The 461,373-nt window shown below is 71.1% G+C and carries 347 protein-coding genes, 1 tRNA gene, 3 rRNA genes, 12 pseudogenes and 1 riboswitch (2 of these 364 running past the window's edge); of the genes and pseudogenes, 145 read left to right on the top strand and 218 right to left on the bottom strand.

Annotated elements, in window-relative coordinates; translation table 11 throughout:
• From zapE to QF032_RS29890, 8 genes are all read left to right on the top strand, one after another.
• Positions 1 to 604 carry the 3' portion of a cell division protein ZapE gene (gene zapE / locus QF032_RS29925; protein ID WP_307058186.1) on the top strand. 503 nt of this gene lie to the left of the window's left edge, so only the last 604 of its 1,107 coding nucleotides appear in the window; its start codon lies off the left edge, out of view; its stop codon occupies positions 602 to 604.
• A gap of 183 nt (positions 605 to 787) precedes the next feature.
• Positions 788 to 1,195, top strand: a complete 408-nt coding sequence (locus tag QF032_RS29920) for a hypothetical protein (RefSeq protein ID WP_307046756.1) — start codon at positions 788 to 790, stop codon at positions 1,193 to 1,195.
• A gap of 89 nt (positions 1,196 to 1,284) precedes the next feature.
• On the top strand, positions 1,285 to 1,866 hold the full coding sequence (locus tag QF032_RS29915) for a carbonic anhydrase (RefSeq protein ID WP_307058184.1): 582 nt from the start codon (positions 1,285 to 1,287) through the stop codon (positions 1,864 to 1,866).
• 8 nt (positions 1,867 to 1,874) lie between these two features.
• On the top strand, positions 1,875 to 3,407 hold the full coding sequence (locus QF032_RS29910; RefSeq protein ID WP_307046754.1) for a SulP family inorganic anion transporter: 1,533 nt from the start codon (positions 1,875 to 1,877) through the stop codon (positions 3,405 to 3,407).
• 121 nt (positions 3,408 to 3,528) lie between these two features.
• Positions 3,529 to 4,479 (top strand): slipin family protein, encoded by a 951-nt coding sequence (locus QF032_RS29905; protein ID WP_307046752.1) that lies wholly within the window; start codon positions 3,529 to 3,531, stop codon positions 4,477 to 4,479.
• 89 nt (positions 4,480 to 4,568) lie between these two features.
• Positions 4,569 to 5,942: a PhoX family protein gene (locus QF032_RS29900; protein WP_307058182.1), complete on the top strand. Its 1,374-nt coding sequence runs from the start codon at positions 4,569 to 4,571 to the stop codon at positions 5,940 to 5,942.
• Between the two features lie 137 nt (positions 5,943 to 6,079).
• Positions 6,080 to 7,030, top strand: a complete 951-nt coding sequence (locus QF032_RS29895) for a polysaccharide deacetylase family protein (protein WP_307058180.1) — start codon at positions 6,080 to 6,082, stop codon at positions 7,028 to 7,030.
• A 271-nt stretch (positions 7,031 to 7,301) separates the two neighbouring features.
• On the top strand, positions 7,302 to 7,490 hold the full coding sequence (locus QF032_RS29890; protein ID WP_306948599.1) for a hypothetical protein: 189 nt from the start codon (positions 7,302 to 7,304) through the stop codon (positions 7,488 to 7,490).
• A gap of 158 nt (positions 7,491 to 7,648) precedes the next feature.
• Here the strand turns inward: QF032_RS29890 and QF032_RS29885 are convergent, their stop codons facing one another.
• Together QF032_RS29885 and QF032_RS29880 are read right to left on the bottom strand one after the other, a co-directional pair.
• Positions 7,649 to 8,320, bottom strand: coding sequence for an ABC transporter (locus tag QF032_RS29885; RefSeq protein ID WP_307046746.1), 672 nt, complete (start codon positions 8,318 to 8,320; stop codon positions 7,649 to 7,651).
• Positions 8,317 to 9,180, bottom strand: a complete 864-nt coding sequence (locus tag QF032_RS29880) for an ATP-binding cassette domain-containing protein (RefSeq protein ID WP_307058178.1) — start codon at positions 9,178 to 9,180, stop codon at positions 8,317 to 8,319. The genes QF032_RS29885 and QF032_RS29880 overlap by 4 nt, the downstream gene beginning before the upstream one ends.
• 37 nt (positions 9,181 to 9,217) lie before the next feature.
• On the opposite strand from QF032_RS29880, the gene QF032_RS29875 reads away from it, so the two are divergent.
• The 4 genes from QF032_RS29875 (at position 9,218) to QF032_RS29860 (ending at position 14,554) form a co-directional block, all read left to right on the top strand.
• Complete coding sequence (locus QF032_RS29875) at positions 9,218 to 9,919, top strand: peptidyl-tRNA hydrolase (RefSeq protein WP_307046742.1); 702 nt, start codon at positions 9,218 to 9,220, stop codon at positions 9,917 to 9,919.
• A 279-nt stretch (positions 9,920 to 10,198) separates the two neighbouring features.
• Positions 10,199 to 11,587, top strand: coding sequence for a DUF692 domain-containing protein (locus tag QF032_RS29870; RefSeq protein ID WP_307058177.1), 1,389 nt, complete (start codon positions 10,199 to 10,201; stop codon positions 11,585 to 11,587).
• Between the two features lie 323 nt (positions 11,588 to 11,910).
• Entirely contained in the window at positions 11,911 to 12,687 is a 777-nt protein-coding gene (locus QF032_RS29865; protein WP_307046737.1) for a DUF4142 domain-containing protein, read from the top strand.
• Positions 12,688 to 12,967: 280 nt separating this feature from the next.
• Positions 12,968 to 14,554, top strand: a complete 1,587-nt coding sequence (locus QF032_RS29860; RefSeq protein WP_307046735.1) for an alpha/beta hydrolase — start codon at positions 12,968 to 12,970, stop codon at positions 14,552 to 14,554.
• A gap of 103 nt (positions 14,555 to 14,657) precedes the next feature.
• Here QF032_RS29860 and hemQ read toward each other — a convergent pair whose 3' ends face one another.
• Both hemQ and hemG read right to left on the bottom strand, forming a co-directional pair.
• Positions 14,658 to 15,389: a hydrogen peroxide-dependent heme synthase gene (gene hemQ, locus QF032_RS29855; protein ID WP_107446183.1), complete on the bottom strand. Its 732-nt coding sequence runs from the start codon at positions 15,387 to 15,389 to the stop codon at positions 14,658 to 14,660.
• 5 nt (positions 15,390 to 15,394) lie between these two features.
• On the bottom strand, positions 15,395 to 16,852 hold the full coding sequence (gene hemG, locus QF032_RS29850; protein ID WP_307058175.1) for a protoporphyrinogen oxidase: 1,458 nt from the start codon (positions 16,850 to 16,852) through the stop codon (positions 15,395 to 15,397).
• Positions 16,853 to 17,024: 172 nt separating this feature from the next.
• On the opposite strand from hemG, the gene QF032_RS29845 reads away from it, so the two are divergent.
• Together QF032_RS29845 and QF032_RS29840 are read left to right on the top strand one after the other, a co-directional pair.
• Entirely contained in the window at positions 17,025 to 18,113 is a 1,089-nt protein-coding gene (locus tag QF032_RS29845; protein WP_307058173.1) for a DUF4349 domain-containing protein, read from the top strand.
• Between the two features lie 27 nt (positions 18,114 to 18,140).
• Complete coding sequence (locus QF032_RS29840) at positions 18,141 to 19,523, top strand: FAD-dependent oxidoreductase (RefSeq protein WP_307046730.1); 1,383 nt, start codon at positions 18,141 to 18,143, stop codon at positions 19,521 to 19,523.
• 278 nt (positions 19,524 to 19,801) lie between these two features.
• Here QF032_RS29840 and QF032_RS29835 read toward each other — a convergent pair whose 3' ends face one another.
• Entirely contained in the window at positions 19,802 to 20,071 is a 270-nt protein-coding gene (locus QF032_RS29835) for a hypothetical protein (RefSeq protein ID WP_306948616.1), read from the bottom strand.
• Between the two features lie 124 nt (positions 20,072 to 20,195).
• Here QF032_RS29835 and QF032_RS29830 point away from each other — a divergent pair, with 124 nt between their 5' ends.
• Positions 20,196 to 21,008 carry a rhomboid family intramembrane serine protease gene (locus QF032_RS29830; RefSeq protein WP_307046728.1) on the top strand — a complete coding sequence of 271 codons (813 nt, stop codon included), beginning with the start codon at positions 20,196 to 20,198 and terminating at the stop codon, positions 21,006 to 21,008.
• Position 21,009: 1 nt separating this feature from the next.
• Here QF032_RS29830 and hemE read toward each other — a convergent pair whose 3' ends face one another.
• Positions 21,010 to 22,077, bottom strand: a complete 1,068-nt coding sequence (gene hemE / locus QF032_RS29825) for a uroporphyrinogen decarboxylase (RefSeq protein ID WP_306948620.1) — start codon at positions 22,075 to 22,077, stop codon at positions 21,010 to 21,012.
• Positions 22,078 to 22,304: 227 nt separating this feature from the next.
• Here hemE and QF032_RS29820 point away from each other — a divergent pair, with 227 nt between their 5' ends.
• From QF032_RS29820 to QF032_RS29810, 3 genes are all read left to right on the top strand, one after another.
• Positions 22,305 to 22,931, top strand: coding sequence for a DUF3000 domain-containing protein (locus QF032_RS29820; RefSeq protein ID WP_373430395.1), 627 nt, complete (start codon positions 22,305 to 22,307; stop codon positions 22,929 to 22,931).
• A gap of 244 nt (positions 22,932 to 23,175) precedes the next feature.
• A complete protein-coding gene (locus QF032_RS29815) occupies positions 23,176 to 23,835 on the top strand; it encodes a helix-turn-helix transcriptional regulator (protein WP_107446175.1) in 660 nt (219 codons plus the stop codon).
• Between the two features lie 215 nt (positions 23,836 to 24,050).
• Complete coding sequence (locus QF032_RS29810; RefSeq protein ID WP_307046724.1) at positions 24,051 to 25,337, top strand: HRDC domain-containing protein; 1,287 nt, start codon at positions 24,051 to 24,053, stop codon at positions 25,335 to 25,337.
• A gap of 87 nt (positions 25,338 to 25,424) precedes the next feature.
• Here the strand turns inward: QF032_RS29810 and QF032_RS29805 are convergent, their stop codons facing one another.
• From QF032_RS29805 to QF032_RS29795, 3 genes are read right to left on the bottom strand one after another with little or no spacing between them, the layout of a single operon-like run.
• A complete protein-coding gene (locus QF032_RS29805) occupies positions 25,425 to 26,255 on the bottom strand; it encodes a carbohydrate ABC transporter permease (protein WP_307046722.1) in 831 nt (276 codons plus the stop codon).
• A complete protein-coding gene (locus QF032_RS29800) occupies positions 26,252 to 27,226 on the bottom strand; it encodes a carbohydrate ABC transporter permease (protein WP_307058171.1) in 975 nt (324 codons plus the stop codon). The genes QF032_RS29805 and QF032_RS29800 overlap by 4 nt, the downstream gene beginning before the upstream one ends.
• A complete protein-coding gene (locus tag QF032_RS29795; protein ID WP_307058169.1) occupies positions 27,223 to 28,545 on the bottom strand; it encodes an ABC transporter substrate-binding protein in 1,323 nt (440 codons plus the stop codon). The genes QF032_RS29800 and QF032_RS29795 overlap by 4 nt, the downstream gene beginning before the upstream one ends.
• Positions 28,546 to 28,715: 170 nt before the next feature.
• On the opposite strand from QF032_RS29795, the gene QF032_RS29790 reads away from it, so the two are divergent.
• The 4 genes and pseudogenes from QF032_RS29790 (at position 28,716) to QF032_RS29775 (ending at position 35,702) form a co-directional block, all read left to right on the top strand.
• Entirely contained in the window at positions 28,716 to 31,160 is a 2,445-nt protein-coding gene (locus tag QF032_RS29790; RefSeq protein ID WP_307058167.1) for a glycoside hydrolase family 2 protein, read from the top strand.
• On the top strand, positions 31,157 to 32,194 hold the full coding sequence (locus QF032_RS29785; RefSeq protein ID WP_307046718.1) for a LacI family DNA-binding transcriptional regulator: 1,038 nt from the start codon (positions 31,157 to 31,159) through the stop codon (positions 32,192 to 32,194). Before QF032_RS29790 ends, QF032_RS29785 begins: the two co-directional genes overlap by 4 nt.
• A 157-nt stretch (positions 32,195 to 32,351) precedes the next feature.
• On the top strand, positions 32,352 to 33,572 hold the full coding sequence (locus QF032_RS29780) for a thiolase family protein (RefSeq protein WP_306948643.1): 1,221 nt from the start codon (positions 32,352 to 32,354) through the stop codon (positions 33,570 to 33,572).
• Positions 33,569 to 35,702 (top strand): annotated as a pseudogene (locus QF032_RS29775) (3-hydroxyacyl-CoA dehydrogenase NAD-binding domain-containing protein). Before QF032_RS29780 ends, QF032_RS29775 begins: the two are co-directional and overlap by 4 nt.
• A 301-nt stretch (positions 35,703 to 36,003) precedes the next feature.
• Here the strand turns inward: QF032_RS29775 and QF032_RS29770 are convergent.
• Together QF032_RS29770 and QF032_RS29765 are read right to left on the bottom strand one after the other, a co-directional pair.
• Positions 36,004 to 36,561: a DUF3291 domain-containing protein gene (locus QF032_RS29770; RefSeq protein ID WP_307046714.1), complete on the bottom strand. Its 558-nt coding sequence runs from the start codon at positions 36,559 to 36,561 to the stop codon at positions 36,004 to 36,006.
• A 399-nt stretch (positions 36,562 to 36,960) separates the two neighbouring features.
• On the bottom strand, positions 36,961 to 37,977 hold the full coding sequence (locus QF032_RS29765) for a hypothetical protein (protein ID WP_307046712.1): 1,017 nt from the start codon (positions 37,975 to 37,977) through the stop codon (positions 36,961 to 36,963).
• Positions 37,978 to 38,169: 192 nt separating this feature from the next.
• On the opposite strand from QF032_RS29765, the gene QF032_RS29760 reads away from it, so the two are divergent.
• Entirely contained in the window at positions 38,170 to 38,541 is a 372-nt protein-coding gene (locus QF032_RS29760; RefSeq protein WP_307046710.1) for an NTP pyrophosphohydrolase, read from the top strand.
• Between the two features lie 252 nt (positions 38,542 to 38,793).
• Here QF032_RS29760 and QF032_RS29755 read toward each other — a convergent pair whose 3' ends face one another.
• From QF032_RS29755 to QF032_RS29730, 6 genes and pseudogenes are all read right to left on the bottom strand, one after another.
• Positions 38,794 to 40,314 carry an amino acid permease gene (locus QF032_RS29755; protein WP_306948652.1) on the bottom strand — a complete coding sequence of 507 codons (1,521 nt, stop codon included), beginning with the start codon at positions 40,312 to 40,314 and terminating at the stop codon, positions 38,794 to 38,796.
• Between the two features lie 157 nt (positions 40,315 to 40,471).
• Entirely contained in the window at positions 40,472 to 42,391 is a 1,920-nt protein-coding gene (gene dxs / locus QF032_RS29750) for a 1-deoxy-D-xylulose-5-phosphate synthase (protein ID WP_307046708.1), read from the bottom strand.
• A gap of 201 nt (positions 42,392 to 42,592) precedes the next feature.
• On the bottom strand, positions 42,593 to 43,966 hold the full coding sequence (locus QF032_RS29745) for a sugar ABC transporter permease (protein ID WP_307058165.1): 1,374 nt from the start codon (positions 43,964 to 43,966) through the stop codon (positions 42,593 to 42,595).
• A pseudogene (locus tag QF032_RS29740) lies at positions 43,963 to 44,755 on the bottom strand (ATP-binding cassette domain-containing protein). Before QF032_RS29740 ends, QF032_RS29745 begins: the two are co-directional and overlap by 4 nt.
• Before the next feature lie 314 nt (positions 44,756 to 45,069).
• Entirely contained in the window at positions 45,070 to 46,170 is a 1,101-nt protein-coding gene (locus QF032_RS29735) for a sugar ABC transporter substrate-binding protein (RefSeq protein ID WP_373430394.1), read from the bottom strand.
• Positions 46,171 to 46,292: 122 nt separating this feature from the next.
• The gene (locus QF032_RS29730; RefSeq protein WP_307046704.1) at positions 46,293 to 47,492 is read right to left on the bottom strand and encodes an ROK family transcriptional regulator; all 1,200 of its coding nucleotides are present in this window, start codon (positions 47,490 to 47,492) and stop codon (positions 46,293 to 46,295) included.
• Between the two features lie 505 nt (positions 47,493 to 47,997).
• Between QF032_RS29730 and QF032_RS29725 the strand changes: the two genes are divergently transcribed.
• Complete coding sequence (locus QF032_RS29725) at positions 47,998 to 48,522, top strand: hypothetical protein (protein ID WP_307046703.1); 525 nt, start codon at positions 47,998 to 48,000, stop codon at positions 48,520 to 48,522.
• Positions 48,523 to 48,613: 91 nt separating this feature from the next.
• Positions 48,614 to 50,665: an alpha-glucuronidase gene (locus QF032_RS29720; RefSeq protein ID WP_307058163.1), complete on the top strand. Its 2,052-nt coding sequence runs from the start codon at positions 48,614 to 48,616 to the stop codon at positions 50,663 to 50,665.
• 35 nt (positions 50,666 to 50,700) lie between these two features.
• Here QF032_RS29720 and QF032_RS29715 read toward each other — a convergent pair.
• The 6 genes and pseudogenes from QF032_RS29715 to QF032_RS29690 form a co-directional block, all read right to left on the bottom strand.
• A pseudogene (locus tag QF032_RS29715) lies at positions 50,701 to 51,230 on the bottom strand (beta-galactosidase); the annotation flags it as partial.
• Positions 51,227 to 51,991 carry a hypothetical protein gene (locus QF032_RS29710; RefSeq protein WP_307058159.1) on the bottom strand — a complete coding sequence of 255 codons (765 nt, stop codon included), beginning with the start codon at positions 51,989 to 51,991 and terminating at the stop codon, positions 51,227 to 51,229. The gene QF032_RS29710 and the pseudogene QF032_RS29715, both read right to left, overlap by 4 nt.
• Entirely contained in the window at positions 51,988 to 53,568 is a 1,581-nt protein-coding gene (locus tag QF032_RS29705; RefSeq protein ID WP_307058157.1) for a GH39 family glycosyl hydrolase, read from the bottom strand. The genes QF032_RS29710 and QF032_RS29705 overlap by 4 nt, the downstream gene beginning before the upstream one ends.
• Complete coding sequence (locus tag QF032_RS29700; protein ID WP_307058155.1) at positions 53,565 to 55,220, bottom strand: ABC transporter substrate-binding protein; 1,656 nt, start codon at positions 55,218 to 55,220, stop codon at positions 53,565 to 53,567. The genes QF032_RS29705 and QF032_RS29700 overlap by 4 nt, the downstream gene beginning before the upstream one ends.
• A gap of 33 nt (positions 55,221 to 55,253) precedes the next feature.
• Positions 55,254 to 56,126: a carbohydrate ABC transporter permease gene (locus tag QF032_RS29695; RefSeq protein WP_307046692.1), complete on the bottom strand. Its 873-nt coding sequence runs from the start codon at positions 56,124 to 56,126 to the stop codon at positions 55,254 to 55,256.
• 38 nt (positions 56,127 to 56,164) lie between these two features.
• Complete coding sequence (locus QF032_RS29690) at positions 56,165 to 57,154, bottom strand: ABC transporter permease (protein ID WP_307046690.1); 990 nt, start codon at positions 57,152 to 57,154, stop codon at positions 56,165 to 56,167.
• 279 nt (positions 57,155 to 57,433) lie between these two features.
• Between QF032_RS29690 and QF032_RS29685 the strand changes: the two genes are divergently transcribed.
• Positions 57,434 to 58,486 (top strand): acetylxylan esterase, encoded by a 1,053-nt coding sequence (locus tag QF032_RS29685; protein WP_307046688.1) that lies wholly within the window; start codon positions 57,434 to 57,436, stop codon positions 58,484 to 58,486.
• 400 nt (positions 58,487 to 58,886) lie between these two features.
• Here the strand turns inward: QF032_RS29685 and QF032_RS29680 are convergent, their stop codons facing one another.
• Complete coding sequence (locus tag QF032_RS29680; RefSeq protein WP_306948679.1) at positions 58,887 to 59,963, bottom strand: lytic polysaccharide monooxygenase auxiliary activity family 9 protein; 1,077 nt, start codon at positions 59,961 to 59,963, stop codon at positions 58,887 to 58,889.
• A 758-nt stretch (positions 59,964 to 60,721) separates the two neighbouring features.
• On the bottom strand, positions 60,722 to 63,439 hold the full coding sequence (gene acnA / locus QF032_RS29675) for an aconitate hydratase AcnA (RefSeq protein ID WP_306948681.1): 2,718 nt from the start codon (positions 63,437 to 63,439) through the stop codon (positions 60,722 to 60,724).
• A gap of 630 nt (positions 63,440 to 64,069) precedes the next feature.
• On the opposite strand from acnA, the gene QF032_RS29670 reads away from it, so the two are divergent.
• Together QF032_RS29670 and QF032_RS29665 are read left to right on the top strand one after the other, a co-directional pair.
• Positions 64,070 to 64,270 (top strand): DUF4236 domain-containing protein, encoded by a 201-nt coding sequence (locus QF032_RS29670; RefSeq protein WP_306948683.1) that lies wholly within the window; start codon positions 64,070 to 64,072, stop codon positions 64,268 to 64,270.
• 64 nt (positions 64,271 to 64,334) lie between these two features.
• On the top strand, positions 64,335 to 65,864 hold the full coding sequence (locus QF032_RS29665; protein WP_306948685.1) for a helix-turn-helix domain-containing protein: 1,530 nt from the start codon (positions 64,335 to 64,337) through the stop codon (positions 65,862 to 65,864).
• A gap of 222 nt (positions 65,865 to 66,086) precedes the next feature.
• On the opposite strand, the gene QF032_RS29660 is transcribed toward QF032_RS29665, so the two are convergent.
• Positions 66,087 to 68,582, bottom strand: coding sequence for an AAA domain-containing protein (locus QF032_RS29660; RefSeq protein WP_307060417.1), 2,496 nt, complete (start codon positions 68,580 to 68,582; stop codon positions 66,087 to 66,089).
• Positions 68,583 to 69,363: 781 nt separating this feature from the next.
• Here QF032_RS29660 and QF032_RS29655 point away from each other — a divergent pair.
• From QF032_RS29655 to QF032_RS29640, 4 genes are all read left to right on the top strand, one after another.
• Positions 69,364 to 75,690, top strand: coding sequence for a protein kinase domain-containing protein (locus QF032_RS29655; RefSeq protein WP_307058153.1), 6,327 nt, complete (start codon positions 69,364 to 69,366; stop codon positions 75,688 to 75,690).
• A 77-nt stretch (positions 75,691 to 75,767) separates the two neighbouring features.
• On the top strand, positions 75,768 to 78,713 hold the full coding sequence (locus QF032_RS29650; RefSeq protein WP_307058151.1) for a DEAD/DEAH box helicase: 2,946 nt from the start codon (positions 75,768 to 75,770) through the stop codon (positions 78,711 to 78,713).
• Positions 78,713 to 82,846 (top strand): Eco57I restriction-modification methylase domain-containing protein, encoded by a 4,134-nt coding sequence (locus tag QF032_RS29645; RefSeq protein WP_307058150.1) that lies wholly within the window; start codon positions 78,713 to 78,715, stop codon positions 82,844 to 82,846. The genes QF032_RS29650 and QF032_RS29645 overlap by 1 nt, the downstream gene beginning before the upstream one ends.
• A gap of 168 nt (positions 82,847 to 83,014) precedes the next feature.
• Entirely contained in the window at positions 83,015 to 84,034 is a 1,020-nt protein-coding gene (locus QF032_RS29640; protein ID WP_307058148.1) for an EcsC family protein, read from the top strand.
• A 49-nt stretch (positions 84,035 to 84,083) separates the two neighbouring features.
• On the opposite strand, the gene QF032_RS29635 is transcribed toward QF032_RS29640, so the two are convergent.
• Positions 84,084 to 84,275, bottom strand: coding sequence for a DUF397 domain-containing protein (locus QF032_RS29635; protein ID WP_307058146.1), 192 nt, complete (start codon positions 84,273 to 84,275; stop codon positions 84,084 to 84,086).
• A complete protein-coding gene (locus tag QF032_RS29630) occupies positions 84,272 to 85,153 on the bottom strand; it encodes a helix-turn-helix domain-containing protein (protein WP_307058144.1) in 882 nt (293 codons plus the stop codon). The genes QF032_RS29635 and QF032_RS29630 overlap by 4 nt, the downstream gene beginning before the upstream one ends.
• A 166-nt stretch (positions 85,154 to 85,319) precedes the next feature.
• Between QF032_RS29630 and QF032_RS29625 the strand changes: the two genes are divergently transcribed.
• Positions 85,320 to 85,766: an ATP-binding protein gene (locus QF032_RS29625; protein WP_307058142.1), complete on the top strand. Its 447-nt coding sequence runs from the start codon at positions 85,320 to 85,322 to the stop codon at positions 85,764 to 85,766.
• Between the two features lie 53 nt (positions 85,767 to 85,819).
• Here the strand turns inward: QF032_RS29625 and QF032_RS29620 are convergent, their stop codons facing one another.
• The 6 genes from QF032_RS29620 to QF032_RS29595 form a co-directional block, all read right to left on the bottom strand.
• A complete protein-coding gene (locus QF032_RS29620; protein ID WP_307058140.1) occupies positions 85,820 to 87,607 on the bottom strand; it encodes a hypothetical protein in 1,788 nt (595 codons plus the stop codon).
• A gap of 185 nt (positions 87,608 to 87,792) precedes the next feature.
• A complete protein-coding gene (locus QF032_RS29615) occupies positions 87,793 to 89,103 on the bottom strand; it encodes a hypothetical protein (protein WP_307058138.1) in 1,311 nt (436 codons plus the stop codon).
• 46 nt (positions 89,104 to 89,149) lie between these two features.
• A complete protein-coding gene (locus QF032_RS29610; protein ID WP_307058136.1) occupies positions 89,150 to 90,262 on the bottom strand; it encodes a hypothetical protein in 1,113 nt (370 codons plus the stop codon).
• Positions 90,263 to 90,267: 5 nt separating this feature from the next.
• A complete protein-coding gene (gene drmB / locus QF032_RS29605) occupies positions 90,268 to 92,151 on the bottom strand; it encodes a DUF1998 domain-containing protein (RefSeq protein ID WP_307058133.1) in 1,884 nt (627 codons plus the stop codon).
• On the bottom strand, positions 92,148 to 95,291 hold the full coding sequence (locus QF032_RS29600; protein ID WP_307058130.1) for a helicase-related protein: 3,144 nt from the start codon (positions 95,289 to 95,291) through the stop codon (positions 92,148 to 92,150). Before QF032_RS29600 ends, drmB begins: the two co-directional genes overlap by 4 nt.
• Before the next feature lie 69 nt (positions 95,292 to 95,360).
• Positions 95,361 to 96,611 carry a sigma-70 family RNA polymerase sigma factor gene (locus QF032_RS29595; RefSeq protein WP_307058128.1) on the bottom strand — a complete coding sequence of 417 codons (1,251 nt, stop codon included), beginning with the start codon at positions 96,609 to 96,611 and terminating at the stop codon, positions 95,361 to 95,363.
• A gap of 199 nt (positions 96,612 to 96,810) precedes the next feature.
• Here QF032_RS29595 and QF032_RS29590 point away from each other — a divergent pair, with 199 nt between their 5' ends.
• From QF032_RS29590 to QF032_RS29580, 3 genes are read left to right on the top strand one after another with little or no spacing between them, the layout of a single operon-like run.
• Complete coding sequence (locus tag QF032_RS29590) at positions 96,811 to 98,592, top strand: AAA family ATPase (protein ID WP_307058126.1); 1,782 nt, start codon at positions 96,811 to 96,813, stop codon at positions 98,590 to 98,592.
• Entirely contained in the window at positions 98,589 to 99,830 is a 1,242-nt protein-coding gene (locus QF032_RS29585; RefSeq protein WP_307058124.1) for an McrC family protein, read from the top strand. Before QF032_RS29590 ends, QF032_RS29585 begins: the two co-directional genes overlap by 4 nt.
• Positions 99,830 to 101,965 carry a UvrD-helicase domain-containing protein gene (locus QF032_RS29580; protein WP_307058122.1) on the top strand — a complete coding sequence of 712 codons (2,136 nt, stop codon included), beginning with the start codon at positions 99,830 to 99,832 and terminating at the stop codon, positions 101,963 to 101,965. The genes QF032_RS29585 and QF032_RS29580 overlap by 1 nt, the downstream gene beginning before the upstream one ends.
• A 10-nt stretch (positions 101,966 to 101,975) precedes the next feature.
• On the opposite strand, the gene QF032_RS29575 is transcribed toward QF032_RS29580, so the two are convergent.
• The gene (locus tag QF032_RS29575) at positions 101,976 to 103,631 is read right to left on the bottom strand and encodes an N-6 DNA methylase (protein ID WP_307058120.1); all 1,656 of its coding nucleotides are present in this window, start codon (positions 103,629 to 103,631) and stop codon (positions 101,976 to 101,978) included.
• 117 nt (positions 103,632 to 103,748) lie between these two features.
• Here QF032_RS29575 and QF032_RS29570 point away from each other — a divergent pair, with 117 nt between their 5' ends.
• Together QF032_RS29570 and QF032_RS29565 are read left to right on the top strand one after the other, a co-directional pair.
• A complete protein-coding gene (locus QF032_RS29570) occupies positions 103,749 to 105,473 on the top strand; it encodes a TIGR04141 family sporadically distributed protein (RefSeq protein ID WP_307058118.1) in 1,725 nt (574 codons plus the stop codon).
• A gap of 524 nt (positions 105,474 to 105,997) precedes the next feature.
• Positions 105,998 to 106,288 (top strand): CPCC family cysteine-rich protein, encoded by a 291-nt coding sequence (locus QF032_RS29565; RefSeq protein ID WP_307058116.1) that lies wholly within the window; start codon positions 105,998 to 106,000, stop codon positions 106,286 to 106,288.
• 360 nt (positions 106,289 to 106,648) lie between these two features.
• On the opposite strand, the gene QF032_RS29560 is transcribed toward QF032_RS29565, so the two are convergent.
• Positions 106,649 to 107,074 carry a DUF6299 family protein gene (locus tag QF032_RS29560; RefSeq protein ID WP_307046679.1) on the bottom strand — a complete coding sequence of 142 codons (426 nt, stop codon included), beginning with the start codon at positions 107,072 to 107,074 and terminating at the stop codon, positions 106,649 to 106,651.
• Positions 107,075 to 107,303: 229 nt separating this feature from the next.
• Here QF032_RS29560 and QF032_RS29555 point away from each other — a divergent pair, with 229 nt between their 5' ends.
• Positions 107,304 to 107,498 carry a DUF5999 family protein gene (locus QF032_RS29555; RefSeq protein WP_057575664.1) on the top strand — a complete coding sequence of 65 codons (195 nt, stop codon included), beginning with the start codon at positions 107,304 to 107,306 and terminating at the stop codon, positions 107,496 to 107,498.
• 160 nt (positions 107,499 to 107,658) lie between these two features.
• Here the strand turns inward: QF032_RS29555 and QF032_RS29550 are convergent, their stop codons facing one another.
• Positions 107,659 to 108,060 carry a RidA family protein gene (locus QF032_RS29550; RefSeq protein WP_307058114.1) on the bottom strand — a complete coding sequence of 134 codons (402 nt, stop codon included), beginning with the start codon at positions 108,058 to 108,060 and terminating at the stop codon, positions 107,659 to 107,661.
• Entirely contained in the window at positions 108,057 to 109,355 is a 1,299-nt protein-coding gene (locus tag QF032_RS29545; protein ID WP_307060415.1) for an acyl-CoA dehydrogenase family protein, read from the bottom strand. Before QF032_RS29545 ends, QF032_RS29550 begins: the two co-directional genes overlap by 4 nt.
• Before the next feature lie 423 nt (positions 109,356 to 109,778).
• Between QF032_RS29545 and QF032_RS29540 the strand changes: the two genes are divergently transcribed.
• Entirely contained in the window at positions 109,779 to 111,383 is a 1,605-nt protein-coding gene (locus tag QF032_RS29540; protein WP_307058113.1) for an AMP-binding protein, read from the top strand.
• Positions 111,384 to 111,398: 15 nt separating this feature from the next.
• Complete coding sequence (locus QF032_RS29535) at positions 111,399 to 112,211, top strand: PaaX family transcriptional regulator (protein ID WP_307058111.1); 813 nt, start codon at positions 111,399 to 111,401, stop codon at positions 112,209 to 112,211.
• Between the two features lie 121 nt (positions 112,212 to 112,332).
• On the opposite strand, the gene QF032_RS29530 is transcribed toward QF032_RS29535, so the two are convergent.
• Both QF032_RS29530 and QF032_RS29525 read right to left on the bottom strand, forming a co-directional pair.
• A complete protein-coding gene (locus tag QF032_RS29530; protein ID WP_307058109.1) occupies positions 112,333 to 114,705 on the bottom strand; it encodes a bifunctional salicylyl-CoA 5-hydroxylase/oxidoreductase in 2,373 nt (790 codons plus the stop codon).
• Positions 114,702 to 115,529 (bottom strand): enoyl-CoA hydratase family protein, encoded by an 828-nt coding sequence (locus tag QF032_RS29525; RefSeq protein ID WP_307046672.1) that lies wholly within the window; start codon positions 115,527 to 115,529, stop codon positions 114,702 to 114,704. Before QF032_RS29525 ends, QF032_RS29530 begins: the two co-directional genes overlap by 4 nt.
• Before the next feature lie 327 nt (positions 115,530 to 115,856).
• On the opposite strand from QF032_RS29525, the gene QF032_RS29520 reads away from it, so the two are divergent.
• A complete protein-coding gene (locus tag QF032_RS29520; protein WP_306955902.1) occupies positions 115,857 to 116,318 on the top strand; it encodes an ATP-binding protein in 462 nt (153 codons plus the stop codon).
• 149 nt (positions 116,319 to 116,467) lie between these two features.
• Here QF032_RS29520 and argF read toward each other — a convergent pair whose 3' ends face one another.
• The gene (argF, locus tag QF032_RS29515) at positions 116,468 to 117,493 is read right to left on the bottom strand and encodes an ornithine carbamoyltransferase (protein ID WP_307046670.1); all 1,026 of its coding nucleotides are present in this window, start codon (positions 117,491 to 117,493) and stop codon (positions 116,468 to 116,470) included.
• Between the two features lie 59 nt (positions 117,494 to 117,552).
• Positions 117,553 to 118,776 carry an arginine deiminase gene (locus tag QF032_RS29510; protein WP_307058107.1) on the bottom strand — a complete coding sequence of 408 codons (1,224 nt, stop codon included), beginning with the start codon at positions 118,774 to 118,776 and terminating at the stop codon, positions 117,553 to 117,555.
• Between the two features lie 162 nt (positions 118,777 to 118,938).
• Here QF032_RS29510 and QF032_RS29505 point away from each other — a divergent pair, with 162 nt between their 5' ends.
• The gene (locus tag QF032_RS29505; protein ID WP_306948741.1) at positions 118,939 to 120,102 is read left to right on the top strand and encodes an SPFH domain-containing protein; all 1,164 of its coding nucleotides are present in this window, start codon (positions 118,939 to 118,941) and stop codon (positions 120,100 to 120,102) included.
• Positions 120,099 to 121,013 (top strand): hypothetical protein, encoded by a 915-nt coding sequence (locus QF032_RS29500; RefSeq protein WP_306948743.1) that lies wholly within the window; start codon positions 120,099 to 120,101, stop codon positions 121,011 to 121,013. The genes QF032_RS29505 and QF032_RS29500 overlap by 4 nt, the downstream gene beginning before the upstream one ends.
• Positions 121,014 to 121,169: 156 nt before the next feature.
• Here the strand turns inward: QF032_RS29500 and QF032_RS29495 are convergent, their stop codons facing one another.
• The 7 genes from QF032_RS29495 to QF032_RS29465 form a co-directional block, all read right to left on the bottom strand.
• On the bottom strand, positions 121,170 to 123,740 hold the full coding sequence (locus QF032_RS29495; protein WP_307058105.1) for a polynucleotide kinase-phosphatase: 2,571 nt from the start codon (positions 123,738 to 123,740) through the stop codon (positions 121,170 to 121,172).
• Positions 123,737 to 125,242, bottom strand: a complete 1,506-nt coding sequence (locus QF032_RS29490; protein WP_307058103.1) for a 3' terminal RNA ribose 2'-O-methyltransferase Hen1 — start codon at positions 125,240 to 125,242, stop codon at positions 123,737 to 123,739. The genes QF032_RS29495 and QF032_RS29490 overlap by 4 nt, the downstream gene beginning before the upstream one ends.
• 251 nt (positions 125,243 to 125,493) lie before the next feature.
• Entirely contained in the window at positions 125,494 to 126,417 is a 924-nt protein-coding gene (locus tag QF032_RS29485; RefSeq protein ID WP_307046660.1) for an LLM class F420-dependent oxidoreductase, read from the bottom strand.
• A gap of 174 nt (positions 126,418 to 126,591) precedes the next feature.
• A complete protein-coding gene (locus tag QF032_RS29480; protein WP_306955903.1) occupies positions 126,592 to 127,071 on the bottom strand; it encodes a DUF6099 family protein in 480 nt (159 codons plus the stop codon).
• 203 nt (positions 127,072 to 127,274) lie between these two features.
• Positions 127,275 to 127,604, bottom strand: coding sequence for a nucleotide pyrophosphohydrolase (locus QF032_RS29475; RefSeq protein ID WP_307046658.1), 330 nt, complete (start codon positions 127,602 to 127,604; stop codon positions 127,275 to 127,277).
• Positions 127,601 to 128,959 (bottom strand): ATP-binding protein, encoded by a 1,359-nt coding sequence (locus tag QF032_RS29470; RefSeq protein ID WP_307058101.1) that lies wholly within the window; start codon positions 128,957 to 128,959, stop codon positions 127,601 to 127,603. The genes QF032_RS29475 and QF032_RS29470 overlap by 4 nt, the downstream gene beginning before the upstream one ends.
• 82 nt (positions 128,960 to 129,041) lie before the next feature.
• On the bottom strand, positions 129,042 to 129,431 hold the full coding sequence (locus tag QF032_RS29465; RefSeq protein ID WP_057575626.1) for a cell division protein SepF: 390 nt from the start codon (positions 129,429 to 129,431) through the stop codon (positions 129,042 to 129,044).
• Between the two features lie 1,265 nt (positions 129,432 to 130,696).
• On the opposite strand from QF032_RS29465, the gene QF032_RS29460 reads away from it, so the two are divergent.
• The 21 genes from QF032_RS29460 (at position 130,697) to QF032_RS29360 (ending at position 158,432) form a co-directional block, all read left to right on the top strand.
• Positions 130,697 to 132,175 (top strand): sugar transferase, encoded by a 1,479-nt coding sequence (locus tag QF032_RS29460; RefSeq protein WP_307058099.1) that lies wholly within the window; start codon positions 130,697 to 130,699, stop codon positions 132,173 to 132,175.
• 100 nt (positions 132,176 to 132,275) lie between these two features.
• Entirely contained in the window at positions 132,276 to 133,592 is a 1,317-nt protein-coding gene (locus tag QF032_RS29455) for a nucleotide sugar dehydrogenase (RefSeq protein ID WP_306948776.1), read from the top strand.
• Entirely contained in the window at positions 133,582 to 134,853 is a 1,272-nt protein-coding gene (locus QF032_RS29450) for a glycosyltransferase family 4 protein (protein WP_307046651.1), read from the top strand. The genes QF032_RS29455 and QF032_RS29450 overlap by 11 nt, the downstream gene beginning before the upstream one ends.
• A complete protein-coding gene (locus tag QF032_RS29445) occupies positions 134,843 to 136,231 on the top strand; it encodes a Wzz/FepE/Etk N-terminal domain-containing protein (RefSeq protein WP_307046649.1) in 1,389 nt (462 codons plus the stop codon). Before QF032_RS29450 ends, QF032_RS29445 begins: the two co-directional genes overlap by 11 nt.
• Positions 136,228 to 137,781: a Wzz/FepE/Etk N-terminal domain-containing protein gene (locus tag QF032_RS29440; protein WP_307058097.1), complete on the top strand. Its 1,554-nt coding sequence runs from the start codon at positions 136,228 to 136,230 to the stop codon at positions 137,779 to 137,781. Before QF032_RS29445 ends, QF032_RS29440 begins: the two co-directional genes overlap by 4 nt.
• 3 nt (positions 137,782 to 137,784) lie before the next feature.
• On the top strand, positions 137,785 to 139,710 hold the full coding sequence (gene asnB, locus QF032_RS29435; protein WP_307058095.1) for an asparagine synthase (glutamine-hydrolyzing): 1,926 nt from the start codon (positions 137,785 to 137,787) through the stop codon (positions 139,708 to 139,710).
• Between the two features lie 50 nt (positions 139,711 to 139,760).
• Positions 139,761 to 141,974: a bi-domain-containing oxidoreductase gene (locus tag QF032_RS29430; RefSeq protein WP_307058093.1), complete on the top strand. Its 2,214-nt coding sequence runs from the start codon at positions 139,761 to 139,763 to the stop codon at positions 141,972 to 141,974.
• On the top strand, positions 141,971 to 143,947 hold the full coding sequence (locus QF032_RS29425) for a heparinase II/III family protein (RefSeq protein ID WP_307046640.1): 1,977 nt from the start codon (positions 141,971 to 141,973) through the stop codon (positions 143,945 to 143,947). The genes QF032_RS29430 and QF032_RS29425 overlap by 4 nt, the downstream gene beginning before the upstream one ends.
• Positions 143,948 to 143,958: 11 nt before the next feature.
• Positions 143,959 to 145,482 (top strand): right-handed parallel beta-helix repeat-containing protein, encoded by a 1,524-nt coding sequence (locus tag QF032_RS29420; protein ID WP_307058092.1) that lies wholly within the window; start codon positions 143,959 to 143,961, stop codon positions 145,480 to 145,482.
• Position 145,483: 1 nt separating this feature from the next.
• Entirely contained in the window at positions 145,484 to 146,731 is a 1,248-nt protein-coding gene (locus tag QF032_RS29415; RefSeq protein WP_306948784.1) for an O-antigen ligase domain-containing protein, read from the top strand.
• A 2-nt stretch (positions 146,732 to 146,733) separates the two neighbouring features.
• Positions 146,734 to 148,008: a glycosyltransferase gene (locus tag QF032_RS29410; RefSeq protein ID WP_307058090.1), complete on the top strand. Its 1,275-nt coding sequence runs from the start codon at positions 146,734 to 146,736 to the stop codon at positions 148,006 to 148,008.
• Positions 148,005 to 149,240 (top strand): class I SAM-dependent methyltransferase, encoded by a 1,236-nt coding sequence (locus QF032_RS29405; RefSeq protein ID WP_307058088.1) that lies wholly within the window; start codon positions 148,005 to 148,007, stop codon positions 149,238 to 149,240. Before QF032_RS29410 ends, QF032_RS29405 begins: the two co-directional genes overlap by 4 nt.
• Positions 149,237 to 150,046, top strand: a complete 810-nt coding sequence (locus tag QF032_RS29400; protein ID WP_306948787.1) for a glucose-1-phosphate cytidylyltransferase — start codon at positions 149,237 to 149,239, stop codon at positions 150,044 to 150,046. Before QF032_RS29405 ends, QF032_RS29400 begins: the two co-directional genes overlap by 4 nt.
• Positions 150,043 to 150,690 (top strand): PIG-L deacetylase family protein, encoded by a 648-nt coding sequence (locus QF032_RS29395; RefSeq protein WP_307046632.1) that lies wholly within the window; start codon positions 150,043 to 150,045, stop codon positions 150,688 to 150,690. Before QF032_RS29400 ends, QF032_RS29395 begins: the two co-directional genes overlap by 4 nt.
• A 3-nt stretch (positions 150,691 to 150,693) precedes the next feature.
• Complete coding sequence (locus QF032_RS29390) at positions 150,694 to 151,719, top strand: NAD-dependent epimerase/dehydratase family protein (protein ID WP_307046630.1); 1,026 nt, start codon at positions 150,694 to 150,696, stop codon at positions 151,717 to 151,719.
• Entirely contained in the window at positions 151,707 to 152,990 is a 1,284-nt protein-coding gene (locus QF032_RS29385; protein ID WP_307058086.1) for a DUF4910 domain-containing protein, read from the top strand. Before QF032_RS29390 ends, QF032_RS29385 begins: the two co-directional genes overlap by 13 nt.
• Positions 152,991 to 152,995: 5 nt before the next feature.
• Positions 152,996 to 154,300, top strand: a complete 1,305-nt coding sequence (locus QF032_RS29380) for a hypothetical protein (protein WP_307046626.1) — start codon at positions 152,996 to 152,998, stop codon at positions 154,298 to 154,300.
• Entirely contained in the window at positions 154,297 to 155,244 is a 948-nt protein-coding gene (locus QF032_RS29375; protein ID WP_307046624.1) for a glycosyltransferase family 2 protein, read from the top strand. The genes QF032_RS29380 and QF032_RS29375 overlap by 4 nt, the downstream gene beginning before the upstream one ends.
• Entirely contained in the window at positions 155,241 to 156,533 is a 1,293-nt protein-coding gene (locus QF032_RS29370) for a polysaccharide pyruvyl transferase family protein (RefSeq protein ID WP_307058084.1), read from the top strand. Before QF032_RS29375 ends, QF032_RS29370 begins: the two co-directional genes overlap by 4 nt.
• Positions 156,530 to 157,081 (top strand): dTDP-4-dehydrorhamnose 3,5-epimerase, encoded by a 552-nt coding sequence (gene rfbC, locus QF032_RS29365; RefSeq protein WP_307058082.1) that lies wholly within the window; start codon positions 156,530 to 156,532, stop codon positions 157,079 to 157,081. Before QF032_RS29370 ends, rfbC begins: the two co-directional genes overlap by 4 nt.
• Before the next feature lie 7 nt (positions 157,082 to 157,088).
• Positions 157,089 to 158,432 carry a glutamate-1-semialdehyde 2,1-aminomutase gene (locus QF032_RS29360; protein ID WP_307046620.1) on the top strand — a complete coding sequence of 448 codons (1,344 nt, stop codon included), beginning with the start codon at positions 157,089 to 157,091 and terminating at the stop codon, positions 158,430 to 158,432.
• Positions 158,433 to 158,507: 75 nt separating this feature from the next.
• On the opposite strand, the gene QF032_RS29355 is transcribed toward QF032_RS29360, so the two are convergent.
• The gene (locus QF032_RS29355; RefSeq protein ID WP_307058079.1) at positions 158,508 to 159,266 is read right to left on the bottom strand and encodes a phosphatase PAP2 family protein; all 759 of its coding nucleotides are present in this window, start codon (positions 159,264 to 159,266) and stop codon (positions 158,508 to 158,510) included.
• A gap of 336 nt (positions 159,267 to 159,602) precedes the next feature.
• Complete coding sequence (locus QF032_RS29350; protein ID WP_307058077.1) at positions 159,603 to 159,794, bottom strand: hypothetical protein; 192 nt, start codon at positions 159,792 to 159,794, stop codon at positions 159,603 to 159,605.
• 351 nt (positions 159,795 to 160,145) lie between these two features.
• Here QF032_RS29350 and modA point away from each other — a divergent pair, with 351 nt between their 5' ends.
• The 4 genes from modA to QF032_RS29330 all read left to right on the top strand — a co-directional run bounded on the left by modA (position 160,146) and on the right by QF032_RS29330 (position 163,914).
• A complete protein-coding gene (modA, locus tag QF032_RS29345) occupies positions 160,146 to 160,970 on the top strand; it encodes a molybdate ABC transporter substrate-binding protein (RefSeq protein ID WP_307046614.1) in 825 nt (274 codons plus the stop codon).
• A complete protein-coding gene (gene modB / locus QF032_RS29340) occupies positions 160,967 to 161,842 on the top strand; it encodes a molybdate ABC transporter permease subunit (RefSeq protein WP_306948798.1) in 876 nt (291 codons plus the stop codon). Before modA ends, modB begins: the two co-directional genes overlap by 4 nt.
• A complete protein-coding gene (locus QF032_RS29335; RefSeq protein ID WP_307058074.1) occupies positions 161,839 to 162,963 on the top strand; it encodes an ABC transporter ATP-binding protein in 1,125 nt (374 codons plus the stop codon). Before modB ends, QF032_RS29335 begins: the two co-directional genes overlap by 4 nt.
• Before the next feature lie 597 nt (positions 162,964 to 163,560).
• Positions 163,561 to 163,914, top strand: a complete 354-nt coding sequence (locus QF032_RS29330) for a cupin domain-containing protein (protein ID WP_307046608.1) — start codon at positions 163,561 to 163,563, stop codon at positions 163,912 to 163,914.
• Between the two features lie 185 nt (positions 163,915 to 164,099).
• Here QF032_RS29330 and QF032_RS29325 read toward each other — a convergent pair whose 3' ends face one another.
• From QF032_RS29325 to solA, 8 genes are all read right to left on the bottom strand, one after another.
• The gene (locus QF032_RS29325; RefSeq protein WP_307046606.1) at positions 164,100 to 165,083 is read right to left on the bottom strand and encodes a D-2-hydroxyacid dehydrogenase; all 984 of its coding nucleotides are present in this window, start codon (positions 165,081 to 165,083) and stop codon (positions 164,100 to 164,102) included.
• Position 165,084: 1 nt separating this feature from the next.
• Positions 165,085 to 166,536, bottom strand: a complete 1,452-nt coding sequence (locus QF032_RS29320; protein WP_307046604.1) for an NAD-dependent succinate-semialdehyde dehydrogenase — start codon at positions 166,534 to 166,536, stop codon at positions 165,085 to 165,087.
• Between the two features lie 41 nt (positions 166,537 to 166,577).
• A complete protein-coding gene (locus tag QF032_RS29315) occupies positions 166,578 to 167,858 on the bottom strand; it encodes an NAD(P)/FAD-dependent oxidoreductase (protein WP_307046602.1) in 1,281 nt (426 codons plus the stop codon).
• 210 nt (positions 167,859 to 168,068) lie between these two features.
• Positions 168,069 to 168,836 (bottom strand): amino acid ABC transporter ATP-binding protein, encoded by a 768-nt coding sequence (locus QF032_RS29310; RefSeq protein WP_307046600.1) that lies wholly within the window; start codon positions 168,834 to 168,836, stop codon positions 168,069 to 168,071.
• The gene (locus QF032_RS29305; RefSeq protein WP_307046598.1) at positions 168,833 to 169,792 is read right to left on the bottom strand and encodes an amino acid ABC transporter permease; all 960 of its coding nucleotides are present in this window, start codon (positions 169,790 to 169,792) and stop codon (positions 168,833 to 168,835) included. Before QF032_RS29305 ends, QF032_RS29310 begins: the two co-directional genes overlap by 4 nt.
• 1 nt (position 169,793) lies before the next feature.
• Positions 169,794 to 170,732 (bottom strand): ABC transporter substrate-binding protein, encoded by a 939-nt coding sequence (locus QF032_RS29300; RefSeq protein ID WP_307058071.1) that lies wholly within the window; start codon positions 170,730 to 170,732, stop codon positions 169,794 to 169,796.
• Between the two features lie 264 nt (positions 170,733 to 170,996).
• On the bottom strand, positions 170,997 to 171,677 hold the full coding sequence (locus QF032_RS29295) for a haloacid dehalogenase type II (protein ID WP_306948806.1): 681 nt from the start codon (positions 171,675 to 171,677) through the stop codon (positions 170,997 to 170,999).
• A gap of 155 nt (positions 171,678 to 171,832) precedes the next feature.
• Positions 171,833 to 172,969 carry an N-methyl-L-tryptophan oxidase gene (gene solA / locus QF032_RS29290; protein ID WP_307058069.1) on the bottom strand — a complete coding sequence of 379 codons (1,137 nt, stop codon included), beginning with the start codon at positions 172,967 to 172,969 and terminating at the stop codon, positions 171,833 to 171,835.
• Between the two features lie 277 nt (positions 172,970 to 173,246).
• Between solA and QF032_RS29285 the strand changes: the two genes are divergently transcribed.
• Positions 173,247 to 174,869 (top strand): PucR family transcriptional regulator, encoded by a 1,623-nt coding sequence (locus QF032_RS29285; RefSeq protein WP_307046591.1) that lies wholly within the window; start codon positions 173,247 to 173,249, stop codon positions 174,867 to 174,869.
• A 96-nt stretch (positions 174,870 to 174,965) separates the two neighbouring features.
• Here the strand turns inward: QF032_RS29285 and QF032_RS29280 are convergent, their stop codons facing one another.
• Positions 174,966 to 176,024, bottom strand: a complete 1,059-nt coding sequence (locus tag QF032_RS29280) for a tartrate dehydrogenase (protein ID WP_307058067.1) — start codon at positions 176,022 to 176,024, stop codon at positions 174,966 to 174,968.
• Between the two features lie 73 nt (positions 176,025 to 176,097).
• A complete protein-coding gene (locus tag QF032_RS29275) occupies positions 176,098 to 176,982 on the bottom strand; it encodes a LysR family transcriptional regulator (RefSeq protein WP_307058066.1) in 885 nt (294 codons plus the stop codon).
• A 299-nt stretch (positions 176,983 to 177,281) separates the two neighbouring features.
• Between QF032_RS29275 and QF032_RS29270 the strand changes: the two are divergent.
• A pseudogene (locus QF032_RS29270) lies at positions 177,282 to 177,440 on the top strand (ricin-type beta-trefoil lectin domain protein); the annotation flags it as partial.
• A 105-nt stretch (positions 177,441 to 177,545) separates the two neighbouring features.
• Here QF032_RS29270 and QF032_RS29265 read toward each other — a convergent pair.
• The 3 genes and pseudogenes from QF032_RS29265 to QF032_RS29255 form a co-directional block, all read right to left on the bottom strand.
• On the bottom strand, positions 177,546 to 180,197 hold the full coding sequence (locus QF032_RS29265; protein WP_307058063.1) for an RICIN domain-containing protein: 2,652 nt from the start codon (positions 180,195 to 180,197) through the stop codon (positions 177,546 to 177,548).
• 533 nt (positions 180,198 to 180,730) lie between these two features.
• Entirely contained in the window at positions 180,731 to 181,837 is a 1,107-nt protein-coding gene (locus QF032_RS29260) for a ricin-type beta-trefoil lectin domain protein (protein WP_307058061.1), read from the bottom strand.
• 229 nt (positions 181,838 to 182,066) lie between these two features.
• Positions 182,067 to 182,498, bottom strand: a pseudogene (locus QF032_RS29255) (1,4-beta-glucanase); the annotation flags it as partial.
• A 751-nt stretch (positions 182,499 to 183,249) separates the two neighbouring features.
• Here QF032_RS29255 and QF032_RS29245 point away from each other — a divergent pair.
• Positions 183,250 to 183,768, top strand: coding sequence for a MarR family winged helix-turn-helix transcriptional regulator (locus QF032_RS29245; protein WP_373430393.1), 519 nt, complete (start codon positions 183,250 to 183,252; stop codon positions 183,766 to 183,768).
• A 77-nt stretch (positions 183,769 to 183,845) separates the two neighbouring features.
• A pseudogene (locus tag QF032_RS29240) lies at positions 183,846 to 183,963 on the top strand (NAD-dependent epimerase/dehydratase family protein); the annotation flags it as partial.
• Between the two features lie 35 nt (positions 183,964 to 183,998).
• Here QF032_RS29240 and QF032_RS29235 read toward each other — a convergent pair.
• The 3 genes from QF032_RS29235 to QF032_RS29225 form a co-directional block, all read right to left on the bottom strand.
• On the bottom strand, positions 183,999 to 184,391 hold the full coding sequence (locus QF032_RS29235) for a type II toxin-antitoxin system death-on-curing family toxin (protein ID WP_307046582.1): 393 nt from the start codon (positions 184,389 to 184,391) through the stop codon (positions 183,999 to 184,001).
• On the bottom strand, positions 184,388 to 184,582 hold the full coding sequence (locus tag QF032_RS29230) for a ribbon-helix-helix protein, CopG family (protein ID WP_307058058.1): 195 nt from the start codon (positions 184,580 to 184,582) through the stop codon (positions 184,388 to 184,390). Before QF032_RS29230 ends, QF032_RS29235 begins: the two co-directional genes overlap by 4 nt.
• Before the next feature lie 261 nt (positions 184,583 to 184,843).
• Positions 184,844 to 185,050 (bottom strand): carotenoid oxygenase family protein, encoded by a 207-nt coding sequence (locus tag QF032_RS29225; protein WP_307058056.1) that lies wholly within the window; start codon positions 185,048 to 185,050, stop codon positions 184,844 to 184,846.
• A gap of 126 nt (positions 185,051 to 185,176) precedes the next feature.
• On the opposite strand from QF032_RS29225, the gene QF032_RS29220 reads away from it, so the two are divergent.
• The 8 genes and pseudogenes from QF032_RS29220 to QF032_RS29185 all read left to right on the top strand — a co-directional run bounded on the left by QF032_RS29220 (position 185,177) and on the right by QF032_RS29185 (position 194,164).
• A complete protein-coding gene (locus QF032_RS29220) occupies positions 185,177 to 186,235 on the top strand; it encodes a LacI family DNA-binding transcriptional regulator (RefSeq protein WP_307046578.1) in 1,059 nt (352 codons plus the stop codon).
• A gap of 240 nt (positions 186,236 to 186,475) precedes the next feature.
• Positions 186,476 to 186,664, top strand: coding sequence for a hypothetical protein (locus tag QF032_RS29215; protein ID WP_307058054.1), 189 nt, complete (start codon positions 186,476 to 186,478; stop codon positions 186,662 to 186,664).
• 42 nt (positions 186,665 to 186,706) lie between these two features.
• Positions 186,707 to 188,176 (top strand): glycoside hydrolase family 32 protein, encoded by a 1,470-nt coding sequence (locus QF032_RS29210; protein WP_307058052.1) that lies wholly within the window; start codon positions 186,707 to 186,709, stop codon positions 188,174 to 188,176.
• A gap of 133 nt (positions 188,177 to 188,309) precedes the next feature.
• Positions 188,310 to 189,653, top strand: a complete 1,344-nt coding sequence (locus QF032_RS29205; protein WP_307046572.1) for a sugar ABC transporter substrate-binding protein — start codon at positions 188,310 to 188,312, stop codon at positions 189,651 to 189,653.
• A gap of 77 nt (positions 189,654 to 189,730) precedes the next feature.
• Positions 189,731 to 190,720 (top strand): carbohydrate ABC transporter permease, encoded by a 990-nt coding sequence (locus QF032_RS29200; RefSeq protein WP_307058050.1) that lies wholly within the window; start codon positions 189,731 to 189,733, stop codon positions 190,718 to 190,720.
• A gap of 2 nt (positions 190,721 to 190,722) precedes the next feature.
• Positions 190,723 to 191,559 (top strand): carbohydrate ABC transporter permease, encoded by an 837-nt coding sequence (locus QF032_RS29195; RefSeq protein ID WP_307046569.1) that lies wholly within the window; start codon positions 190,723 to 190,725, stop codon positions 191,557 to 191,559.
• 27 nt (positions 191,560 to 191,586) lie between these two features.
• Positions 191,587 to 191,772 (top strand): annotated as a pseudogene (locus tag QF032_RS29190) (substrate-binding domain-containing protein); the annotation flags it as partial.
• A gap of 175 nt (positions 191,773 to 191,947) precedes the next feature.
• The gene (locus QF032_RS29185; RefSeq protein ID WP_307060410.1) at positions 191,948 to 194,164 is read left to right on the top strand and encodes a glycoside hydrolase family 3 N-terminal domain-containing protein; all 2,217 of its coding nucleotides are present in this window, start codon (positions 191,948 to 191,950) and stop codon (positions 194,162 to 194,164) included.
• Between the two features lie 340 nt (positions 194,165 to 194,504).
• Here the strand turns inward: QF032_RS29185 and uppS are convergent, their stop codons facing one another.
• The 3 genes from uppS to QF032_RS29170 are packed head-to-tail and all read right to left on the bottom strand — an operon-like array spanning position 194,505 to position 197,813.
• Positions 194,505 to 196,325 (bottom strand): polyprenyl diphosphate synthase, encoded by a 1,821-nt coding sequence (gene uppS / locus QF032_RS29180; protein ID WP_307058048.1) that lies wholly within the window; start codon positions 196,323 to 196,325, stop codon positions 194,505 to 194,507.
• A 16-nt stretch (positions 196,326 to 196,341) separates the two neighbouring features.
• Positions 196,342 to 197,208 (bottom strand): ABC transporter permease, encoded by an 867-nt coding sequence (locus QF032_RS29175; protein WP_307046566.1) that lies wholly within the window; start codon positions 197,206 to 197,208, stop codon positions 196,342 to 196,344.
• Positions 197,205 to 197,813, bottom strand: a complete 609-nt coding sequence (locus QF032_RS29170) for an ABC transporter ATP-binding protein (RefSeq protein WP_307046565.1) — start codon at positions 197,811 to 197,813, stop codon at positions 197,205 to 197,207. The genes QF032_RS29175 and QF032_RS29170 overlap by 4 nt, the downstream gene beginning before the upstream one ends.
• An 805-nt stretch (positions 197,814 to 198,618) precedes the next feature.
• Here QF032_RS29170 and QF032_RS29165 point away from each other — a divergent pair.
• Positions 198,619 to 198,987: a hypothetical protein gene (locus QF032_RS29165; RefSeq protein ID WP_030895169.1), complete on the top strand. Its 369-nt coding sequence runs from the start codon at positions 198,619 to 198,621 to the stop codon at positions 198,985 to 198,987.
• A 421-nt stretch (positions 198,988 to 199,408) separates the two neighbouring features.
• Here the strand turns inward: QF032_RS29165 and QF032_RS29160 are convergent, their stop codons facing one another.
• From QF032_RS29160 to QF032_RS29145, 4 genes are all read right to left on the bottom strand, one after another.
• Positions 199,409 to 200,257 carry an RNA polymerase sigma factor SigF gene (locus QF032_RS29160; protein ID WP_307046563.1) on the bottom strand — a complete coding sequence of 283 codons (849 nt, stop codon included), beginning with the start codon at positions 200,255 to 200,257 and terminating at the stop codon, positions 199,409 to 199,411.
• A 126-nt stretch (positions 200,258 to 200,383) separates the two neighbouring features.
• Positions 200,384 to 201,316: an anti-sigma factor RsbA family regulatory protein gene (locus tag QF032_RS29155; protein ID WP_307058046.1), complete on the bottom strand. Its 933-nt coding sequence runs from the start codon at positions 201,314 to 201,316 to the stop codon at positions 200,384 to 200,386.
• Complete coding sequence (locus QF032_RS29150) at positions 201,316 to 201,672, bottom strand: STAS domain-containing protein (RefSeq protein ID WP_307046559.1); 357 nt, start codon at positions 201,670 to 201,672, stop codon at positions 201,316 to 201,318. Before QF032_RS29150 ends, QF032_RS29155 begins: the two co-directional genes overlap by 1 nt.
• 226 nt (positions 201,673 to 201,898) lie before the next feature.
• Positions 201,899 to 202,303: an ATP-binding protein gene (locus QF032_RS29145; RefSeq protein ID WP_307058045.1), complete on the bottom strand. Its 405-nt coding sequence runs from the start codon at positions 202,301 to 202,303 to the stop codon at positions 201,899 to 201,901.
• Between the two features lie 268 nt (positions 202,304 to 202,571).
• Here QF032_RS29145 and QF032_RS29140 point away from each other — a divergent pair, with 268 nt between their 5' ends.
• Positions 202,572 to 203,102 (top strand): methanogen output domain 1-containing protein, encoded by a 531-nt coding sequence (locus tag QF032_RS29140; protein ID WP_307058043.1) that lies wholly within the window; start codon positions 202,572 to 202,574, stop codon positions 203,100 to 203,102.
• Positions 203,099 to 204,679 carry a SpoIIE family protein phosphatase gene (locus tag QF032_RS29135; RefSeq protein ID WP_307058042.1) on the top strand — a complete coding sequence of 527 codons (1,581 nt, stop codon included), beginning with the start codon at positions 203,099 to 203,101 and terminating at the stop codon, positions 204,677 to 204,679. The genes QF032_RS29140 and QF032_RS29135 overlap by 4 nt, the downstream gene beginning before the upstream one ends.
• A gap of 560 nt (positions 204,680 to 205,239) precedes the next feature.
• Here QF032_RS29135 and QF032_RS29130 read toward each other — a convergent pair.
• Both QF032_RS29130 and QF032_RS29125 read right to left on the bottom strand, forming a co-directional pair.
• A complete protein-coding gene (locus tag QF032_RS29130; protein ID WP_307058040.1) occupies positions 205,240 to 206,580 on the bottom strand; it encodes a class I SAM-dependent RNA methyltransferase in 1,341 nt (446 codons plus the stop codon).
• A 214-nt stretch (positions 206,581 to 206,794) separates the two neighbouring features.
• Positions 206,795 to 208,900 carry an APC family permease gene (locus QF032_RS29125; RefSeq protein ID WP_307046549.1) on the bottom strand — a complete coding sequence of 702 codons (2,106 nt, stop codon included), beginning with the start codon at positions 208,898 to 208,900 and terminating at the stop codon, positions 206,795 to 206,797.
• A gap of 429 nt (positions 208,901 to 209,329) precedes the next feature.
• Between QF032_RS29125 and QF032_RS29120 the strand changes: the two genes are divergently transcribed.
• Positions 209,330 to 210,001, top strand: coding sequence for a potassium channel family protein (locus tag QF032_RS29120; protein ID WP_057575491.1), 672 nt, complete (start codon positions 209,330 to 209,332; stop codon positions 209,999 to 210,001).
• On the top strand, positions 209,998 to 210,675 hold the full coding sequence (locus QF032_RS29115; RefSeq protein WP_307046547.1) for a potassium channel family protein: 678 nt from the start codon (positions 209,998 to 210,000) through the stop codon (positions 210,673 to 210,675). The genes QF032_RS29120 and QF032_RS29115 overlap by 4 nt, the downstream gene beginning before the upstream one ends.
• 191 nt (positions 210,676 to 210,866) lie before the next feature.
• Here QF032_RS29115 and QF032_RS29110 read toward each other — a convergent pair whose 3' ends face one another.
• From QF032_RS29110 to QF032_RS29080, 7 genes are all read right to left on the bottom strand, one after another.
• Positions 210,867 to 211,652 carry a DUF3159 domain-containing protein gene (locus QF032_RS29110; RefSeq protein WP_307058038.1) on the bottom strand — a complete coding sequence of 262 codons (786 nt, stop codon included), beginning with the start codon at positions 211,650 to 211,652 and terminating at the stop codon, positions 210,867 to 210,869.
• 3 nt (positions 211,653 to 211,655) lie between these two features.
• Positions 211,656 to 212,054 (bottom strand): OB-fold nucleic acid binding domain-containing protein, encoded by a 399-nt coding sequence (locus tag QF032_RS29105; RefSeq protein ID WP_306948879.1) that lies wholly within the window; start codon positions 212,052 to 212,054, stop codon positions 211,656 to 211,658.
• 181 nt (positions 212,055 to 212,235) lie between these two features.
• A complete protein-coding gene (locus QF032_RS29100) occupies positions 212,236 to 212,949 on the bottom strand; it encodes a response regulator (RefSeq protein ID WP_307046543.1) in 714 nt (237 codons plus the stop codon).
• On the bottom strand, positions 212,943 to 215,492 hold the full coding sequence (locus QF032_RS29095) for a sensor histidine kinase (RefSeq protein ID WP_307046540.1): 2,550 nt from the start codon (positions 215,490 to 215,492) through the stop codon (positions 212,943 to 212,945). Before QF032_RS29095 ends, QF032_RS29100 begins: the two co-directional genes overlap by 7 nt.
• A gap of 292 nt (positions 215,493 to 215,784) precedes the next feature.
• Positions 215,785 to 216,549 (bottom strand): DUF3710 domain-containing protein, encoded by a 765-nt coding sequence (locus QF032_RS29090; RefSeq protein WP_306948882.1) that lies wholly within the window; start codon positions 216,547 to 216,549, stop codon positions 215,785 to 215,787.
• 1 nt (position 216,550) lies between these two features.
• On the bottom strand, positions 216,551 to 217,102 hold the full coding sequence (gene dut, locus QF032_RS29085; RefSeq protein WP_307046538.1) for a dUTP diphosphatase: 552 nt from the start codon (positions 217,100 to 217,102) through the stop codon (positions 216,551 to 216,553).
• Positions 217,099 to 217,683 carry a PaaI family thioesterase gene (locus QF032_RS29080; protein ID WP_057575474.1) on the bottom strand — a complete coding sequence of 195 codons (585 nt, stop codon included), beginning with the start codon at positions 217,681 to 217,683 and terminating at the stop codon, positions 217,099 to 217,101. The genes dut and QF032_RS29080 overlap by 4 nt, the downstream gene beginning before the upstream one ends.
• A 111-nt stretch (positions 217,684 to 217,794) precedes the next feature.
• Here QF032_RS29080 and QF032_RS29075 point away from each other — a divergent pair, with 111 nt between their 5' ends.
• A complete protein-coding gene (locus tag QF032_RS29075) occupies positions 217,795 to 218,265 on the top strand; it encodes a DUF3093 domain-containing protein (RefSeq protein WP_306948884.1) in 471 nt (156 codons plus the stop codon).
• An 87-nt stretch (positions 218,266 to 218,352) separates the two neighbouring features.
• Here QF032_RS29075 and QF032_RS29070 read toward each other — a convergent pair whose 3' ends face one another.
• From QF032_RS29070 to QF032_RS29055, 4 genes are all read right to left on the bottom strand, one after another.
• Positions 218,353 to 219,318, bottom strand: a complete 966-nt coding sequence (locus QF032_RS29070; protein WP_307046535.1) for a hypothetical protein — start codon at positions 219,316 to 219,318, stop codon at positions 218,353 to 218,355.
• Positions 219,319 to 219,331: 13 nt separating this feature from the next.
• Positions 219,332 to 219,628 carry a DUF4193 domain-containing protein gene (locus tag QF032_RS29065; RefSeq protein WP_003993510.1) on the bottom strand — a complete coding sequence of 99 codons (297 nt, stop codon included), beginning with the start codon at positions 219,626 to 219,628 and terminating at the stop codon, positions 219,332 to 219,334.
• 394 nt (positions 219,629 to 220,022) lie between these two features.
• Complete coding sequence (locus QF032_RS29060; protein WP_306948886.1) at positions 220,023 to 221,264, bottom strand: sensor histidine kinase; 1,242 nt, start codon at positions 221,262 to 221,264, stop codon at positions 220,023 to 220,025.
• 6 nt (positions 221,265 to 221,270) lie between these two features.
• A complete protein-coding gene (locus QF032_RS29055) occupies positions 221,271 to 221,924 on the bottom strand; it encodes a response regulator transcription factor (RefSeq protein ID WP_307046534.1) in 654 nt (217 codons plus the stop codon).
• Positions 221,925 to 222,332: 408 nt separating this feature from the next.
• Between QF032_RS29055 and QF032_RS29050 the strand changes: the two genes are divergently transcribed.
• Positions 222,333 to 222,506 carry a hypothetical protein gene (locus tag QF032_RS29050; protein ID WP_173985551.1) on the top strand — a complete coding sequence of 58 codons (174 nt, stop codon included), beginning with the start codon at positions 222,333 to 222,335 and terminating at the stop codon, positions 222,504 to 222,506.
• 73 nt (positions 222,507 to 222,579) lie between these two features.
• Here the strand turns inward: QF032_RS29050 and QF032_RS29045 are convergent, their stop codons facing one another.
• Positions 222,580 to 223,395 (bottom strand): inositol monophosphatase family protein, encoded by an 816-nt coding sequence (locus tag QF032_RS29045; protein ID WP_307046532.1) that lies wholly within the window; start codon positions 223,393 to 223,395, stop codon positions 222,580 to 222,582.
• Positions 223,396 to 223,403: 8 nt separating this feature from the next.
• Complete coding sequence (locus QF032_RS29040; protein ID WP_307046530.1) at positions 223,404 to 224,531, bottom strand: ferrochelatase; 1,128 nt, start codon at positions 224,529 to 224,531, stop codon at positions 223,404 to 223,406.
• Between the two features lie 231 nt (positions 224,532 to 224,762).
• Here QF032_RS29040 and QF032_RS29035 point away from each other — a divergent pair, with 231 nt between their 5' ends.
• The 3 genes from QF032_RS29035 (at position 224,763) to sepH (ending at position 228,879) form a co-directional block, all read left to right on the top strand.
• Positions 224,763 to 226,004, top strand: a complete 1,242-nt coding sequence (locus tag QF032_RS29035; RefSeq protein WP_307060408.1) for an MFS transporter — start codon at positions 224,763 to 224,765, stop codon at positions 226,002 to 226,004.
• The gene (locus tag QF032_RS29030) at positions 225,964 to 227,283 is read left to right on the top strand and encodes a D-arabinono-1,4-lactone oxidase (RefSeq protein WP_307046528.1); all 1,320 of its coding nucleotides are present in this window, start codon (positions 225,964 to 225,966) and stop codon (positions 227,281 to 227,283) included. Before QF032_RS29035 ends, QF032_RS29030 begins: the two co-directional genes overlap by 41 nt.
• Positions 227,284 to 227,838: 555 nt before the next feature.
• Positions 227,839 to 228,879: a septation protein SepH gene (gene sepH, locus QF032_RS29025; protein ID WP_307046526.1), complete on the top strand. Its 1,041-nt coding sequence runs from the start codon at positions 227,839 to 227,841 to the stop codon at positions 228,877 to 228,879.
• A gap of 131 nt (positions 228,880 to 229,010) precedes the next feature.
• Here the strand turns inward: sepH and QF032_RS29020 are convergent, their stop codons facing one another.
• Positions 229,011 to 229,862: a sulfurtransferase gene (locus QF032_RS29020; protein ID WP_307046524.1), complete on the bottom strand. Its 852-nt coding sequence runs from the start codon at positions 229,860 to 229,862 to the stop codon at positions 229,011 to 229,013.
• 218 nt (positions 229,863 to 230,080) lie between these two features.
• On the opposite strand from QF032_RS29020, the gene QF032_RS29015 reads away from it, so the two are divergent.
• The gene (locus QF032_RS29015; RefSeq protein ID WP_307046520.1) at positions 230,081 to 230,884 is read left to right on the top strand and encodes a VOC family protein; all 804 of its coding nucleotides are present in this window, start codon (positions 230,081 to 230,083) and stop codon (positions 230,882 to 230,884) included.
• 38 nt (positions 230,885 to 230,922) lie between these two features.
• On the opposite strand, the gene QF032_RS29010 is transcribed toward QF032_RS29015, so the two are convergent.
• The 5 genes from QF032_RS29010 to QF032_RS28990 form a co-directional block, all read right to left on the bottom strand.
• Entirely contained in the window at positions 230,923 to 231,570 is a 648-nt protein-coding gene (locus QF032_RS29010; RefSeq protein ID WP_057575455.1) for a thymidine kinase, read from the bottom strand.
• A 55-nt stretch (positions 231,571 to 231,625) separates the two neighbouring features.
• A complete protein-coding gene (locus QF032_RS29005; protein ID WP_307046518.1) occupies positions 231,626 to 232,816 on the bottom strand; it encodes an alkaline phosphatase family protein in 1,191 nt (396 codons plus the stop codon).
• Complete coding sequence (locus QF032_RS29000; protein ID WP_306948894.1) at positions 232,816 to 233,412, bottom strand: DUF5998 family protein; 597 nt, start codon at positions 233,410 to 233,412, stop codon at positions 232,816 to 232,818. The genes QF032_RS29005 and QF032_RS29000 overlap by 1 nt, the downstream gene beginning before the upstream one ends.
• 78 nt (positions 233,413 to 233,490) lie before the next feature.
• Complete coding sequence (locus tag QF032_RS28995) at positions 233,491 to 233,925, bottom strand: hypothetical protein (RefSeq protein WP_307046516.1); 435 nt, start codon at positions 233,923 to 233,925, stop codon at positions 233,491 to 233,493.
• Positions 233,926 to 233,971: 46 nt separating this feature from the next.
• Complete coding sequence (locus QF032_RS28990) at positions 233,972 to 236,785, bottom strand: bifunctional acetate--CoA ligase family protein/GNAT family N-acetyltransferase (protein WP_307058036.1); 2,814 nt, start codon at positions 236,783 to 236,785, stop codon at positions 233,972 to 233,974.
• Positions 236,786 to 236,963: 178 nt separating this feature from the next.
• On the opposite strand from QF032_RS28990, the gene QF032_RS28985 reads away from it, so the two are divergent.
• On the top strand, positions 236,964 to 237,245 hold the full coding sequence (locus tag QF032_RS28985; protein ID WP_189262368.1) for an HPr family phosphocarrier protein: 282 nt from the start codon (positions 236,964 to 236,966) through the stop codon (positions 237,243 to 237,245).
• A gap of 124 nt (positions 237,246 to 237,369) precedes the next feature.
• Here QF032_RS28985 and QF032_RS28980 read toward each other — a convergent pair whose 3' ends face one another.
• The 4 genes from QF032_RS28980 to QF032_RS28965 all read right to left on the bottom strand — a co-directional run bounded on the left by QF032_RS28980 (position 237,370) and on the right by QF032_RS28965 (position 242,142).
• On the bottom strand, positions 237,370 to 238,065 hold the full coding sequence (locus QF032_RS28980) for a GntR family transcriptional regulator (protein WP_306948898.1): 696 nt from the start codon (positions 238,063 to 238,065) through the stop codon (positions 237,370 to 237,372).
• A 187-nt stretch (positions 238,066 to 238,252) separates the two neighbouring features.
• Positions 238,253 to 239,011: a M23 family metallopeptidase gene (locus QF032_RS28975; RefSeq protein WP_306948899.1), complete on the bottom strand. Its 759-nt coding sequence runs from the start codon at positions 239,009 to 239,011 to the stop codon at positions 238,253 to 238,255.
• A gap of 14 nt (positions 239,012 to 239,025) precedes the next feature.
• Positions 239,026 to 239,192, bottom strand: a riboswitch (cyclic di-AMP (ydaO/yuaA leader).
• 215 nt (positions 239,193 to 239,407) lie between these two features.
• Positions 239,408 to 240,796: a M16 family metallopeptidase gene (locus tag QF032_RS28970; protein WP_307046507.1), complete on the bottom strand. Its 1,389-nt coding sequence runs from the start codon at positions 240,794 to 240,796 to the stop codon at positions 239,408 to 239,410.
• The gene (locus QF032_RS28965; RefSeq protein ID WP_306948901.1) at positions 240,793 to 242,142 is read right to left on the bottom strand and encodes a M16 family metallopeptidase; all 1,350 of its coding nucleotides are present in this window, start codon (positions 242,140 to 242,142) and stop codon (positions 240,793 to 240,795) included. The genes QF032_RS28970 and QF032_RS28965 overlap by 4 nt, the downstream gene beginning before the upstream one ends.
• A gap of 271 nt (positions 242,143 to 242,413) precedes the next feature.
• Here QF032_RS28965 and QF032_RS28960 point away from each other — a divergent pair, with 271 nt between their 5' ends.
• Positions 242,414 to 244,885: a DNA gyrase/topoisomerase IV subunit A gene (locus QF032_RS28960; protein ID WP_307046505.1), complete on the top strand. Its 2,472-nt coding sequence runs from the start codon at positions 242,414 to 242,416 to the stop codon at positions 244,883 to 244,885.
• Here the strand turns inward: QF032_RS28960 and QF032_RS28955 are convergent.
• The gene (locus QF032_RS28955; protein ID WP_307046503.1) at positions 244,882 to 245,976 is read right to left on the bottom strand and encodes a CobW family GTP-binding protein; all 1,095 of its coding nucleotides are present in this window, start codon (positions 245,974 to 245,976) and stop codon (positions 244,882 to 244,884) included. The two genes, QF032_RS28960 and QF032_RS28955, sit on opposite strands and share 4 nt — an antisense overlap.
• Before the next feature lie 329 nt (positions 245,977 to 246,305).
• Here QF032_RS28955 and QF032_RS28950 point away from each other — a divergent pair, with 329 nt between their 5' ends.
• The 4 genes from QF032_RS28950 to QF032_RS28935 all read left to right on the top strand — a co-directional run bounded on the left by QF032_RS28950 (position 246,306) and on the right by QF032_RS28935 (position 251,352).
• The gene (locus tag QF032_RS28950) at positions 246,306 to 247,571 is read left to right on the top strand and encodes a citrate synthase (protein WP_307046500.1); all 1,266 of its coding nucleotides are present in this window, start codon (positions 246,306 to 246,308) and stop codon (positions 247,569 to 247,571) included.
• Positions 247,572 to 247,853: 282 nt separating this feature from the next.
• Positions 247,854 to 248,795 (top strand): sucrase ferredoxin, encoded by a 942-nt coding sequence (locus QF032_RS28945; RefSeq protein WP_307046499.1) that lies wholly within the window; start codon positions 247,854 to 247,856, stop codon positions 248,793 to 248,795.
• Positions 248,796 to 248,986: 191 nt separating this feature from the next.
• Positions 248,987 to 250,675, top strand: a complete 1,689-nt coding sequence (locus QF032_RS28940) for a sensor histidine kinase (protein ID WP_307046497.1) — start codon at positions 248,987 to 248,989, stop codon at positions 250,673 to 250,675.
• The gene (locus QF032_RS28935) at positions 250,672 to 251,352 is read left to right on the top strand and encodes a DUF7342 family protein (protein ID WP_307046495.1); all 681 of its coding nucleotides are present in this window, start codon (positions 250,672 to 250,674) and stop codon (positions 251,350 to 251,352) included. Before QF032_RS28940 ends, QF032_RS28935 begins: the two co-directional genes overlap by 4 nt.
• Before the next feature lie 54 nt (positions 251,353 to 251,406).
• Here QF032_RS28935 and QF032_RS28930 read toward each other — a convergent pair whose 3' ends face one another.
• The 3 genes from QF032_RS28930 to QF032_RS28920 form a co-directional block, all read right to left on the bottom strand.
• On the bottom strand, positions 251,407 to 252,468 hold the full coding sequence (locus QF032_RS28930) for an ABC transporter substrate-binding protein (RefSeq protein WP_307046494.1): 1,062 nt from the start codon (positions 252,466 to 252,468) through the stop codon (positions 251,407 to 251,409).
• A gap of 82 nt (positions 252,469 to 252,550) precedes the next feature.
• Positions 252,551 to 253,414 (bottom strand): ABC transporter permease, encoded by an 864-nt coding sequence (locus QF032_RS28925; protein WP_306948909.1) that lies wholly within the window; start codon positions 253,412 to 253,414, stop codon positions 252,551 to 252,553.
• Positions 253,404 to 254,219, bottom strand: a complete 816-nt coding sequence (locus QF032_RS28920) for an ABC transporter ATP-binding protein (protein ID WP_307058034.1) — start codon at positions 254,217 to 254,219, stop codon at positions 253,404 to 253,406. Before QF032_RS28920 ends, QF032_RS28925 begins: the two co-directional genes overlap by 11 nt.
• 161 nt (positions 254,220 to 254,380) lie before the next feature.
• Here QF032_RS28920 and QF032_RS28915 point away from each other — a divergent pair, with 161 nt between their 5' ends.
• Positions 254,381 to 255,073, top strand: a complete 693-nt coding sequence (locus QF032_RS28915) for a response regulator (protein WP_307046490.1) — start codon at positions 254,381 to 254,383, stop codon at positions 255,071 to 255,073.
• An 82-nt stretch (positions 255,074 to 255,155) separates the two neighbouring features.
• Here QF032_RS28915 and QF032_RS28910 read toward each other — a convergent pair whose 3' ends face one another.
• From QF032_RS28910 to QF032_RS28885, 6 genes are all read right to left on the bottom strand, one after another.
• On the bottom strand, positions 255,156 to 256,748 hold the full coding sequence (locus tag QF032_RS28910) for a solute symporter family protein (protein ID WP_307046489.1): 1,593 nt from the start codon (positions 256,746 to 256,748) through the stop codon (positions 255,156 to 255,158).
• Complete coding sequence (locus QF032_RS28905; protein ID WP_307046487.1) at positions 256,745 to 257,323, bottom strand: DUF485 domain-containing protein; 579 nt, start codon at positions 257,321 to 257,323, stop codon at positions 256,745 to 256,747. Before QF032_RS28905 ends, QF032_RS28910 begins: the two co-directional genes overlap by 4 nt.
• A 71-nt stretch (positions 257,324 to 257,394) precedes the next feature.
• On the bottom strand, positions 257,395 to 258,084 hold the full coding sequence (locus QF032_RS28900; RefSeq protein ID WP_307046485.1) for a response regulator transcription factor: 690 nt from the start codon (positions 258,082 to 258,084) through the stop codon (positions 257,395 to 257,397).
• Positions 258,081 to 259,232 carry a sensor histidine kinase gene (locus QF032_RS28895; protein ID WP_307058032.1) on the bottom strand — a complete coding sequence of 384 codons (1,152 nt, stop codon included), beginning with the start codon at positions 259,230 to 259,232 and terminating at the stop codon, positions 258,081 to 258,083. Before QF032_RS28895 ends, QF032_RS28900 begins: the two co-directional genes overlap by 4 nt.
• Positions 259,229 to 259,756, bottom strand: coding sequence for a DUF1453 domain-containing protein (locus QF032_RS28890; protein ID WP_307046483.1), 528 nt, complete (start codon positions 259,754 to 259,756; stop codon positions 259,229 to 259,231). The genes QF032_RS28895 and QF032_RS28890 overlap by 4 nt, the downstream gene beginning before the upstream one ends.
• A 372-nt stretch (positions 259,757 to 260,128) precedes the next feature.
• Positions 260,129 to 262,249 (bottom strand): DNA gyrase/topoisomerase IV subunit B, encoded by a 2,121-nt coding sequence (locus tag QF032_RS28885; protein ID WP_306948917.1) that lies wholly within the window; start codon positions 262,247 to 262,249, stop codon positions 260,129 to 260,131.
• A gap of 445 nt (positions 262,250 to 262,694) precedes the next feature.
• Here QF032_RS28885 and QF032_RS28880 point away from each other — a divergent pair, with 445 nt between their 5' ends.
• Positions 262,695 to 262,925 (top strand): DUF7455 domain-containing protein, encoded by a 231-nt coding sequence (locus tag QF032_RS28880; protein WP_057575406.1) that lies wholly within the window; start codon positions 262,695 to 262,697, stop codon positions 262,923 to 262,925.
• Between the two features lie 121 nt (positions 262,926 to 263,046).
• On the opposite strand, the gene QF032_RS28875 is transcribed toward QF032_RS28880, so the two are convergent.
• The 9 genes from QF032_RS28875 to QF032_RS28835 form a co-directional block, all read right to left on the bottom strand.
• Positions 263,047 to 263,913: a S1 family peptidase gene (locus QF032_RS28875; RefSeq protein WP_307046482.1), complete on the bottom strand. Its 867-nt coding sequence runs from the start codon at positions 263,911 to 263,913 to the stop codon at positions 263,047 to 263,049.
• A 133-nt stretch (positions 263,914 to 264,046) separates the two neighbouring features.
• A complete protein-coding gene (locus QF032_RS28870; protein WP_306948919.1) occupies positions 264,047 to 265,597 on the bottom strand; it encodes an RNA polymerase sigma factor in 1,551 nt (516 codons plus the stop codon).
• Between the two features lie 432 nt (positions 265,598 to 266,029).
• The gene (locus tag QF032_RS28865; RefSeq protein ID WP_307046481.1) at positions 266,030 to 266,917 is read right to left on the bottom strand and encodes a FadR/GntR family transcriptional regulator; all 888 of its coding nucleotides are present in this window, start codon (positions 266,915 to 266,917) and stop codon (positions 266,030 to 266,032) included.
• 162 nt (positions 266,918 to 267,079) lie between these two features.
• Complete coding sequence (locus tag QF032_RS28860; protein WP_307046479.1) at positions 267,080 to 269,089, bottom strand: ATP-binding cassette domain-containing protein; 2,010 nt, start codon at positions 269,087 to 269,089, stop codon at positions 267,080 to 267,082.
• A gap of 81 nt (positions 269,090 to 269,170) precedes the next feature.
• A complete protein-coding gene (locus QF032_RS28855) occupies positions 269,171 to 269,929 on the bottom strand; it encodes an NUDIX hydrolase (RefSeq protein WP_306948922.1) in 759 nt (252 codons plus the stop codon).
• Positions 269,930 to 270,024: 95 nt separating this feature from the next.
• Entirely contained in the window at positions 270,025 to 271,944 is a 1,920-nt protein-coding gene (locus QF032_RS28850; protein ID WP_307060406.1) for a glycogen debranching N-terminal domain-containing protein, read from the bottom strand.
• Between the two features lie 635 nt (positions 271,945 to 272,579).
• A complete protein-coding gene (locus tag QF032_RS28845; protein ID WP_307060404.1) occupies positions 272,580 to 274,316 on the bottom strand; it encodes a DUF4192 domain-containing protein in 1,737 nt (578 codons plus the stop codon).
• Positions 274,317 to 274,419: 103 nt separating this feature from the next.
• Entirely contained in the window at positions 274,420 to 275,418 is a 999-nt protein-coding gene (locus QF032_RS28840; RefSeq protein WP_307058030.1) for a nitroreductase/quinone reductase family protein, read from the bottom strand.
• 325 nt (positions 275,419 to 275,743) lie between these two features.
• Positions 275,744 to 277,903, bottom strand: coding sequence for a RecQ family ATP-dependent DNA helicase (locus tag QF032_RS28835; RefSeq protein WP_307058028.1), 2,160 nt, complete (start codon positions 277,901 to 277,903; stop codon positions 275,744 to 275,746).
• A gap of 326 nt (positions 277,904 to 278,229) precedes the next feature.
• Between QF032_RS28835 and QF032_RS28830 the strand changes: the two genes are divergently transcribed.
• A complete protein-coding gene (locus tag QF032_RS28830; protein WP_306948926.1) occupies positions 278,230 to 278,850 on the top strand; it encodes a hypothetical protein in 621 nt (206 codons plus the stop codon).
• A 369-nt stretch (positions 278,851 to 279,219) separates the two neighbouring features.
• Here QF032_RS28830 and QF032_RS28825 read toward each other — a convergent pair whose 3' ends face one another.
• From QF032_RS28825 to QF032_RS28815, 3 genes are all read right to left on the bottom strand, one after another.
• Entirely contained in the window at positions 279,220 to 279,852 is a 633-nt protein-coding gene (locus tag QF032_RS28825; RefSeq protein ID WP_307046473.1) for a hypothetical protein, read from the bottom strand.
• A gap of 68 nt (positions 279,853 to 279,920) precedes the next feature.
• A complete protein-coding gene (locus tag QF032_RS28820) occupies positions 279,921 to 280,622 on the bottom strand; it encodes a ribonuclease HII (RefSeq protein WP_306948928.1) in 702 nt (233 codons plus the stop codon).
• 105 nt (positions 280,623 to 280,727) lie between these two features.
• Positions 280,728 to 281,351, bottom strand: a complete 624-nt coding sequence (locus QF032_RS28815; RefSeq protein ID WP_307046469.1) for a TetR/AcrR family transcriptional regulator — start codon at positions 281,349 to 281,351, stop codon at positions 280,728 to 280,730.
• A 254-nt stretch (positions 281,352 to 281,605) separates the two neighbouring features.
• Between QF032_RS28815 and QF032_RS28810 the strand changes: the two genes are divergently transcribed.
• Positions 281,606 to 283,153, top strand: coding sequence for an MFS transporter (locus QF032_RS28810; RefSeq protein WP_307058026.1), 1,548 nt, complete (start codon positions 281,606 to 281,608; stop codon positions 283,151 to 283,153).
• A 452-nt stretch (positions 283,154 to 283,605) separates the two neighbouring features.
• Here the strand turns inward: QF032_RS28810 and QF032_RS28805 are convergent, their stop codons facing one another.
• The 3 genes from QF032_RS28805 to QF032_RS28795 form a co-directional block, all read right to left on the bottom strand.
• Positions 283,606 to 284,511 carry an ADP-ribosylglycohydrolase family protein gene (locus QF032_RS28805; RefSeq protein ID WP_306948931.1) on the bottom strand — a complete coding sequence of 302 codons (906 nt, stop codon included), beginning with the start codon at positions 284,509 to 284,511 and terminating at the stop codon, positions 283,606 to 283,608.
• Positions 284,508 to 285,185: a histidine phosphatase family protein gene (locus tag QF032_RS28800; RefSeq protein ID WP_307046464.1), complete on the bottom strand. Its 678-nt coding sequence runs from the start codon at positions 285,183 to 285,185 to the stop codon at positions 284,508 to 284,510. Before QF032_RS28800 ends, QF032_RS28805 begins: the two co-directional genes overlap by 4 nt.
• A gap of 124 nt (positions 285,186 to 285,309) precedes the next feature.
• Positions 285,310 to 285,915 carry a YdbC family protein gene (locus tag QF032_RS28795; protein WP_307046463.1) on the bottom strand — a complete coding sequence of 202 codons (606 nt, stop codon included), beginning with the start codon at positions 285,913 to 285,915 and terminating at the stop codon, positions 285,310 to 285,312.
• A 158-nt stretch (positions 285,916 to 286,073) separates the two neighbouring features.
• On the opposite strand from QF032_RS28795, the gene QF032_RS28790 reads away from it, so the two are divergent.
• Positions 286,074 to 286,607 (top strand): TerD family protein, encoded by a 534-nt coding sequence (locus QF032_RS28790; protein WP_306948934.1) that lies wholly within the window; start codon positions 286,074 to 286,076, stop codon positions 286,605 to 286,607.
• Between the two features lie 104 nt (positions 286,608 to 286,711).
• Here QF032_RS28790 and QF032_RS28785 read toward each other — a convergent pair whose 3' ends face one another.
• Together QF032_RS28785 and nrdR are read right to left on the bottom strand one after the other, a co-directional pair.
• Positions 286,712 to 289,612 carry a vitamin B12-dependent ribonucleotide reductase gene (locus QF032_RS28785; RefSeq protein ID WP_307046462.1) on the bottom strand — a complete coding sequence of 967 codons (2,901 nt, stop codon included), beginning with the start codon at positions 289,610 to 289,612 and terminating at the stop codon, positions 286,712 to 286,714.
• A 164-nt stretch (positions 289,613 to 289,776) separates the two neighbouring features.
• Positions 289,777 to 290,364 (bottom strand): transcriptional regulator NrdR, encoded by a 588-nt coding sequence (gene nrdR, locus QF032_RS28780; RefSeq protein ID WP_307046461.1) that lies wholly within the window; start codon positions 290,362 to 290,364, stop codon positions 289,777 to 289,779.
• A 683-nt stretch (positions 290,365 to 291,047) separates the two neighbouring features.
• On the opposite strand from nrdR, the gene lexA reads away from it, so the two are divergent.
• The gene (gene lexA, locus QF032_RS28775; RefSeq protein ID WP_057575372.1) at positions 291,048 to 291,827 is read left to right on the top strand and encodes a transcriptional repressor LexA; all 780 of its coding nucleotides are present in this window, start codon (positions 291,048 to 291,050) and stop codon (positions 291,825 to 291,827) included.
• A 134-nt stretch (positions 291,828 to 291,961) separates the two neighbouring features.
• Here the strand turns inward: lexA and QF032_RS28770 are convergent, their stop codons facing one another.
• The 3 genes from QF032_RS28770 to QF032_RS28760 form a co-directional block, all read right to left on the bottom strand.
• Positions 291,962 to 293,944: an ATP-dependent DNA helicase gene (locus QF032_RS28770; RefSeq protein ID WP_306948937.1), complete on the bottom strand. Its 1,983-nt coding sequence runs from the start codon at positions 293,942 to 293,944 to the stop codon at positions 291,962 to 291,964.
• A 197-nt stretch (positions 293,945 to 294,141) separates the two neighbouring features.
• Positions 294,142 to 294,771: a GNAT family N-acetyltransferase gene (locus QF032_RS28765; protein WP_307058023.1), complete on the bottom strand. Its 630-nt coding sequence runs from the start codon at positions 294,769 to 294,771 to the stop codon at positions 294,142 to 294,144.
• A gap of 61 nt (positions 294,772 to 294,832) precedes the next feature.
• Positions 294,833 to 296,725 (bottom strand): IucA/IucC family protein, encoded by a 1,893-nt coding sequence (locus QF032_RS28760; protein WP_373430497.1) that lies wholly within the window; start codon positions 296,723 to 296,725, stop codon positions 294,833 to 294,835.
• A 429-nt stretch (positions 296,726 to 297,154) separates the two neighbouring features.
• Here QF032_RS28760 and QF032_RS28755 point away from each other — a divergent pair, with 429 nt between their 5' ends.
• On the top strand, positions 297,155 to 298,378 hold the full coding sequence (locus QF032_RS28755; protein WP_307058019.1) for a trypsin-like serine peptidase: 1,224 nt from the start codon (positions 297,155 to 297,157) through the stop codon (positions 298,376 to 298,378).
• 103 nt (positions 298,379 to 298,481) lie between these two features.
• Here the strand turns inward: QF032_RS28755 and hflX are convergent, their stop codons facing one another.
• From hflX to miaA, 6 genes are all read right to left on the bottom strand, one after another.
• Entirely contained in the window at positions 298,482 to 299,975 is a 1,494-nt protein-coding gene (gene hflX / locus QF032_RS28750; RefSeq protein ID WP_306948941.1) for a GTPase HflX, read from the bottom strand.
• Between the two features lie 138 nt (positions 299,976 to 300,113).
• Positions 300,114 to 301,673, bottom strand: a complete 1,560-nt coding sequence (locus QF032_RS28745; protein ID WP_307058017.1) for a M1 family metallopeptidase — start codon at positions 301,671 to 301,673, stop codon at positions 300,114 to 300,116.
• 89 nt (positions 301,674 to 301,762) lie between these two features.
• Positions 301,763 to 303,943, bottom strand: coding sequence for a RelA/SpoT family protein (locus tag QF032_RS28740; RefSeq protein ID WP_307058015.1), 2,181 nt, complete (start codon positions 303,941 to 303,943; stop codon positions 301,763 to 301,765).
• A gap of 302 nt (positions 303,944 to 304,245) precedes the next feature.
• Entirely contained in the window at positions 304,246 to 305,115 is an 870-nt protein-coding gene (gene dapF, locus QF032_RS28735) for a diaminopimelate epimerase (RefSeq protein ID WP_307046450.1), read from the bottom strand.
• A 32-nt stretch (positions 305,116 to 305,147) separates the two neighbouring features.
• Complete coding sequence (locus tag QF032_RS28730) at positions 305,148 to 305,657, bottom strand: hypothetical protein (RefSeq protein ID WP_307050355.1); 510 nt, start codon at positions 305,655 to 305,657, stop codon at positions 305,148 to 305,150.
• Positions 305,658 to 305,765: 108 nt separating this feature from the next.
• Entirely contained in the window at positions 305,766 to 306,704 is a 939-nt protein-coding gene (gene miaA / locus QF032_RS28725; protein WP_307046448.1) for a tRNA (adenosine(37)-N6)-dimethylallyltransferase MiaA, read from the bottom strand.
• A gap of 181 nt (positions 306,705 to 306,885) precedes the next feature.
• On the opposite strand from miaA, the gene QF032_RS28720 reads away from it, so the two are divergent.
• Positions 306,886 to 307,251, top strand: coding sequence for a hypothetical protein (locus QF032_RS28720; protein ID WP_307058013.1), 366 nt, complete (start codon positions 306,886 to 306,888; stop codon positions 307,249 to 307,251).
• A 23-nt stretch (positions 307,252 to 307,274) separates the two neighbouring features.
• Positions 307,275 to 307,544, top strand: a complete 270-nt coding sequence (locus QF032_RS28715) for an antitoxin (protein WP_306948947.1) — start codon at positions 307,275 to 307,277, stop codon at positions 307,542 to 307,544.
• Positions 307,545 to 307,663: 119 nt separating this feature from the next.
• Here QF032_RS28715 and QF032_RS28710 read toward each other — a convergent pair whose 3' ends face one another.
• From QF032_RS28710 to QF032_RS28700, 3 genes and pseudogenes are all read right to left on the bottom strand, one after another.
• Positions 307,664 to 308,380 (bottom strand): class III extradiol dioxygenase subunit B-like domain-containing protein, encoded by a 717-nt coding sequence (locus QF032_RS28710; protein WP_307046442.1) that lies wholly within the window; start codon positions 308,378 to 308,380, stop codon positions 307,664 to 307,666.
• A 197-nt stretch (positions 308,381 to 308,577) separates the two neighbouring features.
• Positions 308,578 to 310,107 carry a tRNA (N6-isopentenyl adenosine(37)-C2)-methylthiotransferase MiaB gene (gene miaB / locus QF032_RS28705; protein ID WP_307058012.1) on the bottom strand — a complete coding sequence of 510 codons (1,530 nt, stop codon included), beginning with the start codon at positions 310,105 to 310,107 and terminating at the stop codon, positions 308,578 to 308,580.
• Positions 310,108 to 310,173: 66 nt separating this feature from the next.
• A pseudogene (locus tag QF032_RS28700) lies at positions 310,174 to 310,341 on the bottom strand (LuxR C-terminal-related transcriptional regulator); the annotation flags it as partial.
• Positions 310,342 to 310,515: 174 nt separating this feature from the next.
• On the opposite strand from QF032_RS28700, the gene QF032_RS28695 reads away from it, so the two are divergent.
• The gene (locus tag QF032_RS28695) at positions 310,516 to 311,514 is read left to right on the top strand and encodes a TAXI family TRAP transporter solute-binding subunit (protein WP_307046438.1); all 999 of its coding nucleotides are present in this window, start codon (positions 310,516 to 310,518) and stop codon (positions 311,512 to 311,514) included.
• Between the two features lie 9 nt (positions 311,515 to 311,523).
• Here the strand turns inward: QF032_RS28695 and QF032_RS28690 are convergent, their stop codons facing one another.
• Together QF032_RS28690 and QF032_RS28685 are read right to left on the bottom strand one after the other, a co-directional pair.
• Positions 311,524 to 312,933, bottom strand: coding sequence for a sensor histidine kinase (locus tag QF032_RS28690; RefSeq protein WP_306948951.1), 1,410 nt, complete (start codon positions 312,931 to 312,933; stop codon positions 311,524 to 311,526).
• A 12-nt stretch (positions 312,934 to 312,945) separates the two neighbouring features.
• Positions 312,946 to 313,632, bottom strand: a complete 687-nt coding sequence (locus QF032_RS28685) for a response regulator transcription factor (RefSeq protein WP_307046436.1) — start codon at positions 313,630 to 313,632, stop codon at positions 312,946 to 312,948.
• A 315-nt stretch (positions 313,633 to 313,947) separates the two neighbouring features.
• Between QF032_RS28685 and QF032_RS28680 the strand changes: the two genes are divergently transcribed.
• The 8 genes from QF032_RS28680 (at position 313,948) to QF032_RS28650 (ending at position 320,789) form a co-directional block, all read left to right on the top strand.
• Positions 313,948 to 314,724 (top strand): amino acid ABC transporter ATP-binding protein, encoded by a 777-nt coding sequence (locus QF032_RS28680; protein WP_306948953.1) that lies wholly within the window; start codon positions 313,948 to 313,950, stop codon positions 314,722 to 314,724.
• 84 nt (positions 314,725 to 314,808) lie between these two features.
• Positions 314,809 to 315,675: a glutamate ABC transporter substrate-binding protein gene (locus QF032_RS28675; RefSeq protein ID WP_307046432.1), complete on the top strand. Its 867-nt coding sequence runs from the start codon at positions 314,809 to 314,811 to the stop codon at positions 315,673 to 315,675.
• A 111-nt stretch (positions 315,676 to 315,786) separates the two neighbouring features.
• Positions 315,787 to 316,452 carry an amino acid ABC transporter permease gene (locus tag QF032_RS28670; protein ID WP_307058010.1) on the top strand — a complete coding sequence of 222 codons (666 nt, stop codon included), beginning with the start codon at positions 315,787 to 315,789 and terminating at the stop codon, positions 316,450 to 316,452.
• On the top strand, positions 316,449 to 317,381 hold the full coding sequence (locus QF032_RS28665; RefSeq protein ID WP_307058008.1) for an amino acid ABC transporter permease: 933 nt from the start codon (positions 316,449 to 316,451) through the stop codon (positions 317,379 to 317,381). The genes QF032_RS28670 and QF032_RS28665 overlap by 4 nt, the downstream gene beginning before the upstream one ends.
• 177 nt (positions 317,382 to 317,558) lie before the next feature.
• The gene (locus tag QF032_RS28660; protein WP_307060403.1) at positions 317,559 to 319,184 is read left to right on the top strand and encodes an FAD-dependent monooxygenase; all 1,626 of its coding nucleotides are present in this window, start codon (positions 317,559 to 317,561) and stop codon (positions 319,182 to 319,184) included.
• A gap of 150 nt (positions 319,185 to 319,334) precedes the next feature.
• Entirely contained in the window at positions 319,335 to 319,652 is a 318-nt protein-coding gene (locus QF032_RS40670; RefSeq protein WP_373430391.1) for a putative leader peptide, read from the top strand.
• A gap of 127 nt (positions 319,653 to 319,779) precedes the next feature.
• Positions 319,780 to 320,352 carry a cysteine dioxygenase gene (locus tag QF032_RS28655; RefSeq protein ID WP_307046426.1) on the top strand — a complete coding sequence of 191 codons (573 nt, stop codon included), beginning with the start codon at positions 319,780 to 319,782 and terminating at the stop codon, positions 320,350 to 320,352.
• The gene (locus QF032_RS28650) at positions 320,349 to 320,789 is read left to right on the top strand and encodes a rhodanese-like domain-containing protein (protein WP_373430390.1); all 441 of its coding nucleotides are present in this window, start codon (positions 320,349 to 320,351) and stop codon (positions 320,787 to 320,789) included. The genes QF032_RS28655 and QF032_RS28650 overlap by 4 nt, the downstream gene beginning before the upstream one ends.
• A 197-nt stretch (positions 320,790 to 320,986) precedes the next feature.
• On the opposite strand, the gene recX is transcribed toward QF032_RS28650, so the two are convergent.
• Together recX and recA are read right to left on the bottom strand one after the other, a co-directional pair.
• Positions 320,987 to 321,730, bottom strand: a complete 744-nt coding sequence (gene recX, locus QF032_RS28645; RefSeq protein ID WP_307046424.1) for a recombination regulator RecX — start codon at positions 321,728 to 321,730, stop codon at positions 320,987 to 320,989.
• Between the two features lie 3 nt (positions 321,731 to 321,733).
• The gene (gene recA / locus QF032_RS28640) at positions 321,734 to 322,861 is read right to left on the bottom strand and encodes a recombinase RecA (RefSeq protein ID WP_307046422.1); all 1,128 of its coding nucleotides are present in this window, start codon (positions 322,859 to 322,861) and stop codon (positions 321,734 to 321,736) included.
• Between the two features lie 428 nt (positions 322,862 to 323,289).
• Here recA and QF032_RS28635 point away from each other — a divergent pair, with 428 nt between their 5' ends.
• The gene (locus QF032_RS28635) at positions 323,290 to 324,156 is read left to right on the top strand and encodes a hypothetical protein (protein ID WP_307046421.1); all 867 of its coding nucleotides are present in this window, start codon (positions 323,290 to 323,292) and stop codon (positions 324,154 to 324,156) included.
• A 49-nt stretch (positions 324,157 to 324,205) separates the two neighbouring features.
• Here the strand turns inward: QF032_RS28635 and QF032_RS28630 are convergent, their stop codons facing one another.
• Together QF032_RS28630 and QF032_RS28625 are read right to left on the bottom strand one after the other, a co-directional pair.
• Positions 324,206 to 325,465, bottom strand: coding sequence for an AI-2E family transporter (locus QF032_RS28630; protein WP_307046419.1), 1,260 nt, complete (start codon positions 325,463 to 325,465; stop codon positions 324,206 to 324,208).
• Between the two features lie 61 nt (positions 325,466 to 325,526).
• Positions 325,527 to 325,721 carry a DUF3046 domain-containing protein gene (locus QF032_RS28625; protein WP_306948965.1) on the bottom strand — a complete coding sequence of 65 codons (195 nt, stop codon included), beginning with the start codon at positions 325,719 to 325,721 and terminating at the stop codon, positions 325,527 to 325,529.
• A gap of 79 nt (positions 325,722 to 325,800) precedes the next feature.
• On the opposite strand from QF032_RS28625, the gene QF032_RS28620 reads away from it, so the two are divergent.
• The 4 genes from QF032_RS28620 to QF032_RS28605 all read left to right on the top strand — a co-directional run bounded on the left by QF032_RS28620 (position 325,801) and on the right by QF032_RS28605 (position 333,652).
• Positions 325,801 to 326,745, top strand: coding sequence for a hypothetical protein (locus tag QF032_RS28620; RefSeq protein ID WP_307058007.1), 945 nt, complete (start codon positions 325,801 to 325,803; stop codon positions 326,743 to 326,745).
• Positions 326,746 to 326,966: 221 nt separating this feature from the next.
• Complete coding sequence (locus tag QF032_RS28615) at positions 326,967 to 331,901, top strand: ATP-dependent helicase (RefSeq protein WP_307058005.1); 4,935 nt, start codon at positions 326,967 to 326,969, stop codon at positions 331,899 to 331,901.
• A gap of 84 nt (positions 331,902 to 331,985) precedes the next feature.
• Positions 331,986 to 332,840 (top strand): Fpg/Nei family DNA glycosylase, encoded by an 855-nt coding sequence (locus QF032_RS28610; RefSeq protein ID WP_307046413.1) that lies wholly within the window; start codon positions 331,986 to 331,988, stop codon positions 332,838 to 332,840.
• Between the two features lie 47 nt (positions 332,841 to 332,887).
• Positions 332,888 to 333,652: an SDR family NAD(P)-dependent oxidoreductase gene (locus tag QF032_RS28605; protein WP_307058003.1), complete on the top strand. Its 765-nt coding sequence runs from the start codon at positions 332,888 to 332,890 to the stop codon at positions 333,650 to 333,652.
• A 63-nt stretch (positions 333,653 to 333,715) separates the two neighbouring features.
• Here the strand turns inward: QF032_RS28605 and QF032_RS28600 are convergent, their stop codons facing one another.
• From QF032_RS28600 to QF032_RS28555, 10 genes are all read right to left on the bottom strand, one after another.
• Positions 333,716 to 334,036, bottom strand: coding sequence for a hypothetical protein (locus QF032_RS28600; RefSeq protein ID WP_307058001.1), 321 nt, complete (start codon positions 334,034 to 334,036; stop codon positions 333,716 to 333,718).
• Positions 334,037 to 334,469: 433 nt separating this feature from the next.
• Positions 334,470 to 334,940, bottom strand: a complete 471-nt coding sequence (locus tag QF032_RS28595) for a Dps family protein (protein ID WP_306948970.1) — start codon at positions 334,938 to 334,940, stop codon at positions 334,470 to 334,472.
• 204 nt (positions 334,941 to 335,144) lie between these two features.
• Entirely contained in the window at positions 335,145 to 335,525 is a 381-nt protein-coding gene (locus QF032_RS28590; protein ID WP_057575292.1) for a helix-turn-helix domain-containing protein, read from the bottom strand.
• Between the two features lie 109 nt (positions 335,526 to 335,634).
• Positions 335,635 to 336,180 carry a CinA family protein gene (locus QF032_RS28585; RefSeq protein WP_307046405.1) on the bottom strand — a complete coding sequence of 182 codons (546 nt, stop codon included), beginning with the start codon at positions 336,178 to 336,180 and terminating at the stop codon, positions 335,635 to 335,637.
• Positions 336,177 to 336,962: a CDP-diacylglycerol--glycerol-3-phosphate 3-phosphatidyltransferase gene (gene pgsA, locus QF032_RS28580; RefSeq protein ID WP_307046403.1), complete on the bottom strand. Its 786-nt coding sequence runs from the start codon at positions 336,960 to 336,962 to the stop codon at positions 336,177 to 336,179. Before pgsA ends, QF032_RS28585 begins: the two co-directional genes overlap by 4 nt.
• Positions 336,959 to 338,428, bottom strand: coding sequence for a 30S ribosomal protein S12 methylthiotransferase RimO (rimO, locus tag QF032_RS28575; protein ID WP_307046401.1), 1,470 nt, complete (start codon positions 338,426 to 338,428; stop codon positions 336,959 to 336,961). The genes pgsA and rimO overlap by 4 nt, the downstream gene beginning before the upstream one ends.
• Positions 338,429 to 338,527: 99 nt before the next feature.
• Positions 338,528 to 339,367 carry a helix-turn-helix domain-containing protein gene (locus QF032_RS28570; protein WP_307046399.1) on the bottom strand — a complete coding sequence of 280 codons (840 nt, stop codon included), beginning with the start codon at positions 339,365 to 339,367 and terminating at the stop codon, positions 338,528 to 338,530.
• 259 nt (positions 339,368 to 339,626) lie between these two features.
• Entirely contained in the window at positions 339,627 to 342,386 is a 2,760-nt protein-coding gene (locus QF032_RS28565; RefSeq protein WP_307058000.1) for a DNA translocase FtsK, read from the bottom strand.
• A 180-nt stretch (positions 342,387 to 342,566) separates the two neighbouring features.
• A complete protein-coding gene (locus QF032_RS28560; RefSeq protein WP_107441609.1) occupies positions 342,567 to 343,253 on the bottom strand; it encodes a response regulator in 687 nt (228 codons plus the stop codon).
• A 280-nt stretch (positions 343,254 to 343,533) separates the two neighbouring features.
• Entirely contained in the window at positions 343,534 to 348,996 is a 5,463-nt protein-coding gene (locus QF032_RS28555; protein ID WP_307046393.1) for a HAMP domain-containing protein, read from the bottom strand.
• A 375-nt stretch (positions 348,997 to 349,371) separates the two neighbouring features.
• On the opposite strand from QF032_RS28555, the gene QF032_RS28550 reads away from it, so the two are divergent.
• Positions 349,372 to 352,113 carry a SpoIIE family protein phosphatase gene (locus tag QF032_RS28550; RefSeq protein WP_307046391.1) on the top strand — a complete coding sequence of 914 codons (2,742 nt, stop codon included), beginning with the start codon at positions 349,372 to 349,374 and terminating at the stop codon, positions 352,111 to 352,113.
• Positions 352,114 to 352,164: 51 nt separating this feature from the next.
• Here QF032_RS28550 and QF032_RS28545 read toward each other — a convergent pair.
• The 7 genes from QF032_RS28545 to thyX form a co-directional block, all read right to left on the bottom strand.
• Positions 352,165 to 352,240, bottom strand: a tRNA-Thr gene (locus tag QF032_RS28545).
• A 229-nt stretch (positions 352,241 to 352,469) separates the two neighbouring features.
• Positions 352,470 to 352,586: ribosomal RNA gene (gene rrf / locus QF032_RS28540) — 5S ribosomal RNA — on the bottom strand.
• A gap of 90 nt (positions 352,587 to 352,676) precedes the next feature.
• Positions 352,677 to 355,799, bottom strand: a 23S ribosomal RNA gene (locus QF032_RS28535).
• A 311-nt stretch (positions 355,800 to 356,110) separates the two neighbouring features.
• Positions 356,111 to 357,636, bottom strand: a 16S ribosomal RNA gene (locus tag QF032_RS28530).
• The 16S, 23S and 5S rRNA genes sit together here with 1 tRNA gene alongside, the layout of an rRNA operon.
• 512 nt (positions 357,637 to 358,148) lie before the next feature.
• Positions 358,149 to 359,834: a ribonuclease J gene (locus QF032_RS28525; protein ID WP_306948978.1), complete on the bottom strand. Its 1,686-nt coding sequence runs from the start codon at positions 359,832 to 359,834 to the stop codon at positions 358,149 to 358,151.
• Between the two features lie 128 nt (positions 359,835 to 359,962).
• Complete coding sequence (gene dapA / locus QF032_RS28520; RefSeq protein WP_306948979.1) at positions 359,963 to 360,862, bottom strand: 4-hydroxy-tetrahydrodipicolinate synthase; 900 nt, start codon at positions 360,860 to 360,862, stop codon at positions 359,963 to 359,965.
• A gap of 205 nt (positions 360,863 to 361,067) precedes the next feature.
• Positions 361,068 to 361,808 (bottom strand): FAD-dependent thymidylate synthase, encoded by a 741-nt coding sequence (thyX, locus tag QF032_RS28515; protein ID WP_306948980.1) that lies wholly within the window; start codon positions 361,806 to 361,808, stop codon positions 361,068 to 361,070.
• 206 nt (positions 361,809 to 362,014) lie between these two features.
• On the opposite strand from thyX, the gene QF032_RS28510 reads away from it, so the two are divergent.
• Positions 362,015 to 362,251 carry a hypothetical protein gene (locus QF032_RS28510; RefSeq protein WP_307050349.1) on the top strand — a complete coding sequence of 79 codons (237 nt, stop codon included), beginning with the start codon at positions 362,015 to 362,017 and terminating at the stop codon, positions 362,249 to 362,251.
• 108 nt (positions 362,252 to 362,359) lie between these two features.
• Positions 362,360 to 362,911, top strand: coding sequence for a hypothetical protein (locus QF032_RS28505; protein WP_307057997.1), 552 nt, complete (start codon positions 362,360 to 362,362; stop codon positions 362,909 to 362,911).
• 85 nt (positions 362,912 to 362,996) lie between these two features.
• Here QF032_RS28505 and QF032_RS28500 read toward each other — a convergent pair whose 3' ends face one another.
• The 5 genes from QF032_RS28500 to rpsO form a co-directional block, all read right to left on the bottom strand.
• Entirely contained in the window at positions 362,997 to 363,452 is a 456-nt protein-coding gene (locus tag QF032_RS28500; RefSeq protein WP_307057995.1) for a hypothetical protein, read from the bottom strand.
• A gap of 12 nt (positions 363,453 to 363,464) precedes the next feature.
• Positions 363,465 to 364,217, bottom strand: a complete 753-nt coding sequence (gene dapB, locus QF032_RS28495; protein WP_307046387.1) for a 4-hydroxy-tetrahydrodipicolinate reductase — start codon at positions 364,215 to 364,217, stop codon at positions 363,465 to 363,467.
• A 44-nt stretch (positions 364,218 to 364,261) separates the two neighbouring features.
• Positions 364,262 to 365,641 carry a M16 family metallopeptidase gene (locus QF032_RS28490; RefSeq protein ID WP_307046384.1) on the bottom strand — a complete coding sequence of 460 codons (1,380 nt, stop codon included), beginning with the start codon at positions 365,639 to 365,641 and terminating at the stop codon, positions 364,262 to 364,264.
• On the bottom strand, positions 365,638 to 367,857 hold the full coding sequence (locus QF032_RS28485) for a polyribonucleotide nucleotidyltransferase (protein ID WP_107441620.1): 2,220 nt from the start codon (positions 367,855 to 367,857) through the stop codon (positions 365,638 to 365,640). Before QF032_RS28485 ends, QF032_RS28490 begins: the two co-directional genes overlap by 4 nt.
• Before the next feature lie 409 nt (positions 367,858 to 368,266).
• On the bottom strand, positions 368,267 to 368,554 hold the full coding sequence (gene rpsO / locus QF032_RS28480) for a 30S ribosomal protein S15 (protein ID WP_057579463.1): 288 nt from the start codon (positions 368,552 to 368,554) through the stop codon (positions 368,267 to 368,269).
• A gap of 370 nt (positions 368,555 to 368,924) precedes the next feature.
• Here rpsO and QF032_RS28475 point away from each other — a divergent pair, with 370 nt between their 5' ends.
• Positions 368,925 to 369,257 (top strand): DUF397 domain-containing protein, encoded by a 333-nt coding sequence (locus tag QF032_RS28475; RefSeq protein WP_307046382.1) that lies wholly within the window; start codon positions 368,925 to 368,927, stop codon positions 369,255 to 369,257.
• A gap of 136 nt (positions 369,258 to 369,393) precedes the next feature.
• Here QF032_RS28475 and eccD read toward each other — a convergent pair whose 3' ends face one another.
• Positions 369,394 to 370,905: a type VII secretion integral membrane protein EccD gene (gene eccD / locus QF032_RS28470; RefSeq protein ID WP_307057993.1), complete on the bottom strand. Its 1,512-nt coding sequence runs from the start codon at positions 370,903 to 370,905 to the stop codon at positions 369,394 to 369,396.
• Positions 370,906 to 371,125: 220 nt separating this feature from the next.
• Here eccD and eccCa point away from each other — a divergent pair, with 220 nt between their 5' ends.
• The 4 genes from eccCa to QF032_RS28450 all read left to right on the top strand — a co-directional run bounded on the left by eccCa (position 371,126) and on the right by QF032_RS28450 (position 378,682).
• Positions 371,126 to 375,103 (top strand): type VII secretion protein EccCa, encoded by a 3,978-nt coding sequence (eccCa, locus tag QF032_RS28465; RefSeq protein ID WP_307057991.1) that lies wholly within the window; start codon positions 371,126 to 371,128, stop codon positions 375,101 to 375,103.
• A gap of 299 nt (positions 375,104 to 375,402) precedes the next feature.
• Positions 375,403 to 375,849 carry a hypothetical protein gene (locus tag QF032_RS28460; protein WP_307057989.1) on the top strand — a complete coding sequence of 149 codons (447 nt, stop codon included), beginning with the start codon at positions 375,403 to 375,405 and terminating at the stop codon, positions 375,847 to 375,849.
• Positions 375,850 to 375,853: 4 nt separating this feature from the next.
• Complete coding sequence (locus QF032_RS28455; protein ID WP_307057987.1) at positions 375,854 to 378,031, top strand: hypothetical protein; 2,178 nt, start codon at positions 375,854 to 375,856, stop codon at positions 378,029 to 378,031.
• 21 nt (positions 378,032 to 378,052) lie between these two features.
• Positions 378,053 to 378,682, top strand: a complete 630-nt coding sequence (locus QF032_RS28450; protein ID WP_307057985.1) for a hypothetical protein — start codon at positions 378,053 to 378,055, stop codon at positions 378,680 to 378,682.
• 1,018 nt (positions 378,683 to 379,700) lie between these two features.
• On the opposite strand, the gene QF032_RS28445 is transcribed toward QF032_RS28450, so the two are convergent.
• Positions 379,701 to 380,081 carry a hypothetical protein gene (locus QF032_RS28445; RefSeq protein ID WP_307046372.1) on the bottom strand — a complete coding sequence of 127 codons (381 nt, stop codon included), beginning with the start codon at positions 380,079 to 380,081 and terminating at the stop codon, positions 379,701 to 379,703.
• Positions 380,082 to 380,242: 161 nt separating this feature from the next.
• On the opposite strand from QF032_RS28445, the gene QF032_RS28440 reads away from it, so the two are divergent.
• Positions 380,243 to 380,521, top strand: a complete 279-nt coding sequence (locus QF032_RS28440; protein WP_307057984.1) for a GntR family transcriptional regulator — start codon at positions 380,243 to 380,245, stop codon at positions 380,519 to 380,521.
• Positions 380,522 to 380,622: 101 nt separating this feature from the next.
• Here the strand turns inward: QF032_RS28440 and QF032_RS28435 are convergent, their stop codons facing one another.
• The 12 genes from QF032_RS28435 to QF032_RS28380 form a co-directional block, all read right to left on the bottom strand.
• Entirely contained in the window at positions 380,623 to 380,925 is a 303-nt protein-coding gene (locus QF032_RS28435) for a WXG100 family type VII secretion target (protein WP_107441627.1), read from the bottom strand.
• An 86-nt stretch (positions 380,926 to 381,011) separates the two neighbouring features.
• Positions 381,012 to 381,350, bottom strand: coding sequence for a WXG100 family type VII secretion target (locus QF032_RS28430; protein ID WP_057579479.1), 339 nt, complete (start codon positions 381,348 to 381,350; stop codon positions 381,012 to 381,014).
• An 87-nt stretch (positions 381,351 to 381,437) separates the two neighbouring features.
• Entirely contained in the window at positions 381,438 to 382,691 is a 1,254-nt protein-coding gene (locus QF032_RS28425) for a S8 family serine peptidase (protein WP_373430496.1), read from the bottom strand.
• A 64-nt stretch (positions 382,692 to 382,755) separates the two neighbouring features.
• Positions 382,756 to 384,471 carry a hypothetical protein gene (locus QF032_RS28420; protein WP_307057980.1) on the bottom strand — a complete coding sequence of 572 codons (1,716 nt, stop codon included), beginning with the start codon at positions 384,469 to 384,471 and terminating at the stop codon, positions 382,756 to 382,758.
• On the bottom strand, positions 384,471 to 384,902 hold the full coding sequence (locus tag QF032_RS28415; RefSeq protein WP_307057978.1) for a hypothetical protein: 432 nt from the start codon (positions 384,900 to 384,902) through the stop codon (positions 384,471 to 384,473). Before QF032_RS28415 ends, QF032_RS28420 begins: the two co-directional genes overlap by 1 nt.
• Before the next feature lie 173 nt (positions 384,903 to 385,075).
• Positions 385,076 to 385,582: a hypothetical protein gene (locus QF032_RS28410; protein WP_307057976.1), complete on the bottom strand. Its 507-nt coding sequence runs from the start codon at positions 385,580 to 385,582 to the stop codon at positions 385,076 to 385,078.
• Positions 385,579 to 386,115 (bottom strand): hypothetical protein, encoded by a 537-nt coding sequence (locus QF032_RS28405; RefSeq protein WP_307057974.1) that lies wholly within the window; start codon positions 386,113 to 386,115, stop codon positions 385,579 to 385,581. Before QF032_RS28405 ends, QF032_RS28410 begins: the two co-directional genes overlap by 4 nt.
• The gene (locus QF032_RS28400; RefSeq protein WP_307057973.1) at positions 386,093 to 387,367 is read right to left on the bottom strand and encodes a hypothetical protein; all 1,275 of its coding nucleotides are present in this window, start codon (positions 387,365 to 387,367) and stop codon (positions 386,093 to 386,095) included. The genes QF032_RS28405 and QF032_RS28400 overlap by 23 nt, the downstream gene beginning before the upstream one ends.
• Complete coding sequence (locus QF032_RS28395; protein ID WP_307046354.1) at positions 387,367 to 387,669, bottom strand: DUF6317 family protein; 303 nt, start codon at positions 387,667 to 387,669, stop codon at positions 387,367 to 387,369. The genes QF032_RS28400 and QF032_RS28395 overlap by 1 nt, the downstream gene beginning before the upstream one ends.
• A complete protein-coding gene (locus QF032_RS28390; RefSeq protein ID WP_307057971.1) occupies positions 387,669 to 388,238 on the bottom strand; it encodes a hypothetical protein in 570 nt (189 codons plus the stop codon). Before QF032_RS28390 ends, QF032_RS28395 begins: the two co-directional genes overlap by 1 nt.
• A 174-nt stretch (positions 388,239 to 388,412) precedes the next feature.
• Entirely contained in the window at positions 388,413 to 389,108 is a 696-nt protein-coding gene (locus QF032_RS28385; RefSeq protein ID WP_307057968.1) for a contact-dependent growth inhibition system immunity protein, read from the bottom strand.
• Positions 389,109 to 389,736: 628 nt separating this feature from the next.
• Positions 389,737 to 390,390, bottom strand: coding sequence for a TetR/AcrR family transcriptional regulator (locus tag QF032_RS28380; protein WP_307057966.1), 654 nt, complete (start codon positions 390,388 to 390,390; stop codon positions 389,737 to 389,739).
• 142 nt (positions 390,391 to 390,532) lie between these two features.
• Here QF032_RS28380 and QF032_RS28375 point away from each other — a divergent pair, with 142 nt between their 5' ends.
• Both QF032_RS28375 and QF032_RS28370 read left to right on the top strand, forming a co-directional pair.
• Positions 390,533 to 390,925: a VOC family protein gene (locus tag QF032_RS28375; protein ID WP_307046345.1), complete on the top strand. Its 393-nt coding sequence runs from the start codon at positions 390,533 to 390,535 to the stop codon at positions 390,923 to 390,925.
• A gap of 59 nt (positions 390,926 to 390,984) precedes the next feature.
• A complete protein-coding gene (locus tag QF032_RS28370) occupies positions 390,985 to 391,365 on the top strand; it encodes a VOC family protein (RefSeq protein ID WP_307046343.1) in 381 nt (126 codons plus the stop codon).
• Positions 391,366 to 391,441: 76 nt separating this feature from the next.
• On the opposite strand, the pseudogene QF032_RS28365 reads toward QF032_RS28370, so the two are convergent.
• The 4 genes and pseudogenes from QF032_RS28365 to eccB all read right to left on the bottom strand — a co-directional run bounded on the left by QF032_RS28365 (position 391,442) and on the right by eccB (position 395,856).
• Positions 391,442 to 392,192, bottom strand: a pseudogene (locus QF032_RS28365) (transposase family protein).
• A gap of 260 nt (positions 392,193 to 392,452) precedes the next feature.
• On the bottom strand, positions 392,453 to 392,875 hold the full coding sequence (locus tag QF032_RS28360; protein ID WP_307057964.1) for a WXG100 family type VII secretion target: 423 nt from the start codon (positions 392,873 to 392,875) through the stop codon (positions 392,453 to 392,455).
• A 126-nt stretch (positions 392,876 to 393,001) separates the two neighbouring features.
• Positions 393,002 to 394,315, bottom strand: coding sequence for a type VII secretion-associated serine protease mycosin (gene mycP / locus QF032_RS28355; protein WP_307046340.1), 1,314 nt, complete (start codon positions 394,313 to 394,315; stop codon positions 393,002 to 393,004).
• A gap of 14 nt (positions 394,316 to 394,329) precedes the next feature.
• Entirely contained in the window at positions 394,330 to 395,856 is a 1,527-nt protein-coding gene (gene eccB, locus QF032_RS28350) for a type VII secretion protein EccB (protein ID WP_307046338.1), read from the bottom strand.
• A gap of 207 nt (positions 395,857 to 396,063) precedes the next feature.
• On the opposite strand from eccB, the gene eccE reads away from it, so the two are divergent.
• The 4 genes and pseudogenes from eccE to QF032_RS28335 all read left to right on the top strand — a co-directional run bounded on the left by eccE (position 396,064) and on the right by QF032_RS28335 (position 402,106).
• Positions 396,064 to 397,386 carry a type VII secretion protein EccE gene (gene eccE, locus QF032_RS28345; protein WP_307057963.1) on the top strand — a complete coding sequence of 441 codons (1,323 nt, stop codon included), beginning with the start codon at positions 396,064 to 396,066 and terminating at the stop codon, positions 397,384 to 397,386.
• The gene (locus tag QF032_RS28340) at positions 397,383 to 398,159 is read left to right on the top strand and encodes a hypothetical protein (protein WP_307057962.1); all 777 of its coding nucleotides are present in this window, start codon (positions 397,383 to 397,385) and stop codon (positions 398,157 to 398,159) included. Before eccE ends, QF032_RS28340 begins: the two co-directional genes overlap by 4 nt.
• Positions 398,160 to 398,449: 290 nt before the next feature.
• Positions 398,450 to 398,608 (top strand): annotated as a pseudogene (locus QF032_RS40920) (SCO5717 family growth-regulating ATPase); the annotation flags it as partial.
• A 540-nt stretch (positions 398,609 to 399,148) separates the two neighbouring features.
• Complete coding sequence (locus tag QF032_RS28335) at positions 399,149 to 402,106, top strand: AAA family ATPase (RefSeq protein WP_444875863.1); 2,958 nt, start codon at positions 399,149 to 399,151, stop codon at positions 402,104 to 402,106.
• Positions 402,107 to 402,237: 131 nt separating this feature from the next.
• Here the strand turns inward: QF032_RS28335 and QF032_RS28330 are convergent, their stop codons facing one another.
• The 10 genes and pseudogenes from QF032_RS28330 to rimP all read right to left on the bottom strand — a co-directional run bounded on the left by QF032_RS28330 (position 402,238) and on the right by rimP (position 414,942).
• Positions 402,238 to 403,188: a bifunctional riboflavin kinase/FAD synthetase gene (locus QF032_RS28330; RefSeq protein ID WP_307046331.1), complete on the bottom strand. Its 951-nt coding sequence runs from the start codon at positions 403,186 to 403,188 to the stop codon at positions 402,238 to 402,240.
• Positions 403,189 to 403,353: 165 nt separating this feature from the next.
• A complete protein-coding gene (locus QF032_RS28325; protein WP_444875856.1) occupies positions 403,354 to 406,593 on the bottom strand; it encodes a serine protease in 3,240 nt (1,079 codons plus the stop codon).
• Positions 406,594 to 406,939: 346 nt separating this feature from the next.
• A pseudogene (locus tag QF032_RS28320) lies at positions 406,940 to 407,608 on the bottom strand (trypsin-like peptidase domain-containing protein); the annotation flags it as partial.
• A gap of 252 nt (positions 407,609 to 407,860) precedes the next feature.
• The gene (truB, locus tag QF032_RS28315) at positions 407,861 to 408,766 is read right to left on the bottom strand and encodes a tRNA pseudouridine(55) synthase TruB (protein ID WP_306949013.1); all 906 of its coding nucleotides are present in this window, start codon (positions 408,764 to 408,766) and stop codon (positions 407,861 to 407,863) included.
• Positions 408,766 to 409,215 carry a 30S ribosome-binding factor RbfA gene (gene rbfA / locus QF032_RS28310; RefSeq protein WP_306949014.1) on the bottom strand — a complete coding sequence of 150 codons (450 nt, stop codon included), beginning with the start codon at positions 409,213 to 409,215 and terminating at the stop codon, positions 408,766 to 408,768. Before rbfA ends, truB begins: the two co-directional genes overlap by 1 nt.
• 52 nt (positions 409,216 to 409,267) lie before the next feature.
• Positions 409,268 to 409,561, bottom strand: coding sequence for a DUF503 domain-containing protein (locus QF032_RS28305; protein ID WP_057579505.1), 294 nt, complete (start codon positions 409,559 to 409,561; stop codon positions 409,268 to 409,270).
• Positions 409,562 to 409,741: 180 nt separating this feature from the next.
• Positions 409,742 to 412,882, bottom strand: a complete 3,141-nt coding sequence (infB, locus tag QF032_RS28300) for a translation initiation factor IF-2 (RefSeq protein ID WP_307046327.1) — start codon at positions 412,880 to 412,882, stop codon at positions 409,742 to 409,744.
• Between the two features lie 147 nt (positions 412,883 to 413,029).
• Positions 413,030 to 413,326: a YlxR family protein gene (locus QF032_RS28295; RefSeq protein ID WP_266725972.1), complete on the bottom strand. Its 297-nt coding sequence runs from the start codon at positions 413,324 to 413,326 to the stop codon at positions 413,030 to 413,032.
• A gap of 102 nt (positions 413,327 to 413,428) precedes the next feature.
• The gene (gene nusA, locus QF032_RS28290; RefSeq protein ID WP_307046325.1) at positions 413,429 to 414,415 is read right to left on the bottom strand and encodes a transcription termination factor NusA; all 987 of its coding nucleotides are present in this window, start codon (positions 414,413 to 414,415) and stop codon (positions 413,429 to 413,431) included.
• A gap of 2 nt (positions 414,416 to 414,417) precedes the next feature.
• The gene (gene rimP, locus QF032_RS28285; RefSeq protein ID WP_306949017.1) at positions 414,418 to 414,942 is read right to left on the bottom strand and encodes a ribosome maturation factor RimP; all 525 of its coding nucleotides are present in this window, start codon (positions 414,940 to 414,942) and stop codon (positions 414,418 to 414,420) included.
• A 242-nt stretch (positions 414,943 to 415,184) separates the two neighbouring features.
• Between rimP and QF032_RS28280 the strand changes: the two genes are divergently transcribed.
• The 3 genes from QF032_RS28280 to QF032_RS28270 all read left to right on the top strand — a co-directional run bounded on the left by QF032_RS28280 (position 415,185) and on the right by QF032_RS28270 (position 417,342).
• Positions 415,185 to 415,814, top strand: a complete 630-nt coding sequence (locus QF032_RS28280) for a hypothetical protein (protein WP_307057957.1) — start codon at positions 415,185 to 415,187, stop codon at positions 415,812 to 415,814.
• Positions 415,811 to 416,311, top strand: a complete 501-nt coding sequence (locus tag QF032_RS28275; RefSeq protein WP_307057955.1) for a ferritin-like domain-containing protein — start codon at positions 415,811 to 415,813, stop codon at positions 416,309 to 416,311. Before QF032_RS28280 ends, QF032_RS28275 begins: the two co-directional genes overlap by 4 nt.
• 131 nt (positions 416,312 to 416,442) lie before the next feature.
• Positions 416,443 to 417,342 (top strand): aminoglycoside phosphotransferase family protein, encoded by a 900-nt coding sequence (locus QF032_RS28270; RefSeq protein WP_307057952.1) that lies wholly within the window; start codon positions 416,443 to 416,445, stop codon positions 417,340 to 417,342.
• 304 nt (positions 417,343 to 417,646) lie between these two features.
• On the opposite strand, the gene QF032_RS28265 is transcribed toward QF032_RS28270, so the two are convergent.
• The 7 genes from QF032_RS28265 to QF032_RS28235 all read right to left on the bottom strand — a co-directional run bounded on the left by QF032_RS28265 (position 417,647) and on the right by QF032_RS28235 (position 427,254).
• Positions 417,647 to 419,350 carry a proline--tRNA ligase gene (locus QF032_RS28265; RefSeq protein ID WP_307057950.1) on the bottom strand — a complete coding sequence of 568 codons (1,704 nt, stop codon included), beginning with the start codon at positions 419,348 to 419,350 and terminating at the stop codon, positions 417,647 to 417,649.
• A gap of 164 nt (positions 419,351 to 419,514) precedes the next feature.
• Entirely contained in the window at positions 419,515 to 420,048 is a 534-nt protein-coding gene (locus QF032_RS28260; protein WP_307057948.1) for a GNAT family N-acetyltransferase, read from the bottom strand.
• 21 nt (positions 420,049 to 420,069) lie between these two features.
• Complete coding sequence (locus tag QF032_RS28255) at positions 420,070 to 420,918, bottom strand: GNAT family N-acetyltransferase (RefSeq protein WP_307057946.1); 849 nt, start codon at positions 420,916 to 420,918, stop codon at positions 420,070 to 420,072.
• Between the two features lie 233 nt (positions 420,919 to 421,151).
• A complete protein-coding gene (ispG, locus tag QF032_RS28250) occupies positions 421,152 to 422,309 on the bottom strand; it encodes a flavodoxin-dependent (E)-4-hydroxy-3-methylbut-2-enyl-diphosphate synthase (protein ID WP_307057944.1) in 1,158 nt (385 codons plus the stop codon).
• 343 nt (positions 422,310 to 422,652) lie between these two features.
• Positions 422,653 to 423,957 (bottom strand): M50 family metallopeptidase, encoded by a 1,305-nt coding sequence (locus QF032_RS28245; protein ID WP_307046307.1) that lies wholly within the window; start codon positions 423,955 to 423,957, stop codon positions 422,653 to 422,655.
• On the bottom strand, positions 423,954 to 425,207 hold the full coding sequence (dxr, locus tag QF032_RS28240) for a 1-deoxy-D-xylulose-5-phosphate reductoisomerase (RefSeq protein WP_307046306.1): 1,254 nt from the start codon (positions 425,205 to 425,207) through the stop codon (positions 423,954 to 423,956). Before dxr ends, QF032_RS28245 begins: the two co-directional genes overlap by 4 nt.
• Before the next feature lie 109 nt (positions 425,208 to 425,316).
• On the bottom strand, positions 425,317 to 427,254 hold the full coding sequence (locus tag QF032_RS28235; protein ID WP_306949026.1) for an acyl-CoA dehydrogenase family protein: 1,938 nt from the start codon (positions 427,252 to 427,254) through the stop codon (positions 425,317 to 425,319).
• A 433-nt stretch (positions 427,255 to 427,687) separates the two neighbouring features.
• On the opposite strand from QF032_RS28235, the gene QF032_RS28230 reads away from it, so the two are divergent.
• From QF032_RS28230 to QF032_RS28220, 3 genes are all read left to right on the top strand, one after another.
• A complete protein-coding gene (locus QF032_RS28230; protein WP_306949027.1) occupies positions 427,688 to 428,701 on the top strand; it encodes a LacI family DNA-binding transcriptional regulator in 1,014 nt (337 codons plus the stop codon).
• Positions 428,702 to 428,851: 150 nt separating this feature from the next.
• A complete protein-coding gene (locus QF032_RS28225; protein ID WP_306949028.1) occupies positions 428,852 to 430,894 on the top strand; it encodes a glycoside hydrolase family 31 protein in 2,043 nt (680 codons plus the stop codon).
• 116 nt (positions 430,895 to 431,010) lie between these two features.
• The gene (locus tag QF032_RS28220; RefSeq protein ID WP_307057942.1) at positions 431,011 to 432,198 is read left to right on the top strand and encodes a sulfotransferase family protein; all 1,188 of its coding nucleotides are present in this window, start codon (positions 431,011 to 431,013) and stop codon (positions 432,196 to 432,198) included.
• Positions 432,199 to 432,286: 88 nt separating this feature from the next.
• Here QF032_RS28220 and QF032_RS28215 read toward each other — a convergent pair whose 3' ends face one another.
• From QF032_RS28215 to QF032_RS28185, 7 genes are all read right to left on the bottom strand, one after another.
• Positions 432,287 to 433,006 carry a glycoside hydrolase family 12 protein gene (locus tag QF032_RS28215; protein ID WP_307046302.1) on the bottom strand — a complete coding sequence of 240 codons (720 nt, stop codon included), beginning with the start codon at positions 433,004 to 433,006 and terminating at the stop codon, positions 432,287 to 432,289.
• Positions 433,007 to 433,056: 50 nt separating this feature from the next.
• Complete coding sequence (locus QF032_RS28210; RefSeq protein WP_307057941.1) at positions 433,057 to 435,339, bottom strand: glycosyl hydrolase family 95 catalytic domain-containing protein; 2,283 nt, start codon at positions 435,337 to 435,339, stop codon at positions 433,057 to 433,059.
• The gene (locus QF032_RS28205; RefSeq protein ID WP_307046298.1) at positions 435,336 to 437,303 is read right to left on the bottom strand and encodes a beta-galactosidase; all 1,968 of its coding nucleotides are present in this window, start codon (positions 437,301 to 437,303) and stop codon (positions 435,336 to 435,338) included. Before QF032_RS28205 ends, QF032_RS28210 begins: the two co-directional genes overlap by 4 nt.
• Positions 437,303 to 439,519, bottom strand: coding sequence for an exo-alpha-sialidase (locus QF032_RS28200; RefSeq protein WP_307057939.1), 2,217 nt, complete (start codon positions 439,517 to 439,519; stop codon positions 437,303 to 437,305). The genes QF032_RS28205 and QF032_RS28200 overlap by 1 nt, the downstream gene beginning before the upstream one ends.
• A 391-nt stretch (positions 439,520 to 439,910) precedes the next feature.
• On the bottom strand, positions 439,911 to 440,846 hold the full coding sequence (locus QF032_RS28195; RefSeq protein WP_307046294.1) for a carbohydrate ABC transporter permease: 936 nt from the start codon (positions 440,844 to 440,846) through the stop codon (positions 439,911 to 439,913).
• Positions 440,843 to 441,877, bottom strand: a complete 1,035-nt coding sequence (locus tag QF032_RS28190; protein ID WP_306949035.1) for an ABC transporter permease — start codon at positions 441,875 to 441,877, stop codon at positions 440,843 to 440,845. Before QF032_RS28190 ends, QF032_RS28195 begins: the two co-directional genes overlap by 4 nt.
• Positions 441,878 to 441,903: 26 nt before the next feature.
• On the bottom strand, positions 441,904 to 443,598 hold the full coding sequence (locus tag QF032_RS28185) for an extracellular solute-binding protein (RefSeq protein WP_306949036.1): 1,695 nt from the start codon (positions 443,596 to 443,598) through the stop codon (positions 441,904 to 441,906).
• A 328-nt stretch (positions 443,599 to 443,926) separates the two neighbouring features.
• Here QF032_RS28185 and QF032_RS28180 point away from each other — a divergent pair, with 328 nt between their 5' ends.
• Entirely contained in the window at positions 443,927 to 446,797 is a 2,871-nt protein-coding gene (locus QF032_RS28180; RefSeq protein ID WP_307057937.1) for a glycoside hydrolase family 3 C-terminal domain-containing protein, read from the top strand.
• A gap of 151 nt (positions 446,798 to 446,948) precedes the next feature.
• On the opposite strand, the gene QF032_RS28175 is transcribed toward QF032_RS28180, so the two are convergent.
• The 4 genes and pseudogenes from QF032_RS28175 to gabT form a co-directional block, all read right to left on the bottom strand.
• Entirely contained in the window at positions 446,949 to 448,394 is a 1,446-nt protein-coding gene (locus QF032_RS28175) for an aldehyde dehydrogenase family protein (RefSeq protein ID WP_307050347.1), read from the bottom strand.
• A 40-nt stretch (positions 448,395 to 448,434) separates the two neighbouring features.
• Positions 448,435 to 449,253, bottom strand: coding sequence for a phosphatase PAP2 family protein (locus tag QF032_RS28170; protein ID WP_307057935.1), 819 nt, complete (start codon positions 449,251 to 449,253; stop codon positions 448,435 to 448,437).
• Between the two features lie 94 nt (positions 449,254 to 449,347).
• Positions 449,348 to 449,581 (bottom strand): annotated as a pseudogene (locus QF032_RS40915) (phosphatase PAP2 family protein); the annotation flags it as partial.
• 121 nt (positions 449,582 to 449,702) lie between these two features.
• Positions 449,703 to 451,037: a 4-aminobutyrate--2-oxoglutarate transaminase gene (gene gabT, locus QF032_RS28160; RefSeq protein WP_306949039.1), complete on the bottom strand. Its 1,335-nt coding sequence runs from the start codon at positions 451,035 to 451,037 to the stop codon at positions 449,703 to 449,705.
• A 237-nt stretch (positions 451,038 to 451,274) separates the two neighbouring features.
• Between gabT and QF032_RS28155 the strand changes: the two genes are divergently transcribed.
• Complete coding sequence (locus tag QF032_RS28155) at positions 451,275 to 453,677, top strand: ATP/GTP-binding protein (RefSeq protein ID WP_307057933.1); 2,403 nt, start codon at positions 451,275 to 451,277, stop codon at positions 453,675 to 453,677.
• Positions 453,678 to 453,906: 229 nt separating this feature from the next.
• Positions 453,907 to 455,595, top strand: a complete 1,689-nt coding sequence (locus QF032_RS28150; protein WP_307057931.1) for a PucR family transcriptional regulator — start codon at positions 453,907 to 453,909, stop codon at positions 455,593 to 455,595.
• Positions 455,596 to 455,776: 181 nt separating this feature from the next.
• Here the strand turns inward: QF032_RS28150 and QF032_RS28145 are convergent, their stop codons facing one another.
• The 6 genes from QF032_RS28145 to QF032_RS28120 form a co-directional block, all read right to left on the bottom strand.
• On the bottom strand, positions 455,777 to 456,229 hold the full coding sequence (locus QF032_RS28145) for a hypothetical protein (protein WP_307046283.1): 453 nt from the start codon (positions 456,227 to 456,229) through the stop codon (positions 455,777 to 455,779).
• A 163-nt stretch (positions 456,230 to 456,392) separates the two neighbouring features.
• Complete coding sequence (locus tag QF032_RS28140) at positions 456,393 to 457,811, bottom strand: NAD(P)/FAD-dependent oxidoreductase (protein WP_307046281.1); 1,419 nt, start codon at positions 457,809 to 457,811, stop codon at positions 456,393 to 456,395.
• A gap of 37 nt (positions 457,812 to 457,848) precedes the next feature.
• The gene (locus QF032_RS28135) at positions 457,849 to 458,649 is read right to left on the bottom strand and encodes an ABC transporter permease (protein WP_307046279.1); all 801 of its coding nucleotides are present in this window, start codon (positions 458,647 to 458,649) and stop codon (positions 457,849 to 457,851) included.
• Positions 458,650 to 459,579, bottom strand: coding sequence for an ABC transporter permease (locus tag QF032_RS28130; protein ID WP_307046277.1), 930 nt, complete (start codon positions 459,577 to 459,579; stop codon positions 458,650 to 458,652). It abuts the gene before it with no gap.
• Position 459,580: 1 nt separating this feature from the next.
• Positions 459,581 to 460,741, bottom strand: a complete 1,161-nt coding sequence (locus tag QF032_RS28125) for an ABC transporter ATP-binding protein (protein ID WP_307046276.1) — start codon at positions 460,739 to 460,741, stop codon at positions 459,581 to 459,583.
• Positions 460,738 to 461,373: the 3' portion of an ABC transporter substrate-binding protein gene (locus QF032_RS28120; RefSeq protein WP_307057929.1), read on the bottom strand. It continues 612 nt past the right edge of the window; only the last 636 of its 1,248 coding nucleotides appear in the window; its start codon lies beyond the right edge, outside the window; the stop codon is at positions 460,738 to 460,740. The genes QF032_RS28125 and QF032_RS28120 overlap by 4 nt, the downstream gene beginning before the upstream one ends.

The following is a 461,373-nucleotide window of genomic DNA, read 5'->3' as shown; positions in this document are numbered from 1 at the left end:
CGAGCTGGACGACCCGGGCGACACCGTTCTCGTCTCCACGCTGCTCGGCAAGCTGGTCGAGGCCGGTGTGGCGCTCGCCGCGACCTCCAACACGCTGCCCGGCAAGCTGGGCGAGGGCCGGTTCGCGGCGGCCGACTTCCTGCGGGAGATCCAGGGCCTGTCGGCGCAGTTCCGCGCCCTGCGCATCGACGGCGAGGACTACCGCCACCGCGGCCTGCCCGAGGCTCCGGCGCCGTACTCCGACGAGCAGGTGACGAAGGCGGCGTACGCCACGGAGGGCGCCTCGCTCGACGACTTCCCGCATCTGCTGGAGCATCTCGCGAAGGTCCACCCGAGCCGTTACGGCGCGCTGACGGACGGCCTGAAGGCGGTCTGCCTCACCGACGTGCAGCCGGTGCCCGACCAGTCCACGGCGCTGCGGCTGGTGGTTCTGGCCGACCGGCTCTACGACCGTGAGGTCCCGGTGCTGGCCTCGGGAGCCCCCTTCGACCGGCTCTTCAGCGAGGAGATGCTGAACGGCGGGTACCGCAAGAAGTACTTCCGCGCGATATCCCGGCTGACCGCGCTGGCCCGCGACGCCAAGTCGCTCGTCAAGCCCGAATAAGCGATCCCGGCCGTCCGGGTCAAGAGCCGGTTCGCGCCACGCGTCCCACTTTTTTGAGGCGCACTTGATCTGGAAACACCGAGTTAACCCTGCAAACAACTTTGCAGGGTTACCTTGTTCTTGACCAGTCGTTGACCAACCCTTGGTCGGGACCAGAGGTGTGCGATCGCCGGAGGGAGGCGCATGTTCCGAGGTACGTCGGCCCGCGCCGTGCTCTCGCTCCTCGCCGCCGCCCTGCTCGCCCTCGCGTTCTTCGCGCCGACACCTTCCTTCGCAACCGCGCACACGGCGCGTCACGCCGAGGCCAGAGCCCAGCCCGGAACCACCCTCTCCGCCAAGACGCCGCGCCACGAGAAGGTCACCGTGCGCGACTGCGGGCTCCCGGTCGGTCCCACCGACCCCCGTCGCACCCGCGACCGCCACCGCGGCACCGTCTGCGCCGCCTCGGCTCCCCACGAGCCCGAGCGCGCGTCACTGGCGACGGACCCCGCGGCCGCGCACCGGCCGGCCCCGACCGGCGACCTCCGGCACCGCACGTCGAGACCCTCGACGACCCACTCTCCGGCGGCGCTTCAGGTCTTCCGCTGCTGAGCGGGCAGAACAGAGCAACAGTCCCCCACCTGTCCTGTGTCCTGCACGTCCGACGCGCCCCACGGCGCGCCAGGAGGAGTCACCACGTCATGCAGCCCCTCATCGACAACGCCCGTACCTTCGGACAGCGCCCTGAGGAGTTCGCCCGGCTCGCCGAAGGCCAGTCCCCGCAGGTTCTCTTCATCACCTGCTCCGATTCGCGGGTCGTTCCCGCGCTGATCACGGGCGCCCGGCCCGGCGAGCTCTTCGAGCTGCGCACCGCGGGCAACATCGTGCCCCCCTACGGCTCCGACCGCCCCACCGGCGAGGCCGCCACCATCGAGTACGCCGTGGAGGTGCTCGGCGTCCAGGACATCGTGGTCTGCGGCCACTCGCACTGCGGCGCCGTCGGCGCGCTGGTGCGCGGCGACGACCTCGACGGCGTGCCCGCCGTACGCGACTGGCTGGCGCACGCCGCCGACGAGCCCGGCGCCGCCGATCCGGACGACCCGACCGTCATGCGCGCCGTCCAGCACCATGCGCTCGCCCAGGTGCTGCGGCTGCGCTCGTACCCGTGCGTGGAGAAGCGGCTGGCCGACGGCCGGCTGCGGGTGCGCGGCTGGTACTACGAGGTGCACACCGGCGCGGTTCGCGAACACCGCGTCGACACCGACGGCTTCGAAGCCCTGTGAGCGCCGCCATGACGCACCAGAAGCCCACCGGGCGAATATCCCGGTTCCCGCACCTCAGGCAGGACTTCGCCGCCTCTCTCGTCGTCTTCCTGGTCGCGCTGCCGCTGTGCGTCGGCGTGGCCGTGGCCTCCGGCGTACCGGCCGAGCTCGGGCTCGTCACCGGCATCGTCGGCGGCCTGGTCACCGGGCTCATGCGGGGCAGCAGCCTGCAGGTGTCCGGTCCCGCCGCCGGTCTGACCGTGCTGGTCTTCGAGGCGGTGCGGGAGTTCGGCCTGCCCGCCCTCGGGGTGATCGTGCTGACCACGGGCGTCCTGCAGCTCGCCATGGGCGCACTGCGGCTGGGCCGCTACTTCCGCGCCATCTCGGTCTCGGTCGTCGAGGGCATGCTGGCCGGAATCGGCCTGGTCCTGATCGCCGGTCAGCTCTACGCGGCGGCCGGCGCCAAGGCGCCGGCGTCCGGTCCGGCGAAGATCGCCGGGCTGCCCGAGGCGGCCGTGGACGCCTTCGGCAGCGCCGCCGGGTCCGCCTCGCTCGTACTCGGCGCGGGCACCGTCGCGGTGCTGGTGTTGTGGAAGCGGTTGCCGGCGATGGTCCGCACGGTGCCGGGACCGCTCGCCGCGGTCGGCCTGGCCACGCTCGCCGCCCTGCTGTTCGACCTGCCCGTGGCCACCGTCGAGGTGCGGGGCCTGCTCGAGTCCGTCCAGCCTCCGCCGCTCGGCGCCTTCGGCGACCTGGCGAGCGTCGGTCTGCTCGGCACCATCGTCGCGTTCACCCTGATCGCGTCCGCCGAGTCGCTGTTCAGCGCGGCCGCGGTGGACCGGCTGCACGACGGCCCGCGCACCGCGTACGACAAGGAGCTCATGGCGCAGGGCGCCGGCAACGCGGTCTGCGGCGTGCTCGGCGCGCTGCCGATGACCGCGGTGATCGTCCGCAGCGCGGCCAACGTGCAGGCGGGGGCACGGACGAAGGCGTCCCGCGTGCTGCACGGCGTGTGGCTGCTGCTGTTCGCGGCCCTGCTGCCGGACCTGCTGGCGTACATCCCGATCCCGGCGCTGGCCGGCATCCTCGTCCACGCGGGCGCCAAGCTCGTGCCGGTGCGGTCACTCGTGGCGCTGTGGCGCGAGCACCCGGGCGAGGCGCTGATCCTGGTCGTCACGGCCGTGTCGATCGTCGCGGTCAGCATGTTCGAGGGCGTCCTCATCGGTCTCGCGCTGGCGGTCGTCAAGACGGCCTGGGAGGCCTCGCACATCCGGCTCGAGGTCGTCGACAAGGGGGCGGGCCCGGTACAGGCGTACCTGTCGGGCAACGCGACCTTCCTGCGTCTGCCGAAGATCCTCGACAGCCTGGAGGCCCTTCCGCAGGACCGCCCGGTCGAGCTGGACCTCTCGGGTCTGCACCACCTCGACCATGCCTGCCGGACGGCCCTGGAGACCTGGGCGGAACGCCACAGTGCCCACGGCACGGAACCGGTGAAGGTCACCGAGCCGGTGAAGGCGCGCCAGGCCGCGGAGGCGGCGACGGAGCCGGCCCGGGCCGGCTGACGCCGCGCGTGTCCGCCGTCCGGTCCGGGAGCCTGAGCGTGGCCCCGGACCGGACGGCGGGCATATCGTTGCAGGAGTAGGCAGAACGGCTCAATCGGGACCTCTGGTCGAGGAGGTCGACATGCTCGAGGAGCTGCTGGGCGCGGCCGCGGCGGTCGTCGCGGGAGGCCTCGTGTACCTCGGGGCCGCCGCACGGGTCGTCAAGCAGTACGAGCGCGGGGTGGTCCTGCGGCTCGGCCGGCTGCACGGCGACGTCCGCCGGCCCGGGTTCACCGTCGTCATCCCCGCGGTGGACCGGCTGCGCAAGGTCAACATGCAGATCGTGACGATGCCCATTCCGGCCCAGGAAGGCATCACCCGCGACAACGTGACCGTACGGGTCGACGCGGTCGTGTACTTCCGTGTGGTGGACGCGCCGGCCGCGGTCATCAACGTCGAGGACTACCGGTTCGCCGTCTCCCAGATGGCGCAGACCTCGCTGCGCTCGATCATCGGCAAGAGCGAGCTGGACGACCTGCTGTCCAACCGGGAGAAGCTCAACGAGGGGCTGGAGCTGATGATCGACAGCCCGGCCATCGGGTGGGGCGTGCAGATCGACCGGGTCGAGATCAAGGACGTCTCCCTGCCGGACGCCATGAAGCGTTCGATGGCCCGGCAGGCCGAGGCCGACCGCGAACGCCGGGCCCGGATCATCAACGCCGACGCGGAACTCCAGGCGTCGAAGAAACTCGCCGAGGCGGCCGCGGAGATGTCCGAGCAGCCTGCCGCACTCCAACTGCGGCTGCTGCAGACGGTGGTGGCGGTCGCCGCGGAGAAGAACTCCACCCTCGTGCTGCCGTTTCCGGTGGAGCTGCTGCGTTTCCTGGAGAAAGCCCAGCAGCAACCGCCCGCACAACAGCCTCAGCAGCAGCGGCCACCGCCTCCGCACCATTCCGGGGAGCAACCGGTCGCGGAACAGCGTCAGCAGCAAGCGTTCACGCAACCGTCGCAGTGGCAACCGCTTCCCCAGCAGACCCAGGAGCCGCCGGCGGCGCCGTCTGCTCCGCCCCCTCCCAAGGCCGCCGACGGGTGACACCTGCGCCGCGCGTGGTTCCCGGGGCGCAGCGCGGGTGATAGACACAGCGGGATCACAGTCCTGTCCGCCAGCAGGAAGGTTTTCCCATGTCCGCGACACGACGTCAGATCCTCGCCGGCACCGGTGCGCTGGGGGTGGGCGCGAGCATCGCGTTCACCGGCGCCCTCTCCGACCTCTTCGCGGGCACCGCGGCCGCGCAGGGCCTCGGTCACGAGGGGTACGGCCCCCTCGTCCCCGACCCGCACGGCCTCCTCGACCTCCCCAAGGGCTTCCGCTACCGGGTCCTGTCCCGCGAGGGCGAACCGCTGCGTTCCGGCGAGGGCCCGGTGCCCTCGAACCACGACGGCATGACGGCACTCCCGGGGCACGGCGGCCGCGTGCACCTGGTCCGCAACCACGAGAACCGTCCCACCGCCGCCCATCCCGTTCCCACCGTCAAGGGCCTGACCTACGACCCGGCCGGCAAGGGCGGCTGTACGGCCCTGACGCTCGACTCCCGGGGCAAGGTGCTCTCCGAGCGGGTCGCGATCGCGGGTACGGCCGTCAACTGCGCGGGGGGACCGACCCCGTGGCACACCTGGCTGACCTGCGAGGAGACCGAGGACAAAGCCGGCACAAACGGTTACACCAAGGATCACGGCTTCATCTTCGAGGTCGACCCGTCCGACCCGCGCCGCACCGGAGCCGTGCCGCTGACCGCGATGGGCCGTTTCCAGCACGAGGCGATCGCCGTCGACCCGCGGTGCGGAATCGTTTACGAGACGGAGGACGCGTTTCTTCACCCGTTCGGCCTTTTCTATCGCTTCCTGCCGGAGAAGCCGCTGGGCGGCGTGGGCTCGCTGCGCGCGGGCGGCCGACTGCAGGCGATGCGGGTGCCCGGCGTGCCGGACCTGTCCTCCATCCAGGACACGGGCCGTGTGTTCGAGGACATCGAATGGGTCGACGTGCCGGACCCCCTCGCCGCCGAAACCCCGATCCGGTTGCAGGACTTCGGCCCGAAGGGCATCACCCACGCCCAGAAGCTGGAGGGCTGTTACTGGGGCGGGCGGTGCGTGTACTTCGTGTCGTCGTTCGCGCGCGGGGCGGACGGCTCGGCGGCCGACCACTTCGGGCAGATCTGGCGCTACGACCCGCAGCGCCGCCGTCTCACCCTCGTCATCGTCTTCGGACCGGACACGGACGTGCGGCTGCCGGGCGAGTCCCCGGACAACATCTGCCTCGCGCCCAGCGGCGGCCTGATGGTCTGCGAGGACGGCAACGGCGCGCAGCACGTCTTCGGCGTGACCAGGAGCGGCGAGGTCTACGCGATGGCGCGGGGGCGCCAGAACATCGGCACGCCCGAGGAGCCCGAGTGGGGCGAGTTCGCCGGAGTCACCTTCTCCCCCGACGGCGACACGATGTACGTCAACTGCTACACCCCCGGCACGACGTTCGCGGTGACGGGCCCCTGGCGGCGCTGACCGCGCTGCGTGTGAGCCCCGGGGGACGGGTGGCGGCGCGGCCGGACGGAGCACACGGGCGCACGGGCGGGTGACGACACCGAGACTGCGGTCATATTTCCGTACCACCCCCAGGGCGTCACGCATAAATTCATACGATGATCCTTCCTGCGTGCCGTCGTCAGGCCGCCGCTCTCTGCGCCCTCACGGCCGCCCTCGCCGCGCTCACCGGCTGCGGCACTCCCGAGCGTCCGGTGGCCGCCCGTACCGCCGCCCCCGCCTCCACCGCGGCCTCCGGGCCCGCGACGACGCCCGCCTCACCCGGGGCTTCCGCCTCCGCCGCAAGCCCGGCTTCCCCGTCCGCCGCATCCGCCACAGCCGCCGCACCCTCCCGGCCCCCGACCCTGGCCCCCGGTCCGGCGGGACTCACCCCCGTCTTCCGCAGTGCGCCCCGCGCCGCCGGCAGGACGGTCGCCCTCACCTTCGACGCCGACATGACCGCCGACCAGGGGCCCCGGGCGGCGGCCGGCGAGCACTTCGACAACCCCGGGCTGATCGCGGCGCTGCGCGAGCTGAAGGTGCCGTCCACCGTGTTCATGACCGGCCGCTGGGCCGAGGAGTACCCGGACCAGGCCCGCTCGCTCGGCCGTGACCCGCGGTTCGAGATCGCCAACCACTCCTACAGCCACCACGCCTTCACCGGTGACTGCTACGGGCTGCCGACCGTCCCCGAGGACCGGATGAGAACGGATGTCGAACGCGCTTACTCGGCGTTCCGCAAAGCGGGCGTGCCGGACGCGATGCCGTACTTCCGTTTCCCCGGCGGCTGCTACGACAGCCGGGCGCTGCGCGCGGTGAGCGGCACCGGAGTGACCGCGGTGCAGTGGGACGTGGTGAGCGGGGACGCCTTCGCCACCGACGCGGACGCCGTGGCCCGGCAGGTGCTGGACGGAGTGCGGCCCGGCTCGGTGGTCGTCATGCACTGCACCCGCAGCGCGGCCCCGACGACCGAACAGGCGGTGCGGACGATCGTCCCGGAACTGCGCCGGCGCGGATACCGCTTCGTCAAGGTTTCCGAGCTGATCGCGGCGGCCGGCGGACGGCGGTGACCTGCGGGGCCGACGGCCGCACACGACCCCTCCCCGTCGTTCCCTCGCCCCCCGCCGCCGCTCCACGGGCCGGATGCTCCCGCGCCGCCGGCCCGGACGCGGGAGCACACGCGGGTCACCGCCCACGGCCCACCGATTCAGCGGGCGCACCCCCGCCGCCCGCGCACCGCGCGCTGCGCACCGCCCACCACCACACCGCGCGGGCAGTGGGCTCGTCCGGCGGCCTGTGGCTCCGCTTCGGCGGCCGGCAGGGGTTTCGTACGCTGGGGTCATGAGCGACGACAGCGAGCGCGACTACTGCCTGATCGACGCCGCTCGGCCGCCCAGGGCCGAGGGACCGCCGTACGCGGAGTGTGTGCAGTGCCGCAAGCCGACGGAGTACCCGGAGTCGTACAAGGGCATCACGCTGTGCCCGGTGTGCGAATGGCAGGAGGCCCAGCGGACCGCTTGCTCGGGATGACGCCCTCCCGGTCGCCGGGCATCCGCCGGCCCGCGCCTCCGTGCGGTAGGCCGCCCGGCCGTGCCTCCGTGCGGTAGGCCGCCCGGCCGTGCCTCCGTGCGGTAGGCCGCCCGGCCGTGCCTCCGTGCGGTAGGCCGCCCGGCCGTGCCGAGACCGGGTCAGGGCGACCGGCGGGACGTCAGCGCGCAGGCGGCGGCGATCGCGGCCGCGCCCAGCAGGGCCGCCGCAGCCGTCGGCCACAGCGGCAGGTGGACGGTGGCCGTCCGGGAGCCGCCGACCAGGCCGCTGACGGCCGCGTGCGCCGGGGACCCGCTCACCACCAGCGCCAGCAGGGCCGCCAGCAGCAGCGCGGGAACCGCCCGGCCCGGCGAGCGCAGTACCGGCCAGGCGGTGAGCGCGCCGACGGCCGCGCCGAGCAGCGCGCAGGTCAGGACGGCGAGCAGGCCCGCGCCGACCGCATCGAGGACCGGGACGCGCCGCTGGTGATCACTGCCGACCGGGTCGCTGACGAAGGTGACGAGCGCGGTCGCCGCCACGCCGAACGCCGCAGCCGCGGACAGCGCGACCAGCACACAGGCCAGATGGGCCCGCGCGGGCCCGACCGCCGCTGCGACGACGGTGCGGGCGGCCGGCGGCTCGTTGGAGACGCAGATCCGCACCAGCCAGGCGGCCACGGGCAGCAGGAACGCGGCCGTGTAGCCGAGCGAGTCCAGCAGGGGCTGACCGCCCTGCACGCCGACGCCGAGGAAGACGGCGTACAGCAGGAACGGCGGCAGCCAGCGCTGCGAGCGGACGAGCAGGGCGCTCTGGTAGCGCAGCAGGGCGGTCACGGGCGGCTCTCTTCTTGACGGACGCTCACCACGTGCCACGGCGGGTCGGCGCTCAGCAGGGCGCGGAGCAGGACGTCGGAGTGCGAGGCGGGGACGGTGAGCCGGTGGCGGCGCCCGGCCGTCTGCTCGGCGGAGGTGGCCAGCCGGAGCGCTTCCAGCGGCAGGGCCGCGGCCGGACCGTGCACCTCGACCGTCGTGTGCGGGCCGGTGGGCGCGGAGTCCGGGCGGGCGTCGGCGTCCACGCGCGCGTGCAGACCGCCGTCCCGGACGGTGAGTACGACGTCGGTGGCGTCGGCGAGTCGGCGGGGGTCGTGGTCGACGAAGACGACGGCCGCGCCGGCCGCCGTCCGCTCGGCGACGGCCCGCTCGAGTTCGGCCCGGGCGTCCGCGTCCAGGCCGGTCCACGCCTCGTCCAGGATCAGCAGGTCGGGCTCGGCGAGGAGCGCCTGCGCCACGGCGACCTTCTGGCTGGTGCCCTTCGACAGACGGTTCATCGGGGTGCCGGCGTGCGCGGCGGCGCCGAAGCGGTCCAGCCAGTGGTCCGCGGCGCGCTCGGCGGCCGGGCGGGACAGACCGTGCACGGCGCCGAGGTGCGTGAGGTAGCCGGCGGCGGTGAACGGGAGGGCGGCGGGGAAGCGTTCGGGGACGTAGGCGGTGCGGGGTCGGCCGGTGACCCTGCCCTCGGTGGGGGCGTCGACGCGGGCCAGCAGGCGCAGCAGGGTGGACTTTCCGGTCCCGTTGGCGCCCGCGACGCGGGTGAGCGTGCCGGGCGCCGGGCGCAGGGTCACGTGACGCAGCACCCAGGGGCCGTGTAAGCCGTAGCGGCGGCCCACATCCTCGAGGCGTAGATCGAGTTCCATGAGGAGCATCCTCTCGCGGGTCCAGTAGCCTGCGCGGGTGAGTGAGAGCCCGTTCCAGACCGAGCCGAACCCCCGTGACCGGGCACCGCAGTTCGTGCTGCCCCTCGTCGTGCGGGTGGAGAAGTCCGCTCCCCCCGCGCGCGTCGACGCCCTGGAGACCGCCGCCCGCGCCGTGCTCGTGATGCTCGGCGACGAGCGGTCCGTCGAGGACGGAGAGTGGGCGCAGGTCATGCGGGACTGGCAGGACGCCCGGATCCGCAAGGTGGTGCGGCGGGCCCGGGGGGCGGAGTGGCGGCGGGCGGCGGAGCTGCCGGGCATCACCGTCACCGGGAAGTCGGCGGAGGTACGGGTGTTCCCGCCCGTGCCGCTGGACGGCTGGCCGAAGGAACTGGCGAAGCTCCAGGTCTCCGGGACCGATCTCGACGACCCGGAACCGCCCGGCGCCGTGGAGCCGGGGACGGTCGTGCTCTGGATGAGCCCCGAGGTGGACATGACGGCGGGGAAGGCGATGGCGCAGGCCGGGCACGGCGCGCAGCTCGCCTGGTGGGAACTGTCGGACGCGCAGCGGGCCGTGTGGCGCGAGGCGGGCTTTCCGCTCGCCGTGCGGACCGCACCGCCCCAGCGCTGGCGTGAGCTGACGGCGAGCGGACTGCCGCTGGTGCGGGACGCGGGGTTCACCGAGATCGCGCCGGGCAGCTGCACGGTCGTCGCGGACCATCCGGACCTGCGCGCCCGCTGATCCCCCGCGGCACGCGCGCCCCCGCGCTCCCCGGGCCGCGTCTCGGCCCCGTCCCGTCGTGCCCCCGCATTCCCTATCGGCCCTCTGATGGCCCCCTTGCGGTGCGGCGCTCGGCGGTCTCCTCGGGGCCGGCCCGGCCCCTCCCGTCCCGCCCGTGCTGCCCGTCCTGCCGTGCCGAACCTCAAATGTTGCTCTGAAGCGGGGCGGGGTGCGGTTCGGGCGCGGACCGCGGGGTCATACCACCGTCACCGGGCAGGGGGACGAAGGAGGCGGGGGACCATGGTGCGACTGGGAACGGGGATCGGCTGGCGGCCGGAGATCGCGGACGCCGTGGAGCGTATGCGGGGCATCGACTGGGTCGAGGCCGTCGCCGAGAACGTGTGTCCCGGCCACCTGCCCGCATCGCTGCTGCGGCTGCGCGAGCGCGGGGTCACCGTGATCCCGCACGGCGTCTCGCTCGGGCTCGGCGACGCGGAGCGCCCCGACGCGGGCCGGCTGACCGCGCTCGCCGAACGGGCCGAGGCCCTCGGCTCGCCGCTGGTCACCGAGCACATCGCGTTCGTCCGCGCGGGCGGCCCGCTGACGGCGTCCGCGCGGCTGGAGGCCGGCCATCTGCTGCCCGTGCCGCGCACCCGGGACGCGCTCGACGTGCTGTGCGAGAACGTGCGCATCGCGCAGGCGGCGCTGCCCGTCCCGCTGGCCGTCGAGAACATCGCCGCGCTCGTGGCGTGGCCCGGCGAGGAGATGACCGAGGGGCAGTTTCTGTACGAGCTCGCCGACCGCACCGGTGTGCGCCTGCTCGTCGACGTGGCCAACCTGCACACCAACCACGTCAACCGGGGTGAGGACCCCGCCAAAGCGCTCGCCGAGCTGCCGTTGGAGGCCCTCGCCTACGTCCATGTCGCGGGCGGCTTCGAGCGGGACGGCGTCTGGCACGACAGCCACGCCCACCCGGTGCCCCGCCCGGTCCTCGACGTCCTGACCGACCTCGCGTCCCGGGTGTCGCCGCCGGGAGTGCTGTTGGAGCGGGACGACAACTTCCCCGAACCGGCCGAACTGGAGCGGGAGTTGGGCGCGATCAGGGAGGCCGTGGAGCTCGGCTCGGCCCTCCGCGGAACGACCGTGCCCAGCGACGCGGACGTCGAAGTCGCTGTTGCGGCTGCGTCCACAACCGCTTGCGCAGACGTTTCCGTCGCGGACGGTGCTGCCGCGGGCGCCGCCGGCCGGACGCCGGAGCGGACTCCTCCCGGCGAGGCGACCCGTCAGCGTCTCGGCCTCGCCCAGACGGCCCTGCTGTCCGCGCTGGTCGCCGGGACACCGGTTCCGGAGGGTTTCGACCGGGTGCGACTCGGCGTCCAGGCGCGGGCGTTGGCGGCGAAGCGGGCCGACGTGGTGGCGAAGGTGGCGCCGGAGCTGCCGCTGATCCTGGGAAGCGGTTACCGAGCAGCTTTCGTCGCCTATGCCCAGGGCAACCCCATGCACGCCGGTTACCGGCAGGACGCCCTCGACTTCGCCGCACAGCTCCTGCGGGATGGCCGTCCCGGGGCGGGAGGGGCACGCCGTGAGCTGCACCGCTGGTGGCTGGACCGCTCGGGTCCCGCCCCACGCCGGAGCTCGCGGCTCGGGCTCGGACTCGGACGGGCGGGGCGGTCGCTGATCCGCCGATGACACGACGTCCAAAACCGCCAGGACCGCCAAGACCGCAGGGACCTCTGAAGGCGCCCGCGTCGCCCGCGCCGTCACCGCCCGGGCGGGCACCCCGGAGTGTGCCGGGGTTAACACCGCCCGCCGCGCGCCACACTCATCAACCGTTTACCACCCGTTTCCCCCACTTTCACCACCCCCTCACACCTTCGGTTTCACCTGGTATGCCCGGGATCCAACTGTTCACCGGCAAGCGGAAATGCACACAACCGGCGCAGTAGCATTCCAGAACATCCAGTTCCGCTACCGAAGCGCACTTGCGTGCAGTGCCGCGAGCAGGAGGCGCCATGCGACCGCGACCCCCGGTCCAGGGCAGAGGCATCTTCAGCGGTACCGGACTCATCATCACGTGCCTGGCCGCCACCCTCGCAGCGCTGGTCTTCCCGATCTGGTCGTACGCCGACCGGGTGGACACCGGCGTGAACGTGCTCAACGCGGAGACGGTGTCGACGCAGTACGGGCCGCTGTCCGCGCTGGACCGGGAGTTCGTCACCAAGGTCCGGCTGGCGGGGCTGTGGGAGCTGCCCGCCGGCCGCCAGGCGGAGACGAAGGGCACCACCGAGGCGGTGCGCACGGCGGGCCGGCACCTCGTCGAGGGACACGCCTTCCTGGACGAGCGGGTCCGCCAAGTCGCCTCCCAGCTGGGCCTCTCGCTGCCGAACGAACCCAACGACCAGCAACAGGGCTGGCTGAGCGTGCTGACCTCGGCCCAAGGCCGGCAGTTCGACTGGGAGTTCGCCAACATCCTGCGCCTCGCGCACGGCCGGGTGTTCTCCGTCGTCGCCCAGGTACGGGCGAGCACCCGCAACTCCCTGGTCCGGGCACTCGCCGACGACGCCAACACCACCGTGCTGGACCACATCAAGGTCCTGGAGGCCACCGGGTACGTCGACTTCGACGCCCTCGCCCGGGACATGGCCGCCGACGTCACGCCGCCCCTCGGCCGCTCACCCGCCCCGCCGGGCCCGACCACCGACCCCGGGCCGGTCGTGCCGCTCACCGTGTCGCCGAACCCCACGTACCCGCTCCCGCCGGCCGCGGCCAGTCCGCCGCCCGCAGGCTGAGCCCGCCGACGCCCCTCCCTTCGCCCTGGCCCGCACCCCGCGCGCGCCGCACCCCGGTCACGGAACGTCATCTGCCACCCCCGGCTCGACGCGGCCGGGCCTCGTGCCGGCCCCCGGTACCCGACTCCACGCGCGGGTGCCCGCCAGGTGGGGGGCGCGCTGCACCAGCCGGGGGCGCACAGGGGGCATCGGCGACGACACCCGTCACCGGTGCTTGCCTTCCCCCCACTACCGCACCAAACATCCCTTCTGTCGCCGCCGTGCATCGAAGGGACCCCCGATGAGAGCCGCCGCCCTCCACTCGGCCGCAGGAGCCCTGCTGCTGACCGCCCTCTCCGCCGTCCCGGCGGGTGGCGTCCCGGGCGCGGCCGCCGGGCGTTCCCCGGCGTCCGGTGTGGCGCTCGCCGCCGCGCGGGCCGCGGAGAGGGGCGTCGCCTTCGGGGCCTGCGCCGAGGCGGAGGAACTGCCCGCCGCCATGCAGTGCGGCACGGTCGCCGTACCGCTGGACTACGCCCGTCCGGACGGCAAGCAGATCAAGCTGACCATCAGCCGGGTGCAGGCCACCCACCGGGACCCGCACAACAGCAAGCACCGGGTGCCCCGGCAGGGCGCCCTGGTCTTCAACCCGGGCGGCCCCGGCGGCTCGGGGCTGTACTTCCCGCTGATCGGGCTCCTGCCGGAGTGGAAGCGCATCGGGGCGGCCTACGACCTCGTCGGCTACGACCCGCGCGGTGTCGGCCGTTCGGCGCCCCTGTCCTGCCAGGACCCCAAGCGCTTCTTCAAGGGCCCCTCCCCCGCGCCGGCGCATCCCTCGGAGCCGTACAAGCGGGAGCGCATCGCGCAGGCCAAGGCGTACGCGCGGGGCTGCGCGAAGCGGGCGGGCGGCGCGCTGCGGCACTACAACTCGCTCAACAACGCCCGCGACCTGGACGTGCTGCGGGCCGCGCTGGGCGAGGAACGGCTGACGTTCATGGGCGCGTCGTACGGAACGTACTTCGGGGCGGTGTACGCGACGCTGTTCCCCTCCCACGTGCGGCGCATGGTGTTCGACGCGGCCGTGAACCCGGACCCGGCGCAGATCTGGTACCGCAACAACCTCGACCAGTCGATGGCGTTCGAGAGCCGCTGGACGGACTTCCGCGAGTGGATCGCCGCGCACGACGACGTGTACGGACTCGGCGACACCGCGGAGGAGGTGCTGGTCAGCTACGAGCGGGCGCGGGCCCGGCTCGCCGCGGAACCGGCCGGCGGGAAGGTCGGGCCGGGCCAGCTCCAGGGCGCGTTCCTGCAGGCCGGGTACTACGACGACTACTGGCCCGCTCGCGCGCAGGCGCTGTCGGAGTACCTGAAGGGCGATCCGAAGCAGCTGATCGCGCAGGCCGGTCCGGTGCAGGGGGCCGCCGCGGAGGCGGAGAACGCGAACGCCGTGTACACGGCCGTGGAGTGCAACGACGCGCCGTGGCCGACGGACTGGAAGGTGTGGGACCGCGACAACACGCGCCTCGCGCGTGTCGCGCCGTTCGAGACCTGGGACAACGTGTGGGCGAATCTGCCCTGCGCGTACTGGCCGGCGCCCCGGCAGCGGCCGCTCGACGTGCGGACCGGGCCGGGCGAGCTGCCCCCCACGCTGATCCTGGCCGCCGAGCGGGATGCCGCCGCGCCCTATGACGGGGCGCTGGAGATGCACCGCCGTCTGTCGGGGTCGGTGCTGGTGACGGAGCGGGACGCCGGCACCCACGGCATCGCGGGCGGCCCCAACCGCTGCGTCAACGGGCATTTCGAGGCGTATCTGCTGGAGGGACGGCTCCCGGCCCGGCGCTCCGCCTGCGCGGCGCACGCGGAGCCGAAACCGCTCGCGTCGCGGTAAGACCGCCGGACGACTGCGGGGCCGTATGACGGGGCCGCGTGGGGCTGGTCGCTCCCACGCGGCCCCGCCGCATGTCTGTACGCTCCCGCGCCCCCCGGGAGCGTCAGGCCAGCCCGGCGACCAGATCCGCCACGGACTTGCGGCGGCCCGTGTAGAACGGGACCTCCTCGCGGACGTGCATACGGGCCTCCGAGGCACGCAGATGGCGCATGAGGTCGACGATGCGGTGCAGTTCGTCCGCCTCGAAGGCCAGGATCCACTCGTAGTCGCCGAGCGAGAACGAGGCGACCGTGTTGGCGCGGACGTCCGGGTAGCCGCGGGCCATCTTGCCGTGGTCGGCGAGCATGCGGCGGCGGTCCTCGTCGGGCAGCAGGTACCAGTCGTAGGAGCGCACGAAGGGGTAGACGCTCACGTAGTCGCGGGCCGTCTCGTCGGCGAGGAACGCCGGGATGTGCGAGCGGTTGAACTCGGCCGGGCGGTGCAGCGCCATGTTCGACCAGACCGGCTCGAGGGCGCGGCCCAGCTTCGTACGGCGGAAGAGGTTGTACGCCTCCTGGAGCTGGTCGGCGGTCTCGGCGTGCCACCAGATCATGAGGTCGGCGTCGGCGCGCAGACCGGACAGGTCGTACGTGCCGCGGATCGTCACGTCCTTGGCGGCGAGCTGGTCGAACAGCTCCTGCACCTCGTCGGCGAGGCCCGCGCGGTCCTCGGGCAGCGCGTCCTTCAGCCTGAAGACGGACCACAGGGTGTAACGGATGACCTCGTTGAGGTCCTTGGCCAGCTTGCCCTTGTTCGGGATCCTGCCGGGCTCGGTGGTGGAGGCGTCGTCACTCATGGTCCTCATTCTCCCGCTCCGCCGTGCAGACTCTGCACCGGGGCGGCCGCGAGGTCCCGTACCGCGCCGAGGTCGCCGCCGAGCTGGTCGGCCGCCGCGTACGCGCTCGCGATGCAGGCCGGGATGCCCACGCCGTCGTACTGTGCGCCGCACACCGCGAGGCCGGGAAGTTTCGCGACGTGCTCGCGGATGCGGGCCACGCGCGCGTGGTGGCCGACCGGGTACTGGGGCAGGCCGTCCGTCCAGCGGGTGACGCGGGTTTCGACGGGTGCGGCGGCCAGGCCGGTGGCCTCGCGCAGGTCGTGGCGGGACACGGCGACCAGGTCGGCGTCGTCGCGGCCGAGGATCTCCGTCTCGCCGTACCGGCCCACCGAGGTGCGCAGCACGACCGTGCCCGGGTCCTCGTCGGCGATCCAGCCCCACTTCTGGGTGGCGAACGTGGACGCCTTGATGGTGTGTCCGTCGACGGGCGGAACGAGGAAGCCGCTGCCTTCGGGCAGGGCGGTCCCGGCGCGCCGGTAGGCCAGCGTGATCAGCGCCATGGAGGCGTACTCCACCGTGCGCAGCTCGGCCGCGGCGCCGGGGGCCTCGGCGGCCAGCAGCCCGGCGGCGGCCGGTGCGGGGACGGCGACGATCACGGCGTCGGCGTGCAGCACCCGCTCCCCGGCGGTGACGCGCCATCCGCCCGCGGCGTCGCGGCGCAGCCCGCTCACCGGTACGCGCGTGTGGATCTCTGCGCCGCGCGCCTGGACGGACGCGGCGACCGCGAGCGGCAGGGAACCCACGCCGCCCTCGATGCCCATGAAGACCGGCCCGGTCTGCTGATTCGCCGCGGCCTTGGCCTGGATCTCGCGGACGGCCTCCGTCAGGGAGGTGTGCGTGCGCGCCGCCTCGAAGAGCTGCGGGACGGCCGAGCGCATCGAGATCCGGTAGGCGTCCCCGGCGTACACCCCGCCCAGCAGCGGTTCGACGAGGCGGTCGACGACCTCACGGCCCAGGCGGGCGGCCACGTACTCACCGACCGCCACGTCCTCCCCGAGCGGTGTGCGGGGCAGGCCGGCATCGCGCTCGATCCGGGCGACGCCCGCCTCGGACAGGACGCCGGACAGGGCGTCGCCCGTGCCGGGGACGCCCATGACGTGGCCCCTGGGCATGGGGCGCAGGGTGCCGCGGGTCCAGATCGAGGCGGTGGCGGTGGCCGGCGGCTTCAGGCGGTCGGCGAGGCCCGCCTCGCGCGCGAGGGCGACCGCCTCGGGCCGGCGGGCCAGCATCGACTCGGCGCCGAAGTCCACGCGCACACCCGCGATCTCGCCGGGCAGCAGCTTGCCGCCGACCCGGTCCGACGCCTCCAGCACGGTGACCCGGGCCCCGCGGCCGAGCAGCCGGTGGGCCGCGGCCAGTCCGGCGATGCCGGCTCCCACGACGACGACGTGCTGCCCGGTGCCCGTACCCGTTGCGCTCATGACCCCACTCTCTCAGACCCCACCGACACCGCCGCGGGCCCCCGGTGTCCTCCTCGCGTCCCGACCGTGACCTTTCCGGAACCGGCCGCCGCCAACGTCCGGAGCCGCCCGGGCGTCGAAGAAGCGTCAGTGGTCAGTCATCAGCCGTTCACACCCCCGGGGGGACACCCGTATGCGCACACGACGATCCTCAGGACGCCCCGCGCGCCGTTCCGCACGGCCCGCGCACGCCCTGGCCGGCCTTCTGCTGGCCGCGGGCCTCGTGCTCACCGGCTGCGGCAGCGGCGCGGACGACGGCGGGAGCACCGCGTCCGACAAGGCCGCCGCCGGTGACGCGGCCGCCCGGCCGGACGCGGACGCGAAGGAGGGGGCGGGCGCGAGCGGCTCGAAGGCCACCGCGGCTCCCCGGCCCGCCGCGAACCGCATCATCCGCACCGCGACCCTGACCGTGCAGGTCAAGGACGTCTCCAAGGCTCTCGACGACGCGCGGACGACCACCGAGAACGCCGGTGGCTATGTCGGCGACGAGACGACCGTCCGGGACGAGGACGACGCCGAGCGGACCCGTGTGGTGCTGCGGATCCCCGTCGAGAAGTACGACGACGTGCTCGCCGGACTCCAGGGCGCGGGCAAGCTGCTGGAGCGCACGGCGAAGGCCCAGGACGTGACCGACCAGGTCGTCGACGTCGAGAGCCGGATCGCCTCGCAGCGGGTCAGCGTCGCCCGGGTCCGTGAGCTGATGGACCGGGCCGTCAAGCTGAGCGACGTGGTCACCCTGGAGGGCGAGCTGAGCAACCGTGAGGCGGCCCTGGAGGCGCTGCTCGCGCAGCAGGCCTCCCTCAAGGACCGCACCAGCCTTGCGACCGTCACCCTGACCCTGGCGGAGAAGCCGGTCGTGGAGGCCGTCGAGGACGACGACCCGGGCTTCGTGGACGCGGTCACGGGCGGCTGGGGCGCGTTCGTGACGGTGCTGCGCTGGCTCGCCGTGGCGTTCGGCGCGACGCTGCCGTTCCTCGCGGCGGGTCTGCTGCTCCTGCTGGTGTGGCTGCGGCTGGTGCGGCCGCGCCGCCGGGCCGCGGAGGCGAGCCGGGCGCGGCTGGGCGTCCCGGGACAGTCCGGGGCGGCGCAGTCCGGTGCCGCGCAGCCCGGGGCCGGCCAGGTGGGTGCCGCGCGGACCGGTGGTGGACAGCCGGGGGCCGGGGAGGCCGGGGCCGGGGCCGGGCGGGGCGAGGCCCCGGCGGGCGAGCCCGGGCGGGACTGAACTGCGCTTCCCCCGTAGCGTGTTCGTATGAGCATCGAGCGACTGGTCGTGATCGGCGGTGACGCCGCGGGCATGTCCGCGGCGTCCCGGGCCCGCCGTCTGAAGGGGCCCGAGGAGCTGGAGATCGTGGCCTTCGAACGCGGGCACTTCACGTCCTACTCGGCGTGCGGCATCCCCTACTGGGTGGGCGGCGACGTCGCCGGGCGGGACGATCTCGTCGCCCGCACCCCCGAGGAGCACCGCGCGCGCGGGATCGATCTGCGGCTGCGTACCGAGGTCACCGAGATCGACGTGGCCGGACGGCGGGTACGCGCGCGTGCGGTCGATTCCGGGGCGCAGTCCTGGACGTCGTACGACAAGCTCGTCGTCGCGACCGGGGCGCGCCCGATCCGGCCGGACCTGCCCGGTGCGGACGCGGCGGGCGTGCACGGGGTGCAGACCCTGGACGACGGTCAGGCGCTGATCGACACACTGTCCCGTGCGCGGGGACGACGGGCCGTGGTCGTGGGGGCCGGCTACATCGGTGTGGAGATGGCCGAGGCGCTCATCAACCGCGGCTACGAGGTGACCGTCGTCAACCGGGGCAGCGAGCCGATGTCGACCCTCGACCCGGACATGGGCCGGCTGGTGCACCGGGCGATGGAGGGAATGGGCATCTCCATGGTGAACGACGCCGAGGTCACCGAGGTGTGCACGACGCGGGACGGCCGTGTCCGGGCGGTGCGCACCGCGGACGCCGAGTATCCGGCGGACGTGGTGGTCCTCGGCATCGGCGTCCGGCCGGAGACAGCGCTCGCGCAGGCCGCCGGGCTGCCCGTGGGCGGGCACGGCGGACTGCTCACCGACCTGGCGATGCGGGTGCGCGGCCACGAGGAGATCTGGGCCGGCGGCGACTGCGTCGAGGTTTTCGACCTGGTCTCGGGACAGGAGCGGCACATCGCCCTGGGCACCCACGCCAACAAGCACGGACAGGTCATCGGCGCCAATGTCGCAGGCGGTTACGCCACGTTTCCGGGCGTGGTCGGCACCGCCGTCAGCAAAGTCTGCGATCTGGAGATCGCCCGGACCGGACTGCGTGAGAAGGACGCGCACAGGGCGGGCCTGCGTTTCGAGACGGTCACCGTCGAGTCGACCAGCCGGGCCGGTTACTACCCCGGCGCCTCCCCGATGACGGTCAAGATGCTCGCCGAGCGCAGGACGGGCCGTCTGCTGGGCGTACAGATCGTCGGTCGGGAGGGCGCGGGCAAACGGGTCGACGTCGCGGCGGTGGCGCTGACCGCCGGGATGACGGTGGAGCGGATGACGTCCCTCGACCTGGGCTACGCGCCGCCGTTCAGCCCGGTGTGGGACCCGGTGCTGGTGGCTGCCAGGAAGGCCACGGCGAAGGTGCACGGCAGCGGACGGGAGTAGAGCGGGGGTCGGGACCCGGCGGCGCGGGACCGGACCGCGCCGCCCGGGACGCGCCCCGTGGCGCGTGCGACCACCCCCGCCGGTGCCCTGTCGCACACCGTCGTTCAAGCGGTCTCACCCGGGCCCGCCCGGAGCGGTTCCCCTCCGTCGCATCGCGAACCGCCCCACTCCGCCGCGTCGCGGACTCTCCTCTCAGCCGCGTCGCGATCCGTGCCGCTCGGCCGCCTCGCGGACGGTTCCGCTCAAACGCTTCTGAAACCGTTCCGTTCCGGCGCTCCTCAAGCCGTTCCGGTCAGGCGCGGCAGCGCGGAGACCGCCGCGGCGGGGGGCTGCTCCGCCGGCTTCGCGTGCGCGGCCGACGCGGGCCGCGACCGCAGCCGGTTGCTGACCGCCTCGTCCAGCGTCACCGGACGCTGCATCTGTGAAGCGAGCCGCCCGGCCTCCTGGCCGAGTCGTGCCACGTCCTCCCAGGGCAGCCGGATCACCAGCGAGAGCTCCGCCTCGCCGTCGGGCGTCGCGTGCATCGCGGGGGTAATGTGGTCGTTCATCGCTGTTCCTCACGTCGTCCCCGCGACCCGCCTTCCTCGTGCCGCGAGCGGTTGCCGGTTCATACGCACTGCTGGGAAGCGGCGTTCACCGATTCGCCGAACGGATCGGGGGCACTACTTCCTTGTGGTCATCCCCGTGCATGACGTGAACCCCGTGCGCCGCACCCCGGTGGTGACGTACGCGCTGATCGCCGCGAACGTCCTCGTGTTCCTGTACATGCCGGGCCTGTCCGGCTCCGTGGCGGGCGACAGCAGCCTGGCCCAGACGTGCCATCTGCACGCCTTCCTCGAACACTGGGCGGCCGTGCCGCGCGAGTTGATCGACCATCAGTTTCCGCAGCTCGTCCCCACCGGCGAGGTGCGGGGCGCATCCTGCCAGCTGGGCCCGCCGGACTACACCAAGTCGCCGGCGCTGAGCGTGCTCACGGCGATGTTCCTGCACGGCGGCTGGCTGCATCTGCTGGGCAACATGCTGTTTCTGCTGATTTTCGGCAACAACATCGAGGACCGCATGGGGCACGTCCGCTTCGCGGTCTTCTACGTCGTGTGCGGCTATGCCGCCTCGTACGGCTTCGCCCTGGTCAACTCCGACTCCACCGATCCGCTGATCGGCGCGTCGGGCGCGATCGCGGGGGTCCTGGGCGCCTACCTGGTGCTGTATCCGAAGGCCCGGGTGTGGGTGCTGGTGCCGTTCCTGGTGTTTCTGCCGCTGCGTCTGCCGGCCTGGCTGGTGCTGGGCTTCTGGTTCGCGCTGCAGGCGGTGTACTCCTCCGGCGAGGGCGTCTCGGGCGCCGGGACCGTGGCGTACGCGGCACACGTCGTCGGCTTTCTCGCGGGCATGCTGCTCGCCTGGCCGCTCAAGCCCGGCACGCCGGCGCCGCCGGAGCCGCGCGGCCTGCTGTTCGGCAGGCGGGCGCGTCCCCGGCACACCTGGTGACTCAGTGGGCCGTCCGCGTGTGGACGTACTCGACGAGACGCGTCAGCGCGTCCGGGTCGGTGTGGGGCATGACGCCGTGGCCGAGGTTGAAGACGTGGCCCTCGAGTCCGGCGGCCGCGTCCAGGACCTCGCGGGCCTTGACCTCGACGGCCTCGGCGCCGGCGAACAGGACCGTCGGGTCGAGGTTGCCCTGGAGCGCCTTGCCGGGGCCGACCCGGCGGGCGGCCTCGTCGAGCGGGACGCGCCAGTCGACACCGACGACGTCCGCGCCGGCCTCGCCCATGAGCCGCAGCAGCTCACCGGTGCCCACGCCGAAGTGGATGCGCGGGACGCCGTAGCCCTCGACCGCGCGGAACACCTTCGCGGAGGCGGGCAGCACGGAGCGGCGGTAGTCCTCCGGGGCGAGCGCGCCGGCCCAGGAGTCGAAGAGCTGGACGGCGCTCGCGCCCGCCTCGATCTGCACCTTGAGGAAGGCGGCGGTGATCTCGGCGAGGCGGTCCAGCAGATCCGCCCAGAGTTCGGGGTCGCCGTACATCATCGCCTTGGCGTTCTCGTACGTGCGCGACGGGCCGCCCTCGACGAGGTAGCTCGCGAGGGTGAAAGGGGCGCCCGCGAAACCGATCAGCGGGGTGGCGCCGAGCTCGGCCGTGAGCAGTCCGATGGCCTCGGTGACGTAGGAGACGTCCTCGGGGGCGAGGTCGCGCAGCTGGGCGAGGTCGGCGCGGGTACGGATCGGGCGTTCGACGACCGGCCCGACGCCGGGCTTGATGTCGAGGTCGATGCCGATGGCCTTGAGGGGGACGACGATGTCGCTGAAGTAGATCGCCGCGTCCACGTCGTGCCGGCGCACGGGCTGGAGGGTGATCTCCGTGACCAGCTCGGGCCGCATGCAGGACTCGAGCATCGGGACGCCCTCGCGGACCTTGCGGTACTCCGGCAGCGAGCGTCCGGCCTGCCGCATGAACCACACGGGCGTGTGCGGCACGGGCTCACGCCTGCACGCCTTCATGAAGGCGCTGTCGTAGGTCGCTGTCGGCTGCCGGCCCGCCGGGCTCTCGTTCGCACTCACGACGGCAAGTCTCGCACGGCGCCGGAGGCCCTGCGGCCGCCCCCTCTCCGCCCCCTCGCCGCGTGCGGTGCGTCTCCCGGCCGTGCGCGGTCCGTGCGCCTGTTCGCCCAGCGCGCACCCGTCCGCAGGCCCCGCGCGGGTGTCTTGCCCTGCGCGAAGCCCCCGTTCCCCTTAATCTTCCCCGCATGGCTGCGGCTCAGGGACGACTGTCGGACGACGCTGGCGGGATGGATGACGCGAACGAGGGGGACCGGGACGGGGGCAGGTCGGCTCCGTTGCCGTTCCGGTCCGCCGTCGACGGGCTGAGAGCCGCCCGGCTGCGGCCGCAGATCGAGGTCGAGGCGACGCCGGCCCCGAAGCGGCTCGCCCCGTTCGCGCACGCGCTGGAGGCGACGGTCGTGGACGGCGAGCAGGACCTCGCCGACGGCCGGCTGGTGCTGCTGCACGATCCGGCCGGGCACGACGCCTGGCGCGGAACGTTCCGCCTGGTGACCCTGGTGCGGGCGGAGCTGGAGCCGGAGATGGCCGCCGACCCGCTGCTGCCCGAGGTGTGCTGGTCGTGGCTGACCGGCGCGCTCCAGGCGCGCGGGCTGACGTACGGGGAGCCGAGCGGGACCGTCACGCGCGCGAGTTCGCACTACTTCGGGGGGCTGGCGGAGCGTCCGGCGGCCTCGCAGATCGAGATCCGAGCGTCCTGGACGCCTCGCGAGGGCCTGGGCGGGGTCCCGGACACCGGGGCGCACCTGTCGTCCTGGTGCGACCTGCTGGCACAGGTGGCGGGGCTGCCGCCGGCCGGACCCGGCGACGCGTCCGTGGTGACCCTGCCGCAGCGCCGGGGGCCAAACTCACGTTGACCATCTCTTTGTCGATACGGCCATTTTCGATCCCGTCTGACACCCACTTAAACCGACTCGATCTTCGGATGATCGATCGCGTGTCCGAATTGCACAGATTGTTACTCACTAGATCGTGATCATTTTCTAAAGGACCCCGGGTTCGCTGCCGAAGACGACTGTGACCTTGAAAGCACGGTTCGTCCCGGCTTCCTCCCCACGAGCCCCCCACGAACCGGCTCCCGTCCCCCATCCAGGAGGCCTGGTGTCCGTTCTCCTCGAGCAGCCCGCAAGCCTGGTCGCCTACCGCCCGAACAAGCCCACCGCCATGGTGGTCGTGGCCGACCCGCGCGTCCGCTCCACCGTCACCCGTCATCTGTGGGCGCTCGGTGTGCGCGACGTCATCGAGGCCTCGTCCGTCGCGGAGGCTCGTCCCCGCATCGGCAACCCCCGCGACATCTGCGTCGCCGACGTCCACCTGCCCGACGGCTCCGGCCTCACCCTGCTGTCGGAGACCCGCGCCGCGGGCTGGCCCAACGGGCTCGCCCTCTCCGCCGCCGACGACATCGGCGCGGTGCGCAACGCCCTCGCCGGCGGCGTCAAGGGCTACGTGGTCACCGGCACCCGCACCAACCTCGGCCTGCCCGGCCGTCCCGGCGCCGCCCCCATGGGCTCGGCCGCCCGTCTGCACCGTCGCCCCCCGGGTGCCCCGAGCCACCCGGGCGGCTACCGCGAGCTCTCCGGCCGTGAGGTCGAGGTGCTGCGGCTGGTCGCGGAGGGTCAGTCGAACAAGGCCATCGGCGTCTCCATGGGCCTGTCCGCGCTGACCGTCAAGAGCCACCTCGCCCGCATCGCCCGCAAGCTCGGCACGGGCGACCGCGCCGGCATGGTCGCGGTGGCCCTGCGGACCGGCATCATCCACTGAACCCCCGCCCGGCCCCCACCCCGGCGTCCCGGACTCCCCCGGGACCCCCAGGACCCCCAGGACCCCCAGGACCCCCAGGAGCGTCACCCCGTCCCCACCGGCCCCTCACGTCGTCTCCCCGCCGTTCCTCCGCCTGACCGGTTTACGCCCCTGCGCCGTCCGCCGACGGAACGTTCCGTCGGCGGACGGCGTCGATACACGGATACCCTTGACAGGTGACCGACGCCCAAGAAACCGCAGCAGCCAGTTCACTGCGAACCACCGGAGGCGCCCCTCCGGACGAAGGCGGATCCACTGCTTCCGGGGCGCCGACACCTCTGCTCGAGCCGCGCGAGGGCATCCCTCCCGTGATCGCCGACGAGGCCTCCCTCGCCGCGGCCGTCGCCGCCTTCGCCGCGGGCTCCGGCCCGGTCGCCGTCGACGCCGAACGCGCCTCCGGCTACCGCTACGGACAGCGCGCCTATCTGGTGCAGCTGCGCCGCGAGGGCGCCGGCAGCGCCTTGATCGACCCGGTGGCCTGTCCCGACCTCTCCGCGCTCGGCGCGGCGCTGTCGGACGCGGAATGGGTGCTGCACGCGGCCACCCAGGACCTGCCGTGCCTGCGGGAGATAGGCATGGTGCCGACGCGGCTGTTCGACACCGAGCTGGCCGGACGGCTCGCCGGGTTCCCGCGGGTCGGCCTCGGCGCGATGGTGGAGGGCGTACTGGGCTACGTCCTGGAGAAGGGTCACTCCGCGGTGGACTGGTCGACCCGGCCGCTGCCCGAGCCCTGGCTGCGCTACGCGGCCCTCGACGTGGAGCTGCTGGTCGACCTGCGCGACGCGCTGGAGAAGGAGCTGGACCGGCAGGGCAAGCTCGACTGGGCCCACCAGGAGTTCCACGCGATCGCCTCCGCCCCGCCGCCCGAACCCCGCAAGGACCCCTGGCGGCGTACGTCCGGCATGCACAAGGTGCGCCGGCGGCGACAGCTGGGCGTCGTGCGGGAGCTGTGGGAGGCACGGGACCGGATCGCCCGCCGGCGTGACGTGTCGCCGGGCAAGGTGCTGTCCGACGCGGCCATCGTGGAGGCCGCGCTCTCCCTCCCGGCGAACGCCCACGCGCTGGCCGCGCTGACCGGATTCGGGCACCGGATGGGACGGCGGCAGCTCGAGCAGTGGCAGGCGGCGGTCGACAGGGCGAAGGCGCTGAGCGAGTCGCAGCTCCCCCAGCCGGGACAGCCGGTGACGGGGCCGCCGCCGCCGCGCGCCTGGGCCGACAAGGATCCCGCGGCCGCCGCGCGGCTCAGTGCGGCGCGGTCGGCGGTCTCGGCGCTGGCCGAGGAACTGAACATGCCGCAGGAGAACCTGATCGCGCCGGACGCGGTGCGGCGGGTCTGCTGGGAGCCCCCGGCCGCCGACCCGGAAGCGGTGACGACGGCGCTTGCCGGATACGGGGCGCGTCCCTGGCAGGTGGAGCAGGTCGCCCCGGTGCTGGCCGCGGCGCTGGCGGACAAGGGCGAGTGACCGCGGCGGCGTCGTACGCGTCACGGCGGCCGCACGGCGGCCAGTCCAGCCGCCCCTCCTGCGGCCCCTTCCGCCGCCGTGGGCGGGTCACCTCGTCGCTCCTCTCATGAAACCGTTGTAGATGTATTTCTGGAGGGCGAGGAAGACGATCAGGGTCGGCAGGATGACGAGCACCGCTCCTGCCGAGATCGTTTCCCAGTGGGCGGCGTAGGGGCCCTTGAAGCGGAACAACGACGTCGAGATCACGCCAAGATCTTGTGACGGCATATAGAGGAAAGGGATGTAGAAGTCGTTGTAGACGGCGATTCCCTTCACGATCACGACCGTCGCGATCGCCGGTTTCAGCAACGGAAAGATGATCTTGCGGTAGATCGTGAACGCGTTGGCTCCGTCGAGGCGGGCCGCCTCGTCCAGGGAGATCGGGATCGATCGCACGAACTGCAGGAAGATGTAGATCGAGACGATGTCCGTGCCCATGTAGAGCGCGATCGGCGCCCAGCGGGTGTCGAACATGCCCAGGCTGTGGACGATCTGGAAAGTGGCCACCTGGGTGGTCACCCCGGGGACCAGCGCGGCGACCAGGAACAGGGCGATCACCAGTTTCCGGAGACGGAAGGTGAAACGGTCGATCGCATACGCCGTCATCGAACCGATCAGAACGGTTCCACCGACGGAGACCAGCAGAATGAAGGCGGTGTTGCCGAACGCCGTGAGCATCCCGCCGTCCCGGAACGCCGTCACGTAGTTGTCGAAGTTGAGCGGGTCGTCCGGGAGGGTGAGCGCTCCGCTGCCGGACGCCGTCTCGTTCTCGGTCTTCAGGGACGTCAGGACGACGACGCCCAACGGGAGCAGCACCACCAGCGTCGCGCCGATCAGCGACAGGTACACCAGGGTGCGGGCAACGGCTCGGCGCGTCATACGAGGTCCACCCTGTCGTCGGGGACGAGGCGTCGCTGCACCCAGGTGACCAGCAGGATGATCAGCAACAGCACCACGGCCGCCGCCGAGGCGAGCCCCGTCTTGTTGAACTGGAAGGCCAGCTTCACCGTCTGGATCACGAAGGTCTCGGTGCCGGTCGCCCCGCCGGTCATGATGTACGGGATCTCGAAGGCCGACAGGGAGCCGGAGACGGAGAGGATCACCGTCAGGGTCAGCACCGGTTTGATGCCGGGCAGGATGACATAGCGGAACTGGTGCCACCGGCCCGCGCCGTCCAGCTCGGCCGCCTCGTACAGCTCCCCGGGTACGGACTGGATCGCGCCGAGGAACAGCACGAAGTTCATGCCGAGGTAGCGCCAGATCGAGACGCCGGCGAGCGAGACGTTCGCCGACGCGGGCGTGCCCAGCCAGGCGCGGTCGCTGTGGTGACCGAAGAGGCCCAGCACCGTGTCGAGGGTCCCGCCGTCCTGGAAGAAGTAGAGGAAGACGAATCCGATGGCCACGCCGTTCACCAGGGACGGAAAGAAGAGCACGCCCTTGAAGAAGTTCCGGAAACGGATGCTGAAACTCAGGATGGTCGCGAAGTACAGCGCGGCGACGATCTGGATCACCGAGGCGGCCAGGTAGTAACCGCTCACCCAGAACACCTGGAAGAGGTCCTCCCGGGTGAAGATCTCCGCGTAGTTCTCGGCGCCCGTGTAGTGCAGTTCGGGACTCACGCCGTCCCAGTCGGTGAAGCTGTAGGCGACCATGTTGGCGATCGGCGCGTAGGTGAAGGTGATCAGCAGGGTGAGCGGGGCGAGCAGGAACAGCCAGGGGGTCAGCAGCCGCCAGGTGCGCGCCCGGCGCGGCGCCGGTGGCGGGTCGGCGCGCCCCGGGGCCGGCGCCACGGTCCTGATGCCGGCCTTCCCGGTGTCCCGCGCCGGGGTGTGGGTGCCCGCGTGCGTCATCGGTCGCCCACGCTCGCCTGTGTCTCGGTCCACTTCTTGCCGAGCCCGGAGAGGAAGTCGTCCAGGCTGCCCTTCTTCGCGCCGCGCGCGAGGTCGACCAGGTCCTGGCGGTACTCGGGCTTGAAGATGCCGACCTCGGACCGGTCGTCGATCAGCTTGACCCTCGCGCCCGCGGAGTCGTCGAGCTCGATGAGTTTGACGCCCGCCTCCTCGTAGGGCTTCAGCACCGTGGGCATGGCCGCGTCCTTGAGCGGGGAGATGGCCAGGTTGTCCTTGTCGTAGCCGGACTTGTCGGTGAACCAGTCGATCCAGGCGCGGGCGGCCTCCTTGTGCTTCGAGTGCACGTTGACTGCCTGGTTGTAGTCGGGGCCGACGGTCGCGCAGTACGCCCCGCCCGTCTGCGCGGGAAACGGCATGAAACCGATGTCGTCCGGGTTCACACCGGCCTTCTTCGCGGCGTCCTGGAACTGGATGATCGCCCAGGTGCCGAGCCACTGCGTGGCGATCTCGCCCTTGGCCGTGCGCGGTTTGGACTCCTCCCAGTTGCTGGTGGTCGGGTCCTTCTCGGCGAGGCCCTGCTTGACGATGTCGTACAGGAGTGTGTCGCCGACGCGCAGGTCGGAGCCCTGCGCCCACGGGTCGCCCTCGGCCAGTTTCGTGGTCGCCTGCGGGTCGCAGTGCACCGCGCCGTCGACGTAGGTCCAGGAGGTGAGGGGCCACTGCGCGGCGAAGTTGGTGTAGTACGGCACCGCGTCGGTCTTCGCCTTGATCGCTTTGAGGGCGGTGAGGAACGCGGCCGGGGTGGTGGGCCAGGCGGTGACCCCGGCCTCCTTCCAGATCCGCTTGTTGTAGACGAAGCCGGGCATCACGCCGACCGGGCTCTGGCCGTAGACCTTGCCGTCGACGGTGGTGAAGTCGGTGAAACGGTATTTCTTGCCGCGCTCGGCGACGGTGCCGAGCGAGGCGAAGAACTTCGGGTAGTCGTTCTTCTTGATGACCGCGGGGATCAGCAGGACGTCGCCGTAGTCGTCCGTGTTCATGCGGATCTTGATTTCGGCCTCGTAGTTGGTGAGGGCCTGGAACTCCACCTTGACCTTGGGATAGGTCTTGTTGAACTCGGCGGCGTACCTCTTCATCGTGCCGTCCTGCACGAGGTCGGTCCGCACGGTGAGGACCGTGATGGATCCGCTGACCTTGGCCGGGTCGTCGGGCGCCTTGGCGTCCGCGCCCTTCGTGCTTCCCCCGGTGCCCGTGCACCCGGGCAGCAGCAGGGCGGCCGCGGCGGTCGTGGCGAGGACGTGGATGGTGCGGCGGTTCATGTGCATCACTTCCGTTCGTGGGACGGATGAGCACGTGCGGTGGGGCGAGGGACGAGCGGGTTGGCTGATTCGGCACTCTGACAGCGCTTTCTCAACCGGTAAAGTCCGATTCCCGCCAACGACGACGAAACCGCGCTCAATTGCGAGCTTGACCGGTTTAGGAGTGCGCCATGCTGGAGGCCTCACCACTCGACGACGGATGGCAGTTGCGGCATGAGGGCGGGACACTGCCGGCCGTGGTGCCGGGCTGTGTGCACACCGATCTGCTCGCCGCAGGGGTGATCCCCGACCCGTTCCTGGGGCGGGCCGAGACCGAGGTCGCGTGGGTGGGGCGGCGGGAGTGGACGTACGAGACGCGGTTGCCGGCCGTGCGGTCCGGGCACGAGCAGAGCGACCTGGTCTTCGAGGGGCTCGACACGGTCGCCGAGATCACCCTGAACGGTCAGCTCCTCGGCCGGGTGCGCAACATGCACCGCGCGTACCGCTTCGACGTGACGGGGCTCAGCGGTCCGCTGACCGTCCGTTTCGTCTCCGCCTACGCCGAGGCGGAGGCCGTGCGCGGGAAGCTCGGCGACCGGCCCGGCGCCTATCCGGAGCCGTACCAGTACCTGCGCAAGATGGCCTGCTCGTTCGGCTGGGACTGGGGGCCCACGCTGGTGACGGCCGGGATCTGGCGGCCGGTGCGGATGGAGCGCTGGTCGACGGCGCGGCTCGCCCGGGTGCGCCCGCTGGTGACGGTGGAGGGGGGCGTAGGAGTCGTCGAGTTGCGGGTGGACGTGGAGCGGACCCGGGTGGAGGCGGGGCTCGTGCTGGAGGCCCGGGTGGGGGGACGGCGGGCGCGCGCCGAGGTGACGGGCACGCACGGCGTCGTGCGGGTGGAGGTACCGGACGCCGACCTGTGGTGGCCCCGGGGTTACGGTGAACAGGTCCTGTACGAGGTGGAGTTGACGCTGCATCACGGAAATGCGCCGCTCGACGTATGGCGGCGGCGCGTCGGCTTTCGCAGCGTCGGGCTGGACACCTCCGCCGACGCGCACGGGAGCGGGTTCACCCTCGTGGTCAACGGGGAGCGGCTGTTCGCGCGGGGGGTGAACTGGATCCCGGACGACGTGTTTCCCTCCCGGGTGACCCGGGAGCGTTACCGGAAACGGTTGCGGCAGGCGGCCGACGCGGGGGTCGACCTGGTACGGGTGTGGGGCGGCGGCATCTACGAGAGCGAGGACTTCTACGACGTCTGCGACGAGCTGGGGCTGCTGGTCTGGCAGGACTTCCCGTTCGCGTGTGCGGCCTACCCCGAGGAGCAGCCGTTGCGGGGCGAGGTGGAGGCGGAGGCCCGCGAGAACGTCGTACGGCTGATGCCGCATCCCTCGCTCGTGCTGTGGAACGGCAACAACGAGAATCTGTGGGGTTTCCGGGACTGGGGGTGGGAGGAGCGCCTCGGTGGGGACTCCTGGGGTGAGGGCTACTACCTGGGGATGCTCCCGAGAGTCGTCGGCGAGCTGGATCCGACACGGCCGTACACGGCGGGGAGCCCGTGGTCGGGGTCGTGGGAGCGTCATCCGAACGATCCGGCGCACGGCACGCACCACTCGTGGGAGGTGTGGAACCGGCAGGACTACGCCGAGTACCGCGGTGAAGTGCCGCGGTTCGTGGCCGAGTTCGGCTGGCAGGCGCCGCCGGCCCACGCCACGCTGCGAAGGGCGCTGCCGGGCGAGGAGCTGGCGGCGGACTCCCCCGGCATGCTGCACCACCAGAAGGCGGAGGACGGCAACGGCAAGCTGGAGCGCGGACTCGCCCGCCATTTCCCCTCCCCGCAGGGCGACTTCGACCGCTGGCACTACCTCACGCAGGTCAACCAGGCGCGGGCGGTGGCGACCGGGATCGAGCACTGGCGGTCACACTGGCCGGTGTGCGCGGGCACGATCGTCTGGCAGCTCAACGACTGCTGGCCGGTGACGTCCTGGGCGGCGATCGACGGGGACGGGCGGGAGAAGCCGCTCTATCACGAGCTGCGGCGGCTGTACGCGGACCGGTTGCTCACGTTGCAGGTGCGGGACGGGCGGCTGGTGGCGGCCGCCGTCAACCAGTCGGCCGACCCGTGGACGGGCCCGTTGACGTTGCGGCGGCTGACCGTGGAGGGCGACGTGGTCGGCACGGCGACGCTGGAACTGGCCGTCGGCGCCCGGTCGGTGGGGGTGCTGCCGGTGCCGGCGGAGCTGGAGCCGGCCGGGGCGAAGGAGTTCCTGGTCGCCGACGGGGGTGGACTCCCGGCCCCGGACGCGTCCTGGAGCGATGGCGAGGACGGGGGCGGGGGCGAGGACGGGGGCGGGGGCGGGCTGCGGGCCGTGCACTTCCCGGTCGCCGACCGTGACATCGCCCTTCCGCGGCCCGAGTTCAGGGTGGACGTGACCGCGGGGGCGGTCACCGTCACGGCGCACACCCTCGTGCGGGACCTGCTGCTCCAGGCCGACCGGCTGGACCCGGGAGCGCGGGCCGACCGGGGGCTGGTGACGTTGCTGCCCGGGGAGCAGGTGACGATCGGGGTCACGGGCTGGGAGACTCCGGACGCCGCCGCCGCCCGGGCCGCGCTGTACTGCCAGGAGCCCGCTCGATGACGGCGTCCCCCGTCCCCCGCGTCACCATCAAGGACGTCGCCGCGCGCGCGGGGGTGTCCAAGGGCGCGGTGTCCCTCGCCTTCAACCGCAAGCCGGGGCTGTCGGAGGCGACCCGCGACCGGATCTTCACCGCGGCGCGGGAGCTGGGCTGGGAGCCGAACATGACGGCCCGGTCGCTGTCGAGTTCGCGGGTGGACGTGGTGGGACTCGCGATCTGCCGGCCGGCCCGGATGCTGGGGCTCGAGCCGTTCTACATGGACTTCGTGTCCGGGGTGGAGAGCGTGCTGACGGAGCATTCCTGCTCGCTGCTGCTGCGGCTGGTGCGCAGCGTCGAGGAGGAGGCGGGGCTCCAGGAGTCGTGGTGGCGGGGCCGGCAGATCGGCGGGTCGATCCTGGTGGACTTCCGGGCGGACGATCCCCGGCCGGCGGCGGTCGAGCGGCTCGGGATGCCGGCGGTCGCCGTCGGGCATCCGTCGCTGACCGGGGGCCTGACCTCGGTGTGGACCGACGACGCGACGGCCGTGACGGAGGCGGTGCGCTATCTCGCGGCGCTCGGGCACCGGCGGATCGCGCGGGTGGGGGGCGCGGCCTCGCTCGGGCACACGGTGATGCGGACGGCCGCGTTCGACGCGACGGCGCGCCGTCTCGGGCTGGCCGGCGCCCGGCAGGTCGCCACGGACTACTCCGGGGAGGCGGGGGCGCGGGCCACCCGGTCGATGCTGACCGCCGCCCCGTCGGACCGCCCTACCGCAATCGTTTACGACAACGACATCATGGCGGTGGCCGGGCTGGCGGTGGCGGCCGAGATGGGGCTCGCCGTGCCGGGTGACGTCTCCCTGCTCGCCTGGGACGACTCGCAGCTGTGCCGGCTCACCCATCCGACGCTCTCCGCGATGAGCCATGACGTCCACGGGTTCGGCGCGGAGGCCGCGCGGACGCTGTTCGGGGTGCTCACGGGGTCGGGGCCGGGGTCGCACCCGGTGCCGACGCCGGTGCTGACGCCGAGGGGGTCGACGGCCCCGCCGCGGGCCTGAACCGGGGTGATCGCGCAGACTTGCCGGGTGTGACGTTCGCCGCTCCTCCCGGCAGGGGTGTGCAGCTACGTTACCCACAAGTAGCATGGGCCCTGAGCGCGTGCTCAGCGCGTGCGTGTCGCAGCAGTGCCATCCCGCACCCTGGAGGAGAGCCATCGTGCCTCGTACCGTCAGGGACGTCGTCTTCGTAGACGGCGTCCGTACCCCGTTCGGCAAGGCGGGCCCGAAGGGCATCTACCACGAGACCCGCGCCGACGACCTCGTCGTCAAGGCGATCCGGGAGCTGCTGCGCCGCAACCCCGGCCTGGACCCCGCGAAGATCGACGAGGTCGCCATCGCCGCGACCACGCAGATCGGCGACCAGGGCCTGACCATCGGCCGCACCGCGGGCATCCTGGCGGGTCTGCCTACCTCGGTCCCCGGCTACTCCATCGACCGCATGTGCGCGGGCGCCCTGACGGCCGTCACGTCGGTCGCCGGCTCGGTCGCCTTCGGCGCGTACGACGTCGCCATCGCGGGCGGCGTCGAGCACATGGGCCGCCACCCGATGGGCGAGGGCGTGGACCCGAACCCGCGGTTCGTCAGCGAGAAGCTGGTCGACGAGTCCGCCCTGTTCATGGGCATGACCGCGGAGAACCTGCACGACCGCTACCCGCAGATCACCAAGCAGCGCGCCGACGAGTACGCCGTGCGCTCGCAGGAGAAGGCCGCCAAGGCCTACGCCAACGGCAAGATCCAGGCCGACCTGGTGCCGGTCTCGGTGCGCCGCACCAACCCGGAGGCCGGTGAGACGGGCTGGGGCCTGGTCACCGCCGACGAGCCGATGCGCCCGGGGACGACGCTGGAGAACCTTTCCGGTCTCAAGACCCCGTTCCGTGTGCACGGCCGGGTCACCGCCGGAAACGCGGCCGGTCTCAACGACGGCGCAACCGCTTCCCTGATCGCTTCCGAGGACTTCGCGCGCGAGAACGACCTGCCGGTCAAGATGCGTCTGGTCGCGTACTCCTTCGCGGGCGTCGAGCCGGAGGTCATGGGCTACGGTCCGATCCCGGCCACGGAGAAGGCCCTCGCGCAGGCGGGGCTGTCCATCTCCGACATCGGTCTGTTCGAGATCAACGAGGCCTTCGCCGTCCAGGTGCTGGCCTTCCTCGACCACTACGGCATCGCGGACGACGACGAGCGCGTCAACCAGTACGGCGGCGCGATCGCCTTCGGTCACCCGCTGGCCTCCTCCGGCGTCCGTCTGATGACGCAGCTGGCCCGCCAGTTCGAGGAGCAGCCGGGCGTCCGCTACGGCCTGACCACGATGTGCGTCGGCTTCGGCATGGGCGCGACGGTCATCTGGGAGAACCCGCACTTCGACGGAGGCGACAAGTGAGCACCACCACCGCTGAGCTTCTGAAGGGCGCGGCCGAGCTGTTCCCGGACGAGGTCGTCACCCAGGCGCACGTACGCCACCTCGACCTGCCGTTCGGCGCGGGGCGCTTCGCCCTGATCACGCTCGACAACGGTTTCGACCACACCAAGCCGACCACCTTCGGCCCGCAGTCGCTGGCCAACCTCGACCTGGCGATCGACCAGGTCGAGAAGGAGGCCGCGGCCGGGGAGATCGTCGGCGCCGGCGTCACCGGCAAGCCGTTCATCTTCGCCGTCGGCGCGGACCTCAAGGGCGTCGAGCTCCTGAAGGACCACAAGGACGCGCTCGCCATCGGCAAGGGCCGGCCACGAGGTCTTCAAGCGCCTCGCGGGTCTCGCGGTCCCGACGTTCGCGTACTACAACGGCGCGGCGATGGGCGGCGGCGTCGAGGTCGGCCTGCACTGCCGGTACCGCACGGTGTCCGCGGCGCTGCCGGCCTTCTCGCTGCCCGAGGTCTTCCTCGGTCTGGTCCCCGGCTGGGGCGGTTGCACGCTGCTGCCGAACCTGATCGGCGCGGACAAGGCCGTCTCGGTGATCATCGAGAACTCGCTCAACCAGAACAAGCAGCTCAAGGGCGTGCAGGTCTACGAACTGGGCATCGCCGACGCCCTGTTCGAGGGCGCCGACTTCCTGGAGCAGTCGCTGATCTGGACGGCGTCCGTCCTCAAGGGCGAGATCGTCGTCGACCGCCCGGTGATCGACCGCGGCGAGGCCTGGGACCAGGCCGTCGCACGCGGACGGTTCGTCGCCGACAGCAAGGTGCACGGCGCTGCCCCGGCCGCCTACCGCGCGCTGGACATCATCGCCGCCGCCAAGAACGGCGACCTCCAGCAGGGCTACGACGCCGAGGACGTCGCGCTCGCCGACCTGATCATGGGCGGTGAACTGCGCTCCGGCATCTACGCGTTCAACCTGGTGCAGAAGCGCGGCAAGCGCCCGGCCGGCGCCCCGGACAAGTCCCTGGCCCGTCCGGTCACCAAGGTCGGCGTGGTGGGCGCGGGTCTGATGGCCTCGCAGCTCGCGCTGCTGTTCCTGCGCCGCCTCGAGGTGCCGGTCGTGCTGACCGACATCGACCAGGAACGCGTCGACAAGGGCGTGGGCTACGTGCACGCCGAGATCGACAAGCTGCTCGGCAAGGGCCGCATCAACCAGGACAAGGCCAACCGCCTGAAGGCACTGGTGTCCGGCGTCCTGGACAAGGCCGAGGGCTTCTCCGACGCGGACTTCGTCATCGAGGCCGTGTTCGAGGAGATCGGCGTCAAGCAGCAGGTGTTCGCGGAGGTCGAGGCGGTCGCCCCGGCGCACGCGATCTTCGCCACCAACACCTCCTCGCTGTCGGTCTCCGAGATGGCGTCGAAGCTGAAGCACCCCGAGCGGGTCGTGGGCTTCCACTTCTTCAACCCCGTCGCGATCCTGCCGCTGCTGGAGATCGTGCGCGGCGAACAGACCGACGACGCCTCGCTGGCCACGGCCTTCGCCGTCGCCAAGAAGCTGAAGAAGACGGCGGTTCTGGTGAAGGACGCCCCGGCGTTCGTCGTGAACCGCATTCTGACCCGTTTCATGGGCGAGGTGCAGAACGTCATCGACGAGGGCACCCCCGTCGAGGTCGCGGAGAAGGCGGTGGAACCGCTCGGCCTGCCGATGTCCCCGCTGGTGCTGCTCGAGCTGGTCGGCCCCGCGATCGGTCTGCACGTCTCGGAAACGCTGAACCGTGCGTTCCCGGACCGTTTCACGGTCTCGCCGAACCTCGCGGCCGTCGTCAAGGCGGGCAAGCGCGGCTTCTACGTCTACGACAGCGGCAAGCCGGAGCTGGACCCCGAGGTCTCAGCGCTCCTGCAGCAGGGCGACAGCGTCCTGACCGAGGAGCAGGTGCGGGCGCGCGTCCTGGACGCGGTGGCGCAGGAGATCGGGCTCATGCTCGACGAGGGCGTCGTCGCCGAGGCCCAGGACGTCGACCTGTGCCTCATCACCGGTGCCGGCTGGCCCTTCCACCTGGGCGGCATCACGCCGTACCTGGACCGCGAGGGCGTCTCCGAGCGGGTGAACGGCAAGAAGTTCCTGGCGCCGGGTGTCGCCTCGGTGCCGGCGTAACGGTTGCCGTAAGAGGTGCGGTAAGAGTTGCTACGGCAGCAACAGTCGTAACGGCTTGCCACCCGTCCCCGGTCTCCGGGGGCAGGGCGAAGTGAAGAGGGCCTCCGCTCATGGCGGAGGCCCTCTGTCGTCCGGCTGTATCCCTGGACGGCCGACGGCCGACGGTCTGGCCGCGATCTCTTGCCCGCACCGGCTGGGGCCGAGCGCGAAGCCCGGCTCGGCTCGGCGAGGTGGAAGCGCTCCGGGCCGGTCCGACCGGAGCCGAGGACGGATCCGCCGGTCGAGAGGGGCGCGCGGCCCGTCAGGGAACCTGGTCGCTCTTCGGCCCGATGCCGTTGATCCGGGTCGCCGTTCCGTCCGGGGCGAACGGGTGGGGGTAGGTGAAGGCGTGCGGCACGGAGCCGTGGTCGTGGAGGTGCTCGAGCCGGCGAACCCCGTCCCGCCAGGTGGGTGTCACGCCGTCGGCGACCCACCAGAACACGTAGTTCGGGTGCCCCGTCCTCTCGAACCAGTCGTAACGCCTGTTCAGCGCCTCACGGTGCAGACCGGTGTAGACGGCGTCGAAGGCGGGGCGCAGGGCGGTCCAGAGCGAGAGGGTGGCGGCCAGGGCGGTGGTCTCCCGGGTACGGCCCTTGCTGTACCAGGTCGGTACGGCGAACTCTCCCCACGCACCCCAGTCCGCCTCGAAGAGCGTGCCCCGGTCGGCGTCCGCCGCTTCGGCATGCGCGAGGTATCCGGGGTGCCGGCTGACCGTCCGGTAGACGGCCCCACCGATGTCGTAGAACTCGCGCGTGAGAGAGGCGGGATCGACGAGAGGTGACTTCAGGACGCCGAACGTGTACAGCGCAAGACGGGGCATAGGTCTCTCCCTGGTCGGGGGTGCCTGGTGTGGACGTGGTTCGGTGGCTTACACAGGGGGACGGGGATCCGTGGGCGTGCCGGCTCATCCCGTCCGTCGCGGGTGGCCCAGCCTGAAAGACCCCCTGTGCGACCGCGGGCGACCACCGAAGGCCAGGTGAAGGTAGCGGCCCCGACGAGGCCGTGTCGAAGTTGCGTTTTCCGCGTGCAAGTGGCTTCTTGCCGGCCTGCGTCCGAGCCCGATGCCCGATGTCCGGTGTCCGGTGCTCCAGATCGACGGCCGACCCCGACCTGGCTCGCGGGCGACCTCGCCGCGCCGCCGGGGGCAGAGGGCGTCCGTCGTGCGTCCGCAGGGGAAACGGTGGGCCGGGGGCTCGGCGCGGAGGCGGTCGTCCGCGCCTCAGACCGTCTGCCAGGCCGTGAGGGCCAGGCCCGGCTCGTCCTTGCGGCGGGTGAGCTGCAAAAGGCCTGTCGACGGGGACAGGGCGGCCGCGACCACCCGGTCCTCGTGGTCCTTCGCGAGCGCCACGCCGGCGTCGGCGGGCAGCTGGGGGCCGGACTCGGTCCACCAGGCACCGGCCGACTCGCGTTCGGTCGGATAGGCGGCGAACGCGACACGGCCGCTCGCGGAGCGCTGGGCGAGCAGTGTGCAGTCGTGGCCGTCGAGCCGGGTGCGGATCGCGGCGACCGGGCCCGGTCCGGCGGCGGCGAGCACCGCGACGGGCTCGCCGCCGGGACGCCAGGCGCACAGGTCGCCGGCGTCGTCGGTGTAGAAGAGCGTGACGTGCTCCGCCGAGGTGGCCAGGGCCCGCAGCGTGCCCGGCCGGACGGGCGTCTTGACGGGCTCCTGCAGCACCGGCTGCGCGCCCGGCCCCTCCTGCCGCCAGTGCAGGAGACCGTCGGACCCGACGGCGAACGCCTCGACGCAGCCGGAGGCGCCCGCCGCCGCGACGGGCGGCCCCTCGACGCCCTGCCCCTTCAGGTCGCGCCAGGGATCCCAGCCGCCCTTCTCCTTCTGGGCGACCATGGACAGTCCGGCGCCGGAGTTGCGGACGAAGACGTGCGCGCGTCCCTGGGCGTCCACGGCGACCGCGGGCGTTCCGGTGCGGTCGCCCGTCTTGTCGGGATGGCCGACGGGGGCCCAGTCGAGCGGGGCGAGCAGGGGCCGGAAGTGCGTCGAGTGCACCAGCGCCGCCGCCTCCCGGCTGGTGGGGCGCCAGGAGGCCAGGTGGGCGTACCCGTTCGCGCCCTGACCGACGGCGAGGACCTGGTGGAGTCTCTGGTCGCCCCCGACCCCGCGCGGGGCCTCCCAGGGGCCGCCCGGAACGTGTTCCGCCCGGCACAGGACGGCGTCGTCCGACATCAGATAGACAGCCAGCCGTCCGTCGCGGCCGCGTATGAGCCAGTCGCCGTTCACCCCATCACTTTATGCCGGGGCCCTGACGGCGCCGTCGCGGGTCTCGTCCGGAGAACTCGTCCACGGGTCTCTTCCGCGGGCCTCGTCCGCGGGTCGCTTCTGCCGTCGCGACCACGGGTCTCGTCTTGCTTCTCGTCTGCCGTCGCGACCACGGGTCCCGTCCCCGGGGCCGTCCGTGCGACGCTGGTCCGCATGGACGACAACACCGCGCTGCTCGTGATCGTCGACGCCGCGAACGTCGTCGGGTCGGTCCCCGACGGATGGTGGCGGGACCGGCGGGGCGCGGCGGAGCGGTTGCGCGACCGGCTGGCCGCGGACGGCCTCGCGGGGCACTCCGGGCCCGTGGACATCGTCCTCGTCGTCGAGGGCACGGCCCGCGGGGTGGAGCCGGCGCCCGGCGTGCGGGTGGAGGCGGCCCCCGGCAGCGGTGACGACCGCATCGTCGAACTGGTCGCCGAGGCCGCCGGCCGCCACCGTCTGGTCGTCACCGCCGACCGTGAGCTGCGCCGCCGTGTGACGGACCTCGGCGCGGACGTCACGGGGCCGCGCGCGGTACGCGGCTGAGGCGACGCCGGGCCGCCGCTGACGGCCGACGGCCGACCGGGAGGGCACGGACGTGCGTCCGGCGCCCGCGTGCGACGGACGCCGGCGCGGCGCACTCCCGCCGAACGGCCGGGCATTGCCGCACTCCCCGGACCGACCGGACCCCACGCCTCGCTACGTTCCGAGCGGGGCCGGGCGGGGCGCACGGGGAGGGACGGCACAGCGGAGAGCCCGGCCCCGGCGGTCGCCGTCGGAGCCGGGCTCAGGGGCACGTCACACGGGGCCGGCGCCGCCGGGGCCCGGGGTGGGGGCGGTGGACGCCTCACCTCGTGCGAGGCGGCTGTGGGAGCGGCCGTAGAGGAAGTAGACGACGCATCCGATGACCATCCAGACGCCGAACCGCAGCCAGGTCTCGGCGGGCAGGTTGAGCATCAGCCAGAACGAGGCGAGCACCGACAGGATCGGGACGAACGGCACCCACGGGGTGCGGAAGGCCCGGTGCAGGTCGGGGCGGGACCTGCGCAGGAGGACCACGCCGATCGCGACGACCACGAAGGCGAACAGGGTGCCGATGTTGACCAGCTCGGCGAGTTCGCTCAGCGGGGTGAAGCCGGCGACGATCGCGATGATCACGCCGAGCAGGATGGTCGGCCGGTGTGGGGTCTTGTAGCGCGGGTGGACGTGGGAGAAGAAGCGGGGCAGCAGTCCGTCCCGGCTCATCGCGAAGAAGACGCGGGTCTGGCCCAGCAGCAGGATCATGCAGACGGTGGTGAGGCCGACGGCGGCGCCGAAGCTGATGAAGCCCGCGAACCAGGGGTGCCCGGTGGCCTTGAAGGCGTCGGCGAGCGGCGCGGTGATGGACAGCTTGGTGTAGTGCTCCATGCCGGTGACGACGATCGACACCAGCACGTACAGCGTGGTGCAGATGATGAGGGAGCCGATGATGCCGCGGGGCATGTCCCGCTGCGGGTGCTTGGTCTCCTCCGCGGCCGTGGCGACCACGTCGAAGCCGATGAAGGCGAAGAACACCACCGAGGCGGCGGTGAAGATGCCCATGACGCCGAAGTTGGAGGGGGCCCAGCCGAACATCAGCTGGATGAGCGGGGAGTTCAGCCCTCCACCGGCCTCCACGGCCTGCGCCTTGGGAATGAACGGGTCGTAGTTGTCGCCCTTGATGAAGAAGGCGCCGGCGACGATCACGGTCAGCACGACCGTCACCTTGATGGCGACCACGATCGAAGTCACGCGCGCGGAGAGCTTGGTGCCGAGCACGAGGATGGCGGTGAGCACCAGGACCAGCGCGGCGGCGAGGATGTCGAAGCCGAAGCCGTCGGCCCCGTCGCGGCTGCCGAGCGCCGCCGGCAGGTGCCAGCCGGCGTTGTCCAGCAGTGAGGCGATGTAGCCGGACCAGCCGACGGCGACCACCGCGGTGCCGAGCGCGAACTCCAGGACCAGGTCCCAGCCGATGATCCAGGCGGGCAGTTCGCCGAGGGAGGCGTACGAGAAGGTGTAGGCGGAGCCCGCCACCGGGACGGTGGAGGCGAACTCGGCGTAGCAGAGCGCGGCGAGCGCGCAGACGACCCCGGCCACCACGAAGGCCAGGGCCACGGCCGGGCCGGCGTTGTTCTTGGCGACCGTGCCGGTGAGGACGAAGATGCCGGTGCCGATGATGACGCCGACGCCGAAGACGGTCAGGTCCAGCGCGGACAAGGATTTCTTGAGCGCGTGTTCTGGCTCCTCGGTATCGAGGATGGACTGCTCGACCTTCTTCGTCCGGAAGAGGGTGCTGCTCACGGGGTACCTCCCACGCTGTGTCGTCCTCGACATGATCGAGAGGGGGCGTAGACCGTATGCCCCGGCACGGGTCGGTTAACGCGAATGGACCGCTTCCACCACTCTTCACAGTGGTGGAAGCGGTCCGTCCGGGCGGCTCGGGTCGCCTGCGGCGGCGTCAGTCGCGGGCGGGCTCCACGGACTCGGCCGCCGCGCTGCCGTACCGTCCGTCGAGCTTGGAGACCAGACCGGTGACCTGTCGCGCGATGTCGGGCGCGGTGAGGCCGATCTCGGCCATGACCTCGGCGCGGGAGGCGTGGTCGAGGAAGCGGGGCGGGATGCCGAAGTCACGCAGCGGGACGTCGACGCCCGCGTCGCGCAGGGCCTGGGCGATCGCCGATCCGACGCCGCCGACACGGGAGTTGTCCTCGACGGTGACGACCACGCGGTGCCGCTCGGCGAGCGGGGCCATGGCCTCGTCGACGGGCTTGACCCAGCGCGGGTCGACGACCGTGGTGGTGATGCCCTGCCGGTCGAGGAGGGTCGCGATCTCCAGGCACATCGGGGCGAGCGCGCCCACGGAGACCAGCAGCACGTCGGGGGTGTCGGTGCCGCTCTCGCGCAGCACGTCCATCCCGCCGACGCGGCCCACGGCGGGCACCGCGGGGCCGACGGCGCCCTTGGAGAAGCGGACGACGGTCGGCGCGTCGTCGACGGCGACGGCCTCGCGCAGCTGGGCGCGGACCTGGTCGGCGTCGCGCGGGGCGGCGAGCCGGAGGCCCGGGACGACCTGGAGGATCGACATGTCCCACATGCCGTTGTGGGAGGCGCCGTCGGTGCCGGTGACGCCCGCCCGGTCCAGTACGAAGGTCACACCGCACTTGTGGAGGGCGACGTCCATGAGGACCTGGTCGAAGGCACGATTGAGGAATGTGGCGTACACCGCGAACACCGGATGCACCCCGCCGTGGGCCAGGCCCGCGGCGGACACCGCGCCGTGCTGCTCGGCGATGCCCACGTCGTAGACCCGGTCCGGGAAGGCCTTGGCGAACTTGTCGAGGCCGACCGGCTGGAGCATGGCGGCGGTGATCGCGACGATGTCCGCGCGGTCCTCGCCGAGCCTGACCATCTCGTCGCCGAAGACGGACGTCCAGTCGGCGCCGGAGGTGGCGATCGGCAGGCCGGTGTCGGGGTGGATCTTGCCGACGGCGTGGAAGCGGTCGGCCTCGTCCTGCAGGGCGGGCTGGTAGCCGCGGCCCTTCTCGGTGAGGCAGTGCACGATCACCGGGCCGCCGAAGCGCTTGGCGCGGGCCAGCGCGGACTCCAGCGCCTCGATGTCGTGGCCGTCGATCGGGCCGACGTACTTCAGGCCGAGGTCCTCGAACATGCCCTGCGGGGCGATGAAGTCCTTCAGGCCCTTCTTGGCGCCGTGCAGGGTCTCGTAGAGCGGCTTGCCGACGACGGGCGTGCGCTCGAGGAGGTCCTTCCCGCGGGCCAGGAAACGCTCGTAACCGTCCGTCGTGCGCAGGGTGGCGAGGTGGTTGGCGAGGCCGCCGATGGTCGGCGCGTACGAGCGCTCGTTGTCGTTGACGACGATGACCAGCGGGCGGTCCCCGTCGGCGATGTTGTTCAGGGCCTCCCAGGCCATGCCTCCGGTGAGCGCGCCGTCGCCGATGACCGCCACGACGTGGCTGTCGCGTTCGAGGATCTGGTTGGCCTTGGCGATGCCGTCGGCCCAGCCGAGCACCGTGGAGGCGTGGCTGTTCTCGATGACGTCGTGCTCGGACTCGGCCTGCGAGGGGTAGCCGGACAGGCCGCCCTTCATCTTCAGCCGGGAGAAGTCCTGCCGGCCGGTGAGCAGCTTGTGCACATAGGACTGGTGTCCGGTGTCCCACAGGACCTTGTCCTTGGGCGACTCGAAGACCCTGTGCAGGGCGAGGGTGAGCTCGACCACGCCGAGGTTGGGGCCGAGGTGGCCACCGGTCTTGGAGACGGCGTCCACGAGGAAGGTGCGGATCTCCCCCGCCAGCCGGCCCAGCTCTTCCAGGCTGAGCCGGTCCAGATCGCGCGGTCCCCTGATGCGGGTCAGCAGCGGCACCCGTGCCTCCTTGCAGTAAAAGCTGATCGAGCTGTTGCCGGGCTTGTCGAGTCTAATGTTCCGCCGGGGCGGCCGGAGTCCGGCCCGTGCGTCTTACGTCACCCGAACGGCCGTACCCACGATCCACCGTTCCCATGACACGACTGTGCCCGGCATCTGAACGGATGCCGGGCACAGGGGGTCGTGCGTCGTACGGAAGGACTAGCCTCGGCCGGCCGCCTTCTGGCTCTTGCGGGACACCGAGTCGATGACGACGGCGCCGAGCAGAACACCACCGGTGATCATGTACTGGATCGAGGTGTTCATGTTCAGCAGGTCGAGACCGGTCTGGATGGACTGGATGACCAGCATGCCCAGGAGGGCGGACCAGACGGTGCCGCGGCCGCCGAAGAGGCTGGTGCCGCCGATGACGGCCGCCGCGATGGCGAGCATCAGGGTGTTGCCGCCGCCTGCGTTGAGCGTCGCGGACGCCGTCACGCCGGCGAAGAACATGCCGCCGACCGCCGCGAAGCCGCCGGAGATGGCGAAGACGGTGATCCGCACCATCGGCACGTTGATGCCGGCCCGGCGGGCGGCCTCGATGCCGCCGCCGACCGCGAACACCTTGCGGCCGTACGTGGTGCGACGCAGCACGAAGTCCACGATCACCAGCGTGGCCAGGAAGATCACCAGTGCGTTGGAGACACCCTCGGCGTTGTTCAGCACGGCCGCGGTCACGAAGGACGCGACGGCCAGAGCGCCCACGCGCAGCAGGATCTCGCTGGTGGCCCGGTGCGGGACGCCCGCGGCCCGGCGGCGACGCTGCTCACCGAAATTGCCCACCAGGGACAGCACGACGGCGAGGCCCGCCAGCAGGTAGGCGCCGATGATGGCCTGGTCCATGAAGAAGGAGCTCTTGCCCAGCAGGTGCACCGGACCGCTGTCCGACGGGATGTTGATGGTGCCGCTGGAGCCCAGCAGCCACAGCATCAGGCCGTTCCAGCCGAGGAAACCGGCCAGGGTGACGACGAACGCCGGTACGCCGATCTTCGCGAAGAACCAGCCGTGCAGCGCTCCGATGGCGATGCCGGTCAGGATCGTCAGGACCAGCGAGAGCCACGGGTTCATGCTGTGGTTCACCACGAACACCGCGAACACCGTGGACGCCAGGCCGCTGACGGAGCCGACGGACAGGTCGATCTCGCCGAGCAGCAGCACGAACACCAGGCCGATGGCGAGCATGCCCGTGGCCGACATGAAGTAGCTGATGTCGGAGAGGTTGCCGGCGCTCAGGAAGCGGTCGTTCTCCAGCTGGAAGATCGTCCAGATGACGATCAGGCCGAGGACGACCGGGATCTGGCCGAGCTCGCCGCCCTTGACCTTGCGCTTGAACTCGGTGACGTAGCCCTTGAGGCCCTCCTCGCGGATCAGCAGCCGCGGGTCGACGACGGAGACGGGCGCGGCCGTCGGGTCGTCGGCGGGCGCGACGGTCGTCTGGTCCTCGGCGAAGCCCTGGGTCTTCTCGAGCTTGGTGCCCGTCTCGGCCTTCCCGGGCTCTGTGGAGTCGCTCTTCACGGTCTTCGACGTGTCGCTCACTTGGCCGCCTCCGCGGTGCGACGCCCCGCACGACGGGTCACGGCGTTGTCCGTGGCACCGGTGATCGCGGCGATGATCTCTTCGTGGCTGGTGTCCTTCACGGGGAAGGAGCCGTTGTTCTTGCCCAGACGCAGGACGGCGACGGTGTCCGCGACCGCCTTGACGTCGGCCATGTTGTGGCTGATGAGGATGACGCCGAGGTCGCGCTCGCGCAGCCGCTCGACCAGGTCGAGGACCTGCGCCGTCTGCTCGACGCCGAGCGCCGCGGTGGGCTCGTCGAGGATGACGACCTTCGGGTCGCCGATCAGCGCGCGGGCGATCGCGACGACCTGTCGCTGACCGCCCGAGAGGCTCGCGATCGGGATGCGGACGCTCGGGATGCGGATGGAGAGCGTGGAGAGCAGCTCGCGGGCGTTCTTCTCCATCGACACCTCGTCGATGACGCCGCCGTCGCAGCAGCTCCCGTCCCAGGTACAGATTGCCGACGACGTCGAGGTTGTCGCACAGCGCAAGGTCCTGGTAGACCGTCGCGACGCCGAGTCCCTGGGCGTCGTGCGGCTTGTCGATGCTGACCGGCCGGCCCTCCCACTCGATGACGCCGTCATCGATGGGGTGGACACCCGCGATCGTCTTGACCAGGGTCGACTTCCCTGCGCCGTTGTCGCCCACCAGGGCGACCACTTCTCCGGCGTGGACCTCCAGCTCGACGTCGGTGAGTGCCTGCACCGCACCGAACCGCTTGGAGATTCCGCGCAACGCCAGCACGGGCGTAGCGGACACGTGAACCATCTCCTTCGCCGCCTGACCGGCGGGGATGCCGCGCGCAAAGACAGGCGCGGAGGGATGTGGCCGACGACGCGGGGGCGACGTCGACGCACGAGGTTTACAAGATGAACATGCGTGAATCCGCTGCGCTTGGCAACGGTTCTCTCGCTGGGCAACGGTTCCGTCCGACGCCCGCTCCGGCAGCGGGGTGTGAAGGTGGGGCGGGCGTCGGACAGGCCTCACGGGACCGCGGGGCGGCCGGCGGTCCCGAGGGCCGGTTCCGGGGAGCGGCGCGGTGTGCGGCGCGGCCCGGGCGTGGCCCTCGGGACCGGGAGCCGTTACTGGAGGCCGGCGGCCTTGCAGGCGGCGGCGTACTCGGCGGTGCAGATGTCGGCGACGGTGTAGAGACCGTCCTTGACGACCGTGTCCTTGATGTTGGCCTTGGTGACCGACACCGGGGTCAGCAGCTGCGAGGGAACCTTGTCGCCGGAGCCGCTGGTGAGCGTCTCGGAGGCGGCGCCCTTGATGTCCTTGCCGTTGAGCAGGTCGACCGCGAGCTGGGCGGCGGCCTCGGCCTCCGGCTTGAAGGCCTTGTAGACGGTGGAGGACTGGGTGCCGGCGACGATGCGCTGGATGCCCGCGAGCTCCGCGTCCTGGCCGGTCAGCGGGATGCCGCTGATCTTCGCGCCCTTGAGGGTGTTGGCGATGCCGCCGGCCATGCCGTCGTTGGCGGCGTAGACGCCCGCGATGTTCTTGGCGCCCAGCTGGGTGATGGCCGCGGACATCTTCTGGGCGGCGACGGTGTCCTTCCAGAGGCCGGACTGCTCGTAGGCGATGTCGACCTTGCCGTCGAGGACCTTGTGCGCGCCCTGCTTGAACTGGCCGGCGTTCGGGTCGGCGTCGTCACCGTTGATCATGACGATCTTGGAGGTGGGGGTCGCCTTCGCGCCGAGGGCGTCGAGCAGGGCCTGGCCCTGGAGCTCGCCGACCTTGACGTTGTCGAACGAGACGTACGCGCTGACCGGACCCTGGGCGAGACGGTCGTACGCGACGACCTTGACGCCCTTGTCGACCGCGGACTGGATCGAGGACTTGATCGCGGCGGAGTCCTGGGCGGAGATCACGATGACCTTCACGCCCTTGGTGACCATGCTGCTGACCTGCTGCGCCTGCTTGGCCGGGTCGGCTGCGGCGTTGGCGTACTCGAGCTTGCAGTCGGAGCAGAGCGCCTTGACCTTGGCGTCGAAGTACGGCTTGTCGAACTTCTCGTACCGCGCGGTGACGCTGTCGGGAAGCAGCAGGCCGATGGACTTGTCGCCCGAGCTGCTGCTACCGGAGTCGCTGTCCTTGTCGTCGCCCGCCTTGCCGCACGCGGCAATCGACAGCGCCATGGACACGGCGGTGGCGCCGATCACGACTCTACGCATCGTTGCGTTCATTGGGGTGTGCCTCCCTGACAGGGCCGCAGCGCTGCGGCCGAGGTGGCTCGAAGTCAACTCGGCCGCAAGTTCGGCGTCAAGAAGTAAATACTTAACGAGATGGCAACGGCGTCATTCGTTCTCTAAGTGAAGGCAGGTGTCGCTGCAGTCAGAGTGCCGTCCAAAAGGGTCGAATCGCCCATCTCGCTCAGTGCGAGAGCGAGTGCTCCGAGCACCTCGGCACGACCTCCAAGTGCCCCCGGGAGAACGGAGAGTTGACGCGCCGCACTCGGGATCGCATAGCGGCCGACGGACTCCCTTATCGGACCGAGCACCAGCTCTCCCGCCTCGGCGAGATCACCGCCCAGGACCACCCGGCTCGGGTTCAGCAGATTGCACAGATTGGCCACTCCACTGCCGACGTGTCGGCCGACGTCGGCGATCACCCGACGGCAGCCCGGATCACCGTCCCTGGCCAGCCGCACCACACCTTCCATCGTCAGATCCGTGCCGTGACTGGACTGGAGGAGGGGGAGCACATAGCGCGCGGCCGCGAAGGTCTCCAGGCAGCCCCGGTTTCCGCAGCGGCAGACCGGGCCGGACTCGTCAAGTGTAATATGTCCGATTTCTCCAGCGGTTCCGCCGGGCCCGCGGTAGATCTTCCCCTCGATCACCAGACCGGCTCCGACACCGCTGGCGACCTTGATGTACGCGAGGTCGCGCACGCCCCGGCCGCTGCCCCAGACCATCTCGCCGAGGGCCCCGAGGTTGGCGTCGTTGTCCACGTGCACGGGCACGCCGAGCCGGCCTCGCATCTCCTGTGCGGGCCTGGTGCCGATCCAGCCGGGCAGGATGGCGGACGAACCGAGCGTGCCGGACTCCAGATCGATCGGGCCGGGCACGCCCAGACCGACGCCCGCGATCTTCGCGCGGTCCACCCCGGTGGCCTCTATCAACCGGCTGACCAGCTGTTCCGCCCGGTCGAAGCCCTGCGTCGACGAGGCGTCCACGTCCAGCGGCTCGGACTCCTCCGCGAGGACCTGATGGGCCAGGTTGCCCACGGCCACCCGGAGGTGCGTGTGCCCGAAATCGACCCCTATGACGATGCCGGCGTCGCCGCTCAGACTGACGCTGCGGGCCCTTCGTCCACCGGCCGAGGTGGGCGTCACCTCCACGGTGCCGCCGTCCTTCAACTCCCGCACGATGTTGGAGACGGTCGCGGCGGACAGACCGGTCGCCCGGGCGATCTCCGCCTGTGTGAGGGACCCGGCCAGACGCACGGCGCGTACGACCCGCTCCAGGTTGGCTCGGTGCAGCGACGACTGCGACCCCGGAGTCTCCACGACGACCTCCTGCGCGCGGGGCCGCATCGATGAGACCCCGTCTATGTCCAACTAGTGAACTCTAAGCTGAGCCGTTCGCGTTGCCTCCCGTCAAGAGGTTGAACAGTATCCGCCCGGTTGCGGAGAGACACGGAGTGTGGCGAAACGATCGGTAACGGACGGTACGGAGGCGGGCGCGAGGGGTTGCGCACGGGGGTTGCTCGGGGGGCGCGCGGACGTCCGGGATGCGAGCCGGGACGGCCGGCTCACGGCGAGCGCCGGTGACATCCCGTGCGCGCGCGGCCACCGCACTGTTGAGGCGGCTGCGGGCGGAGGGCGCAGGGAGCGGGGCGAACCCCGGGGGAAGAAGCGGCCCAGTGAGTCAAGTGCGCCTTGCCGAGGCGGAGTTGCTGTCATGATGTGGTGACCGACAGCGATCTCCCACCGTGCCGGGCGTCACCCGTGTTCCACGGTGGACTGGCCGGCCGCGCGCGGCGGGCGGTCCTTCATGGAGGGGCAGGCGACGATGGACTTCATCAAGCGGTGCACGGGACTGCTGGCGGGAGCGACGCTGGCGGCGGCGGCCCTGTTCGCGACGGCGGCTCCGGCGCAGGCGTACAGCCCGAACCCCACGTTCCGCGCGTACTACTACGACACGGACGTCTGCCCCTGCAGCGGCGGCAACCTCACGGACCCGTTCGACAACACGTACTTCGCGAACGACGCGGGCGGCTACGCGGTGAAGATGGAGCTCACCGCCTCCGGGTCGTTCGTCGGCAAGGTGGAGTTCCACCCGAACGACGAGAAGCTGTGGGTGTACGACACCGCCAACGACGGGGACACGTACTACGTCCGCGTCAGCTACACCTTCGGCGGCACGACGCACACCCTGGGGACGTTCAGCCCGCCCGGGACCTCCGCGGTGCTCGACTACGAGGTGGAGGACTTCGACCTGCCCGAAGGCGCTTACGTCGACATTTCGGTGTACGACGACGCCGGGCTCACCGACCTCATCGGAGCCGCCCGCGGCGCCGGAGCAGCCATCGCATAGAGCTTGTCCGGGGCCCTGAAAGCGCGTCCGGAACAGTTCCAGGGCAGTTCCGGGAGAGAGCCCGGGCATACCTGCGCAGGACGGAGGAACCATGCCGATCACCGTGCCCGTTCTGCCGGCGGGAGTCGACCCCGCCTGGCTGCCGCGGGAGGTGTGGCGCCCGCTGGGAAGCCGTCGAACGCTGGTGGACGGCTCGGGGCCGCTGGTGGAGACGGTCCACGGTGAGGTGGCCGCGGGATGCGCCCGCTACGGCGGGGCGGTCGTCCGCGGCACGCGGGGCGCGCGGGGTGCTCCGGGCGTCCCGGACGGCTCGTACGATCTCGTGCTGCGTCTGGTCCACCACGGGGGCGCCGGCCGGCACACGGACCCCGCTCTCCTCGCGAGCCCGGGCGAGGAGGGGTTCGTCCACGAGCGGTCCGGCGGTACGACCACGGTCACGGCGTCCGGTCAACGCGGCCTGCTGTACGGGCTGTTCCATGTCGTGCGGCTCGGCGAGGACGCCTTCCGGGGTGACCGCGCACCCGAGGCTCATCGCCCCGCGACGGAACTGCGGATGCTGGACCACTGGGACAACGTGGCCGTGCACCCGGTCATGGGCCAGGTGGAGCGCGGGTACGCGGGCGGCTCGCTGTTCTGGCGGGACGGGTCGGCCGTCGCGGATCTGGAGAGGGTCCGGGGGTACGGCAGGCTGCTCGCCGCCTGTGGGATCAACGCCGTCTCGGTCAACAACGTCAACGTGCACGAGGCCGAGGCGCACCTGCTCACCGACCGCGTCGGCGACGTCGCGCGCATCGCCGACGCGTTGCGCCCCTACGGCGTCCGGACCCATCTGTCGGTGAACTTCGCCTCGCCGGTCCTGCTCGGGGGGCCGGCCTGCGCCGATCCGCTGGACGCGGCCGTGCGCGAGTGGTGGGCGGAGGCGGTGCGCGGGGTGTACGCGGCGGTCCCGGACTTCGGCGGGTTCGTGGTCAAGGCCGACTCCGAGGGGCAGCCGGGCCCGTTCACCTACGGCCGCTCCCACGCGGACGGGGCGAACATGCTGGCCGCGGCGCTCGCGCCGCACGGGGGCACCGTCCACTGGCGGGCGTTCGTGTACGACCACCGGCAGGACTGGCGGGACCGCTCCTCGGACCGGGCGCGTGCCGCGTACGACCACTTCGCGACGCTGGACGGCGAGTTCGCGGACAACGCCGTGCTCCAGGTGAAGCACGGGCCGATGGACTTCCAGGTGCGCGAGCCGGTCTCGCCGGTGCTCGGCGCGCTGCCCCGCACCCGGGTCGCCGTCGAGGTGCAGGCCACCCAGGAGTACACCGGACAGCAGCGGCACGTGTGCTGGCTCGGGCCGATGTGGAGCGAGGTGCTGCGGTTTCGGCCCGGGGGCGAACACGGGTCGGCGGTCGGCGCGTTGGCGCGGGGCGGCATGGTGGCCGTGTCCAACGTGGGGGACGATCCGTTCTGGACCGGGCACCCGCTGGCGCAGGCGAACCTCTACACCTTCGGCCGGCTGTCCTGGCAGCCGGACGCCGAGCCCCGCCGGATCCTGGACGAGTGGATCGCGCTGACCTTCCCGTCCGCCGCCGACCGCCTGGTGGACGGGCTCCGCACGGTGCTGCACGGCTCGTGGCGGACGTACGAGAAGTACACCGCGCCGCTGGGCGTGGGCTTCATGGTGCAGCCGGGGCACCATTACGGACCCGGCGTCGACGGCTACGAGTACAGCCCCTGGGGGACGTACCACTTCGCGGACCGGGACGGGATCGGCGTCGACCGGAGCGCCGCCACCGGCACCGGGTACGCGGCGCAGTACTCCGGGCCGTGGGCCGAGCTGTACGAGTCGCCCGGCTCCTGCCCGGACGAACTGCTGCTGTTCTTCCACCACGTGCCGTACGGGCATGTGCTGAGCAGCGGGAAGACGGTTGTGCAACACATCTACGACACGCACTTCGAGGGTGTGGCGGAGGTCGAGGAGGCCCGCCGGGTGTGGGCGGGCCTCGCGGACCTGGTCGAACCGGCGCGCCATGCGCGGGTGGCGGAGCGGTACGAGGAGCAGGTGCGCTGCGCACGGGAGTGGCGCGACCAGGTGAACAGTTACTTCCTGCGGAAGTCCGGGGTCGCCGACGAGCGGGGCCGCACGATCTACTGAAGTCGCAGGACGGCCGCCCTCCGCGGGTCCAGCCACAGCCAGTCACGGAACGCCTGCGCGCAGAGCTCGCAGTAACAAGCGCCTCCGTACTCGTTGTTGATGTGCCAGGCGAAATAAGGCCGGGTGTGAGGCGTACCGTTCGGCGAGGCGTCCGGCCAGCGCCGTGGACAGCCTTCGGCACACGGTCGAGCTGGGGCAGAAGTCGTGCCGCTGCCCGTAGCGGTGCCGGCGGCCTTCGAAGTCGGTGCGGTTGGCCTCGGGATACCTCTTCGCCAGCCAGGGCGGGAGAGCGGCCGTCCCGGTGCCAGGCAGACCTGGCGGTCCTCGGCGGCGGCGCGGTCGAGGACCCGGTCCGAGATCGTGAAGTCGTAGTCGTTCTCGGCGGTCTGGGTCAGCGCCCAGCCGAACACCCCGACGGTGAGGGTGTCGATGCCGGCCGGCGTGAACAGGCGGTGGTCCTCGTCCTGGATCTCTTGCGGCCACTGCTCGGGTTGCAGTCCCGGCCGTACGGGATTCCGGCGGTGTGCGGGAGCCGGCCGTCGTCTCCGGTGCGGGGCGCGGTCATGCGGTGAAGTCCTCCTGGGTCTCGACGATCACCGGGCGGCTGGACCGCAGCAGGGAGAGCAGCAGCGGGGCGGCCAGCAGGGCGGGCAGGGCCTCCGTGAACAGCGCGGTCAGGCCGCCCGTCAGGACGAGCAGAGAGGCCGCGGCCGCGGTGACGCTCCCCCGCCGCAGCAGGAAGTACGCGGCGAGGCGGGCCGTGTCGCGGGCGCGGAACGTGAACAACGAGGTGAGGACGAGCGCGTGGGCCCCCCAGAGGAGCGAGGTCACGCCGACGGCCCCGAGCAGGACCGCCCACCAGCCGGGCAGTCCGGTGGCGGTGAAATGCGTGAGCGTGAAGACGATCACCGTCAGCCAGGCCAGCAGGGGCGCCTCGAGCCGCAGCGCGGGCAGCGCGTTGAGACGCCACCCCCGCAGACAGGCGCGGGCCGGGTGGAGGTCGGCGAGGTCGCCGCTGCGGTGGTGCAGGGCGTAGAGCGCCGCCGAGGCTGCCGGGCCGAGGGGCAGCAGGCAGACGGCGGCGAGAGGCAGGTTGGCCGGGTCGGGTCCCAGGAGCAGCAGACCGACGAACCCGGGGGCGGCTGCCGCGAGGAACAGGGCCTCGACGACGAGGAGGGTGTGCAGCAGGGCGGCGGCGCGGGAGAGGGGGCCGGCGCCGAAGCCGGCGGTGGCCGCCGTGCTCGCGGGGCTCACCGTGTCGGTGGGGCTCACCGTGCTCACCGTGCTGACCGTGTCGGTGGCGCTCGTGGAGCTTGTGGGGCTCATGGGGCCGCCCGGCCGAGCAGGCGGTGTTCGTCCCACCAGGGCGGCGTCTCGTCGACGACGGGCACGAGTTCGACGAGGGTGATCTCGTGGCGGGCCAGGACGAGGTCCAGCTCGGCCCGGCCCTGGCGCACGGGAAGCCTGCGGTGGCTGCGGGCGGGCTCCGCCGCCTCGTGCAGGACGTCCAGTTGTGCGGGCTTCGGTGAGCGCGGGCTGCCCATGTGCCGCCAGGTTGTGTAAGCGTTTCCGCGTTCCTCGTCGACGCGGGAACGGCGGACGAAGACCTCCCGCACCTGTCCGGCCTCGTTGCCCTCGTCTGCGTCGTCGGCCCTGAGGATCCCTCGCGCCCCGGAGGTCTCCCGGGTCCTGATGGGGAGGGACAGACGCAGCTCGTGACCGTCGGGGCCCGCGGTCTCGCCGGTCGGGTCGACGGGCGCCCAGGCCAGGAGCGTGACCCGACCGTCGGGGTGCCGGGTGACGAGGTGGTCGTCGCCGCGGGTGAGCAGGTCGGAACCGGTCCGGGCCATGAAGGCGTACAGGTGGTACGTGGGCTTCCTGACCTGCCGGTGGGTGAGCAGCCCGAAGCCGCCGTGGAACAGGCCCGTGGGGACGCCGGCCTCCTCGAACATGTCGCTGAACGTCCAGTACGAGAAGGAGTCCGTCAGGTCACCGCCGTGCGCGAGGACCGGGGCCAGGTAGGCGGCGTGGAACGCGGTGTCGTGGATCAGGTTGTCCGGGCGGTAGGAGGAGTTGAACTCGGTGATGTGCACCGGCAGGCCGGCCAGCCGGGTGCCCTTGAGGCGTCGGCGCGGCGTGGCGAACTGATCGAGCAGGTCGGACGCCGGAGCCAGCGTCTGGTGGACGCCGAACGGGACGTGCTGCGCGGGCCCGGAGCTGTAGGCGTGCTTCGACACGAAGTCGACGGGGGCCTCGCGGTGTTCCACGAACTCCGCAAACCGTTCCAGCCAGTCGTCGGCCCCCGGGGAGATCGCCGGACCACCGACCTGGAGACCGGCGTCCACCTCCTTCACGGTGTGCGCGGTCACCTCATAGAGGCGGTGGTAGGCCTTCTCGTCCGCGCCCTGCCAGAAGTCGGTCAGATTGGGCTCGTTCCACACCTCGATCGGCCAGGTGCGGATCTCGTCGATGCCGTAGCGGTCCACGAGGTGGACGACGACCGCACGCACCAGGTCCGCCCACTCACGGTACGAGCGGGGCGGGGTGACGTTGGCGCGCCACCAGAAGACCGACTGCGGCCCGGAGGCCAGGTCCTGCGGCATGAAACCGAGTTCGACGAAAGGACGCAGACCGGCCTCGAGATAGGCGTCGACGACCTGATCGACGTAGGTGAACACGTGCTGGACGCGGCGCGCGCCCTCGTGCTCGTACGGCCGGTACACGCCCATCCCGTCACTGAGCAGGCCGTGGCCGCGGATGTACCGGAAACCGATCTCGCGCTGTATCAGGGCGAGGGAGTCCTGGTAGTCGCGGCGCAGGGCGAGCTCGACGCGGCCGGTGCCGACGCAGTGACGCCAGGCATCGGTGTGCCGGCCCACGGGCTCCTCGGGCACCCGGATCACGCCTTCTCCTTCGCGAACCGCTCGCGCGCCTTGTTGTGCAGCCCGACGAGCCGGTCCATGTTCTTGCCTTTGAGCTCGCTCACGTAGTTCTCCCATTCGGACAGCGGGCGTTTGCCGAGGGCGAACTTGAGCGTGTTCTGGGTGACGTGGTCCCTCAGTGGCGTGTCCCAGAGGGAGGCCTGCTCCTGCTCCACGGACTGCAGCGGGTGGGCCGGCCCGACGGGCAGTTGCTCGCGTTGTGACATCGCGTCCTGGAACTTCTTCTCGTCCGGGCTGAAGGAGGACGAGACGAGCGCCCAGCTGCCGCCGTAGGTGAACACGCCGTTGAAGAAGCCGTAGTCCTTCTGCAGGTCCTTCGGGGCGTTCGGGTCCGAGCCCATGAGACTGATCCCGGGCCCGGGCCGGTACTGTCCGCCGGCGGAGGTGTACGTGGTGCCCTGCACACCCCACTTGGCGAACCGCTGCCCCTCGTCCGAGTACCACAGCCAGTCGACGAACTGCATCATCGCGACGAAGGAGTCGCTCTTGAGAGCCTTGGTGGAGATCATCAGCCCGTTCTCCAGCCGGGCCCCGCCCAGCACCACCGGTCCGGCCGGACCGAGCGGAACCGGGATCATCTCGATCTTCGCTCCCCTGACCTGTTTCTCCAGGTTGTAGCGGTAGCTCTGGACCAGCTCCTGCGGGTTGGCGCTGATCGCGAAGGACTTCTGGCCCAGCAGTTTCTGCAACGCGTCGTCGTCGGTCTGGGTGAAGCTCTCCGGGTCCATCAGTTTCTCGGCGACCAGTTTCCTCAGGTACTCGACCATCTGGCGGTAGCCGTCCGTCGCACCGGTGAAGACGAAGGCGTCCTTCTCGGCGTCGAAGCTGATGTTGTCGTAGGTCCAGCCCGCCCGCACGCCGAAGGACTGGCCGAGGTAGCTGCACAGCGCGGCTGCGGGAAACGGGGTGTTGGTGCTCCACCGGTCGGAGAAGGGGTACCGGTCCGGGTACTCGGACCTGATCGCCTTGAAGACGTCGTACACCTCGTCCCAGGTGGTGGGCAGGCTCAGTCCGAGCTTGCCCAGGACGTCGGTGCGCAGCGACAGCGAGTATCCTGACTTGACCTTTTCGTGCAGGCCGGGCAGCAGGTAGTACTTGCCGTCGGACTGCCGGATGGAGTCGAGTTCCGGCTCCAGCTTCCATTTTCTGACCTTGTCGCGGAAGTTGGGCATGAGATGCGTGTACTCGCTGACCGGGAGAATCGCGCCCGACGAGACGAAGGCGACCTCCGAGGGGTGGTACGTCTTGGGGATGAGGAACGGTGCGTCGCCCGCGCCGATGAGGACGCTGCGTTTCTTCTCGTAGTCGCTCAGCGGGACGGCGATCGGCTTCAGGGTGACACCGGTGCGGCGGGTCAGTTCGGTCCAGAACAGCCAGCCGTCCTTCATCGGGTAGACCGGGTTGTTGTTGTGCAGAAGAGAGAACGACAGCGGTTTCGACGCTTTGAACTGCTCGCCGGCGCGGTACTCCTTCATCGCTCCGTTCTGCTTCTTGGAGAGGTCCTTTCCGTCCTCGCCCTCGTCGCCGCTCCCGCAGCCGGTGAGGGAAGCGAGGCCGACGAGGCCCGCGGCCGCGAGGACTTGACGTCGAGACAACTGACCGGCGTTCTTCACGGGTGCTCCTTTGTTCCGTAGGAGGTACGGATCTCAGCCCTTGACCGCGCCGAGCATCACGCCCGAGACGAAGAAGCGCTGGACGAACGGGTATACGCAGAGGATCGGCAGCGAGGTCAGCACGATCGTGACCGCCTGGATGTTCGCCCCGACCTGGCTCAGCTGTTCCGTGGCGGCACCGGCGTTTCCCCCCGTGGTGGCCCCCGCGATGAGGTTGCGCAGATAGACGGTGACCGGCATGAGCTCGGTGCGGTCCATGTAGAGGTAGGCCGAGAACCAGGAGTTCCAGAAGGACACCGAGTAGAAGAGGACCATGGTCGCGATGACGGCCTTGGACAGCGGTAACACGATCCTGAGCAGGATTCCGTATGTGCTCAGTCCGTCGATCTCGGCTGCTTCCTCGAGCTCGACCGGAAGGCTCTCGAAGAAGGCCTTCATCACCAGCAGGTTGAAGACGCTGATCGCGTTCGGCAGGGCGATGGCCCAGACGGAGTTCTTCAGACCGAGACTGGTGACCAGGACGTAGTTGGGGATCAGTCCGCCCGTGAAGAACATGGTGAACACCGCGACGCCGACGAGCAGCCCGCGCCCCTTGAGATCGCGCTTCGACAGGACGTAGGCGTAGCACGTGGTCAGAACCATGGCGATGACCGTGGAGACAACCGTGTAGAAGACGGTGTTGCCGTAGTTTCGCCAGAACATCGAGTCCTGGAAGACGATTCTGTACGTGGTGAGGTTGAAGCCCTTGGGCCACAGGGCCACTTCGCCGGCCCGGATGTGGCCTTCACCGCTGAAGGACCGGGCGATGATGTTGACGAACGGATACAGGGTCACCAGGACGACGAGGGTGAGAACCACGCCGTTGACGCCTTGGAACACGCGGTAACCGCGCGTCGGCTGACTCACGGAGGTGCGCGGACGCCGTGCACGAGGCGTCAGGAGGCTCACCACAGGCTCGTCCCGACGGTGCGGCGCGACAGCTGGTTCGCGCTCATGATCAGGACGAGGCCGATGATCGCTTCGAACAGGCCGATCGCGGCGGCGTAGCTGAAACTGTTGGACTCGACGCCGGCACGGTAGAGGTAGGTGGACACCACGTCGGCCGTCGGGTAGGTCAGGGGGTTGTACAGCAGCAGGACCTTCTCGAATCCGACCGCCATGAACGTGCCGATGTTGAGGATCAGCAGCGTGATCATGGTGGGGCGGATTCCGGGCAGCGTGACATGCCAGATCTGCCGCCAGCGGCTCGCGCCGTCGATGCGGGCCGCCTCGTAGAGATCCTCGTCGATCGTGGTGAGGGCGGCGAGGTAGAGGATCGTGCCCCAGCCGGCGGTCTGCCAGATCTCCGAACCGACGTACACCGTGCGGAACCAGCCCGGCTCCTGGATGAACCGCACCGGATCGTGGCCGAGCAGGCCCAGCGCATGGTTCACCGGACCGTCCGTGGCCAGCATCTGCAGGGTGATGCCCGCGACGATCACGATCGACAGGAAGTGCGGAAGGTACGAAACCGATTGCACGAACCGTCGCAGGGAACGCCGGCGCACCTCGTTGAGCAGCAACGCCAGGACGAGCGGCAGCGGGAAACAGAACAGCAGGGTCAGCCCGCCGAGCCACAGGGTGTTGCGGAAGACCTGCCAGAAGGTGGGATCGGTCAGGAACATCCGTACATACCGCAACCCCACCCACTGCTCCCCCAGGATCGAACCGCCCGGCTCGAAGCGGCGGAAGGCGATCACGTTGCCGAGCATCGGCAGATAGCGGAAGACCAGGAAGAACAGCAGGGGCAGGACGGCCAGCGAGTAGAGCTGCCAGTCCCGACGCCAAGCCCTCCGCCAGCCGCGGCGCACGACGGGAAGCGGGGAGCGGCGCGGGGTCTTCGCAGCAGGGTCCTGGGTGTCGGGGGGTGGGGCCGACGTGGTGGAGGTGCTCATGCTCGGGCCTCCCGGGGCGTTCTCGAAACACTCGGATCTCAACGCTCGATCTCGAAACTTTCGTGCCCTTACCGGTAACTCTGCGGAAACGTACGGGGTCCCGGAAAGCGCTGTCAATGGGTGCTGCACGGCTGGCTGGTGGGATGTCCTGCGGCGTTGAATCCTCTGCGGGTCGGGGTAGATCCGGTGGGAGTGCAGTGCGCCGAGTGTTACCGTTCTTCGCAAATTTCTGGATGACCAGCGCAACAATCGTTGGCCCACCCCCAGTGAGGTGCCCTCGTGCCTGCGTTCGACCTGCCGTTACCGGATCTGGAGCACCATCGCCCCGAACCCGACGAGCCCGCCGACTTCGACATGTACTGGGCTGCCGCCCTGAAGGAAGCCGCGCACCGGGACCCGCTGGTGTCGGTAAGACCTGTCGAAACCGGTCTCCGACTGACGCGGACCTGGGACGTGACGTTCCGGGGTTACGCGGGCGACCCGATCCGGGCCTGGTTCAGCCTCCCGGCCGGCGCGCGGAAACCGTTGCCGGCGGTTGTCGAGTATGTCGGCTACGGACGCGGACGCGGCCTCCCTCATGAGCGGCTGACCTGGGTGAACGCAGGTTACGCACACCTTCTGATGGACAACCGCGGCCAGGGCGACCAGTACGGCAGCGGAGGCGACACCCCCGACCCGCACACCGCCCTGTCGGGCGGTCCCGGGCCGGCCGTCCGCGGCCTCCTCTCCCCGCCGGACTACCACTACCGACGCCTGATCACCGACGCGGTGCACGCGGTGACGGCAGTACGTTCGCTGCCCGGCGTCGACCCGCTGCGCACGGCCGCCGTCGGCAACAGTCAGGGCGGCGGACTGGCCCTGGCGGTCGCGGGCCTGGTCCCCGACCTGGCCGCCGTCCTCGTCACGGCTCCGTTCCTGTGCGGGATCCGGCGGTCGCTGGAGCTCACGGACGCGGGACCGTACGGCGAGATCGCCGCCTACCTCTCCGTACGCCGCGGCAGCGAGGAAACCGCCTACCGGACCCTTTCCTATGTGGAGGGCGTGTCCTTCGCCCGGCGCGCGCAGGCCCCCGCCCACTTCGGCACGGGCCTGCGCGACACGGTCTGCCCGCCTAGCGGGGTGTACGCGGCGTTCAACCGGTACGGCGAACTGAGCGGCGGCGCGCATCCCCGCAAGGAGATCCACGTATACCCGTTCAACGGACACGAAGGGGGTGAGGCGGAGCAGGTGCGACGGCAACTGGTCTGGCTGGAGTCTCAGTTGGCCGACCGATCGCCCTGCGACCGCCATGCCCCGCCGATCGACGGCGCAGCGTTCGGTTCCGGCCGGTAGCGGCGGCGCGGCTCACCCATGACCGTCGCATGCGGGCGCGGTCCACCGGCGTCGGCATGGTCGGCGCACACGTCGCCGCTGCCCGTACGACAACGCGATGACGTGTGCGTCAACCGGCTCGGCTCGAACAGCCCCGGGGACAGCAGCCGGTCGGCCTGTTCGCCCCGGTCGCCAAGGCGTCCTACGACGAAGAAGGCCGACACCGTGAACGGGCGGTCGGCCCGGGGTGTCAGGCCCGGGGTGCCGGGAGCCGGGAGGTCGGAGCCGGGAGGTCGGAGCCGGGAGGTCGGAGCCGGGAGGTCGGAGCCGGGAGGTCGGAGCCGGGAGGTCGGAGCCGGTGGGCGGGCGAACCACGCCCACCGGCTCCGATCTCAGCGGCCCGCTCGACCGGCTTTTTCGGTCAACCGACTCTGCAGGGGAGGCTCGTGGCGCTGTCACCTCCCGCCCCTGAGGCCACGTATCCGAACGTCGCGCTCTGGCCCGGACTCAACGAGCCGTTCCAGTCGGCGTTGTGGACCATCACCGCCTGCCCGTTGTAGGTCGCGTTGCCGCTCCAGAGGCTCACGACCGACTGACCTGCGGGCAGCGTCCAGTCGACCATCCAGCCGAGCATCGGGACGTCACCCGAGTTGGTGACGGTCACCTCCGACTGGTAGCCGCCGTTCCAGGTGTTGGTGGTTCTGCGGGACGCCGTGCAGGTCCCGGGAACCGGTTCGCCGGGGTTGCCGGGTTCGTGGATGCCGGTCACCTCACCGTTCCCGCCGTCGAAGACGACGTCGGAGCAGGAGTAGAAGGTCTCGGCGCTGTCGGAACGCTGCCAGACCATGTAGATGATGTGGCGGCCGGACTTGTTGGCCGGAAGCCGACCGGTCCAGGAGTAGTTGGCCTCGACCGTGCCGGGGCTTCCGTGGAGGGGCGGGTGGTCGACGGAGAGGAAGGGCTGGTCCTCGATGTCGTTCCAGCCGAGCGTCCGGGTCGGGTCGAAGCCGTCCTTGGTGACGTAGACGTAGAACCAACCCGGATGCGCCGCCCAGGCGTTGTAGGAGAAGTCGACGGTCGCACCCGAGGTGAGGTGGGTGAGCGGCCAGTCGTTGCGGGCTGCGTTGAACCCGGTGAAGTTGGTGTTGCCGCCGCTGCACAACTGACCGTCCGGCACGAAGCCACGGGTGCGGCCCGCTCCGTCGGAACGCAGCACCGAGAACCAGTTGTAGAACGGTGTGGTACCGCTTACCTGTTGCGCGTTCTTGCAGGCCGGATTGATGGGCTTGATCTCACCGGTGTTGGTCAGGGCGTCCTGCCAGCACAGGAAGGTGCGGCTGGCGGGTTTCATGGGGGTGCCATGAGCCTGGGCCTCCCCGCCGGCGGTCACGATCAGACCGAGTGCGGGGACCGTGGCCACCAGGGCCAGGAGGACGAGGAGCAGGGCTCGGGTGCGGAGGCGCGACCTCGCACACGCCTCCGATATTGACGTGATCATGACAGTTTTCATGCTCAATGAGTCCGCCTTCCGTGTACGGACCGTGCATGCATGGGGTGCACTGCGGATGCGGGGACGGGTAACGCGGTTCGACGGGGCTTCCAAGACGTCGCGGGTCGGACGCAGCGCCGTCCTGGCATGTCGACTGCGCGAAGCGGGAGCGTCCCGGCTCGGTCCGGCAGGTTCCGGTCCACCGGACGCGAACATTGTGGGAGCGCTCCCACTTCACCTGTGGCGGAAGATAGCGCCGCGCGGCCCACTTGTAAACGGTGACGTACGGCGTTTCCCGTACACGGAGAGAATTTTCCGCGAGTTGCACCGACGCGTGTCGGAGAAGCCGGTGGTCCGGGCTCGCCGCCCGGGGTCGGAAGGCCGGCCCTTGCACCAGGGCCCGGCCGGCCTCCGAACCATGCCTCCCGGCCCTGGTGGTGCCCCTTCCCCCTCATGGTGTCTCTCATCGTCACACGCCCCTGGTTTCTCTCCTCGTCACACGTCCCTGTGGGGATGTCCGGCAGGAAGACACCGCCCGGCCCACGCGTGTGACACCGACCGCCGCACCGGCGGGCCCCCGCGGGCGACCGCAGACGCCCACGGGGCGCGCTTCTCGGGACGAACACGGCGAAGGGCCGCACCCCCGTCACCGGGGATGCGGCCCTCGATCAACATCTCGCACGCCTACCGTCGGCTGTTTCCGTTGCCGAACCGCTTGCCGTGCTGGTCGCTGACGGAACGGATCACCGAACCGCTTGCCGTGCTGGTTACTTGCGGATCAGGCTGCGCAGCACGTACTGCATGATGCCGCCGTTGCGGTAGTAGTCGGCCTCACCGGGGGTGTCGATGCGGACGACCGCGTCGAACTCGACGCCCGTGTCGGTGGTGACCTTGACCGTGCGCGGCGTGGTGCCGTTGTTGAGCTCCTCGACGCCAGTGAAGGAGAAGGTCTCCTCGCCGGTCAGGCCGAGGGACTCGGCGGAGGCGCCCTCCGGGTACTGCAGCGGGAGCACGCCCATGCCGATGAGGTTCGAGCGGTGGATGCGCTCGTACGACTCGGCGATGACGGCCTTGACGCCGAGCAGCGCGGTGCCCTTGGCGGCCCAGTCGCGGGACGAGCCCGAGCCGTACTCCTTGCCGGCCAGGATGGCCAGCGGGACGCCCTGCTCGATGTAGTTGCGGGAGGCGTCGTAGATGAACGACACCGGACCGCCGTCCTGGGTGAAGTCGCGGGTGTAACCGCCTTCCGTCCCCGGCGCGATCTGGTTGCGCAGGCGGATGTTGGCGAACGTGCCGCGGATCATGACCTCGTGGTTGCCCCGGCGTGAGCCGTAGGAGTTGAAGTCACGACGCTCCACACCGTGCTCGGTGAGGTACTTGCCGGCCGGGGTGTCGGCCTTGATGGCGCCGGCCGGGGAGATGTGGTCGGTGGTGACCGAGTCGCCCAGCTTGGCCAGCACGCGGGCGCCGGTGATGTCGGAGACCGGGGTGGTCTCCATCGTCATGCCCTCGAAGTACGGGGGCTTGCGGACGTAGGTCGACTCGGCGTCCCACTCGAAGGTGTTGCCGGTCGGGATCGGCAGCGCCTGCCACTGGGCGTCGCCCGCGAAGACGTCCTGGTAGGACTTGTTGAACATGTCCTCGCCGATGGCGTTCGCCACGACGTCGTTGACCTCGGCCTCGGAGGGCCAGATGTCCTTGAGGAAGACCGGGTTGCCGTCCTGGTCGATGCCCAGGGCGTCCTTGGTGATGTCCACCTTCATGGAACCCGCGAGGGCGTACGCGACGACCAGCGGCGGGGACGCCAGGTAGTTCATCTTGACGTCGGGGTTGATGCGGCCCTCGAAGTTCCGGTTGCCGGAGAGGACCGAAGTCACCGCGAGGTCATGGTCGTTGACGGCCTTGGAGACCTCCTCCGGCAGCGGGCCGGAGTTGCCGATGCAGGTGGTGCAGCCGTAGCCGACCAGGTTGAAGCCGACCTTGTCGAGGTACGGCGTGAGACCGGCCTTGTCGAAGTAGTCGGTGACGACCTTCGACCCCGGGGCGAGAGTGGTCTTGACCCACGGCTTGCGGGTCAGGCCCTTCTCCACGGCCTTCTTCGCGACGAGCGCGGCGGCGACCATGACGTACGGGTTGGACGTGTTGGTGCAGGAGGTGATGGCCGCGACCGTCACCGCGCCGTGGTCGATCTCGTACGTCGAGCCGTCCGCGGCGGTCACGGTGACCGGGTTGGACGGAGCGCCGTTCGGGGCGACGGCCGGGGAGTCGGAGGCCGGGAAGGACTCCTTGCCCGCCTCGTCGACGTCGTCGACGTAGTTGCGCACGTCCGCCTTGAACTGCTCGGCGGCGTTCGCGAGGACGATGCGGTCCTGCGGGCGCTTCGGACCGGCGATCGAGGGGACGACGGTCGACAGGTCCAGCTCGAGCTTCTCGGAGAAGTCCGGCTCGGCCTTCGGGTCCAGCCAGAGGCCCTGCTCCTTGGCGTACGCCTCGACGAGCGCGACCTGCTGCTCGGAGCGGCCGGTGAGCTTGAGGTACTTCAGGGTCTCGTCGTCGATCGGGAAGATCGCGGCGGTGGAGCCGAACTCCGGCGACATGTTGCCGATGGTGGCGCGGTTCGCGAGGGAGGTGGCGGCGACGCCCTCACCGTAGAACTCGACGAACTTGCCGACGACGCCGTGCTTGCGCAGCATCTCGGTGATGGTGAGCACGAGGTCCGTGGCGGTGGTGCCGGCGGGCAGCTCGCCGGTCAGCTTGAAGCCGACGACGCGTGGGATGAGCATGGAGACCGGCTGGCCGAGCATCGCGGCCTCGGCCTCGATGCCGCCGACGCCCCAGCCCAGCACGCCGAGGCCGTTGACCATGGTGGTGTGGGAGTCGGTGCCGACCAGGGTGTCGGGGTACGCCTGGCCGTTACGGATCATGACCGTGCGGGCCAGATGCTCGATGTTCACCTGGTGGACGATGCCGGTGCCCGGCGGGACGACCTTGAAGTCGTCGAACGCGGTCTGGCCCCAGCGCAGGAACTGGTAGCGCTCCTTGTTGCGGCCGTACTCCAGCTCGACGTTCTGGGCGAAGGCGTCGTTGGTGCCGAACTTGTCGGCGATGACGGAGTGGTCGATGACCAGCTCGGCCGGGGAGAGCGGGTTGACCTTCGCCGGGTCGCCGCCGAGCTCCTTGACGGCCTCACGCATGGTGGCGAGGTCGACGACACACGGAACGCCGGTGAAGTCCTGCATGATCACGCGGGCCGGCGTGAACTGGATCTCCTGCGACGGCTGGGCCTGCGAGTCCCAGCCGCCGAGGGCACGGATGTGGTCGGCGGTGATGTTCGCGCCGTCCTCGGTACGGAGCAGGTTCTCCAGCAGCACCTTCAGGCTGTACGGAAGGCGAGCCGAGCCTTCCACCTTGTCCAGCCGGAAGATCTCGTACGACTCGTCGCCCACCTGCAGCGTGCTGCGGGCGTCGAAGCTGTTCGCCGACACGACAGTCTCCTTCATTGATGTGCGCGTACCACCGCATCCTGCCGCCACACGGGCTTGGCCGATCAGCTGAGGTCAAGCTAAGTTAGGCAAGCCTTACTGGCGTGGCGGCTGCGGTGCGCCTCGGCAGATATCTCGATGTCGAGATAACTCTAGTACATGGGCGCGGAATGGTCATGCCCGGGCTCGCCGCCCCCTGCCGGGGAATGCGGCATTGCGCGCCCGGCCGGGCATGCCGACAGCCGCCACCAGAGGTGGCCACGAGTCTGACGCCGGTTGCGTGCACGCCGTCAGTGATCTCCGCCACGCACCGCGCGACAGGCGCGAAGCCGACGATTTCTCGCCGTCGGCGATTTCTCATCACCGGCGAACCGCGCCTCGCCGTGAACCGCCCCCGGCCGGTCCCCGGCGCCTTGGGCGGCCAGCCCCCGCCCCGGCGGGCGAGGAGGCCCTCCTCGACGTGGGCGAAGGGCAGGAGACGGCGCGGCACCCGCCGGGGGCGACCAAGACCTCCGCGCCATCCCGGGTGCGCGACAGGCATGTTGGACGCACGCCGCCCGGCCGCCCCGGCCATGGGTCCGCCGAGCCGGGGTAGACGTCGGCCAACGGACACTTCGCGACGAAGGAGGCTCCATGCCCCTCACCTTCCGCAAGAGTTTCCGCATCCTTCCCGGGGTGCGGCTGAACATCAACCGGCACTCCTGGTCGATCACGACCGGCGGCGGCCGGCACGGGCCGCGTCAGACGCACAGCAGCACCGGACGTCGCACGACATCGATGGATTTGCCCGGACCTTTCGGATGGCGTCGTACGCGTCGCGCCAGGCGGGGTTGACGGGATGTCACCCGAACGGCCCCCTCAGGAGGCGCGATCTCATATCTGAGATAACCTCAGCCTCATGGCAGACGACTACCTCGTACGCATCGGCAAGCTCATCCGTGACGCCCGGCAGCACCGGGGCTGGACACAGGCACAGCTGGCCGAGGCGCTCGGAACCAGCCAGAGTGCCGTCAACCGCATCGAGCGGGGCAACCAGAACATCAGCCTTGAGATGATCGCTCGCATCGGTGAAGCCCTGGACAGCGAGATCGTCTCTCTGGGGTACGCGGGGCCGATGCATCTGCGGGTCGTGGGCGGCCGCCGGCTGTCCGGCGCGATCGACGTGAAGACCAGCAAGAACGCGTGCGTGGCCTTGCTGTGCGCCTCGCTGCTCAACCAGGGGCGCACGGTGCTGCGCCGGGTCGCCCGCATCGAGGAGGTCTACCGGCTGCTCGAGGTCCTCGGCTCCATCGGTGTACGGACGCGCTGGATCAACGGCGGCGTCGACCTGGAGATCGTGCCGCCGGCCGAGCTGGACATGGCGGCGATCGACGCCGAGGCGGCCGTGCGCACGCGCTCCATCATCATGTTCCTCGGTCCGCTGCTGCACCGGATGACCCACTTCAAGCTGCCCTACGCGGGCGGCTGCGACCTCGGGACCCGGACCATCGAGCCGCACATGATCGCCCTGCGCCGGTTCGGGCTGGACGTCGCCGCGACGGAAGGGCAGTACCACGCCGTCGTCGACCGCGCCGTCCGCCCGGACCGGCCGATCGTGCTGACCGAGCGCGGAGACACGGTCACCGAGAACGCGTTGCTGGCGGCCGCCCGGTACGACGGGGTAACCGTCATCCGTAACGCTTCCTCGAACTACATGGTCCAGGACCTGTGTTTCTTCCTGGAGGCGCTCGGCGTCCGGGTCGAGGGCATCGGCAGCACGACGCTCACCGTGCACGGCGTGCCGAACATCGACGTGGACGTGGACTACTCCCCCTCCGAGGACCCGGTCGAAGCGATGAGTCTGCTGGCCGCCGCCGTCGTCACGGAGTCGGAGCTGACGGTGCGGCGGGTGCCCATCGAGTTCCTGGAGATCGAGCTGGCGGTCCTGGAGGAGATGGGCCTGGACCACGACCGCACGCCGGAGTACCCGGCCGACAACGGCCGCACCCGGCTGGTGGACCTCACGGTACGGCCCTCCAAGCTGGAGGCGCCGATCGACAAGATCCATCCGATGCCGTTCCCCGGCCTGAACATCGACAACGTCCCGTTCTTCGCGGCCATCGCGGCCGTCGCGCAGGGCAAGACCCTCATCCACGACTGGGTGTACGACAACCGGGCCATCTACCTGACGGACCTCAACCGGCTCGGCGGACGCCTGCAACTCCTCGACCCGCACCGGGTGTTGGTGGAGGGCCCGACACGCTGGCGCGCCGCCGAGATGATGTGCCCGCCGGCCCTGCGCCCCGCCGTGGTCGTCCTGCTGGCGATGATGGCTGCGGAGGGCACGTCCGTGCTGCGCAACGTGTACGTCATCAACCGCGGTTACGAGGACCTGGCCGAGCGGCTGAACTCGATCGGCGCGCAGATCGAGATCTTCCGGGACATCTGAGCACCCCTCGAAGGAAGGCCGTCGCACCCTTCGTGAACTGCGCCGATGCAGGGCTGGAAGGTGTGCGACGGCGTCTCTGGGACTTCTCTGGGACATTGTGCCGGGACCCCGCAGCACGGTGGCCTTGATCGATGACTACCGTCAAGGGCGCCAATCGGCCAGCAGCCGTATGCACACCTTCATGACATGCATCTCACCCGGCTCAGCAGAAGGAATGCGCCCTCAGGAATCGCCATCGCCGTCAAGACGATTCGGCAGCCACCTCGACGCCTCTTCGCAACTGACACGGTCCGTGTCCACGTACCACTGCCGCCGTTGACCGTCCCACCGCGCACCGAGCAACCGCTTCGCCTCGTCCTTCTCGGCATACGGAACGTTCAGATAGAGCCGTGTTCCGCCCCGCGTCGCGGCCGGGCCGTCCGTCGGACGAGAGGCCCTTGGGTTCCATGCGGAACGCTCCTTGCGTGCGCGCTCGATCACACGCCCCACTCGCTCGCATGCGGCCGGATCCGTCAGGCGCATCATCAGATCCGTCGGGCCCGAGTTCGCCAGCAGGTTGAGCGAACCGTGCCACAGCACAGCGGCATCCAGAACGAGCACCTTCTCGTGCATGCGGTCACGGAACTCAACCTGGCATCCGGCCGCTCTCAGCTCCTGGACGAGTCCTCGGACGCGTTCCACTGCCGCGTCCGAGGACTGCTCCTCGGGCGGCCGGGTGCGGACGGTGACAGTGACACCGTCCGCCACTCGCTTGGCCAGCTGTGTGGACCACATCCGCACAGGTCGTGGATCGAGGAAAGGGCAGTAGACCTCGATGCTGCGCATGGCCCGGTCGATGTCCCAGCTCACGGCGCGAGGCACCTCGTCGGCCGGGAAGAACGCCGGCCGGGAGAGCTCCTCCTCGGAGAGCGAGGCGAGTTGTGCGGCCTCGCGAACGGGGATGAGCTGGTCGACGGAGATGCACTGGGCGTGCGCTTCGAGATGGTCGAGCATTCGTCGCGCTTCGCTGGTCGCGGACAGGTGCTGCCGCAGGTGGTCGACGTCCGCGATCACGATGAGGTGGTCCTGGGCACGGCTGAGCGCGACGTTGAGCAGACGGCAAGTGTTCGAGGACAGACCGGTTCCCTGGAAGAAGTAGCCGGGGTGGGTTCCGGCTCCTGCCGTCGTGTCGAGGATGACGATGGGTCGCTGGCTGCCCTGGAAGCGGTGCACGGTGTCGACCAGACCCTCGAACTGTTCCCCGAATCGGTAGCCGAGGCTGCTCTTGAGCGCCTGGACCTGCTTTCTGTACGGGGCGATCACAGCGAGGCGGTCGGTGGCCCTTTCCCCGACCGGTACGTCGTCCCACTTACGGCCGGGCAGCACGCCCTCGTACTGGAGTCCGCGAACGAATTCGTGGACGGCGGCCTCGTGAACGGTGTTGGTCTGGTGGTCGCGACCACGGATGCGTTGGCGCGAGGTGTCGACGAGGATCAGTGGCGCGTCGACCAAGGCGTTGAACGGGATCCGAGAATCGTCATCGCGCCCCGTCTTCAGTGGTGCGTCCGGGTACGCGACGGTGTTGACGAGATCGCAGATCGCGCTGTTCATGCGGTACTGGGTCTCGAGTGCGACGAGCCGCGCATCCGGCATCACCGACCCGCCCGCACTCACCAGCCCGGCACTGGAGAACACGTCCCGGGCAGTCCATTGCCGGGCGTGCTCCCGCTCGACCTCCGACGCTTTACGGTCGCTGTCGGCCTTCGTCACCGCCGGCAGCTGACGGAAGTCTCCGGCGAACACGATCCGCTTCCCCGCCAGCCCGGCGGCGTACCAGGCGGCCGGAAGGTTGACCATCCCGGCCTCGTCGACGATGACCACGTCCACTCGGTCGAGGAGTTTGCGTACCTGCACGCCCATGGTCACGGTTGCTCCGAGGACGCGGCATTTCGAGCGTACGGTCTCCTTGACCTTCTGGCGCTGCGCTTCCAGTTCGCCGATCTGCTGCTGGATGTGCTCGGCCTGGGACAGCAAGGTCGCACGGGCGGGCAGCCCGAGGAGCTTCGACTGTTCGGCGGTGATCGCCTTGTCCATTCTGTCGGCCTCGGCCGCGGCCCGGCGGAGGTCGCGTTCCGCCGCTGCCAGCCCCGTCGAGGCGTGCTGGACGTCGATGCGGGCTTGGTGGAGCGCGGCTCGGGCCTTGTCGAGCTGGGCCTGCTTGCGACCGGCGAAAATGCCGCTCGGGGCCCCTGTCGTCCTGATCAGTTCTTCTTGGACGGCGATTACGGATCGTGCTGTGTTCTGGGCCTGAAGGTGGTTCGTCCGTCTGCTGCCCGCATCGTTCTGAACCCGCCGAGCAGCGGCGAGGTCCGTACGGAGACCGTCCACTCTGTCATGGACAGCGGTGCCCTCTTGGGCGTGCTGCAAGGCCGTGCCGAGCTGTACGAGGGACTCGTCCAGGTGGGCGCTCAGCCGGGTGCCGATCCGGTCGGCGTCGACCTGGTCGCCGTACCGATCCCGCAGCGAGGCGCCGGCGATGGTCCCGGCACGCTGCACGAGCCCGCTGTCGAAGCCGTCCTCGTTCGAGAGCAGCTCACATATGCGTTCCAGAGCCTGGTCCACGGCCACGTTGGTGGGGGCCAGGAAGAGCACTGAGTGCCCTTGCCGGTAGCACCCTTCGACAATGTGCCCGACCACATCGGTCTTGCCCGTCCCGGGCGGGCCCCACAGGAACAACACGTCACCGTCGAGGGCTTGTGCCACCGCCTGGCGCTGACGAGGGTTGAGCTTGAGAGACGCCCAGTTGGCGACCCATTGGGCAGTGACTCCCGTGCCTTTCCCCGGCCGGGGGTCCCCCTGCCCGAGGGCCCAGGCCGCGTGCTCCGTCCGGACGGGGTGATTTTGCTGCCCCACCGTCTCCAGCCGTTCTACGAGAACGCGCCAGGTGGCCGCGTCGTCCTCCCGGATCTGCACATGGGAGGGGGTCGCTCCGAGGTCCGCCCCGGTCACCACACGCACCTTGCCCTCGGGCAGGCGCGACACCTCCGCCGGCGTCCACTCGCCCGTCGACCGGGACGGGCGCACCAGCGACGCCTTGCCGTCGAGGGCGTCCAGCCACCGCTTGCAGTCGAAGTGATACTCATGCCTGCCGTCGACGGTGGCCACCCTGCGCCCGGCCGAGAGCGAGACCTTGCCTCCGTCCTTGCCGTCGCTGCGCAGCTCCGCTGCGATCTCCAATCGCGCGGCCGTGAGCAGTTCCTTGACCGGATACGGCAATCCCGCGGCCTCGTTCAATCCCGTCCCCCGTAGCCCCACAGACGTGGCCCTCTCTTGAGACCTGCGCCGAAAAGGATGACGGTAAGCACGAGGAACAGAGGAGCGAGTCTTTCAGGCCACATCAGCCGACGCAGTGCGTTGACAACGTCAACAGTAAGGTGTGATGCTCGTCAACAGGTGAAGGTATACGCTCCCTACGGAATGTACCCACCTTGTATGCGACGGGTGAGAGCGGGGAGGGCCAGTGGGCCAGGAGACGGTCGCCGGGCGGTTCCGGATCACGGGGATCCTGGGCCGTGGGAACATGGGCGAGGTACACCGCGCCGAGGACCTGCAGGCCGCCCCGGACTCCCCGCGCCGGCAGGTCGCCGTGAAGACCGTGCTGCGGAGCCGGACCGGGCTCGCCGTCGACGCCTCGGGGTCCGGCAAGGAGATCGACCGCTTCCGCCGTGAAGTGCGGATCATGCGCATGCTCTCCCAGGGCCACCCGAACCTCACCCTGCTGATCGACGGCGGTGTGGACGAGGCGCCGGGCGGCAGCGGACTGCCGTATCTGGCCATGGAGTTGCTGGACGGCCATCCGCTCGCCGACCTCATCGACGAAGAACCCCAGCTGCCGGTCTCCTGGGTCGCCGCGCTCGGGGCGCAGCTCGCCGCCGGTCTTGCCGCCGCGCACACCGCGGGGGTGGTCCACCGCGATCTGAAGCCGGCCAATGCGATGCTGACCCGCGACGGCACCGTCAAGGTCCTCGACTTCGGTATGGGTTCGGTCGTCGACGATTCCGACCAGACGCGGCTGACCAGTACGGGTGTCAGCGTCGGCACGGCTCGCTACATGGCGCCCGAGCAGTTCCGTGCCGAGCGGGTCTCCGCGTCGGCCGATCTCTACGCGCTCGGCTGCATCCTGTACGAACTGCTGATAGGGCGGCCGCCGTTCTCCGCGAGAACCCCCTACGAGCTCTCCGAACAGCATCAGCACGAGCGGCCGCCGCGGCTGACCCTGGTGCGCCCGGATCTGCCCGCCGAGCTGGTCCGGCTGGTGGAGCGCCTCCTGGAGAAGGACGCCGAACTCCGGCCCGAAAACGCCGACTTGGTACGCGAGACGCTGGTCCCGCTCGCCTTCGCACCGGACGACACGGCCGCCCTGCTGGCTCCGCACTGGCAGGTCATGGACCCGGTGGCGCGACTGCGCGCCCTCCTCCCCCGGCCCACCCCGGCCGCACCCACGCCCGTGCCGCGCAGAGAGCCCCGGCTGCCCGAGGCGATGGACGTCTTCGGCATCCACTCCGACCTGATCAGCGAGTACGAGAATTTCACCAGGAGCGCGACGGTGTTCCGGGACGCCCGCATCGACGGCTTCGTCAAGGACGATCTGGCGGCGAAGTCCCAGTGGCCCGACCCCTGGTTGTCGCTGAACCCGTTCTTCGCGGACGGCGGTCAGGTCACCGATCTCGTGCGGGACGGCGTGCTCCACCCGAGGTGCGCGGAGATCTTCCAGGCCGACAAGAAGGAGAGCTCGCCGCGCCCCGACGGGCGTCCGCTGACCTTCCACCTCCATCAGCGGCAGGCGATCGAGGCCGCGCAGGCGGGCGACTCGTACGTGCTCACCACGGGCACCGGTTCCGGCAAGTCGCTGTCGTACATCGTTCCGATCGTGGACCGTGTGCTGAAGGAGCGTCAGGCGGCCGGCCCCGATGCGGCTCGCCGGGTGCGTGCGATCGTCGTCTACCCGATGAACGCGCTGGCCAACTCGCAGATGGGCGAGTTGGAGAAGTATCTGCGCCACGGCTTCGGCAAGGGCCGGGAGCCGGTCACCTTCGCCCGCTACACCGGTCAGGAGTCCAAGGAGGACCGTCGGGAGCTGCGCAAGAACCCTCCGGACATCCTGCTGACCAACTACGTGATGCTGGAGCTGATGCTGACCCGGCCGGACGACCGGTCCAGCCTGATCCGCATGGCCGAGGGGCTGCAGTTCCTCGTCTTCGACGAACTGCACACCTACCGCGGCCGGCAGGGCGCGGACGTGGCGTTCCTGATCCGCCGCGTGCGTGAGGCCTGCCGCGCGTCCACGACCCTCCAGTGCATCGGCACCTCGGCGACCATGTCCACCGAGGGCTCCTGGGAGGACCAGCAGCGTGAGGTGGCGAGGGTCGCCGGCCGGTTGTTCGGTACGACGGTGCTGCCGAAGCGGGTCATCGGCGAGACCCTGGTCCGGGCGACCGAGGAGGCCCCCCGGAACGTGCCCGCCGAGCGGCTTCGGGTGCCGGCGGCGCCCCGCTCGTACGACGCGCTGACGAAAGACCCGCTGGCGCGCTGGGTGGAGTCCCGCTTCGGTCTGGAGCGCGAGGAAGGGACGGAACGGCTGCGGCGCTGCGCCCCGGACACCGTCGAGGAGGCGGCGGCCGAGCTGGCCACGGCGTCCGGGGTGCCCGAGGAGACCGTGCGCGAGGCGATCCGTACGACCCTGGAGGCGGGCGCGCAGGCCAAGCATCCGGTGACCGAGCGGCCTCTGTTCGCGTTCCGGCTGCACCAGTTCCTCTCCAAGGGCGACACCGTCTTCACCACGCTCGAGGATCCGCTGACCCGGCCGCTGACCCGGACCTACCAGCTGGAGCAGCCGGACAGCGACGGCAAACCGCTGTTCCCGCTGGCGTTCTGCCGTGAGTGCGGCCAGGAGTACCTGACCGTCTGGCGGACGGAGGAGGACGGCGCGTTCCGGTACGAGCCGCGCCGCGACACCTCCGCCTCGGGGGGCCGCGCGGGCGAGGGCTACCTGTACCTGGGCATGCCGGGCGAGGACTACGAGTGGCCGGCCGATCCGCAGAAGGCCGTGGACGACCGGCGGTTGCCGGAGTCCTGGCTGGAGACGGACGCGCAGGGTGTGACGGTCGTCAAGAAGTCCTACAAGCCCCGGGTGCCCAAGCGGGTCGTCGTGGACCCCCTCGGCCGCGAGTCGGGAGAGGGGCTGGTGGCGGCGTTCGTCCCGGCACCGTTCCTGTTCTGTGTGCACTGCCAGGTCTCCTACGAGCAGACCCGCGGCCGGGACTTCGCCAAGCTGGCCACCCTGGACCAGGAGGGGCGTTCCTCGGCGACCTCCCTGATCTCCGCGTCGATCGTGAAGTCCCTGCGGGCGGTCCCGCAGGAGAGCCTGGGCAAGGAGGCGCGCAAGCTCCTCACCTTCGTCGACAACCGGCAGGACGCCTCGCTGCAGGCCGGGCACTTCAACGACTTCGCCCAGGTGACCCAGTTGCGGGGCGCCCTCTACCAGGCCGCGGTGCGGGCCGGTGAGGACGGCCTCAGCCACGACGACCTCGCCGAGGCCGTCACCGAGGTGATGGGACTGACGCCGGCCGAGTTCACGGACGTCGCGAACCTGACACCGGCCATGGAGCGCCGGGCCGTGAAGGCCTTCCGGGACGTCGTCGGATACCGCCTCTACCGCGACCTGGAGCGCGGCTGGCGTATCACGATGCCGAACCTGGAGCAGACGGGGCTGCTCAGGATCGACTACGAGGACCTGGGCTGGCTCGCCGCCGCCGACGAGCGCTGGCAGTCCACGCACGCCGTGCTGCGGGACGCCGATCCCGCGCTGCGCGAGGAGATCGCCCGTACTCTGCTTGATTTCATGCGGCGGGCGCTGGCCATCGACGTCCAGTACTTCCGCGACGACTTCGACGCCCTGCAGCGGGCGAGCGAGGAGCGGCTGACCGGGGCGTGGGTGCTGAGCGAGAGCGACCGCCCGACTGTCGGAACCGCCTATCCGTACGGCTCGCGGCCGGGCATGGAGCGATCCGCGCTGTTCCTGTCGGCCCGCGGCAAGTTCGGCAAGTACCTGCGGCGGAACATGCCCGAGCTGCGCGAGGCGTCCGTGACCCTGGACGACGTCCAGGGCGTCATCGAGGACCTGTTGAAGGTACTGGTCGACGCAGACCTGGTGCGCGAGGTGGACGCGACCCCCGAGCTCTCCGGCCCTGCCTACCGGCGCCGCGCGGCGCAGAAGCGCACCGGATTCCGGGTGTCGGCCGCGGCGCTGATCTGGCGGGCCGGGAACGGTGAACGCGGCGCGGTCGACCCGCTCGCGCGCACCTACAACAGTGGCGAGGGCCCGCGCGTCAATCCGTTCTTCCGCGACCTGTACCGCACCGCGGCCGCCGAACTGGCCGGTCTGTACGCACGCGAGCACACCGCCCAGGTCCTCCCGGAGGACCGGCTGGAGCGCGAGGAGCAGTTCCGCAAGGCCGAACTGCCGCTCCTGTACTGCTCGCCGACGATGGAGCTGGGCGTGGACATCTCCTCGCTCAACGCCGTGCTGATGCGCAATGTGCCGCCGACCCCGGCGAACTACGCGCAGCGCTCGGGCCGCGCGGGCCGTTCCGGCCAGCCCGCGCTGGTGACCACGTACTGCGCGACGGGCAACAGCCACGACCAGTACTACTTCCGCGACTCCCAGAAGATGGTGGCGGGCCAGGTGGCCCCGCCCCGCCTCGACCTGGCCAACGAAGATCTCGTCCGCTCACATCTGCAGGGCATCTGGCTGGCGGAGACGGAGATGCAGCTCGGCATCGCGATTCCGGAGGTCGTCGACGTCGCCTACGACCCGGACGGGGACGACCGCCCCGATCCGCAGATGCCGCTCCCGCTCCGCTCCGACATCCTCCACCGGTCCCTGGACGAAGACGCCCGCAGGCGCGCGGCCGCCACCGCCCGGACCGTCCTCGCCCCGCTGATCGCGGACTTCGAGTCGACCACCTGGTGGTACGACGAGTGGATCGAGGACCGGATCGAGCGGGCCCCGCAGGAGTTCGACGCCGCCTTCGACCGGTGGCGCCAGCTGTTCCGGGCCGCCGTCATCGACCAGTACGAGCAGAACAAGCGGGTCGTCGACCACACCCTCACGCAGGGCGAGCAGAGCCGGGCGCGCAGCCGCCGCCGGGAGGCCGAGACCCAGACGAACCTGCTGCTGAACCGCTCCACCGACAGCAAGTCGGTGATGAGCGACTTCAACCCGTACCGCTATCTGGCGTCCGAGGGCTTCCTGCCGGGCTACAGCTTCCCGCGGCTGCCGCTGGCGGCGTACATCCCGCGCTCCGGCAACCGCCGCAACGCCGACGGCGACTATCTGCAGCGCCCCCGGTTCCTCGCGATCCGCGAGTTCGGCCCCGGTGCGCTCATCTACCACGAGGGCGCCCGCTACCAGGTCACGCGGGTGCAGCTGCCGCCGGACGCCACGGGCGAGCTGGCGACGGCGGAGGCCCGGCGCTGCGACGGCTGCGGCTACCACTACGCCGTCAAGCCCGGCCTCGACCAGTGCGACCTGTGCAAGGAGGAGCTGCGCGGCAAGCGCACCGGCCTGCTCCACCTGCACACCGTGTACACCACGCCGCGCGAGCGGATCTCCTCCGACGAGGAGGAACGCCGCCGGGCCGGTTTCCGGCTGGAGACCTCGTACGCCTTCCAGGACCACGGCGCCCGCAAGGGACGCCTCACCTCGCATGTCGCCGACGGCGACGGGGCGCCCGTCCTCGCCCTGGACTACGGCGACTCCGCGACCGTGCGCATCACCAACCTCGGCCGCGTCCGCGACAAGGAGGACGAGCCGGACGGCTACTGGCTGGACCTGGGCGACGGCCGCTGGCTCAACGACCGGGCCGCCGCCGACGCCATCGAGGGCACCGGTATGCCGGTGGTCGACGAGGACGGCAACGAGAAGCGCCGCAAGAAGCGGGTGCTGCCCTTCGTGGAGGACCGCCGCAACATTCTCGTGGTCACCCTGGAGGAGCCGCTGCCCGAGCCGGTGGCATGGTCGTTCCTGTACGCGCTGGAGCGAGGCATCGAGGCGGCGTTCGAGCTGGAGGACTCCGAGCTGACCGCGGAGCTGCTCCCGCCGGACGAGGGTCCGCGCCGCCGCATGCTGTTCACGGAGGCAGCCGAGGGCGGCGCCGGTGTGCTGCGCCGGATCCAGCACGAGAAGGACGCCCTCGCCAAGGCCGCGAAGACCGCCCTGGAGCTCTGCCACTTCGACCCGGACACGGGCGACGACGAGGGCGGGCCGGCGGACGGTGAGAGGTGCGCCCGCGGCTGCTACGCCTGCCTGCTGACCTACGCCAACCAGACGCACCACCGCCTGCTGAGCCGGCACGCCGCCCAACCGCTGCTGCTGCGGCTGTCCGAGGCCCGCACCGAGCGGGAGGACCGCGGCGAGTCCCGCAGCGAGCGGTTCCGCAGGCTGGCCCCCGCGAACACCTCGCCGACCCCGGTGGAGGCGGATCTGGCGGCCCTGGTCGCGCAGGGCGATCTGCTCGGCTGGCTGAGGGCTAAGGGTTACCGGCTGCCGGACGAGGTGGAAGTCCTCGTCCCGGAGGCCGGGGCCTGCCCGGACCTCGTCTTCCGGCTGGACGGCGCCAACCTCGCCGTGTTCGTCGACCTCCCGGGCCGCACCCCCGACTCCACCCGCGACATCGAGGCCGGGTATCGCCTGGAGGACGCCGGCTGGGACGTCGTGCGCTTCCCGACGGACGCCGACTGGGACACCATCGCGGACACCAACGCCCTGTACTTCCATCTCCGTTGACCGCACACCCTCCGATGTTCGTCCCAGCGGCTCCCGGCCATCAAGACCTTCACGACCTTTAGGAACCGAGACATCTCATGAGCCTCACGTACACAGCCGGCTCTCTGGTCGCCGCCCGGGGCCGGGAATGGGTGGTGCTGCCCGAGAGCGCCTCCGACATGCTGGTGCTGCGCCCGCTGGGCGGGAGCGAGGACGACATCGCGGCGGTCTTCCCCGCCTTCGAGGACGTACGGCCGGCCGAGTTCGCGGCGCCGAGCCCGACCGACCTGGGCGATCAGCGGGCCGCCGGTCTGCTCCGTACGGCGCTGCGCATCGGGTTCCGGTCGGGTGCGGGCCCCTTCCGTGCGCTGGCGTCGATCGCGGTGGAACCCAGGGCTTACCAGCTGGTTCCGCTGCTGATGGCGCTGCGGCAGCGCACGGTGCGACTGCTGGTCTCGGACGACGTCGGCATCGGCAAGACGGTCGAGGCCGGTCTGATCGCCAAGGAGCTGCTCGCGCAGGGCGAGGCGACCCGGCTCGCGGTGCTGTGCTCCCCCGCGCTGGCCGAGCAGTGGCAGGGTGAGCTGCGGGAGAAGTTCGGCATCGACGCCGAGCTGGTCCTGGCCTCGACCGTGACGCGGCTCGAACGCGGACTGGAGCTGGGCCAGTCCCTGTTCGACAAGCACCCGTACACGATCATCTCGACGGACTTCATCAAGTCGACCCGGCACCGCGAGGACTTCGTACGGAACTGCCCCGACCTGGTGATCGTCGACGAGGCCCACAGCTGCGTGGCCGCCGACGACGCCGGGCAGGGCACCGCCTCGTCCTCCAACCAGCTCCGCTACGAACTGCTGCGCCGGATCTCCGCCGACGCCGACCGCCACCTGCTGCTGCTGACCGCGACCCCGCACTCCGGCAAGGAGTCCGCGTTTCGCAACCTGCTCGGCCTGGTGCGGCCGGAGCTCGCGACGGTGAACCTGGAGACCCCGGCGGGGCGGGCACAGCTCGCCGAGTACTTCGTGGCCCGCAAGCGCGCCGACGTCCGCACCTACCTCACCAAGGAGGACGGCCTCAGCGACGACTCCCTGGCCGAGCGCACCGCGTTCCCGTCCGACCGGTGGACGAAGGACGAGCCGTACAAGCTCAGCCCCGCCTACCGTGCGCTGCTCGACGACGCCATCGCCTACGCCAGGGACCGCGTCCAGGCGGCCGGCGAGCAGGGCAGGCGGGAGGCCCGGGTCGCCTGGTGGTCGGTGATCGCGCTGCTGCGCTCGATGGTCTCCTCCCCAGCCGCCGCCGCCCAGACCCTGAAGACCCGCTCGGAGTCCGCCGCCGCCCGCACCGCGCAGGAGGCGGACGTGCTGGGCGCCCCGGTCGCCGCCGACTCCGCCGAGAACGACCGTCTGGAGGGCATGGACGTCGCACCGGGCGCCGCCGAGTCGGAGGAGGCGGGAGCAAGGCTGCTCGAACTCTCCCAGCGGGCCGCGGAGTTGGTAGGCCCGGCGGAGGACGCGAAGCTGAAGGCGCTCACCAAGCACCTGAAGAGCCTGATCGCCGAGGGCTACCACCCGATCGTCTTCTGCCGTTACATCCCGACCGCCGAGTACCTGGCCACCCAACTGGAGGGCAAGCTCGGCAAGAAGACGAAGATCGCCGCGGTGACCGGCACGCTCTCCCCGCAGCAGCGTCTGGAGCGCATCGAGCAGCTCGCCGCCGAATCCGCCGAGGAAGCGGGCGACCCGGCCGTCCGCCGGGTGCTGATCGCCACCGACTGCCTCTCCGAGGGCGTCAACCTCCAGCACTACTTCGACGCCGTCGTCCACTACGACCTGGCGTGGAACCCGACCCGCCACGACCAGCGCGAGGGCCGCGTCGACCGGTACGGCCAGAAACGCGACCAGGTCCGGGTCATCACCATGTTCGGCGAGGACAACGGCATCGACGGCAAGGTCCTGGAGGTGCTGTTCGCCAAGCACCGGCAGATCAAGAAGGACCTGGGCATCTCGGTCTCCGTCCCCGACGAGACGGCTTCCGGGGTGACGGACGCCGTGGTCGAGTGGCTGCTGCTGCACGGCCGTCAGGGCAGCCAGGAGAGCCTGTTCGAGCTCGACAGCCACCAGGAGTCCTTCGAGCGTATCGAGCGCGAGTGGTCCTCGGCCGCCGAGCGGGAGAAGACCTCCCAGTCCAAGTACGCCCAGCGCAGCATCCACCCGGAGGAGGTGGCCCGCGAGGTCGCCGCCGTACGGGCCGCACTCGGCGGCGCCGACGAGGTGCGCGACTTCGCCCTGGAGGCACTGCGCGACCTGGACGCCCTGGTCCGCGACCCGCGTGACGGGAGCGGGGACTTCACCGCCCAGGCCGGCGGCGCTCCCGCCGGCCTGCGCGACGCGCTCGCCGCCACCCTCGGCGGACGGCTGATCGAGGAGGACCGGGAGATCCCGTTCCGTACGACACCGGCGGTCGGCCGGGGCGAGGCCGCGCTGGTCCGCACCGATGCGGCGATCGGCGCGATCGCCTCGTACGTCCTGGACTCGGCGCTGGACGCGAACACCCCCGGCCCGCGCCCGGCGCGCCGCTGCGGTGTGGTGACGACGGACGCGGTGACGATCCGGACCACGCTTCTGCTGGTCCGCTACCGCTTCCACCTCACGCTGCCGTCCCGCACGGGCGAGCGGCAACTGGTCGCGGAGGACGCCCGATTGCTCGCCTACGAGGGGATGCCGTCCCGTGCCCGCTGGCTGGACGACGAGGCGGCCGCCGCGCTGCTCGCCGCGCGGGCCAGTGCCAACACCCACGAGCAGCTCGCCCGCAACCAGATCGGCCGCGCGCTGGACGGCCTGCCGGATCTGGCGGGGCATCTCACGGAGTACGGCACGAGCCTGGCCGCCGAACTCGACGCCTCGCACCGCCGCGTGCGCAAGGCCAACGAGGAGATCGTCCGCGGCCTGAAGGTCGTCCCGCAGGAGCCCGCCGACGTCCTCGGTGTGTACGTCTACCTGCCGCAGCAGCCCGCTTCTACTGTGTCCGGAGCCGAAGCCTGATGCCCGTCACCGCCACCCGCACCGCCCTGGCCTTCACCGCCGTCACCACGGTCGGCGGGCTGCTCCCCGCCGACATGCTGCTGCGCATCGCCGAGGCGCGGAACCTGCCGGGCACCAAGTCCGCCGACTACGGCCTGCCTGCGTCCGTGCCGGTGCGCGACGAGGCCGAGCGCGCCTGGGAGTACCTCAAGCCGCTCTGGCGTGACCTGCGCAAGGCGCTGCCCTCGGACCCGAACACCGGGGCCCCCGCTGCCGACCCGACGGGCCGCGCCGGTACCGACTGGCTCGCGCAGCTCTTCCGCAAGCTGGACTTCGGCGCGCTGACGGAGGTCGACGCGGCGGGTATCCCGGCCGACTCGGAGCCGGAGAAGCGGTTCCCGGTGTCGCACCGGCATGGTCCGGCGCTCGTCCACCTGATCCCCTGGAACCAGGAGTTGGACAAGCGCCCGGCGGCGGGGCAGGTTCCGGCGCAGTCCATGCTTCAGGACTGCCTCAACCGTACGGAGGCCCACCTGTGGGCGGTCCTCACCAACGGCCGGCGCCTGCGTCTGCTGCGCGACTCGTCGTCTTTCTCTACGGCCGCCTACGTCGAGTTCGACCTGGAGGCGCTGTTCGACGGTGAGCTGTTCAGCGAGTTCGTGCTGCTGTACAGCCTGCTGCACGCCTCTCGCTTCGCGGTGCCGGAGGGGGCGGCGCCTTCTGGGTGCTGGCTGGAGAAGTGGCGTACGGAGGCGGTCACTTCGGGGGCGCGGGCCCTGGATCAGCTGCGGCTCGGGGTGCAGAACGCGCTGACAGTACTCGGGACCGGGTTCCTTCGGCACCCGGAGAATGTCCGGCTGCGGGAGGACGTCGATCCGAAGGCGCTTCGGGATGCGTTGCTGCGGCTGGTCTATCGGCTGCTGTTCGTGTTCGTCGCGGAGGACCGTGGGGCCCTGCTCGACCCGGACGCCGGCGAGCGGCAGCGGGAGGCGTACGAGCGGTACTTCTCGTCGGCGCGGTTGCGGGAGCGGGCGCGGCGGCGTCAGGGGACGGCGCACGGTGACCAGTACGAGGCGCTGCGGATCGTTCATGACGCGCTGGGGACGGAGGGGGGTCGGCCGGAGCTGGGGCTGCCTGGGCTCGGCGGGCTGTTCTCCCACAGGGAGGCCGACGCACCGCTCGACGGGCTGAAGTTGTCCAACGAGTCGTTGCTCGCGGCGGTTCGGCACCTGGCGCAGGTGCGCGATGTGGGGGCGCGGCGGTGGCGGGCCGTCGACTATCGGCATCTGGACGCCGAGGAGTTGGGCTCGGTGTACGAGTCCCTGCTGGAGCTGGAGCCGAAGCACTCGGCGACGGATCGGTCGTTCGAGTTGATCGAGGTGGCGGGGAACAGCCGTAAGACGACGGGGAGTTACTACACGCCGTCGTCACTGATCGAGTGCCTGCTGGATACGACGCTGGACCCGGTGATAGACGATGCGGTCAAGCGGGGCGGGAAGCGGGCCGCTGAGGCTGGGCGTCCCGATCCGGCGGATGACATCGTGGCCGAGCTGCTTTCAATGACGGTGTGTGACCCTGCTTGTGGGTCGGGGCACTTCCTTGTCGCTTCGGCTCGGCGTATCGCCAAGCGCGTGGCGTCGGTCCGGGAGCGGAACCCTGAACCGACGGTCGATGCGATGCGGCATGCGTTGCATGAGGTCGTGGCGCGGTGCATCTACGGTGTCGACCTCAACCCGATGGCCGTGGAGCTGGCCAAGGTGTCCTTGTGGATCGAGTCGATGGAGCCGGGCAAGCCGCTCGGTTTCCTCGACGCCCATGTGAAGCAGGGGAACGGCTTGATCGGCGCGACGCCGAAGTTGCTGGCGGACGGGGTTCCGGACGACGCGTTCAAGCCGATCGAGGGGGACGATCGGAAGTACGCAGCCGGGCTGGTCAAGCGGAACAAGGCTCAGCGGGGCGGGCAGGACGAGCTGCTGTTCGACACGGATGCGTTGCCTGGGAATGAGCGTTACGCCGCCGAGCTGGCGCGAATCACTGCTGCTCCGGCCAACTCTCTGGAGCAGGTGCGGGCGCAGGAGTCTGCCTATCAGGCGTACCTGGAGTCGGCCGCGTATGTGCAAGACCTCCATGCTGCTGACGCGTGGTGTGCCGCCTTTGTGTGGCCCAAGCGTGAGGGTGCGCCGGAGGCACCTACCGACCAGGTGTTTCGGGCGCTGCGAGGGCGGGACCAGGGGGTGGTGCCGGACGGGACGCATGAGGAGGTCCTGCGGCTGCGGGACCAGTACAGCTTCTTCCACTGGCACTTGGAGTTTCCGGAGGTCTTCTCCGTGCCGGAGTCGGGGGCGGGGGCGGGGGTTCAGCGGGGTACGGGGTGGGCTGGGGGGTTCGATGCGGTGGTGGGGAATCCGCCGTGGGAGCGGGTGAAGCTCCAGGAGCAGGAGTTCTTCGCCCAGCGGGACCCTCGTATCGCCGACGCCAAGAACGCCGCCGCGCGGAAGAGGCTCATCGCTGAACTGCGTGACGATCCCGACGGGGCGCGTCTGTACGGCGAGTTCGAGGCCGCCAAGCGGCGCGCGGAGGGCGAAAGCCACTTCCTGCGGGTCAGCGCCCGTTTCCCGCTGACAGGGCGGGGTGACATCAACACGTATGCGGTTCTTACGGAGACGGATCGCACGCTGACGGGGCCGCGTGGGCGGACAGGCGTGATTGTACCGACGGGGATCGCTACGGATGCGACTACGCAGTTCTTCTTCAAGGACTTGGTCACCAAGGGACACCTTGTCGCACTGTACGGCTTCGAGAACGAGGAGAAGGTCTTCCCCGGCGTTCACCACAGCGTGAACTTCGCCGTGTTCTGCATGGCGGGTTCTGGTTCTCCCGACGAGCCAATCTCCATCGCGTTCAGGGTCCGCCAGACGGAACAGATCCCTGAGCGCGCTTACACCTTGACCGGCCGAGACATCCAGCTCCTCAACCCGAACACCGGCACATGCCCCGTCTTCCGAAGCCGCCGTGACGCCGAGATCACGCTCGGGATCTACCACCGCGTACCGGTCCTGATCGACGAGACCAAGGCGGCGGACGGGAATCCCTGGGGCATCTCATTCATGCGCATGTTTGATTTGTCGAACGACTCCCACCTGTTCCGCCCCTCAGCCCAGAGCAACGAGACCCTCGACGACCTCCTCAAGACCGGCTGGAGCCTAGACGGAAACGTCCTCGTCCGCGGCGAGGAGCGGCTGCTCCCGTTGTACGAGGCGAAGATGTTGCATCACTACGACCACCGCTTCTCCACGTACGAGAACGCCACGGAGAAGCAGCTCGCCGTGGGCACGCTTCCGCGTTTCACCGTGGAGCAGCATCAAAACTCGTCCGCCGCGCCTCTGCCGCGCTACTGGGTGCCTGAGCAGGATGTTCCGACGGGCGGGGTCGACAAGAACGGCAAGCCCGTCATGGAGGCAGGCGTTCGCAGTCGTCTGGCCGCCAAGGGGTGGGACCGGGACTGGCTTCTCGGCTGGCGTGACATCTGCCGAGTAAGCGATGAACGCACCCTGATCGCCTCTGTAGCTCCTCGATATGGCTTCGGAAATTCTTTCTTCCTCGGATTCCCCACTCAGCGCCACCACGCACCCCTCCTCCCAGCAGTCTGGTCCTCAATGGCCTGTGACTACGCTGTCCGCCAAAAGATCGGCGGCACGCACCTCACGTACGGCTATGCCGAGCAGCTGCCTATTCCCACCCCAAATCAGCTCGGTCCACACACAAACCAAATCAATCACCGGCTGCTCGAACTCATCTACACCGCAGACGACATGCGCCCATTCGCCCGCGACCTAGGCGACACCGGTACCCCCTTCCGCTGGGACCCCGACCGCCGCGCCGTAATCCGCGCCGAACTCGACGCCCTCTTCTTCCACCTCTACGGCATCACCCGTGACGACACGGCCTACATCCTGGACACCTTCAACGTCACCCGCGACAACGACATCAAGGCCCACGGCGAGTACCGCACCAAGAACCTGATCCTCGCCGAGTACGACCGCATGGCCGCCGCCGGCCTCACCCTGGAGAACCCCCTCACCGAGGGCGAGTCCGGCACCTACCGCTCCACACTCACGCCACCCCCCGGCCAGGGCCCCAGGCACCCCGCCTGACAGCAACGTCACCGCGTCGAGCAGATGGTCCTGGAACGGGCTCGCTCCAGGACCTGACCGCCGCCTGAACCCGTACAACACACCGAAGCCTTCACACTGCGGCTTCACCCACGCGCCGATGGCCAGCCCACCGTGGCCCAGCGATCACAGTCGAACCGGAGGATCACGATGAGCACGCAAGCCGACCACCTCCTCGACGGCATACCCGCGATGAGCAAGTACGACGAGCAGGTATGGGCCGCCCTCAACGACCACTGGCAGCGCCGCAACAACCGCCGTGGCCTGCCGAACTGGGCGAGCACGGCGCTGAGTCGGACCGGCGAGGCCGCCGGAAAGGCCAGCAGAAAAGTCGCGAACGCCGTCCCGGACGCTGTTTCGGAGCCCATGCGGCGCGCGGGCGACGCGGTCGCCGACAAGGCCCTGCGACCGGCGCTCGCGGGCGCTGCGGCGTTGCTCGACCTCGTCAACGAGTCGGCCAGGGAGCTCAACGACCCGAAGAACGTCGAGAAGCTCGCCCGCAAACAGGGTCTCGAACTCGAAAGCTTCACCGAACTGCGGAAGCAGGAACTCAAGTTCTGCGACCGGCTGCTGACCCGCAACACCCTCAAGTGGCGCACCGCGGGCGCCTTCGAGGGCGGCGCCATGGGCGTGCTGGCGTTGGTGCCCGTCGCCGGTATCCCCGCCGCGATGACGGCGGACATCCTCGTCGTCCAGGTACTGAGCACGTCGATCGCCTCGCGGATCGCGTACTCCTACGGCTACGACGCCAAGGACCCCGACGAGCAGCTCTTCATCCAGCGCCTGGTACGCCGGTCCTTCATGGCTCAGGCTGCCAAGGCCGAGCCCTTGCGCGACACAGCACGGGCAGCGCACGCCGCCCTCAAGGGACGCGTCAACTGGTCGCAGAAGCTCCGCAGCGATCACCGTCTCGTGGCCGCCCTGGAGAAGCTGATGCAGCAGCTCGGCCCGGCCGGCTCCAGGGTGCCGGTGCAGAACGTCGCCAAGGTCGTGCCGTTCGTGGGGATTCTCGTCGGCGCGGGCATGAATGCCGCGATCCTCGGCAGGGTGGCCGCCGACGCCCAGCGGTACTGCCAGACCCGTTTCCTGTGCGAGAAGTACGGCCTGCCGCTACCGGCCGCGCTGGCGACCGACGACGAGGACGACGACACCCAGGCCGACGCCCCGTAAGTGCTGCGGTGGCGCCTGATCAAAGCGCCACCAACGTTCACCACTCAGCTCAGGCCTGGTCCACGAACCGCACGAACGACCGCCAGCCCCCACGGCCGACCACGAAGGCCGGGCGGCTCACATCCTTGGAGTCCCGCACGTGAACGGCCTGTTCGGCGATGGCGATCTCCACGCAGCTGTCGCCCTCGCTACCGCTGTAGCTGGACTTGAACCAGGCGAGTTCCCTCGTACCGCTGCTCATAGCTCTCCTCGCAGTCGCTCCAGCAGGTCCCGGGATTCCTTCGGGCTCAGGGCCTGCGAGCGCAGTGTGTCATAGCGCTGGCAGAGGACACTCACCTCTTTCGGGTCAGAGATGAGCCGCCCGTTCTTCTGCCCCTCGGAGTAGCCGAGCCGCTGCCCCGAAGGAGTCTCCAGAACCTGCACCGGCCCGTCCAGGCACGCATGCAACCCCGCCTCCAGCGGCACCACCTGAAGCGTCACATTCCGCGGAGCGCTCCGCTCCAGCACGTGATCGAACAGCTCCCGCATCGCCTCAGCGTCCCCGAACCGCCGCCGGAAGACATGCTCCTCGACGATGAAGCTGAACGGCACCGTCGGCCGCTCCCGCATCATCTTCTGCCGATCCATCCGGGCCGCGAGCTGCGCCTCCAGTTCCCCGTCCGTCCGGAGCGGGATCGTGCCCTCGAACACCGCCCGCGCATACGCCTCCGACTGCAACAACCCCGGCACCAGCCGACACTCATACGTACACAGGCTCACCGCCTCCCGCTCCAGCCGGGCCCACCTCCGGAACCAGGCCGCCAGCCCCGCCTCGCCCCGGGTGAGATACCGGGCCGCCTTCCGCAGCGCACCGGTGTTCCCGAGGGCCTCCTCCGCCCGGTCCACGAAGGGGATGTCCGGCATCCGACGCCCCAACTCCACTGACTCCACGGTGTGTTTGGAGTACCGCACCCTCGTGGCGAGTTCGGCCCTGCTGAGCCCCGCGTGCTCGCGCAGCGCCTGGACGACCGCGCCGAACGTGCGCAGACTGTCGGACGGATGAGGTTCACGCTCCCACTCCCCCGCCGGAACCGCCCGCGCCTCGACGCCCTCGGCCACGTCGCCTTCCACCATGTCCATCCGCCGCCCCTCTCTCCGTACCGAGGCGGCTTCTCAGGCCACCCGCAATCGCGACTCAGCGTGACGGAACAGGGAGCGTACTGTCCACTCCTTGTGCTCGTACGCTGACTCAGCGTACGGGGTGCCGGGCTCGCAAGATCCCCCACACTCTTGCCACGCTGACTCCATGAACCAGCCCCCACCCCAACTCATCACGCACTCCCTCACCTTCACGCAGCTGCTCTCGTCGAACCTGCGCGGCGCTCGCCTCGCCCGGCTGCTCAGCGTGAGCCAACTACGATCCTGGGACGCCCCGCACGACCTCACGGAGCGTGCTGAGATCGTCGTCGCGGAGCTCGCCGCGAACGCCGTACTCCATGGACGCCTGCCCGGTCGTAGCTTCCGGCTGACCCTCGTGTTCGACGCCCCGGCCGGCCGCCTCCGCATCGACGTCACCGATGCACGCGGCGACAGAGGCCCGCAGCCCCGTCCCGCGACCGCCGCCTCGTCCGACACGGCACTCCACACCAACGGTCGTGGCCTCGCCCTCGTCACCGCGATCGCCGACCGCTGGGACTGCATCCCCTACCCGCCCGCGGGCAAGACCGTCCGCGCGGTGCTCACAACGCCGTGAGGGGCGGTCGCCCCTCCCCGATGGAGACCAAATGCCCGCGCTCGAAACGGCGTTCAGTTCGTGCGGGTGTTTGACAGATGCGGCCCCACGTAACCGACGATCACCTTGCCCGTGGCGCCTGCCGTGTCGTCGTAGAAGTGGACGCGAGGCGCGGTCCTCCCCTTGTTGTCGATCTTTATGTGGGCTTCCATGAACACCTTGCCGGAGGAGTCGACTTCCGTCGGCACAGGGAGTATGCGCTGCTGCCGGAACTTCTTGTCGTTGCGGACGGAGTCGGACTCCACCATGGCCACACGCGTCAACGGATAGGTGCGCGCGCCCTGCGGGGAAGCCTCGCAGAAATCCCGGAAGGTCCCCTCGAATTCCTGCTCGCCGACGTTGCTCGCCCCGTAGCAGTCCAGCGCCAGCAGCGCGTCCCACACCTTTGACGCCCACGTCGAGCTCTTCATGTCGTCGTCGAGATCCGCCGCCTTGCCCTTGTCGTAGGTCAGCAGGAGATGAGGCATCCGCTCGTGCACGCGTTCGTTGAGTTCGGCGAAGGACATCGGCGCCGGCTCTTCGACCGGGGGCGTGTAGGCGTCCGCAGCCCGGCCGGCCTCCACCAGTCTCTGCTGAAGGAACGCAACTTGGTGACGCAGGGCTGACAACTGCGCCTGGGTGGCGTCGTGGTCGGCAATCTCGTCCTCGTAGCGGTCGGTCGCCTCCCTCAACTGCCCGTTGAGCGCGCGGCTGCTGCGCTCTGCCAGGTCCCGCGCGCTAGCGACCTCGCCCAGCTCCTCCAGTGCCTTGTCGATCGTCCAGTTCGCCTTGCTCAGCTGGGCGCGCAGGATGTCGACGGTCTCGTCTCCCGGGGATTCGGCGGTCTGGGACCGTGCCGCACGCAGATCCTTGAGGACTTCCCCGATGCCGGGAAACGCGGGCTCCGCGAGCAGGGCCGGCTGCGGTGTGGTGACAGCGTGCTGACGCGGGTACGTAGAGATCCGGACATCCGCGTTGCGGAACGTCGGATCGCTGAGCCGCCGGTACGTCAGCAGGCGGTGTCGCCGACCGTCTTCGGCAGAGCCGAGGGCGACGTCCGGAAGATAGGTGCGCAGTTGGCCGGGGAATACGTCGTGACGGTCTCCGGCCTCGCCCTGGAAGGCGGGGACGGCTTCTTGTTCCAGCCGGAACACCGATGCGATGCCGACCAGGTTCCTGGCGACCCGGGTCAGCAGCCTCTCCCAGTCCGAATCGTTGTTGGACGGCTCCGCGGCGAGGACCAGGGGCAGCTGTCGCGTGGGATCTGTGAGGGCGGACATGAGCAGGTCGACCGAGTCGGGGCCGATCAGGTGCGGCGCCGTGGAGAGCCGCATCGTCCCGTCCGGCACGGTGAAGTGATCGACGATCTCACGGACGAGCCGAGGAGGCATCGGGGTGATCGGCCGTCTGCCCGGGCTGGGATGGTGTTCCAGGTCGACACCGACGTACGCCGCCTTCGACTCACGGTCGACAGCAGACGTGAGCGTCGTCTGCCAGATCCCCTCCTGTTTGTCCTCCTTGTTCTCCCGAAGCCGAAGCCGAAGCGCTGTCTGCTGGCCGTCGGTGTCGTAGGAGTCGGTCACGGTGAGGGTGTAGGCGTCCGTGAGCCGGTGGACGCCCGAGGAGAGCTGCGTCGTCAGGGCCTTGCTCTCCAGCCAGGAGGTGAAGCACGCGCGAGCCCCGGCGAACATATGTTCCTGCTCGTCCTCGGGGATCGGCAGCACCGCCCGGTAGACCAGCGGATTCTCAGCACGCGGCTCGTTCCGGACGTCCCCGTCCCGACCCCATCGCGGAGCCTGAGGAACGGGCTTGCGGCTGGGCATCACCAAAGGAGTGGGTCTCAACGCTGACCTCCAGTTTGATCGACGAGGGAGAAGGAACCCCTGCACACCGGCAGCGCGGTTGCCCCAGCCGTTGGGTCCTGACTTCGAATCCTGACCGAAGTCGCGCAGTGACTGCGGAGGATGGCGACGGCAGCCAGGAAGCGGGAGCGCACCAACTCCTACTCCTAGACAGGCAGAGCGGGGAACACGGTCACGGAGCCGTCCGTGTCGCGGGCGATCTCGATCGCGACGTCCGTCGAACGTCTGGTGGCCGTGACACCGTCACCGAGCTGGCGAATCCGGTGTGCCACGCGCATCAGGTGCTCCACTTCACTGCTTGTGAAGACGGGCCGCCTTCCGCGCGGGCGCGCCAGCTCCAGCGCCGACAGGCGCACCAGGACACCTGCGATGCCCGACTCCAGCTCGTCGAGGCGCTGTTGGTCGCGCTTGAGTTCGCGGGTGAAGTTCTCGAACAGGTTGTCGGGGTCGCTCTGGGCGTGCTCTACGGCCTGCAGAACGATGACCCGCCGGTGCAGCGCGATGGCCAGGGCGGCGATTTCGAGATGCGTGCGGAACGTGCCGCCGTGATCGTCGATGCCGGGGAACGACTTGGCCAGCGTGGCGATCTCCACGGCCTTGCCGTCGGGCAGTTCGTCGAGCGCGTCCTGCCATCCGGCAAGACGGTCGGCGGCGTCGATCAGCGCTTTGCCGATGGCATGAGCCGCGGAGTCCAGTCCCAGCGAGACCCCGAGCTTGCCCTGGTCGAGCAGGATGGCGGTGGCCTTGTCGATGGCAAAGCGGCAGCCGTCGAGGTCACGGCGCTCGGCCTTGAGATTGTCGTCCTGCAACTGCTCCAGCAGTTCCGTGATCCGCTCGATGGCCTGCTGGCGCCGACGGTCGGCATGCGCGCTCACGCCCACCGCCACGGCCATGAGCACGAGCGGCGCGGCCACGGTGAGCGCCGCACTGCCGGCGACCGCGACACCGGCCGTGGCACCGGCCCCACCGGCCGCACCCGCGGCCGCCACTTGACCGACCGGCACGAGCCTCGCCTGATCGACAATGCGCCCCTTCGAGTTCACCAGAGCCGAATAGACCTCGCCGTTCGCCCCCTTCACCGCCATCGGACGCACGACGCCCTGCGCGACCTGGGCGACCACCTTCGCCGGAATCACCATGCGATACAGGCCTTCGCCGGAGGCTGTCGCCTTGGCGGCGGCGGAAGAACCTTGTGCTGTCTGCGTGATGAGCTGCGACAGGTGCTGTGCCAAAGGACTAGCGGCATCGAGCGGGATGCCTCGGCCGCGGTCGATGGTGTCGGGCAGCGGATGTGCCTCAAGTGTGGCGATCGGCTCGTCGGCCAGGACGGCCAGCACACCGCGCAGTTCGGCCAGACGCTCAGACGTCATCGGCTCGTCCCCGGTCAGTACGGGCACCTGGACGTCCCCGGTCGCCAGCGTCCACACCGGCACGATCGTCTTGCGGTCGTCAGTCATCGTCTCCCCTTGTTCTTCCCACATGCCCATAGCCTCGGTGTCGTCGTCACCGCATCTGCACCCAGCCGTGCAACCCCTCCAGATGCCGCGGCAGTCGGCTTCCCTGCCAACCCAGCACCAGCCGCTCCCGCGCCCGGGTGATCATCACGTAGTACGCCATGCGCAGGGTCGCAGACGTGGGGTCGTCGGCGGAGTCGGACTCCGCGTCGGCGATGACGACGGTGTCGAAGTCAAGGCCCTTGACGCTGGCTCGATGGACGAGTACGACACCCGGGCGGGCAAGGTCGAGGTCGCGGTAGCGGCCGGAGGAAGCCGCCGAGCTGTAGAGCTGGGGCTCATGGGCGAGTCCGGCCCGTTCGAGGCGCCGCATCAAATCGGCGGCGGTGGGCAGGTGGTTGACGATCACGCCGATGCGCTGCCGCGGCTGTCGGCCGGCCATGGTCGCGATGTCGTCGGCGAGGTCCTTGACGGCGGCATAGTGGCGGACCACGGGCAGTGCCCCGCCGCGGAGGGGGATCTCGGGGCGGGAACCGCCCGTGCGGAAGTGTTCCGCCAGGGAGACGATCTCGCGGGTGTTCCGGTGGTTCCCGGTGATCTCGACCCGCGCCGTGGAACGGCCGAGGGCGTCGGTGATCTCGGCCAGGGTGGAGTTCGTCTCGGTGAGGCGCTGGCACTCGTCGGCGAAGACCGTGACGGAGGCAGCGGCAAGGCGTACCAGGCGGTAGAAGCCCTGCGGCAGGTCCTGGCCCTCGTCGATGACGAGATGAGGGGTCGCCGCATCGTCCTCGCCGAGGGTGGCGGCAGCTCGACCGGTGAGTTCCGTCCAGTCGAACCAGCCGTCCTCGGCGCGCGGTGCGTCGTGGCCGAAGTGGCGATGGATCCAGGTGTGTCCGGTGGCGGCATCGACGGGCGCGCCGGGGACGGTGAGGCCCTGGAGGGTTCCGCGCAGGAGCTGGCGCAACAGGTTGGAGCGCGAGATCAGGAAGGTGGGGCGGCCCGTGAGCGAGAGGTGGACGGCGCGGTGCGCGGCGAGCAGGCTCTTGCCGCTTCCGGGCGGGCCGCTGACGACGTGGTTGCCGGTCAGCGGCAGGGCGTCCAGGCAGTCGCGCTGGGCGGAGGTGAGGTCCGGGTGCAGGACAGGGGTGTTCGCGGTGGTCATGGGTGTCATCCCTGGACGATGGCGGCGGCGGACTCGCGGCTCGCGGTGAGGATGTCGGTGAAGTAGCCGGGTACGCGGGCGGAGCCGACGACCAGGGCACGGTCGAGCAGGGTGTTGCCGGTCTGGCAGCTGGTCTCCGGCAGCAGCGTGCAGGCATGGCAGGCGGCCCGGTTGAGGTTGCCAAAGCCCTGGCCGGTGTGCTCGGCACACAGCGGGTCGGCGGAACACCAGGCGGCCGCCTCCAACATGCGGATGAGCGTCTCGGCGAAGAGCGGTGCCTCGCCCTGTCGGACCAGACCGCCGAGGGTGCCTTCCGCGTCACCGGCGGCCGTGTAGATCAGCAGTCCGTGCTGGCCGTACTCGGGGCGGCCGTAGACGCGTTCGCGCAGGCTGGCGGTGGTGTAGCCGGAGTCGAAGGACAGCTGGCGGATGAGCAGGTGCGCGACGGTGTGCAGGAGCAGGAAGCGGGGCGAGAGTTCGCTGCCGGTCGTCTCGGCGAGCTGTTCGTCGCGGAACGACGCGTCGAGGTCCGTACAAACACACAGGACGTGGGCCTGCACGCGCGGGTCGTTCTCCCAGGCGCTGAGGCGCTGTTCGTCGAGGGTAAGAACGATGCCCTCGCCGTAGACCTCGGTCGCGGGGAGCCAGCGCAGACGGCCGGTGGTGTCGGCGGGGACGAGGGTGCCGCCCGGTGAGTGGCGGCGGAAGCCGGTCAGGGCACGGACCTCACGCAGGCGGTCGGCCAGGACGATGCCGCCGATGTGCGCGTCGAGGGTGGCCCAGGGTTCCTCCTTCTCGCCGTCGAGGCCGAGTCCGCCACGGCGGATGGCGAACTCCGTTGTCGCTTCCGGGAGTTGCACGGCGTCGAAGGCATACCACTCGTCGCGGCTCAGGTCGACCTTCCCGGACTTTCCGAACTCCTGCCGGTCGGGGGACGGCTGCGCGGGGGCACCTGTGGCCTCCGCGACGAGCTGGTCGATGAGACTGTCCGGGGCCTCGGTGTCCTCCTTGATCATGTCGCGGAGGTTGTCGGCCCTGGGCTTGCCGAGCGCTTTGAGCATGAGCGGCCAGTAGTCGTGGCCGAGGACGGCTTCGGCCAGGTTCCGCTCCGCGCGCGGGGCTTCGGCGGTCTGGGGGATGTCGAGGGCCGAGTAGACGACCGGGTAGTACACGTTTCCGGCGGTGCGCTGCACGTTGTGCACCTGGTGGCCGCAGGAAACCCTCGCGTCCCAGTGCTGCCAGGGGTTGCGGCCCGAGCAGCGTCCGGTCTGGGGACCGAGGACGTCGAGCAGGTCGCGCTCGGCGCCGCAGGGCTTGCCGCCCTCCCTGATCGCGTCGCAGCGCACCGAGAGCGCTTCGAGTCCGGAGGCACGGTCGGCGACGCGGAAGCTGAGCCGACGCGCCTTCCAGGCGTCCTTCGACTCGGAGCAGGAGTCCCGTAGTTCGGGCGCGAGCTTGGAGTGGGCCCAGTACCACCAGTCGACGTCGTCGAGGTGTCCGTCCGGGCAGATACGGACGAACCGCATCGGGGTGAGCCGGGGTGCCGCGGCGCAGGACGTGCAGACGGGCGGCTCGCCCGGCTTCTCGTGCTCACGCAGAAAGCGGACCATGGCCCGGCAGGAACCACAGAACAGCCAGCCGGGGAAGCGCACATAGGGGACGCCGGGACGATCGGTCTTGTCGTAGCGGTCGTTGAGGGTGTGGGGCGCGGCGTAGAAGCCCTTGACGCCGAGGCGGGTGGCGAGGCGTTCGGAGGGAACGGGGGTCTTGAGGTCCGGCCACCGCTCGATTCCGGCGGCGACGAACGACTCGCCCTGGACGTCGAGTACCGCGCCCACGCCGAACGGCAGCACGGTCTGCGCCTGACGGACCCGGAGTTTGCGCTTCACTTTCCTGCTCCCGTCACGGTGATCTGGCACTCGCGGTCCACGCTGCGCATCGAGTTGAGGGTCTCCCACAGGCCGTAGCGCTGCTCGAACACCTTGAGCAGGTTGTGCTGGCCCTTGCCCTGGCCGCGGTAGTAGAGATCCTTGCCCTCGGCTGCGGCGGCGCCGGCCTGCCGGTACCAGTCGTCCAGGAGGTAGCCGAGTTCGGCCCGTACATCGGCGCGTACGGTGTCGGCTCCCGCGGCTCCGTACTCGGCGGTCGCGGCACGCTCAGCCAGGGTGTCGGCGATCCGCCCCACCTCCTCCTTGTGGTCGGTGATGCGTCCGGCCCGGTTCTCGGCGGCCAGGCCGAGCCGGTGGCGGACCAGGATGACCAGCGCGGCGTGCAGGGCGCGGCGGCGGGCGGGCAGTGACCAGGGAGTGACGCTGGCGGGTTCGACGTAGCGGTAGAGCGCCCGGTGGTAGTCCATGAAGGTCTCGTAGTGGGACCGGTCGCGCGGGCGTGTGGCGTTGAAGTAGGTGACGACGAGTCCGGGCACCCGGTGACGGCCGACGCGGCTGGTGGCCTGGATGTACTCGGCGGTGGTCTTGGGCTGGCCCTGCATGAGCATGTACGCGAGCCGCTTCACGTCGACGCCGACGGAGAGCATGTTGGTGCACGGCAGGAACGACACCGACCGGGGGTCCGTCCAGGGCTGTTCGAGGCGGTCGAGGAGGACGGGCTGCTCGGCGCGCGGCAGGTTGCTGGTCAGCTCCTGTACGTCGCCGTCGCCGAGCGCGCGTACGCCGACGCCCTCGTCAAGACCCCGGAGCTGGGCGGGGATGTCGTCACCGGCCGCGGTGACGGTACGGCCGAGCTCGCGCAGGCTGTGGTGGTAGGCGACCAGGGTCCAGTAGGCGTCGCGGTGTTCCTCGGGGAGCTGGTGAACGCCCTGGAGCATGGCCGCGGTGGTGGCGACGGCGCCGCGGCCCGCGGTGTGGCCCTGTGCCATGACACCGAGGTAGAGACGGCCGGGGCTGCCGGTGTCGGGGACGGCGAAGAAGCTGTCGCGGGCGTCGAGTCCGGACGGCGGAAAGAGCTGGACGTCCTGGTGGTGCAGGGCGCGGACCTGTTCGGCGGAACGCCGGATGGTAGCCGTGGCGGCGACGATCTTGGGCGGGCGGCCGTCGGGGTCGGTGCAGAGCTCCAGGACGGCCGCCTCGTAGAGGCCGACCGTGGTGCCGAGCGGTCCGGTGAGCAGGTGCAGCTCGTCCTGGATGATCAGGGACGGGGGCCGGTGGCCGGTGCCCGCGCCGAAGAGGCGGCCGGAGTGGGGCTCCCAGGCGAGCCGGGCGAACTTGTCGACGGTGCCGAGGACGAACGTGGGCGGATCCTCGTAGAGGTGCTGGTCGACGACGGCGACGGGCAGGACGTCGTGGAAGGCGCACTCGTCGCGGGTGCAGTGGAAGGCGAACTCGTCGGCCGCGGCGCGGACTCCGTAGTCGGAGCGGACGCTGGACCAGGTGGGTGGCAGGATGCGGGTGCCACACCATGGGCAGCGATCGAGGATGAAGACGTCCTCGGGGTGGCTGGCCGCGCGCTGCTCGTCGAAGGCGACTTCGGCCGCCTCGAACTTGTTCGGGGTGGTGGTGTCACCGACCCACAGGCCGATGGTGATGGGTTCACCACCGAGGCCGAGTCCGGGTTCGGTGCGGCGGAGGTGCTCCAGGGCGCAGATCGTGGTGGCGGCGCGCTGGAACTGCTGGGTGGTGAGCAGGCTGAGCGTGTAGCGGCTGATCACGGTGGTCCCGCCGCCCTCGCCGCGGATCCGACGCAGGGCGATGGTGAAGGCTGCCAGGAGCAGGTAGGCCTCGGTCTTGCCGCCACCGGTGGGGAACCAGATCAGGTCGGTGGTGTCGCGGTCCTGGTGGCCGGGATCGGCGACGCCGTCGAGGGCGAGGAGGAAGAAGGCGAGTTGGAAAGGGCGCCAGGTGGCTCCGAGGTCGACGGGCGGGTCGAGGGCCACGGCATTGGAGCGGAGCCGTCTCTGCCCGGCCTGGTCGGGGGCGGAGTGCCGCATCTGCAGCAGCATGGCGCGCTGGGCGATGCGGAAGGCGTCGAGGAGTTCGGGGCGGTCGGGGTCGCACAAGGTGCGCACGCCGGCCTCGATGCGGGTGACGGCCTGGCGGACGCGGGCGAGGATCCGCTCGGCTGCCTCCCGTCCCCACTCCGGCACCTCGACCGAGCGCTGGCCCACGTACCAGGCGTGGTAGCTGGCGGCGAACTCGGCCAGCTCGTCCTGGAGTTGGTCCCTGCCGACGGCTGGGTCGGCCAGGTGGGAGATCGTGAGCGCGGGGGCGTCGAGCGGGCCGCCGGCCCGGACGGTGGGTACTTCGGCTCGGGGCAGAGCTTCACAGGTGAGGAGTTCGACACCACCGTGTGCGCCGCGGTCCTCGCGGACGGCGCAGCCGTGACCGACGGCGTGGGTGACGACATGCCGGTACTGGAGGCGCAGTTCACGTTCCTCGGGATCGCGGCTGGCGAGCCGCACACTGGGATACGGCAGCACGGCGCCGTCGGCGGGGCGGACGCTGAGCCGGCACTGGAACAGCATGTCGTCCCAGTCCGGCGCCTTGTCGTCGGCACCATCGTGATGCTTCTCGTTGATCAGGGCCACGGTGAGGAGGGTGCCCGCGCCGTAGGAGCGGCGGGTCAACCGGATCTCGGCGCGGCCTTCGAAGACGGGCACCTCCTCCCGGTCGGGGCCGATCGTGTGGGCCTCGGGCGGGAGGGGGATGCGCTGCCAGCGTCGGCCGCGCCCGGGCTCGTTGCGCTGCGTCTCGTAGCGGGCGGCGGCACAGCTGACCTCGACGTTCACGGCATCGGTGTAGAAGCTGATGCCGAGGGACGCGGGCAGCCAGCTGTTGGTCTCGGGCACGGGATCGGTGGCCGGGTTCACGTCGGGGGCGTCCTGCTCGGCACCAGGCGCCTCGGGGTCGTCGGCGGCGAGATCGAGCCGGCGTCGGCGGTCGGCCTGTTGCGGGTAGAGCGTGCCCATCAGGTACTGCCGGTCCGGCGGCGCGTCGAGCACCTCGCCGTCACCGCCGACTGGGCCGACGAGCTGGCGGGTGAGGTAGTCGACCAGCTCTTGGCGCGGGTCCATGTGCGGGGTCCTTCGGATCAGAGTCGGAGGTCGGAAGGGGGCGACAGCAGGGGCTCCGTCGGAGTCAGGTCATCGAGCGCGAGGCCGTCGCCGGCCAGCCCGTCCGGCGGGCTGTTTGATCCTGCGCGCTTCCTCCACTTCAGCGAAGGTGAGACCGCTGGCGTAGGCCACGTTGTCGACCGTCGTGGCGCGACCTTCAGCCGAGAGCTTGCGCTCGGCCTGGGCGACCTTCCTGACCTTTTCGCGGAGGTCCGAGGGAAGCCGGACCAGGGGGCCTTCGTCGGCGATGGCCCGGACGATGGCGTGTTGTATACACGAAGTCGCGTAGGTCGAGAACTTGTTGCCTCTGCCGGCGTCGAATCCGCGGACCGCACTCAGCAGTCCGATGCTTCCGTGCTGGACGAGGTCCTCAATGTCCAGTCCGCGTCCCCGGTGGCCCTGTGCGATCCTCCGCACGAGGTGCTGATTATGCAGAACAAGGCACTCGTAAGCGCGCCGTCGCTCGCTGTCGCGAGGCAGCGCCGAGATCTCGCTCTCCGGAACAGCACGCGCGAGGGGGCCGGTACCGCCACGGAGCAGAAGGGCGAGGCCGACTTCCTCGTCCGCCTTCAGCACCACTGTGGCCGCGTCCTGGCGCCACCGGTCTTCCTCCAGTACAGCTCGGGCGGCGCGAACGGCGTCGGCGAGTCCGACTTCCTCGGCAGAAGAAGCAACCAGGGCATTCGTCCGGCCGATCGGCGGCCTCACCGGTGCGGCCCGGAACGTCGGCGCCAGTGCGGGCGCGCCGGAGCGGACATCACGACGCTCCGCAGGTTCGACGTGCACGCGGAGTGTTCCAGGTCGAGTGATCGGGAAGTCGGCGGTCAGCTCGCGCGCTTCGTCTGGGCTCAGTCCGTGGAGTCGTACCACTCCATCGCGGGCGAGCCTGCTGACGGTGCCTTTGGCGTCGGTGTAGCGGGCCAGCATGCGCCGGGCCTGGGCCAGGCGTCTGGCTGCCTCGGTTGCGACGAGCCCTGGTTCAGCGGAGAGGGTCGGTGGGGCAGACACCTTTGCCGCCGGAGGCGCAGTCGGCACCTCAATATCGACGACAGGCGCGGGCCCATTCGCGGGCTTCACGTGAACGCCTGCGGCGGCCAGCTCACCACAGAGTCTTCGCCGCTGTTCATCGGTCCTCAACCCGAGCCGGTCCGCCTCCAGCACGAAGGCCCGTTGGCTGACCACGCCCGCACGAGACGCGCAGCCCTTCAGTCTTTCGATGACCGACGGCAACTCCGCCTCGATCGTGCGCCGTCTGGCCTCAGCCGTCGGCTCCCCACCCATAGTGCCCCCCACTTGAGCGTTTGAGCGCCCGGACTTCCGGCGAAGAGTCGGCCGGGCACAACCAGCACTGTAGAACCGACGCGTTTACACCGTCAACACAATCATTAATTTTGTTTACACTCGCGGTGGGTCGCTTGACGGCGTCAACAGGTAGGGTGGGGGCGTTGGCGCAGGCCTCGCGCATCCCGGAAGGTCACCCGTGTCCCAGCCCGAACTCCTCCCCGGCACTCCCGAGTTCTACATCAAGCTCCCCAAGGGCGGTGAGGCGCGCGGGCATCTGCTGGCCGAGTTCGGCGGCAACGGCACGCACAAGTTCCTGCTGCGGGAGGGTTCCCTGGTGGCCGCCGAGGCCTGGCCCGGGCTCGGCGACCACGCCCGCCGCAACCGCGCGGATCTGCGCGCGAGCGGCGGTCTCGTCGACGTGACTGCCGACCCCGGCCTGCCGAAGGACCAGCAACGGTGGAGGGCGGCCCGGGACATCGAGTGCAACTCCTCCTCGGCCGCCGCCGCGCTGGTGTACGGCTACGACGCCTCCGGCCCGGAGTCCTGGCGCACCGCGGAAGGCCATCCGCTCGCCGACTATCTCTCCACCGGCTGGCGTGCCCCGCGCAAGGCATGGCTGGTGCGCGGCTCCAACGTCTCCGGGCACAACCTGGTGCGGCAGTTGTGGCTGGCGGAGGGCGTCGTCTCGCTCGCGGGCGCGCACCTGCCGCCCATGGAGGAGACCGACCCGACCAAGAGCGCGCTGCGCCGCTTCGTCGAGGACGGATACGAGGGGGCGGCTTCGTACAACCAGAAGCGGGGCCTGGTCGACGAGTTGCACGCCTTTCTGACGCAGATGCGCCTCGGTGACGTCGTGGCCACCATCAGCGACGGTCTCCTCCACATCGGGCACATCACCGGCGAGGCCGTACAGACCGCGTCGCCGGACGGGCTGTCCAATCTGCGGCGGACGGCCGCCTGGCGGTCGGGCAGCCACCCGTACGAGGAACTGCCGGAGGAGCTGCAACAGAAGCTGTCCGTCCAGCACGACGTGGTCGATCTGACCGCCGTTCTGGACGCGTTGGACGAGCTCATGGGGCTGGCGGACCACACGGCCCCCGTGGCGAGCGGGGAACTGACCTTGCCGGACATCACCGACGCCCTCGCCGCCGAACTCCTCGTCCACGACCGTGCGTGGCTGGAGGAAATGCGGGAACTGCTCATCGACGAAAGGCAGTTGGTGCTCTACGGCCCTCCGGGCACCGGCAAGACGTACCTGGCGATGAAGCTGGCCGAGTACCTCGGCGGCGGCCCGGAACAGGTCAAGATCGTGCAGTTCCATCCCTCGTACGCCTATGAGGACTTCTTCGAGGGGTTCCGGCCCGTGGAGGATCCCGAGACGCGGGAGGTGGCCTTTCGGCTGACGGCCGGCCCGCTCCGGGAGCTCGCCGATCTCGCCTCCCGCGAGGGCAACCGGCACATCCCGCACTTCCTGATCATCGACGAGATCAACCGCGCCAATCTGGCGAAGGTCTTCGGCGAGCTGTACTTCCTCCTGGAGTACCGGACGAAGTCGGTCCGACTCACCTACTCCGGGGACGACTTCGCGCTGCCGCCCAACCTCTTCGTGATCGGCACGATGAACACGGCCGACCGGTCGATCGCCCTCGTGGACGCGGCCATGCGGCGCCGCTTCGCGTTCGTGGAGCTTTCCCCGCGCACCGAACCGACCGCCGGGCTGCTCGCCCGCTGGCTGAAGCGCGAGGGCAAGGACCTGGAGCCCGCCCGGCTGCTCGACGCCCTCAACGCCCGTATCGACGGGGCCGACTTCGCCATCGGACCGTCGTACCTGATGAAGCCGGGCGTGTACCGCGACGGCGGCCTCGAACGGACGTGGCGCACGAAGATCCTGCCGCTGCTGGAGGAGCACCACTACGGCGAGGGCCTCGACGTCGCCGCCCACTACGGCCTCGACGCCCTGCGCGAGCAGCGTCCGTGACCCTGCCCCTGCCCCTGCCCGAGGTGTCGCTGCGCGAGTACGGACCCGCCGTCTCCGTCGCACTGGACACCGAGGCCGGGCGCGCTCTGGCCGCCTCCGGGATCCTGCAGAGCGCGACCCCCGACCCCGGCTGTGGCGGGCACTGGCTGCTGCGGGCGGGCAGCCGCGTCGGCGCGGTGCGCACGGCCGGCGGTCAGGTCGTACGGATCATGCCCAAGACCCCGGTGAGCCGGTTGTTCTTCCTCCTCGGGTTCAGCCTCGACCCGGCCCGCGCCTGGCGCGACAGCGGCGAGGGCACCGTGGACACCGGCGCCTACGACGATGTCGTGCCCGCCCTCGCGCATGCCGTGGAGCGGCAGATCGACGGGGCCCTCCGGCAGGGTGTCCTCCAGGGCTACCGGGAGGTCGAGGAGACCGCGCTGGTCGTGCGCGGAAGGCTGCGTGAGGCCGAGCAGATCCGGCGCCACTTCGGCCGTACGCCGCCCGTGGAGATCGCCTACGACGCGTACACCGCCGACACCGCCGAGAACCGCATCCTGCGCGCCGCCACCGAGCGGTTGCTGCGGCTGCCGGGCGTTCCCGGTCCTGTCCGGCGGCGTTTGGCTCATCAGCGGGTACGACTGGCCGACGCGCTGCCGTTGATACGGGGGCAGGCGCTGCCGCGATGGTTGCCGTCGCGACTCAACTCCCGTTACCAGCCCGCGCTTCGGCTCGCGGAGGCCGTCCTGCGCGGTACCTCGCCGGAGCACCGGTCGCCCGGGGCCGACCCGCTCGCCGTGGACGGTTTCCTGCTCGACATGAACAAGTTGTTCGAGGACTTCGTGACCGTCGGCCTGCGCGAGGCGCTCAAGGAGCACGGTCTGACCGCGCGTCTCCAGGATCCCCATCACCTCGACCTCGCGGGTCGGGTGGGCATGCGCCCCGACCTGGTCGTCCGCACCGGTGACGGCCGTACCCCGGTCGCCGTCGTCGACGCCAAGTACAAGGTCGAGAAGGCCGACGGGCTCCTCAACGCGGACCTGTACCAGGCCCTCGCGTACGCCACGGTGCTCGGTCTGCGCGAGGCGCACCTGGTGTACGCGGCCGGACGTCAGCCCTTGCGCCACCACGAGGTGCGCGGAGCGGCCGTGCGGCTTTATCAGCACAGCCTCGATCTCTCCCGCGAACCGGAACAACTCCTCACCGCTTTCCGGGAGATCGCCGCACACCTGGCGTCCGGAAGAAGGGAAGTGACCTGATGCCTCGGCTCGCCTTCGCCCAGAGTTTCTGGGACGGCTACGACGCCCTGGAGAAGCCGGTCCGGGCCGGAGTACGCAAGGCCATGGCGAAGTTCCAGGCCATGAGCACGGCCGAACTCAACGCGGACAAGGGGCTGCACCTGGAGTCCGTCCACAACGCCCGTGACCCGCGGATGCGGACCATCCGCATCACCGACTTCTGGCGCGGTGTCGTCCTCGCCCCCGACGACGGCAGCGACATGTTCCTCCTGGTCAATGTCCTGCCGCACGACGACGCCTACACCTGGGCCGCGAAGCGCCTGTACAGCGCGAACTCCGCGACGCGGGCCCTGGAAGTGCGCAACGCCGTCGCCCTGGACGAGCTGACACCGCTGTACGAGACAGCCGCGCGCACGGCTCCCCGGCTGCTGTTCGCGGACGTCTCCGACGGCACGCTGCGCGATCTCGGCATCGACGACCAGGTCCTGCGCGCCGCACGATCGCTGGTGGACAAGGCCCAGCTGGAGGCTTTCGCCACGCTGTTGCCGGAGGATCAGCTGGAGGTGCTCCAGTACCTCGCTGAGGGCTTCAGCCCGGAAGAGGTCTACCGGGACGTCGTGGCCGTACGCCGCCCCGCCGACGCGCCCGCCGAACCGGTCGAGGACCTGGCCACGGTGATCACCAACACCTCCGCTCGCATCCGGCTGGTCACCGGACCGCGGGAGTTGGAGGAGATGCTGGCGAAGCCGTTCGCGGCCTGGCGCGTCTTCCTGCACCCCTCCCAGCGGCGCGTCGCCTACCGCACGTCGTACGGCGGCCCCGTCCAGGTCACCGGGGGCCCCGGCACGGGCAAGACGGTGGCCGCGCTGCACCGGGTCAAGCATCTGCTCGGCCGCTCCGAGGACGGCCGCATCCTGCTCACCACGTACACGAACGCGCTCGCCGCCGGACTGCGCGAGATGCTCGGCCTGCTCCTCGACGAGGACGAGAAGCTGCTGGCACGGGTAGATGTGACGACGGTCGACGCCTGTGCCAACGGCGTCGTGCGTACCCACTCGGCGACCGCGCCCAAGCCGATCGGGGACCGGGAGCAGCGGCAGTTGTGGGAGAAGGTGGTCAAGCAGCTGGATCTGCCGTTCACCGCCCGGTTCCTGGCCCAGGAGTACCGGCATGTCGTCCTCGGCCAGAACCTCCGGGATGTCGACGCCTACCTCGCCGCGAGCCGCCGCGGCCGCGGCACCGGTCTCGGGGCCGCGCGCCGCCGGGAGGTGTGGAGGGGCGTGGAGCGGTTCGAGCAGTTCCTGCGCGAGCGCGGCGAGACCACGCACCTGGGCATCTGCGCCCGTGCCGCGGAACTCCTCGCCGACGGGCCGGCTCCGTACGCCCATGTCGTCGTGGACGAGGCACAGGACCTGCACCCCGCGCAGTGGTGCGTGCTGCGTGCCGCCGTCTCCCCCGGCGCCGACGACCTGTTCATCACCGGTGACCCGCATCAGCGGATCTACGACTCCCGGGTGTCGCTGGGCTCGCTGGGCATCACCACGTCCGGTCGCAGTTTCCGGTTGCGCGTCAACTACCGCTCCACGGAAGAGATCCTGGCCTGGTCGGCCCGCCTCCTCGCGCCCGTCACCGTCGACGCGCTCGAGGGTGAGGGGACGGACTCGCTGGCCGGGTACCGCTCGCTGCTCCACGGCGGCCGCCCCCGGGTGCGGGGGTACGCCACCCGGCAGGAGGAGACGGAGGCGCTGGTGGAGCGGGTGCGTGCCCTGATCGCCGAGGGTTTCGCGGCGCACGAGATCGGTGTGTGCGCGCGCTTCAACCTCGCCCTGGACGCGGCCGAGGAGAAGCTGAAGGCTGCGGGGATTCCGGTGCTACGGGTCAAAGGGCAGGTCACGCAAGGGGCCGAGGGCGTGCGGCTGGCGACGATGCACGCGATGAAGGGGCTGGAGTTCCGGGCGGTGTCGGTGCTCGGTGTCGCCGAGGGCACCGTCCCGTTCGCCCGTGAGATCACCCCGCGTGAGGCGGACCCGCTCCAGCATGACGCCGACCTGCTCCGAGAGCGCTGTCTGCTCTTCGTCGCCTGCACACGCGCTCGCGAAACCCTGAAGGTGACGTGGAGCGGGACCGTGAGCCCCTTTCTCCCGCCCGTCGACTGACCGAACCGGCTCATTCCTCCGGTGCCAGGGCGCCCGTGGCCAGACCGTCACGGGCCACCTCGGCGAGCTGTCGGCTCAGCTCGTCGACCTTGCGCATGCCCTCCTCGAACGCGGACAGGGCACGGAAGGCAGCGCCGTACCGACGCTGCTCGTCGATGCCCATACGGGGGATACGTGAGCCCCTGCCGTCGAAGCGGTAGGTCCCGCTCGTGCTCGTGGACCTGCGGGCGTTGGCCAAGCTGCGCAGGAACCCCTGCAGATAGTCCGTGTCGAGCTGCTCGCTGGCCGAGACGGGCTCCGGACCCTCGTACGCCACGAGCCCGGCGCGGGCCAGATCCGCGACGCTGGTGGTGGCGCCGTCCAGCGAGCCCGGCCCGCCGCCCGTCGCGAGTTCGGGCAGAAGGGCGGCGAGTCGACGGATCTGGTCCTCCAACTCCTTGCGCAGGGCGACGTATTCAGCGGGGTAGTCGCGGTGCCGGGAACGGAGATGGCTCCCGGGCGTCAGGTCGACGGTGTCGTCGAGGAGTTCGATCAGCGGCACTTCGGCAATCTGGTCGGGGCGTGGCTCCAGATCCCCGTCGGGCGGGTTCTCCGTCAGGTCGACCATGCTGACGGTGTGGTGCGTGTCCGCCCCTTCCGTGCTCTCGGGCCGCTGGAGACACCACAGGTGCACAGGCAGGGCGTGCGAGGTCGCCGTCCCCGGCGGCAGGGCGATCACCCGGCGCACGATGCCCCGGCGGACGAGTTCCGACCGGATGCGGCGGCCGGCCTTGCGGTAGGCGACCGAGGCCGGCATCACCATAAGGACGTGGCCGCCGGGCGCGGTGTGGGAGTAGGCGTGCTGGAGCCAGGCGAGCTCGCCCTCTGCTTTGGACGGGGTACCGAGGTCCCAGCGGGAGTCGAGCAGCAACTCCTCCCGCCCCCACTCGGTCACACCGGCCGGAGGGTCACAGACGACCAGATCCGCCTTGAGGTCCGGCCATACGTCCGCACGCAGTGAATCGCCTGCCACGACGCGCACGCCGGAGCGGCCCAGGAGGTCAGCGCGGAGCTGTGCGAAGAGAGCGCTGTCGTCATCCACCTCTTGGCCGTAGCAACGCGTCCCGGCGTCGGAGGCGACAGACAGGAGGAGTACCCCGATTCCGCAGGCAGGGTCGAAGACCGTCGCGTCGGCAAGCAGTTCGGGGGCGAAGTGGCGGACGGCACGCACCACGCGCTCAGGGGTCACCTGGTCTGACCCGGCCCGCCGAGCGGAGTCCATAAACCGGTCAGTAAGTCCGTTCATGAGGTCGACGGACGATCCGGTTCGGGCGAGCGCCCGTACGCGGGTGGCGACGTCGTCCGGCAGCCCCGGTCCGGTCTGCCCGGTCAGGGCCGCGGCGACCTGCGCCAGACCCGAGACCATCTGTTCCCCGTACGCGGCCCGCATGGCCTGCCACAACTCGACCTCGGGCGACACCTCCTGGCCCTTGCGCTGCCGGTCCAGCCATTCCTGGACCTCGGTGAGCGCGTACAGCGGACTGTTCGCGGCCCCTCCGGCCGGCGCGGGGAAGTCGTCGTAGCGCCGACGCCAGTTGGAGACAGCGGCCCGGGTGACTCCGGCCAGCCGGGCGATCTCGGCGCCGGTGACCAGAGGGCCGACCGATGGAGCGGCGTTGTCCGTCATAGCCCTAGCGTACACGGACCCCCAATTCCATTCCAGCGCGAACTACGTTGACAACGTACACAGCTAAATGCTTGTCTATTGCGTGTACACGTTCCTCCTGCCCCACGGAGCCTCGCCATGCCCTCGCACACCGAAGTACGCACCGTTTACCGGCTGTCTGGCGTCGCCCCCACCACCGAAGCCATGCTGGACGCCCTTGACGCCGCCCTCATGGACAGCCTCGGTGCGGATCCACATTTACCGGAGGCACTCGGGGTCCCGGCTGTGTACATCACGTGCGGGATGGAACGCACCGAGGCCCCGTGGTGCGAGCCCATGTCACGCACCACAGGCATCGTGGTCAACGAGAGCGTCCGCCGCACCGCAGCCGTGCTGCTGCTCGCAGTCGACGGCGTGGTGTACGCCATCGGCTGCGACCAGGGGTACCGGTTGATCCCCGAACCCCTCAAGGACAAGCGTTTCGGACTCTCGTTCGCCATCCGGCAGATGGACCCGAACTTGATCCGCGGAGCCGTGTCGAGATCTCTCGGCCAAGCACGCACGGACATCTCCCTGGTTCCGGGCGGGGCCTCGGTCCCACTGCTGGGTATCCGCGACCACTCGCGCATCGTGCGCAGCCTGGGCGGATACCTCGACAACCTGCCGCTCACCCGGTCGCGGTACAGCCTCGGCAAAGCCGTGAGCGCCCAAGGCGGGTGCGGGCTGCGGATCGCCCTCGGAATCGAACCCGAGGCCCTGCTCTCCGACCTGCGGACCATCGCCAGGATCTGCCGCGAGGACATCCCGCACCCGGAGCTGGAGTTCGTCGACCACCTCGTCCCGGTCAGCGACCCGACGACCCTCGACACCCTCCACGAAACCCTGGACGACCGTCTCGGCCGGCCCGCCGACGAAAGCTTCTCCGTCTGTGTCCCCTCCGAACATCACACGGCATACGCGGAGGCCACCACGTACATGACCCAGATCAACAGCGACAACGGAGCCCTGCTCTCGGACGACTTCGACCTCGGATACGTGCTCACCCGGGCCCGGCTCGCACCGCCCGGCCGGCGCCTGAAGGCACTGCGCGAAGGAACGGTGACCCTGGCCAGGGGCCGCCGGAGGGGGACCGCCGACACGCTCGCCGTCACCAGCGCGCTGACCTGGCTGGAGACCGGTGTGTCCTTCGGCTCCAGACGGTTCTTCCTGATGGACGGCGAGTGGTACGAGGCCGGGGCCTCCTATGTCGAGGAGTGCCAGGCCGCGGTGCGGGCGCTGTTCTCTCCTCTGCCTTCCGTCTCCCTCCCCTCCTGGGAGGACGGCGAGTCGGAGAACGCCTACAACAACAGAGTGGCCGACGAGTACAACAACGCGGTGGCTGACGGCCAGCCCCGCTGGCTCTGCCTCGACACCAAGAACGTCGCCAACCCCCTTCTGCCCAGGGACCAGGTAGAGGTCTGCGACCTGCTCACGCCGGACGACACCCTGGTCCTCGTCAAGCGGGCAGGCGGCTCCGGTCCGCTGAGCCACCTGTTCAGCCAGGCCAGGGTCGCGGTGGAACTGCTCCAGGAGTCCGCCCGGGTCCGCAGCGAATTCTCCGCCAAGGTGGCCCGGCTGAGTCGAGGCGCACGCATGCTTCCTGATGACTACACGCCCAAGCGCATCGTCCTTGCGATGCTCCTCAAGAACCGCACGAGCCTGACCCCGGACTCCGTCTTCGGCTTCTCCCAGATCACCATCGCGCAGACGGCGAAGGCGCTGGCGGCACGAGGGGTGACTGTCGAGGTCATCGGCATCCCTGAAGGCGGCAGCGACGCACTCTCGCGGCCTTGGTGCGAGGTGGACGCCACTGCAGCGGGATGACGGCCACCGTCGTCTGTTGCCAGCTGCCGTGGAGCAGCGCACTTCGACTGTTTCGCCTCCCTGCTGCCCAAAGCCGAAACGGCGGCCGTCGGAAGTACCGGTTCCGTGGGACGTTTCTGGGACTTCCGACTGCATCAACAGGCACGAGCGTGAGACATCCGAAATATCCTTCGTGCAGGCCAGCGACCTACGACCGCACAACGCCGCACTTCACCGCGTCCGCCAGTCTCTTCCGGGACATCTGAGCACCGGATGCCGCCGCACTCCTTCCGACCCGCAGGGACGCGGGCGCGGAGGGGGTGCGACGGCGCCTCTGGGACTTCTCCGGGACTCCGCCCCGGGGCCGCGCTTCTGCCGGGCGCCCCGTCCACGGGAAGACCGCGAAGACGGCGGCGCTGCCGCGCGAACCCGCGCGGGAAAGGAGGCGTCCTGGAGGGATGTCGGCGCGCCCAAGCCATGTCCGCCGCAGTTCAGTGCCCGTGAACTCGCACGCGGTTGGCGGCACGGCAGGGCAGGATGCCCTGGTGCTCACTCCGTTCGTCAACGACCACGGGAAGGCCGAGGACGGCCCCCACCCCTGTCCCTGCTGCGGCTTCCTGACGCTCGATGAGCGCGGCTGCTTCGAGATCTGCCCCGTGTGCTTCTGGGAGGACGACGGCCAGGGCGACGACGATGCCGACCGGGTGCGAGGCGGCCCCAACGGCCGGCTCAGCCTCACGCAGGCCCGAAGCAACTTCCGTGCTCTGGCGGCGAGCGACGAGCGACGCGCCAAGTTCGTACGCGCTCCGCTGCCGAGCGAATACCCCACCGGCTGACATCACCAGGTGGATCACGTCGCCAGACAGCGATCGATACCAGCGACCCGGACGTAGGACAGCCGTTTCTTCGCGTACGTCCAGGTGCACGCCGACGCAGGAACGCCGGTCCAGGTCGAAGAGGAGCGGCCTGCGCCCGCGGGCTCGTCTCCACGTTCGGCGTCTCCTTGCTGTTGGCCCTGGCCCTGGCCTCGGCCTGGGGCAACTCCCCCAGTGGGGGCGCCAAGTCGGTCTGGTTCGAGCTGACCAGACCCTGACCACCGGCTTTCGGCGGTCCCGGTCCTCACCTGCACCGTGGGCCCGCACCATGAGCCTGCACCGTGGGCTGCACCGTGGACCGCCGCGCGGGAACTGCCGGGATCAGCTCTCGGTCAGCGTGACGTCCCTCTTCTGTGTCGCGTGGAAGCGGGGCAGGGGCAGGCCGCTGTCGGGGCGGAGTTCCATCAGGGTGGCCTCGACCCGTGCCGCACCGGGGGCGAGGTCGTTCGGGGTCGCCTTGCCGGTGTTCTTCCAGGTGTGCTCGGCGCCGTCGCACACGGCACGGGTGCCGCCGAGGCCGTGCGTGACGTGGGAGTCCTGGCCGACCGAGGAGCTGACGAAGACCGGGCCCGTGTTGGCGGCGCAGCGGTAGGTGCCGGAGAGCGTGACGGTGCCGTCGGCGGCGATACGGCCGACCGGGTCGACGGTGACGGACTCCGTCGGGTCGGCGACGGCGACGACCGCGGGAGCGGCCAGCAGAAGCAGGGCGGCACCGGCGGCCGCGGACAGGGCGGGGCGCAAGAACATGGCAGAACCTCCTGTTGTGGGGCCTCCACTGGTACCGGGCGCGCGCGTCCAGGACGGTGATCGTCACTCCTTCGGTGGCGAGTCCGCACCGGTCGTCGACGTACCGTCCGGGAGTTGTCCTGGTGCTGTCACGCTTTCGGGCGTGCCCTGGCGATGACTCCGGGCCGGGCGCATGGTCTACGCATGCGGGCCGACCGGACGGCCGACCCCGCCGACGTGGAGGTGCGCGATGTGTTCCCACCAGCTTCCCGGCGCTGCTGCCGACGCCCGTCCCGTGCACGTCGTCGCCGCCCACCCCGAGCAGGGCTGGAACCTGCTGTGCGACGGCACGATCGTCTTCGACGACTCGGGCGAACTGCTGCCCGACGGCCGTGTCGTGGCCCCGCACCGCGTGACGGTGCACCAGCTCGCCGTCGCGGCCTGACCCGCTCGGCCGCCGCCGTCGCCCTGTCTTCCGTCTCCCAGCACCGCGTAGCCGGGCGCCGGGCGCGGGGGGCACGCCACCAGGTGCCAGGCGCCGGTCCCCTGTTCCGTCGGTCGCGGTGGCGACGCGGGTCCGCGTCGCGAGGCGCGGGCGTGAGCGCTCAGCCGGCCAGCACCGCGAACCCGTCCAGTTCGACGAGTGCCTGCTCGTCCCAGAGCCGGACGATTCCGACGACCGCCATCGCCGGGTAGTCGCGGCCGGCCGACCGCCGCCAGATCGCGCCCAGTTCGGCGGCGTGCTCACGATAGGCGGCGACGTCCGTGACGTAGACGGTGACGCGCGCCAGGTCCGACGCCGTGCCGCCGGCCGCCGTCAGCGCGGCCAGCAGGTTCCTGAGCGCCCGCGCGAACTGCTCCGGCAACGACTCCCCCACGATGTTCCCGTCGGCGTCCAGCGCGGTCTGGCCGGCCAGGAAGACGATGCGAGCGCCGGTGGCGACGACGGCATGGGAGAAGCCGGTGGGCGGCGAGAGCCCGGGCGGGTTGACGCGCTCGACGGTCACCGGGCCTCCCGGTCGACTCGTTCGGCTCGTTCGGCTCGTTCGGCTCGTTCGGCCTGCGCGGTCTGCACGGCCTGCGCGCTCCGGTCGGCCTGCGCGCTCCGGTCCGGCGGAGCGGCGGGGACGTGCCGTCCCGCCGGCTCGGTGTGACCAACCCCTGCCCCGGGCTCCGCCCGCCCTGCGTGCTCCGCGTACAACTCCCTTGCGATGATGCCGCGTTGCACCTCGCTGGCTCCCTCGTAGATCCGTGGTGCGCGCACCTCCCGGTAGAGGTGCTCGAGCAGGTGGCCGCGGCGCAGGGCACACGCGCCATGCAGTTGGACGGCCGCGTCGACGACGTACTGCGCCGTCTCGGTGGCGAGCAGCTTGGCCATCGCGGCGCGGCGGGGGACGTCCGGGGCGGCGGCGTCGTACGCCGTCGCCGCCGCGTGGACCATCAGCCGGGCCGCCTCCGTGCGCAGCGCCATCTCGGCGACCTGGTGGGAAACCGTTTGCAGATCCCGCAGCTTGCCGCCGAACGCGTCGCGGGAGGCGGTGTGGGCGAGGGTGGCGTCGAGCGCGGCCTGCGCCATGCCGACGGCGAACGCGCCGACGCTCGGGCGGAACAGGTCGAGGGTGCCCATGGCGACGCGGAAACCTCGGTCGGGCTCGCCGAGCACGTCGTCCGCGGTGACCGGGACGGCGTCGAGGCGGAGGGCGCCGATGGGGTGCGGGGAGAGCATGTCGAGGGCGGACCCGGTGAGGCCGGGACGGTCGGCCGGGAGCAGGAAGGCGGTGACGCCCCGCGCGCCCGCCCCCGGGGTGGTGCGCGCGAAAACCGTGTAGAAATCGGCCTCGGGCGCGTTGGAGATCCAGCGTTTCTCGCCGGTGAGCCGCCAGCCGTCCGTTCCGTCGCGCTCGGCGGCCAGGGACAGCGCGGCCGCGTCCGAGCCGGCGCCGGGCTCGCTCAGCGCGAACGCGGCCACCGCACTGCCCTCGGCGACGTCGGGCAGCCAGCGGCGGCGCTGGGCGGGGGTGCCGTGCGCGTGGACCGGGTGGGCGCCCAGCCCTTGCAGGGCGAGCGCCGTCTCGGCCTCGGTGCAGGCGTACGCGAGGGATTCACGCATCAGGCAGAGGTCGACCGCGCCGGAGGTGAACAGCCGGGACAACAGCCCCAGGCGGCCGAGTTCGGCGACGAGCGGGCGGTTGACCCGGCCCGGTTCGCCCTTCTCCGCGAGTGGGCGCAGCCGGTCGGCGGCCAGTGCGCGCAGTTCGGCGCACCAAGCGGTCCGGGCCGGATCGATCGAGAACGCGGGCATCGCTGCGGGCATCGCCTTTCCCCTCTGCCGTGAATGATCCGCCCGGTCGCGGCACGGCCGTCGCGGCCGTCCGCTGCGGGTCCGTGCGGCCGGTCCTCCTGTGTGTCGGTCATGCTCCGCCGGCTTGCGCGTGCGGCCCGGTCCTCCCGCGACCGGGAGGCGTCGGGGTGTGGTCTGCCGGCCTGCAGGCTCGTCGTGCGGTGCTCGCGGACCGTCCGCAGGGCCGCACCGCGCGCCCTCGTCCCGGACCGTCCGCACGGTCACGCCGTCGGCGCCCTCTCCCCGACGGTATCGCGTACCGTTGACTGCCGTCACCAACGCGATACGCTCGTTGCGCGGTCCCATGACGATTCCCCTGACGATGACGACGCCCTCCCGGGCAGCCCAGCCGGACAGTCCATCCAGGCAAGGGGGCGAACACCCATGAACGTCTCGGCCCACGTCGACACCTTCGCGCGCGACCACCTCCCGCCGCCCGGCCACTGGCCCGAGCTGCGCTTCGAGCTGCCCGGGCTGAACTACCCCGACCGGGTGAACTGCGCCGCCGAGCTGCTCGACGGGGCCGCGCCGGAGCGGCCCGTGTTCCACACCGCGTCCGGGCCGTCGTGGACGTACGGCGAGTTGCGTGCCCGTGTCGACCGGATCGCGCATGTGCTCACCGACGGCCTGGGGGTCGTCCCCGGCAACCGGGTGCTGCTGCGCGGGCCCACCACGCCGTGGCTGGCGGCCTGCTGGCTGGCCGTGCTGAAAGCGGGTGCGATCGCGGTTACCGTCCTCGCCCAGCAGCGTCCGCACGAGCTGCGCACCATGTGCGAGATCGCGCGGGTCGGTCTCGCGCTGTGCGACATCCGGGCGGTCGACGACCTCGTCAAGGCGGAATCACCCGGTCTGCGGATCACGACGTACGGCGGCGACGGCCCCGACGATCTGTTGAACCGGCCGTCGTCGGCAGAGCCCTTCCGGGCTGTCGAAACCGCTTCCGACGACATCGCGCTGATCGCGTTCACCTCCGGCACCACCGGTCGCCCCAAGGGCTGTCTGCACTTCCACCGGGACGTCCTGGCGATAGCCGACACGTTCTCGGAACACGTCCTGAAACCGCTTGCGGACGATGTCTTCGCGGGCAGCCCGCCGCTCGGCTTCACCTTCGGGCTCGGCGGCCTCGTCGTCTTTCCGATGCGGGCCGGGGCGAGCGCGCTGCTGCTGGAACAGGCGGGTCCCCGGCAGCTGTTGCCGGCGATCGCCGCGCACCGCGTGTCCGTGCTGTTCACCGCGCCCACCGCCTATCGCACGATGCTCGACGATCTCGACGACCACGACGTGTCGTCCCTGCGGCGGTGCGTCTCCGCCGGCGAGAACCTGCCCGCGGCCACCTGGTGCGCCTGGCACGAGCGGACCGGTCTGCGGCTGATCAACGGCATCGGGGCCACGGAGCTGCTGCACATCTTCATCTCCGCCGCGGACGGGCGGATCCGGCCCGGCACCACCGGCGTTCCGGTGCCCGGCTGGCACGCGCGCGTGCAGGACGCGTCCGGCGCGCCCGTGCCGGACGGAGAGCCCGGGCTGCTCGCCGTGCGCGGCCCGGTGGGCTGCCGGTACCTGGCCGACCCACGGCAGCAGCAGTACGTGCGGGACGGCTGGAACGTCACCGGTGACACCTACGTCCGCGAGCCCGACGGCTATTTCCGGTACGTCGCCCGCGCGGACGACATGATCGTCTCGGCCGGGTACAACATCTCCGGGCCCGAGGTCGAGGAGGCGCTGCTGCGTCATCCCGACGTGCTCGAGGCGGCGGTCGTGGGACGGCCCGACGAGCGGCGCGGGCAGGCGGTGGTCGCGTTCACCGTCCTTCGGAAGGGCGCACGGCGCGACGCCGAGACGCTGCGCGCCTTCCTCAAGGAGGAACTCGCCCCCTACAAGTGCCCACGCGAGGTGGTCTTCCTGGAGGCGCTGCCGCGCACGGCGACCGGCAAGCTCCAGCGGTTCAGGCTGCGCGTAAGCGGTTGCACCGAAGGTGACCAGCCGTGATGCCGAAGACCTAAGATGATCAACGTGTCCGACCAGCCCGCACCTCGGTCTCTCATCGTCACGCTCTACGGCGCGTACGGCCGCTTCGTCCCAGGGCCCGTGCCCGTCGCCGAGCTGATCCGGCTCCTCGCCGCGGTCGGCGTCGACGCGCCGTCCGTGCGCTCCTCGGTCTCCCGGCTGAAACGCCGCGGACTGTTGTTGCCGGCGCGCACCGCGCAGGGCGCGGCCGGTTACGCACTGTCCGCAGAGGCACGCCAGTTGCTCGAAGACGGCGACCGGCGCGTCTACGCCACGGCGCCTCCCGCGGATGAGGGCTGGGTGCTGGCGGTGTTCTCGGTGCCCGAGTCGGAGCGGCAGAAGCGGCATGTGCTGCGGTCACGGCTGGCGGGGCTGGGGTTCGGCACGGCGACGCCAGGGGTCTGGATCGCCCCGGCACGCCTGCACGACGAGACCCGGCACACGCTCCGACGGCTGCACCTGGACTCGTACGTCGATCTGTTCCGGGGCGAGCATCTCGGCTTCGCGCCGACCGTCGAGGCCGTCGCCCGCTGGTGGGACCTGGCCGCCATCGCCAAGGAGCACGAGACCTTCCTCGACCGCCACGCGCGCGTGCTGCGGGACTGGCGGCAGCGGACGTACACTCCGCCCGAGGAGGCCTACCGCGACTACCTCCTCGCGCTGGACTCCTGGCGTCATCTGCCCTACGTCGACCCCGGCCTGCCCGCCCGGCTGCTGCCGCAGGACTGGCCGGGCACGCGGTCGGCGGCCGTCTTCCAGGGGCTGCACGAGCGGCTGCGCGACGCGGGAGCGGAGTTCGTCGGGGTGTGAGACCGGGCGCCGCTCTGTCCGGTCGGCATCGGTGGCCTGGCGGCGCTCGGACCTGGCGGGCCCCGGGTCCTGTCCGCCCCGGCCCGCACCGTCCAGCCATGCCTCGAAGGGGACGGCGGCCTCATCTTCCGAGGCCCAGGCGGGGTTTGGGTGCGTCGGCGCGGCCGGTGCGCGGGGGTCTGCTGCCGGCGCGGTACGGCGCGGGCCAGTCGGCGCCCGGGCCGGCGTAGCCCTGCTCGGCGGCCGCGTGCAGGGTCCAGTTCGGGTCGTAGAGGTGGGGCCGTGCGAGGGCGCAGAGGTCGGTACGGCCCGCCAGGATCAGTGAGTTGACGTCGTCCCAGGAGGAGATCGCACCGACCGCGATCACCGGGACGCCCGCCTCGTGGCGGATGCGGTCGGCGAACGGCGTCTGGTACGACCGTCCGTAGTCGGGCCGTTCGTCGGCCACCACCTGCCCCGTGGAGACGTCGACGGCGTCGGCGCCGTGCTCGGCGAACGCGCGGGCGATGCCGACGGCGTCGTCGGCCGACGTGCCGCCCTCGGCCCAGTCGGCGGCGGAGATACGGACCGTCATCGGTCGCTGCTCCGGCCACACCTCGCGGACCGCGTCGAAGACCTCGAGCGGGAAGCGCAGCCGTCCGGCGAGAGAGCCTCCGTAGGCGTCCGTGCGGCGGTTGGTGAGCGGGGAGAGGAAGCCGGACAGCAGGTAGCCGTGCGCACAGTGCAGTTCGAGGAGATCGAAGCCGGCTCGCGCTGCCCGACGAGCGGCTGCCGTGAACCGGTCGCGCACCTCTGCGAGTTGGTCGGGGCCGAGTTCGCGCGGCGTCTGACTGCCCGGCTTGTACGGCAGGGGGGACGCGGCCACGAGCGGCCAGTTGCCGTCCGGCAGCGGTTCGTCCATGCCCTCCCACATGAGTCTCGTCGAGCCCTTGCGGCCGGAGTGGCCGAGTTGCACGCCGATGGCGGCTCCCGGCGCGTGCTCGTGCACGAAGTCGGTGACGCGCCGCCAGCCGTCGGCCTGCCGGTCGGTGTAGAGGCCGGTGCAGCCGGGTGTGATGCGGCCCTTGGGTGACACGCACACCATCTCCGTCATCACCAGTCCGGCTCCGCCGAGGGCACGGGCGCCGAGGTGGACGAGGTGGAGGTCGCCGGGAAGACCGTCCACCGCCGAGTACATGTCCATGGGTGACACGACGACCCGGTTGCGCAGGGTCAGTCCGCGCAGCCGGAACGGCGTGAACATCGGGGGCGTCCCGGGCGGGCAGCCGAACTCCCGCTCCACGGCCGCGGTGAAGCGGGAGTCGCGCAGCCGCAGGTTGTCGTGGGTCACGCGGCGGCTGCGGGTGAGCAGGTTGAAGGCGAACCTGCGGGGCGGCTGGCCGAGGTAGAGACCGATGTTCTCGAACCATTCCAGGCTGGCGCGGGCGGCCCGCTGGGTGGAGGCGACGACGGGCCGGCGCTCCTCCTCGTAGGCGGCGGACGCCGTGCGGAGGTCGGGGTGTTCCTCCAGGCAGGCGGCGAGCGCCAGCGCGTCCTCGACGGCCAGCTTGGTGCCGGAGCCGATGGAGAAGTGGGCGGTGTGCGCCGCGTCGCCCAGGAGGACCACGTTGCCGTGCGACCAGCGTGCGTTGACGACGGTGCGGAAGGTGGTCCAGGCGGAGTTGTCGGACTTCAGGGCGCGGCCGCCGAGCGCGTCGGCGAAGACCTTGGCGCAGTGTGCGACGGACTCCTGCTCGTCGAGTTCGTCGAAACCGCTCGCTCGCCACACCTCCTCGCGCATCTCGACGATCACGGTCGAGGCGTCGGCCGCGTAGGGGTAGCCGTGCAGTTGCATCACGCCGTGCTCGGTCTCGGCGATCTCGAAGCGGAAGGCGTTGAAGGCGAAGCCGGCGGCGAGCCAGATGTAGCGGCAGCGGTGGCCGGTCACCCGGGGTCTGAACACGTCCGCGTACGTCTCCCGGGTGGCGCTGTGCACCCCGTCCGCGGCGATGACGAGGTCGTACTCCTGCGCCAGGCGGGCGGGGGCGGGCGCCTGCGTGCGCAAGCGCAGGTCCACGCCGAGGGAGCGGCAGCGCTCGTGCAGGATCTCCAGCAGCCTGCGGCGGCCGAGAGCGGCGAAGCCGTGTCCACCGGAGGTGTGGCGGATGCCGCGGTGGACGATGTCTATGTCGTCCCACCGGACGAAGTCCTCCCGCAGGGACCGGTACACGACCGGGTCTGCGTGCTCGATGCCGCCCAGGGTCTCGTCGGAGAGCACGACTCCGAAGCCGAAGGTGTCCTCGGGGGCGTTGCGTTCCCAGAGGGTGATCTCGCGGGCGGGGTCGAGGCGTTTGAGCAGGGCCGCGGCGTAGAGACCGCCGGGGCCGCCGCCGATGACCGCGATACGCCGGGGGCGGCCGTCCGGGGCGGGCGCCGTTTCGGAAACCGGTATCGCGGACGTTGCCGTCTCCGAAACCGGTGTCTTGGAAGACGTTGTTCTCGAAGGCGGTTTCATCGGCCTCGCCACTTCGGTGGGCGCTTCTGTGTGAACGCCTCGTGGAACTCGGCGTAGTCCTCGCCGTTCATCAGCAGGGCCTGGGTGGCGGCGTCGAGTTCCACGGAGGCCGCGAGCGGCATGTCCAGTTCGGCTGTCAGCAGCGCCTTCGTCTGGGCGTGGGCGAGGGCCGGGCCGTCGGCCAGGCGGCGGGCCAGGGCGTGGGCGGCCTCGTCGGCCTGCCCTTCCTCGGTCAGTTCGCTGATCAGGCCGATCCGCTCGGCCTCGGGGGCGCGGACGGGTTCGCCGAGCATGAGCAGCCGGGTGGCGTGGCCGAGTCCGACGATCCGGGGCAGCAGGTAGGCGGCGCCCATGTCGCCGCCGGAGAGGCCGACGCGGGTGAAGAGGAACGCGAAGCGGGCGCCGGGGTCGGCGACCCGGAAGTCGGCGGCCAGGGCGAGGACCGCGCCGGCGCCGGCCGCCGCCCCGTGCACGGCGGCGATCACCGGGAACGGGCACTCCCGCAGGGCCCGTACGACCTGGCCGGTCATCCGGTTGAAGTCGAGGAGCTGGGCGGTGTCCATGCCGAGGGTGGCGCCGATGATCTCGTCGACGTCGCCGCCGGAGCAGAAGCCGCGGCCTTCGCCGGCCAGCACCAGGGCGCGGACCGACCGCTCCCTGGACAGCTCGGCGAGCAGGTCGCGCAGGTCGGCGTAGGCGCCGAAGGTGAGGGCGTTGAGCTTTTCCGGGCGGGCGAGGGTGACGGTGGCGACGCCGTCGGTGTGCTCGACGTGCAGATGGCGCCAGTCGGGGGTGCGGGCGGCGGAGCCGGTGAAGGGACTCATGAGGGCGGCCTCCTCGACAGTCGGATTCGAAGTTATCACTCCTTTGTGACTGTCGTCATGAGTACGCGATATACGGCGGGGGCAGAATCGCCCTGTATCGCCGTGTCACCGCACGGCATCCGCCCGTCACACACGTCACCGGTCGTCGATAAGGCGGTAACAACCGGATCAGGTGCGCGAGGGAGACCGTTGACGCGGGTAAGCCGCCCGACAGCGGGGTCGGAACGTCCCGCGCGGTGCCCACCGAGCGCCTTTGCCGGAGGTCGCCGTACCATCTCCTGAAGTTGAAGGCAGGGCCGCCTGATGTCGATCACGGGAACCTGCGCCATGAACGGACTCGCCTTGCACGAACGCCCCTCCGACTCCGCCTCCTCCTGGCGAATCGCACTGCCGCACTCTGCCGCGGCCGTGCCGGTGGCCCGCGCTCTGGTCCGTACGGCGCTGGCCGAGCTGAAGCACGGGGCGGACAGCGACACGGCGGAGCTGCTCACCGCGGAGCTGGTGGCGAACGCCGTGGAGCACACCGCCGGGGACGCGCCGATAGAGCTGGTCGTGGAGCTGCATCCGAGCGGGTGCCAGGTCGAGGTGCACGACGCCGACCCGGCGCCGCCCGGGGACCTCACCCGTCCCTCCGGCGGGGAGCCCGACCCCTGGCAGGAGCACGGGCGGGGACTGCTGCTGATCCGCGCGCTCAGCTCGTCCTGCGGACACCGGCCCACCGAGCAGGGAAAGGCGGTGTGGTTCCGGCTGGCCTCGGTCCCGCCGCAGCGCGGTCCACGTCCGGCGTGAGCACCGCACCCCGCCCCGCCCTGCTCCCACTCACCCACAGACCACAGACCGGCGACCGGCGACCGGCGACCATCGGACCGGCGGAGTGCCCGCCGACGCGGCCCGCGACCTGAACGACGATGATCAGGCCGGCCGCGGCTCCGGACGGGTCAGCCTCGCGGGTTTCCGGCGAGGGTGGCGACCAGGACGGCCTTGATGGTGTGCAGACGGTTCTCCGCCTCGTCGAAGACGACGGAGTGCGCCGACTCGAAGACCTCGTCGGTCACCTCGAGGCTTTCGAGGCCGTGGCTCTCGTATATCCCCTGCCCGACCGCGGTGCCCAGGTCGTGGAAGGCCGGCAGGCAGTGCAGGAACCGGACGTCCGGGTTGCCGGTGGCGCGCAGGACGTCCATGGTGACGGCGTAGGGGCCGAGGGCGGCGATGCGCTCGCCCCAGACCTCCTTGGGCTCACCCATGGAGACCCACACGTCGGTGGCGACGAAGTCGGCGCCGCGCACGCCCTCGGCGACGTCCTCGGTGAGCAGGACGGCGGCCCCGCTGTCCGCGGCGAGCTCGCGGGCCTTCGCGACGATCTCGTCGGCGGGCCAGTACTCCTTCGGCGCGACGATGCGGACGTCCATGCCGAGCAGGGCGCCGGTGATCAGGTAGGAGTTGCCCATGTTGAAGCGCGCGTCGCCCAGGTAGGCGAAGACGATCCCGCCGTCCAGGCCCTTCGCGCAGGTCTCGGTCATCGTCAGCACGTCGGCGAGCATCTGGGTGGGGTGCCAGTCGTCGGTGAGACCGTTGAAGACCGGCACGCCCGCGTGGGCGGCGAGCTCCTCGACCTTGTCCTGGCTGTCGCCGCGGTACTCGATGCCGTCGTACATCCGGCCCAGCACGCGCGCGGTGTCCTTCACGGACTCCTTGTGGCCGATCTGCGAGCCGGCGGGGTCCAGGTAGGTGGTCGAGGCGCCCTGGTCGGCGGCGGCGACCTCGAACGCGCAGCGGGTGCGCGTCGAGGTCTTCTCGAAGATGAGGGCGATGTTCCTGCCGCGCAGGTGCTGTACCTCGGTCCCGGCCTTCTTGGCGGCCTTCAGCTCGGCGGCCAGCTCGATCAGGCCGCGGAACTCCTCCCCCGTGAAGTCCAGCTCCTTGAGGAAGTGGCGGCCGACGAGGGCGGTCGGGACAGTCGCCATGGGGGCGCTCCAGAGGTACGAGAACAGGACACTGGAACTCTATACGATGATTAGCATTTCTATACAGAGCCACGTTCGACCGGGCAGCTCATGCAGCGCGGGCCCCCTCTCCCCCGGCCGAGTTCGCTGCCGGGGATCTCTATCACTTCGATGCCCTGTTTGCGCAGGTGGGTGTTGGTGGTGACGTTGCGCTCGTAGGCGATGACGACGCCCGGTTCCACGGCGAGCACGTTGCAGCCGTCGTCCCACTGCTCGCGTTCGGCCGCATGGACGTCCTGGGTGGCGGTGAGGACGCGGATCTCGCTGAGGCCGAGGGCGGCGGCGATGGCGCGGTGCATGTGCTCCGGCGGATGGTCGGTGACCTTCAGCTCCTTCTCGCCGACGCCCGGTTCGATGGTGTACGAGCGGAGCATGCCGAGGCCCGCGTACTGGGTGAAGGTGTCGCCGTCGACCATCGTCATCACGGTGTCGAGATGCATGAAGGCCCGCCGCTTGGGCATGTCGAGCGCCACGATCGTCTCCGCCGAGCCGGCGGCGAACAGCTTGTGGGCGAGCATCTCGACGGCCTGCGGGGTGGTGCGCTCGCTCATGCCGATCATCACGGCGCCGTTGCCGATGACGAGGACGTCTCCGCCCTCGATGGTGGACGGGTAGTCGGCCTGCCCCTCGGACCAGACGCGGAACGTCTCGCCGCGGAAGAGGGGATGGTGCCGGTAGATGGCCTCGAAGTGGACGGTCTCGCGCTGCCGGGCCGGCCAGCGCATGGCGTTGATGGCGACGCCGTCGTAGATCCAGGCCGAGGTGTCGCGGGTGAAGAGGTGGTTGGGGAGCGGGTCGAGGAGGAAGTCGTCGAGCTCCATGACGTGGAAGCGCACGGAGGTCGGTTCCGGGTGCGCTTCCAGGAACTCCCGCTTGGTCATGCCGCCGACGAGGGCCTCCGCCAGCTGCGGGGCGGGCAGGTCCTCGAAGGCGGCGCGGAGGTGGTCGGTGGCGAGCACCCCGTACTCCTTCTCGTCGAAGACGCGGTCCAGGACGAGCGCCCGGGCCGCCGGGATCGCCAGGGCCTCGGTGAGCAGGTCGCCGAAGAGGTGGACGGCGACGCCGCGGTCGCGCAGGACGTCGGCGAACCCGTCGTGCTCGGCGCGCGCCCGGCGCACCCAGAGCACGTCGTCGAAGAGAAGTGCGTCCTTGTTGCTGGGCGTGAGCCTTTTGAGCTCGAGATCCGGCCGGTGCAGGATGACGCGGCGCAGGCGCCCGGCCTCGGAGTCGACATGGAATCCCATGTCTCCATCCTGACCACCGGGGACCGCCTTCACCCGCTACTGGACTGTTTCCGCTCGGGCTTGTTCCGCTCCCGGTTCTCGTCCTCTTGACGACAAGGGGAGGGCGGGCTATCGTTTTCTTATCGTCGCTTTGACGAGAATCGAGACCGAGGGGGGTCACTCATGGCCGACATCACCCGGCGCCTGGGCTGGCGCCATCTGCGCGGCGCGCCGACCGCGCACATCCGCCACCACCGCTCCGGCAAGCTGGCGCACGACGGGCCGGGGCTCAGCTTCTGGTACCGCGCGCTGAGCGCCGCGCTCTCCGAAGTGCCGGTCGACGACCGCGAGTTGGCCATGACGTTCCACGCCCGCACCGTCGACTTCCAGGACGTGGCGGTGCAGGCGACGGTGACGTACCGGATCAGCGACCCGGCGGTGGCCGCCGCCCGGCTGGACTTCTCCGTCGACCCGGACACCGGGGCGTGGCGTGGCGCGCCGCTCGAGCAGCTCGGCACCCTGCTGACCGAGACGGCGCAGCAGCACGCGCTGGACGTCCTCGCCCGCACCTCCTTGTCGTCGGCGCTGGTGGACGGTGTGACGGCCGTGCGGGAGCGGGTCGCGGCGGGGCTGGCGGCGGAGCCGCGGCTGCCGGCCACGGGCATCGAGATCGTGGCCGTCCGGGTGGTGGCGTTGCGCCCGGAGCCCGAGGTGGAGCGGGCGCTGCGGACGCCGGCGCGCGAGCTGATCCAGCAGGAGGCCGACCGGGCGACGTACGAGCGGCGGGCGGTGGCCGTCGAACGCGAGCGGACGATCGCGGAGAACGAGCTGGCCAGCAAGATCGAGCTGGCCCGCCGTGAGGAACAGCTGGTCGAGCAGCGCGGCACGAACACCCGTCGTGAGGCGGAGGAGAGCGCCGCCGCGGACAAGGTGCGGGCCGAGGCGGAGGCGACGCGGACCGTGCGGCTCGCGGAGGCGGAGGCCGCCCGGTCGGTGAAACTCGCGGAGGCGGAGGCGGCGAAGCAGGTGCGGCTGGCGGACGCCGAGGCGCTGCGCACCGAGCGGTTGGCGCAGGCGGAGGCGGTGCGTCTGGTCCGGCTCTCCGAGGCGGAGGCGGCCCGCTCGGTCCAGCTCGCCCGCGCCGAGGCGGAGGCGGCGCGCGAGGTCGGCGAGGCGCGGGCCCAGGCGCAGGCCGCCTGGCTGCGGGTGCACGGGGACGTCGACGTGGCGACGCTGCACGCCCTCACCGGGACCCGGCTCGCGGAGAACCTGCCGCACATCGACAGCGTGACGATCTCGCCGGATGTGCTGACGGGGCTGCTGGCCAAGCTGGGAGCGACGGAGTGAGTCTCGCCCCGCGGGCCGTGCTGGTCCATCGCACCACGGAGTACGAGGAGTTGACGGCCCGGCACGGCACGCACGGCCAGGCCGCCTTCTTCCTCTCCTCGCGGGGCCGGGACATCGAGGAGGTCGCCGAACGCCACCGCCGCACCCGGCGGGCGCTGGCGGAGGTGACCGCCGCCATTCCGCTGACCTGGCGTCAGACACGGGTGGAGAGAGCCGACTTGGACCGGTTCCTGTTCGCGCCCGAGGACGTGGTGGTCGTGGTCGGCCAGGACGGTCTGGTGGCGAACGTCGCCAAGTACCTGACCGGGCAGCCGGTGGTGGGCATCGACACCGACCCCGGTCGCAACCCGGGCGTCCTGGTCCGTCACCGGCCGCGGGACGCCGCGTCGCTCCTGCCCTGCGTCCTCACGGCCGGCGTCGGTACGGACGAGCTGACCATGGTGGAGGCGGTCGCGGACGACACCCAGCGGCTGCTGGCCCTCAACGAGATCTATCTGGGCGCCGCCGGTCATCAGACCGCCCGCTACCGCCTGGGCCTCGACGACGACGGGGGTGCCGTCGAGGCCCAGGCCTCCTCCGGGGTGCTGGTGGGCACCGGCACGGGGGCGACCGGCTGGCTCCGGTCGGTGTGGCAGGAGCGGGGCGGGGCCGGGAGCGACGGTCGCCCGCGGCTGCCGGGGCCGACGGAGGACCGGCTGGTGTGGTTCGTCCGGGAGGCCTGGCCGTCCCCGGCGACCGGAACGTCCCTGGTCGCGGGGGAACTCGCGGCCGGCGGCCGGCTGACGCTGACGGTCGAGTCGGAGCGCCTCATCGCCTTCGGCGACGGCATCGAGAGCGACGCGCTGGAACTGACGTGGGGGCAACGAGTGCGGGTGGGGGTGTGCGGGGAGCGGCTGCGGCTGGCGGGGTGAACGGCGCCGGCGTTTCAGGGGACCCGCCCGAGCGGCTCGCACGGGCGGAGTGATGCGCGCGGCCCGTCCGACGCCGCCATCGCGCTGCGCGCGAGACGTCGCCGGACGGGCCGGACGGGCCGGACGGGCCGGACGGGAGTGTCGTCGGCTACGGCTTCACAGCCGGGGGTCGACCGGTTCCGATTCCAGGGCGAGGACCGCGAAGACCGCCTCGTGGACGCGCCAGAGCGGCTCGCCCTCCGCCAGCCGGGACAGGGACTCCAGGCCGAGGGCGTACTCACGGATCGCCAGCGACCTCTTGTGGTTGAGGAAGCGGCCGCGCAGCCGGGCGAGGTTGTCCGGGCGGGTGTACTCCGGGCCGTAGATGATCCGGAGGTACTCGCGGCCCCGGCACTTGATGCCGGGCTGGACCAGGCGGCCCTCCTCGTCCCGGCACAGCGCGCCCAGCGGCTTGACGACCATGCCCTCGCCGCCGCGTCCCGTCATCTCCAGCCACCAGTCGACGCCGGCCCGCACCGACTCGGGGTCGGCCGTGTCGACGTACAGGCGGCGGGTGGTCCGGAGCAGGCCGGTGGTGTCGTGCTCCACCAGCCGGTCGAGGAGCGACAGCTGTTCGTCGTGCGGCAGGGCGGCGAGGCTGCGGCCCTGGACGGCGAGGATCTGGAACGGGGCGAGGCGCACGCCGTCCAGACCGTCCGTCGTCCAGCAGTAGCGGCGGTAGGCCTCGGTGAACGCCGCCGCGTCCGAGGCGCGTTCACGCTGGCGGGCGAGGAGGTCCGTGACGTCGACGCCCCTGGCCGCAGCGCCGTCCAGGGCGGCGAGCGCACCCGGGAAGACCGCGCCGGACGCGGCGCCCACGGCCGCGTACTGCGAGCGCAGCAGGCCCGACGCCTTCAGCGACCACGGCATCAGTTCGGCGTCCAGCAGCAGCCAGTCGGTGTCCAGCTCCGTCCACAGGCCGGCCTCGTCCGCCGCCGCGCGTATCCGGCCGAGGATCTCCTCGGTGACCTTCGCGTCGTCGAAGAAGGGGCGGCCGGTGCGGGTGTAGAGGGACCCGGTCGGGCCGTCGTCGCCGCCGACGGTTCCGAAACGCTTGCGGGCCGTTTCCGCGTCCCGGCAGACCAGGGCCACCGCGCGCGAGCCCATGTGCTTCTCCTCGCACACGACCCGCGCGACGCCGTCGCGTGCGTACTGCGCGAACGCCTCCGCCGGGTGCTCGAGGTAGCCGTCCACCCGGCTGGTGGCGGTGGGGGCCATGGTCGGCGGGAGGTAGGGCAGCAGGCGCGGGTCGACGGCGAACCGGCTCATGACCTCGAGGGCCGCCGCGGCGTTCTCCTCCCGGATCGAGATACGGCGCTGGCCGTCGTAACGGGTTTCGACGATGCGTCGGCCGTTGACGTCGGCCAGGTCCAGGGGACGGCCGTCGTGGCCGCCCGGAGCCTCGGACCTCAGCGGCTTCACCGGCTCGTACCAGACCTGCTCCGCCGGGACGTCGACGAGCTCGCGCTCCGGCCAGCGCAGCGCGGTCAGCTTGCCGCCGAAGACGGCGCCGGTGTCCAGGCAGATGGTGTTGTTCAGCCAGGTGGCCTCGGGCACGGGTGTGTGGCCGTACACCACGGCCGCGCGGCCCCGGTAGTCCTCCGCCCACGGGTAGCGCACCGGCAGGCCGAACTCGTCGGTCTCGCCGGTCGTTTCGCCGTAGAGCGCGTGCGAGCGGACGCGGCCGGAGGTACGGCCGTGGTACTTCTCCGGCAGACCCGCGTGGCAGACCACCAGCCGGCCGCCGTCGAGGACGTAGTGGCTGACCAGTTTGTCGATGAACTCCCGTACCTCGGCCCGGAACTCGTCGCTCTCGCCCTCCATCTGCTCGATGGTCTCGGCGAGTCCGTGGGTGTGCTGGACGTTGCGGCCCTTGAGGAACCGGCCGTACTTGTTCTCGTGGTTGCCGGGGACGCACAGGGCGTTGCCCGACTTGACCATCGACATCACGCGGCGCAGCACGGCCGGGCTGTCCGGGCCCCGGTCGACGAGGTCGCCGACGAACACGGCCTGCCGGCCCTCCGGGTGGACGCCGTCGGCGTACCCCAGCTTGCCGAGCAGCGACTCCAGTTCAAAGGCGCAGCCGTGGATGTCGCCGATGATGTCGAAGGGCCCGGTGAGGTGGGTCAGATCGTTGAAGCGCTTCTCGGTGACGATGGCGGCGTTCTCGACGTCCTCGACGCCCCGCAGGATGTGCACCTTGCGGAAGCCCTCGCGCTCCAGGCCCCGCAGGGAGCGCCGGAGTTCACGGATGTGGCGCTGGATGACGCGGCGCGGCATGTCGGCGCGGTCGGTGCGCACGGCGTTGCGTTCGGCGCACACCTCTTCCGGCACGTCCAGCACGACGGCGATGGGCAGCACGTCGTACTGCCGTGCCAGGTCGACGAGTTGGCGTCGGGACTCGGGTTGCACGCTGGTCGCGTCGACGACCGTGCGGCGACCGGCGGCGAGCCGTTTGCCGGCGATGTAGTGCAGGACGTCGAAGGCGTCCCGGGTGGCGCTCTGGTCGTTCTCGTCGTCGGAGACGAGGCCTCGGCAGAAGTCCGAGGAGATGATCTCGGTGGGCTTGAAGTGGCGGCGGGCGAAGGTGGACTTGCCGGACCCGGACGCGCCGACGAGCACGACGAGGGAGAGGTCGGTGACGGGCAGCACCCGGCCCTGCTTCGGGGGAACCTCGGTGTCGGTCATGCTGCCTTCGCCTCCTTCTTCTCGGTGCGGACCCCGGCGGTGGCGCCGGCGGTTTCGGTTGCGGTGGCCATCTCGAAAACGGCCATCTGCGTGGGCGGGCCGACCTCCGGGTCGTCCGGTCCGACGGGGGTGAACCGGACGTCGTACCCGTGGCGCTCGGCGACCTGGGACGCCCAGCCGCAAAACTCCTCGCGGGTCCACTCGAAGCGGTGGTCGCCGTGCCGGACGTGACCGGCCGGCAGGCTTTCCCAGCGCACGTTGTACTCGACGTTCGGGGTGGTCACGAGGACCGTGCGCGGGCGGGCCGAGCCGAACACCGCGTACTCCAGGGCGGGCAGCCGGGGCAGGTCGAGGTGTTCGATCACCTCGCTGAGGACGGCGGCGTCGTAGCCCTTGAGGCGGGTGTCGGTGTACGCGAGGGAGCCCTGCAGGAGCCGCACGCGCGAGGCCTGCCGCTCTCCCATGCGGTCGAGTTTCAGCCGGCGGGAGGCGATGGTGAGCGCGCGCATCGACACGTCGACGCCGACGATCTCGGTGAACCGAGGGTCCTTGAGCAGTGCCTGCACCAGCTGGCCCTGGCCGCAGCCGAGGTCGAGGACCCGGGCGGCGCCCGCCTCGGTGAGCGCGGCGACGATCGCGTCGCGGCGCTGCACGGCCAGCGGGGTAGGCCTGTCCTCCGTCTCGGCCTCCGCGCCGACCGCGTTGTCGATCTCCTCGACCTCGCTGTCGTCGGCCTCGGCGAGCCGGACCAGTTCCAGCCGCTCCATCGCCTGCCGGGTCAGCGACCAGCGGCGGGACAGGTAGCGGCTGGTGATCAGCTTCTGCTCGGGGTGGTCGGGCAGCCAGCCCTCGCCGGCGCGCAGCAGTTTGTCGACCTCGTCGGAGGACACCCAGTAGTGCTTGGCGTCGTCGAGGACGGGCAGCAGGACGTACAGGTGGCGCAGGGCCTCGGCGAGGGTCAGCGTCTCCGACTCCAGGAGCAGGCTCACGTACCGGGAGTCGCCCCACTGCGGGAACTCCGTGTCGAGGGCGACCGGTTCCGCGCTCACCGTCCAGCCGAGCGGCTCGAACAGGGTGCGGACCAGGCCGGGGCCGCCGCGGGCCGGCAGCGCGGGCACCTCGACACGCAACTGCCGTTTCTGGGCGGGCAGTTCAGGCTTCGCTGTGCAGACGCCGCGCATCGCGCTGGAGAACACTCCGCTGAGGGCGACCGCGAGCAGCGAGGAGGCCGCGTAGGGGCGGTCGTTGACGTACTGGGCGAGGGCCGCGTCGGGGGCGCCGCCGCGGCCCTTGCCCTTGCCGCGCCGGACCAGCGCCACGGCGTCGACCTCCAGCAGCAGCGCCGCGGTGCAGCGCTCGGCATCGGCCTGTGGATAGAAGACATGGGCCGTGCCGTAGGAGGTCGAGAACGCCTGCGCTTTCCCGGGGTGCTTGTGCAGCAGGAAGCCCAGGTCGGTGGCGGGGCGTTCGGGGATGCCGGTGGTGCTGATCGTCAGGAACACGGTGGGCGCCTCGGAAGAGTGCGGACGGGGTGCGAAGGGGGTGCGGAAGCGTGTGTCGCGTGCTCCAACCTATCGACATCCCTTTGTGGGCACGCAGGAATTTCGTTACGGCCCGACACCCGTCGGCCCTGGTCAGCCGTGGGAAAGCCCCCGACTTCCCGGGTCCGGGCGGACGGCCGACCCGGCCGGCGGAGGGGCGGGGGAAGGCCGGCGGAGGGGCGCCCCGCCCTCCCGCCCCGCCCTCCCGCGCCCTACGGCAGCTGGGACTGCACCTGCGCGGAGATCAGTTCCAGGTGGTCCAGGTCGTGCAGGTCCAGGACCTGGAGGTACATCCGCCGGGAGCCGGCCTCGGCGAAGCGGCCGATCCTGTCGACGACCTCGGCCGGGGAACCGGCCAGCCCGTTGGCGCGCAGCTCGTCGACCTCGCGGCCGATCGCGGCGGCCCGCCGGGCGAGCTCCTGGTCGTCCTTGCCGACGCAGACGACGAGGGCGTTGGACAGAGTGATCGCGTCCGCGTCCCGTCCGATCTCCTCGGCGGCCGCCCGCACCCGGCCGAACTGCCGCTCGCTGTCCTCGACCGTGCCGAACGGCATGTTGAACTCGTCGGCGAACCGGGCGGCGAGCCGCGGTGTCCGGGTCGCCCCGTTGCCGCCGATCAGCACGGGGACTTTCGCCTGTGCGGGCTTGGGCAGCGCGGGCGAGCCGGTGAGCTCGTAGTACGTGCCGTGGAAGTCGAAGGTCTTGCCGGGCTCGGTGGCCCACAGACCCGTGACGATCTCCAGCTGCTCCTCCAGCCGGCCGATCTTCTCCTTCGGGAAGGGGATGCCGTACGCCGTGTGCTCCTCCTCGAACCAGCCCGCGCCGAGACCCAGTTCGATGCGCCCACCGGACATCTGGTCCACCTGGGCGACCTGGATGGCGAGCACGCCGGGCAGCCGGAAGGTGCCGGCGGTCATCAGGGTGCCGAGGCGGATGCGCTTCGTCTCCCGGGCGAGACCGGCGAGGGTGATCCAGGCGTCCGTGGGGCCCGGGAGACCGCTCACGTCGCCCATCTTCAGATAGTGATCGGACCGGAAGAAGGCGTCGAACCCGAGGTCCTCGGTGGCTTTCGCCACGGTGAGGAGGGTGTCGTAGGTCGCCCCCTGCTGGGGCTCGGTGAAGATGCGAAGATCCATGTCTCCATCCTGCACGCCGGCCGGCCCGTCGCCCACAAGACCCCGGCCGCCACCGGACCCGAGTTCTCGTCGTCCCGGCGAGGCTCCCGTCGCTCCCGTCTCGCCGGCAGGGCCCCCCGTCACCGTCGTCGCGCAGGCAAGGTGCTCATCGCTCCCGTCGCCCCGGTGCAGCGCTCATCGCTCCGGTAAGGCGGCCTCCCGTTCCTCGCGTTCCTCGCGTGCCGTCAGTTTGCGGAGCATCTCCAGGACCCGGTCCCTGGACTCGTCCGCCGCGTCGATGGCCTCCATGCACTTCCAGTACGTGCCCTGGTCGTCCGCCGAGCTCGCCAGGCCTACCAGGGCGATGCCGACCTCGCCGAGCAGGCCGGACAGATCGAGCAGCGCCTGGCGGGCGTCCTCCAGCTCGGTCAGTCGGGCGGCGAGCAGATCGCCCGGATCGAGGTCAGGAGCGCCCAGCACGCCGCAGCCCCGCCCGGCCAGTTCGGTCAGGCCGAGCGCCTCGCCGCGCAGTTCGGGCGGGCCCGAGACGGCGAGGCGGCTGCCGATCGCCTGCGCCAGGGCCTGCGCCTGCCATACCTGCGTGAGGATCTCCGCGCCCTCGCCGCTGCCCGCCAACTCGCGTCTGCTCGTCAGGATGAGCCGCACCGCGTCCATACGCCGCCCCGTCTGTCCCGACGTGCTGGTTCGCACGTCCGCCCGAACACCCGTGTCCACTACCCAGAGTGAGGGCATGAGGGGCGAAAAGCCAGAGGATGACGGAAATCTGTGGACAACAAATCGATTTCGGTCCGCCGGTCGACTGCGGAGAGTGAAAGCGGATCGGACTGCTCCGCCGAAGTGGCCGCTGTGGAGCGCCGCTAGGGTGCGGGAAATCTGCGCTCGTTGCGGTCGATCTTCGCGTCCAGCGCGGCCAGCGGGTCGATCCCGAGCACCTCGCACAGTTGCAGGAGATACGCGAGCACGTCGGCGACCTCGTCCGTCACCCGGTGGGCGGTGTCCGGGTCGTCCATCACGCGGGCCGACTCCTCCGGCGTCAGCCACTGGAAGATCTCGACGAGTTCGGACGCCTCCACGCTGAGTGCGGCGACGAGGTTCTTGGGCGTGTGGAAGGGCTGCCAGTTCCGCACGGCCGCGAACTCGGCCAGTCGGCTCTGCAGTTTCGCCACATCCAGGTGTCGTTCTGTCACGGACCCAGGTCTACCACCGTCACCCCGTCGGTACGGGCGGCCCAGGAGCCGTCGCCGACCGCCGCGACGCAGCGGATGTGCCCGCGCTCGGCCATCCGCACCGCCAGGCGCAGCAGTTCGGCGCGCTGGCGGACGTCGAGGCCTCGGTCCAGGCCGTCGGCGAGCAGGGTGAGGGTCTGTGTCGCGGCCGGAACCTCGCCGGCCGGGTCCACGTCGAGGACGTCCGGCCCGGTGAGCAGCACCAGGGCGAGGGCGAGGTAGCGCAGTTCGCCGTATCCCAGCCGGGCGAGTTCCGTGGGCCCGCCCGAGGCGCGGTCGAGCACCGCGCGGACCGTGCCGTCGGCCAGCGGTTCGGCGCGCAGGTCCACCACCGGCCCCGCGGGTCCGGCGGATCCGGCGGACAGCGCGGCCACCAGGGCCGCATGCCGCCGTCCGCACTCCTGGCGGGTGCGCCACAGGACGTCGGCGAGGTTGTCGCAGCCGGTCAGGAGGCGACCGGAGCCGGCGGGGACGGGGACGCCCATCCAGTCGGGCTGGGGGTCGCAGGGGAAGACGGACCGCAGGGCGACCACCATCTGCTCGGCGGCGGCCAGCACCTGCCGCTGGCCGTCGGTCTTGCCCGCCACGCGCAGCGGCAGCAGCGCGGTGCCGAGCCGGTCGTCGGGCAGCGGGGCGCGCGTCACCGGCGCGGAGCCGCCGGTGTGCCAGGCCGCCTGCACCGTGCGCCGTCCGGGATCGCGCAGGGCCGTCTCCAGCAGCACGACGCCGCCAGCGCTCAGCCGTTCGCCCACGATGCGCAGTTCCGGCTCGGCCTGCACGGCGACGTCGAGCCGGACCGGCCCTGCGGGGCCGTCGGCCGTGCAGCCGATGCGGAACCCCCGGCGTCGCTGCGCGTCGGGCCGCGCCCCCTGCGGCACGCACGCGACCGGATCGGCGAACACCTCGGCGAGCCGGGCCCCTCCCCCGAGCCGCGCCAGCGCCTCGTACGCCCGCAGCGCCGTGCTCTTGCCGCTGCCGCTGGCCCCCGTGAACAAGGTGACGGCTCCCAGCGGGAACCGCGCGCGCCGGTGCCCCGCGAAAGCGGAGAGCCGCAACTCGGTGACACACGAGCGCGGGTACCGCGCGGGCGCGGCGCCGGCGGGCTCGGACGCCGGACGGGCGCGCGGTGACGCGAGCCCGCCGCCGGCCGCCGACCGCACGGCGCCGCCGCGGGACGCGGCCTGCTGCTCCGCCGCGCAGTGCGCCTGCGCGGGCACGGTGGGGGCCGTCTCCCCGATCGGCGCTCCGCCGTGCGCGGTGGGCGGCAGGGGGGCGGTGGGCGGCAGAGGGGTGGAGGAGGAAAGCGACGAGGGCATGTCCGGACGGTAGGACTCCGCCGTCAGCCGAACCGTTACGCCCCGACAAGCTTCCCACCATCGAGCGACGTGCCCCGCGCCCTCAGACCCCCGGTGCGCCCGCCCCCTCCATGATCCCGCCGACCTCGGTGCCCGGCGGGGTGAGCAGGAAGACGTTGCGGTCGACCCGGTGCATACCGCTCGCCAGGCCGAAGACGACGCCGGTGGAGAAGTCCAGCACCCGTTTGGCGGTGTCGGTCTCCGCCCCGGTCAGGTCGAGCAGCACCGGGATGCCCGCCATCAGCGTCTCGGCGACCTCACGGGCGTCCGCGAAGACGTTGACCCGCAGGACGACGAAACGGCGTCGGGTCTCCGTCTCGGCGTCCGGGAGCGAGCGGTGGTCCACCGCCGAGGGCCACGCGTCCCGGCCGCGCAGCGGAACGACCTGAGCGAGCCCTTCCCACTGTTCATCGGTGACGTCGTAACGGTTCACCGGCACCCCCAGAACTGACTCGCCTTCAATGCGTGCACCAGTCAATTCTTACGCCAAGTCACCCGTTCGGCCCAACAGCGACACGGACCGCCACCGCACCGGTCCCGGACGGCGCCCACTCACCCCGCCCACGGGGACCGGGGCGTCGTCAGGCCGGCCTGCGGGCTGACGGCCCCGATGATGCCGAGCGGGTCACGGCCGGAGCCCCGTCGGTGACGCGGTTCCGGCCGCAGGACGCGGTTCCGGCCGCAGGGCGCGGTTGCGCCCGCGCCGTTCCGCTTACGTGGCGCGCTCCGACTGCGTGATGCGGTTCCGTGGGGTGGCGTTCGACCGGATGCGCTCGAGCCGCCTCACCGATCGATCATCAGGTTCCGCTGCCGCAAAGCAAGCCGGTTGCCCCTCTTGACGCTCTCGCCCTGCCGCGAAGGCGAGAGTGTGGTGAATTGCCTTTGGCATATTCTCGCGCGAGTCCGGAGGGAATCCCCGGCCGTCGGCCGACGGCCGGAAGACGTGACACCGAAACGGATTCGCTCACCCGGGGGATGTCACCGCGGACCATTCATGATCAATTCATGCGGTCGCGGCGGCCCGCCGAGCGGCCCGCCACCTCGACGCCCGAAGCGGCACACGATCGTGCGCAAACCGGGCGGTCGCCACCGAACCCGCTTGCGCGGAGGGGCAGTTGCGGCTCGCCGCCCGCCAACGCGCGGGAGCCGGGCCCAAGTGCCGGGCGAGCTGGCGCAACGCGCGTCGGTCACAACGAACCCGAAGGCGGTCACCGGCCGACGGAGCAGCCCCAAACCTTAAACACAAATTACACACATCCTCTCTTCATACCGGCTCCTCATGGTCTAGATTGACCTTGCTTCGGCCGTTCGAACACGAGGCGACCGTAATGATCTATTGGTCTGGCGCTGCGGAAGGCCGGTAAGCGCGTCCTCGACGCCGGACGTGGGGGTGATCAATTCCTGGGGCCCGAGAGGGGCTTGGGTGCGGGGAGCACTCAAGGTCTTCGACGGGTCGCCGCACACCTCGAGAGTCGGGCGGGACATACGAGTCCACTGCCGCCGGGGTGGGTGTTCGAGTAGCGCCGGAATACCGGGATGTCATGCGCGGGAGGCGGGGGCCTGCCGCGGGAGGACCGGCGCGACACGGGAGGCGGGGGCCTCCCGAGGGGAGGGACGGTACGGGGGGCGGGGGCCTCCCGGGGGGAGGAATCAGTGTTAGGCGAACACGTCGAACCACTGGGGAACCTGGGGGGTTCTGTGCGGCAAGGGGAGCTAGTCAGCCCGTTTCCGTCGGCGCGCGGGCGTCTGGAGAACGACACGATCAGCCGGCCCGCGATCGACTGGGAGCAGCGGTACCGACGTACCGTGATCATGAGCGACACGGCGGCCACCGCCTTCGTGGTGGCGGGGATCGGCAACTTCTTCGGAGCCCGGGACGCTGCCAACTGGCATGAGAAATGGGGCATTCTCGCGTTCGGCACCGAGCTGCTGGTGCTGGGGGCGCTCGCGGTCAGCCGGTCGTGGGCGCCGGCCGTGCTCGGCCAGGGCGCCGAGGAGTTCCGCCGGCTCGGACGCTCGCTGTTCGCCGCGACCGTCGTCCTGGCGCTCGGCGGGATCGCGCTCACCTCGCGCAACATCAAGCTCTGGATCTTCGTCGCGATCCCCGCGATCGCGCTCGTCACCATGACCGCGCGCTATCTGCTGCGCCTCTCGCTGCACAGGCAGCGCAAGGAAGGCCGGTGCCTGCGACCGGTGCTCGCCGCCGGCAGCCCCGCCACGGTGAGCGACCTGATCACCCGCACCCGTAAGTTCCCGCATCTGGGCTGGCGGGTGGACGCGGTGTGCACGACGGACGGTCCCGGGCTCGACGGTGATCTGCTGGACGGAGTCCCGGTGGTCGGCCAGCTGGCCGACGTCGCCAAGCACGTTCACGGCGACGGCTACCGTGTCGTCGCGGTCACGCCGGACCCGCACTGGTCGCCGGAGCGGCTCCAGCGGCTGGCCTGGAACCTCGAAGGCACCGACGCCGAGATGGTCGTGGCCCCCGTGCTGATGGAGGTGGCCGGCCCGCGGCTGCACGTCGACGCGGTGCTCGGGATACCTCTGCTGCGGGTCAGCATGCCGACCTTCACCGGGGGGCGCCGGGCGGTCAAGGGCGTCGTCGACCGGATGGGCGCGGCGGTCCTGCTGGTCCTGTTCGCGCCGCTGATGGCGGTCGTCGGGCTGCTCGTGCTGATGGACAGCCGGGGCGGGGTGTTCTACCGCCAGCGCAGAGTCGGCAAGGACGGCGGCGAGTTCACCATTCTCAAATTCCGCACCATGGTGGCCGACGCCGACCGGGCGCGGGCCCAGCTGGCCGACCTCAACGAGGGCGCCGGCCCGCTGTTCAAGCTCCGCCGGGATCCGCGGGTGACCCGGGTGGGAGCAGTGCTGCGCCGGTACTCGATCGACGAACTCCCGCAGCTGTTCAACGTGCTCACCGGATCGATGTCGCTCGTCGGTCCGCGGCCTCCGCTGCCGGAGGAGTCCGCCGCGTACGGCCCGGACATCCGGCGGCGGCTGCTGGTCAAGCCCGGCCTCACCGGCCTGTGGCAGATCAGCGGACGCAGTGACCTGTCGTGGGAGGAGGCGGTGCGGCTGGACCTGCGGTACGTGGAGGACTGGTCGCTCGCCCTGGACACGGTGATCTTGTGGAAGACGATGCGTGCGGTGCTCTACGGCCAGGGGGCCTACTGATGTGCGGGGGGCAACTGATGCGCGGGGGGCTGGGGTCCGACGACCCCGCCGGCGTGCGGAACGCAGGCCGCGAGGGCCTGCCCGGGGGGAGGAACGGGTCATGAAGGTCAGCGTTTTCGGGCTCGGCTACGTGGGCTGCGTGTCGGCCGCGTGCCTTGCCAGCATGGGGCACGAGGTCATCGGGGTCGACGTCAACCAGGTGAAGGTCGACCTGGTCAACGACGGCAAGGCCCCGGTGGTCGAGGAGCGGATCGGCGAGCTCATCGCCGACGTCGTGCGGACCGGGGCGCTGCGCGCCACCGGCGACGTCCGCGAGGCGATCATGGACAGTGAGATCTCGCTGGTCTGCGTGGGCACGCCGTCGGAGCCCAACGGCAGCCTGTGCACGACGTACTTGGAGCGGGTCACCGAGGAGATCGGCGCGGCACTGGCCGAGCGGGGCGGGCGGCACACCGTGGTGTTCCGCAGCACCATGCTGCCGGGCACCTGCCTGAACCTGCTGCTGCCGATCCTGGAGAAGTACGTCGGCGGCACGGCCGGGGTGGACGTCGGGGTCGCGGTCAACCCGGAGTTCCTGCGCGAGGGCACAAGCGTGCGGGACTTCTTCGACCCGCCCAAGACCGTCATCGGCGAGCTCGACGCGGCGAGCGGCGACGCGGTGGCGGCGCTGTACCAGGACCTGCCCGGCGAGGTGTTCCGGGTGCCGGTCCCGACGGCCGAGGCGATCAAGTACGCGGACAACGCGTTCCACGGTCTCAAGATCGGCTTCGCGAACGAGCTGGGCGCGGTGTGCCAGGCCCTCGGGGTGGACTCGCACCAGGTGATGGACGTGTTCCTGGCCGACCGCAAGCTGAACATCAGCCCCGCCTATCTGCGGCCCGGCTTCGCCTTCGGCGGCTCCTGCCTGCCCAAGGACCTGCGCAGCCTGGTGCACGCGGCGCAGCGGGCGGACGTCTCGGTGCCGATCCTGTCCCATGTGCTGCCGTCCAACTCCGACCATCTGCAGCGCGCGGTGGAGTTGGTGGAGCGCACCGGGAAACGCCGGGCGGGCCTGTTCGGGCTGTCCTTCAAGCCCGGCACCGACGACCTCCGCGAGAGCCCGCTCGTCGAGCTGGCCGAGCGGCTTTTCGGCAAGGGGTACGACCTGAAGATCTACGACGCGAACGTGAGCCTGTCCCGGCTGCTCGGCGCGAACCGCGAGTACATCGAGACCCGGCTGCCGCATCTCGCGCAACTGCTCGCCGATTCCGTCGAGGAGGTGCTCGAGCACGCCGAGGTGTGCCTGGTCGGGACGAAGGATCCGGCCGTGCTGTCGGCGCTGCCGCACGGCGACGCCCCGGTGATCATCGATCTCGTCCACCTTCCCGACGCCGACGCGCGCCGGGCCGAACAGGGGTACGTGGGCCTTGCCTGGTGATGCGGGAAGCGGCGACCGGCCGGGCCGGCGCGCGCTGATCCTGGTGGAGAACCTGTCGGTGCCGTTCGACCGGCGGGTGTGGCAGGAGTGCACGACGCTGCGCGACGCGGGCTGGACGGTGCACGTCATCTGTCCGCAGGGCACGAAGCGGGACACCGAGCCGGAGGCAGTGATCGAGGGGGTGCGGATCCACCGCTACCCGTTGCGCGCGGCCACCGGGGGGCCGTCCGGCTATCTGCGGGAGTACGGCTCGGCGTTGTGGCACACGGTCCGGCTGGCCCGCAAGGTCGGCCCGGTCGACGTGGTCCACGCCTGCAACCCGCCCGACCTGCTGTTCCTGCCCGCCCTGTGGCTGAAGCGGCGCGGCGCGCGGTTCGTCTTCGACCAGCACGACCTGGTGCCCGAGCTGTACCTCTCCCGGTTCGGCCGCGGCAAGGACCTGCTCTACCGCGCCGTGTGCGCGCTGGAACGGCGGACCTACCGGGCCGCCGACGTCGTGCTCGCCACGAACGAGAGCTACCGGGACGTCGCGGTGCGCCGCGGCGGCAAGCGGCCGGCGGACGTCTTCGTGGTGCGCAGCGCGCCCGACGTCGAGCGGTTCCACCCCGTGCCGCCCGAGCCGGAGTTGAAGCGCGGCAAGCCTCATCTGCTGTGCTATCTCGGCGTCATGGGTCCGCAGGACGGCGTCGACTACGCCTTGCGGGCCCTGGCGAAGCTGCGCGACGAGGTCGGGCGGAGCGACTGGCACGCGGTGTTCGTGGGCGGCGGCGACACGTTCGACGCGATGGTGGAGCTGTCCGGGCGGCTCGGGCTCTCGGAGCAGGTGCAGTTCACCGGGCGTATTCCGGACGCCGACCTGGTGCGCTACCTGTCCACCGCGGACGTGTGCCTCTCCCCCGACCCGAACAATCCGCTCAACGACGTGTCGACCATGAACAAGGTCCTCGAGTACATGGTGATGGGCCGGCCGGTCGTCTCGTTCGACCTGCGCGAGGCGCGGGTCTCCGCCGGTGACGCCGCCGTGTACGCGGCCGCCGACGACGAGGCCGAGTTCGCCCGGCTGATCGCCCTGCTGCTGGACGACCCGGAGAAGCGGGCCCTGATGGGCAAGATCGGCCAGGAGCGGATCGGCGGGCCGCTGTCCTGGCGGAACTCCCAGCGATCGCTGCTCGCCGCCTACGAGGCTGCCTGCGGTGACCGGGCCCCGGTCACGGCGCGCGACCCTGACCCGGCAGGGGAAGGCCGCACCATTGAGCGATGACACGATACGCCTGGTCACCATCGGGCGGATTGTCCGCCGGCGTTGGCGGCTGCTCACCGTCTTCGCCCTGCTGGGTGCGCTCGTCGGGTACGGCGCGTCCCTGCTGTTCCCGCCGCGCTACACGACCTCGGCGTCGGTGCTGCTGCCGGGGACGTGGGAGGAGCGTGAGCTGCTGACGCAGACGGAGGTGGCGACCAGTTCGGTGGTGGTCGACCGCGCGGCCGCCACGCTCGGCTGGAGCGGGGTGAGCGGCAGCGACCTGCGGGATCAGGTCGGCGCCAAGGCCACGGACGGGAACATCATCAAGATCTCCGGCACCGCCGAGACCCCGGAGCGTGCGCAGCGCCTCTCCGACCAGGTGGCCAAGGAGTTCGTCTCCTACGCCACCCGGATCGCGAGCGAAACCGCCGACCCCGGGGCGGCGGAGGAGCTCGCCGCGCTCCAGCAGTCGGTGGAGGACACCAGCCGCCGCATCAGCAAGCTGGCCGACGCGACCGATCCCGGGGAGACCGTCGAGAGCGTGCAGACCCGCACCGAGCTGGAGAAGCTGCGCACCGCGCTGCGCGAGGCCATCAGCACCATCAAGCAGGCCGACCCGGTCGACGACGAGGCGAAGAACATGGTCGTCATGGGGTCGGCGGCCCGGCCGACCGGCGAGGCGCCGCCGACGAGGACGCAGCTCGTCGCCGGCGGAGCGCTGCTGTTCCTGCTGTTCGCGGTGATCGGCCATCTCGCCGCCGCGCGGATGAGCCGCCGGCTGCGCGGCGAACCGGAGATCGCCGCGGCGCTGGGCTCGACGCTGCTGGGAACCGTCGACGTACCCGTCGAACGGCCCACGCACCGGTCGGCGGGCCGTGGTCCGCGGGCGTGGATCCGCCGGCTGCTGGGCCTCGACGTCCGGTGGAACATCCCGGCCCCGCAGCTGTCCGGCGACGAGGCCAGCAGGCAGATCCGCTACCGGCGGGTGTGCTCGCGGCTGCGGGACCGGCTGCCGTCCCCGCAGCGGCTCCTGGTCGTCTTCCCCGAGGGCGACGAGATCGCCCGCCGGGCGGCGGGGCAGCTCGTCGACGTGGCCGGGAGCGATCCGCTGCTGCGCGCGGTGGCGGTCCCGGTGTCCCGGCCGATGGTGCCGGACCGCGAGCGCGAGTCGGGCGCGCTGGTCGTGCTCAGCGCCGGCAGTTGGACCGCGGGGGAGCTCGCCGGCGTCTCCGAGGCGTGTGCGGACGCGGGGCACGCGGTCGTCGGCGTCGTCCTCGCCGGTCCGGTCCGTGCGACGCGGTCGGCCGACCGCCCTCGGCGCACCGCCGTACCCGCGCCCGCCCCCACGCCCACGAGCTTCGACGGCGAACGGGACGACGCGACAGGAGTCACAGGGTGACGACGAGTACGACCGCGGCGTCGTCGACCGCCGCTCCGCTGCTGGACCTGCAGACCCTGGTGGCGGCGGTGCGCCGACGGCGCCGCCTGTGGGGTTCCCTCGCGCTGCTGGGGCTGCTCGTCGGCGCGGCGGTGGCGTTCCTGCTGCCGGCGCCGCCGACCGCGGTGACCAAGGTGCTGGTCGCGCACGAGGAGGACCAGCCGAACGACCCCGGAACGCTCATCCGTACCGACGTCGCGCTGCTGCAGACCACCCGGATCGCCGAGCAGGCGCTGAAGTCCCTGCGGTCCCCGGAGAAAGCCGAGGACTTCATGCAGGACTACAGCGGTACCGGCGTGACCAACAACGTGCTGCAGATCACCGTGACCGGTGACAGCGACGCGGAGGCGGTGGCCCGCGCCAAGGCGTTGGCGGACGCGTTCGTCGCCGACCATGTGAGGCGGATCCAGGAGGCCTCGAAAGCCGAGGCCAAGGCCCTGATCGACCAGCGTGACCAGCTGAAGACCCAACTGGCCCAGGTCAACAAGACGATCGGGGACGGCACCGAGGCGAGCGGGCCGGGGTCGTCGGCGGACCTGGAGTCCCTGTACGCCCGCCGGGCCGAACTCACCTCGCAGATCACCGATTTCAGCCAGCGCGCCGGGGAGGCGAGCATCGGCACGCCCCGGCTCGTCGCCGGCACGCAGATCGTGGACGCCCCGTACGCGGTGCGGCACTCCCTGCCCGGGACCGCTGCCAGGGACGCCGCGATCGGGCTGTTCCTCGGCCTGTTCCTCGGGCTCGCGCTGGCGGCGGTCGGCGCGGTGGTGGCGGACCGTCCCGTGCTGCGCCGGGAGATCGCCGCCAACCTCGGCGCCTCGGTCGTCGCGGAGCTGCCCCACCGGCCGGGCGGCCGATGGCGGCGCCGCCGGGTCCGGGCGGCACGCGAACGGCTCGCCCTGTCCCTGGCCCGCGCCGTGCGCGGCTCCGCGGAACCGGTGTCGCTGCTGGAACTGGGCTGCGCGCGCAACACGAGCGTGCTCGCCCTGGACCTCGCCGGGGCACTGGCGGCGGAGGGGCCGGTGGTGGTCGTCGACGGTCTGCCGGGCCGGCAGCTCGCCGATCGCCGTCCGAAGCCCGGGGACCCGGCCGTGGTCACCGGCGAGCGCGCCGCGGCCGAGTCGCCGCAGGGGCGCAGGATCGGCGTCGGCTCGGTGGCGCCCGGCACGGCGTGGACCGACCTGCAGTACCTCGGCACCCGGGCCGTCCTCGTCGTACGTGCCGGGCACGGCAGCGCCGCATGGCTGCACACCGTGGCACGCCAGCTCGCGGACCAGCACATCGCGGTCATCGGTGTGGTGCTGATCGACCCCGACCCGCGTGACCGGACCGACGGCACGCTGTGGGACGGGCCGCACACCGCGCTGCGCGGCCGCAACGAGCGGCCGGCCCGGCAGATGGGTGGGGGTACCTCCCACGCCGTCCAGGCAGTGGGGGAGGTCCCGCGGCGGACGGAGCGGCAGCCGATGTGGGCGGCACGGGTGCCGGACAGCGACCAGGAGGCTCAGTAACACATGTGTGGCATCGCAGGTACCTACCGATGGCCGGACGGAAAGGTCGTGACCGACCGGCTCACCGACACCCTCGCGCACCGCGGTCCGGACGGGGCGGGCCGCTACGGCCACGCCGTCGGGGACGGCGAGGTGCACCTCGGGCACCGCCGGCTGGCCATCATCGACCTGTCCGAGACCGGCGCCCAGCCGATGGTCTCGGACGGCCTCGTGCTGACGTACAACGGCGAGCTGTACAACGCGCCCGAGCTGCGTGCCGAGCTGGCGGCCGCCGGGGTGCGCTTTCGCGGCACCTCCGACACCGAGGTGCTGCTGGAGGCCTGGCGGCGCTGGGGCACGGACTGTCTGCCCCGGCTGCGCGGCATGTTCGCGTTCGGGATCTTCGACGAGCGGACGGGCGACCTGGTGCTCGTCCGCGACCAGCTCGGCATCAAGCCGCTGTTCCTGCTCCGGCGCGGCGAGGGCCTGGTGTTCGCCTCCGAACTGAAGGCGCTCGCCGCCGTGACGGGCGGGTCGCTGGAGGTGGACCACTCGGCGCTGGTGGCGTCGCTGCTCTACTACTGGGTGCCCGACTCTCGGTGCGCGTTCCGTGAGGCGGAGAAGCTGCCGCCGGGGAGCTGGCTCAGGTGCCGGCCCGACGGCCGGGTGGAGCGCGGCCGGTTCTGGAACCTGCGGGACGTCGCCGCCGAGGGCAGGGAGCGGATTCTGGCCGGCGAGCAGCCGGACATCGCGGCCGTCGTCGAGGAGTCGACCCGGCGCCACCTGATCTCCGACGTTCCCGTCGCGACCTTCCTCTCCGGGGGGCTCGACTCCAGCTATCTGACGGCCCTGGCGGCCCGCGACCGGCCCGGGATCTCCGCCTACACGATCGGGTTCCGCGCCGAGGACGCCAGGTTCGAGGCGATGCCGGACGACCTGCGCTACGCCCGGCAGGTGGCCGGGCGGTTCGGCGTCGACCTGCACGAGATCGAGATCGCCCCGAACGTGCTCGACCTGCTGCCGCGGATGACGTACCACCTGGACGAGCCGATCGGCGACCCGGCCGCGATCAACACGTTCCTGATCTGCTCGGCCGCCCGGGAGGCCGGGGTCAAGGTGATGCTGTCGGGGATGGGCGCCGACGAGCTGTTCGCCGGGTACCGCAAGCACCTGGCCAACCTGCTGGCGCTGCGCTACCAGCGCGTCCCGCGGCCCGTTCGGCGCGGACTGTCGGCGGCGGTGGACCGGCTGCCGGTCGCCTCGGCCCGCCGCGGGTACCGGTCGGTGCGCTTCGCCAAGCGGTTCCTGTCGTTCGCCGATCTGCCGGAGGAGACCGCGTTCCGGCGCAGCTACACCATGTACGACCGGGGCGAGTTGCTGGACCTGATCGATCCGGACCTGGCCGGGACGGTCGACGACGTGCTGACCGAACACGCGGACGTCTACCGGGACAACGACCTCGACGACTTCGTCAACCGTATGTGCCTGGGCGACGCCCGCATGTTCCTGCCGGGCCTGAACCTCGCCTACACCGACCGGTCGAGCATGGCCGCGTCGATGGAGGTGCGCGTGCCGTACGTGGACGTCGAGGTGGTCCGGGCGGCGTTCGCCGTGCCCGGCGCCCGCAAGATCGTCGGGCGGCAGGGCAAGGCCGTCCTCAAGGAGGCGGCGGTCTCGGTCCTGCCCCGGGAGATCGTGTACCGGCCCAAGGGCCTGTTCAGCGCCCCGCTGCGGGCCTGGATGAGCCGGGATCTGGCGCCGCTGGTGCGTGAGGTGGTGAACGACGGCGAGCTGGTCCGTTCCGGGATCCTGCGCCGTGACGCGCTGGCGCGCATGGTCGCCGAGGACGCCGCCGGGCAGCGGGACTTCTCCAAGCATCTGTGGCACGTCCTGACCCTCGAGCACTGGTATCGCGGCGCGACCACCGGGTCCGGCCAGAACTCCCATTGACCACTGACGACTTGACCACTGACGACGGCGCAGAGACAAGAGGACTTCGGGTGAAACAGGTCGTACAGAACTACAAGAGCGGTGAGCTGGCGCTGCTCGACGTGCCGGTGCCGGGGTGCAAGGCGGACGGTGTGCTGGTGCGCAGCGCCTACTCGCTGATCTCCACCGGGACCGAGCTGATGAAGGTGTCCGAGGCCGGCATGTCGATGCTGGGCAAGGCCCGTTCCCGTCCCGACCAGGTGGCCAAGGTCGTGCAGAGCGTGGCCGCCAACGGGGTGCCCGCCACGTATCGCAAGGTGATGGGCAAGCTGGACTCGTACACGCCGCTGGGCTACTCGCTGTGCGGGGTGGTCGAGCAGGTCGGCGCCGGCATCGACGACGTGAAGGTCGGCGACCTCGTGGCCTGCGCCGGCAACGAGCACGCGCTGCACGCCGAGCTGAACTGGGTGCCGAAGAACCTCTACGCCCCGGTGCCGGACGGCCTCGCGCCGCGGCACGCGGCCTTCGGCACCGTCGGGTCGATCGCGATGCAGGGCGTCCGTCAGGGCGAGTCACGGCTCGGCGAAGTGGCCCTGGTCATCGGCCTCGGGCTGATCGGGCAGCTGGTGGTGCAGCTGCTGGCCGCCTCGGGGGTCCGGGTCGTCGGGGCCGACCCCGATCCGGTGCGCTGCGAGCTCGCCGAGCGGCTGGGCGCGGCGGCCTGCGGCGATCCCGGGTCCGCAGCGGTGGAGCACGCCGTCGCCGAACTCACCGACGGGCACGGCGTGGACCAGGTGTACCTGGCCGCCGGCGGCGGCAGCAACCAGCCCGTCGAGCTGGCCGCCCGGCTGTGCCGGGACCGCGGCCGGGTCGTCGACATCGGCAAGTGCCGCCTGGACCTGCCGTGGAACGCGTACTACGAGAAGGAGCTCGACGTCCGGTTCTCCCGCAGTTACGGCCCCGGGCGCTACGACCCGGCGTACGAGCTGGAGGGGCGGGACTACCCGATCGGCTATGTGCGCTGGACCGAGCGGCGCAACCTGGCGTGCTTCCTCGACCTCGCCGCACGCGGCCGGGTCGACGTGGAGCCCCTGATCTCCCACATCGCCGACTTCGACGACGCCGTCCCGACGTATCAGCGGCTGAAGGACGGCGAGTTGAAGGCCGTGGCCGTGCTGTTCCGGTACCCGGAGCAGCAGGAGCCCGACCAGAAGGAGGACGCGGCGCGGGCCCCGGAGGCGGAGGCCCCCGCGGTGACCGTGCCCGCGGTGCGTCGCGGCACGGCGGCGCCCTCCCCGGCCCGGGCCGCCACGGCGCCGGTGCGGCTGGCGTTCGTCGGCGCCGGGAACTACGCGACGTCGATGCTCCTGCCGCATCTGGCGCAGCGCGACGGCGTGGAGCTGTCCACGGTCGTCACCACGACTGCGCTGTCCGCGGCCAACGCGCAGCGGAAGTTCGGCTTCGCCGCGGCGACCACCGATCTCGACGCCGTGCTCGGCGATCCGTCGGTCGACGCGGTGTTCGTGGTCACCCGCCACAGCTCGCACGCCGAACTGACCCGCAAGGCGCTGCTGGCCGGCAAGACGGTGTTCGTCGAGAAGCCGCTGGCGCTGTCCGAGGACGAGCTGGCCGGGGTGCTCGCCGCGGTGGAGGAGTCCGGCAACGACCGGCTGCAGGTGGGCTTCAACCGCCGCTTCGCGCCGCTGCTCAACGAGGCCAGGAAGCGGTTCGGCGCCCGGACCGGACCGGCGAGCCTGCGCTACCTGGTCAACGCCGGCCGCCTCGATCACGGCAGCTGGTACCTCCGGCAGGGCACCGAGGGCTCACGGTTCGCCGGCGAGGGCGGTCACTTCATCGACACGGCGAGCTGGCTGCTCGACGCCGACCCGGTCTCGGTGTACGCGACGGCGGCGCCCGGCAACGAGGACCTCCAGGTCGTGCTGCGCTACCCGGACGGCTCCACCGCCACCATCAGCTACGTCACCACCGGCGCGCCCGGCTTCCCCAAGGAGACGCTGGACCTGGTCGCCGACGGCAAGGTGCTGCGGCTGGACGACTTCGTCCGTGCCTCGGTGTACGGGCGCAAGCGGTGGGTCAGTTCGCGACTGCCCAAGGCCCGGGACAAGGGCCAGTCGGCCGAACTGGCCGCGTTCGTGCGGGCCGTGCGGACCGGCGGGCCGATGCCGGTGCCGCTGGAGTCGCTGGTCGCCACCACGGCGGCCACCCTCGCCGTGCGGACCGGCCTCGCCGGCGGCGCGCCGGTGACGCTCACGGGGGCCCGATGACGGTGAGCGCGGGGAGCCCGGGCTGGTACCTGCGGCGGCTGTCCCGGATGGGGCCGCGGGAGATCGGCGGCCGGGTCGGCGACACGGTGCGCAGGCGGCGGTGGCGGTCGGCGCTGCCGGACGGCCCGAGCGTGACCGGCGCCCGGTTCACCGCGGTCCTGCCCGCGGGGACGCTCGACGCGGTGCCGCCGGACGCCGCGAAACGGCTCGTCGCCGATGCGGACCGGCTGATGGCGGGGCACGCCGAGTACTTCGGGGTGGCCCGCGACGACCTGGCCGACCCGGACTGGTTCCACGACCCGAAGACCGGGCGCCGGGCGCCGGAGGGCTACGCCTTCGACGTGCCGTACCGCGACGAGGACACGGTCGGCGACGTCAAGCAGATCTGGGAGCTGTCCAGGCACCACCACCTCACCGTGCTCGCCGCGGCCTACGCGGTCACCGGGGACGAGCGGTACGCCCAGCGGGTGGCCGCGCACCTGCGGTCGTGGTGGGCGGCCAACGCGCCGCTGTGCGGGGTGCACTGGACCAGCGGCATCGAGCTGGGGATCCGGCTGCTGTCCTGGGTGTGGGTCCGCCGGCTGCTCGACGGCTGGCCGGGCGCGGCCGAGCTGTTCGAGGGCAACCCGGTGGCGCACCGGCAGATCTGGCACCACCAGCGCTGGCTGGCGGCCTTCCCCAGCCGGGGGTCGTCGGCGAACAACCACGTCATCGCCGAGACCGCCGGGCAGTTCGCCGCGGCCTGCGCGTTCGACTGGTTCCCCGCCTCGGCGCGCTGGCGGGCCGACGCGCTGCGGTCGCTGGAGCGGCAGTTGCGCGCCAACACCTTCCCCTCCGGCCTCAACCGCGAGCTGGCGAGCGAGTACCACGGGCTGGTGCTGGAGCTCGGTCTGGCGGCGGTGGCCGAGGCGGACGCCGCGCACGTGCCGGTCCCCGCGACGGTGCGGCTGGTGCTGCTGCGGATGACCGACGCGCTCGCGGCCGTCGTGGACGACCGGCTGAGGCCGCCGCGCCAGGGCGACGCGGACGACGGGCACGGTCTGGTCGTCGACGGCGCGGGCACCGACCGCTGGGGCTCGCTGCTGGCGACCGGCGAGGCCGTGTTCGGCAGGCTCGCCTGGTGGCCGGCCGTGACCGGCACCGATGTGCGCACCGGGCTGTTGGCCGCGCTCGTCCGGCCGTACGCGAAGGAGGGAACCGGGCCGGCCGTGTCCCGCCCGGCGAACCGGCCGGACCGTTTCGCCGACGCCGGCATGACCGTGCTGCGGGGTCCGGGGAAGATCTGGTGCCGTTGCGACGGCGGCCCGCACGGATTCCTGTCCATCGCCGCGCACGCCCACGCGGACGCGCTGTCCGTGGAGGTGCGGCACGACGGGGTCGACGTGCTCGCCGACCCGGGGACGTTCTGCTACCACGGGCAGCCCGAGTGGCGGCGGTACTTCCGCTCGACCCTCGGCCACAACACCCTGGAGCTGGACGGCGAGGACCAGTCCGTCTCCGGCGGCCCGTTCCTGTGGACCCGGCACGCCCGCAGCCGGGTCCTGGTCGCGGACACGTCCGGCGCCGGTGACGGGGGGACGGTCCGCTGGTGCGCCGAGCACGACGGTTACCTGCCCTCGGTGCACCGCCGACGGGTGGAGCTGACGGCCGCGAGCGGGGAGCTGCGGGTGGTCGACGAGGTCCGCGGCCCGCGGCGGGCCGTGCGTCTGGCGTTCCACCTCGGCCCGGCGGTCACCGCCGAGCTGGCGGGGAACCGGGCGCAGCTCACCTGGACGCGGGACGGCGAGGACCGCTCCGCGGTGCTCGACCTGCCAGCACAGCTGTCCTGGACGGCGCACCGGGGGGAGAGCGACCCGCCGCTCGGCTGGTACTCCGCCGGCTTCGGGCGCAAGGAGCCCGCCACCACCCTGGTCGGCGCCGGCTTCACCGACGGCACGGAGAGCTTCACCACCGTGCTCGGGTTCGAGGGTTAGGGGGAGGGCGCGTGGGGATCACGTGGCGGCACCGGGCGCTGCCGGCGGCAGCGCTGGCGCTGGCAGCGGCGACCGGCTGTGACGGCGGCACGACGGACGCGACGCCGAGACCGACCGCCGTGCCCTCCGCGCCCCCGACGTCCGTGGTCAGGGTGTGCGCCAAGCCGGCCGCCGGGCCGGCGAAGGCGCCGGCGGGCGCGGTGACGATCGACCCCGCGGTGCCCGGCGACCTGGCCGCGAAGACCGAGAGCAGTCCCCCGCACTCCACCTTCTGGCTTCGGCCGGGCAGGCACACGCTCCTGTCGAACCGCTACGACCAGGTGATCCCCAAGGAGGGGGACGTCTACGTCGGGGCGCCGGGCGCGGTGCTCGACGGCCGCGAGAGCAACCACTACGCGTTCGGCGGCGCCGCCGCGGACGTCACCATCCGCCACCTGACCGTGCAGAACTTCGTCGCGCCCCGTGACGAGGGCGTGGTCAACCACGACTCGGCCGACGGGTGGGTGATCGAGCACGCGACGATCCGGGACAACTCCGGTGCCGGGCTGATGGCCGGGGCCCGCCAGCAGGTCCGCGCCAGCTGTCTGCGCGACAACGGCCAGTACGGGATGAACGCGTACAAGGCCGGCGACGTCGGCGGCCTGGTGGTCGAGGGCAACGAGATCGTGGGCAACAACACGGACGACTGGGAGCGGCAGCGGCCGGACTGCGGCTGCAGTGGGGGCGTCAAGTTCTGGGCCGTGAACGGCGCGGTCGTCCGCGGCAACTGGGTGCACGGCAACCGGGGTACCGGGCTGTGGGCGGACACCAACAACAACGACTTCCTCATCGAGGGCAACCTCATCGAGGACAACGACGGCGCCGCGCTGATCTACGAGATCAGCTACAACGCGATCATCCGGAACAACACGATCCGGCGGAACAACTGGGTCGAGGGCCGCGCCTACGCGGCCGCCGGCGACACGTTCCCGTTCGCGACCGTCTACGTGTCCGAGTCGGGGGGCGAGCCGCGTGTCCGGGCTCGGACGGACAAGCTCGAGATCTACCGGAACGTGCTGGAGAACAACTGGTCCGGGATCACCCTGTGGGAGAACGCCGACCGGTTCTGCAACAGCCCGGCCAACACCTCGTCCGGGGACTGCACGTTGCTGGTGAAGGACGCCGGCCGCTGTGTGCAGCCCGCGATCGCCGGCGCACCGCTGTACTCCGACTGCCGGTGGAAGACCCAACGGGTGGACATCCACGACAACCGCTTCGTGCTGGACAAGTCCGTCGTCGGCTGCACGGCGAAGTGCGACCTGATGGCGGTGCTGTCCAACTACGGCACCTACCCGGACTGGTCGCCCTACCAGGGCGAGCGGGTGGCCGAGGCGATCACCGGCCGGCAGCACAACCGCTGGCACGACAACGTCTACGTCGGGCCGTGGACCTTCGTCGTGCACGACGCGAGCCGGACGGTCGGCGTCAAGCAGTGGCAGGCCGCGCCGTACCGGCAGGACGCGGGCAGCACCTTCCGCGCCGGGGACGGTGGTTGAGATGAGGTCCACGGACACCACCGCCGAGCACACGTCGAAGATCGTCGGGACGGTCTGGGGGCTGCTCGTCCTCAACACCCTCGGCTCCGCCGGGGCGGTGACCATCGTCCCGCTGCCCCGCTCCCTCATCCAGATGGTCACCATGGGCTCGCTGGTCGCCGCGTTCTCGCTGGCGCTCGTGGCCAACCCCCGGGTGCGTGTCCGGGCCAGCGCCTACGTGTTCCTGCTCACCCTGCTGCTGGTGCCGAGCCTGATCTCCAGCGTGGACCAGGGGGCCGGGCTCGGCGCGCTGTTCCGCTGCTTCCGGCTGGCGCTGTTCGTCGGCACGCTGTGGCTGCTCAGCCGCTGGTGGGACGGCGGCCCGACGTTCGTCCGGCACCACATCCGGATGTACTTCGCGGTGCTCGCCTCGGTGGCCGCCGGCCTGGTCGTCTCACCGGGCGCCGCCATGCCCGACCTCTACGGCGGACGGCTGGTGGGCGCGCTGTGGCCGCTCACCCCGCCGCAGATCGGCCAGTACGCCGCGGTGATCATCGGGCTCACCGTGCTGCTCCTCCTCGGCCACCGCACCGACCGCAGGAGCGCCGCCGTGGTCGTCGTGCCGTCCCTCGGCCTGCTCGCACTGACCCACACCCGCACGGCCACGCTCGGCCTGATCATCGCGCTGGTGCTGGCGATCACCTCGCTCGTGCTGACCAGCGCCGCCGCCCGCCGGGTCTTCTCCTGGGCGGTGCTGTGCGCGGCGGTGGCCGCGGTGGGGTTCAGCTCCGCCCTCCAGGCGTGGTTCCTGCGCGGGCAGAGCCAGGAGAACTTCGCCAGCCTCACCGGCCGGGCCAAGGTCTGGCACGCCCTGCTGGCGGCGCCCCGGACGACCACGGAGCACCTGTTCGGCACGGGCCTGGGCGACAAGTCGTTCGGCGGGCTGCCGATCGACAACAGCTGGCTGGCCGTCTACAACGAACAGGGCGTGACCGGCATCGCCCTGGTGGCGACGATCATCATCGTGCTGGGCGGCGTCGCGTTGCTGCGGCCGCCGTCGCTGTCGAGGGCCTGCGCGATCTTCCTGATCAGCTACTGCGCGATCGCCTCGTACACCGAGGCCGGTCTCGGCGACGCCTCGCCGTATCTCCTGCATCTGGCCGTGGCCGCCTCGCTGCTGGCGGCGCCCGCCGAACCCGCTCCCCCGTCGAGGCCCGACGCGCCCCGACGTCCCGTCCCGCGCTGGGCCCGTACCTCGGAGGTGACCTGAGCATGCACGTCGTCGTGGTGCACAACCGCTACGCCTCGGCGCAGCCGAGCGGGGAGAACAAGGTCGTCGACCAGGAGGTGGCGCTGCTTCGCGATGCCGGGCACCGGGTCGAGGTGTTCGAGCGGCGCAGCGACGACATCGCCGCCCGGTCGTTGCCGGGCAAGGTCGCGATACCGCTGCTGGTGCCGTGGAACCCGGCGGTGCGCGGGGAACTCGCGGCGAAGCTGCGCGCCGAGCGGCCGGACGTGGTGCACGTCCACAACGTCTTCCCGCTGCTGTCGCCGGCGGTGCTGGCGGCCTGCGCCGACGCCGGTGTGCCCGCCGTCGCCACACTGCACAACTACACCCAGGTCTGTCCGCCCGGCACGCTGCAGCGGGACGGCAGGCCGTGCACCGAGTGCGTCGGGTCCGCGCCGCTGCCCGCCGTCCGGCACGGCTGCTACCGCAACTCCCGGCTGGCGACGGTGCCGCTCGCGGTGAGCCTGTCGGTCAACCGGCGGCGGTGGTGGTCCGGCGTGGAGCGGTTCTTCTGCATCTCCGCGGCGCAGCGCGACGTCCTGGTGCGGTCCGGCATGCCGGCCGAGCGGCTGGCGGTGAAGCACAACTTCGTGCCCGATCCGGACGACCGCCGTGTGGGCGCCGGCGAGCATCTGCTCTACCTCGGCCGGCTCGCGGAGGCCAAGGGCGTGCGGCTGCTCATGGCCGCCTGGGACGAGATCGCCGCCGGCGGCGGTGTGGGCGTGCCGCTCGTGATCGCGGGCACGGGGCCGCTGGAGCGGGAGGTGGCCGCCTGGGCGGCGGGCCGCGACGACGTGCGCTACGTCGGCCTGTACGACTCGGCGGAGTGCCGCAAGGCCGTCGCCCGGTCGGTGGCCGTGGTGGTTCCCTCCACCTGGCTGGAGGCGTTCGGCCTGGTGGTGGTGGAGGCGATGGCGGCCGGGGTCCCGGTCGTCGCCGCCGGACACGGCGCCTTCGTCGAACTCGTCGAGGAGGGGGTGACCGGGCTGCTGCACCGGCCGGGCGAGGCGGCCTCGCTCGCGTCGTGCCTGCGTGAGATCACGGACGGATCGGTCCGCAACCAGGAGATGGGCCGGGCGGCCCGGCGCCGTTACGAGCAGGGCTTCAGCCCGGCCGTCGGCCTGGAGCGCCTGGTGGAGGGGTACCGCACCGCGATAGCGGGTCGGTCCGGCGGCGGGGACAGCCCGCCGTCGGTAGGGGACAACAGCACTGGCTCGCGGCGGGGGCGCCCCCGCGAGCGGGATGGGGGCAGTAGATGACACGATGCCGACTCTGCGGCTCGGCGGCGCTGGCGAGCGTCGTCGATCTGGGGGCGACCCCGCCGTGCGAGAGCTTTCTCGCCGCGGACCGACTGGACGATCCGGAACCGGCGTACCCGCTGCATCTGCGGGTCTGCACCGACTGCTGGCTCGCGCAGATCCCTCCGCTGATCACGCCGGAGGAGACGTTCAAGGAGTACGCGTACTTCTCCTCCTTCTCCACCTCGTGGGTGGAGCACGCGCGCTCGTTCGTCGCCGACGCCGTGGAGCGGGTGGGTCTGGGCCCCGACGCCTTCGTGGTCGAGGTCGCGAGCAACGACGGGTACCTGCTGAGGCACGTGGTGGACCGGGGGATCCGCTGCCTCGGCGTCGAGCCGTCGGTGAACGTCGGCGCGGCTGCACGGGACGCGGGCGTGCCCACGCTCACGGAGTTCCTGAGCCCGGACACCGGCTCGGCCGTCCGCGCCGAGCACGGCCCGGCGGACCTGGTCGTGGCCAACAACGTGTACGCGCACATCCCGGACGTGGTCGGGTTCACCCAGGGGCTGCGCGCCCTGGTCGCCGACGACGGCTGGGTCTCCGTCGAGGTGCAGCACCTGCTGACCCTGATCGAGGAGAACCAGTACGACACGATCTACCACGAGCACTTCCAGTACTACACGGTCGCGTCCGCGATCCGGGCGCTGGCGAGCGGCGGACTCACGCTGGTGGACGTCGAGTTGCTGCCGACGCACGGCGGCTCCATCCGGCTGTGGGCCCGGCCGGCCGAGGTGGCCGGCGAGCCGACCGCGCGGGTGGCCGAGGTGCTGGACCGGGAGAAGGCGGCCGGGCTGCAGGAGCTGTCCGGGTACACCGAGTTCTCCGCCCGGGTGGCCAAGGTGCGCCGGGATCTGCTGCGGTTCCTCATCGAGGCGGCCGAGCGCGGCGAGACGGTCGTCGGCTACGGCGCGCCGGGCAAGGGCAACACCCTGCTCAACCACTGCGGCATCCGGCCCGACCTGCTGGCTTACACGGTCGACCGCAACCCCTACAAGCACGGCAGGTTCACCCCGGGCACCCGCATCCCGATCCTGGCGCCCGAGCAGATCGCCGTGGACCGGCCGGACTACGTCCTGGTCCTGCCGTGGAACCTGCGGGCCGAGCTGGTCGAGCAGTTGTCGTTCGTGCATTCCTGGGGCGGCCGACTGGTCTTTCCCATACCGGAACTGAGCATCGTCGAGGTCACGTCATGAAGGTCGTACTGTTCTGCGGCGGCTACGGGATGCGGATGCGCAGCGGCGCCGCGGACGACGTGCCCAAGCCGATGGCGATGGTCGGCCCGCGGCCGCTGATCTGGCACGTCATGCGCTACTACGCGCACTTCGGGCACACCGAGTTCGTCCTGTGCCTCGGGTACGGGGCCCACCACATCAAGGACTTCTTCCTCAACTACGAGGAGACGACGTCCAACGACTTCGTGCTGAGAGGCGGGCGGACGGAGCTGTTGTCCACCGACATCTCGGACTGGACGATCACGTTCGCGCAGACCGGCATCGAGTCGCCGATCGGGGAGCGTCTGCGCCGGGTGCGGCACCACCTGGACGGCGACGAGATGTTCCTCGCCAACTACGCCGACGTGCTGACCGACGCCCCGCTGCCGGAGATGATCGACAACTTCGCCCGGCGCGACGCCGGTGCGTCGATGATGGTGGTGCCGCCGCAGTCCTCGTTCCACTGCGTGGATCTGGGCGAGGACGGCCTGGTGGGGGGTATCACCGCGGTGAGCGACATGCCGCTGTGGGAGAACGGCGGCTACTTCGTGCTCCGGCAGGAGGTCTTCGACCACATCCCGGAGGGCGGTGACCTGGTGGCCGACGGGTGCGGACAACTGGCCAAGCGCGGGCGGCTGGTCGCGCACCAGCACCGCGGCTTCTGGAAGCCGACCGACACGGTGAAGGAGCGGGCCGCGCTCGACGAGGCGTACGCCCGGGGCGAGCGCCCGTGGGCCGTGTGGGAGCGGGACGGCGCCCGCGCGGGTGCCGGGACGGGGGCCGTGTGATCCGGCTCGGCGCGGGGCGCCTGGACCGGGTCGTCGCGGTGGGCGCGCACTGCGACGACATCGCCATCGGCGCCGGCGGCACCCTGCTGACGCTGTGCCTCGCGCGGCCGGGCATCCGCGTCGACGCGCTGGTGCTCTCCGGCGGCGGCGGTGAGCGCGAGCAGGAGGAGCGGGCCGCGCTCGCGGCCTTCTGCCCGGGTGCCGACCTGCGGCTGACCGTGCTCAAGCTGCCGGACGGCCGACTGCCGTCGCACTGGGGTGAGGCGAAGGACGCGGTGGAGGAGCTGCGTGCGCAGACCGAACCGGATCTCGTCCTCGCGCCGCGCACCGACGACGCGCACCAGGACCACCGAGGGCTGGCGAAACTGGTGCGCACCGCGTTCCGCGACCACCTCGTGCTCGGCTACGAGATCGTCAAGTGGGACGGCGATCTCGGCCGTCCGTCCGGGTACCAGCCGCTGTCCGCGGAGGTCGCCGAGGAGAAGGTGCGGCTGTTGCAGGAGCACTACCCCTCGCAGCGGCACCGGCCCTGGTACGACCGGGAGGCCTTCCTCGGGCTGGCCCGGATCCGCGGCATCGAATGCCACGCGCGCTACGCCGAGGCGTTCGCCGTCACCAAACTCACTCTCGACCTGGGGGAATGAACCATGCGCGTACTGCTGACCGGACACCAGGGCTATCTGGGAACCGTGATGGCCCCCGTGCTCGCCGCCGCCGGCCACGAGGTCGTCGGTCTGGACGCCGGGCTGTTCGCCGACTGCGTCCTCGGTCCGATGCCCGCCGACCCGCCGGGGCACCGGGTGGACCTGCGCGACGTCACGGCCGAGCACGTGGCCGGGGTGGACGCCGTGATCCACCTGGCCGCGCTGTCCAACGACCCGCTGGGATCGCTGGCGCCGGACCTCACCTACGACATCAACCACCACGCCTCCGTGCGGCTGGCCCGGCTGGCCCGCGAGGCCGGGGTGGGGCGCTTCCTGTACGCGTCGACCTGCTCGGTGTACGGCGCCGCCGGCGGCGACGACCTGGTCGCCGAGGACGCCCCGCTGCGCCCGGTGACCCCGTACGCGGAGTCCAAGGTGCGGGTGGAGGACGACCTGCACGCGCTCGCCGACGGCGACTTCAGCCCGGTGTACATGCGCAACGCCACCGCTTTCGGCTACTCGCCGCGGCTGCGCGCCGACATCGTGCTGAACAACCTGGTGGGTCACGCGCTCCTGTCCGGCGAGGTGCTCGTGCTCTCCGACGGCACGCCCTGGCGGCCGCTGGTGCACGCCGCCGACATCGCCCGCGCCTTCGCGGCCGCGCTGGCCGCGCCGCGCGAGGCGGTGCACGACCGGGCGTTCAACATCGGCAGCGAGTCCAACAACGTCACGGTCGCCGAGATCGCCGGGCAGGTCGCCGAGGCGGTGTCCGGCGCCGAGGTGGTCATCACCGGGGAGAACGGCGCCGATCCGCGGTCGTACCGGGTGGACTTCTCCCGGTTCCGCACTGCGATCCCCGGCTTCGACTGCGAGTGGTCGGTGAAGCGGGGCGCGCTCGAACTCGCCGACGCCTACCGCGCGCACGGGCTGACCCGGGAGGCCTTCGAGCAGCGCTTCACCCGGCTCGCCGTGCTGCGCGCGGCGTCCGACGCCGGCGCCGTCGACGACACCCTGCGGTGGCGCCGATGACCGTGGCAGGCGACGAGATGCACGCGCTGGTGGAGCGGCTGTACCCGCTGTGCCGGAGCATCACCGGCGACGGGGTGCGCGCCACCCTGGACATCGTCGGCGAGTACGTCCCGTTGCGGGTGCACGAGGTGCCGACGGGGACCCGGGTGCTGGACTGGACGGTGCCGCAGGAGTGGAACATCCGGGACGCGTACATCGCCGACGCCGCCGGGAAGCGGGTCGTCGACTTCGCCGCGTCCAGCCTGCACGTGCTCGGCTACAGCGTGCCGGTGTCGGCGACCATGCCGCTGGACGAGCTGCGCGGACACCTGCACACCCTGCCGGACCACCCGTCCTGGGTGCCCTACCGCACCAGCTACTACAAGCCGGAGTGGGGGTTCTGCCTGGCCCAGGAGACCCTGGACGCGCTGCCGGACGGCGATTACGAGGTGCGCGTCGACTCCACGCTCGCCGACGGCCATCTCACCTACGCCGAGCACGTGGTCCCCGGGCAGGTCGCCGACGAGGTCATCGTCTCCTGCCACGTCTGCCACCCGTCGCTGGCCAACGACAACCTGGCCGGCATCGCGGTGGCGACGTACCTGGCCCGGTCGCTGGCGGAGCGGACGCCGTACTACACCTACCGGTTCATCTTCGCGCCCGGCACCATCGGGGCGATCACCTGGCTGGCCCGCAACGCGGAACGGGTGGAACGGGTCAAGCACGGGCTGGTGCTGGCCTGCGCCGGCGACCGGGGGCACCTGACGTACAAGCAGAGCAGGCGCGGCGACGCGGAGATCGACCGGGTGCTGCGCCATGTGCTGACGGCCTCCGGACGCCCGCACGACATCAAGGAGTTCACTCCCTACGGCTACGACGAGCGGCAGTACTGCTCACCGGGGTTCGACCTCGGCGTGGGATCGCTCAGCCGGACCCCGTACGCGGGCTACCCCGAGTACCACACCTCGGCGGACGACCCCGGCTTCGTCTCCCCGGAGGCGATGCAGGACACGCTCGACGTCTGCCTCGAGGCGTTCGGCGTCCTGGACCGCAACCGGCGGTACGTCAACCTCAGCCCCTACGGCGAGCCGCAGCTCGGCCGGCGCGGGCTGTACGACTCGCTCGGCGGCCGCAGCGACGCGAAAGAGGCCCAGCTGGCCATGCTCTGGGTGCTCAGCCTCTCCGACGGCGAGCACAGTCTGCTGGACGTGGCCGAGCGCTCCGGGCTGCCGTTCGACACCGTCGCCGCGGCGGCCGGAGCCCTGCACGACGCCGAGCTGATCAAGGCATGACGCCGATGACCACCGGGGAGGGGAAGGCGACGGCGGACGGGGCCACGGACGCCCGGCGGACCGCCCGGCGGGCCGTCGTCGGCCGGCTGTCCTGGGGACTGGCCGACCAGGCGGCCTCCAGCATGACCAACTTCGCGGTGGGGATCTATGTGGCCCGCTCGCTGGGGCTGACCGCGTTCGGCGTGTTCAGCCTGGCCTGGCTGACCTACGGCGTGGTGCTGAACGTCGCCCGCGGGCTGGCCACCGATCCGCTCGTGGTGCGCTTCAGCGGCGTGCCGGAGGCGTCCTGGCGCGCGGCGGCCGCCCGGTCGTCGGGCGCCGCGCTCGGCGTCGGCACCGCCCTCGGCGCGGTGTGTCTGCTGGTCGGGCTCGGCCTCGGCGGCCGCGTGGGGCCCGCGTTCGTCTGCCTCGGCGTCGTGCTGCCCGCGCTGCTGCTGCAGGACGCCTGGCGGTTCGCGTTCTTCGCCGCCGGGGCCGGACGCAAGGCGTTCGTCAACGACCTCGTGTGGGGCGTCGCGCTCGTCCCGGCGATGGTGGTGGCGGCGCGCGTGGACAGCGTGGCCGCGTTCGTGCTCGCCTGGGGCGCGTCCGCCGCGGTGGCCGCGGGGTACGGCTGCCTCCAGTCCGGGATCCGGCCCCGGACGACGGGGACGCGCGGGTGGCTGCGCGAGCAGCGCGACCTCGGCTACCGGTACCTGGTCGAGAACGTCAGCCTCAGCGGCGCGAGCCAGCTGCGGGCGTACGGGCTCGGCGCGATCGTCGGCGTCGGCGCGGTGGGCGCGGTCCGGGGCGCGGAGCTCCTGCTCGGCCCGTTCCTCGCGCTGCTGATGGGACTGTCGCTGGTCACCGTCGCGGAGGCGGCACGCGTCCTGCGGCGGGCCCCTCAGCGGCTGGGCAGGTTCTGCCTGCTGCTGGGCGGCGGGCAGGCCGCCGCCGCGCTGCTGTGGGGCGCCGCGCTGCTGCTGATGCCGGACCGGGCCGGCGCGTTCGTGCTCGGCGACGTCTGGCCCTCCGCCTCGCAGCTCATCGTGCCGGCCACCCTCGGCGTCGCCGGCGCCGGCCTCGGCACCGGCGCGGCGGCCGGACTGCGCGCGCTCGCCGCGGCCCGGCGCAGCCTGCGCTGCCAACTGTTCGCCTCCGCCTGCTACGTCGGCGGCGGACTCGGCGGGGCGGCCGTGGCCGGCACGGTCGGCTCGGCCTGGGGCGTCGCCGCCGCGACCGTCGGCAGCTCGGCCGTGTGGTGGCTGCAGCTGCGGTCCGCGTCGCGCGAGCACCACCGGAACACCATTCGCGAAGTGAGGACCTCATGACCGCCCACCCCAGGCTGAGCATCGGCCTGCCCGTGTACAACGGCGAGGAGTACCTGGCCGAGTCGTTCGACGCCCTGCTCGGCCAGACCTACGAGGACTTCGAACTGGTCGTCTCCGACAACGCCTCGACCGACGGGACCGAGGACATCTGCCGCCGGTACGCCGCGAAGGACTCGCGCATCCGGTACCTCCGGCTGCCCCGCAACATCGGCGCCGCGCCCAACCACAATTACGTGTTCACCGAGTGCCGCGGCGAGCTGTTCAAGTGGGCCTCCCACGACGACCTGTACGCCCGGGACCTGCTGCTGCGCTGCGTCCAGGCGCTGGACGAACGGCCGGACGTGGTCCTCGCGCACAGCGGCCAGGCGGTCATCGACGGCGACGGCCAGGTGAAGGTCCCCTACGAGTACGGGCTCGCCACCGACTCGCCGCACGCGCCGGAGCGCTTCCGCAGCCTGCTCTTCGAGCCCGGTGGCGACGACTTCTACGGGGTGATGCGGGCCGACATGCTGCGCCGGGTGAAGCCGCACGACAGCTACCACCACGCGGACCGCACGTTCGTCGCCGAGATCACCCTGCACGGGCCCTTCCACCAGGTGCCGGAGCTGCTGTACTTCCGCCGCGACCATCCCACCCGCGCCGAGCGGGCGAACCCCTCCAAACGCTCCCGGTGCGTCAACCTCGATCCGCGCCGGGCGGGCCTCCTGCACCCGACGCCCCGGCTGCTCGCCGAGTACGTCTGGGGTTTCGCCTCGGCGATCCGGCGGGCGCCGCTGTCCGCGGCGGACCGGCGCGCGTGTTTCGGCCACCTGGCCGCGTGGATGACCAGCCGGGTCCGGCCGGGCGCCGGCGAGCGGGTCGAGGACCGCGCCCCGGTCGATCCGGCCCGGCTCACCGTCTCCGTCGACGCCCTCGTCGCCGGCCGCGAGGGGAGGCGGGCATGACGTCCGCGGGCGGATCCCCCGTGCGCGTCGGGGTGTTCGGGCTGCTCGGCTCCGGCAACCTCGGCAACGACGGGTCGCTCGAGGCGGTGCTCGGATACCTCCGCGCGGAGCACCCGGAGGCGGTCGTGGACGCGCTGTGCGGTGGACCCGAGGTCGTCACGGCCCGGTACGGCATCCCCGCGACGCGGCTGCACTGGTACCGCGGGGAGTACCGGACGGCTTCGCGGGCGGGCGCGATCGCCGGCAAGGGGCTCGGCAAACTCGTCGACGCCTTCCGCACCGCCGCCTGGGTGCGCCGGCACGACGTGGTGATCGTGCCGGGCATGGGCGTCCTGGAGGCCACGCTGCCGCTGCGGCCGTGGGGCTTCCCGTACGCGCTGTTCCTGCTGTGCGCGAGCGGCCGGCTGTCCGGCAGCCGGGTCGCGCTGGTCGGCGTCGGCGCCGCCCCGATCGCCAACCCGTCGACCCGTGCCCTGGTGCGCTGGTCGGCGCGGCTGGCCGCCTACCGGTCGTACCGGGACGTCCCGTCCCGCGACGCGATGCGGGCGATGGGCGTGGACACCGCGCGCGACGAGGTCCACCCGGACCTCGCGTTCGCCCTGCCGGCGCCGCCGGCGGGCCAGCCCCCGGTGGCGCCGGGCCGCGTCTGCGTCGGCGTCATGGACTTCCACGGCGGCGACGACGACCGCGACCGCGGCGAGGAGATCCACCGGCGCTACCTCGAGGGGACGACCCGCTTCGTCCGCGCGCTGGTCGAGGACGGCAGGCCGGTCCGGCTGCTCACCGGCGACGCGTGCGACGCGCCGGTGGTCGCCGCGATCCTCGACGCGGTGGACTCGCCGCTGGTCACCGCCGCCGAGGCGGCCTCGCTCGCCGACCTGATGAAGGAGACGGCGGCCGCCGACGCCGTGGTGGCGACCCGCTACCACAACCTGGTCTGCGCACTGCGGTCCGGCACCCCGACGCTCTCGCTCAGCTATGCGGCGAAGAGCGACGCGCTCATGGCGGAGATGGGCCTCGGCGCGTACTGCCATCCGGCGCGCGAGGTCGACGCCGACCGGCTGCTGGAGCAGTTCCGGTCGCTGGAGAAACGATCGGCGGAACTGCGGGAGACCCTCACCGAACGGAACCGGGCCGCCGCCCAGCGACTCGACCGCCATTTCACGGCCCTGACCGCGGCGCTGTTCCCGGCGACCGGCCGCACCCGCGCCCCGGCCCCGGCCCCGGCCCCGGCCCGCAACCAAGACCACGCCCGCGCCCAGGGCCACACCCGGCAGGAGACCCCGTGAAGGCGATCGAAGTCCCGGAGATCTCCGGCGCCTACCTGTTCGAACCGACGCCGTACGCCGACGAACGCGGCTTCTTCTGCCGCACCTTCGACGCCGACGTGCTCCGCTCGGTGGGCCTCGACCCCCACGCGTTCGTGCAGGACAGCCTGTCCCGCTCGGCCGGCGGCGTGCTGCGCGGCCTGCACCTGCGCTCCGGCGCCGGCGAGGCCAAACTGGTGCGCTGCTCGTACGGGAGGATCTTCGACGTCGTCGTGGACCTGCGGACAAACTCGCCGACCTTTCGCAACGTGGCCTCCTTCGAGCTGTCCGGCGAGACGCAGACGACCCTGTACATCCCGGCGGGGTGCGCGCACGGCTTCCAGGCGCTGACCGAGACCGCCGACACCTCGTACCGGATCGACCGTCCGCACGATCCGGCCGAGGACGTGACCATCGCCTTCGACGACCCGGAGCTGGCCGTTCCCTGGCCGCTGCCGGTCACGTCGATGTCCCAGCGGGACCGGGAGGCGCCGAGCCTCGCCGACGTCCTGAAGCACAAGGAGAGTTGAGGTCCGCGTGGACACCGAAGCCACCGAAGACACCGCAGAGCTGCTCCTGCCCCGGTCGCGGGCGGCGAACGAGCGGCTGCACGCCCTGGTCCCCGGGGGCGCGCACACCTACGCCAAGGGCGACGACCAGTACCCCGAGAACCTGGCCCCGGTCATCAGCCACGGTCACGGCGCCCATGTGTGGGACGTCGACGGCAACCGGTACATCGAGTACGGCTCCGGCCTGCGGTCGGTCAGCCTCGGCCACGCCCACCCCCGGGTGGTCGAGGCCGTGCGACGGCAACTCGACCGCGGCGGCAACTTCGTCCGGCCGTCCATCGTGGAGGTCGAGGCCGCGGAAACCTTCCTGGCGACCGTGCCGACCGCCGAGATGGTGAAGTTCGCGAAGAACGGCTCCGACGCCACCACCGCCGCGGTGCGCCTCGCCCGCGCCGCCACCGGCCGCCCGCGGGTGGCACTCTGCGCCGACCATCCGTTCTTCTCCACCGACGACTGGTTCATCGGCACCACGCCGATGTCCGCCGGCATCCCGGACGCCACCAACGAACTCACCGTGACGTTCCCCTACGGCGACCTGGCCGCCACCGAGGAGCTGCTCTCCCGGCACCGGGGCGAGGTCGCCTGTCTGATCCTCGAACCCGCCACCCACTCCGAGCCGCCGCCCGGGTACCTCCAGGGCCTGCGCGAACTGGCCGACCGGCACGGCTGCGTCCTGGTCTTCGACGAGATGATCACCGGCTTCCGCTGGTCCGAGGCGGGCGCCCAGGGCCTGTACGGCGTCGTCCCCGACCTTTCCACGTTCGGCAAGGCCCTGGGCAACGGGTTCGCCGTCTCCGCGCTGGCCGGGCGCCGCGACCTGATGGAACGGGGCGGGCTGCGCCACTCCGGCGACCGGGTGTTCCTGCTGTCCACGACCCACGGTGCGGAGACGCACTCCCTGGCCGCCGCGACGGCCGTGCTCAGCACCTACGTGGAGGAGGGCGTCACCGCCCGGCTGCACGCCCTCGGCGAACGGCTGGCCGCCGGTGTCCGCGAGGCCGCGGCCGGCATGGGCGTCGGCGACCACCTCGTCGTCCGGGGCCGGGCCAGCAACCTGGTCTTCGCCACCCTCGACGAGCACGGGCGGCCGTCCCAGGAGTACCGCACCCTGTTCCTGCGCCGGCTCCTCGCGGGCGGGGTGCTGGCCCCGTCGTTCGTGGTGAGCAGCGCGCTCGACGACGCCGACATCGACCACACCGTCGACGTGGTGGCCCAGGCGTGCGCGGTGTACCGCAAGGCCCTGGACGCCGGTGACCCCACCCCCTGGATGGCCGGACGGCCGGTGAAGCCCGTGTTCCGCCGCCAGGCGTGACGCAGGACGACGCGATGCCACACGGCATGATGCGACACGGCGTGACCTGACGGAACGGTGGCACGTGCCGTGCGGTCAGCGACGCTCCTGCCGACCGGCGTCGGCCGGCGGACCGGCGATCGGACCGGTCGGCGGGGTGACGACCGGGTCGGCCGACCCGTCCGCCGACCGGCCCTCCAGCCGGCCCTCCAGCCGATCGGCCCACCGGTCGATCAGCCACGCGGTGGCCGGCACCACCGTCAGCGCGGCGCACCAGCCGCCGAGGACGTCGGTCGGGTAGTGCGCGCCCAGGGCGACCTGCGCCCAGCCCATGGACGCGCCGGCGACCAGCGCCGCGGTGAGCGCGAGTGAGGTGCCGGCCGTCCTGGCGAGGCCGAGCCGGCCGACCGCGAGGAGCGCCACCACGAGGGCGAGCGCGGTCGCGAAGGCAGTGTGTCCGCTCGGGTAGGACAGGTTGTCGTCCCCGTGGATGGTGCGTCCCACCACAGACTTGAGCAGCGTCGCCGCCCCCACGGTCAGGCCGGCGCCGGCGACGGCGAGCACCGCCGTTCGGGGACGTCGGAGCAGCAGACAGCCCGCCACGACGGCGACGAGCAGCATCGCCGCCCCCACGGGCTCCCCCAGGAAGTCCAGGGCCAGGGCCACGTTCCGCCACGGCGGCCGCACACTGTCCGCCGTAGGCCGGACGACCCACCGGTCCACCCTGCCGGGCTCGCCGTCGCCGGCGTACAGCACCCCCAGCGCGAGGACCACCAGCGCGGCTAGCCCCGCGATCGGCCCGAGCGACGAGCGCAGCGAGGGCGGCAGCGCCGCGTGCGCCGAACGGCCGTTCACCAGCCCACCGCGCCCACCGTGTCCGTCGCGTCCGCCTGCCGACTCCCCACCGACGCCCCCCGTCGTGTCCGACGTGGCCCGCTCCGGAGCCAGTCCCTGCCTGCCACCCTAACCAACGGCGCGATCACGGCGAAGGACAACGCAACCCGGCCTCGACGCGACATCGCCGGGGTCGACACCGGGCCCCGCGCCCGGTCGAGGGTGAACCGCTGCGGCGGCTTCGCGGCGACGGGTCGGCCGGCGTGGCCGCCCGGCTCTCGCCGGGCCGGCTACCCGGGTACGCCCGGCTCACCTCCGGCAGCGGTGTCGAGGACCGCCAGGCGCGCGGCCGCCAGTTCACGGGCCTGCGGGCGCGGAGTGAAGGGCGCGCTCGAACCAGTAGCGGGCCTCGGCCCGTTCCCCTTCGGCCGCCGCGATCTCCCCCAGGTACGCCGCGACGATCGCCGGGAGCGCAGGTTCGAGGGACACGGGCGGCGGCGGGGCGGCCGCGAGCCCGGTCTGCGGCGAGGACGCCGAGGACGACGGCATGCCCGGCGAGCCCGGTACACCCGTCAGTTCGCCCGTCGATACCGGCGGCTGCGAACACCGACTCGGGGGCTGCACCTCCCGGACGGCCGCACCCGGACCGCTTGCCGTGCAAACGCACATGCCAGGACGTTAGGTCCATGGTCCGGCTCATACGAAGCGACAGGGGGCTTTTGCCTGGCATCTGCGGCAGTATGATCGGCTCATGCACACCTACCGGATCGGGAACGCGGCCGTCTTGCCCGGCTTCGGCGCCGACGCCGAAGGGCGGCTGGTCCACGGCGGGAATCCGGCCGCCGAACGCGACGAGAGACCGTAGGTGTGCCCGTCAGGACCAGAGGGAGTTCACCCGTGATGACCCGTTCCGCGCGCCGGACCCGCCGGATGCTGCAGGTGACCGGCGCAGGCGCCGCCCTGCTGGCCCTGAGCGCCTGCTCGTCGTCCGACTCCGGCTCGTCCACGACGTCGGGCTCCGCCCCGTCGGACTCCGCCTCGGACAAGCTGTCCGGCACGGTCACCGTCTTCGCCGCCGCCTCGCTGAAGGAGAGCTTCACGACGCTGGGCAAGGAGTTCGAGAAGGCCCACCCGGGTACGAAGGTCACCTTCAGCTTCGGCGGCAGCGACACCCTCGCCGCGAGCATCACCGCCGGCGCCCCCGCCGACGTGTTCGCCTCGGCCAGCCCCAGGACCATGGCCATCGTGACGGACGAGGGCGACGCGCAGGGCACGCCCGCCACCTTCGTCCGCAACCAGCTGGAGATCGCCGCCCTGCCGGGCAACCCGGACGGGATCGCGTCCCTGAAGGACCTCACGAAGTCCTCGCTGAAGGTCGTGCTCTGCGACAGGACGGTGCCGTGCGGCGCCGCCGCCCAGAAGGCCCTGGACGCGAGCAGGCTGAAGCTCACCCCGGTCTCCTACGAGGAGGACGTCAGGTCGGCCCTGAACAAGGTGGTCCTGAAGGAGGCCGACGCCGCGGTGGTCTACAGGACCGATGTGAAGGCCGCGGGTGACAAGGTGGAGGGCGTGGACTTCCCCGAGTCGGCGCAGGCCGTCAACGAATACCCGATCACCCTGCTCAAGGGCTCGAAGAACGTCGGGACCGCCAAGGCGTTCATCGCGCTCGTGCAGTCCGCCGACGGCCAGAAGGTCCTGACCGACGCCGGGTTTCTCCAGCCGTGACCTCCCCGCCCCTGCACAAGGCCGGCGCCGCGGACACCCTGACCGGCGGCCCGCGGCGCCGCGTCCGCGGAGCCCCGAAGGGCCGCGGCGTCGGCGGAGGCGCCCCGCTGCCCCTTCTCCTGCCCGCGCTGATCGGGCTGGCGTTCCTGGTCCTCCCCCTCGTCGCCCTGCTGATCCGGGCCCCCTGGCGGAGCATGCCCGAGCTGCTGACCAGCACCGAGGTGTGGCAGGCGCTCCAGTTGTCCCTGGTCTGCGCGACGGCGGCGACCGCGGTGAGCCTGGTGCTGGGGGTGCCGCTGGCCTGGCTGCTGGCACGGGTCGAGTTCCCCGGACGCGGCCTTCTCCGGGCGTTGGTCACCCTTCCGCTGGTACTGCCGCCGGTGGTGGGCGGCGTGGCCCTGCTGATGGCGCTCGGCCGCAACGGGGTCATGGGCCGGTGGCTGGACTCCTGGTTCGGGATCACCCTGCCGTTCACCACCGCCGGGGTCGTCGTCGCGGAAGCCTTCGTGGCGATGCCGTTCCTCGTCATCAGCGTCGAGGGCACCCTGCGCGCCGCCGACCCGCGCTACGAGGAGGCTGCCACGACGCTGGGCGCCTCGCGCTTCACCGCGTTCCGCCGGGTCACGCTGCCGCTCATCGCCCCCGGCATCGCGGCCGGCGCCGTGCTGGCGTGGGCCCGGGCGCTCGGCGAGTTCGGCGCGACGATCACCTTCGCCGGCAACTTCCCCGGCCGCACCCAGACCATGCCGCTCGCCGTGTACCTGGCGCTGCAGAGCGACCCGGAGGCCGCGATCGCCCTGAGCCTCGTGCTGCTGGCCGTCTCGATCGCGGTGCTGGCCGGGCTGCGCGACCGCTGGATGACCGCCTCATGAGCGGCACCGAGAAGACCGCACGCGACGCGCACCACGCGCAGGAACCGGTCGGCGCGCCCGCCCCGGCCGGAGAAGGGCTCGACGCCCGACTGCTGGTCGAGCGCGGCTCCTTCCGCCTCGACGTGGCGCTGACCGCGGCGCCGGGTGACGTCGTCGCGCTCCTCGGTCCCAACGGCGCCGGCAAGACGACCGCGCTGCGCGCCCTCGCCGGCCTCGTCCCGCTCACCGACGGCCACCTCCGCCTGGACGGGGCCGAGTTGCACCGCACCTCGCCGGAGTCCCGTCCGGTCGGCGTCGTGTTCCAGGACTACCTGCTCTTCCCCCACCTGACCGCGCTGGACAACGTGGCGTTCGGGCCGCGCTGCCACGGTGCGACCAAGGCGCAGGCACGCGCCGAGGCCGCGAAGTGGCTGGACCGCATGGGCCTCGCCGACCACGCCGGGAGCAAGCCCCGCAAGCTCTCCGGCGGCCAGGCGCAACGCGTCGCCCTCGCCCGGGCCCTGGCCACCCACCCGCGTCTGCTGCTCCTCGACGAGCCGCTCGCCGCCCTCGACGCCCGCACCCGCCTCGACGTCCGCGCCCAACTCCGGCACCACCTGGCCGAGTTCGAAGCGGTAGCCGTGCTCGTCACGCACGACCCGTTGGACGCGATGGTCCTCGCCGACCACCTCGTCGTCATCGAGGACGGCCGCATCGTCCAGCAGGGCAGCCCCGCCCACATCGCCCGCCACCCGCGCACCGACTACATCGCCCACCTCGTCGGCCTCAACCTCTACCGGGGCGAGGCGCAAGGACACACGGTCCGCGTCGACGGCGGATCCGGCATCACGACCGGCATCACGACCACCGAGGACCTCGCCGGCCCGGTCTTCGTCGCCTTCCCGCCCAGTGCGGTCACCCTGCACCGGGACCGCCCCACCTGCTCCAGCGCACGCAACCTCTGGCGGTGCGAGGTCGCCGGCATGGAGACCCACGGCGACCAGATCCGCGCCGACCTCACCGGCGGACTTCCGCTCGCCGCCGACCTCACCACGGTCGCGGCGGCGGAGCTCGGCCTGTATCCGGGCGCCGCGGTCTGGGCGACGGTCAAGGCGACCCAGACCCACGCGTACCCCGCCTGAGGGCCCGCTGCGCCCGCACAGCACGTCAGGCGTGAGGAATCGGGGAACCAGGCCGACAGGCGCCTGGCGATGACCGAACCGCAGGAAGACACGCGTCGCGAGCCAGGCGGCACGGACACCGCTCTCCCCGGCCGAACGAGCTCTCAGTTCTCCCCGGCCGACCGGGGCCGTGAACGCCGCTCCCGGCTTCCCGCCTGACACAACGTCCGAACATCGTGCCCGCAACGGACAGATCACGCGTGGGCTCGTTGCGAGGTGTCGGAGATACTCGACGGACCGGAGCAGTCGCACGCTCCACGCCGCCTGTGCGGGCCGGTTCCGGCACCGTCGATCCGGTGCTTGCCGAGGCCGCCCATCAGGTCGCCTTCGGTGATCGGCACGCCGTCACCACCACCCTCATGTGCGCCGGTCTCGAGAGCTGTACCGGTCTGGTGACCGCCCACCCGGACACATCGGTCCACCGCACGCGAGACCGTGACGGCAGCCGTCAGTCCCTGCTCCGAGACACGCGACGAGTCTGGCCGAACTCGGCCCGGTGACGCCCGGTATGTCCGCTCCCGGTTTTCGTCCTTGTTCACATCCACCGAAGGAAAAGCCATGTCGCTCCTGAAGACCATCGATCCCCACCCCTCCTTCGCACCCCAGGAGTCCGGCCCGCTGCCGGAGCGCCTGATTTCCGGCAACCCGACCTTCAAGACGTGGGCCCAGGACGCCGCCCGCGAGGAAACGATCAAAACGGGTGTCTGGGAAGCCACGCCCGGCGAGACGCGTTCGGTCAAGGGCGAGCTCTTCGAGTTCTGCCACATCCTTTCCGGCGTCATCGAGCTCACGCCGCAAGACGGCGAGCCGGTCGTCTACAGGGCAGGGGACAGCTTTGTCATGAAGCCGGGCTTCGTCGGGGTCTGGAAGACCATCGAAACCGTGCGCAAGATCTACCTGACCGTTTCATAGACCCGGCTCAGCGACGCGGTGTGAGGCGATGGGACCGGGCGGCCACCGCCCGGTCCCGCCGCTCGTGCCGGGCGGCGACGGACCGGGCATCCGTACCGGCCGCAGCCGCAGGCCAGAGAGAGAAAGGCGAGCAGCACGCGTCCCGGCCGGGAGGAGTCACCGGCCGGGACGCGTGCTGCTCGCCTTCAGGCGGGGCGCGTGTCCTCGACCACGTATCCGCGCCGCTTGTCCACCACGTTGCGCAGCGGCCGGCCCTCGCTGTACCGGGTGAAGTTGTCGAGGAACAACTCGACGAGCTCCTGCCGTTCGCTGGTGGTCTCGCCCGCCGTGTGCGGGGAGATCATCACGCCGGGCATGTTCCACAGGGGTGATTCGGCAGGCAGCGGTTCCTGGGCGAACACGTCCAGGGCCGCGCCGGCGAGCCGTCCGGCGGCGAGGTGGTCGACCAGCGCCTCCTCGTCGACGAGTCCCCCCCGGCCTACGTTGATCAGCCGCGCCCCCGGCTTCATGGCGGCGAGCACGGGAGCGTCGACCATGCCCCGGGTGTCCCGGGTGAGGGGGGCGGCCAGGACGACGTAGTCCGCTTCCGACAGGGCGGAGCGCAGGGTCGTCGCACCGTGGACCGTGCCGAAGTCGGGGTCGTCCGTACGGGACGTGCGGCCCGCACCGCTCACCCGCATCCCGACGGCGCGCAGCAGCCGGGCGATGGCCCGGCCGATCGGCCCCGTCCCCCAGACCAGCACGGTGCGTCCGGTGATGCCGTCACTGGGGCGCGGACGCCACTCGCGGCGCCGCTGGTGCTCCCAGGTGCCGGGGAAGTCCTTGGCGAGGGCGAGGATCAGGCCGAGGACGTACTCGGCGGTCGGCTGCTCGTAGACCCCCCGGGCGTTGGTCAGGACAACGCGCGGCTCGTCCACCAGGGCGGGGAACAGGAAGGAGTCCACGCCCGCGGAGGACGCGTGGACCCAGCGGGGCGCCTTCTGCGGATCGTCGGGCCACGCCTCCCGGATGGCCGGGGTGATGGTCACCCAGGCCAGGAGGACGTCGGCGCCGGGGAGGAGGTAGGGCAGTTCCTCCTCTGTGGCGTAGACGGTGTCCGCGAGGCTTTCGATGCGTGCGGTGGCGGGGGGCCGGTTGCCGCGGTAGAGGACGACGAGTCGGTCGCGCATGTCAGGCTCCGACGGGGACGGCCAGGTACTTGTACTCCAGGAACTCGTCGATGCCGACGCGACCGCCTTCGCGGCCCAGGCCCGACTGCTTGACGCCGCCGAAGGGCGCGGCGGGGTTGGAGACCAGTCCGGTGTTGATGCCGATCATGCCGCTTTCGAGGCGTTCGGCGACCCGCAGGGCACGGTCGAGGTTCTGGGTGAACAGGTAGGCGGCCAGTCCGAATTCGGTGTCGTTGGCGGCCGCGACGGCCTCGTCCTCGGTCTCGAAGGAACGGATCGCGGCGACGGGGCCGAAGATCTCGGTGTCGATGATCGCGGAGTCGGGTGCGACACCGGTGAGGACGGTGGGCGGATAGAAGCAGCCAGGCCCTTCGGGGAGTTCACCGCCGGTCAGGACGGTGGCGCCGCGCTTGACGGCGTCCCGCACCAGGTCGTGGGCCTTGCTGCGGCCGGCGAGGTCGATGAGGGGACCGACGTCGGTGCCGGGTTCGGTGCCGGGCCCGACGGTGAGGGCGGCCATGCGTGCGGCGAGGCGGGAGGCGAACTCCGCGGCGACGGAGGTGTGGACGAAGATGCGGTTGGCCGCGCAGCAGGATTCGCCCATGTTGCGCATCTTGGCGACCATGGTGCCCTCGACGGCGACGTCGAGGTCGGCGTCGTCGAAGACGACGAGGGGGGCGTTGCCGCCCAGTTCCATGGAGGTGCGGATGACCGTGTCGGCGCACTGGGCCAGCAGGATCCGGCCGACCTGGGTGGAGCCGGTGAAGGAGAGCTTACGGATCTTCCCGCCGCGCAGCAGGGGTTCGACGACGCCGGCGGCGTCTGAGGTGGTGACGATGTTCAGCACTCCGGCCGGCAGACCCGCTTCGGTGAGGATCTCCGCCAGGGCGAGGCTGGCCAGGGGAGTCTGGGGGGCGGGTTTGAGGACGATGGTGCAGCCGGCGGCGATCGCGGGGCCGATCTTGCGGGTGCCCATCGCCAGGGGGAAGTTCCAGGGGGTGACGAGCAGGCAGGGGCCGACGGGCTGACGGGTGACCAGCAGCCGGTTCCTGCCGTCGGGGGCGGTCATCATGCCGCCGTCGACACGGACGGCCTCCTCGGAGAACCAGCGGAAGAACTCCGCGCCGTAGGCGACCTCGGCACGTGCCTCGGCCAGGGGTTTGCCCATCTCCAGGGTCATCAGCAGTGCGAGGTCCTCGGTGCGCGCGATGATGATGTCGTAGGCGCGGCGCAGGATCTCGCTGCGCACGCGCGGTGGGGTGGCGGCCCAGGCGGCCTGCGCGGCCACCGCCGCCTCGACGGCACGCCGGCCGTCGGCGGGTGAGGCGTCGGCGACCCGGCACAGTTGCTCGCCGGTGGCCGGGTTGTCGACGGACAGCGTCCGGCCGGACTCCGCGTCCTGCCAATCGCCGCCGATGAACAGCTGCTTGGGTACATCACGGACGACAGTCATCGTGGATATCTCCTTGTAGGTGCAGAGGGGCTGCCGACCGGTCAGCGGATGCGGTCCAGCGTCTTGTAGTAGGCGCCCGCGAAGGGCAGGAACCAGGCAGTGCCGTTGTAGAGGGGAATGCGGGGCGGGGCGAGGTCGCGGACGGGGCTGACCTCGGGGTGGCCGTCCATCACCTCGGCCATGACCTGCCCCATGTGGGTGGCCATCTGCACGCCGTGGCCCGCGTATCCCATGGAGTAGTGGACGCCGTCCTCGGTCTGCCCGGCGTGCACGATGCGGTCCATGGCGAAACCGACGGAGCCGCCCCACACGTACTCGATCCTGGTGCGGGAGAGCTGGGGGAAGATCCCGCACATCTCACGGAACAGGACGGCCCCGCTCTTCTTGTCCGAGGTCGGGTCCGACGGTGCGAAGCGGGCGCGGCCGCCGAACAGCAGCCGGTTGTCCGGGGTGAGCCGGAAGTAGTGGCAGACCTTGTTGGAGTCGACGATGAGGCGGGCCTTGGGGATGATGTCCCGGGCGAGCTCCTCGCCGAGCGGCTCGGTGACGATGATGAAGCTGCCCACGCAGACCTGTTGGCGGCGCAGCCACGGGAAGTTCTGGTCGGTGTAGGCGTCGGTGGCCATCATGACCTGCCCGGCGCGGATGACACCGCGCTCGGTACTGACCTCGAACCGGCCGGCGGCGGTGCGCCGCACACCGATGGCCGCGTTGCGCTCGTGGATCTCGACACCGGTGCGCTCGCACGCGTCGGCCATACCGCGCACGAAGCGGCCGACGTGCAGGGCGGCGCTGAACGGGTCGAGCAGGCCGCCGTGGTAGGCGTCGGATCCGATCTCCGAACGCAGCTCGGACTTGCCGACCAGAGTCGTCTCGTGTCCGAAGTACTTGGCCAGGTCGCGCTGTTGGGTTTTCTTGTTCTCGAAGTGCGCGGGGCGGGAGGCGACGCCCAGGCGTCCGACACGGCGGAACTGGCAGTCGATGGACTCCTCGTTCACGAGCCGCTCGACGGTGTCCACGGCCTCGCCGTAGGAGTTGTAGATCTCCCGGGCCCGTTCGAGTCCGTACCGGCGGACGGCCTGGCCCACGCCGATGGTGAATCCCAGGTTGGCCATGCCGCCGTTGCGTGCGGAGGCGCCGGAGCCGATCTGGCCCTTCTCGACGAGGGTGACGCGGGCGCCCTTGCGGGCGGAGTGCAGGGCGGTGGACAGACCCGTCAGTCCGGCGCCGACGACCACCAGGTCGGTGTCCTCGGTCAGCGGCTTGCCGGACCGGTCGGGAAACGCCCCAGCGGTGTCTATCCAGTAGGGAATCGTCTTCATGTCGGGTCCTTAGCGGGGAGTTTCAAAGGGGGGCGCGGCCGGGGCGCGCGACCAGGAGCCCGGCGGGCGGCGCTGTCAGCGCCGGCGCGGTCCGTGCCGGCGCAAGGCGCGGGTGAGGGGTTCTACGGGACGGACGCAGTCGACCGGCGTCTTCTCCGGACTCGCTGCCGGACTCGCTGCCGGGTCCGCTGCCGCGGGTCCGGGCCGCTTCTACAGCACCCTTTCGAGGAAGGCCTGGGTGCGTTTCTCGCGGGGGTTGGCCAGGACCTCGCGTGCGTCGCCGCGTTCGACTGCGATGCCGTCGTCCATGAACAGCACCTCGTCGGCGACCTCGCGGGCGAAGCCCATCTCGTGGGTGACGAGCAGCATGGTCATTCCGTTGCCGGCGAGGTCGCGCATGACGGCGAGTACTTCGCCCACGCGTTCGGGGTCCAGTGCGCTGGTGGGTTCGTCGAACAGCATGATGGTGGGATCCATCGCGAGCGCGCGGGCGATGGCCACGCGCTGCTGCTGACCGCCGGAGAGTTGGGCGGGGTACTTGTGGCCGCAGCCCTCGAGGCCGACCTTGGCCAGCAGCTCCTGTGCCCGTTCCCGGCAGGCGGCGCGGTCCTTCTTCTGCACCAGCACCGGTCCGGACATGACGTTGCTCTCGGCGGTCATGTTCGGGAACAGGTTGAACTGCTGGAACACCATGCCGATGCGGGCGCGCTGCTCGGCCAGCCGTTGCGGGCGGACGGCGTGGTAGGCGTCGTCCTTCTCGACATAGCCGAAGTCCTCTCCGTTGACCTTCAGGACTCCGCGGTCCACGGTCTCCAGCCCGTTGATGCACCGCAGCAGTGTCGATTTGCCCGATCCGCTCGGCCCGATGATGCAGGAGATCTCCCCGGCCGCGACGGTCAGGTCGATGTCGCGCAGGACCTGGTGGCGTCCGAAGCTCTTGCACAGCTTGCGTGCGACGATCGTTCCGTCGGCGTTCACAGCAGGGACTCCCTCGTGGTGGGAACTGGCTGTCCGGCTCCGGGCTCGGCCGCGGTGGCGGCCGGGGTCAGCCGCGCCCGGGTCGAGCGGGAGAAACGGCGCTCGATCATGGACTGCGGCACGCTCAGCACCAGCGTCATGATCAGGTACCAGAGGCTGGCCACGATCAGCAGCGGAATCGTCTGGTAGTTGCGGGCGTAGATGGCCTGTGCGCTGTTCAGCAGGTCGGCGACGCCGAGCACGCTCACCAGCGAGGTCTCCTTGAGCATGCCGATCACCTGGTTGCCGGTGGCCGGAATGATCGCCGGCATGGTCTGCGGGATGATCACATGGCGGAGCTTGGTGAACCCCGACATGCCCAGGGACTCCGCGGCCTCGTGCTGTCCGCGGCTGACCGACGCGAACCCGCCGCGGATGATCTCCGACATGTACGCGGCCTGGTTCAGGGTGAGCCCCACGACGGCCGCGGTCATCGGGGTCATGATCGCGTTCACGTTCACCGGTGTGGAGACGCCGGTGAACGGGATACCGACCGACAGGTTCGGGTAGAGCGCCGCGATGTTGAACCAGAAGACCAGCTGCACCAGCACCGGGGTGCCGCGGAAGAAGGTGATGTAGAGCTGGGCCAGCCCGGAGACGGGCCGCTGCGGCGACATGCGCATCACCGCCAGCACCAGCCCCAGCAGCGTGCCCAGGGCCATGCTCGCCACGGTCAGAATCAGCGTGACCAGCAGACCGTCGAGAATGGTCTGCGTGGTGAAGTAGCTGAACACCACCGGCCAGCGATAGTTCTCGTTCGTCACCGCGGTCCACACCAGACCGGCGACGATCGCGATCGCGACCACCCAGGCGACGTAGTCGCGCGGACGCTTCGGCGTGATCCGCTTCTTTTCTTCGGGCAGCAGTTCGGGCACCGGCCGGCTCCTGGTCTTCGTACCGATCAGATCCGTGCTCATGTCAGTCCTGCGGGACGGCCATGGCCGCGGTCGTGATCCCGAGATCCGGGAAACCCCAGCGGCCCAGAGCCTCGGCGTACTCGGGGCTGTCGATGATCGACTGGACGGCAGCCTGCACCGCGGGGGTCAGCGGCGAGTCCTTCTTCAGCGCGACGGCCACGGTCTTGGCGGTCACCATGGGCTTGAGGACCTCGAACGTCTTGGGCTGCTGCTCGGCCGCCCACCCGAGCGCGGTGAAGTCGTACATCACCGCGTCGAGCCGCTTGGAGACCAGCTGGGTGAGCGCGTCGTTCACGCTGGGCAGGGTCACCGCCTCGATGGCCGGCTTGCCCTTGCTCGTACAGTCCTGCTTGGACAGCAGCGGCACCCACTGCAGCTCCTGGGTGCTGCCGGACGTGACACCGACGCGGTGCCCGCACAGCGTGTGGGTGCCCAGCTTCTGCGGGTTCCCGTAGGGGACGGAGACTCCGGTCCCGGCCTTGAAGTAGTCGACCATGTCGAGCACCTTCAGCCGGTCCTTCGTGGCGCCCATGGTGGAGGCCGTGAAGTCGTACCGACCGGCCTGCAGTCCGGTGATGATGGTGTCGAACTTGACGTTGTTGATCTGCAGCTTCAGGCCGAGCTTGGCGGCGATCAGCCGGGCCATGTCCGGGTTGAACCCGATCGGGGTCTTGTTGTCCGACGCCATGAACGTGGTGGGCGGGTAGGCCAGGTCCATGGCCACCGAGAGCTTGCCCTCGGCCTTCACCGCCGCGGGCAGCAGCTTCACGGCCTTGGCATCCGGCTTCACGCCCACCGAGACGTCGTCGGTGTGCTCGGCCGACGCACCGGAACCTCCGCCCTGCGCCGTGCCCTTGGCCCCCACGTTCTGCGGCGTGCCGCTCGCCCCGCACGCGGCGAGCGCGAGAGCCAGGGCCGCCGTGACGATCGGGACACTCAAGTTTCTGTTGACCTGCATGGCGGCGGCCACAGCGCCTGCGGTGCGGAGTACGGTTCTGCGGCCTGTCCGGTTGCTTTCCATGGCGGTGCCTCCTGAAGAAGCGCTGGGATGCGGGGAGTCCGTGATGCGGGGACGACGTACGGGTTCCGCCGGGGCGGGACCTCGTCGGGCGGCGCCCGGAAACGTGCCGGGCTCATGGGCGGCCACACGAGACCGGGCGCCTGTCGGGAAGAAGGTGCTGCGTGAGCGGGTGTGCGTCGCGGGTCAGATGCCGAGCATGGTGTTGAGCTCGTCCAGGGACTTCACCGTCACGTAGTCGTATCCGTGGGTGACCGGGTCGCAGCCGCGGTCCAGGAGGACGAGGTTGCGGAAGCCCATGTCGTGCATCGGCATCAGGTCGTAACGGGTGTGGGAGGAGACGTGCACGAAGTCCTCCGGGGACGCGTCGAGCTGGTCGAGCATGTACTCGAACGCCGCGTACCGGGGCTTGTAGTAGCCGGCCTGCTCCGCGGTGAAGACCGCGTGGAAGTCCGCTCCGAGCCGGGGCACGCTCTCCTCGAGGAAGGCGTCGCCGGCGTTGGAGAGGATCACCAGCTTGTAGTTCTCGCCCATCTTCTTCAGCGGTTCCGGCACGTCCGCGTGCGGGCCCCAGCTGCGCACGCCGTCGGCGAACCGCTTGCCGGCGTCCGGGGCGGCCTTCACGCCCCACTTGCGGCAGACCCCCTCGAAGGCGTCCTGCAGAGTCTCCTCGTAGGGGTAGTACTTGCCGAGGACCGAGTCGTAGCGGTAGCCGCGGAACTCCTTGACGAACTGGTCCCAGTGCTCGGCCGGGATCTGGTCGCCGACGAGCTCACGGGTGATGGGGGTCATCGGCCACTCGATCAACGTGCCGTAGCAGTCGAACGAGACGTACTTCGGGCGGAACCGGAACGAGGGAATGGGCATGGAAGTGCTCCACTTTCTTGCTTCGGGGAACTGGTCAGGGCCGGCACGGACCCTTTTGGGCATGCTCATGACGGAGATGTCGCCAGTGGGGGTGATGACCGCGAGTGGGGGGTGATGACCGTGAGCGGGGGTGATGACGTCGACGATCGCCGGGATCAGGCGGCGCCGACTCCTGCCGGGGCGAGGAAGTCGACGGGCTGCTGCGTGGATCCGTCGAGCGCCAGGTCGGCGGCGATCTCTCCCATCGCGGGCGAGAACTTGAAGCCGCTGCCGGAGAACCCGGCCATGACGATGATGTCGTCCTCGCCGGGGAGATGACCGACGAGCGGGTTTCCGGACTCCGTGTAGCCCTCCATGTAGGCCGACATCCTGATGGGGTCGGGGTTCAGGTCGGGCATGAGTGCACCGATGAGCTCGCGGAAGACGCCGAGTTCTTCGGGGCGGACCGTACGTTCGAGCCGGTCGGGCTCGGGCACCGGCGCGTGGTATCTGAAGGAGAGACCGAGCTTGACGGAGATGCCGTCGGGCGACGGGATTCCGAAGCAGTCGTGGGGTGTGGCGCGCACGAAGGAAGGGGCACCGCCGGCGAACCAGTCGTGGCGGGTGGGCAGGTGCCAGGAACAGATCACCCGGCGGACGTCGATGGTCCGGGGGAGGTCCGGGAGCAGGGTGTTGATCCACGGGCCCACGGTCACCACGGCGGCGTCCACATGGTCCGTGCCCCGGTCGGTGACGACCCGCACCCCGCCACCCGCCTCGGGGACGACCTCGCGCACCGTGGTGTAGCGGTGCAGCCGGGCGCCCAGCTGCTCGGCACGGGCGGCGGCGGCCTGGATCGACGCCTCCGGCCTGATGACGGCGCCCGACCGGTCGAGGACGGCGGTGTGTCCGTCCGGGAGCCGGTGCTGCGGGTAGCGGCGGGCGAGTTCCTCCCGGTCCAGCACCTCGTGATCCAGCCCCTGGGCGGCGCTGGTGGAGAGGAGGAGACTCATGGACGGTGAGGAGGCCTCTCCCATCACCAGGCTCCCGCTGCGGCGTCGCAGCGACCGGCCCGTCTCCGCCTGGAGCTGCTCCCACATCCGGTCCGCGAGCCGCAGCAGCGGAATGTACCCCGGCTCGCCGAGGTGGGCGGCTCGGTAGATGCGGCTCTCGCCCCCGGCCGCGCCGCGGTCGTGACCCGGTGCGTACCGGTCGTAGCCGATGACCTCGGCTCCGCGGGCCGCCAGTCGCCACATGGCCTGGCTGCCCATGCTGCCGGCACCGATCACGGCGACGCGCTTCGGGATGCGCATGAGGTCGCTCCTCTCGATGGTGGGATGGGTGGCAGTCGGGCCCCAGCACTGTCCGGACACCGTGCGGACCTTTCCGGTTCGGTCCCTGCTGGGGATGGCGTTCACTTTCCGCCCAGGGGAACCTGCAGGTCAACCCACACTGTGTTCCGCCTCGGGGCCTTCTCGAGACGGTCTGTCACAGCGGGCGAACGGGCTGCACCAATACCGATCCCCCTCTTGTCACCGTGGGTGGCCGGTGCGAGGGTGAGCCCGATTCCCTCGGATGAAAGCACCCTCTATGCCGCCCAGACATCATGTACGCGGGCACTTCCCCACACTGAGGGAGGTACTGCGCCTGCCCGTCCTCGCCGAAGGGATGCCGCGCGTGCTGGCCGGCGAGTCACAGCTGGACGGCCCGGTGCGCTGGGTGCATGTCACCGAGCTGCTCAACCCCGCCGATTTCCTGGAGGGCGGCGAGCTGGTGCTGACGACGGGAATGCCGCATCCCGAGGACGCCTCCGAGCTGCGCGGTTACGTCGACCAGCTCGCGGACATCGGAGCGGCCGGCCTGATCGTGGAGCTCGGCTACCGGTACCGGAAGGTGCCCCACGAGCTGGTGGCGGCGTGCCGAGCCCGTGACGTGCCGCTCGTCGAGCTGGCCCGTGGCGTCCGGTTCATCGACGTCACGCAGACGGTGCACGCGCTCATCCTCGACGCTCAGGGGGCCCTGCTGCGCCGCGGGCGGGACATCCAGGACATCTTCACCGCCCTGACGCTGCGGGGCGCGGACCCCGAGGAACTGGTGCACACCACCGCGGAGCTCACCGGAGCCCCCGTGGTGCTGGAGGATCTCACCCACCGGGTCCTGATGTGCGAGCTGCTCGGCCGGCCGTACGAGCCGGTGGTGTCGGCCTGGTCGCGGCGTTCGCGGGCCGCACCGACGCCGGAGAGGATCACACCGAGCGGCCCCGAGGGGTGGCTGATCGCTGCGGTGCAGGACCACCACGGGCCGTGGGGGCGGCTGGTGCTGCTGGAGGACCGGCTGAACGCCGAGCCCGACCCGGAACACGTCCTCGTGCTGGAACGTGCGGCGGTCGCGCTGACCATGGCGCGCCAGGCCGGACAGGCCTGGTGGGAGCGCAGGGCCCACCGCTCGGTACTGCGGGACCTGTACGAGCGGCGTTTCCGCTCCCCCGCGGACGCGCGCGCCCGCGCCGAGGCGCTGGGGCTGCCGGCCTTCGGGCACCGGCTCTTCGCCGTGGTCATCCGCCACCCGTACACCGCCACCGAGGACGAGCACCTCGACGAACGGATCGCGAAGGCGCTGGCGCACACGGGCGTGCGCGCCCTCGTCGGCGAGACGGCCCCGGGCCGGATCGGCGTGCTCATGGCACTGGCACAGGCGAGCGCCTGGCAGCCGGTCGCCGAGCGGATCGGCCGGCTGACCCGGGAGGAGCTCGGACCGCGGGCCGTCGTCGCCGTCGGCCCCGGGGTGACCGATCTCGGCGGGATCGCCCGGTCGTGGCAGGAGGCGGAGCAGACGGCCGAGGCCATCACACCGGCCTCCCCCGAGCGGTGGTTCTACGTCCCTGCCGACGTCCGGCTGCCGGAGTTGCTGGGCCTCCTGCGGGAGGACACCCGTCTGCAGCGGTACGCGGAACGGCAACTGACCCGCCTCATCGAGCACGACGACCGCAACGGCGGCGATCTGCTCCCGGCACTGCGCGCCTATCTGGCGGCGGCCGGGAACAAGTCGGTCGCGGCGAAACGCGCCGGCATGTCCCGGCAGGCGTACTACCAGCGCCTCCACACCATCGAACGGCTCCTCGGCTGCGACCTGGAATCAGGCCTGCAGCGCACGTCCCTGCACGTCGCGGTGCTGGTTCTGGACGCGGGAGAAACAACTCTTCCCGGCGTATGACGGGGCACGTCTGCCGTCCCGCGCCGGGCGCCGGGGTGGGTGCCCGGTGACCGGTGGGCGGCATCGTCCCTGCCGCCCACCGCGGAGGGAGACGGCTCAGAGCAGCTCGGTCAGCTTGTCGGTGAACTCGGCGGTGGTCGCGGTTCCGCCCAGGTCACGGGTGCGGGTATCGGTCTTGGCCAGGACCGACGCGATCGCGTCCGTGATGTCCCTGGCCGCGGCGGGACGGCCCAGGTGGTCGAGCATCATGGCCGCGGACCAGATCGCGCCCAGCGGGTTGGCGATGCCCTGGCCCGCGATGTCGGGCGCGGAGCCGTGCACCGGCTCGAACATCGAGGGGAAGTCCCGCTCGGGGTTGAGGTTGGCCGCCGGGGCGATGCCGATGGATCCGGCGACCGCGGCCGCGAGGTCGCTGAGGATGTCGCCGAAGAGGTTGGAGGCGACGACCACGTCGAAGCGTGCGGGTTCGAGGACGAACTTGGCCGCCAGCGCGTCGATGTGCTCCTGGTCCCAGGTGACGCCGGGGTGCTCGGCCGCCCGCTCGGCGATCAGCTCGTCCCAGAACGGCATGGTGTGGATGATGCCGTTGGACTTGGTGGCGGAGGTGAGCTTCCCCCGGCGGCGGGCGGCGAGCGAGAACGCGTAGTCGGCGATCCGGGTGACCCCGGCCCGGGTGAACACCGCTTCCTGGACAGCCAGTTCCTCGGAGGTGCCCTGGTTCAGCCGTCCGCCGATCTCGCTGTACTCGCCCTCGCCGTTCTCCCGCACGACGACGATGTCGACCTCGCCCGGCCGTGCGCCGCGCACCGGACTGTCGATGCCGTCGAAGACACGGATGGGCCGGAGGTTGACGTACTGGCGGAACCTGCGCCGGATGGGGATCAGCAGCCCCCACAGGGAGACATGGTCGGGCACCCCCGGGTACCCCACCGCGCCCAGCAGGATCGCGTCCTTGTCGCGCAGCTGGTCGATCCCGTCGGCGGGCATCATGGCGCCCTCCCGCAGGTACCGCTCGCACGACCAGTCGTACGACGTGTAGGACAGGCTGAAGCCGTGGCGGCGGCCGAGAACATCGAGCACCTGCTGTGCCGGGGGCAGCACCTCGGCCCCGATGCCGTCGCCGGGGATCAGGGCAATGCGGTGATTCGTCGTCATGCCGTCGATTGCAGCAAGGCGGCCCGCGGCGCGTCCAAGACGCAAAGCGGATCTGCCTTATAAGCAGGTGCTATCAGCTGTCGGCGAACGAGGCGGCGGCCGTGACGAACGCGGCGGCCGCGGGCGACAGGCTGCCGCGGCGGCTGACGAGGGCGACGTCCAAGGTGGTCTCCGGCTCGATGTCCAGGACGCGGGCGCCCAGCCGCCGGGCGACGTCCCGCCAGGAATCCGTGACCACCGCCAGCCCGACCCCGGCCAGTACCAGGGGCATGAGAGACACCCGGTGCTCGGTCTCGGCGGCGACGGTGAACTCGATGCCCTGCTCCCGCAGCCCGTCGACGTAGGCGCGCATCCCCGTACCCGGCTGCCCGACGATCAGCCGCTGTCCCGCAAGCTCCCGGCACTCCACCGCCGTCCGGTCACCGAACGGGCCGTCGGCCGGCACCATCAGCACAAAGCGCTGCCGCCCCAGCGCGTGTGAGACGACCTCCTTGCCGGAGACCGGACCGGCGGACGCCAGAAGCCCCAACTCCACGGCACCCGTGCGCACCATGTCGACCACGTCACGCGAGGTGAACGCCGCCTTGATGGCCACAGAGACGCCGGGATACCGGTGGCTGAAGGCACTCACCAGGCTCGTCAGCGGCTCCACCGCCTGCGACGGCATGGACGCCACGTCCAGGCGCCCCTCACGCAGCTCATGCACAGCCGCCACACTCGCCCGCGCCGTCCCCAGACTCCGCACGGCCTCCCGGGCAGGCTCGATCAGAGCCCTCCCGGCCTCCGTCAGCACTGCCCTGCGCCCGATGCGATGGAACAACTCGGAACCGAGATCACGCTCCAGTGCCCGCACGGCCTGCGACAGCGACGGCTGCGACACGTACAGAGCCGAGGCCGCACGGTTGAACCCCCCACGATCAACAATCGCCAGGAAGTACTCCAGCTGCCGAATATCCATTTCGCGCCCTCTGCCCCTCGACAGATCAACCGACGACCCGATCGGTCCCGACCCGACCATGGTTGCGTGAAGGACGGCCTCGACGAAGTACGGACCACCGATGCTGACCCTGGTCGCCCGCGAGGCGCGGTCGCACGAACAGTGAACTCGCAGCTCCCCGCGGTCAGAGTCCCTTGGATTTCCGTGTCGCGAGACTAGACAGGAGCAACGTCCGTATCCGTTGATTCATCCCATGTACGTGAACCTGCCGTACCGGCCGGGCCTGCTCACCCTGAAGCGCTGACCCGCGCACATCTGATCACAACCAGAAGTGGACGGTCGGCTCCGACGGCTCGGTCCGCAACGTCCGCGCCGGGCTGTGCCTCGACGCCAAGGAGGCCGGCTCCGCCAACGGGACCCCGGTCATCCTGTGGACCTGCAACGGCCAGAACAACCAGAAGTGGAGCGCGCTCCCGTAACCCCTGACCCGTCATCGCGTAGGCCGGCTCGGCAGGTCCACGAGGTACCTCGGCCATGGCGGGGCCGCAGGCGGTAGTGCCTGCGGACCCGCTCGGGTGTCGAGGTCAGGACGGGTCGCCGTACTGGAGGCCGCGTCCGTTGGTGCCGACGTAGACGCGGCCGTAGGTGTCGGGGTCGCCGGTGATGACGCCGACGCCGCCGATGGCGCCCCACTGGTGGGCCTTGTCGTTGACGCGGAGCCAGGTGGCGCCCTTGTCGGTGGAGCGGAAGACTCCGGTGACGTCCTCGACGGTGCCGATCAGGTACAGCGCCTGGTAGTCGCTGCCCGGCTTGGCCTTGCCGAAGCCGAGGGCGGAGGCGGACTGCACCGTCTTGAGCGTGGTGAAGGTGCGGCCGCCGTCGGTGGAGTGCAGCAGCCCCTTGGTGCTGCCGGCGATCCACAGGTCTCCGGCGATGCCGGGCACCGCTGTGAGCCGGCCGGAGGGCAGGCCGGTGGCGCGAGCGGTGAAGGTCGCGCCGCCGTCGGTGCTGGCGTGGAGCGTGCCGCCGGACAGTGAGTAGAAGGTCCTGGCCGAGGAGCGGTCGGCGACGACTGCGGCGTCGTTGCCCAGGCCGTTGACCCTCGACCAGCTCGACCCGTTGTCGGTCGAGCGGTAGGGGGCCTGACCGGCCTCGGTCCACACGATGGTGGAGCCGTCCGCCGCGAGCGCGACACGGCCGTCCTGGGCACCGGCCACCGGCTCTGCCTTGAAGCCGTTCCAGCTGCTGCCGCCGTCGGTGGAGTAGGCGCCGTCCTGCGCGCCGCCCCGGCCGACGCGGACCATCAGCGCGGGCTTGGACTGGGCGAAGTCGATGTCGGTGCTGTTGGTCATCATCGGGTTGTTCAACCGCCCGGAGGGCACCTTGGTCAGGGAGTCGTGGCGGAAGCCGCCCTGGTCGCCCATGGAGGTGATGACGGCGGCGCCGCCGGGCGGGGCGATCGCGTCCGACAGCGCGGTCTCCTCCAGTCCCCGGGCGCCCATGCTCCAGTGGCTGGTGCCGCCGCTGTCGGACGCGGCCGCGTCCGTACTGCGCAGGATGCCGTTGCCGGTGCCGTACAGCACGTGCCCGGAGTCGAAGGGATCAATGGCCAGGGCGGTCATCCAGTGCCCGGTGTGGGTGCCGACGTAAGGCGCGGCGGAGGCGTTGCGCACCGACTTGTCGGCCAGGGCCTTCCAGGTCTCGCCGCCGTCGGTGGTCCGGTAGATCTCGTCCTGGGGCCACCAGCGACCGAGGGTGGTGACCATCACCGTGGACGGCTTGCGCGGGTCGACGGCCAGACCGGAGAACCCGTAACTGCCCCGGGACGGGGAGACGTCCTTCCACGCCCCGCGGGCCGCCGTGTACTTCCACACCGAGCCCCCCGTCACGCCGTTGGGCCCCAGGTTGTCGGTGTACGTCAGGTACAGCGAGCCGTCACCGGAGAGGACGCCGTGCTGCGGCATCTGGCCGGCGGGCTGCCCGGAGACGGCCTGCCAGGTGCCGCCGCCGTCGGTGGACCGGTACAGGGAGGTGGACTTGTCGCCGACACCGACGTAGATCGTCTTGCTGCCGGCCGGGCCGAACGTCACGAAGGAGATTCCCCCGCCGCTGCTCGCCCCGTCCTTGACGGGGAACGACGAGACCTGCCTCCATGTCACGCCGAAGTCGGTGCTGCGCCACAGGCCGTTCTTGCGGGTGCCCAGCAGCAAGGTGCCGTGGTCCGCCGGGTCGACCACGAGCCGCTCGCCCGCCCCACGGCCGTCCTCGTTACCGCCCACCTTGAACGGCAGATCGGTGCGCTGGAAAGTGCGGCCCCGGTCGCTGGAGCGCAGGATCGCGCCGTTGCCCGCCCACTCGTTGGTGTAGGTGCCCGTCCCGAGGTAGAGCCGGCCGGGGTCGACGGGGTCGGTGGCCAGCGAGTCGATGCCCAGCAGGTTCCAGTCCTTCTCGCCGATCCAGTCGGTCAGCGGGATCCACTGCTCGGCCCCGGTGTCCCAGCGGTAGGCGCCACCCATGTCGGTGCGCGCGTACAGCAGGCCCTTCTCCTTCTGGTTGAACACCAGACCGGTGACGTAACCGCCGCCCACCACCTGGGCGTTCTCCCACCTGTACGGTCCCGCCGATGCCGTGGTCTGCGCACCGCCGGTACCGGCCGCCTGGGCCCCGCCCGTCTTCACCAGCTTCCACTGCTGGTTGGTGCTGCCCCGGCTCGGATACTGGATGAGCGCCGCGCCCTGGGCCGTGGAGCCCCCGGAGACGTCCAGGACCTGGCCACTCCTGCGAGAGGTGAGGGTGACGGCGTCGGAACCGCTCACCTCGCTGATCTTCCACTCCTGCGAGGTGGCGGAACTGTCGGTCTGCTGCTCGGCGGCGGCCCCCTGAGCGGTCGAGTCGCCCGCTATGCCCAGCACCTTGCCGCTGTTGCGGTTGACCAGCTCGTAGTAGCCGTCACCGGCGGACCTCAGTTTCCACTGCTGGTTGGCCGTGTTCTGGTCGGTCCACTGCTGGACCCGGGTGCCGTCGGCGGTCGAGAAGCCGTTGACGTCCAGCACCTTGCCACTGCGCACGGACACCAGCCGGTAATAGGCGTCGCCGTCGACCGTCGCCGCCTGCGAGTCCTCCTGCGCGAACAGGAGATACGGCACGAGGACGGCGGGCACACCGAGCACCAGACCAGTGGCGGTCCAGCGGCGGCGGTGACGCCCGCGGCGCCCGCCGTGCGTGGGGTGGTTCATGGGAAGGCGTTCTCCTTGCATGCTGTTCACGTGGCAATCCGGATCTCTGCAACCGAACTGGCCGGATCCGATTCCTTGTGGTCACACGCTGCGCGAAAGGTTGCCGTGATCCTGAAGCTCTTTCCAGGTCGCCTCGCGGCGCGGCGGGAGGTGTTCAGCGCTTGGGTGGCACCGCCCTCGTCGGCGTCGACGGCCGTGGCCACGAGGACCGCGCCGGGCGTCTGGCCGCCTCAGTCACCGACCGATCGCGTGACACGGGCCCAACTCACGCACCAGGCCCGGGAGGTGACGGGGTGTGAGGAAGGCGACGGCGCTTGGGCGCCGAATGACCGCTGCTCTGACGCTGGGACGTCTCCGCAGGCTCCCTCACCGTGGCTCCCGGTCGCTGCGAGGTGCTCGTCGAGCGGGTTGTCGTCGATCACTGCCCTGCCAGGTATGAGCCGACCGCGTCGGATGCCGTCCCCGGCGGTGCCCGCTGCCGATGTTCTTCCGGGATCCGAACCCCCGGAGGGGGCGCGGATCCCGGAGCGGGGTCATCCGGCGGTCAGAGTGGTCCACTTCTGGTTGGAGCCGCCGTTGCAGTCCCACAGGTGGAGCTGCGTGGCGTCGGCCGTGGAGGAGCCCGGAACGTCGAGGCAGCGGCCCGAAGCGGGGTTGCGGTAGCCGCCGTTGTAGGGCTGCCAGACCTGGTTGGCGCCGCCGTGACAGGACCAGAGCTGCACCTTGGTTCCGTTCGCGGTGCCCCAGCCGGCGGCGTCGAGGCACTTGCCCAGGGAGCGCAGCGTGCCGTCGGTGTAGGCGGACCACAACTGGTTGGCACCGCCGCCACAGCTCCACGTCTGGACGGCGGTCCCGTCGGCTGTGGCGGCGCCTTTGACGTCCATGCACTTGCCGGCGATGCCGGACTGGACGCGTGCGGGGGCGGGGGCGGGGTTCTTCAGCCATCCGGCGCTGTCCGCGGCCCGGACGCCGCGGTGGAAGGCGTCGGCCATCTTCTGGTAGCCCGAGTCGTCGGGGTGCAGGGGATCGGCCAGGTCGGCCGTGGTCAGGCTGCTCATGTCGACGTGGGCGACGTGTTTGCCCGCCGCCTGTGCCTCGCTGACGATCTGGCGGGTGGCCTGGTTGTACGCGCCCCGGAACTGCTCCTCCGAGCTGCTGGTGGACACGACCAGGGAGGCGACGAGGACGGTTGCGTCGGGGGCGTCGGCGGTGATCTGGTTGACCAGCGACTTGAGCCGGGCGATGGCGGTGTTGACCTCGGAGGCCCCCTGGAGGTCGTTGGTGCCGATATGCAGCGTGACGACATTGGGCCGGTAGCGGGTGAGTGAGGCGTCGGCGAGTGCGGCGATCTGGTCGATGCGGTACCCCGAGTGGCCCTCGTTGTCGGGATCGGACATCGAACCGGCCCGCCCGGTGCCTACGAAGTCCAGCGGGTGGCCGTCCGAAGCGAGTCTGTCCCACAACGGCGCCCGGTAGCCGTTGCCCGTACTGCTTCCCACACCCCAGGTTATCGAGTCGCCCAACGGCATGACCCGCAAAGGCGTGTCGGAGGCGGCGGAGGCAGGGGTCACACCTGCCGCTGCCAGCCCGAGCACGGCGGACACAAGCGTGACCAGGGGTAGGATCCGAGACTTTTTCATGGAGTTCCTTCTCTTCTGCGAGTGATGGCTGTTCAGCGGGGCTGATCGCCGCCCGGCGGGCATCAGGGTGCGGTGCGTTACGGCGATCTGCTCGGCATGCGTATCGCCGAACACGAGGGCGCCGTGTCGGCCGTAGCCGCCGCGGAAGGCGGTCTCCCACCGGGTGGCCGGGTGCGGCCGTCAGGTGCCGTGGACGGTGCGGACGACGCCGATATGCCGCTGTCGCGCGTCAGGCGGGCTCCCCGTACTGCACGCCGCGTCCGTCGGCGGCGATGTAGCCCCGTCCGCACACGCGGGGATCGCCGGTGGCGGCGGCTTTGGTCCAGCCCCACGGGTGACGGTCGTCGTCGAACCGTGTCCAGGTCTTCGCCTCGTCGTCGGAGCGGTGTACGGCGGTGATGGTGTCCATGGCGCCGACCATGGAGAGGGCCGGGTGGAAAGCGCCCCGGGCGGCCTTGCCGAAGCCCAGGGTGTGTGAGGCGTGGCAGCTGCTGACCTCGGTGAAGGTCGCGCCGCCGTCGGTCGAGCGGCAGAGCCCGTCGCCCTGGAGGCTGAGCCACAGGCCGCCGGTGCGGCCGGGTGCCGCGACCGACTGGAACTCGGTGCCGCCCGAGCTGAGGCCGGTGGCCCGCGCGGTGAAAGTCTGGCCGCTGTCGGCATTCGGCGTCATCGCGTCAACCCTTCATGGCGCACCAGGACACCCGACGCAGGGCCGTCGGCTGCGGTGTCGTGACTGGAATTGGCTGAGCTGAAAGCAGACATCCCATTACTGCGACGGATGCACAATCGAAGCGCTTCGATGTTGCTGCGAGGTTAAGTGAAGGCTTGAGGGCGCACAAGGGGCCGATTCCACGACAGTCCCGGTGCGGCAAGGGGGTCTGCGCGCTCTGCTCAACGCGGCGAGATTGCTCTCTTGACACTGCCCTGGAGCTCTGACGAGCATCGAAGCGCTTCACTGCACTTCTCCAGTCCATCTCAGGGAAATCCCATACGCCTGCCCCCACGCCGCACACACCACCGTCGTCGCGGGGCCGCAACAACCGTTCGCGTAACACATCGACAACCCTCCGTCGCGGCGCCGCCTCGACGAAGAGATGGGATCCCTGAACCAGCTCACGCCCGCCGTCGATCGCCTGAGCGTCGACGGGTCACACGCCGGTCAGGAGCCCGCCACGGCTCGCCGGAGGGGCCGGGCAACCGTCTCGCCCAGGCGGTCGGGTCGGCGAGGCAATCTCCACGCTGGGCGGGCAGACAGCGTGTTCACCCCCCCGGGACGGCGGCCCGAAGCCCGCCCCCGCGCACGGGAGCCCCCACGCAGGCACGACCGTACGCCCTCGACGTGTTTCCTCGAAGGTGACGAAGTCCCGCACGCTGGGCGGCTGGAGCGGCGCCGGCAGTCGGACATCGGAGACGTGGGGGTGCCGGCCGGTACGACGGGCATCGCGGAGCCCGCGTCGAGCAGTTCGGGCAGACCGCCGCCCTCGGCGAGCTCGACGCTGCTGAGCGACTACCTCGATCAGCAGTTGCGGCGCGACGCGGCCATGACGCACGCGGACTACAGCCTCCTGGCCCGCCTGTCCGTGGCACCCGACCGCGCCCTGGGGAAGTCCTTGCTCGCCGAGCAGTTGAAGTTCACCCGCAGCCGCCTCACGCGCGCGGTGATCCGCCTGGAGGAGTCGGACTACGTGCGGCGCCGGGAGGATCCGGCCGACGGACGCGGACAGCTGGCCGAACTCACCGAGGCCGGCATGGAGTTGATGGCCAAGGCCGCCCCCGGCCATGCGACTGCCGTCCGCCGCGTGGTGTTCGACGCCCTCAGCCCCGAACAGGTGGAGCAGCTCGCCACCATCACCGCCACCGTGCTCGCCTCCCTCAAGCAGGCCGACGAGGAGGACTCTTACCCGTCGGCCCTGCCGTGGCATCGCCGCTGACTCCGAGAACCCCGAAGTCCGACAACCGTCCCGGGTGGCCACAAGGCCACCTGCCCAAGCCGGTTCGGGAGAACGCCATGCGCGTCGCGATCACCGGGTCCACCGGACTCATCGGATCCGCCCTGACCCACTCGCTGCTCACCGACGGCCACCAGGTCGTCCGCCTCGTCCGCGACCCGTCGGCGCGCCCCGCGGGGGACGGAACCGAGGAAGAGACACGACGTCGAACGTCAGGAAATGGGGAACCAGGCCGACAGACGCTTGGCGATGACCGGTACATCGACGTTGTCCTGCGCGACTTCCTCGACGAACGGGCCGGCAACGGAGACGGGCGGCGGCACGGTACTGGCGCTGACGCCGTTGAACCGCAGGAAGACACGCATGGCGAGCCAGGCGGTGCGCTTGTTGCCGTCGATCAGCGCGTGATGGCGGGCGACGGAGTGCAGCAGTGCCGCAGCCTTCTCGTGCAGCGCGGGATACAACTCGGCTCCGAACACGTTCGTCCGGGGTCGCTCGATCGCCGACACCAGAAGGCCCATGTCACGCACGCTGTGCTCGGTACCGTTGACCGTGCGGGCGATGGCCAGAATCTCGTCGATCTGGATGTAGCGCACGCCGGTCACTTCAGGTAGTCCAGGATCTCCGCATCGCTTTCCATGAGCTCGGCCAAGACGTCATCGACCTTCAGCTCGGCCCGGTTCTGAGCGTCACGGATGGCCTCAATGGCAAGTTCCTGCTTGCTGCGGCCCTCCCGGCGAGCCCGCTCGGTGAGCTTCGCGTCAAGGTCGTCGGGGAGTCGGAGTGTCATCGCCATGCAGAGATGATACCTGACCGGTATCAAGTGACACGGTCGAGCCGCGTCCTCGGCCCCCAAGAACGCTGGGCCGGGATGGTCACCCGCACCGCCTGCGGCGGTGACTTCCGCTTCGAGCGTCAAGAATCTCCGCCCGACGCTCTGAAAGCGTCCCCGATGCAGGCACCTCGTTCACGAATCCGCAGGTCAGCGCGCTACAAAGATCGATCCGTCCGCGCGAACTGCGGCACGGTGGGGAACAGGTCGAGCAACCCACCCGGACTACAAAAGCTTGACCCGGGCCGGCGGGATACGGCACAGGTCGGCGGCGTCGTGGATGAGCAGTTCGCCAAGGTTGGTGGCGCGGTTCCACCACAGGATCAGCAGATAGCCGTCGTCCTCGCTGCGGGCATTCTCGCGGGCGACGAAGGCCGGTTCGCTCGGGCTGGTCAGGGGAGTGGGCGCGACGTTGCTGCTGGACCTCCGCATAGGACATCCGACGGCCAAGAGTTCGTAACAAGCCATTGACAGGAGCTCCGGCCATGGGCAATCTCATGTGCACGCAGTTGACTAAACGATTAACCAACCCGGTATCTACTACTTTGGGCAGGGGCAATGGCGCGCCGGATCGGGATCAAGGACGTGGCCGCGGCGGCTGGTGTGTCGACCGCGACCGTGTCGCACATCCTGAACGGCGTCGAGGGCAAGCGGGCCAGTGCGGAGACCCGGCAGCGCGTCCTGCGGGTCGCCGACGAACTCGGGTACGCGCCGAACGGCCTCGCCCGGGGGCTGAGACTGAAGCGGTCGCACACCATCGGCTTCGTCAGCGATGAGATCGCCACCACCCCCCATGCCGGCCGCACGATCCTGGGCGCCCAGGAGGCCGCCGCAGCCGAGGGCCTGGTGCTGCTGCTGGTCAACACCAGCGGCGATGCCGAACTGGAGCGCACCAGCATCGAGATGCTGCTCCAGCGGCAGGTGGACGGCGTGCTGTACGCGGCGATGTATCACCGGAACGTGCGCGTGCCGGAGAGCCTGGGCTCGACCCCCACTGTGCTGCTGGACGCGCGCTCCGAGGACCCCGCCATCCCCTTCGTGGTGCCCGATGAGGTCCAGGGCGGATACACGGCGGTGCGTGAGCTGATCGACCACGGGCACCGCAGGATCGGCATGACTGTGCAGACCGTCGACGTTCCCGCCCGGCATGGCCGCTTGGAGGGCTACCGCAAGGCGCTGGCCGAGGTCGGTGTCCCCTATGACCCGTCTTTGGTCGCCGCGGAGACGGCGGTGTCCTTCGGGACGACGGTCGGCGACGTGGACGCGGGCTACCGGGCTGCTCGGCGCCTGCTGACGGCGGAACGGCGCCCGACGGCACTGTTCTGTTTCAACGACCGGATGGCCGCCGGTGCTTATCGGGCTGCGGCCGAGTTGGGACTGTCCATCCCCGGTGATCTGTCGGTCATCGGGTTCGACAACCAGGAGCTGGTCTGCGAGGCCGTCTACCCCGCGCTGAGCACGGTTCAGCTCCCGCACTACGAGATGGGGGCACGGGCTGTGGCCCAGCTGCTCGCACTCACCAAGACGCCGGGCCGGCCACCGGGCCCGGACAGCCAGGAGATGCTGCTTTGCCCGCTGGTGGCGCGGGCATCGGTCGCTTCGCCGCCCCGACTCTGACCCCGGGACGGCGAAGCATTCCGCACCATGACAGGCGACCGTCGCAACCGGTCGTCGGTCCTGTCAGTACTTCGAACACAGTGAGGGTACACACATGTCCCCTGAGACTTTCCACGAGGTGTCGAGCCGTCGCAGCCTGCCGGCGCTGGACGCCGCCTCCGCCGCGCCGGTAAGCGCGGGCGGATCGGTCTGCGTCAGTTTGGCCCGCTCCTCCAGCGGCCCGGCCTCTTCAGCGCGAGGGTGCTGAGCCTCGCGCTCCTCGCCGACCAGGTGTCGGCGCGTCAGCAAGCCTCTCTCCCACAGCTCGCCGTCGGCATCGCGCCGGACCTGGCTTTGCGTTGGCATGCCACCGGGGGCCTGCCGCGAGTGCTGGTGGAGGCGACTTTCTTCGAGTGCTGCGAAGGAATTGTGGCCGTTTTCCTCCGGTGACCGCCCTTCGCATGCCCTCTGTACGCACCGAAAGGCACGTGTGTGTCCACCGCGCCCCGTGATCTGTTCCGGCCCGTTGCGCACTTGCGCCCGCCCCGCAACTGGATCAATGACCCCAATGGGCTGGTCTTCCACGACGGCCACTACCACGCGTTTTACCAGTACAACCCGTACGGGTCGACCCACGCGAACATGCACTGGGGCCACTTCCGCAGCCCCGACCTGCTGACCTGGGAGCCGCTGCCGATCGCCCTGTCCCCGACCCCGGGTGGCGTGGACGCCGACGGCTGTTTCTCCGGTAACGCCGTCTCCGATGGCGACCGGTTGGTCGCCTTCTACTCCGCGCACCGCGAGGACCGCTCCCCCCAGCACCAGCCGGTCACCCACGCCACCTCCCATGACGGCGGCCTGACCTTCCGCCCGCGCGGCGAACTGGTCGTCCCCGCTTGGCCCGAGAGCTGCACCATGTACCGCGACCCGTACGTCTGGCAGGACGGCGACGGCTGGCGGATGCTGGTCGGCGCCGCCCTCGCGGACGGCCGTGGCGCGGCCCTGCTCTACGAGTCGCCCGACCTGGAGACCTGGACCTACCTGGGTCCCTTCGACGCCCGCGAGCAGGAGCCGGTCGGCGGCACCGACCTGCACACCGGCGAGGGCTGGGAGTGTCCCCAGTACCTCCCGGCGCAGTCCGGACGGCCCGGTGCTCTTATCTTCAGCGCCTGGAACGACGACGACAGCCCACGGTGCGTCACGGCTCTGGTCGGCGAGGAACACGGCAACGTCTTCGAGGCCGGCGCGCCAGTCCTCGTGGACCACGGCCCTGACTGCTATGCACCCGCCCTGCTGCGTGCACCCGGCGGCAGATGGCTGCTGTGGGGCTGGTCCGTGGAAGCCCGGGAGGAAGCCTGGGCGGTCACGGACGGATGGGCCGGCGTGCTGACCCTGCCTCGCGAGATCTCGGTCGGCGGCGACGAAACGCTGCGCCAGCAACCCGCCGCCGAACTGCTCGACCTGCGCGGTGAGCACGCCGTCCACACCGAGGGCGTGACAGATGGCCCGGTGGACCTCGGCAGCGTGGGCCGAGCCTTCGATCTGACGGCCCGTCTGGATCCGACCGGAAACGCCGGTCTGCGGCTGCTCACCACCCCGGACGGCTCCGAGTACCTCGACATCCGCCTCGATGCCGACACAGGCGAACTGGTCGTCGACCGCGACCACGCCTCACTGGACCCCCGGGCCCGCGGCGGCTCCTACCGGATGCCCTGCGCAGCCGACCGACCCGTCGACCTGCGCGTCGTCGTCGACCACTCCATCGCCGAAGTCTTCCTGACCTCCACCGGCCAGGTCCTCACTCTGCGCTTCTACCCGACCGGGGACGGCCCGTGGCGGCTACAGGCACGCAGCGCGCCCGACGAGCGCCTCGGCTACGCGGTCGACGCCTGGGAGCTGCGGCCTCTCGTGATCAAGGAGGCGAGCGGCAACTCCGCCGAGCCCGGAGGACAGTCCGCATGAGCCCCCGCCTCTCTCCGCACGCGTAGGCAGCCCTGCCCACGCCGTAGGACCCGTCCCCACCCCAGTTCTCCACCCTCCACGCCCCATCCGCACCTCCCACCCTGACCCGCACCACGCACCGGAGGCACCCACCATGAACATCGGCAGTAGAAGTTCCCGCCGGACGGCTTGTACGGCCCTGGCCCTCGTCCTTCCGCTGGCCGCGCTGGCCGCCTGCGGCGGGGGCAGCGGCACCAACACCTCCGCCGAGAAGGGCAGCGGCACGGGCACCATCACTGTCTGGGCGCACCAGGGTCAGCAGAGCGAGGCCAGCGCCGTGCAGAACGCGGTGAAGACCTTCAACTCCTCACAGAAGAAGGTCAAGGTCAAGCTGACGTTGATCCCCGACAACGACTACACCAAGACCATCACCACCACCGACGCCTCCAAGCTGCCGGACGTGATGGAGTTCGACGGCCCGACCATGGCGAGCTTCGTCTACAACCGGAAGCTCGCCGCGATCGACGACTACGTCTCCGCCAAGACCCTGGCCAACGCCACGGACGCGGTGAAGGCCGAGGGTGAGATCGACGGCAAGCACTACGGCCTGGGCTTGTACGACTCCGGGCTCGGCATCTACGGCAGCAAGAAGCTGCTGGACGCGGCCGGGGTGAAGTATCCCACCGGTGTGTCCGACGCCTGGACGGCAGCCGAGTTCACCGCGGCCGTCAAGAAGCTGGCCGCCAAGGACTCCGACGGCAAGAGTCTGGACCTTCAGGAGGGCGGCGGCTTCGCCAACGAGTGGGGCACCTACGGCTTCGGCCCGGTCGTCTGGTCGGCGGGCGGCTCGCTGCTGAAGAACGGCAAGGCCGAAGGCGCTCTCGACACCCCGGCCGTGGCCTCGGCGCTGAAGACCTTCCAGTCGTGGAAGACCTACGTCGATCCCAACACCGACTCGAACGCCTTCACCAAGGGCCGCGTCGCCCTCAGCTGGGTGGGCCACTGGATGTACCCCGCCTACAGCAAGGCCCTCGGTGACGACCTCGTCGTGCTGCCGCTGCCCGACTTCGGCAACGGCCCCAAGACCGGCCAGGGCTCCTGGGCCTGGGGCATCGGCGCCGACACCAAGAACGGAATGGCCGCCGGCGCCTTCCTCGACTCCCTCATGAACGACACCAACGTCACCGCGATGACCACGGCCAACGGTGCCCCTCCCGGCACCAAGTCCGTGCTCGCCAAGAGCCCGCTGTACAAGCAGGGCGGCCCGCTCCAGCTCTTCGCCGACCAGCTGGCCAAGCCGTGTGGCGACAGTGACATCACGAAGTCCTGCGTGGCCGTGACCCGCCCGGTCACCGCCGGATACCCCACGGTCACCGCCAAGTTCAGCCAGGCGGTGAGCGACATCTACGGCGGCGCCGACCCGAAGGCCGCTCTGGCCAAGGCCGCCCGCGCCATCGACCAGGACTACTCGGACAACGACGGTTACCAGCTGCCGTAGCCGGCATCCAGCAGCCGGGAGGGCCGGGCGCACCCTGACAGCGCCCGCCCCTCCCGGCAGGGAAGAGGACCCCTACCGTGACCACCGTCAACCCCGCACCCGCCACGCCCGCCGGCAGGAAACCGACCTCACCACCGAGATCCGCCAAGTCCAAACGGCCCGGGCGCAGAAACCGCGACTGGCTGCACGGGCTGCTGATGTCCGCACCCGCCCTCGGCGGCCTCATCGCCTTCGTCGGCGCCCCCTTCGTCTACGCGGTCGTACTCTCCTTCTACAACGTGCGCCTCGGCTCGCCGCTCCCGCCCCGCTTCTTCGGCCTGGAGCAGTACCGGCGCCTGTTCACCGACCCCGACATGTCCGGCCCGTTCCTGCGGGCCCTGCTGAACAACCTGACCTTCGCCGTGGTCGTCGTACCCCTGCAGACGGGCCTGGCACTGGCCCTGGCGATCCTCCTCAACCGCAAACTCAAGGCCATCGGCCTGTTCCGGTCCCTGTTCTTCCTGCCCGTCGTCTTCCCCATGGCCCTGGTCGCCGTCATCTGGCGGCTCATCCTGGCCCGCAGCGGCGACGGCCTGCTCAACTCCGCCCTGGACGCGGTGACTTTCGGCAACTGGGGCGCCTTCGACTGGCTCGGCGACGGGCTCACCGCCATGGCCTCGATCATCGTGCTGTCCGTCTGGCAGGGCGTCGGCTTCCAGATGGTCATCCTCCTCGCCGGCCTCCAGCAGATCCCAGGCGAGCTCTACGAGGCCGCCTCACTCGACCGCGCGAGCCGCTGGCAGCAGTTCCGCCACGTCACCCTGCCCGGCATCCGCGGCACCCTCGTCTTCGTCGCCCTGCTCACCTCGGTGTTCTCCTTCCGCGTCTTCGACCAGGTCTACGTCCTCGTCAAGGGCGGCGGACTCGACGAGGACGCGACCCGCACGGTGATGTACCAGGCCGTCACCACGGCCTTCGACCAGAACAACATCGGCCAGGCGTCCGCGATCACCGTCGTCTTCTTCCTGATCGTCGTCGCCCTGACCCTCACCCAGCGCCGCGTCGTCCGCGCGGGCAACGAGGACTGACCATGACCCGCTCACCCCTGCGCCGCTTCCTCGACTACGCCGTCCTGAGCGTCCTGGCCTTCATCTTCGTCCTGCCCGTCCTCTACCTGTTCCTGGGCAGCTTCAAGCCCTCCGACGAAGTGCTCAACGGCCTGACCGGCTTCCTGCCCACCCACCTGTCCTTCACCAACTACCGTGCCGTCCTGGACAGCTTCGACTCCGACGCCACCGGCTACTTCTGGCGGTTCATGGGCATCTCACTGCTCCTGTCCGCCGTCGTGGTGCTCGGCGGACTGATCGTCAACTCCATGGCCGCCTACGGGCTTACCCGGCTGCGGTGGAAAGGCCAGAACACCGTCTTCACCCTCGTGCTGCTGCTGTTGCTCGTCCCGTTCGAAGCAGTGGCCGTCCCGCTGTTCTACATGTTCAACGACCAGCGCAACACCATCTACATCCAGGCCATCCCCTTCATCGCCCAAGCCTTCTCCATCTTCCAGTTCGCCACCTACTTCCGCGCGATCCCGCCCAGCATCGAGGAAGCCGCCCGCATCGACGGCGCCGGCCCCTGGCGCACCTTCTTCGCGATCGTCGTCCCGATGTCGAAGCCGGTGTACGCGTCGGTGGCGATCCTGACCTTCCTCGGCCAGTGGGGCTCCTTCCTCTGGCCCGTCCTGATGGTCTCCGACCCCTCAGTACGTCCCCTCCCGCTGCAGATGAGCGTCTTCCAGGGCCAGCAGCCCGTGGACTGGGGCCAGGTCCTCGCCTTCGGTGTCCTGCTGGTCCTGCCGGTGCTGATCGTCTTCACGTTCTTCCAGCGGTGGTTCGTGCAGGGCGTAGCCAGCTCCGCCGTAAAGGGCTGAGCCTGCTTTGACTGGTGTGTTGACGGTCGGGCCTTTCGGAGTCTGTACCGTCCGGCACTGACCACCGTCCGCCAACCGATGCGGGAAATGGGCGAGGCAGCGGCCCGTCTGCTGCTCAACCACGTGCGCAGATCGCCGGAGGCCGCCCCCTCACACATCATCCCCACCAGCCTCGTGATCCGTGGCTCGACGTCACAGCCGAGCCCGAACTGACGCGACGTCATCGCGAGGCGCACGTGATGGCAGAAGCACCCGCCGTCGCCGATCAACTCTCTGACCCTGTACGACTCATTTCCTGGAGAACACAGTGGGACAGCCGGTCCACCCTGCCACGTACCTGGATCCGGAAGCGGCCGTGGAATCGAGAACCGAGGACTTGCTGTCCCGGATGATCCTGCCGGAGAAGGTCGGGCAGTTGCTGATGCTCGACGCGCAACACGGAGACCTGGTGGACATCGTGTCGACCAAGCTGGCCGGGTCCGTTCTGCATGTGACTCCCGAGCGGATGCCCGAGGCCGTGGAAAGGGCCCAGCGGACACGGCTCGGTATTCCCCTGCTCACGGTCGACGACTGCATCCACGGCCACTCCTTCTGGCCGGGCGCGACCATCTTCCCGACCCAGCTCGGCATGGCCTGCACCTGGGATCCCTCTCTGATCCACCGGGTCGCCCGTGCGTCCGCGATCGAGATCTCGACGACCGGGATCCACGGGACGTTCTCCCCGGTGCTGTGCATCACCCGGGACCTGCGCTGGGGCCGGATCAACGAGACGTTCGGCGAGGACCCGTTCCTGATCGGTGAACTCGGGGCGGCGATGGTGCGCGGCTATCAGGGCGAGGGCCTTGGCGACCCGACCGCCGTGCTGGCGTACGCCAAGCACTTCGCGGGCTACTCCGAAACCCTGGGCGGGCGCGACGCGAGCGAAGCCGATCTCAGCCCGCGCAAGCTGCGCTCGTGGTTCCTGCCCCCCTTCGAGCAAGCGGTACGGGCCGGCTGCCGCGGCTTCATGCTCGGCTACCAGTCGATCGACGGGGTGCCCATCACCGCGAACCAGTGGCTGATCAACGATGTACTCAAAGGTGAGTGGGGCTTCACCGGCACGCTGGTGACCGACTGGGACAACGTCGGCCGGATGGTCTATGACCAGCGCACCTGCGCCGACTACGCCGAGGCATCGGCGGTCGCCGTCAACTCCGGGAACGACCTCATCATGGCCACGCCGCAGTTCTTCGAGGGCGCGCAGGAGGCGGTCGCCCGCGGCCTGGTCGACGAGAAACAGATCGATGACGCGGTACGGCGGGTTCTGCGGCTGAAGTTCGAGCTCGGGCTCTTCGAGGACCCCCGCGCCCCCGACCCGGAGCGGCAGGCGCAGGTGATCGGCTGCCGTCAACACGCCGACCTCAATCTCGAGACCGCCCGGCGCTCACTGGTGCTGCTGCGCAACGAGGGGATCCTGCCCCTCGACGGCGGGCTCAGCTCGAACGGAACCGGCCGCGCCGCGAGCCAGGGCCCACCGCGGACGATCGCGGTCATCGGCCCCAACGCCGACAGCCCGCAAGCCATGCTCGGCGACTGGGCAGGCGCCACCGGCCAGGTCCCGTGGATGCCCGACGGACATCCACGCGAGACGGTGGAGACGGTGCTCGACGGCCTGCGCGCCGTCGTCCCCGCCGACTGGACCATCACGCACGCCCGCGGAGCCGACATCGCAAGCCCCGCCTCCATGGGCGAGTGGTCCGTCGGGCCCGACGGCCAACCGCAGCCGCCCGTCTTCATCCCCGCCCCGGTCGACCAGGTACAGCTTCGGGAGGCCACCGCCGCCGCGGAGGCCGCCGACTACGCCGTCGTGGTCGTGGGGGACGCCATCGCCCTCACCGGTGAGCTGCGCTCCACAGCCACGCTCGACCTCCAAGGAGGTCAGATCGCGCTGCTGGACGCGGTCGCCGCCACCGGCACCCCCGTGATCGTCGTACTGGTCCAGTCGAAGCCGAGCACCCTCCCGGAGTCGGCTCTGAACGCGGCGGCACTCATCGAGGCGTTCAACCCGGGCATGTGCGGTGGCCGCGCCATCGCCGAGCTCCTCCTCGGACTCGTCGAACCCAGCGGCCGGCTCCCGGTCTCCTTCGCACGCCACGTCGGACAGCAGCCGGTCTTCTACAACCAGGTGCGAGGCCAGCACGGGAGCCGCTATGCGGATCTCACCCAGGACCCCCTGTTCGCGTTCGGCGAGGGCCTCACCTACACCACCGTCACCTACTCCGACCTCGTCGTGCACGATCCGGACGTCTCGGCCGACGGCACCGTCGACGCGACGGTGCGGCTCACCAACAGCGGCAGCCGCCCGGCCCGGGAAACGGTCCAGGCGTACATCAGCGACCTGACCACCAGCGTCACCTGGGCCGAGCAGGAGCTGAAGGGTTTCACCCAGGTCGAAATCCCTCCCGGCGAAAGCCTGGAGGTCAACGTCAGCATCCCTGCCTCGCGCTGCTCACTCGTCACGGCCGACAACCGGCGCGTGGTCGAACCAGGTGAGTTCGCCCTCCGTGTGGGCCCCAGCTCACGGCGGGAGCAGCAGCTGAGCGCGGGGTTCCGCATCCGGGTCTGAAGTTCCAATTTTGAGCGTCATCCGAGCGTCAAAATTCTGCATTTCGCATCGCCACGTCGCCCGCGAGAGTCGCGCCAGCCCTTGAAACTGCAGCTCAGACCGTTCTGCACAAGCGAACCTCAGTCGACGCATTCCGCGAGCGAAAACAGGTCGAACTGACCACCCGGAGTACAAAACAGCAGGTCAGACGCCCTTCTCGGTAGGCTCAAGGATAGCCACGCACTCCACGTGCGAAGTCATCGGAACAAGTCATGAAGAACGGGGCCAGAGAAACCCCAGGTCACGACCGCATTCCTACCCTCACTTCCCACGTCACAGGGGTCGGAGCGTCACACGAGCGTCACGACCTCCCACGCATTCCGTGCGTGGCACCGCCGTGGCGTCGTTGGCGTCGGCTGTATTCGGTGATGGCCTGCCACAGGTCACGCCGGTCGACGTCGGGCCAGTGGTCGGGGGTGAAGTACAACTCGGCATACGTGGTGTGCCAGGGAAGGAAGTTGGAGGTGCGTTGTTCGTTGCCGGTGCGCCACAGCAGGTCGACGTCCGGCATGTCGGGGTGGGGTAGGTGGCGGGCGAAGTCGTCTTCACCGATGAGGTGGGGGTCGATGGCGCCTGCACGGGTTGCCTGGGCGAGGGCTGCGGCTGTCCGTGTGATTTCGTCGCGGCCGCCGTAGTTGATGCAGACGGTGAGGGTGAGGCCGGTGCGGTTGCGGGTGCGGCGCTCCTCGCGCAGGAGGGCCTGGACGAGTTCGGCGGGCAGTTTGTCGGGGTGGCCCAACCAGCGCTGGCGTACGTCGAGGTTACGGATGGGTCCCTCGTCGAGGTCGCGTCGGATCGCTTCCAGGATCGTGGTGATCTCCTCGGTGTCGCGTTTCCAGTTCTCGGTGGAGAACGCGTAGAGGGTCAGGTGGCGTAGGCCGATCTCCAGGGCGCCGTAGACCATCTCGTGGGCGGCGGCGTTGCCGGCGCGGTGGCCTTCCGGGCGGGGCAGGCCGCGCTGCTCGGCCCAGCGGCCGTTGCCGTCCATGATGACCGCCACATGGGCGGGCATCCGGTCGGCCGCGATCCGCGGGGGCCGGGCGCCGTCGAGGTGCGCTGGTGGGGGCCGCAGGTTGGCGTCATCGGCTGCCGGGCTCGGCTCTCTCACGGTCACCGCGGGTTGTCGGGGTCCGGCCGCGGTGAGGGGCGTCAGGCTCCAGGCCAGGCCCGAGCGGAGACGGGCGGGGACGAGGATGCGGGTGCGAGTGACGAGGGAGGGGCGAGGGGCGCGCTGGAGCAGGGTGTGGCCTGCTGCGTCGACGGCATCGAGTTGGGCGCGCATCAGGCAGGCGGCCGTGTCGAGCACGGTGGCGGCGCCTGGGTGCATGCCTCTGGTCATCGCGGGTCTGGTCACCCACCGGCGGGCCAGACCCGTCAGCTCCCGGACCAAAGCCGCTGTGGCCGGGCTCCAGCTCCCTTGTCGCAGGTCGTCCTCAGCGCCGGGGAAGGCGTCCAGGGCCTCCTGCGGCAGGAGCAGGAGCCCTTGGGTGAGATCGGCGCTCAGGTCGGTGAGGATGTCGGTGAGCTGAGCACCGTCGATGAACCGCTTGTAGTCCTGCTGCCGGTCCAGCCGGAGCGTCATCGGCGCCCCGGCCTGTTCGAACAGGTGACGTACCTGGTCGACCCAGGGCACCAGTGCCTCGCACCATGCACGCCACTCGGCCCAGTCTGCGAAGCGACGGTCGTTGACGTCGTCGAGAGTGCTGGTCACGGCGCCTTGCAGGCTGGACAGGTCCAGGTGCCATCGCAGGGCGGTGTCCACCAGAGCGCGGCGGACCGGATCCGTGCTGGTGCCGGCCGCCAGGTCACATTGCAGGGCTTGGGTCCACGCTTGAACGCGAGCCTCCCGTTCGGCCTGTTGAGCGTCTCGCTGGTCGGCAAGATCGTCCAGGACGCTCGCTGCCGCCCACAAAGCCCAGCAGGGCGGGCGCAGCACGGCCGGCATCAGCTGGATGAGAGCGAAGATCCCGGGATCGTGCACCTGTGTGGTGCGCAGGCACAGCCGGTACGCGGCCCGCAGAAGAGGGTCTTCGCCGGTGGGCGGCCGGCGGGCGGGTCGCCGTCGCTGTGCCGGCAGAGCGGCGTCGAAGTCCGCCGTAGTGGAGTGCGTGGTGATGCGCATGTCGGGAGCCGGGACCTCAGTGTGCTTCCGTGTCGGACGCCTTGGCCGATGGGCTGGCGGTTCGGCGCGGTGCGGGAATGCCGGCCTCGCTGCCTCCCGGCCCGGTCGGCACGGTGAAGGCGGTCGGCAGGCAGTTGCGGGTGCTGTGACGGAAGCCCAGCAGGGCCACAAGGGCGGCCAGCCCGAACCAGGTGAGCTGTATGGCCAAATGTCCGGGGACCGGGCTGGTGGAGAATCCTGCCGCCGTACTGGCCTGCACGGCCCCGTACGACGGCAGGTAGCGCATGACCGGGTTGTCAGCCCCGGAACTCATGATGGGATTCTGCAGCGCGAGATCGATGATGCTGGTCATCACGATGGCGAACATCCCCTCGACCTCCCGGCGCAGCAGGGACCCGAAGCCGACTCCCAGAGCGCCGTATGTGAGTCCGGCGCAGAACAGGGAGGCGGCGAGCAGGAGAGGCTGGCGGGGGGTCCAGGCCAGGCAGATGACCGCGGTGGCATAAGCGGCCACCGCCGCCGAGACCAGAGCCAGAGCGGTGACTTTCGCCAGGACCAAGTGGGCGCGGGGGTAGCCGGCCATCGCCAGGCGGCGGTCGAAGCCGCTGCCGGAGAAGGCGGCGGCGAACATCATGAAACCGGTGATCAGGGTGACGGCGTTGAGCGCTCCGCTGATCGCGGTCAGTTCATTGCCGTGCGGGGCCAATGCTTCCCCGGTGGCGCGCAGCCGCATCCGGGCCGGGGCGTCCGGCATCGCCAGGTACGCCAGGGAGGTCCACACCGGGACGAACAGGATCACCAGAATCATGGCGAACCGGTTGCGGCCGTGCTCGAGGAGCGTGAACCGGGTGGCGACAGCGAAGCGGGTCAGGTGAAACCTCACGCGGCGGCCCCCGCCTTGTCCGCGCGCAGCATTCCGCTCTCCAGGCGCCACAGCTCGTCCAGGCGCTCGGTGTCGTACGCGAGGTGGGAGACGACCAGGACCGAGCGTCCCGCGTCCCGCAGCCGCTCGGCCAGATCCCAGAACCGCTGGTAGGTGTCCCAGTCGAAGCCCTGATACGGCTCGTCCAGCAACAGGACCTGCGGATCGTGCATGAGCGCCAGCGTCACGTTCAACTTCTGCCGCGTGCCGCCGCTGAGAACCCCGGCCCGCTCATCGGCGTACCCGGTGAAGCCCAGCACGTCCATGATCTCCTCGGCGTAGCGCACATCGGTGAGGCGGTAGGCCCTCTGGAAGAACGTCAGGTGCTGCCGGACGGTCAGCGCGTCATTGAGGACCACGTGCTGTGGGCAGTAGCCGAACCGGCCGCTGTGACGGACCGATCCATGCGTAGGCCGCAGTTCGCCAGACAGAACTTTCAGCAGCGTGGACTTGCCGGCACCGTTCTCCCCGACGATCCCGCACAGAGTTCCGGCCCGAAGCCGCAGGTCAACACCCCGCAAGACCACACGCCGGCGGTAGGCATGATGCACCTCCCTGATCTCCACGCCAGTGTCTTCCCCTCGTCATGCTGGACCGACCGTGACCGAATGGCCTAACGCTCGTGACGCGTCACAGTCACGGGGCCCATGCCGCCGGGCGTCGGCGCCAGGGGCATACACAGCACTTCGGACAGCCGAGCCCACCGCTCGATGCTGGGCGAACCCGTCCACGCCGCTTGCTCGACCGACGACCGGCGCGCGGGTCAGTCACCTGTGCTCGCCAGGATTCTGCGAACCGGCGCGCTGTGGCATGCGGGGTGGTCGAGGCCGAGGAGCAGCTGCTCGTCGGCCTCGACAAGGTAGACGCACCGGTGCATCGGTGATGCCTGACCGCAGGTCAGCGTCGGGCGCCGTGCAGGTCACCGTAATCACCCTGCCTGCACTCTCGTCCTGCGGGACCACGGGGCGCGGGAAGGGCGGTGGGTTGGAGGACGAGCAGCGCCAGGGCGCCGGTCGCTGCGGACCAGGTGACGGTGGAGACAGGGCTGCGCGCTTCGGCGGAGAGCAGCTTCACCGTGCCCAGGATGCGTGATCATCCACAACCAAGATCCGCTTCCGCAGCAGACCCTGAGCGCCGTCCGACGGCCGAAGGGACCAGCCGCTCCCTGGGGTGCAGCAGCGGGCATCCGGGAGCGCAGGAGCGGAGCGGATGATCTGGGCATGCTTGCACTACCCCCCAACTGGTGGTTTAGCCGCGGGAGTTGAGGGGGGATCTGAATGCGTCCCTAGCGTGGTTCGTGCCGTGGTCTGCGGGCTGCGGTGCGGCGTCGCTTCCCGCGGCACCGGAGCAGCGACAAGCAAGGGGCACTGAATGGCGAACTTCCAGACCGGCGAGATTCCCCCCGGCTTCGCGTTCACTGAGAGCGGCGGGCTCATCCACTACAAGTACGGCATCGTCCTGGCAGTCCCGGCGGCCAACCAGGCCGGCTGGTCGGGCGACATGTGGATCAGCTTCGGCTCCGCCTGGGGAGATGCAAAGATCAAGGTGAACTGGCACGACGGGTCCAACTGGAGCGCCGCCGTGGACCTGAACGTCACGCAGGCGGGCGGCCGGGTCCACAACGGCGCGAAGCTCCCGACGAGCACGCAGAAGATCGCCATCGGCCGCGTCAGGAAGAGCGCGAGCGACACCGAGGACGACATCCCGGTCAGCTGGCTGCTGCAAGTGGCCGAGGCGTGACCCAGGCAGCCCCTATGACCCGATGCCCGGTCCGGCCTGCTGGGCCGGACCGGGCATCGGGAGTGGTGGCCGTAGCGGCCGAGTTGAACTGGACCGGCTCGGACACCATGAAGCCACGCACCGCACTGGGGGACCTGACCCTCGCGATCGCTTCGGGCATCCTCAACGTCAACGGAAAGAAGGCATCATCGCCTCCCCGGGAAACTCGTCGGTGGCGCCCTTCCGAGGCAGTGCCAGGAACGCTGGTCACACGGTGGACGGGTATCCGCACGGTGCGCCCTCGTCTCCGAGAACGCGGCCGCATCCGAGCGACCCGAGCCGACGTAGTCGAACAGCCCACCTCGACGGCAGCGCAGTCGCCCGGTTCTGGCCGACGTCCATCGGCGGACTTTGCGGACCGGCGTCGCTTTTGCCGGTGGTCTCAGCGCTGAGTGAGCATGCCTTCGCGCAGGCGGCCCAGGGTCCGTGCCAGGAGTCGGGAGACGTGCATCTGGGACACGCCCAGGTGTTCGCCGATCTGGGCCTGGGTGAGTTCCTCCACGAACCGCATGTGGATGATCTGCCGGTCTCGCTCGTCGAGTTCGGCGAGGAGCGGGGCGAGGGTGTGGAAGTCCTCCACCAGTCCCAGCGCCTGGTCTTCGGCGCCGATGAAGTCCTGCAGAGCGCTCTCGCCGTCTTCGCTGCCGCCGATCGCGGCGTCCAGGGAGGAGGAGTTGTAGCCGTTGGCGGCAAGTCGGGCTTCCCGTACCTCGTCCTCGGGCAGGCTCATCAGCTCCGACAGTTCCTTGACCGTGGGGGTGCGGCCGAGCCGGCTGCGCAATTCCTCGGTGGCGCGGGCGAGCTGGACGCGGGCTTCCTGCAGCCGGCGCGGCACGTGTACGGCCCAGGTGGTGTCGCGGAAGAACCGCTTGATCTCGCCCACGATGTAGGGGATCGCGAAGGAAGTGAACTCCACTTCGCGCGTCAGCTCGAACCGGTCGATGGCCTTGATCAGGCCGATCATGCCGACCTGGACGATGTCCTCCATCTCCTCTGCGCCACGGCTGCGGAAACGGCCGGCCGCGTACCGGACCAGGGACATGTTCATCTCGATCAGTGTGCTGCGGGCGTAGCTGTACTCGGGCGTGCCCTCTTCCAGGACCGTCAGCTGTTCGAAGAACAGCTTGGAGAGCTGGCGAGCGTCTTTGGGCGCAACCCGGGAGGGGTCGGCGACCTCCGGCAGCTCGCTCGTTCGTGCGTCCAGTGCCGCCGGAATGCTCATGAGCGCCATGCTGTGCCCCTCCCAAAGTTCGAGCCGACCGCTACCGCCTGCAAAACGGCCGACGGCGCAGCGCCTACCCCGCCTTCCCGCACCTATACCCGTGCTGTGTTGAGCAGGCTCGCTACCTGGTCGTGGTCAGCCGGGCAGGTAGCAGCGAATGGTGGTGCCGTCGGGGCCGGTGTGGACACGGACGAGGTCGGCGAGTTGGTGGACCAGCAGGAGTCCGCGGCCGCCGGGCCGCGTGGGATTCGGCGGGCGACGGCCGGCCAGCGGATCGGTCAGCTGTCCGCAGTCGTGGACCTCGCAGACGATGCGGTCGCTCTCGGCCCAGATCCGCAGCGTCCCCGAGCCGGCGCCGTGGACGACGCTGTTGGTGGTCAGCTCCGCCACCGCGAGTTCCAGGTCGCCCAGGCTCACGCCGGACACGCCCAGGGCCCGCGCCCGGGACACGGCGAAGTCGCGAGTCTCGGGCAGTGTCGGTGCGGCGAAAGTACAGGCCGCAGCATCGAGTGGAGCGAGCAGGGGCTCGTTGTAGCGAGCAATGATCTCTTCGGGGCTGTAGGCGGTGGATTGCCTCTCACCGTCGGCGTCGATGACGACCGGGTGGGTCGCCAGGGCGTCACAGAGCGCTTGCTGCCTTAGTTGCCCAGCGTCGTAGGGACAGAGGATGGTCACCGCGCGCCCGGTGAAAGCGGCATTGATCAGCGCCTCGTGCTGGACGCACGCCGGGTACTCGTCGGCGGAACGACCCTGCCAGATCGGCTCGCCGATGATACGGACCCGGCGGGCGCCGGGTTGGGCGTCGGCGAACTTGCGCAGCACGTTGGCGATGATGCGGCCCGGGTTGCGGCCGGCCTGGGTCATGTCGATGAAACGGACCTGTGCCGCTCGCTCACCGAGCCCCTCGCGGATCAGCTTCAAACGATCCGGCGGAGCTGCGACGGCCGCGGGCTCACCGGCGTCCAGCCCTTCCCGCAGGAAGGGAACCGTTCCCGCGACGTACTGGTCGGTCCCCTCGTAGAAGAGCGCCGGGTGCACGAACGGCTCGTGCGAGGGCACTGTGGTCATCACGCAGCCACCTCGATCACGGTAAGCCCGGGCCAGAAGAGTTCGAGGATGCGCGGCAGCTGCGCCGGAGGTCGGTGAAGTACGATCCGCTGTCCCTCGGGGAGACGCTGGGCGGTGACCGCAAGGTCCGTCACGCCGGCCACATCCACGAATCGCACCCGGGACAGATCCACGTGATGCACGTCCGTGCCACGCTCGACCAGTTGCTGCAACGCCTGCTGCCAGACCGTCCTTGTGTTCATGCTGATCTCCCCGATCGCCCCCAGCCCCGAACTGTCGGGCAACGGATCGATCTGCAGTACCGCCTCACGTGGCGGCGCGGCGGAGGGCCCGCCCACGCCAGGTGCGACATCCACGCTTTTGCCCCCAGTTCCCCGGGCTCGGCCGCACGGCGGCTCATATCGATCGCCGTGAACGATACCCGGCAGCCACGGCGGACGCCCCTTCCGGCCACGCGAGGGAATCGGGCCGGGCCTGACCTGCGCGGGTCCCGATGACGTGAGCTGGTGGAGCTCGTGCGACCGAGTACGTGTCCTCCTGTAGCGGCGCCCATGCCGACTCAGGCTTGGCGGGAGGGCGAGCTCAGGGAGCGAGACTGAGTTCCGCCCAGACCGTTTTGCCGGGGTGGCGCGGGGTGACGCCCCAGCGGTGCGCGAGCCGTTCGAGGAGCTGCATGCCGAAGCCGCCGGGCTCGGTGTTCTTGGTGGCACGCATGCGCGGCCAGCGGTCGCTGTCATCGCTGACCGCGATGCGCAGCAGCCGGCCGTTCCAGGTGAGCCGGATCATGGGTGGGCCGACGCCGTGGCGGATGGCATTGGTGATCAGTTCCGAGACGAGCAGTTCGGCGGTCTGGATCACCCGGTGCTGGTGCAGCGGACCGCCGAAACCTTCCACGCAGTCGCGGACCCAGTGCCGGGCGGCCGCGATGCTCGCCGTGACAGCGGGGAAACGCGACTCGCAGGATGGGACGGTCGGTTCACTGTTCACGAGGTTCCTCCAGCCTTGGTGGCGGCCCTGCTCTGCCGCCGGCTGGCGCTGCGTACAGCCGGTCGCAGTCGTCTGTCGGGTTACCCCTGCCTGCCTGGTGAACCATCTGTGTCCGTCGGGCGACGGGCTGATCCTGTGAAGGGTTGATCGCCGCTGTCGACGGGACTGGTGGTGACGGGCTGGAGTGCGCTGGCAGAATCATTGCCGCACACGACATGAGGCCACGCCGGTCGCGCTGCCACCGGGGCCCGAGGACGAGGGAGCCGGCATGGAACAGATTTCGGATGTGGAGATTCCGCTGGACCGTGATGTGTTCCTGCGCACTCTGGTGCGTGAGTTGGCGACGTCGCTGGAGTCGGTGATCGGTCTGGAGGAGGCGTCCGGCTACGTCAGCCTGGTGGGGCAGGCCGTCGGCACGCAGATCGACGAGATGTACCTCAAGGCACTGGGAACCGACCGTCTCACAGGTGAGCAGGTCGCCGAGGCGCTGGTGGACCTCAAGCGCCGTATCAAAGGTGACTTCTACGTCATCGAGCACGACGAGACGAAGATCGTGCTGGGCAACCGGGTGTGCCCGTTCGCGGAGAAGGTGGTGGGCCGGGAGTCGATGTGCATGATGACGTCCAACGTCTTCGGCACCGTCGCCGCCCGCAATCTGGGCTACGCGCGGGTGGAGTTGGAGGAGACCATCGCGCGCGGCGACGCGGGCTGCCGGGTGGTGGTGCACCTGGTGCCCGACGTGGATGTCGAGACGGTGAATGGCCGTGAGTACTTCGGCGACCGGGCTGTGGCTCCATGACCCTTGGCCTCTTCCGGGCCATCACCAGACCGCTGCCCCATCCGGTGCTGTTGTGCGGGGCCGACGGCCGCGTGCTGGCCGCCAACCCGGCTGCCCGCCGCTGTGACGACCGGCTGCGCCCGGGCGCCAGCGTGTTCGATCTACGGCCGGACGACACCCCGCAGCTGCGTCAGCAGTTGGCTGTGTGGCTGCGCAGCGGCAGTCCCGTGCCCGGCGGGCTGGTCCTCAAGGACGCCGACGGCCGCACGCGGCGCTTCCGCTGTCACGGGGCGCGGGCCACGTGGTGGGACGGCCCGCAGCCGGCCGTGCAGCTGCATCTCGTCGAGGCCGGGGCGTCGGACCGGTTCGTCGTGCTCAGCCAGCAGGTGGAGGCGCTGAACCGGGAGGTGGCCTTCCGCCGGGCCACGGAAGTGGACCGGGCGCGGCTGCTGGCCGCCGAACAGGCCGCCCGTGCCCGGTTGCAGCGCCTGTACGACCTGACCGCCGCCCTGGCCGGAGCGATCACTCTCGCGGAGGTCTCCCGCGCTGTCAGCGAGGTGGCGCCGGCAGCCCTGGGGGCCACCGCGGCGGAGCTCTATCTGCACTCGTCACGGCTGGTACCGCCCCTACAGCCGGAGGACAACGGCCTTCCGGTCGGCGCGGGCGGCTGGACCGACCTGGACCGGCCCTCTTCCTCGGACGGCCCGCTCACTCGTGAAGCCGCGGACGCGGTTCCCCTGGCCCTGTCCCTGGAGGCGGACGGCGTCCACCTGGGCATGCTGATCGTCTACGGCTCGCTCAGCGCCACCGCTCCCGAGCATGTGACAGCGGTCGCCCAGCAGATCGCCCAGGCTCTGCGCCGGGCCGGGCTGCACGAGCACGAGCACCGGGTCGCCGAACGCCTGCAGCTCAGTCTGCTGCCCCAGCTGCCACAGCTGCCCGGTCTGGAGTCGGCCACCTGCTACGCCCCGGGCAGTGACCTGCTCTCGGTCGGCGGCGACTGGTACGACGTCTACGACGTGGACTCCGATCACATCGGCCTGAGCATCGGCGACGTCGCCGGTCACGGACTGCGCGAAGCGACCGTCATGGCACAGATCACCGCCGCCCTGCGCAACATCGTGCCGCGCTGCGGCACCGACCCCGCCGCCGTCCTGGACGAGCTCAACACCTTCCTGGGCCGCTACCATCCGAACCGCATGGCCACCGCCTGCTACCTGGTCTTCGATCGCCGGACACGCACCCTGACCTACGCCAGGGCAGGCCATCCGCCGCCGCTGCTCATCCACTCCGACGGCACCAGCGCCTACCTCGACCACGCCACTTCCCCGCCTCTCGGCCCCGTCCGGAACGTCCGCTACCGGCAGGCCGACACCACCGTGACCGAGACCGACACCCTGCTGCTGTACACCGACGGCCTGATCGAGCGCCGTCGCGAGGACCTCGCCATAGGAATGGAAAGGCTGACCGAGTTCGCCCGCACCACCAGCAGCCTGAGCATCACCGAGCTGTGCGACCGGTTCCTGCACCACCAGCCCGAAGCGGCGTTCCCCGACGACCGCGCCCTGCTCGCCGCCCGCTTCCCCTCACCCTCCTGAGCGCGCCTCCGCTCAGCGACAGCAGGGCAGAGGGGCGCCGAGGACGGCGTGAGCCCTTGCCCCCGGCAGGCCGGTGCCTGGCAGAACGAGAACGCTCAGCGCCGTCGACGCACTCCCTGGCCTCCTGAGCCGCCATGCCGACCAGTGTCTTCCGGCGCCTTCCGTCGTCAGCCGACGGCGACGGGCCGCCCCTCGACGAGGCGGCCGGTGGATCTCGCCCCTGTCCTGTGGCGGGCGGAGGCCGCCCCGACGGGGAGCGGGCCGGCTGCCCCGACGCGGGACAGAGCAGTCGCAGACGAGTGGGCCGGGGCCAGTCATGACCAGGCAGCCCGCGTGCCACCCACCTGATGGGCCGTCGGAAGCAGCGTCAAATGAGCGTCGGGACGGTTTCCCCTACACCTCCACGGACCGAGGAAAACGCGTCCGTCACCTCCCGAGACGTCCCACGAAGCCGCAGGTCAGACCCACCCCCCGGCACCAGGACACGTTCCACATCGTCCATGTCGGGGAACACGTCGAGCGCACCCGAACGCGCCTCAGCAAACTGCGAAATCTGCAGGTCAGAGCCCCTTTGTGGCAGGCTCGAGAATTGCCACGCACTCCACGTGATGCGTCATCGGGAACAGGTCGAACGCGCGCAGTGTCCGCAACCGGTATCCGCCGTCCCGGAAGTAGGCCACGTCCCGGGCCAGCGCGGCGGGGTCGCACGCCACGTAGGCGATCTTCCGCGCGCCCAGCGACGACAGGTGCTCCACCGTCTTCTTGCCCGCTCCCGCGCGCGGCGGGTCCAGGACGATGAGGTCGACCTCGGTGATCCCGGTCCGCGGCAGGACGCTCTCGACCTTGCCCTGCTCGATCCGCACCCTCTCGAAGCCGGCGAGGTTGTGCCGGGCGTCCTCGACGGCGCGCTTGCCGGACTCGATGCCGAGGACCGCGCCCTTGTCGCCGAGGCGGTCGGCGAGTGCTCCGGCGAAGAGGCCGACGCCGCAGTACAGGTCGAGCGCCATGTCGCCCTTGCGCGGCAGCAGGCCCTGCATGACGGCCTTGACGAGGGTGTCGGCGGCCTGCGGGTGGACCTGCCAGAAGCCGCCGCTGCCGACGCGGTGGGTGCGGCCGTCGGCCCGCTCCCGCACGAACCCGCGGCCGTGGACGCGGTGGATGCCGCCGTCGTGCTCCTCGACCCGCATGACGGAGACGGGCCTGTCGAGCTCGACGAGGGGAAGGCGGGCGCCGGGCCGGGGTTCGAGGATCACCATGCGGTCCTGGGAGCCGGTCGCGGCGATGGCGTCGACGGAGGCCATGCCGGACCAGTCGCGCTCCTCGATGCCCAGCTCGCTGACGCCCTGCGCCGCGATCATGCAGTGCTCGATCGGCTCGACCTCGTGCGAGCGGTGGCGCCGCAGGCCGGCGTTGCCGTCGGCGTCCACCGCGTACTGCACGCGGGTCCGCCACTGGGGCACCTGGCCCGCCGGGAGTTTGTCGCCCTCGGCCGGCATCACGGTGCCGTCCCAGCCGGCCTCCTCGGGCGTGAGGCCCGCGAGCCGCTGCAGCTGCTCGGCGATGACCTCGCCCTTGAGGCGGCGCTGGGCGCCGGGCTTGGCGTGCTGCCAGTCGCAGCCGCCGCAGCGGCCGGGACCGGCGTACGGGCAGGGAGCCTCGACCCGGTCCTTGGACGCCTCCAGGACCTGCACGGCGTCCGCCCGCAGGAAACGCGCGCCCTCCTCGCCCTCCGTCACCCGGGCCACCACCCGCTCGCCGGGCAGCGTGTGCCGGACGAACAGGACCTGACCGGCCTCTGTCCGGGCGATGCAGTGGCCGCCGTGGGCGACGGGGCCGATCTCGACCTCGTACTCCTGCCCGACGAGCGACACCGCCTGCGAATTCTTCGGTTCTGCCTGCATGGCGGGGTGACTCCACAACGTCGAACGAGGAACGGCCGGACAACAGCCCACCAGTCTACGTGGCTGTGGTCCGGCCGTTCACCACGCGCCGGGACGCGGGGACGCCGGGGCAGCGAGGCGCGGAGGCGCGGAGGCGCGGAGGCGCGGAGGCGCGGAGGCGCGGAGGCACCAGCATGCGGGGACGCCGGGACGCGGGGTCCTGGCGGCACGAGGGTCAGTTGTTCGCGTCCGGCCCCGAGGAGCTCTCGGCACTGCCGGGATCCGGCCGGCCGCGGGGAGCCGACGGCTCCTTCGGCCGGCCCTCCTGGAGGGGACCGCGCCGCACCGAACCGGGAGCGTTCCACTCCGAGCGCCTGCGGGCCCTCTTCTTCGCCGCCTCGGACGACTGGAGCTGGTACGGGACGGACGTGACCATGACGCCCGGCGTGAACAGCAGCCGGCCCTTCAGCCGCAGGGCGCTCTGGTTGTGCAGCAGGTGCTCGTACCAGTGGCCGACGACGTACTCCGGGATGATCACCGACACCGCGTCGCGCGGCGATTCCTGGCGCAGGCTCTTGACGTATTCGATGACCGGCCGGGTGACCTCGCGGTAGGGCGAGTCCAGGACCTTCAGCGGTACGTCGATCCCGCGCCGCTCCCACTCGTCGCGCAGCGTCTTCGTCTCGGCCGGGTCGACGTTGACGGTCAGCGCCTCCAGGGTGTCGGAGCGCATCAGCTTGGCGTAGGCGAGGGCGCGCAGCGTCGGCCGGTGGATCTTGGAGATCAGCAGCACCGAGTGGACGCGCGAGGGCCTGACCGTGTCGTCGCTGGGGCCCTCGGGGGCGGCGATCTCCGCGGAGACGCCGTCGTAGTGGCGGCGGATCGCGGTCATCGTCCCGTAGAAGATCACCATGCCGAGCAGCGCGACCCAGGCTCCGTGCGTGAACTTGGTGCCGAGGACGACGACCAGGACCAGGCCGGTGAAGAAGGCGCCGAAGGTGTTGATCGCCCGCGAGCGGACCATGTGACGGCGCTTGACCTGGTCGGTCTCCGTGGCCAGGAGCCGGTTCCAGTGCCTGACCATGCCGGTCTGGCTGAGCGTGAACGACACGAACACGCCGACGATGTACAGCTGGATCAGCCGGGTGGAGTCGGCGCCGTAGATGACGACCAGCAGGGTGGCCGCGCCCGCGAGCAGCACGATGCCGTTGGAGAAGGCGAGGCGGTCGCCGCGGGTGTGCAGCTGGCGGGGGAGGTAGCGGTCCTGGGCGAGGATCGAGCCGAGCACCGGGAAGCCGTTGTAGGCGGTGTTCGCCGCCAGGAACAGCACCAGGGCGGTGGCCGCGGCGAGCACGATGAACAGGAAGCTGCCCTTGCCGAAGACGGCCTCGGCGACCTGGGTGATCACCGGGTTCTGGACGTACCCGGAGCCGACGGCGACGCCGTTGTGCAGCAGGTCGGCGGCCGGGTTCTCGGCCATCCGGACGTCGGTCACCAGCGCCAGGACGATGATCCCGCAGAACATGGTGACGGCCAGCAGGCCCATCGCCGCGAGCGTGCTCGCCGCGTTCTTCGACTTGGGCTTGCGGAAGGCGGGGACGCCGTTGGAGATCGCCTCCACGCCGGTGAGCGCCGCACAGCCGGAGGAGAAGGCGCGCAGCAGCAGGAAGACCAGGGCGAAACCGGCCAGGCCCTGGTGCTCGGCCTTGATCGTGTACTCGGCGGTCGGCGCCCGCATGGTGTCGCCGAGCACCACCCCGCGGAAGGCGCCCCAGGCGATCATGATGAAGACGCCCGCGACGAACACGTAGGTCGGGATGGCGAAGAGCTTGCCGGACTCCTTGACGCCGCGCAGGTTCATCAGCGTCAGCAACACGATCACGGCGACCGCGCAGGCCACCTTGTGTTCGACGACGAACGGGATCGCGGAGCCGAGGTTCTCGATGCCGGAGGCGATGGAGACGGCCACCGTGAGGACGTAGTCGACGAGCAGCGCGCTCGCGACGGTCAGGCCCGCCTTGGGGCCGAGGTTGGTGGTGGCCACCTCGTAGTCGCCACCGCCGCTCGGGTAGGCGTGGACGTTCTGCCGGTAGGAGGCGACCACCGTGAACATCAGCACGACGACCGCGAGGGCGATCCACGGGCTGAAGTGGTAGGCCGACACGCCCGCGATGGACAGGACCAGCAGTACCTCCCCAGGCGCGTAGGCCACGGAGGACAGCGGGTCGGAAGCGAAGACGGGCAGAGCGATGCGCTTCGGCAGGAGCGTTTCTCCGAGCCGATCACTACGCAGTGCGCGCCCGATCAGAATCCGTTTGGGCACGTCGGTCAGTTTGGACACAACAGAGGATCGTAGGCCTTCGAACACGGGACCGCCCACCCTCCCCCGGGCGCGGCGGGCCGACGGCGTGGCGCATCTGCCTCCCGGGTGAAATCGGCCGGTCGGCGGCTGCGGGTTGCACGGCCGCGTCGGTCGCCATGTCTATATGACAATCCCCCGCCCACTGTCGCCCCTCGGAGGGTCCATGCACACGACCGCGGAGCTCATCGGCGCCGTAGGAGCCTTGGCAGGCCTGGGAGTTCTTACCTTCCTGAGTCTGTGGAGCATCAGCCGGCGCTGATCCCGCTCGCCCGGACGCGCGCATACGGTGCACGGGGGTGCCCTGCGACGACCGTGCCTGTGTAGCTTGGGCGGCGGTCTGAGACCCTGTTCCCAGCCAGGCCAGAAATTTATGGACTTCTTTACTTCTTGACCCTCGGAAGGACGGTCGTGCACATCGTCATCATGGGCTGCGGCAGAGTGGGTTCCGCTCTCGCGCAGACCCTGGAGCAACAGGGGCACACGGTCGCCGTGATCGATCAGGACCCCACCGCCTTCCGACGACTGGGCTCCGGTTTCGGCGGCCGTCGGGTCACCGGGGTCGGCTTCGACCAGGACACCCTGCGCGAGGCGGGCATCGAGGAGGCCGGCGCGTTCGCGGCCGTCTCCAGCGGCGACAACTCGAACATCATCGCCGCCCGGGTGGCCCGTGAGATGTTCGGCATCGAGAACGTCGCGGCCCGCATCTACGACCCGCGCCGCGCGGAGGTCTACCAGCGCCTGGGCATTCCCACCGTCGCCACCGTCCGCTGGACGGCCGACCAGATGCTGCGCCGGCTGCTGCCGTCGGGCGCCGAGCCGCTGTGGCGCGATCCCACCGGGGGCGTCCAACTGGCCGAGGTGCACGCCGCCGCGTCCTGGGTCGGCCACAAGATCAGCACGATGCAGGAGGAGACGGGCGTCCGCGTGGCGTTCCTGACCCGGCTCGGCGAGGCCATTCTGCCCAGCTCGCAGACGGTCCTCCAGGAGGGCGACCTGGTGCACGTGATGCTGCGCACCGACGAGGTCGAAAAGGTCGAGGCGTCGTTCGCCGAAGGCCCGAAGGAGGACGGTCACCGATGAGGGTCGCCATTGCCGGAGCCGGCGCCGTCGGCCGTTCGATCGCCGGCGAGCTGCTGGAGAACGGCCACGAGGTCCTCCTCGTGGACAAGGCGCCGACCGCCATCTCGGTCGAGCGCGTCCCCCAGGCGGAGTGGCTGCTGGCCGACGCCTGCGAGATCACCTCACTGGACGAGGCGGCCCTGCAGCGCTGCAACGTCGTCATCGCCGCGACCGGCGACGACAAGGTCAACCTGGTCGTCTCGCTGCTGGCCAAGACGGAGTACGGCGTCCCGCGCGTCGTGGCCCGGGTCAACAACCCGAAGAACGAGTGGCTCTTCAACGAGTCCTGGGGCGTCGACGTGGCCGTGTCCACCCCGCGCCTGATGTCGGCCCTGGTCGAGGAGGCCGTGAGCGTCGGTGATCTGGTGCGTCTGCTGCGCTTCAGCCACGGCGACGCCAACCTCGTCGAACTGACGCTCCCGGAGGAGTCGGCCCTGGCCGGCACCCAGGTCGGCGACGTGGAGTGGCCGGAGGACACCTCGCTGGTCACCATCATCCGCGGCACCCGGGTTCTCACCCCGACCCGGGAGGACTCCCTGGAGCCGGGCGACGAACTGCTCTTCGTCGCCGCCCAGGCGCGGGAGGAACAGCTCGAGGACCTGCTGTCCGTCCGCAAGGACGACCCGGCCGACTGAGCCGGCGAAGGGTGACGACCGTGGGGGGTGCCCGGGAAGACTCCGGGCACCCCCCACGCAGTTTCGCGTCGCCTCTTTCAGCGCCGGTCGGCATCCTTCAGGCCGTCCGGCATCTGAGGACCAGGCCCGTTCAAGGCCGAAGCGGGGTCCGGGGGCGCAGGCCCCCGGGGATGGTCACCCCGACACGGGAACTACCCCTCCCGACGGTGCCGCCCGCCGATCTCTGCCGCCGACTCCGACTCCGACGCCTCCGCGGCGGCCGCGGCCTTCTCCTCCGCCTCCATCTCCGCGAACACGTCGATCGGCGCGGGTGCCTTCGCGAGGAAGACCCAGGTCAGCCAGACGGCCAGCAGGAACGGCGGGATCTTCAGGGCGACCAGCACCCAGCCGAGCTGGGCGGTATCGGCCCACCAGTACAGCGGGAAGAGGATCGCGCACTTCGCGAGCAGGATCAGCCCCCACGCCCAGCTGGCCTTGGCGTAGGCCTTCTTACGCCCGGGGTTGCGGGTCCGCCAGGAGAGGTTCTCCTTGAAGACCGGGCCGAGGATCAGACCGATCAGCGGCACCCCGCACAGCGTCGTGATGATGTACGCGAGCGCCAGCCCCAGCGTGTAGAGCATGCCCGGCAGGTAGAAGGCCTTGGCGTTGCCGGTCATCATCGCGAAGACCACGCCGAAGGCGACGCCGAAGACCCCGCTGAACGCGTGCTTGACGGTGTCCTTCATCGCCAGGCGGACCACGACCAGGACCAGCGACACCGCGAGCGCGGCGATCGCGGACATGTGCAGGTCCTTGTTGATCGTGAAGATCGTGACGAAGACCAGGCCGGGCACCACCGTCTCGACCATGCCGCGGATCCCGCCGAACGCCTCGAACAACGCGGCCTCCGTCACCGCCCGGGCGTCGGCCGCGGCGGTGTCCTCCGCGGTCGGATGCTCCACGGTCGTGTCTTCGGTCGGCTTGTCGAGCGACGTCACCGGCTACTCCCTACCCAGGGGTCTCAGTTCGTACTTGGGGTTGAACAGCACCCGGCGGCCCCGGCTCATGGAGACCCGGCCCGATGCGATGAGCCTGCGTCCCGGCTCGATGCCCACGATGGAGCGCCGGCCCAGCCACACCACGTCGAGCGCGGCGCTGCCGTCGAACAGCTCGGCCTCGAGGGCCGGGACTCCGGCGCGCGGCCGCAGGGTGACCGTGCGCAAGGTACCAGTAACCGTGACGATCTGTCGGTCCTGACAGTCGCCTATCCGCGTGCAGCCGGCCGTCTCGGTGTCCTCGCGCAGCTCCTCGGACTCCAGGTCCTCCTGCGACGAGGAGAGCCGGTCGAGCATGCGCCGGAACCGGCCCACCGGCTTTTCGGAACGAGGGACAGCACTCATGTCTGAAGGGTACCGGGGCGCCCCCTCCGACCCGCAGCCACCGCCGTACCCCCGCCTCGGCCCCCGCCGCACCCCGCTCCGGCCGCCGCCGTACCCTCACTCCGGCCACCGCCGCGCCCTGCGCCCGCCACCGCCGGCCATCGTCCAGCACGTGGCCGCGCGGCGTCCGCCCGACCCGTCTTCAGCGCTCGAACCGGTAGCCCATCCCGGGTTCCGTGTGGAAGTGCCTGGGGTGCGAGGGATCCGCCTCGAGCTTGCGTCTGAGCTGCGCCATGTACACCCGCAGATAGTTGGTCTCCGTCCCGTACGACGGCCCCCACACCTCCTGCAGCAGCTGTTTCTGGCTGACCAGACGACCGGTGTTGCGCACCAGCACCTCCAGCAGATGCCACTCCGTGGGTGTCAGCCGGACGTCCTTCCCGGCCCGGTTGACCTTCTTGGCGACCAGGTCGACGGTGAATTCGTGGGTCTCCACCAGCATCTCGTCCTCGCCGGCTGCGGGTTCGGCGCGGCGCACGGCGGCCCGCAGCCTCGCCAGCAGCTCGTCCATGCCGAAGGGCTTGGTGACGTAGTCGTCGGCGCCGGCGTCGAGCGCCTCGACCTTCTCGTCCGAGGAGTGCCGGGCGGACAGCACCAGGATCGGCGCCCGGGTCCAGCCGCGCAGCCCCTTGATCACCTCCACGCCGTCCAGGTCCGGCAGTCCGAGGTCGAGGACGACCACGTCGGGGTGGCAGGCGGATGCGAGCCGGAGGGCGGTGGCGCCGTCATGGGCCGTGTCGACCTCGTATCCGCGGGCCTTGAGGTTGATCACGAGGGCGCGCACGATCTGCGGCTCGTCGTCCACGACGAGCACCCTCGTGGATGCCTGGGGTGTCCCCCCGGCCTGGCTCAGCATGAGGTCCGCCTTTCGGGTCGTACGGGTTGCTGCTCGGGGCGCGGGCCGGCCGCGCGGAGGGTGAGGACCATGGTGAGCCCGCCGGCGGGGGTGTCCTCGGCTTCGAGGGTGCCGCCCATGGCCTCCGCGAAGCCCCGCGCGACCGCGAGGCCGAGCCCCACCCCGGTGCCGCGCGGGGCGTCGCCGTACCGCTGGAAGGGCGCGAAGATCCGCTCCTTGGCCTCGTCGGGGACGCCCGGCCCGCGGTCCACGACCCGCACCTCGACACGGTCGGACACCGCACCGGCGGAGACCAGGACGCGCGCGCCCGCCGGGCTGTACTTGACCGCGTTCTCCACCAGGTTGGCGACCGACCGCTCCAGCAGGCCCGGGTCGACGGCGACCATGGGCAGCGTCTCCGGGATGTCCAGTTCCACGCTCCGCTCCGGCTCGGGCACCCCGCCGAGCGCCATCGGCACCACCTCGTCGAGGTCGGTCTCCCGGATGATCGGCGTGACCGTGCCGGTCTGCAGGCGCGACATGTCCAGCAGGTTGCCCACCAGGTGGTCGAGGCGGTCCGCGCCCTCCTCGATGCCCGCCAGCAGCTCCGCCCGGTCCTCCGGCGACCACGCGACGTCCGGGGAGCGGAGGCTGGAGACCGCCGCCTTGATCCCGGCCAGCGGGGTGCGCAGGTCATGGCTGACGGCGGCCAGCAGGGCCGTGCGGATGCGGTTGCCCTCGGCCAGCGCGCGGGCCTGTTCGGCCTCCTCCCGCAGGCGCCGCCGGTCCAGCACGACGACCGCCTGCGCCGCGAAGGCGGCCAGCACCCGCCGGTCCTCGGCGGGCAGCACCCGCCCGGTGAGCGCGAGCGCCAGGTGGTCGCCGACGGGCACGTCCACGTCGGCCTCCTCGGGCCGCTCGACCGGTCTGCCCGCGCCGACGTGGCCCGCACGGGTCCACGGCGCCCGGTCGTCCGCCCGCTCCAGCAGTGCCGCCGACTCCATGGCGAAGGTCTCGCGCACCCGCTCCAGCAGCGCCTCCAGGCTGGTCTCGCCCCGCAGCACGTTGCCCGCCAGATGGGAGAGGATCTCGGACTCGGCCCGCAGCCGGGCCGCCTGGTGCGTACGCCGGGCGGCCAGATCCACCACCGAGGCCACCGACACCGCCACCCCGACGAAGACCACGAGGGCGACGAAGTTCTTCGGGTCGGCGATCGTCCACCGGTGCAGGGGCGGTGTGTAGAAGTAGTTCAGCAGGAGCGAGCCCACGGCCGCGGACGCCAGGGCGGGCAGCAGACCGCCGACCAGCGCCGCCGCCACGGTCACGGCCAGGAACAGCAGCATGTCGTTGGCGAGGCCGAGGTGGACGGTGTTGAGCAGCAGCGCCGCGAGCGCCGGTCCCGCCACGCCGACGCACCAGCCCCAGGCGATCCGGGTCCGCCCGAGCCGGGCGCCCCGGGCCACCGGCAGCCCGCGCCCCTTGGCGACCTCCTCGTGGGTGACGATGTGCACGTCGAGGTCGGTCCCCGACTCCCGGGCGACCGTCGCGCCGACGCCGGGCCCGAAGACGTACTGCCAGGTCTTGCGGCGGGAGGAGCCGAGCACGATCTGGGTGGCGTTGACCCCGCGGGCGAAGTCCAGCAGCGCGGCCGGCACGTCCTCGCCGACCACGTGGTGGAAGGTGCCGCCGAGGTCCTCCACCAGGGTGCGCTGGAGCGCCAGCTCCTTCGGGGATGCAGAGGTCAGTCCGTCGCCGCGGGCGATGTGGACGGCCAGCACCTCACCGCCGGCGCCCTTCTCCGCCAGTCTCGCCGCCCGCCGGATGAGGGTGTGTCCCTCCGGGCCGCCGGTCAGCCCGACCACGATCCGCTCGCGCGAGCCCCAGATCGCCGACACCCGGTGGTCGCGGCGGTACTGCTTCAGATACGCGTCGGCCCGGTCGGCGACCCACAGCAGGGCCAGCTCCCGCAGGGCGGTGAGGTTGCCGGGCCGGAAGCAGTTGGACAGGGCGGCGTCGACCTCGTCCGGCCGGTAGACGTTGCCGTGCGCCATCCGCCGGCGCAGCGCCTGCGGCGACATGTCCACCAGTTCGATCTCGTCGGCGCGCCACACGAACTCGTCGGGCACCGTCTCCCGCTGCCGGGCGCCCGTGATCGACTCCACGACGTCACCGAGGGACTCCAGGTGCTGGATGTCCACCGTGGAGACCACGTCGACGCCGGCGGCGAGCAGTTCCTCCACGTCCTGCCAGCGTTCGACGTTGCGCGAGCCCGGGATGTTGGCGTGGGCGAGCTCGTCCACCAGGGCGACCTGCGGGGCACGGGCGAGGACCGCGTCCACGTCCATCTCGGAGAAGGAGCCGCCGCGGTACTCCAGCTCCCGGCGCGGGGTCTGCTCCAGACCGTGCAGCAGTTCCTCGGTGCGCTGCCGGCCGTGGTGCTCGACGTACGCCGCCACGCAGTCCGTGCCGCGCTCCAGCCGCCGGTGCGCTTCGCAGAGCATGGCGTACGTCTTGCCCACGCCCGGCGCCGCACCGAGGTAGATCCGAAGCTTGCCGCGTGCCATGGCCTCACTGTCTTCCGCTGAAACTGCGCGTGCAGCGTCGACCTTACGGCCAACGGTCCCGACAAATGGGATGATCCGACAGGTGCGGGACGCCGTTGACGCAACCCTGACGCGGTCCGGCCGTGGGCGCCCCTCGACCCCTCATCGGACGAGCCCCCTGGATCGGTTCACGCGGAAGCGCCCCCGCGGATCGCACGGCGAGGGAAACCGGGCGGCGCCCGCCGGCGGGCACGGCGAAGGGCCGCACCCCCGTGAGGGTGCGGCCCTTTCAGCCGTGGGGCCCGTCGCCGGGCTACCGGACCTCGGTGATCTCCGGTCCGCGCTGGAGCTGGCCCATGCCCCCCGAGAAGCGGGAGCCCTCGTCCTGCTGCTGCACACCCTCGGGCACCATCTGCGCGTCGTTCGGCAGCTTCAGGACGATCGGGTCGCGAGGCGCCATCGGGCCTTCGCCGCGCACCACGACCGTGTCCCGGAAGATCTGCTCGAGCAGACCCGCCGCCTGCGGCTGCACCGCGCCCTGGCCCGAGATCACCCCGCGCAGGAACCAGCGGGGGCCGTCCACGCCGACGAAGCGCACGACATGGAAGCCGCCCGTGCCGTCCGGCAGCTGCACCGGCACCTGGGCCCGCAGCTCCCAGCCCAGCGGTCCTTCGACCTCGTCGACGATGCCGCCCTGCTGGGTGATGCCGGAGCCGATCTCCTCGCGCACCTCGCCCCAGATGCCCTCGCGCTTGGGAGCGGCGAAGGCCTGCAGCTGGATGGCGCTGTCGCGCAGCACGACCGTCGCGGCGACGATCGCGTCACCGGCGACCTCGACCCGCAGCTCCATGCCGTCGACTCCGGGCACGAAGAGCCCGCCGAGGTCCACACGCCCCTCGGCGGGGTCGCGCACCTCCGAGTCGTCCCACGGCCCGTCGGGCCGCGGCTCCGGCTCGAGCCGTACGCGCTCGCGCGCGCCCTCCGCGTCGTCCGCCTCAGCGTCGACACTGTCGACGACCTGCTCGGCCTCGCCGGCCGCGTCCTCGGCGGCACCCTTCTTGTTGCGACGTCCGAACACGTCACTGTCCTTCCCGGTCGGATACGACCGAAGCGTATCGATTCCCACCCGTCGCGCCGCCGTCGGCGGCCTGACCGCTTGTACCGCTTGCGCCGCCCACGGCGGCATGCCCGCCGGTGGACCCGAAGCCCCCTGCGGCCCGCGCCGACCCGGGAAGCTCCGCGACCTCCTGGAAGCGGACCCTCTCGACCTGCTGGACGACCAGTTGGGCAATCCGGTCGAAGCGCTCGAACCGCACCGACTCGCGCGGGTCGAGATTCACCACGATCACCTTGATCTCCCCACGGTACCCGGCATCAACCGTCCCCGGGGCATTCACGAGGGCGACGCCGCACCGGGCGGCCAGCCCGGACCGGGGGTGCACGAAGGCCGCGTACCCCTCCGGCAGAGCGACGGAGATCCCCGTGGGCAGCACGGCCCGCTCCCCCGGAGCCAGTTCGCGGCTCTCCGTGGTGCGCAGATCGGCTCCCGCGTCACCGGGGTGCTCGTACGCCGGAAGCGGTACGTCCGGGTCGACGCGCCGGATCAGGACGTCCAGGGGGCCACGGCTCACGGGTTCACCTCGAAGGCGCGGGCGCGCCGTACCTGGTCGGGGTCGCTCATGGCTGCCTGGATCTCCTCCGCGCGGCCGTGGTCCACGAAGTGCTCGACGGCGACCTCGATGAAGAGGGCGTCGGCGCGGACCGCGACGGGCCCGTCGGGGCCGCCGATCCGCCCGGTGGCGGTCGAGTAGATCTTGCGTCGGGCCACCGCGGTCACCTCGGCCTCCAGGTGCAGCGTGGTGCCGACGGGCACGGGCCGGACGAAGTCGGTCTCCAGCCGTCCGGTCACGGCGATCGTCCGCAGCAGCCAGTTCAGCGAGCCGAGCGTCTCGTCCAGGGCGGACGCCAGAACTCCTCCGTGCGCCAGTCCCGGCGCGCCCTGGTGGGCCGGCTGCACGGTGAACTCGGCGGTGACGGTCACGCCCTCGCCGGCCCGCGCCTGCAGATGCAGACCGTGGGCCTGCCCGTCGCCACATCCGAAACAGTGTTCGTAGTGGGCGCCGAGCAGTTCGCCGGGCGCGGGGGCGTCGGGGTGCCGGACGGGTTTCTGGGCCCCGGCCGGAGGCTCGAGAGCTGCGGAAGTACCACTCACAGCCGCAGACCTTACCCGCCCGCCCGACGCCCGCCGCCACCCTGCCCGGCAGCGCTGTCGCGCCGCCCCCTGCCCCCGGTCGGCACCGGGGAGCGTGCCAAGCTTGGCTCCATGCAGCTCTCCGCCGCCCCGTACGAAGAACGCCTCACCGCCCCCCGCTCGTGGTGGTTCGTCTCGTTCCTCGTGGGCGTCTCCATGGCCCTGATCCTGCTGCCCTTCGGCACCCTGCCGCTGCTCGGCGGCCTGGTCGGCGGCACCGCGGTCGCGGCCGTCGCGGCCAGCGCCTACGGGTCCCCGCGCATCCGCGTGGTGGGCGACTCGCTGATCGCGGGCGAGGCGAAGATCCCGGTCACGGCCCTGGGCGACACGGAGGTCCTGGACGCGGAGGAGGCGCGCGCCTGGCGCACGTACAAGGCCGACACCCGGGCCTTCCTGCTGCTGCGCTCCTACATCCCCACCGCGCTGAAGGTGGAGGTCACCGACCCGCAGGACCCGACGCCGTACCTGTACCTGTCGACGCGGGAACCGGAGCGGCTGGCGCGGGCCCTCGAGGCGGCGCGCGGGGCCGCGGCGCAGGCGTAGCCCCGCTTCAGGGCAGGCCTAGCCCGCTTCAGGAGGCCGGGCGGAGCTCCCGCGGGCCTCGCGGCAGGCGTCAGCAGGCTTTCGGGCTCAGCGTCCGGGCTCGCCGGGGTTCTGGGGATTCAGCGGGTCATGGGCGATCTCCCCCATGGCCAGCGGCTCCGCGGGCTCCTCGAGCGCCGGCAGTTCCGGCAGCGCGTCCCACGGCACCTGCGCCTTCCGCAGGTCGGCCCGGATCTTCCCGGCCAGCCTTCTGGTGTCCCGGCGGTTCATGAGCGCGCCGACGGCGGCGCCCACCATGAAGGGCATCAGGTTCGGCAGGTCGCGGACCATGCGCTTCATGATCTGCTGACGGAGCTCGCGCTTCATCTGGCCGCCGAGGGCCGCGTTGACGGAGGACGGTCTCATGACGTCGATCCCGCGTTCACCCGACCACGAGCGCAGATAGGCGGCGCTGCGGTCCTTGAGGCCGCCCGGCGGCCGCAGGCCGTAGACCTCGTGGAGTTCGGCGATCAGCTTCAGCTCGATCGCGGCGACGCCGGTGATCTCCGCCGCCAGTTCGGTCGGCATCGCCGGCGGCACGGGCAGCATCGCCGCGGCGCCGATGCCCGCCCCGACGGTGGACGTGGCGTTCGCCGCGCCCGCCACGAGCTTGTCCGCGAGCTGCTCGGGCCCGAGACCGGGGAACTGTGCGCGAAGCGCCTGGAGGTCCCGTACAGGGACCCGCGGGGCGATGTCGATGATCCGGTCGGCCAGATGCGCCAGGCCCGCCCGGGCGCGGCTCCCGCCCTTGCGGAGGCCTTCCCGGGCCAGACCGGCGGCCTTGCCCCGGATGACCGCCGCCCGTCGCTGGGCGACGGGGGCGGTGTTCCGCGTCGGCGCCGGGAGGTCAGCCCGTTCACTCGCACGTTCGAGCGAGGCCGATCCTGCCGGGATCGCTCCCGTACCGGATGAGCCTCGCTCGTCGTCACGCACGCCGTGGGGGCCCTCCGTGGGCCCCTTGTCCGATCCCCGCAAGGGGAAGCGGCGCTTCCGAGGAGGGGTCGAGCCAGTCACGGCCGACCCGCCCTCAGTCGCAGTCGCGACAGATCGGCTGGCCGTTCTTCTCGCGGGCCAGCTGGCTGCGGTGGTGCACCAGGAAGCAGCTCATGCAGGTGAACTCGTCCTGCTGCTTCGGCAGCACCCGGACGGCCAGCTCCTCGTTCGAGAGGTCCGCGCCGGGCAGCTCAAGGCCCTCCGCCGCCTCGAACTCGTCGACGTCGACCGCCGAGGCGGACTTGTCGTTCCGCCGTGCCTTCAGCTCTTCAAGGCTGTCTGAATCGACGTCGTCATCTGTCTTGCGTGGGGTGTCGTAATCGGTGGCCATGTCGCCTCTCCCCCTCTGGGTGTCTGCGGTGTCTCCAGCGCACGTAACGCGTGAGAGGCCGGACTTGTGCCCGCCTCGAGGCGGAGATTTTGCCTCACATCAAGGTCTGTTACTCAATCGACACCCAACCGAACTCCTCATGAGTGATCGGCTGGGATGGCGATCGGGACCGTACACGGTCCGAATGCCGCACTTCAAAGGCGTCTCACCGTGTACTTCCCGTGATCGGTACCCCCGAAAACCCGGATTTTCCGGGCGTTATGACGGCATCATGATCACGGAGAGTAGATGGCTGATAATTCGCCCTTGTGATCGATCACACACTGGTAAGCCCGACAGGGCCCCGGAAAATTCCGCGCAAAGCGAACAAGCCCGTGTGTGTCGCCACATGATCTCAGACGGGCAAGGTGACCCGCATCACAAGACCTCCCCCCTCGCGAGGCTGAGCCGCGATGTGGCCGCCGTGCGCCCGGGCTACGGACCGCACGATGGACAGACCGAGCCCGACCCCCTTGTCGCTACCCGTCCGCTCGGTGCGCAACCGGCGAAAGGGCTCGAACAGATTGTCGATCTCGTACGCCGGCACGACCGGCCCGGTGTTCGACACGACGAGCACCGCCTGACCGTGCTGGATCTCGGTGGTCACCTCGACCCAGCCGCCCTCGGGAATGTTGTACCGCACCGCGTTCTGGACGAGGTTCAGGGCGATCCGCTCCAGCAGGACGCCATTGCCCTGGACGACCGCGGGCTTCTGCTCCCCGCGGATCAGCACGCCCTTGGCCGCCGCCTCCCCGTGCACCTGGTCGACGGCCTGCTCGGCCACCTCCGCCAGGTCGACCGGCTTGCGCTCGACGATCTGGTTGTCGCTGCGGGCGAGCAGCAGCAGCCCCTCGACCAGTTGTTCGCTGCGCTCGTTGGTGGCCAGCAGCGTCTTGCCCAGTTGCTGCAGCTCCGGCGGCGCCCCCGGATCGGAGAGGTGCACCTCCAGCAGGGTGCGGTTGATCGCGAGCGGCGTGCGCAGCTCGTGCGAGGCGTTGCCCACGAAGCGCTGCTGGGCGGTGAACGCGCGCTGCAGTCGCTCCAGCATGTCGTCGAAGGTGTCGGCCAGTTCCTTCAGCTCGTCGTCCGGTCCGTCCAGCTCGATCCGTCGGGACAGGTCGGAGCCCGCCACCGCGCGCGCGGTGCGCGTGATCCGGCCCAGCGGGGACAGGACGCGTCCGGCCATGGCGTAGCCGAAGGCGAAGGCGATGACGGCGAGACCGAGGAGGGCCAGCAGGGAGCGGCTGAGGAGGTCGTCCAGAGCGTGCTGCCGCTGGATGGCGTCGCACTGCTTGAGCACCTCGTTGATCTCGGCGTCGGGCGCGCTGTTCACCGCGGGACAGGACGCGCTGGTGACGTCCAGACTGACCCCGCGCACCTGGAGTGACTGGCCGCCGCCGCCCTCGTGGAGGGCCTGTGCGGCCAGCAGGTAGATGATCGACAGCAGCACGATGCCGGCGATCAGGAACATGCCGCCGTACAGCAGTGTGAGACGTATGCGGATGGTCGGCCGCAGCCACGGGAAGGGGGTCTGCGGGCTCCTGGGGTCCCAGGTGGGCTTGGGGGGCGCCTGCACGGGCGTGGGGGTCGTGGCCATGGCGGATCAGATCCGGTAGCCGGAACCGGGGACGGTGACGATCACCGGAGGTTCGCCCAGCTTGCGGCGCAGCGTCATGACGGTCACCCGCACGACGTTGGTGAACGGGTCGGTGTTCTCGTCCCAGGCCTTCTCGAGCAGCTGCTCCGCCGACACCACCGCCCCCTCGCTGCGCATCAGCACCTCGAGGACGGCGAACTCCTTCGGCGCGAGCTGGACCTCCTTGCCGTCACGGAAGACCTCGCGGCGGTTGGGGTCGAGCTTGATGCCGGCCCGCTCCAGGACGGGCGGCAGCGGCACGCTGGTGCGGCGGCCGAGGGCGCGCACGCGCGCGATCAGCTCACTGAAGGCGAAGGGCTTGGGGAGATAGTCGTCGGCACCGATCTCCAGACCCTCGACGCGGTCGCTGACGTCACCGGAGGCCGTGAGCATCAGCACGCGCGTGGACATGCCGAGTTCGACGATCCTGCGGCAGACGTCGTCGCCGTGCACGAGGGGGAGGTCCCGGTCGAGGACGACCACGTCGTAGTCGTTGACGCCGATGCGCTCCAGGGCGGCCGCGCCGTCGTACACGACGTCGACGGCCATGGCCTCCCGGCGCAGTCCGGTGGCCACCGCATCGGCGAGCAGCTGCTCGTCCTCGACGACGAGTACGCGCACGTCGCTTGTCCTTCCTGTGTCCACCCGCGTAGCGCCACTCGAGCGCACGCGGGCGGGGGTCCTGGCGGGTGTGGGCTTCCATCCTGCCCTTTTCGGCCATAAGTCGGCGGTAAGGCGGTGGGCGCCAGATGAAGAGCGGGTGTGAGGCCCGGGAATGCGAGATTTTCTCGTCGCGTTGAGGTTTCCGTGGAAGAGCGCGGGGGGAGGACGGCTTTACACCCCGCGATCACGCTCTGCATGTGCCGTAGCACCATGCGGCACTGCGCGTTCCGCTTCCGCAGAGTGGACGTGGGTGTCCGGCACCGTCGCCGCCCGGCGAGGCTGCGCCGGGCACCTGTGAGAGACGTGATCGCCCCTTCCCAACCCGGCACACCCCCGTGCCAACGACCCAGGACGAGGGGGCGCAGCATGGACGCATTCACCGCAGGACTTCTGCAGCGCATAAGGGCGACCGAGTCCGACCTGACGCGGGCTCGCGACGAGGGCGACGAGTTCCTCGCCGAGGTGGAGCAGGGCGAGCTCGACGACCTGCGCCGCCTCGCCGCCGACCACGGTGTGGAGGTCGGCGCGACGAGCGTCTGAGCAGTTCGCAGCAGGACGGAGGGGCCCCGGTGAATCCAGCGCCGGGGCCCCTCCGTCGTGCGCGTGCGACGGCTCAGTCGTGCCAGGCGCCGAAGTCCTCCAGCAGTCGCTGCAGGGGTTCGAAGACGCCCGGGGCGGCCGCGATCGCCAGATCGCGTCCGGGGCGCTCTCCGGGCCGTCCGCCGGTCAGCGCGCCCGCCTCCCTGGCGATCAGGTCTCCCGCCGCCAGGTCCCAGGGGTGCAGGCCGCGTTCGTAGTAGCCGTCGAGGCGGCCGGCGGCCACGTCGCACAGGTCCACGGCCGCCGATCCACCGCGGCGGATGTCCCGCAGCAGCGGGATCAGCCGCTGTGCGACGTCGGCCTGGTGGGTGCGGACCTCGGTGACGTAGTTGAAGCCGGTGGAGACCAGCGCCTGGTCCAGCGGCGCCGCCGGACGGCAGGACAGGGCCCGCTCGTGCCCCCCGGCACCGGTCACCCAGGCCCCGCCGCCGCGCACCGCGTGGTACGTCTCGCCGCGCAGGGGGATCGCGACGACCCCGACGACGGTCTCGCCGTCCTGCTCCGCCGCGATGGAGACGGACCAGGTGGGGAGGCCGTAGAGGTAGTTCACGGTGCCGTCGAGAGGGTCGATCACCCAGCGGACGCCGCTGCTGCCCGCGCTGGCGGCGCCCTCCTCGCCGAGGAGGCCGTCGTCGGGGCGGCGCTCGGCGATCAGAGAGGTGATCAGTTTCTCTGCCGCGAGGTCCATCTCGGTGACGACGTCGATCGGGCTCGACTTGGTGGCGGCGACAGCGAGGTCGGCCGGACGTCCGTCGCGCAGCAGCTCGCCGGCGCGGCGGGCGGCCTCCTCGGCGAGCCGGAGCAGTTCGGTGTGCAGGGGGTCGGTCACGCCGGTCCTCACGCGTAGGGGCTGTCGGCGCCCGCGGCGGCGGGCTTGGGGGCGCGGGCGGGGCAGCAGCCCACCGGGCACAGGTCGTGGCTCGCCCCCAGCGCGCCCAGGGCGCAGGGGGTGACCTCCAGGCCGCTCTCCGCCGCGGCGCGTTCCAGGACGAGCTCGCGGATCGCGGCGGCGAAGCGCGGGTCGGCGCCGACGGTGGCCGAGCGGCGCACCGGCAGGCCGAGCTCCCGCGCCTTGGCCGTGGCCTCCGTGTCGAGGTCGTAGAGGACCTCCATGTGGTCGGAGACGAAGCCGATGGGGGCCATCACGACGGCCGGTACGCCGGCCGCGTGCCGTTCCTCGAGGTGGTCGCAGATGTCCGGCTCCAGCCAGGGGATGTGCGGGGCGCCGGAGCGGGACTGGTAGACGAGCTGCCAGGGGTGGTCGACGCCGGTCCGTTCGCGGACGGCGTCGGCGACGAGCCGCGCGGTGTCCAGGTGCTGCTTCACGTACGCGCCGCCGTCGCCGTGCTCCTCGACCGGACCGGAGGCGTCGGCGGCGGTGATCGGGATGGAGTGGGTCGAGAAGGCGAGGTGCGCGCCGTCGCGGACGTCCTCGGGGAGGTCGGCCAGCGACCGCAGCACGCCCTCGACCATGGGTTCCACGAATCCGGGGTGGTTGAAGTAGTGCCGCAGCTTGTCGACCCGGGGCGGCTCGAGGCCCTCTGCCTCCAGCGCGGCCAGCGCGTCGGCTAGGTTCTCGCGGTACTGGCGGCAGCCGGAGTACGAGGCGTAGGCGCTGGTGGCGAGGACGAGAATGCGGCGGCGGCCGTCGGCGGCCATCTCGCGAAGGGTGTCCGTGAGGTACGGGGCCCAGTTGCGGTTGCCCCAGTAGACCGGCAGGTCCAGGCCGTGGCCGGCGAAGTCCTTGCGCAGGGCGTCCAGGAGGGCGCGGTTCTGGTCGTTGATGGGGCTGACCCCGCCGAACAGGAAGTAATGCTGCCCGACTTCCTTGAGGCGTTCCTTGGGGATGCCGCGCCCGCGCGTCACGTTCTCCAGGAACGGAACCACGTCGTCCGGCCCTTCCGGGCCGCCGAAGGAGAGCAGGAGCAGGGCGTCGTAAGGGGTGGCATCGAGCGCGTCTCGCATGGGTCGATCCTGCCACCCGCCTCCGACAGCCGCGGCAGGGCGTGTCGCCGGACAGGAGCGCGGCCGTCCGGCCTGATGCGTTAGGGTTGCCTAAGTTCGTCAGCTGTATGAGCTGCTTCACGCCTTACCGGTTCCGCCGGGACCCGCACGCCCGCCGAGTCCCTGCCGAACCGCTTCCCTCACGCCGCGCCGGTCTCGCACACGCGCGTGACCGGACCCTCGGAGACCCTCGTGCCCAGCCCGTACCGCGCCCTGTTCGCCGCCCCCGGCTCCAAGAGTTTCTCCGCCGCGGGGTTCGTCGGCAGGATGCCGCTGTCGATGATGGGCATCGGCGTGGTCACGATGGTCTCGCAGCTCACGGGGCGCTACGGGCTCGCGGGCGCGCTGTCGGCGACCATCGCGCTGGCGGCCGCGGTCTTCGGACCGCGGATCTCGCGCCTGGTGGACCGCCACGGTCAGCGCAGGGTGCTGCGCCCCGCGACCCTGGTCGCCCTCGGCGCCGCGACCGGACTGCTGGCGGCCGCGCGCTTCGAGTGGCCCGACTGGGTGCTGTTCGTGTGCGCCGCCGGCATCGGCACGGTGCCCAGTCTCGGCGCGATGATCCGGGCCCGCTGGGCCTCCCTGTACCGGGGCACCCCCCAGCTGCACACCGCGTACTCCTTCGAGTCCGTGGTCGACGAGGTGTGCTTCGTCTTCGGGCCGATCATCTCCATCGGTCTGTCCACGGCCTGGTTCCCGGAGGCCGGACCCCTGCTCGCGGCCTGCTTCCTGGCCGTCGGGGTCTTCTGGCTGACCGCCCAGCGGGCCACCGAGCCGGCGCCGCACCCGCGCGACGAGCAGCACGGCACGGGTTCGGCACTGCGCTCGCCGGGGCTGCAGGTTCTGGTGGCCACCTTCGTGGCGACCGGCGCCATCTTCGGAGCGGTCGACGTGGTCACCGTCGCGTTCGCCGACGAGCAGGGCCACCAGGCGGCCGCCAGCGTCGTCCTGGCGCTCTACGCGGCCGGCTCCTGCCTGGCGGGACTCGTGTTCGGACTGCTGCGCCCCAAAGGTGCGGCGGAACGACGTTGGCTCCTGGGCGTGTTCATGATGGCCGTGAGTATGATCCCCCTCCTACTGGTCGGAAACTTGCCGTTTCTGGCCGTGGCGCTGTTCGTAGCGGGCCTGGCCATCGCTCCCACGATGATCACCACCATGTCCCTCATCGAAGAGCACGTACCACGCGCGCGATCGACCGAGGGCATGACCTGGATCAGCACCGGGCTCGCGGTCGGCGTCGCGCTCGGCTCCTCCATCGCCGGCTGGGTCATCGACGCGGCCGGGGCGCGGGCCGGGTACGGGGTTCCGGCGGTGTCCGGGGCCGTCGCGGTCGCGGTCGGTTTCCTGGGGTACCGCCGGCTGAGCAGGCCGGCGCCTGGTCGTGGAGGCACCGTTGAGCAGCACAGCGAGCGGGAAGAACGCCGTCTGGCGTAACTGGGGCGGCAACGTCGTCGCACGTCCCGCGCGGGAGGTGACGCCCGCCTCCGTCGACGAACTGGCCGCCGAGGTGCGCCGGGCCGCCGAGGACGGGCTGAAGGTGAAGGCGGTCGGCTCCGGCCACTCCTTCACGTCGATCGCCGCGACGGACGGCGTGTTGATCCGCCCTCAGCTGCTGACCGGCATCCGCGACGTCGACCGGGAGAACATGACCGTCACGGTCGAGGCCGGAACGCCGCTCAAGAGGCTCAACATGGCTCTCGCGCGTGAGGGCCTGTCGCTCACCAACATGGGCGACATCATGGAGCAGACGGTGTCGGGCGCCACCAGCACCGGCACCCATGGCACGGGCCGCGAGTCGGCCTCCATCGCCGCCCAGATCAAGGGCCTCGAGCTGGTGACGGCCGACGGCTCGGTGCTCACCTGTTCCGAGAAGGAGAACCCCGACGTCTTCGCGGCGGCGCGGATCGGGCTGGGCGCCCTCGGCATCGTCACGGCGATCACCTTCGCCGTGGAGCCGATCTTCCTGCTCACCGCGCGTGAGGAGCCGATGCCCTTCGACAGGGTCCTCGCCGACTTCGACGAGCTGTGGGCCGAGAACGAGCACTTCGAGTTCTACTGGTTCCCGCACACGGGCAGCACCAACACCAAGCGCAACAACCGCAGTGCCGGGCCCCGCAGGCCGGTGAGCCGGTTCGCCGGTTTCGTCGAGGACGAACTCCTCTCCAACGGCGTCTTCCAGGTCGCCCAGTGGGTCGGCCGCGCGGCGCCCGCCACGATCCCGGCCATCGCTCAGGTCTCCAGCAAGGCCCTGTCCGCGCGCACCTACACGGACATACCCTTCAGGGTCTACACGTCCCCGCGCCGGGTGCGGTTCCTGGAGATGGAGTACGCGCTCCCCCGTGAGGCGGTGACCGAGGCGCTGCGCGAGCTCAAGGCGATGGTCGACCGCTCCGGGCTGCGGGTCAGCTTCCCCGTGGAGGTGCGCACCGCCCCGGCCGACGACATCACCCTGTCCACCGCCTCGGGACGCGACAGCGCGTACATCGCCGTACACATGGTCAAGGGCACGTCCTACTCGAAGTACTTCACCGCCGCCGAGCACATCTTCACCGCGTACGAAGGCCGGCCGCACTGGGGGAAGATCCACACGCGGGACGCCGAGTACTTCGCCTCCGTCTACCCGCGCTTCGGCGAGTTCACCGCGCTGCGGGACCGGCTCGACCCCGACCGCCGGTTCCAGAACGACTACGTGCGCCGGGTCCTGGGCGCGTAGCGGACATCGTCGACGAGCCCGGTCTCCGCCTCGCGCGCTCGTCCCCGGCCCGGGCTCCGCGACGGTTTCCGGCCTTTCACGCACACCGACGGCTCATCCGACTTTTCCGCCCAGGTTCGGCCACATGCCCGAGAAGGGGACGTACGGACGAAAACGGGAGATCCGATTCGGGCGATTGCGTGAGGTACGCCACTTTCAAGATCGCGAAATGCGCGCCACGAAGGGCCAAGTCCCACCTCGCGCCAGAAGTTGGGTGGCGCGCCAATCCACGCACGTGGCCCAAATGGAGTACTGTTGCGAGCCCTGGACCCGGTCTCCCGCCAGGATGCCCGGAGCCTCGCCGGACCGCCTGAAGGGGACCGGTCGCACAGGGTGACGGCTTCGGTGACTCAGCGTGGAGAATAGGTAACCGTGCCATAACGGCGGCGCGGGATCCGTGCCCGACACGCCGGGCAACTCGGCAAGGTTGTGGCAGGCTGCACCCGGGCAGGCCACACTCGACTAGCGGAAGCAGCGACGCACGTGACGTCGGCAGGCACCACCCGGGAGGTCCCCATGCCCGAACTGCGTGTCGTGGCCGTCTCGAATGACGGCACACGGCTGGTGCTGAAGGCTGCGGACAGCACGGAGTACACGCTTCCGATCGACGAGCGTCTGCGCGCCGCCGTACGCGGCGACCGTCCCCGCCTCGGCCAGATCGAGATCGAGGTGGAGAGCCATCTCCGCCCCCGCGACATCCAGGCGCGTATACGTGCCGGTGCCACCGCGGAAGAAGTCGCCCAGACGGCCGGCATCCCCGTCGACCGTGTGCGCCGCTTCGAGGGCCCCGTGCTGGCCGAGCGCGCCTTCATGGCCGAGCGGGCCCGGAAGACCCCGGTCCGCCGGCCCGGCGAGAACGCCGGACCCCAGCTCGGCGAGGCCGTCCAGGAACGGCTGTTGCTGCGCGGCGCCGACAAGGACACCGTCCAGTGGGACTCGTGGCGCCGCGACGACGGCACCTGGGAGGTCCTGCTCGTCTACCTGGTCGCGGGGGAACCGCACTCGGCGAGCTGGACGTACGACCCGCCCCGGCGGCTCGTCCAGGCCGTCGACGACGAAGCGCGTTCGCTGATCGGCGAGTCCGACGACCTGGCCGCTCCGGAGCCCAGCTTTCCGTTCGTCCCGCGCATCGCCCGGCTGCCGCGCGACCGGCCGCTGGACCGCGCCCTCGACCGGGAACGGCCCAGCCTGCCGGCCCCGCCGTCCGAGCCGGCCGAGGAGGTGGGCGAGCGTGAACGCGACTCGCTGACCAGCCTGTTGGAGGCGGTGCCGAGCTTCCGCGGCGACATGGTCGTCCCGGAGCGCCCGGCGGACCCGGTCACGGAGGAGCCGGACGAGCAGGAGCCCGAGGTCGAGGAGCCGCCGGCGCCCGCCGCCTCGGCCGGCTCCGCCTACGCGGACGTCCTCATGCCGCGTTCCGTGGGCAGCCACCGCGACCGCCTGGTCGGTGCCACCGACCGCCAGGCCGAGGCGGACGGCGTCCGTCCGGGCCGCCGGGCCGCGGTGCCCAGCTGGGACGAGATCGTGTTCGGCACCCGGCGCAAGAAGCAGGAGTGACCGGTTCCTCGGACCAGCCCCGCGGGGCGTCCGCCGGTTCGCCGACCCCGGCGCTGCGCGCGGCGCTGTCTGCGCACAAGGAGGGCCGCACCCGTTCGGTGCGGCCCTCCCGTGCTGCCCGCCCGACGGGATCACTGGGGGTCCGGGCCCACGGCGACCGGCCGGGACGGGTCCGAGGACCACTCCGACCAGGACCCGACATACAGGGCCGCGGGGATGCCGGCGACGGCCAGGGCGAGCACCTCGTGCGCGCCGGAGACGCCCGAGCCGCAGTAGACGCCCACCTCGGCGTCGTCGGACGCCCCCAGACCCTTGAAGCGGTCCCTCAGGTCCTCCGGGGGCAGGAACCGGCCGTCCGGGCCCACGTTGGCGTTCGTCGGCGCGGAGACGGCGCCGGGGATGTGCCCGCCCACACGGTCGATCGGCTCGACCTCGCCCCGGTACCGCTCCCCCGCGCGGGCGTCGAACAGCGCTCCGGAGCGGGCGAGGGCCGCGGCCCCGTCCGCGTCGAGCAGGCCCGTGGCTCCCGGGACCGGCGCGAAGTCGCCCTCCACGCGCGCGGGGACCTCCACCGAGAGTTCCCCCTGCCACGACGGCAACCCGCCGTCGAGGACGCGCACGTCCGGGTGACCCGTCCAGCGCAGCAGCCACCACGCGCGTGCCGCCGCCCAGCCCTGGCCGCCGTCGTACACCACGACCGGCCGGCCGGCGAAGACGCCCGCCCCGCGCATCGCCGCGCCGAACTCCTCCAGGTCGGGCAGCGGGTGACGACCGGTCGCGCCCGCGGGGCCCGCGAGATCGCGGTCCAGGTCGACGTAGACCGCGCCCGGCACGTGCCCGGACTCGTAGGCGGCGCGGCCGTCGAAGGGCGGCTCGCCGGCCGCCTTCGCCGTACTGAGCTGCCAGCGGACGTCGAGGACGACGGGCGGGTTCGCCCCCGCGAGGTCGCCGGCCAGTTCCGATGCGGTGATGATGGCGTTCATGACCACCATCCTCCCGTACGGGGTGGCCCCGTCGCCCGTGTCCGGCTACTCTGCTCGGCCGGACAGCCTCGATCACGAGGCGTGCGGGATCGAGCACGTGCCGTACAGGCGATCGACATACGGCGACCACCGCGCGTGAACCCTGGAACACCCCCCACCAGGGATCCTCCGAGGACGGCAGCGACACGACACCCCGAGTGGCCGAGGAGAGGGAGACGATGACCGAGGCAGGCGGGCCGGCCGGCACGATCGGCGCGACACACGCGCGGTACGCGCCCGGGACACCCTGCTGGGTGAGCCTCATGGCGCACGGGTTGACGGCCACGCAGGAGTTCTACGGGCAGCTCTTCGGCTGGGACTTCCGGCCCGGCCCGGAGCAGCTCGGGCCCTATGTGCGCGCGCTGCTCGACGGCGAGGAGGTCGCCGGCATCGGCCAACTCCCCCCGGACCGCCACCTGCCCGTCGCCTGGACGCCCTACTTCGCCTCCGACGACGTCGACAGCACCGCGGAAACGGTACGGCTGTGCGGCGGGACGATCGGGGTGGGCCCCCTGGACGCCTCCGACGCCGGACGGCTGGCGATCGGCTCGGACCCCTCCGGCGCGGTGTTCGGCGTCTGGCAGGCGGCGGGCCACGTGGGCGCCACCGTCTCCGGCGTGCCCGGAACCCCGGTGTGGAACGATCTGACGACCTACGAGACGGCGGGCGTCCGCAAGTTCTACGAGACGGTCTTCGGCTACGCCGAGGAGGCCGTGGCGTCCCCCGACCACGACTACGTGACCCTGCACGTCGGCGGGCACCCGGTGGCCGGCCTGCACGGCGTGGGCGCCGCACTGCCCCGGGACCAGGGGCCGCACTGGACGACGTACTTCGAGGTGGCCGACACGGACGCGGCGATGGTCCGGGTGGCCGAACTCGGCGGACGGGTGCTCACGCCGGCCCAGGACAGCACACACGGTCGCGTGGCGGTCGTGGCCGACCCGGAGGGCGCCCGCTTCGCCCTGATCCAGGAACCGCGGTAGTCAGCGCACCCACGCGTTGCCGCACGCGCGCGCGTCGCTCAGATCTGCTGCACCGGCAGCACGTCCGGAGACAGGGCGGCCGCGCGCGCCGACGCCGCGGTCATCCGGCGCCGGTGATGGCGCCTGCACAGGACCTCGTAGCCGACCGTGTCCGCCTGGTTCACGTCGCCGACGACGACCTGCGCGCCCTCGACGACCATGAAACCGCCCACCGTACGGGCGTTGTGGGTGGCGCGGGCGCCGCACCAGCACAGGGCCTCGACCTGCAGCACCTCCACACGGTCGGCGAGTTCGACGAGCCGCTGGGAGCCGGGGAACAGCTTGGAGCGGAAGTCGGTGGTGATACCGAAGGCGTAGACGTCGACGTCCAGGTCGTCGACCACGCGCGCGAGCTGGTCGATCTGCTCCTCGGCGAGGAACTGCGCCTCGTCCGCGATCACGTAGTCCGCGCGCCCGCCCTGCGAGAGGTGGTCGACGAGATAGGCGTACAGGTCCTGGCCGTCCTCGACCTCGACGGCGTCGGTGACCAGGCCGAGACGGGAGGACAGCTTGCCCTCGCCCGCACGGTCGTCGCGGGTGAAGATGATGCCCTGCAGGCCGCGCGCGGAGCGGTTGTGCTCTATCTGGAGAGCCAGCGTCGACTTCCCGCAGTCCATGGTTCCGGAGAAGAACACCAGCTCGGGCATGGGGAGTTGAACGCCTTTCGGTGAAGTGCGGCGGAGCGGGGACGGGTCTGGGGCTTCAGGAGCGTACTTCGAGCAGGGGGACCAACTGCTCGGCAGGGGTCATGGAACCGTGGTTGCCGACCATCGACGACTCCTTGGGCTCCCGCTCGGAGGCGATGAGCAATACGTCGTCCCGGGCGGCCGCGATCACGTCGCCGAGGCGGGCGTGCACCCGCTCGTCGATCCGTGGACCGAACCAGCCCGCGTCGATCGCCTCCTCCCGGGAGGCCACCCAGAACTGCTCGCCGAGGACCTCGCGCCAGCAGGTCAGGACGTCGTCCGCGGCGCCCGGGACGGCGTAGACATGGCGGGCGCGGCCTTCGCCGCCGAGCAGGGCGACGCCGGCGCTCAGTTCCCAGTCCGCGTCGAAGTCGATCCGGTGCTCCTCGTCGAAGGGCACGTCGATCATGCCGTGGTCGGCGGTGACGTAGAGCGCGCTGCGCGGCGGGAGCTGCTCGGCCAGACGCTGGACCAGCCGGTCGACGTACATGAGCTGACCGCGCCAGGTGTCGGAGGCGACGCCGTAGCGGTGCCCGGCGCCGTCCAGTTCGGCGTAGTAGGTGTAGACGAGGGAGCGGTCGCCGGCGGCGAGCTGCTGGGCGGCGCAGTCCATGCGCTCCTCGCCGGTGAGCCGCCCGTGAAACGTTCCGCCGCTGAGCGCGACCTTGGTCAGCGGGGTGTTCTGGAACGCGGGGGACGACACCTGGGCGGCGTGCACGCCCGCCTTGTGGGCGAGCTGGAAGACCGTGGGATAGGGCTGCCAGACGCCCGGCGCGGTCCACGGCTGCCAGCGGAGCTGGTTCATCAGCTCGCCGGTGGCGGGGTTGCGCACGGTGTAGCCGGGAAGGCCGTGCGCGCCCGGCGGGAGGCCGGTGCCGACGGAGGCGAGGGACGTCGCGGTGGTCGCCGGGTAGCCGGCCGTGAGCGGGCGTCCGGTGCCCCCGCGCGAGCTGCCGAGGAGCGCGTGCAGGTAGGGCGCCTCGTCGGGGTGGGCCTTGATCTGCTCCCAGCCGAGGCCGTCGATCAGGAAGACGCAGTTACGGTCGGCCGGCGTCAGTTCGGGGATCGCCGCGGTCGTGCCGGGCACGCCCATGCCCGCCGCCAGCGTGGGGAGCAGGTCGGCGAGGGAGCCGGAGCCGTATGCGGGGACGGGCGCGGAGGCGACGGCGAGCGGTTCGGGAAAGTCCCAGGAGGCCTGCTGCGTCATCAGCGGGGGACGTCCGCTGTCGCCTCGGAGAGCGCCTGCGCGAAGGCGAGCGCCTGGCGCACCGTCTCCGGGCCGTCTCCGGCCTCGCTGACGCGCAGGCTGAGGTCGTCCGCCGTCGAATTGCCGGTGTAGCCGTGGTCGGCGTCGCAGTTGGGGTCGCCGCAGGCGGCCGGCTCCAGGTCGATGCGGGAGACGGCGCCCCAGCCGATGGTCAGCACCACCTCGCGCGGCAGGGTGCCCGGCGTGTACGACTCCGGGTTGGCGACCACGCGGCTGAGGACGACCGACGAGATCCGGCCGAGCTTCACGGACTCCGTGGACGTCGTGGCGTACGGCGTCGGGGAGGTGGTGTCGGCGGCCTGCTCGTCGGTGTGGCTGACGATGAAGCGGTTGCCGGTGAGCACCAGCACCGTCACATGCCGGCGCACCTCGTTCTGGTCGAACGTGGTCTCCTGGTGAACCAGGTACGACCGGATCGGATCGCCGCCGACGGCGGCCTCCACCGCCTCGGCCACGAGGGCCGGGTAGTAGCCGCTGCGCTCGATCGCCGCGCGCAGCCCCTGGGTCGTCGTACTGGTCTTGGCCATGGGGTCCATCCTACGGGGACCCACTGACTGCGAGGTGCCTCTCGCGATCGCTTCCGGGGGCCGGGAGCAGGCGCGGGGCGCGTCTTCTCAGCGGTGGGGCCGGCGCACCCACGGGGCGAACCGCTGCCCGGGGGGCGCGTCCTCGCGCGCGTACCTGAGCACGTGCTCCCGGACGATCTCGAGCCGCTCCGCGGCCACGAGGCAGGGGGTGGGATCGGGGCCGCCCGCGTCCGCGTCGAACGCGGCCACCAGCGGGGGGCGTTCGCCGAGGCGGCACTCCAGGCTCGCGAGTTCGCCGGGCGTCGGCTCCCGGAACACGGGGTCGTGGAAGGCCGCCGGACAGGCCACGAAGGCGGGGTCGGCGAAGACGAGTTCCAGGCCGTGGTGGTACGCGAGGTCCGCGCCGGCCGCCAACCGGAACTCGCCGGGGGTCCAGGCCACGACGTCCCAGTCCCACCAGGACCCCTCGGGCAGGCCGACCGCGGGGTGCCGCACGGCCGCGGGGACCCCGGCCTCCGGCATCCGCGCCGGCTCTCCCCCGTCCTTCGGCACCCGGGTCTGCCGTGCGTCAGTACACCGGCAGGGTCCGCGGACCGAGGTCGTCGCGCGCGGGCGGGGGCGCGAGGCGGACGGACGCGCCGAGGACGCTCAGGCCGTGCGGGGCGACGACCACCGGCTCCAGGGTGACGGCGACGACCTCGGGGTGGTCGTCCACCAGTCGTGAGACGCGCAGCAGCAGCTCCTCCAGGGCCCTGGTGTCGACGGGCGTCGAGCCCCGCCAGCCGAAAAGGAGCGGGGCGGTCCGGATCGAGCGGATCAGCGACGTCGCGTCGCGGTCGGTGACAGGAACCAGTCGGTGCGCCATGTCCCCGAGGAGCTGCGAGGCGGCTCCGGCGAGCCCGAAGGACAGCACGGCCCCCGCCGCCGGGTCGATGACCGCTCGTACCACGGTGTCGACCCCGCGCGGCGCCATCGCCTGGACGACCGGCCGGAGCTCCTGGGGCCGCCCGAAGAGGTCGGTCAACTCGGCGTAGGCTCGGCGCAGTTGCTCCTCGTCGGCCAGGTCGAGACGGACGCCGCCCAGGTCGGCCCGGTGCCGCAGGTGCGGGGCGGTGGCCTTGAGGGCGACGGGGTAGCCGAGATCGGCGGCGGCCCGCGCGGCCTCGTCGGGAGAGGGCGCGGGGATCGCCCTGCGGATGCGGACGCCGTAACGGCCGAGCAGTTCGCCGGTCTCCTCGGCGCCCAGGGTGAGTCCCTGCCCGCGTGTGAGGAGCCCGTCGATCAGCGCGGCGGCGCCCCGCTCGTCGATGTCCTCGTACTCGGGCACCCTGCCCGGGTCCGCCGCCTCACGCCGCCACTGGGCGTACTTCACGGCCTCGGCGAGGGCGCGGACGGCGCGCTCGGCGGCCGGGTAGGCGGGGATGAGGTGCGCGCCCTCGGGCGCCTCGACGACGGGGGGTTGCAGCGGCCCGGCGTCCTGAGCCGCGACGCGCGCGCGTGAGGTCTCCTCCGCGCGCGGTGCGGTGCTCGCGGCGGCGGACAGCGCCGCCGCGAGGCCGCCGAGCTCCACGTGCACCACGAGCACCGGTTTGGCCGGAGCCGCGGCCGCCGCCGAGCGCAGGGCCTCGGCGAGTTCCGCGTCGCCGGGCGAGCTCTCCCCGATCGCCGGGATGGCCGTCACCACCACCGCGTCGCAGCTCTCGTCGGCCAGGGCGCGCGCCAGTGCGGCGTGGAAGTCCTCCGCCGCGGCCTCGGTGGTCAGGTCCAGCGGGGGCAGCGGGCGCAGCCCCTCGGAGAGGCAGGCGTCGTACGTGAGCAGTCCGAGGGACTCGGAGTTGCCGAGGATCGCGACGCGCGGTCCCGTCGGCAGCGGCTGACGGGCGAGGAGCAGGCCCGCGTCGACCAGTTCGGTGATGGTGTCCACGCGGATCACGCCGGCCTGCCGCAGCAGCGCCGACACCGTCGCGTGCGGCAGCCGCGTGGCCCGTACGGCGTGCCCCTGCGGGGCGGAACCGGCGCCCTGGACGACGACCAGGGGCTTGGCGGCCGCGGTGCGCCGGGCGAGGCGGGTGAACTTGCGCGGGTTGCCGATGGATTCCAGGTACATGAGAGCGACGTCGGTGTCGGGGTCGTCGTACCAGTACTGGAGGACGTCGTTGCCGGAGACGTCCGCACGGTTGCCGGAGGAGACGAAGGTCGACACGCCGGTGACGCCGGTGACCCCGCCGCCGCGACGGTGCAGCCGGGACAGCAGCGCGATGCCGATGGCGCCGGACTGGGCGAACAGGCCGATCCGGCCCGGCCTCGGCATCTCGGGGGCGAGGGAGGCGTTGAGTCGCACCTGAGGCGAGGTGTTGATGACCCCGAAGGCGTTGGGGCCGATGATCCGCATGCCGTACGCGCGTGCGTGGCGTACGAGTTCGCGCTGCCGCTCGCGCCCGTCGGGACCGCTCTCGGCATAGCCGGCGGAGAGGACGACGAGTCCCTGAACGCCGTGTTCGCCGCACTCGGCGACGGCAGCGGGCACCTGCTCGGCCCGGACGGCGACGACCGCGAGGTCCACGGGCTCCGCGATGTCCCGCATCGAACGGTGGGCGGGCACCCCGTCCAGTTCCTTCAGATCCTCGGGAAAGGCCTGGTTCACGGCGTACAGGCGGCCGGTGAACCCGGCCCCCTGGAGATTGCCGAGGACGCTCCGGCCCACTCCGCCCGGGGCGCGGCCGACGCCGACGACGGCGACCGAGCCGGGTGTCAGGAGCCGCCGTACGGAGTGCGCCTCGGCGCGCTGTTCCCGCGCGCGCTGCACGGCGAGGGAGCGCTCGGTGGGCTCGAGGTCGAACTCCAGGCGGACGACGCCGTCCTCGAAGCTGCGCTTCTGGGTGTAGCCGGCGTCCGTGAACACCTTGATCATCTTGTTGTTGGCGGGGAGCACCTCGGCGGCGAAGCGGCGGATGCCGCGCTCGCGGGCGACGGCCGCGATGTGTTCGAGGAGCGCGGAGGCGACGCCGCGTCCCTGGTGGGCGTCCTGCACGAGGAAGGCCACCTCGGCCTCGTCGGCCGGCGCGGAGGCGGCCATGCCGTCGGGGCCGATGCGGTCGTACCGCACGGTGGCGATGAACTCGCCGCCGACCGTGGCCGCGAGTCCCACCCGGTCCACGAAGTCGTGGTGCGTGAAGCGGTGGACGTCCTTCGCGGACAGGCGCGGGTAGGGCGCGAAGAAGCGGTAGTACTTCGACTCGTCCGAGACCTGCTCGTAGAAGCTGACGAGGCGCTCGGCGTCGTCGGCGGTGATGGGACGGACGCGTGCGGTGCCGCCGTCGCGCAGCACCACGTCGGCCTCCCAGTGGGCGGGGTATTCGTGCCGGTCCGACGCGCTCTGCATGGGGCCCACACTACGGCTCGCTTCCGACGGCAGCGCGAGGCAGTCTGGAGGGCGCACGTCGGGTCGAGGCCGCGATCCGACGGCCACATGGTGACGGGACACCCAGGGACCGTCCCTCACACGCTTCACGTGTGGAACACTGGTCTAGACAACCTGAGACACCGAAGGGCAGCATCACATGGCTGAGCGCCGCGTCAACGTCGGCTGGGCCGAGGGCCTCCACGCCCGCCCCGCTTCCATCTTCGTCCGGGCCGCCACGGCCGCAGGCATCCCCGTGACGATCGCCAAGGCCGACGGCAACCCCGTCAACGCGGCCTCCATGCTGGCCGTTCTCGGCCTGGGCGCCCAGGGCGGCGAGGAGATCGTCCTCGCCTCCGAAGCCGAGGGCGCGGACGCCGCGCTCGACCGGCTGGCGAAGCTGGTCGCCGAGGGTCTCGAGGAACTCCCCGAGACCGTCTGAACACCGCCGCATTATGCGGCGAAGGGCTCGTCCGAATTACCGGGCGAGCCCTTCGCATTTCCCGTCCACGGGCAGCATGAGTAATCCCCCGTGAATTACTCCTTCTTTGTATACGGCTCCCGTGTTAATGCCGCAGACCGGTCATGTTTACGGGAGGTTGCGAAGTCCTCACACGGTCGGCGCGCTCCGGCCCCTTGGAAAAGCGCAACCGGTGCGCGAGCGTCGCGCGCTCGGTGTGCAGTGCCGTGACCGCCCGCGCGCGCTCCCCGTCGCCGCGCGTCACCGCGTCGACGATGGCGCCGTGCTCCGCCCAGGACGCCACGGGATCGGCCGGCGCCTCCACCGCGTACATCCAGGCGATCTTGTGCCGGAGCTGGGTGAGCATCGACGCGAGGGCGGGGCTCGCGGAGGCCTGGGCGAGCGTCTCGTGGAACCAGCCCCCCAGGGAGCGCAGATCATCGCTGTTGCCCCTCCTGGCCCGCTCCTGGCCCAGCCGTACGAGGCCGCGCAGCACCTTCAGATGGGCCTCCGTGCGCCGCTGGGCGGCCCGGGAGGCGCCGAGCGGCTCCAGCAGCAGCCGCATCTCCAGCAGGTCCGCGGCCTCCTGCTCGGTGGGCTCCGCCACGCACGCGCCCGCGTGCCGCCGGGTGACGACGAAGCCCTCGGCCTCCAGCGTCCGCAGCGCCTCGCGGACGGGGACACGCGAGACGCCGTAGCGACGGGCGAGGAGTTCCTCGGTGAGGCGGCTGCCGCGTTCGTAGACACCCGCGACGATGTCGTCCCGGATGGCCGTGCACACCGAGTGCGCCGGAATTCGCATGACGGACCTCCGCCTTGATCCCCGTAAAACGTCGACGGTTGACGTGTGTTCCGTGACTCTATTGCAATGGGCGGGAATTTCCGACGGGGAGCCGGAATCCAGGGATATTTTTTGGACAGCAGGGCCCCGAAAACGGCGAAAGCCCCGGCCGAGAGGCCGGGGCCGAACGATCTGTCGCCGTCCGTCGTCAGACGTTGACGCCGTGCTTGCGGAGATAGGCGACCGGGTCGATGTCCGAGCCGTACTCGGGGGTCGTGCGGGCCTCGAAGTGCAGATGCGGGCCCGTGACGTTGCCGGTGTCGCCGGACAGGGCGATGCGCTGTCCGGGGGTGACCGTCTGGCCCACCGACACCTCGATGGACGACAGGTGGGCGTACTGCGTGTACGTCCCGTCGTGCATCTTGATCACGATCTGGTTGCCGTAGGCGTCGCCCCAGCCGGCCTCGACCACGGTGCCGGAGCCGACCGCGTGCACGGTGGTGCCACGGGCCGCGTGGAAGTCGACGCCGGTGTGGCTCCCGGAGGACCACAGCGAGCTGCTGGCCTGGTAACCGGTGGAGACGTAGGAGGCGGTGATCGGCAGCACGAAGGTGTTGAGGCGCTTGCGCTCGGCCTCACGGGCGGCACGCACGCGTGCCTCGCGCTCCTCCACGGCCTTCTTCGCGGCGGCCTTGCGGGCGGCCTCCTCGAAGGCGGCCTTCTTCTGCGCGGCGACCTGCTCGTCGACCTGGTCGGCGACAGACTCGGCGATGGACTCGCCGGCGGTGACGACGGGGATCAGACCGGTCTGCTCGGGGGTGGGCTGCTCGGCCGCGAGGGCCGGGGTGGAGGCGACGGTGGCCATCACACCGGTGGTGGTGAGCGCCGCCACGCCGACCGCGCGAGCGGTGGAGCGCTGCATCCGGCTGGGCCGGCGGTGCTTCCCGGTGGCGCAGGTGAACGCCATGAAGTCAGGGGTGTCCTTTCCTTCCCTCTCGCCTACCGGGTTAGCTGACGGGTTCGGAGCAGGAAGGTCTCCTACGGACCCCCTCGCGTACACGCGGGCGTCCGATTCACCCCAGGGACTTCACATGTGGGTCCCCGGCTCCCCTGGCTCGCGCCGTACGGGGACTCGGCGATGACTGTCCGGTGCCGCGGCTGCGGCGCAGTGCCTGACGGACAGCCCGGATGAAGCTAAGCGGCGAGGGGATCAATCCTCAAACGGATCACGGTTTTTGTAGCGCATCCCACACGGCAGACAGGCAACCTCCGCCTCAATTCGGACAAACAGAAGCCCTGGTGACGCTCGGTCGACCAGGGCCCTGCGCGTGCGTGCCGTTGCCGTTGCCGCGGCGGTCGGCGGCTACTCGGCGGTCACGACCTTCACCTCGCCGATGCCGAGGGCCTCGACCGGCTCCTTGATCTGGGCCGCGTCGCCCACCAGGACCGTCACGAGACGGTCGACCGGGAAGGCGTTCACGGCCGCCGCGGTGGCCTCCACCGTGCCGGTCGCGGCGAGCTGCTGGTACAGCGTCGCCTGGTAGTCGTCGGGCAGGTGCTGCTCGACCTGGTCGGCCAGCGTGCTCGCGACGGCCGCCGCGGTCTCGAACTTCAGCGGCGCCACCCCGACCAGGTTCTGCACGGCGACGTCGCGTTCGGCGTCGGTCAGTCCCTCGGCGGCGAGGGTGCGCAGCACCTTCCACAGGTCGTCCAGCGCGGGACCGGTGTTCGGGGTGTCGATGGACCCGCTGATGGCGAGCATCGCGGCGCCCGAGCCGTCCGGCGCGGACCGCAGGACCTGCCCGAAGGCGCGGACTCCGTAGGTGTAGCCCTTCTCCTCACGCAGGACGCGGTCCAGACGGGAGGTGAGGGTGCCGCCGAGGCAGTAGGTGCCGAGCACCTGGGCGGGCCACACACGGTCGTGCCGGTCGGCGCCGATCCGGCCGATCAGCAGCTGCGTCTGGACGGCGCCCGGGCGGTCCACGATGACGACCCGACCGGTGTCGTCGGCGGTCACCGGCGGTACCGGCCGCGGTTCGGCGGCGGAGCCCGTCCAGGTGCCCAGGGTGTCGCCCAGGAGTGCGTCCAGGTCGACGCCGGTGAGGTCGCCGACGACCACGGCGGTGGCCGTCGCGGGGCGGACGTGCTTGTCGTAGAAGGCCCGGACGGCCGCGGAGTCGATCTTCTCGACCGTCTCGGCGGTGCCCTGCCGCGGACGCGACATACGGGCGGTGGCCGGGAACAGCTCCTTGGACAGCTCCTTGGCGGCGCGCCGGGAGGGGTTGGCCAGCTCGTGCGGGATCTCGTCCAGGCGATTGCGCACGAGGCGCTCGACCTCGCTGTCGGCGAACGCGGGCGCCCTGAGGGCGTCCGCGAGCAGACCGAGGCCCTTGGCCAGGCGCGAAGCCGGGATCTCGAGGCTGATACGGACGCCGGGGTGGTCGGCGTGCGCGTCCAGGGTGGCGCCGCAGCGCTCCAGTTCGGCGGCGAACTCCTCGGCGGAGTGCTTGTCGGTGCCCTCCGTGAAAGCGCGCGCCATGATCGTGGCGAGGCCGTCGAGGCCGGCCGGTTCGGCGTCCAGCGGTGCGTCGAGCAGGATCTCGACGGCGACGACCTGCTGGCCGGGGCGGTGGCAGTGCAGCACCGTCAGGCCGTTGGCCAGGGCGGTGCGCTCGGGCGCCGGGAACGCCCACGGCTTGGCCTCGCCCGCCAGGGGCTGGGGGTGGAAGTCCATCGTGGCGAGCTCGGTCACCGGGCCGCCTCCTCGTTCTCGTCCTGGTCGGCGGGGGCTTCGGGGGCGGTCGGCTCGTAGACGAGCACCGCGCGGTTGTCGGGACGCAGGCGGGCCTCGGCGATCTCCCGCACCTCCTCGGCCGTCACGTCCAGCACCCGCTGGACCGCGGTCAGGGCGAGCTGCGGGTCGCCGAACAGGACGGCGAACCGGCACAGTTCGTCGGCGCGGCCGGCGACCGTGCCGAGGCGGTCGAGCCACTCGCGCTCCAACTGGGCCTGGGCGCGTTCCATTTCCTCGGCCGTGGGGCCCTCCGCGGCGAACCGGGCGAGCTCCTCGTCGATGGCCTCCTCGATGACGGGCACCTCGACGTCGCCGGACGTCTTCACGTCCAGCCAGCCCAGGGAGGGCGCCCCGGCGAGCCGCAGCAGGCCGAAGCCGGCCGCCACAGCCGTACGGTCGCGGCGCACGAGCCGGTTGTAGAGGCGGGAGGACTCGCCGCCGCCGAGGACGGTCAGCGCCAGGTCGACGGCGTCGCACGCGCGCGTGCCGTCCTCGGGCAGGCGATAGGCGGCCATCAGGGCGCGGGCCGGCACCTCCTCCTCGACGACCTCCCGCAGCTGTTCGCCGATGACGTCGGGCAGGGAGCCGTCACGCGGCGCGGGCTTGCCGTCGTGCCCGGCGATGGAGCCGAAGTACTTCTCGATCCAGGCGAGCGTCTGCTCCGGGTCGATGTCGCCGACCACGGACAGGACGGCGTTGTTGGGCGCGTAGTACGTGCGGAAGAACGCACGCGCGTCCTCCAGCGTCGCCGCGTCCAGGTCGGCCATCGAGCCGATCGGCGTGTGGTGGTAGGGGTGGCCGTCGGGGTAGGCGAGAGCGGTGAGCTTCTCGAAGGCGGTGCCGTAGGGAACGTTGTCGTAACGCTGGCGGCGCTCGTTCTTGACGACGTCGCGCTGGTTCTCCATCGACTCGTCGTCGAGCGCGGTGAGCAGGGATCCCATGCGGTCCGCCTCCAGCCAGAGGGCGAGCTCCAGCTGGTGGGCGGGCATGGTCTCGAAGTAGTTGGTGCGCTCGAAACTGGTGGTGCCGTTCAGCGAACCGCCCGCACCCTGGACGAGCTCGAAGTGGCCGTTGCCCTTGACCTGGCCGGACCCCTGGAACATCAGGTGCTCGAAAAGGTGAGCAAGGCCGGTGCGGCCCTTGACTTCATGGCGTGAGCCGACGTCGTACCAGAGGCACACCGCCGCCACGGGGGTCAGGTGGTCCTCCGAGAGCACCACGCGCAGGCCGTTGGCCAGGCGGTGCTCGGTCGCTGTCAGGCCCCCGGAGCCTGCCTGGGCTGTGGCCGTGTGACCCATGGGCATGTACGTCCCTTCCGATCGCGGACGCGGTCGTCGAAACCGCGGTTTTCCTGCCGGTCCTGTCACTGTATGCAAGCGTGCGGACAGGAGGCGAAGTTCCCGGACGACATACGCCGAGAGCGAGATCGCGTAGCCTGCGGGCAGCCGTGGACGAGGCGACTGACGCGGGCGGGGCCGAAGGGCCGACGCCGGGTCCTCGCCGCCCTGTCAGTGCCACGGTCCACAATGGTCCGCGTCAGATCCCGTCACACGCCCCAGCAAGGAGCCGGCAGCGATGGCCCGCCGCAGCACGAAGACCCCGCCGCCCGACGACTCGTACGAGGAGCGGATCCTCGACATCGACGTCGTCGACGAGATGCAGGGCTCCTTCCTCGAGTACGCGTACTCGGTCATCTACTCCCGCGCCCTGCCGGACGCCCGTGACGGCCTGAAGCCGGTGCACCGCCGCATCGTCTACCAGATGAACGAGATGGGCCTGCGCCCGGAGCGCGGCTATGTGAAGTGCGCCCGTGTCGTCGGCGAGGTCATGGGCAAGCTGCACCCGCACGGCGACTCCTCGATCTACGACGCCCTGGTGCGCATGGCCCAGCCCTTCTCCATGCGCGTGCCGCTCATCGACGGCCACGGCAACTTCGGCTCCCTGGGCAACGACGACCCGCCGGCCGCCATGCGGTACACGGAGTGCCGCCAGGCAGCGGCGACGAGCCTGATGACGGAGTCGATCGACGAGGACACCGTCGACTTCGCGCCGAACTACGACGGGCAGGAGCAGGAGCCCGTCGCGCTGCCCGCCGCCTTCCCGAACCTGCTGGTCAACGGCGCGTCCGGGATCGCGGTCGGCATGGCCACGAACATGCCGCCGCACAACCTGGGCGAGGTCGTCGCGGCCGCCCGCCATCTGATCCGCTATCCGGGCGCCGATCTGGACGCCCTGATGAAGTTCGTCCCCGGCCCCGATCTGCCGACCGGCGGCCGGATCGTCGGCCTCTCCGGAATCCGGGACGCCTACGAGAGCGGCCGCGGCACGTTCAAGATCCGCGCCACGGTCGCGGTGGAGACGGTCACGGCCCGCCGCAAGGGCCTGGTCGTCACCGAACTGCCCTTCACGGTCGGCCCCGAGAAGGTCATCGCCAAGATCAAGGACCTGGTCGGGTCCAAGAAGATCCAGGGCATCGCCGACGTCAAGGACCTCACCGACCGGGCGCACGGTCTGCGCCTGGTCATCGAGATCAAGAACGGCTTCGTGCCGGAGGCGGTGCTGGAGCAGCTCTACAAGCTGACGCCGATGGAGGAGTCCTTCGGCATCAACAACGTGGCGCTGGTGGACGGCCAGCCGCTCACGCTGGGCCTGAAGGAGCTGCTGGAGGTCTACCTCGACCACCGGTTCAACGTGGTGCGCCGCCGCAGCGAGTTCCGCCGCACCAAGCGCCGTGACCGGCTGCACCTGGTGGAGGGCCTGCTGACGGCCCTGGTCGACATCGACGAGGTCATCCGGCTGATCCGCTCCAGCGAGAACAGCGCGCAGGCGAAGGAGCGCCTGATGGAGCGCTTCGGGCTGTCGGAGATCCAGACCCAGTACATCCTGGACACCCCGCTGCGCCGCCTCACCAAGTTCGACCGCATCGAACTGGAGGCGGAGAAGGAGAGGCTCACCGGGGAGATCGCCGAGCTGACCCGGATCCTGGACTCGGACGCGGAGCTGCGCAAGCTGGTCTCCGCGGAACTCGCCACGGTGGCCAAGAAGTTCGGCACCGAGCGGCGTACGGTCCTGCTGGAGTCGTCGGGCGCCACGGCCGCCGCCGTGCCCCTCCAGGTGGCGGACGACCCGTGCCGCGTCCTGCTGTCCTCCACGGCGCTGCTGGCGCGCACGGCGAACGGCGACCCCTTCACGGCGAACGCCGAGGACGGGGACGAGGACGGCAAGCGCACCAAGCACGACGTGATCGTCTCGGCGGTGCCGGCCACCGCGCGCGGGGAGATCGGCGCGGTGACGTCCTCGGGCCGTCTGCTGCGGATCAACGTCGTCGACCTGCCGCAGCTTCCGGACACGGCGTTGGTGCCGAACCTGTCCGGCGGGGCCCCACTGGCGGAGTTCGTGTCCCTGGAGGGTGACGAGACGGTGGTCTGCCTGACCACGCTCGACGAGTCGTCCCCCGGGCTGGCCATCGGCACGGAACAGGGCGTCGTCAAGCGGGTCGTGCCCGACTACCCGACGAACAAGGACGAGCTGGAGGTCATCTCCCTCAGGGACGGGGACCGGATCGTCGGCGCCGTCGAACTGCGCACCGGCGACGAGGATCTGGTCTTCATCACGGACGACGCCCAGCTGCTGCGCTACCAGGCCTCCCAGGTGCGTCCGCAGGGCCGTGCGGCGGGCGGTATGGCGGGCGTCAAGCTCACCGAGGGCGCCAAGGTGATCTCGTTCACGGCCGTGGACCCGGCGGCGGACGCCGTGGTGTTCACCATCGCCGGCTCCCGGGGGACGCTGGACGACTCCGTCCAGACGACCGCCAAGCTGACCCCCTTCGACCAGTATCCGCGCAAGGGCCGCGCCACCGGCGGTGTGCGCTGCCAGCGGTTCCTGAAGGGCGAGGACTGCCTGTCGCTGGCCTGGGCGGGCCCCGTCCCGGCCAAGGCCGCCCAGAAGAACGGTCTGCCGGCCGAGCTGCCGGAGATCGACCCGCGCCGTGACGGCTCGGGCGTCTCGCTGGCGAAGACGGTGAGCGTGGTGGCGGGGCCGATCTAGGGCCCGGCCGCCTCGGGGAGGTCTTCCTCGGGGTCCTGGACGAAGCGCAGGACGCCCCACATGCCGTGTTCGTCGGCGTGCGGGGCGTCGCTGCGACAGCCCTCGAGTTCCTTGCCGAGGACTGCGGCGTCGATGCCGGCGCCGATCAGCACGAGCTGGGTGAGGCGGGCGCCGTCCGCCGGCCAGGGCTCCGGGTAGAAGCGCAGGAAGGGCCCGACCGCGTGCACGGCGTACCGGTTGACCGGGTCGTGGGGACCGAAGTCGACGTACCCCTTGATCCGGTAGAGCCCCTCCGGCCTGCTGTCGAGGAACCGCATCAGCAGGCGCGGGTCGAGGGGGACTTCCGAGGCGAAGGACACGCTGTCGTAGCCGGCGTGCAGGTGCCCGCCGTGCGCATCCGCGCCGGGGTCGTGCGGCTCGGCGTCCTGCGCGTCGGGGTACCGGTGCAGGTCGTCGAAGGACAGCTGCCCGATGCGCTCCTCGCTCGGCCGGCAGTCGAAGAGGAGCTCCGGGTCCACACGGCCATGGGTGGCCGGGACGACGGCTGCCCGATCGGTGAGGGTGCGGACGAGCCCGAGGACACGCTCGGGGTCCGGTGCGCGGTCGAGCTTGTTCACGACGACGAGATCGGCGAGGGCGAGATGCCGGTCGATCTCGGGGTGCCTCGCCCGGGTGTCGTCGAACTCGGCCGCGTCGACGACCTCGACGAGCCCTCCGTAGACGATCCCCTGGTGATCGCTGGCGAGCACCATCCGGACGAGTTCCTGCGGTTCGGCGAGGCCGCTGGCCTCGATCACGACGACGTCGATCCCGGTGCCGGGCCTGGCCAGCCGCTCGAGGTAGACGTCCAGTTCGCCGGCGTCGACGGCGCAGCACAGACAGCCGTTGCCGAGCGAGACGGTGGAGTCGCCGAGCGCGCCGGCCACCGCCATGGCGTCGATCTCGATGGCGCCGAAGTCGTTGACGATCGCACCGATCCGACTGCCTCCGCTGCGGTGCAGGAGGTGGTTGAGCAGTGTCGTCTTCCCGGAGCCCAGGAATCCGGCGAGGACGACGACCGGGATCTGCTGCGGACCGGGACTGTGTGCCACCGTGCGACCTTTCTGACACCTGTGCGTGCACCGGCTCACGGCTGCGGCGCACCTGCGCGGACTGACTGCGTGGACTGACCGCGCGGATTGACTGCGCGGACTGAGCGCGCGCCCAGGATACGAGCCGCGTGCAGGCCGGCGGGGTGAACGGTCGTCGGCAGCACGCGCGGAGCAGAGGAGCAGACGTCGGGCGAGGCGCTCTGCCGCCTCCTGACGCGCCGCATCCGGGAACAACGCCGTCCAGCCCGCCGGGAATCGGCAGGTGCCCGGGAACGGGTGTGCCCGAGCCGCCGGGAACCGGCAGGCGACCGTGTGGATACGGTGACCCCATGCACGATGAGGACCCCGGGCCCGGCAGTCTCGGACGACGGCTGAGCACCAAGGAAGCCGCCGAGTTGCTCGGGGTGAAGCCCGAGACGGTGTACGCGTACGTCAGCCGCGGCCGACTGGGCAGCCGGCGCACGCCCGGGGGCCGGGGCAGCACCTTCGACGCCGGGGAGGTGGAGGCTCTCGCCCGGCGCAACAGGCGCGAGGCCGAGGGAACCCCCAGGCCCGGGGCGGAGTTGTCCGTACGCACCCGCCTCACGTCGATCGACGGCGACCGCTACTACTTCCGCGGGGTCGACGCGGTCGAGCTGGCCGGCCGGCACTCCTACGAGGAGGTCGCCGAATGGCTGTGGACTGGGCGGCTGCGCCCGGGAGCCGTCTTCACGGCGCCCGCGGAGGCCCTCGAGGCCGCGGTCCGGGCCGTCGACGCGCTGCCGGAGCACACCGGCACGACCGACCGTCTGCGGGTTGCCGCGGCGGCGGCGGCGGCCGTGGACCCGCTGCGGTTCGACCTGTCCGAGGAGGGCGTGCTCGGCACCGCGCGGACCCTGATCCCCACGTTCGTCGGCGCCCTGCCCCCGCGGCGGCACGGCCGCCGCGACGTCGAGGGTTCGCTCGCCCGCCGCCTGTGGGGACGGCTCAGCGATCGCCCGGCCGATGAGGCTCGGCTGCACGTCCTCGACACGGCGCTCGGTCTGCTGGCCGACCACGACCTGGCCGCCTCGACGCTCGCGGTGCGGGTCGCCGCCTCCGCCCGGGCGCACGCCTACGCGGCCGTCTCCGCCGGGCTGGGGGTGCTCGAAGGACCGCTGCACGGCGCGGCCGGCAGGCTCGCGCACCGCCTGCTGCTGCAGGTTCTCGACCTCGGCAGCGCCGGACCCGTGATCGCGGAGGAACTGCGGGCCGGCCGTCGCGTCCCCGGCCTCGGCCACCCGCTGTACACCGGCGAGGACCCGCGCGCGCGTGCCCTGTTCGCACTCATGGAGGACATCCCCGAGGCTGCGCCCGCCCTCGACGCGGCCCGGGACATCGTCGACACGACGGCCCGCCACGCGCCGCTGCACGCCAATGTGGACCTGGCCCTCGCCGCGTTCACCGTGTCCTGCGGCATGGAGCCCTCGGCCGGTGAGACGGTCTTCGCCGTGGCCCGTACGGCGGGCTGGATCGCCCATGCCCTGGAGGAGTACGGCGAACGGCCCCTGCGGTTCCGCCCGAGCGGCCACTACGTGGGCCCCGAACCGCCTCAGCCCCTGCCGCTGCCGGAGTAGGTCGGGCTTGACCGGTCCTCCGGCTCCCGGCTCCCGGCTCCCGGCTCCCGGCTCCCGGCTCCCGGCTCCCGGCTCCCGGCAGCAACGAACAGGCGGCGCGCGCCGTGGCACCGGAAGGCCCGTCCGTCGCTGCGCGCGTCCGCGTGCCCGCACGACCAGGCGCGCCCTCGTCCGGGTGTCCGGGCGTCGTCCCGGCGTCGGAGGTCCGAACCGTCAAGGTCGTCCGGGCCGTCCGGGCCGTCCGGAAGTCGTCCCGCCGCAACTCAGGTTAGGCTCACCTCTGTGAGTACGTGTGCAACCGTCTCGCGGGACCTCGGCGAGCCCATCGCCGGCACCGCGGCCACGGCAACCACCTGGCTGCTCCTGGAACAGCCCGGTCCCTGGGGTGCCCGAGCACTGGTCTCGAGCCACCTGGACCCCGTTCTGGGCCGCGCCCTGGAAGCCGCCGCGCAGGACACGGGCGTGCGCATCGCGCTCATCCGGCGGCCCGGCCGCCACGCGGACCTCGGCGCACCGGCCCTGCGGCGGGTGTACGCGGCCCACACCGTCCCCGGACGGGTGTGGTTGCACGGCGCCACGACCCACGACCCGCGCCGGTTGCTGGACCTCGACTTCGCCGCGCTCGGCCGCGGCGACCACCACACGTTCGACAGCGTGCTGAGCGGCGCGTCCCACACGGGTGACCCGCTCGCCCTCGTCTGCACCAACGGCAAGCGGGACCGCTGCTGTGCGCTGCTCGGCCGTCCGCTGGCCGCGGAACTCGCCGCCTCGGGGGTGCGGGGAGCGTGGGAGGTCACTCATCTGGGCGGTCATCGCTTCTCCCCCACCCTGCTCGTCCTGCCGCACGGCTACGCGTACGGCCGGGCCGCCGCGCACACGGTCAAGGAGGTCCTGCGCGGCGTCCGGGAAGGCCGGATCGTCGCGGAGGGCTGCCGGGGCAGCTCGGCCTGGGAACGGCCCGGCCAGGCGGCGGAGCTGGCGGTGCGCGCGGAGACCGGCGAGGACGCCGCCGAGGTGCTGAGCGTCGTGCGCACGACCGGTGGCGCACCCCGCTGGGAGGTGACGGTCGCGCACACGGACGGACGGCACTGGCTGGTCGTCGTGGCCCAGGGCGCCTCGCTGCCGCCGAGGCCGGAGAGCTGCGGCACGTCGGTCCTCGGCGCGCCCGCGCGGATGGACGTGGTGGCTGTGCACGAACTGGTGGGCGCGGCCCCGGCACGGTGACCTGCCGCACGGGACAGAATGGGGGGACGGGGCGAGAAGAAACGGGAACGTAACGGGGCGGAACGGCAAGGGATGGGACGGTACGGGCCGCCCGCCCGCACCCAGCGCCACCGTTTCCTCCCGAGCCGGTCAAGAGATCGACCTCACCCGCCCCTTCGGCTGCACGGGTCGGCCCACGTACCGTCTGGGGTATGAGCCCCACTCCCCCCGCCCGGCGGCTGCGCCTCGGAATGCCGCGGCGCATGTTCTCGCAGGTCCTGCTCATGCAGCTGGCGATCGCCGCGGGTGTCGTGGTGCTGGCGACCGGACTGTTCCTCGCTCCGCTCGGCAATCAGCTGGACGACCAGGCGATGCGCCGGGCTCTCGCCATCGCGCAGACGACCGCGGCGGTGCCCCAGATCGCCGAGGACCTGCAGAGCACGCGGCCGTCGGTCGACGGCCCGGTGCAACGGGAGGCCGAACGGATCCGCAAGGCCAGCGGCGCCGAGTACGTCGTGGTGATGAACCTCCACGGCACGCGCTGGTCGCACACCGACCTCAAGCAGGTCGGCGGCCATGTCTCGACGGACCCGAGCCAGGCGCTTGCGGGCAAGGACGTCATGGAGATCGACAGCGGCACCCTGGGCCGCTCGGCCCGCGGCAAGGTCCCCCTGCGCGACGCCGACGGCACGATCATCGGCGCGGTCTCGGTCGGCATCGAGTACGACAGCGTGCGCGCCCGGCTCATCCACGCCATCCCCGGGCTGTTCGCCTACGCCGGAGGCGCCCTCGCCGTCGGTGCGCTGGCCGCCTGGCTCATCTCCCGGCGGGTCCACCGGCAGACCCGCGACCTGGCCTTCTCGGACATCTCCGCGCTGCTCTCCGAGCGCGAGGCGATGCTGCACGGCATCCGGGAGGGCGTCGTGGCCCTGGACCGCGCCGGCCGCGTCCGGCTGCTCAACGACGAGGCCCAGCGTCTCCTCGGCATCGGGGACGAGGCGGTGGGCACCCCGCCCGACGAGGCGCTCGGCGAGGGACGTACGGCCGACGTCCTCGCCGGGCGGGTGACCGGCACGGACCTGGTCGCCGTGCGCGGACAGCGCGTCCTGGTCGTGAACCGGATGCCCACCGACGACGGCGGCGCGGTGGCAACCCTGCGTGACCGCACCGAGCTGGAACAGCTGGGCCGGGAACTCGACTCCACGCGCGGCCTCATCGACGCGCTGCGCGCCCAGGACCACGAGCACGCCAACCGCATGCACACCCTGCTCGGGCTGCTCGAACTGGAGATGTTCGACGACGCCGTCGACTTCGTGGGGGAGGTGGTCGGCGACCACCGGGCCACCGCGGAGCAGGTGACGGAGAAGATCGGGGACGCGCTGCTCGCCGCCCTGCTGGTCGGCAAGGCGACCGTCGCGGCCGAGCGCGGCGTCGCCCTGTGGGTCTCGGACCGGACCCGGCTGCCCGACCGGCTGATCGATCCGCGCGGGCTGGTCACCGTCGTCGGCAACCTCGTGGACAACGCGCTCGACGCCGTCGCGGGCACTCCGCACGCGCGCGTGGAGGTAGAGCTGCGGACGGAAGGCCGTACCGCGGTCCTGCGGGTGCGGGACACCGGGCCCGGCATCCCGGACGCGCAACGTGAGTTGATCTTCACCGAGGGCTGGTCGACGAAGAAGCCGCCGGCGCACGGCAAGCGCGGCATCGGGCTCTCACTGGTGCGCAGGCTCGCCGAACGGCAGGGCGGCAGCGCCACGGTCGGCGAGGCGGCCGGCGGGGGCGCCGAGTTCACCGTCGTCCTGCCGGAGGCGCTGACCGAGCCGGATCCCGAACCCGTACCGGATCCCCAACCCGTACCGGCCGTACCGGTGCTCGGCGCCGTCGAGGAGGAGTCACGATGATCGAGGTACTGGTCGTGGACGACGACGCCAGGGTGGCCCGGGTCAACGCCGCCTACGTCGGGAAGGTCCCGGGCTTCCACGTCGCCGCCGAGGCCCACAGCGCCGCCGAGGCGCTGCGCCAGCTGGAGCTGCTGCCGCACCTGGACCTCGTCCTGCTGGATCACTACCTGCCCGACGACACGGGCCTGGAGGTCGTCCAGGAGATGCGCCGGCGCGGCCACCAGACGGACGTGATCATGGTGACCGCCGCGCGGGACGTCTCGACCGTGCAGGCGGCGATGCGCCAGGGCGCGCTGCAGTACCTGGTGAAACCGTTCGCCTTTGCCGGTCTGCGCGGCAAGCTGGAGGCGTACGCCGATCTGCGCCGCACGCTCGACGGGGGCGGCGAGGCCGAGCAGGCCGACGTCGACCGCATCTTCGGCGCGCTGTCCGCCCCCTCTGAGCCCGGTCTGCCCAAGGGCCACTCCCCCACCACCGCCGAACTCGTGCGGCAGGCTCTGATGAACGCCGAAGGGCCGCTGTCGGCCCAGGAGATCGCCGAGCGGACCGGGGTGAGCCGGCAGACCGCCCAGCGCTATCTGAAGCTCCTGGAGCGCACGGGGAGGGCCAGGCTGACCCTGAAGTACGGCGACGCGGGCCGCCCGGAACACCGTTACGTGTGGGCGACCCGCGCCTGACGGCACGGACCTCGACGCGAGGCCGTCGATGCCGGACGGGCGGCTACGCGGCCGTCAGCCCGTCGCCTTGGAGACGAACTCGGTCGTGTACGTCTTGTCCAGGTCCACCGCGGCGTTCTTGATGGTCGGGTTGAACGCCTTGAGGACCTTCTCGACGGTCTCGGGCCCGTTCTTGGGCATCACCCCGTCCACGGTGAACATGGGCAACGTGTTCTTGATGGCCACCGAGTACAGCATCTTGTTCCCCTGCGAGTAGTCGGCCGGCATCTTCCCGGCGATCTCGGACGCGCTGTGGGTGGACATCCACTTGAGCGTCTTGACGAACGCATTGGCCAGCTTCTGGACGGTGTCCTTGTGATCGTTGACCCAGTCCGTCTGCATGTACAGGCTGGACGACGGATACGGTCCGCCGAGCGCCTCCTCCGAGCCCTTCGGGGTGCGCATGTCGACGAGGATCCTGCCGGCCTTCTTGTCGAGGACGGTCGCCACGGTCGGGTCGGTGGTCATCCCGGCGTCGATGGAGCCCTGCTGGAGCGCCGCGATGAAGGTCGGACCCGCGCCGACGGCGACCGGGGTGAAGTCGCTGACCTTCACGCCGCTCTTGACGGCGAGGTACTTCGTGAGGAAGTCGGTCGAGGAACCGAGGCCGGTGACGCCGAGCTTCTTGCCCTTGAAGTCCTCGGGCGAGTCGATCTCGCCCCGCGCCTTGGCGGAGACGATCTCCACCTCGCCCGGTGCGTGCGAGAACTGCACGACGGACTCCACGTCCTTCCCCTTCACCTGGAGGTCGAGGGTGTGGTCGTAGAAGCCGACGGCGCCCTGGACCTGGCCCGAGACGAGCGCGGTCTCGGCCTGCACCCCGGCCGGCTCGCTCAGCAGCTCGACATCGAGTCCCTCGGCGTCGAAGTAGCCCAGTCGCTGGGTGAGCATGGCCGGCAGGTAGATGACCTTGTCCAGGCCGCCGACCATGATCTTGACCTTCGTCCCCTTCCCGTCCCCCTTGCTGCCGGAGCCGGTCGACGCGGTGCTCGCCGCGTCGTTGGCACAGGCGGTGAGGGAGGTGAGGGCGAGCAGGCCGGCGGCGGCGAGGGCGGTGTATCTGGCGGTGGTGCGCATGGCGGGTTCACGTCCTTGTGAGAAGGCGATGCCGAGGGTGTGGCGAGGGGACGAAAGTCTCGGAGGATCGTTCAACGAGGTGTCAGCTGTCGGAGCCGGCCGGCTTCCAGCGGAAGATGCGGCTCTCGGCGAAGGTCAGCAGCCCCTCGGCGACCAGGGCGACGGCGGCGAGGATGACCATGGCCGCGTACACGCCGGCCGCGTTGAACGTGCCCTGCGACTGCGCGACGAGCAGGCCGATGCCCTTGGTCGCGCCGATGTACTCGCCGACGATGGCGCCGATGAGGGCGAAGCCGAAGCTGACATGAAGACTGGTGAAGATCCAGGAGGTCGCGGAGGGGATGACCACCTGGAGCGTCACCCTGCGATCGCTCGCGCCGAGGATGCGGGCGTTGGCGACGAGGTTGCGGTCGACCTCTCGAGCGCCCTGGAAGGCGTTGAAGAAGACCGGGAAGAACACCAGGACGACGGCCGAGGCGACCTTGGAGGCGGGGCCGAGGCCGAACCAGATCACGAAGATCGGGGCCAGCACGATCCTCGGTATGGAGTTGAGCACTTTGATGTACGGACCGAGGACATCGGCGAGGAAGGCGATCCTCCCGAGTGCGATACCGCACACCACACCCGCGACCACACCGATGACCCAGCCCAGCAGCGCCTCGTGGAGCGTGTACCAGATCTGCTCGCCCAGTGAACCGAGAGCGGTTCCGTGCGTCACCCAGGTGTAGATCTGGTCCCAGATCTTGGTGGGCATCGAGAAGTTGAACGGATCGATGATCTCGGCTCGGGAGAGCGCCTCCCACAGACCGAGCACGGCCACCAGGAGCAGCGCTCTCGAGGCCATGACGACGGCCTTGCGTCTGCGTGCGGCACGCGCGCGCGTGTGGGCGCGGTCCGGTGCCTTGGCCGTGTCGACGACCGGCGTGCTGAGAACGTCAGGCGACATCTGCGGTTCCTCTTTCGCGGGTGATGCGGACCTCTTCGCCGAGGGACTCCCAGATCTCGCGGTAGATCTCGATGAACCGCGGCTCCAGACGCACCGACTCGACCTTGCGCGGCCGCGGCAGGTCGATGTCGAAGACCTGCTTCACGGTGGCGGGACCGGCGGTCATCACGACGACCCTGTCGGCCAGCGCGATGGACTCCTCCAGGTCGTGGGTGACGAACACGACGGACGCGCCGGTGCCCTCCCACAGTTCGAGGAGCTCGTCCGACATCAGCGCCCTGGTCTGCACGTCGAGCGCCGAGAACGGCTCGTCCATGAGCAGGATCTCGGGGTCGTTGACGAAGGTCGCGGCGAGGGCGACGCGTTTGCGCTGGCCGCCGGAGAGCTGATGCGGGTAGCGGTCCTCGAAGGCGGCGAGGCCGACCCGGTCCAGCCACTCACGGGCCCTGCGTTTCGCCTCCGCCTTGGGCACACCGCGGAAACGGGGCCCGGCCATGACGTTGGACAGGACCGTGCGCCACGGGAAGGTCGCGTCCTGCTGGAAGACGAAGCCGACCTTGTCGCCGACGCCGCGCACGGCCTGACCGGTGACCAGCACCTCGCCCTGGGTGGGCTCTTCCAGCCCGCTGACCAGGGTCAATGTGGTCGACTTGCCGCAGCCGGTCGGTCCGACGACGGCCACGAACTCGCCGCGTGCGACAGTGAGGTCGAGGTCCCGCACGGCGGTGTGCGGAACCCCCGACGGGGTCCTGAAGACCTTGCTCGCACCCCGCAGCTCGATGGCGGGGCTGGTGTGTGCGCTCATGGCCGGGGACGGTAGAGGCGAGCGGCGGGGCTGGAGGAGCCTTCTGGGCGCATGCGCTTCTTTTGCTTGCAAGGGCCTGTTGTGCTCGTTTAGCTCGCGCTAGAACAACGAAGCCGAAACACGGGCACATCGCCCGCCTGGCCTTGACGGAGAGAGGCCCGATGATTGACGTCCTGGTGGTGGACGACGACTTCCGTGTCGCCGAGATCAACGCCACATACGTGGGGAAGGTTCCCGGCTTCCGGGTCGCCGCCCGCGCGCACAGTGCCGCCCAGGCGCTCGCCTCGGTACAGCGCGGAGGCATCGACCTGGTCCTGCTCGACCACTACCTTCCCGACGGGACCGGACTGGAACTCGTCCACCGCATGAGGGAGCAGGGCCACGGCACGGACGTCATCATGATCACAGCGGCCGGTGACGTCACGACGGTGCAGACCGCGATGCGGCTGGGCGCCCTGCACTACCTGGTGAAACCGTTCACCTTCGCGGCGCTGCGCACCCGCCTCGACTCGTACGCCGCCCTGCGCCGCACGGTGGACCGGGTCGGTGGCCACGGCGTAGCCGGCCAGGATCAGGTGGACCGGATCTTCAGCGCGCTGCGCACCACGCCCGCGCCCCCGTCCCCGGGTCTGCCGAGCGGGCACTCGGAGCCCACCACCGACCTGATCTGCGCGGTGCTGCACCGCGCCCACCACCCGCTCTCGGCCCACGAGGTCGCCGCCGAGACCGGCCTGAGCCGCTCCACCGCCCAGCGCTATCTGCGCCACCTCGAGCAGGCCGGCCGACTGCATCTCTCCCTCAAGTACGGAGACACCGGCCGCCCCGAGCACCGGTATGCGTGGGTGGCTCCGTAGCGACGCGTGATTCTCCCGCGGCGGTGCGGCCGCGGGAGACGCCGTTTTCGCCGCTCCCGCTCCCACTCCCCACGCCCGGCCCCTATGCCGCGCCCGCCCCGGTCAGCGACCGCACCTCGGCCTCCGCGTGCCTGGCCTCGTCCGCGACCTCGGCCGACGTGACCGTGCCCAGCCAGCCCGCCAGGAAGCCCAGCGGAATCGAGACGAGGCCGGGGTTCTCCAGCGGGAAGTACTGGAAGTCCACCGCCGGGAAGAGCGCCCCCGGGCTGCCCGACACCACCGGCGACAGCACCACGAGCGCCAGGGCCGGAATCAGCCCGCCGTACACCGCCCACACGGCGCCCCGCGTGGTGAAGCCCCGCCAGAACAGCGAGTACAGCAGGACGGGCAGGTTCGCGGAGGCCGCGACGGCGAACGCGAGTCCGACCAGGAAGGCGACGTTGAGATCGCGGGCCAGCAGGCCGAGGGCGATCGCGACCGCTCCGACTCCGACGGCGGCGACCCTCGCCACCGCCACCTCGCTGCGGGGCCGGGAGCGCCGGCGACGCAGGGAGGCGTAGAGGTCGTGCGCCACCGACGCCGAGGAGGCCAGCGTGATGCCGGCGACGACCGCGAGGATCGTGGCGAAGGCGACTGCCGCCACCACCGCGAACAGGACGGTGCCGCCCGTGGAGTCGGCACCGCCGCCCAGATCGAGGGCCAGCAGGGGCACCGCCGTGTTCCCGGACGCGTTCGAACCGCGGACCGCGTCCGGGCCGACGATCGCCGCCGCGCCGAAGCCCAGCACGATCGTCATCAGGTAGAAGCCGCCGATGAGCCCGATCGACCAGACGACGGACCGCCGGGCGGCCTGCGCGGTCGGCACGGTGTAGAAGCGGGACAGGATGTGCGGCAGCCCGGCAGTGCCCAGCACCAGGGCGAGACCGAGGCTCATGAAGTCGAAGCGCGCGGTCCAGTCCCCTCCGTACTTCAGCCCGGGCGCGAGGAACGCGTCGCCGTGCCCGCTGCGCTCGGCGGCCGTGCGCAGCAGTTGGTCGAAGTCGCCGTGGAAGCGCACGAGGACGAGCACGGTGAGCGTGACGGTGCCGCCCAGCAGCAGGACCGCCTTGACGATCTGGATCCACGTCGTGGCCCGCATCCCTCCCAGCGACACGTAGACGACCATGAGCGCACCCACCCCGATGACGGCCCAGGACCGGGCCGCCTCGCCGGTGTTCCCGAGGAGCAGCGCGACCAGGCTGCCCGCGCCGACCATCTGCGCCACCAGATAGAGAACGGACACGGTGACCGAGGAGGTTCCCGCCGCGATCCGCACCGGCCGCTCCCTCATCCGCGCGGCGACCACGTCGGCCAGGGTGAACCGCCCGCAGTTGCGCACCAGTTCGGCCACCAGGAACAGCACCACCAGCCAGGCGACCAGGAAGCCCACCGAGTACAGCAGGCCGTCGTACCCGAAGAGCGCGATCAGTCCGGAGATTCCGAGGAAGGAGGCGGCCGACATGTAGTCGCCCGCGATGGCAAAACCATTCTCCATCGGGGAGAACAGCCGGCCTCCGGCGTAGAACTCCTCCGCCGAACCACGCCGGTTGCGGCTCACCCAGGTGGTGATCCCCAGCGTCACCGCGACGAAGACGCTGAACAGCATCAACGCGAGCGCCTGATGGTTGCCGGTCACGACGCACCGCCGCGGGCTCCGCGGGTCAGTTCCTGGGTGTCCCAGCGCAGTTCGAGCGCCGCACGATCGCGGCGCAACCGTGCGTGCCGGGCGTAGGCCCAGGTGAGCAGGAACGTGCTGAGGAACTGTCCGAGCCCGGCGAGCAGCGCCACGTTCACCGCGCCCACCACCGGCCGTGCCATGAAGCCGGGCGCGGTCGTCGCCGTCACGACATAGGCCACATACCAGACGAGGAACCCGACGGAGGCGGGCCCCACGAACCGCCGATACCGGCTGCGCACCTCCTGGAAGGCCGCGCTGCGCTGCACCTCGAGGTAGATCTCGGCCGTCGCAGCGGCACCGGTCGCGCGCGCCGCACGGGCCGCCGGGATCTCGGTCGGGGCAACGCTCGCCCCCGCCGACTCGCCCCAACCCGAGGCGAGCGCCTCGTACCACGGGTCGTCGTAGCGCACCTCTCCCGTCGCTCCCGGGTACGCCTGCTCCTGACGTCGTTCGGGCTCGCGCGCATGCGGCGTGGCGCCGCCGGTCTCGGGATCGTCCCCGTCGGTGCGGACGCAACCGTTGCTTGACTGCATGCCCAAGGATGGACAGAACGGGAAGATCCCTGACTCTTCTTCCCCGCACGCTTCACTCCATCAGGTGACCATCAGACCGATCCGGCTGCAGGCGGCCGCACCAGTCCCTTCCGGTACGCGTAACTGACCGCCTGAGCACGGTCCTTGAGTCCCGTCTTGGAGAACATGTTGTTGATGTGGGTCTTCACCGTGGCGATGGACACGCTCAGCCTGCGGGCGATCTCCGGGTTGCTGAGGCCTTCGGCGATCAGCACCAGAACCTCCGCCTCCCTTGTGGTGAGCCCGTCGGGCACGACGGCGGGCCGCGCCGGCTCGGGTTCGGGCGCCGACAGCCGCTCCAGGAGCCTGCGCTGGACACTCGGCGACAGACCGGCGTCCCCGGACAGCACGCTGTGCACGGCGCGCACGATCTCGTCCCCGCCGGCGTCCTTCGTGAGGTACCCCCGCGCTCCGGCCTTGAGCGCCGGGAACAGGGACTCGTCGTCCGCGAACGTGGTGAGTACCACGACCTGGGTGCCGGGATAGGTCGCCGTGATGCGCCGAGTGGCCTCCACGCCGTCGCAGCGGGGCATGCGCAGGTCCATCAGCACCACGTCGGGAGCGAGTTCGGCGACGAGTCGCACCGCCTCCTCGCCGTCTCCCGCGGCGCCCACCACCTCGACTCCCGGCAGCAGCCCGAGCAGCATCACGATGCCTTCTCTGACGACGGTCTGATCGTCCGCGACCACCACCCTGGCGGGCTTCTCCGGCTCCTCGGTCATACGGGCACCTTCAGCGTCACCACGAACCCTTCCTCGTCCGGCCCTGCGGCGAGCGAGCCGCCCAGCAGCTCGGCGCGCTCACGCATACCCAGCAGACCGTACCCGCCGCCGGCCTGCGCGAGTTCGCCCGGCGAGCCGCCCGAGTCCCGCACGTCCAGGGTGACTTCGCGGGGGCCGTACTCGAGCCGCACGCTCACCTTCGCGCCCGGCGCGTGCTTGCGTGCGTTCGTCAGCGCTTCCTGGGCGACCCTGCGCACGGCCTGCGAGGCCTCGACCGGCAGGGTCACGCGTTCGCCGGCGACCGTGACCTCGGCGCCTTCGGACGCGCCGACGAGGCCGGTGAGGAACTCCTCCAGCGGCGTCACCTCTCCGCGCAGCGCGGAGAGCGACTGCCGGGTCTCCTCGAGACCGTCGCGGGCCATGCCGCGGGCCGCCACCACGCGTTCGAGGATCTGTTCGCGGTCCGCGCCCCGTTCGATCAGCAGCCGGGCCGCCTCCAGGTGCACCAGTTGCGCCGAGAGACTGTGGGCGAGCACGTCGTGGATCTCCCGCGCGATGCGGGCCCGTTCCGCGAGCGCGGCGGACTCGGCCTCGGCCGCGCGGGCCGCCCGCTCCTGGGCGAGCAGTCGCTGTGCGGTGCCTCTGGCCTCGGCGTCGAGCCGCAGCGCCCAGCCGGCGAGGGCCATGCCCCCGATGACGGAGGCCGAGACCAGCCCTCGGTCGTCGTCGACCGCGGCGAAGGCGGCGAAACCGGCCGATGCCACGGGCACGGCGGCGGCCAGGGGCAGTCGCTCGAGAGCCGCGACGGCACAGCCACAGCACAGGACCACAGCCGCGGAGCGGAATCCCGCGGCCTCGGCTCCGACGGCCAGTAGCAGCAGCGCGAGAACGAGGGCGAGGGAAGGCCACAGCCGGTGTTCGAGCGTGGTCCGGAACAGGGCCCACGCGAGCCCGCCGGCCACGAGCAGCCCGCCCGCTCCGGCGACCCCGGCCCACCCGTGGACGCGGCTGTCGTGGAGGGCGCTCCCTACCAGCGCGACGAGCACCAGCAGCCGCACTCCCCAGGCCAGCAGCCGCCTGGGCCGGGTGATCTCCTTGGGGCTCAGCGCCTCTCGTGAGGGCCACCTGGTCCAGAGGTTCTCCGTCACACGCGCTCCTTCAAGGCAGACCGGGGCACGCGGTCACCGTACGCCGCGACCTGCGCGGGGGCGGGCCCGTGCAGGGACCGCGCCCGCAGAACCAGGAGCCCGGAGCGCACCGGCAGGGTGGCCGCGAGTCCCAGCATCAGGGCCGAGCTGTGCTGGTGGAGGCCCGCGAGTATGCCGAGCCCGAAGAGGCCGAGCCGCAGCGCGATGCCGGCGAGCCAGACGGCCGCGCTCGCCCCGGTGCTCTGGCCCCACACCGAGCCGTCCGCCTCGACCCACACCCGCGTGGTCCGGGCCCAGGCGGCCCCGATGGCCAGGCCGACGATCAGTTCGGTGCCGAGGAGCAGGGCGGACGTGGTGGGGTGGCGCGCGTCGAGCAGGTCGGGATCGCGCAGCGCAGTGACCGCCAAGATGCCGGGCAGGACCCACCATCGCCGGTCCGCGTCTATGCGGCCGGCCCGGAACTGCCGAACGATCACGAGGGCGACCGCCGCCACGATCACCAGTGCGTTGAGGAGCCCGGACATCACAGCCTCCGTGAACGGGAAGGGGAGGCCGGCAGCCAGCGCTGCCGACGCCTTCGACGCTACGGAAACACGTCGGCTCGCAGATCGGAGCCAGGGTGGATCATGGGTGGATCCCTGCGGGCCGGGCTCCTCCACCCGAGGGTGGAGAAGCCCAGGTCAGCCCTGTGATGCAACCGCTCGGACCGAGTGGACCGCCCCCGGTCCGGCGCTGCTTGCCCCGGTGCCGATCGGACCGAGCCGCGCCCGCAAGAGCGCGCCCGGATCAGGGCAGCGCCCGCGTCGCCCCGGCCCCACCGCGCCCGCACTGGGCGCTCCCGCCAGGTCGGACCCCAGCGGGGCCCGGACCGGTTGGGCCCCGGCGGGCGCGGGGGGTCACGCGTCGATGCGCGACCGGTCCAGCGTCGCCGCCGAGCTGGAGATGAACTCCTTGCGCGGTGCCACGTCGTTGCCCATCAGCAGATCGAACACCTGCTCGGCCGACTCCAGGTCGGAGAGGTTGATGCGGCGCAGCGTACGGTGGCGCGGGTCCATCGTGGTCTCGGCCAGCTGGTCGGCGTCCATCTCGCCGAGACCCTTGTAGCGCTGGATCGAGTCCTTGTACCGGACGCCCTTGCTCTGGAACTCCATCAGCCGGTCGCGCAGCTCACGGTCCGAGTACGTGTACACGTACTTGTCCTGGCCCTTCCTGGGCTGCACCAGCTCGATGCGGTGCAGCGGCGGAACCGCGGCGAACACCCGGCCGGCCTCGACCATGGGCCGCATGTAGCGGTGGAACAGCGTCAGGAGCAGCGTGCGGATGTGGGAGCCGTCCACATCGGCGTCCGTCATCATGATGATCTTGCCGTAGCGGGCGGCGTCGATGTCGAACGTCCGACCGGAACCGGCCCCTATGACCTGGATGATCGCGCCGCACTCGGCGTTCTTCAGCATGTCGGTCACGGACGACTTCTGGACGTTGAGGATCTTGCCCCGGATCGGCAGCAGCGCCTGGAACTCGGAGTTCCGGGCGAGCTTGGCAGTGCCGAGCGCCGAGTCCCCCTCGACGATGAACAGCTCGCTGCGCTCGACGTCGTCACTGCGGCAGTCGGCCAGCTTCGCGGGCAGCGACGAGGACTCCAGCGCAGTCTTGCGACGCTGCGCGTCCTTGTGCTGCCGGGCCGCGATGCGCGTCCGCGCGGCGGCGACCGCCTTCTCCATCACGACCCGGGCCTGCGCCGCGGCGTCGCGCTTGGTCGAGGTCAGGAACGCCTTGAGTTCCCGTGAGATCACGGTGTTCACGATGCGCCGGGCGGCCGAGGTGCCGAGGACCTCCTTTGTCTGACCCTCGAACTGGGGTTCGGCCAGGCGAACCGTGACGACGGCGGTCAGGCCCTCCAGGGCGTCGTCCTTGACGATGTCGTCCTCGGCGACGCGCAGCAGCTTCTTCGCGCGCAGCACCTCGTTCATCGTCTTGGCGACGGCCTGCTCGAAGCCTGCGACGTGCGTGCCGCCCTTGGGCGTGGCGATGATGTTGACGAACGACCTGAGGTTCGTGTCATAGCCGGTGCCCCAGCGCAGCGCCACGTCGACGCCGAGCTCACGGGTGACCTCGGTCGGTGTCATCTGCCCGTGCTCGTCCAGGACCGGGACGGTCTCCTTGAAGGTGCCCTGTCCGGTGAAGCGGAGGACGTCGCAGACCGGCTTGTCGGTGGCCAGGTACTCGCAGAACTCGCTGATGCCGCCGTCGAAGCGGAAGGACTCCTCCCCCTTGCTGCCACCGTCGCCGAGACCGTACTCGTCGCGGACGACGATGGTCAGGCCGGGCACCAGGAAGGCGGTCTGGCGGGCACGGCCGTGGAGGTTCTCCAGGGAGAGCTTGGCGTCCTTGAGGAAGATCTGACGGTCGGCCCAGTACCGCACGCGCGTGCCGGTGCGGTTCTTGGCGACCCGCTTGACCTTGCGCAGGCCGCCCGGCTCGAACTTGGCGTCGGGACCGCCCGCGGCGAAGGAGCCGGGGACTCCGCGCCGGAAGCTGATCGCGTGCGTGTTGCCCCCTCGGTCCACCTCGACGTCGAGTCGGGCGGACAGGGCGTTGACGACGGAGGCGCCGACGCCGTGCAGACCGCCGGAGGCGGCGTAGGAACCGCCGCCGAACTTGCCGCCGGCGTGCAGCTTGGTCATGACGACCTCGACGCCGGACAGGCCGGTCTTGGGCTCGACGTCGACGGGGATGCCCCGGCCGTTGTCACGGACCTCGACCGAGGCGTCGTCGTGGAGGATCACCTCGATGTGGTCGCAGTACCCGCCCAGGGCTTCGTCGACGGAGTTGTCGATGATCTCCCACAGGCAGTGCATCAGACCGCGACTGTCGGTCGAGCCGATGTACATGCCCGGGCGCTTCCGCACGGCCTCGAGGCCCTCGAGGACGAGCAGGTGCCGCGCGGTGTAGTTGGAACCGTCCCGGTCTGCTCCTGCCAGCAGCGCTGTGGACGGCACGGACGTTTCGGCGGTCACGCGGTTCGCTCCTCGCTGAATTTCACTTGGGGCCCTTCTGGGTAAGGGCGCGGCTCGGGTAGCCGCCAAGAGGGTACCGAGGCCTGGTAGAGCCGTTGTAACGCCACCCTCGTCCGAAACTCAGACTAGTCCAGCGTCGCATGCGTGTTCGATCCCTCGTTGGAGTGAAGTACATATCACGTTCCCTTCGGGGCATGAACCATTTAGGCTCCGGGCACGTCCTCATGAACAAACCGGCAAGCCAGCCGGGAGGATCGAACCACGACCGACAGTGCGAAACCGTAAGCATTACAGACCACGCAATACGGCACATTCGCCGCCAAACCGGCAGCAGACGGCCACCTCGGAAAGATTTTTTCGAGGACAAGCCACGAGCGGGAACGTTTTGGGGCTGGTTGGATGTTGACCCTGGTACGACAGCTCGTCGAGCTAGAGAAGAGGCGACGTGACTACTGTTCTGACCCCCGCGAGCCCGATGACGGCCGCTGACCGCTGCGACCGCTGCGGCGCCCAGGCGTACGTACGCGTCGTGCTGCTCAGCGGCGGAGAACTGCTCTTCTGCGCCCACCACGGCCGCAAGTTCGAGCCGGAACTCAAGAAGATCGCCGCTGAGATACAGGACGAGACGGAGCGACTGACTACCGTTCCGGCGTCCGCCCTGGAAGAAGAGCGCTGATCCGACGCGTCCACGACGAGCCAGAGTCGGCACAGGCCGGCGAACGGGCGGCCGCCCCTGATATCAGGGGCGGCCGCCCGCTTCCTGTCCGCGATCCCGCCCCTTCCCGGGCACAGCCCGCTCAGGGGCCGCCAGGAGCCCTGTGCGCGCCTCGGGCGGCGACATCCCAGCCGAGCGTCCGCAGGGCGTCGGAGACCCGTGTGTAGACGCCAGGGCTGCCGGGCCGTCCACAGCCGCTGCCCCACGACACGAGCCCGATGAGCCGGCCCTGCGCGACCAGCGGTCCGCCGCTGTCCCCCTGGCAGGCGTCCCGACCTCCGCGCGCCTCCCCGGCGCACACCATGCTCTGCGCGAGATACGCGCCTTCGGACGAACCCGGGTACGCCCGCTCGCAGAGCGAGTCGGCCAGCACGTGCACCGGCGCCGCCCGGAGCGTGTGCGCGTACGCGCCGAACCCCGTGGTGTCTCCCCAGCCGTAGACCAGGGCCTCCCCGCCGGGTTGGTACGCCCCGTCACCCGCGCCGGCCATGCGGATGGCCGCTTCCGCCGGGAGCGGCTCGGCCAGAGTGAGCACGGCGAAGTCCCCGGCGTTGCTGGAGCGGTCGTAACGGGGGTTCACCCAGACGCTGCGTACGGAGACCTCCTGCCCCACGTCCGAGTAGAGGTCCGTGCGGCCGGCGACGACCTTGAGGTCCGAGACCCGCTCCGGCGGCCCTCCCAGAGCCTCCTCACCCATGCAGTGCGCCGCCGTGAGCACGGTCGTCGGACCGACCGCCACGCCCCCGCAGAACTGTCCCGAGCGCATACCTCCGAACCGGTCACGGCTGGACAGCGCGACCGTCCACGGGCTCTGCGAGACATCGACCGGGTAGCCCCCGAGGACGACGCCGTCGGAGGCTGCGGGGGCGGCGGAGGCCAACGGTATGACCATGGCCACGGCCGCCAGAATCAACGGCCGGGACAGGGCCCGGACCAAGGGACGTCGCATGAGGGCTCCTCACTCTGCGGTGCTCGGTGAACACCCACAGTGATCCACCCCGTGGCGGGACGCACCCGCGCGTGCATGCCGAAGGCCCGGGTCCCTGACGGGAGACCGGGCCTTCGGCTTGTACGGACGCGACCTAGTCGAGGTAGTCGCGCAGTACCTGCGAACGCGACGGGTGACGCAGCTTCGACATGGTCTTGGACTCGATCTGGCGGATCCGCTCACGCGTGACGCCGTACACCTTGCCGATCTCGTCGAGGGTCTTCGGCTGACCGTCGGTGAGACCGAACCGCATCGAGACGACGCCCGCCTCGCGCTCGGACAGGGTGTCGAGGACCGAGTGCAGCTGCTCCTGCAGAAGCGTGAAGCTGACCGCGTCCGCCGGCACGACGGCCTCGGAGTCCTCGATGAGGTCACCGAACTCGCTGTCGCCGTCCTCGCCCAGCGGGGTGTGCAGCGAGATGGGCTCACGGCCGTACTTCTGGACCTCGATGACCTTCTCGGGGGTCATGTCGAGTTCCTTGGCCAGCTCCTCCGGCGTGGGCTCGCGACCCAGGTCCTGGAGCATCTGACGCTGCACGCGCGCGAGCTTGTTGATGACCTCGACCATGTGCACCGGGATGCGGATGGTGCGGGCCTGGTCGGCCATCGCGCGGGTGATCGCCTGCCGGATCCACCAGGTGGCGTACGTGGAGAACTTGTAGCCCTTGGTGTAGTCGAACTTCTCGACCGCGCGGATGAGACCGAGGTTGCCCTCCTGGATGAGGTCCAGGAAGAGCATGCCGCGGCCGGTGTACCGCTTGGCCAGGGACACCACCAGACGGAGGTTGGCCTCCAGGAGGTGGTTCTTGGCGCGGCGGCCGTCCTCCGCGATGATCTCCAGCTCGCGCTTGAGCTTGGGTGCGAGCTTGTCGGCGTTGGCCAGCTTGTCCTCGGCGAAGAGACCGGCCTCGATGCGCTTGGCGAGTTCGACCTCCTGCTCGGCGTTGAGCAGCGGGACCTTGCCGATCTGCTTGAGGTAGTCCTTGACCGGGTCGGCGGTTGCGCCCGCGGCGGCCACCTGCTGGGCCGGCGCGTCGTCCTCGTCGTCGTCGGAGAGGACGAAGCCGGCGCTCTCGGTGCCCTCGGGCTCGTCGCCCGTCTTGGGGGCGTCCTCGAGGGCTTCTTCCTCGACCGGCTCGCCGTCGTCCTTCTTGCCGGCGGTCTTCTTGGCCGCCGTCTTCTTGGCCGCGACGGTCTTCTTCGCGACCGCCTTCTTGGCCGTCGTGGTCTTCTTGGCAGCCGCCTTCTTGGCGGGGGCGGCTTCTTCTTCTGCGGGGTCGTCCACAGCAGGTGCGGCCGGGGTGGCCGGGGCGGTGTCAGCGGTGGTCTTCCGCGTGGTCACCGTCTTCGCCGCGACCGTCTTGGTGGCGGTGCGCTTGGCCGGACTCTTCGCTGCGACGCTCTTTCGGGTGCGCTTGGGCTCCGCGGCACTGACCATCAGCGTCACACCCTCTTCCTCGAGGATCTGGTTGAGGCTGCGCAGTACGTTCTTCCACTGAGTGGCCGGAATCTGGTCAGCTTCGAAGGCCCGACGCACATCGTCGCCGGCGATCTGCCCCTCAGCCTTTCCCCGCTCAATGAGCGCCATGACAGAGACGGACTCGGCGATCTCCGGCGGGAGCGTACGGGATGTGCTGGCCGACACGAACAACCTCTCGGAACGTTGGAAAACGGCTTCCGGCCCCGTCCACGACGGACTGGAGCCGACCACCGGCCTGGGAACGGGCCGACGGCGCGGGCGGGGGCCGGGAGGATGCACAGCGCCTTGAACGGCGTCCGTATTCCCTCTGCGGCTGTCACCTCTTAGGTCATCGCGTTGTTTCCACAAGCGTTACGCCCAATCTTCGTGGCCCGAGTCACACCCCGTAAGCGTTCAAAAACGGTCAGACACGGGCAGAGGAGGTCACCCGTGGTGTCTACCCACACCTCCGCCACCAAATCCCGCCACGCAGACCGTCGGACCCCGCAGTTCCCGTGACGGGTTTCTGCGGGGTCCGACGGGAGTGCGGGTATGCCGGGCCGAGGCCGGCGCAGGAGGGGGAAGACATCCCGGACGGTCCCGCCCGAGGACTGCGGGTCAGTGCTCGCGCGGCGCCGGCACGACGCGCTCCACCTCGGGGTGCACCATGAGAAGCTGGCGCGTGGCCACCTCGGCCGCCGTGCCGTCGCCCGCGGCCAGGGCGTCGACGATCCGGCCGTGGTGGGCCAGCGAGGCGTCGTTGGGCCGCTCACAGCCCGTGACCGGACCACCGGAGACCTGCAGGGCGGACGACACGATCCCGGAAAGGTGCTCCAGCATGCGGTTGCCCGCGACCTGGATGAGCAGCGAGTGGAACTCGGTGTCGGCCCGGGAGTAGGTGAGCACATCACCCTGCGTAATCGCGTGGGCCATGATCTCGACCATGTCGGACAGCCGTTGCTGGACGTCCTCCCGCCCGTGCCCGGCGGCGAGGCGGGCGGCCAGCGGCTCGATCGTCCAGCGCAGCTCGCTCAGCTCGCGCCGCTGGTCGTCGCGCTGGGGGCCGTAGGCGCGCCACTCGATGATGTCCGGGTCGAGAAGATTCCAGTCGCTCACGGGACGCACCCGCGTGCCGACGTTCGGACGGGCGCTGACCAGGCCCTTGGCCTCCAGGACGCGCAGCGACTCACGGACGACGGTACGGGACACCTCGAACCGCTGGCCGATCTCCTCGGGCACCAGGGGGCGGTCGGCGCCCAGGTCGCCCGAGACGATCATCTGCCCCAGCTGCTGGACGAGCTGGCCGTGCAGCCCACGCCCGCGGTTCCCCGTGGAGCGGCGGCCCACGCGGCCCAGCTCGGGCTCCGCGGCCTCCCAGACGGAGGCTCCGACGCGGTCGGTGACGGGGGCCTCGGCGTAGGGATAGCGGTCGAGTTCGCCCGGGCCGGCCAGACCGGAGTCGGCGGAGCGGGCGGCGGTCATCATGGTGTGCGCAAGGGTACTCACGGATCCTTTGTCGGCGCTGTTTCCAACTCCCTTGAGGTCTTTGGTGAAAAGCACACGAAAGGGTGATCGCTCACCCCGTCGCAATTGACGCCTTATCGGAAAGAAATGGGCTTTCTCCGGGGAGTTGCGCACACGTGGGGATCGGTTGGGTCCGGACGGTCGTCATCGGACCCTGCCGCGCAGGGTCGTGAGCAGATACGCGCACAGCAGCGCGGCCAGGGACAACGTCATTGCCCCGCCGACGGGTTGGCCGAGCACGCGCGCCGCGGCGTCCACATATCGCTCGCCCCCGAAGGGCCACTGCACCAGAAGCGTCTCGCGCAACCGCATCGGGAGTCCGGCGGCCGCCCGCACGGACGCGCTCTCCACGGCCTTCTGTACGAGGGGCACGACGACGACGGGCACCGCGACCACGGCCGCCAGCCCGGCCGAGGTGGACCGGAAGACGCCGGCCGCCAGCACCCCGGCCCAGGCACAGCCGACCACGAGCCCGAGCCAACTCACGCCGAGCGACATCCAGTCCGCGGGAACTCGGGCGAGCTCCTGTCCGTAGACGAGGTAGAGCACCTCGGCGTCGCAGCCCACCGTGAGAAAGGCCAGCGTGACGGCGGTGACGGCGGCGACGAGCAGCTTGGCGGTGAGCACCCCGAGCCTTCGCGGCACGGTGCCGCGGTCCGCTGCCAGGGCGGGGTGGCGGAACTCGTCCCCGAAGGCCAGCGCGCCGAGCAGACCCGCACCGAGGGCCGCGGGCGGCAGCGGCAGTTGTACGGGCCAGGCGGCCAGCAGTCGCGCCTGGGCGGTGTGGCCCGCCCCGCCCAGCAGCACGGCGGTGAGGGCGGAGACGAACAGCACGGCGGCGCCGGTGAGGAAGCCGGTGCTGATCCCGGTGGCGCGGCGGATCTCGTAACGGAGGGGGCGCAAGGGGCTGGGCGCGGAGCGCACGGAGAGCGGAGGCGGCAGCGCGGGAAGGCTGCCGGTGGTGCGGGCAGCGCAGCTGCGAGGGGCGGGCGGTGACGGCACGGACTCGGAGTCGGAGTCGGAGTCGGAGTGGGAGTCGGAACGGGGGTCGTCCGCGTCTTCGGGAAGGCCCGTCGAGGCGGGGCCCGTCAGGTCGGGGCACGTCAGGTCGGGGCACGTCAGGTCGAGGGGCGTACAGGCGGGGCCGGTCGGGGTGGGGCCTAGGGGGGTGAGGTGCTCCAGCGATGCGACCGCGGGCGGACTCGTCTCGTTCTCCGCGAGCTCGCCCTCCGCGGACTCACTCTCCGCCTTGCCCCCTGCGGCCTCCCTCGCCGCCGCCGGCCCCATGTCACCGGTCTCGTCGGCTAGTTGGTGGACGAGGATGCCGTGCCGGAACGCCGTCTCGCCGACGTCGGCGCAGCTGCTGCCGTACACGGAGAGCCGGTTGCCGCCCTCCTGCACGACCTCGACGGAGCGCTGCGCCGCGCGGGCCTCCCTGGTGAGCTGTGCGGCGAGCCGGACGGCGTGGGGGCTGCGGACGGCCACTCTCGGGCGCAACCGGGTGCGGGCGAAGTCGGCGGCTTCCTGGTCGGCCATGAGCCTGCCCTGTTCCAGGGTGAGGACCCGGTCGGCGACGCGGGCGGCCTCCTTCGGATCGGCTGTGGTCGTCAGCACCGTGCCCCCCTGCTCGGCATGGGCGCGCAGCATGCCGTACAGCCAGCGGCTCTCGCGTCCGGAGAGCCCGTCGGCCGGTTCGTCGAGGACGAGGGTGTGCGGGTCGGCGAGAAGCGCACAGGCCAGACCGAGCCGACGGTCCATGCCGCGGGAGAGGCCGCCCAGGCGTTCGTCGCGCAGGCTGACCAGGCCGACCACCTCGAGCACTTCGTCGGCTCGCCGGACCGTGACGCCGGCGGCCGCGCACAGCATGCGCAGATGGCCGCGGACCGTGCGTGCCGGGTGTCCCGGCACATCGCCGAGGAGGACGCCGACCTCGCGCGAGGGGTGGGCGATGCGGTTCAGGGGGCGGCCTCTGAAGCAGGCGAGGCCGCGGCCCTGTTGCAGTCCGAGCAGAAGTCTCAGCACGGTGGTCTTGCCGGTGCCCGGCGCTCCGAGCAGCACGGTGACGCGGCCCGCGTGCGCCTCGAAGGAGACGTCGTCGACGGCGGGCGGGAGCGCCTTACGGGAATCGCTGGTCAGTCCGTAGGCCTGGATCACCTTCAGGAAGATAGCGCGCTATATCCCTTTTTTCCGTGTACCGCACGGTCAGTCGCGCATCCGTGGCCCCACTGCCGTTTCTCAGACCTCCGGGCGCAGCATCGGCGGGTTGAGCAACGTCGCGCCGCCGGCCCTGAACAGTTGCGCGGGGCGGCCCCCCTGCCGGGTGGTGGTGCCGCCGGTGGGGACCAGGAAGCCGGGCGTGCCCGTCACCTTGCGGTGGAAGTTGCGCGGGTCGAGCGCCACGCCCCACACCGCCTCGTAGACGCGGCGCAGTTCGCCGACCGTGAACTCCGTGGGGCAGAACGCGGTCGCGAGGGAGGAGTACTCGATCTTGGAGCGGGCGCGTTCCACGCCGTCGGCGAGGATCCGGGCGTGGTCGAAGGCCAGCGGCGCGATCGGTTCGCCGTCCCGGCCCTGACCGCCCTGCTGGAGCAGCTCCTCGACGGGCGCCCAGCGCGCGTTGCTCGCGTCGCCGCCCGCTCGCGGTGCGGGCAGGTCGGGGGCGAGCGCCAGATGCGCGACGCTCACCACGCGCATGCGGGGATCGCGCTCGGGGTCGCCGTACGTGGCCAGCTGTTCCAGGTGGGCGCCGTTGTCCTGGGCCGGTACCGAGGGATCGTGGGCGTGCAGCCCGGTCTCCTCCGCCAGCTCGCGCGCCGCCGCCTGGGTGAGGTCCTCGTCGGCCCGTACGAAACCGCCGGGTAGCGCCCACCATCCCTGGAACGGCGCCTCGCCCCTGCGCACCGCCAGCGCGCACAGGGCATGGCGGCGCACGGTCAGCACGACCAGGTCCACGGTGACGGCGAAGGGCGGAAAGGCTGACGGGTCGTAGGACATGCGGCGATCATAGTCGTCTTCCTGACGATAAACACGCCCTTCATCGGCCGCATCGATGGCCCGCCCTCGCCGCGACAGCTCACGGAACGAAGAGGTCACACGCCCAGTTGAAGGCCTTCGGCCGCTTCCTCCACCATGGCGAGCCCGAGCCGACTGACCCGTACGGAGAAGGGGGCGTCCGCCACCCGCAACCCCGTGAGACCGACCTCGCCCAGGGGCGCGCTGGGCAGCGGGCGCAGGGCCACGGTCCCGGCCGGGGCGTCGGGGCGGATGCCGACGAGAGCGGTCAGCAGCAGGACGCCCGCCGCGGCGGCGGTCGCGGCGGGCCGGCATGCGGCCGGATGGGGGAGCGGCGCGCCGCCGTCCCCGCGCTGCTCCCCGGCGTACATCTCCGGGAGACGGTGACCGAAGGCCTCGGACGCGGCCAGAACGCCCCGGAGAAGGGCGGTGCTCTCCTTCTCGTAGCCCGCGGCCGCCATGCCCGCGACAGCGATCGCCGTCTCGTGGATGCGCACGGCGCCGCTGCGGTGGCCGAAGGGGTTGTAGCCGGCTTCCTTGGCGCCGAGTCCGCGAAGCCCCCAGCCGGAATCCATGACGGGACCGCCGAGCAGCCGGGCGAGCTGCTCGGTCTGCACCTTGTCCAGCAGCCCCGGGGCGTGGGCGCCGCCGCCGAGCAGTCCGGTGTCGAGGAGATGGGCCGCCGTCGCACAGAGGTGAGGCACCGTCCGCCCGTCCGGAGTGCGCGCGGCGGCGGGCCGGCCGCCACCGGGGTCGTCGATCCAGAAGTCCCGGCGGAACACCGCACGCGAGGTCCGGGCCCACTCCCGCAGGGTGCCGCCGCCCGGTCTCGCGCAGGCGTCGAGCAGGTCGGCCCCGAGCAGCGCCGCACGGTGGGCGTGGGCCTGGGTCTCGCAGCGCACGGGACCGTCGGGTTGGGGGTCGCTCAGGTAGGGCTGGTCTCCGACCGCGCCGCGCAACCAGGTCAGGCAGCGCTCCGCCGCCGGCAGGAGTTCCTCCGTCTCGTGATCGGGCAGCCCCCAGCGGCGGGCTTCCGCGAGGAGGACCGGAAAGAGCAGCGTGGCCTCCGTTCCCGTGCAGCCTGGCGGAAGGTGCGGGCCCGCGTCCCGCCGGGGGCCGGGGATCATGCCGGAGCGGGGGCCCGGTCCGGTGAGCTGGGTGCGGGCCAGGATGCGCAGCGTCCCCGCGGCGAGGCGCGTGCCGAGCGGCAGCGTCATACGGGCGGCGGCCAGGGCGTCGGCCGGGGCGAGGCCGCAGCGCCAGGGCGCTCCGGCGGCCAGATGGGTGTCCGCCGGGTGCGCGGGGTCGCGCACCAGCAGCGCCCGCAGATCCTTGACACTCGACGCCAGGAGAGCCCGGACTCGCGGATCGTCGCCACTGGCGCTCGCCGGAGCCAGGGGGCTTGTCGCCGTACGACCCACGGCCCGGACCGGTCCCGTGCCGTCCAGACGTACCCGCAGTTCCACGCAGACGCTGCCGCCGGGAGGGACGTCGAACTCCCAGCGCAGCAGACCCGCGGCGGCGATCGCGTCGGCGGGCGGCGGTTGCGCGGTGACGTACGAGGTTCCACCGGTGCCGGACCAGCGCAGGCCGGAGTCGTGGACGCTGGCGGGCAGTTCGGGACCGGCGGCGCCGGCCGCGATCGCGCCCAGGTCGGCCAGATCGGCGCCGAGAGCCACCTCCACCGGCAGGCGCAACGGCCGGGTCGCGGCGCTGCGCAGGGTGATCCGCTCGACGCCGTCCGCCGAGCGGGTGCGTTCGACGATCACGTCGGGGTCCGGGCCGCCGTGCGGCGTGACGCGCAGAGCGGCGACGAAGCGGGCGCAGTCGGCCGATGTCATCCGGGCCTGGACGACCAGCGGTTCGCGGCCCGCCACCCGCAGCAGGCAACGGGACAGGATGCGTCGACCCGCGCGGTAGATCCCGTCCAGTCCGCGCCCCGTCAGCTGTCCCTGGTCGGACGAGACGGCGAGACCCGGCAGGGCGACGCAGATCATCGCCGTGTGGGCGGGCGGCAGTCCGGTGGTGCGCGGCGCGGGCGACGGACCGGACGGCGGCACGGTGCCTCTGCTCGGCGGCGTGGACGCACCGCGCGCCGCGCCCGCCGCCGGAAAGCGGGGGGTGCCGCGAACGCCCTGGCCGGTGGCCGGGCCCGGCCCGCCTCCCGCCTCCGCAAGCGGCGAGGGACCCGGGGCACGGACGGCGGCCGGCCTCTGCGTGACAGGCGGAGCCGACGGGACCGGCGAGACGGGCGGCATCAGTGGGACCGATGGGATCAGTGGGACCGGTGAAGTGGGTGGAGAGGGCGTCGTGGGACCGGACGCGGTGCGCGGGGTGTGGAGGCGGGAGCGTCCGTCGGCGGCTGAGGGCGGAGTCGGCTGATCCATAGGTGACTTCTTCTGCTCTCTGTGCGCCTCGGGCATGGTCGAGGCCTGGTGGAAGGCTCCGGCAAGGGCGGGTGCGCGCGGCGGTCCACCCGTGCGGGCGTTCCGCCACTCAGGTGAACGGGACCGCACTCCCCCAGGTCACGCACCGGGGCGCAGGCCGCACCGAATGGCGGTGGACGGGCCCGGCACTCCGGCACTCGCGCCCGGCGATCTCGCACCGGCCTCACGACCTGCCGGGTGCAGCGTCAGCCGTCGGATCGCGCCCCTTCGGGGCGGGCGCCACGACACCGTGCGGAGGCCTTGCCGGCGGGGCGGAGGCGGGACCTGGCCCCGCCGGCCGCAGCGGGACGGGTGGGATGCGGCTTCTGCGGGTGCGGGCGGGGGGTTCGCGCCGCCGGAGCGCCGCGTGCCGGTTCCGGTCCGGGGAGGAGGCCTTCGGGCTCGTCCCCCGATTCCGTCTCGTCCCCCGCTTCGGGCTCCTCCCCCGACTCCGGCTCCTCCCCCATTTCCGGTTCCTCCCCCGACTCCGGCTCCTCCCTCCTTTCCGGCGTCTGCACCGCAACCCCTGTCGGCTCGGCCACCGCCTCCGGTGTCTGCACCCCGGTCGGCGTCTGCACCGTCTCCGTTTGCGCTTCCTCGCGGTACGGCTCCTCCCCTGCCCCGAGGGCCGCGGGGCGCGCGCGTCCCGTGCGTTCGGCTCGGAGGCAGCGTCGTACCGACTCGGGGTCGAGGCCCTCGTTGCAGGCCTGGTGCAGAAGACGGGCGAAGAGATACCCGGGGTCGGCGCCCAGGGCCATCGCGAGGGCCTCCCTCGCCTCGAGCTCGTCGCCGCTGGACCAGGCCACCCAGCCGGCCAGGGTGAGCGGCGCCGCCGCGTGTTCGCCGTACGGTCCCACGCAGCGGCGGGCCAACGCCCGCCACAGACGCAACGCCGGGGCGGCCTCGTCACCCTCCATCCATTCCGCCGCCCGGTCGCGCGTCACCCGGTCCTGCAGGCCGAGGATCAGCGCGGCGGCTTCGTCCGGTCCGAGCAGTCCGTCGTCCCGGCAGTCGGCCTCCCGGGTGGCCGGCACCAGCGGCGCCTCGGTGAGACGCCGCATGACTTGTCGAGCCAGCCCCAGCGTCTCGTCGGCCACCGACGTGCGGCTCGACTCGTCGAGGATCCGCGGGACGAGCGCCAGGCCCGCGGTGTCCAGGGCGATCTCCTGCTCCAAGGCGGCGACGGTCTCCAACGGCTGCAGCCGAGAGCGCAGTTCGCGCAGGGTTCCCCGGACCTGGATGCCCGCGTAGGTCGCGGCCGCGGCGATTACGGAAGTCCCGGGCAGTCCCATCGGGGCGCCCTCGGCCGGGCAGCACCCCTTGCCCGCGCAGCAGTACGACCAGAAGCGGCCGTCGCAGATGCAGAGCGCCTCGATCACCGGGACGTCGAGGCGCCCGCACGCCACCCTCAGCTGCTGGGCCAGTGGCTGCAGCCGTTCCATGGTCCGACGGCCCGTCTCGCCGTTCGCCGGTTCCTGGCAGAGGTAGGCGACCATCTGCGCGGGACGGGCGCCCCTGCGCTCACCGCCCGTCACGAGTCCTCGCGCCAACTGGTCGGCGACGGCCGGCCAGTCCTCGGGGTTCGGGGGGATGCCGAGCCGGGCCCGGCCGCCGAACCGGCCCCGCCCGCCCTCATCGTGCAGGGCTACCAGGACGATGCTGTCCTCGGGGCGGTAGCCGAGCAAGTAGGGCAGGGCGTCGGCCAGTTCCTCCGGGGTGCGCAGGGTGACCTGGTGAACGGCGGCATCCCACCCTTCCCGGCCTCCCTCCTCCCGGCCTCCCTCCTCCCGGCCACGCCCTTTGAGACCACGTCCTTCCCGACCGTGTCCCTCCCGGTCATGTCCTTTCCCGTCTCGCCCGTCCCGACGACGTCCCTCCCGGTCGGGCGCGTCCGGCCCGAGGTCGGACCGGCCCGTAATGTCACTGTTCTCGGGGGTTCCCATGGCTTCGCTGTGATTCGTCATGCATCGACGATCTCGCAGATCGCCAAGTCCTGCTCAGCCTGTGGATAAGTCAGGTCGGAGACATGTCAGCCGAGTTGCGCGGTCAGCCGACGGGCGGAGCCGGCACCGTCGCGTTGAGCGCGGTGACGATCGTCTCCTCCTCGTAGGTGAAGTGGCGTTCGAGGAGGTCAGCCAGCCGCTCGAGCTCTTCCCGCAGCCGCGTCGGGTCGGACTCTCCGGGGACGAAGCCGTCCACGAGTTCCCGGATGGCCTGCTGGGCTCGCGCCACCGCCTGATGCTCGGCCCCGAGCTGGGCCAGAGCCGGAGCCAGGGCAGGAAACTGTTTCGCGAGCGCCGGGAACACGGCCATGTCCTCGCCGCCGTGATGCTTTGTCAGCGCGCCGCAGAAATCCAGACAGTGGGCGCGCATCTGCCGGCCGAGGTCAGGCGCGGTCCGCTCGATTTTCTCGGCGCTGCCCTCGACCAGCCGATCGGCCTGTTCGCGAAGGGACTTCAGCTCGCCCCGCAGCCAGTCGTGCACCTCGGCGATCCAGTCGCCCATTCCCTTGACCCGTTCCGCCCCGGGCACCGGGCCGATCCGGTGCAGCACGACCACCGGGATCTCCCGTACCGTGCGAGCCTGGTGGTCGGCGTAGCCCGGCGCCTCCTCGATCACGCGGCCGAAAAGCGCGTCGCGTTCCCGGCCCTGTGGAACGGCCGCGATCGCCTGATAGGTGTCGGTGCCGGTCTCCACCGTCACGATCGGATTCCTGAGAATGTTGTGATACCAGCCAGGATGCTTGGCGGCGCCATTCGCGGAGGCGACCACGACGCCTTTCCCGTCAAATTCGAGATATCCCAAGATGCTTTCGCGGCGCAGGCCGGTCCTGGCCCCGACAGTCGTCAACACGGTCAGGGTCCAGCCTTCGAACATGCCGCTCAGCTTGCCCTCGTTGGCGCGAAATTCGGCGATGACTCGGCGCTGGAAGTCATGGACGTCGAAGCCCGCACCGTTCCCCGTCCGCTCCCGCCGGACCTCGGCCGCCTGCTCATCTCGCCTCTCGGCCTGCTCCTGCCGCGTCGCGGCCCGTTCCTCGCTCATGTGCTGCCTTTCGGTGTCGGCTGATCGCAGGGAGACAGCCACGCCACCGGAAAATCGACACACGAATACCCCGCATACCTACGCAGTGAAAAATGGGCGCAGCAATCCCCGGGTGGGATCGACGAGCTGCGAGAGACGGAACGGTGCCGATCTCTGTAATGGCGAGTAGCCGCTACCTCCATGCGTAGGCCCATACGGGGCTCGGCAAAACCGTAACACCGTGCCCATGCACCAGGCAACGTTCACTCGACATTCCGCCTGACGGGCAAACGGGCCTCCCTGAAAGGAGGGTCGGAGCTTCTTGCAGGCGCGGGGCCGGGAACGCTCAGCCGGCCGTGGCGAGCACCAGCGGGAGCACTTCGCCCCCGCCCGCCCGGCGCAGCAGCCGCGCCGCGACCGCGAGGGTCCAGCCGGAGTCGGTGAAGTCGTCCACGAGCAGAACGGGTCCCGCAGATGCCGCCAGGGCCTCGGACAGCTCCTCGGAGACGGCGAACGCGCCCGCCAACGCCCGGACCCGCTGCGCGGAGTTGCTGCGCCGCGCCGCGTGCGCACCGCCCGGGCCCGTGTAGGTCAGCGCGCCGAGGAAAGGCAGCCGGCCGACGGTGGCGATGCCCTCGGCGAGGGAGCCGACCAGCCGGGGGCGGGACAGGGACGGCACGGCGACGACCCCCACCGGCCGGGCGGAGGCGTCCGGGCCGTTCGTGGCCCAGCCCTCGGCAGAGCGCGCCCAGTCGGCGAGCACCGCCACCGCCGCCTTCAGAACGTCGTCCGGGACCGGCTGGTCAGGGGCGTTCTCTGCCAGCAGCGGACGCAGCCGGTTGCCCCAGCCGATGTCCGAGAGGCGTCCCAGAGCCCGTCCGGCGCCGCACTGCTCCTTGGCGGGGATACGGCCCTTCAGCTCGACGCCCAGCGCGGGCAGCCCCGTCGGCCACATCCGGCGAGGCTCGACCTCCACTCCCGGGCGGTCCAGCTCCCTCGTCGCGCCGGTCAGCGTCTCCGGGGAGACCGTCGGGTCGGCCCAGGGGCCCGCGCAGTTGTCGCAACGACCGCAGGGCTTCGCTCCCTCGTCGTCCAGCTGCCGGCGCAGGAACTCCATCCGGCACCCCGACGTGCTCACGTAGTCGCGCATGGCCTGCTGCTCCGCGGCCCGCTGCCGTGCCACCCACGCATAGCGCTCGGCGTCGTACACCCATGCGGCGCCCGTGGACGTCCAGCCGCCCTTGACCCGCTTGACGGCGCCGTCGACGTCGAGCACCTTCAGCATGGTCTCCAGTCGGCTGCGCCGGAGATCCACCGCCGTCTCCAGAGCCGGCACGGACAGCGGCCGTCCGGCCTCGGCGAGAGCCGCGAGGGTCTGCCTGACCTGCGGCTCGGGCGGGAACGCCGTGTCGGCGAAGTAGCGCCAGATCGCCTCGTCCTCCTTGCCCGGCAACAGCAGCACGTCGGCATGGGCCACGCCGCGGCCCGCACGCCCCACCTGCTGGTAGTAGGCGATCGGCGAGGACGGCGACCCCAGATGGATCACGAAGCCCAGGTCGGGCTTGTCGAATCCCATGCCCAGCGCGGACGTCGCCACCAGCGCCTTGACCCGGTTCTCCTGCAGATCGGCCTCGGCCTGCAGCCGGTCGGCGTTCTCCGTACGGCCCGTGTAGGACGCGACCTCGAAGCCGCGCTGCCGCAGGAAGGCGGTGGCCTCCTCGGCCGCGGCGACGGTGAGGGCGTAGACGATCCCGGAGCCCGGCAGCTCGTCCAGGTGCTCGGCGAGCCAGGCCAGGCGGTGTGCCGCGTCCGGCAACCGGACCACGCCCAGCCGCAGGCTCTCCCGGTCCAGCGGACCGCGGAGCACCAGGGCCTCGCCGCCGCCGGTGCCCAACTGCTCCGCCACATCGGCCGTCACCCGGGCGTTGGCGGTCGCGGTGGTGGCCAGCACCGGGACGCCGGGAGCCAGTTCGGCGAGCATGGCCCGCAACCGGCGGTAGTCGGGCCGGAAGTCATGTCCCCAGTCGGAGATGCAGTGCGCCTCGTCGACCACCAGGAGACCGGTCGTCGACGCGAGCTTGGGCAGCACCTGGTCGCGGAAGTCGACGGAGTTGAGGCGTTCGGGGCTGACCAGGAGGACGTCGGTCGCGCCGCGCTCGACCTCGTCATAGACGGTGTCCCACTCCTCCGGGTTGGCCGAGTTGATGGTGCGCGCCCGGATCCCGGCGCGCGCCGCCGCCTCCACCTGATTGCGCATCAGCGCCAGCAGCGGCGAGACGATCACCGTCGGACCCGAGCCGCGCCGGCGCAGCAGGGCGGTGGCGACGAAGTACACCGCCGACTTGCCCCATCCGGTGCGCTGCACCACCAGGGCCCGCCGCCGCTCCCGCACCAGGGCCGCCACCGCCTGCCACTGGTCCTCCCGCAACCGTGCCGCGCCCCCGGGGGCGCCGACGAGCTCGGCGAGGATGGCGTCGGCTTCGGTGCGCAGCTCCAGATCGTCCATGTCTCCATGCAACCCGATGGCACTGACAATCAGCCACTTCACGCAGCGTGACGACGGTCTCGCGATGGGTCCGACGGGGCCCGCGAGCCGGACTGGAACGGTGGGTTCAGGCGTCCTGCCGTGAATCCACGGGTAGGGATATAAGTCACTCGCCGCCATATAACGGTCGGCAGTCCCAATTGCTCGTTGCCGCATCCAAGTTCGGCAGGAAGAATTGAGGTCCGCTCCCCGCACGGCTCGCCCGTAGTCCGCTAGGGCTCTGCTGCGGCGTGCGCTCCCCCTCATCCGCCCCGCCCGCAGTGTGGGCCGTAGCCGAAGGGAGGATCGTGACCTTCGGATTCGCTCCGTCCTCGGCGGCATCGTTGTCGACGAACACGTCCGCCACTTCCGCCAACCGTTTGCTCGAGCCTGCCGAATGGGCTTCGGCCGGCATCCCGCTGCTGCGCAGTCCGCGGGAGGTCGTCAGCGGGCTGCACTCCCGGCACCGGCCAGGGCCGGCCACCGCGATCGTGGCCGTGCTCGACCCGGACGAGAGGGTACGGGCGAGCGCCTCGTTCACCCGGCGCCAGGCGTCGACCGACGGCTGGATGTACCGCAACGCCCTGCTCGCCCAGCTGCGCCGGGTCATCCCGCACGACCTGCGGCGCCGCACCCCGGTGCGCACCGCCGTGCTGCTCTACTGCCGTGACGGCGACGCGCGCTGGACGGAGGAGGACGGCGCGTGGATGTGGGGCCTGCGGGACGCCTGCACGCTGCACGGGCTGCGCTGCGGCGCGTACATCACGCTGACCCGGGACGGCTGGCAGGTCCTCGGCGAGGGCCGTGGCGGCCGTCGCCCCAACGCGGAGTCGGCCCCCGAGCCGTTCGCGCTGTCCGAGGCCCCGCCCCCACTGCCCCGGACCGGCGGCGCCGCCTCGGAGGTACTGCGCCGCGCTGCCGCCCGCTGACGCACGAACGGCCGCCCTCTGAGGGCGACCGTTCGCCGGGCAGTCGTGGTGCGTACCCGTGGAGGCGCGCCCGGCTGTCGCCCGCAGCAGCCGGACGATCGCTCGCTCGGCGCAGGATCACCGGATCGTTCCGTGCGGGGCCGCGAGCCGCGGGCCGCACCCATCGGGATCACCGGTCACCCGCGCCGGGACCGCCGGGTCGCCCGCATCGGCTTCGCCGGCCGTCCGGCGAAGCTCACACGCTGCAGGCCGGACGCCGGCGCTCGGGGCACGCCACAGAGGCGTCGCAGCACGACGCCTCTGTGTACCCGGCGCGCCCGGCTGTGCACGTGGCGCACACCCGGGATGCCCTGGGTCCGCCGGAGCGGATCAGACGCCCGCGCCCAGCACCGCGTTGATCTGCTGGGGGTCGCCGCAGCAGATCAGCAGGGCGCCGGCCCGGGCACGGGCCAGCGGCAGAGCAGCGGCCACCGTGTCGGCGCCGCCGTTGACCGCGACCACGACCACCGGGCGCACGCCCGCACGGCCCGCCACGGCGGCGTCCGCGTAGAAGACGTCGTCGCCCGCGTCGTGCTGCGCCCAGTAGGGGGCTTCACCGAAGGAGAGCTCGTGGGCCGCCCAGGGGTGCTGCTCGCCGGTGGTGATCACCAGCACGTCCCCCGGGGCGCGGCCCGAGTCCAGGAGGAGGTCCACGGCCTCCTCGGCGGCGTCCAGCGCGCCCTCGGCCGAGGCCGGGATCAACTGGACCTGCGGGGCCGCCGAAGGGGGCGCGGCGGCCGGGGAAGCCGGGACCGACGGCCCGGGCTTGACTGCCCCGTCACGCGGCGCGCGCTGCGCCGGCGGCGTGGGCCGGAGGGGTCCGGGACGACCGGGACGCGACGGAGCCGCGGGACGGGGTCCGGGTACAGGTCGAGGGGTCGACGCGGTGCGGCCGCTGGCCGGAGTCGCGCGGGGACCCTGGGCACTCTCGTGAATCTGAGGCTCCTCGGGAATGAGAGGCATGAGCTGTTGTTTATCAAACGTTGGCACGACACGCGCCAGCGGGTGGCACATCAGTGCGGCCGGAGTCGTCAGAAGTCGAAGCCGAGCTGGCCTTCGATCTCCGGAGCGCTTCCGTTCGCCCAGCTGCGGGCCTTCTTGAGGTGCCGCCACTGGGGCAGCGCATCAAGATACGCCCACGACAACCGGTGGTACGGGGTGGGGCCCCGCTCCTCCAGTGCGGCCTTGTGCACGGGCGACGGATAGCCGGCGTTGTCCGCAAAGCCGAAGTCTGCATGGTCGATGCCCAGTTCGGCCATCATTTTGTCGCGCTGGACCTTGGCGATCACCGAGGCCGCCGCAACCGCCACACACGACTGGTCGCCCTTGATCACCGTGCGGACCTGCCACGGAGCGCCGAGGTAGTCGTGCTTCCCGTCGAGGATCACCGCGTCCGGCCGGACCGGGAGAGCGTCCAGCGCGCGCACGGCGGCGAGCCGCAGCGCGGCGGTCATCCCGAGGTCGTCGATCTCCTCGGGGGAGGCGTGCCCGAGGGCGTACGACGTCACCCAGTCGAGCAGCACCGCGGAGAGCGCGGTACGTCGCCTGAGGGTGAGCAGTTTGGAGTCGGTGAGGCCTGCGGGCGGTCGACGTAGACCGGTGACCGCCGCGCACACGGTGACGGGTCCGGCCCACGCACCGCGGCCCACCTCGTCGACACCGGCAATGATCTTCGCTCCGGTCGTGGCGCGAAGGGAGCGCTCGACGGTGTGGGTAGGTGGTTCGTACGGCATGGCGTCCTTAGGTTACGCCGACCGGATCCCGGAGCGACACCCCGGTCCGCCGCGGCCGTCGCCGGGCCGCGGCACCGCCCGATTCCGGCGTCGCCGGACCGCCGTTCAGGGCGCGTCCGGCCGCAGCAGTGGCAGCATGAGCCGGTCGATCATCTCGTCGAGATCCCGGTCGCTCCATTCGCATGCGCACATCTTGGAGCGGTACATCATGATGGCGGGGATGACGTCGAAGACATAACTGTTCGCCGCATCGGCCCGTACCTCCCCCCTCTCGATTCCCCGACTGATCACCTCGTGCAGGAGTCCTACGGTGGGCTGCACCACGCCCTCGAGGATCAGGGCCTGGAAGCGTCCCGCCTGGGACGGATCGCATTCGTGAATGACCGAGCGCAAGGCGAAACCCGGGCGGGAGTACATCGCGTCCCGCGCGGTGCGACACAACGCCACCAGGTCCGCCCGCACACTGCCCAGATCCGGAGCATCGTCGAATGTGGGCAGTCCGGCGCGCAGGGCGTCGGCGACGAGGTCCTCCTTGGACGGCCAGCGGCGGTAGACGGCCGCTTTGCCGGTCTGGGCGCCGGCCGCGACGCCCTCCATCGTGAGGCCGTTCCAGCCGACCGTGCCCAACTGATCCAGTGCGGCATCGAGAATCGCACGTTCGAGCACGGCGCCGCGCCGGCGGGGGGAGGCCGCCTGAGCGGGGGCGGCCGTCCAGCGCGAAGTAACCATCTGACTGTCTCCAGCGAGCAGTAGGAGCGGGGGTGCGGGTGCAGCGTGGGGTGCGGGTGCAGCGGGGATCGCAGGTGAAGCGGGGAACGGGGTGAGGCGAGGTCGGGCCGGCGGGGCTCCGGGTGAGAGCGCGGCGGGGGACACGCCCTGGGGCGACGCCGCGAGTGAACGCTTGCGTTCACTACTGAGGACTCACTACCGTTGACGCGCCAGTGAACGCAAGCGTTCACTAACGCTCTTGTGGGGGACCCATCATGACGACCTCTCAGTTGATCCAGAAGCAGAAACCAGGTGCGGCCCGCCGGGCGGGACACCCCGGCATCGCGCTCACCGTCATCGCGGCCTGCCAGCTCATGGTGGTCCTCGACGCGACGATTGTGAACATCGCACTCCCGCACATTCAAGACGCGCTCAAGTTCAGCACCACCGACCTCACCTGGGTGGTCAGCGCCTACACGCTCACCTTCGGCGGGCTGCTGCTGCTCGGCGCCCGAGCGGGCGACATCCTCGGCCGACGCCGGGCCTTCATGGCCGGCATCCTGATCTTCACCTTCGCCTCGCTCCTGGGCGGACTGGCCCAGGAGCCCTGGCAGTTGCTGGCCGCACGGGCCCTGCAGGGCGTCGGCGGCGCCATCGCGTCGCCCACCTCGCTCGCGCTCATCACCACGACGTTCCCCGAGGGCCCCGAGCGCAACCGGGCCTTCGGCGTCTTCGCGGCGGTCTCCGCGGGCGGCGGCGCCATCGGGCTGCTCGCGGGCGGCATGCTCACCGAGTGGCTCGACTGGCGCTGGGTACTGTTCGTGAACGTGCCCATCGGGGTGCTCATCGCCGTCGTCGCACCGCTGTACATCAACGAGTCCGAGCGGCATCCCGGTCGCTTCGACATCGCGGGCGCGCTGACGTCGACGGCGGGCATGGCCTCCCTGGTCTACGCCTTCATCCGCGCGGCCGAGGAAGGCTGGCGGGACCGCCTGACCCTCGGCGCGTTCGCGGCGGCGGCGATCCTGCTGCTCGGCTTCGTGTTCACCGAGAGGCGCGCCAAGGAGCCGATCACCCCGCTGAAGATGTTCGCCGACCGCAACCGCTCCGGCACCTACGTGATCATGCTGAGCCTCGCGGCCGCCATGTTCGGCATGTTCTTCTACATCGTGCTCTTCGTGCAGAACATATTGGGGTACAGCCCGATCAAGGCCGGTCTCGCCTTCCTGCCCGTCACGGTCGCCATCGCGACGGGCGCGGGCCTGTCGCAGCGCTTCCTGCCGGTGCTCGGCCCCAAGCCGTTCATGCTCGCCGGTTCCGCGCTGGTGGCGATCGGACTCACGTGGCAGGCGTTCATCACGCCGGACAGCTCCTACGCCGGAGGGATACTCGGACCCATCCTGGTCTTCGCCTTCGGCATGGGGCTCAACTTCGTGACGGTCACCGTCACGGCGGTCTCCGGCGTCGCCCCGCACGAGGCGGGCGCGGCCTCCGGGCTGCTCAACGCCACGCAACAGGTGGGCGGCTCGCTGGGGTTGTCCATCCTGACGACCGTCTTCGGGTCCGCGAGCAAGGACGAGGCGGAGAAGCAGCTGCCCCGGTTCCTCGCCGACGGCACCGCGGAGCAGAAGGCGCAGTTCGCCAAGACGCACCAGCTGCCCGCCCCCTGGGGACACGACGTGCTCGCCCACGGCATCTCGACGGCGTTCATACCCGCCGCCGCCATGGCCGTGCTCGCTCTGATGACGGCCTGGTTCGTGATCCGGGTCCGCAGGAGCGACCTGGAAGCGCTGTCCGGTACGGCGGGCCCCGCGGTGGGGTGACCGTACGGCCGCACGGGCCGCCCCGGGAGCGCCACCGCCTGCCGCGGCGCGGCGGCGGTCGTCCCGAAGGCGGCCCCGTCGGCGCCCCCGGGGCGTCGACATGATCACGAACAGCATCACCAGCACGAACCTCATCCCCACCCCCTGAATAACTCTCCCGCCCCTGATCCCGGCACAGGCACCGAGACCCGGCACCGGCCCGCATACGTCCCGCCGTGGACTTCGCACATGCCGCGCAGCGGTATTCGGACAACGCAGGCCGATCACACAGAGTTCCCGTCGACCACGGAGAGTCTCCATCGGGGTCGGAGGTTCACCCCGCCGCCGAGCGAAGACGCCTTGGGCGGGCGTCACACGCTGCCGGGGCTCACCGGCCGTCTCGCGGCGACGGGCATCCGATTTCGCACGGGGAGAGGCACCGGACGACTCCCGGCCGGCAAGCGCCCGCCGCGTCAGGCAGAGGCGGGCAGCCACTCCGGGAGTTCCTCGACCTGCCGCGTCCAGGCGGCCGGCGGCGTTCCCGCCTTTCCACCGGCCAGGATGCCGCCCACGATGGCGCAGGTCGTGTCCACGTCCCCGCCGACCTGCGCCGTCGTCCAGAACGCCGCCTCATAGTCGCCGAGGGCGCGGGCGGCCGACCAGACCGCGAACGGGACGGTGTCATGGGCCGACGTACGCCGCCCGCAGCCGAGGACGGCCGCGACGGTGGCCGCGTCGGCGTAGTCGAGCATGTCCCGGGCGCGACGCAGCCCGGCGCCGACGGCGCTCTTCGGCACCAGGGCGACGACGCCGTCCAGCAGCGCCTCGGCGCTGGGCGGGCCTCCGGGGGCGGCGGCCAGCGCGGCGGCCGCGGCGACGGCCATGGCCCCGACCACGGCTTCCCGGTGCTGGTGCGTGGGATAGGCGGAGATCTCGGCCTGGTGGGTCGCCTGCTCCGGGTCGTCCGCGTACCAGGCGCCGAGAGGGGCGACGCGCATCGCGGCGCCGTTGCCCCAGGAACCCTGTCCGTTGAACAGGGCGGCCGACAGCTCACGCCAGTCCGCGCCTTCCCTGACGAGCCGCAGCAGGCGGTTGACGGCGGGGCCGTACCCGCGGTCGAAGTCGTGGTGCTCCGCGAAGGAGCGGGCCAGGGCGTCCTGGTCGATGCGGTGGTGGGCCGCGAGGACGGCGACGACGGAGCACGCCATCTCGGTGTCGTCCGTCCACTGCCACGGTCCGGGCGGCGGCTCACGGCGCTGGAGCAGAGGGAAATTCACCGGAACGAAGAACTGCGAGCCCAGCGCGTCGCCCACGGCGAGACCGCGCAGACTGGCGAGGGCCCGGTCGAGGCGGACTGCGGGTGAGGAATCGGCTGTCATCTCTCTGCCACTCTATCTCCGGTGATTCCGTACGGCTCCGGCTCCCGCCAGCGGTTGAACGGCCGGTCGAGGGTGTATTTGCCGTCATCGCCGAGAACGAGCATCCGCATCTCGGCGTTCCCGGGATTGGCGAGCGACTCGAAGTCGGCGACCGTCCAGTGGAACCAGCGCATGCAGAACAGCCGCATCGCCAGCCCATGGGTCACGAGGAGCACGTTCGGCGGGTGGTCGGGGGCCTCGAAGCTGCGGAACAGGCTCTCCAGGAAGCCGCCCACCCGGTCGTACACGTCGGCTCCGCTCTCCCCCTGCGCGAACCGGTAGAAGAAGTGTCCGTAGGCGTCCCGGTAGGTCTTCTGCAGCTGGACGTCGTCGCGGTCCTGCCAGTTCCCCCAGTCCTGCTCGCGCAGCCGGGGCTCCTCCCGTACGCGTATGAGCTCGGGGTCGAGGCGGAAGGCCCGGAGAGTCTCGTGCGTACGCCGGTAGGGGGAGACGTACACGCTGACCCGCTCGCGGCCGAACACCTCCCGCAGGTGCTTTCCCGTCTCCTCCGCCTGCCGACGGCCCCGGTCCGTAAGGCCCAGGGCATGATCGGGTTCTCGCTCGTAGACGGTGTCATCAACATTGCCCGTCGACTCGCCGTGCCGGACAAGGACGATGCGCCGTGGTCGTGCCATGCCAAGACCCTAGATCGACCGACGCCCGATCGAGCACTCGGGCGGCCTCCATACGGCGTAGGTCACACCTTCCCGCACCGGAAGAACGCCTGACGGCCCACGTTCCCCTCCCCCGGCTGCGCGGTCAGACCGTCCAGGCCGGCTCGAGTTCGACGATGTCGCCGGTGAGGGAGGCGACGTCCGCCTCCGTCTGAGCGCGCAGGGCGAGCCGCTCCACCCGTTCGGTGCGGTACTTGCCGTGCTCGGCCTGCGAGCGCCACATCGACAGCACCAGGAACTCGTGGCCGGGCGCCTCGGCGAACATGCCCCGGATCATGCCGGGCGAGCCGGCCATGGCCGGGTTCCAGACCTTCTCCTGCATCAGGGTGAAGTGCTCGGCGCGTTCCTCGTGGACCCGGCACAGGGCCACCCGCACCACGTCGGAGTCGGTGAAGCGGGGCTCGAAGCCGGTCTTCACGTCGAAGCGGTGGTCGAACAGCCGTGCCTGGGCGTCCTTGAACGTGCCCGCCTGGGCGGTCGCCAGCCGGTCGTGGGAGCGGGCCATGAAGGAGTCGTAGAAGGCGCGGCTCTCCCAGAAGGCGAAGACATGCGCGACGGAGGGCCGTGCCCTGCTCCAGCCCCCGCCCTGTCCCCGGAATCCCGGCTCCCCCAGAAGCCCCGCCCACTTTCGCTGTCCCCGTTCGAAACCGCGGCGGTCCACCACGGTGCAGCGAATCCACTTGACCAGCACCGCGCCATGGTAAGGCCAGAGGGCGTGGCGTTGGTCACGCTCGGAGAGAGAGCGGACCTGCGACGGCGCACGTCGCATGGCAGGATGGACAACCGGCCCTGACGGTCTAGCAGTTCGGGGTGACGGCAGCCAGACGGGGAATCGGGAGGGGAAGTCCGGTGAGCGGACTCAACAAAGGCATCCGCAAGATCGAGATGTCGCTCAAGTGGGACCCGAGCCCGGCAGGCAGGCCGGCCACCGACCTGGACATCGTGGCCGCGACATATCTGACGAGCGACCCACAGGGCGAGCCGGCCTACGTGGTGCACTTCGACAGCCGCTCCCCCGACGGCACGATCTATCTCAACCGGGACAGCAAGGACGGCAAGGGCTTCGGCTGGGACGAGGTCATGACGCTGGAACTCGACCGTCTGGACGCGCGGTACGCGCGCGTGGTCATCGGCGTCGTCATCCAGCAGATCCAGGAGCACCGGACGTTCGTCAGCGTGCTGAACCCGGCCTTCCGGATAAGGGAGGGCTACACCGTCCTGGACGAGAACGACTTCGGCGACGTCCTCGGCGCGACGGCGGCGACGGTCGCGGAGTTCGTCCGGGAGTCGTCCGACAGATGGTCGTTCCACTCCGGCGTCCAGGGCTTCGAGGACGACCCGTCGACGTTCACCCGGATCATGGGCCGGATGCGCCGCTCCTGACCGGGCTCGGGAAGGCCCTGGCTTCGGGAACGCCGAAGGCGGTGGAGCCGGACATCGACTCCACCGCCCTGACGCGCTGGATCAGTTCCAGCGGACGTCCGACGTCAGCTGCAGCCGCTCGTCGACCCGCAGCCCTCGCAGATGTAGCACGAACCGGCGCGCTGCATCTTCGTGCCGCAGGAGAAGCAGAGCGGAGCGTCCGCCTGGATGCCCAGCTGCATCTCCACCAGTTCGGCGCTGGTGTGGACCTGCTTCGGGGCCGGCTCGACGGCCTCGACCTCGGCCTTCGGCGTGGCGACGGCCTTGAGGTCCGTCTGACGCGGGGCCGACTGGGCCAGACCCTCGACGTCCACGTTCTCCTCCTCGAAGGTCGGCTCGTACGAACCGGTCTCCAGGTGGCGCTGGCGCTCCTCGGCGGAGTGGATGCCGAGTGCTGAACGCGTCTCGAACGGCAGGAAGTCGAGCGCCAGGCGCCGGAAGATGTAGTCGACGATCGACTGCGCCATCCGCACGTCCGGGTCGTCGGTCATGCCGGCCGGCTCGAAGCGCATGTTGGTGAACTTCGAGACGTAGGTCTCCAGCGGCACGCCGTACTGGAGGCCGACCGAGACCGCGATGGAGAACGCGTCCATCATGCCGGCGAGGGTCGAACCCTGCTTGGACATCTTCAGGAAGACCTCGCCGAGACCGTCGTCCGGGTAGGAGTTGGCGGTCATGTAGCCCTCGGCGCCGCCGACCGTGAACGAGGTCGTGATGCCGGGACGTCCCTTGGGCAGCCGCTTGCGGACCGGGCGGTACTCGATGACCTTCTCGACCGCGGCGCGGATCGTCTCCTCGGCCTTCTCCGTGACCTCGGTCTTCTCCTTCTCCTTGGTCTTCGCGGAGAGGGGCTGGCCGACCTTGCAGTTGTCACGGTAGATCGCGAGGGCCTTGACGCCGAGCTTCCAGGCCTCGAAGTAGATCTCCTCGACCTCCTCGACGGTCGCCGTCTCCGGCATGTTGACCGTCTTGGAGATGGCGCCGGAGATCCACGGCTGGATCGCGGCCATCATGCGGACGTGGCCCATCGGCGAGATGGCGCGCTCGCCCATGGCGCAGTCGAACACCTCGTAGTGCTCGTGCGCGAGACCGGGGGCGTCGATCACGTTGCCGTTCTCGGCGATGTGGGCGACGATCGCCTCGATCTGCTCCTCCTGGTAGCCCAGGCGGCGCAGGGCCTGCGGGACGGTGCCGTTGACGATCTGCATCGAGCCGCCGCCGACCAGCTTCTTGAACTTGACCAGGGCGAGGTCGGGCTCGACGCCGGTGGTGTCGCAGGACATCGCCAGACCGATGGTGCCGGTCGGGGCGAGCACGGACGCCTGGGAGTTACGGAAACCGTTCTTCTCGCCGAGGCGCAGCACGTCCTGCCAGGCCTCCGTGGCGGCGGCCCACACCGGGGTGTCCAGGTCGTCCATGCGGACGGCCGTGGCGTTGGCGTCGGAGTGCTGCTTCATGACGCGGTTGTGGGCGTCGGCGTTGCGGGCGTAGCCGTCGTACGGGCCGACGACCGCGGCCAGTTCGGAGGAGCGGCGGTAGGCCGTGCCGGTCATCAGGGACGTGATGGCGCCGGCCAGGGAGCGGCCGCCGTCGGAGTCGTACGCGTGGCCGGTCGCCATCAGCAGGGCGCCGAGGTTGGCGTAGCCGATGCCGAGCTGGCGGAACGCGCGCGTGTTCTCGCCGATCTTCTGGGTCGGGAAGTCCGCGAAGCAGATGGAGATGTCCATCGCGGTGATGACGAGCTCGACGACCTTCTGGAAGCGGTCGGCGTCGAAGGACTGGTGGCCCTTGCTGTCGTCCTTGAGGAACTTCATCAGGTTCAGCGAGGCGAGGTTGCAGGACGTGTTGTCCAGGTGCATGTACTCGCTGCACGGGTTCGACGCGGTGATCCGGCCCGACTCGGGGCAGGTGTGCCAGTTGTTGATCACGCCGTCGTACTGGATGCCCGGGTCGGCACAGGCCCACGCGGCCTCGGCGAGCTTGCGGAACAGCGCCTTGGCGTCGACCTTCTCGATGATCTCGCCGGTCATCCGGGCGCGCAGGCCGAACTCGGTGCCGTTCTCGACGGCCGTCATGAACTCGTCGTTCACGCGGACGCTGTTGTTGGCGTTCTGGTACTGGACGGACGTGATGTCGTCGCCGCCCAGGTCCATGTCGAAGCCCGCGTCACGCAGGGCGCGGATCTTCTCCTCCTCCTTCACCTTGGTGGCGATGAAGTCCTCGACGTCCGGGTGGTCCACGTCGAGGACGACCATCTTGGCCGCACGACGGGTGGCGCCGCCGGACTTGATGGTGCCGGCCGAGGCGTCGGCGCCGCGCATGAAGGAGACCGGGCCGGAGGCGTTGCCGCCCGAGGAGAGGAGCTCCTTGGAGGAGCGGATGCGGGAGAGGTTCAGGCCGGCGCCGGAGCCGCCCTTGAAGATCATGCCCTCTTCCTTGTACCAGTCGAGGATCGACTCCATGGAGTCGTCGACGGCCAGGATGAAGCAGGCGGAGACCTGCTGGGGCTGCGGGGTGCCCACGTTGAACCAGACGGGGCTGTTGAAGCTGAAGATCTGGTGCAGGAGGGCGTACGCCAGCTCGTGCTCGAAGATCTCGGCGTCGGCGGGCGAGGCGAAGTACCTGTGGTCCTCACCGGCCTTCCGGTACGTCTTCACGATGCGGTCGATCAGCTGCCTGAGGCCGGTCTCGCGCTGCGGGGTGCCGACGGCGCCCCGGAAGTACTTGCTGGTGACGATGTTGACCGCGTTCACCGACCAGAAGTCGGGGAACTCGACGCCACGCTGCTCGAAGTTGACCGAGCCGTCGCGCCAGTTGGTCATGACGACGTCACGGCGTTCCCAGACCACCTCGTCGTACGGGTGCACGCCGGGGGTGGTGTGGATGCGCTCGATACGCAGGCCCTTGGTGGTCTTGGCGCCCTTGGCGCGGGAACCTCGTGCCGGACCGCTCGCCGTCTCTGTCATGCCGCCTCCCTCTGCGGGCGAAAACGCCCTGAAATGCCACGTTGTTCCCGTGGCACGTTGTTCTGTCTGGTGCTGCGGGCGTCCACGCGCCACCGCCCACAGCAGGTCTTCGTCCGCCGCCGCACCGGCCGCCCGGACTCGTGAGTCCGGTTCCGGCCCGTCGGTCAGTCGGTGGCGTGTGCGGGCTCGGGGACCTGCACGGTCCCTCCCGGCCCGCCGCCGTCTTCCTGGCTCCCCGCGACGGCTCCTGTGTCGTCCTCGGCCCGGGCGTCGTCCGCGCGGTCGTCGTCGTCCGCGTCGAACCCTCCCGGCCCGCGCCTGAGTTCCGCGACGGCGGCCTCGAAGTCCTCGAGCGAGTCGAACGCCCGGTAGACGGAGGCGAAGCGCAGATAGGCGACGAGATCGAGTTCCTGCAGCGGACCGAGTATGGCCAGCCCCACGTCATGGGTGGTCAACTCGGCGCTTCCGGTGGCCCGCACCGCTTCCTCGACCCGCTGGCCGAGCTGAGCGAGAGCATCCTCGGTGACCGGCCGCCCCTGGCATGCCTTGCGCACGCCGTTGATGACCTTCGCACGGCTGAACGGTTCGGTGACTCCGGACCGCTTCACCACCATCAGCGAGCACGTCTCCACGGTCGTGAACCGACGGGAGCAGTCAGGGCACTGGCGGCGCCGACGGATCGACGTGCCGTCGTCCGTGGTCCGACTGTCGACCACACGGCTGTCGGGGTGCCTGCAGAAGGGGCAGTGCATGTACTCCAACCCTCCTCACAGCAGACTCCATGGCCTCGCCAGGCCTCACGGGCCCCTCGAAGCAGCCCCAAGCATAGGGGATCCATGAGCATCCGAAGACACCGGGGACCACAACTTCTGGGCCGCTGCCGTAATCCAACCACTAGATGTAGGGATTGGCTCATACAACCAGGCCGCATCGCGTGTCGCGTCGACGATCTCACCGCACGCGTTTCGACGGTCACGCCGAGCACTCGAAACGGCCTGCACAAACCCGGCCGTCCGCCCGCCCGTCCGCATGCCCGCCGGGCACGCGCGCACACACGGACGCACGCGCGGCCTCGCGCGGACCCGATGCCGTCACGCGCGTGTGGCCGTATCGCCGTGGCCCGTGCGGCGATACCGTGAGCGCCACAAGGAGGAGCGGTGGGACTCTCGCGCAGAGCGGGGCCCGTCCCTGATCGACGGGGGGCCGGATGGCAGACTGGGGCCGCGCCTCACAAGGTCGTCGACTCCGGCGGTGAAGACTACAACAACGGGTGCGACGACGACCTCGCCCATCCGCCGGGAACCCGCGTCAGCCATACACCGCGACACGTGATCAAGTCAGGCGATCCGCGCTTTTTCACTCGAACGTGTGTTTGGCGCAACCTTTCGAAAGCCACTACCGTTGTCCAGCAGGGAGACAACCGAGAGGGGCCGACGTGACCACCACCGCAGACAGTGCCACCATCACTGCCCAGGACCGCTCCCAGGGCCGACTCGAGCCGGTGCATGCGATGAACGAAGCCATGAATCCCGAGGGACACAAGCGTTCCCTGCCGGGCCGACCTCCAGGCATCCGCGCGGACAGCTCGGGACTCACGGACCGACAGCGCCGGGTGATCGAGGTCATCAGGGATTCCGTACAGCGGCGCGGCTACCCGCCGTCGATGCGGGAGATCGGCCAGGCGGTCGGCCTGTCCAGCACCTCCTCGGTCGCGCACCAGCTGATGGCACTGGAGCGCAAGGGCTTCCTGCGCCGTGACCCGCACCGCCCGCGCGCGTACGAGGTGCGAGGCTCCGACCAGGCGGCCTCGGTGCAGCCCACGGACACCGCCGGCAAGCCCGCCGCGTCGTACGTCCCGCTGGTCGGGCGTATCGCCGCCGGCGGTCCGATCCTCGCCGAGGAATCGGTGGAGGACGTCTTCCCGCTCCCGAGGCAGCTGGTCGGCGACGGCGAGCTGTTCGTGCTGAAGGTCGTCGGCGACTCGATGATCGAAGCCGCGATCTGCGACGGCGACTGGGTCACCGTACGCCGCCAGCCCGTCGCGGAGAACGGCGACATCGTGGCCGCGATGCTGGACGGCGAGGCCACCGTGAAGCGCTTCAAGCGCGAGGACGGCCATGTGTGGCTGCTCCCCCACAACGCCGCCTACGAGCCGATCCCCGGCGACGACGCGACGATCCTCGGCAAGGTGGTGGCCGTACTCCGCCGCGTCTGAACACGGCGACGGACGGGCCTTCCCCGTCCCCCTGACTGGGCCCCGGGATCCCTGCGCCGATTCCGGGGCCCTGTGCTGCGCCCGGGTCCCCGAAGGGCCCGGGCGTTCACCAGTCGGGGCCTGTTCAACAGGGCCTATTCCGTCTCTGCCTCCGCCTGCTTCGCCTTCGCGTCGATCGCCGCCAGCGACCTGCGGACCTGGTGGGGGTCGGTGGTGTACCAGAAGTCAGGCAGGGACGCCTTGAGATAGCTGCCGTAGCGGGCCGTCGCCAGCCGCTGGTCCAGGACGGCGACGACCCCGCGGTCCCCCGACGCCCGGACGAGGCGGCCCGCCCCCTGTGCCATGAGCAGTGCCGCGTGCGTGGCCGCCACGGCCATGAAGCCGTTGCCGCCGGCCTCTTCCACCGCCTTCTGGCGCGCGCTCATGAGGGGGTCGTCGGGGCGCGGGAACGGGATCTTGTCCATGACGACCAGCTGGCAGCTGGGGCCGGGGACGTCGACGCCCTGCCACAGCGACAGTGTGCCGAAGAGACAGGTCTGCGGATCCGCCGAGAAGTTCTTGATCAGCTCGCCGAGCGTCTCCTCGCCCTGGAGCAGGATGGGGAACTCGGGGATGCGCACGCGCAGTTCCTCGGCCGCGAGCTGCGCCGCACGCATGGAGGAGAAGAGGCCCAGGGTGCGGCCGCCTGCAGCCTGGATCAGTTCGGTCAGCTCGTCGAGCATGTCGCCGCGGTCGCCGTCCCGCGCGGGGCGCGCGAGGTGTCTGGCGACGTACAGGATGCCCTGCTTGCGGTAGTCGAAGGGCGAGCCGACGTCGATGCCCTTCCACTGCGGGACGTCCTCCCCCTCCGTGCCCTCCGGGGCCAGCCCCATCGACGCGCCCACCCCGTTGAAGTCTCCGCCCAGCTTCAGCGTCGCCGAGGCGAGGGTGACGGAGCGGTCGGTGAAGAGCTTCTCCCGCAGCAGACCCGACACCGACATCGGAGCGACCCGCAGCGACGCGCCGAAACGGTCGTGCCGCTCGTACCAGACGACGTCCCACTCGGATCCGTTGGTGATCCGCTCCGCCACGTCGTGCACCGACTCGACCGAGGCCAGCGCCTGTTTGCGGACCGCGTCCTCGTCCTGGACGGACTTGTCACGGGTCGATCCGATGGCGGAGATGACGGTCCGCGCGGCGTCGCGCAGCGCCATCAGCGCGTAGCCGAGGTCCTCCGGGATCTCCTCCAGACGGCCCGGCAGCGCCAGCTCCATCAGTCGCTCGAAGCCCTCGGCGGCCGTCTGCAGCTGGTCGGCGGCCTTCTCGTCGACCAGCTTCGCCGCCCGGCGTACGGCGCGGTTGACCTGGCCGGGGGTGAGCTCGCCGGTCGCGACGCCGGTGACCCGTGAGACCAGCTCGTGCGCCTCGTCGACGATCAGCACTTCGTGCTGCGGAAGGACGGGGGCGCCCTCGATGGCGTCGATGGCGAGGAGGGCGTGGTTGGTGACGACGACCTCGGCCAGTTTGGCGCGCTCGCGGGCCATCTCCGCGAAGCACTCGGCGCCGTACGCGCACTTCGTCGCGCCCAGGCACTCCCGGGAGGAGACCGAGATCTGCGCCCAGGCCCGGTCGGACACGCCCGGGGTCAGGTCGTCGCGGTCGCCGGACTCTGTCTCGTCCGACCAGTCCCGCAGCCGCAGCAGGTCCTGGCCCAGCTTGCTGGTGGGCGCGGCGGCCTCGAACTGGTCGAAGAGGCCTTCCTCCTCGTCCTGCGGGACGCCTTCGTGGAGCCGGTGCAGACACAGGTAGTTCGACCTGCCCTTGAGCATGGCGAACTCCGGGCGGCGGCGCAGCAGCGGGTGCAGCGCCTCGACCGTGCGCGGCAGGTCCCGCTCCACGAGCTGGCGCTGCAGGGCCAGCGTGGCGGTCGCCACCACGACGCGCTCCCCGTGGGCGAGCGCGGGCACGAGGTACCCGAGCGACTTTCCGGTGCCGGTGCCGGCCTGGACCAGCAGATGGGAGCCGTCGTCGATCGCCTCGGCGACGGCTTCGGCCATGGTCACCTGGCCGGGGCGCTCCGTGCCGCCGACGGCGGCGACGGCGGCATGCAGGAGTTCGGGGAGTGAGGGCTTCGTCATAGCGCGACCACCCTACGGCGCGGCACTGACAATCGGGCGCTCGAGGCGGACGGGAGGGAAGGGATCAAGGCGGTGGCCTCTCGCTGCGGGAAGGTGAGGCGGACGAAGGTGAGCGGTCCGGGGCGGGAAGTGACCGGTCGAAGTCCAACGGGCGACCAGTCCCGACCTCTGAGGACAGCCGAAGGCCGGTGAGGGGGTCACAGCAGATCACGCAGGCTCCGGTCCCGGACCATGAGGGCGGCCCGTTTGGCGGGAAGGTCCAGCTCGGTGAAGAACCGGAAGCCGGCGCTCAGAAACGCGGCGACGGACGGGACGTTGCGCAGGTCGGGCTCGGCGACCACTCGGGCACAGGCGGGCGATCCGGCCAGGACGAGGTCGGCGACGGCGCGCAGCAGCAGGCTCCCGAGCCCCCGCCCCCGGTCGGCGGCACCGCCGATGAGCAGGTGGATCCCGGTGTCGTACGGCCGGGCCGGGTAGTGGCCGGCCAGCGGATCGAGATCGGCCCGGTAGATCTCCCAGTAGCTCATGGGCCGCCCCTCCAGCACACCGAGGCACGGGACGCTGTGCCCGTCGGCGGCGAGTTGTGCGCGCAGGTGTCGCGCGGTGACGCGTTCGGGTCCCGCCAGTTCCCAGAAGGCCGCGACAGCGGGGTCGTTCATCCACCGGCCGACGAGCGACAGGTCCCGCTCGACGTGCACGGGGACGAGTCGGAACGCGCCCACCGACGTCCGGGCCGCCTCCCAGTCACCGACCCGGAAGGCGGGGACGGGGGCGCGCGCGGGGCGGGCTCCGGCTCCGGTTCCGGTTCCGGTGTCGACGGACCGCACGGCGGGCTCCTCTCAGGCGGACGCACGGCAGGCGACGGCGAGCGGCAGGCGGGCGCCCGGTTCAGGGGCGCAGGGGATTGGGGACGGTGACGTAGACGGACTGGGTGTCCACCGGTCCGACGAGTTCGTCGAGGCCGTGCAGCCGGGTGAGGAGATTGGCCTTGCAGCGCAGGACGCGCGAGTCCAGCAGCCGCGCGGGCAGCGAACTGCGCAGCCGGCCCGGGCCGCGGGCGGCGTCCGCGAGGAAGCGCCGGAAGGCGGCGAGCAGCAGTCGTTCGTGGGCGAGCCGCTGCGAGCCGAACGCGCCGACGAGTCCGAGGACGTTGTTGATCCCCAGGTAGTAGCAGAAGCGCTCGTCGGTGATCTCGTCGGCGACGAAGGTGTCGCTGGCCTCGCCGATCCCGGGCAGCCGGGCGGCGAGGTCCGCGCGGCGGGACTCGCGGAAGTAGTAGCCCTGGTTGTCGCGGTAGCGGCCCCCCGTGGGCCAGCCGTCGGCGTCCAGCAGGAGAAGGGTGTTCTGCTGGTGCGCCTCCAGCGCGATCCCCGCCTCGCCGTCGAGCCACAGGACGGGACGGACGACCCGTTCCAGGTAGCGCAGGAACCACTCGGCGGCGACCGCCCCGGGCGTCCGGCCGGTCCGTCGGGCGAGGCGGTGGACGATCGAGGCCAGCCGGGAGCGGGGGACGGCGGCCGGGTCCGGGGTGGTCGCGGCGGCGTCCGTCCGCGGGCCGTGCGGTCGGGGTGCGACGAGACCGGCGAGGCAGGCGACGTCGTCCGCCGGGGCGAACGGGTTGTGGCGGATCACCACGTCGAGCCCCGTCAGCGGGAGGCCGTCCGGGCCGTCGACGGCGAGCCAGGCCGGGTCCCGGACGATGTCGAAGCCGGGGTGCGCGGCCCGCCACCGGCCGGCCAGGCCGGCGCGCAGCAGTCGGTGCACCTCGACACCGCGGTGGAGTTCCTTGCGGAGGTTCTCGCGCCGGGAGTTGGTGATGCGCACTCCCAGAGACAGTTTGAGCATCGCGGCGGCGCCGGAGCGATGGACGGTGCGCACGGAGGAGGTCGGGTGCCAGGGCAGGCCGTGGGCGCCGAGGTCCCGGAGCAGTCCGGCGTCGAGGAGTGCCCGGATCTCCGGGCGGCGAAGCGCTTCACGCAGTTGCCAGGGATGCATCGGCAGGGCCGCGAAGCCGTCGGGCAGCGGCAGGCCGGGGCCGGCGAGCCGGGCCGTCAGCACGGCGGCGGGGACGGGGCGGCCGCCCTCGGTCCAGGCGGAGTCGGTGGCCAGCACGGACGGGGCGACGGCGAGCCAGTGCAGGGGGAACGCGCCGCGTGCCTCGGGCGAGTACAGGCGCGCGTCACCGTCCGAGAGCCCTTCGCGGCTCTTCGGGGTCGGGTGCAGCGGATGCCCGAGCACCAGCGCCTGCTCGGCGGCGAGGAACAGGTCGGGAGCGTCGGCGGGGCGTTCCCGGCGCTCGCCGATGAAGGCGGCTGTGCGGCGGACGGAGTCGGCGACGCGTGCCACGAGGTCGGCGCCTTCGCCGTCGGCGGTGACCTGCCGGGCTTCGCCGCCGTCGCGGGGCGGGCCGGTCCGGCCGTAGGCCGGGGTGGCCTCGCGGGCCAGCAGGGCGGCGACCATCACGGCGTCCACGGGCGGGGTGTGCTCGGGCGCGCCCGCCAGGCGGGGCAGGCCGAAGCGGTGCATGCCCGTCGGCGACCAGTAGAGGACGGGTGCCAGCAGCGCGACCCCGCTGGCGGGCAGCGGCACCCGGAGGAAGCCGTCGGCGGGTGCGGACAGGCCGGCCTCGCGCACCCAGCAGCGCAGCAGGTTCTCCACGGCGGCGGCCTGGGCCGCCGTGTGCGGATCGGGGTGATCCAGGAGATCGGCGGTGGACTGGGGGGCGGTGGTCAAGGTCGCTCCTGGTGATGAAGGCGGCTGTGCGGGCCGGGCCGGTGACACGGCCCGGCCCACCGGCTCGCTCACGGACGTCCTGGGGCGCCGGCTCGGCCACGGCCGCGCTCCCTGCCGACCCGCAGTTCAGCGGCGGGCGCCACAGCAGCCCCTGTCGCTACAACCCCGGGCGCGTCGAGCGGTTACGGGTTGCCTCAAGATCCCCGCTGTGACCGAACAGTTGCCGTTCCGTCGGAAGTCCCCCACAGCGACCGCATATCGTGTGGTGGCATCGCACCCGGTCGTGAGTCCCGCTTGAACTCGACGTGAGATCACCATGAGTTCGACGGGGCGTGACCGAGTTCGCTTGCGTTCGGTCGGGTTGAACCGACTCGACGGAGTACAGCCACGTCGGGTCGAGTTCGACCGCGTTCCGCCGGGTTCGCTCTGCGGGACGGCCGGAGTTTCACGTTCGTTGACAGCAGGGGGAGTACCAGCATGCGATCCATACGGCCGTCGTCCACCGCTCGCCGGGGGAGGAACGCGCGTCGCAGAACCTCCCCCGTGCTGAGCGCGCTCGCCCTCGCCTCGGTGCTCGCGCTCACCGCGACCGCCTGCGATTCGGGCGACGCCGACGCGAGCGGTCAGGCGAGCGCCTCGGCGTCGGCCACGGACGACGGGAAGATCACGATCCCGGACGACATCAAGGACCGGCTCAAAGAGCACGGGATCGATCTCGACAAGTGGAAGAACGGCGCCTGGAAGAACTGGGACAGGGACGACTGGCTGCGCGAGGCGCAGGACTACGTCAACCCGATCATCAAGGGGCTGTGGGACCCGGACCGGATGCGGGAGGCCGAGGACCCGGACCGCGGGGTCGACGACAGCGACCTCTCCGGCGACCAGGGGGTGACCGACCCGACGCCGGCGGCGGTGGAGGCGAAGGCGGTGTCCCCCGCGTACCACGCCAACGCACCCCAGGCGGGCAAGGTGTTCTTCGACTCCCCCGAGGGGACGATGGTCTGCTCGGCGACCGTCGTGCAGGATCCGGCCCACCCGGGAAAGTCCAACCTGGTCTGGACGGCGGGTCACTGTGTGCACGCCGGCAAGAAGGGCGGCTGGTACCGGAACATCGCGTTCGTCCCGTCGTACAACGACTCGGGCAAGTCGGCCGCGCGGATGGAGTCGGCGACCAAGGAGGAGGCGGCTCCCTACGGTGTGTGGTGGGGGGACTGGGCGCAGACCTCCGACCAGTGGATCGCCCAGGGCGGCCAGAACGGCGGTGACGGCGCCTCCTACGACTACGCCGTCATCCATGTGACGCCGGAGGAGGGCGGTTCCGGCAAATCCCTGGAGGAGACGGTCGGTTCGGCGCTCCCGGTGGACTTCAAGGCCCCGGCGGTGCCGAAGGTGGGTCGCATCACCGCGACCGGCTACCCGGCGGCGGCGCCCTACGACGGGCAGAAGCTCTACCAGTGCAAGGACAAGCCGGGACGGTTCTCGCTGAGCACCGCGGACCCGACGATGTACCGCATCGGCTGCACGATGACCGGCGGCGCCTCGGGCGGCGGCTGGGTCGCCACGGGCTCGGACGGAAAGCCCGCGCTGGTGTCGAACACCTCGATCGGCCCGGTGCGCGCCGGCTGGCTCGCGGGCCCGCGGCTGAACGACGTGGCCAAGGGCGTGTACGACTCGGTGAGCAAGAAGTTCGCCAACCGGTAGCCAGGACCGACGGCGGCGCTCGGCCGCACGCACGCGCGATGGCCCGCCCCCCGCTTGCCGCGGGGGGCGGGCCATCGCGCGTTCAGCGGACCAGGACGACGGCTCAGGCGGCCGGCGCCGGCACGTAGGGCGCGAGTTCCGCCGCCAGCTCCTCGTGCACCCGCGCCTTGAGCAGGGTGCCCTCCGCCGTGTGCTCCGCGGAGATCACCTCGCCCTCGTCGTGGGCACGGGCGACCAGCTTGCCGTGGGTGTAGGGCACGAGCGCCTCGACCTCCACGGACGGCCTCGGGAGCTCGCTGTCGATCAGCGCGAGCAGTTCCTCGATGCCCTGGCCGGTGCGGGCGGAGACCGCGATGGAGCGCTTCTCGACCCTCATCAGCCGCTGCAGCGTCAGCGGGTCGGCCGCGTCCGCCTTGTTGATGACGACGATCTCGGGCACGCCGGTGGCGCCGACGTCCCGGACCACCTCGCGCACCGCCGCCAGCTGCTCCTCCGGGTTCGGGTGCGAGCCGTCCACCACGTGCAGGATCAGGTCGGACTCACCGACCTCCTCCATGGTGGAGCGGAACGCCTCGACCAGGTGGTGCGGCAGGTGCCGGACGAATCCGACGGTGTCCGCCAGGGTGTACAGGCGGCCGCTGGGCGTCTCGGCCCGGCGCACGGTCGGGTCCAGGGTCGCGAACAGGGCGTTCTCGACCAGGACGCCCGCGCCCGTGAGGCGGTTGAGCAGGGAGGACTTGCCCGCGTTGGTGTAGCCCGCGATGGCGACGGACGGCACCTTGTGACGCTTGCGCTCCTGGCGCTTGATCTCGCGGCCGGTCTTCATCTCCGCGATCTCCCGGCGCATCTTCGCCATCTTCTCGCGGATCCGCCGCCGGTCCGTCTCGATCTTGGTCTCACCGGGACCGCGGGTGGCGAGACCGCCGCCCTTGCCGCCGCCCATCTGACGGGACAGCGACTGACCCCAGCCGCGCAGCCTCGGCAGCATGTACTGCATCTGCGCGAGCGCGACCTGCGCCTTGCCCTCTCGGGACTTGGCGTGCTGGGCGAAGATGTCGAGGATCAGGGCCGTACGGTCGATGACCTTGACCTTGACGACGTCCTCGAGGTGGATGAGCTGGCCCGGGCTGAGCTCACCGTCGCAGATGACGGTGTCGGCACCCGTCTCGAGCACGATGTCGCGCAGCTCGTTCGCCTTGCCGGAGCCGATGTAGGTGGCCGCGTCGGGCTTGTCACGGCGCTGGATGACGCCGTCGAGCACGAGCGCGCCCGCGGTCTCCGCGAGGGCGGCCAGCTCCGCGAGGGAGTTGTCCGCGTCCTGCGCGCTTCCCGTGGTCCAGACGCCCACGAGCACGACCCGCTCCAGACGGAGCTGGCGGTACTCGACCTCGGTGACGTCCTCGAGCTCGGTGGAGAGGCCTGCCACGCGGCGCAGTGCCGCGCGCTCGGAACGGTCGAACTGTTCGCCGTCCCGGTCTCCGTCGATCTCGTGACTCCAGGCGACGTCCTCTTCCATCAGGGCATCGGCCCGAAGACCTTCGGGGTAGGCGTGCGCCATGCGCTGGGTGTCCTGGGAAAAGGAAGAAGAGGAGGTCATTGGATCCTTACGTCGTTGACAGATGCCGAGTCGGCGTCCTACACGCTGCACAACGCACGAGGGGTCCGGGAGATTCCCGTGTCCCGTGCCGCGGCGACCTGACGATGGTCGCACGGCACGGCCCGTCTCGTCACGGCCTTATTTCGCGGCGGGCGGGGCCTGCGGAGCGGGCTTCGGTGCGTTCCCGGCCGGGTTCTTCACGACCGGAGTCTTCACCACCGGCGCCGTCGCCTTCCAGTCCGGGTGGCCCGGCATCGGCGGGGTCTTCTCGCCGTAGAGCCACTCCGTGAAGAACGGGGTCAGGTCGCGTCCGGAGACGTTCTCGGCGAGGCGGGCGAAGTCTGCCGTGCTCGCCGTCGAGTCCCCGTGGTTGTGCGTCCAGGCGCGCTCCAGGTGCTCGAACGCGGCCCGCCCGATCTCCTGGCGCAGTGCGTACAGGACGAGTGCGGCGCCGTCGTACACGTTGGGGCGGAAGATGCTGATCTTCTGGCCGGCCGTCGGCGCCTTGGGCAGGGCGGGCGGTCCTCCCGCGGCGCGCCAGCGGTCGGAGGCGCCGTAGGCGGCCTTCATGCGCGCGTCCAGGGTGCGGCCCGACTTCTCCTCCGCGTACAGCGCCTCGTACCAGGTGGCGTGTCCCTCGTTCAGCCACAGGTCCGACCAGGTGCGCGGCGAGACACTGTCGCCGAACCACTGGTGGGCCAGCTCATGGACCATGATCGACTCGACGTACCACTTGGGGTAGGCGGGCTGGGTGAAGAGGTCCTTCTCGAAGAGGGACAGGGTCTGCGTCTCGAGTTCGAACCCGGTGGAGGCGTCGGCCATGAGCAGACCGTAGGTCTCGAAGGGGTAGGGGCCGACCCTGCGCTCCAGCCACGCGATCTGTTCGGGGGTCTTCTTCAGCCAGGGCTCGAGGAGGGCGCGGTCCTTGGTGGGCACGACGTCCCGCAGCGGCAGCGCGTGCGGCCCCTCGCGGTGCACGACGGTGGAGCGGCCCACGGACACCTGGGCGAGCTCGGTCGCCATGGGGTGCTGACCGCGGTACGTCCAGGTGGTCGTCCCGCCGGCCTTCTCCACGCCGGCGGGCAGCCCGTTGGCGACGGCCGTGTAGGCGTCCGGCGCGGTCACCCGGATGGTGAACATGGCCTTGTCGGAGGGGTGGTCGTTGCACGGGAAGACGAGGTGCGCGGCGTCCGCCTGGTTGGCCATGGCGAGGCCGTCCGCGGTCCTGACCCAGCCGCCGTCGCGGTCGCCGCTCATCACGGGATCGCTGGTGTGCCGCACGGTGACGCGCATCCAGCTCCCCGGGACGAGCGCGTCCCGCGGAGTGATCACCAGGTCGTCGTCCACACCGGTGAAGGCGGCCGGCCTGCCGTCCACCTCGACCGAGTCGACCTTGCCGTGCGCGAAGTCGAGGTTGATCCGGTCCAGGGCGGCGGTGGTCCAGGCGTTGATGACGGTGACGGCCTGGAGCGGCTTGTCGTTGGCGCCGGAGTAGGTGAAGGACAGGTCGTACGACGCGACGTCGTAGCCGGGGTTGCCCAGGTTCGGGAAGAGGCGGTCGCCGACGCCGAGCGGGGCCGCAGGCGCGCCCGCGGCGACGAGGCAGACGGAGACGGCCGAGGCGAGCAGCGCGGACTTCAGCCGGGCGCGGGGGGTCTGCAGCGCGGACTTCAGCCGGGCGCGGGGGGTTGGCAGCATGCACCACCGCTACCAGCGGGCGGGGGTGCCGCGTCGGCGACGCGCGCCCGGCCCACCCGAACGGGTGGCTCACGCGCGCGTGGGCAGACCTACCTCGTCACGGAGGAGGCCGCGGCGTGGTGCTGCGCGCGCCCCACGTCGTACACGCCGGGCACGTTGCGCATGGCCCGCAGCAGGGCGGGCAGGTGGGCCGCGTCGGGCAGTTGGACGGTGTAGGTGTGACGTACCCGCTGCTGGCTCGGCGGCTCGACCGTGGCGGAGACGATCTCGGCGCCCTCGAGCGCCATGGCCTCGGTGAGGTCGGCGAGCAGGTGGGGGCGTCCGAACGACTCGGCGACCAGGGTGACCCGGCATCCGGTGGTGTCGCCCCAGCGCACGGCGACCTCCTCGCGCCCCGCCTCCGCCATGCGCGCCACGGCGGCGCACTCGACGCGGTGCACGGTCACCACTCCCCCGCGTACCGAGAAGCCGGTGACCTCGTCGAGCGGCACGGGCGTGCAGCACCCCGCGAGCCGGACGGTCGCGTCGGGCCGGTCGACGACGGTGATCGCGGCTCCGGGGCGCGGCGCGGACGGGTCCGCCGGGGCGGTGTCGGCCGCGGACCGACGGGCCGGCGGTGCGGTCCCGGCGGGCCCGGCGGCGGGTTCGGCGGCCGCGTCCTCGGCGGGCGCCGGGTGCGTCGTCAGCCAGCGCTGGATGGCGATCCGGGCGGCGGGGGTGTGGGCGTGCTCCAGCCACTCCCGGGAGGGCTCCGAGGCGGGGTCCTGGCCCATGAGGAGCTGGACGGTGTCGCCGTCCCGCAGGACGGTGCTGAGCGTCGCCAGCCGGCCGTTCACCCGGGCGCCGATGCAGGCGTGGGCGTCTTCGCCGTACTGCGCGTAGGCGGCGTCCACGCAGGTCGCTCCCTCGGGCAGACCGAGGGCGCCGCCGTCGGGACGGTAGACGGTGATCTCGCGGTCCTGGGCGAGGTCCTCGCGCAGGGTCGACCAGAAGGTGTCGGGATCGGACGCGGCCTCCTGCCAGTCCAGGAGGCGGGAGAGCCAGCCGGGCCGGGTGGGGTCGACGCGCTCCCCGTCCGCGGGCGCGCCCTGGCCGCTCTGTTCGTCCGCGGAGGCCGTGTAGGGGTTGCCGAGCGCGATGACGCCGGCCTCGGCGACCTTGTGCATCTGGTGCGTGCGGATGAGGACTTCCGCGACCTGGCCGTCCTCGCGGGCCACCGCGGTGTGCAGCGACTGGTACAGGTTGAACTTGGGAACCGCGATGAAGTCCTTGAACTCCGAGACGACCGGCGTCATACAGGTGTGCAGTTCGCCCAGCACGGCGTAGCAGTCGGCGTCCTCGTTCACCAGCACCAGCAGCCGGCCGAAGTCGCAGCCCCGCAGCCGGCCGCGTTTGCGGGAGACCCGGTGGACGGAGACGAAGTGCCGCGGCCGGATGAGGACTTCGGCCTGGATGCCGGCCTCGCGCAGCACCGTGCGCATCACGTCGGCGAACTCGGCGAGCGGGTCGGTCTCCTGCGCCGCGTTGCCGGCGATCAGCTCGCGGGTGTGCGCGTACTCCTCGGGGTGCAGGATCGCGAAGACGAGGTCTTCCAGCTCCGTCTTGAGGGCCTGGACGCCCAGGCGTTCGGCGAGCGGGATGAGGACGTCGCGGGTCACCTTGGCGATGCGCGCCTGTTTCTCGGGGCGCATCACGCCGAGGGTGCGCATGTTGTGCAGCCGGTCGGCGAGTTTGATCGACATCACGCGGACGTCGTTGCCGGTGGCGACGAGCATCTTGCGGAACGTCTCGGGTTCGGCGGCCGCGCCGTAGTCGACCTTCTCCAACTTCGTGACGCCGTCGACGAGATAGCGCACCTCGGCGCCGAACTCCTCGCCGACCTGATCGAGCGTCACATCCGTGTCCTCGACGGTGTCGTGGAGCAGCGAGGCCGTCAAGGCGGTGGTCTCCGCGCCGAGTTCGGCGAGGATCAGCGTCACCGCGAGGGGGTGTGTGATGTAGGGCTCGCCGCTCTTGCGCATCTGCCCGCGGTGCGAGGACTCGGCGAGCACATAGGCGCGGTGCAGGGGTTCGAGGTCGGCGTCGGGGTGGTGCGCGCGATGGACTTCCACGACATGGCTGATCGCGTCGGGCAGCCGGCCGCGGGAGGCGGAGCCGAGCAGCGCGGCCCGGCCCAGGCGGCGCAGGTCGATCCGGGGAAGGCTGCGCCTGCGGGGCGTGGCCGGGGTTACCGGGCCTGGGGTCGCAGGGTTCGTGGCCTCCGCACTCATGGGCACCTCCGGCTGCGTCGACCGGCGGACGGGGTGTCCCAGGGCGGACACGGCTCAGGGGACTGGTTGAACGGTCCCCCGTCCGGGCCGGTGCTTGATGCTACCGAGCCCATCACGCGCGACCGACCGCCTCTCGCCGAGCGTGAAACGGATCACCCATTCGAGCGACGGACAGCACGTTTACGGTTTCGAGCCACCTCGGTTGCGGTCGATCAGGCATTCACATCCCGTGATCAGGGCGGGGAGGGCCCCGATGGTTGCTCCGGGCCGTGCCTCGCCTCCGATACGAAGCCTCGGCAGCGTCAGCGAAGGGCTGTTTCCAGCCACTCGGCATCGATCTCTCCTGTGGCGACGATCACGGCCGGCCCGGTCATCTCGATCTCGCCGTCGGGTCGCTCGGTGATCACCAGACGTCCGCCCGGAAGGTCGACCGTGTACGTGACGGGTGTTCCGGTGACCGCCGGGTCGGCGCCGTCCCTGCGTGCGGCGGCCACGGCGACGGCGCACGCGCCCGTGCCGCACGAGCGGGTCTCGCCGGAGCCGCGCTCGTGCACGCGGAGGGCGACGTGCCGCGGGCCGCGGTCCACGACGAACTCGACGTTGACCCCGTCCGGATAGGCGGCGGCGGGGCTGAAGGGCGGCGGGGAGAGCAGGGCGCCGGCGTGTGCGAGGTCGTCCACGAAGGCGACGGCGTGCGGGTTGCCCATGTTCACGTTGCGCGCGGGCCAGCTGCGCTCCCCGACACTCACCGTGACGTCGCCCTCGGGAAGGCGGGCCCGGCCCATGCCGACCGTGACGTCGCCGTCCTTGGCGAGGTGCACGCGCTTCACGCCCCCGCGCGTGGCGACCGCGAGGTCGCCGTCGGTGACGAGTCCGGCGTACTGGAGGTAGCGCGCGAAGACGCGGACGCCGTTTCCGCACATCTCGGCGATCGAGCCGTCGCCGTTGCGGTAGTCCATGAACCACTCCGCCTCGGCGGCCATGTGCCCGGCCTCGGGATGCGCCGCGGACCGCACGACGTGCAGCACCCCGTCTCCGCCGATGCCCGCGCGGCGGTCGCACAGGGCGGCGACGTGGGCCGGGGAGAGGTCTACGGCGTTCTCGGGGTCCGGGACGATCACGAAGTCGTTCTCGGTGCCGTGCCCCTTGAGGAAGGCGATCCGGGTGCTCATTCCTCGATCGTACGGCGTGGCGCGCGGCAGGCTCAGCGCAGCCTGGCGACCCGCCAGACGGCCAGCGCCACGACCGCCGCGACCATCACGACGTAGGCGAGGGCGACCCGCCAGTCGGGTCTGCGTCCGGAGCCGCGCGGGGGCAGCCCGGGCCACGTGTAACCGACGCGGCGAGAGGCCGTCATGCCCCATCCGGCCGCGCAGAAGCAGATCAGCAGCCCGAGCATGGCGATCATGGCGCCGCTGTCGCCGAAGTCGAAGGCGAGCGGGAAGGCGAACATCAGGGAGCCGATGGCGGCCAGGGCCACGATGGGCGCGAGCTGCCAGATCCGCAGTCGGCGCTGCGGGCGCAGCTCGACCTCCACCTCGGGGCCGCTCGCGAACATCTCCTCGGGCTCGGGACCGTCGTCGCTCACGCCGTCCCGGGTGTCGTCCTCGTCCGGCCCATCGGGGCTCAGACGGCCTTCCTCCGGCTCCGTTTCACCACGCTCGGTGGTGAGGGGTTCGGTGCCTTGTGCGGTGTCGCGAGGGCCGGCCTCCATCGCCACGCGCCCTCCCAACTCGGACTCCACTTGGTCGATCGAAGCTCGATGATGGCACGGCGCGGGAGGCCTGGATGACGGCCTGGGCGTCCCGATGCAATGACGTGATCAGGCTGTGACCGGTCGCTCCACGAACGCCAGTGCGGACTCCGGAAGTTCTGTGAGATCAGCCGCAGCCCCACTCAACCAGTGCACCCGCGGATCGCGCCTGAACCACGAATCCTGACGGCGCGCGAAGCGCTTGGTGGCACGCACGGTCTCCGCGCGCGCCTCGTCCTGCGTGCACTCGCCGTTCAGGGCCGTGAGGACCTGCTGATAGCCGAGCGCGCGTGAGGCCGTACGGCCCGCGCGCAGGCCCTGGGCCTCCAGCGCGCGGACCTCCTCCACGAGTCCCGCGTCCCACATCCGGTCGACGCGGCGGGCGATGCGTGCGTCGAGTTCCGGGCGCGCCACGTCCACGCCGATCTGGACGGTGTCGTAGACCGAGTCGTGTCCGGGCAGATTGGCGGTGAAGGGCTTGCCGGTGATCTCGATCACCTCGAGGGCCCGGACGATACGGCGGCCGTTCCCGGGCAGGATCGCCTGCGCGGCCTCGGGGTCGGCCGCGGCCAGCCGGGCGTGCAGGGCTCCCGAGCCGCGCAAGGTGAGCTCCTCCTCCAGCCGGGCGCGGACCTCGGGGTCGGTGCCGGGGAACTCCAGGTTGTCGACGGCGCCGCGGACGTACAGGCCGGAGCCGCCGACCAGAATCGGCCACCTGCCCGCCGCGAGCAGGGCGTCGATGTGCTCCCGCGCCAGCCGCTGGTACTCGGCGACGGACGCGGTGACCGTGACGTCCCAGACGTCCAGGAGGTGGTGCGGGACGCCGCCGCGCTCCTCGGCCGTCAGTTTGGCGGTGCCGATGTCCATCCCTCGGTAGAGCTGCATGGAGTCGGCGTTGACGACCTCGCCGCCGAGCCGCTGGGCCAGGAAGACGCCCAGATCGGACTTTCCGGCCGCGGTCGGTCCGACGACGGCGATGACGCGGGGGGCGGGGGGTGCGCTGCTCACGCCACCAGTCTCGCAAACGTCCGCGCCCACCCTCGAACGAGTTACGTGACGGGGCCCGTGCGGCGTCGTTCCCCGTTGCGGGATTCCCGTCGCCCTCGCGGGAGCGGCGGCCTCCGGTCGCGCGAACGGGCGCACCGGCCGACGCGGGATTTCGCCCGCACGAGTACCGTATGGAGTGGATATGGGCTTTTTGGAGCGACTTTTCGGAAGGTCGAAGGACTCGGAGGAGGCGACGGCGGAGGGCGCAGCGGCGGAGGAGGCGACGACCGCCGATGAGGCGGAGCAGTCGGCCGAGGTCTCCCCGGCGCCGCAGCCCGAAGGTGCCGGGGCCGACGGCCCTGCCGCCGAGGCCGAGCCCCGGACGGAGGCCGAGCCCCGGACGGAGACCGAGCCCGGGACGGGGACCGAGCCGACGGCCGGGTCGAAGACGGGGCCGGAACCGGAGAGCGAGACGGAAGCGGCCGCCGGCGACGGCGTCGGAATCCCCCGGCAGCAGTCCGCCGAGGAGGCCGCAGACAGCGCGGCGGACGACGGCGCCCGCACGTGAGGAACCCGCGAGGAAGGTGACCCATGGGTCTCTTGGACAGTTTGAAGGCCAAGCTCACCCCGGCCAGAGGCAAGGTCTCGGACCTCGCGCTCCAGCACGGGGACAAGGTCCAGCACGGCATCGACAAGGCCGCGCACGTCGTCGACGAGAAGACCAAGGGCAAGTACAGCGACAGGATCCACACGGGCACCGGCAAGGCCAAGGGCGCCATGGACCGGCTCGCGCACAAGGACGGCTCAGCGGGGGGCGGCGACACCTTCACACCGCCGAACACGCCCCCGCCGGCCTCCTGAGCTACACCTGCGCCGACCCGGCGACAGAACGGCGGACGGCCGCGCGGCACACGCGCGCGGCCGTCCGCCGTTCTGTCGCCGTCCTGTCGCGTCCTGTGCCGGGAGTCGTCGCCGCGCGGCTACGACCAGGTCGCGACGAAGTACCCCACGCCGTACGGCGCGTCGTCGTACAGCAGGGCGCCGGCCGGCGCCGTGCCCTCGGCGGCGCCCGCCAGCACCTGCCAGGGCGCCCGGCCCGCCGCCTTGAGCTCGTGGGCCAGTTCGGCGTCCAGTGCCTTGAGGGCCTCGACGTCCGCGGCGCCGAGCGCCCGGGCGACCGCCGCGTCGAACGGCGCCGCGCGCTCGTCGAGGTAACCCGGGGCCTTCAGCGTCCGGCACGCACTGCCGTCGCCCATCACCAGGAGGGCGACCCGCTCCGCCGCCCCGCCGATCCTGCGGCCGACCTCGACGCACCGTTCGGCAGCGAGCGGCTCGCCCACGCCCAGGCCCTCCACGGGGGCGCCCGACCAGCCGGTCCGCTCGAGCAGCCAGGCCGCCACGGCGAGGGACGGCGGCAGCTCCCGTCCTGCGGGCGTGTCCGCGCCGCCGTCGCCCAGCCGGACGGCGAGATCCACTCCGAAGCCCCGCAACGAACCCCGGGCGCCCTCGGGGTGCGGACCGCGTCCCGACTGCCCGGCAGGCCCGACGACGACGAGGCGGTCCGCCCGGGCTGCGGCGAGCACGGCCAGCGCGTCGGAGCAGGCGGTGCGCACGGGGTCCAGCTCGGGCGCGGCACCCGCGGCGACCTCGGGCACGAGGAGCGGCGGACAGGGGCAGACTGCGGCAGCGACAAGCATGATCGGCAGGGTATCCCCGCGGGACGACCCGGCGGCGGCCCTCGATCGGACCGCCTGTGGGGGAGGGGAGACGAGGGCGACAAGGTCGACGGGCGAAGACCGCGCGCACGCGGCCGGCCGGTTCGCGGTCGCCGCGGGCCGGCCTGACACGGCCCGGGCCGAGCCGTGTCAGGCCGGGCCGCGCCCGTTTCAGGCCGTCAGTCGCAGCCGCAGCCGGTCGCCGCGGGCGCCGGCACCGGCTCCGGGGCGCCGATCTTCGGCAGACCCAGCATCACGCCCGTCGGCTTCGCCGCCTTCTCGGCGGTGCGCTTCTCCCAGGCATCACCCGCGCGCGTGCGGCGCACGCCGAGGACGGCGCCCTCGGCGAGGAGGTGGTGCGGGGCGGCGTAGGTGACCTCCACGGTCACCACGTCGCCGGGGCGGACCTCCTGCTCCGGCTTGGTGAAGTGGACCAGGCGGTTGTCGGGGGCGCGGCCGGAGAGGCGGTGGGTGGCGCCGTCCTTGCGGCCCTCGCCCTCGGCGACCATCAGCTCCAGGGTGCGGCCGACCTGCTTCTTGTTCTCCTCCCAGGAGATCTCCTCCTGGAGGGCGACAAGACGCTCGTACCGCGCCTGCACGACCTCCTTGGGGATCTGGTCCTCCATCGTCGCTGCCGGCGTGCCGGGGCGCTTGGAGTACTGGAAGGTGAACGCCTGCGCGAACCGCGCCTCGCGCACCGCGTGCAGCGTCTGCTCGAAGTCCTCCTCGGTCTCGCCGGGGAAGCCCACGATGATGTCGGTGGTGATCGCCGCGTGCGGGATGGCGGCGCGCACCTTCTCGATGATCCCGAGGTAGCGCTCCTGCCGGTAGGAACGGCGCATCGCCTTCAGGACCGTGTCCGAGCCGGACTGCAGCGGCATGTGCAGCTGCGGCATCACGTTGGGCGTCTCGGCCATGGCGGCGATGACGTCGTCCGTGAAGTCGCGCGGGTGCGGGGAGGTGAAGCGGACGCGCTCCAGGCCCTCGATCGCGCCGCACGCGCGCAGCAGCTTGCCGAAGGCCTCGCGGTCGCCGATGTCGGAGCCGTAGGCGTTGACGTTCTGGCCGAGCAGGGTGATCTCGCTGACGCCCTCGCCGACCAGCGCCTCGATCTCGGCGAGGATGTCGCCGGTGCGGCGGTCCTTCTCCTTGCCGCGCAGCGCCGGGACGATGCAGAAGGTGCAGGTGTTGTTGCAGCCGACGGAGATGGACACCCAGGCCGCGTACGCGCTCTCTCGCCGCGTGGGCAGCGTGGACGGGAAGGCCTCGAGCGACTCGGCGATCTCGACCTGCGCCTCTTCCTGCACGCGCGCGCGTTCCAGCAGCACCGGAAGCTTGCCGATGTTGTGCGTGCCGAAGACGACGTCCACCCAGGGCGCCTTCTTGACGATGGTGTCGCGGTCCTTCTGCGCCAGGCAGCCGCCGACCGCGATCTGCATGCCGGGCCGGCTCGCCTTGCGCGGCGCGAGCCGGCCGAGGTTGCCGTAGAGCCGGTTGTCGGCGTTCTCGCGCACCGCGCAGGTGTTGAAGACGACCACGTCCGCGTCGCCGTCCGACCCTTCGGGGGCGCGCACGTACCCGGCCTCTTCGAGCAGTCCGGACAACCGCTCGGAGTCATGGACGTTCATCTGGCACCCGTAAGTGCGGATTTCGTAGCTCTTGGGTGCGGGCGCGTCCACGGCGAGGCTCCGGTCACTGCTGCTGGTCATGCGTCAAGGGTAGGCGGTCGCGGAGAACGCCCGTCCCCGTGAGGTGCGGGGCCGATCAACGACGCCTCAGGGGTCGACGAGCCCGACGCGGATCGCGTAGCGGGTCAGCTCCAGCCGGTCGCGCATGCCGAGCTTCTGCAGCAGGTTGGCGCGGTGCCGTTCGACCGTCTTGGCGCTGATGAACAGCAGGGCGCCGATCTCCCGGGAGGTGTGGCCCTCCGCCACGAGCTTCAGGCCCACAGACCCGGGTGGGTGACTGAGCCGGGGTGACGGCGAGTCCGGAGACGGCGAGCCGGGGAGACACCTCATTCCCTCGCGTCTGTCACCCCCCTCTGTCACCGCCCGCCCCACCTGCCCGGTGAGCCCCGCCCTGGCCAGCACCGCGTACCGGCTGGCAGGATCGCGCTCATGTCCCCGTCGTTCTCCCGCATCGGCAGGCGCCGTGCCCTGCAGGGCACGGCCGCCGGCGTCGTCGTCCTCGGGCTGCTGCTGTGGTGGCTGCTGCCGCTGGGCGAGGAGCCGCCGAGCGGTTCGATCACCCTCAACACGGGCACGACGAGCGGCGTCTACTACGCGTACGGCACCCAGCTGCGCACCGCGCTCGCCAAGGACATGCCCGACCTGGACGTGAACCTGTCGACCAGCAACGGGTCGCCGGAGAACGTCGCGCGCGTGGCGGCGGGCGGGGCCGACTTCGCCATCGCCGCGGCCGACGCGGTGCAGACGTACGAGACGCAGCATCCCGGCCCCGCCGCCCGGCTGCGCGGGGTGGCCCGGCTGTACGACGACTACGTCCAGCTCGTGGTGGCCCGGGACTCGGACATCCGGTCCATCGCGGACCTGCGGGGCAGGACGGTGGCGACGGGTCTGCCCCGCTCCGGCGTGCGGCTGATCGCCGAGCGGGTCCTCAAGGCCGCGGGCCTGGACCCGGCCAAGGACATCAGGGCGGTGGAGCGGGGCATCGACACCGGCCCCGAGCAGCTCAAGCAGGGAAAGATCGACGCGTTCTTCTGGTCGGGAGGGGTGCCGACAGCCGGGCTGGAGAAGCTGGCCGACGGTTTCACCTTCCGGTTCGTGCCGATCAGCCCCGAGCTCGTCGCCAAGATGCACGACCAGGACGACTCCACGGGCTACTACCGGGCGACGAACATGCCCGAGTCGGCCTACCCCACCATCCAGAACGGCTCCACCGTGGCGACGATCGCCGTGTCCAACCTGCTGATCACCCGTACCGACGTGGACCCCCGGCTCACCGAGTGGGTGACCCGTACCGTCATCAGGAGCCGGGATCTCATCGGCGCGCACGTGCACTCCGCCCAGCTGGTCGATCTGCGCACGGCCATCTACACCGACCCGCTCACGCTGCACGCGGGCGCCCGCCGCTACTACCGCTCCGTCAAGCCGTAGGGGCGCGCGCTACGACGTCGGAGACCGGGGTACCGACACCGTCGCCGTCAGTCCGCTCGGCTCGTGGTGGGCGTACGACAGGGAGCCGCCGCCCGCGGCGAGCAGGGCACGGGAGATGGACAGGCCGAGACCCGAGCCCTTCACGTTCTGGTGGCGGCCACTGCGCCAGAACCGGTCGCCCACGCGCGTGAGCTCCTCGTCGGTCAGCCCCGGCCCGTTGTCGGTGACGACGACCGAGGAGGTCCCGCCGTCGGCGGTGACCGTGACCTCGACGCTCTCGCCCTCGGGGGTGAACTTCACCGCGTTGTCGATCACCGCGTCCAGAGCGCTGGACAGCGTCACCGGGTCGGCCCACGCCGTGGTGGGCGGGCAGTCGCCCACCAGCCGGACCCCCTTGGCCTTGGCGGTGGGCGCCCAGGCGGCGACGCGCTCGGCGGCCAGCGCGCCGATGTCGGTGACCCGCAGGTCGGCCTCGGCGTGCTCGGCAAGGGCCAGGTCCAGCAGATCGTCCAGGACCTGGGCGAGGCGTCTGCCCTCGTGCTGGACGGAGGCGATCTCCTCGTTGCCCTCCGGGAGTTCGTACCCCAGCAGTTCGATGCGCAGCAGCAGGGCGGCGAGCGGGTTGCGCAACTGGTGCGAGGCGTCGGCGACGAAGGCACGCTGCTGTTCCAGCACGTCCTCGACGTTGTCCGCCATCTCGTTGAACGCGCCGGCCAGCCTCCTGAGTTCCGGCGGGCCCCCGGCCACCGCGACCCGGGACTTCAGACGGCCGCTCGCGATCTCGTGGGTGGTGGCGTCCAGGACGCGCACCGGCCGCAGCACCCAGCCGGTCAGCCGCAGGGCGGCTCCGATGGCCAGCAGCATCGCGGCGGCCTCTCCGGCCCCGATCACCAGCCAGCCGTGCAGGATCCGCGACCGCATCGGCCCGGTGGGCGAGTCGGTGACGACGACCGCGACGACGTCGCCGTCCCTGATGACCGGCGACGCCACGACGAGCCGGTTGCGCTGCCACGGCCACACCTGCCGGGGGTCGTGGCTGCGACGGCTGAGCGACGCCTCCTCGAACGCGTCCCGCACCTCACCCGATGCGGGGAGGTACCAGTCGCGCGGAGCATGAGCCATGGGGGTGTCGGTGGTGTAGAAGACTCCGGCACGAATGCCGTAGACGTCGTAGTAGCTCGCGAGTTCCCGGCCGAGCGTCTCGCGCCGCTCGTTCGTGGACGCCGACGTCGGGTCGTCCACTCCCGAGGAGACGGTGACGAACTGGGCGAGCGCCGCGAAGCGCGCGGTGTCGTCGATGCGGTCGACGACCACCCGCTGCTGCTCGGCACCCGCCACGCTGATGGCCAGCGGCACCCCGAGGGCCAGCAGCACGGCAGCCATCAGGACGATGAGGAGCGGCAGCAGACGCGTACGCAACAGCGGTCCCCGCTACGCGGCCGGGGCGACGAGCCGGTATCCGACTCCGCGCACCGTCTCGATCAGCGCGGGCATGCGCAGCTTGGCGCGCAGCGAGGCCACGTGCACCTCCAGGGTGCGCCCGGTCCCCTCCCAGCTGGTGCGCCACACCTCGCTGATGATCTGCTCCCGCCGGAAGACCACGCCGGGTCGCTGCGCGAGCAGCGCCAGCAGGTCGAACTCCTTGCGGGTCAGCTGGACGGCCGTGCCGTCCACCGTGACGCGCCGGGTGGGCAGCTCGATCTGCACGGCGCCCAGGCGCAGCGCGCTCTCCCCCTCGGCGGCCGCGTCCTCGTGGACGGTACGCCGGCTCACGGCGTGGATTCGGGCGAGCAGTTCCCCGGTGTCGTACGGCTTCACCACGTAGTCGTCGGCGCCCAGGTTGAGGCCGTGAATGCGGGAGCGCACGTCGGAGCGGGCGGTGACCATGATGACCGGCGTGGCCGTGCGCTTGCGGATCTTGCCGCACACCTCGTAGCCGTCCTGGTCCGGCAGCCCCAGGTCGAGCAGGACGACGCCGAAGCCGGGCCCCTCCGGGACGAGCGCCTGCAGCGCCTCCTCGCCGCTGCGCGCGTGGGTGACGTCGAAACCGTGCCGCTTGAGGACCGCGGACAGGGCCGCGGCGACATGGTTGTCGTCCTCGACGAGAAGCAGTCTCATCCCGGCCTCCTCCGGTTCATCGGGCATACGGTCTGACTCACCACGACGGGTGTTCGGTTCTCCGGCGTCGGAAAACGGCGGCACACGCGTGCGTGCATCATGGCAGTCACGCCGATGGACGAGGACGCAGTCAAGCGAGTTCCCGTTGCGCGCGACTACCGTTACTCGGCCGATACGCGCGTGGCTCCCAAGTGCTACGACATGTGTCCGATTGCTATCGGATCGTGATGCTCAGATTCCCCTCAGATGTAATGACGCTGGTCGGGGCGGGTCACTACTGTCCTCCGAAACCGAGGAGGACGGAGCCCCGAAGCGATGACCGAAGTATCGGTGACCAAGGAGGACGCGGTCGCGAGCGGTGACCTGGTCGTCCTGAAGAGCGTCAACAAGCACTTCGGCGCGTTGCACGTTCTCCAGGACATCGACCTGACGATCACCCGCGGGGAGGTCGTCGTGGTCATCGGCCCCTCCGGGTCGGGCAAGTCGACGCTGTGCCGCACGATCAACCGCCTGGAGACGATCGACGACGGCGAGATCACGATCGACGGAAAGCCGCTGCCCCAGGAGGGCAAGGCGCTGGCCCGGCTGCGCGCCGACGTCGGCATGGTGTTCCAGTCGTTCAACCTGTTCGCGCACAAGACCGTGCTCGAGAACGTGATGCTCGGCCAGATCAAGGTCCGCAAGGCCGACAAGACGCAGGCCGCGGCCAATGCCCGCGCCCTGCTCGACCGGGTCGGCGTGGGCACCCAGGCCGACAAGTACCCCGCGCAGCTCTCGGGCGGCCAGCAGCAGCGTGTCGCCATCGCGCGGGCGCTGGCGATGGACCCGAAGGTCATGCTCTTCGACGAGCCGACGTCGGCCCTCGACCCCGAGATGATCAACGAGGTCCTCGAAGTCATGCAGCAGCTGGCCCGGGACGGCATGACCATGATCGTCGTCACCCATGAGATGGGTTTCGCACGATCGGCTGCAAACCGCGTGGTGTTCATGGCGGACGGGCGCATCGTCGAAGAGGCTGCGCCCGACCAGTTCTTCAGCAATCCGCGTAGCGACCGGGCCAAGGACTTCCTGTCGAAGATCCTGCACCACTGACCCGCCTCACCGACGGAACCGGCCCGCCCGCACCGCCCGCACCGCCCGCAGTAACTTCACCACTCTTCTCAAAAGGAAGTCACCATGAAGCTTCGCAAGGTCACCGCCGCCTCGGCCGCAGCCCTCGTCCTCGCCCTGACCGCCACCGCGTGCGGCGGCGACAGCAAGGACGACGACACGAGCAGCAGCGCCAGCGCGGGCAGCGGTGGCGGCGGCAAGATCAAGGTCGGCATCAAGTACGACCAGCCCGGCCTCGGCCTGAAGAAGCCCGACGGGTCCTTCGCCGGCTTCGACGTGGACGTCGCCACGTACGTCGCCAAGCAGCTCGGCTACCAGCCGGACCAGATCGAGTTCGTCGAGACCAAGAGCGCCGACCGCGAGAACGCCCTCGCGCGCGGTGACGTGAAGTTCATCGCCGCCACCTACTCGATCAACGACGAGCGCAAGAAGAAGGTCGACTTCGCGGGCCCGTACCTGCTGGCCCACCAGGACCTGCTGATCAAGTCCGACTCGGACATCTCCAAGGGCACGGACCTCAACGGCAAGAAGCTGTGTTCCGTCGTCGGCTCGACCTCGGCGCAGAACGTCAAGAAGACGATCGCCCCGGACGCGAAGCTCAAGCAGGTCAGTTCCTACTCCGAGTGCATCGCCGGCCTGCAGAGCGGCGCCGTGGACGCGGTCACCACCGACGACTCGATCCTCGCGGGCTTCGCGTCCCAGGACCAGTACAAGGGCAAGTTCAAGCTCGCGGGCCTGAAGCTCAGCAACGAGAACTACGGCGTCGGCGTCAAGAAGGGCGACACCGCCACCGTGGACAAGATCAACAAGGCGCTGGAGCAGATGGTCAGCGACGGCTCGTGGGACAAGGCCGTCAAGGACAACTTCGGCCCGGCGAACTACAAGAACGAGCCGGCCCCGAAGATCGGCGTCATCGTTCCGAACGCCTCGTAACCACACCTCAGCCACAGCGGGGTTCCCGCGGTGTGCCGCCGCCCGACGCGATCCCGGCGGCGGCACACCGCGCCCTTCCCATACGCCACCCAGCCGGAAGCGCGGGAGATCGTGTTCGACTTTCTTGATGGTTACGACGTCCTAGGGGCGTTCTGGATGACGGTGAAGCTCACCGCCATCTCCGCCGTGGGCGCTCTGGTCTGGGGCACCCTGCTGGCCGCGATGCGGGTGAGCCCGGTTCCGCTGATGCGCGGGTTCGGCACCGTCTACGTCAACGTCGTCCGGAACATCCCCCTGACGGTCATCGTCCTTTTCAGCTCGCTCGGGCTCGCCGACATCTTCGGCATGACCATGGGAAGCGACGACTTCGACATCCAGGGCTTCCGGCTGGCCGTACTCAGCCTGGCCGGCTACACCGCGGCGTTCGTCTGCGAGTCGATCCGCTCCGGCATCAACACCGTGCCGATCGGTCAGGCGGAGGCGGCCCGGGCCATCGGGCTGAGCTTCAGGCAGACCCTGACGCTCGTCGTCCTTCCGCAGGCCTTCCGCTCGGTCATCGGACCGCTGGCCAACGTCCTGATCGCACTGACCAAGAACACCACGGTGGCGGCCGCCATCGGCGTCGCCGAGGCCGCCCTCCTGATGAAGACGATGATCGAGAACGAGGCGCAGGTGCTGCTCATCGGCGCGGTCTTCGCGTTCGGGTTCGTGGTTCTGACCCTGCCGACCGGCCTCATCCTGGGCTGGCTCAGCAAGCGACTGGCGGTGAAGCGATGAGCTCGGTCCTGTACGACACTCCCGGCCCCCGCGCCAAGCGGCGCAACATCCTCTTCTCGGCGGTGTTCGCCGTCCTGCTCGCCCTCCTCCTGTGGTGGATGTGGCAGAAGATGGACGACAAGGGCCAGCTCGACTCCGCGTTGTGGAAGCCCTTCACCACGTCGGAGGCCTGGACCACGTACCTCCTTCCCGGCCTCGCCAACACGCTGAAGGCCGCGGCGCTCGCCATGGTCATCGCCCTTCCGCTGGGCGCGGTCTTCGGCATCGCCCGCCTTTCCGACCACCGCTGGGTACGCGGCGTGGCCGGCACCGTGGTGGAGTTCTTCCGGGCGATCCCGGTACTGCTGCTGATGCTGTTCGCCAACGAGTTCTACTCCCGCTACACGGACGTCAGCAGCGAGGACCGCCCCCTCTACGCCGTCGTCACCGGTCTGGTGCTCTACAACGCCGCCGTCCTGGCCGAGGTCGTCCGGGCCGGCATCCTCTCCCTGCCCAGGGGGCAGACCGAGGCCGCGTACGCCATCGGCCTGCGCAAGGGCCAGACGATGAGCAGCATCCTGCTCCCGCAGGCGGTCACCGCGATGCTGCCGGCGATCGTCAGCCAGCTGGTGGTCATCGTGAAGGACACCGCGCTGGGCGGCGTGATGCTCAACTTCCCCGAACTGCTCAACTCGCGCGGCACGCTCGCGGCCAACTACGCCAACGTGATCCAGAGCTTCATCGTCGTCGCGATCATGTTCATCGTGCTGAACTTCATCCTGACCAGCTTCGCGAGCTGGCTGGAGCGATACCTGCGGCGCAGCAAGCGCAGCACGGGTGCGGTGCTGGGCGCGGAGGACATGGAAGAACTCAATCCGGCGGCGGTGGGCGGTACCTTCGGGACCGGGGGCGAAGGCGGCGGCCTCCCCGGCAGCAGGACCTACACCTGACGAACAATCAAATAACGTGAACGGCTCGAAAGGCAGTGGCGTGCGCGCCACTGCCTTTCGTCGCTTGACGCAAACAACGACAATGGGTTGCATACGTTCTGTGATCGTGCACCCTGCTCCAACCTGTTGTTCACCCAAGCCCGCGAGGACACCGTCGAAGGCAGGGAGCGCCGCGCCGTGGACCCGGTGATCATCGTCGGAGCGGGGCCGGTGGGGCTCACGCTCGCCCTGGCGCTGGCGCGCCAGCAGGTGCCGTCCGTGGTCCTCGACGAGGGCCCCGGCAAGGACGAGCACCGGCTCGCGCGCACCGTCGTGCTGCGTGAGGACACCGCCGCCCTCCTGGAGCGGCTGACCGGAGCGTCCCTCGCCGACGTCGGGGTGCGTTGGGCCGGATGGCGGTCCATGCGGCGCAAGCAGGTGACGCAGGAGATCGCGTTCGACGACGACGCCGAGCCCGCCCCGCTGCACATCGCCCAGCACGAGCTGACCGGGGCCCTGCGCGCCGCCCTCGCCGGCGAGCGGCTGGCGAAGATCGCTGTGAACAGCCGTCTGGACACCGTCGAGCAGGAGGTCTCCGGGGTCACCGCCCACACCCGCGGCCCGCAGGGCACCTGGTGGCGCGGCAGCTACCTGGTCGGCTGCGACGGCCCCCGCTCCACCGTCCGCAAACTCCTCGACATCCGTTTCCCGGGCCGTACGGCGGTGGAGCGCCACGCCGTGGCCGCACTGCGCGCGGACCTTCCGTGGGACGGCGAGGCGTTGCTTCACCGGACCCCGCCGTGGCGGGCCTCCGGTCCCCCTGCCGCGGAGGTCACGGGCCGCCCGCTGCCGGACGGAGTGTGGCGGCTCGACTGGCTGTTGCCGCCCGGCAAGGACCTGGTCACGCCCGAGGTCCTGGTGGCGCGTGTCCGCGAGACCCTGGCGGGCTGGAGCGGCGGCTCCACGCCCCCGTACGAGCTGCTCGACACCGGCGTGCACACCGTGCACCACCGGCTTGCCCGGCGCTGGCGCGTGGGTCGGGTCTTCCTCGCGGGGGACGCCGCCCACCTGCTCGGCACGCTCGGCACCCAGGGTCTGGACGAGGGCCTGCGGGACGCCGACAACCTCGCCTGGAAACTGGCCCTGGCCTGGCACCACGGGCCGCACGAGGCACTGCTCGACAGTTACCAGGCCGAGCGCCGCGCGGTCGTCGCCGCCCGGCTGCGGGCCGCCGACCAGGCGCTCCCGCTGTTGCGCGGCGGCGGGGGCATCAGGGCGTACGTCCCCGGCGCGGCCCGTGGTCACGACGTGCTGCTCACCGACGGCCACCTGGGACGCGGCCCGCTGGGCGCGCCGGGATCGTACGCCGGGTCCCCGCTCGCGCCCCGGCACCTGGAGGCGGAGACACCGGTGGACACGCCCCCCGGGGCGCCCGTCGAGGACGTCCGGGTGACCGCGGAGGACGGCTCGTTCGTCCGGCTTCGGGACCGGCTCGGCCGGGGTGCCCTGCTGGTGCTGCTGATCGCACCGGGCACCGGCGTGTGGGAACGCCGGCACTGGGTCGGCGCCGGGATCATGCCCCGGCTGGCCGCCGCGGTGACGGCCCTGCCGTGCCCCGCCGAGCTCTTGGTGGCCGAGAGCTACCCGGGTGCGGCCGCACATACGGTCCTGCTGATCCGCCCGGACGGCCATCTCGTCACCGCGCTCAACGGGGTGCGCGCGGCCGACCTGTACGCCGCGGCGGAGGCAGCCGTCGGCGGCCCGGCCCGGGCGGCCGAGGAGCCGTCCGCGGCGGGAGCGACGGCGGCCTCCGCGGCGACATGACGGCGGACTCGGCGGCCATCCGTCCACGGATCGACGGCGGCGGGACGGCGGCCTCCGCGCCCACGTGACGGTGGCCTGCGCGGCTGCGTGACGGTGGCCTGCGCGGCTGCGTGATGCCGGGGCTTCGCGGCGAGGACGCGGCCACGGAGGGTGAGCGCGAACGGGGGGACGGAGGTGACGGCGCGGCGCGGCGGCGGGCCGCCGCTGACCGGTGCGGAGAGGTGGGGCCGGCCCGGACGGCCGCCACTGAGCCGGCGGCGACCCACCGCGACTCTGCGGCAGGCCGGCCGCAGGGCGGCGGGAGCTGCGCCGTCGTCACCGTGCGGTCCACAGAGTGACGGTGAGTTGACCGCGGTGCACCGGCATGCTGTACTCCGGATCGTGACCGACACCGATGTGCGCCTGTGGCGGAGGGTCCATATGGACCTCGTCCGCTATGCGGGCTGCGTGTGTCGTCCGTCCTGCTGAACTCGCACCCCTTCCCCACGGCGCGCGCCGCCGATGCGCCCCCGCCCGTGTGCGGCCCGCCCCCCCCCCCCCCCCCCCCCCCCCCCCCCCCCCCCCCCCCCCCGCGAACGTTCCCAGGACGGTTTCCGTGTCTGTCTCTGCATCCCTCCCTCCTTCCGCCCTCTCTGCCTCCTTCCCTGTCGCCCCCTCGTCGCCCGCTTCCGTCGCCGCGCCCACGCAGGCGGAGCTCCTCGACTTCGTCCGGCGTACGGCCGCGGACGCCGCGCTGATCGCCTCGCTCCCCCTCGATCCGGAGGGCCGCACCTGGGTGCGTCTGGAGGGGCCGGGCGGCAGCGAGGCCTGGCTGATCGGCTGGCCGCCCGGCACCGGCACCGGCTGGCACGACCACGCCGACTCGGTGGGCGCGTTCCTGACCGCGCGGGGCACGCTCAAGGAGTACTCGCTCGCCGCCCGGCTGCCCACCGACGGCTGGCGGACCCTGGAGCTGACCGACGGCGTGGACCGGTCGCGCACCCTGTCGGCCGGCCGGGGCCGGTCCTTCGGCCGCCACCACGTCCACGAGGTCCTCAACGAGTCCGCCGGGGAACACGCCGTCTCCGTCCACGCCTACTATCCGCCGCTGCCCCGCATCCGCCGCTACAGCCGTACCGGACAGGTGCTGCGGCTGGAGCAGGTCGAACGTCCGGAGGACTGGCAGTGAGCGACGCGAACACCCCCCGGGAGCGACGGCGGGACGAAGAAGGGCACGACGAACAGCCGACGGGGATCGACGAGTTGCTCGAGCGTGTCCGCGCCGGGTACGCGCGCGTGGAGGCCCGGGAGGCGTTCGATGCCGCCCGCGCGGGCGAGGCGCTCCTGGTCGACATCCGCTATGCCGCGCTGCGGGAGCGGGACGGGCTGATCCCCGGCGCGCTGGTCGTCGAGCGCAACGAACTGGAGTGGCGTCTAGACCCTCGGGGCAGTCATCGTCTCCCCGAGGCCACGAGCCATGACGTGCGGGCCATCGTGATCTGCAACGAGGGGTACGCGTCGAGCCTGGCCGCCGCGTCCCTGCACCAGCTGGGACTGCACCGGGCGACCGATCTCGTCGGCGGCTTCCAGGCGTGGAAGGCGGCGGGCCTCCCCGTGACGCCGTAGCCACGCCGGTGGACGCTGAGGGGTCGGCCCTGAGCGGCGGCGTGGGCGGGAGGCGCCCGACGAAGAACGCGCTCAGCCCTCCCGGGACGCGAAACGCGCTCAGCCCTCCGGGGACGCAAGGCGTTCCCGCGCTCCAAGGGGGCAGGGGGCGACGTCGCCGCTTCCAGCGCGGGCACGCGCGCAGGTGGCGGCTGCGCTCAGAACCCGTCCTCCCCCAGGGAGTCCGTGTCCTCGCCCTCTTCCTCCAGCGCCTGCCGCACCACCCGCAGGGCCAGGCCCTCGGGGTAACCCTTGCGTGCGAGCATGCCGGCGAGGCGGCGCAACCGTCTGTCGCGGTCGAGACCACGGGTCGCGCGCAGCTTGCGGGCGACGAGCTCGCGCGCCGTCTCCTCCTCCTGTTCGGAGTCGAGGCGGCCGACGGCCTCTTCGATCAGCTCCGGGTCGACGCCCTTGGTCCGCAACTCCTGAGCGAGCGCGCGCCGGGCCAGTCCTCTGCCGTGATGCCGGGATTCCACCCAGGCGTCCGCGAAGGCGCCGTCGTTGATCAGCCCGACCTCCTCGAACCGCGAAAGCACCTCCTCCGCCACGTCGTCGGGGATCTCCCGCTTGTACAGGGCGTCGGCGAGCTGCTTCCGCGTGCGCGGGGTCCCGGTGAGCAGGCGCAGGCAGATCGCCCTTGCCCGCTCAGCCGGGTCCCCCGAAGGCTGCTCCTTCTCGGCCCTCGACGAGGAAGAAGCACCTCCGTCCTCGGTGGACGGCTTCCCGGAGCCGCGCCGACGGCGTCCACGCCCGCCACGTGGACTGCCTTCGTCGGCGCCCCCTGCCCGGCCGGTGCCCGACCGGTCGTCGCCGTCCAGGGACAGGCCGCCGTCGACCCCGTTGCCCGCCCCCCTGGGGGCGTCGGGGTGGACGTACTCGACCCAGTCCGTTCGTCGTGTCACGGATCAGCTCTTGGCAGCCGTGGCCTTGGGCTTGGCGGCCTTGGCCGCGGGAGCCGGAACCGCCTTGGCGTCGTCCGCGGTCGCGCCCGCGGTTGCCGCGGTGTCCGTGCCCGGCTCGGCGGCGGACTCGTCCGGGCGCACGCCGACGCCCAGCTTCTCCTTGATCTTCCTCTCGATCTCGTTGGCCAGATCGGGGTTGTCCTTCAGGAAGTTGCGCGCGTTCTCCTTGCCCTGGCCGAGCTGATCGCCCTCGTACGTGTACCAGGCACCCGCCTTGCGGACGAAGCCGTGCTCCACGCCCATGTCGATCAGGCCGCCCTCGCGGCTGATGCCCTGCCCGTAGAGGATGTCGAACTCGGCCTGCTTGAAGGGCGGGGCGACCTTGTTCTTGACGACCTTGACGCGGGTGCGGTTGCCCACCGCGTCCGTACCGTCCTTCAGCGTCTCGATACGACGGATGTCGAGTCGCACCGAGGCGTAGAACTTCAGCGCCCGGCCACCGGTCGTGGTCTCCGGGGAGCCGAACATGACGCCGATCTTCTCGCGGAGCTGGTTGATGAAGATGGCGGTGGTCTTGGACTGGTTGAGCGCGCTGGTGATCTTCCGCAGCGCCTGGCTCATCAGACGGGCCTGCAGACCGACGTGGCTGTCGCCCATCTCGCCCTCGATCTCCGCACGCGGGACGAGCGCGGCGACGGAGTCGATGACGATCAGGTCGAGGGCGCCGGAGCGGACCAGCATGTCCACGATCTCCAGAGCCTGCTCGCCGTTGTCCGGCTGGGAGAGGATCAGGTTGTCGATGTCGACGCCGAGCTTCTTCGCGTACTCGGGATCGAGGGCGTGCTCCGCGTCCACGAACGCGACCTGGCCGCCGGCCTTCTGCGCGTTCGCCACCGCGTGCAGCGTCAGCGTCGTCTTACCGGAGGACTCCGGCCCGTACACCTCCACCACGCGGCCACGGGGCAGCCCGCCGACACCGAGGGCGACGTCGAGTGCGGTCGACCCGGTGGGGATGACCTCGATGGGCTCGTTCGGCCGCTCGCCCAGGCGCATCACCGCGCCCTTGCCGAACTGCCGTTCAATCTGTGCGAGTGCGGCGTCCAACGCCTTCTCGCGGTCGGTTCCTGCCATGGGTTCCACCCGGTTTGCTTGAGTCGATCGCTTCACGTCAAAGACGCTAACGCCTGCCACTGACAATGCGCCTCGACGCCGGTCCGGCCTGTGGATAACTCAGGCACTTATCGGCTTCGAACGGGACATACCGCCCGCCGCGAGAGCCGCCGGAGCCTCCATAAGAACGGATGTTCGATTTTGGTGTCAAGCGCACCACGCGGCACTCCCGAGGCTACGTTCACAAGCCGCCGACCCCGCGCACCCGGCCCCGGCGCGGCCCGTTCCGAGCACCCCCCCACGCATCCCCACACCGTCCCGCCTGCATCCCGGCTCCCGTCCGCCCGTCCATTTCGACCGGCTCCGGCGTCTGCTGCTCCCCCGGGCGTACGACGGGTGCCTTCGACAGGACGACGACGGCGCACCACCGCGGCCGGGAAGCTCGGCGCATGGACGAACAGACGACCACCACACAGCGCCGCGAGGGAACCGGCGGCACGAGGTCCAGGGCCGGGACCGGAGCAGGAGCCGGAGCCGGAAGCGGAGCCACGGTCGGGACCAAGGCCAGGGCCGGGGCCAAGACCGGGGCCGGGACCGTCTACGGGGCGACCGCGCTGGTCCTCGTCGCCTCCGGTCTCGTGCACCTGGTGGTGTTCGCCGTCGACGGCGGCGCCTGGTACGGCCCCGTCTCCTGGCGCAAGCCGGTGACCTTCGGGCTCTCCTTCGGCGTGACGCTCTGGACCGTCGTCAGGGTGACGTCGTTCCTGCGGATGAGGCCACGAGTGCGTGCCGTGCTGCTCGGGGTGTTCGCCGCCGACTGTGTCGTCGAGGTCGGGGGGATCACCCTCCAGGCCTGGCGGAGGGCGCCCTCGCACCTGGACATGGAGACGTCCTTCGACACCGCCGTGTCCCTGATGCTCGCGGTCGGCGGCGGCGTCCTCGTCGCGCTGCTCACCGTGTTCGCCGTGGCGTCCTTCCGGCGCCGGCCGACGGGCCCGGCCGGGATGGCCCTCGCGGTGCGTTCCGGCTTCGCGATCCTGCTGGTCGCGCTCGTCTCCGGGGCGGCGATGATCGCGCGCGGGGTCGTGCTCACCCGCACCGGCCACCAGGAGGCGGCGTATCACTCCACGGCCCCGCTCAAGCCGCTGCACGGGGTCAGCCTGCACGCCGTCCTGGTGCTTCCCGCGCTGGCCTGGCTGATGTCGTCCCGCACGTCCTGGAGCGAGGGGGTGCGGTGGCGGATCACCGCGGCGGCGGTGGGCTGCTATGCGGCCGCGGTCGTCGCGGCCGGAGTGTGGGCCGTTCTCACCTACTGAGGCTGCCGACGCGCCCTGCCCCCGAACCCTGACGCCCGGTTCCGCCTGCTCAGCCGGACCCGCCCCGCGAGCCGCCCGTCCGGTTGCGTGCCCGGGTCCACAACTGCTGCACGCGCGCGAGCGGCCCGGGCCCCTCGCCACGCCCCCGGTGGCCGTGGACGCGGGGGTCGTCCGTGACGTCGTACCGCTTCACGTACGCGCCCAGGAACGCCTGCAGTGTGGCCACCGCCGGGATGGAGATGAGCGCACCGATCGCGCCCAGGAGGGCGGTGCCCGCGATGACGGAGCCGAAGGCGACGGCCGGGTGGATGTCGACGGTCTTCGAGGTCAGCTTGGGCTGCAGCATGTAGTTCTCGAACTGCTGGTACACCACGACGAAGATCAGCACCCACAGCGCGTACAGCGGCGAGACCGTGAAGGCGATCAGCATGGGCAGGGCGCCCGCCAGATAGGTGCCGATGGTGGGGATGAACTGCGAGACCACGCCCACCCAGACGGCGAGCACGGGCGCGTACGGGATACCGAGGGCCTGCAGGAGCACATAGTGCGCCACCCCGGAGATCAGCGCCATCAGCCCGCGGGAGTAGAGGTAGCCGCCGGTCTTGTCGACGGCGATCTCCCAGGCGCGCAGCACCTCGGCCTGCTTGGCCGGCGGCAGGACGGAACACAGGGCCCGACGCAGACGCGGTCCGTCCGCGGCGAAGTAGAACGAGAACAGGGCGATCGTCAGCAGCTGGAAAAGACCGCCGAGGACCTGTGTGGAGACGTCGAGGACGCCGGCCGCGCTGTTCTGCGCGTACTTGCGCAGCCAGTCGGAGTGGAGCAGTCCCTCCTGGATGTCCACGCGCCGGAGTTCGGTGTGGAACGTGGTGTTGATCCAGTGGATCACGGAGTCCAGATACTCCGGGAAGCCCTCGATCATCTTGATGATCTGTCCCGCGAGCATCGAGCCGAGCAGCGTGAAGAATCCGGCGACCACGATCAGCAGGCCGAAGAAGACCAGAAAGGTGGCGAACCCCCTGCGCATCCCGCGGGCGGCCATCCGGCTGACCGCGGGCTCCACGGCGAGCGCCAGGAAGAACGCGATGAGCACGTTGAGCAGTAGGCCGATGAGCTGGTGGAACGCCCACGTGCCCAGTTGGAACGCCGCGACGAGGGCGAGCGCGAGCACCATGGCGCGCGGCAGCCAGCGCGGCATGCGCGCGCCCTGCGCGGCGCCGCCGTCGGCCGGGGGAGGCCCGGAGGGCGGCGTCGTGCCGTGCGGGGGCGCGTTCCGGGACGTCTGCCCGGTCTCGTCAGTGGGTGCCACGGACCAAGTCTCGCCTACGCCACCGACAATCGGACCGGCCGCCTGCGATCTTCTTGACGTATCAGCGCATCTCCTGGGGAACGTTCATCACCGCGCAGACCACGCGCCACACGTCCTTGGCCGCCCAGCCCTCGGCCAGCGCCTCGTGCACGGTGCGTCCGCCGAGTTCCGTCATCACGTGATCGCGCGCGAAGGTCTCGGCGTACCCCGTGCCGAAGTGCTCGTCCATCCGCTGCCAGAAGACCGTCAACCGCATGACATCAGTATCCCGCCCTCGGGGGCGTCCCCCTCCGTGAGCGCCTGCCGAGACCGCTTTCCGCCCTACGGTCTGACGCATGGCCGAAACCGGAGCATCCCCACTCCCCCCGCCGCCCCCGGCGCACTCCCCGCTCTTCCGCGCCGAGCACTTCGTCTGGCTCACCGCGCGCGTGCTGGAGCAGCGCGTCTTCGCGCACGACTTCCTGCACGGCTCCGCCGACCCCGTCGAGATCGCCCTCGACGCCTACCGCAATGAGGACGGCGGATACGGCCACGCGCTGGAGCCCGATCTGCGCGGTCCCGTCAGCCAGCCCCTGCACACCGCGCACGCCCTGCGGGTGCTGGACTCGGTCGGGCGTCTCGGCGGCAGGCGCGTGGAGCGGATGTGCGATTACCTGACGTCCGTGTCCACCGGCGACGGCGCGCTGCCGGCGATCCTTCCCAGCCAGCGCGGCTACCCGGCGGCCCCGTTCATCCCGATCGTGGACGACCCGCCCAGCGACCTGCTCGCCACCGGGCCGGTGGTGGGTCTGCTGCACCGCAACGACGTGTGGCACGCCTGGCTGTTCCGGGCCACGGACTTCTGCTGGCAGGCGGTGGACTCCCTGGAGCGGTCGCATCCGTACGAGATCCAGGCCGCGGTGGCCTTCCTGGACGCCGTTCCCGACCGCCCGCGCGCGGAGTCGGCCGCCGACCGTCTGGGCCGCCTGGTGCGCGCCCAACGGATCGTCGTGCTGGAGCCGGACCGCCTCGACGCCTACCCGGTCCCTGACGGCTACGCCCCCGGTGAGCATCACTTCCCGTACGACTTCGCCCGGACACCGCACTCCCTCGCGCGCGCGTGGTTCACGGACGACGAGATGGCGCGCTCCCTGGACCACCTCGCCGGCGCGCAGGAGGAGGACGGCGGCTGGCCCGTCCGCTGGCGTCGTTGGGCGCCGGGCACCGCCCTGGAGGCGCGCCCCATGGTGACGATCGAGGCGCTGCGCACCCTGCGGGCCTACGGCCGCGCCATCGGCTGACCGAAAGGCACGCAGACGGTCGACACCGGGCAGCTCCGGGTACTGCCTGTGCCGCGCCCGCTCCCGAGAACCCGAACTCGCCACCCCGGCCGTTCTCCGCGAGGAGTCCCGGCCGCCGACGGGGCCGGGGAACCGGGGCGTCCGCCGCTCCACGCGACGCTCCAGCTGCCGTGTTCTCGCAGTTCAGGACCATTGTCAGTGGAGGGGTGCAGGATGGACGCATGGTCAGCTCCGCACACCGGGCCCTCGACGGCTTCTCCCCCGCGACCCGCGGCTGGTTCACGGGGGCGTTCTCCGCGCCCACCGCGGCCCAGGCCGGCGCGTGGCGAGCCATCGGCGAGGGCTCCGACGTGCTGGTGGTGGCCCCGACGGGTTCCGGCAAGACGCTGGCCGCCTTCCTGGCCGCCCTGGACCAGCTGGCCTCGACGCCCCCGCCCGCCGATCCGAAGAAGCGCTGCCGGGTCCTCTACGTGTCCCCGCTCAAGGCCCTCGCGGTCGACGTGGAGCGCAACCTGCGCAGTCCGCTGACCGGCATCCGTCAGGAGTCCGTGCGTCTGGGCCTGCCGGAGCCCGAGATCAAGGTCGGCATCCGCTCCGGCGACACCCCGCCCGCCGAGCGCCGTGCGCTGTCCACCCGCCCGCCGGACATCCTGATCACGACGCCGGAATCGCTGTTCCTGATGCTCACGTCGGCCACCCGCGACGCGCTGACCGGCATCGAGTCGGTGATCCTGGACGAGGTGCACGCGGTCGCCGGCACCAAGCGCGGCGCGCACCTCGCCCTCTCCCTGGAGCGGCTGGACGAACTGCTGCCCAGGCCCGCCCGTCGCATCGGTCTGTCGGCCACGGTCCGTCCGGTCGACGAGGTGGCCCGCTATCTCTCCCCGCACCGCAAGGTGGAGATCGTCCAGCCGAAGTCCGGCAAGGAGTTCGACCTCTCGGTCGTCGTTCCGGTGGAGGATCTGGGCGAGCTGGGCGGATCCCCGGTCACCGAGGGCGCCGAAGGAGCCGAACGCCCCTCGATCTGGCCGCACGTCGAGGAGCGGATCACCGACCTCGTCCAGGCCCACCGCTCCACCATCGTGTTCGCCAACTCGCGCCGTCTCGCCGAGCGCCTGTGCAACCGGCTGAACGAGATCGCCTACGAGCGCGCCACCGGCGAGCCCCTGGGCGAGCATCACTCCCCCGCCCAGCTGATGGGCGGCTCCGGCGCCGCCCAGGGAGCCCCGGGCGTCATCGCGCGCGCCCACCACGGCTCGGTCTCCAAAGAGCAGCGCGCCCTCGTGGAGGAGGACCTTAAGGCGGGCCGGCTGCCCGCCGTGGTGGCGACCTCCAGTCTCGAGCTGGGCATCGACATGGGCGCGGTGGACCTCGTCGTACAGGTGGAGTCGCCGCCCTCGGTGGCCTCCGGCCTCCAGCGCGTCGGACGCGCCGGGCACCAGGTGGGCGCGGTGTCCACCGGAGTGGTCTTCCCGAAGTACCGGGGCGACCTCGTCCAGGCGGCCGTGGTGACCGAGCGGATGCGTACGGGCTCGATCGAGTCCCTGCGGGTGCCGGCCAACCCGCTGGACGTCCTGGCCCAGCAGCTCGTCGCCATGACGGCCCTCGACGCCTGGCAGGTGGACGACCTGCTGGCCCTGGTCCGCCGCGCCGCCCCCTTCGCGTCGCTGCCGGAGTCCGCGTTCACGGCCGTCCTGGACATGCTGGCCGGCCGTTACCCGTCCGACGCGTTCGCCGAGCTGCGCCCGCGCGTGGTGTGGGACCGGGTCGCCGGGACGGTCACCGGCCGCCCCGGTGCCCAGCGCCTCGCCGTCACCTCCGGGGGCACGATCCCCGACCGGGGCCTGTTCGGCGTCTTCCTGGCCGGCTCCGACCCCAAGAAGGGCGGCGGCCGGGTCGGTGAACTCGACGAGGAGATGGTCTACGAGTCGCGCGTGGGTGACGTCTTCACGCTCGGCACCAGCTCCTGGCGGATCGAGGACATCACCCGCGACCGGGTTCTGGTCTCCCCCGCCCCCGGCGTCCCGGGTCGTCTGCCGTTCTGGAAGGGCGACCAGCTGGGCCGGCCGCTGGAGCTCGGCCGCGCGGTGGGCGCGTTCCTGCGCGAGGTCGGCTCGCTCTCCAAGGAGGACGCCCGGCTGCGCCTGCTCACCGCGGGCCTCGACGCGTGGGCGGCCGACAACGTGCTCTCCTACCTGGACGAGCAGCGCCAGGCCTGCGGCCACATTCCCGACGACCGCACGATCGTCGTCGAGCGCTTCCGCGACGAACTGGGCGACTGGCGCGTCGTCGTCCACTCCCCCTTCGGCGCCCAGGTGCACGCCCCCTGGGCGCTCGCGCTGGGGGCGAAGCTCTCCGAGCGGTACGGCATGGACGCCCAGGTGATGCACGCCGACGACGGGATCGTGCTGCGTCTGCCCGACGCCGATCTGATGGGCCTGGACCTCCTCGACCAGGAACCGATGAAGGCCGGCGCCGAGTACGACGCCGACCAGGCCCCGGTAGGCGCGGCGGACGTCGTCTTCGACAAGGGCGAGGTCGACCAGATCGTCACCGACCAGGTCGGCGGCTCGGCCCTGTTCGCGGCGCGCTTCCGCGAGTGCGCCGCCCGCGCGCTGCTGCTGCCGCGCCGCAACCCGGGCAGGCGCACCCCGCTGTGGCAGCAGCGTCAGCGCGCCGCCCAACTGCTGCAGGTGGCGAGTGAGTTCGGCTCTTTCCCGATCGTGCTGGAAGCGATCCGCGAGTGCCTCCAGGACGTGTTCGACGTCCCCGGCCTCGTCGAGCTGATGGGCGACCTGGAGTCGCGCAAGGTGCGCCTGGTCGAGGTCACCACCGCGGAGCCGTCCCCCTTCGCCCGTTCCCTGCTCTTCGGTTACGTCGCCCAGTTCCTCTACGAGGGGGACTCCCCGCTCGCCGAGCGCCGCGCCGCCGCCCTCTCCCTGGACTCCCGGCTGCTGGCCGAGCTGCTCGGCCAGGCGGAGCTGCGCGAACTGCTCGACGCGGACGTCCTCGCCGAACTGGAACAGGAACTCCAGTGGCTCACCGAGGACCGCCGGGTGAAGGACGCCGAGGGCGTGGCGGACCTGCTGCGCCTCCTCGGCCCGCTCACCGACGCCGAGCTGGCCGAGCGCGGTGCCGAACCGCGGTGGGCGCGGGAACTGGCCGCCGCCCGTCGCGCCATCCCGGTACGCATCGCCGGTGCCGAGCACTGGGCCGCGATCGAGGACGCGGGCCGGCTGCGGGACGCGCTCGGCACCGCACTGCCGGTGGGCGTGCCGGAGGCGTTCACCGAGCCGGTCAAGGACCCCCTCGGCGATCTCCTCGCGCGCCACGCCCGCACCCATGGCCCCTTCACCTCCGCCGGCGCGGCCGCCCGCTTCGGCCTGGGCGTGGCGGTCACCGAGGGAGCCCTCCAGCGGCTCGCGGCGGGCGGACGCGTCGTCCAGGGCGAGTTCCACCCGGCGGGCATCGGCCAGGAGTGGTGCGACGCGACGGTCCTGCGTCGCCTGCGGCGCCGTTCGCTGGCCGCCCTGCGGCATGAGCTGGAACCGGTGCCGCCGCCCGCCCTCGCCCAGTTCCTGCCCCAGTGGCAGCACATCGGCAGGGGGCACTCGCTGCGCGGTGTCGACGGACTGGTGCGCGCGATCGAGCAGTTGCAGGGTGCGTCGGTGCCCGCCTCGGCCCTGGAGAAGCTCGTCCTGCCCTCGCGCGTACGGGACTACACCCCGGCGATGCTCGACGAGCTCACCGCGGCCGGAGAGGTGGTCTGGGCCGGCGCCGGCGCCCTTCCGGGCAAGGACGGCTGGGTCTCCCTGTACGTGGCGGACGCCGCGCCTCTCCTGCTCTCCCCGCCCCACCCGCTCGAGCTGACGGCACTGCACCAGTCCGTCCTGGACGCGCTCTCCGGGGGCTACGGCCTGTTCTTCCGCCAGATCGCCGACCAGGTCCGCGCCACCACCCACCCCGAGGCGGCCGACCCCCAACTCGCCGACGCCGTCTGGGACCTGGCCTGGTCCGGCCGGCTCACCAACGACACGCTGACCCCGATGCGCTCCCTGCTGGGCTCGGGCCGCACGGCCGGGTCCACGGCCCACCGGGCCAAGCGCGCGGTCCCACGCGGCCGCTACGGCTCGCTGACCGCCGGGCCCCGCCCCGCCTCCCGCGGCGGCCCCCCGACCGTCGCCGGCCGCTGGTCCCTCCTTCCCGCCCACGAGCCCGATCCCACGGTCCGCGCGCACGCACTCGCCCGCACGCTTCTCGACCGGCACGGCGTGGTGACGCGCGGAGCGGTCGCGGCCGAGGGCGTCGAGGGCGGTTTCTCCGCGACGTACCGCATCCTGTCCGTATTCGAGGAGAGCGGCCAGGCCCGCCGCGGGTACGTCGTCGAAGGCCTCGGCGCCGCCCAGTTCGCCATGGACGGCGCCGTGGACCGCCTGCGCGCGGTGGCCAACGCCCGCGACCGCGGCGAGGCCCTGCCCGGGCCGAACCCGACCGCGCACGCCCAGGAGGACTTCGTCTTCCCCGACGACCTTCCGGCCGACGACGCGTGGGACGTTCCGGGCGGCGGCGCCTCCCTCACCTCCCCCCTCGCCCCGCGAAGGGGCCGGGCCTCCTCGGACGAGTACGTCTCGCCCCGGGACCTCGCCTCCTCCGGCACGGGCGGCCCCCGCGGAGACAGCGCGTTCCCGAACGCTGCCGGCTTCCCCGGCCGGCCCGACCACGGCGGTGTGCGGCACGGCGGTCGCGACCGGTCCCCGGCCTCCCGCGCCGTCGTCCTCGCCGCCGCCGACCCCGCGAACGCGTACGGCGCCGCTCTCGGCTGGCCCGAGCCGCCGAGCGGCGCCGGACACAAGCCCGGCCGCAAGGCCGGGTCCCTGGTGGTCCTCGTCGACGGCGAACTGACGCTCTACATGGAGCGCGGCGGCAAGTCCCTGCTGGCCTGGCCCTCCGCCCCGGACAGCGAGGGTGCACCCGCCGACGACCCACAGCTGCACGCCGCCGCACAGGCCCTCGCCGAGGCCGCGCGCGCGGGCGCCCTGGGCACGGTCACGGTGGAGCGCGTCAACGGCAGCTCGGCTCTCACCTCGCCCATCGGCGCCCTGCTGGAAGGGGCGGGCTTCATCGCGACGCCACGAGGCCTGCGGCTGCGCGCATGACGCCGATCAGCCCGTCCGTCCCTCGAGCCGGTCCTTCTCCCCGCGCCTCGAGCCGGCCCTTCTTCCCCGTGTCACCCTTGACGCATGCCCGAAGGTGACACCGTCCGGCAGGCCGCGAGGCGACTGCACGACGCCCTCGCGGGCAAGGTGCTGACCCGCTCCGATCTGCGCGTCCCCAAGTTCGCCACCGCCGACCTCACCGGCCGCGCCGTCCTCGACGTCACCGCGCGCGGCAAACACCTGCTCACCCGGGTCGAAGGCGGCCTGACGCTCCACTCGCACCTGCGGATGGACGGCTCGTGGAGGGTGTACGCGAACGGGCAGCGCTGGACCGGTGGCCCGGAGCACCAGATCCGGGCCGTCCTCGGCACCCACGACCGCACGGCCGTCGGGTACCGCCTGCCCGTTCTCGAGCTGCTGCGCACCGACGAGGAGCAGCGGGCCGTCGGCCACCTCGGTCCCGACCTGCTGGGTCCCGACTGGGATCCCGAGCAGGCCCTCGCCAACCTCCTCGCCGACCCGGCGCGTGCCCTCGGCGAGGCCCTCCTGGACCAGCGCAATCTCGCCGGCATCGGGAACGTCTTCAAGAGCGAGCTCTGTTTCCTCCTCGGCGCCACGCCGTGGCTCCCGGTCGGCACACTCCCCGCCGATCGCGCCGCGAAGCTGCCCGCACTGGCGAAAAAGCTCCTGGAGGCCAACCGCGACCGCCCGAACCGCAACACGACCGGTCGCCGCGGCCAGGACCTGTTCGTCTACGGCCGCGCCTTCCGCCCCTGTCTGCGCTGCGGCACCCCGATCCGGGTGGCCGACCAGGGCGACGGCTCCCGGGAGCGCCCCACGTACTGGTGCCCCGTCTGCCAGACCGGCCCGGTCCCGGCACCCGGCTCACCGTCGGCGCCCCGCACCCGCCCCCGCTCCCGCCCCCGCACCGCGCAGTGAACGCCGACTGATTGACGGACCGTCAGAAACCCTCGTACCGTCCTTTCATGGCCGTGAAGGCGTACGACCTCAGCGGACGCATCGCATTCGTCACCGGCGCCGCCAGCGGAATCGGCCGTGCCTGTGCCGTCCTGCTCGCCCAGGCGGGCGCCACCGTGCATGCAGCGGACCGGGACGCCCAGGGGCTGCACGAGACCGCGACCCTGATCAAGGCCCAGGGCGGCGCCACCCACATCCACCACCTCGACGTCACCGACCGGGTCCAGGTGCGGCAGGCCGTGGCCTCGTGCGAGCGCCTGGACGTCATGGCGGCGGTCGCCGGGATCATGCACAGCAGTCCGGTCCTGGAGACCCGCGACGAGGACCTCGACCGCGTTCTGGCCGTCAACTTCAAGGGCGTGCTGTACGCGTGCCAGGAGGCGGCCCGGCTGATGCTGGCACGCGGTACGGGGGGCAGCATCGTCACCATGGCGTCCGGCGCCGTGGACACCGGCGGCCCCGGCCTGCTCTGCTACGGCGCCGCCAAGGCGGCCGTCGTCCAGTTGACGAAGACCCTGGCGACGGAGGTCGGCCGGCACGGCATCCGCGTCAACGCCGTCGCCCCGGGCTGGATCCGCACGCCGATGACCGACCGCCCCGACACCGGCGCACAGGCGCGCACGGAGGCACTCATGTCCCGCATGTCACCGCTGCGCCGGGTCGGCGAACCGGAAGACGTCGCCCACGCCGTCCTCCACCTGGCCTCGGACGCGTCGGCGTTCACGACAGGCCAGATCCTCCGCCCGAACGGCGGCGTCGCCATGCCCTGGTAGCCGACGGCGTCCTCAAGGCCGTCGTCAGGCCTCATATCGCGCGGCCCGACCCACTCGCCCTCCTCACGTCACGCCCTCCCCGCGCTCCCGTCGCCCCCCTCCGCGGTCCCAGCCGTCCTCACCGTCCCCGCAGCTCTCACGCTCCCCGCCGTCCCCACGTGCCGGGCCGTGTCCGTCCGCCCGCCAAGCGCCCCGCCACCGCCCGTCGGCCACCGCGCCCGCCGCCCGCGCCTTGGCGACACAGTGCACGGGAAGCAGGCTCAGGCCCCACCCCCCGGCCGCGACCGCGCCCTCCAGCACACCGGCGTCAGGGGCCACCGCGAGCCGCACCACGGCCCACCACCACAGAGCCCCCGCTCCCAGACCGAGGCCCACGGCAGCCACCCGCCCACGTCTCCACCCGCCCCCGGCTATTCGCCTCGCCACAGCCCCGTCACCTCCAGCCCGAGCGTCACCCGAAGCACTTCCGCCCGCGGAACCCCTCAGACACCGGGCCTTCCTCGCCCGCGCCCGCTCCGGACCCGCCACAGCCCGCGGGAGGAGGGGGCCGCGCCAGCGACCACGCCCCGCCCACTCCCCGGGACGACGACGCTAGGCGCGCGTCCCCGTCCCCGGCAGGGCGCACGAATGGCCCACCGCAGCCCGCCGCGCCACACCCGCGCCCGGAAGACCACTCGAAGCACCCTGAGCATCACGCCACCGGACGACCCGGATCACCCGGCCCCCCGCCCGGCCGACCCTGCCCCCTCGGCCGACCCGGAGCATCCCGTCCGCCCGGTCGGCCGACCCGGCCGTACGACCCGACAGAGCCGCAGTCTCACGCGTTCTCCGCCTGGAACATCCAGTGGTGCTTCTCGAGATCGGCGGTGATCCCGATGAAGATGTCCTGGCTCACCGGGTCCGCGTCGCCGGTTGCCGCCACCCGTTCCCGCATCCGGGTGATCACCGCCGCCAGAGCGGCGACCAGCGTCCCGATGGCGTCGGAGTCCTTGACCCAGCCCTCCGCCACCGCGTCGATCCCGCTGCCGGCGGCCACGGTCGCCGCGCGCCCGTCCGGCGAGACGCCCAGCGCCGAGGCACGCTCCGCCACGGTGTCCGAGTGGGCGCGGGCGACGTCCACGACCTCGTCGAGCTGGAGGTGCACGGACCGGAAGCGCGGCCCGACGACGTTCCAGTGGACCTGCTTGGCGACGAGCGACAGGTCGACCAGATCGACGAGCGCGCCCTGCAGCGCCTGCGAGACGATTTTCAGGTCAGCGTCGGACAAGGGACTCTTCACGACGTACATCCGTACCTCCGGTGGTCGGCCCCCGCAGTGCCTCTCCACGATGACCTCGACCAACGGCACCGGCAAACGGACCCGGGGCGCGAAAAACCCCGACCGCACCCTCTCCGGGTCTTCCCGGAGAAGCCCCGGCCGGGGCCTCACACTTGCCAGTGCACGTACCTGCGCACGTGCCCGCGCCGGCTCAGAGGCCGACGCACGTGTGTCTCACGCGGCGACCACGTCCACCGCCTCGGCGGGTGCCTTGATGGTCACCCGCTCCGGAGGCACACCGGTCACCGACACGGAACCCAGCATCGGACGGACCGACGTGGGCACGGGCTGGCTGGGGGTGGCCGCTGCCGACTGTGCCAGCTCCGCGAGGGCGAGCTCGTCGCTCACTTCCCGCATGAGCTCGGACATCCGTACGTCCAACGCGTCGCAGATGGCGGAGAGCAGCTCGGAGGATGCCTCCTTCTGCCCCCGCTCCACCTCGGAGAGATAGCCGAGTGAGACTCGGGCGGACGAGGAGACTTCGCGCAGAGTACGGCCCTGGCGCTGGCGCTGCCGACGCAGCACGTCACCCAGCAGGCGACGGAGCAGAATCATCGGTGGCTCCCTCCTCGGACCGCGTAGCCGCATCCTTCACGCCCCACCGTACCGCCTCGCGCTGCGGCCGTGCGGGGAGCGATGTCGTGTTCACTCAGGGCTGCAAACATCAAAACCCCCCGTTCTGTTCCGTATCCTGTGCCCGCTCGTTCCCGGTGTGTTCGCCCGCAAGCTCGGTCAGGAGCAGTGCGAGTACGCTCCGTACACTCTCTCTACGAATTTCCGCCCGGTCGCCGTTCAACCGCAGGGCCTCCACTTTTCCGCCAGCGGCAGAACCGGGATCCGCGCCGAACGGTCCGTCCACGGCCACGAAGACCGTTCCCACGGGCTGTCCGTCCTGGGCGTCCGGGCCGGCCACACCGGTGGTCGCGAGACCCCAGTCGGCGCCCAGCGCCCTGCGCACGCCGGCCGCCATCTGCGCCGCGACCTGCGCGTCCACCGCTCCCCGCGCCGCCAGCAGGGCGGCGTCGACGCCGAGCAGCTCGTGCTTGAGTCCGGTGGCGTACGCCGTCACCGAACCGCGGAAGATTTTGGACGCTCCGGGGACCGATGTGATCTCCGCCGCGACCAGACCGCCGGTCAGCGACTCGGCCACCGCGAGCGTGCCACCCGTGGCTGTGAGTAGTCGCACCACCTCGGCGGCCGTGGAATTCACCCTTGCGTCTCCTCCGCCGCGGCCTCGCGCTCGGCGATTCCCGCCCGGCGCAGCACGATGGCCTGTCTCACGTAGTCGAGGCCGGTCACCACGGTCAGGATCACCGCCGCGGCCATCACCCACCACCGCAGGGTCGCCAGCCACCCCGTCAGCGCCAGGACGTACATCCCGACGGCGATGCCCTGGACGAGCGTCTTCAGCTTGCCGCCCCGGCTCGCCGGGATGACGCCGTACCGGATGACCACGAAACGCATGAGGGTGATGCCGAGTTCCCGGCCCAGAATCACGATCGTCACCCACCACGGCAGGTCGCCGAGCGAGGAGAGGCAGATCAGCGCCGCTCCCATGATCGCCTTGTCGGCGATCGGGTCGGCGATCTTCCCGAAGTCGGTGACGAGGTTGTACGTGCGGGCCAGATGCCCGTCGAACAGATCGGTGATCATGGCGACGGCGAAGGCGGCCCACGCGAACGAGCGCCACGCCGGGTCGTAACCGCCGTCGGCCAGCATCAGCGCGACGAAGCCGGGCACCAGGATCAGCCGGAGCATCGTCAGAAGGTTGGCGATGTTCCACACGCTCGCCTGGTTGACGGCTGCGGCCGCGAGCTTCGCGCCCCGCGGCGGCTTCGCGTCGCCCTCCGGTTCGGCGAGCGCGGCCACGTCGGCGGCGGTCGGGCCCAGAGCCGTCACCGTGGCCTGCTCGGCCTCGGCGGCCTGCGCGGCGGCGGACTGCGGGGCCGCGGGCGAGGAGCCGCCCGCGGCCGATGCCGGAACACCCGTCATCTGCCCGCCTCCTCACTACACCCGAACGAACCCTGCAGAGGCTCGGCCACCAGGTCGACGCCTTCCGTGCCGATCACCTTCGCCTCGACCATACGACCGATGCCCAGGCCTTCGCCCGATGTGAGGAGCACCTGGCCGTCGGTCTCCGGCGCCTGGTGCGCGGCGCGACCGTGCACGCCCTCGTCGTCGATCGACTCCACGAGCACGTGGACGGTCTCGCCGAGCCGTTCCTCGGCGCGCTGTGAGACGAGCTCCTCGGCGAGCCGGGAGACCCGGGCGAGCCGCTCGGCCACGACGTCCACGTCGAGCTTGCCGTCGTACGTCGCGGCCTCGGTGCCGTCCTCGTCGGAGTAGCCGAAGACGCCGATCGCGTCCAGCCGTGCGCCGTCCAGGAACCGCTCCAGCTCCGCCAGGTCGGCCTCGGACTCACCGGGGAAGCCCACGATGAAGTTGGAGCGCACGCCCGCCTGGGGCGCCTTGCCGCGGATGGTGTCCAGGAGCTCCAGGAAGCGGTCGGTGTCGCCGAAGCGGCGCATCGCGCGCAGCACGCCGGGCGCGGAGTGCTGGAAGGACAGGTCGAAGTAGGGGGCGATCTTCGGCGTCGAGGTCAGCACGTCGATCAGACCGGGCCGCATCTCGGCCGGCTGGAGGTAGCTGACGCGCACCCGCTCCAGGCCGTCGACCTCGGCGAGCTCGGGCAGCAGCGACTCCAGAAGGCGGATGTCGCCGAGGTCCTTGCCGTAGGAGGTGTTGTTCTCGGAGACCAGCATGACCTCCTTGACGCCCTGCTCGGCCAGCCACCGCGTCTCGTTCAGCACGTCGCTCGGCCGACGCGAGATGAAGGAGCCCCGGAACGAGGGGATGGCGCAGAAGGAGCAGCGCCGGTCGCAGCCGGAGGCGAGCTTGACGGAGGCGACCGGAGCGCCGTCCAGCCGCCGGCGCAGGGGGGCGCGGGGGCCGGACTGCGGGGCCAGGCCCTCGGGGAGGTCGGTCGGCGCCCCGTGGCCGGGCAGCGCCACGTCGGTCGCCGACTGGCGCTCGGCCGGGCTGATCGGCAGCAGCTTGCGCCGGTCACGCGGGGTGTGGGAGGCGTGGATGCCGCCGTTCAGAATGGTCTGGAGTCGGTCGGAGATGTCGCTGTAGTCGTCGAAGCCGAGCACGCCGTCGGCTTCGGGAAGGGCGTCGGCGAGCTCCTTGCCGTACCGCTCGGCCATGCAGCCCACCGCGACGACGGCCTGGGTTCTGCCGTGCCCCTTGAGGTCGTTGGCCTCCAGGAGGGCGTCGACGGAGTCCTTCTTGGCGGCGTCGACGAAGCCGCAGGTGTTGACGACGGCGACGTCCGCGTCCTCGGCGTCCTCCACGAGCTGCCAGCCGTCCGCCTCCAAACGGCCTGCGAGCTCCTCCGAGTCCACCTCGTTGCGGGCGCAGCCAAGAGTGACGAGTGCGACGGTACGGCGTTCAGGCATGGGCTCAAGACTACTTTGTCCTGCCGACAGCAGACGTCGACGGGGTTGACGATCTTCGCCGACCCCGTCGAAGCCCCCGTCACACCGGGAAACGCCCGCTCATCCGACCTGCGGGTCGCCCTTCGTGTATGTCAGCCGCTCCACCGCGCCCGGCTGGAAGTCGTCGTTCAGCTTCTTGCCGTTGACGTACAGATCGACGGCGCCGGCGTCGCCGAGGATGAGGTTGATCTTCTTGCTGTCCTGGAAGGTCCGGGAGGCGCCCTTCTTGAGCAGGTCGTCGAAGAGCAGGCGGCCGGTGTGGTCCTTGACGGAGACCCAGCTGCGTCCGTCGGCGGCGACGACCTGGACGGTCACCTTGTCCTGCGGCGCCGCGGCGATGGCGCTGTCGGAGGGTTCGGGCTTCTCGTCGACCGGCTTGCCGGTCTTGGGCGTGGGCGAGGCGGTCTTGCCGGTCGTGGGAGTGGCGCCCTCGGCGGCCTGTTCCTTCGACCCGTCGTCGTCGCCGCCCTGGAAGGCGGTGAAGCCGACGAAGCCGACGACCGCGACGATCGCGGCGACCATGGCCGCGGTCCAGTTGGGTCCGCGGCGCTCGGGACGGATGCGTTCCGCTTCGAACAGGGGTGCCGCGGGGGTCGGCGCGGGGCGGCCGCCGTGGGTGGCGTCGTAGCGGTCGATCAAGGGGGCGGGGTCCAGGTGGACGGCCCTGGCCAGGGTCCGGACGTGCCCGCGCGCGTAGACGTCCCCGCCGCAGGGGGTGAAGTCGTCCGCCTCGATGGCGTGCACGATGGCGATGCGCACCCGGGTGGCCGTGCTGACGTCGTCGACGGTCAGACCGGCCGCGATGCGCGCCTGCTGCAGGGCGCGGCCGATGGAGAAGGGGGCTTCCTCGGACGGGTCTTCGAACGGACGCTCGTCTTCAGGGGAGTTGCCGATGGACACGGGGGCGCCTTTCGAGCGTGTAGCCACCTGTGCTGGAGGTTCAGTCTAGGGGGGGTGCCGAAGGGAGGGGCAACCGGACGGAGGGACTTTGTACGCCATCGGTATGGCCCGGACACATCGATGACGGGCCGGCCACGGGGCCCCTGGCGGGGAACCGCACCTGCCTCTCGCTCAACTGGACGTACGGCAATGGGAAACGGTTGCTCAGCGTTTTCTAACGGGTGAGTCACGGCCGGCACCCGGTCCCCTCGACTGACGTCTACCCCTCAGACTGCCCTCGGATCACCGCGAGGACGCCGTCCAACTCGTCCGGCTTCACCAGAACGTCACGCGCCTTGGATCCCTCGCTGGGACCGACGATGTTCCGCGACTCCATCAGGTCCATCAGCCGGCCGGCCTTGGCGAAGCCGACCCGCAGCTTGCGCTGCAGCATGGACGTCGACCCGAACTGGGTGGAGACGACCAGCTCGGCCGCCTGGCACAGCAGGTCGAGGTCGTCGCCGATGTCCTCGTCGATCTCCTTCTTCTGCTTCGTGCCGACGGTGACGTCGTCCCGGAAGACCGGGGCCATCTGGTCCTTGCAGTGCTGGACGACGGCCGCGACCTCGGCCTCGGTCACGAAGGCGCCCTGCATACGGGTGGGCTTGTTCGCGCCCATCGGCAGGAACAGTCCGTCGCCCTTGCCGATCAGTTTCTCGGCGCCCGGCTGGTCGAGGATGACCCGCGAGTCGGCGAGCGAGGAGGTGGCGAAGGCGAGCCGGGAGGGCACGTTCGCCTTGATCAGGCCGGTGACGACGTCGACCGACGGGCGCTGGGTGGCCAGCACCAGGTGGATTCCCGCCGCGCGCGCGAGCTGCGTGATGCGCACGATGGAGTCCTCCACGTCCCGCGGCGCGACCATCATCAGGTCCGCGAGCTCGTCGACGATCACCAGCAGGTAGGGGTACGGCTGGAGCTCGCGCTCGCTGCCCTCGGGCGACTTGACGCTCCCCTCGCGCACGGCCCGGTTGAAGTCGTCGATGTGCCGGTAGCCGTAGGCGGCGAGGTCGTCGTAGCGCAGGTCCATCTCGCGGACGACCCACTGGAGCGCCTCGGCCGCCCGCTTCGGGTTGGTGATGATCGGCGTGATCAGGTGCGGGATGCCCTCATAGGCCGTCAGCTCCACACGCTTGGGGTCGACCAGGATCATCCGGACGTCCTCGGGGGTCGCCCGCATCATGACCGAGGTGATCAGACAGTTGATGCAGGACGACTTGCCGGAGCCGGTGGCGCCGGCGACCAGGATGTGCGGCATCTTCGCCAGCGAGTGCATGACGTAACCGCCTTCGACGTCCTTGCCGAAGGCGACCAGCATCGGGTCGTCGTCCTCGGCGGACTCGGCCAGGCGCAGCACGTCGCCGAGGTTGACCATCTCGCGGTCGGTGTTCGGGATCTCGATGCCGACCGCGGACTTGCCGGGGATGGGGCTGATGATGCGCACGTCGGGGCTGGCGACGGCGTAGGCGATGTTCTTGGCGAGGGCGGTGATCCGCTCGACCTTCACGGCCGGCCCGAGCTCGACCTCGTAGCGGGTGACCGTCGGCCCGCGCGTGAAGCCGGTGACGGCGGCGTCGACCTTGAACTCGGTGAAGACGTTCGTCAGCGACGCGACGACGACGTCGTTGGCCGCGCTGCGCGCCTTGCCCGGGCCGCCGCGCTCCAGAACGTCGAGCGAGGGCAGCGCATAGGTGATGTCGCCCGAGAGCTGGAGCTGCTCGGCGCGCGGCGGCAGCTCGCGCGCGTGTTCGGGAGCCGACTTGGTCAGGTCCGGTACGGCTCCGTCGGTCCTGAGCTTCTCCTGCCGGGGGCGCGCCGCCGGCGCGGGGACGGGCGCCGCGGCCGGCGCCGGCACGGGCGTCGGCGTCGTCGGCTCCCGGTCGCCCACACTGACGCCCTGGGTGAGGTCGGCGACGATCCTCGAGGGCGGCATGCCGTGCAGGACGGCGCCGTCGAGGTCGGCCGCGGCGGCCGCCGCGATGTCCACGGCGTCCGGCTGCCGGTCCATGGCCGGCTGCGGCACCGCCGAGCGCCGGGGCCGGCCGCGCCGCTGGGAGAGCGCGTCCTGCTCGGCGCTGTCGGGGCCGTACGCCTCGGGCGCGCCCGAGCGCCGTCGGGGGCGGCCGGGCAGCGCCTCACGCCACTGCTCGTCATAGCGCTCGTCGTCCGAGAACTCGTCGTACTCGTCCGTCCCGGGATCGTGCAGCACGCCCAGCCGCACCCCGAGCTGCCGCAGCCGCTGCGGAATCGCGTTGACCGGGGTCGCGGTGACGACGAGCAGCCCGAAGACCGTGAGCAGCACCAGCAGCGGCACGGCGAGCACCTCGCCCATGGAATAGGTCAGCGGGGTCGCCGCGCCCCAGCCGATGAGACCGCCGGCGTCCCTTATGGCCTGCATGCCGGCGCTGCGCGCGGGCGCGCCGCAGGCGATGTGGACCTGCCCGAGCACGCCGATGACGAGCGCGGACAGACCGATCACGATGCGGCCGTTGGCCTCCGGCTTCTCCGGGTGCCGGATGAAGCGCACCGCGATGACCGCCAGCAGTATCGGTACGAGCAGGTCGAGCCGGCCGAACGAGCCGGTCACCAGGATCTCGACGAGGTCGCCGACGGGGCCGCGCAGGTCGGCCCAGGTGCCCGCGGCGACGATCAGGGCGAGGCCCAGCAGCAGCAGCGCGACGCCGTCCTTGCGGTGGGCCGGGTCGAGGTTCTTCGCGCCGTTCCCTATGCCGCGGAACACCGCGCCCACGGCGTGCGCCAGGCCGAGCCAGACGGCGCGGACCAGGCGGTAGACGCCTCCGGTGGGACTGGGAGCCGGCGGGGGCGGGGGCTTCCTGACCGCGGCCTTCCTGGCAGGCGCCTTCTTCGCCGGCGCCTTCTTCGGGACGGTTTTCTTCGCGGCGGCCTTCTTCGCCACAGCCTTCGCGGGAGCCGCCGCCTTCTTGGCGGGCTGCTTCTTGGCTGCGGAAGGACGTGAGGCCATGGGTGTGAGGTTACCGGTGGAGACCACAAGGGACACGCGTGCCCACTGCTTCACCCGTTCGTGTCGCTTTCGCGGACACCCGGAACTGACGCCTCCCCTGTGCGGGAGGAAAGAACTGACGCGCTGTCATGCGCAACTCCACGCGCCGCACGCGTCAGTTCCGTTCAGTTCTGCGACGACTCAGTTCTGCGACGACACGGAGGCCGTACCGCTGCCGGCGCCCGGCTCCAGGGCGTCCAGTGCCCGGCGCAGACCTGTGAGTTTGCGCTCCAGATGAGCGGCCGTGGCCACTGCGGCCGCGTCCGCCGACTCGTCGTCGAGCTGCTTGGACAGCGCCTCCGCCTGCTCCTCGACGGCCGCGAGCCGCGCGGAGAGCTCGGCGAGCAGTCCTGCCGCCTCCTTGGCGCCGCCCGTGGCGGCCTTGCCGCCGCCGCCCTCCAACTGCAACCGCAACAGCGCCGCCTGCTCACGGAGCTGACAGTTCTTCATGTACAGCTCGACGAACACCGAGACCTTCGCACGCAGCACCCACGGGTCGAACGGCTTGGAGATGTAGTCCACCGCGCCCGCCGCGTAACCGCGGAAGGTGTGGTGCGGCCCGTGGTTGATCGCGGTGAGGAAGATGATCGGGATGTCCCGGGTCCGCTCCCGCCGCTTGATGTGCGCGGCCGTCTCGAAGCCGTCCATTCCCGGCATCTGGACGTCCAGCAGAATGACAGCGAAGTCGTCCGTCAGCAGTGCCTTGAGCGCCTCTTCCCCGGACGATGCCCGCACCAGCGTCTGATCGAGCGCCGAGAGGATCGCCTCCAGCGCCAGCAGATTCTCCGGCCGGTCATCGACCAGGAGGATCTTGGCCTTCTGCACCATGGCCCGCCCTCCTCGCCCCGGCAGTGCACCGGGCGCCGCCCCTGGGGACGACTCCTGTGCGCCGCCCTTCCTTGTGCCGGTCATGGTAGCCGCACCCCGACCGTCGCCACACCCTGTCACCGTGATGTCACTGTGCACGTAGCAGGAACGCAGCGGAAGACCAGAAGGTTCCCCGAATTCCGCCCCGCTACACGGCGGCGGCCACCCTGAGTCAACAACTCCGGGCGACCGCCACGAGTTCCCGTCGCACGGGAGGCCTCGATCACACCGAGGACCCCTGTCACGCGCCCCGCATCCACTGCTGCATCACGGTCAGCAGGTGATCGGGGTCGACGGGCTTCGTCACGTAGTCGGAGGCACCCGACTCGAGCGCCTTCTCCCGGTCGCCCTTCATCGCCTTCGCGGTCAGCGCGATGATCGGCAACCCCGAGAACTGCGGCATCCGCCGGATCGCCGTCGTCGTCGCATAGCCGTCCATCTCGGGCATCATGATGTCCATCAGGACGACCGCCACGTCGTCGTGCTGCTCCAGGACCTCGATGCCCTCCCGGCCGTTCTCCGCGTACAGCACCGACAGGCCGTGCTGCTCAAGGACGCTGGTCAGCGCGAACACGTTGCGGATGTCGTCGTCGACGATCAGCACCTTCTCACCGCCGAAGCGGATGCCCGGGCGCGCCTGCGTCCCCGTCTGCTGTCCGCGGGACGGCCACTGCTCCGGCCTGCCGACCTGCTCACCGCTCACCAGCCGCCGACGGCGCCGGAAAAGAGCCGCCGGGCCGTTCTGCGCGTCCTGGTACGACTTCACCTCGGCCGGCATCTGGATCTCGGTCTCGGACAGCTCCGACGGCTCCACCGCTCCGTTCTCGGAGGCCACCAGGTCACCGGCCTCCAGGGCGGGCACGATCTGCTGGTAGCCCTGTGGCGGCAGCTCGCTCGGGTGCAGCGGCAAATACAGCGTGAACGTCGACCCACGGCCCGTCTCGCTCTGCGCGTGGATCTCACCGCCGAGCAACTGCGCGATCTCCCGCGAGATCGACAGCCCGAGGCCCGTACCGCCGTACTTGCGGCTGGTGGTGCCGTCCGCCTGCTTGAACGCCTCGAAGATCACCCGCATCTTGCTGGCCGCGATCCCGATGCCGGTGTCGGTCACCGAGAACGCGATCAGCGGCGCGTCCGCGTCGGTCAGCGAACCCGCCTCGAGCAGCTGCTCGCGGATCGCCACCGGCACCTCCGCCCCGGCCGGCCTGATGACCAGCTCCACCGACCCGGAGTCGGTGAACTTCACCGCGTTGGACAGCAGGTTCCGCAGCACCTGGAGAAGCCGCTGCTCGTCGGTGTGCAGCGTGGCCGGCAGCTCCGGCGACACCCGCACCGACAGGTCGAGGCCCTTCTCCGCGGTCAGCGGGCGGAAGGTGGCCTCCACGTAGTCCACGAGCTGCACGAGCGCGATCCGCGTCGGCGACACGTCCATCTTGCCCGCCTCGACCTTCGACAGGTCGAGGATGTCGTTGATCAGCTGGAGCAGGTCGGAACCGGCCCCGTGGATCGTCTCGGCGAACTCGACCTGCTTCGGCGTCAGGTTGGTGTCCGCGTTGTCGGCGAGCAGCTTGGCGAGGATCAGCAGCGAGTTCAGCGGCGTCCGCAGCTCGTGCGACATGTTCGCCAGGAACTCGCTCTTGTAGCGCATCGACACCGCGAGCTGCTCGGCGCGCTCCTCCAGCACCTGCCGCGCCTCCTCGATCTCGGTGTTCTTCACCTCGATGTCGCGGTTCTGCTGGGCCAGCAGCTCGGCCTTCTCCTCCAGTTCGGCGTTGGACGCCTGCAGCGCCTTCTGCCGCTGCTCCAACTCGGCCGACCGCTCACGCAGTTGCTCGGTCAGCTCCTGCGACTGCTTCAGCAGCTGCTCCGTCTTGGTGTTGACGGAGATCGTGTTGACGCTGGTCGCGATCATCTCGGCGAGCTGGTTGAGGAAGTCCTTCTGGATCTGCGTGAACGGCGTGAACGACGCCAGCTCGATCACGCCGAGCACCTGACCCTCGAACAGCACCGGCAGCACGATCACCTGCGCGGGCGGCGCCTCGCCGAGCCCCGAGGAGATCTTCAGATAGCCGCTCGGGGCGTTCGCGACGAGGATCGTGCGCTTCTCCTCGGCCGCCGTACCCACCAGCGCCTCACCAGGCCTGAACGACGACGGCATCGATCCCATCGAGTAGCCGTACGAGCCGAGCATCCGCAGCTCGTACAGATCGGCGTCACCGTCCGCCGGCGGCATCGCCAGGAAGAACGCACCGTGCTGCGCGGCCACCAGGGGCGGCAGCTCGCTCATGATCAGCGAGGCCACGTCCTGCAGATCGCGCCGGCCCTGCATCAGAGCCGACACGCGCGCGAGGTTGCCCTTGAGCCAGTCCTGCTCCTTGTTGGCGATCGTGGTGTCGCGCAGGTTGGCGATCATCTTGTTGATGTAGTCCTGGAGCTCCTGGATCTCCCCGGACGCGTCCACGTCGATCTTCAGGTTCAGGTCGCCGCGCGTCACGGCAGTCGCCACGCGCGCGATGGCTCGTACCTGCCGGGTCAGGTTCCCGGCCATCTCGTTCACCGACTCGGTCAGGTCACGCCAGGTGCCGTCGACGTCACGCACGCGTGCCTGACCGCCCAGCTGCCCCTCGGTGCCCACCTCGCGGGCGACGCGGGTGACCTCCTCGGCGAACGACGACAGCTGGTCGACCATCGTGTTGATGGTCGTCTTCAGCTCGAGGATCTCCCCGCGCGCGTCGATGTCGATCTTCTTCGTCAGGTCACCCTTGGCGATGGCCGTCGTCACCATGGCGATGTTGCGCACCTGACCGGTCAGGTTGGACGCCATGCCGTTCACGGAGTCGGTGAGGTCCTTCCACGTGCCCGCCACACCCGGCACATGCGCCTGCCCGCCCAGGATGCCGTCCGTGCCCACCTCACGGGCCACCTTCGTGACCTGCTCGGCGAACGAACTCAGCGTCTTCACCATGGTGTTGAACGTGTCGGCGAGCTGCTGGACCTCACCGCGCGCCTCGATCGTCACCTGCCGCGTCAGGTCGCCGTTGGCCACGGCCGCCGCGACCTGGGAGATGTTGCGCACCTGCATGGTCAGGTTCTTGGCCATCAGGTTGACGTTGCCGCTGAGGTCCTTCCAGATGCCCGTGACACCGGGCACGTGCGCCTGGCCGCCCAGGATGCCCTCGGTGCCCACCTCGCGGGCCACCCGGGTCACCTGCTCGGCGAACGACGACAGCTGGTCCACCATCGTGTTGACGGTGGTGACGAGCTCCAGGATCTCGCCCTTGGCGTCGACCGTGATCTTCTTCGACAGGTCGCCCTTGGCGACCGCGGTCGTGACCTCGGCGATCTGACGCACCTGAATGGTCAGGTTGTTCGCCATGAAGTTCACCGACTGCGTGAGGTCCTTCCAGGTGCCGGAGACGCCCTGCACCTCGGCCTGTCCGCCGAGCTGCCCCTCCGTACCCACCTCACGGGCCACGCGCGTGACCTCCTGGGCGAACGACGACAGCTGATCGACCATCGTGTTCAGGGTGTTCTTCAGCTCCAGGATCTCTCCGCGTGCGTCCACGGTGATCTTCTGGGAGAGGTCACCGCGGGCCACCGCAGTGGCCACCTGGGCGATGTTGCGCACCTGGGCGGTGAGGTTGCCGGCCATGCCGTTCACCGAGTCCGTCAGGTCCCGCCACACACCCGCCACGCCGGGCACCTGCGCCTGACCGCCCAGCCGGCCCTCGGTACCCACGTCACGCGCGACCCGGGTCACCTGGTCGGCGAACGCGGACAGCTGGTCGACCATCGTGTTGATGGTGTTCTTGAGCTCGAGGATCTCCCCGCGCGCGTCCACGTCGATCTTCTGCGACAGGTCGCCCCGGGCCACCGCCGTCGTCACCTGCGCGATGTTGCGCACCTGCGAGGTCAGGTTCCCCGCCATGGAGTTGACGGAGTCGGTGAGCTCCTTCCACGTGCCCGAGACGCCGTCCACCCGCGCCTGACCGCCCAGCCGGCCCTCCGTGCCCACGTCCCGGGCCATCCGCGTCACCTGGTCGGCGAAGGACGACAGCTGGTCCACCATCGTGTTCACGGTGTTCTTCAGCTGCGCCATCTCGCCGGACACGTCCACGGTGACCTTCTGCGACAGGTCGCCGTTGGCCACCGCCGTGGTGACCTGCGCGATGTTCCTCACCTGTCCGGTGAGATTCCGGAACGCCGTGTTGACGGAGTCCGTCAGGTCCTTCCACGTCCCGGCCGCGCCCGACACCTGTGCCTGACCGCCCAGCTCACCCTCGACGCCGATCTCCCGCGCCACCCGCGTGACCTCGGCGCCGAAGGCCGACAGCTGGTCGACCATCCCGTTGACGGTGTTCTTCAGCTCCAGCATCTCGCCGGCCACGTCCACCGTGACCTTCTGCGACAGGTCTCCGCTGGCCACGGCGGTCGTCACGGCCGCGATGTCCCGCACCTGGGTGGTGAGGTTACGGAACACGGTGTTGACGGAGTCCGTCAGGTCCTTCCAGGTGCCGGCCGCGCCCGGCACGTTCGCCTGGCCGCCCAGCTGCCCCGCCGCGCCCACCTCGTTGGCGACGCGCGTGACCTCGTCGGCGAAGGTCCGCAGCGTCTCGGTCATCTGGTTGATCGTGTCGGCGAGCTGCGCGACCTCACCGCGCGCCGACACCGTCACCTTCTGCGACAGGTCACCGTTGGCGACCGCCGTCGTCACCTCCGCGATCCCGCGCACCTGGGCCGTCAGGTTCCCGGCCATGGTGTTCACCGAATCGGTGAGCTCCTTCCACACCCCGTCCACACCGGACACCTGCGCCTGGCCGCCGAGGATGCCCTCGGTGCCCACCTCGCGGGCGACCCGCGTCACCTCGACCGAGAACGCGGAGAGCTGGTCCACCATCGTGTTGACGGTGTTCTTCAGCTCGAGCATCTCGCCCTCGACGTGAACCGTCACCTTCCGTGACAGATCGCCCTTGGCCACCGCCGTCGTCACCAGCGCGATGTCCCGCACCTGCGCCGTCAGCCGGTACGCCATGGTGTTGACGGACTCCGTGAGGTCCTTCCACGAACCGGACATGCCGCGCACCTGCGCCTGGCCGCCCAGCTTGCCCTCGGTGCCCACCTCGCTGGCCACCCGCGTGACCTCGTCGGTGAACGTCGACAACTGGTCGACGAGGTTGTTGACGGTCCGCCCGACCTTCAGGAACTCGCCGCGCAACGGCTGCCCGGCCGCCCCGTCCGGCGTCTGCGTCCTGAGCTCCATGCGCGGCGACAGATCGCCCTCGGCCACCGCCGACAGCACCCGCCCGACCTCGGAGACCGGCCGGACAAGGTCGTCGACCAGCGCGTTCGAGTTGTCGATTGCCGTCGCCCAGGACCCCTCACAGGCACCCGTCTCCAGCCGCTCGGTGAGCTTCCCCTCTCGTCCCACCATGCGTCGCACCCGCGACAGCTCGCCCGTGAGATGCAGATTGCGGTCCGCCACCTCGTTGAACACGGCGGCGATCTCCGACATCACGCCGTCGCCGGAGACCGTGAGCCGCTTGCGGAAGTTTCCCTCCCGCATGGACACCAGAGCGACCAGCAACCGGTTCAGAGCTGCCGTGTCCACGACAGTCGTCCCGCCACGTGGTGTACGCGGCCTGCTCAGAGACTGTCCGCCTTTCGCGCGCGTCTTAGTGCCCCGCGTCGCTGCGCCAGACTCCACTTGTCCCTCCCGCAGGGGTCGACCGTTACCGCTGTGCCTGGGTGCTACTTTTCGCCATGCCCGTTACTTCTGGGTATCCGCGCCCGATCAAACCAGGCGGGGCCCGGGAGCTACTGCCCCCTGTACTCAGAAGACACCCAGTCTGCCCGGACCTTCACAAGAAGCCTGCCCAGTGTTTCACCCTTGCCGAACCAGGCCATAACAGTTCGGCAGCTTCGCACATCGTCCGCACACCCCTGGGCGGAACACAGCCGACCGGCATCCGCGCGGACCGGGATGGTAAGTAACCTTGCATGCGGCCTCCCAGCCGCGCCGGTCCCACCGGCCTGGGCGGTGGCACGAGCACGAGCGGGCATCGGAGGGGCGGCCGCACACATGACCACCGGACTGATCCCGGGGGGACAGACCCCGGACCCCCGGTCCTCAGGCACGCGTCCGCCCCATCAGCGAGGCGACCTGACCGGCCGGGGAGCCCTGCACGTCGACGACCGGCCGAGGAGTTCTGTGATCACCGCGCGCGCGGCTGCCAGCTTCGAGCCCGTGGGGCGATCCGTGGCGACCGCCCGCGCCTTCGTTCGCGACACCCTCCAGGGGTGGGGCTTCGCCGACATCGTCGACGACGCGGTGGTCCTCACCAGCGAACTGGTGACCAACGCCGTCGTCCACGCCGGCACCCACGCCGACGTCCTGTGTCTGCGCAGCGACGGCGGGGTCCGCATCGAGGTGGCCGACCGGTATCCGGAGCGCGAGATCCCCCTCCAGGGCTCCCCAGCGACCATGGGCAGTCCCGACCGCGAGGGCGGCCGCGGCCTCCAGCTGTGCGCGGCCATCGCCGCCCGCTGGGGCGTCGAGTACACCCCCACCCACAAACAGGTCTGGTTCCAACTCGAGCTCCCCGACCGTCCGGTGGGCACCCGCGCCGCCGGCCCGTCGCTCCCCGCCGACCTCCTGCCCCTCGCCGACAGCCGGGTACGCGTCGCCGTCGTCCAGATCGACCGCGTGGGAGCCGTCTCCGCCTGGAACGAGGACGCCGAGGAAATGTTCGGCTACCCCGCCGACCAGGTCACCGGCAAGCCCCTCACCGACCTCGCCGCCTGGCCGCACACCCCCGGCACCAGCACCGGCATCGCCGAGGCGCTCCAGCTCTCCCGCTGGGAGGGCAGTTACGGCATCCGGGGCGCGGACGGCCGGGTCACCCCGGTCTACGCCTCCCACCTCCGCGTGCGTGACACCGACGGCGAGCCCTCCACGGTCTGCCTGCTCGTCCGCGACCACGAACGCGCCGTCCTGCAGACACCCTCGCGCGTCCCGTCCACGGACAGCGCCACCGCCTCCGACGGCCAGAGCACCGATCCCTTCGAGGTGTTCATCGGCTCACCGGCCCCCGACGACCTCGACGGCCTCCTCCAGCGCACGGTCGAACGCGCCCGTGACATGCTCGACGGCGACTCCGCCTTCCTCCTCCTGGCCACCGACGACGAGACGGAGCTGGAGGTCCGCGCCTCCACGGGTCTGCCCTCCGCCCGCCAGCGCTTCGCGCGCGTGCCCGTCGAGGCCGGTCCGGGCCGCTACGGCTCGGCCCGGATGCCCGCCGTCCACGAGGACCTTCTCGCCGTCCCCGGCGCGGTCCCTCTGCTGAACGGCACGGGGATGCGCTCGGTCGTCACGGTTCCGCTGAAGGTCGAGGGCCGCCTGACCGGTTCCCTCGGCGTGGCGGCGGAGGCGCACGGCCGCTATTCCAACGAGGAGGCGCTACGCCTCCAGTTCGCGGCCGACCGCATCGCGCTGGCCGTGGAGTCGGCCCGTCTCGGCGAGCTGGAGCGCCTGCGCCGGGGCTCCCTCAGCTTCCTCGTCGAGGCCTCCGATCTCCTCGCCGGCACCCTGGACCGCGACCAGACCCTCGCCCTGATGGCTCAGATGACCGTGCCGACGCTGGCGACCTGGTGCGCGGTCTACACGATCGCCGACCAGGCCTCCGATCCCTATCTCTCCTACGTCCTGCACGAGGACGAGGAACTGATCGACGGCATCAAGTCGTTGCTCTCGAAGATCGCCCCGCCCGACCCGGTCCCCACGCCCGGCGCCCGGGTGTGGGCGGCCCCCGCCGCGGCGGCGCACGACGCGGCCCTGCGCAGTTCCATGCGCAGCCTCGGCCTGACCGGCGGGCCGACCCATCAGGTGGCCTCGGGCATCGGTCCCACCCTCGCCACGGCCTCCGCCGTCGGCGGCGAGACCGTCGTCCTCCCCCTGGTCGCCCGCAACCGCGTCATCGGCATGCTGACCCTCGGCAAGCCCACCGACGAGCACTTCCGCCAGGAGATCCTGGAACTGGCCGAGGACCTGAGCCGCCGAGCGGCCCTCGCCCTCGACAACGCCCGCCTGTACTCGGAGCGCACGGCCATCAGCCAGGCCCTCCAACGCAGCCTTCTCCCCCCGGAGACCCCCAAGATCGACGGCGTCGAGGTCGAGGTCATCTACCGGGCCGCCGGAGAGGGCAACGAGGTGGGCGGCGACTTCTACGACGTCTTCCCCATCAGCGAGGGCGTGTACGGCTTCGCCATCGGCGACGTCTGCGGCACGGGCCCCAACGCGGCGGCGGTCACCGGTCTCGCCCGCCACGCCCTTCGCCTCCTGGCCAGGGAAGGCCTGAGCGGCCCGGCCGTTCTCGAGCGTCTCAACTCCGCCATCCTGGACGAGGGCGCCCGCAGCCGCTTCCTGACCCTCCTCTACGGCGAGATGCGCCCGCACGAGGACGGCAGCGCGGAGTTGAAGGTCGTGTGCGCGGGCCACCCGCTGCCCCTCCGGCTGCGCCAGGACGGCACGGTCGAGCCGGCCGCCGAACCCCAGCCGCTGCTGGGCGTCATGGAGGACCTGGAGCTCTACGAGCAGACCGTCACCCTCGACCCGGGCGACGTCCTGCTCTGCGTCACCGACGGAGTCACCGAGCGCCGGGAGGGCACCCGCATGCTGGGGGACGACGGCCTCGCCGACGTCCTCACCACCTGCACGGGTCTCACGGCCGGCGCGGTCGCCGCCCGCATCATGCGCGCGGTGGAACGCTTCGCGTCCGACGCCCCGTCGGACGACATGGCGATCCTGGCCATGCGCGTGGCATAAGACGGGCAAAGAGAAAAGCCCCCACCCGAACGGGTGGAGGCTTTCTCTTTGTGGAGCCCCCTAACGGAATCGAACCGTTGACCTTCTCCTTACCATGGAGACGCTCTGCCGACTGAGCTAAGGGGGCTGGTCACTTCTCGAGGTTTCCCTCGCGGCAACGGAACAGAGCATACCCCGAACGGCCCGGTGTTCTCAAACTCGCTCACAGGTCGGGCTGAAGCGGTCCGCCGCCCCTCACCGGGCCGGCCTGTCCGGTGCATCTTCCCCTGACCGGACGCCGCTGCGCTGGCCGGTTCGTCATGCCTGGAACGCAGAAAACCCCCGTGCCGAATGGCACGGGGGTTTTCGCAATGATTGTTCGGCGGTGTCCTACTCTCCCACAGGGTCCCCCCTGCAGTACCATCGGCGCTGTAAGGCTTAGCTTCCGGGTTCGGAATGTAACCGGGCGTTTCCCTCACGCTATGACCACCGAAACACTATGAAACTGTCCAGCCGCACCACACCGTGACCATGGCATGGGGCTGTTCGTGGTTTCAGAACCAACACAGTGGACGCGAGCAACTGAGGACAAGCCCTCGGCCTATTAGTACCAGTCAGCTTCACCCATTACTGGGCTTCCACATCCGGCCTATCAACCCAGTCGTCTACTGGGAGCCTTACCCCATCAAGTGGGTGGGAATACTCATCTCGAAGCAGGCTTCCCGCTTAGATGCTTTCAGCGGTTATCCCTCCCGAACGTAGCCAACCAGCCATGCCCTTGGCAGAACAACTGGCACACCAGAGGTTCGTCCGTCCCGGTCCTCTCGTACTAGGGACAGCCCTTCTCAATATTCCTGCGCGCGCAGCGGATAGGGACCGAACTGTCTCACGACGTTCTAAACCCAGCTCGCGTACCGCTTTAATGGGCGAACAGCCCAACCCTTGGGACCGACTCCAGCCCCAGGATGCGACGAGCCGACATCGAGGTGCCAAACCATCCCGTCGATATGGACTCTTGGGGAAGATCAGCCTGTTATCCCCGGGGTACCTTTTATCCGTTGAGCGACGGCGCTTCCACAAGCCACCGCCGGATCACTAGTCCCGACTTTCGTCCCTGCTCGACCCGTCGGTCTCACAGTCAAGCTCCCTTGTGCACTTACACTCAACACCTGATTGCCAACCAGGCTGAGGGAACCTTTGGGCGCCTCCGTTACTCTTTAGGAGGCAACCGCCCCAGTTAAACTACCCATCAGACACTGTCCCTGATCCGGATCACGGACCCAGGTTAGACATCCAGCACGACCAGACTGGTATTTCAACGACGACTCCACTCGAACTGGCGTCCAAGCTTCACAGTCTCCCAGCTATCCTACACAAGCCGAACCGAACACCAATATCAAACTGTAGTAAAGGTCCCGGGGTCTTTCCGTCCTGCTGCGCGAAACGAGCATCTTTACTCGTAGTGCAATTTCACCGGGCCTATGGTTGAGACAGTCGAGAAGTCGTTACGCCATTCGTGCAGGTCGGAACTTACCCGACAAGGAATTTCGCTACCTTAGGATGGTTATAGTTACCACCGCCGTTTACTGGCGCTTAAGTTCTCAGCTTCGCCACCCCGAAGAGTGACTAACCGGTCCCCTTAACGTTCCAGCACCGGGCAGGCGTCAGTCCGTATACATCGCCTTACGGCTTCGCACGGACCTGTGTTTTTAGTAAACAGTCGCTTCTCGCTGGTCTCTGCGGCCACCCCCAGCTCGAGGAGCAAGTCCTCTCACCAAGCGTGGCCCCCCTTCTCCCGAAGTTACGGGGGCATTTTGCCGAGTTCCTTAACCATAGTTCACCCGAACGCCTCGGTATTCTCTACCTGACCACCTGAGTCGGTTTAGGGTACGGGCCGCCATGAAACTCGCTAGAGGCTTTTCTCGACAGCATAGGATCATCCACTTCGCCACAATCGGCTCGGCATCAGGTCTCAGCCTTAATGTGTGACGGATTTGCCTATCACACGGCCTACACCCTTACCCCGGGACAACCACCGCCCGGGATGGACTACCTTCCTGCGTCACCCCATCACTCACCTACTGCAAGTCTGGTCCGTCGGCTCCACCACTTTCCATTCCCCGAAGGGTCCGGAACGGCTTCACGGACTTAGCATCGCCTGGTTCGATGTTTGACGCTTCACAGCGGGTACCGGAATATCAACCGGTTATCCATCGACTACGCCTGTCGGCCTCGCCTTAGGTCCCGACTTACCCTGGGCAGATCAGCTTGACCCAGGAACCCTTAGTCAATCGGCGCACACGTTTCTCACGTGTGAATCGCTACTCATGCCTGCATTCTCACTCGTGAACCGTCCACAACTACCTTCCGGTGCTGCTTCACCCGGCACACGACGCTCCCCTACCCATCACAGCAGGCGTTGGCCCTATTGCTGCAATGACACGACTTCGGCGGTACGCTTGAGCCCCGCTACATTGTCGGCGCGGAATCACTAGACCAGTGAGCTATTACGCACTCTTTCAAGGGTGGCTGCTTCTAAGCCAACCTCCTGGTTGTCTCTGCGACTCCACATCCTTTCCCACTTAGCGTACGCTTAGGGGCCTTAGTCGATGCTCTGGGCTGTTTCCCTCTCGACCATGGAGCTTATCCCCCACAGTCTCACTGCCGCGCTCTCACTTACCGGCATTCGGAGTTTGGCTAAGGTCAGTAACCCGGTAGGGCCCATCGCCTATCCAGTGCTCTACCTCCGGCAAGAAACACACGACGCTGCACCTAAATGCATTTCGGGGAGAACCAGCTATCACGGAGTTTGATTGGCCTTTCACCCCTAACCACAGGTCATCCCCCAGGTTTTCAACCCTGGTGGGTTCGGTCCTCCACGAAGTCTTACCTCCGCTTCAACCTGCCCATGGCTAGATCACTCCGCTTCGGGTCTTGAGCGTGCTACTGAAACGCCCTGTTCGGACTCGCTTTCGCTACGGCTACCCCACTCGGGTTAACCTCGCAACACACCGCAAACTCGCAGGCTCATTCTTCAAAAGGCACGCAGTCACGAGACGCCAAGCAAGCTTGACGTCCGACGCTCCCACGGCTTGTAGGCACACGGTTTCAGGTACTATTTCACTCCGCTCCCGCGGTACTTTTCACCATTCCCTCACGGTACTATCCGCTATCGGTCACCAGGGAATATTTAGGCTTAGCGGGTGGTCCCGCCAGATTCACACGGGATTTCTCGGGCCCCGTGCTACTTGGGTGTCTCTCAAACGAGCCGTTGATGTTTCGACTACGGGGGTCTTACCCTCTACGCCGGACCTTTCGCATGTCCTTCGCCTACATCAACGGTTTCTGACTCGCCTCACAGCCGGCAGACTGTGAAAGAGAGATCCCACAACCCCGAATGCGCAACCCCTGCCGGGTCTCACACGCATACGGTTTGGCCTCATCCGGTTTCGCTCGCCACTACTCCCGGAATCACGGTTGTTTTCTCTTCCTGCGGGTACTGAGATGTTTCACTTCCCCGCGTTCCCTCCACATACCCTATGTGTTCAGGTATGGGTGACAGCCCATGACGACTGCCGGGTTTCCCCATTCGGAAACCCCCGGATCAAAGCCTGGTTGACGGCTCCCCGGGGACTATCGTGGCCTCCCACGTCCTTCATCGGTTCCTGGTGCCAAGGCATCCACCGTGCGCCCTTAAAAACTTGGCCACAGATGCTCGCGTCCACTGTGCAGTTCTCAAACAACGACCAGCCACCCATCACCCCCAACCTGAGCTGGAGTTCACTGGGGCCGGCATCAGAAGGACGACCTCACGGCCATACCCTCAGACACCCAACAGCGTGCCCGGCACCCCCGCCACTCGTGATCAGCTTTCCACGCTCCGAAGAGCAGTACTTGCAGCCCGAGATGACTGAGAGTGCCGAATAATCAACGTTCCACCCATGAGCAACCAGCACCGGACGTTCGCCGATGAACTGGCCTCTGGACAACCTTGCGGTCGCCTAGAAGTGCTCCTTAGAAAGGAGGTGATCCAGCCGCACCTTCCGGTACGGCTACCTTGTTACGACTTCGTCCCAATCGCCAGTCCCACCTTCGACAGCTCCCTCCCACAAGGGGTTGGGCCACCGGCTTCGGGTGTTACCGACTTTCGTGACGTGACGGGCGGTGTGTACAAGGCCCGGGAACGTATTCACCGCAGCAATGCTGATCTGCGATTACTAGCAACTCCGACTTCATGGGGTCGAGTTGCAGACCCCAATCCGAACTGAGACCGGCTTTTTGAGATTCGCTCCACCTCACGGTTTCGCAGCTCTTTGTACCGGCCATTGTAGCACGTGTGCAGCCCAAGACATAAGGGGCATGATGACTTGACGTCGTCCCCACCTTCCTCCGAGTTGACCCCGGCAGTCTCCTGTGAGTCCCCATCACCCCGAAGGGCATGCTGGCAACACAGAACAAGGGTTGCGCTCGTTGCGGGACTTAACCCAACATCTCACGACACGAGCTGACGACAGCCATGCACCACCTGTACACCGACCACAAGGGGGCGACCATCTCTGGCCGTTTCCGGTGTATGTCAAGCCTTGGTAAGGTTCTTCGCGTTGCGTCGAATTAAGCCACATGCTCCGCTGCTTGTGCGGGCCCCCGTCAATTCCTTTGAGTTTTAGCCTTGCGGCCGTACTCCCCAGGCGGGGAACTTAATGCGTTAGCTGCGGCACCGACGACGTGGAATGTCGCCAACACCTAGTTCCCACCGTTTACGGCGTGGACTACCAGGGTATCTAATCCTGTTCGCTCCCCACGCTTTCGCTCCTCAGCGTCAGTAATGGCCCAGAGATCCGCCTTCGCCACCGGTGTTCCTCCTGATATCTGCGCATTTCACCGCTACACCAGGAATTCCGATCTCCCCTACCACACTCTAGTCTGCCCGTATCGAATGCAGACCCGGGGTTAAGCCCCGGGCTTTCACATCCGACGCGACAGACCGCCTACGAGCTCTTTACGCCCAATAATTCCGGACAACGCTTGCGCCCTACGTATTACCGCGGCTGCTGGCACGTAGTTAGCCGGCGCTTCTTCTGCAGGTACCGTCACTTTCGCTTCTTCCCTGCTGAAAGAGGTTTACAACCCGAAGGCCGTCATCCCTCACGCGGCGTCGCTGCATCAGGCTTTCGCCCATTGTGCAATATTCCCCACTGCTGCCTCCCGTAGGAGTCTGGGCCGTGTCTCAGTCCCAGTGTGGCCGGTCGCCCTCTCAGGCCGGCTACCCGTCGTCGCCTTGGTGAGCCATTACCTCACCAACAAGCTGATAGGCCGCGGGCTCATCCTTCACCGCCGGAGCTTTCAACCCCTACAGATGCCTGCAGAAGTGATATCCGGTATTAGACCCCGTTTCCAGGGCTTGTCCCAGAGTGAAGGGCAGATTGCCCACGTGTTACTCACCCGTTCGCCACTAATCCCCACCGAAGTGGTTCATCGTTCGACTTGCATGTGTTAAGCACGCCGCCAGCGTTCGTCCTGAGCCAGGATCAAACTCTCCGTGAATGTTTTCCCGTGATCGGGATCGCACACACGAGAGCGGAACGTCGAGCGGAATAAGCTCGGCGTTCACAACGTCCTCGCTGTGTTTGTTTCAAAGGAACCTCATCCTCGGCTATCACTGCCGGGGACGGGGTATCAACATATCTGGCGTTGATTTTTGGCACGCTGTTGAGTTCTCAAGGAACGGACGCTTCCTTCGTACTCACCCTCTCGGGCTTTCCTCCGGGCAGTTTCCCTTCGGTCTTGCGTTTCCGACTCTATCAGACCGTTTCCCGATCCGATTTCCTCGGTGCTTTCCAGGTTCCCCGCTTATCTCGCGGGTTTTCCTTTCCGGCGGTTCCGACTTTATCAGAAGTTCTGAGTCGGTTTTCTCGCCCCTCCGGGAAGTGGATCCGGGGCACGAGGTGTACCGGGTTCCCGTTCAGGCGGAGCCGTAAACGTACTGGAGCGGGGCTCCCCGATGCAAATCGGGGAGCCCCGCTCCGGGTTCACGCGTACGAGGGGTCGTACGTCGCTCAGACCTCCACCACGACCGGGAGGATCATCGGCCTGCGGCGATAGGTGTCGGAGACCCACTTGCCCAGGGTGCGGCGGATCAGCTGCTGCAGCTGGTGGGGCTCGACGACACCGTCCTGGGCCGAGCGTTCCAGGACCTCGGCGATCTTCGGGGTGACGGCCGAGAAGGCGGAGTCCTCGATGCCCGAACCGCGGGCCTGGATGTGCGGGCCGCCGGTGATCTTGCCGGTGGAGGAGTCCACGACGACGAAGACCGAGATGATGCCCTCGTCGCCCAGGATCTTCCGGTCCTTCAGGGCCGGCTCGCCGACGTCGCCGACCGAGAGGCCGTCGACGTACACGTATCCCGCCTGGACCTTGCCGGCGATCTTCGCCTTGCCCTCGACGAGGTCGACGACCACGCCGTCCTCCGCGATCACGATGCGGTCGTGCGGGACGCCCGTCAGGGCGCCCAGCTCGGCGTTGGCGCGCAGGTGCCGCCATTCGCCGTGCACCGGCATCAGGTTCTTCGGGCGGCAGATGTTGTAGAAGTACAGGAGCTCGCCGGCAGACGCGTGGCCCGAGACGTGCACCTTGGCGTTGCCCTTGTGGATGACGTTCGCGCCCCAGCGGGTCAGGCCGTTGATGACCCGGTAGACCGCGTTCTCGTTGCCCGGGATGAGCGACGACGCCAGGATCACCGTGTCGCCGGGGACGATGCGGATCTGGTGGTCGCGGTTGGCCATGCGGGACAGGGCCGCCATCGGCTCGCCCTGGGACCCCGTGCACACCAGGACGACCTCGTGGTCCGGAAGGTCGTCGAGGGTCTTGACGTCCACGACGAGGCCCGGCGGGACCTTCAGGTACCCCAGGTCGCGCGCGATGCCCATGTTGCGGACCATCGAGCGGCCCACGAAGGCGACGCGGCGGCCGTACTCGTGCGCCGCGTCGAGGATCTGCTGGATGCGGTGGACGTGACTGGCGAAGCTGGCCACGATGATCCGCTTGCGGGCTCCGGCGAAGACCGTGCGCAAAACGTTGGAGATGTCCCGCTCGGGCGGCACGAACCCGGGGACCTCGGCGTTCGTCGAGTCGGAGAGAAGGAGGTCGATGCCCTCCTCGCTCAGGCGGGCGAACGCGTGCAGGTCGGTGAGCCTGCCGTCCAGCGGGAGCTGGTCCATCTTGAAGTCGCCCGTGTGAACCACCATGCCGGCGGGCGTGCGGATCGCGACCGCGAGGGCGTCCGGGATCGAGTGGTTGACGGCGATGAACTCACAGTCGAACGGGCCGATGCGCTCCCGGTGCCCCTCCGCCACCTCGAGGGTGTACGGGCGGATCCGGTGCTCCTGGAGCTTGGCCTCGATCAGCGCGAGGGTCAGCTTGGAGCCGATGAGCGGGATGTCCGGCTTCTCGCGCAGGAGGTAGGGGACGGCGCCGATGTGGTCCTCGTGACCATGGGTCAGGACGATGCCCTCGATGTCGTCGAGGCGGTCCCGGATGGACGAGAAGTCCGGCAGGATCAGGTCGATGCCGGGCTGCTCCTCCTCGGGGAACAGCACCCCGCAGTCGACGATCAGCAGGCGGCCGCCGTATTCGAAGACCGTCATGTTCCGGCCGATTTCGCCGAGCCCGCCGAGCGGAGTGACCCGGAGGCCGCCCGCGGGGAGCTGCGGGGGCGGAGCGAGTTGCGGATGCGGATGACTCAAAAGACTCTCCTCACACACGCGCGCCACGTACCGGTGGGCACGTGGCGCGCGTGACGTTCGTGCAGAAGCAGTTGTCGTGGTGGATTGCAGGCACCGGTGGCCTGCCTATTCAGTTGTGAAGTCTGTTGTCAGAGCTGTACCCCGCCCGCGGCAAGATCGATCTTGAGCTGTTCGATCTCTTCGGGCGAGCACTCGACCATGGGCGGGCGCAGCGGTCCCGCGGGCAGGCCCTGCAGGGCGAGCGCCGCCTTCGTCGTCATGACGCCCTGGGTGCGGAACATGCCCGTGTAGACGGGGAGCAGCTTCTGGTGGATCTCGGTAGCCTTCTGGACGTCGCCGGCGGTGAACGCCTCGACCAGGGCGCGCAGCTCCGGGGTGACCAGGTGGCCGACCACCGAGACGAAGCCGACCGCTCCCACGGAGAGCAGCGGCAGGTTCAGCATGTCGTCACCGGAGTACCAGGCGAGGCCGGAGCGCGCGATGGCCCAGCTCGCGCGGCCCAGATCGCCCTTGGCGTCCTTGTTGGCGACGATCCGGGGGTGGGCGGCGAGGCGGACCAGCGTCTCGGTGCTGATCGGGACACCGCTGCGGCCGGGGATGTCGTAGAGCATGACCGGCAGGCCGGTGGCGTCGGCGACGGCCGTGAAGTGGCGGTAGAGACCCTCCTGCGGGGGCTTGTTGTAGTACGGGGTGACGACCAGGAGGCCGTGTGCGCCCGTCGTCTCGGCCGCCTTGGCCAGTTCGACGCTGTGGTGGGTGTCGTTGGTGCCGACTCCCGCGACCACGTGGGCGCGGTCTCCGACGGCCTCCAGGACGGCTCGTACCAGATCCGATTTCTCCGCGTCGCTGGTGGTGGGCGACTCGCCGGTGGTGCCGTTGACGATCAGGCCGTCGTTGCCTGCGTCCACCAGGTGGGTGGCGAGCCGCTGTGCGCCGTCGAGGTCGATCGCGCCGTCCGCCGTGAGGGGCGTGACCATGGCGGTGAGGACCCGCCCGAAGGGGGTCTGCGGAGTGGAGGTCGGAGCCATGGGTGACACGCTACTCGTTGCTCACCGTGGGGTCTGCCGTCGGGGGGTACGAAAAGTCATGACAAAGATGGAACCCGGCACTGCCTGCTCGGGGGTTCAAGCAGTGCCGGGTCCGTTTGATCAGGCTAGATGAACTTCTCCAAATGCCGCAATACGGACACTTCGGGCGGATGATCCGTACATACGTCTCCGTGGCCCGTCCTCGTCACGGTGCGACACGCCCGTTCGCGTTGAAGGCCGCGTAGGTGAGGGGCATGAGCCTGGCCCACTCGGCCTCCATCTTCTCGCCCACCATCTCGATCTCCCGCTGCGGGAAGGAGGGGACCTTCGCCAGCTCGTGCTGGGTGCGCAGGCCCAGGAAGTGCATCAGCGACCGGGCGTTGCAGGTGGCGTACATCGAGGAGAACAGGCCCACCGGGAGGACCGCGCGCGCGACCTCGCGGGCGACTCCGGCGGCGAGCATCTCCTGGTAGGCCTCGTAGGCCCGAACGTAGGAGTCCTCCATGGTGCGGCCGACCAGCTCCTGCTGGGCCTCGGTTCCCTCGACGAAGACGTACTTGCCGGGGCGGCCCTCCTGCACCAGCTTGCGGGACTCGCCGGGGACGTAGAAGACCGGCTGGAGCTCCCGGTAGCGGCCGGACTCCTCGTTGTAGGACCAGCCCACGCGGTGCCGCATGAACTCGCGGAAGACGAAGATCGGGGCGCTGATGAAGAAGGTCATCGAGTTGTGCTCGAAGGGGCTGCCGTGCCGGTCCCGCATCAGATAGTTGATCAGGCCCTTCGACCGCTCGGGGTCCTTGCCCAGCTCGTCGAGGGACTGCTCGCCGACGGTCGAGACACGGGCGGCGAAGAGCACGTCGGCGTCGGACGCGGTGTGCTTGACCAGCTCGACGGTGACGTCGCTGCGGAAGCCGGGCTTGAGGTCGTCGGCGGGGCTGTCGGTCACGGCAGGGGGGTCCTTCCATCGCGTCTTCGGAGCGGCGCCAACTCTACGGGGGCCGTTGCGCCGGACGAGCACGGGCGTGCCGCGGGATTTCTTCAGGACGTCTGCCGATATGGGGCACGTTTTCGGGCACTCGAGCGTCTGTACCGGTAGACGATGTCCCATGCGTTGAGACGATGGCCCACCCCTTCCAGGAGGAAGTACCCACCATGTTCCGTCGGCGCGAGCCCGTCCCCTTCGCCTTCCTCGCCGAGGCCGACAGGTTCCGAAGCAATGTCGCTCCCCCACCCCCCGAGCGGTCCTCCGTGAGTCGGATAGCCGGGCGGTGGCTGCTGGGGCTCACGATCGTGGCCGGGCTGATGGGCTCGCTGGTCGTCGGGATGCCGGCGCTGAGCGTCGACCACTCCTTGCAGGGTCAGCAGTCACAGGCGTCCCCGGGCCGCTGAAGCAGGACCGCCAGCGCCGCCACGGACCCCGATGGTGGTGAGCGGGCACACAGGCGGATAGCCTCACCGGGCACAGCCAGCCCACGCATGGACGAGTGAGGACCAGTCGTGCCCCTGCCCTTCCTGACGGCCGACCGACCGTTCGACGCGGCGGACGACGTCGCCCTGCCCTTCGAGGACCATGAGCGCTGGCGGCGCCCCTACCGGCCCGGCCCCTGGCGGGTCGGGATCGCGGCGCTGACGCTGCTGCTCGCCTCGTTCGTGCTGTTCGCGGCAGTCATCATCGCCCTGACCGGCTCGGTGTCCGAGGCCGGCGTGGTCTTCGGCGGCTCCCTGCTGGTGATCGCCTGCGCCCTGCGGCTGCTGCGGATGGGTGTGTGGGTGAGCGCGCGCGGGCTGCGCCATGTCGGCTTCCTCGTCACGCGCACGCTGCCGTGGGAGCGGGTCGGGGCGGTGCACACCGTGCAGCAGCCGGTGCGCTGGCTGGGGCTGCCGCGGACCGTCCAGGGGCAGGCCCTGACGGTCGCGCGACGGGACCGGCCGGCCGAGAGCACGCCTTTGCTGACCACGCACGGGGCGGACTTCCTGGCGCGCGGCGAGGCCTTCGACCGGGCGGCGGACGCGGTCGAGGCGTGGGCCGCGGAGAACCGGCACGGCTGACCGCCGTACGCACGGAGGGGCCGGTCCGCCGCGAGGGCGGGCCGGCCCCTTCCGCGTGCGCGCGGGGCGGGTGGGGTGCGGGAGGTCAGGCGGCCCCGACGGGCTTGCCGTCGTGCAGGCTGATCGCCCGCTGCATGGCCTTGCGGGCCCGGGGGGTGTCCCGGGCGTCGTGGTAGGCGACGGCGAGCCGGAACCAGGTGCGCCAGTCCTCGGGGGCCGCCTCGGTCTCGGCCTTGCGCACGGCGAACACCTCGTCGGCCGAGTCGCGGTCGATCCGGCCGCTCGGGGTGCGTTTCAGCTCGTCCACGGGCAGACCGCCCTCGGCGTCGAGTTCGGCTGCGAGCGCGTTGGCCCGGCGGACGAACTGGGTGTTCTTCCACAGGAACCAGACGCCGATGACCGGCAGGATCAGCACCGCCAAGCCGAACGTGACGGTGAGCAGTGTGCCGGACTGGATGAGCATGACGCCGCGGCTGCCGACCAGGACGAAGTAGAAGACCAGGACGGCGGCCGTGAGGGCGTAGGAGATCTTCGCGCGCATGACGTCAGAGGCTCAGTTCAGGTCCAGGAAGTGTTCCAGGCCGAAGGTGAGGCCGGGCGTCGACACCACCCGGCGGGCTCCCAGCAGGATGCCCGGCATGAAGCTGCTGTGGTGGAGCGAGTCGTGGCGGACGGTCAGGGTCTCGCCCTCGCCGCCCAGCAGGACCTCCTGGTGGGCCAGGAGGCCCCGCAGCCGGATCGCGTGGACCGGGACGCCGTCGACGCTGGCTCCCCGCGCGCCGTCCAGCCCCGTCGCCGTGGCGTCCGGGGCCGGGGCCGAGCCGGCCGCGCGGCGGGCCTCGGCGATGAGCTGGGCGGTGCGGGTGGCGGTGCCGGACGGGGCGTCCACCTTGTTGGGGTGGTGCAGTTCCACGACCTCGACGGACTCGAAGTACGGCGCGGCGATCTGCGCGAACTTCATGGTGAGGACGGCCCCGATGGAGAAGTTGGGTGCGATGAGCACGCCCGTGGCGGGGGACGCGGCCAGCCAGCCGTTCAGCTGCGCGAGGCGTTCGTCCGTCCAGCCGGTGGTGCCGACCACGGCGTGGATGCCGTGCCGTACGCAGAAGTCGAGGTTGTCCATGACCGAGGCGGGGGTGGTCAGTTCGACCGCGACCTGGGCGCCGGTCCGCGCCAGCGTCTGCAGGTCGTCGCCGCGGCCGAGGGCGGCCACCAGCTCCATGTCCTCGGCGGCCTCGACCGCCCGTACCGCCTCGGAGCCGATCCGGCCCTTGGCGCCGAGGACCGCCACGCGCAGCTTGCTCATCTCTTGCTTCCTTACCGAAGTTGCCGAAGGCCTGGCGGAGGGTGTCAGGCGACCGCGTCGTGCAGCCGCGCGGCCTGCTTGTCCTTGAGGGGGCCTATGACCGACAGCGACGGGCGCTGTCCCAGGATGTCGCGGGCCACGGAGCGGACCTCGTCCGGGGTGACGGCCGCTATCCGGGCCAGCATGTCGTCGACGGACATCTGGTCGCCCCAGCACAGCTCGCTCTTGCCGATGCGGTTCATGAGCGCGCCGGTGTCCTCCAGGCCGAGGACCGTGGAGCCGCGGAGCTGGCCGATGGCGCGGACGATCTCCTCGTCGGACAGACCGTGCTCGGCGACCTGGTCGAGTTCGTCCCGGCAGATCTTCAGCACGTCGTGCACCTGGCTCGGACGGCAGCCCGCGTACACGCCGAAGAGACCGCAGTCGGCGAAGCCCGAGGTGTACGAGTACACGCTGTAGGCCAGGCCGCGCTTCTCGCGGACCTCCTGGAAGAGACGGGAGGACATGCCGCCGCCGAGGGCCGTGTTCAGCACGCCGAGCGCCCAGCGCCGGTCGTCCGTGCGGGCGAGGCCGGGCATGCCGAGCACGACGTGCGCCTGTTCGGTCCTGCGGCCGATCAGCTCGACCCTGCCCACCGCGCGGATCGCGCGCCGGCCGTCACGCGGGCCGATGGGCGCCGCGTCCGTGTTTCTGAGGGAGCCCGCCTTCTCGAAGGCCGCGCGGACCTGGCGGACGACCTTGTTGTGGTCGATGTTGCCGGCGGCGGCGACCACGAGGTGGGTCGGGTCGTAGTGCTTCTTGTAGAAGCGGCGGATGCGGTCGGCGGTGAGGGCGTTGACCGTGTCGACGGTGCCGAGGACCGGCCGGCCGAGGGGGTTGTCCCCGAACATCGTCTGCGCGAACAGGTCGTGCACGCAGTCGCCGGGGTCGTCCTCGGTCATGGCGATCTCTTCGAGGATCGCGCCGCGCTCGACGTTGACGTCCTCCTCACGGATGAGGGAGCCGGTCAGCATGTCGCAGACGACGTCGATGGCGAGCGGCAGGTCGGTGTCGAGCACGCGCGCGTAGTAGCACGTGTACTCCTTCGCCGTGAACGCGTTCATCTCGCCGCCCACCGCGTCTATCGCGGAGGAGATGTCGAGCGCGGACCTGCGGGTCGTCCCCTTGAAGAGGAGGTGCTCCAGGTAGTGCGTGGCGCCGTTCAGGGACGGCGTCTCGTCACGGGAGCCCACGTGCGCCCAGATGCCGAACGTGGCGGAGCGGACCGACGGGAGGGTCTCGGTGACGATGCGCAGGCCGCCCGGCAGGGTGGTCTTGCGGACGACGCCGATGCCGGCCGTGCCCTTGATCAGGGTTTGGGTACGGGCGACGGCCCGCGCCTCCGAAGAGGTGCGGGCCGTCGCCTGGGAGCTGCTCGACGTCACTTGTCGGAGTCGTCCTTCGCGTCCTCGGCGGCTTCCTCGCCCTCGATCACGGGGATCAGGGAGAGCTTGCCGCGGGAGTCGATCTCGGCGATCTCGACCTGGACCTTGGAGCCCACGCCGAGCACGTCCTCGACGTTCTCCACGCGCTTGCCGCCGGCGAGCTTGCGGATCTGCGAGATGTGCAGCAGACCGTCCTTGCCCGGGAGCAGCGACACGAACGCACCGAAGGTCGTGGTCTTGACGACCGTGCCCAGGTAGCGCTCGCCGACCTCCGGCATGGTCGGGTTGGCGATGCCGTTGATCGTGGCGCGGGCGGCCTCGGCCTGCGAGCCGACCTGGGCACCGATGTAGATGGTGCCGTCGTCCTCGATCGTGATCTCGGCGCCGGTGTCCTCCTGGATCTGGTTGATCATCTTGCCCTTCGGGCCGATGACCTCACCGATCTTGTCCACCGGGATCTTGACGGTGATGATCCGCGGGGCGTTGGGGGACATCTCGTCCGGCGTGTCGATCGCTTCCATCATCACGTCGAGGATGTGGAGGCGGGCGTCGCGGGCCTGCTTGAGGGCCGCGGCCAGGACGGAGGCCGGGATGCCGTCCAGCTTGGTGTCGAGCTGGAGGGCGGTGACGAACTCCTTGGTGCCGGCGACCTTGAAGTCCATGTCGCCGAAGGCGTCCTCCGCACCGAGGATGTCGGTGAGGGCGACGTAGTGCGTCTCGCCGTTGATCTCCTGGGAGATCAGGCCCATGGCGATGCCGGCGACGGGGGCCTTCAGGGGCACACCGGCGTTCAGCAGCGACATGGTGGAGGCGCAGACCGAGCCCATGGACGTCGAGCCGTTGGAGCCGAGGGCCTCGGACACCTGACGGATCGCGTAGGGGAACTCCTCGCGCGTCGGCAGGACCGGCACGATGGCGCGCTCGGCGAGGGCGCCGTGGCCGATCTCGCGGCGCTTGGGGGAGCCCACGCGGCCGGTCTCACCGACGGAGTACGGCGGGAAGTTGTAGTTGTGCATGTAGCGCTTGCGGGTCACCGGGGAGAGGGTGTCCAGCTGCTGCTCCATGCGGAGCATGTTGAGGGTGGTGACGCCCAGGATCTGGGTCTCGCCACGCTCGAACAGCGCCGAGCCGTGCACGCGCGGGATGGCCTCGACCTCGGCGGCGAGCGTACGGATGTCCGTGACGCCGCGGCCGTCGATGCGGGTCTTCTCCTTGATCACGCGCTCGCGGACCAGCTGCTTGGTGAGCGAGCGGTACGCGGCGGAGATCTCCTTCTCGCGGCCCTCGAACTCCGGGAGGAGCTTCTCGGCGGCGAGCGCCTTGACGCGGTCGAGCTCGGCCTCGCGGTCCTGCTTGCCGGCGATGGTCAGCGCGGAGGCGAGCTCCGGGCGGACGGCGGCGGACAGCGCCTCCAGGATGTCGTCCTGGTAGTCGAGGAAGACCGGGAAGTCGCCGGTCGGCTTCGCGGCCTTGGCGGCGAGGTCGGCCTGGGCCTTGCAGAGCACCTTGATGAAGGGCTTCGCGGCGTCCAGACCGGCGGCGACGACCTCCTCGGTCGGCGCCTCGGCGCCGCCCGCGACGAGCTGGATGGTCTTCTCGGTGGCCTCGGCCTCGACCATCATGATGGCGACGTCGCCGTCCTCCAGGACGCGGCCGGCGACCACCATGTCGAAGACGGCGTCCTCGAGCTCGGTGTGCGTCGGGAACGCGACCCACTGGCCGTTGATCAGCGCGACGCGGACGCCGCCGATCGGGCCGGAGAAGGGCAGGCCGGCCAGCTGGGTGGACGCGGAGGCGGCGTTGATCGCCACGACGTCGTACAGGTGGTCGGGGTTGAGCGCCATGATGGTGGCGACGACCTGGATCTCGTTGCGCAGGCCCTTGCGGAAGGACGGGCGCAGCGGGCGGTCGATCAGGCGGCAGGTGAGGATGGCGTCCTCGGAGGGACGGCCCTCACGGCGGAAGAAGCTGCCGGGGATCTTGCCGGCGGCGTACATCCGCTCCTCGACGTCCACCGTGAGGGGGAAGAAGTCGAGCTGGTCCTTGGGGTTCTTGGAGGCGGTGGTGGCCGACAGCACCATGGTGTCGTCGTCCAGGTACGCCACGGCGGAGCCGGCGGCCTGCTTGGCCAGGCGGCCCGTCTCGAAGCGGATGGTGCGGGTGCCGAAGGTGCCGTTGTCGATGACGGCCTCGGCGTAGTGGGTCTCGTTCTCCACTAGCATTTTCTCCGTTACTTGTCGTCTTTCGTCCCTCGCTGCCCGTGTGGCAGGGGGACGGTGGCGGAGAAGCGCTCGGTGCGGGCCGGTCTTCGATCGAAGCACCCGGGGTTCTCTCGCCCGGGGGCCACTACCGAGGACCGGCGGCGGCTGGGCGCGCTTCTCCTCGTTCGTGTGCGTGGTGACGTCTACCCGCAGTGAGTACACGTCATCACGCTGTGTCGTACGTATGGCGTTGTGCTACCACACTACAAAGCGTCGGTGACACTCCGCACGTTCCGCTCCACGGTCGGGCGTACGACGGGCCCTGTCGGTGGTGCGTGCCGATGCGTACCGCAGTGGTGCGCATCGAGGTGTACAGCAAAGGGAGCGGTCCCGATCTGTCGGGAACCGCTCCCCTCACGGCGTCCTACTTGGCGCCCGCCGCACCGCGGCGGATGCCGAGGCGGTCGACCAGCGCACGGAAGCGCTGGATGTCCTTCTTGGCGAGGTACTGCAGCAGGCGGCGACGCTGGCCGACCAGGATCAGCAGACCACGACGGGAGTGGTGGTCGTGCTTGTGCGTCTTGAGGTGCTCGGTCAGGTCCGAGATCCGGCGGGACAGCATGGCGACCTGGACCTCGGGAGAGCCGGTGTCGCCCTCCTTCTGACCGAACTCGCTGATGAGCTGCTTCTTCGTAGCGGCGTCGAGCGGCACGCGTACTCCTCGTAGTCTTTTCAGTGGCCACCGAGTGCCCCCGGTCTTGGTCTCGGGGGAGCTTCCGTTACTCGGGAGGCGGGGATCCGCTGGGCGCGACCTCCAGAACCTTCAGGGGCTGCCTGAGAGGGCTTCCGGGGGTGCGTACACAAACGGCCGAGAGCCAGGGTATCAGGCCGGTGCGCCCGACCTGCCCGGATATCGCGGCGGACGGCCGGGCCGCGCTCGCCTGGCCGGGGGCAGTGTACGGGCGACACCGGCCGGACGGAACGTAACGGAAGAACCTCTGAGCTGGGGGAACGCCGGCAAGTAGGGTGGCGCTGCAGCTCGTTGGGGCAGTGGGAACTCAGAGGAAAGGGTCGGAGCCGACATGGCCGATGCCGAGGACATGGCAGTCAAAGCGCGCAAGGAGCGGGAGCGGGACGAGCTGTACGCGCTCGACATCTCCGGTGTCGAGTGGCAGAGCGCGCCGGGCACGGAGGAGCACGAGGAGCGCGTCGAGATCGCCAGTCTGCCCGAGGGCGCTGTGGCGATGCGGTCCTCGCTCGACCCGGGGACGGTGCTGCGTTACACCGAGGCGGAGTGGCGTGCCTTCGTGCTGGGCGCCCGGGACGGCGAGTTCGACCTGGAGCCGGCGCCGCACAACGGCGGGACGGCGACGGAGGGGGCGGAGACGACGGAGGCTGTGGAGGCCACGGAGTAGGCCGCGCTTCCGGAGGGTGCCCGGGCCCGCCGTCCGGGGGCCCGGACGGCGGGCCCGGGCACCTCGGGGCGTCGGGCGATGCTGCTGTCGGTCTCTTGCCCTTGCCCGCGTGCCCCGTGTTCCCGTCGCCCGAGGGTCAGCCGGTCATCGAGCGGACTGCCGCGTACACGTCGAAGACGGCCAGGGCCAGCGGCACCAGCGTCAGCAGGACGAAGCCCTCGGCGATCTCCATGAAGCGGCCCCAGAACGGGGTGAGGCCGCCCCGCGAGGTGATCAGGCCGATCGAGGTGACGATCGCGGCGGCGGCTGCGACGGCGGCGACCAGCCAGACCGTGCGGATGTCCAGGTCGGCGCGGTCGCCGGTGAGGGCGGCGCGGATCACCGAGTGGGGCGGGTTGAGCGCCAGGCCGAGTCCGAGGAGCACGAGCGAGCCGAGGCCCGCGGCCAGCACCGGGGCGACTTGCGCGGTGTAGCGGAAGAGGTGGGCGCGCATCAGCAGCGCGATGCCCGTGGCCAGCGCGAGCAGCTGGGCCCAGACGCCGTCCGAGAACCCGAGGACCGCGCAGGCGCCGACGGTGATCGCCGCGCAACCGCCGACCAGGCCCACCAGGAGTTCGTGGCCGCGGCGGGCCTGCGCGGCGATCCGCTCGGCGTCGACCGGTTCCCGGGGCGTGGGATCGGCGCCGTAGGCGCGGCGCGAGGCGGAGTCCGGGGCGTCGAAGCCGATCGGCAGGCGGGCGAAGCGCATGGACAGGCCGGGCAGGAACGCCAGCGCGCCCACGCCGACTGGGGCGCACAGCGCGGCGGTCTCGGCCGGGCTCCAGTGCGCGAGCATCGCCGCGAACACCGCCGCGAGGCCTGCGCCCGACGCGACCACGAACGCGACGAACGGGCCGTCGCCGCGCGGGGAGCACAGGGTCAGCAGCACCGACGCCAGCAGAACCGCCGCGCACGCCAGCAGGAACTGCAGCTTGCCGATGCCCTGGCCGTCGGCGAGCGGGAGGAGTCCGGAGCCCGCCACCGCCACGTTGGGCAGGGCGCCGAGGCCCAGGGCGATCGCGGAGCCGCGGTCGTCGTAGACGCGGGCCCGGACGCCGGCGAGGGCGACGAGCAGGACGCCGACGACGGCGGCGAGGACGCCGGGCAGGCTGTTCATGTCGTGGCGCGGGTCGCCGTTCCACGCCACGAAGGCGAGCAGGGCCGGCAGCACGCTTCCGCCGACGAGGCCCGCGGTGCGGGTCAGTTCGCCGCTCCACAGGGTGTGCTCGCGCGTGACGGCCGAGGCGACCGCGTCGGACACGTCGTCGAAGACGGCGGGCGGCAGCGACTCGGAGAACGGGCGCAGCGTGAGGAGTTCGCCGTCGAGGATGTGCTGGGCGGCGAACGAACGCGAGCTGTCGAGGACGGAGCCGTCCCGGCGGACGAGGGTGTAACCGACCGGCGCGCCCTCGGCGGGGCTCTGCCGGGCGAGCCGGAGGATCTCCGGGTAGAGGTCGGCGACCGGGATGTCGTCGGGCAGCGCCACGTCGATCCGGCTGTCGGGGGCGACGATGGTGACCCGGCAGAAGCCGAGTCCCGTCCCCGCCGCGGGCGCGGCTGCGGCGCCGCGTCCCTCTCCGGTGGCTGCCGCGGAGGTCGTGATGCTCACCCTGCTGCTCCCCCTCAGTGATGGTCTCGCGTCGGCTGCGTGAAGGTCCCGCGCAGGTTCGTGCGGTCGCGCGGCCCGCGGTGTGCTCACGCGAACATCCGGCACCCTACCGCCCCGCGGTGGTACCAGCAGTCAGTAGGATCACGCGGCGGCCTGCGTCCGCCTGACACGGGGTGGCGGACGGTACTTCCCGGGGGCCTCGCAAGGGGATTGGTGAGCAGTGAGCCACATCGTCGTGAAGCGTCCGCCCAGGGCGCTGCCGTCCGAGGTGCCCATGGGCGAGGTCGTCCTGCAGCCTCCGCCCGAGTTGCCGCGGGGGCATCAGGAGAGCGTGCTGATGCAACTGCTGCCGACGCTCGGCATGGGCGGTTCGGTGGTCTTCTTCTTCACGAGCGGGCAGCCGTTCATGCGCATCATGGGCATGGTCATGATCGCCTCGACGGTGGCCATGTCGATCGCCATGGTCGTGCGCTTCCGGCGCGGTTCGCAGGGGCAGTTGGCGGATCTGCGCCGGGACTACCTCAGCTACCTGGCGCAGACCCGGCGTACCGCGCTCGACACCGCGCGGGCGCAGCGTGACGCGCAGTACTACCTGCACCCCTCCCCGGAGCAGCTGTGGGCGCTGGTAGCAGAGGGCAGCCGGGTGTGGGAACGGCGGCCCGGGGACGAGGACTTCGGGCAGGTCCGGGTGGGCCTCGGCGCCCAGGCCCTGGCCACCCCGCTGGTCGCTCCGGAGACCGGTCCGGTGGAGCAGCTGGAGCCGTTGACGGCGGGCGCGCTGCAGCGTTTCCTCGCCGTGCACGACAGTCTGGACGACCTGCCGATGGCGGTCTCCCTGCGCGCCTTCTACCACGTGACGGTCAGCGGCGAGGCGGACTCGGTCCGTTCCTGCGCCCGGGCCCTGGCCGGTTCGCTGGCCGCGCTGCACTCGTCCGAGGACCTGGTGCTGGTGGTCGCGGCGGGCCGGGACGAACTGCCGCACTGGGAGTGGGCGAAGTGGCTGCCGCACGTCCAGGCGCCCGGCGCCGTGGACGGGGCGGGCAGCCGCCGGCTGATCGGCTCGAAGACCCGTGAGCTGGAGAGCCTGCTCGGTTCCCGGCTGACCGGGCGGCCGCGCTTCCACCCGAACGCGACGCCGCTGCCCGACGAGCCGCACGTGGTCGTGATCCTGGACGGTGTGTCGCTCCCCCAGGACTCGGTCCTGGCCAACCCCGAGGGACTGCAGGGCGTGACGGTCCTCGAGATCGTCCCCGGCGAGCTGACGGGAGCGGGCGGCGAGCTCGACATCGTCGTACAGCCAGGCGCGCTGCGGCTGGAGTCGGGGCACGGGGCCGTGTACGAGGGGACGCCCGACGTGCTGTCGCCGGAGTCCGCGGAGGCGCTCGCCCGGCAGCTCGCGCCGCTGCGGATGGCCTCCGGCGGCGATGACGACGAGCCGCTGCTGGCCAACCTGGAGTTCACCGAACTGCTGAACCTCGGCGACGCGGCGTCGGTGGACACACAGCGCACCTGGCGGCCGCGTTCGCTGGCCGAGCGGCTGCGGGTGCCGATCGGGGTGGGCGAGGACGGCCGTCCGGTGATGCTGGACCTGAAGGAGGCGGCGCAGGAGGGCATGGGCCCGCACGGTCTGTGCGTGGGCGCCACCGGTTCCGGCAAGTCCGAGCTGCTGCGCACGCTGGTGCTGGGCCTGGCGGTGACGCACTCGTCGGAGACGCTGAACTTCGTCCTCGCCGACTTCAAGGGCGGCGCCACGTTCGCGGGCATGGCGCAGATGCCGCACGTCGCGGCCGTGATCACCAACCTGGCGGACGATCTGACGCTGGTCGACCGGATGGGCGACTCCATCAGGGGCGAGCTCAACCGCCGGCAGGAGCTGCTGCGCAACGCGGGCAACTACGCCAACATCCACGACTACGAGAAGGCGCGGGCCGCGGGCGCCGCCCTGCAGCCGATCCCCTCGCTGGTGCTGGTGATCGACGAGTTCAGCGAACTGCTCACGGCGAAGCCGGACTTCATCGAGATGTTCGTGCAGATCGGCCGGATCGGGCGCTCCCTGGGCGTGCATCTGCTGCTGGCCTCGCAGCGCCTGGAGGAGGGGCGGCTGCGCGGACTGGAGACGTATCTGTCGTACCGCGTCGGTCTGCGCACGTTCTCCGCCGCGGAGTCGCGGGCGGCGCTGGGCGTGCCCGACGCGTACTCGCTGCCCAATGTGCCGGGTTCGGGGTTCCTGAAGTTCGGGACGGACGAAATGGTGCGGTTCAAGGCGGCATACGTGTCCGGGGTCTACCGCTCGGGCGGTCAGCGGACGGCACCGGGGGGCGGTTCGCTGCCGCTGGACCGGCGGCCGGTGCTCTTCACCTCGTCCGAGGTGCCGGTGCGGTACGCGGCCGTGCCGCAGGCCCGGGCGGCCGGTGACGCGGAGATCGACGACGCGCTGGCCGACACCGTGCTCGACGTGATCGTGCGCCGGCTGGAGGCGCAGGGTCCGGCGGCGCACCAGGTGTGGCTGCCGCCGCTGGACAGCCCGCCGTCGCTGGACGCGCTGCTGCCGGGCCTCACGGCGGTGGAGGGCCGCGGGCTCACCCAGCCCGGCTACGAGGGCGCGGGACGGCTGGTCGTCCCGGTCGGTCTGGTGGACAAGCCGTTCGAGCAGCGCCGTGACTCCCTGTGGGTCGACTTCTCCGGCGCGGCCGGCCATATGCAGATCGTGGGCGGTCCGCAGTCCGGCAAGTCGACGCTGCTGCGCACGCTGATCTCGGCGTTCGCCCTCACCCACACGCCGCACGAGGTGCAGTTCTACGGCCTCGACTTCGGTGGCGGCGGGATGGCCTCGGTGGCCGGCCTGCCGCATGTGGGCGGGGTCGCGTCCCGGCTGGACCCGGAGCGGGTGCGGCGGACGGTGGCGGAGGTGTACGGCATCCTGACCCGCCGCGAGGAGTACTTCCGCGCGTCGGGGATTCCCTCGATCGCCGACTTCCGGACCAGGCGGGCCCGGGGCGAGATCTCGGTCACGGACCAGCCGTGGGGGGACGTCTTCCTGGTCATCGACGGCTGGGGCAACTTCCGCGCGGACTACGAGGCGATGGACCAGGTCATCCACGAGATCGCGGCGCGCGGCCTCGGCTACGGCATCCACCTGGTGCTGACGGCGTCGCGGTCGATGGAGGTCAGGGCCGCCCTCAAGGACCACCTGATGAACCGGCTGGAGCTCCGGCTCGGCGACACGATGGACTCCGAGATCGACCGCAAGCTCGCCGCGAACGTCCCGTCGGGCGTTCCCGGCCGGGGTCAGTCGCCCCAGAAGCTGCACTTCATGGCGGCGGTGCCGCGGATCGACGGCCTCGCCTCGGACACCGAGCTGTCCGACGCCACGCAGGCGCTGGCCGCGGAGGTCTCCCGGCACTGGCAGGCCGCGCCCGCGCCGGAAGTACGGCTGCTGCCACGGGAGTTCCCGGCCGAGTCGCTGCCGCCGGGTGACCGCTTCCCGCGCCGCGGGGTCGCCTTCGGCCTCGACGAGGACCGTCTCGAGCCGGTCTTCGTCGACTTCGAGCAGGATCCCTTCCTCCTCGTCCTCGGCGAGAGCGAGTCCGGCAAGTCGAACCTGCTGCGGCTGCTGATCAAGCAGCTCACGCAGCGGTATTCGGGCGACGAGTGCAAGCTGTTCGTGGTCGACAACCGGCGTTCCCTGCTGGACGTGACGCCGGCGTCCCATCTCGCCGAGTACATCCCGATGTCCAACGCCATGGACCATCACATGGCCGCGCTCGCCGACCTCATGCAGCGCCGGACGCCGACGGCCGACGTGACGGCGCAGCAACTCCGGGACCGCAGCTGGTGGCGGGGGCCGACGGTGTTCGTCGTCGTGGACGACTACGACCTCGTCGCCACGTCGAGCGGCAACCCGCTGGCGGGGCTGACCGAACTGCTGCCGTTCGCCCGGGACGTGGGGGTGCGGTTCATCATCGCGCGGTCCACGGCGGGCGCGGGGCGTGCCTCGTACGAGGCGTTCATGCAGCGCGTCAAGGAACTCGGGGCGCAGGGCGTCGTCCTGGCGGGCGACCCCGGCGAGGGCGACCTCCTGGGCGGCGTACGCCCCCGCCCGATGCCCCCGGGCCGCGGCATCTTCGTCTCCCGGCGGCGGGGGAAGCCGTTGGTTCAGGTGGGGTTGGTGGCGGAGGGGGTGGAGGGGGCGGAGTGAGCCGGGGGGGGGCGTGAGCGGAAGGGTGGCGTGAGCGGAAAAGCGGGGTGAGTCGCGGGCCCTCGGTTCGCGGCTTTCCGTCCGGAGGCGGGGGTTCGGCGGTGGCCGGTCCTCGCCCTTGGTTTTTGGCCGCGTCCGGGCCGTGGGCAAAGCATTGCGGAAAGTATGGTGATTCCGGGAGATCACTTACGGTGAGATCCCGGATCTGTTTTGTCACTGACACGGCACGGTCGTCGCGTGGGGCGGCGGGCCTGAGGGACGACGTGACGCTGGGACGACGCCACGAAAGGGGACCACGCATGGCGTGGGAGGAATGGGAGCAGTTGAAGGCCGGGGCGGCCGAACGGCATTCCACCCGGATGCAACTCAACCATGTGCCGACCGATCCTGGCATGAGCAACACCTACGGCGACCTTGTGGCCGGCCACAAGGACCTGGAAGCGGTCGGTAAGGCAGCTCATGACCTGTTCCAGGACTTCACCACCTACAGCGGGCACGCGCGCGTGGCGTCGGAGGCCGCCGCGGGTGGACTCAAGGGTGAGGGTTTCGCGCTGGGCGCAGCCCTTGACCATGTAACGGAGCGCTGGGGCGAGCAGAGCAAGACGCTGCTGGACGCCTGCGCCCATATCTCCAACCACCTGCGGTTCACGAAGAACCAGCACGCCGCCGACGACTCCTACATCGCCGGTGCGGTCAGCAGCATCGCTCTGCTGGACGAGGGCTTCGACGACCGGAAGGGCCACTGACCCGATGGATCTCGACGCCCTGCGCCACGGAGACCTCTCCAAGCTCGGTGAAGCGGTCACCGACTGGCAGCAGATGACGAAGAAGCTGGCGGACCTGCAGAAGGACGCGGAGACCAACCTCAAGGCGAAGGCGGACGCCGCCAGGTGGGCCGGGGTGAACGCCACCGTCAGCCGCGAGTTCATCACCAAAACCGCCGCCGAGTTCGCCGACGCGCACACCCAGGCGGACTCCATCGCCAAGATCCTCAGCGACACCCATGGGGAACTGATCAGCTTTCGCACGCAGTTGACGGCCGCCATCACGCGCGGAGCGCAGCAGCACCTGTCGGTGATCGACACCGGCGAGGGCACGTTCACCGTCACCGGGAACACCCGGCCCGACTGGGCGTCGGACCCCAGCGGAGAGAGCGGGGCGACGGACCAGAAGGTGGTGGACGCCCTCCGTGACGAGATCCAGGGCATCCTGACCAAGGCGACGCAGAGCGACAACAGCGCCGCGACGGTTCTCCGGCTCCTCGTCGACCAGGCAAAGTACGGCTTCACCGACGCCTCGTACGCCGACCGGGACTCCGCTGCCAAGGCCGTCGCGGCGGCGGAGAAGCTTGCGAAGATGGCCAAGAACCCGGCCGACATGAGCCTCGACGACATCAAAAGCTTCAACCGCACGATGGAGACGTACAACGGCGACCCCCTCTTCGCGGAACAGTTCGCCACGCGCCTCGGGCCCAAGGGAACGCTTCAGTTCTGGACCGAGATGACCTCGGCGCACGCCGGCGCCAGAGGCTCGGAACTGGACACGATGAAGAGCCTCCAGAACAACCTGAGCCTCACCCTGGCCTCAGCGTCCTTCTCGGACTCGGAGGCCATGCAGGACTGGAAGAAGGGCGTCATCGCGGAGCGCAACACCAACTTCCGTGCCGCAGACTCCTTCAGCCCCATCGGGGCCCTCGGCTCCCAGGTCATGAGCAGCCTGATGCGTGAGGGGCAGTACGACACCGAGTTCCTGGACGACTATCGAAAGACGCTCTTCAAGAGGGATGAGGTAGGGGGAGAGAACAACACCGACGCGCTGTGGGTGAAGGGCTATGACGCCGTCGACCTCGTCTTCGGCGACGGCAACGGGCGGGACCCGCTGGAGGGGTTGTTCGAGGGCCTGTCGCACAGCCCTGAGGCGGCGACGCACGCGTTCGAGTCCAAGCCGGATCTCGACCGACTGCTGGCCACTACCGCTTACACGGATCGGGGCCCCTCACTTGGACACGCGCTGGAGGCGGCGGTGACGGGGGTCGGGCTGGGGGACTCGATGGCCGCGGCTCCGCCCCACAACGAGACCCAGGTCCAGATCATGGCGAACATCATGGAAGCCGTGGCACGGTCCGACGGCGGCGCTGACCTTGTAGGAAGAGGAATGGGCGAAAGTTTCGGACATATGGCAGCTTCTTATATGCCAGAAATAAGCAGATCGTTCGGAGGGCCGCAATCCGAAGCGATCTTCCTTTCGCCCAGCGACTCCCCCGAGGGGCTACAGCGACCAGAGGTGGCTCGATTCCTGGCAGCAACCTCATTGGACCCGGCAGGAAGGGCAGGGATCGTCTACGGCGAGAGCATCTACACCGGTAGCCTCCTGGATGCGCACCTCTCTGACCCGTCTCTGTACGACGGAGGTCGCGACCAGGTTCTGCACGGTATCGGCAGAAACGCGGGTATCATCGAAGGAATAGTGGGTCATTCGATTGCCGATGCAGATATCGAGAAATCCGTCGAGGCCGAAAAGGCGTACAACGACAGCTTGAAGGACCAAGGAAACTTCTTTAATACCGCACTCTCGGCCGGCATAGGGTACGGCACTGCCGTATTGGCGCCTACCGGCCCGGCAGGTGCCGCATACGCCGGGGGTGGAGGCTTCATCGCCGGCGTCGCAGGCATGGCCGTCGGCCGCTTGCTCGACGGAAGGGAGTTAGACGGCGCGTTGGATGAGGCGATTTATCGCAACGGACAGGATCTCAGCAACGCCCAGGACTCGGTCAACCAGCAGACGCAGTGGTCGACACAGGACGCATTGAAGCGACATCACGTAAATCTCCCGAAAGATGGAATCAACACTCTCATCGGAAATGCTGTCAACGAGGGCTGGGAATCGAGCAATGACATCTTGAGAGATAATAAGAAGCGACCGAACTGAGAAGGATATCAACACGTTCCCATGCGCAAGAACACAAAAATCATCGCCTTCGGTGCGACAACGCTGACCTTGGCATTTGGGGGCTGGTTCTCGTATCAGGAATACTTCACGAATGGCCTCGACAGCCTTCCGGACAGAGTATGTGACCAGAGCGTGCAGAGGGAGACCGTGATCCACATTCTCCCGGACAGCAGATCTGCGCAGGTGGGTTCTGGCACCAACGGCAGCGGATACAGCTTCATGTACAGTTGCCACATATACGGCGACGGTGATTCGATCCTTTCTGGCGAAGTCCAGATCCAGAACTCCTCCCAAAGAAGTTGGGAAAATTACTACAAATCCTACGGTGGGAAATCCGAGGGGTTGACAGAGCAGACTTCCTCCGATCGAATCTACGCTCTTTCCAAGAGCGATTTCGCCAGTGTTTACGCTCCATGCGTTCCCACCGGAAAGAATCCGGGTAAAGCATCTCAGGCTTACGCTCTGGTGTCCGAGGTTCGGGTGATCGGCGAGAGCCGAGCCACTGGGGTTGCATTGCATCAGGCGTTGACCGACTTCGCTTATGGGCTCACGCGGCACGCTTACACGGCAGGAAAATGCAAGAATATACAGGACTTCCCTGACGAACTCCCTCGGTACAGAGAGGAGTAGCTGTCCCGCTACGAGGATGACCGAGGAGAGCGCACTGGTGAAAAACAATGGGATCCGGACATGTTCCCCGTCTGAAAACCGGATGCACCTGATCCCGGAGTAGCATGAGGTGCATTTCCTCGACGAGCGATGGGAGAAGTGTTCGTCAGGAAAGGCCGGCGCACAGTGCGGACGTGGACACGCGCCCGGTATACCGCCGATGGCAGACCAAGCACGGACTCGATGGTCGACGACACAAAGTCGGGACGTTTCGAATCGACACACAGAAGACGACAGACCCCCTGCGGAAAACGGTCCTCAACTGCGGATCGGCCTTGCGGGGAGCACTGTTCAGACTGTGACCGATCGGTGAGAACACCCCGACACCATCGCCCGACTGCGGGCAAGCGGGCCGGTGCCGTCGGCCACCAGCCTCCCTTCGCAGACCCCCCTGCCTGCCCTGCGGCTCACCCGCTGCGCTCTCGCATGGTCATCAACGCCATTGGGCGAGGGTTTGGATCGGGCCGACGTGCCGGACCGATCCAGGCCCTGGAGGTCACGAGGGTAAACGTCTCAGCGTCGGGCGTCCGGCGCTGCCTGGAGTGGGGTGCCGGCGCTCGTCCGGGCTTCCTCCAGACACGGGTGGTGGCAGGGGCAGGGGCAGCGGTGTACCAGCAGTAGGCCCCCGCCGTGTGGCAGCGGGATGTCTCGCAGGCGGCGGCACAAGAGGTGTACGTCCTCGTAGCCGGGCCGATGCGCCAGAGCGCATTCCGGCGACAACTCCCGTGCCTCCCCCGCCTTTTCGGCCAAGCGTCGGCTCACTGTGTGCTCCCGGCTCGGCGGGGCGGGGACAGGACGGTGAGAACCTCCGGCTGCGGCGGGTGGTGCGCGGCACACGCCTGGCACGCGTAGACAACGAAGCCCGGCCCCGAGTTCTGGTGGACGACGCCCACCACGACCGGCGTCTCGGTGGTCACCTCGCAGCGCACGCACATCCGCACCGGCGGGCGAGGCTCCCTGTCCCTGTCCCCGGTGCCCATCACGCCGCCCTCTCCGCGCCGACGACATGCCGGTCGAGGTCGATGCCGAAGTCCGCCGCGAGCACCAGAGTCATACGACGCCGGGTCTGCGCCTGCCGCGTCCACTGCTCTTCTTGTTCCTGTTCCCGGCCGTGGTGAGTTTGCTCAACCGCGAGTACGTACGGGCGGACCGGGATCGTGGCAGCTCCGTCGAGGAGTTCGGGGAGCCCGTACGGGGAACGGGCTGCGGGGAGTCGCCGTACGGTCCCTGCGTCGCGCTGTTCGGCAATGTGGGTGGCGGCCGGTTCGGCGGAGCGTGCGCTCGCCCTCCGCCTGCCGGTGCCGGGCGCGAACACGCCCAGGATCCAGCGCAGCAACGCGTGGATAATGCTCACTGTCATCAACCTCCATCGGGTTGGCGGCCATGCCCCCGGACGGCGCCTACCGTCGCGGGGGTCTTCTGCTGACATCGACTGTACGGCAACTTGGTACGTCTTGGTACGTCTCTTCACGTGCTAGGCCGCCCTATGCTGTCTTGAGCTGGCCTTTTACGCTCTAAGGCGTGATAGACATCGACCGCGAGAGCATCGTCCCGATGTACGTGCAGCTTGCTTCCGCTCTGCGTGAGCGCATCCGACGCGGCGAGATTCCGATTGGTCGGCGCATCCCTTCGCACCATGAGCTGGAGCAGGAGACGGGCGGAGCGGTGAGCCGCCGAACCATCAAGTCCGCCATCGAGGTGCTACAGGGCGAGGGGACCGTTCAAGGAGTCCAGGGCAAGGGCGTGTTCGTCATCGCCGTGCCCGCCGGTACGTCCGCGGAGGACGACGGCAACGGCTGACGGGGCGACGTCAAGGGCGGCTGCCTCGGATGCTGTGGCACAGCACAGGGTGGGCACCTCCCGTGCGTGCCCACCCTGTGTTGCGACATACGTGCCTGCACTTACATGAAGTAGCTGGCGCCCTTCAGGTCGCCGCCGCGGTAGTCACCGCCGGCGCCGTGGACCTTGTGCGAGATCTGCATCAGCGCGGTGTGGATGCCCCGCGCGTGCTTGTTCCACTCTTCGCTCTTGCCCTGGAACGCCTGGAACGCCTCGCCGCCCCAGCCGGCCGACACGTTGAGCACGGCCTGCCGCAGCGCCTCGAGGTCGTCCTCGAGCTTCTTGGCCTGGTCGCCGAGCTCGGTGGCGAGCGCGTCCATGGTGCCGTAGGTGACGGCAAGTTCCTCGTAATGGGCTCCGGACATGTTTCCCTCGTTTCTTTGCGAATGTCAGCCGGAACTGTCAGTCCGGGCGAACAGTGTGGTTCAGCGCGATCCGTGGCTCGGGCTCGTCAGTAGCTGCTGAGCGCCGACGTCTTGCCACCGAGATCGTCGACCGAGATCTTGGTCAGGTCCGCCGTGATCTGGTCTTCGAGGTTCTGCTTGTCGGTCTTGGTCATGTGGATGCCCTCGAGGAAGTCCTCGAGCATCTTGCCGATCCCCACCATGTGGGTGTTGATCTCCGTCTGCTTGGCGTTGAACGCGTTGGCGCCCTGGCCCGTCCACGCCTTCTCGATCATGTCGATCGTGCCCTGCAGCTTGGCGAGGGAGCTCCGGATGTTGTCGTACCGGTCGATGACTTCCTTCTGGAGCTTGTGTACATCGCCGTCATTGAGCTTGCGGTCGACCATTGCGACACTCCTTTTTCGTGAGCTTCGATTCGCTGCTGACTGCGCGGTGGTCTGTGTGTCAGAACCGTTGCGTGTGACGGTTCTTCGTCATGCGTGGGTCGATCCAGCGCCTCGCCGTGAGCGGATCACGGCGAAGGCGCCGCCCCCGATCACCAGAACGGCCGCTGCGGCTCCGAGCGCGATCCACATCGTGTTGCCGGAGGCGTCGGCGGTTGCTGCTGCGGGGGCCTGATCGTCCGTCGAGTCCTTCGGGGGTTGGGGCGAGGCTGACGCGGAGGCGCTGACGGAGGGCGCTTTGCCCGCGGCGTCCGTCACGCCCGTGGCGTTTTCCTTGGCGAGGGGGTCAGTGCCGGCGGGGCCGGGGTTGAAGTTCTTGTTCTCCAGCACCTTGCGGGGGCGGATCAGGCCGTATCCGAGGTACGTGCTCGGGTCGTCCTTCGCCCAGTCGCGTCCGGCGGTGTCGATCAGGCTGGCGAGGACCTGGTTGGCCGTCCACTTGGGGTGGGCGGACCAGATGAGGGCGGCGGAGGCGGAGGCGATGGCTGTGGCCTGGCTGGTGCCCTGGCCGGTGCAGTAGGAACGGAAGGTGTTGTCACACCAGGTCGGCACGTTCAGGCCGGGGGAAGCCAGGTCGACGTAGTTGCCATGCTCCGAGAACTTTCCGACCGTCCCGGACTTGTCGGAAGCAGCAACGCCGACCACGTAGGGGTAAGCGGCTGGGTAGCCGATGGAATTCTTCGTCTCCGCGTCATTGCCGGTGCCCGCGATCAACAACTTGCCTTTGGAGTGCGCGTAGGCGACCGCTTCTCGCACGCCAGGAAAATCGATAGCCCCCGTGAAGGACATGCTGATGATCTTTGCATCGCTGTCGGCGATGGTCTTGATCACGTTCTGCAGCAGGGGCGACTTCTTCTCTTCGCTCTTGTCGCTCAGGCCTTCGAGAGCAATGCGGTAAGGGACAATCTTCGCATCCGGAGCAAGCCCCTTCAGGCCACCGCTGGCACCTGTGCCCACGATGAGCTCGGCCATACTCGTGCCGTGTCCGGTGTAGTCCGAGGTCGCCTTGTAGCCGACAGATGCGGGAACCTCTCCCACAAGCACTTGCCCCCTCAAGGAAGGAGTGTCGGGGTTGACTCCCGTGTCGACAACGGCGACCTTTACACCCTTGCCGGTGCTCGCCTTCCACATTTCGTCGGCCTTCATCGCAGACAGGTACCACTGCTGGGACTGAACGTCAGCGGCCGACGCGCTCGGAGCCAGACCTGCCGAGAGGACGGCCAAGGCACCAAGCGTTGAACAGACGGCGGAAACCCGTCTCCCGTTTCGTCCCGCGAAAGACATGCTCCGCCCGCCGCGTCGGCTGATCCCTGCCACCATGACTCTGTATGTCCTCGCTCTTGTGCGATCAGTCGGTCGCCGACGCGTCATCGCGCCGCTCGCCACGACGCGAATGCTTCTCGCCCGAACCCTGATTGCGTGCAGAACCACGCACTGTGGCCGGCCCACCGGAGGGGCTTCCGCTGTTCCTGCTTCCGGAAACTCCTCCTCTTGGGGTTCCGACCACGGCGTCAGGGCTACCGACGGGGCGGCGAGCCGCCTGCCCTGCGGCTGGGACCGCCGTTGAACGGGGTGCGCCAACCACCCCACGCTGTCCGGGCCGTTCGCCCGCGGCTCGCGACGTGGATGCACCCTCACCGCCGACGACCGTGCCGCGCGGCAACCTCGAGCCATTGGGGCTGGAGGCACCCTTGCCGACAGGCTTCCCGCCGACTACGCCATCGCCGGTGCGTCCGGTTCCGACGCGCCCTGCGCCCGGTCGTCCGGGGTTCGTGGCACCCATTCCGGTGACGGGTCCACGCTGGGCCCCGCTAGTGCGCCCGGCTGCCTGCCCGCCGGACTGCGGTACACCGCCGACCACACTTCTCCCCATGGGGCCTGGGGCTCGACCGACTGCCTTGCCTGCTGCAGCGGTACGCCCCGTCGACCCCATGGGGCCGGTCCCCGTGCGCCCAGTTGCGCTGCCGCCCGGCATGCCGCCGACCCGCCCCTGCGACGTTCCGGGCAGCCTGCTTACCGGCGCCCCACCGAACACTGGGGAACGGCCGACCGGTCCACGGAAGGTCGCAGGCACACCTGTAGGACCGAAGGAAGGCATCGTTCCCGCCGGAGTTGCGCTGGGCCCTACCGTCGAAGGCGGCACAATGTTCGTCGGCTTCGCTGTGTCCTGCGGCGGCAGCGTCCCGACGCTGTCGATCTCTGTACCGACATGGGTCTCCGGAGACGTCACGACCTCGTCCACGGCTTCGTGGGACGGCAACTGCTCGCCGGAACGCGTGGGCGCCGACACCGTGTCCATCGTGCTTCTGTGCGTGCTACCTGAGTCGCTCACGGTCGAAAGAGACCCGTGGCGGCCAACTGCTGGATCGACAGGAACGCCATAGGACGGCGGCGGCGTCGGCACGCCCACACTCGGCATCTCCGGGAAGACCGGTTCCTTCGCCATTTCCATCATCCCGCTCGACACCGTGTAGAACGACGCCAGTCGGTACATCTGGTTGATGGCCTCCTGGCGGTCCTTCTCGGCCTTGACCGCCGCCGTGTACTCCGCGTTGCCCTCGACACGCTGAGGCGTCGGGATGTCGTCGACCTTCTTGGGGACGATGCGGCTGTCGCGCGGAGGCATCGACTTGCGTACGGAGGCGAGGCCGGAGCTTGCCGCCAGGACCTGGGTGCCCACCTCGTCGGTGTACGTGGCGAGTTCCAGAGCCGTGGTCGTCAGGTTCATGCCCCAGGTGTAGAAGGCGGTGTGGGCCTCGCCCTCCCAGTCGACGTTGCCCAGGTTGCGGCTGAGTTCGTCGGCGGCTTCGTTGATGGCGTCCCGGGCGTCGACGAGGGCCGTGGCGGCGCTCTCCAGCGTCTCCGGGCTCGCCCCTTCGACGATGTCGATCATGGTGTTGAGCTCGTAGCCCTCGAAGCTGGTGTTGCCGAAGCCGCCGGGACTGCTGAGCATCCCGGGGCTGATCACCACAGCCTTGTTCACGGCGTCGTCCACGCCGCTGTTCTGCTGGGTCGCGTCCTGGCGTTCCGCCTGGTAGTGGTCCGGCTTCTTGTCGCCGCTCATCAGTACCCCGCGTCGGTGTGGTCGGCGTTGTTGTCACGCTTGATCTGCTCGTGCATCATCGCGTCTCGATCCTGGTTGACCTCGGCCCGGATCTCGTGGAACCGGTACCGCAGTTCGTCTTCCAGGTTGTCGAAGGTGACGTCCACGCCGTGCACGGCGATCTGCATCGCCTCCAGCTGGAGCCCAAGTGACTTGGAGAGCGCGGTGATGCGCTCGTGGACGCGCTCGTACTGCAGGTGGAGGGTCTTTGCCTCCGGGAACTCACCCGCTCCGAACGTGGCCGCCGACAGGCTGTGTCCCGCGACCTTGGCGGAGCCGCCCGCAGATTTCTCGAAGGCCGTGAGCAGGTCGTCCACCCGCTTCTTGAACGTCGAGAGCGCCATGTAGCCGCGCCGCATGTCGGCGCCCCCACCTGTGTCCGCAGGAATCACGACAGCCCATCTCCCCGTTTTCCGCTGCCCGTCCTGAGCAGCTCACTCCGCGCCTCTCACGTGTTCATGACCGCAACACGACCACTCTAACGACCTCCTCCGACAGTCCCAACTGCCATATGCAACAACCCTGCTACCGCTCCTTGGGCACACCACCTATTCTTCGCAGAACGTCACATCCTCTGCGCCAGCCAGCGCCGGGCACCGACTTCGCTCGGGTACTCCCGGACCGTGAGCATGGCTACGAGCCAGCCGACGCCCCACGCGACGATCGCCGGCAGGACGGGTGCCGCGATCAGCAGGGGGAGGACAGCCGCACGGGCCAGTCCCCCGGCGCGTCTGCTCTCTCCGCGCTTGGCGTCCCACATCTGCTGGGGTGTGGGAGGAGCGAGAAGTTTTCTGCGGTGATCGCGGCGCTGCTTCATCCACCCCCACACGACAGCCACGCCGGACGCGGCCGCCTGTGTCCAGTCCCACGCGCTGCGCACGGCGGGCGGCAGGTCGCTGCGGGGAACGCCCAAGTAGAGCCTGAGCGCGATGTAGCAGGAGAAGGCGAGGACGAGGAGGAACAGGACGGCCGTCCAGATCCGGCGTGCCCGATAGCGCGTACCCCGCTCGTACCAGGTGGTGCCCAGTCCTGGCAGAAGCGGGATCGGGTCGGGGGGTGACTGCGTCGTCATGGTCGGGACCCGTGCTTCTCCAGCCAGCGTCGAGCTCCCACCTCACTGGGGTATTCGCGGACCGTGAGCCACGCCGTGAGCCAGCCGACGATGTACGCGGCGAACGCCGGCAGGACGGGGGCGGCGAGCAGGACGAGGCCCCGGCCGGCGGCGATCCGGCCGGGGGCGCGTCTGTTGTGGTCGCTCTTGGCCAGGCGGGTCTGCTCGGGCGTGGGCGGGTTCAGCAGCGCCTCGCGGTGACCTCGGCGCTGCTTGAGCCAGCCCCAGGGCAGAGCCACACAGGACGCCGCCGCCTGCACCCAGTTGGCGACGGTGCGCGCGGGCGGCGTCCACTCGCTGGTGAACCCCCGGTAGAGGTTGAGCGCGAAGAAGCAGACCATGGCCATCACCACGAGGAGGAAGACGGTGGTGCGGGCGCGGCACAGCCAGTAGAGCGTCCCGCGCTTGTACCAGGTCGTCCCGAGCTTCGGCAGCGCCGGAATGAGAACGGGTGTTTCCTGGGCAGAAGCCTTAGAAGAGGCCCGTGACGCCATTCCAGATGTCCTTCCCGAGGCGTACGACGTCGCCTCCCGTCTCTGTGGCGACGTTTCCGGCACCGTGCAGCACGCCGCCGACCACCCCGTGGTCGTGGATGTCCTCGCTCCAGTGCTCGTGGAACGAGTGGTCCAGCACGTCTGTCGCGAGAATCGTCGCCCCCACGCCGACCACGGCTACCGCCGCCGCTCCCTCGACCGGCAGGGCGGCCACCACGGCTGCGCCGACGGCCACACCGCCGAGCGCCACTCCGCCGTCGACGACCACGGAGTGCTGCCACGACCAGCCCTTGTCATGGTCGTCCTTGGCTTCCACCAGGCCGCAGGCGGCGGCCGCCGCGACGTCCAGCACCGGGATCTCCCTGAGGAACTCGGGGAGTTTCGCGACGCCTTCGCCGAGGCGCAGCGCGTCTGCCGCATCGGCCAGCTTGACGTTGAGGGCGCGGTCGTAGGGCAGGGCCGTGCTCCCGTGGTCGGCACGGGCGATGGCGTCCTCCAGGGAGTCGACCTGTGTCACCGCGTCCCGGTAGGCGCCCTTGGCAGGAAGATCGTCCGGCAGCGCGCGGCCGGCCTTCTGGAAGGCCTTGCGCTCCGCACGCAGTCCCTTCTTGGCGGCCCGTTCCTCGGCCCTGGCGTCGTCGATCAGTGCGCGGGCCTTTTTGCCGCCGGCTCGGGCGTCCTCGGCGTCGTAGGCGTAGAGACCGCGCAGGGCGTCCGCGATGGTGATCTTGTCTCCGGTCGAGACCGGTGACGTCACCTGCGCGTAGAGGCCACGCAGACCGTCCGCAGCGACGAGACGCGCGTGCTGGGCGGTGTGCAGGATCTCGCTGCGGACCTTGCCGTACTCGACGAGGGCGGCGATCGTCTTCTGATCGTCGGAGCTGGGCGGACTCGCGGTGAGCAACTCCAGCGGGACGCCCTTCTCCCCCATGGGGACGCCTTTGCCCGTGGCGACGTGCTCGGCGTTCTGCAAGGCCGTCTCGCAGGCCGTGAGCGCGCCGACGAGCGTGTCGAGGATGTCGCCCGTGCTGTGCACGAGCGTGGCGAAAGCCCCGGCCGTCAGGGCGTCCTCGCTCCAGGTGGCGCGGAAGGTCTCGGCCGCCTCGCCCTTCCAGGCGGCGTCGCCCACCAGGGCCTCGACGGCGCGGCTGACGGGGGTGATGACGTCGTCGAGCTTGTCCTTGGCGTTCTTGTACGTCTCGGCCATCGTGCGCAGTCCGCCGATGTCGCCGCCGACCCAGCTGTCGGTCATCAGCCGTCCTCCGCCATCAGGTCCTCGAAGAGTCCGTGTACGTCGATGTCGTGTCGCCGGAACGAGTCGCGGGCGTACGTCACCTTGTCGCCGTGGTCGTCGAGGCGGTCGGCGAACCCGATGTGCAGGGCGACGATGAGGTCGGCGACCTCTTCGAGCGCGTGGTCGAGGCCTGCGTCGCCGCCGCTGACCAGGGGCGGGGCGACGTCGGCGTGCAGCTTGCGGTAGTTGACGGCCTCGTCGTGGAAGGTCGTGGACATCGAGGTGAGGTCGCCGAGGACGGCCTTGAAGTCGGGCGGCATCAGCGCGTCTCCCGGGCGTAGGCGGACAGGTCGTCCGGCTGCCAGTTGTGCCTGCCGGGGGCGACCCGTGGGTCGAGGAGGACCGTCGCGTCGTACGCGCCGACGGCCTCGGCCAGGGGGCCGATCGAAGTGGCGACCCATGGCTGGGCCTCGCCGAGCGCGGCGACGAGCCTCTCGCGGGTCGTGAAGGCGAAGGCCGCAGTTCCGGTCCCGGTCCCTGTGGTGTCTTCGGTTCCGGTTCCGGTTCCGGTTTCGGTCGTTGGGTGTTGGAAGAGTTCGTATGCGATGAAGGGCATGCGGACCGGACGGCCGTCCGCGTCCGTGACGTCGGCGTACCGGGGGTGGGCCGGGACGAACACGGGGGTGTGGTAGGCGGGGACGCCGGGCTTGGGACCCGGGAATGCGGGCCGCGTTGCTCCGGTCCCTGTGGTGGCCTCGGCGTATTCGAGAAGGCGCGATCTACCCGGCTCCGGCGTCGGCGGAGACGCCGCCGGATCCGCCCCTGTGCGCGGCGCTGCGGGCGGCTCCTCGATGTAGTCGAGGAGGCTTGAACGCATGGGTGTGCCCACCGCCGTCTCCTGTTCCCCGTGAACCTGCGGATGCTGTGGCGGCACCACCGTAGCCAGGCCGCTTTCGGGCAAGTCCGGCTATTTCCGGTCGGTGAGGGCGGAACATGCGGAACGCATACGGGTGTTTAGCCGTGGCCAGATCAGTGCTTGACCGCGAGATGACCTGGTCGCCCGTCAGGGCACGTCTGTCGGCGCACCGGGGCCGTAGTCGGAGCGCGGGGCGCTCAGTCGGCCCGCGACGAGCGCGAGCCAGCCGCTGGGGGCGTACGGGGCCGGCGGGTCGACCTCCATGCCCAACTCGACTACGGCCAAGGCGTAGTCGGACTCGTCCAGGTCGAGGGCGAGCAGTTCGTGCAGTTCGCCGACGAGGCGGGCTACGAGGTGCGGGTCGGTGGTCGTGCGGTAGTCGTCGACGGCCGCGTCGTGGTCGTCGAACTCGTCCGGCATGTCCTGCGAGAACCAGCCGCCGAGAAACTGGCCCACTTCCGGGAAGCGGGCGTGCCACTCCCAGTGGGTGGCGGGGACTGCGGGCAGCGGGACCTCGCCCTGCTCGACGCTTCGCTTGATGTGGTCGGCCAGGCAGTACAGCCACTGTTTCATCTCGCCCTCGGGCAGGCCGACGTCCGGGACGGCGTAGAACTCGCCCAGGCGGAGCCGGAGTCGGCCCGGCGGGTTGTCGGCGTACTCGCGCAGTTGGCGTTCCGCCACGGCCAGGGCCCAGGGGCGGGTGTGCCAGGTTTGACGCATGTAGGCGGTCAGAGCGTGGCTCGGCTTGTCGGGGGTGTCGTCCGCCGGCTGGCCGGCGTAGGCGCGGATCACCTGGTCCAACTCGCCGTAACGGCGGTCGTGTTCGAGGGGGCTCAGGGGCACGGTGGGCAGCAGGCCCTGCGCACGGCGTGTTCGAGACGCCCCTCCCGGCACGTCACCGTCGCGTGCGGTGCCTCCTTCAGTGCGTGTGAAGTGTCCACCTGCTGCCATCGACGGGTGCCGTTCCGGGCAGCACGATGAGTTCGGGCCTGAACAGGGGTGGCGCCCCCATCGCCGGCTCCCGGGTCGCCATCTTCGTCCTGCGGGACCTCGATCCGCCTGCCCTCGGTGAGGTCGGCGAGGTCGGCGACCACCTTCACCAGCAACCGCACCCCGAGCGGAACCAGGTGCTCGCGCCACCGGCGCTGCGCGGTCGAGCCCGTCGCCCGTAACGCACATGATACGCACGCACAAACCAGCAGGTCAGGAGCCCTTCGAGGCCGGTTCGAGGAAGGCGACGCACTCCACGTGATGCGTCATCGGGAAGATGTCGGCCTGAGCTGGCCTCGGAAAAGGCCAGGTCAGAGGCCTTTTTCGGCTCGCTGGCCCGCGTGCGGGCGCCCAGAGCGTCAAACGAGCGTCATGCCCCACAGCCATCCCCCTCTTCAGGGGGAACAGGTTGCCATTGAACAGTTCCCCCTGCACGAGCCGGCATGCGCTCATGTGCACCCTCTGTGGAGAACGGGAGCGTTCAGACGATGGCGTAATGGCCGAGGGAGGGTTCGAGCAGGTCGAAGGCGAGGGATGCCTCCGTGTCGACGGTCTCGGCGATCTCGTCATTGGGGCGATCGGCCAGGGTGAGGTCCTGGATGCGCTGGAACAGGATGCGGTGGACGGTGCCGAGCAGTCCGGCGGCGGTGCGGACGGTGATGTCGTCTTGTGGTGCGCCGACAGCCGTGGCGAGAGCCTGGGCCAAGGCGTGTTCGCGAAGGTCGTGCAGGCCGCGCAGGCAGGTCGAGAGGGTGGGGCTGTCGGCGATCATGCGGGCGAAGGCAGGTCCGGAGAACCCGGCGACCGGATCCGCGGCCGCCGTGGCGTCGGCGAAGGCGCGGCGTAGTGCCGCCAGGGCGGACTCGCCGGGTCGACGGTCGGCCACGGTGTGGGCCAGGGAGGCGATGAAGGCGTCCTGGTGGTCCAGGGCCAGGTCTTCCTTGCGTGGGAAGTAGTTGGTGACGGTCTTCTTGGCGACCCGGGCGGCGGTGGCGATCTCGGCGATGGTGGTCCGTTCGAAGCCCTGGGTGATGAACAGGCGGGTGGCGTGGTCGGAGATGAGTTGCCTCGTCTCCTGCTTCTTGGCGTCCCGCAAGCCGGTGGGCTGCGCGGACGATGTGGTGTCGGTAGCCATGGTGCAATCTTACACTCGTAGCATTTTTATGTTGACAGCCTGAATGCTTCCGATGTAAATTTACGTCCATAGTAAGTTTGCATCCCGCGGCCGAACGCCCCGCCGGCCGGCGCCAAGCCCCCACAAATGAGGAGCACCCGCTTTGCAGATCACCGCGTCAACCGTCTCGCTCACCGTCGACGACCTTGCTGCGTCCCAGCGGTTCTTCACCACCCACCTCGGCTACGTCGAGCAGGCCGCCGCCGAGGGATTCGCCTCCCTGTCGCGCGACGACGGCGCGGTGGACGTCGTCCTGCTCGCACGCGGCACCGAGGTGCTGCCGGCCGACCAGCGCAACCAGCGCGCTACCGGCCTGATCCTCGCCTTCACCGTCACCGACGTCGCCGACGAGGAGAAGCGGCTGCGTGCTTCGGGCGTCGAGATCACCATGCCGCTGCGCGAGGAGCCCTGGGGCGAGCGCCTCTTCCAGGTCACCGACCCCAACGGCGTGATCGTCCAGTTCGTCGAGTGGGCGACCGGAACCGAGCACGCCTGACCCCCGCCACCGGCCCTCACCAGCCCGACAACTGTTCCCTCAGTCTCAGGAGTTGCTCCATGCCCGTGACCTTCAACCACACCATCGTCCCTGCCAAGGAACGCGAGACATCGGCACGGTTCTACCGGGACCTGCTGGAACTCCCCGAAGCGCCGTCGTGGGGGCCGTTCACCAACGTCCAGCTCGATGAAGGCGTGCTGCTGCAGTTCGCCGAACTGCCCGGCGTCGACGAAATCCAGATGCACCACTACGCGTTCCTCGTCGACGACGACCTGTTCGACCGGGCCTACGCACACCTTCGCGCCAGCGGCATTGAGCACTGGGCCGATCCCCAGATGACGCGTCCGGGTGAAACCAACACCGAGCACGGCGGCCGCGGCGTCTACTTCAAGGACCCCGCCGGCCACGCCATCGAACTGATCACCAAGCCCTACCTGTGAACCGAACCGCCCCCGAAAGAACCGCATGCCCAGTCCACGCGCCGCACCCGGTCGCGTGTTCGAGACTGTGAGCGTTTCAGCGTTGACGCTCCAGGGTCAGGACGGCGGCGGCGATGACCGTCATGCGGTTGGGGCTGCAGCGGGCTCTGCGGAAGACGCGCCAGGACTTCAGTCTCGCGACGCTTTGCTCGACCGGTGCTCGTGCCGCTGACAGGGCCCGGTTGATCGTCCGCTGGGTCGCGGTGAGGTCCTGGTGCGGACGACGTCTGATCGGCGTGGTCACCCAGGAGCCGGCCCCGATGTAGGCGCGGTCGGCGAGGACAGGCACGCCCTGGCGTTCGCAGATCCGGATGATGCGGTGGGTGCGGGCCGCGGTCAAGTCGTGGGTGCGGCCGGGCAGTGCGGGCGAGATCCACAGCAGCTTGCCCGCAGGGTCAGCCACGACCTGCACGTTCACGCCGTGGCGGCGGTGCTTCTGGGAGAAGTCGGCCCGGCTGTCACCGACCCGGTCGCATTCGGCGAGCGTTCCGTCGAGCAGGATGTGATCGGGGTCCGTCTCCCGTAGGACCCGCAGCAGGCCGGGCGCCCGGCGGGACAGATGGCCCGACGACGGCGGTGACGTAGGCGTGGGCAGTGCCGACGGATATGCCGAAACCGGCGGCGATCTGCGCGAGAGTGTCGTGCCGGCGAAGGTAGACCAGGCCGACGAGAGCACGCTGGTGCGGCGGGAGCTTGCAGCGGCGGTCACCCTCACGGGTGACGATGAGCATGGTGACCCACTCGACCAGGGCGTGCGGGAGGTCGAGTGCGGCAGGATAGGGAACCAACGAGGCTCCTGCGGTCATGAGTTGAGACGTCGAACAACTCTCTCAACGGCACAGGAGCCTCGTGCGTTGCGGGAGGCCACCCCGTCACCCGACCGGTGGTCACTCTGAAAACGCTCAGTTTCTTGAGAATGTCCTCCAGGTCCGCGGCCAGCTCGTGGAGCGTGGCGAAGGAGACAGTTATGTGTTCGTCGGGTGTGGCGCCGTTCGTCATGGTCCCCCTCGGTGTCGGCGGCGGCTGCGGGTAGAGCGCTCGGCCCACGTCAGAAGGTGTCCAGGCTGCTGCGCGGTGCCGGCGGGGGCGGGGTCTCGGTGTTCGGGGTCGACAGGCGGGCGACCTCGCTGTCGACGTCCACCTGGATCCGCCGCATGTGGGCGAGCACTTCGAGGTCGTCCCGGGAAAAGCCGTCGCGGCTCAGCCGTACCGCCTCCTCCAGCAGCTTCATCACTTCCCGGATACGTACGGCGTCCTCGGCCGCCGCGCGGTGCAAGTCGCGGTAAGCCGAGGCCGCCGGGCCTCGCCAGCCCGCCTCGATGCGGTCGACGATCGCGTCCATGCGCTGCACCTGTTTGTCCAGGTGGTCCTGCATGTCGTCGAGGTCGCCGGCGAGTTTGGTGAGATCCGTTGCGGTCACACGCAGATTCGGGCCGCTCCCCTGCCCCGAGCCGGCTCCGGGCACGCCCATGGCCTACCTCCGTCCCCCGACGCATCGGCATCACAAGTCGCTTGCTGTTGCGATGACCCTATAAACCTGTGCCCCCTGCATGCCTCAACTCGCCCCGCGGCCACGTGCGTCGGCCGTTTCGCGCCGTTACTCCGCCCCCGCCCCCGCGAGTCGGCGGGAGCGTTTGCGGGCGTCGCGGATCGCGACCGCTGTGCCGGTGAGGCCGGCGACGAGGACGGCCGCGCCTACGGTGACGTAGGTGGCGAGGCGGGTGTTGCGTTCGTCGGGGGTCTCGCCGATCTGGAACTTGGCGGGGGACGGGGCCTCGGCCTTGCCCAGGCCGCCTTCGGGGCGCGGCGACTCGATGGGGCGGTCGTCCTCCGTCAGGGCGCGGACCGGGTCGACGACGCCCCAGCCGACCAGGCGGTCGTGGCCCGCGATGGTGCGTTCCGCTGTCTGCTCGATCTGGGCGACGATCTCGCGTGCGGTCCAGTCCGGGTGCCGTGCCTTGAGCAGCGCGGCCACGCCCGCCACGTACGGCGCGGAGAAGCTCGTCCCGTTGTCGGAGCAGTGGCCGCCCTGGGGCACCGTGGAGATCATGTCGACGCCGGGGGCGGCGACGCCGACGAACTCGCCGGACTGGGAGAAGGAGGCGCGCTCGTTGTTGCGGTCGGAGGCGGCCACCGCGAGGACGCCCTCGTAGGAGGCGGGGTACGTCTCCTTGATGTTGCCGCCGAGGCCGTCGTTGCCCGCCGACGCCACGACGACGATCTTGCGGGCCAGCGCCTCGTCGATCGCCTTCTCCAGGTCGGAGGACGGCTTCAGCGCGTTGGAGGTGTCCTGCGAGATGTTGATGACCCCGGCCCCGGCCTGGATGGCGTACCGGATCGCCTTTGCGAGGGACTTGGTGTCGCCGTGGCCCTCGGCGTCGTTCTGCTGGATCGGGATGATCGTCGCCTCGGGGGCCAGGCCCACGAAGCCGGTGCCGTCGAGGGGGCGGGCCGCGATGATGCCGGCGACCTTGGTGCCGTGGCCGACGGTGTCCGTCGTGCCGTTCTCGTTGCCGCGCTCGATGGGGTCGCCGTCCTCGTCCTTGAGGTTCTTCGGCAGGAGGTTGCGGCCGGCCTTCACGTCCACCGCGCGGGCGAGCTGCGGGTTCTTGACGTCCACGCCCGTGTCGATGACGGCCACGCGGACGCCCTTGCCCTTGGAGCGGCTCCACAGCTCGTCCAGCAGGACCCGCTGCAGGGACCAGGGGCGGCCGGGGTAGTCGCCGTTGGGGAACGCGCACTGGTCGGAGTAGGGCAGCTTGCCCGCCGCCGGCGCGGCCGCCGCGGGGGGCGCGAGGACGGTGGCGGTCGTGAGGAGGGCGGCGGCCGTCGCGAACGTCGCCCGCAGGGCCCAGGTAGCGGGCCGGTCCGGCGTCGTACCGAGCGCCTCCGTCGCCGTATGCGGTGCCATCGCCGTCTCCCTTCTCACGAGCCCTGGGGCTGGCGGGCCGCCGCCGTCGACAGACGGGGGCCGGTGGGCAGGAACTCCGACCAGGCGGCCGGGATCGGCGCCGGGTCGACGTCCTTGTAACCCAGCAGGGTCTGGGCCTGCTTGGCCTCCTGCTGCTGCTTCTCGCGCTGCTCGGGGGTGGTGCCGATGCCCGCGTCGTCCGTCGCGCTGTCGCCGTTGGACTGCAGGACGTAGCGCAGTCCCGTGTCGGTGACGAGGAAGACCGGCCCGGCCTTGGTCTCCTCGCCCTGGAACTGCCGGTAGAGCTGGCCGGAGCCCGGGGTGACGTAGGCGCTGGAGGAGCCCGTGGGCAGCTTGGCCGGGAAGTCGTCGCCCGCCCAGGTGCTCAGGGTCGTGGCCCCCGTTCCGGCGTTCACGCCCCGCAGGACGGTGCAGATCGTGCTGCGGCTCCCGGCGGCCGACGACGCCTCGTTGACCGGTACGGGGCTCCCCGTCGGCCAGCGGTGCTCGGTGCCGAACGGCCCGCCCGGCACGATCGCGCCGGGGCTCATCTCGCGCGCGTGACCGGCCTGCCCGAGCGGGGCCAGTTCCTTGCTGAACAGCAGCAGTTGGGCGACGAACGCGGACACGGGAGCCACCCGGCCCCTCACCACCAGGTAGTACTGGTCCTTGTGGTTGTCGGACGCCTTGAGCACCATGCCGATCTTGTTCTCCGCCTCGTCCAGCTGGCCGGGCGCGCCGGCCGCCGAGCCGGGCTGCCCGGGGACGTCCGGGAAGGCGATCGGGTCGCCCTGGTGCAGGGTCGCCAGCCATTCCGCGGACACCCGCTGCGGCTGCCGGCCGGAGCCGACCACCGCGCGCAGCAGCAACTCGTCGTCGCCGCCCACCGGATACGCCGTGCCGGCCGCGTCCACGACGAAGCGCTTGCCGTCCGGGCCCGCCACGTAGAGCAGTTGGCCGCCGTGCAGGCGCTCCGAGCCCTCGGTGGCCTTCTTCTCACGGGACGCCAGCACCAGCGCGGCCTTCTGGACCGAGGCGCCGCCTCCCGCCCCCGGCCGCTCGCAGACCGCCCAGCGCTTGGAGGTGCCCGCCTCGGACGCGGAGGGCAGCCGGTCGGGGGCGTACGGGATGCCGACGGTCACGCCGTGCGGAACCTTGCCGCTGTCGAGGACGGACTCCGAGACCGTCACCACGTCGCCCTGCCCCTCCTCGAGGAGCAGTTTCGCGGAGGCCATGTTGAGGACCGGGTGCAGCTGGACCTCTTTGCCGGTCCGCAGGACGACGTAGCGGGTCGTCGACTTGCTCGCGACGATCACCTTGGCGTTGGGCTGGTCCCAGCCCTTGGGGGCGGTCGGCTTGAACATGCCCCACGCCCCGAAGACGGCCATGACGATCACCCCGACCACGATGCCGGGCAGGATTCCGCGCAGCGGTCGCGGCGCCCCCTCCTCCGAGCCGTCGGTCGACGACTGGAGGAAGGCCGCGAGCATCCTGCGCTTCGCGAAGGTGTAGGCGTTGAGCTGGTCCCGCCGAGATGCCATCTGTGCTCGTCACTCCCCGTTTTCCGGCCGATCCGCGTGATCTGCTGCGCGGGCGGGCCCGGTTCCCCGTCTCCGATGTCAGAGCGGCCACCTACTATGCCCGGTAACCCTGGGGACTCGGGGAGCGGGTAGGGTTCCTGGGCCGTCGAGTGCCGTGTGCGGTGCTGGAACACGGGTGATTCGTGAACGGAACGGGGAGATGGAGTGATGGCTTCGGGAACGGGCGTGCGCTCCGCCGGCCGGTCGCGGAACCGGGGCTCCGCGCCCACCGGTCCGCAGCCGCCCGAGCGGGGCCGTAACCCCTCGGCGTCCGGGGCGCCGCACCTCAGGTCGCGCACCGCGCAAGGCGGGGCATTCCGGTTGCAACGCCTGGTCCTGCTGGAGATCGCGGCGGCCGTGGTGGTCGTCGGCTGGGTGGCCGGGCCCGTGGCGCTGGTCGCGGCGGGGATCGTCGCCGTCGCGCTGGTGGTGCTCGCCTTCGCCCGTCGCCGGGGGCGCTCGCTGCCGGAATGGCTGGCCACCGCACGGGCGTTGAAGGCCCGCCGGCGCCGGGCCGACCGGCTCGGAGTACCGGCCGGCACGGAACCGGGGTTCGGTCCGGCCGTGGAGTGCGATCCCGGCCTGCGCACCTACACGTACGGCGGACGCGACCGGCGGCCGGTCGGGCTCGTCGGGGACGGCACGTTCGTCACCGCCGTCCTGCAGGTGCAGGCGGACGCGACCGCGCTGCGCGCCGAGCGGGACCGTCAGCCGCTGCCCCTGGCGCTGGTCGCGGACGCCCTCGAAGTGGACGGCATCGCCTTGGAGTCCGCGCAGATCGTGCTGCACACCCAGCCCGCGCCCGCCCTTCACCTGCCCCGGCAGTCGGTGGCGGTGGCCAACTACGCGCCACTGCAGGAGCAGACCGGGGCGCCCGCGGTGCGGATCACCTGGATCGCGCTGAAGCTGGATCCGGAGCTGTGCCCGGAGGCCGTCGCGGTCCGCGGGGGCGGCCTGACCGGGGCTCAGAAGTGCGTCGTGCGGGCGGCGGACCATCTCGCGAGCCGGCTGACCGGCGCGGGGTTCCGGGCGACCGTCCTCGACGAGGAGGAGCTGACGGCCGCCGTCGCCACGTCGGCCTGCGCCAACCCGCTGGTCACGGCGGAGGCCGGCCGGACCGGGCAGCTGGAGCGGCGGACCGAGGAGACCGGCCGCAGCTGGCGGTGCGACAACCGCCGTCACACCACGTACTGGTTGCGCCGCTGGCCCGCGCTGGGCGGCGCCGGTCCCTCGCTGCCGCAGTTCGTCGCCCTGGTCACGGCCGTGCCCGCGCTCGCCACCACGTTCAGCGTCACGCTCGCGCGCGGCGAACGGCAGGAGGTGTCCCTGTCGGGGCACATCCGGGTGACCGGGCGCAGTGACGACGAACTCGTGGCGGCCCGGCGCGCGGTGCAGGGCGCCGCCCGGCACACCGGCGCGGGCCTCGCCCGCCTCGACCGGGAGCAGGTTCCCGGCATGCTCGCGACGCTGCCCCTCGGAGGTGCCCGATGACGGCGACGACAGCACACGGAACCAACGCTTCCGGGGAACCGGAGCCGCCCGCCGGACGGTCCGGACGCCGCTCGCCGCGCAGCGGCTTCGGCCTCCTCGGGCCGCGGCACGGCCGCCACTCGGCGTCCCTGGAGCAACTGGGAGCGCTCGCCCTGCCCATCGGGGACGACGGCGTCGTGATCGGCGTGGACGCCGAAGGGCGGCCGGCCGTCCTGGGGATCAACCGGCCCTCGCCGTACGACGTCGTCCTCATCGGCGGCCTGTGGACGGCGCAGGTGCTGGCACTGAGGGCGGCGGCCACCGGGGCCCGGGTGGCCGTGGAGACGGGGCGGCCGCAGGCCTGGGTGCAGATGGTGCACGCGATGGGCGGCGGACAGAACGGGCTGGCGGTGTACGAGGTCGGACGGGTGCCTCCGCAGGGCGCCTCGGCGGGCACGCCCGCGTTGGTGGTGCGGGACTGCGGCATGCGCCCGCCGCGCGGACGGGTCGCCTCCGGGCCCTGGCAGTCCGTGCTGACCCTGCTGCCGTACCTCAGCCCGGTCGCTCCCCGGCTGATCCGGCAGGCCCGTCTCGTGGGCGTGCAGCGGATCTCGCCGGACGAGGCGGCGGAACTCGGCCGCGCCCTCGCGCTGCCCGCGCGTGATGTGGAGGCCCTGCCCGCCCTCGCCGACGGCTTCACGCTGTGGTGCGGGGACCGGGACCGGCAGTACGTGATGACCCAGCCCACCGATGCGGAGATCGGGCTGCTGGGCACGCCGAGACGGATCGACTGAGGCCCGCCGCGCCTCCGTCAACTGCGCGGCATTTCGGGCACTATGGCCGTTTTATCGCGCACTCCGGCGTGCCCGCGCGGCCTTTCGGGCGGTGCGTGACGTGACGGACCGGTGCCGAGAGGTGGGCGGGCCTGCCGGGGCGGGCCGTTCGGTGATTAGGCTGGTACGGGGTGCAGGGCCGGAAACCGTGGGGTGGACGTCGGCGCCCCCGGGGGAGGGCCCGCACATCCGACGACGTCAGACGGCCGCGAACCCACATCGGACGACAGAAACGGTCGCTTCGGCACGGCATGAGGGTGCTCGACCAACCAGGAGGAACTGTGAGCAGCGATCGGGACGGCATCCGCGGGGGCTGGGCCACACCCGGCGATGACCAGCCCGACGCGGAATCCGCCGTCGAGGCGACGGGCGAGTTCACCATCGACTACGCGCCGCCGGCCTGGTACACGCAGAATGCGGGAGGCGGTTCGGCACCGGGCGCGACACCCGCGCCCGGCACGCCTGCCGCTCCTGCCGCGCCGCCGGCGCCCGGAGCCCCGGGCGTCCCGGGCGGTCCGGGCGGTCCGGTCACGCCGCCTGCTCCGGGGGCGCCCTTCGGGTCGGCCACGCCTCCGCCGCCCGGCGCGCCCACGGCCCCTCCTGTGCCGGCCGCCCCCTCAAACGCCCCGGGTCCGGTGAATCCTGCCGGCCCGGCGCACCCTGCCGGCCCGGTGGATCCCGTCGGCCCGGTGGATCCCGCCGTGCCTCCTGCCGCGCCCTTCGCCGCTGAACCGGCCCAGGCGCCCGGCGTTCCGCCGGGCGGCGGCTTCGCGCCGCAACCCCACGCACAGCCCCAGCCGCAGCCCCACGTTCAGTCCCAGCCCCACGTTCAGCCGCAGCCCCAGGGGCAGCCGGCAGCGCCTTGGGGATCTGCGGGCGCGGGCCCCCACGCGGGCGCCGAGGGAGGCGACGACGGCAACGGCAACGGCGACCTCGAGAGCGGTGCCACCATGCGCTTCTCGTCGGCCGCACTCCGGCGTGACATCGCGGAGCACGCCGCCACGGTGCAGGCCGCACCCGGCAAGCCCGCGGAGACGCACGACACCGCCACCACCACCGACGGCGAAGCACCCGTCGACGCGACGACTCCCGCAGGTGTCGACGAGACGCCCGTCGAGCCCGCCGGGCCCGTCCCCACCGACGAACCGGCCGAGTCCCCCGGGACGACGTCCGCGGATTCCTCTCCGGAGGTCTCCCCGGTGTCCGAGAGCAACGAGACAACCCCCTCCACGGATGCGTCGGACCCGAACGCATCGGTGGTCACGGACGCGGACGGTGACACCGCCGCAGCCGATACGGAAGCGCCGGCGGAGGCGAAGGCGGACGCCGACGCTGCTGCGGACGCGAAGGCGAATGCGGAGGCGGACGCCACGGCCGGGGCCCAGCCCGGGACCGATCCCACGGCCCGGCCCGAGGGCCCGGACGCCGGTGTCGTGGCGGCACCGTCGCCCGACAGCGCCGCCGCCGTGGCCGCCGCCCCGGAATCCGCAGCCGAGCCGCAGGACAGCGTTCCGCAGAGCGACGCTGCCGCTCCCCAGCACCCCGTTCCCGCCGCCCCTGCCGCCTGGACTCCCCCGCCGGCCCCGCACGGCGAACTGCCGCCGCTGCCGCCGTCGTACGAGCCCGCGGCCCCCGCTTCGGCGGCCCAGTGGCCGGCACAGCCCCAGCCTGCCGACGCCGCGGCCCAGGCACCGGCCGGCTGGAACCCGGCGGCCCAGCAGCCCGCTCCGGCCGGACCGCAGCCCGGTTACGGCTTCCCTCACCCCCCGGCTCCCCAGGCCCCGCAGCCGCAGGCCCAGGCCCCGGCCGCGGCCCCGCAGCAACCCCAGGCCCCGCAGCCGGGCTACGGTTTTCCGCCGCCCGGCGTCGCCCCGGCCCCGAACCCGCCCGGCGTTCCCGGCGGTTACGGTTTCCCGCAGCACCACGCGGGCCCCGCGATGCCTCCCGCCGCTCCTGCCCACGCTCCGGTGCCGGGCCCCCAGCCGGCGCCTCCGGCCGCCCAGCCGCCCGCCGCACCCGGCGGTTACGGCTTCCCGCAGCACAACCCGGATCCAGCGGCGTCCCCCGCCGCAGCCGCACAGCAGCCGCACCCGCACCCGACGCCGCCCGCCGTCCCCGGTGGCTACGGCTTCCCCCAGGCGCCCGCGCCGCAGGCCCCGCAGCCGCAGGTCGCCCAGACACCCCAAGCCCAGCCCGGATTCCCGCAGCCCGGGATTCCGCAGCCCGGGATTCCGCAGCCGGGCGACGGACAGCCCCCTGCGGCCGGCGGTCAGGACTTCGCGCCGGCGGCACCGCAGGGATTCCCCCAGCCGCCCGCGCCCAACGCCCCCGGCGGTCCTGGCTTCCCTGGACCGCAGCCGGCCCCGCCTGCCGCCCCCGGCGCCTACGGCTTCCCCCAGCCGCCCGCGCCGCAGGCCCCCCAGGCACCGCAGCCCGAGCAGCCGCAGGCCCCGCAGGCTCCCCAGCAGCCGGTGGACCCGCGGGCCGGGGCCGCCTGGCCGCAGCCGATCCAGCACGACCAGCGGCAGCCCGTCAACCCCGGTGCCGCGCCCCTGGGTTACACGGCCGCCGTGGAGCTGTCGTCCGACCGCCTGCTCAACAACAAGAAGCAGAAGGCGAAGAGCGGCCGGCCGACCGCCGCGTCCTCCCGTTTCAAGCTCGGCGGGAAGAAGGAGGAGGCGGAGCGGCAGCGCAAGCTGGAGCTGATCCGCACGCCGGTGCTGTCGTGCTACCGGATCGCCGTCATCAGCCTCAAGGGCGGCGTGGGCAAGACCACGACGACCACCGCGCTGGGCGCAACCCTGGCCACCGAGCGCCAGGACAAGATCCTCGCGATCGACGCCAACCCGGACGCCGGCACGCTCGGCCGACGGGTGCGCCGGGAGACGGGAGCCACGATCCGTGACCTCGTCCAGGCGATCCCGTACCTCAACTCCTACATGGACATCCGGCGGTTCACCTCCCAGGCGCCGTCCGGCCTGGAGATCATCGCCAACGACGTCGACCCGGCGGTGTCCACGGCCTTCAACGACGAGGACTACCGGCGCGCCATCGAGGTGCTCGGCAACCAGTACCCGATCATCCTCACCGACTCCGGCACCGGTCTGCTCTACAGCGCGATGCGCGGGGTGCTCGACCTCGCCGACCAGCTCATCATCATCTCCACACCGTCCGTGGACGGCGCGAGCAGCGCCAGCACGACGCTGGACTGGCTGTCCGCGCACGGGTACGCCGAGCTCGTCTCGCGGTCCCTCACGGTGATCTCCGGGGTGCGCGAGACCGGCAAGATGATCAAGGTGGACGACATCGTGTCGCACTTCGAGACCCGCTGCCGCGGTGTGGTCGTCGTGCCGTTCGACGAGCACCTCGCCGCGGGTGCGGAGGTGGACCTCGACATGATGCGGCCGAAGGTGCGCGAGGCCTATTTCAACCTCACGGCGTTGGTCGCGGAGGACTTCATCCGCCACCAGCAGCGTCAGGGTCTGTGGACCAACGACGGCAACCCGCCCCCGGTTGCCGCCCCGCCGATGCCGGGACAGCCGATGCCCGGACAGCCGATGCCGGGGCAGCCCATGCCGGGACAGCCCTATCCGTCCCAGGCGGGCTACCCCTATCCGCCGCAGGCGCCCCAGCCCGTCCAGCCGTACCCGCAGCAGGGCGTGCCCCAGGGGCTACCGCCGGCCCAGCCGTACCCGCAGCAGCCGGGTCAGCCGTATCCGCCGCAGCAGCCCCAGCCGCAACCGGGTCAGGAGCCCTACGCCCAGCCCCAGCATCCGCAGCAACCGCATCCCGGATATCCCCCGGCCGGCTACGGCTACCCGCAGCAGCACGAGCAGCCCGGGCAGTCGCCGTACCCCCAGGCTCCCGAGGCGCCGCAAACGCCGCAGCCTCAGCCGCCGCAGCAGTAGCAGGGGCAGTACCGAGCACATGGAGAGACGGCGGAGGGGCGGTCGGTGTCCTGGACACCGACCGCCCCTCGGCGTCTCTCCGGACGGGCCGAAACAGCCCGCCGGTCACCGCTCCTGCTTCCTGCGCCCTGCTACCGCTCCTGCGCCGCCACCAGTTCCCGGCAGCGCTTCACGTCCTCCGCCATCTGCACCAACAGCCCGTCCAGGGAGTCGAACTTCGCCTGGCCGCGCACGAAGGCCAGGAAGTCGACGGCGACGTGCAGGCCGTAGAGGTCGAGGCCGACGCGGTCGATGGCGTACGCCTCCACCGTGCGTTCGGTGCCGTCGAACTGCGGGTTGGTGCCGACGGAGATCGCGGCGGGCATCGCCTCGCCGTCCACGTGCAGCCAGCCCGCGTAGACACCGTCCGCCGGGATCGCCGTGTGGGGCAGGGTCTCCACGTTGGCGGTCGGGAAGCCGAGTTCGCGCCCGCGCTGTGCCCCGCGCACCACGACGCCCTCCACCCGGTGCGGACGGCCGAGGATCTCCGCCGCGCCCGCGAGGTCGCCCTCCGCGACGAGACGCCGGGTCAGGGTCGAGGAGAACGGTTCGCCGCCGCCGGCCTCGCCGCGCACGTACAGGTCGACGACCTCCACCTCGAAGTCGTACACCTTGCCCTGCTCGATGAGGAACTCGACGTCGCCTGCCGCCTTGTGGCCGAAGCGGAAGTTCGGTCCCTCGACGACCGCCTTGGCGTGCAGCCTGTCGACCAGGACCTTCACGACGAACTCGGCGGGCGAGAGCTTCGAGAACTCGGTGGTGAACGGCAGGATGAGGACGGCGTCGACACCCAGGTCCGCCATCAGTTCGGCGCGGCGGTGGTGCGGGGCGAGCAGGGGCGGATGGCTGCCGGGACGGACGACCTCGCTGGGGTGCGGGTCGAAGGTGACGACGACGGCCGGAACGCCCAGTTCGCGGGCCCGGTCGACGGCGTGCCGGATGATCAGCTGGTGACCCCGGTGGACACCGTCGTAGGAGCCGATGGTGACGACGCTGCGTCCCCAGTCCTCGGGGATGTCTGCCAAGCCACGCCAGCGCTGCACTGTGACCGCTCCTCGAACCCTTGTCCGTGTCTGCTCTTGCCTCTTACGCAGGACTAAGGGTGCCATGCCGGGTGCTTCCCGCCCGCATCGGCATGGAGGCTGTGACCCGGCCCACGTGAGACGGCCCACGTGAGCGGGCCCATGACCGGCTCGCGCACCGCGGCGTCACACCGTCACACGCGGCTCCGCCCCACTCGCCGACTCCGGCTCACTCCCCCGCCACTGCCCCTGCCCGTGCGCGGCCCCGGCACCGACACCGGACCCGGTCAGGTACTCCAGAGCGCGGCGGGCGCTGGGGCCGACCACGCCGGCCCACTCTCCGGGCGCCTCCGACAGCCACTCCACCGCCCGCGCGGCGAAACCCGGCACATGCCGGCCCAGGTCGACCAGCCCGCGGTCGAAGCAGGTCGCGCCTTCCGGGGTGCGGACGAGGAGGCGGCCGATGCGGTGGACGAGGTCGCGCAGGTCTTCGCCGTCGCGGCCCGCGGCCGCGTACAGGACGGCGTACAGGACGGCGGGGGCCTGCTCGCGGGCGAGGAGGTGTTCCAGGAGTTCGTCCCGCAGCGGGCGGGACCCGGGCGCGCCGGGGGCGGCCAGCACCCCGGCCAGCGCGGCCCGGACCGGCTCCGGACTCCCGTCGGCCAGCAGGCCTGTGACCAGCGGGAGGACCACGGGGCGGGCGTCGGGCCCGTGGTCGAGACGCCGGTCGACGTACGCGGCCACATGTCCTGCGCACTCGGGCCGGGACTCACCGGCCTCCTGGACCAGGACCGCGATCCGGCGGGCGGGGGCGGAAGGGGTGGTGACGCCGGCGAGCGTCCGCAGGATCCTGCCCGCGTCCGCCCGGTCGCTCCCGAGCAGCCGCGCCCGGAAGGCGTCCAGCACCGGCCCGGGGTCGGTGGACAGGGCGGGCAGCAGCGCGCCGGGCGGGAGATACGGGTCGTCGACGGCCGCGAACCGCTCCAGGGCACGCGGCAGGTGCCGCGGCCGTGTCTCGGGGTCGCGGACGAGGAGTGCGAGCGCCCCGCCGTGCAGCGCGCCGTCGGCGGGACGGGCGAGCAGGTCCAGGGCGGCGTGCCGGAGCAGGCGGCGGTCGGCCTCCATGGCCACACGCGGCGCGGCGCGCAGGGCGTGTGCGACCGCCGCGACCCTTCGGGCCGGGCGCTCGTCGTGCGCCCAGCGGTCGACGGCCCGGCACAGCGCGGACGGCTCCTCCTCGGCCAGCACGGCGAGCAGTTCGGCGGCGCGGTGGTGAGGGCAGTCGACGAGCACGTCGGTGAGGTCGTCGAGGGCCCGGCGTCGATGGGTGTGCAGCAGGGCCTGCGCGGCCGTCGCCACCGTGGCGTGCGGGGTGGCGGGCAGCGGCCGCTCGTCGTCGAACCAGTGTGTGAGGTGCGGCTGCACGGCGGCCGGGTCGGCCGCGAGGAGACCTGCCACGACGTCCAGGTAGCGGGGCGCGTCCGCGTCGTGGGGGGCGCCGTCGGCGAGGACCAGGCGGCGCAGGAGGTCGAGGCGGGCGTCGCAGGGGAGGGTGAGTTCCGTCCAGAAGCCGGGGCCGAGGTCCGCGAAGGGGCCGCCGGTCTCGGCGGCGCCTGCACCGACGCGGTCCGCCAGCAGGCGCAGGACGCCCGTGTACGGCGTCGCGTCCGGGACGCGCAGCAGGGTTCCGGCGAGCAGCCGGGCGGCCCACCAGGAGCCGGGGTCGGCCTCCAGGGAGTGGATCAGCTCACGCAATCGCGCGGCGAGCCGGTGAGGGCCCTGGTGCCGGCCCAGGAGCAGCAGGGCCTGGATCACGGGGCCGATGCGGTGATGCGGCACGGGCGGCCGGTGGCCGTCGCCGGGCGCGTCGGGACGGTGGACCAACGCGCGCAGCGCCTCGTCCAGGTCGAGGTGGAAGCCCTGGATCCAGTCGGCGAGTTCCTCGTGGGCGAAGCGGTAACCGCCGCCCGCGGGCACCAGGAGGCCCTCGGTGAGGACGGCCGACGCCCAGCCGCTGCCGCCGCCGAGCCGGGCAGGCGCCGGTCCCCAGGGGAACACCGCTTCGAACGAGGCACGGTCCAGCTGGCCCTGTCCCGGTCCCAGGCTGCGGCGGGCGGCCTCGTGGACCTGTCCGGAGACCTTCGCCGCGAGACGGCGCACGGCCGCGCCCCGCAGTCCGTTGTCGACGGCGATGCGGACGGCGACGCGCAGGCACATCAGGTCGAGATGGGCGGCGAACACGGCGTCCCGGTCGACGGGGGTCCGGTCGACCGGGGTCAGGTCGGCCTGGGTCAGGTCGGCCTGGGTCCGGTCCGCGGGGCCGGGCAGGGCGGCCCGGACCTCGGCGAGGAGTCGGAGGGTGAGGGGGTGACGGTCGTCGGGCGCGGCGAGCGCGTTCTCGGGGACGGCGTAGCGGGCGCGGGCCTCGCGCGCCTCGTCGGGGGTGAGGTCGCCGAGGCGGACGCACGGCGGTAGCGGGCCCGCCGCCGCAGCGGTCCCGTACAGCGTCTCCGGCGGGAACCGCGCGCCCGCCCGCTCCCAGTACTCCGCCCGGCACGCGACCACCAGCCGGGCGCCGGTCTTCCGCAGCCAGTCGGCGGTGCCCTCGGTCCAGTCGGCGAGCCGGTGGGCGAGGACCGGGGACATCTCCTCGGGGCCGTCGAGGAGCAGCAGCAGGGGGCGGCCTGCGGCCCGGGCGACACGGGCCAGCCGCTCGGGGGTGACGTCGTCCGGACCGGCGCCGCCCGACGAGTCACCGAATGAACCGAACAGACCGGATGAGACGGGTGCAGCGGGTGCGGCGGGTGAGCCGAACGCACTCGCCGCGGCCGCCCTGCCCGAGGCCCCTGCCGTCCCCGGTGTCTGCGCCGTCTGCGCCGTCCCAGGCATCCCTTGGGTCCCCGGCGTCTGCGAGGTCGCCGGCGGGTGCGTCGGGCCGGAGAAGGCGGTCCGCGGCGTGCTCCGCCCCGCGGTCACGATGCGTGCCGCCCTGGCCAGGGCGCGGCGGACCGCGTCGGCGAGCGAGTCGTCCTCGGCCCGCAGGTCGGCGCCGCGCAGCCACAGGGTGGGTTCCTGGCAGGGCGCCCGGTAGCGGCGGGCGGCGAGCGCCGCGAGCTCCGTCGTACGGCCGCTCCCCGGTGCTCCGACGAGGCCGAGAACGGCCGCCGGGCTCACCGCGAAGGCGGCGAACTCCCCTGCGGGATGCGCGCGTTCCACCGGGGCCGTCGCGACGGGACGGGAACCGCCGACGGTGCCGCCGAGGAAGCCGGACAGCGCGCCGGGCGGGCCGTCCGACGCGACAGAGGTGGCCGTCAGCTCCAGGACGCCCGCCAGATTGAGGTCCGCGCCGTACGCGGGCACGGTCGCCGCGTTGCGGGCGAGCAGTTCGGCCAGGGGCCCGCCGGCCTGAGCCGGCACCGCCCGCACGTCGCCCTCCCCGGGCGGTGAGCCGCCGTCCGGAACCCCCGCCGCCGCGGCGTGCGCCGACCCGGTGCCCGCGGCCCCGGCCGTGGGCGCCGACCCGGTGCCCGCGGCCCCGGCCGTGCCCCGGCATCGGTACCCGTGTCCGACCCCGAACCCGACCCCGAATCCGTGTCGGGTCCCCCGCGGCGGTGCGGCCGACCCGGCACCCGTCGTGACCGCGCCCGCCGTGGCACTTCCGCCGTCCCGACCCACATCCGCACCCGCGCCTGTCGCCGAGTCGGCCCCGTCTCCGGCCGCCGGGCCGCCGACGGCCACCCGGGCTCTCTTGGCTCACCGGTGCGTCACCGGGCGGCGTCGTGGGTGTGGGGCGCAGGGCGACGGCGAAGCCGGTGTCGCGGGGGCCGGAGCGCAGTGCCGTGCCGAGGACGGCGACGACCGCGCCGGTGGCGGCGTCGAGGACCGGCCCGCCGGCCGCGCCGCCGCCCAGCCGCAGCGCGTCCCGGCCCGCCGTGCCGATCGCCAGCTCGATGGCCCCGCCGAGCAGGTGGAGGCGGTCCGTGGCCGTGTACGTCACGGGCGTCTGGGCCAGGACCCGCGCCTCGCGCCAGCAGCCGGCGATCAGCCGGACGTACCGGCCGGGCTCGACGCCCTCCCGTACGGTCACCGGCAACGGGTCCGCGCCGAGGCCTTCGGTGCGGACGAGCGCCAGATCGAGCTCGGGCAGCGGGGTGACCGCGTCGGCGCTCACGACGCAGCTGCGGTCGCCCGCGGCGTGGACCACGAGCCGGGAGAGGCCGTCGACCGCCTCGTGGCTGGTGAGCACCGTGCCATGGTGGTCGGCGACGAAGCCGGCGCCGCGTGGCCGGCCGGCCAGGTCGCGGATGCGGACCAGGGAGGCGTCGGCGCCGAGGGGAACGCCGGGATCGTCGTCGCGGGTGCCGCCAGGATCCGTCCGGCCGTCCCGCGACGTGCTCCTCAGGGAGTCGTGCCGCGGTGTCCGCGGGCCCCGTCCCGCCATCGCCGTACCTCCCACCGCGCCCGCGTGCCCTCCGGTCGACGGTAGGCGCGAACGATCAGCGGGACGGATCGCGGAACGAAAGCGCCCCCCTGCACTCCCTCGGTTCACTCCGAGCGCCTGCCCGGACGGGTGAATGAACACCCGGCGTCGGACGCAGGCTAGAGGTGGGGGAACCGAGGGGGGACCGTGGAGCGGCGGCGCAGCACCCCGTGTTCGCCGCCGCTCCACGGACAGTCCGGAAGCGAGGACGGCTCAGCCGAGCACGGCGAGGCTCTTCGCCTTGCCCTTCTGCTCCTCCACCAGGGCCAGGAAGCGGCCCTCGGGGTCGAACACGGCCACCGCGCCCGCGCCCGCGTACTCGTCGGGCATCTCCAGGCGTACGCCGTTCAGGAGCAGCCGGGCGCGTCTGGCGTCCACGTTCCAGCGGGGGAACGCCGCGGCGGCCGCGTCGGCGATCGGCAGCACGCTCAGCTCCTGCTGCAGCTGGTCGAGGGTCTTCGCCGCGTCCAGCTTGTACGGGCCGACGCGGGTGCGGCGCAGGGCGGTGAGGTGGCCGCCGACGCCGAGGTCCGCGCCCAGGTCCCGGGCGAGGGCGCGGATGTACGTGCCGGAGGAGCAGACGACCGACACCACCAGGTCGGTCACCGGGGTGCCGTCCTCGGCGACGGCGTCACGGACGTCGTACACCGAGAAGGCCGAGACGGTGACCGGGCGGGCCGGGATGTCGAAGTCCTCGCCGTCCCGGGCGCGCTTGTAGGAGCGCACACCGTTGATCTTGATGGCGCTGACCTTGGACGGCACCTGCATGATGTCGCCGCTCAGCTTGGCGATGCCCGCGTCGATCGCGTCCCGGGTGACCTTCGAGGCGTCCGTGGACCCCGTGATCTCGCCCTCCGCGTCGTCGGTCAGGGTCGTCTGGCCGAGCCGGATCGTGCCCAGGTACTCCTTCTCGGTGAGCGCGAGGTGCCCGAGGAGCTTCGTCGCCTTCTCGACGCCGAGGACGAGAACGCCCGTCGCCATCGGGTCGAGCGTGCCGGCGTGGCCGACGCGGCGGGTCTTGGCGATCCCCCGCATCTTGGCCACGACGTCGTGCGAAGTGAAGCCCGACGGCTTGTCGACGATGACAAGGCCGTCGGGCGTGTTCTGCTTGCCGTTCATCAGGCGGAGTCGTCCGTCTCGTCCTCGTCGCCGGGCTTGCGGTACGGGTCGGCCTCGCCGGCGTACCCGGCGCCCGCGGACACCTCGCGGACCTTCTCGTCGGCGGCGCGCGCCCTGTCGAGGAGGTCGTCGATGGTGCGGGCGTTGTCCGGCAGGGCGTCGGCCACGAAGGCCAGCGTCGGCGTGAACTTCACGCCGGCCGCACGGCCCACCTCGGAGCGCAGGACGCCCTTGGCGCTCTCCAGGCCCGCCGCCGCGGCCGCCCGCTCCTCGTCGTCGCCGTACACGGTGTAGAAGACGGTCGCTTCCCTGAGGTCGCCGGTGACCCGGGTGTCCGTGATGGTGACGTGGGAACCGAGCCGCGGGTCCTTGATCCCGCGCTGCAGCTTCTGGGCCACCACCTCTCGGATGAGGTCCGCCAGCCTCTTGGCGCGCGCGTTGTCGGCCACTGGTCCGTCTCCCGTTCTTTCCTTGTTGCGTTCTTCACGTGGTCGGTCGGTGTCAGTCGTCCTCGCCGTGGAAGCGGCGCCTTACCGACAGCAGCTCCACTTCGGGGCGGGCGGCCACCAGCCGTTCGCACCGGTCCAGGACGTCGGTCAGATGCTCCGCGTCACCGGAGACCACGGCGAGGCCGATCTCGGCCCTGCGGTGGAGGTTCTGATTGTCCACCTCGGCCGCGCTCACCGCGTACTTGCGCTGGAGCTCGGCGACGATCGGACGGATGACGGAGCGCTTCTCCTTCAGCGAGTGCACGTCGCCGAGGAGGAGGTCGAAGGACAGTGTCCCCACGTACATGTGTAACCGGTTCACCCGCCGGTACGGGATCGACGGCCCTGCCGCCAGGGGGCAGGGACATCAAGAACGGTACAGCGTTCACGGCGGTGACTCGACGGGGTTTTGCCCGCTCACGTCCGCCGGACGCCGCACCGGCCGGCGGGGAAGGATCCCCCGCCGGCCGGTGCGCACCACGGGTGCTTACACCCGCGGCTTCTCCCGCATCTCGTACGTCGCGATGACGTCGTCGATCTTGATGTCGTTGAAGTTTCCGAGGTTGATACCGCCCTCGTAACCTTCGCGGATCTCGGTGACGTCGTCCTTGAAGCGGCGCAGGCCCTCGATGTTGAGGTTCTCCGCGATGACCTTGCCGTCGCGGATGAGGCGCGCCTTGGTGTTGCGCTTGACCTCGCCCGAGCGGACCAGGACACCGGCGATGTTGCCCAGCTTGGACGACTTGAAGATCTCGCGGATCTCCGCCGTGCCGAGCTCGACCTCCTCGTACTCCGGCTTCAGCATGCCCTTCAGGGCCGCCTCGATCTCCTCGATCGCCTGGTAGATGACCGAGTAGTACCGGACGTCGACGCCCTCGCGCTCGGCCATCTGCGCCGCGCGGCCCGCCGCACGGACGTTGAAGCCGATGACGATGGCGTCCGAGCCCATGGCCAGGTCGATGTCCGACTCCGTGACCGCACCGACGCCGCGGTGCAGGACGCGGATGTCGACCTCTTCGCCGACGTCCAGCTGGAGCAGGGAGGACTCGAGGGCCTCCACCGAACCGGAAGCGTCACCCTTGATGATCAGGTTCAGCTGCTGGACCTCGCCGGCCTTCAGGGCGGCGTCCAGGTTCTCCAGGGAGAACCTGCGCGTGCGCTTGGCGAAGGCGGCGTTCCGCTCGCGGGCGGCACGCTTCTCGGCGATCTGGCGGGCGGTGCGGTCCTCGTCGACGACGAGGAAGTTGTCGCCCGCACCCGGGACGTTGGTCAGGCCCAGGACCTGGACCGGCGTCGACGGGCCGGCCTCGGCGACGTTGTTGCCGTTGTCGTCGAGCATGGCGCGCACCCGGCCGTAGGCGTCGCCCACGACCATCGTGTCGCCGACCCGCAGGGTGCCTCGCTGCACGAGGACCGTCGCCACGGCGCCGCGGCCGCGGTCGAGACGGGACTCGATCGAGATGCCCTGCGCGTCCTGGCTGGGGTTGGCCCGCAGGTCGAGCGAGGCGTCGGCGGTGAGGATCACGGCCTCCAGCAGGGAGTCGATGTTCAGACCCTGCTTGGCGGAGATGTCGACGAACATCGTGTCGCCGCCGTACTCCTCGGCCACCAGACCGAACTCGGTGAGCTGACCGCGCACCTTGGTCGGGTCGGCGCCCTCGACGTCGATCTTGTTGACCGCGACGACGATCGGGACCTCGGCCGCCTTGGCGTGGTTGAGCGCCTCGACCGTCTGCGGCATGACGCCGTCGTTGGCCGCGACGACCAGGATCGCGATGTCCGTCGACCGGGCACCACGGGCACGCATGGCGGTGAACGCCTCGTGACCCGGGGTGTCGATGAAGGTGATCGCGCGGTCCTCTTCGTTGACCTGGGTCGAGACCTGGTAGGCACCGATGTGCTGGGTGATGCCGCCGGCCTCGCCCGCGATGACGTTCGTCTTGCGGATGGCGTCGAGCAGTCGGGTCTTTCCGTGGTCGACGTGACCCATGACGGTGACGACCGGCGGACGGACCACCAGGTCTTCCTCGTCGCCCTCGTCCTCGCCGAACTCGATGTCGAAGGACTCGAGCAGCTCGCGGTCCTCCTCCTCGGGGCTGACGATCTGGATCGTGTAGTTCATCTCGCCGGCGAGGACCTCGAGGGTCGCGTCGGAGACGGACTGCGTGGCCGTGACCATCTCGCCGAGGTTCATCATCACCGCGACGAGCGACGCCGGGTTGGCGTTGATCTTCTCGGCGAAGTCGGTGAGGGACGCACCGCGCGACAGGCGAATGGTCTCGCCGTTGCCGCGAGGCAGCATCACGCCGCCGACCGACGGGGCCTGCATGGCCTCGTACTCCTGGCGCCTCTGCCGCTTCGACTTGCGGCCGCGACGCGCGGGACCGCCGGGACGACCGAAGGCGCCCTGCGTGCCACCACGGCCACCGGGGCCGCCGGGACGTCCGCCGAAGCCGGGACGACCGCCGCCGAAGCCGCCGCCGCCACCGGGACCGCCGCCGCCGGGACGACCGGCGAAGCCGCCGCCGCCACCGGGACGGGCGCCGCCGCCGGGACCGGCCGGACGACCGGCGAAGCCGCCGCCGCCGGGACGACCGCCGCCGCCGGGACGACCCGCACCGCCGCCGCCACCCGGACCGCGGCCGCCGGGGCCGCCGCCGGGACGCGGGCCGGCAGCGGGACGCTGCGGCATCATGCCGGGGTTCGGACGCGGACCGCCGCCGGGACGCGGACCGCCGGGGCCTGCGCCCTGCGGGCGAGGCATGCCGCCCGGGCTCGGACGGGCGCCGCCCGGGGACTGCGGACGGGGACCGCCACCCTGACCGCCGGGGGACTGGGGACGGGGACCGGCGCCGGGAGCACCCGGGCCGCCGGGACGCGGGGCGCCCTGCGGACGGGGCGCCTGCGGACGCGCCATGCCGGCGTTGCCGCCGGACGTGAAGGGGTTGTTGCCCGGACGCGGACCGGCCGGACGGGCGCCGCCCGGACGGGCCGCGCCACCGGGACGCGGACCCTGCGCGGCGGCCGGACGCTGACCGCGGTCACCGCGGTCACCGCGGTCACCACGGTCGCCGCGGTCCTGGCCGGCGCCGGGGCGGCCGGCGGCGGGACGGGGCGCGCCGGGGCGCGGACCCTGCGAGGCCGGACGCGGGGCGGACTGGGCCGGAGCCGCGGGCTGGGCCTGAGCCGCCGGAGCGGCGGGGGCCGACGGCGGAGCGGTGAACTCCGGGGCGGCGGGCGCCGGACGCGGGGCGGGCTTGGGGCCCGGACGCGGGCCGGGGGTCGTCGGCGCGGGGGCCGACGGGGCCGACGGGGCCGACGAGGCGGCAGGGGCGGCGGGAGCCGCGGGCTGCTGAGCCGTCGGAGGCTTGGGGGCGGCCGGCCGCGGAGCAGCCGGGCCCGGACGGGCCGACTGCGCCGGAGAGGGCGCGCCGGGCCTGGGGGCTGCCTTGCGCGGGGCGGGCTTGCCGCCGCCCTGGAAGGCATCTGTCAGTTTGCGGACAACGGGCGCCTCGATCGTCGAGGACGCCGAACGGACGAATTCACCGAGTTCCTGGAGCTTGGCCATGACGACCTTGCTCTCCACCCCGAACTCCTTGGCGAGTTCGTATACCCGGACCTTAGCCACTTCGCTCCTTTTAGGTCCGGGTGTGTCCGGACCGTCGCTACTTCATGGGCGTACTCATCGCGTGCTCATCGAGTGCTCATCGCAATCTCGACCTACTTCCAACTCGCGGGGTACCAGAGCCGCACGGGGGTTCCGTGAGACGCCTTCTTACGGTGTTGCCTGCTCGGCAACGGTCGTCTGCTCGACGTACTGGCGCAACACCTTTGTGTCGAGCGCTCCCGGGGCTCGCAACGCCCTCGTGAACGCCCGCCGGCGTACCGCCTGATCGAGACAGAACGGGGCGGGATGCAGATACGCACCCCGGCCGGGCAGCGTACCGCGTGGATCAGGGACACATGCGTCCTTGATCGCCACGATGCGCAGCAGCTCCGTCTTGGCCGCTCGCTCCCGGCACCCCACACAGGTGCGTTCAGGGCATACTCCGGCGTGCGTCCGGCCAGACACAGCTAAGTCTACCTCCCCGCGCCGACCTCATCCCTTCGGGGCTGGAGTCGAACGCTTGCCGCACAGAACTCTGACGTGATCTCAGCCCACTCAGGCCGAGATCTATTCCTCAGCCTGTTCGGTGTCCGGACGGATGTCGATCCGCCAGCCGGTCAGGCGGGCGGCGAGACGGGCGTTCTGCCCCTCCTTGCCGATCGCCAGGGACAGCTGGTAGTCCGGCACGGTCACCCGCGCGGAACGGGCCCCGAGGTCCACGACCTCCACCTTGGAGACGCGGGCCGGGGACAGGGCGTTCGCCACCATCTCGGCCGGGTCGTCCGACCAGTCCACGATGTCGATCTTCTCGCCGTTGAGTTCGCCCATGACGTTGCGCACCCGGCCGCCCATGGGGCCGATGCAGGCGCCCTTGGCATTCAGGCCCGAACGGGTGGACCTGACGGCGATCTTCGTGCGGTGACCGGCCTCGCGGGCGATGGCGGCGATCTCGACGGACCCGTCGGCGATCTCCGGCACCTCCAGCGCGAAGAGCTTCTTCACCAGGTTGGGGTGCGTCCGGGAGAGGGTGACGGACGGGCCGCGCACGCCCTTCGCCACCCGGACGACGTACGACCGCAGTCGCAGGCCGTGCGGGTACGTCTCGCCCGGCACCTGCTCCTGCACCGGCAGGATGGCCTCCAGCTTGCCGATGTCCACGAGCACGTTCTTCGGGTCGCGGCCCTGCTGGACCACGCCGGTGACGATGTCGCCCTCACGGCCGGCGTACTCGCCGAGCGTCGCGTCGTCCTCGGCGTCGCGCAGGCGCTGCAGGATGACCTGCTTGGCGGTGGTGGCGGCGATACGGCCGAAGTCGGACGGGGTGTCGTCGAACGTACGGGGCTCCTGCCCCTCCTCGATGTCCTCGGGGTCCTCCTTCGCCCACACGGTCACGTGCCCCGATTGCCGGTCGAGCTCCACGCGCGCGTGACGGCGGCTTCCCTCGGTGCGGTGGTAGGCGATGAGGAGGGCCGACTCGATCGCCTCGACCAGCAGGTCGAAGGAGATCTCCTTCTCCCGCACCAAGCCCCGCAGGGCGCTCATGTCGATGTCCACGGCTACGCCTCCTCTTCCTTCTCGTTGCTGTCGCTGTGGTCGGCCGAGCCGTCCTTGCGGTTGAACTCGACCTGTACGCGCGCCTTGTCGACGTCGCCGAAGGCGAGTCGGCGGGCGGTGGCCTTGCGGCCCTTCACGCCGGGCACCTCGACGTCGAGCCCCTCGTCGTCGACCGTCAGGATCCGGGCGACCAGCTCGCCGCCCGCGCCGAGCTGGAAGCGGACCAGCCGGCCGGTGGCGCGCACGTAGTGCCGGTGTTCGGTGAGGGCGCGCTCCGCGCCCGGGGTGCCGACCTCGAGGGTGTACTCGCCCTCGCCCATCGCGTCCGTCTCGTCGAGCTTCGCCGAGAGCACGCGGCTCACATCGGCGATCCGGTCCAGGTCCGCTCCGGTGTCGGAGTCGACGACGACGCTCAGCACTCTTCTGCGGCCTACCGAGTCCACGGTGATCTCCTCGAGATCCAGACCCTGGGAGGCGACGAGCGGTTCCAGGAGCTCTCGCAGCCTCTCGCTCTGGGTGGTGCTCATCCGGGTGACTCCTCGGCCGCGTGTGCTGTTGTGGGTGGGGGCTCGTGTCTGGTCAAAGGGTATCCGGTCGCAGGGAGTGTTGCCGTCCACCTGTGCACGGAGGGTGGCGTGGGCTCCCGCGCGCGGTGCCGCTGAGTGGTGCGCGGGGGCCGCGCGGGTACGGTGATCACGGGTTCGCCGCCCGCCAGGACAGGTCCGGGTACCGGTCCGGGTTCCGTACGAGTTCGCCGAGGACGTCTGCCGTGCCGCTCCCCCACCCCTCGCGCACCCCCTCGGGGCCGCGCAGAAGAACCCTGCTCGCCTCGGCCGCCGGGGCCGCCCTGCTGACGGGCTGCTCCGCCGGTCCCGAGGAGAGCGCGAAGCGCGCGAGCGGCACCCCGTCGGTGGCTGAGCGGGTACGCGCGCGTGCGGCGCAGGAGAGCAGCGGTCTGGTCGCGCGGTACGACGCCGCGCTCGCCGTCCATCCGGCGCTGGCGGCGCGGCTGGCTCCGCTGCGGGCGGAGGTCGTCCGGCATGTGGCGGCGTTCGGGGGCGTCGGCACGGCGTCCCCCTCCCCCACGGCAACCGGCGACCGCACCGGCACCGGACCCGGCACCGGCGGTCCCTCGGCCCCCGTCACCGGCTCCGCCCCCGCGGCGCCCGCGACCGCGCCGGCCGGCGTCTCGGCCCCACCGTCCGCCGCCCCGCCGTCCGCCGTCGCCCCGGCGACCGAGCGGGACGCCCTCGTCGGGCTCGCCGCCGCCGAGCGGGCGCTCGCCGACCGCCGGGCCGCGGAGCTGCTGGACGTTCCGGGCGAGCTGGCCCGGCTGCTCGCCTCGGTGGCGGCGGCCGGCGCGGCGCACGCCTATCTGCTGACGGAGGGAACGCGATGAGCGGGGAGACGGGCGCGGAGCTGACGGCGCTCCAGGCGGTGCTGGCCGCCGAGCACGCCGCCGTGTACGGGTACGGGGTGGTCGGCGGCCGCGTCGGCGAGGGCCGGAGCACCGAGGCGCGGGCGGCCTACGACGCGCACCGGGCTCGGCGGGACGCGCTGGCGCGTGAAGTGCGCGGTCTGGGCGCCGAGCCGGTCGCCGCGAGCGCCGGCTACGCGCTGCCGTTCCCGGTGGCGGACTCCGCGACGGCGGTCCGGCTCGCCGCCGACCTGGAGGACCGGGTGGCCGGGGTGTACTCCGACCTGGTGCGGGCAGCCGCGGGAGCACGGCGGCGGGACGCCGCGAGTGCGCTGCGGGAGGCGGCGGTCCGCGCGGCGCGCTGGCGGGGCGGGAGCGTAGCCTTCCCTGGGCTCGCCGAGCGCAACGGTACGGATCCGGCCACGGGCTCGGCGTCCGCGGCGGCTCCGGACGCGGCCGCGGGAGCGATCGCGCGTTAGACGTGGGCTCGGGCGACGGCCCGTGTCGCGGCGACGGGCTCGGGTTCGGCGGCGACAGGCGGCGGTTGCGGCGACAGCGGCCGCGGGGACGCCCACGGCTTGACCGGGAGACGGAAGGGAACGACTCGCGCATGGTTTTCGAACCGCCTCAGCGTCTGGTCCGAGCGCTCGGTGAGACGGCACCGGACGGTGACGGCTGGTTGGAGACGCTGCCTCAGGCGGTTCGACAGGCCGTCGCGCTACGCGAGTTGACCGTCGACCGGGTGCAGGCGCCGGGCGGCCGGACCAGCCTCGTCGTGCTGGTGCGGCGGGCGGACGGGTCGCCGGCCGTGCTGAAGCTGGCCCCGCCCCGGTTCCGGCCCGAGGCCGAGCGGGCCGCGCTGACCCACTGGGACGGCCTGGGCGCCGTCCAGCTGCTGGAGGGGCCGACGACGCCCGGGGCACTGCTTCTCGAGCGGCTGCACCCCGACGTGTCCGTGCGGTCCCTGCCCGAGGCGAAGGCGCTGCTGGAGGCGGCCGGGACGCTGCGGCGGTTGTGGGTGGAGCCCCCGGTCGGCCATCCCTTCGAGAGCGTCGCCGAACGCACCGGGCGGCAGGCGGAGGCCATGCGGGCGAGCGCCTCGGCCGAGCCCGACGTGGCCGCCCTGGTGGACGCGGCGCTCGCCGCGCGCGAGGGCCTGCTGGCCGCGCCGCCCGAGCATCTCTTGCTGCACGGGACGTTCCGGCAGAGCAAGGTGCTGGCGGGCGAGCGGATGCCGTGGCTCGCGGTGGGGCCGGACCCGGTGGCCGGTGAGCGCGCGTTCGATCTCGCCCGGCTGGTGCGGGACCGGGTGGAGGACCTGATCGCCTCGCCGTCCGGGGCGGCGAGTACCCGCCGACGGGTGAAGCGGCTCGCGGAGTCGCTGGAGCTGGACCAGGAGCGGGTACGGGGCTGGACCCTGTTCCGGGCGGTGGAGTCCGGCGTGCGCGCGCTGCGGGTGGGACGCCGCAAGGACGCGGAGCTGCTGCTGGAGTTCGCCGGCTGGCTCTAGCTGGGGCGTGTTTCGAAAGTAGCGTCGTCCGCCCGCAGGGCGGGGCCGGCGGCGTCTGGTGCGTGCGATCGGGGCGCGCCGTCGCCCGGGGGTCGGACGGCTCCCCTCGTCCGACCCGATGTGTGCGGTCCCCCGTACCTGTTCCGCGGCCGCCATGACCGTTCCCCTCCGTGATGTGACGTTCTGTCACGCCCCACGGTCGGGGAACGGTCCTGGAGAACCCGGTGAGGCAGCCGTACGCCTCACCGGGTTCTCTCCGCGACGACCAGAACCTCCGGGACGGCTCTTCACGTCGCGCGGGGCGTCACGCGGTGAGGCGGGCGATCGCCTCGTCCACCGTGAGCTCCTCGCGCTCGCCGGTCCTGCGGTCCTTCAGCTCCAGGACGCCCTCGGCGGAGCGGCGGCCCGCCACCAGGATCTTCGGCACGCCCATCAGCTCGGAGTCGGTGAACTTCACGCCCGGGGAGACGCCGGGCCGGTCGTCGACCAGGACGCGCAGTCCGGCCGCGCGCAGCTTCTCCGACACCTCGAGCGCCAGCTCGGTCTGCAGGGCCTTGCCCGCGGCGACGACGTGCACGTCGGCCGGGGCGACCTCGGCGGGCCAGCACAGGCCCTTGTCGTCGGCGGTCTGCTCGGCGAGGGCGGCGACCGCGCGGGAGACGCCGATGCCGTACGAACCCATGGTCACCCGGACCGGCTTGCCGTTCTGTCCGAGGACGTCGAGCTTGAGGGCGTCGGCGTACTTGCGGCCCAGCTGGAAGATGTGGCCGATCTCGATGGCGCGGTCCAGGTGGAGACCGGTGCCGCACTGGGGGCAGGGGTCGCCCTCCTGGACGACGACGACGTCGACGTAACCGCCGACCTCGAAGTCACGGCCCGCGACGACGTTCTTCGCGTGCGTGCCCTCCTTGTTGGCGCCGGTGATCCAGGACGTGCCGGGAGCCACCCGCGGGTCGGCGATGTACGTGACCTTCTCGCCCAGGCCCTGCGGACCGACGTACCCGCGGACCAGGTCGGGGCGGCCCACGAAGTCCTCGGCGGTGACGAGTTCGACGGCGGCCGGGGCGAAGTGCGCCTCGACCTTGCCGAGGTCGACCTCGCGGTCGCCGGGCACGCCGACGGCGACGATCTCGCCGTCCACCTTCACCAGAAGGTTCTTCAGGGTCGCTGAGGCCGGCACGCCGAGGTGGGCGGCGAGGGTCTCGATGGTGGGGGTGTCCGGGGTGGGGATCTCCTCGAGCGCGGGCACGCCGTCGGCGTCGACCGGCTTCAGCCCGTAGGTGATCGCCTCGGTGTTGGCCGCGAAGTCGCAGTTCGGGCAGTCGGCGAAGGTGTCCTCGCCGGCGCCGGCCGGGGCCAGGAACTCCTCCGACTTCGAGCCGCCCATGGCACCCGCGGTGGCGGCGCAGATGCGGTAGTCGAGGCCGAGACGCTCGAACACCTTCTGGTAGGCCTGGCGGTGCAGGGCGTACGCCTGGGCCAGGCCCTCGTCCTCGGTGTCGAAGGAGTAGGAGTCCTTCATGAGGAACTCGCGGCCGCGCAGGATGCCGGCCCGGGGACGGGCCTCGTCACGGAACTTCGTCTGGATCTGGTAGAGGATGACCGGCAGGTCCTTGTAGGAGGAGGCCTGGTCCTTCACGATCAGCGTGAAGATCTCCTCGTGGGTCGGGCCGAGGAGGTAGTCGCCGCCCCTGCGGTCCTGAAGGCGGAACAGCTCGGCACCGTACTCGTCCCAGCGGCCGGTCGCCTCGTAGGGCTCGCGGGGCAGCAGGGCGGGGAGGCTGACCTCCTGGGCGCCGATGGCGTCCATCTCCTCGCGGACGATGCGCTCCACGTTGGCGAGGACCTTCTTGCCGAGCGGCAGCCAGGACCAGATTCCGGCGGCGGTGCGGCGGACGTAGCCCGCCCGGACGAGGAGCTTGTGGCTGAGGACTTCGGCGTCCGCCGGGTCGTCGCGCAGCGTCTTCGCCATCAACTGGGACATGCGCTGGACCGGTGCGTTGGCCATGGTTCTCGTACTCCTGCCGATGGGGTCCTCCGTCCCGGGCGAGGCCGGGAGCGGGGAAGGTGGTGGCTGGCGCCGCGCCCGGGCGGGTTCACCGGCTCGAGCGAACCTTTCCGGTCACGGCACTAGGAGGTTAGCCGGGAGCGCGCCGTGCCCGGAAATCCGTTTCAGCGGCGCAGGAGAGGCAGCGGGGCGCCCATCACCGCGTACGGCCGGGGGGCGCTCGGGAACAGGACCCGGCGCGCCAGGTCGTGGTACCCGAGGGCGCGGTAGAGGGCGCGGGCGGGGCTCTCGGTGTCGAGCGCGGAGAGGATCGATCGGGGCTCGGTCGCGGTGTCGGTGATCGTGGTGATCAGCGCCCGGCCCGCGCCGCGGTTCTGGAAGGCGGGGTGGACGTGGAGCTCCGTGATCACGAAGGAGTCGTCCAGCCAGTACTCGTTGCTCTGGGCCCGCAGGTAGGGCTGGACGACGGTGGACCACCAGTGGGTGCGGTCGTTCGGCATGCCGTAGACGAAGCCGATCAGCCGGCCCTCGGGGGTCGTCGCGCCGAAGGCCCGTGCACCCGGGCTGGTCATGTGGCGCAGGACGATCTGCCGTCTGACGGCCACTTCGTCCGGCCCCAGCCCGAAGGCGACGGCCTGGACGGCCAGGGCCTCGTCCACGTGGGCGGGAAGGTCCAGGGGGCCGATGGCGAGGTCCATGGCGGGGAGCCTACAGGGGCGTCAGAAGAGCACGCTGGTGAAGGCGCCGACCTCCTGGAAGCCCACCTTCGTGTACGTGCGCCGTGCCGCCGTGTTGAAGTCGTTGACGTACAGGCTCGCCACCGGGGCCACGTCCGCCAGGGCGTAGCGCAGGATCGCGGCCATGCCGGGGGCGGCGAATCCCCGGCCGCGGTACTCGGGGGCCACCCACACGCCCTGGATCTGGCAGGCCTGGGGGGTCACCGCGCCGATCTCGGCCTTGAAGACGACCTTGCCCCGGTCGTCGAGACGGGCGAACGAGCGGCCGGAGCCGACGAGTTCGGCGACCCGGGCCTGGTAGAGCAGACCGCCGTCGCCGGCCATCGGGGAGACGCCGACCTCCTCGGTGAACATCGCCACGCACGCCGGCATGATCGTGTCCATCTCGTCCTTGCGGATGCGGCGGACGTAGGGGTCCGGGGCGATGTCGGCGGGCACGCGGTCGGTGACCATGAGGGGCTGACGGGTGCGGACCTCGCGGGCCGGGCCCCAGTGGGGTTCGAGGAGGTGCCAGAGGCGGGTCGTCGCCTCGGTGGGGCCGACGATCGAGGAGCAGCGGCGGCCCGCGCGGCGGGCACGGTCGGCGAAGGCGCGCACGGCGCGGGGGGTGGCGCAGATCGGGACGAGGTTGGCGCCCGCGTAGCACAGGGACGTCAGCATGCCGTCCTCGTACCAGCCCCACATCTCGCCGCCGAGCCGCCACGGGTCGAGGCCGGCGACCTGGACGCGGGACGTCACGAAGGCGTTGGCGACCGGCTCGCGGTCGAGGACGGCGAGCGCGGCGTCCAGGTCGCTCGGTTCGAGGACCCGGGAGGTCGTCTGGGTCAACACGGGCGGGGGCCTCACACTCAGGTCTGACTGGTCCCCGCACTGTACCTGCGGATGCTTTGCCGTGCCGCCCTGCGTTCGGTGGGCGTTCGTCCGCCGTGACGGTGGGCTTGTCGTCCCGTCCTCCGGGGCTGCCGCCCCGGGGCCCCCGCGTCGGCCCTGGACGGGCCTCGCCTCGAACGCCGGACGGGCTGGATTGCCCCGGCCGGCGCTTCCGGATGGTTCCGGAGTCTGCGTCAGCCCGCGACCGACACCGACGGTTCGCCGGAGGCGATGCCCGCCGCTTCCATCTGTTCGGCCAGCTTCATGGCCTCCTCGATGAGGGTCTCCACGATCTTCGACTCGGGGACGGTCTTGATGACCTCGCCCTTCACGAAGATCTGGCCCTTGCCGTTGCCGGAGGCGACGCCGAGGTCGGCCTCGCGGGCCTCGCCGGGGCCGTTGACGACGCAGCCCATGACGGCGACGCGCAGCGGGACCTCCATGCCGGTGAGACCGGCCGTGACCTCTTCGGCGAGCTTGTAGACGTCGACCTGGGCGCGGCCGCAGGACGGGCAGGAGACGATCTCCAGACCGCGCTGCTTGAGGTTCAGGGACTCCAGGATCTGGTTGCCGACCTTGACCTCCTCCACCGGCGGCGCCGACAGGGAGACCCGGATGGTGTCGCCGATGCCCTCGCAGAGCAGCGCGCCGAAGGCGACCGCCGACTTGATCGTGCCCTGGAACGCCGGACCCGCCTCGGTGACGCCCAGGTGGAGCGGGTAGTCGCACTGCGCGGCGAGCTGCCGGTACGCCTCGATCATCACCACCGGGTCGTTGTGCTTGACCGAGATCTTGATGTCGCGGAAGTCGTGCTCCTCGAAGAGGGACGCCTCCCACAACGCCGACTCCACCAGCGCCTCAGGGGTCGCCCTGCCGTACTTCTGCAGCAGCCGGCGGTCCAGCGAACCGGCGTTGACACCGATACGGATCGGCGTGCCGTGCTCCTTGGCCGCCTTCGCGATCTCCCGCACCTTGTCGTCGAACTGCTTGATGTTGCCGGGGTTGACGCGGACCGCCGCGCAGCCCGCCTCGATCGCGGCGAAGACGTACTTCGGCTGGAAGTGGATGTCGGCGATGACCGGGATCTGCGACTTGCGGGCGATCGTCGACAGGGCGTCGGCGTCGTCCTGCGTCGGGCAGGCCACGCGGACGATCTGGCAGCCGGACGCGGTGAGCTCGGCGATCTGCTGGAGCGTGGCGCCGATGTCCGACGTGCGGGTCGTGGTCATCGACTGCACCGACACCGGTGCGTCTCCGCCCACCGCCACGGAGCCGACCTGGATCTGCCGGCTCCTGCGGCGCTCGGCGATCTTGGTCGGGACGGACGGCATGCCGAGAGAAATCGCAGTCATCTGCTGTGCAACCCCAAGTCGTGGATCAAGGTCCGGTCCCGTCAGCAGCGGGCTCCGATCCTCGAGATTACGGCACGAGCGCGAACGACAGCGCACGGCGTCCCATCGGTTCGCCCGATGGCGTGCGGTAGCGACGGACCGGGCATGGCACCCGATCAAGAGGACATGCTCTCTGGCTGATCACCATGCCCGGACCGTGGGGGAGCACCGCCGGGGGTCACCCAGGAACAGCAGAGACGTACGAAGTTCGCAGACATGACGTGCGCATGAACCCCACCCTTCGCTCTCGCGAGGGACGAGAATGAAGGGTGGGGCCGAAACGTCTTTCAGCCAAAATCTCCGCTTAACTGATTTTGACCGGGTTTACCACGTCTGCGATCAAGACCAAGATCGTGAAGCAGATGAAGACGCCCGCGACCACGTAGGCCACCGGCATCAGCTTCGCCACGTCGAACGGGCCCGGGTCGGGCCTGCGCAGCAGCTTCGCCAGGTTGCGGCGCAGCGACTCCCACAGGGCGCCCGCGATGTGCCCGCCGTCCAGGGGCAGCAGCGGGAGCATGTTGAACAGGAACAGCGAGAGGTTGAAGCCGGCGACCAGCATCACGGCCATCGCGAGCTGCTGCGAGGCCGGGATGTCGAGGGTGAAGATCTCACCGCCGACGCGGGCCGCGCCGACCACGCCCATGGGCGAGTCGGGCTCGCGGGGCGCGCCGTCGAAGGCGGCGTTCCACAGGGCCGGGATCTTGCCGGGGAGGGCGGCGATGGAGTCGACGGCCTCGCCCACCCGGTCGGTCATCCAGGACACCGAGTCACCGAAGTCCTGCTGGACGACGCCGGTGGCGGCGCTGAAGCCGAGGAAGCCGGCCTTGACGTACTCGCCCTGGACGTACGCCCCGCTGGAGTCCTTCTTGGCGACCTGGTTGGTGGCGATCGTCGTGTGCAGGGTCAGCTCCTGGCCCTTGCGGTCGACGATGATGGCCACCTCCTTGCCGGCGCTCACCCGGATGAGGTCGGACAGCGTGTTCCAGTCGTCCGTCCGCTGACCGGCGAAGGAGACGATCTTGTCGCCCGGCTTCATGCCGGCGGCCGCGGCCGGGGAGGCCGGGTCGGTCGACTTGCACGCGTCGCGGTTCTGGCTCTGCGCGATGACGCAGGGGGAGACCGAGCTGACGGTGGTGGTCTGCTGCTGGATGCCGAAGCCCATCAGGACGGTGAGGAAGAGGCCCACCGCGAGCACCAGGTTCATGAAGGGGCCCGCGAACATCACGATGACGCGTTTCCAGGGCTTGCGCGTGTAGAACATGCGCGTCTCGTCGCCCGGCTGGAGCTCCTCGTAGGCGGCCGAGCGGGCGTCCTCGATCATGCCGCGCCAGGGGGAGGTGGAGCGGGCCGTCACCCGGCCGTCCTCGCCGGGCGGGAACATGCCGATCATGCGGATGTAGCCGCCGAACGGGATGGCCTTGAAGCCGTACTCGGTCTCGCCCTTCCTGCGCGAGAAGAGGGTCGGGCCGAAGCCGACCATGTACTGCGGCACCCGGATGCCGAAGAGTTTGGCCGTGGAGAGGTGGCCCAGCTCGTGCCAGGCGATCGAGAACAGCAGGCCGACCGCGAAGACGACTATGCCGAGGACCATCATCAGGGCTGTCATGCTCGCGCCTCCGCGGTAGCCGTCAGTTCTTGTGTACGGGCCCGGGCCCAGGTCTCCGCCTCGAGGACGTCCGACACGGTGAGGGAAGTTCCCGTCGCCGGCGTGCCGTGCTCCTCCACGACCCGGGTGACGGTCTCCATGATCCCGTTGAACGGGAGCGCGCCCTTGCGGAACGCCTCCACGCACTCCTCGTTCGCGGCATTGAACACCGCCGGCGCCGTGCCCGCGAGCTCGCCCACGTGCCGGGCGAGGTTCACGGAGGGGAACGCCTCGTCGTCGAGGGGGAAGAACTCCCAGGTCGACGCGGTGCTCCAGTCGAAGGCGGGTGCCGCGTCGGGGACGCGCTGCGGCCAGCCGAGGCCGATGGCGATGGGGCCGCGCATGTCGGGGGGCGTCGCCTGCGCCAGTGTCGATCCGTCCGTGAACTCAACCATCGAGTGGACATACGACTGCGGGTGCACGACCACCTCAATCCGGGAGAAGGGAATGTCGTAGAGGAGGTGCGCCTCGATGACTTCCAGGCCCTTGTTGACGAGGGTCGCGGAGTTGATCGTGATCACCGGGCCCATGGACCAGGTGGGGTGGGCGAGGGCGTCCTCCACCGTGACGTGCGCCAGCTGCGCCTTGGTGCGGCCTCGGAAGGGGCCGCCCGAGGCGGTGACGACCAGCTTGCGGACGTCGGCCCGGGCGCCGCCGGCCAGGGCCTGGAAGAGGGCCGCGTGCTCGGAGTCCACCGGGATGATCTGGCCGGGCTTCGCGAGCGCCTTGACCAGCGGGCCGCCGACGATGAGCGACTCCTTGTTGGCGAGCGCGAGGGTGCGGCCCGCCTCCAGGGCGGCGAGGGTGGGCGCGAGACCGATGGAGCCCGTGATGCCGTTGAGGACGGTGTGGCAGTCGGAGGCGGCGAGGAGGGTGGCCGCGTCCGGTCCGGCCAGGATCTCGGGCAGCGGCTCCCCCGCGCCGTACTCGGCGGCGAGCGCCTCGCGCAGGGCCGGCACGACGTCCTCACGGGCCACCGCGACGGTCCGCACCCGCAGCAGCCGGGCCTGTTCGGCGAGGAGGGCGACCCGGCCGCCGTTGGCGGACAGGCCCGTCACCCGGAACCGGTCCGGGTTGCGCAGCACGAGATCGATGGCCTGGGTGCCGATCGAGCCGGTGGAGCCGAGGACCACCACGTCCTTGGGACCGTCGCCCACGACGGGGTCGTAGACGAGGTGCGGGTCGGCGAGAGGGCTTGGACTGTCGCTCATCCCCCCATTGTCGCCGCACCGCGTGCGCGCCAGGACAGGGTGTCCCCCCAAGGAGGACACCCTGCGCACCGGTGTGCGACGACTCACCCGACGGACTCACCCGACGGACTCACCCGAGGGAACGGTGGACGTTCTCCCGCTCGCTGGGTCCCGGGGCCGCCTCGGCGATCCACGGGCCGTCCCCGGACGGGTCGACGATGCCCTGCTCCAGCCACTCGTAGGCACCCGCCATGACGCCCTTGACGACCTTGCGGTCCAGGTCGTCGGTGTTGCTCCACAGGCGGGTGAAGAGCTCGTCGACGCGCAGCCGGGACTGGCGGCAGAAGGCGTCGGCGAGCTGGTAGGCCTCGCGGCCGTGCTCACCGCGCGAGCGCAGCAGCTCGGCGCGCACACAGGCCGCGCTCATCGCGAAGAGCTCCGCGCCGATGTCCACGATCCGGCCGAGGAAGCCCTGCTTGGTCTCCATCCGGCCCTGCCAGCGGGACATGGCGTAGAACGTGGAGCGGGCGAGCTTGCGGGCGTGCCGCTCCACGTGGCGCAGATGCGGGGCGAGGTCGACGCCCGCGTGCTTGAACTCGCTGTACGACGACGGCAGCTGCCCCGGTCCCGCGACCAGCTTGGGCAGCCACTTGGCGTAGAAGACACCGGCGCCCGCGCCCGCCTTCGCCTTGTCCTGGAGGGACTTGTCGGGGTCGATGAGGTCGCCGGCGACCGTGAGGTGGGCGTCGACGGCCTCGCGGGCGATGAGGAGGTGCATGATCTCCGTCGAGCCCTCGAAGATGCGGTTGATCCGCAGGTCGCGCAGGACCTGTTCGGCGGGGACCGCGCGTTCGCCGCGGGCGGCGAGGGACGCGGCCGTCTCGAAGCCGCGGCCGCCGCGGATCTGGACCAGCTCGTCGGCCATCCGCCAGCCCATCTCGGAGGCGATGAGCTTGGCCAGCGCGCCCTCGATGCGGATGTCGTTGCGGTCCTCGTCGGCCATCTGCGAGGACAGGTCGAGAACGGCCTCCAGGGCGAAGGTCGTCGCCGCGATGAAGCTGATCTTCGCGCCGACCGCCTCGTGGTGGGCGATGGGCTTGCCCCACTGCTCGCGCGCGGCCGACCACTCACGGGCGATCTTCAGGCTCCACTTGCCGGCGGCCACGCAGGACGCCGGCAGCGAGAGACGGCCGGTGTTGAGGGTGGTCAGGGCGATCTTGAGGCCCGCGCCCTCGGGTCCGATGCGGTTCGCGGCCGGGACGCGGACCCGGTGGAAGCGGGTGACGCCGTTCTCGATGCCGCGCAGGCCCATGAAGGCGTTGCGGTTCTCGACGGTGATGCCGGGCGAGTCGCTCTCCACGACGAACGCGGTGATGCCGCCCTTGTGGCCCTCGCTCCTCGGCACCCGGGCCATCACCACCAGCAGGTCGGCGACCACGCCGTTGGTGGTCCACAGCTTGACGCCGTCGAGGACGTAATCGTCCCCGTCGGGCACCGCGCTGGTGGCGAGGCGGGCCGGGTCGGAGCCGACGTCCGGCTCGGTGAGGAGGAAGGCGCTGATGTCGGTGGTGGCGCAGCGGGGCAGGAACTTCTGCTTCTGCTCGGGGGTGCCGAACATCTTCAGCGGCTGCGGTACGCCGATCGACTGGTGCGCCGACAGCAGCACGCCGATCGCGGGGCTGGCCGAGCCGATGAGGGCCAGCGCCTTGTTGTAGTAGACCTGCGTCAGGCCGAGGCCGCCGTACTTGGGGTCGATCTTCATGCCGAGGGCGCCGAGCTCCTTGAGGCCGGCGATCACCTCGTCGGGGATCCGGGCCTCGCGCTCGATGCGGGCGGCGTCCACCTGCGTGTCGCAGAAGGCGCGGAGCTTGGCCAGGAACGCCTCGCCGCGCCGGACGGCCTCGTCGGAGGGGACCGGGTGAGGGTGGATGAGGTCGAGCCGGAAACGGCCCAGGAACAGTTCCTTGGCGAAGCTGGGCTTGCGCCAGTCCTGTTCCCGGGCGGCCTCGGCGACCTGACGGGCCTCACGTTCGGTGACGGTGGGTTTCTTGAGGGGTGGTGCGGACATGAGGCTCACCTCGCCGCGAATCGGGATCTCGGACCACATTGGTTACCGATCGGTGCTACCCGATCGTTGGTACCCGATCCCGGGCGAGGTGGCCACCCCGCGTGCGCGCGTTCGGTCGGCTCGAGCCGCCGGCGGGCACCGCTCGCGAGCGGCCCGCGCCCCGGCGGATCCCGGCCGATCCCGGCGCGCGAGTGCGCGCCGGGGCGTCCGGAAGCACCGCTTCCCCTCGTCGGGCGGCCTGCGCCGATCGGGTGTGCGCGACTCCCGCGAGAGCTTCCCGTACCCTTCTCCACCATTCCCCCATAACTCGTTGTCGAAGCGCTTCGACAACCTATGGACACCCACCCCCTACGGGGTTACTGTCGAACCACTCTCACCCGCCCATGTTCGCAATGCGCACTGTCGAAGCGCTTCACAAAGCTTGGAGAGCTGGATGGTCACCCTCGCCGAGGTCGCCCAGCACGCCGGAGTCTCGGCGAGCACGGTGAGCTATGTCCTCAGTGGCAAGCGGTCCATCTCGACGACGACCCGGCAGCGCGTCGAACAGAGCATCCGGGAGCTCGGCTACCACCCGAACGCGGGCGCCCGCGCACTGGCCAGCAGCCGGTCCAACATCATCGCGCTGATGATTCCGCTGCGCACCGACATCTACGTGCCGGTGATGATGGAGATCGCCATCGCGGTGGCCACCACGGCGCGCACGTACGGGTACGACGTCCTGCTGCTGACCGGCGAGGAGGGGCCCGACGCCGTCCGGCGCGTCACCGGCAGCGGGCTCGCCGACGCGATGATCCTGATGGACGTCGAGCTGGACGACGAGCGGCTGCCGCTGCTGCGCTCCACCGACCAGCCCTCCGTGCTGATCGGGCTGCCCGCCGACACCTCCGGCCTGACCTGCGTCGACCTCGACTTCGCGGCGACCGGCGCGCTGTGCGTGGAGCACCTGGCGACGCTGGGGCACCGCGACATCGCGGTCATCGGCGAGGCGCCCGCGGTCTACGAACGGCACACCGGCTTCGCCGAACGCACCCTGGAAGGTCTGCGGCACCGGGCCAGGGAACTGGGCCAACGGCTGCTGCACCGCCCGTGCGAGGGCGGGTACGACGCGATGGCCGTGACGCTGGCCCGGGTCCTCGACGAGCGGCCGGGCACCACCGGCTTCGTCGTGCAGAACGAGTCGGCGGTCGAGCCGCTCCTCGCGCTGCTGCGCCAGCAGGGCCGGGCCGTCCCGGAGGACGTGTCGGTGGTGGCGATCTGCCCCGATCAGGTCGCCGTCCAGGCGTCGGTGCGGCTGACCTCGGTCGCCATCCCCGCCCAGGAGATGGGCCGGCACGCCGTGGAACGCCTCGTCGCCAAGCTGGAGGGGCGCGGCGGCGACGAAGTCGTGCTCATCGCTCCCGAGCTGACGGTCCGGGCGAGCACGGGACCGGCGCCCTCCGGAGCCTGACCCACGCCCCGCCTCTCGCCCCCTGCCTCTCGCCCCCAGCCGCTCTCGCACCTCGCACGTCGCTCCCTGCCCCTCGCACTCTGCCGGGGCGCCCCCATGCCCGCGTCCCCTGTTTCACTCCTGTCTGCACTCCTTCAAGGAGCACCCCACGTGAACCAGCCTGCCGAAAACCAGCCTCAGGTCAGCCTCGCGCAGTCGTCGCCCACGGTCGGCACCTTCCGGGAGCGCGACGGCGCGCTGGAGTGGAGCGGCCGTCAGGAGACCCTGCGGATCGAGCCGTGGGGCCCGGACGCCGTCCGGGTGCGCGCCAGGCTCGGCGGACCGATCCTCGAGGGACTGCCGGGCGCCCTGCTCGACGGGCCGCCCGCCACCGAGAGCAGCGTCAAGACCGGTGACGGGGAGGGCCTGCTGACGGTCGGCGCGCTCACCGTCGAGGTGAGCGCCGAGGGCCTGGTCCGCTTCCTGCGCACCGACGACCGCACCGAGATCCTGGCCGAGGACCGCGCCCACTTCTGGTGGCCGGGCTCGCGCCTCTACACGGCCGTCGGCAACGGCCACCACCGCCTGGAGCAGCGGTTCGCCGCCTACGACGACGAGCGGCTGTACGGCCTCGGCCAGCACCAGCACGGCCGCCTCGACCAGAAGGGCCTGGTCCTGGACCTCGTCCAGCGCAACGCCGAGGTCGGCATCCCGGTGCTCACCTCGAGCCGCGGCTACACGCTGCTGTGGAACAACCCGGCGATCGGCCGCGTCGAGCTGGCCGGCAACGGCACCCGCTGGGTCGCCGACTCGGCCCGGCAGATCGACTACTGGATCACGGCCGGCGCCCCGGCCGACGGCCAGCGCCGCTACAGCGCGGTCACCGGCCGGACCCCGATGCTGCCGGAGTGGGCGGCGGGCTTCTGGCAGTGCAAGCTGCGCTACCGCACGCAGGACGAACTCCTCGAGGTGGCACGGGAGTACAAGCGCCGGGGGCTGCCGCTCGACGCCATCGTCTGCGACTTCTTCCACTGGACGCATCTGGGCGACTGGAAGTTCGACCCGGCGGAGTGGCCCGACCCGGCGGCGATGGTCCGCGAGCTCGAGGAGATGGGCGTCAAACTGGTGGTGAGCGTGTGGCCGTCGGTGTCGCCGCTGAGCGAGAACCACCAGCTGATGGAGCAGCGCGGCTACTTCATCGGCACCCAGTACGGTCCCATGGCGCACGCCGACTGGCCCGACAAGGGGGTCGCCTCGACGGTCCAGGTGGCGTTCTACGACGCGACCAACCCCGAGGCCCGGGACTTCCTGTGGTCGAGGATCCGCGACAACTACCTCGCCCCGTACGGCATCACGGCCTTCTGGCTGGACGCCTGCGAGCCGGAGCTGAAGCCCGGTTTCCCGGAGAACCTGCGCTACTGGGCGGGCCCGGGTCTGGAGGTCGGCAACATGTACCCGGCCGAGAACGCCCGCACGTTCTACGAAGGGCTGCGCGCGGCCGGCGAGGAGGAGATCGTCAGCCTCAACCGCTCGGCCTGGGCGGGCAGTCAGCGCTATGGCGCCGCCCTGTGGTCCGGTGACATCGGGACCGACTTCCCGACGCTGCGCCGGCAGATCGCGGCCGGCCTGAACACCGCGCTGTCGGGCATTCCCTGGTGGAACACCGACATCGGCGGCTTCCACGGCGGCGACCCGGACGACCCGGCGTACCGGGAGGTGATGGTCCGCTGGTTCCAGTTCGGGGCGGTGTCCCCGCTGATGCGTCTGCACGGATTCCGCGACCCGGGCATGCCGCTCGGTCCCGACATGACCGGCGGCCCGAACGAGGTGTGGTCGTACGGCGAGGAGGCGGGCGCGATCCTGGAGGCGTACCTGCGGCTGCGCGATCGGCTGAAGCCGTATGTCATGGAGGTCATGCGGGAGGCGCACGAGGAGGGCCTGCCACCCATGCGGCCGCTGTTCCTGGAGTTCCCCGGCGACCCGGCGGCCTGGTCGGTGGACGACTCCTACCTCTTCGGCCGCGACCTGCTCGTCGCGCCGGTGCTGACGGCGGGCGCGACGACCCGCACGGCCCACCTCCCGGCGGGCGCGGTCTGGACGGACGCGTGGACGGGCGAGACGTACGAGGGCGGGACGACCGTGACGGTCGACGCCCCGCTGGAGCGCCTCCCGCTGTTCCTGCGGGACGGGGCCCGGCTACCGGTGGCCGAGTAACACCGGTTCGTCGTCGCCGCGCGAACTCCCTTGTGGCAAACGGTGGTTGGTGGGGTAGGGGGCTGGCGTCCGCTGCCCCCTCCGTCCCTCGCTGCCCCGCGAAAGGGTGTTCTCCCGTGTCCTCATCCCCGCTCGCCCTCACTGTGGCCAACCTGTTGCTGCGGCCCGGGTTCGCCTCCCGGCGCACGCCCGACCGCGTCCTCGACCGGCTCTCGGCCGCGGCCCGCCCGGCGGACGGGGACGAGGAGTTCACCGAGGAGTTCCGGCGCCTGCTGCGCGACTGGGCCCGGGACGAGAGCCTCACGCCGGTCGGCTGGTGGTCTGCGCAGGGGCACGTCCGACGGCATCTGGCCAACCGCGCCCGGGTCCGGCGGCTGATCGCCGAGCACCCCGGGATCGCGCGGGAGCCGGTCGAGCGGCCGGTGTTCGTGGTGGGCCTGCCGCGCACCGCGACGACGCTCACCCACGGTGTGCTCTCGCTGTCCGAGGAGCACCGGTGTCCACTGCTGTGGGAGCTGTTGACACCGGACGTGCAGGGCTCGCCCGGGCAGCGCCGCAGAGCGGTCACCGCGGCGCGTCTCATGGTCGGCGCGATCGATCTGTTCGCGCCGCGCTACCGCGACATCCACCCCCTGGTGGCCGAGGGACCCGAGGAGTGCACGTTCGCCCTCCCGCACACCGTCATGCCGCTGTCCCAGGCCCGCATACCCGCCTACCGGGGGGCGCTGGAGGAGCGGGACTTCGTCCCCGACTACGCCTACCTCAAGCAGGTCTACCAGGTGCTCCAGTACGGCCGCCCCCGCCGCCGCTGGGTGCTGAAGTCTCCGCTGCACACCGGCAACCTCGACGCGCTGCTCGCCGTCTTCCCCGACGCCACGCTCGTGTGGACGCACCGGGACCCGGCCGCCGTCGTGGCCTCCTTCTGCAGCTTGATCGAGCACGGCATGGCGATCACCCTGCGCCCGCTCGACCTGCACGAGCTGGGCGCCACCTGGCTCGCGCTGCTGAGCCGTTCCGTGGAGCGCGGCCTCGCGGCCCGTGCCGCCGTCCCGCGCGAGGCGCTGGTGGACGTCCCCTACTCCTGGCTGGGATCGGACCCGGCCACCGGGGCACCGAAGCTCTACGACGCCGTGGGCGCCCGCTGGACCGACGCCGACGCGGCGCGGCTCCCCCGGATCGCCGCCCGCCCCAAGGGCAGCCGGCCGCACAGCTACGACCTGGCCCGTTACGGCCTGACCCGGGCCGACGTCGACGCCGCGTTCGCCGACTACGACGTGCTGCGCGCCGAGGTCGACCGGGCCTGACGCACGGCGGGGGCCACGGCCCGACGCACGCCTGACGCACGGCGGGGGCCGGCCCCGCGGGATGCGCGGAGCCGGCCCTGTCAGCCGGTCAGCTGCTGCTGACCGTCGCGCTGTTGGCCCGGAAGTCGAGGCCGCCGGACGACGAGGTGATCTCGAAGCCGAACTGCACGTCCCCGATGGTCTCGTTGCCGAACCAGCCCTTGGTGTCCTTGATCCACTTCAGGATCGGCAGGATGTTCACGGTGCCGGACGTCGAGTTCGAGGTGCGCACGAAGGAGAACACGTCGTTGGCCGTGTTGTTGCCCTTGTAGACGGCCCAGGTGTGGCCGCCGAGGGTGACGGTGCCCTGCGAGGTGCCGAGGGGGCCGACGGCGCCGGTCTTGTTGACCCAGAGCATGACCTCGTAGTCGTAGTCGGTGTCCCAGATGTCGTACGACGTGTTGTACGAGCCGGCGGACGGGACGGTGACGTTGTAGCTGCCGGTGAGCGAGCCCAGCGAGGTGATCGACTTGTTGATCACCTTCTTGGAGTCGGGGTAGGACTTGATGCCGCCGGTGTTGGGGTGGTTGGCCCAGACGCCCCAGTTGGTGCCGGAGTTGGCCCAGAAGCACTGGCTGCCGGCGCCGGAGCCCCAGATGTTGTTGTAGAGGGTGTAGCCGTTCAGGCCGGTGTTGCCGTACTGCTCGCAGCTGTTCCAGACGGCGGCCGAGGCGGGGGCGGAGGCGAGGCCCACGGTGGCGCCGAGCGCGAGGGCGGGAGCGAGGAGGGCCTTGACGACCCTGCGGGGGGTTCGGGTGCGTGTTGCCATGGTGTCCCTTCCATGGGTGGGGGGAACTGCGTTCTTCTCGGGGGGGGGAGTCACCACGTCCTCAGGGTGAGGACGTGGTCTTCTCCGGCGACCAGGTCGAGCAGTAGGGGTTCGCCGGTGGAAGTCCGGACTTCGACGCGGTGTGTGCGGTGCGGTGTGAGGACCGCCCGGGCGCCGTCGGGGCCCCAGGTCAGGTCGAGTTCGGCGCCGAACCGGGTGCGTACGCCGCGCAGTCCGCCCCTGGGGAGCGCCGGGGGGACCGCCGGCAGCAGCACCAGCCGGTCGGGGGTGGACTGGACGAGCGCCTCGATCAGCACGGCGGGCAGGGTGTGCGCGGCGTCGGCGTTGTAGACGTCGCGGCGGGGGTAGTGGGCGCTCATCAGGGAGTCGTGGAAGAAGTCGCCGTCGAGGACCGCTCCCAGGGCGTTCGCGACCCGTCGGCCGTCCCGGAGGCGGGCGGCGATCAGCGCGTGGTGCAGGTGGCCGTGCGCGGAGTCGTTCTCGGCGCCGCGCAGTTCCAGGGCTCGGTGGGCGGCTGCGGCCTGCCGCGGGGTGTCGTAGGGGTTGATCTCGTCGAGGGGCCAGACGCCGTAGAGGTGGCTGAGGTGGCGGTGGTCGTAGGAGTCGTCGAGGCCCGGCCAGGCCCATTCGGCGAGCGCTCCGTCGGCGTTGGTCCGGTGCGGCGGGAGACGGTCGGCGAGGGCCCGCCAGCGGGCGGCCTCCTCGGGGGCCTCGGGGTGGTAGTCGGCCGCGGTGAGCAGCGCGTGCCGGGCCGCGGAGAGGTCCATGGCCGCGTTCAGCGCGCCCCAGCCGCCGTTCGCGGGCCGGTTCTCCGGCGAGTACGAGGGGACGACGACGAGCCTGCCGTCCCGGTCGGTGCGGGTGAGGAAGTCCTCGTAGAACCGGGCGACCTCGGCGAGGGCGGCGGCCGTGCGCGGGTCGCGGGCGCCGCGTGTCTCGTCGTGGTCGACGAGGGGCTTGAGCAGCCAGTCCGCGCCCGCGGTCCACAGGTGGAGCGGGTACTCGCGGCTGAAGTGGTAGGTCAGCCCGGACTCTCCGTCGGTGTGCGCGGGCGCGACCGCTCCCCGGGCGCCGAACACCGCGCGGGCGTTGCCTCGCCAGTCGTCGAGCTGACGGTGGACCAGCGAGGCGAGCGCCTCGGTGACTTCGGGCAGGGCGGCGGCCGCGGCCGAGGCGGTCTGGAGGTTGACGTTGGCGTCGTTGGTGAACGCCCCGGACCAGGCGGTGTCCCAGTCGCCGGTCCATAGGCCGGGCAGGCGGGGCGGGTTCAGGCCGGATGAGGAGAGGAGGTGGTAGCGGCCCGCGGCGAAGAGCCGCTCGAGGAGGGCCGGGCTGCGCGGGCGCCGGAGCAGGTCGGAGCCGGTCAGGGCGCGCTCGGCGGGGTCGGCGCGCAGGTCGAGGGTGACCCGGCGGTAGGCGGTGCGGTGCAGGGCGAGGTGGCGTTCGAGCAGGTCGTCGTAGGAGTGCGGCAGCCGGCTCAGGGCGCGCTGCTCCGCGAGGACGTCCAGTTCGCCGGTGTGCCGGCGCACGCGGGTCAGCATCAGCACCGACGCGGCTCCGGTGACCCGCACTCCGGGAAGGGTGAGCTCGGTGCGGCCGCCGGTGGCCACGACCAGGGTGACGCCGGTGTACGCGCGGTCGCTGTCCGGGTAGCGGGCGCGCAGGGTGAGCAACGCCCCGGTCGTCGTGCGGACGGCGCCGTGGCCGACGGCGAGGCGGGCGGGGGCGCCGGGGAGCCGGTGGTCCAGCGCTATGTCCAGGTCGGGGCCGGTGACCTGGTGGACGATCACGTCGTCGGCGCGGGAGACGAACACCCGGCCGACGGCGCCCGCACGGGTCGCGACGGTCTCGCCGGTGGTGAAGTCGACGGACCGCAGGTGCCCGCCCTCGCGGCGCGGCCGGTCGGCGGGTGCGCGGCGCACGCTCATCCGGAAGGCCGGGTGGAAGGGCTGGACCCACTGCAGGGGGCGGTGGTCGGTGAAGCTCTCGGCGGCCGTGGTCTCACCGGCGAGCAACCTGTCCTGCAGCGCCGGGAGTTCGTCGGCCAGCTCGGGCGGCCCGGCGTGTTCGGAGCCGTTGGGGCGGACCAGGGTGTGATGGGTGACGACGACACGTTCGTCGTGGGGGTCGCCGAACACGAGGGCGCCATGGCGGCCGTTGCCGCTGAGGAAGGCGTCCTCCCAGCGGGCCGCGGGCCGGCGCTCCCAGGTGCCGTGCGCCGGGCCGTCGGCGCCGTCGAAGCCGGGCGGGACGGAACAGGCCGGTGGGGCGGGCGGGGTCGGCGGGCCGGGCGGGGCGGGCGGGGCGGTCATGGGCGCAGCACCGCCACGCCGTAGCGGCCCAGTGTGATCTCGTCCGTGACGGTCGTGCCGGTCAGCAGGTCGTGGTGGGCACCCGCGAGGACGACGGTCACGGGCTCGCGGCCGTGGTGGAGCAGGAAGAGCAGGTCGCCGCGGCGGACGGCCTCGACGCCGGGCGGGAGGCCTTCGAGGACGGGCCGGACGCCCGCCTCGGCGGCGATCCGGGCGAGCAGCGTGCGCAGGGCGTCGGGTTCGGGGAGGGTGGACAGGTACCAGGCGCGGTCCCGGCGCAGGACGGCGGGCATCCCCTCGAGTTCGCCCCGCCGGTAGACGGTCTCGACGCGGGCGTCCGCGGCCGGCTCCAGTTCCTCGGACCACAGGGTGCCGTGGAAGCCGTCGGTCTCGACGGTCTCCCCCGGGTCCAGCGGCCACCACTCGTGCAGGACGCGGATGCCGAACAGCTCGCGCAGCCGGGCGTCCATGCCGCCGTCCCGTACCCGGTCGTCCTCGTCGGCGACGCCGGTCAGGAACCCGCAGACGAGGACTCCGCCGCCGCGGACGTAGCCGAGGAGGTTGTCGATCGCCGCGTCCGTGAGGGCGTACAGCTGCGGGACGAGGACCATCCGGTAGCCGGACAGGTCGTGCTCGGGGTGGGCGAAGTCGGCGGTGAGGTTGTTCTCCCACAGGGCACGGTGCCAGGCGGTGAGGACGGCCGGCAGGTCGACCTCGGTGGACGGACGGGCGTCCTGGGCGCCGGCCCACCAGGCGTGCCAGTCGTGCAGCACGGCGACCTCGGCGGTGATGTGCCGGTCCGCCGCGTGCGGGCCGAGTTTCGCGAGGTCGGCGCCGAGCTGTTTGACCTCCTGGAAGGTGCGGCCCTCCTCGCCCGCGTGGCTGACCATCCCGGAGTGGAACTTCTCCGCGCCCTGCCGGGACTGCCGCCACTGGAAGTAGCAGACGGCGTCCGCGCCGCGGGCCACCGCCTGCAGGGACCAGAGGCGGTTCATACCGCGCGGCTTGGGGTGGTTGACGCCGCGCCAGTTGACCGGTCCGGCGGCCTGCTCCATCAGCATCCAGGGTCCGCGTGCCTGGGAGCGGGTCAGGTCCTGGACCATGGCGGCGTACTGGGCGCCGAACGGGTCGCGGGGGTCGGGGTAGAGGTCGACGGAGACGACGTCCTCCTCCTCGGCCCAGCGCCAGGCGTCCTGGCCGATCCACAGCGGCATGAAGTTGGTGGTGACCGGCAGGTGCGGAGTGTGCCGGGCGACGATGTCACGTTCGGCGCGGTAGCACTCCAGGAGCATGTCGGAGGTGAACCGCCGGAAGTCCAGCACCTGCGTCGGGTTCTTCAGGTAGTGCGGGGTGCGCGGGGGCAGGACGCCGTCCCAGGTGTCGTAGCCCTGGGACCAGAACGCCGTGCCCCAGGCGGTGTTGAGGGCGTCGAGGGTGCGGTACCTCTCGCGCAGCCAGCGCCGGAAGGCGGCGGCCGCCTCGTCGCCGTGGTCGAAGGTGCAGTACTCGTTGTTGATGTGCCACATGGTGAGGGCGGGGTGGCCGCCGTAGCGGGCGGCCAGGTCCTCGGTGATGGCGGCGGCGTAACGGCGGTAGGCGGCACTGGAGTGCGAGAAGTGCTGGCGGCCGCCCCACCATTCGACGCGGCCGTCCTCGGTGCGGGGCAGGGTCTCGGGGTGCAGCCGGCCCATCCAGGGCGGCGGCGAGGAGGTGGGGGTGGCGAGGACCACTCCGATGCCGGCCGCGTGCAGCAGGTCCATCAGGGTGTCCAGCCAGCCGAACTCCCGTGCCCCCGGCTCGGGTTCGAGCCGCGACCAGGAGAAGACGCCGAGCGTGACGGAGTTGACGCCGGCGTCCCGCATCAGCCGGACGTCCTCGTGCCAGATCTCCTCGGGCCACTGTTCGGGGTTGTAGTCGCCGCCGAAGAGGATGCGGCCACGGGTGGCGTCGCCGAGGTGCGGCATCAGACGGGCTCCCCGTACTGGATGCCGCGGCCGTTGGTGGCGATGTAGACGCGGCCGTACAGGCGCGGGTCGGCGGCGATGGTCGCGCCGATCCAGCCCCACTGGTGCCGGTCGTCGTTGATCCGCACCCAGGTTCGCGCGCCGTCGTCGGAGCGGTACACGGCGGTGATCGTCTCCGTCGAGCCGACCATGTAGACGGCCGGGTACGCGGCGCCGTCGGCGGCCTTGCCGAAGGCGAGGGTGTAGGAGGCCCAGCAGCTGGTCAGCTCGGTGAAGGACGCCCCGCCGTCGGTGGACCGGTACAACCCGTTCCACTTGGTGCTCAGCCACAGGTCACCGGATCGGCCCGGGGCCGCGGCCAGCTGGAACTGGCTGTCCCCGGACGGCAGTCCGCCCGCGCGCCCGGTGAACGTGAGTCCGCGGTCGGTGCTGGCGAACAGGGTGCCGGTGTCGGTGTCGTACGCGTAGAAGCGCGTCGGGTCGGCCGGGTCGGCGAGCGGGGTGGCGCCCTTGGGGAAGGAGGCGACCTCGGACCAGGTCGCGCCGTTGTCGGTGGAGCGCTGCGCGGGGTACTTGGTGCCGTCCCAGTGCACGAAGGACCACAGCAGCACACTGCCGTCGCTGTTGGTCGCGATCGGCCCGGGGGCGTCCTTGGCGATCGCGGGCTGGGCGGCGAAGGGCGCCCAGGTCTTCCCGCCGTCGTGGGAGCACGCGCCGTTGCCGTGGTCGCCGAAGCCGGTGCGCACGACGTACGAGGGCCTGGCCGCCGCCTGGGCGAGTCCCGTCGTCGAGCCGAACACGGGGTTGGCCGCCATGCCGCGGGAGGGGGAGGCCGTGAGCCGGTCGTGGTACATCACGCCGACATCCCCGAGGCCGCTGATCAGGTGTGCCGTCCCGGTCGGCGGTGAGATCAGCTGGCGCACGGAGGTCTCCTCCAGGCCCCGGATCTGCGGGGCCCAGTGCTTCAGGTCCCGGGTGCCGTAGAGGGTGGCGCCGGTGCCGTACACGACGTGCTCGGAGTCGTACGGGTCGACGGCGACGGCCTGGATCCACCAGCCGAACTTGGGCTCGTCGGCGCCGAAGGTGAGGAACGGCGTCTCGGACACGTCGAGAACCGCGGAGTCCTTGAGGGACTTCCAGGTGCGGCCGCCGTTCGTGGTACGGAACAGGGTGTCGACCGGCGCCCAGCGGTTGTTGGTGGAGACGACGACGGTGCCGGGGCGGCGGGCGTCGACGGAGACGCCGCCGTAGGCGAACGCGTCGGTGGAGCCGTCGGCGGTGGTCCCGCCCGGCCTCACGGGGGTGACGTCGCTCCACTTGCCGGTCGCGGTCGCCAGCTTGTGCACGCTGCCGTCGGACTGCCCGTTGGGTCCGGGCGCGTCGGCGTAGGTCACGTACAGCTCGCGGGTGTGGCAGTCGTACGCGGCCCGCACCGGAAGCTTGGCGGCGGCGCCGGAGGGCTGCCCGGGGACGGCCTGCCAGGTGCTGCCGTCGGTCGTGCGGTACAGGTTGGCCGCCCGGCCGTCGGAGTCGCCCCAGCCCGCGTAGAGGACGCGGCCGGCGGCGACGAGGAGCGTGACGCCCTGCCCGGTGGCGGACGGCGTCGCGGGGAATCCGGCCGCGGCCGCCCAGGTCGCACCCCGGTCGGTCGACTTCAGCAGGCCGTCGTGGCGGGTGCCCAGCCACAGGGTGTCGCTGTCGCGCGGGTCGACCAGGAGCCGCTCGCCCGTGCCCCGGCCGTCCTCGTTGCCGCCGAGCTTCGGGGTCAGGTCGGTGCGCGCCCAGGTGGCGCCGCGGTCCTCGGAGCGCAGGACCGCGCCGTTGCCGGCCCAGGACTGGGCGTAGGTGCCTAGGGCGAGGTAGAGGCGGCCGGGATGCGCGGGGTCGACGGCCATCGCCTCGACGCCGAGGAGGTTCCAGTCGTCCCAGCCGAGGTGGTCGGTGAGGGGCGTCCAGCGGGCGGTCCGGTCGTCCCACCGGTAGGCGCCGCCGATGTCCGTGCGGGCGTAGGCGAGACCGCGCACGGCGGGGTGGAAGAGGACGCCGGTGACGAATCCGGTGCCGCCGATGACGGCGTTGCGCCAGCGGTAGGCGGGGGCGGCGGTAACGCCTTCGGCCGCTTCGGCGCGCCCCTGCACCACGGGGAGTGCGGTGAGCGCGGCGGCGGCAGCGGTGCCGGCGAGGACGGTGCGGCGGCTGAGCGGGGTGGCGTGCATGGGGTACCTCGCAGGGTGGGGTTCTCGGTTCGGGGCTGTCGGGGGGCCGGCCCGCGGGAGGTGTGCGGGGCCCGGGGGCGCGGAGCTGCGGCGGTGTGCGGTTCCGGGCTCACGGGGGGTGCGTGGGGGGGTATCGCCGGGCGCGGGGCTGCGGCGATGTGCGGCTCCAGATCCACGGGGTGCGTGGCAGGGTGTCGCCGGGCGCGGGGGCCGCGACGGTATGCGCTCCAGGTCAGGGGATGTGGGGGGATGCCCCCGGGTGGGGGCTGGGCGGTGCGCGGCTCCGCCGCGTGGGCACGGCCGGCCACGGACCGACGGCCTCGGCCGGACGGGGTGGAGCCGCCGGCGCCGTGACCGGACAGGTTCACCAGCTCGCGACGCCGGCACGGCGCTAGCCCTTCACCGCGCCGGTGAGCATGCCCTTCTTGAAGTGCTTCTGGACGAACGGGGAGAGCACGGCCACCGGCAGCAGCGCCATCACCATGACTGCCATCTGCACGGCCAGGGCCGACAGCTGACCCGTCTTGATGGCCTGCCCCATCCCGACCGGTGCCTCCTGCTTCTGCACCAGCTGGATCATGACGTTCTGCAGCGGCATCATGTCCTGGTCGTTGAGGTACAGCGACGCGTTGAACCATGCGCTCCAGTAGCCGACGGCGTAGAAGAGCGTGATGACCGCCAGCACCGCCCGCGAGAGCGGCATGACGATCTGCCACAGAATGCGGAACTCGCCGGCTCCGTCGATGCGGGCGCTGTCGATGAGTTCCTGCGAGATGCCCGTGAAGAACCCGCGCAGGACCAGGATGTTGAACACGCTGATCGCGCTCGGCAGGATCAGCGCGAGGTAGGTGTCCGTCAGGCCCAGCGACTGCACCAGCAGATAGGTCGGGATCAGGCCTGCGCTGAAGAACATCGTCGCCAGCAGGATCATCAGGATCCAGCGGTGTCCGAGCGAGCCCGAGCGGGAGAGCCCGTAGGCGCACAGCACGGACACGCTCATCGAGAAGAGCGTGCCGACGAGGGTGATCAGGACGCTGACGACCGCGGCCCGGGTGACCTGACCGCCGCTGAGCAGCTCCCGGTAGGCGACGAAGGTGATGCCCTTGGGCACCATCACCAGACCGCCCGACTCGTCGATGGTCTTGCGTGAGGAGAGGCTGGTGACCAGGACGATCCACAGCGGGAAGAGGATGGCCAGGCAGGCGAACGACAGGGCGATGCCCTTGCCGGCGAGGCCGGCCCCGCTGGGCCGCTCCTCCCATACGGGCCGCGGGGGCGCGGCCCACCGGCCGGGCGTGCGCGCCGGTTCGTCGATGACGGCGGTCATTTCTTGTACACCCCCTGCTCGCCCATCAGGTGGGCCACCTTGTTCGCGACGAGCACCAGACCGAGGCTGATGACGCCCTTGATGAGACCTGCGGCGGCCGCATAGCCGAAGTCCTGGTTGCGGACGCCGTTCCACCAGACGAAGGTGTCGAGCACTTCCGACGCCCCTGGCCCCACCGCGTCGCGTTGCAACAGGATCTGTTCGAAACCGACCGTCAGCGCGTCGCCCACCCGCAGCACCAGGAGCAGCGCGATCACCGGACGCAGGGCGGGCAGCGTCACGTGCCACATGCGGCGCCAGCGGTTGGCGCCGTCCATCGCGGCCGCCTCGTAGAGGTCGGGGTTGACCGAGGCCAGCGCGGCGAGGAAGACGATGATGCCCCAGCCGGCGTCCTTCCAGACGCTCTGCGCGGTGATCAGGAACCTGAAGGTGTCCGGGTCGGTCATGATGTCGATGCCGTCGTACCCGTGCTGTCGCAGCAGCTGCGAAAGGATTCCCGCGCCACCGAACAGCTGCTGGAAGACGGCGATGACCAGCACCCACGAGAAGAAGTGCGGCAGGTAGAGGATCGCCTGCGACACCGCCCGCACCCGGGGCCGGACCACGCTGTTGATGAGCAGCGCGAGCAGGATCGGGATCGGGAAGTACAGGACGAGCTGGAGGAAGAACAGCACCAGTGTGTTCTGGACGGCGCTCCAGAAGGCGGAGTCCTCGAAGAGCCGCTGGAAGTTCTCCAGGCCCACCCAGGGACTGTGCAGGATGGAGACGACGCCGTTGTCGCTGACGTAGGGGTCGTAGTCCTGGAAGGCGACCACGTTGCCGAGGATCGGCACGTAGTTGAAGAGCAGGACCAGCAGCACCGCGGGCAGGGTCATCAGGAGCAGCACGCGATCGCGTCTGAACCTGAGCCGCAGACTCAGCTTCCCGGAGGTCCGGGCACCCCCGTGCCCGGTGGCACCGCCGGCCGCGACCGGGGTCTTCTGTGCCTCGTCGGCCTCGGCCCTGCTCCGAGGCACCGTGCTGTTCGACACGGCCGTTCTCCTTGCCCCGGTCCTGGTCAGCTCGCCGCCGGGCCGTTGTCGTCGAGCACCTTGCGGTACCAGTCGCGCAGCTGGTCGCCGCCCTTCTTCTTCCAGTCGGCGACCGCCTGCTGCATGTCGCTGATCTTCTTACGGCCGCGGACGATGTCGTCCTCCAGCTGCTCGAAGTCGTTGGAGAGGTTGGTCCAGCGCGTGGGCTCGGTGATCTGCATGCCGTAGAAGGCCGACTTCTTGGTGAAGGCCCCCATCCGCTGCTGCCACTCGACCTGGCCCTTGGCGATGTCCGGGAAGTCGGGGTGCGCGATGGTCGCGGCCGGGCTCGCGATCATTATGAAGGCGTTGGCGACCTCCTGGTTGCCCTTGTCGTTCTTGACGGGCACCCCGTCCTTGACGGTGTAGTGCGTGCCCTCGACCCCGTAGTTGGTGAGCATGTACTCCTTGGTGCCGTACGGGGCGGCGGTGACGTTGGCGACGGCCAGCACGTCGCGGATGACCGACTCGGAGGCCTTCTTGTTGACGAAGGCGAAGATGTTGGCCGGCTGGGTGGCGTAGATGACCGGATCGGCGTCGCCGTTGCCGAAGATGTCCATGCCCCAGATCTGGAAGTCGGGGTTCTGCGTGGCCTGCGAGGCCTGCTGTCCGTACCAGCTGGAGATGTCGTTGTTGTAGATCAGGAACTCGCCGGCCGCGAACTTGGTGCTCGGGTCGACGGCCTGGCTCTTGCCCAGCTTGAAGTCGGGGTGCACGTAGCCGGCGGCGAACAGCTTCCGCGACCATTCCAGCGCTTCGAGGTAGGCGTCCAGCTCGACGCGGTAGACCAGCTTGTCGTCCTGGAGGATCCAGCCGAGCGGCTTCTCCTGGCCGGACGGCACCCCGAAGCTGTTGAACGCGGTCCACTTCATGTCGCCGCAGGCCCACACCTTGGCCTTGGCGTTGGTGATCTCCTTGGCCAGCGCCGTGAACTCGTCCGTCGTCTTCGGGACCTCGTAGCCGTGCTTCTCGAAGAGGTCCTTGCGGTAGAAGGGGACGATGTTCGGCACGTACGAGGACGGCATCGGCAGACCGCGCAGCTTGCCGCCGAAGATCGCGCGCTGCCAGGCGTCCGTCGGGATCGCCGCGAGGTTCGGGTACTCCTTGACCTTGTCCCCGGACAGGTAGGGGCCCAGGTCGGCGAACTTGCTGAGGATGGCGCTGGGTATCTTGCCGCCCATGTTCCAGCCGGGGACGACCACCACGTCCGGCACGTTGCTGGAGGCGAGGACCGCGCCGAGCTTCTGGTCGTAGGTGTTGCCGTCCTGGTTCTGCCAGACGACGTCGACGCCGGTGAGGCTGTTCATCGCCGTGTAGTAGGGGTTGTCGCCCTTCGGCGGCGAGCCCCAGAACGGCGACATGACCGTGACCTTGCCGCCCTTGCCGAGCTTCTTCGGCACGGAGGTCTTCAGGGTCGCGAGGTCGAGCTTGCCGGTGAAGCCGACCGCGGAACCGTTCTTGGACGGGATGTCCGGCGTCACCACGCCGGCGGCCACGAAGGCGGGCAGGATCTTCTTCGCTGCCTTGCCCGCCGTGGTCCCCTCGCGTGAGTCGCCGTCCGACCCCCCGCAGGCGGCGAGCAGCGGCATCCCGCCGGCCACCGCTGCGGTGGCGACCGCCGTGGAGGCGAGGAAGCTTCTCCGGCTCGGCCCGGAGGAGGCGGAAGCGGCGTTCGGCGTCATTGCGTCAACCCTTCATGGCGCACCAGGACACCCGGCGGTGGCCGTCGGCTGCGGTGTCTTCAGTGGAACTGGCTGAGCCGAAGCGGTTCCTGCGGCCCCATGTGCTGGGGCTTTCCAGTCGAAGCGCTTCGATGTTGCTGCGAGGTTAAGTGAACACCCGGGGGTGCACAAGGGTCGTTCCCAAGTTTCCTCCGAGGCATCGGGGGTGACCTGTTCGTATGCACCGCTTGAAATAAGCGTGAGGTCCCCTTGACACCCACCGGTACGTCCAATGAGCATCGAAGCGCTTCGAAAGAGCTAGCTCGCTCCACCGCAAAGGGAACCCCACGTGACCGCACACACGCCGCCCACGCCGCCTTTCCGCGATCCGCAGCTGCCGTTCGCGAAGCGCATCGACGACCTGCTGTCCCGGCTGACCCTGGACGAGAAGGTCTCCTTCCTGCACCAGTTCGCCCCGGCCGTCGAGCGGCTCGGCGTCGATGCGTTCCGCACCGGCCAGGAGGCGCTGCACGGCGTCGCGTGGATGGGCCCGGCGACGGTGTTCCCGCAGGCCGTGGGGTTGGGCGCGACCTGGAACACCGATCTGGTGCGCCGGGTCGGCGAGGCGGTGTCCAAGGAGGTGCGGGCGATGCGCGCCCTCGACGAGCGCGTCGGCCTGAACGTCTGGGCCCCCACCGTCAACCTGCTGCGCCACCCCCTGTGGGGCCGCAACGAGGAGGGCTACTCGGAGGACCCGAAGCTGACCTCCGCCATCGCCACCGCCTACACCCACGGCCTGCGCGGGGACCATCCGACGTACTGGCGCACGGCCCCCGTCCTCAAGCACTGGCTGGCGCACAACAACGAGACGGGCCGGGACGTCACCTCGTCCTCGGTGCGCCCCCGGGTGCTGCACGAGTACGACCTGCGCGCCTTCCGCGACACCGTCGAGGCGGGGGCGGTGGCGGGTGTGATGCCCGCGTACAACCTGGTCAACGGCCGCCCCAACCACGTCTCGCCGTATCTGCGCGAGCATCTGCGGACCTGGACCGACGAGGATCTGCTGGTCTGCTCGGACGCGGGCGCGCCGTCCAACCTGGTCGACTCCGAGCACTACTTCGACACCCACGAGGACGCGACGGCGGCCTCGCTGCTCGCCGGCGTGGACAGCTTCACCGACCACGGCACCGACGGCTCGAAGATCGTCGCCCGGGTCCGGGGCGCCCTGGAGCAGGGCCTGCTGACCGAGGCCGACGTCGACGCGGCGGTCCGCCGCCAGCTCTCGGTCCGCTTCCGGCTCGGCGAGTTCGACCCGCGCGACGACCCGCACGCGGGGACCGGCGAGTTCGACACCCCGGCGCACCGCGCGCTCGCCGCCGAGGCCGCCGAGCAGTCGGTCGTGCTGCTGCGCAACGACGGCGTGCTGCCGCTGGCCGCCGACACCCGGATCGCGGTGGTCGGACTGCTCGCCGACGAGTGCAAGGTCGACTGGTACAGCGGCACGCCGATCCACCGCTCCACCCCGCTGGAGGGGCTGTACGAGAGGTTCGGCGCCGAGCGGGTCGAGTTCGCCGAGGGGGTGGACCGGGTCCTGCTGAGGACCTCGGCCGGAACGTTCCTGAAGGTCCCCGCCGCGCCCGAGGCCTGCGACGAGGTGCGCGGCGCCGAGGGCGCCCTCGACCCGGCGCTGCTGGCCGGCCGCACCGACCTGCCGCCGCTGACCGCGGACGCGGACGGCACGGAGCTGGCCCTGGTGGACTGGGGCGAGGGCGTGCTGACGCTGCGCGCCCCCGACGGCCGCTACCTCTCGGTCGCCGAGGACGGCCTGCTGCGCGCCTCCGCCGACCAGCCCGGCGGCTGGGTCGTGCAGGAGACGTTCCGCCTGGAACCCCACGGAAACGGTCACCTCCTGCTGCACCTGGGCACGGGTCGTCACGTGTGTGTCGCCGCCGACGGTGTGCGGGTTGCCGGACCGGACAGGGAGACCCGGGCGGATCCCGAGGTCTTCGAGCTCATCGTCGTCGAATCCGGCGAGAGCGCAGTGACCCGGGTCACTGCCGGGGCCGACGTGGTCGTGGTGGTGGCCGGCAACGACCCGCACATCAACGGCCGGGAGACCGAGGACCGCACCACGCTGCGCCTGCCGGCCCACCAGGAGCGGTTGCTGGCGGCGGCCCGGGCGACGGACGCGCGCACGGTGCTGGTGCTGGTGTCGGCGTACCCGTACGCCTTCGAGCCGGGCCCGCTGGCCGCGGCGCTGTGGACGGCGCACGGCGGCCAGGCCGCGGGCGCCGCCCTGGCGCGCGTCCTGGCCGGCGACGTCTCCCCGGCCGGCCGCCTGCCGCAGACCTGGTACGCCGACGACGCGGACCTGCCCGACCTGCTGGACTACGACGTCATCGGCGCCCGGCAGACCTACCTCTACTTCGAGGGCGCCCCGCTGTTCCCGTTCGGGCACGGTCTGTCGTACGCGTCGTTCTCGTACGCCGATCTCACGGTGCGCGTGACGGACGGGAGGGCGCACGTCGCCTGCACGGTGACCAACACCGGCGACATGACGGCCGACGAGGTCGTCCAGCTGTACGCCCGCGCCGTGGACCCGTCCGTCGTCCGCCCGCGCCGCGAACTGCTCGACTGCCGCCGGATCACCCTGACCCCCGGCGAGGGCGCGGACGTCGCCTTCGACGTGCCGCTGTCCGCCTTCGCGTTCTGGGACGTGGCCCGCGGCGGACCGCGCCTGGAGCCGGGCCCCTACGAACTGCTGGTCGGCGCGTCCAGCGAGGACGTCCGCCTGCGCGCGACCGCCGTCCTCGACGGCGAGCCGACGGCGCCGCGCGCGGTGCGCGCGGACGGACTCGCGGCGGCCGACTTCGACGAGCAGGGCGGGACCGAGATCGTCGACCGCACGAAGGAGTCGGGCGACGCGGTGACGCCGGCCGGCGGCGGGACGGGCGAACTGCTCTATCGCGCCTGCGACTTCGGCGCGGGCGCGGACACCCCGGGGGTGACGGCCGTGACGGTCACGGCGTCCGGCCAGGGCACGGTGGAGCTCTCCCTGGACGGCGGCCCGGTGCTGGCCTCGGTGACCCTCCAGGCGCCCACGCCGGGCCCGTACGCCTACGTCACCGTGGACGCGCCCTTCGTCGCGGACGGCGTCCACGACCTGCGCCTCGGACTGCGCGGCCCGCTGCGGCTCGCGCACGTCGGCTTCTCCGGTTGAGGGTCCGGACGAGGCCGGCACCAAGAAGGGGCCCGGCGCCGGAAGGCATCGGCGCCGGGCCCCTTCGGGGACGGCGTGTGAGCGCCGGTCCCGGGGGCGGACGCTCAGGATCCTGGACAGCCGGATCCCGGACGGCCGGGGGCCGGCCGGCTCAGAGCGCGAGCCCCGTCAGCACCAGCACCCGCTCGTAGGTGTAGTCGTCCATCGCGAACCGCACGCCCTCGCGGCCCACGCCGGACTGCTTGGCGCCGCCGTACGGCATCTGGTCTGCGCGGTAGGAGGGCACGTCGCCGATGACGACGCCGCCGACCTCGAGTGCGCGGTGGGCACGGAAGGCCGCCTGGACGTCGTGGGTGAACACGCCCGCCTGGAGGCCGTACTTGGAGGAGTTGACGGCCGCGAAGGCCTCCGCCTCGCCGTCGGTGCGCTGCACGGTGAGGACCGGTCCGAAGACCTCCTCGCAGGCGACCTTGGTGTCGGCCGGCACGTCGACCAGCACGGTCGGGGCGTAGGTGGCGCCGTCGCGCCCGCCGCCGGTCAGGAGCTTCGCCCCGGCCGCGACCGCCTCGTCCACCCACGTCTCGACCCGCCGGGCCGCGTCCTCGCTGACCAGCGGGCCGACGTCGGTCGCGGCGTCCGACGGGTCACCGGTGACCTGCGCCTCGACGGCGGCGACGATACGCGGCAGCAGCCGGTCGTACACGGAGGCGTCCGCGATGACCCGCTGCACCGAGATGCAGGACTGACCGCCCTGGTAGTTGGAGAAGGTCGCGATGCGGCCGGCGGCCCAGTCGAGGTCGGCGTCGCTCGCGAAGTCGCCGAGGACGACGGCCGCGCCGTTGCCGCCCAGCTCCAGGGTGCAGTGCTTGCGCGGCACCGAGTCCATGATCGCGTAGCCGACCTTCTCGGAGCCGGTGAAGGAGATCACGGGCAGCCGCTCGTCCTGGACGAGGGCCGGCATGCGGTCGTTGGAGACCGGCAGGATCGACCAGGAGCCGGCGGGCAGCTCGGTCTCGGCGAGCAGCTCGCCGATGACCAGGGCGGACAGCGGGGTCGCCGGGGCGGGCTTCAGGATGATCGGCGCGCCGGCCGCGATCGCCGGGGCGATCTTGTGCGCGCACAGGTTCAGCGGGAAGTTGAACGGCGCGATGCCGAGCACCACGCCCTTCGGGAAGCGCCGGGTGAGCGCGAGCCGCCCCTGGCCGCCGGCGTCGGTGTCGAGCCGCTGGGCCTCGCCGCCGTTGAACCGCCGGGCCTCCTCGGCCGCGAAGCGGAACACGGAGACGGCCCGGCCGACCTCGCCGCGCGCCCACTTGATCGGCTTGCCGTTCTCGGCGGAGATCAGCCGCGCGATCTCCTCGGTGCGCTCGACGAGCCGCTTGCTGACGTGGTCGAGGGCGGCGGCGCGCACATGGGCCGGGGTGGCGGCGAACTCGTCCCGCACGGCGTACGCGGCGGCGACGGCCTCCTCGACCTGCGCGTCCGTCGGCACGCCGACCCTGCCGACGAGCCGGCCGTCCCACGGGGAGGCGACGTCGAAGCTGTCCTCGCCGGCGGCCTGGCGTCCGGCGAGCCAGAAGGCGTGGGTGGCTCCCACGTTCGTTTCCTGGGGCATGGTCGAGTCCCGGCCCTTCCGCTTAGGGGGTGTCCTGTGGCTTTCGTGGTCCACGGTAGGGGCGCGAGGCCGAGGGAGCGCTTGTCCGAGTCGTACGGGTGGGCGGCTCGGGCGCGACGGTTTGGCGTGGTCGGCGGCGCTCCCGTTCCAGGAGGAGCCACAGCGCCGCGAGCAGCACCGTGCACAGGCACCAGCTGGCCACCACGTCCAGCGGCCAGTGGTAGCCGCGCCGGACCAGCCCGAAGGAGACGGCGAGGACGAGGAACGCGCTCGCGGCCGCGGCGGCCCGGCGGGCGGACGGCGTCCGCAGCCACGGCAGCAGGACCAGCACCGCGGAGCCGTAGGCGACGGCCGCCGTCGCCGTGTGCCCGGAGGGGTAGTAGCCGGTGGCGGGCGGCACGGCGGGCGTTCCGGGCCGATCGGTCCACTCCTTGAGGGGGACGACGATCAGCGGCACCAGCAGCATCAGACCGAGCGCCGCGACCGGCGGCGCCCACCACCGCGCCGCGCCCGCCGTTCTCCCCCGCCAGGCCGCGTACCCGGCGGCCAGCACCAGCACGGGCACCGCGATCTGCACCTCGCCCAGGTCGGCCAGCAGCTCGGAGGCCCGGTCGGGGTGGACGAGGGCCCGGCTGAGGCGCTCGTCCACGCGCAGCAGCGGCCCGCCGGCGGCGACCTGCCAGGTGATCACCGCGAAGAGGACGGCCGGCAGGCCGCAGAGCAGGCCGAGGAGGGGGCCGCCGAGGACGCGGCCGGGAGGGCGGCCGGTGAGGGGGCCGGAAGGGCCGGTGAGGGGGCCGGGAGGGGGGCCGAGTGGCGGGCGGCTCGGACGGGACGACATGGTCCACAGCTTGTCAGCTTGTCGGAGCGGCCGTCCGGCGGAGGACGACCGGAAAAAGACCCCGGAGCACGTCCGGGGTCTTTCCGCGTGGTCGGCGCGTGGAGAAGGAGGTCGGCCGCCCCGGAACAGGGGGGATTGTTCCGGGGCGGCCGTCCGGACCGGAGACGCCGGCCGCCCCGGGGGGTTTGGGGCGGGCGACCGTCCGATCGGTGGAGATCCGAAGCCGAAAGCTCCGGTTGTGTGCGCGAGGGCACGACCAGGTCGAAGCTGGGGAAACCCCGGCCTGGAATCCGCCCACGGTCTCCCGAGGGCGGGGTGTATCTCTCATCCGGGTAGAACCTACGACAGCGGAAGACGGTTCGACAGGCCGTCTGCCGTCCCGCCATCCTCCTCGCACACCTTCTTCACACGCTGTGCGGCCGAGGGGGATCAGCTGTGCGGGGACCGCTTCAGATGCGCGCGAACGCCTGCTCGATGATGTCGAGGCCCTCGTTGAGCAGGTCCTCGCCGATGACCAGCGGGGGCAGGAAGCGCAGCACGTTGCCGTAGGTGCCGCAGGTGAGCACCAGCAGGCCCTCCTGGTGGCAGGCCTTGGCGAGCGCGGCGGTCGCCTCGGCGTTCGGCTCCTTCGTCGTGCGGTCCTTGACCAGCTCGATGGCGATCATCGCGCCGCGTCCGCGGACGTCGCCGATGACGTCGAACTTCTCGGCCATGGCGGTGAGGCGGCCCTTCATGACCGTCTCGATGTTCTTCGCCCGGGCGTTGAGGTCCAGCTCCTTCATCGTCTCGATGGAGCCGAGCGCGCCCGCGCAGGCGACCGGGTTGCCGCCGTAGGTGCCGCCCAGACCGCCCGGGTGCGCCGCGTCCATGATCTCGGCGCGGCCGGTGACGGCGGCCAGCGGCAGACCGCCGGCGATGCCCTTGGCGGTGGTGATCAGGTCGGGGACGATGCCCTCGTCCTCACAGGCGAACCACTGGCCGGTGCGGCAGAAGCCGGACTGGATCTCGTCGGCGACGAAGACGATGCCGTTGTCGGACGCGAACTTGCTGATGGCCGGCAGGAAACCCTTGGCGGGCTCGATGAAGCCGCCCTCGCCGAGCACCGGCTCGATGATGATGGCGGCCACGTTCTCCGCGCCGACCTGCTTGCTGATCTGGTCGACGGCCTGGGCGGCGGCCTCGGGACCGGCGTTCTCGGCGCCGGTCGGCCAGCGGTAGCCGTAGGCGACCGGCACCCGGTAGACCTCGGGCGCGAACGGGCCGAAGCCGTGCTTGTACGGCATGTTCTTCGCGGTCAGCGCCATGGTGAGGTTGGTGCGCCCGTGGTAGCCGTGGTCGAAGACGACGACGGCCTGGCGCTTGGTGTACGCCCGCGCGATCTTCACGGCGTTCTCGACCGCCTCGGCGCCGCTGTTGAACAGCGCGGACTTCTTGGCGTGGTCGCCCGGTGTCAGCTCGGCGAGCGCCTCGGCGACCTCCACGTAGCCCTCGTAGGGCGTGACCATGAAGCAGGTGTGGGTGAAGTCGGCGAGCTGTGCGGCGGCCCGGCGCACCACGGCCTCGGCGGACGCGCCCACGGAGGTGACCGCGATGCCGGAGCCGAAGTCGATCAGGCGGTTGCCGTCGACGTCCTCGATGATGCCGCCGCCCGCGCGCGCCGTGAACACGGGCAGCACCGAGCCCACGCCGGCCGCGACCGCGGCGGTCCGGCGGGCCTGGAGTTCCTGCGACTTGGGGCCGGGAATGGCGGTGACGACGCGGCGCTCCTGCGGAAGGGCGGTCATGAGGGGCTCCTGGGGTTCTGCGGACGCTTTCGTTCTCTTCTCGCAGGCTAGGACGGGGAGCGGGGGGTCGGCATGCTCCATGTGGGCGGTGTCGGCGGGGCGGCTTGTCCGTCGTGGACAGTGCGCAGGGGCGGCACTCGTCGCGGGCCCGGGCGCGTAAGCGGTGAACTCCCCTTGCGGGCGCGTTAGATTGACTCGCTGAGGGCAGACGGAACGGCTGGTCAGGGGGCAGGGGCGATGGACAGCGACGGGACGCAGGACGCGCGGCATACGCAGGCGAATCCTGTACCGCGCCCGGCGGGGCCGCCGCGGCCGCCCGCTACGCCACCACAGCCGCCCGCCACACCGCCGCGGCCGGACCGGGCGCCGGCCGTCCCGCCCGCCTTCGAGCACTCCCCGCGGGCCGCGTCCGCCGTCGCCGACTGGCTCGACGAGGCGCGTCCCACGACCCGGCCGGGCGTCTGGCGGCACGGCTACCGGCCGCCGAGGACGGCGCAGACCCCGGAGCGGCTCGCGCCCGTGACCGTCATCGGCATGCTGGTGCCGCTGGTGATCGCGCTGGTCCTGTGGTCGCTGTGGCGGCGGGGCGCCATGCCCTACCAGTTCACCCTGCTGCGGCTGTTCACCCCGGACGACTGGTGGTGGGGCGGCACCATCGCCTCCCCGAAGACCATGGAGGGCGCCGAGGCACGTGTCGTCTACGACGGCGTCTTCTTCGCCGTCCTCGTCTACGCCATGGGACGGCTGGGCAGCTGGCCGCACGTGGTGCGGCACTTCGTCGGCCGCCGGCCGCAGCCCGCGCGGGCCCTGATCGCCCTGCTCGGGGCGCTCGTCGGCTTGAGCCTCGTCTTCCCCGGCGCCTTCGGCGTCGGCTGGGACGCGCTGCCGGTCGTCGACCCGCTGTTCTCGCTCATCGTGCTGGTCTCCGGCGGTTACGAGCTGTTCGCCTCCCCCCTGTTCACGAACGCGCTGTACGCCGCCGTCACGCTGCTCGTGGTGTGGCCGTTCGCCCGGGTCGGCGGCTGGTGGCCGTACGCGAGGGAACTGCTCGCCGCCCGCCGGGCCGGGCCCGGCCCGGCCGCGCCCTCGGCCGAGCGGCCCCGCTCCCGGTGGCCCGAGCTGCGGGACGCCGGGCAGTACGAGGCGGCCGACCTGCTGACCGGCGAGGTCGCCGCGGGCCGGATGAACGACGTGGACTGCGTGCGCGTGCGGCGGGCGTGGACCGCCGGACTCGGGGACTTCCGGGAGACCGTGCTGCGGCAGGGCGGGGCCGCCTGGACCCACCCCTCCGGCGCCCGCGACCTGCCCCGGCGCGCCGCGCGCCACGACCTGCTCGCCGGGCAGGTGCGCATCGGCCGCTGGGCGGGCGGCGAGCGCACGCCCGTCGTCTACCGGGAAGCGGGCGCCGCGCTCGACCCGGACGTGCTGGGCACCTCGCTGCTCGCCGTGGGGCCGTCCGGGTCGGGCAAGACGCGCAGCCTGCTCGAACCGCTGACCGAGGCGCTGGCCCTGCAGGCGCTCACCGGGACGTGCGCCGTGGTCGCCGTGTCGTCGCCGGGCGGCGGACCGCTCGGCCCGGACGCGGCGTTCGACGTGATCGTCCGGATCGGCGACCCGTCGTCGGTGCACGACCTGGACCCGTACGCGGGCTCCGACGACCCGGACGAGGCGGCCGCGCTCCTCGCCGAGGCGCTGGCCGGCGACCTCGACGCGGTCGGCGGCCAGCGCGCGACGACGGCCCTCGCCCAGCTGCTCGGACCGTACCGGGCCGCTCACGGGCGCTTCCCCGCCTTGCCCGAGCTGCTCGAACTGCTGGAGGGCGAGCCGCGGGCGGTGTCCGCGCTGCGGGAGGCGGTGGCCGGCGACGAGGTGATGCGCCGTGAGCTGGAGGCCCGCGTCCGCCAGACGGGGGTCCCGGGCGACGCGGGCCGTGCCCTCGCCGACCGGCTGGCGCTGCTGAACCGTCCGGTGTTCGCGGAGTTCTTCGGCGGCGGGAGCGGCGCGCACCGGGCGTTCTCGCTGCGCGCCGTCGCCCATCATCCGCTGCGGGTCCGGGTCGACCTGCCCGAGCGGGGACACGAGGAGGCGGGCCGGCTGATCACCCGGCTGGTCCTCGCCCAGTTCCAGACGGTCGCGCGGGAGCGGCGCGACCACTTCGCCTGCCTCGTCCTCGACGACGCCACGGGGACCGTCACCGAGGGTTCGGTGCGCCGGCTGCAACGGCTGCGCTCGCAGAACGCGGGCGTGGTGCTCGCCCTGCGCAGCGTCGTCGACGTGCCCGAGGCGCTGCACGGGCCGCTGTACGGGGCGGTCGGCTGCCGGATGGCGTTCTCCGGCATCACCACATGGGACGGCAGCCGGTTCGCGCAGACCTGGGGCACCGAGTGGGTGGAGACCACGGAGGTCGCCAAGCACACCGTCTTCGCCGACCAGCCGATGACCCGCGCCATCCACGCGCTGCGCAAGCTGGTGACCGGCAGGGCGGTGACCACCGACGCGGTGACCGTGCGGCAGGTGGAGCGGGAGCGGTGGTCGGCGTCCCAGCTGGCGCACGAGATCCCGCCCGGTCACGCGGTGCTGTCCCTGACGAGCACGGACGGCCAGCACGCGCCGCCGCTGCTGCTGGACCTGCGGGGCTGAAACGGCGGCCCGGGACCGTACGGTGAGGCAGAATCGAGACTGGCCGTTCGTACGAAGCGGCCAAAGGATCACGCGGCGGACCACGCGCCGCAGGATCACGCGCCGCAGATCACGCACCAGAAGAGCAGGCCTCGGCAGAGCAGGCCTCAGCAAGCAGGCGTCGGGAGCAGCCCGCCCCCGCTCGTCCGCACCCGGATCGCTCCGCTCCCTCCCCCGACCTGAAGGCCCCATGGCTCCCACCCTCGCGTCGCTCGTCCACCATTCCGCGCTGAAGCTCACCGTGCGGGCGGGCGAGGACCGTCTGGACGTGCCGGTGCGCTGGGCGCACGTCAGCGAGCTCGCGGACCCCGTGCCGTACATGGAGGGCGGGGAGCTGCTGCTGATCACCGCGCTCAAGCTGGACGCGGAGGACCCGGAGGCCATGCGGCGCTATGTGCGGCGGCTGTCGAAGGCCGGCGTGGTCGGGCTCGGCTTCGCCGTCGGCGTCAACTACGACGAGATCCCGCGGGCGCTGGTGGACGCGGCGGAGGAGGAGAACCTGCCCCTGCTGGAGGTGCCGCGCCGCACGCCCTTCCTCGCGATCAGCAAGGCCGTGTCGGCGGCGATCGCGGCCGACCAGTACCGGGCGGTGACCGCCGGGTTCGCGGCTCAGCGCGAGCTGACGAGGCAGGCCCTCACGGACGGCGCCGAAGGGCTGCTGCGCGCGCTCGCCGCCCAGGTCGACGGGTGGGCGGCGCTGTACGACGCGTCGGGCGCCGTGGTGGCGGCCGCCCCCGAGTGGGCCGCCCGGCGGGCCGCCCGGCTCACCGCGGAGGTGGAGCGGCTGCGGGAGCGGCCGGCCCCGGCCTCGGCGGTGGTCGGGAGCGGCGGCGGGCCGGAGCACGCCGCGTCCGAGGACCGCCACGACGACCGCGTCGAACTGCACTCGCTGGGCACCGGGCGGCGTCCTCGCGCGGCGCTCGCCGTCGGCACCGCCGCGGCTCCGGGCACCGCCGAGCGGTACGCCGTCCACTCGGCCATCGCGCTGCTCACCCTCACCACGGAACGCTCGCGCTCGCTGTACGCGGCGCAGCAGCGGATCGGCGCGGCGGTGCTGCGGATGCTGCTGGCGGGCGAACCGGACCACGCGCGGGCCGTCGCCGGGCACCTGTACGGCGATCTGCTCGACGTGCCCTTCCGGGTGATCGTCGCCGAGTCCGTGCCGGCGGCGGCCGGCGCGCGGGCGCACCCGGAGGGGCACGGGCACGGTCCGCTCACGGCCCGGCCTCCGGCCGCGTCCGACACGGCCGGCGACCCCTTCGGCGGTCTCGTCGAGGCCCTCGAGTCGGCGGCCGCCCGGGCCGGTGAGGCGGTGCTGGTGGTGCCCGAGGGCGAACGGCTGGTGGCACTGGTCACGGACGGCGGCGCGGCCGTGTCGGCGTGCGCCCGGTACGCGACGGCGCTGGAGGCCTCCCGGGCGAACGGGGGCGGCACGGCCGAGGCCGACCCGGGGGACGAACTGGTGGTGGGCCTTTCCGCGCCGGCCGGCCCGATCGCGGCGGCGGCCGCCTACAAGCAGTCGGTGCAGGCGTTGTCCGTGGCGCGGCGCCGGGGCCGGGTGTTCGTGGAGCACGAGCGGCTGGCGGCGGGATCGGTGCTGCCACTGCTCGCGGACGACGCGGTGAAGGCGTTCGCGGACAGCCTGCTGCGCGCCCTGCACGAGCACGACGCGACCGGCCGCGGCGATCTGGTGGCCTCCCTGCGGGCCTGGCTCTCCCGCCACGGCCAGTGGGACGCGGCGGCGGCCGATCTGGGCGTGCACCGCCACACCCTGCGCTACCGCATGCGCCGGGTGGAGGAGATCCTCGGCCGCTCCCTGGACGACCCGGACGTCCGCATGGAGCTGTGGCTGGCCCTGAAGACGACGTCGACGGACTGAAAGCGACCAGACCAGAGACCAGAGACCAGAGGCAGGCCACGGAAGCACGCGGCCGTATCGGCGCCGTACCGGCCGCGCGGGCGGCCGGCGTGGGAACGGCCGACGCGCCTCCGGGTCGGGGGACGCGGAGGCTCGGCGACCGGGAGGCCCGGCGGGGGCGGGTCGTGGGGTGGCCGGTCGGTCAGCCCTCCTTTCCGACGGCCAGACCCGCCGCCGCCTCGTGCATCGCCAGTTCGAGGAGCGCCGCGTCGGTCAGCGTGCCGGAGCCGTCCGGCGTCACCAGCCAGCGGACTCCCCTGGCCGAGCGGCCCGGATGGGGCACGACGATCCAGGTGCCCGCCCCCGCGGTGCGGATGCCGGTGCCGAGCCAGCGCGCCGCCGTCCCCGGCGCCACGAAGAACCCCATGCGGTCGTCGCCGAGGTCGACGAGCACCGGGCCCGGCCGGTCGAGGATCCGGGTGAGCACGTCGAGGGTGGGATAGCCGAGCGTGCCCGGCAGGATGAGCACGTCCCAGGCCCGGCCGGCGGGCAGCAGCGCCACCCCGAGCGGGTTGCGCTCCCACTCCCAGCGGCATGCCTCGGGATCCGGTGCGACGGATGCCAGCCAGTCGACCGCCGTCTTCGCCCCAGCCATGTGAGGACCTCCCTCTCGCTCGTCGGACGCGGGCGCGTCCATGAGGGAGAGGGAGGTCGGCGGCGGGCATTACGCGGGTTCGGACCACCCGTACGGGTGAACCGGGTCACACTCCGCGGGCCGCACTCGGCGGCCGGGCTCCGTTGGGTCGCGCCCTGCCGGCTCAGCTGTCGAAACCGAGCCCCAGCCGGTCCATGGTCTTCAGCCACAGGTTGCGCCGGCCGCCGTGCGCGTCGGCGCGGGCCAGCGACCACTTGGTGAGGGCGATGCCGGTCCAGGCGAAGGGCTCGGGCGGGAAGGGCAGCGGCTTCTTGCGGACCATCTCCAGCCGGGTCCGCTCGGTGCTCTCCCCCGCCAGCAGGTCGAGCATCACCTCGGCGCCGAAGCGGGTCGCCCCGACGCCCAGGCCGGTGTACCCGGCCGCATAGGCGACCTTCCCCTGGTGCGCGGTGCCGAAGAACGCCGAGAAGCGCGAGCAGGTGTCGATCGCCCCGCCCCACGCGTGCGTGAAGCGGACGCCCTCCAGCTGCGGGAAGCAGGTGAAGAAGTGTCCGGCGAGCTTCGCGTAGGTCTCCGGCCGGTCGTCGTACTCCGCGCGCACCCGGCCCCCGTAGGGGTAGACGGCGTCGTACCCGCCCCACAGGATCCGGTTGTCGGCGGACAGCCGGAAGTAGTGGAACTGGTTGGCGCTGTCCCCGAGTCCCTGCCGGTTCTTCCAGCCGACCGAGTCGAGCTGTGCCGCGGTCAGCGGTTCGGTCATCAGCGCGTAGTCGTAGACCGGGACGGTGTACGCCCGTACGCGCTTGACCAGGTTCGGGAAGATGTTGGTGCCCAGGGCCACCTGCCGGGCGCGGACCTGCCCGTACGGCGTGCGGACGGCCGTCCCCGCGCCGTACGGCTTCAGGTCCAGCGCGGGCGTGTGCTCGTACACCCGCACCCCGAGGCGGACGCACGCCCGCTTCAGGCCCCAGACGAGCTTGGCTGGGTGGAGCATGGCCACGCCCCGGCGGTCGTGCAAACCCGCCCGGAAGGTGGGCGAGGCGACCTGCTCGCGCACCGCGTCCGCGTCGAGGAACTCGATGCCGTCGGCGAGGCCCCTGCTCTCGAGCTCCTCGTACCAGTCGCGCAGTTCCCGCGCCTGGTACTCCTCGGTGGCGACGTCGATCTCGCCGGTGCGCTCGAAGTCGCAGTCGATCCCGTGCCGGGCGATCGCCGCCTCGATCCCGTCGAGGTTGCGCATCCCCAGCTCCTCGAGCCGGTGGATCTCGTCCGGCCAGCGGGCCAGCCCGTTGGGCAGCCCGTGGGTGAGGGAGGCCGCGCAGAAGCCTCCGTTGCGGCCGGAGGCGGCCCAGCCCACCTCGCGGCCTTCCAGCAGCACCACGTCCCGCTGCGGGTCGCGCTCCTTGGCGACGAGCGCGGTCCACAGTCCGCTGTAGCCGCCCCCGACGACCAGCAGATCGCAGGTCTCGGGGCCGGTGAGCGCCGGCTCGGGGCGGGGCCTGCCCGGGTCTTCCAGCCAGTACGGGACGGGCTGCGCTTCGGAAAGAGAAGTGATCCACCGGTTCATGGCGCCTGGGGCCATGATGTCAACTCCCTACGGGGCCTCTCGGCTTCGAGCTCTATGCCTTCTGCTTGTTGCGGCGGTTGCCGACGACCATCGAGGTCAGCACCAGCAGGACGGCGACCAGGAACATGGCCGTGCCGATGACGTTGATCTGGACGGGCGTTCCGCGTTGCGCCGAGCCCCACACGAACATGGGGAAGGTGACGGTCGAGCCCGCGTTGAAATTGGTGATGATGAAATCGTCGAAGGACAGCGCGAAGGCGAGCAGCGCGCCCGCGGCGATTCCGGGTGCCGCGATGGGCAGGGTGACGCGCAGGAACGTCTGCGCCGGCCCGGCGTAGAGGTCCTGGGCGGCCTGCTCCAGCCGGGGGTCCATCGACATGACGCGCGCCTTGACCGCCGTCACGACGAAGCTCAGGCAGAACATGATGTGCGCGATGAGGATGGTCCAGAACCCCAGCTGCGCGCCGAGGTTGAGGAAGAGGGTGAGCAGCGAGGCGGCCATGACGACCTCGGGCATCGCCATCGGCAGGAAGATCAGCGAGTTCACGGCGCCCCGCGCGCGGAAGCGGTAGCGCACCAGCGCGAAGGCGATCATCGTGCCGAGGAGGGTGGCGCCGAGGGTCGCCCAGATCGCGATCTGGAGGCTGAGCGACAGCGAGCCGCACAGGCCGGCGACCCCGCACGGGTCCTGCCAGGCGTCGGTGGAGAACTGCTGCCACTCGTAGTTGAAGCGGCCTTTCGGCTTGTTGAAGGAGAACACGGTGACGACGACGTTCGGCAGCAGGAGATAGCCGAGCGTGAGAAGTCCCGCGATGACCACGAAATGGCGCTTGAGCCAGTTGACGAGGGGCATTTAGACCAGATCCTCCGTCCCCGACCTGCGGATGTAGAAGGTGACCATGAAGAGGATCGCGGCCATGAGAAGGAAGGAGAGGGCCGCCGCCGTCGGATAGTCCAGCACGCGCAGGAACTGCGTCTGGATGACGTTTCCGATCATGCGGGTGTCGGTCGAGCCGAGGAGTTCCGCGTTGACGTAGTCGCCGGCCGCCGGGATGAAGGTGAGCAGGGTGCCGGAGACCACGCCCGGCATCGACAGCGGGAAGGTGACCTTGCGGAAGACGGTGGCCGGTCTGGCGTACAGGTCGCCGGCCGCCTCGTGCAGCCGTCCGTCGATGCGCTCCAGCGAGGAGTACAGCGGAAGGATCATGAACGGCAGGAAGTTGTACGTCAGTCCGCAGACCACCGCGAGGGGCGTGGCGAGGACGCGGTCGCCCGCGGTCCAGCCGAGCCAGCTGGTGACGTCCAGGACGTGCAGGGTGTTCAGGGCGCCGACGACGGGGCCGCCGTCCGCGAGGATCGTCTTCCAGGCGAGGGTGCGGATCAGGAAGCTGGTGAAGAACGGCGCGATCACCAGGATCATGATCAGGTTGCGCCAGCGGCCGGCCCGGAAGGCGATCAGATAGGCCAGCGGGTAGCCGAGCGCCAGGCACAGGATCGTGGCGGCGCCCGCGTAGAGGACCGAGCGCAGGAACTGCGGCCAGTACGCGCTGAGGGCGTCCCAGTAGGTCGCGAAGTGCCAGGTGACCTTGTAGCCCTCCTCCAGGGAACCCGTCTGCACGGACGTGGAGGCCTGGTAGATCATCGGCAGCGCGAAGAACACGACCAGCCAGAGCAGGCCGGGCAGCAGCAGCCAGTACGGCGTCAGCCGGCCGCGCTTGCGGGGCGGCTTCTTCGTCGGCGCCGTCGGGGAGAGAGGCGGGGGCGCCTCGGTGAGGGTCGCCATCTCAGACCGCCGCCTCTTCCTGGATGCCCGCGTCGATGTCCTGGGCCGCGTCCAGGCCGAAGGTGTGGGCCGGGCTCCAGTGCAGGACCACGTCGGCGCCGGGGACGAGCCGGGTGTCGCGGTCGACGTTCTGGACGTAGACCTCGAACTCCGGACAGACCGAGCTGTCGATCACGTACTGGGTGGAGACGCCGATGAAGGAGGAGTCGGCGATCTTCCCGGTGATGCGGTTGCGGCCCTCGGGGATCTCGCCGGCGTCGGCGGCGTGGGTCAGGGAGATCTTCTCCGGGCGTACGCCGACCAGTACCCGGCCGCCGTTCGCGGTGGGCGCGGAGCAGCGCGCCACGGGCAGCACGAGTTTGCCGTCGCCCGCCTTGAGCACGATGTCGTCCCCGGCCTTGGAGTCCACCTCGGCCTCGATCAGGTTGGAGGTGCCGAGGAAGTTGGCGACGAACGTGGTGTGCGGGTTCTCGTAGAGGTCGGCCGGGGAGCCGAGCTGTTCGACGCGGCCCCCGTTCATCACGGCGACCGTGTCGGCCATCGTCATGGCCTCCTCCTGGTCGTGCGTGACGTGGACGAAGGTGATGCCGACCTCGGTCTGGATGCGCTTGAGCTCCAGCTGCATCTGGCGGCGCAGCTTGAGGTCGAGGGCGCCGAGCGGCTCGTCGAGCAGCAGCACCTTGGGGTGGTTGATCAGGGCGCGGGCGACCGCGACGCGCTGCTGCTGGCCGCCGGAGAGCTGGTGGGGTTTCTTGCGGGCCTGCTCCCCGAGCTGGACGAGCTCCAGCATGTCCTCGACCTGCTTCTTCACGCTCTTGATGCCGCGCCGGCGCAGGCCGAAGGCGACGTTCTCGAAGATGTCGAGGTGCGGGAAGAGGGCATAGGACTGGAAGACGGTGTTCACCGGCCGTTTGTAGGGCGGGAGCGCCGTCACGTCGTGGTCGCCGAGATGGACGGTCCCGGAGGAGGGTTCCTCCAGGCCGGCGATCATGCGCAGGGTGGTGGTCTTGCCGCAGCCGGACGCGCCGAGCAGGGCGAAGAAGGAGCCCTGCGGGACGGTCAGGTCCAGCGGGTGCACGGCGGTGAAGGAGCCGTACGTCTTGCTGATGCCGGTGAGGCGGACGTCGCCGCTGCCGCTGTCGGTCGTCTTCATCGTCGTCACGCCCCAGTGAGCTTTGCGAACTTGGCCTGGTAGGCGGTCTCTTCCTTCGAGCTCAGGGAGCGGAAGGCGTGGGACTTGGCCTGCATGGCCTTGTCGGGAAGGATCAGCGGGTTGTCCGCCGCCGACTTGTCGATCTTGGCGAGGTACGGTTTCACGTCCGCGACCGGACTCACGTAGTTGATGTACGCGGCGAGTTCGGCGGCCGGTTCGGGCTCGTAGTAGTAGTCGATCAGCCGCTCGGCGTTCGTCTTGTGGCGCGCCTTGTTGGGGATCAGCATGTTGTCGGTCGACGTCATGTAGCCGCTGTCCGGGACTACGTAGCCGACGTCCGGGTTGTCGGCCTGGAGCTGCACGACGTCGCCGGCCCAGGCGACGCAGGCCGCCAGGTCGCCCTTGCTGAGGTCGGACGTGTAGTCGTTGCCGGTGAAGCGGCGGATCTGGCCCTTGTCGACCGCCTTCTGGAGGCGGGCGATGACCGCGTCGTAGTCGTCGTCGGTGAACTTCGCCGGGTCCTTGCCCATGTCGAGCATCGTCATGCCGACGGTGTCGCGCATCTCGGTCAGCAGGCCGACCCGGCCCTTGAGCGCCGGGACGTCGAGCAGGTCGGAGACCGACTTCACCTCGACGCCGTC

This window comes from Streptomyces achromogenes (assembly GCF_030816715.1).
GTDB classification, from domain to species: Bacteria; Actinomycetota; Actinomycetes; order Streptomycetales; family Streptomycetaceae; genus Streptomyces; species Streptomyces achromogenes_A.
This window is presented reverse-complemented; position numbering and strand designations above follow the sequence as displayed.

Bases quoted from the DNA above. Each gene is read 5' to 3' on its own strand.
- QF032_RS29920 (WP_307046756.1), top strand. From the start codon at position 788: ATGTTCCGAGGTACGTCGGCCCGCGCCGTGCTCTCGCTCCTCGCCGCC.
- QF032_RS29915 (WP_307058184.1), top strand. From the start codon at position 1,285: ATGCAGCCCCTCATCGACAACGCCCGTACCTTCGGACAGCGCCCTGAG.
- QF032_RS29910 (WP_307046754.1), top strand. From the start codon at position 1,875: ATGACGCACCAGAAGCCCACCGGGCGAATATCCCGGTTCCCGCACCTC.
- QF032_RS29905 (WP_307046752.1), top strand. From the start codon at position 3,529: ATGCTCGAGGAGCTGCTGGGCGCGGCCGCGGCGGTCGTCGCGGGAGGC.
- QF032_RS29900 (WP_307058182.1), top strand. From the start codon at position 4,569: ATGTCCGCGACACGACGTCAGATCCTCGCCGGCACCGGTGCGCTGGGG.
- QF032_RS29895 (WP_307058180.1), top strand. From the start codon at position 6,080: ATGATCCTTCCTGCGTGCCGTCGTCAGGCCGCCGCTCTCTGCGCCCTC.
- QF032_RS29890 (WP_306948599.1), top strand. From the start codon at position 7,302: ATGAGCGACGACAGCGAGCGCGACTACTGCCTGATCGACGCCGCTCGG.
- QF032_RS29880 (WP_307058178.1), bottom strand. From the start codon at position 9,180: ATGGAACTCGATCTACGCCTCGAGGATGTGGGCCGCCGCTACGGCTTA.
- QF032_RS29870 (WP_307058177.1), top strand. From the start codon at position 10,199: ATGGTGCGACTGGGAACGGGGATCGGCTGGCGGCCGGAGATCGCGGAC.
- QF032_RS29865 (WP_307046737.1), top strand. From the start codon at position 11,911: ATGCGACCGCGACCCCCGGTCCAGGGCAGAGGCATCTTCAGCGGTACC.
- QF032_RS29860 (WP_307046735.1), top strand. From the start codon at position 12,968: ATGAGAGCCGCCGCCCTCCACTCGGCCGCAGGAGCCCTGCTGCTGACC.
- hemQ (WP_107446183.1), bottom strand. From the start codon at position 15,389: ATGAGTGACGACGCCTCCACCACCGAGCCCGGCAGGATCCCGAACAAG.
- hemG (WP_307058175.1), bottom strand. From the start codon at position 16,852: ATGAGCGCAACGGGTACGGGCACCGGGCAGCACGTCGTCGTCGTGGGA.
- QF032_RS29845 (WP_307058173.1), top strand. From the start codon at position 17,025: ATGCGCACACGACGATCCTCAGGACGCCCCGCGCGCCGTTCCGCACGG.
- QF032_RS29840 (WP_307046730.1), top strand. From the start codon at position 18,141: ATGAGCATCGAGCGACTGGTCGTGATCGGCGGTGACGCCGCGGGCATG.
- QF032_RS29835 (WP_306948616.1), bottom strand. From the start codon at position 20,071: ATGAACGACCACATTACCCCCGCGATGCACGCGACGCCCGACGGCGAG.
- QF032_RS29820 (WP_373430395.1), top strand. From the start codon at position 22,305: ATGGATGACGCGAACGAGGGGGACCGGGACGGGGGCAGGTCGGCTCCG.
- QF032_RS29805 (WP_307046722.1), bottom strand. From the start codon at position 26,255: ATGACGCGCCGAGCCGTTGCCCGCACCCTGGTGTACCTGTCGCTGATC.
- QF032_RS29800 (WP_307058171.1), bottom strand. From the start codon at position 27,226: ATGACGCACGCGGGCACCCACACCCCGGCGCGGGACACCGGGAAGGCC.
- QF032_RS29795 (WP_307058169.1), bottom strand. From the start codon at position 28,545: ATGAACCGCCGCACCATCCACGTCCTCGCCACGACCGCCGCGGCCGCC.
- QF032_RS29790 (WP_307058167.1), top strand. From the start codon at position 28,716: ATGCTGGAGGCCTCACCACTCGACGACGGATGGCAGTTGCGGCATGAG.
- QF032_RS29785 (WP_307046718.1), top strand. From the start codon at position 31,157: ATGACGGCGTCCCCCGTCCCCCGCGTCACCATCAAGGACGTCGCCGCG.
- QF032_RS29770 (WP_307046714.1), bottom strand. From the start codon at position 36,561: ATGCCCCGTCTTGCGCTGTACACGTTCGGCGTCCTGAAGTCACCTCTC.
- QF032_RS29760 (WP_307046710.1), top strand. From the start codon at position 38,170: ATGGACGACAACACCGCGCTGCTCGTGATCGTCGACGCCGCGAACGTC.
- QF032_RS29735 (WP_373430394.1), bottom strand. From the start codon at position 46,170: ATGAACGCAACGATGCGTAGAGTCGTGATCGGCGCCACCGCCGTGTCC.
- QF032_RS29725 (WP_307046703.1), top strand. From the start codon at position 47,998: ATGGACTTCATCAAGCGGTGCACGGGACTGCTGGCGGGAGCGACGCTG.
- QF032_RS29720 (WP_307058163.1), top strand. From the start codon at position 48,614: ATGCCGATCACCGTGCCCGTTCTGCCGGCGGGAGTCGACCCCGCCTGG.
- QF032_RS29710 (WP_307058159.1), bottom strand. From the start codon at position 51,991: ATGAGCCCCACAAGCTCCACGAGCGCCACCGACACGGTCAGCACGGTG.
- QF032_RS29690 (WP_307046690.1), bottom strand. From the start codon at position 57,154: ATGAGCACCTCCACCACGTCGGCCCCACCCCCCGACACCCAGGACCCT.
- QF032_RS29680 (WP_306948679.1), bottom strand. From the start codon at position 59,963: ATGATCACGTCAATATCGGAGGCGTGTGCGAGGTCGCGCCTCCGCACC.
- QF032_RS29670 (WP_306948683.1), top strand. From the start codon at position 64,070: ATGCCCCTCACCTTCCGCAAGAGTTTCCGCATCCTTCCCGGGGTGCGG.
- QF032_RS29665 (WP_306948685.1), top strand. From the start codon at position 64,335: ATGGCAGACGACTACCTCGTACGCATCGGCAAGCTCATCCGTGACGCC.
- QF032_RS29650 (WP_307058151.1), top strand. From the start codon at position 75,768: ATGAGCCTCACGTACACAGCCGGCTCTCTGGTCGCCGCCCGGGGCCGG.
- QF032_RS29645 (WP_307058150.1), top strand. From the start codon at position 78,713: ATGCCCGTCACCGCCACCCGCACCGCCCTGGCCTTCACCGCCGTCACC.
- QF032_RS29640 (WP_307058148.1), top strand. From the start codon at position 83,015: ATGAGCACGCAAGCCGACCACCTCCTCGACGGCATACCCGCGATGAGC.
- QF032_RS29635 (WP_307058146.1), bottom strand. From the start codon at position 84,275: ATGAGCAGCGGTACGAGGGAACTCGCCTGGTTCAAGTCCAGCTACAGC.
- QF032_RS29630 (WP_307058144.1), bottom strand. From the start codon at position 85,153: ATGGACATGGTGGAAGGCGACGTGGCCGAGGGCGTCGAGGCGCGGGCG.
- QF032_RS29625 (WP_307058142.1), top strand. From the start codon at position 85,320: ATGAACCAGCCCCCACCCCAACTCATCACGCACTCCCTCACCTTCACG.
- QF032_RS29620 (WP_307058140.1), bottom strand. From the start codon at position 87,607: ATGCCCAGCCGCAAGCCCGTTCCTCAGGCTCCGCGATGGGGTCGGGAC.
- QF032_RS29615 (WP_307058138.1), bottom strand. From the start codon at position 89,103: ATGACTGACGACCGCAAGACGATCGTGCCGGTGTGGACGCTGGCGACC.
- QF032_RS29610 (WP_307058136.1), bottom strand. From the start codon at position 90,262: ATGACCACCGCGAACACCCCTGTCCTGCACCCGGACCTCACCTCCGCC.
- QF032_RS29600 (WP_307058130.1), bottom strand. From the start codon at position 95,291: ATGGACCCGCGCCAAGAGCTGGTCGACTACCTCACCCGCCAGCTCGTC.
- QF032_RS29595 (WP_307058128.1), bottom strand. From the start codon at position 96,611: ATGGGTGGGGAGCCGACGGCTGAGGCCAGACGGCGCACGATCGAGGCG.
- QF032_RS29580 (WP_307058122.1), top strand. From the start codon at position 99,830: ATGCCTCGGCTCGCCTTCGCCCAGAGTTTCTGGGACGGCTACGACGCC.
- QF032_RS29575 (WP_307058120.1), bottom strand. From the start codon at position 103,631: ATGACGGACAACGCCGCTCCATCGGTCGGCCCTCTGGTCACCGGCGCC.
- QF032_RS29570 (WP_307058118.1), top strand. From the start codon at position 103,749: ATGCCCTCGCACACCGAAGTACGCACCGTTTACCGGCTGTCTGGCGTC.
- QF032_RS29560 (WP_307046679.1), bottom strand. From the start codon at position 107,074: ATGTTCTTGCGCCCCGCCCTGTCCGCGGCCGCCGGTGCCGCCCTGCTT.
- QF032_RS29555 (WP_057575664.1), top strand. From the start codon at position 107,304: ATGTGTTCCCACCAGCTTCCCGGCGCTGCTGCCGACGCCCGTCCCGTG.
- QF032_RS29545 (WP_307060415.1), bottom strand. From the start codon at position 109,355: ATGCCCGCGTTCTCGATCGATCCGGCCCGGACCGCTTGGTGCGCCGAA.
- QF032_RS29540 (WP_307058113.1), top strand. From the start codon at position 109,779: ATGAACGTCTCGGCCCACGTCGACACCTTCGCGCGCGACCACCTCCCG.
- QF032_RS29535 (WP_307058111.1), top strand. From the start codon at position 111,399: ATGATCAACGTGTCCGACCAGCCCGCACCTCGGTCTCTCATCGTCACG.
- QF032_RS29530 (WP_307058109.1), bottom strand. From the start codon at position 114,705: ATGAAACCGCCTTCGAGAACAACGTCTTCCAAGACACCGGTTTCGGAG.
- QF032_RS29525 (WP_307046672.1), bottom strand. From the start codon at position 115,529: ATGAGTCCCTTCACCGGCTCCGCCGCCCGCACCCCCGACTGGCGCCAT.
- QF032_RS29520 (WP_306955902.1), top strand. From the start codon at position 115,857: ATGAACGGACTCGCCTTGCACGAACGCCCCTCCGACTCCGCCTCCTCC.
- argF (WP_307046670.1), bottom strand. From the start codon at position 117,493: ATGGCGACTGTCCCGACCGCCCTCGTCGGCCGCCACTTCCTCAAGGAG.
- QF032_RS29510 (WP_307058107.1), bottom strand. From the start codon at position 118,776: ATGGGATTCCATGTCGACTCCGAGGCCGGGCGCCTGCGCCGCGTCATC.
- QF032_RS29505 (WP_306948741.1), top strand. From the start codon at position 118,939: ATGGCCGACATCACCCGGCGCCTGGGCTGGCGCCATCTGCGCGGCGCG.
- QF032_RS29495 (WP_307058105.1), bottom strand. From the start codon at position 123,740: ATGACCGACACCGAGGTTCCCCCGAAGCAGGGCCGGGTGCTGCCCGTC.
- QF032_RS29485 (WP_307046660.1), bottom strand. From the start codon at position 126,417: ATGGATCTTCGCATCTTCACCGAGCCCCAGCAGGGGGCGACCTACGAC.
- QF032_RS29480 (WP_306955903.1), bottom strand. From the start codon at position 127,071: ATGGACGCGGTGCGGCTCATCCTGACGAGCAGACGCGAGTTGGCGGGC.
- QF032_RS29470 (WP_307058101.1), bottom strand. From the start codon at position 128,959: ATGCCCTCGTCGCTTTCCTCCTCCACCCCTCTGCCGCCCACCGCCCCC.
- QF032_RS29455 (WP_306948776.1), top strand. From the start codon at position 132,276: ATGAAGGTCAGCGTTTTCGGGCTCGGCTACGTGGGCTGCGTGTCGGCC.
- asnB (WP_307058095.1), top strand. From the start codon at position 137,785: ATGTGTGGCATCGCAGGTACCTACCGATGGCCGGACGGAAAGGTCGTG.
- QF032_RS29425 (WP_307046640.1), top strand. From the start codon at position 141,971: ATGACGGTGAGCGCGGGGAGCCCGGGCTGGTACCTGCGGCGGCTGTCC.
- QF032_RS29415 (WP_306948784.1), top strand. From the start codon at position 145,484: ATGAGGTCCACGGACACCACCGCCGAGCACACGTCGAAGATCGTCGGG.
- QF032_RS29410 (WP_307058090.1), top strand. From the start codon at position 146,734: ATGCACGTCGTCGTGGTGCACAACCGCTACGCCTCGGCGCAGCCGAGC.
- QF032_RS29405 (WP_307058088.1), top strand. From the start codon at position 148,005: ATGACACGATGCCGACTCTGCGGCTCGGCGGCGCTGGCGAGCGTCGTC.
- QF032_RS29400 (WP_306948787.1), top strand. From the start codon at position 149,237: ATGAAGGTCGTACTGTTCTGCGGCGGCTACGGGATGCGGATGCGCAGC.
- QF032_RS29390 (WP_307046630.1), top strand. From the start codon at position 150,694: ATGCGCGTACTGCTGACCGGACACCAGGGCTATCTGGGAACCGTGATG.
- QF032_RS29380 (WP_307046626.1), top strand. From the start codon at position 152,996: ATGACCACCGGGGAGGGGAAGGCGACGGCGGACGGGGCCACGGACGCC.
- QF032_RS29375 (WP_307046624.1), top strand. From the start codon at position 154,297: ATGACCGCCCACCCCAGGCTGAGCATCGGCCTGCCCGTGTACAACGGC.
- QF032_RS29370 (WP_307058084.1), top strand. From the start codon at position 155,241: ATGACGTCCGCGGGCGGATCCCCCGTGCGCGTCGGGGTGTTCGGGCTG.
- QF032_RS29350 (WP_307058077.1), bottom strand. From the start codon at position 159,794: ATGCCGTCGTCCTCGGCGTCCTCGCCGCAGACCGGGCTCGCGGCCGCC.
- modA (WP_307046614.1), top strand. From the start codon at position 160,146: ATGACCCGTTCCGCGCGCCGGACCCGCCGGATGCTGCAGGTGACCGGC.
- QF032_RS29335 (WP_307058074.1), top strand. From the start codon at position 161,839: ATGAGCGGCACCGAGAAGACCGCACGCGACGCGCACCACGCGCAGGAA.
- QF032_RS29330 (WP_307046608.1), top strand. From the start codon at position 163,561: ATGTCGCTCCTGAAGACCATCGATCCCCACCCCTCCTTCGCACCCCAG.
- QF032_RS29325 (WP_307046606.1), bottom strand. From the start codon at position 165,083: ATGCGCGACCGACTCGTCGTCCTCTACCGCGGCAACCGGCCCCCCGCC.
- QF032_RS29320 (WP_307046604.1), bottom strand. From the start codon at position 166,536: ATGACTGTCGTCCGTGATGTACCCAAGCAGCTGTTCATCGGCGGCGAT.
- QF032_RS29315 (WP_307046602.1), bottom strand. From the start codon at position 167,858: ATGAAGACGATTCCCTACTGGATAGACACCGCTGGGGCGTTTCCCGAC.
- QF032_RS29305 (WP_307046598.1), bottom strand. From the start codon at position 169,792: ATGAGCACGGATCTGATCGGTACGAAGACCAGGAGCCGGCCGGTGCCC.
- QF032_RS29295 (WP_306948806.1), bottom strand. From the start codon at position 171,677: ATGCCCATTCCCTCGTTCCGGTTCCGCCCGAAGTACGTCTCGTTCGAC.
- solA (WP_307058069.1), bottom strand. From the start codon at position 172,969: ATGCGCATCCCGAAGCGCGTCGCCGTGATCGGTGCCGGCAGCATGGGC.
- QF032_RS29285 (WP_307046591.1), top strand. From the start codon at position 173,247: ATGCCGCCCAGACATCATGTACGCGGGCACTTCCCCACACTGAGGGAG.
- QF032_RS29280 (WP_307058067.1), bottom strand. From the start codon at position 176,024: ATGACGACGAATCACCGCATTGCCCTGATCCCCGGCGACGGCATCGGG.
- QF032_RS29275 (WP_307058066.1), bottom strand. From the start codon at position 176,982: ATGGATATTCGGCAGCTGGAGTACTTCCTGGCGATTGTTGATCGTGGG.
- QF032_RS29265 (WP_307058063.1), bottom strand. From the start codon at position 180,197: ATGAACCACCCCACGCACGGCGGGCGCCGCGGGCGTCACCGCCGCCGC.
- QF032_RS29260 (WP_307058061.1), bottom strand. From the start codon at position 181,837: ATGAAAAAGTCTCGGATCCTACCCCTGGTCACGCTTGTGTCCGCCGTG.
- QF032_RS29230 (WP_307058058.1), bottom strand. From the start codon at position 184,582: ATGGCGATGACACTCCGACTCCCCGACGACCTTGACGCGAAGCTCACC.
- QF032_RS29225 (WP_307058056.1), bottom strand. From the start codon at position 185,050: ATGCGGAGGTCCAGCAGCAACGTCGCGCCCACTCCCCTGACCAGCCCG.
- QF032_RS29220 (WP_307046578.1), top strand. From the start codon at position 185,177: ATGGCGCGCCGGATCGGGATCAAGGACGTGGCCGCGGCGGCTGGTGTG.
- QF032_RS29205 (WP_307046572.1), top strand. From the start codon at position 188,310: ATGAACATCGGCAGTAGAAGTTCCCGCCGGACGGCTTGTACGGCCCTG.
- QF032_RS29195 (WP_307046569.1), top strand. From the start codon at position 190,723: ATGACCCGCTCACCCCTGCGCCGCTTCCTCGACTACGCCGTCCTGAGC.
- QF032_RS29185 (WP_307060410.1), top strand. From the start codon at position 191,948: ATGATCCTGCCGGAGAAGGTCGGGCAGTTGCTGATGCTCGACGCGCAA.
- uppS (WP_307058048.1), bottom strand. From the start codon at position 196,325: ATGCGCATCACCACGCACTCCACTACGGCGGACTTCGACGCCGCTCTG.
- QF032_RS29165 (WP_030895169.1), top strand. From the start codon at position 198,619: ATGGCGAACTTCCAGACCGGCGAGATTCCCCCCGGCTTCGCGTTCACT.
- QF032_RS29160 (WP_307046563.1), bottom strand. From the start codon at position 200,257: ATGGCGCTCATGAGCATTCCGGCGGCACTGGACGCACGAACGAGCGAG.
- QF032_RS29155 (WP_307058046.1), bottom strand. From the start codon at position 201,316: ATGACCACAGTGCCCTCGCACGAGCCGTTCGTGCACCCGGCGCTCTTC.
- QF032_RS29140 (WP_307058043.1), top strand. From the start codon at position 202,572: ATGGAACAGATTTCGGATGTGGAGATTCCGCTGGACCGTGATGTGTTC.
- QF032_RS29135 (WP_307058042.1), top strand. From the start codon at position 203,099: ATGACCCTTGGCCTCTTCCGGGCCATCACCAGACCGCTGCCCCATCCG.
- QF032_RS29130 (WP_307058040.1), bottom strand. From the start codon at position 206,580: ATGCAGGCAGAACCGAAGAATTCGCAGGCGGTGTCGCTCGTCGGGCAG.
- QF032_RS29115 (WP_307046547.1), top strand. From the start codon at position 209,998: ATGAGGGTCGCCATTGCCGGAGCCGGCGCCGTCGGCCGTTCGATCGCC.
- QF032_RS29105 (WP_306948879.1), bottom strand. From the start codon at position 212,054: ATGAGTGCTGTCCCTCGTTCCGAAAAGCCGGTGGGCCGGTTCCGGCGC.
- QF032_RS29100 (WP_307046543.1), bottom strand. From the start codon at position 212,949: ATGCTGAGCCAGGCCGGGGGGACACCCCAGGCATCCACGAGGGTGCTC.
- QF032_RS29095 (WP_307046540.1), bottom strand. From the start codon at position 215,492: ATGGCACGCGGCAAGCTTCGGATCTACCTCGGTGCGGCGCCGGGCGTG.
- QF032_RS29075 (WP_306948884.1), top strand. From the start codon at position 217,795: ATGCAGCTCTCCGCCGCCCCGTACGAAGAACGCCTCACCGCCCCCCGC.
- QF032_RS29065 (WP_003993510.1), bottom strand. From the start codon at position 219,628: ATGGCCACCGATTACGACACCCCACGCAAGACAGATGACGACGTCGAT.
- QF032_RS29060 (WP_306948886.1), bottom strand. From the start codon at position 221,264: ATGGCCACGACCCCCACGCCCGTGCAGGCGCCCCCCAAGCCCACCTGG.
- QF032_RS29050 (WP_173985551.1), top strand. From the start codon at position 222,333: ATGGACGCATTCACCGCAGGACTTCTGCAGCGCATAAGGGCGACCGAG.
- QF032_RS29040 (WP_307046530.1), bottom strand. From the start codon at position 224,531: ATGCGAGACGCGCTCGATGCCACCCCTTACGACGCCCTGCTCCTGCTC.
- sepH (WP_307046526.1), top strand. From the start codon at position 227,839: ATGCCCGAACTGCGTGTCGTGGCCGTCTCGAATGACGGCACACGGCTG.
- QF032_RS29020 (WP_307046524.1), bottom strand. From the start codon at position 229,862: ATGAACGCCATCATCACCGCATCGGAACTGGCCGGCGACCTCGCGGGG.
- QF032_RS29015 (WP_307046520.1), top strand. From the start codon at position 230,081: ATGACCGAGGCAGGCGGGCCGGCCGGCACGATCGGCGCGACACACGCG.
- QF032_RS29010 (WP_057575455.1), bottom strand. From the start codon at position 231,570: ATGCCCGAGCTGGTGTTCTTCTCCGGAACCATGGACTGCGGGAAGTCG.
- QF032_RS29005 (WP_307046518.1), bottom strand. From the start codon at position 232,816: ATGACGCAGCAGGCCTCCTGGGACTTTCCCGAACCGCTCGCCGTCGCC.
- QF032_RS29000 (WP_306948894.1), bottom strand. From the start codon at position 233,412: ATGGACCCCATGGCCAAGACCAGTACGACGACCCAGGGGCTGCGCGCG.
- QF032_RS28995 (WP_307046516.1), bottom strand. From the start codon at position 233,925: ATGCCGGAGGCCGGGGTCCCCGCGGCCGTGCGGCACCCCGCGGTCGGC.
- QF032_RS28990 (WP_307058036.1), bottom strand. From the start codon at position 236,785: ATGCAGAGCGCGTCGGACCGGCACGAATACCCCGCCCACTGGGAGGCC.
- QF032_RS28985 (WP_189262368.1), top strand. From the start codon at position 236,964: ATGGCTGAGCGCCGCGTCAACGTCGGCTGGGCCGAGGGCCTCCACGCC.
- QF032_RS28980 (WP_306948898.1), bottom strand. From the start codon at position 238,065: ATGCGAATTCCGGCGCACTCGGTGTGCACGGCCATCCGGGACGACATC.
- QF032_RS28975 (WP_306948899.1), bottom strand. From the start codon at position 239,011: ATGGCGTTCACCTGCGCCACCGGGAAGCACCGCCGGCCCAGCCGGATG.
- QF032_RS28965 (WP_306948901.1), bottom strand. From the start codon at position 242,142: ATGCCCATGGGTCACACGGCCACAGCCCAGGCAGGCTCCGGGGGCCTG.
- QF032_RS28960 (WP_307046505.1), top strand. From the start codon at position 242,414: ATGGCCCGCCGCAGCACGAAGACCCCGCCGCCCGACGACTCGTACGAG.
- QF032_RS28950 (WP_307046500.1), top strand. From the start codon at position 246,306: ATGCACGATGAGGACCCCGGGCCCGGCAGTCTCGGACGACGGCTGAGC.
- QF032_RS28940 (WP_307046497.1), top strand. From the start codon at position 248,987: ATGAGCCCCACTCCCCCCGCCCGGCGGCTGCGCCTCGGAATGCCGCGG.
- QF032_RS28935 (WP_307046495.1), top strand. From the start codon at position 250,672: ATGATCGAGGTACTGGTCGTGGACGACGACGCCAGGGTGGCCCGGGTC.
- QF032_RS28930 (WP_307046494.1), bottom strand. From the start codon at position 252,468: ATGCGCACCACCGCCAGATACACCGCCCTCGCCGCCGCCGGCCTGCTC.
- QF032_RS28925 (WP_306948909.1), bottom strand. From the start codon at position 253,414: ATGTCGCCTGACGTTCTCAGCACGCCGGTCGTCGACACGGCCAAGGCA.
- QF032_RS28920 (WP_307058034.1), bottom strand. From the start codon at position 254,219: ATGAGCGCACACACCAGCCCCGCCATCGAGCTGCGGGGTGCGAGCAAG.
- QF032_RS28915 (WP_307046490.1), top strand. From the start codon at position 254,381: ATGATTGACGTCCTGGTGGTGGACGACGACTTCCGTGTCGCCGAGATC.
- QF032_RS28905 (WP_307046487.1), bottom strand. From the start codon at position 257,323: ATGCAGTCAAGCAACGGTTGCGTCCGCACCGACGGGGACGATCCCGAG.
- QF032_RS28900 (WP_307046485.1), bottom strand. From the start codon at position 258,084: ATGACCGAGGAGCCGGAGAAGCCCGCCAGGGTGGTGGTCGCGGACGAT.
- QF032_RS28890 (WP_307046483.1), bottom strand. From the start codon at position 259,756: ATGTCCGGGCTCCTCAACGCACTGGTGATCGTGGCGGCGGTCGCCCTC.
- QF032_RS28875 (WP_307046482.1), bottom strand. From the start codon at position 263,913: ATGCGACGTCCCTTGGTCCGGGCCCTGTCCCGGCCGTTGATTCTGGCG.
- QF032_RS28855 (WP_306948922.1), bottom strand. From the start codon at position 269,929: ATGTCCTACGACCCGTCAGCCTTTCCGCCCTTCGCCGTCACCGTGGAC.
- QF032_RS28850 (WP_307060406.1), bottom strand. From the start codon at position 271,944: ATGATCTGCGTCGCCCTGCCGGGTCTCGCCGTCTCGTCCGACCAGGGA.
- QF032_RS28845 (WP_307060404.1), bottom strand. From the start codon at position 274,316: ATGGGAACCCCCGAGAACAGTGACATTACGGGCCGGTCCGACCTCGGG.
- QF032_RS28840 (WP_307058030.1), bottom strand. From the start codon at position 275,418: ATGAGCGAGGAACGGGCCGCGACGCGGCAGGAGCAGGCCGAGAGGCGA.
- QF032_RS28835 (WP_307058028.1), bottom strand. From the start codon at position 277,903: ATGGACGATCTGGAGCTGCGCACCGAAGCCGACGCCATCCTCGCCGAG.
- QF032_RS28825 (WP_307046473.1), bottom strand. From the start codon at position 279,852: ATGCCTCTCATTCCCGAGGAGCCTCAGATTCACGAGAGTGCCCAGGGT.
- QF032_RS28820 (WP_306948928.1), bottom strand. From the start codon at position 280,622: ATGCCGTACGAACCACCTACCCACACCGTCGAGCGCTCCCTTCGCGCC.
- QF032_RS28815 (WP_307046469.1), bottom strand. From the start codon at position 281,351: ATGGTTACTTCGCGCTGGACGGCCGCCCCCGCTCAGGCGGCCTCCCCC.
- QF032_RS28810 (WP_307058026.1), top strand. From the start codon at position 281,606: ATGACGACCTCTCAGTTGATCCAGAAGCAGAAACCAGGTGCGGCCCGC.
- QF032_RS28805 (WP_306948931.1), bottom strand. From the start codon at position 284,511: ATGACAGCCGATTCCTCACCCGCAGTCCGCCTCGACCGGGCCCTCGCC.
- QF032_RS28800 (WP_307046464.1), bottom strand. From the start codon at position 285,185: ATGGCACGACCACGGCGCATCGTCCTTGTCCGGCACGGCGAGTCGACG.
- QF032_RS28785 (WP_307046462.1), bottom strand. From the start codon at position 289,612: ATGACAGAGACGGCGAGCGGTCCGGCACGAGGTTCCCGCGCCAAGGGC.
- nrdR (WP_307046461.1), bottom strand. From the start codon at position 290,364: ATGCACTGCCCCTTCTGCAGGCACCCCGACAGCCGTGTGGTCGACAGT.
- QF032_RS28770 (WP_306948937.1), bottom strand. From the start codon at position 293,944: ATGACGAAGCCCTCACTCCCCGAACTCCTGCATGCCGCCGTCGCCGCC.
- QF032_RS28755 (WP_307058019.1), top strand. From the start codon at position 297,155: ATGCGATCCATACGGCCGTCGTCCACCGCTCGCCGGGGGAGGAACGCG.
- hflX (WP_306948941.1), bottom strand. From the start codon at position 299,975: ATGACCTCCTCTTCTTCCTTTTCCCAGGACACCCAGCGCATGGCGCAC.
- QF032_RS28745 (WP_307058017.1), bottom strand. From the start codon at position 301,673: ATGCTGCCAACCCCCCGCGCCCGGCTGAAGTCCGCGCTGCAGACCCCC.
- QF032_RS28740 (WP_307058015.1), bottom strand. From the start codon at position 303,943: ATGAGTGCGGAGGCCACGAACCCTGCGACCCCAGGCCCGGTAACCCCG.
- dapF (WP_307046450.1), bottom strand. From the start codon at position 305,115: ATGAGCACCCGGATCGCCTTCCTCAAGGGGCACGGCACCGAGAACGAC.
- QF032_RS28730 (WP_307050355.1), bottom strand. From the start codon at position 305,657: ATGGAGGCCGGCCCTCGCGACACCGCACAAGGCACCGAACCCCTCACC.
- QF032_RS28720 (WP_307058013.1), top strand. From the start codon at position 306,886: ATGGGCTTTTTGGAGCGACTTTTCGGAAGGTCGAAGGACTCGGAGGAG.
- QF032_RS28715 (WP_306948947.1), top strand. From the start codon at position 307,275: ATGGGTCTCTTGGACAGTTTGAAGGCCAAGCTCACCCCGGCCAGAGGC.
- QF032_RS28710 (WP_307046442.1), bottom strand. From the start codon at position 308,380: ATGCTTGTCGCTGCCGCAGTCTGCCCCTGTCCGCCGCTCCTCGTGCCC.
- miaB (WP_307058012.1), bottom strand. From the start codon at position 310,107: ATGACCAGCAGCAGTGACCGGAGCCTCGCCGTGGACGCGCCCGCACCC.
- QF032_RS28695 (WP_307046438.1), top strand. From the start codon at position 310,516: ATGTCCCCGTCGTTCTCCCGCATCGGCAGGCGCCGTGCCCTGCAGGGC.
- QF032_RS28685 (WP_307046436.1), bottom strand. From the start codon at position 313,632: ATGAGACTGCTTCTCGTCGAGGACGACAACCATGTCGCCGCGGCCCTG.
- QF032_RS28680 (WP_306948953.1), top strand. From the start codon at position 313,948: ATGACCGAAGTATCGGTGACCAAGGAGGACGCGGTCGCGAGCGGTGAC.
- QF032_RS28675 (WP_307046432.1), top strand. From the start codon at position 314,809: ATGAAGCTTCGCAAGGTCACCGCCGCCTCGGCCGCAGCCCTCGTCCTC.
- QF032_RS28665 (WP_307058008.1), top strand. From the start codon at position 316,449: ATGAGCTCGGTCCTGTACGACACTCCCGGCCCCCGCGCCAAGCGGCGC.
- recA (WP_307046422.1), bottom strand. From the start codon at position 322,861: ATGGCAGGAACCGACCGCGAGAAGGCGTTGGACGCCGCACTCGCACAG.
- QF032_RS28635 (WP_307046421.1), top strand. From the start codon at position 323,290: ATGGACGAACAGACGACCACCACACAGCGCCGCGAGGGAACCGGCGGC.
- QF032_RS28625 (WP_306948965.1), bottom strand. From the start codon at position 325,721: ATGCGGTTGACGGTCTTCTGGCAGCGGATGGACGAGCACTTCGGCACG.
- QF032_RS28620 (WP_307058007.1), top strand. From the start codon at position 325,801: ATGGCCGAAACCGGAGCATCCCCACTCCCCCCGCCGCCCCCGGCGCAC.
- QF032_RS28615 (WP_307058005.1), top strand. From the start codon at position 326,967: ATGGTCAGCTCCGCACACCGGGCCCTCGACGGCTTCTCCCCCGCGACC.
- QF032_RS28610 (WP_307046413.1), top strand. From the start codon at position 331,986: ATGCCCGAAGGTGACACCGTCCGGCAGGCCGCGAGGCGACTGCACGAC.
- QF032_RS28605 (WP_307058003.1), top strand. From the start codon at position 332,888: ATGGCCGTGAAGGCGTACGACCTCAGCGGACGCATCGCATTCGTCACC.
- QF032_RS28595 (WP_306948970.1), bottom strand. From the start codon at position 334,940: ATGTACGTCGTGAAGAGTCCCTTGTCCGACGCTGACCTGAAAATCGTC.
- QF032_RS28590 (WP_057575292.1), bottom strand. From the start codon at position 335,525: ATGATTCTGCTCCGTCGCCTGCTGGGTGACGTGCTGCGTCGGCAGCGC.
- pgsA (WP_307046403.1), bottom strand. From the start codon at position 336,962: ATGACGGGTGTTCCGGCATCGGCCGCGGGCGGCTCCTCGCCCGCGGCC.
- rimO (WP_307046401.1), bottom strand. From the start codon at position 338,428: ATGCCTGAACGCCGTACCGTCGCACTCGTCACTCTTGGCTGCGCCCGC.
- QF032_RS28565 (WP_307058000.1), bottom strand. From the start codon at position 342,386: ATGGCCTCACGTCCTTCCGCAGCCAAGAAGCAGCCCGCCAAGAAGGCG.
- QF032_RS28560 (WP_107441609.1), bottom strand. From the start codon at position 343,253: ATGGTGCAGAAGGCCAAGATCCTCCTGGTCGATGACCGGCCGGAGAAT.
- QF032_RS28550 (WP_307046391.1), top strand. From the start codon at position 349,372: ATGACCACCGGACTGATCCCGGGGGGACAGACCCCGGACCCCCGGTCC.
- dapA (WP_306948979.1), bottom strand. From the start codon at position 360,862: ATGGCTCCGACCTCCACTCCGCAGACCCCCTTCGGGCGGGTCCTCACC.
- QF032_RS28510 (WP_307050349.1), top strand. From the start codon at position 362,015: ATGTTCCGTCGGCGCGAGCCCGTCCCCTTCGCCTTCCTCGCCGAGGCC.
- QF032_RS28500 (WP_307057995.1), bottom strand. From the start codon at position 363,452: ATGCGCGCGAAGATCTCCTACGCCCTCACGGCCGCCGTCCTGGTCTTC.
- dapB (WP_307046387.1), bottom strand. From the start codon at position 364,217: ATGAGCAAGCTGCGCGTGGCGGTCCTCGGCGCCAAGGGCCGGATCGGC.
- QF032_RS28475 (WP_307046382.1), top strand. From the start codon at position 368,925: ATGGCCGATGCCGAGGACATGGCAGTCAAAGCGCGCAAGGAGCGGGAG.
- QF032_RS28460 (WP_307057989.1), top strand. From the start codon at position 375,403: ATGGCGTGGGAGGAATGGGAGCAGTTGAAGGCCGGGGCGGCCGAACGG.
- QF032_RS28455 (WP_307057987.1), top strand. From the start codon at position 375,854: ATGGATCTCGACGCCCTGCGCCACGGAGACCTCTCCAAGCTCGGTGAA.
- QF032_RS28450 (WP_307057985.1), top strand. From the start codon at position 378,053: ATGCGCAAGAACACAAAAATCATCGCCTTCGGTGCGACAACGCTGACC.
- QF032_RS28445 (WP_307046372.1), bottom strand. From the start codon at position 380,081: ATGACAGTGAGCATTATCCACGCGTTGCTGCGCTGGATCCTGGGCGTG.
- QF032_RS28435 (WP_107441627.1), bottom strand. From the start codon at position 380,925: ATGTCCGGAGCCCATTACGAGGAACTTGCCGTCACCTACGGCACCATG.
- QF032_RS28430 (WP_057579479.1), bottom strand. From the start codon at position 381,350: ATGGTCGACCGCAAGCTCAATGACGGCGATGTACACAAGCTCCAGAAG.
- QF032_RS28425 (WP_373430496.1), bottom strand. From the start codon at position 382,691: ATGTCTTTCGCGGGACGAAACGGGAGACGGGTTTCCGCCGTCTGTTCA.
- QF032_RS28420 (WP_307057980.1), bottom strand. From the start codon at position 384,471: ATGAGCGGCGACAAGAAGCCGGACCACTACCAGGCGGAACGCCAGGAC.
- QF032_RS28410 (WP_307057976.1), bottom strand. From the start codon at position 385,582: ATGACGACGCAGTCACCCCCCGACCCGATCCCGCTTCTGCCAGGACTG.
- QF032_RS28405 (WP_307057974.1), bottom strand. From the start codon at position 386,115: ATGGCGTCACGGGCCTCTTCTAAGGCTTCTGCCCAGGAAACACCCGTT.
- QF032_RS28400 (WP_307057973.1), bottom strand. From the start codon at position 387,367: ATGACCGACAGCTGGGTCGGCGGCGACATCGGCGGACTGCGCACGATG.
- QF032_RS28395 (WP_307046354.1), bottom strand. From the start codon at position 387,669: ATGCCGCCCGACTTCAAGGCCGTCCTCGGCGACCTCACCTCGATGTCC.
- QF032_RS28380 (WP_307057966.1), bottom strand. From the start codon at position 390,390: ATGGCTACCGACACCACATCGTCCGCGCAGCCCACCGGCTTGCGGGAC.
- QF032_RS28370 (WP_307046343.1), top strand. From the start codon at position 390,985: ATGCCCGTGACCTTCAACCACACCATCGTCCCTGCCAAGGAACGCGAG.
- QF032_RS28360 (WP_307057964.1), bottom strand. From the start codon at position 392,875: ATGGGCGTGCCCGGAGCCGGCTCGGGGCAGGGGAGCGGCCCGAATCTG.
- mycP (WP_307046340.1), bottom strand. From the start codon at position 394,315: ATGGCACCGCATACGGCGACGGAGGCGCTCGGTACGACGCCGGACCGG.
- eccB (WP_307046338.1), bottom strand. From the start codon at position 395,856: ATGGCATCTCGGCGGGACCAGCTCAACGCCTACACCTTCGCGAAGCGC.
- eccE (WP_307057963.1), top strand. From the start codon at position 396,064: ATGGCTTCGGGAACGGGCGTGCGCTCCGCCGGCCGGTCGCGGAACCGG.
- QF032_RS28340 (WP_307057962.1), top strand. From the start codon at position 397,383: ATGACGGCGACGACAGCACACGGAACCAACGCTTCCGGGGAACCGGAG.
- QF032_RS28335 (WP_444875863.1), top strand. From the start codon at position 399,149: ATGCGCTTCTCGTCGGCCGCACTCCGGCGTGACATCGCGGAGCACGCC.
- truB (WP_306949013.1), bottom strand. From the start codon at position 408,766: ATGAACGGCAAGCAGAACACGCCCGACGGCCTTGTCATCGTCGACAAG.
- QF032_RS28305 (WP_057579505.1), bottom strand. From the start codon at position 409,561: ATGTACGTGGGGACACTGTCCTTCGACCTCCTCCTCGGCGACGTGCAC.
- rimP (WP_306949017.1), bottom strand. From the start codon at position 414,942: ATGAGCACCACCCAGAGCGAGAGGCTGCGAGAGCTCCTGGAACCGCTC.
- QF032_RS28275 (WP_307057955.1), top strand. From the start codon at position 415,811: ATGAGCGGGGAGACGGGCGCGGAGCTGACGGCGCTCCAGGCGGTGCTG.
- QF032_RS28270 (WP_307057952.1), top strand. From the start codon at position 416,443: ATGGTTTTCGAACCGCCTCAGCGTCTGGTCCGAGCGCTCGGTGAGACG.
- QF032_RS28265 (WP_307057950.1), bottom strand. From the start codon at position 419,350: ATGGCCAACGCACCGGTCCAGCGCATGTCCCAGTTGATGGCGAAGACG.
- QF032_RS28260 (WP_307057948.1), bottom strand. From the start codon at position 420,048: ATGGACCTCGCCATCGGCCCCCTGGACCTTCCCGCCCACGTGGACGAG.
- ispG (WP_307057944.1), bottom strand. From the start codon at position 422,309: ATGACTGCGATTTCTCTCGGCATGCCGTCCGTCCCGACCAAGATCGCC.
- QF032_RS28245 (WP_307046307.1), bottom strand. From the start codon at position 423,957: ATGACAGCCCTGATGATGGTCCTCGGCATAGTCGTCTTCGCGGTCGGC.
- dxr (WP_307046306.1), bottom strand. From the start codon at position 425,207: ATGAGCGACAGTCCAAGCCCTCTCGCCGACCCGCACCTCGTCTACGAC.
- QF032_RS28235 (WP_306949026.1), bottom strand. From the start codon at position 427,254: ATGTCCGCACCACCCCTCAAGAAACCCACCGTCACCGAACGTGAGGCC.
- QF032_RS28230 (WP_306949027.1), top strand. From the start codon at position 427,688: ATGGTCACCCTCGCCGAGGTCGCCCAGCACGCCGGAGTCTCGGCGAGC.
- QF032_RS28215 (WP_307046302.1), bottom strand. From the start codon at position 433,006: ATGGCAACACGCACCCGAACCCCCCGCAGGGTCGTCAAGGCCCTCCTC.
- QF032_RS28210 (WP_307057941.1), bottom strand. From the start codon at position 435,339: ATGACCGCCCCGCCCGCCCCGCCCGGCCCGCCGACCCCGCCCGCCCCA.
- QF032_RS28205 (WP_307046298.1), bottom strand. From the start codon at position 437,303: ATGCCGCACCTCGGCGACGCCACCCGTGGCCGCATCCTCTTCGGCGGC.
- QF032_RS28200 (WP_307057939.1), bottom strand. From the start codon at position 439,519: ATGCACGCCACCCCGCTCAGCCGCCGCACCGTCCTCGCCGGCACCGCT.
- QF032_RS28195 (WP_307046294.1), bottom strand. From the start codon at position 440,846: ATGACCGCCGTCATCGACGAACCGGCGCGCACGCCCGGCCGGTGGGCC.
- QF032_RS28185 (WP_306949036.1), bottom strand. From the start codon at position 443,598: ATGACGCCGAACGCCGCTTCCGCCTCCTCCGGGCCGAGCCGGAGAAGC.
- QF032_RS28170 (WP_307057935.1), bottom strand. From the start codon at position 449,253: ATGTCGTCCCGTCCGAGCCGCCCGCCACTCGGCCCCCCTCCCGGCCCC.
- gabT (WP_306949039.1), bottom strand. From the start codon at position 451,037: ATGACCGCCCTTCCGCAGGAGCGCCGCGTCGTCACCGCCATTCCCGGC.
- QF032_RS28155 (WP_307057933.1), top strand. From the start codon at position 451,275: ATGGACAGCGACGGGACGCAGGACGCGCGGCATACGCAGGCGAATCCT.
- QF032_RS28150 (WP_307057931.1), top strand. From the start codon at position 453,907: ATGGCTCCCACCCTCGCGTCGCTCGTCCACCATTCCGCGCTGAAGCTC.
- QF032_RS28145 (WP_307046283.1), bottom strand. From the start codon at position 456,229: ATGGCTGGGGCGAAGACGGCGGTCGACTGGCTGGCATCCGTCGCACCG.
- QF032_RS28140 (WP_307046281.1), bottom strand. From the start codon at position 457,811: ATGGCCCCAGGCGCCATGAACCGGTGGATCACTTCTCTTTCCGAAGCG.
- QF032_RS28135 (WP_307046279.1), bottom strand. From the start codon at position 458,649: ATGCCCCTCGTCAACTGGCTCAAGCGCCATTTCGTGGTCATCGCGGGA.
- QF032_RS28130 (WP_307046277.1), bottom strand. From the start codon at position 459,579: ATGGCGACCCTCACCGAGGCGCCCCCGCCTCTCTCCCCGACGGCGCCG.